The organism is Acidaminococcus hominis (genome assembly GCF_900291475.1).
Lineage (GTDB): Bacteria > Bacillota > Negativicutes > Acidaminococcales > Acidaminococcaceae > Acidaminococcus > Acidaminococcus hominis.
On sequence record NZ_OLMM01000004.1, the window covers coordinates 170,358 to 627,690 of the forward strand.

Here is a 457,333-nt window from a genome sequence, read left to right on the forward strand (position 1 = left end):
GAGAATCCGCCACTTTCTTGCGCTTTTCCTGAGGCAGGTTTGCAATAATCGGTTTAATGCCCCGAATTACTTCCAGTGCTGCGTCACGCGCCTGCTTGCTGTTTTCGTCGCAATCACTGGAGACCACACCAGGGGCGCCCTCATCTTCCGTCTTTTTCGGGGGTTCGCCAACCTGGCCAGCCGGTGCCTGCACGTTGCTTTCGTCAGAAGGGTTCGCCGGAGCACCTTTTTCCAGTTCATTTTCCAGAGCGTCCAGCACATCCGGTTCTTCCTGGGCACCGGGTTCCCCATCATCCTGGGTTTCAGTACCTGCTCGCATCATTTTGGCCAGTTCAGCCACTGCATTTTCCAGACGGTCAAGGCGCTCACCGATATCGGTGCCGCCGGCCAGCCCCTCATCTTTTGCCGGTGTTTCCTCTTTCTTTTCATTCTCAGGGTTCAATTTGGACGCCTGTTCCAGATCATCCGGCGTGGTGTCCTCGTCTCTGGCAAAGCTTTTCAGCATTCTGCCAAACAGTCCTTGTTTCTTTTCCATCTTTTTCCCTCCATTTTTGGAATCTCGGATTGATACTTTATGCCCCGCGCGCCCCTGGTTCACTACCGCCACATGGTTACCTCTGATTTCTTTTTGGGTATACCCATTTTCACCACTTGGTACCCACAGGCAATTGTAGCCGCAGGATATATCGCGCTTGCCATTTTTAATTTCCTGGATCAGCTGTTTATCGTAGACGATCAGATCAGCCACCATACATTCGCTAAGCTCTCCGTCACCTCGTCTTACATCCCGGCACACACCTTTGGTATAGCGGGAATAATTCGTCGATGTAACATCTTCATTTGGGTGTTCATCGACTACCGGTTTTCCCTCGAAGGAAGCCAATGCCGCAGCGCTGAACACTTCCTCTTCAGGCCGTTCTACCTGGTAGATCTGCTGAGGCTCTGGGGCCCCGAATTCAATGCCCCTGTATTCCTGCACGCCAGTTCTTGCAATGGGAACCGACTTACAAATCAGATACCCTTCTGGGGTCTCGATCATGTGATCGGAAATCTTGCTGCCGTAAAACGCTCTCAAATAGCACCACCTCCCGTTATTTTCTTGAAGCCGGCCAATGTCATACTGGTAATTCGGCCGCCACGGTAAACCTTGTGGGGCCACTTCACATCGTCATAGTCAAGCAGGGGTTCAGCATAACACCGGCAGTTTGGGAATTCCCCCGCGTGGTAGGATCCATAATCTTTCATCCCGATCAGCTTTTCCGGGCTGGGCGGGTCACTCCAGTTAACCAGTACCCCGTCCATATGCGCATGGGAGCTGCGGACCCTTGCGTCTTCGCTGGTCCTCCACACATACCACTCTGCGCCAATACGCTGTGCCCGTACCCGGGTTAGTGCCGTGGCTGCCTTTGAGGTTTCCGTCCTGGCAATCAGCCGGGCTTTTGCCTCGGTCAGGTCTGAGAACCGGTTCATGATGTCTGCTTTCAGGTCTTCCGGCCGCACACCGGCTTCATAGCCTTCGGCCATCGCTCTGGCAAGGGCCTGGGTCGCGTCAGCCGGTACCGACTTTATAAGTTCTGCATTCCGGTCTATGATCTCTCGGAATGCATTGGACTTATTCAATTCCTTAGTAAGTGCATAATAGATTTCGGTTCCCTTGGATCCAGCTGCAGCCGCTTCTCTCCAGGTTCTGTAGCCATTCTGCATAACCTGGGTAGCCATGGCCATAGCGGCCATTCTTGCAGCAGCATCCATAGTAGGTGACCGTGCCATCTCTCGCAGCATCGTAATAGCCTGGGTGGGGGTAGAAGCTGTTTCCAGCTTCCTCCGCATCCGCCTCACGATACCTTTGATAGCAGCCTGGTAGCGCTTTTCTACAACGCGCCTGGGCTTGAATTTCTCCTTGTTCATAATCGTATCTCCGCTTTGACTTTCAACATAAAAGCGTTATAATGTGGCTACAAGAGCTTTAAGGTGGGCAAAAGAAACGGTCTGTTTGCTCGGTAACCCCAGATTAGTGAATCGTCTTTCTGGGATCTTAAAGCTCTTTATCATTTTGACTTTTTAACGAAAAAATAGTATATTGAAAACATCAAGAATAGCTAATTGACAACAGAAAGTCGCCACTGCTGTTAAAGAATGATGAGGACCGGGTTTCGACCCCGGAGGACGTTCATCCAATTAGCCATTCTTATTTTTTTGACTTTTAGCTGGAAAATGTTATAATTTAAATAGAAAGAGCTTTGAAGTTGGTAACGCAAGTGGTCTGGTTACCAAGCAATGTCCAATTAGTTTACATGCTTTGGACGCTTCAAGGCTCTTTATTTTTGGAATAATTTTCGTCCCATCCGGTAAGCAGGAAGGTAAATTTATCATCAAAGAAAGTTGGTGAAACAACTGCAGTATAATTGTCTTTTCTTATATACCACCTACCTCGATCTGTCTTCAGCTGCCCTGTTTCTATCACATTCGGAAGATTTGAAAGGAACTTATCTACATCAACCCCTTGTTCAGACCGTTCTTTAATTATATGTTTTAGCCCCATCCAATTATCGCCCCATGGAAGGGCAATCCCTCCGATATCCTCACGGGTAAAAGCATCAGGCACATATCCGCTTTGTAGTTTTCTTAAGAGATTAATAGCTTCAAGGCCTTTATGTTCCCCAGCTATAGGTTCCCCAATCTGGTTCTTATATGCTTCTCCTTTGGAATATCTAGGGGCTTTTTCTTTATGCTTAGGTTTTTCAGCACTTCCGTTGCCAAACTGTCCATTATCGGCCCTGGGGTGCTTACTTTCATCCCAGTTCTCGTCGCTGTCCCTACCGGGCAGTTCCTGGGGCTCCTGCTGCGGCAAACCCAACAGGCTGCCGAGCTCTCCTTCATTCTCCAGGTCTTCAGGGGCCTTCATGATATCGGCTTCCGTAATGTTCGTCCAAACGCCGGTACGTTCAGACTGCTGCTTCAGCTCCTTAAGGGCGGTCCGTTTGGATACCAGGCCGGCATTAAGTGCCGTGACTACGTTCTCAGTCCCGGATTTCGCCAGCTCTGCTCGTTCCTTGTCATTGGGCTCAGAAACAGGGTCAAAGTCGTAGTCCAGATCATCCGGCACAGCGCCGAATGCACTCATGCACACCACTGGCAAAAGCTTGTCCAGAATCGGCCGGAGCTTGGACTCCTGTTCTTCGGCAATCATATCGTAGTAGTTCTGAAGGTCCGATTCACCAGTAGCGTTCATTCCGGCAGGAGACCGCCCGAACAGCTTAGTAACCGGGATACGGGCAGCACCAGCAACGTCCATCATGAACTGAGAATAAACATCGGCCAGTCCGCCAAAAGTGTACTGGTGGGTTTCCATGCTGTCGTCCTTATCCATGATCTGCAGCCCCATATTGCTCATCAGCCAGTTCTGGGCCTGTACCGTGTGGTATAGCTCAGCCTTGGACTGTTCGTCTGCTGAACCGAGCATCTCCCCTAAATCAGCCATTTTCAGGATCCTCAAGTTTGCTACAAACGTTAGCTGCGCAATATTCCAGGAAACATTATCCCGCTTCTTCAAATCGTCAAAGACCGCCTCAACAACAGAGGCTCCCCATTGATTTTCTGCCAGGCTTTCCCAGTATGGCAGATCATCCCCAATAAACCGCAGTACGCGGCTATGGTGGACATTGCAAACAGTTCCACTTGCAGGATCTGAAATCTGGTAGTACTTGGGAAGCCCGTATTCCGGGTCCCCGATATCAGTAATCAGTTCTCCAGAGGGACTTACCCCGTTCCAGCGGTCAAAGTTCAGAATGCCGCAGAAATCACCAGGAAAGATTCTCTCTAGGTCCAGGGGCTGATCCAGCATATCTCCCTGGCCCTTGATCATGAGAACACCGATGGCCCCTCCAAAGAGGCGCCCCCACTCCATCCCCTCTTTCAAAGAATTAATTACGCGGGTTTGCCGGAGAGCCCTTTCAAACCGCTTCATCGTTGCCGGAGCCACTTCTGTGCTTAGCGTAATCCAGTTTTTCAACATATCCGAGGGAATCGTGTCCACAATGCGGCGGACAATCCACTGTTCCCGGTACAGCGTATTCAGCAGCGCATAATTCCTTGTGATCCGCTGCGGGATGTACTCAGTTGCTTCCAGCAGATTAGGGGTCCCTACGCCCAGCCTGGCCAGCGCATTAGAAAAGCCATCCTGGGCTTTCCCCCGGATGGCGCTATTTTGTCTTTTTTTCTTGTATCTAGGCATTTGCCAGCCTCCTTGGCCTTACAATCGTCATAACCCCATACCGCAGGGCATCCACCGTATGGTCCCTTGCTTTTATAGGCCGTTCCCTTCCGCCATTCTGGATGGCTTTCTCATCCCAGCAGTAGGATGTCATTTCTTGAATCAGCATAGGACAGCCTTCCTTGTAGATCCGTATCTTGCGCCGGGTCAGCATCTTGTTGACTGCCCGGATTCCTTCCAGTACTTTGTTGTCTGCATTAATGGTTTCTACAGTTTCTTTGGCGCGAAAGCCTCGGTTCTTCATCTCAATCTTGAAAGACTCAGCTGACGGGTCAATGATCACCGCAGTTACCGGCTGATCAATTGCTTTAATAAAATCCATCAAATCATCGCCATACTGGCTGTTGTCTTTTTCGTGATTTCCTGCAGCCCTGCTGTCCCAGTAATATTCCCTTGTGATCCACAACACATCTCCATCATCCCATATGTCAAGGAAAGCCATAGGGTTGACCGTCCCATAGTCGATTGCGATGTATCTGCGATACATGCGCGGGTTCAAGTAGATTAGATCCAACTGGGCTTTGCCAAAATAGAGATCTTCGCTCCAGGCGTCTTTATAAACAGCCCCTTGGGCCATGACCCACAGCCCCTGGATAAAACGCTGGTAGAAAACACCGCTGTATGTGGTCTTGTACCGCTCCCGTACTGAATCGCTAAGCGATGGATTGTCATCCATTGTAAAATGCAGATGCAGCAGCTTCTTTTCGGCCTGCTTCTTTATCCAGTTATTCAGAAACCAATGCATGGGGCTTTCGGGGTTGCAGTTGAACCACATTTTCGCACCGGCTACGCTGCAGCGGCCGGTCGCCTGGTTGACGAATGATTCTGGCATCAGGGCAACTTCATCACAGTACAGCCCCGCCAGAGTCAAGCCCTGGATCAGATCCTGGGAAGATTCATCTCTTCCGCCGAAAATGTAAAAATAATTAGTGCGTATCCCATCGCTAACTATAATAGTGTTCGATGTCCGGCTTTCTTTCACTTCCCACTTTCTTGCATAAATTACCGGCCGGAGCCAGTTCCACACGTTCCGTCTAAAAGCCCCAACTGTTTTCCCGCACATAGCAAAATTCTGATGATCATATGACGCCATTGCCCACAGAATGAAAGATACAGCCATTGCCACAGTTTTCCCGGCGCGAATGGATCCATCAGCAATGATTCCATTGTAGTTGCTATACGGAGACTCAGGCATCCACCAGGTGAAAACCTGCAGTTGTTTTTTAGAAAACTCCTGGAAACGTATTACCGGTTCAATCAGGTTGATCATCCTCATCCCACGCTTTCTTGGCGGCTCCACTCAAAGCCGCAGTCAGCCCGTCATCTGCAAGCTGCATTTCAAGCTGTTCATTCTTATCGCGATCCGACTGGCCCAGATAGTTTTTACCAAGAAAAATGGCCATGGCTGCAGACTTCTGAGCTAACTGCCACTGGGCCCTTCTAAGGGATATTTTCCCTATTCCGCGTTTTACCTTAAAAACTTCGGAAAAACTCAGCTTATAAGTTCTCTTGCACCATCGGTTCAGCGTCTTGTCCGTCACTCCAAAGAAAGCACATACTTCTTGTTCTGTACACTGCAGCCCGCAGAGGCGCTCAAAATTTTTCTGATCAATCACAGCCATCGGGCGCCCTGTTTTCCGCATCTCATCACATCCTTGCATTAAAAAAGCACAGCCATTATAGACTGTGCTTACTTTATCCCCTTATCAAATTTTCTTTTGCATTTGTAGGAACAAAAAATATAATTCCGTCCCCGATAATTGGTTTTCCATGGCCATGGAGTGCCAAATGGTAGGTAAAACTTTTCCCCGCACCTTTTGCAAACCTTAAAATTCCCCAATACAGGCATGTCTTTCATAAACGCTTCCAATCTCTTCGTGTTTCAAAGCGAAGCATAATTTATAATTTCTTTATTTTAACATAAATTCTTTATTTAAAGTCGAATAATCTCGAATTTGAGAAAATATAGAAACATTTTTATTAATTGACTAACAGCTTAAGTTGAGGTATATTATAGGCGGCTTATGTTTGGTTCACAGAACAATCTAAATGACTTCGCGAATCATTTGGCCAAGGACAATTTTTACTTCAATATCCAGTTGCCCCCCCGAAAAAAGGCCCTAGATTTATCTGGGGTCTTTTTTCGTATTTACTATATATGCTATAATATATTCGCACGGGGCGCCCCGCCTCAATTCTTTACGAAAAGAGGTGGCAGCTGTGAACAAAAAACATAAGTCTAACGTCATCTTCAGGACTTGGCTCAAAGATCCTCGTACTGGAAAAATCTTATACGCCCGTAGCTACGGCTTGCGTGCTTGGCCCATCCCTGTTGATGACCTAAAAGATGACTCACAGTCTCGTGCAACTAAGTCTGAATAGGATTGCAACCTGTTCAGCAGACTCTCCTGGCTAATGTAAGGAGAGTTTTTTATTTTGGCGTGAGGAAAATACATATTCTCTCATTGGCTGCCCCCCTTTCCCACCTCCGCGATAGCCATAAAAAACAAACACATCCAACTTTTCGGGAACGAAAAAAGCACCCCATCAGGGTGCCTTTTCCGTACTGCCATATCTTAGAAAGGAGGTTCCGCAATCGGTTCGGGCTTGCCCTTTTCCCTTACCTTTTGCAGTCTACACTATATCACGTCAAGATAGGGAATTTCTAGGAACTCTTTGAACTGAATCTCAAACTGCTGCAGTGCTTTCCCATGAATCTTGATTACATTGCGGTAAGTGTAGTTCATGTCCACTGCAATCTGCTCCCACCGCTTGTTGTTTAGATATCGTTCCGTCAGTACCGCCCGGAAACGGCCATCTTCCAACTGCATGATTCGTTCCCTGGCTTCCTTTCGCAAATCCAGAAGCTGATCCCATTCCTTATTTATTACAATCTGCATATCCCGGATCCGCGCCACCTTATCGGCCATGGATACCGGTATCCCTCCGTCAATCCGTTCTCGGCTGGTGTCCACGGAATGGATAGTATAAAGATCTGACTCTAGCTGCTGTAGTTCCTGTTCCTTAACCCGGAGTCCAACTGAAATAAAACGGATCCGGTTCAAATATTCTTTTGCTGTCATTAGCTCCTCCTATTTCTGACTGCTAGCTTCAATCTTCCGCAGCATGGTCAGGCATTCGATGGCTTTGTCCAGATCTTGTAGGCCGTTTTTCTTTGGGTAACGGTAGATGTACTTAACGGTACATCCGATTAGATACGCCCGTACGCCATCCGATCCCTGGCACAGCTCCTTAGCTATATCAATACATTCCATACCACCTCGCCAAGTGTAATGGTTCGGCCGGTGGATCATATCACTCATGAGGTTCCTCCTTTGCATGATCATTGTTCTTTTTCATCCAGTTAAAAAAGGCTTCTGTAGATTTTTGATCCTGATATCGTCCGTAGATTTTTCGAATTTGTTCGTAAGCAAAAAGCGCAAGATCAATGGTAGCTAAAATAATTAAAGCGTTAAAAATAATCTGCATACCTTATTCCTCCTGTCTGTCGCGTCTGCCTGTGCTACCGAATCCGCCTGTGCCCCGTTCGGTTTCGCTGAGCTTTTCTGCCTGAACTAGTTCCACGTCCGGATCCTTCACAATGAGCATCTGGGCGATCCGATCGCCGTCTTTGATGCATGCCCTTTTCACCAGGCTTATGTTGTCCAGGATAATGCACACTTCCCCACGGTAATCAGAATCAATGATCCCGGTGCTGTTGGAAACCCGGAATTTGGTCTTAACTCCTATGGAGCTTCTGGGAAGGATTTCCGCATGATAGCCTTTGGGAAGCTCCATGGCAAATCCCAGGGGAACTTTGGCCCCCATGTCCATTGCTGAAAGGACCAGTTGATCCGTCGGGCTGTATTTTTCATGGATCCGTGCATAGCAGTCCCAGGCCGCAGCTCCAGCCGTCTTCTTTTTTGGCATACGTCCGCCGGGCATCAGTTTGATTTTTACCTGTTCCGTCATTTTCCCTTCTCCTTTCCATAGGCCATAACTTCTTCGATGGCAGCTTCTACAAATTTGCAGGCCGGTTCATCAAGATGGTTATCGCCGCTCCAGTGGTACCAGCCCCTTTTATACCTATGGACTGCTTCGTCCATAAGATTGCTGATCTCCTCAAGGTTCGCCAGCTCCGCAAGTTCTACTACACCCTCGCTTTCCAGCTCTTCCCGGATGTATCCGTTAATAATAACGTCTGGATCCACCTGGAAATTTTGCTCCCGGATCAGATCGATGAATGCCAGTTTGTCCTGGCCCCGGTAGTCCTCAGCCGTCCCTGCGGTATAATCGCGGAACGAGTTTCGGATCTGCTGCCTGAATTCGTCAGTCACCTCAGAACGCGGTGTGATCTTTACTTCGACCCCTCTGGGGAAATATAAAATCGATTCCATCATTTTCCGTCCTCCTCTATTACACTCAAATTTTCGTTTTAAAGCATTTTGTCTTTCAGGGTATGTAGTTATACCACCATCAGCACAAAACGCCAAATAGCCAGGATTCCGCCGATGTACATGGCTAATCCTGTTAAGACTCCGACTGCTATTACTACTTTCACGAAGGTTTTCATTCTTGTCGTTTCCATTTCTTGATCCTCGCTTTCAAACTTTCCAGGACATAATCTTGGGCCTTGTCCTTCCAATCCAATGCGTCCACCAGGTCATCGTCCCGAGTTCCCCGGCAAACCAACTGATGGATAATGACAGGTTCCGGCTGCCCCTGCCGATGCAGCCGCTTGTTGGCCTGTTGGTATAGCTCCAAAGACCAATTGAGGCCAAACCAAATGATGTGATGCCCGCCGTTCTGAAGATTGAGTCCATAGGCGGTGCTGGCGGGATGGGCCAGAAGAACATCAATTTTACCGCTATTCCAGTCTTTTTCCTCTTCTGCGCCCTGGAATACCCGTACCCGCAGTTTCGATGTTTTGAGGGCATCCTGTATGCGCGAAAGATCATGCTTGAAATTGTAGAACACCAAGGCATGCTGCCCGTTCAATTTCTCAAGCAGCTCTAGGAACGCTTCCAGCTTACAGTTATGGACTTCATGGACGCCATGTTCATCATCATACACCGCTCCGTTGGCCAACTGCTGCAGCTTGTTTGACAGTCCTGCCGCGCTGGCCACGTCGATATCCCCATCAGGCAGCGCCAGGACCATATCACGTTCCAGTTGATTATAGGCTTTCTTAGCTTTCGCGTCTAATTCAACCGGGATATCATCTATGATACAGTCGGGCAACTGCAGATAATCCGATGCTTTCATGCTGACGCAAATATCGGAGATCCGGCCCATGATGGACTGCTGGGCGCCGTCCTTGGGATCGTAGGAGTAAATCACTTCCCGCGTCCGCTTCCCCGGATCAAAGAATCTATCGCGGAAATGGGTGTAATACTTCCCCAGGCGCGCCCCGCCATCCAGGAGATACAGCTGGCTCCACAGGTCCATCAGGCTGTTAGGAGACGGCGTACCCGTCAGTTCCACGATCCGGTGGATATGCGGCCGGATAGAAGCCAAGGCTTTGAACCGTTTGGCCCGGTGAGACTTGAAACTGGAAGATTCATCCACGACTACCATGTCAAAGGGCCAGTCATTTTTATAGTAATCCACCAGCCAATCCACATTCTCACGGTTGATCACGTAAATATCGGCTGGCCGGTAAAGCTCCTTGATCCGATTCTTCGCGCTGCCCAGGACTGTAGCAAACCGGAGATTCCGGAGGAAGTCCCACTTGGAAGCCTCCTGCTGCCAAGTCGCTTCGGCTACTTTCTTCGGGGCAATCACCAAAACTTTGTTGACTGCAAATCTCCCGTACTTTAGCTCCATAATGGCGGACAGAGTGATCACTGTCTTACCGAGGCCCATGTCAAGGAACAATCCGATTGCCTGGTCTTTTACCACCCGATCAATACAATACCGTTGATAGGGATGCGGGGTAAATATCACGCTGCATCATCTCCTCCCGAATGATCCTCCATCAGATAGTCCACAACACTCTTCAGGCCATACAGCACCCGGGTGTAACATCCCAGCTTCAGAAGTCGGCAGATCTGCACCGACTGCAGCTTGCTCAATCGTCCGTTATCAGTCTTCAGTTCGATGAACTCGACTTTGCCGCCTGGCCACACCACGATTCTGTCCGGCACACCGACATTGCCAGGGCTCACCCACTTATAGGCTTTACCGCCCTGCGCTTTCACCCCGTTCACTAAATGACGTTCAACATCTCGTTCCAGCATATTGGTCCTACCTCCTTTGCATATTTATTTAATGCGACGGATATTTATACTTTTAAAATTTTTACCCAAGAAAAACCTTAAATCCAACTGATTCAACTGAAATTCAACTGCTTTCAACTGGTTATTTCAGTTGATTCAGTCGGTTTTAATATATTTCTTAGATAGAAGGTTCCGGGTACCCGTTAACCCATAAACCTAGAGATAATGCGGTTTAACGCCGGAACTTTAAGCGGAACTTTCTATTTTTGAGGTTCCAGCTATTTTTAGGGTGGAACTTTCGAAAGTTCCGTCTTTTATACACCGATATTCATGACCCTCTCAAATCCTTTTTGTTTTCCTGCATATCCAAATCTGCGCGAAGTAACATTTCTCCGCCACCCAGGTGTGTTCACCAGCACCTGGTTGATTTCGTTGGCATCGCTCCGCCGCATATGCTTTGGATCGCCCATGAAGAGTTCGCACCAGATTTCTGCGGCGCATACCTTCTCCCGGGGGACCAAATCTCCCGTTCCCGCCATCCCGCCATTCCAGAAGATCCGCCGCGCCGATAGACTCAGGCTGGTATAATTAGGCGGCACCGGCTTTTCGATCCAGTCCCGGATCATCCCTTCCCGGATGCTGTTCTCCCGGTGGGCTTCCTGGGCTTCCCGGGTAGCCGCATCCAGTTCCGGGGTATCCATGAAGAGTTGTTCCCCTTTCGTATACCGTACAGCCGCTTCGGCCCATAGTTGGTCTACTTCGTCAGGAAGCTGGACCCAGATATTTTTAGCCGGCTTATGCAGGCCCACATCGACGGGCCAGAAGCGGCGGTTTCCAGTCGGATCTTTCAGGAAGTCATGATTATTGCAAGTCCCGAAAAATACACCCTTCCGAGGGAACCGGACGGCGTGCTTGCCGTAGGGCTGCCGGTACACATCATCGCACCGGGACAGGAACTGCTTGACGATATCCATTTCGGACCGGTTGTACCCGGACATTTCGCCGATTTCGTTGATCCAGATGCCCTGGATCATTTCGCTGGCCTCTTTTCCGTTGAAGTTCTGCAGACTGTCGCTGTACCAGTTCTTCCCAATCGTCTTCAGGAAAGTCGTCTTACCGATCCCCTGGGGCCCGTTGAATACGGGTACATAGTCGTACTTGCAGCCAGGGCGCATCACCCGGGCTACGGCCGCGGTAAAGCTCTTGCGGGCCACCGCACGGGTATACGGTGTATCTTCGGCCGCCAGGTAATCGATGAACACTCTATCGAGCCTTTCCGTGCCATCCCAAACCAGGGCTTCCAGATAATCCTTGACCTCGTTGTATTTCTGCTGGTTGCTCACCAACATGACGGCTGCCAAGGCTTTATCCCTGCCGGTGATATCGTACCGGTACTCCAGCCACCACAGGAGACCTGCATCATCAGTATCCGTCCAAAGGCGTTTATCTGGGCAGGCATTCCAGGGCAGTTCCCCCAGGGCCATCCCTTGATTACTGAAATCGTCGATGGCGATTTTCCCTTTAAGCAGCGGGTCGAACCGGAGGATCCGCAGGATGTTGTCCATTGTCTTCTTCGGGTTACCGGTATCCGGGTTATAGTCCAACTTGGCTTCCCGCATCCAATCTACATTAAGCACGGTTTCAGTTGGTTTTTCTCCGATTTCCAGTTGATTATCTTCTGTTTTCACTTGATTATCTTCGTTTTTCAGATCAGTGAAAACTGACATCGTTTGCTGTGCTTTTTCTAAGTTAAGTTCCCGGAGGACCACTTCATCTTCCATGGCCAACTTACGCATGGCTTTGAAGGACGGCCTGGCATTACCGCCAGTATGCGGCTTTATATCAACATCCAGCTCGTTGAACAGATGGATCCGCACCAGGTCGAAGGCGTTCACCAGCTGATCGCAGCAGGGGTCCGTAGCATGGTGACTGTAAAGGAACTTACCATCCTCGTATAGCACTGCCCCGGCGGTTGTTGTGCCGCCTGTGTAGGTCATCCGATCGGCCTTGCCTTCCACATCTTCGTAAGCATTCGGGAGATACTTTAGAAGGGCGCCCCTGATGTCGTACACCCTGCAGAATGCACCAACGAGGCCTTCCTTTTTCGTAGGATCGGACTGCCGCGCCAGAAGTACCTTTGCCCTGGGGGCCGCTCCGGGCACCTGTGGCCACGCTGTCATATCCCGCCAGTCGTCATATTGGGCCAGAATCCCATCCGCACTGGCAAACGGCTTATCCTCGAATTGGAACACGTACTCGCTGTCTTTGCTGCAACCGGGCCAGTACATCAGCCGGGAGGCTTCAAAGGTTGTAGGGTCACAATATTCGATGCCGATCACAGCCGCCAATTTTCGTGCTACAGGCTCGTATTCGTCCGGCGTGACCGTTTTATCCAGCGGGATGATAATACGCAACCTGGGCCGGTATGGCGCATGGGAACGGGTACTGTAAATGCAGTAAGCGATGTCTAAAGAGGATACGCGCTTTAAGACCGCATCCGTGCCCCCCGATGGGATATTATCGAAATCCAGAGTCACAAGGTCCCGGCCGGTCACGGCTTCCGCTTTGCGCCGGAGCCCGTTAAGGGTCCCCCCAACGAATCCTCCGATATCCTTCAGGATTCCTTGCTGGGCCTTCTGCATCCGGATGTACTCGTCGAAAGTTTCCTGGCTGCGGATTGGTACTTTGACCCGGCGGATGAAGTCGGACCAGAGTATTTCAGTGAGCTGCCAGTTGAGAGAATTGCGGCTGGAGCCGACTGAGATTTTGAGTAATCTGTCGTTTAACATGGCTAATCCTTCTTATAGAATGGGTTGATAAAGCCGTCAGCATTGAGCAAGAGCCCGGGGGCCCAAGAAATCGGCTTACACATGAGCGCAATCACCCGCTGGAGTTCGTCTGGGTGCATCTGCGCCTCGGGGACTTCCAGCACTACTTCATCATGGATGTGCATCACAGGATCATATCCGGCAGCTACTAGGTTCCGGATTGCTTCACAAAGACAGTCTCTGGCGATTGCTTGGATACAATTTTCTGTGATTTTTCCGCCGTAGGTTTCTGTATACGTCCATTGGGATCCCAGTTGTGTCCGATACTGGATGCTGGAAAAGCCGAAACGGTTCTTGCACAGTCCCGGCTGTGGATAGAAAAGCTGCCGGCCGTTTGGCAGCGTCATCACCAGGTAGTCATACCCATAGAGCATGTTTGCCTTATGCTGGAAACTGACGCCTTTTGTCACGGGAACGGGTTCTGCAGTGCCCAGCGCCTTGATGGCCGCTTCCTCCATCTGCCCCCAGAGCCGGACAATGCTGGGGGACGCCGTGCGCCACTGGCTGACCACCTGCCGCAGTTCGTCATCGTTGAGGCCCATCTTATCCGCGCCCATGGCCTTAAGGGCGTTGACGCCGCCGCCATAACCACAGGCCAGCGTTGCCACCTTACCCTTCGCCCTCAGTTCACCGTTAATGCCGTGTTTCACAACCGGTACACCGAACATGGCAGAAGCTGTAGCACAGTAGATATCCTTGCCAGCTGCAAAAGCTTCCATTTCCCATTTTTCGTCCGCAAGCCAGGCAAGGACCCTGGCTTCGATGCTAGAGAAGTCGGCTACCACATACTGGCAGCCGGGCTTAGCCACTAAAGCAGTACGGATGAGCTGGCTCAGGATAGCAGATACGTTTCCGTATAGCAGCTCTAGTTTTGGCAGGTTGCCCTCCTTAACTAACTTTCTGGCCGTGTCCACGGCAGTTGGCACATCGTGGGGCAGGTTCTGGGGCTGCAGGATCCGGCCAGCAAATCTTCCGGTCCGGCTGGCTCCGTAATATTGCATCACGCCGCGGATCCGTCCGTCATCGCAGACGGCCCGTTCCATAGCGGCATATTTAGCTACTGAGCTTTTGGCCAGGTACTGCCGGATTTGCAGGACTTCTTTGGGGGTTCCTTTCGTTGTGCCCAAGGTATCTTTAACCGTGTCTTTGGTCAGCTTCTCAAGATCTGGAAGTCCGTTCTGGTTGAGCCAGTCCAGCAGCTGGCTGCGGCTGTTAGGGTTTTCGATTCCGGTGAGCGTTTGTACTTGCGCAATAAGTTTCTCTCGGTATTCGGTATCGATGGCAAGTGCTCCATGCATAAGATCCAAGTCGATGCCAACACCCCGACAGTTGAGATGATAGTTGATTTCCCGATCCCGCCATACTTCCTTCGGAACCGGGAAAGCTGCCAACCGTTTGTAGTCTTCCATTTCTGTGACAACATCCTGCCGGTTATATTCCTTGAAAAGGTCCCATTTTTCCGGATCTCCGTAGGGCTTGTTCCGTGTCCGGCCTCCGTTTTTCTGGGTCGGCTTGCAGGGTACGCAGAAGTACCGGATCAGAGCTTTGCCGATGGACATTTTCTGCTTATCCGCAGGAAGCCCTAATACTTTTCCCAGGGTGGCCAGCCCTGCCGGATAGCCCAGATACATGCTGTGGATCATCGTGCAGCGCCATTGCTCAATCGGCGTCTTATATCCGGCATGGTTCAGACAGGTCACTTCGAACTGATCATTGTAGGCGTGTTTGATTACATCTGGATCCTGGAGGTCTTGAATAATACTGTCCGGAATTGTTTCACCCTGGGCCAGATCGATGACATGGACTGCGCCAAAATCGTAAGCATAGGCGAACAGAAGGATTTCAAAAGCTGGTGTATCGCAATACCGCCATACCCCAGTTTTCCCGATATCCTGATCGCTAAATGTTTCGATATCTATACTGAGATGTCGCATGTTTCCCTCCTTTCTTCAGATAAAAAGAGCGGGGCCAATTAAGCCCCGCGATAAGCCTTACATCGGTTTGCCGGTCAGCGGGTTGATTCTTTGGGTATTGGCGGCCATGCTGGTGAATACGCTGGCCGCGGTCGGTGCGCCTCCGCCAAAAGCTTCCCCATCGGCTGTCTTCTGGACCGGGCCCAGGCCGCAGCCAATTCCCTTCTTACCGTTGTACAGGTAAGGATACATATTGACACATACGTTAGCATACATCCCGCTGTAAATCTGGGTAGGATCTAGGATCTTGTTCAGATGGCGGTCAACAATTTCAATCGGATAATCTGCTTTTGCACCGGCGGTCATAACCCAGTGCCCTTTGCATTCAGGGCCGAACTCTGTCCCATCCTGCTTTACACCATCTCCGTCATGCACCGGCGTCGGGCATACGGGAGGGATGATCCCGCCCCATTGGCTTTCTGCGCCACGTGCCTTGGCAGCTTCGATGGCCGCATCTAGTTTTGCTTTTCCCGCTACATCAGTCTTAGGCAGCAGGATCGTGCAGGAATATTTGGCCGGTTGATCCGGATGGTTTGCAAAAGGTTTTACCAGGTGGACATAACTCAGTCTGACATTCTCCAGTACGCATTGTGTGTTGTTCATAATTACGCCTCCATATCTTTAAATACATTTTCAGCCTTGGCCACGTTGCTGATGGCCGGCCGTTTATCTGAATCGGGCACCAGGGTAGGTTTTCCCGGATTCTTAACGATAAAGTCTTGCATCCATTCTTCGAATTCTTTCTTGCCTACGGCTTTCTCGGTCTGTGCCAGTGTAAGCGGCACCCGGTTGTACAGAATGGATTCAGGGATACCATGCTGCAGAAGTACTGCAAACGCTTTTTCCTGGTCAGTCCACCCCCGGCTGCCACGCCCTTCTACCGCTTTCCATCCAGGGATCTCCGCGCCGTTGAGGGCGGAGGTAAGTGCGTAATCCTGCAGATCCTCGATCCATTGTTTCAGCCCCTTGGCCAGTTCCAAATACTGGGAAAGGCTGCTTGGCTTCAGTAGTTTTGGATCTCCGGCTTCTTGAGCTTTTAGGCCAACGTTTTTGTAGTAGTCTGCCCGGGCTTTGCACTGCTGCCGGGCCCGGCAAAACCGGCACCATTCTCCGGGCTGAGCTTCTCCCTCGCCTTTCATGGCCTTATCGGCTGCAGGTTTGACCACGTTCGTTCCCCAGTCCCGCAATTCGGCGACCGAAATGGAATCGGTACTGTAGTTGTTGATCCGGGGCTGGATGATGGTCATAGTAACCTGCTTCAGAGGATACAGGATTGCGTACCGCTCCAGGGCGCCCAACGCATATAGCCGCAGCTGCGGGTTGTTTTTGGCGTCAACTTCCACGCCTTTGCCGTGTTTATAATCCACGATATTAAGGGTATCACCGCCCAAAATGAGGCAATCGGCTGTACCGAAACCATCCGGCACATACTTGGAAAAATCTACTTTCTGTTCGGCTACCACATGAGGTAAATTCGGGTAGGAAAGCATGATGCTTTTAATCCGATCCAGGTACTCTTCGCTGCATTCGTCCATTTCTTTTTGATACCCAGTCTCTTTCTGGAGTTTGTGCAACTGCCGGGTATAAGTACTGCTGGACATAGGCTCCACCGCATATTTCCGAAGCTTCAGTTCACAGAACTTATGCGCCAGGGTCCCCTCAGCCGCATATGGGCTGAGGGTATCCGGAAATTTTGCCTCCAGAGAAGGGGCGATGGGGCAGTGCAGCCAACGGTGTGCGCTGGATGCTGAAAGGAATGCATGGGCGGTCATAATTTAGCCCCCAGGGCCCGAAGGTCCGCAGCTACCGATCCGAAATCGGATTCCTTGATTGCCATGAAGCTATCCGCGCCATATTTCCGGGTAAGCGCAGTCATTTCATCGAACTTCCCGGCATCGAGTAAAGGAGCTGCCGCTGTGATCAGATCATCCAGGGTATAGGTTTTGGCAGGTGCTGTGGGAACCACGGGAGTTGCTGTTGGGATGTGCGCCGCGGGATTGTTGTTTTGGATGACCACGGTGGAACCCGGAGCCAGCTTGATGGACTCATCCTTCGCTGGGATTTTTTCGGCTACATAGTCTGGATGGGCCGGTTCGGTTCCGGGTACTTCCACCAGTACTGGTTCATCTTTGAAGCCTAGCAGTGCAGCCGCTTCCTGTCTGATTTGCTTCGGTGTGCCCTCAAAAATAACTTTCATAATAAAAACCTCGCTTTCTTTTTAATCAGTTTCGCGGTATAATCAGTGTTGTATATTTTTATGCGCTCATCAGTATGGCTGTGCTGATGAGCTTTTTTTTGCGTTCAATTGACCTCACCTCCCTTCAGCAGTAAGCGGCCATCCCGGCTAGAATAATTAGGCCAGCAAGAGTTGCCGCCATACCCGTCACAAAACCTTGGAACCGTGGCCCCAGGGCCTGGATGCCGTCGCAGATCACATCAATAAGCCACATAACCAGATCCATCGCCGTCCGGATCAGCACATATGGCAGCAGAATCATCAGCGCCGGCCAGGGTGCGTTCTTAGGTTTCTTTTGCATCGTTCTCCCTCCCTATCAATATCCCCAGGGGAATCCCCAGAGCTTTAGCAATCTTCTACCATGACTTGATCCCGAACTGGTTGTATCCAGCCAGGACTCTGTGCAGATGCCCTTTGCTGAGTCCCAGCCGGTCATTAAACTGGGGCACCGTCAGGTGTTTCTTCTTCCTCAGCTTTTCCAGATTCCGCAGTCCGAATTCTGCTTCCGCCCGGCTCACGTCCATGATTGTTTCAGGGACCGGCTTGATCAGATCTCTCAGCTTCATTCCGAGGACCCGGGAAATCTCTAAGAGAGCATCATCCGGTATACTCTTGATGGAGCCTTGCTCCACCTGGGTCAGCCATCCAGGTGACCGGCCCACCGCAAGGCTGATGGTCATCACGGAAATCCCTTTCTGAAGCCGCCAGTATCGTATGCTGGATATGATGTTGTCCATCATCTCAGCATCCATGGTGCCACCTCCCTTCACTGCATTTCTTCTACTCGCCTTTCCAGCTCTTCCACCGGAATGCCCAGCCAGGCTGCCAGCTTCCCGGGACTGATGGTGTAGTTCCACCGGCTTCCAGTCATCTTGTAGGCCACCCCGATATCCAGCAGCTTCCGCTGCAGGCCGATCCGCACATACATCGGACCCTTGCCCATCAGGGCTGCTGCCCTTGATACTGTCAGTTTCATTGTTTTCACCTCGTATTTCTATTTTAGAAATTTATCTTGTAAAAAAAATCAGTAGTATAAATCTTCAATCTTGCAGTCAAATGCCCGAGCTAAAACCGGTAGCATGTCCGCCCTGAACTTTCTCTCACCTTTTTCATAGTGAAAATACGCCGGCGCAGATTTAAATCCGAGCAGTTCAGCCATATACTGCATTGACAGGCCTTTTTCCTCTCTCTTCCTTTTGATGAATAGAAGATTGATGTTCATCTTATCTCCACCTCCCTTCATTTGCTCTTTCATTATAATATTTCTGTTTTGGAAATGCAACAACTTTATTGCTATTTTGTAAAGAAGCCTCTTTTTCCGTTTTATTAATGCTATAATGTAAACGTATTAACAATATAGAAATATGGAGGTGTGTCATGAATATTGGTGACAGGATTGCTGAACTGCGCGAACAAGCTGGAATGAAACAATATGAACTTGCTCAAAAGGCTAACCTGAACCCGGCCGTTCTAAACCGAATTGAAACCGGAAAACGTCCCGCCCGTGATGATGAAATCAAGGCTCTTGCACATATTTTCCATGTTTCTACGGACTATCTTCTTGGAAACTCAGATTCTGGGTACTATACCGATCCTGAAACCGCCCGGCTTGCCCAAGAGCTCCACGATAATCCGGAATACAAAGCCATGTTTGATGCCACCCGGGGACTCTCTCCCGAAGCGGTTAAAGAAGTCATGAACTTTATTAGATTCCAAAAAGCCAAGGAAGGCGGCAAGGACAATGGATGAACGGCCCCGTGCTGTGCTGTATGATTTGCCCCTGGGAGTGCGGGAGATGGTCTGTGAATCGGACGACGGATCTACTGTGGTGCTGTTGAACTCTCGGTACAATCGGGAAACAAACCAGGCGTCCTATCTCCATGCGCTATCTCATGTGAGGAATGGGGATCTGGACAAGGAATTGGATGTGGGACAAGTAGAAAAGGAAAGGCACTCTAAATGAACAGAAAAGTCAAATTTCTACTATTGGTCATCGTAGTACTTGTATTCCCGCCTTCCCTGATTGTTTTTCTGCTATGGAAACTTTTCCATAAAAATAGCCGTAACAATGAAATCTACGGGGGATATGCAATACCATCTGATGAAATTATGAAAAAACGGCGTCCTTATCTGAATCAAGCCAAGAGTTTTGGCTTTTTTGAATTGAGAAAAATGAGAGATCTTTCCAATGTGCCAGATGACGTTCTGCAGCGCTGGGCGTCCCGAGCTGTTGAAGATTTGGGGCGCAATGCTATAACCGCAAATGATGTGATTCCTTTTTTCTCCGGTATCACCAAAAAAGATGCAGGCTATTTAGCGGCATCCATTAAATCAACTTGTCGATCCTATTGGGATCAGGTAGAGGCTCAGCGGGTCGGCGCTCGGTTCTATCTATGGAGCTCGTTAAAGGGAGAACAGCACTTTCACCTAGACAACCTGGTTGTTCCAGTTGGGGTTCCCCTTCCTCCCAATTTGACGAAGGATACCCATATGAATGGTCCTATTTTCCCTGGGGAAGGGTTTCGATGCTTGTGCTACGCCGAACCCATAATTGATGCTGATCAATTGAAAAGAACCGTAAAAGTCTATGAAAAAGGGATGATTATTTCCATGCCGAAGCGAGAATTTTTACGAACTCATAAAATATAAAATACCCTGCCTTGTGAGCAGGGTATTTTAAAGGACTTTTAAGCAAACATTTGTACAATATGCGAAAGGAGATACGAACCATGAGATTACCAAGCGGTTATGGATCCATCCGGAAATTGTCGGGAAAGCGCCGGCGTCCCTTTGCCGTCCGGATCACTACCGGATGGACGGACGAAGGAGAGCAAATCAGGAAATATCTTGGGTATTTTGCCACCAGGCGGGAGGCTCTGGAAGCTCTGGACCTCTATAACCAAAACCCATACAATCTGGATTCCCGGTCCATCACCTTTTCCCAGCTCTATGAAAAATGGGCAGAATGGGAATACAAAGGGGAACCGATCCCCCACTGCTACACGGCTGCCTTCCACTACTTTTCCCCCGTCCAGGATACTGTGTGGGCGGACCTCAAGGTGGACCCGGTGCAGGACTGCATCGACCGCTGCCCACTGGGGTACAGCACCAAGAAGAACTTGAAGACCCTGGTGAACAAAATGACCAAGTACTCCGACCGGATGGAGCTGCCCCACCGGGAAATTGTCAGCCTGCTGAAGCTCCCGCCAAAAACCGAGAGCCGGCTGCACCGGCCCTTTACGCCGGCCCAAATCAAGGCCCTATGGGAGCACCTGGACGATGCCGGAGCCCGGATGGCACTTATCTACATATATACAGGGCTTCGGGCCACGGAGCTGCTGAAGATCAAAACGGAAAACGTCCACCTGGATCAGCTGTACATGATGGGCGGTATGAAAACCGCCGCCGGCAAGAACCGGGTCATCCCCATCGCAGAGAAAATCTTTCCCCTGGTGCAGGCTCTCTATGATCCCAATCAGGAATACCTTGTCATGGATCCGAAGGACGGGAAGCCTATGCTCGGGTATGACCGTCTGAATGATCATGTCTGGAAGCGGTCCCCGGTCCTGCGCCCCATGAAGCACCTGCCTCATGACTGCCGGCATACCTGTGCTACCCTGCTGAGCAATGCCGGGGTCGAGCTGAAGATCATCCAGCTCATCCTGGGGCATTCCTCCAAAGATATCACAAACCGTGTCTATACCCACAAGACGATAGAGCAGCTTATCGAGGCCATCAATCAGATATGATTGTGTGCCCTGTACGTACCCTTTTTGTACCCTGTAGATAAAATCAGCCTGGTTTTCTGTAGGTTTTATCCATTCTTGAAATAAAAAGAAAGCGCATCCCGTCTTGGGATACGCTTTTCTTCTTGCATAAATTTGCAACAGTTTGCAGAACGACTTACCTTTTAGAGAACTGGGAAGCCTTACGAGCTTTCTTCAAGCCGTATTTGCGGCGTTCTTTTTCCCGAGGATCTCTGGTCAGCAGACCAGCTTTTTTCAGCAGGGGACGGAAGTCAGCATCCACTTTCAGCAGGGCACGGGCAATACCATGACGGATTGCACCAGCCTGGCCAGCAATGCCGCCGCCAACTACGTTAGCGATAACATCGTATTTGCCCAGGGTTTCCGTGGTATCCAGCGGTTGACGAACCACCAGTTCCAGGGTCTTCAGGCCAAAATATTGGCTCAATTCACGGCCGTTGATTTCGATCTTGCCTTCGCCCGGAACAAGGCGAACGCGAGCAACAGAGCTCTTGCGGCTGCCAGTTGCATTATAGGTAACTTTTGCCATTTTCTAGTTCTCCTCTCCTCTTAGCGAATATCGATGGTCAAATCTTCAGGCTTTTGTGCAGCATGAGGATGTTCAGAACCAGCGTATACATGCAGTTTTTTAATGATTTGATTGCCCAGACGATTGTGGGGAACCATGCCGCGGATAGCCATTTCAACCATCTTTGCAGGATCCTTTTCCAGCAGTTCGCCGGCTTTCGTATACTTGTCACCGCCCAGATAACCGGAATGACGGAAGTAGATTTTTTGAACCAGTTTTTTACCGGTCAGTCTCACTTTAGCAGCATTGATAACGATGACGTTGTCACCAGTATCCATATGCGGGGTAAAGGTAGGTTTATGTTTACCGCGGAGCACCTTAGCAACTTCAGCAGCCAGACGGCCCAAAGTCTTATCGGTGGCATCCACTACATACCATTTGCGTTCAATGGTAGACGGGGTTGCCATGTATGTTTTCATCCTTATTCCTCCTATAAAGCTTTTACTTTAGCGTATCCGGTGATGACTCTTTGGGAGGCTGCCGGGGCTAACGGCACGGTCTCAAAGTGATACCCATATATTATAAACATTATTTAGATACTTGTCAAAGGGAAAAAGTATCTTTTTTAACATTTTTAGGAATTTTTTACGCCTTTTTGATGTAGGCAATGGCCTGCTGCAGCCGGGCCAGGGTCTTTTCCTTGCCCAGGAGCACCATGACGTCAAACATACCGGGGCTGAAGGTCCGGCCGGTCAGGGCCAAACGGGTGGGATGGATTACCTTGCCCAGGGACAGGCCCAGGTCTTCCGCCAGTTTGTTGTAGGCATCTTCCGTGGTCTTCAGGTCAAAGACTTCCAGGGCAGCCAGGGCGTCATAGCATTTTTGCAGCAGCTCTGCGGCTTCGGGCTTAAAGAACTTGGCTGCGCCCTTTTCATCGTAGCTTTCCACGTCCTTAAAGAAGTAAGCAGAAGCGTCCGCCACTTCTTCCAGGGTCTTCACCCGCACCCGAACTACATCCACCAGATGGTCGAAGTATTCCTGGTGGGCCGGCAGGTAGTTGTCGTCAATGAGGCCGGCCTTCTTGAAGAAGGGCACGGAAGCATCGGCAATCTCCCGCAGGGGCAGGGAGGACAGGTACTGGCCGTTAAGCCAGGTCAGCTTCTTCACGTCGTAGACGGCAGCCTTCTTGGACATTTTGCTGAAGTCAAAAGCCTTTACGGTATCTTCCAGGGTGAAGATTTCCTGGTCATTGCCAGGGGCCCAGCCCAGCAGGGTCAAGTAGTTGATGATGGCCTGATGGACATAGCCTTTATCCCGGAATTCCTCTACGCTGGTAGCGCCGTGGCGCTTGCTGAGCTTGCTCCGGTCGGGAGCCAGGATCATGGGCATATGTCCAAACTGGGGTACTTCGTAGCCCAGAGCTTCGTACAGCACGATCTGCTTGGGGGTGTTGGACAAATGTTCTTCCGCCCGCAGTACGTGGGTAATATGCATCATATGGTCGTCCACCACTACAGCAAAGTTGTAGGTGGGGATACCATTGGTTTTCATGATGACGAAATCATCGAATTGGTTGAAATCGAAGGTTACGTCCCCGTGAATCATGTCATGGACGGTAATGGGGCCGCTGGCCGGCAGCTTAATCCGAACAGAGTACTTTTCGCCGGCTTCCACCCGCTTTTTGGCTTCTTCCGGGGGAATATCCCGGCAGGTGCGGGCATAATGGAAGGGCTGCTTCAGGGCTCTTTGTTTTTCCCGCTGTTTTTCCAGGTCTTCTGCCGAGCAGAAGCAGTAGTAGGCTTTGCCGCTGTCCACCAGTTCCTGGCAGATTTTCCGGTAGATATCCAGCCGTTCGGACTGGTAATAGGGACCGTAGTCCCCGCCCACTTCCGGGCCTTCATCCCAGGACAGGCCCAGCCACTTCAGGCTGGTAAGAATCTGGGAAACGGAATCTTCCTTTAACCGTTCAATATCCGTATCTTCAATACGCAGGATCAATTTCCCGCCTTGGCTTTTGGCAAACAGCCAGTTGAACAGTGCCGTTCTGGCACCACCGATATGCAGATACCCCGTAGGACTGGGGGCAAATCTTACACGAATTTCACTCATTGCCGACACCTCTTCCCATCGTTTTCCCTACAATGTTTTTCATTATACCACGCAAATCCGCTGATTTCAGCAGAAAGTGTTATTTCTTTTTATTCTTCTGTTTCCGGGAGGCTTCCGCGTACTTGGTACCCCGTTTGTTGGGGCCCACGGCGTTTTTGCCCCGGCTGGGCACGTGTTTCTTCTTGGAGCGCACCGGCTTCATGGTCCGGCGCACGGTTTCCCCTGCCAGGTTCTGGCGCTCCAGGGTGATGTTCAGTTTCTGCTCCAGGTTTTGGAGCCAACGGGTTTCGTCCGCGGTGTAGAAGGTAATGGCCATGCCTTCGTTACCGGCCCGGCCTGTCCGTCCAATGCGGTGCACATACCAGTCCGCATCGTGGGGAATGTCGTAGTTCACCACCTGGGTGATGCCTTCCACGTCCAGGCCCCGGGCAGCAATATCGCTGGCCACCAGAATCTGGAGCTTGGCCTTCCGGAAGTTTTCCATCACGGTCCGGCGCTTGGCCTGGGACATATCCCCGTGGAGCACGTCCACGTTGAAGCCTTCCCCGTAGAGCCAGTCGCTAAGGGCAATGGCCCGTTCCTTGCTGGCGCAGAACACCAGCATCAGGTAGGGGTTGTACCGGTGGATCAGGGTGGCCAGGGCCTCCTGCTTGTGGTCTTCGTTGACCTTGATGCAAATCTGCTGGATGGTGTCCGCCGTAGCCTGTTTGGGGGCAATGTCAATCAGCAGGGGGTTGGTGGTAATCTTCCGGCCCAGCTTCCGCACTTCCTCGTCCAGGGTAGCGGAACACATCATGGACTGGTGCTGCTGGGGCAGCAGGGACAGGATGGTCTCAATATCGTCCCCAAAGCCCTGGCGGAGCATTTCGTCCACTTCGTCAAGCACCAGATACACCACCCCGCCCAGGCTGGTGTTGCCCTTGCGCAGATGGTCCAAAAGGCGGCCGGGCGTTCCTACCAGAACCTGGGCCTTGGTGGAAATCTTCCGTTTTTCTTCTTCAAAATCCCGTCCCCCGCTGACCAGCAGGGTATGGATTCCCGTATCGCCGGTGAGCTTGCGGATTTCCCCAGCGGTCTGCTGGGCCAGCTCCCGGGTGGGAGACAAAATCAGCGCCTGGACGTATTCCTTTTCCGGCACCACTTTATCAAACAGGGGAATCACAAAGGAAAGGGTTTTTCCCACCCCCGTCTGGGCCCGGGCAATTACGTCCCTCCCGGCCAGCAGGGCCGGTATGGCCCGCTCCTGGACAGGCGTGGGGATATCCTTCCCCGTCTTGTGGAGCTTCTCTACCATCTCCGGATTCACTTTCAATTGGGCAAAACCAGCTGCCATTGTGTCATCTCCTCTCGCTATTTACCTTTTTTGCAAAACTTTCCCCGCCCCGTGGCGGGGACAAAGCAAGGTACTACGCATACAATCGTATCTTTTATTATACCGTATGGCAGGGGCTTCGGTAAAGCAGAAAAGCATAAATTGTCCGTTTCTCGTGAAAATTTCACAGTCCTTCCCCTACGGCCTGCAAGAAAAAGAAGGGGCTGTGAAAAAATGAAACTTCTATCGTCGCCTACGGCGGCACTTCCTACACTCTTGCAGGAAGCGTTCTAGAGCTCTACTGGTCAAGTGAAAGAGAAAGATAGTACTACTATTTACATACCGTAATTTCATCTCTAACCCCGTTTTGCACATGACTCGTATAAGCCTAAGACTGGCCCCTTCAAGCGTGAAGGGGCTGTCAGCCTGTAGGGCTGACTGAGAAAGTTTAACCAAACAAAAGCGATTGGCTGAGAAAATTTTGATGTTCGGATATAGCTAAAACAAATGAATGCTAAAGAAGGGGCTGTGGAAAAATGAATACTCATTTTTTCACAGCCCCTTCCCGCATTTCACTTTTTATTCGCCAGCGCCCTGCAAAGCCTTAATGGCAAATACTGTCCATCCAGGCAAAAAGCTGGTCCAGGTCGTAATCCCCGGCGTGGCCCTTGCCCCAGACGGCAGCAAAGTTCACGTCAGCCCCGGTATTTTGCAGTTTCAGGGCCAAAATGGCGGGAATGGCAATGGCCGTATCCCGGTCCACGCTGCCGTGGCGGATCCGCCAATGGGGTGCCACGGTAACGCCCCGTTTGCCGATATAGGCCAGAGGGCTCAGGAGTTTGATATCCTCCGCCGGTGCCAGGCCGTTTTTGTCCGTCCGGTGCTTCAGGGAATACTCCGTAAAGTGCCGGGGTACATTGCTGCTGGTACCGAATTCATCGTTTTCCCCGGAAGTGCCGTCCAGCTTGTCAAAAGCCGGAGCCGCCTTCAGTCGAGTAGCGTACACGGCATATTTGCCCAGGTCCATAGCCACAGCCTTGCCGTTTTGGATGGTCAGCCAATCCAGACCGGACAGATCCTGCCCTGCAGCCAGGGCTGTCTGGGCGGAAGCCAAATACACGGACTTGATGTAATCGGCAAAGCTGCCCTGCCCCTTCTTATCCAGGGTCAGCAGCCTGCCGCTGGGGTCCTTGAGCCCCAGACTGTTCACGTAGGCCGGGAACAGTTTCTTCAGGTCGTCAGAGGTTTCCTGCTCCAATTTGCTCATGACCTGGACGCTTTGGGTTTCCTGGGGCGCATTCTCCGGCCGGCCTGCGGCTGCGCCCTTTTGGGAAGCGGCAGCAGCTTTGGGAGCACCTTGGGGCATTCCCTGGGCCCCGGGCATGCCTGGGAGCCCGCCGGGCATTTTGTTCTGGTGGTAGAAATTCACCCCGTTAAAGACCCATTCGTAGGCCATATCTGCATGGGACAGGTTGGTAATGGGGCAATAGTCACTGGAAGCGTAGATATCGTCCCGTTCTTCTGCGGCGCCGATTTTCTTCAGGGCCGCCTCATAATCCTTGCTGTTGCCGGTGGCCCCCAGCAGGGCGGACAGGGCGCCCCCGGCGCTGGTGCCGTTGGAAATGATCCGCTCCGTATTGCCGGCGGGCAGCCGCAGCTGGTTGTGGCGCAGGTAGCGGACCGCCGCCTTGTAGTCCACAATCAAGGCCGGTGCCTTGCCCACATAGGCGCCGTCCGCGCCCTGGGTGGTACGGCCCCGAATGGCCGGGGCAGCCACCACGTACCCTTTGGACAGGGCCACCAGGGCAGCGTTGGGACCCCCGCTCATCCGGTCCTTTTCCTGGGGTTCATCGGCGGTACCGGGCATATAGCCCCCCACCTTGTTGGGCAGGAAAATAGGCGCTGTCTGGGCGGTGTAGCCGTTGACGCTTTTGCCCTCCAGGTAAGCAGCGGGCACAAACAGATTCATACTTTCGTATTCCACATTTTTCGGTTTGCTGACATAGACAATATTCCGGTAGGCGTAGTAGTCCACCTGCTGGTTCTGGTAGGTTTTGCTTTCCCGGATGCCCTTTTCCGGGTGGAAGGTCAGGTCGTAGGTTTTCTGGGCCTCAGTCCCGGTTTTCACGGCTGCTGCCGAAGGCTTTTGGGTATCGGCCGCCCAAACGGCTGCCGGTGCATAACAGGAGGCACCCGCCAGGATGCCGCAGACAAGGGCTGCCGAAAGCAGCTTTTTCGATTGACGCATACAATCAGATCCTTTCTTTCCCATATACAAAAAGAAGAACAACGACGATGCAAACCCTGTGCAGCTATCGTTGTTCTTCCCCAATTTCTATTTTATTGTAATTCTTTTCCGTGCAAGAGTCAAACGCTTGCTTACCTTAGAGGGTCCGGCCCGGATATTGTTTCAGGCCTTCGGCCAGAATGTGCATGGCCTTTTCCAGGTCCTGGCAGTTCAGCACATAGGCCAGCCGGGCTTCATCCACACCCAGGTTCGGGTTGGAGGCGTAGAAGCCGCTGCCGGGGGTAATCATGACCGTTTCGTTGTCAATGGAAAAGTCTTCCAGCAGCCATTTGGCGAAGCTTTCCGTATTGTCCACCGGGAGTTTCACCATGACGTAGAAGGCGCCTTTGGGCTGGGAGGAAATCACCCCGGGCATGGCTGCCAGGGCAGCTTTGATGGTATCCCGCCGTTTGGTGTATTCCGCCTTCACGTCAGCCCAATAGGACTTGGGCGTGCTGTAGAGAGCAGCCGCACCGGCCATTTCCAGTTCTGGACAAGCCAGCCGAGCCTGGCAGCTCTTTAACAGTTCTGCCTGGAGGGCCTTGTTCCGGGTAATCACGCAGCCGCTTCTGGCGCCGCAGGCAGAGTACCGCTTGGATACAGAATCGATGAGCACCAGGTTATCGTTCAGTTCCGGCAGGGAAGCAAAACTGGTGTAGTCCCCGTCGTAGACAAATTCCCGGTACACTTCATCGGCAATCAGGGTCAGGTCGTGTTCCAGGACAATGTCCGACAGCCGTTTCATTTCTTCGGCGTTGTAAATGACGCCGGTGGGATTGCCGGGATGGGTAATCAGAATGGCCCGGGTCCGGTCGTTAATGGCCGCTTCAATCTGTTCCCGGCTGGGCATCCGGTAGCCGGTGGCAGGATCTGCGGGCACCCCGTTGATTTCCACGTTATAGGCGCCTACAAAGCTCTTGTAGTTGGCGTAGAAGGGCTCAAACATCACAATGTTGTCCCCGGGATCGCAGGTGGTCATCACCGCAAAGGCCAGGGCTTCGCTGCCCCCGTTGGTGATGTAGATATCGTCAAAGTCAAAGTGGATATTCCAGCCTTCATAGTACTTCTGGATAGCTTTGATCAGGTTCTCGTCCCCCTGGCTCTTGGCATAAGCCAATACCTTGGGATGGCAGGCGGCAACCCCTTCATAGAAGCTTTCCGGCGTAGCAATATCCGGCTGGCCAATGTTCAGATGGTAGATTTTGCGGCCGGCTTTCTCCGCCCGGTTGGCAATGGGTGCCAGTTTCCGGATGGGAGAGGTAGGGATGTTCAGTGATCTTTGAGAAATATACATAGCAAGACCTCCTATAATAGGTCACCAAAAATGGAGTGACCAATGAACTCACGGATAATTGAGTTGTTGGGAATGGCCTCGTCATCAATGGATTCAACGATACTTAACATATCCATCAAATTCTTGGCTACGGTGTACTCCGGTTTATCCGGGGTAATCTTGGCCAAGAGAGGCTGGGCATATTTTTTCAGCACGGCCAGTTCGTAAATCAGCGTGGTGTTGAACATAATGTCCGCCTCCTCACTGAAAGGAAATATGTACTTTTCTTCTCCCGCCCGAACTTTCGGCCAATTCTGCAAGGTTTGCAGGGCATTGTGGGACCGGAATTGGGAATCCCGGACCATTCGGCGCAGAAGCCGCATATCCGTTGTTGGTATACGATTATAATCGTCAAATGACAATGGTGTCAAGGCACTAATATAAATTTTTAATTTGTGTTTCGCTGAGACGTGACTAGAGAGCTTTTCGTTCAGTCCGTGTATACCCTCCACAACCAGCACCCCATCGCTGCCCAGTTGTTCTTTCTGGCCCCGGAACTCCCGTTTGCCGGATTTGAAACTGTAATGGGGAATTTCCACCGTTTTGCCCTTCAGCAGCTGTTCCAAATCGTAGTTGAACAGGTCCAGGTCCAGGGCATTGATGGATTCATAGTCGTAGCTGCCATCGGGCAGCAGCGGCGTATCTTTGCGTTCCTTAAAATAGTTGTCCAGGGAAATGGGGATGGGCCGCAGGCCGTTGACCCGCATCTGGACCGCTAGCCGCTGGGCAAAGGTGGTCTTCCCGGAGGAAGACGGCCCGGCAATGAGCACCAGTTTGATGTCCCGGTCTTCCTGGTCCGCAATCACATCCGCAATCTGGGCAATCTTCTTTTCGTGCTGGGCCTCGCACATCTGGATAATCCCCCGGCTGTCGCCCCGGGTAATGTACTGGTTCAAGGCCGCCACCGTGGGGCAGTGCATCACCTGGCCCATCTTTTCTGCCTGGGCATAGACGGAGGCCAGTTTCTGCCGCTCCTTAAAGGGCTTCAGATGATTGTATTGGCCCCGCTTACCATAGCGCAGCAGGATACCAGGCCCCATCCGCAGCAGTTCAAACTTCTTCAGGTACCCCAAATCCGGCAGCAGGGGACCTACAAAGTAGGCATTTTCCCGGCCCAGCTGGTAAATATTGATTTTGTAATCCGCCGGCAGGGCTGCCAAAAGCGGCGCCTGATCTTCGTAAAACCGGGGCTTCACATAGGGCCAGGCATCGTCCTTGGCAATCTGGGTCACTTCCACCGGTACCCGTTCCCGGATCATCTGTTCCATAAAGCCGGTCACGTCCGCCAGGTCGTACTTGCTCAGTACAATCCGGTTCTTGATATCGCAGAAAAGGGCATTGCCAAAGGTGTTTTCCACCTCCAGCCGCACTTCCGGCCGCAGCTTCTTCATGGCAGTAATCAGGGCAAACAAAAAGGTGCTGATGTAGGCCTTATACCCTTCGGCAGAATCCAAATCCAAAAAGCCCACCCGGTCCCCGTTGTGGGGACAGAGCTGGAGAGGCACAGCTTCTCCATTGACTACACCCACCGCAATGGGCGCCTGGTATTGGCTTTGAAAGTCCTTGGCCATTTCCACAAGCGGGGTTCGATCCGCGTAGGATCTTTTCTCCCCACCCGGTCCATAGATATACATACTGCAACCTCTCCTTTGCTGATGGTTTCTCGTGCTAAGTCTATATTGAATATTGTATACAAGAAAAATTGGCTGCCGAGGTCCGGCAGCCAATCCATTTCTGTTTATTCTCCTACTGCATCCATGGCAGCCTTGATTTTGGCAGCCAGACCCTTTACCTTGTTCAGGGAAATGCCGCACAGGGCTACACGCACGCCTGCAGCCAAAGGCACGCAGAATACGTTGACTTCATGCAGTTTTTCGCAGACCTTCATGGAATCCTTTGCCGGAATGGACAGGAAGAAACCGGAGATGTAGGGCACAATATTCAGGCCGCATTCCTTGGCTTCCTTGGTGAACAGGTCACCTCTGGCCTGTACCATCTTGTAATAGTAGGCTCTTTCCTGCTGTACCTTGTCCAGCAGTTCAGGGTCCTTGTAGATGATCTGCAGGGTTTCCATAGCTCCCCGGTTGATGTTGGACCAGGTGGAGCGGCCGGTATTTTTGTTTACGTCCAGGAACTGTTGGATCTGTTCCTTGTCGGAGGTTACCCCCAGCAGGGCGCCGCAGCGCTCGCCGTACATGGTAAAGCTCTTGGACATGCTGTAGGCAACCAGGCCGAAGATGTTCTTGGGCAGGTTGGACAGCTTCTTGAAGATTTTGCGGACTTCTTCCCGTTCGCCGGCATAGTCGATATAGGCTACGTCCAGGCACAGGGTAGCAGTCTTGTTGGTGCCCTTCAGTTCTTCCTTCAGCATATTGAGGACATTTTCCACGTCTTCAGGCGTCAGGCTGAAACCGGTGGGGTTGTGGGCCGGGGTGTTGATGATGACCAGTACCCGGTCCTGGCGGGCCAGCACCTTGTGGACCGTTTCGGTCAGGGCCGGCAGGTTGAAGTACTTATCGTCCGGGGTCAGCATGGGATACGTTACCAGTTCCCGATCCATGTCCCGGCAGATGGTGTTGTAGGCACCCCAGTACCATTCAGCGGTAATTACCTGGTCGCCCACTTCCGTATAGTTCCAGATGGAATGGTGGATGGCACCGGTGCCGCCGGCCGTGGCCAGGGCTGCGGTATAGCCTTCGGGGCGGGACTCGCCAAAGCAGGCGTCCTGCACCAGATCCAGGAATTCTGGAAGCCCCATAATGGGAGCATATCTGAAGTACTGGCCGTCTTCCAGGCTTCTGAACACCTTGCTGACGGTGGGCAGTACTGCGAATTTTTCATCATCGTCCATAATAGCGCCAATGGTGGCATTGGTCACTGCGTCAGCACCGATTTCTTTGATTCTCTTTTGGGCTGCTTCGCTGGCTCCGAAAATTCTGTCTACACTTGTCTTTCCGTGTGTATGCGGTGCTACACAACTAATGGTCATGATAGTTCCTCCCCTCAATGATTGAACAACTAGATAAACTCTGTTCATAACCGTTGCACTAAATATTATCTCATTAATTTTCGGGGAGGTCAACTGGAAGAACGGAAATTTTAGGATTTTTGGCCATTTTTTGTAGCAAAAATTTTTAATTTTCCATGAAAATTTAACATACTGTTACGATTTTTCCACTCTGTGCTAGATTCTGTCCATTGAAAAGTGCCAGGTTCCTGCTCCCACAGCTGGTGGAACAACAGCAATTGGGTGTAATCCCCCTCCAGAGCCAGGGACAGGGGCAGGTACGTTCCCCCCGCTTCCCGGCCGGGAGCCTGGGCTTCCAGAGAAAGCAGACGCACCCCGCTTTCCCGGCACAGGGCTTCCAGCCGGCTGACGGCTTCTTCCCGGGTCACCTGGTCCGGCACCTGCCGGCGCAGCTGCTGCCACTGCTCTTCCGTCTGGGCGGCTGTTCCAGGGTCATACCGTTTGGCAAAAAGCACCAGCTGCCGCTGCCGCTCCTCCAGGCCCAGCAGCTTATGCCGCTCCAGCCGAAGCTGGGTCAGGGCCGGGCGAAAGGCCAAAACCAGGAAGGCCAGCCATAGGCACAGGTGCAGGGCCAGTCGGATTTTGGGGTCCCGTTTCAGGTTAGCCAGCATAGCTGCCGCCTCCCTTCAGCTGAAGCCGGATCCGGAAACCCGCCGTCCGGTCCTTGGCCCCGTCTTCCTCCAGTCGTTCCAGCTGGGCGTCGCTGATGCCGGGCTGATGCTGGAGCAGGTCCACCAGCCTGAGGACGCTGTTTTTCTCCAGGGTCCGGCCTTCCAGCACCACCCCAGGCGCCTGCACCGCTTCCCCGTCCCCTTCCTGGGTCACCCGGGTTACCCAGCAGTCCGCCGGCACCAGGCTGCCCAAAAGGGCCAATAGTCCAGCCCAGGGCAGCTGTTTTTGCTGCACCTTCTGCCGGAGCTGGCTCCGGGCCTCCAGGTCCGCCTTGCGGCTCAGGCTGGTCTGCCACTGGGCTTCCCAGGGTGCCAGGGCCGCCAAATGCCTTTGGGTTTCTCCCAGCCGCCAGGCAGTGCCCAGCCGCAGCAGCTGGCAAAAAACCAAGCCGCAAAAGCCCAGACCCCAAAGCAGGGTAAACCCCCGTTTCTGGGACAGCCGCCCCAGGGACGGCTGGGCTCCCGCAGTCCGGTGGAGGGACAGCTTTCTCGTGTGGAGACAGGGTTTGGCCGCCCCCAGGGAGCAGAGGATTTCCGGCTGGGAAAGCAGTTCTTCCCCCCTGGCATAGGCTTCTGCCACCGTAACCTTGTCCAGGCCCGGCAGAGGCCGCAGCAGCCCCCGTTTCTGGAGCAGGGGCTGGAGCTCCTGGCCCAAAGGCTCCCCGCCGCCCAGGGCCGCATAAAGGGGCAGCGCCGCAAGTCCCAGCTCCTGCCGCCACAGCTCTGCATAGGCAGCAATCTGCTGGGCTGCCTGCTGGCCAGACTCCTGAAAAGTCCCCTGCGCCTCCTGCCACAGGGGGCTTTTGGTCAGCTCCTCCGCCCCCGTTTTCTCTTTTTCCGCAAGGGCCAGGGGCTCACTGTCCACAGGAATCCCCCGCTGCAGCACGGTGAGGACAAAGCGCTTCCCTTCTTTGGTAAGCAGCAGCGCCCCCGGTTCCTCCGTCAGCCATTTGCCCCAGCTGGCCGCCTGGGCTTCCAGGCTCACCAGTTCCCAGTCCAGTGCCGCTGCCAGGTCCAGCAGGGCCTGATTCAGGGCCTTGGACTGGAGCAGCACCGCCGTATTATTGCTTTTGAGCTGCACCGGAACCGCGGCGGCCGTAAAGGTGCCGGGCTTCCAGGGTACGTCCTGCAAAAGGCCCCACTGGGCCGCTTCCGCCAGGTTTTTCGCCGCTGCCTGGGGCAGGCTGGCCCGGCGCAGCAGCACCTGCCGGCTGGACAGGCTAAAGCTCACCTGCCCCGCCCCAAAGCCCCGCTTCCGGCACTGGTCCCCCAGCCATTCGGCTACGGCAGGGACCTGTTCCGGACTGGTAAGCGCCGGCAGTTCCCGGGGCCAGGGCAGCTGGGCCGTACGGGCAAGGTGCAGCTTTTCTCCCCGGCGCTCCGTTTCCGTCAGGGTCAGAGCCTGGTTTCCCCAGTGGACCACCAGGAGCCGCTTGGGCCAGGGGGAAACCAGTTTTTCCCAACGGCTGCGCAGGTTGTCCCAGGAAAGGGTTTGCTCCAGGGGCAGCAGCCCCAGCAGCAAAAGCCCCGGGTCCAGCGCCGACGGCAGCGTTCCCACCACCCCTTTACAATGCACCAGAAAGGCTCCCAGGGCCAAAAAAGGAGCCAGGGGAACACCCACCTTTTCCAGAGCCAGCTTTTTCTCCCGGGCACGGGACAGGGCCCAGCCCAGGCTCAGCAGGTTCCCCAGCACAATGCATTGGAACCCTTTCAAAGGTCCCAGCCAAGCTCCCAAAAGGGAACACAAAAGCACGTCCCCAAACCCCAGACCCTGGGGAAAAATCAAATGAAACACCAGCAGGAAACCGCCGCCGGCCAAAACCCCAAAAAGCCCTTCCAGCAGCGTTCCCCCTACCAAAAAACAGCGCAGGGCAATCCACCCGGCCAAGGCCAGCAGCACGCAGTGGTACACCGCCCGTTCTCGCAGGTCCTGCCAGACGATAAGGTACAGGGTGCCGAAGATACCCCACAGGGTAAAAAGCTGCCAGCCGGGAACCTGGCCCCAGCCCAACAGCAGAAACAGCAGGCCGCAGCCTAGTTCCTGATACAGCAGGTCCCGGGAAAGGGGCGTCCGGCAGTAGCCGCAGCGGCCTTTCCGGTACAAATAGCTTACCACCGGCACCAGGTCCTTTGGGCCCAGTCTTCTGCCGCAGGCCTCGCAATGGGACGGCGGCCAGCAGATGGACACCCCGTTTTTCATCCGGTCCGCGCACAGTCCCACAAAACTGCCGGCACAAAGGCCGGTGAGAAAATAGATGATTCCATAAAAAACATTTACTCCCATCATGTCCTCCCCTACCCTTGGATACTGGTGCGCAGCTGGATGGCTTCCCCCAAATGGGTGACGGTAATTATGGGACTTTTCGCCAAATCCGCAATGGTCCGTGCCACCTTGATAATCCGGTCGTGGCTGCGGGCGCTGAGCCCCAGAGCCACAAAGTACCGCTCCAGCAGGGCTTCCGCTTCCGGGGTCATGGGACAAAAGGCCTTCACTTCCCGGCGTCCCATACTGGCGTTGCAGTACAGGTGGGTGCCTTTAAGGCGCTGCCGCTGGATTTCCCGGGCCGCCACCACCCGCTGCCGGATTACGGCAGAGGATTCTTCCTTCTTATCGCTTTTCAGTTCCTGGTATTGCAGCCGGGGTACGTGAATCTGGATATCGATCCGGTCCAGCAGCGGCCCGGAAATCTTCTTCCGGTAGCGGGCAATATCCCCGGGCCGGCAGGAACACTGGTGCACCTTGTCCTCCTCTCCCCAAAACCCACAGGGACAGGGATTCTGGGCCGCCACCAGAATGAACCGGGCCGGATAGGTCAGGGAAGCCTGGACCCGGCTGATGGTCACCATTCCGTCCTCCAGGGGCTGGCGCAGGACCTCCAGGGCGCTTCTTGAAAATTCCGGTAATTCATCTAAAAACAATACCCCGTGGTGACTCAGGGTCACTTCCCCAGGATGGGGAATGGTGCCGCCCCCAATCAGGGCGCTTTGGGACACCGTATGGTGGGGGCTGCGAAAGGGCCGCTCGCTGATAATGCCGCTGCGCCGCTTCAGCAGTCCGGAGATGCTGTAGATTTTCGTTACCTCCAGGGCTTCCTCCTCCGTCATAGGCGGCAGAATGGTGGGCAGACGCCGGGCCAGCATGGTTTTCCCGGCTCCGGGAGCCCCCACCATCAGCACGTTGTGGCCCCCGGCCGCAGCAATTTCCATGGCCCGTTTGGCCACCACCTGCCCCTGGACGTCAGCAAAGTCCACGCTGTTGTCCTCCGGGTTTTCCAGCTGGAGAGGCTCCTTCTCCAAAGGTTCCAAAAGCTCCTTGCCCTGAAGATGGTCCACCAGTTCCAGCAGGGTTTTCGCCGTAAACACCTGGATGCCGTCCACCAGCTTCCCTTCCTGGGCATTGCCCCGGGGGATGTAGATGGTGTCCCGGCCTTCTTCCCGGGCCCGGAGAATCATGGGCAGAATGCCGCTGATGGGCCGCAGGCTGCCGTCCAGGGCCAGTTCTCCGGCAAAGACCGGAGGATTGTCCTCCGGCAGCTTGATATGCTGTTTGGCTGCCAGGATGCCCAGGGCAATGGGCAGGTCCAGGCCGGAGCCGTCCTTTTTCAGGTCCGCCGGCGCCAGATTTACCGTAATGTGGGTATCGGGAAAGTAGAACCCGGTGTTTTTCACCGCCGCCTTTACCCGTTCCTTGGACTCCTTTACCGCCGTATCCGGCAGTCCCACCATTTCAAAGGCGGGCAGGCCGTTGGCCACATCCACTTCCACGGCCACCATTTCTCCGTTAATGCCTCGGGTGGTTTCCCCCCATGTGCGTGCATACATTTGTTCATCACCTGTTTCAAATAGAATAGCGTTTGTAGTCTGGCCTAAAAGCAGGCCTGCATATGATTGATGTTCAGGGTCTCGTGCAGGGAAAGTACCTCAATAATGTCAAAGCGGATCTTGCCCCGAAAGCCTGGATGCTCCTTGAGATACACAAAAACCGCCCGGTGCAGGTGAACCTGTTTTTCGCGGGTTACAGCTGCTGCCGGACGGCCAAATTTCAGGCTGCGTCGGCTTTTCACTTCCACAAAAACCAGCGTATTCTTTGTTTGGGCAATAATATCCAGTTCTCCATAAGCACAAGCATAGTTCCGGGCTACAATCCGGTAGCCCTGTTTTTCCAGGTACTGGGCAGCTGCATCCTCTCCCCAGTTGCCAAAGCATCTGTGTTCGTGTATACCAATCCCTCCTGTTTCAGCGGCTGGCAGGCGCAGGACACGGGCACTCCGCCTATTTTAATACCAGCGTTTTTTCCTCACTGATTCCCTGATGCTGGGGAAAGTGGGTCTTAATGGGTTCGTAGCTGCCCCGGTGCCAGGGACAGGGGCCGTCCCGCAGAATGGCCTCCACATGGGTGGAAACGCCGTAGCCCTTGTGGGCTGCAAACCCGTACTGGGGATACTGGGCGTCCAGCTCCACCAGCAGCCGGTCACGGGTAACCTTGGCGATAATGGAAGCCGCCGCAATGGCCGCGCTTTTGCTGTCCCCTTTGACCAGGTCCTCCACCGGTATCCCAGAGGCCAGCGTCAGGGGCATGGCGTCTGTCAGGGCTGCCTGGGGCGGCGTGGAAAGGTGGTTCAGGCAGTTGGTCATGGACCACTTGGCCGCCTGATAGATGTTCAGGGCGTCAATCTCCCGGGGCCCCAGAATGGTCACGGTCACCGCCACCGCCTGGTCCAAAATTTCGTCATACAGTTCTTCCCGCCGGGCAGGGCGCACCTTTTTGGAATCGTTGAGCCCGGGCAGCCAAATCCCGTGGGGCAAAATAACCGCAGCGGTTACCAAAGGTCCCGCCAAAGGGCCCCTCCCCGCTTCATCGGTGCCGGCCACCTGATTCAGGCCCTGCTCCCAATACCGGCGCTCCAGGTCCTGGAAATGCAGCAGCCGGTCCCGTTCCGCCGCTTCTGCCGCCAGGCGCTTCGTATAGGCCGCCAGCAGCTTCTGGACCCCGGCCCGGGCATCCAGGCGCAGCTCCGCCAGCTGTTCTGCGGTGGGCGTTCCCGCCAGCAGTTCCTTCACTTCAGCAATCTTCATGGTGTTCCTCCGCCTTTTCGGCAGCACTTTTTCCCGGAACCTCCAGGGTGAAAGCCCCCAGTTTGCCGGTCTTAAAGTCCCGGATCACCATTTGGATGACCTTGTTGTAGTCCACCAGGCCGCCGGCTTTCAGGCAACCCCGGGAACGGCCGATTTTTTCTTCCAGTTCCTTGGCCCCGTCTTCTTCCGCCAGTGCAATGTTGTAGTAGGCGGACAGTTCCTGGGGATAGTACTTCTTCAGCCGCAGCAGCAGAATGTGCACGGCAATTTCCAAGTCGAATACCTCTTCCCGGATGGCCCCAGTCACGGCCAGGGAAAAGCCCGTTTCCGGGTCGTCAAATTTGGGCCACAGCACCCCCGGGGTGTCCAGCAGTTCCAGCCCCTTGCCCAGGATGACCCACTGGGGCCCCCGGGTTACGCCGGGCCGGTTCTGGGCCACGGTCTTGTTTTTGCCCAGCAGCCGGTTGATCAGGGTGGACTTGCCCACGTTGGGAATGCCCACAATCATCACCCGGACCGGATGGTTCTTGACGCCTTTTTTCAGCCATTTGTCCAGAGTAGGCTGGCCGGCCTTTTGGATGGCCGCCACCAGGGCCTTGACCCCTTTGTTCTTCTGGCAGTTCACTTCCAGGGCGGTAAAGTTCTGTTCCTTCAGCCGCTCCAGCCACCGGGCGGTCTGCACAGGATCCGCCATATCCGTCTTGTTCAGCACCACGATTTTCTGCTTGTTGCCAATGAGCTTTTTCAGCATGGGGTTGGCGCTGGACCGTGGAATCCGGGCGTCCAGCATTTCCACCACCACGTCCACCAGCTTCAGCTGTTCCTCCATCATCCGTTTGGCCTTGGTCATATGACCGGGGAACCACTGGATGTGAAGCTTGGGTTCTTTTTCCATTTCGTTCATAGTTTTTCCTTTCTATCCTACGCCCTGCCGCCCAGAGGCCAGCAGAGCCGCTCTTTTCTGTCCTTTAGGAGAGCCAGTTGCTCCCCCTCTGCCGCAGCCTTCAGGTCCTGCGGCTTTCAATTTGTTTTATTATAACAGTTTTCTTTCTCCCTGCAAAATGCGGGCATTTTTAGGGGTTTAACGGGAATCCCCCACTTTTTTCCCAGGCAAAAAAAGAAGCAGGGCCAGTTATTGCACCGACCCTGCATGTTCTTATTCTACTCAAGGCAAAGACCGAAATTGTCCCAAGGGCCAGAAAATCAGGCTGGCTTTGCCCTTGACCAGACTCAGGTCCACAAAGCCCACGTCCCGGTACCGGCTGTCTTCGGAATTGTTCCGGTTGTCCCCCATGACAAAAATATGGCCCTGGGGTACCGTGGTTTTGGGATAGTTGGTGTGGAAGGGTTCCCGGATATAGGACTCATCCAGCGCCTCACCATTCACATAGGTCTTCCCATCCCGGATTTCAATGGTATCCCCGCCTACGGCGATGACCCGTTTGATAAAGTCCCTGCGGGTGTCACTGGGATATTTGAAAACGATGATTTCGCCCCGTTTGGGCTCCCTGGTGTAGTACACCAGCTTGTTCACCAGCAGCCGTTCCTGGTCCTGGAGGGTATTCATCATGGAAGGTCCGGAAACCATATAGGGTTCCACCAAAAATGTACGAATCCCAAAGGCCAGCACCACGGCCACAATAATGGAAATCAGCCAGTCGCTGACAGTGTCCTGCCAGGACCCGGATTTTTCTTTTTCGTCCATACCATTCTCCTAGCACAAAATTGGAAAGCCGCAGCACCGCCGCTTCCAAAATTTTTACAGCAGATTCCCCAGCAAATGGAGAATTCCCAGCACCGCCACCAGTTTCACCAAGGTGGCCTGGGTGGCAAAGGCATCCTGGTTCCAGAAGTTCCAGACTCCGGCCACCAGCTGGTTTACCGCCTTCTTGTCCCCGTGGACGTACCGCTGCAGCAGGGCAAAGCCCTGGCGTTCCCGGATTACCGCCAGCCAGTACAAAAGGGACACCAGTCCCAGTAAGTTCAGCCCCTGTTCCGTCCAGGCCTTGTCCACAAAAAGGACCATGGGCCAGTAGGTCAGGATCACAAACAGCAGCAGACTGGACAACTTTCCGGACCAGCCCTGTGCGTTCTTAGGTGCAGCCATCTTACCAACTCCTAAAACAAAAGGGGACTGCGCAGACAGTCCCCCACCGTTTTTTGTTTCCGATTAGCGGCGTTCTCTAATACGAGCAGCCTTACCGGTCAGTTTACGCAGATAGTACAGTTTTGCTCTGCGAACGATACCTCTATGAGATACCTCAATTTTCTCCAGTCTGGGAGAATGTACAGGGAAAGTTCTTTCTACGCCAACGCCGGAAGCGATACGACGTACGGTGAACATTTCACGCACACCTGCGCCACTGCGGGAGATGCAAACGCCTTCAAACAGCTGAACACGTTCACGGGTACCTTCGACTACTTTTACATAAACTTTCAAAGTGTCGCCGGCACGGAATTCAGGAATGTCGGAACGCAGTTGTTCCTTTTCAATTGCTTCGATGATGTTCATTTATGTTCCTCCTCAGAATCCAAGACGTTCATTCTTAGCCTCGTGCTAACAGCGGACCGCCCGTTAATGCATACGCTGTATTATACCATACAGACAGGGTGGGCGCAAGAAAAAGGGCTGCAAAATCAGTCCTTTTCCGGGTCCTTTCCCTGATTTTTTTCTTCCGCCTGGACGGCCAGAAACAGCTTGCCGTCCCCGGGCTGCCAGGGCACCGTCCGGAGCAGTTCCGGCCGGTACTTCAGGGTAGTCCGCAGGGCTTCCTTCCGCCGCCAGGTTTCAATCTTCCCGTGGTCCCCACTGGTGAGGACGGAGGGTACAAGCTGTCCCTGATAGTCCACCGGGCGGGTATACTGGGGGTATTCCAACAGGCCCGCAGCAAAGGATTCCTCCTCAGCGCTGACGGCCTTGCCCAGCACCCCGGGAATAAAGCGGGCCACTGCATCCATGACGGCAAGAGCCGGAAGCTCCCCTCCCGTCAGGACGAAGTCCCCTACGGAAAGCCGCAGGTCCGCCTGGGCCAGAATCCGCTCGTCAAAGCCCTCGTAGTGCCCGCAGCAAAAGATCAGGTCCCGGCCGCTGGCGGCCAAGCTGCAAACCCGCTGCTGCTTCAGGGCTTCCCCGGCGGGGGTCATCGCCAGCACCAGAGCCTCCGGTGCCAGTTCCCTGGCCCGCTCCAGCGCAGCCAAATAGGTCCGGGGCTGGAGCACCATACCGGCGCCGCCGCCGCAGGTGGTATCATCCACACTGCGGTGCCGGTCCGTAGCAAAGTCCCGAGGATTCACGCAGGCTACAGAAAGAAGACCTTCCTGTACGGCCCTGCCCAAAATAGAGAAGGACGCCGCCTGCTGGATCATTTCCGGAAACAGGGTGAGAAAGATGAACTGTCTCACTTAGATCCACTCCGGCAGGACCATGACCACCTGCTTCTGGTCCCAATCAATTTTTTTGATATTCTCGGCAATGGAGGCCACCAGAATATCTTCCCCTTCCGGGGGAGCCACCACGAACACATCCGTGGGTCCCGGGGAAATCACGTCCTTTACCGTGCCAATGGGATCTCCCGCAGGAGAAACCACCGCAAACCCGATAATGTCCCTGACATAGAACTGCCCTTCCGGCAGGGGCGGCAGCTCCTCTGGCCTTAGGACAATGGTCCGGCCCCGCAGGGCTTCGGCCTGGTCCATATCGGTGACTTCCTGCACCTTTACCAGGTACGCATTCTTATGGAAGCGTACGGAAACTACGTGCAGCACCCGGCCGTTGTCCAAGGTCAGGGTTTCCCTGTCCTCGTACTGTTCCGGCTGGTCCGTCAGGGGCAGAACGCGAAATTCGCCCCGCACGCCATGCGGGGCGACAATTTTGCCAATCACAATCTTCTGTTCCATGGACTCACGCTCTAAAACCGATGACTTTGCCGTCTTCCACCAGGATTTCGGCGCCCATCAGGGATTCCAGATCGGAACCGATGGTGATTTCCACACTGCGTTCCAGTGTGCCGTGACCGACTTCACTGCCAATTTCCAGATTTTCAGCCCGTTCCAGTTTATCTTTCAGCTCCTGGAGCGCATGGCCGCGCTGGGCCTTTTCGTACTCGATCTGTTCCTGCAAACCGCGCAGGGCATTGGGATCGGCACCAGCTTGTTCATTCAGTGCCCGTTTGGCATTGAACTGGAATTGTTCAAAATCCAGCTCGGCGGCCTGGACCTGGCGTTTCATATCTGCAACGATTTGAGATTTCAGGTCTTCGGTCACCTTGGCTTTGATGCCAACCGGTACCCGGACGATCATTTTATCCATAGTATCCACCTTACTGAACCCCTGACGCCAGGGCGCCGGGATCCGCGTCATGTCTCCTGACTAAAGAAGAGCATCACCTGCAATACAGGGGCTGCTCTTCCATTAATCAATGTCTACGATTACTTTTACGTTTTCACGGGTGGCAGCAGCTTTCATCACCAGGCGGATAGCCTTGGCAATGCGGCCCTGCTTGCCGATCACTTTACCCATATCTTCAGGTGCCACGTGGAGTTTGAGGATTACGGAAGAACCGTTTCTCTCCTCCTCCACTTGGACCTCGGAGGGATTATTGACGATAGCCTTAGCAATGACTTCAACTATCTCTTTCATAGTCAACCTCCTTATTTACCAGCCTTTTCGCCAGCCAGTTTAGCCATCAGGCCTTGTTTGCTGAACATGGAACAAACCGTGTCGGTGGGTTGAGCACCTTTCAGCATCCAAGCCAGAGCCTTTTCTTCATCAATATTGATCACTGCGGGATCAACAGTGGAATCATAGGTACCTACGGTTTCGATGAAGCGGCCATCACGCGGAGCGCGTTCGTCGGCAACAACGATACGGTAGAAGGGGCTTTTCTTAGCACCCATACGTTTCAGACGGATTTTAACTGCCACAAGATTCACCTCCTTAAAAGAATTTGTTTATTGCAGGAAGGGGAGCTTAAAGCGTCCCTTCCGTGCATACTTGTTCATGCCCTGCATGGTTTTCATCAGCTTCTTGCTTTCCTCAAACTGCTTCAGCAGGCGGTTGACATCCTGTACCCGCTGGCCGCAGCCGGCTGCAATGCGTTTCCGGCGGGACCCGTTGATAATCCGGGGATTGCGCCGTTCTTCGGCAGTCATGGAAGTGATAATGGCCTCCAGGCGGCGTACTTCCTTGCCGTCCAGGTCCACCCCTTCCAACTGCTTGCTGATTTTCCCCATGCCGGGGATCAGGCTGAGAATGGATTCCAGGGAGCCCAGTTTCTTGACCTGTTTCATTTGGTCCAGGAACATGTCCAGGGTAAATTCATTCTTTTTCAGATGCTCAGCCAGCTTTTGGGCTTCCTTTTCATCAAAGGCGGATTGGGCTTTTTCAATCAGGGAGAGCACATCCCCCATGCCCAGAATCCGGGAAGCCATTCTATCAGGATAAAAGGGTTCCAAAGCATCCAGCTTTTCGCCCATACCCACAAATTTTACCGGGCAGTTGGTCACTGCCTTCACACTGAGAACCGCACCGCCCCGGGCGTCGCCGTCCAGTTTGGTCACAATCAGGCCCGTAATGCCCAGTGCCTGGTTAAAGGCATCAGCCACCGTAACGGCGTCCTGACCGGTCATGGCGTCCACCACCAAAAGGATTTCGTCGGGATGTACGGCTTCCTTCATGTCCTTCAGCTCGTTCATCAGGGTTTCGTCCACGTGGAGACGGCCGGCGGTATCGATGATTACCGTGTCGCACAACAGGGCATTGGCCCGCTTCAGGGCTTCCTTGGCAATTTCCACCGGGGAAACCTTGTCGCCCAGGGTAAACACCGGCATGTCCAGCTGTTTGCCAATGACCTCCAACTGGGTGATAGCAGCAGGACGGTACACGTCCCCAGCCACCATCAGGGGCTTTTTGCCATTTTTCCGCAGGTAGTTGGCCAACTTACCCACCGTAGTGGTCTTACCAGCGCCCTGCAGGCCCGCCAGCATAATAATGGTGGGCGGGTTGGGAGACACGGCCAGTTTGCTCTGGGTGCCGCCCAGCAGATTGATCAGTTCTTCATGAACAATCTTTACAATATATTGGCCAGGAGTCAGGCTGGGGTCCACTTGCTGCCCTTGGGCCCGCTCCTTGATTTTTGCTGTAAATTCCTTGACGACCTTGAAGTTTACATCGGCCTCCAACAGAGCCAGCCGGACTTCCCGGAGGGTATCCTTCAAATCCTGTTCGGATACGGTCTTTTGTCCGCGCAGCTTTTGGATGGCAGCCGTCAATTTATCGGTTAATATTTCAAAAGCCATAGTTACCTGCCTTCGTCAATCAAACTCTGCAAGATGGTCCGGACTTCTTCCAGACGTGGGTCGGTTAAGCCGTCGGACTTGCAGGCTTCCAGCAGCGACAGGGCTCCCCGGAGCTTGAACCGGGTATCCTGGGCGCCATGCAGCAGCTGCAATTTGGATTCATATTTTTCCAGGGTCTGTTCTACCCGCCGCAGCAGATCGTACACTGCCTGGCGGCTGATGCCGCAGCTTTCCGCAATCTCTCCCAGGGAGAGGTCATCGTAAAAGTACTGCTCCATCACAGCCTGCTGCTTTTCGGTCAGCAGACCGCCGTACATATCGTAGAGCCGGCCAAACCGGATCTTTTTTGTCAATTCATCATCCTGCATGGTATCACCGACGCTTATTCTACTATAATGGCACAAGCCTGTCAAGCATTTTTACTTGACAGGCTCAGTTTTTTCCAGGCTAAACAAACTTTCTTCCACAAACCCGGTTTTCTCCTGGTTTTCGTCCTTCTTCACCGGCGTCTCCCGGCGTTTGGTCTCCCCGGAGAACAGGTCCTCCCCGCCGTACATGACTTTTTTGGCCATGCGCCGGGTTCTGTCCTTATCCCAGCGGACCCCGTGCCGGGTGTACTTTTTCAGCAGTTTGGACTCCGGATTGGTTTCCTTGTTCAGGTTTTCCAGGTCATAGGCTTCGGTGATCATCTTTCCCAAAACGGCGTTGACCCCATGGGCAGAGCTGTTTTTCACCGCTTCCCGGTACTGCTCCAGGAGCTCCGGGTGTTTCTCGATGAACTGGAAAATCTCATCGGTAATCCTGTAGGTAAAAAGCTCCAGGACCTTGCGGCCCAGAGCTTCCGCTTCTTTGTTTCCTGCCATAGGCACCTTCCTTTAGCGGCGGGCGGCGTACAACGCCTTCAGCCGGGTTACGGTGGCGGTAATGTCCGCTGCCCCCAAAATACCGCTGATCATGGCACAGCCGCTGGCCCCCAGTTCCAAAACCTGGGCGTACTGGTCCTCGTGGATGCCCCCAATGCCCACCACAGGAATCTGGACTGCGGCCACAATAGCCCGGAAAGTCTGGGCCGGCAGCAGTTTGGCGTCCTTTTTGCTGCCCGTAGGGTACAGGGCTCCTGCTCCCAGGTAGTCCGCACCCCGGCGCTGGGCCTCGGTGGCTTCCGCCACATTGTGGGCGGAGATGCCCACCACCGCGTCCGGTCCCAGTTCCTGCCGGGCCTTTTCGATGGCGGCGTCCTCCTGGCCCAAATGGACCCCGGCGGCGCCGATTTCCTTGGCCGCTGCAATATTATCGTCAATCAGCAGGGGTACCCCATAGCGGTCACACAGGGCTTTCACCCGTTTTCCCTTGGCCAGCAGTTCTTCCCAGGAGGCCTCCTTTTCCCGGAGCTGGACCAGGGTTACCCCGGCCTTCAGGGCTTCTTCCACGGCGGCGTAAAAATCCCGGCCCTTCAGGCAATGGGTATCCGTCACCAAATATACGCTGTAATCAATGATTTTCTTCGTCACGTTGTTCTTCCCCCCGAAATTTCTGCTGGAGCGTCAGGCCGTTTTCCTGGTATAGGGCATCCATCAGCCGGGCCCGGAAAGTTCCCGGTCCCGGGCAGTTCACCTGGGCCGCTTCCGCCGCCACGTTCATCAGGGTTAGCCCCCACAGGGCACCTGCCAGCGGCGACTCCGCCACGGCAATGCCGGCTCCCATAACGGTGCCGGTCATGCACCCTGCCCCGGTAATCCGGGAAAGCAGCGCCGACCCGTTCCGGGCATAGAGTATCCGTTTTCCGTCGCTGAGGGCGTCCACCGGACCGGTAATTACCGCCACACAATGATAGGTCCGAGCCAGGGCTTTGGCCAATAGGCCCGGCTGGGTTTCCAGTCCTGCGTCCACCCCTTTGCCCTTTCCCTGGCGCCAGTCCAAGAGAGCCCGGCCTTCGGCGCCGTTGCCCTTGAGCACCGTCACCCCGCCCTGCAAAAGTTTGAGGGCTGCCTGTTTCCGCCAGTCCACCGTCATGACCCCTACCGGGTCCAGGAGAATGGGCACCCCGCCTTCCCGGGCCGCCCCCATGGCTCTTTCCATGGCCTCATAATGGCTAGTGCTGAAGGTACCCAGGTTGCACACCAGGGCGTCCGCCCGGCGGGCTGCGGCTTCCACTTCTTCCGGGGCGTCCGTCATCATGGGCAGGGCTCCCAGGGCAAGGCCTGCATCAGCACAGAAGCCGGCGGTGACGTAATTGGTAATGTGGTGCAGCAGCGGCCGCCGCTCCCGGACCTGGCCGCTGATTACCGAAAACTCGGCCAGCAGGTCTTCCATCATTCCAGCCCGGCCTTCTTGAACATGGTTACAAAGTGATGGATGGGGCCGTGGCCGTGGCCCACCGGCAGACCGTTTTTGATGCCCAGGGCCACGTAGTCCTTGGCTTCCCGGACGGCCTGCTCCATCGTCATCCCGCTGGCCAGGTCCGCTGCCAAAGAAGAAGACAGGCTGCACCCTGTACCATGGGTGTTGGGGTTATCGTACCGGGGGCCGTCAAACCACTTGCCCCCGTCCCGGGTCAAAAGATAATCATCGGCCGTCTGGGCCAAATGGCCGCCCTTTAAGAGAACGCCCTTGGCGCCCTTTTCCAGGATGATGGCCGCCGCCTTTTCCATATCCGCCTTGCTGCGGATGGTCAGCCCGGACAGCACTTCCCCTTCCATCATGTTGGGGGTAATCAGGTCCGCCAGGGGCAGCAGGTCTTCGATCAAATCCGTCCGGGCGTCCTTTTCCAGCAGGTAGGCACCGGAGGTGGCTACCATCACCGGATCCACCACCAGGACCTTGGGCTTGTACTGGCGCATTTTTTCCGCAATGGTGCGGATAATGGGGGACGTGGAAACCATGCCGATTTTCACCCCGTCCACCCGGATGTCCGTGAATACCGCATCAATCTGGGCGGCCACCACTTCCGGGTCAATATTCTGGATGGCCGTAACGCCGGTGGTATTCTGGGCCGTTACGGAAGTAATCACACTCATGCCAAAGCAGCCATGGGCTGCAAACGATTTCAGGTCGGCCTGGATGCCGGCCCCGCCGGAAGAATCGGATCCGGCAATGGTTAATAAGTGAAACATCAGCGCGCCTCTTTTCCAAAAAAGAAGCGCCGCAGGAAAGGAAATCCATACAGCGCTTCTTTACCAGTTTCCTTTGATGCCAAGGAAGACAAATCTTATTTAACTTTCTTTACCATTTCTACCACATGGTCCACGGTAAAGCCAAACTTTTCGTAAACGGTCTTGCCCGGAGCGGAGGCTCCAAAGCGGTCAATGCCCAGCACCCGTTTCTCACTGCCGGTGTAGCGGGCCCAGCCCAGGCTGACCCCAGCTTCCAAAGCAATGACCGGCGTATCCTTGGGCAGGACCTTCTTCCGGTAGGCTTCGTCCTGGGCGTCGAACTTATCCCAGCTGGGCATGGAAACCACCGTTACGCCGATTTTTTCCTTGTCCAGGGCAGCCTGAGCGGCCAGGGCCAGATGTACTTCGCTGCCGGTAGCCAGCAGAATGGCTTTCACCTTGTCCCGGGGGGACGGGCTCAGCACATAGGCGCCTTTGGCGGCGTTCTTGGCAATCACCTTTGCATAGTCGTGGAGCACAGGCAGGTTCTGCCGGGTGAGCATCAGGCAGGTGGGCTGCTTGCGGTTTTCGCAGGCGGCTTTCCAGGCAACGGCCGTTTCCAGGGCGTCAGCCGGACGGAAAACGGATACGTTGGGAATCAGCCGCAGGCTCATGGTTTGCTCGATGGGTTCATGGGTAGGACCATCTTCCCCTACGAAAATGCTGTCATGGGTGAACACGAACATACTGCCGATACCCATCAGGGCGGCCATTCTTACAGCCGGGCGCATAAAGTCGGAGAACACCAGGAAGGTAGCGCCAAAGGGCAGGATGGCTCCGTGGAGGCACAGGCCGTTGACAATGCAGCCCATGGCGTGTTCCCGGATGCCGAAATGGATGTTCCGGCCGGTCCGGTCTTCTGCAGAGAAGAAGCCCTTGTTCTTCATTTCGGTCTTGTTGGAAGGACCCAGGTCAGCAGAACCGCCAATAAGCGCGGGCAGCTGGTCGGACAGGGTTTGCAGCAGGGTGCCGGAAGCACTGCGGGTAGCTACAGAAGTGGCATCCGCAAAGACCTTCATCAGCTCTTTCACATCCAGGTCCATTTTTCCGTTAATCCGGTCGGTAAGTTCCTGGGCCAGTTCCGGATAGGCCTTGGCGTAGTCGATAACCAGTTGGTTCCAGTCGGCTTCGTTCTTCTGGCAGTCCGGAATTTTGGCGTCAAAATGCGCCTTGACCTCATCAGGCACGTAGAAGAATTTGCTGCTGTCCCAGCCAGCGGCTTCCTTGGTTTTGGCCACATTGTCTTCGCCCAGGGGTTCGCCGTGGGCGCTGGCCATATCCTGCCGGGGGCTGCCAAACCCGATATGGGTCTTGACGATGATCAGGGACGGATGCTTGGTATCGGCCTTGGCTTCTTCCACGGCCTTTTGCAGGGCTTCCACGTCCTCGGAATTATCCACTCTCAGCACCTGCCAGCCGTAAGCGGCAAAGCGGGCGCCCACATTTTCCCGGAAAGCAATTTCCGTATTACCTTCAATGGTAATGTGGTTGTCATCGTACAAGAAAATCAATTTGCCCAAGCCCAGGGTACCAGCCAGGGAAGCAGCTTCAGAAGCCACCCCTTCCATCTGGTCCCCGTCGGAGGTAATGCCGAAGGTATAGTGGTCCACCACCGGGAAGTTTTCCTTGTTGTAGCGGGCAGCCAGCATTTCTTCTGCCATAGCCATACCCACTGCCATGGCAAAGCCGTGGCCCAGAGGACCGGTGGAAACGTCCACGCCGGCGGTAACGCCATATTCCGGATGGCCCGGAGTCCGGGAACCCCATTGCCGGAAGGCTTTCAGGTCTTCAATAGACAGGTCATAGCCAGCCACATGGAGCATAGCATACAAAAGTGCGCTGCCGTGGCCGGGAGACAGGACAAAACGGTCCCGGTTGAACCAGCTGGGGTTCTTGGGATTATATTTCATGAAGCGGTCCCAAAGGGTGTACATCAGGGGCGCGGTGCCCAGGGGCAGGCCCGGATGGCCGGAATTGGCGGCCTGAACTTCATCAATGGACAAAAAACGCAGGGTGTTGATACATTCTTGGTCAATATTTTTCATTTAGTTTGAACTCCCCCATGATTGGACAGATTGAAATACGGTGCAATTCATTTTGATTATAGGATATTTTTACCGTTTACGCAACACGTGGCACTTTTCAGAATTTTCTCCGTTTTCCAGGATTTTTCGGTCCAAACGCCAAAAAGCCGCCCCCTGTCCCGGTACAGCAGCGCTGCCGGCACAGAAAGCGGTTTTTCGGTTGTTGTTCACTATAAGAACAGCGGTTGTCCCGAAGCTCCTCCGGCCTGCCTGTTTTGGGCACGCCGGAGGATCCCCTGGCAGTCCAGGCCCCTACACCTGCAAACTGCCGCCTTCGTGACACTATTCTTATTCGCTAATGGTTAGGCTTTTTCCTGCTTACTTTCCGCAATAATTTTTTCTGCCAGTTTGGGCGGAACATCTTCGTAATGGTCGAACTTCATCTCGAAGGAGCCCGTGCCCTGGGTCAGGGCCCGCAGGTCCACGGCGTAGTCCAACACCTCGGCATAGGGAGCCTGGGCGTTGACGCAGGCCCGGCCATCTTCCAGGGTCTGCATGCCCAGAATCCGGCCCCGTTTGCCATTCAGGTCGGAAATCACGTCCCCGGTCATCCGTTCGTCGCAGTACACGTTCAGGTTATAATAGGGCTCCATAAGCACCGGCTTGGCCTGTTCGGCGGCCTTCTGGAAGGCCTGGTGGGAAGCCACCTTAAAGGCCATTTCCGAGGAGTCCACCGTATGGTAGGAACCGTCCAGCAGGCTGATTTTCAGGTCTACCACCGGATAGCCGGCCAGGATACCGTGTTTCATGGATTCCTTCATGCCCTTTTCCACCGCAGGAATATATTGATGGGGAATGGCCCCGCCAAAAATCTTATCCTCAAAGACGAAGCCGCTTCCCGGAGGCAGGGGTTCCATCTTGATGACCACATGGCCGTATTGGCCGTGGCCGCCAGTTTGTTTCTTGTACTTGCTTTCCGCGTCGGCGCTGCCCCGGATGGTTTCCCGGTATTCCACAATGGGCGCCTTCAGGTCAGCTTCCACACCGAATTTCCGCTGCATCCGTTCCATAATGATTTCCAGATGCTGGTCCCCCATGCCGCTGATCAGGGTTTCCTTGGTCACCGGGTTCCGGCTGACAATAATGGTAGGATCTTCTTCCGTCATCTTGGTCAGGGCGGAAGCAATCTTGTCCTCGTCCCCCTTCTTCTTGGGGTAGATGGCCCGGCTGTACATGGGCAGCGGGAAATCAATGGGCGGGAACAGGACCGGCACATTGGGGTCGCTCAGGGTATCCCCGGTAGCCGTAAATTGCAGGCGGGAGAGCACCCCAATATCCCCGGCCACAATCTGGTCCATGGGAATCTGGGTCTTGCCCCGGAGGGTAAAGATACCCGTCACCTTTTCGTTTTCTTCCCGGCTGGCGTTGTACACGGTGCTGTCCTTCTTGATGGTGCTGGAGAACACCCGGACAAAGCTGAGCCGGCCCACAAAGGGATCGGAGGTGGTCTTGAACACCAGGGCTGCCATGGCTGCGTTGGAGTCCTTGATTTCTTCTTCGCCGGTCTTAACATCCTTTACAATGAAGTCGTTCAAAATGGCCGGGAAGGTGTAGTCCACCACGGCGTTCAGGCAGCGGCCCAGACCGATGTTCTTATAGGCGGAACCGCAGAGCACCGGGAAAATCATTCCTTGGCGGATGCCCTTTACCAGGCAGCGCATAATGTCCTCGTCCGAAATGTCTTCCCCGTTCAGGTACCGTTCCATTACCGCATCATCGGCTTCCACCGCAGCTTCCACCATCTTGCTGTGGGCGTCTTCCACCCAGGCCTTCATATCGTCCGGCACTTCGATTTCGTCCGCTCCGTTGCCGTTGCCCCGATAGGCCTTCATATTGAACACGTCAATGACGCCGCAGAAATTTTCTTCCTTGCCCAGGGGCAGTTCCAGGGGCAGTACTTCCTTGCCGATCTTGGCCCGCAGGTTGTTCAGGATATTGTCGTAGTCCGCGTTTTCCCGGTCCATCTTGTTGACGAAAATCAGCCGGGGCAGCCCCGCTTCTTCCGCCAGTTTCCAGCATTGCTCCGTGCCAATCTGGACACCGCTGGTGGCGCTGACCACAATCAGCACGCTGTCCACAGCCCGGAAAGCACCCTTTACCTCGGCTACAAAGTCGGCAAAGCCCGGGGTATCAATGAAATTGATCTTCACGTCCCGCCATTCCACCGGGGCCAAGGTGGCGCTGACAGAAACGCCCCGCTTGATTTCTTCCGGTTCAAAGTCCGTGGTGGTCTGGCCGTCTTCCACCTTGCACATCCGGCTGATGGACCCGCTGCGATACAGCAGTGCTTCCGTCAGGGAAGTGGTCCCGGCTCCGCCGTGTCCCACGATTGCTACGTTTCTGATTTTATCGCCTGTATACTCTTTCACAATAAGCCCCCCTTAATCGGTAATCACAAACATCTGATGACTTTTTTCGGGTGCAGTGGGCCCTTTTCCTGCAAAGACCGGGTAAAGTTCTGAATTTTCTTCAAATAACAGGAATTTTTGTAAGGAAAGATACACAAAAAAGTTTTTCGGTAAACAAAAAAGCCCTCCAGCAGCAGTTCTGCCAGAGGACGTTCTTCAGGCTTTGGGCTTTTTGTGCCGTTTGTATTGGACATAGAGCAGGGTGCCGTAGGCCAGCACCACCAGGGTGGTGAGAATGGCCAACCGGTGCATATGCTCATGAAAGTTGACGATATCGTGGCCCACCACCACTTCCAAAAAGGTGGAGGGAAATTTTCCGAGAAAAGTGGCAATCACATAATCCCGCAGGCTCATCCGGCTGATGGCCCCCAGGCAGGTAAGAATCCCCGACGGAAAATAGGGCAGAGTCCTGGCCAGGGCCATGACCACCAGGCCTTTGTCGCTGCTCATGTCATCGATTTTCTTCAGGTTGTTGCTTTTGATAATGACCTTTTCTGCTGTGGCCCGGAGAAAGTAGCGCATAATCAGAAAGGAAATGATTACGCCCACGGACTCCGCCGCCCAGGAAATGGTAATGCCAATGGGCAGGCCAAACACCACTCCGTTGGCAGTAGACATGAAAATGGAGGGCAGAAAGCCCGCCGCATTGATGAACACGTCCAGGAAAAAGCTGATGACAATGGCCCAGGGGCCATAGGAACGGAGAAAGCACACGGCTTCTTCCATGTCCCCGCCTTTCACCAGGTGGAACACGTGGCCATAAAAGGTGGGGTCAAGCACATTGATGAGATACAGCAGCAGAACCAGGGCTGCAAAGGCAATGAATTTAAAAACCCGGGCTTCACAGTGGTCCTTGCTTTTATTCTTTTGAGGTAGGGTACTGGGATCTTGGTCTGGGGTCATAAGCGCCTGCTTTCTAGGGTCAGGTTGTGCAGGGCCAAAGGCGCCTGCAAGGAAGGTGGCTGTGCATTTATAGGCGAAGGCTGCCGCCTAGGCATTGAAAATCCGGTCAAAACGTCCGTCAAACTGGGTGGTGGCCGCAGCATTTTCCACAAAAGCCGCCGTCTCGGGGTCGTGCATGGCCCAAAGGGCTGCTTTCCGGGCTTCCACCAAAGTATCTGCATCTCGTAGTATATCAGCTATATAAAGGTCCGACAACCCATGTTGACGCAGTCCGAAGAATTGGCCAGCGCCCCGGAGCTCCAGGTCCTTTTCTGCCAGGAGAAAGCCGTCGCTGCAGGTGCGCATAATCTGGAGCCGTTCCAGGGTCACCGGATTCTGGGAAGCCGTCAGCAGCACGCAGTAGGATTGGGCGCTGCCCCGGCCTACCCGGCCCCGGAGCTGGTGCATTTGGGCCAGGCCGAACCGGTCCGCACCCTCGATAATCATCAGGGTGGCGTTGGGTACGTTCACCCCTACCTCCACCACCGTGGTGGTAATCAGCACCTTGGTTTTGCCCTTGACGAAGTCCTCCATCACCTGGTCCTTTTCCTCCGCCTTCAGCCGGCCGTGGAGCAGACCGCAGGGAATCCCCTTGAGATAGGTCTGGGTCAACTCGTCGTAGAGCTCCGAGGCGGCCTTGGCGTCCACCCCTTCCGATTCCTCAATCAGAGGACACACCACGTAGCCCTGGTGGCCCTGCCGGATCTGGTGAATCAGCCCCTTGTAGACCCCGGGGCGCATATCTTCGGTATAGCACAGGGTCTGGACGGGTTTACGGCCCGGGGGCAGCCCCTTCATCAGGGAAACGTCCAAATCCCCGTACACCGTCAGGGCCAGGGTCCGGGGAATGGGGGTGGCCGTCATGATCAGCACATGGGGCGCCGCCGTGGACTTGTCCTGGAGCTTGGCCCGCTGGGCCACCCCAAACCGGTGCTGCTCGTCGGTGATGACCAGAGCCAGGGACTGGAACACCACTGCGTCCTGAATCAGGGCGTAGGTGCCCACCACCGCCTGGATGCTGCCGTCCGCCAGGCCTTCCAGCACTTCCCGGCGCTGCTTGGCGCTCAGGCTGCCGGTAAGCAGGGCCGTATGGATGCCCGCCGGTTCCAGCACCTTCTGCATTTCCTTGTAGTGCTGCTCTGCCAGGATTTCCGTAGGCGCCATCAGGCAGGTCTGGTAGCCATTTTCCACGGCCTTGGCCATGGCCAGAAGGGCCAGCGCCGTTTTGCCGGAGCCTACATCCCCCTGGACCAGCCGGTTCATGGGTTCCGTGCCCTGCATATCGTCGTCAATTTCCTGCCAGGCCTTTTTCTGGCTGGCGGTCAGCTCAAACCCCAGGTTGTGCTTCACCTGGAGCCACAGCTTTCCGTTGGGGCTCATTTTGATGCCGCTGTTTTCCTGTTTGATTTTCGTCCGGTGGTGCAGCAGCCCGCACTGGAGAAAGAACAGTTCCTCAAAAACAAAGCGCCGGGTAGCCTCGTCCAGGCGTTTGGGAGAACTGGGAAAATGGATGTTCCGCAGGGCTTCGTAGCGACCCAGAAAATGGTATTTCTCCATAATGGGCGCCGGCAGGCACTCGGGCAGTTCCTTTTTGGCCAAAGCCAGGGCCTGCTTTACGGCGCTGCGCACCTGGTTCTGGCTCAGGCCGCCGGTGAGGGCATAGGTGGGCAAAATCCCAGGCGCCGCCTGCTGCTCCTCCTTTACCGCCGACAGGGAAGCATTGGTCACGCTTTTGGCCGTGCGGCCCTGGGTCACCTTGCCGATGACCAGTACCTCCTCCCCGTTTTTCAAAAACCGCACCCCGTACACCTGGGGTCCGAACAGCATCACTTCCGCAAAGCCCGTGTCGTCCCCTACGGTAACCGTGGCGTATTTCATATTCCGGGCGCTGCGCCGCTGGTTCAGCCGGACAATCCGTCCCTTGAACAGCTGCATTTCCCCGTCCGTGGTCAATTCCTTGATGGTTTTTACATGGGAATAGTCCAGGTAGCAGCCCTGCCGGGGAAAATGGTTCAGCAGATCCCCAATGGTTTGTATGTTCAAGTTTTCGAATTCCAGGGCTTTTTTGGGCCCGATGCCTTTTAATTTGGTAATGGGTTCCTGCCACCACATCTTTTTTCTCTCCTCTTGCTGAAAATATACTTGCATAAAACTAAGCGTATATGTTAGAATAGATACACTGATTTAAAAAAATGTAAAGCATTGCCTTATAACTAGAAGGAGGTGGGACCATGGCATGCATCTGTGAAATCTGCAACAAAGGTGAGCTGTCCGGTAACAACGTCAGCCATTCCAATAGACATGTAAAACGTTCTTGGGAACCTAACGTACAAAAGGTTAAAGCGGTGGTAGACGGTGAAGTAAAAAGCATCAACGTTTGCACTCGCTGCTTACGTTCCGGCAAGGTAACCCGCGCCATCTAAGCTATAAAGCTGAGGGATCAGTTGTCATTGACAACTGGTCCTTTTTTGTTGCGCAGTTTGGGCTGCGCCTACCCTTCTGCCCTAGTCCAGCTTCTGCCCGCAGTAGGGGCAAAAGGCCATGCCCACTGCCACGGCCTGACCGCACCGGCTGCAGATCCGCTGGTGCAGATAGGCGTCCACCTTCTGCTGGAACAGCTCCATGAACTGCTTGGTTTCCCGGTTTTGGGGCGTCAGGCTGTACACCTCCAGGTGTTTTTTGTGGATGTCCACAATCACCTGGCAGCCCTCCTCCAGCGGCTGCACCGCAAACGTCACGAATTTCCGCTTGGGCCGGCCAAACAGAAAGCTTTTTTCTTCCGTCAGCAGGGACCCAGAAAACAGATGCTGCTGATCGTCCTGGCTTTCTGCCTCAATGCCCATATCGGCAATGACCATAAGCCCCAGCTGCCAGGCAGCCTCCAGGGGAATCTGAAAAGCCTGCTGCACAAAACTGCCGCCGCTGCCATTTACACGCATATTCCTACTCCTTTATACCAGCTGATAGGGAACGCCGTTCCCTGTTTTTCTTTCCCATACCCTGAAAACAGGGCTATCTTTATAATTCTACCATTTTTAGGACGCTTTGTCAGCAGTCCCCTTCCCTGCCCCTTCTTACGCAAAAAGACTTCCTGGCGCTCCTTACGGAGTTCCAGGAAGTCTTTTTTGTCTAAACTTACAGAGCAGCTTTTCTGGACAGGTTCATCCGGCCCTTGCTGTCGATTTCCACCAGTTTCACGACGATTTCGTCGCCGACGCTGACCACGTCTTCCACCTTTTCCACCCGTTCCTTGGCCAGTTGGGAAATGTGTACCAGACCTTCACGGCCGGGCATGAATTCCACAAATGCGCCGAAGTTCATGATGCGGGTTACCTTACCGGTGTAGATCTTGCCCACTTCCGGTTCAGCAGTAATGCCTTTGATGGTGGCAATGGCCTTGTCAGCAGATTCGGAGTTCACGGCTGCAATGTAAACAGTACCATCGTCTTCGATATCGATCTTGGCACCCGTTTCTTCCACAATCTTCTTGATTACCTTGCCCCCAGGTCCAATGATATCTTTGATCTTGTCCGGGTTCACCTTCAGGGTGGTAATCTTGGGAGCGTACTTCTTCAGTTCCTTGCGGGGTTCGGAGATGCATTCCAGCATCTTGCCCAGGATGAAGGCACGGCCTTTTTTGGCTTGGGCCAGGGCTTGCTGGAAGATTTCCTTGTTGATGCCGTCAATCTTGATATCCATCTGGATGGCGGTAATGCCTTTGGCAGTACCAGCAACCTTAAAGTCCATATCGCCCAGCGCATCTTCCAGCCCTTGGATATCGGTGAGGATGGTGAAGTGTTCGCCTTCCTTGACCAGACCCATGGCTACGCCGGAAACCGGAGCCTTAATGGGCACGCCGGCATCCATCAGGGACAGGGTGCTGGCGCAGACGCTGGCCATGGAGGAGGAACCGTTGGATTCCAGCACTTCAGATACCAGCCGAATGGTGTACGGGAATTCTTCTTCAGAAGGGATTACCGGCAGCAGACCCCGTTCTGCCAGGGCGCCGTGACCAATTTCCCGTCTGCCCGGGGAACGCAGGGGTTTGGTTTCGCCTACGCTGTAGGGCGGGAAGTTGTAGTGATGGATGTACCGTTTTACCAGTTCGGTACCCAGTCCGTCCAAGGTCTGGGCTTCCCGCAGGGGAGCCAGAGCCAGGCAGTTCAGTACCTGGGTCTGTCCACGGGTGAACAGGCTGCAGCCATGAGGCCGAGCCAGAAGACCTACTTCACAGCTGATGGGACGTACTTCATCCAAAGCACGGCCATCGGGACGAATCTTGTCCACGGAAATGGTATGGCGCACTACCGCTTTGATGAGCTTTTGGGTAATGTAGGCTACATCTACGGCGTTGTCCGGATACAGTTCGCTGAAATGTTCAGCGATTTCCATTTTTACTTCATCCACCATTTTTTCCCGATGGAGCTTGTCCGCATCCATCAGGGCAGCCTTCAGTTTGTCTTCGCCGTACAGGCGGATTTCTTCCACCAGTTCAGCAGGAGGCGTGTAAACGGGCACTTCCATCTTGGGTTTGCCCACTTCAGCCTGAATTTTTTCTTGGAATTCAACCAGTTTCTTGATTTCCCCATGGGCGAACCAAATGGCGTCCAGCATGGTTTCTTCAGAAACTTCCTTGGCACCAGCTTCTACCATCAAAATGGCATCCTTGGTACCAGCCACACACAGGTTCATTTCGCTGACCGCAGCCTGTTCTACCGTGGGGTTCACGATGAACTGGCCATCAATCAGGCCCACCCGAACACCTGCAATGGGGCCTTCGAAGGGAATATCGGAAATGGACAGGGCGCAGGAAGCACCAATCATAGCCGGAATGTCCGGAGCATTGTCGGGATCCACGGAAACGGCAGTGGCCACAATCTGTACGTCGTTGTGGTAGCCTTCCGGGAACATGGGACGAATGGGGCGGTCAATCAGACGGGAAGTCAGGATGGCCGTTTCTGCCGGGCGTCCTTCTCTCCGTAAAAAGCCTCCGGGAATCTTGCCCACGGCGTACATCTTTTCTTCAAAGTCCACCGTCAGCGGGAAAAAGTCAACGCCTTCCCGAGGGGTATCCGTCCCGGTGACGGCCACTACTACAGCCGTATCGCCGTAACGCACCAATACAGAACCATTGGCCTGCTTGGCAATTTTGCCGGTTTCAATCGTGAGAGTTCTTCCTCCCAGGTCCGTGCTAAATGTATGCATCCTCTGCATCCTCCTTATGTTACACTCTTGACATGTATGTAAAATATTATACTACAGAAGTTGGAAAAACTACAATAAAAATCCCAGAAAGGTTCCCCCAGCAGTTGTGAAAAAGCCTGCACCCTGGGCGCCAGCGGCAGCACCAGAATGCAGGTGTACTTATTTGGGTATTTGGTTTTTCCCAGGGTTCTGCGGCAACTAGTCCGGGCCTACTCCAGCAGGGCTTTCACCAGGGCCGGCACCTTGGCAAAATCTTCTTCCGCCGGGTTCCACTGAGATCTCACTTCCGGCTCTACCACCTTAAAGCCAGCGTCCTTCAGTTTTTCCTTGAGGATCTTGACGCTTTCCCCGCTCCAGCCATAGCAGCCAAACGCAGCGCCTTTCTTGTTCTTGAATTTCAGCTGCTTCAGGAAGGCCAGCCAGCCGGAAACGCTGGAGAGAATGTCGTTGCTCACCGTGGGAAAGCCTACGGCAATGGCCTTGGATTTGAATACTTCCGTCATCACTTCGTTCTTGTCCGACTTGGCAATGTTGAACAGCTTCACCACCGTATCCGGGCTCTGGCGGGCAATTTCCCGGGCGATTTCGTGGGCAAGCTTGGTAGTACCTTCCCACATGGTATCGTAGGCAATGGTCACCCGGTTTTCCTGGTACTGGGCAGCCCACTGGCCGTATTTCTCCACAATCTGCAGAGGGTTGTCCCGCCAAATGGCCCCATGGGCAGGGGCAATCATATCAATCTGGATGCCCAGGCCGGCAATTTCCTTCAGCTTGTTGGTCACCAGCGGAGAGAAGGGATTCAGAATGTTGGCGTAGTATTTCATGGCTTCCTTCATCAGGAGGCATTGGTTGGCTTTGTCATTGAACATTTCTTCTACGGCAAAGTGCTGGCCAAAGGCGTCCATGGAAAACAGGATGTTGTCCCCAGTGAGATAGGTGGCCATGGAATCCGGCCAGTGGAGCATTTTCATTTCCACGAAAATCAGTTTCTTGCCATTTCCCACGTCCAGGGAATCCCCGGTTTTCACCACGTGGAAATCCCAGCCCCGGTCTCCGTATTGGCCCTTGATGCTGTTTACGGCATTGGCGGTGCAGTAGATGGGCGTTCCAGGAATTTCTTCCATCAGGGCCGTCAGCGCCCCGGAATGGTCCACTTCCCCATGGTTCATGACGATAAAGTCAATCTTGTGAAGGTTCACGGCCTTTTTCAGGCTTTCCACGAATTCGAACCGATGGGGCGCCCACACCGTATCCACCAGCACGGTCTTTTCTTCTTCAATCAGATAGGCATTTTGGCTGGAACCATTCATGATGGAATAATCGTCCCCGTGGAAATGTTCCAGTTCCCAGTCGATATAGCCTACCCAGCTGACATTGTTTTTTACCTGCTTTTTCATACTGCTCTCCTCCTAAATCCTCTTACCTGCTGCCATTATAAAACGCTTATCAATACGCCCTATCATACGGGATTTCTTGTTTTTCTGCAATCAGTATAGTACACTGAAACTATTATTTATGTTGGAAAACAAACAAACATGGAGGAATTATGGAAGATTACACAAAAAAGCTCCAAAATCACGCCCTGTTTAAAGGCATCAAGCCGGAAGAAAGCAAAATTTTAATGGGCTGCCTGGGCCCCCGGCACTGCCGGAAAAAAGCCGATGAATACATTCTCCGGGCCGGGGAACCCACCCAGGAAATGGGCCTGGTGCTGTCCGGCTCCGTCATAGCCATCCAGGAAGACCTGTGGGGCCACCGCCATATTATGACCCGGATTGGCGCCGGGGATATTTTCGCCGAGCCCTTTGCCGCCGTACCGGGCAGTCTGCTGAATGCCAGCGTAGTGGCCGCAGAGGACTGCGAACTGCTGTTTCTGAACGTCAGCCGGCTGCTCACCTCCTGCCAGGCTGCCTGCGCTTTCCACAACCGGCTGATTCAAAACCTGGTAGCCATTTTGGGCCGCAAGACCATGGTTTTCAACGAAAAGCTCACCCATCTCAGCAAACGGACCACCCGGGAAAAACTCCTGTCCTACCTGTCCTCCCAGGTCCTCCAAAAGGGCAGCCTATCCTTTGCCATCCCCTACGACCGGCAGCAGCTGGCGGATTATCTCTGCGTAGAACGGGCCGCCATGTCCACCGAACTGTCCAAGCTGCAAAAAGAAGGCATCCTCCAGTACCACAAAAACCATTTCGTCCTGAAAAAGCTGGAGGAGGAATAGCCGCCAGTTGGCCCCACCGCCCACAAAAAGACCCCAGAGCCGTTTTGGTTCTGGGGTTCTTTTTTGTTATTCCTTTTAGAAGTGGTACTGGGCGCCCACACTGAACTGGGTGCCTTTCTGCTTGCCGATCCATTGGGTAACGCGTACATCGGCGCTCCAGGGATTTTCCTTGCTGGCCTTGCTGATCCAGCCCAGTTCCACCATACCGCTGCTGCCCTTCACATCGGGGCTCAGGGTATGCATATCGTGGTAGGCTGCCCGGGCACTGCTGCCGAACTCGTAGTCCCAGGCCAGGCCGCCATACAGGCTCTGGCTGCTTCCATAATTCCGGGTCCAGCGGGTGCCAATCCGGCTGCGGTAGGAGTTCACGCTGTCGAATTCGTAGGGTGCACTGCCCAGGCTGCTGTGCAGGTGGGTTTCCGCACTGTTCATATGGGTGTAGAAGAACCGGGCGTATACGTCCAGGCTATCCTTGTCCGTCAGCTGGAACTCCCGGCCGGTGCCCATATGGGCCGCCGTATACGTATGATCCAGGTCATAGCTGGCCCGGTAGCCTGCAATAACGCCGCTGTAGTCCCCCTGGGTGTGCCCCACCCGGAAGCTGCCTTCGGTGTACAGGCCGTTGGCGTTCTCCTGGCGTGCCAGGAGGCCGGCCCCGTAGTACGTATTCTGTCCATCTCCCCGGGTACCGTCGTCCAGGTGGCTGGTATAATTGCCATTGCCATATTCCACAAAGGGCATGATAAGGGCGGTATGCTGCCCGCTCTTTAGCTGCCGGGCAAAACCCAGCTCGGCGTTCATGCCATGGTTTTTCACATAGGAACCGGTTTCGTACCGCAGGCTGCTGGCGCCCATTGCCGCAAACAGCTGGTACTCCCCGCTGCCGTCCTGGTTCTGGCCGGCCAGCAGGCTTTGGTTCACCATAAAGTCCCCGGCATTGTTCAGCATACCCAGGGCTGCTTCCTGGGTTTCCACCAGGCTCTTGGTCTGGGCGTTCAAATGGGGGCCCGCCGGTTGGCTGGAATTGCCATTATCGGTGCTGCCGTTAATGCGCTGGCCGCCCAGGATGGCCGTAATGCTGTCCGCGGTATATTCCAGGGACAGATTTCTTTGGGCAAAGCCCGCATCGGTCAGGAGGCCGTACGCAGCCGTGTCCACCCCGGTAATGCCGTTGCTGTCGGTGAGCAGGGTAATCTCCGCCCCTTCAGGCAGGGTAGTGGCATCGGCAATCCCCGCCTTCACGGAGGCACCGGTAATATCTGCGGTGCCTGTAACGGTGAGCAGGGTGGCATTGGCTGCCGCATCAGCAGGAATGTAGAAATTGAGGTTTTGGAAATTGCTGAGGCCGGCGACGGTATTGCCCGTGGTATAGACGTTCAGGGTATTGTCGCTGCTGCTCAGGCTTTCGGCAGTGGCCGCTTCCGCAGCCGTTACAGCCAGAAGGGAAACACCCGTTTCTGCCGCCGCAGCGGTGACGCCGTAGCCGCCGTTCAGGCTGGCCGCCGTGAGATCGCCGCCGTAGACGTTGACCGTGTTGCCGCTGGCTGTCCCGTTATTCGTATAGCCGCCATAAACCGTACCGCTGACCGTGCCGCCCTTCAGGGTGACGACATTTTGCGTGGCGTCGCCGCTGTCCGTATAACCGCCGTAGACACTGCCGGTGACAGTCCCCTGGTTGACGGTGACCGTGTTTTCGCTGGCCAGGCCCTGGGTCGTATAGCCGCCGTAGAGACTCGTCGTGCTGGTTGTCCCAGTTTGCGCCAGAGCCAGGAGGCGCAGGCCGTGCAGGGTGGTCGTGCCAGTTGTGGTTGTGCCCAGAGTACCGCCGTTGATGACGACGTGGTTGCCAATGGCCGAGCCGTCGGTGGTGGCCCCGCCATAGACGCTGCCGCTGACCGTACCGGCCTCGACGGTAACGCTGTTGCCGCCGTCCGCCGTGCCCACGTCGCCGCTGGTGCTCTGGCCGCCGTAAACGCTGCCCGAGACCGTTGCGGTGGTGGTATTTCCTGTGGTATCGGTGGCCGCCTTGAGGGTGACGCTGTTGCCAGTGGCTGTGCCGCTGGCCGTAGCTGCGCCGTAGACACTGCCGCTGACAGTCCCTGCGGCCAGGGTGACGCTGTTGCCCCCGCTGGTGGTGCCCACGTTGCCGCTTTCGGTTTGGGCGCCGTAAACATTGCCCGTGACGGTGCTGGTGGTAATCGTGCCGTCTGAGGTGGTTCCCGTGGTCAGGGCCACCTGGTTGCCGGTAATGCTGCCGCTGGTGGTATAGCCGCCGCTGACGCCGCCTACGGTGCCGCCGCTGACGGTGACGCTGTTGTGGGATACGGCTTCTACGACGCTCAGGCCATTGGTGCTGTCGTTGTAGCCGCCGTAAACCGTCGTTTCTATGTCGCCGCCGGTGACACTAACCGTGTTGCCGCTGGTGTCGCCTAGGTAATCCGTTTGGAAGGTATCGTACTTCTGGGTTTTGGAGTCAGTTTGGGAAGTGATTTCCACATTGGCTGCTGTACCAATGGTGAGCAGAACCGACTTGCCGTCAGCGCCCCTCATGAGGGTAAAGCCGCTGGTGGCAAAACCCGCATCCACCAGGTTGCCAAAGGTGACGCTGTCGAGGCCTTTGAGCGTATCCGCTGTGAGGAGGTTGATGAGCGTCGTGCCTGTGTAGTCGTTGATATTGGCCACAGCGGCGCTGATGACGGAATCCGTCACGTCCGCCGTGCCCGTCACGGTGAGCATGGTACTGCCCGCTGCGGTGGCTGCCGGAACGTAGAAATTGATATTCTGGAAACTGCCCAGGTTTTGGACGGTATTCCCTACGGTGTAGACGTTTAAGGTATTGTTGGAAACGGAACTGCCGGAGCCGCCGTAAAGGCTGGCGCCAGACACATCCGTACTGTACAGGTTGATGACGTTGCCCTCCACGGAACCGTTTTCGGTGTAGCCGCCATAGATGACGCCGGAGACCGTACCGCCCAGGAGGTTCAGCGTATTGTTATTGATGGTGCCGTAATCGTCACTGTCACTATAACCGCCGTAAATACCCTTTGTCAGGGTGCCGCCGTTTACAGTCACCGTATTGAACGTAGCCGCACTGCCCTTAGCGCCGTAGACCGTTCCGGCAATAGTCCCGCTGTTTACCGTGACTGCGTTATTATAGGCAGTCCTACTGACGCTGGCGCCCAGGACCTCACCGGTGATTGCAGGACCGGCTGTGCCGTCCGCGCCAAGGGTAACCAGATTGCCGGAGGCTCTCCTCCCGTAAGCGCCTGTGACGGAGCCGTTCAGGGTCCCTGCTGCAATCGTAACCGTGTTATTGTTTACAGCCTCGCTGTCGCTATAGGCGCCGTACACGTCTCCCAGGCTGCCTCCCGTAACAGTGACTTGGTTTTCCCCAGTATCGTAGAGGTAGCTCTTTTTAAAATCCCCATAAGAGGCAGTAAGGCCGTGGGTGGTAATCGTCACGTCATCGCCGGGCAAAGGCCCATTGGGGTCCGTGCCGAGGGTGAGGTACACGGCTGTGCCGCCAGCGTCCTTGGAAAGGTAGAAACTGGTCGTCGCAAAGCCCGCGTCCGTCAAGGTGCCCAGGGCCGCACTCTTTAGGCCTGTAATGCCCTGTGCGTCCGTCAGAAGCGTAATGACGTCGCCGTCTGTGAGCTGCGTCAGGTCTGAAATACCGGCCTGGATGGCAGCGTCCGTTACGTCGGCCGAACCTGTGATGGTGAGCATGGTGTCGCCCTTTACGGCCGTAGCTGGCACGTAGAAATTCAGGTTCTGGAAGCCGCCCAGATTTTGGACCGTATTGCCTACGGTGTAGACGTTCAGGGTATTATTATCAACGGAACCGCCATAGCCGCCGTAGAGGCTGGCACCGGACACGTCCGTGCTGTACAGGTTGATCACGTTGCTGCCCACAGAGCCATTTTCCGAGTAGCCACCATAGATGTTCCCGCTTACGGTACCGGCGTTCAGGTTGATGACGTTTTCGTCGACAGAGCCGCCGCTGGTGCTGTAACCGCCGTAGATGCCGTTGGTAATAGAGCCGCCGTTTACAGCGATGGTGCTCTGAGTGACCGTTGCGGCCTGGCCGCCGTAGACTGCGCCGCCCACAGAGCCGCTAGAAACAGTGACCGTGTTGCCGCTGGTAATGCCCGTACCGTCATAGGCGTAGAGATCCCCTGTAATGGTCGGTCCGTCCGTACCTGCTGCACCGAGGGTGACCGTATTATTCGTACCGCTGCTGCCGCCAAAGGCGCCGTAGACGGACGCGTCCACCGTGCCCGCAGAGACAGCGACCGTATTATCTGAGGTCTCGACCCCACTGGCGTAAGCGCCGTAGAGATTCGTTGCAAAAGTACTGCCCGTAATCGTAACCGTGTTGCCCTTCGTATTGGCGAGATACTCCGTGTCGTAGTCCGGATAGGCCGAGGTCAGGCCATTGGTCACGATAGACACATAATCGGTGGGCTTTGTGCCAATGGTCAGGATGATGGAGTTCCCGTCCTTACTCTTGGTGAGATAATAGCCCGTCTGGGCAAAGCCGCTGTCCGTGAGAGTGCCTACGGCAGCAGATTTCAGGCCCGTCAGGCCATTATCGTCCGTCAGGAGCGTGATGACCGTGCCTTCTGTGTAACCTGTCAGGTCTGCAATGCCCGCTTTAATGGCCGTGTTCGTGATATCCGCTGTACCTGTGACGGTAAGCATGGTGGCATCGGCCGTGGTCTTGGCCGTATCGGGGATATAGAAATTGATATTCTGGAAATTGCCGATATTCGCCACACTGTTGCCCAGGGTATAGACGTTCAGGGTGTTATTGGTAAATTCAGAGCCCGTGCCGCCGCCCCCGTAGAGGCTGGCACCGGACACGTCCGTGCTGTACAGGTTGATCGTGTTGCCGCTGGCTGAGCCGCTTTCGGAGCTGCCGGCGTAGACGCTCCCCTTGACAGTGCTGCCCTGGAGGTTTACCGTATTGGAACCTACGGAAGCGCTTACCCCGTAGGCGCCATAGACGTCGCCGGTGACGGTGCCGCCCGAGAGGGTGACCGTGTTATTATCCACAACGCCGCCATTGCTATTACTGCTATAGGCGCCGTAGATATTGCCTACAGAGCCGCCGCTGACCGTAACCGTATTGTACGTTGCCGTATCGGTCTTGGCACCGTAGATCGTGCCGCCTACAGAGCCGCTGGCTACGCTCACTGCGTCAAAGCTGGACACCCCGGTGCCGTCATAGGCGTAAACATTTCCTGTAATGGTTGGCCCGTCCGTGCCGCTGGTGCCCAGAGTGACGATATTGCTGCCGCCGCCTGTACCGCCGGAGGCGCCGTAGACCGAGGCCTGCACCGTACCGGCCGTGATGGTAACCTTATTGTCGCCTGTGTCGCCGCTGGTGGCCTTGGCGCCATAGATGTCCCCGGCAAAGGTGCCGCCTGTAAGGGTGACGCTGTTTTGCTGCTGGCTGGAAAGATAGTCCGTCTGGTAATCCGGATACGACGCCGTATTGCCATTCGTGACGATGGTAACGTAATCCGTCGGTTTCTCGCCAATGGTGAGGACGATGGCTTTGCCATCCCGGGACTTGGTGAGATAGAAACCTGCCTGGGCAAAACCCGCATCCGTAATGGTGCCTACCATGGCACTGGTAAGGCCCGTAAGCCCATTGGCATCCGTCAGGAGCGTGATCACCGTGCCGTCCGCATAGCCTGTCAGGTCTTCTATGCCCGCCTTAATGGCTGTATTCGTGATGTCTGCGGTATCCGTGACGGTGAGCATCGTAGCGTTTTCTGTGCTTTTGGCCGTATCGGGAATATAGAAATTGATATTCTGGAAGCCGCCCAGGTTCACCACACTGTTGCCCAAGGTATAGACGTTCAGGGTATTGGTGTCCATGCCCGAGCCCGTTCCGGCCGCGCCGTAAAGGCTGGCGCCCGATACGTCGGTACCTTTCAGGTTGATGTTATTGTCGCCCAGGGAGCCGTTTTCGGAATAGCCGCCGTAAATAGCGCCGGAGACTTTGCCGCCCAGGAGGTTCAGCGTGTTGCTATTGATGGCACCGTTGGCATCACTGGTGCTGTAGGCGCCGTAGATGCCGCCTGTGATGGTACCGCCGTTTACGGTAATGGTATTGTAGGTCGCCGTATTGCTCTTGGCGCCGTAGACCGTGCCATTAATGGTGCCGCTGTTTACGGTAACTTCGTTAAAATAGGTCGTCCCCGTACCGCTGTCACCCAGAACATCGCCTGTGATGGACGGGCCGTCTGTACCGACTGCGCCGATACTGACCTTGTTGCTGGTACCACCGTCGCCGCCATAGCTGCCATAGATGGAGCTGGTATAGGTGCCGCTCTTGACGGTAACCACGTTATCGGCGGCACTAGTCAGGTAGCTGGTCTGATAATCTCCGTAGGACGCAGTGGTGCCGCCTGTGGTAATTTCTACGGCATCGCCTGCCACCGGTGTCACGTCGCCGGAATCACTGGAGCCGGAATTTCCCGAATCGGAACCACTGCCGGAGCCGGAATCACCGGAGCCAGAGCCGCTGTCGTCCGTTTTCGTGCCGATGGTCAGGGTAACCGCATGGTTGTCTGTCGTCTTAGACAGATAAAACCCGGTCTGGGCAAAGCCTGCATCTGTCAGGGTGCCAAAGGTGACGCCATCAAGCCCAATAATACCGTTACTGTCCGTCAGAAGGGTAATGACCTGATTCGTCGTAAAAGCATCGATATTTTCCACGCCAGCACTGATGGTGCTGCCGGTCACATCGGCCTTCCCCGTAACAGTCAGCATGGTAGCATTGGCCGTCGTGGCAGCCGTGGCAGGAACATAGAAATTGAGATTCTGGAAGGCGCCCAGATTCACCACACTGTTGCCCAAGGTATAGACGTTCAAGGTGTTGTTTCCTCTGCCGGTGGCGCCGACACCGCCATAGAGGCTGGCGTCAGTGAGTGTGCCGCCGTAGAGGTTGATTGTGTTGCTGTTGGTCTCGCCCTCTGTGGAGTAACCGCCGTAAATATCACCGGTGATGGTACCACCTTTGATGGTGATAGTATTATTTTCAGCGATGCCGCTGCTGTAGCCGCCGTAGATCCCCTGATCGATGGTGCCGCCATTTACGGTCAGCGTATTTTGCGTAGCCAAGCTCCCCCAGCTGCCATAGACGGTACCTTTCACCTCGCCGCTGTTAATGGTAAGGCCATTGGCATAGGCCCACCCGGACGTGCCATAGGACCCATAAAGAGAGCCGCCAATAGACGGACCGATAGTGCTGCCCTCGGTGCCCAGGGTAACCGAACTGCCGGAGCCGCCAGCTCCATAGCTGCCGTACACATTCCCTTTTACCGTACCCCGGTCAATTTCTACACTGTTGCTGCCGACATCCCCTTGTTCCGAATAGCCGCCGTAAACAGAGCCGCCAATGGAAATATCGCCGGTATTGCTTGCATCCGTGCCTACATAGACGTGGTTATTATTTGCGGTACCGCTTTGGGCATAGCCGCCATAGACGTTTCCCTGTACGGTGCCGTCATGGATGGTTACCGTGCTGTAGGTCGCTATATCCGGGTCATAGGTGCCGTACAGGTTTTCCGTGACGGTACCATTATTTAAGGTAACCGTATTGGAGTCCGAGTAGCTGCCGCCGGAGGTACCCATACCACCGTAGGCAGAGCCGGTAATAGTGGTGGCTAGAGTGACCGACCCAATGGTCAGGTTATTGCTTTCCACCCCGTCGCCAGTGGCCGCATACACAGGACCGGTCTGGTCCGCTGTGACCGTTAGGTCCGCAGCCAAGGCCCTACCAGGAATGGCCAGTCCCCCAGCCAAAATCCCCAGCAGCAATACTTTTGTCAGTTCTTGTTTTCTCCCATTCACTGCAAGCTGTTTCATAATAGATTTTTCATTTTCCCCTTTACTTCAGAGCCCTGGACTTCTGCTGCAGGCTTCCTGTACCCTGCACAAAAAGCACCACCCCATTCAGAATTCCAGCAGCTATTTCAACAAATGTGCGTCAAAGCCATAAAATGACGGCCAAAACCTTTTTAGGGGATTTTGCATCATCTTAGTTGGATTTGAAAGTATTCTGTACTGCTTGTACCCGGTCTGATAGCAGCCAGGCTGAGTTTGATTGCGACTGCGCAGCTTCGTTTGCCTTTTCTTGCAAGGACAAAACGAAGACAATACACGCCCTCCTTTTTATAAAAGTTAATATTTGTATAATAATAATTATTATTTATTTTATATCGTTTATTATATCATAGTTTGCTTACTACAAATTGCGTATAAGTATATTCTTATGAATCTTAGGCATTGGCCTATGCCCATAGTGCATAAGCACTACAGAATTTCTATACTCCTGCACGCATCCAAAGAGAAGTGTAAAAAATTGTCCACTTACCCTGGTAAACCTCCAAAGAATTTCGTTATAAACCAGCGATTCCAGGGAAAAAAGTAATTTTATGAACTATTTCTGGCATAAAAAATACACTGCAAGCACAAAATACAACTGCAGCAGTGTATAAAAAAATTGTTTTATTTTGGTTTTCCCGTTAAGCCCCAAACCCCAGAGCCGTTTCTGGTTCCGGGGTTTTGTTTATCCAATTAGAAGTGGTACTGGGCGCCCACACTGAACTGGGTACCTTTCTGCTTGCCCATCCACTGGGTCAGCCGTACATCGGCGCTCCAGGGATTGGTCTGGCTGGCCTTGCTGCTCCAGCCCAGTTCCACCATACCGCTGCCGCCTTTCACCTCGGGGCTCAAGGTAGTCAGGTCATGGTAGGAAGCCCGGGCGCCGCTGCCGAACTCATAGTCCCAGGCCAGGCCTGCGTACAGGCTCTGGTTTTCCCGGTAGTTCCGGGTCCAGCGAGTGCCAATCCGGCTGCGGTAGGAGTTTACGCTGTCAAATTCGTAGGGTGCACTGCCCAGGCTGCTGTGCAGGTGGGTTTCCGCACTGTTCATATGGGTGTAGAAGAACCGGGCGTATACGTCCAGGCTATCCTTGTCCGTCAGCTGGAACTCCCGGCCAGTGCCAATATGGGCCGCCGTATAGGTGCCGTCCAGGTCGTAGCTGGCATTATAGCCCGCAATGGCGCCGCTGTAGTCCCCCTGGGTATGGCCCACCCGCAGGCTCCCCTCGGTGTACATCCCATTGGCATTATCCTGGCGTACCAATAGGCCGGCCCCGTAATACGTATTTTTCCCGTCTCCCCGGGCGCCGTCGTCCAGGTGGCTGGTGTAATTGCCATGGCCATATTCCACAAAGGGCATAAGTAAGGCCGTATGTTTCCCGCTGGGCAGCTGCCGGGCAAAGCCCAGCTCTGCATTCATGCCGTGGTTCTTCACATAGGAACCGGTTTCATACCGGAGGTCATTGGCTCCCAGCACCGCAAACAGCTGGTACTGCTTCTGAATGTCCCGGCTCTGGTCCTGGGCAGCCAAAATCCCCTGATTCACCATAAAGTCCCCGGCATTGTTCAGCATACCCAGGGCTGCTTCCCGGGCCTCCACCAGGATTTTGGTATCCGGATTCAGGTGGAGGGCCAGGAGCTTGTCCTCACTGCTGGAGTCAGTGCTGGTGTTGGTATTGGCATTGGTGTTCGTATTCGTATTGGTATTCGTGTTCGTATTGGAGTTTGTATTGGTGTTGGTGTTGGTGTTATCCGGATTGTCATCATCCTTGGCATCGGGCAGGGTGGCATTGCTGCTGCCGATGGTGAGAAGCACGGTTTTGCTGTCCTTGGACTTGGACAGGGTAAAGCCCGTGGTGGCAAAGCCTGCATCGGTAACTGTGCCAAAGGAAGTGGTATCCAGGCCCGTAATGCCGTTTTCGTCCTGGAGCAGGTTGATGACGGTCTTTCCCGTATAGGCGCTGAGATCGGACACCCCGGCGCTGATTACCGTATCCGTTACATCAGCCTTCCCCGTTACCGCCAGCATAGTGCTGCCGGTGCGGGTGGCAGCCGGCACGTAGAAGTTGATGTTCTGGAAGTCCCCCAGATTTTCTACGGTGCTTTTCAGGCTGTAGACATTCAGGGTATTGCCCCCGGTGGTGCTGCTGCCCACGCCGCCGTAAAGGCTGGCCCCTGTCAGGCTGCCGCCGTACAGGTTAATGGTGTTGTCGCTGGCCGCCCCCTGCTCGGAATAGCCGGCGTAAATATCCCCGCTGACGGTGCCTCCCTTGAGGTTAATGGTGTTGTGGTCCACGGAGCCGTTGGTGGCGCTGTAGCCGCCGTAGATGCCGGTTTGCACCGTGCCGCCGTTCATATTGACGGTATTGTACGTGGTTCCCAGGCCCCTAGCCCCGTAGACTGCGCCGGCGATGGTGCCGCTGTTCACGTTGACCGTATTGTCATAAATGGTTCCCGTACTGTCGGCCCCGTAGACGTTGCCATTCAGGGTGGGACCCACGGTTCCGGCCGCCCCCACGGTAACGCTGTTGCCCTGGCCCTTGACCCCGTAGGCGCCAATGATATCGTCATTCACCGTACCGGAGGCCACGCTTACGGCGTTGTTTACGGCCTTGCCGCCGTTGGTATAGGCGCCGTAGACCTTGCCGCTGATGGTGCCGGAGTAGTCGTCGATACCGTTATGGTCCACATCCCCTTTTTCCGAGTAGGCACCATAGACATTGCCGCTGATGGTACTGGCGGTAGTCTTCACTAGATGACCGGAGAGGTTGGTGGAACCAGTGCTGTAGGCGCCATATACATCATTATTGAGATTCTCGCCATTGATGTCCTTGGTATCTGTGTTTTGACTGCTGCCGGCAATGGTCAAAATCACGGATCTGCCGTCGGAAGACTTGGTAATGGTCATTCCCTCTGCGGCAAAGCCGGAATCGGTAAGAATGCCCGTAGTGGCCGTAGCCAGCCCGGTAAGACCGTTCTCGTCTGTGAGGAGAGTAAGGGTCTTGCCGCTGTAGGCCGCCAGGTTGGTTACGCCGACGCTGATGGTACTGTCAGTAATATCTGCGTTCCCTGTAACAGTAAGCATGGTATCCCCGTCCACCGCCGTACTGGGCACATAGAAATTCAGATTCTGGAAGCCGGAAATATTGGCCACCGTATTGCCTACGGTGTAAACGTTCAGGCTGTTGCCGCTGACACTGCTGCCCACGCCGCCATAGAGGCTGGCCCCAGTCAGGTCGCCGCCGTACAGGTTGATCATATTGCCGGAGACGGAGCCAGCTTCGTCATAGCTGCCATAGACACTGCCGGTCACCTTGCCGCCGTAAATGGAAACGGAGTTATAGTCGTGGGAGCCGCCTTCTGTGCCGTAGCTGCCATAGATGTTGTCCACAGTGCCGCCATAGATACTGACGTAGTTGTGGGTGGCCGTAAAGCCCCGGGCGCCGTACACATTGCCAGCCACCGTACCGCCGTACAGATTGACATAGTTGGTGGTGGTGCTGCCGCTGGTATCCGCAATATCCGTACCGGACACGTCCTGGGTAACGGTGGGACCGTCTGCGGAGCCTTCGGCTCCAAGAGTAACCACGTTATCCGCACCGCCGGTGCTGTGGGCGCCAATGACGGAACCTGTGACAGTGCCGCTAAGGACCCGGACCTCATTGCTGAAGGCGTCGCCCCCGGCAATATAGGAACCGTAGATGTCCCCTGTCAGGTTCCCGCTTTTCACGGTGACAATGTTGGAATCCTTGGCTGCCAGGTAGGACGTCTTATAATCCCCGTAGGTGGTGGTGCTGCCGGCAGAGGTGATTTCCACGTTGTTGCCGGTGGTGTCGGGGGTGTCCTCGGAGCCAGAGTCAGCAGGTTTGGTGCCGATGGTGAGAAGGACCGAGTTGCCATCACTGGCTTTGGTCAGGTAAAAGCCAGTCTCAGCAAAGCCCGCATCGGTGAGGGTGCCAAATTGTACCCCGTCAAGGCCGGTAATGCCGTTAGCGTCTGTGAGAAGGGTAATCACCTGGTCCTTGGTAAAGCTGTCGATATTTTGTACCCCGGCGCTGATGGTGCTGCCCGTTACGTCGGCTGTACCGGTGACGGTGAGCATGGCGGCTGTATTCGTTGCGGCTGCTTCCGGAACGTAGAAGTTCAGGTTTTGAAAAGCAGCGAGGTTTTTCACGGTATTGCCTACCGTATAGACGTTCAGGGTGTTGTTAGTAGGAGCGCTCCCATTACCACCGTACAAACTGGCATTGGTAAGATTGGTGCTGTAGAGGTTGATGGTGTTATCGCTGGAGCTGCCGGCGCCGGCGTAGCCGCCGTAGATTGTGCCCGAGATGGTACCGCCGCTGAGGGTGATAATGTTATGGTTTACTTGGTCCCCGGCAGTACTGTAGCCACCATAGAGGCCGTTTTGGAGGCTGCCGCCGTTTACGTGTACTTCATTGTAGGTGGCTGTTTGGCCTGCCCCGCCATACACAGTGCCTGCCACGGTGCCGCTGTTAATGGTTACTACGTTTTGGAAGGTCGTACCACCCGGAGTATTGGCGCCATAGACACGGCCGCTGATGGTAGGACCTGTGGTGCTGCTGGCGGCACCCAGGGTAACCGTACTGCCGGCGCCGCCAATGCCAGAACCGCCGTAGACAGAGCCGGTTACGGTGCCCCGGTCAATTTCTACACTGTTGCTGCCGGCATTGTAGGTTTCCAAATAGCCGCCGTAGACATCGCCGCCGATGGAAATGGTGCCCGTATTCGCTGTATCAGTGCCTACATACACGTGGTTGTAATCCGCCGTACCGTTTTGGCTATAGCTGCCATAGACGTTTCCCTGCACCGTACCGGCGTTGATGGTGGTCGTACTTATCGTAGCCGCATCCGTATCGTACGTGCCGTACAGGTTTTCCGTGACGGTACCATTATTTAAGGTAACCGTATTGGTGTCCGAGTAGCTGCCGCCGGAGGTACCCATACCGCCGTAGGCCGAGCCGGTAATGGTGGGGCCTGGAGTGACCGACACTGAGCCAATTGTCAGGTTATTCAATTCTACGCCATCGCCGGTGGCCGCATACACAGGACCGGTCTGGTCCGTTGTGACCGTTAGATCCGCAGCCAAGGCCCTACCAGGAATGGCCAGTCCCCCAGCCAAAATCCCCAGTACCACCAGTTTTGCCAATTCCTGTTTCCGCCCGTTCGTAAATACCTGTTTCATAAAAATCGCCTTTTTCCCCTTTTCCATAGCCATAGGTTCTGCTGCAGGCTTTCCATACCCCCGTACAAAAAGCACCGCCCCATACAGAACCCCAGTGGCTGTTTCCACAATTGCCTTAAACGCTGGTCAAAGCCCGGACTCCTGTCAGGCCCTTTTGCAAGGACTGGTCAGCAGCCTGGCCCGCTTGAAAAGCATTTGAAGCAGTTCGTTTAAAGCACTCTGCCGAAAGCAAAGGGAGGCACCAGCGCCCCCCTGCCTCCTTATAGAAACTCATATTTGAATAAAAATCATTATTTCTTATTCTGTACCATTCATTATAACACGCTTTCCTTAACAAAACACATTCATAAGCATCTTCTTATGAATATTAGTTGTAAACCTATGCCAAAAAGGAATCAGCCCTACAAAAATTGTTGATGCAGTTAGATGATTTCTATAAAATAACAAAGGTTCTCTGCCGATTCAGGAGAATATGTAAAAGTATTTGCTTATGCCAAAAAACCTAACGGAAACTTTTGCTTTTAGAAATTCCTGACAGCATAAAAAATACACTGCAAGTCCCAGAGGAAACTTGCAGTGTACAAAAAGTAATTTATTTTCTTAGTCGTGGACCCGGTAGTTTTTCAGCAGCAGTTCTCCCATCCCCGGCGTTTCCGGGTCATGGCTGCCCTTGCCCGTATCCAGGGCACGGATCTGTTCCATTTCTTCTGCCGTCAGGGCAAAATCAAAAATAGCCAGGTTCCCGGCAATCCGCCCCGGGTTGGTGGATTTGGGCAGGACAATCAGTCCGTCCTGCACCTCAAAGCGCAGGATTACCTGTCCCACATTCTTGCCATACTTCTTGGCCAGGGCCTTGAGCAGCGGCTGCTGCAGCAGAGTTGTGTCCCCATGACCCAGGGGCTTATAAGCTTCAATTTTTACATTTTGAGGGGCCAAAAGCGCCCGCAGTTCCTTCTGCTGGAAGAAGGGATTGCACTCCACCTGGTTCACCGCCGGCAGGGAGTCAAATTGGGGCACAAAGGAATTCCAGATTTTAGGCGTCATGTTGCTGACCCCAATGGACTTTACCTTGCCGGCCTTTTGGGCCGCTTCCAGGGCTTTCCAGGCTCCAGGTACGTCCCCATAAGGCTGGTGCAGCAGGTACAGGTCCACATAGTCCGTGTCCAGGTTCTGCAAGGAAGTATCCAAACCCTTGGTAGCAGCCGCAAACCCGTAGTCCTGCAGCCACAATTTGCTGGTGATAAAAATTTCCTCCCGGGGAATGCCGCTGTCCTTCACTGCCTTCCCCACTTCAGCTTCGTTGAAGTAGGCCGCTGCCGTATCAATATGGCTATAGCCTGCCTTCAGGGCTTCCAAAACCGCCTTATAGGTGGAGCCATCATTGGGGATCAGGAACACCCCAAAACCCACTGCGGGGATTTGATTTCCATCGTTTAACTTAACATATTCCATGTTGTTTCTCCTTTCCCAGAAAAGCAGCGCCCCAAACTGCAGCCGCTGCCCAAACACTTTGTTCCCCTTTATTGTAGAAGGCTGCGGCCCCGCTGTACAATGCCAATCCCGAACCCCGGTATACGCCCAGCGCATACCTCCACCTGCCGTTGCCCCAAAGCAAAAATGACCTGCAAACCCCGTAGGTTCTGCAAGTCATTTTCGTACCACTGTAACGCTTATTTATAGCTGATGCCGTGGGCTTCAAATACCTTGGCCAGCCGCCGGGCGTGTTCGTCTTCTTCCGGGATGGTGGCGGCAATTTCGTCAGCAATTTCCGGCAGGCCCGCGTCCCGTACCTGCTGGGCCAGTTCCAGCAGCTTTGTCCGGGCCCCGGCTTCTGCCTGGTAAAAGCCTACGGCCCGTTTCCACAGGGCAGCTTCTCCTTCTGCGCCCGGGTTCAGCAACGCCCCGTATTTGCCTCCGTGGAAGGCATCTTCAGCGGCGTTGGCCAGCATAGCCTCTGCCAGGTCCTCCAGGCCATAGCTTTTAGCCTGGGCCGCCAGCACATAATAGGCGTTGGCACCGTTTACTTCTGCCCCGTGCAGGGTCTTTATCAATTCTTCTATGGCCGTTCCTTTGGCCGTCAATTTTGGATTCATGGTATAGCCTCCTTATAACGACAGTGTCCTGGAAGCCAATCTTCCAGGACGGCTGCTGCCTCATTATACCATAGTCCTGGGGTTTGTTCCGGTTTCCCCAAAAAGAAAAGGATTGGCCCGGCTAAGCCGTTCCAATCCTTCTCTTTTAGTTTTCTACCAGCTGATCCATAATCCGGTTGATCAAATCCTTCCGGGTTACATGGGAAGATGAGCTGTAGGTGATAATCTGGTCGTCCCTGAGGCCAAAGGTTTTCTGGTACAGGGCTTTCTGGCTGGCCACTGCGTTCTTGGACAGCTTGTCCGCCTTGGTCAGGATGACCATCAGGGGCAGCCCCAGATTCAGCAGCCATTGGTAGCAGTCAATATCGCTTTCCATGGGAGCATGGCGAATGTCCATGAGTACACAAACCAGTTTCAGGAACTGGGAGTTTTCCATGTACTTGCAGATGAAGGCAGACCATTCGTTTTTGTTTCCCTTAGACGTCCGGGCAAACCCGTAGCCGGGCAGGTCCACCGCGTACAGGGTGTGGCGCTGCACCTCTTCCTCCACCTGGCGCTTGGCCTGGAAGGAGTAGAAGTTGATGGTTTGGGTTTTGCCGGGAGAACTGCTGACCCGGGCCAGGCCCTTACGCCGGGCCAAGGAGTTCAGCAATGAGGATTTGCCCACATTGCTCCGCCCGATAAATGCCACCTCATCAATGGTATCCTGGGGATACTGGGTGGCTTTGACGGCGGAAGCTACATAGTCCGCTCCGATGATATCCCACTGGGTTGTTGTCATGTTATTCCTCCAAAGCCAGTTTGGTCACCTGATCCATATGCTCTACAGGAATGAATTCCATATCAGCCCGGACATTTTCCGGAATTTCTTCCAGATCCTGTACGTTCTGTTTGGGAATCAGCACCGTCTTCACCCGATACCGATGGGCAGCCAGCACTTTTTCTTTCAGTCCGCCGATGGGCAGAACATGTCCTGTAATGGTGATTTCACCTGTCATGGCCAGGTCGGCCTTTACTTTCCGTTTCGTCAGTGCCGATTCCATAGCCGTAGCCATGGTAATACCGGCGGAAGGACCATCCTTGGGAATGGCACCTTCAGGTACGTGGATGTGGATGTCCACCTTTTCATTGAAGTCCGGCTCCAGACCCAGTTCTTTGGCCCGGGAACGGATATAGGTGAAGGCTGCCTGGGCAGATTCCTTCATCACATCTCCCAATTGACCGGTGAGCACCAGTTTGCCCTTGCCCTCGCAGACCACCACTTCTATCTTCAGCAGTTCGCCGCCTACGCTGGTCCAGGCAAGGCCGGTGCAGACGCCCACTTCGGATCTGGCCCGCATATCGCTTTCCAGGAAAATAATGGGTCCCAGGAAGTCTTTCAGGTTGGACGGGGTTACGGAAACCTTCTCCACTTTCTCTTCCACAATCTTCCGGTCTGCCTTCCGGCATACCGTAGCGATTTTCCGCTCCAGATTCCGGACGCCGGCCTCCCGGGTGTAATCCCGGATAATGTGCTGGATGGTGGCAGCACTCAGGGTCAGGTTCTTGCCGGTCAGGCCGTTGGCCTTCCGTTCTTTGGGCAGCAGGTGCAGCTGGGCAATCTTCAATTTTTCATCGTCGGTATAGCTGCTGAGTTCGATGACTTCCAACCGGTCCAGCAGAGGCGCCGGAATGGTTTCCACCGTATTGGCGGTTACAATCCAGAATACGTTGGACATATCATAGGGGAACTCGATGTAGTGGTCGCTGAAATGGCTGTTCTGTTCCGGATCCAGCACTTCCAGCAGGGCGGAAGCCGGGTCACCCCGGAAGTCAGCCCCCAGTTTGTCCACTTCATCCAGCAGGAATACCGGGTTGTCGGCGCCGCAGTCAATCATGCCGTTGATGAGACGGCCGGGCATGGCGCCAATATAGGTGCGGCGATGGCCGCGGATTTCGGCTTCATCCCGAATACCGCCCAGGGAAATCCGGGTGAATTTCCGGTGTACAGCCCGGGCAATGGATTCGGCCAAGCTGGTCTTGCCTACGCCGGGAGGTCCTACCAGACAAATGATAGGTCCCTTGTTGGTTTTGGTAATGGCCCGTACTGCCAGGTAATCCAGGATACGTTCCTTTACCTTCTTCAAACCATAGTGGTCCTTATCCAGGACTTCCGCAGCCTTTTTCAGGTCATAGTTTTCCCGGGTAGTCTTGCCCCAGGGCAGGGACAGCACCGTATCCAGATAGTTGCGGATGACGGCACTTTCAGCCATCATAGGCGGCATCTTGTACAGCCGGTCCAGTTCCTTTTCCAGCTTCTGCTTCACGTCCTTGGGAAGCTTCAGCTTGCTCATTTTCGCTTTATATTCATCTACTTCGGACTCTTTATCGGAGCCTTCATCCAATTCCTTGTTGATGGCCTTGAGCTGTTCCCGAAGGTAATATTCTCTTTGGTTTTGTTCGATCTGTTTCCGGACCTGGGCAGAAATATCCTTTTCCAGGTTCACGATTTCCAGCTCTTTGCACAGATCGGTGTACAGCAGCTTCAGCCGGGTCTTTACATCCACGGCTTCCAGGATTTTTTCCTTTTCATCTATTTCAATGGTCAGGTACCCGGCAATCAGGTCGGCAATCCGGCCCGGGTCTTCCTGGTCCTTAAAGGTCAGCAGCACTTCGGAATTGACTTTCTTGGTGGCAACCACCCACTGTTCGAAGGTCTGCTCCATCATCCGGCGCAGGGCTTCCACTTCAGCGGAGTTGTCAATAATATCCGGGCGCTTTTCCACGTAGGCTTCCAGATTCATGCCTACGGCATCTACTACGGAAATCACTTCTACCCGTTCCAGGCCTTCCACCAGGATACGCATGGCTCCATTGGGCAGCTTCAGCATCTGCTTCACTTCCGCAATCACACCAAAGGTATACAGGGACTTGGCCGTCGGATCGGCATCTTCAGCAGAGCGCTGGGTAACCAGCAGGATCTGCTTGGTGGTGTTCATGGCGGTTTCTACAGATTTAATGGAGCGTTCACGCCCCACGTCCAGGTTGATGATCATTCCAGGGAATACGATAATCCCCCGCAATGGCAGTAAAGGTAATCTTAAACTTGTTGCATCCAACATGGTTTTCACCGTCCTTACGTATAGAGAAAAAGGGGAAAAGGGATATCCCTTTTCCTTTTCTCTAGGCATTCTTTCTTGTGTCGTTTTTCTTTTCCTTCAGCACCAGGGTGGGTTCCTTTTTGTCGGTGACCACTTCTTTGGTAACGATGCATTTTTCCACATCGTCCCGGCTGGGCACTTCGTACATCACATTCTTCATGATGTTTTCGATAATGGCCCGCAGCCCTCTGGCGCCTGCATTCCGTTCCAGGGCTTCATGGGCGATGGCTTTCAAGGCACTGTCCTCGAATTCCAGGTCCACATGGTCCATGGCCAGGAAGCTTTCGTACTGCTTGGTCAGCGCATTCTTCGGTTCGGTAAGAATCCGCACCAAAGCGCTTTCATCCAACTTGTCCAAGGTCACTACCACCGGCAGCCGGCCTACGAACTCGGGAATCAAGCCGTACTTCACAAAGTCCTCCGGCAGCACTTTCCGGAAAACATTTTCATCCTTCTTCTGCTGGGCAGTGGCGATATCCGCACCAAAACCCATACTCTTTTTGCCGGTACGGGCGTTGATGACGTTCTCCAGGCCCGCAAAGGCCCCGCCGCAGATAAACAGGATATTGGTGGTATCGATTTGAATCAGTTCCTGATGAGGATGCTTACGGCCGCCCTGGGGAGGCACATTGGCCACGGTCCCTTCCAGGATTTTCAGCAGGGCCTGCTGTACACCTTCACCGGATACATCCCGGGTAATGGAGGGATTTTCCGATTTCCGGGAAATTTTGTCGATTTCATCGATATAAATGATACCCCGTTCTGCAGCAGGGATATCATAATCAGCATTCTGGATCAGGCGCAGCAGAATGTTCTCCACGTCCTCCCCTACATAGCCGGCTTCCGTCAAAGACGTAGCGTCGGCAATGGCAAAGGGAACCCGCAGGATTTTGGCCAAAGTCTGAGCCAGCAGCGTCTTGCCGCTGCCCGTGGGCCCCAGCATCAAGATGTTGGACTTTTGCAGTTCCACATCCGAATGGTGGGCGCGCTCATAATTGATCCGCTTGTAGTGGTTGTACACCGCTACGGACAAGGTTCTCTTGGCATCTTCCTGTCCAATTACGTATTCGTCCAGGATTTCCTTGATTTCCTTGGGTTTGGGCAAATCCGTCAGCGTTTCTGCTACCGGTTTGCTCAGGTCCTTCTCCAGCATTTCATTGCACAAAGCAATGCATTCGTCACAAATAAACACGTTATGACCCGCAATGAGCTTTTTCACCTGGCTCTGCTTTTTGCCGCAGAACGAACAGGTATACTCCGGCCCCTGGGGATTCATCTTATCATCAAATGCCATCTGACACCCCTCCTAACAGCCAGGGCAAGATGGGTCTTACCCCTTACTGATGGAATGCGCATTTTCGACCACCTGGTCTACCAACCCGTATTCCTTGGCTTCCATACTGGTCATGAAATGATCCCGTTCCGTGTCCTCTTGGATCTGTGCAGGGGTCTTTCCCGTATGGAGTGCCAAAATGTTGTTCATCTCTTCCCGAACCCGCAGGATTTCCCGCGCATGGATGGCAATATCCGTTGCCTGTCCTTGGGCCCCGCCCAGCGGCTGATGAATCATCACCCGGGAATGGGGCAGCGCGAACCGTTTTCCTTTGGTTCCGGCAGCCAGCAAAACAGACGCCATGGATGCGGCCATACCCACACAAATGGTGGACACATCCGGGCGAATGTACTGCATGGTATCATAAATCGCCAGTCCGGCGCTTACACTGCCGCCAGGGCTGTTGATATAGAGATGGACATCCTTATCCGGATCTTCGGATTCAAGGAACAGCAGCTGGGCAATAATCAGGTTGGCCATGTGATCTTCAATTTCGCCGGTGACGAAAATAATCCGGTCCTTTAACAGACGGGAATAGATATCATAGCTCCGTTCGCCTTGACTGGTCTGTTCTACCACAATAGGTACATAAGGCATGCCGTCCACCTCCTGCGGTTTTATTTTTCTTCAGCAGCAGCCGTTTTTTCAGCAGCAGCTTCTTCTTTCTTGGGAGCGTTCTTTGCGCTGTCGATAACCAGCCGAGCAGCCTTGCGGCGTACAATGTTGGCAACCAACAGAGCCAGGGAACCATTTTCTTTCACGATTTTCTCAACTTGTTTAACCGTTGCGCCATGGGCAGCAGCCAGCTGAGCCAGTTCGTTTTGTACTTCTGCATCGGAGATCTTCAGGCCTTCAGCCAGAGCAATGGCATCCAGAACCAGGTCGGTTTTGATGTTGGCCAGAGCTACAGGTTTTTGTTCGTCCCGATAGGTCTTTACATCCTTGCCCAGATAGGACAGGTACATGGGCAGGCTCATTTTGTGGCTTTCCAGGTTCATGGCCAGTTCGTCAATCATCTGGTTAGCACGTTGTTCTACCATTACTTCAGGAACTTCGAATTTGGCGTTTTCAACAGCCTTTTCGATGAGTTTCCGTTCGTATTCGGACTGGGCACGGTCAGCTTCTGCCTTCTTCATGCGGTCCAGGGTCTTTTCACGGAATTCGGCAACGGTCTTGCTGTCGGAATTCTTGGCAATCAGTTCGTCGTTAACTTCGGGAACTTCCTTCACCTTTACGTCTTGGACGTTGACTTTGAACACAGCAGCTTTGCCAGCCAGTTCTTTGGAGAAGTAGTCTTCCGGGAAAGTAACGTTTACATCAGTGGAATCGCCTTTGCCCAGGCCTACCAGCTGATCTTCGAAACCAGGAATGAAGCTGTTGCTGCCTACTTCCAGAGGATAGCCTTTGCCTTCGCCGCCGGCAAACGGTTCGCCGTCAATGGTGCCAGCGAAGTCGATGGTAGCCAGGTCGCCTTTTTCCAGTTTCTTGCCTTCCGGAGCTTCTACCATTTTGGCAGCGCGGTTTTGCAGTTCTTCAACGGCTTTATCCACGTCAGCTTCGGTGATTTCTTTTTCTTCCTTTTGAACATCCAGGTCCTTATATTGGCCCAGTTCCGGTTCCGGACGCAGGGTGATGGCCAGGGTCAGGTCCAGAGGTTCGCCTTCTTCAAATTTGGAATCTTTGATTTCAGGGTCGGACACAGGAACCAGCTTGTTGTCTTCCAATACTTTTCTATATTGTTCATTGGCGACGATTTCGAAAGCTTCTTCCTTGATGGCATCCTTGCCTACGTGCAGTTCCAGCACACGGCGGGGAGCTTTGCCTTTACGGAAGCCAGGGATCGTTACTTGCTTGTTGATCTTGGCAACTGCTTTGTCAAAGGCTTTTGCTACATCTTCTACCGGTAAATTGATTTTTAACGTTGCTTCATTACCATTTCTTTCTACGGAAACGCTCATTAAAAAAATCCTCCTCACATTGCTGTCAGCCACAATCCATGTATCTCGCTAAACAGACTATCTGTAATTACTTAAAAAACCGCTCATATAGCATAGCACAAAAGGCATAAATAAGCAACTTTTTGTAAGGAAAGACGCCGTTTTCGCCTTTTTCGGTACGTTAAAGGGATAATTCATTATATTAGAAAAACTTTTTAGGTTCCCGGTAAAATATTTATGTAAAACAGCGTCTTTTCCTCCCCAAAATTGTATAAAGTATTCTTTACCATGTTAATTCAATAAATCTTTAACAATCTGTTAAAAAACCTTTGTATTGTTCGCCTTGATAGTATATAATTCAAGCAACAAAACATTATGATATTCTGTATTACATGTACAGGTATCAAAACAACAAGGGAGGAACAAACAATGTCTCAAATTCTCACCACGCTGGACGACGTACTGTATTACCCCATTCTGGTCATTGTTTTGCTGGTAGCCGGTATTTATTTTACTTACCGCACTCGTTTTATTCAAGGCCGCTGGCTGACCCAATGCATCCGCGTAGTCATGGAGAAACCTGAAAAAGAAGGGTCCATTTCTTCTTTCCAGGCACTGATGGTTTCCACCGCATCCCGGGTGGGCACCGGCAACATCATCGGGATTTCCACTGCCCTGTGCTTGGGCGGCTTTGGTGCCGTGTTCTGGATGTGGCTGATTGCCATCATCGGCGGTTCCACTGCCTTCATTGAAAGCACCCTGGCGCAGGTCTACAAACGCCGGGACGAACACGGCGACAGCTACGGCGGCCCTTCCTATTATATTGAAACCGCCCTGCACAGCAGAGGCCTGGGCTGCGCTTTCGCTGTAGCCCTGATTGCTACCTACGCCGGCGGCTTTAACCTGCTGGCTTCCTACAACCTGCAATCCACCTTCGCCGTCTACGGCTTCTATGACAAGGTAACCACCCCCTGGGTCATCGGCGGTATCCTGGCCGTACTGGTTGGCTACTGCATCATCGGCGGCGGCAAACGGATCGTCAGCGTCACCGAAAAACTGGTTCCCTTCATGGGCATCCTGTACGTACTGCTGGCCCTGGTGGTTATTGTAATGCACCTGGATATGATTCCCACCGTTCTCGTCGAAATTTTTTCCGATGCCTTCAACTTCCAAAAGATTCTGGCCGGCATTGGCGGTTCCTGCATGATGTACGGCATTAAACGCGGCCTGTACTCCAACGAAGCTGGTGTGGGCAGTGCGCCTAACGCCGCTGCCGCTGCTGACGTAGCTCACCCTGCCCAGCAAGGTCTGGTACAGATGCTGTCCGTATTCATCGATACCGTGCTCTGCACCGCTACCGCTTTCATGTGCATGTTCTCCGGCGTTATTCCCACCAAGGAAATGGCTGGTGCCCCCTATGTACAGGCTGCTGTACAAGTGGACTTTGGCGCTGTTGGCCCCATCCTGATCACCGTGGCCATGGTACTGTTTGCCTTCACCACCCTGATTGGCAACCTGTTCTACGTGGACAACTGCCTGAACTACCTGAACCACAGCAAGACCCCTGGCAAGAGCTTCATGACCCTGTACCGCATCCTGGCCGTTCTGGTTATCTTCGTAGGTGCCGGCATGACCATGGACAACGCCTGGGCTGCTGCTGATATCACCATGGCCTTCATGTGCCTGGTAAACATTCCTTCCATCATGGCCCTGAGCAACACCGCCCTGAAAGTAATGGACGACTACGGCCGCCAACTGAAGGAAGGCAAGAAACCCGTATTCAAAGCCAAGAACATCGGCCTGGATACCTCCAACCTGGACTATTGGAAATAACCTCCCTGTACAAAAAACCTCTGCCGCTTGGCAGAGGTTTTTTTATTTAAAATAGAAGTTGTGCAGACCACACTAGCCATTAAGAGGACTGTAAAATAATGAAACTTCTATCGTCGCCTGCGGCGACACTTCCTACACGTTTTACGGTCGCATCCAAATGTCAATGCAGTTTCTCAAGGACATTTGGAATATGCGACCTATGTGATAGCCGTCCAAGAAGCAAGTCCGTTAGGACGCCGCTGATTGGAAACGGCGAACCACTCAGGAAGCGTTCTATGCCGCTACTGGTCAAGTTCTAGAGGGGAATAGAAGTAGAAATTTATCTACATGCCATAGATTACTTTCCTATACCCGTTTTGCACATGACCAGTATGGGGTTAAGACCGGCCCCTTCAAGCGTGAAGGGGCTGGCAGTCCGTAGGACTGACTGAGGAAGTTTTGAGGCTTGGATACGGCTATAAAAAACGACTTGCGAATTCTTTTGCACTCGCAAGCCGTTTTTTCTTTCGGGAATAAGTATTTCTTCACACCACCAAATGAGGTTTTATCCACGCCCATCCAGCGGACCGTCCCACCTCGTCAGCGATAATACTTCTTATACCACTGGGCAAACTGGCTCAGCCCCTCCCGGATAGAGGTCTGGGGCTTAAACCCAAAGTCCTTTTCCAGCTCACTGACATCTGCATAGGTCTGGTACACATCCCCGGGCTGCATGGGCAGGAATTCCTTCTGGGCCTTTTTCCCCAGCACGTCCTCCAGGGTTTCAATAAAGGTCATGAGCTTTTCCGGATGGTTGTTGCCGATATTATACAGCTTGTACCGGTCCCCGGTTTCGTTGGGTACCGGCGGATTGCACAGCATCCGTTCTACTCCGGCGACGATATCGTCCACATAGGTGAAGTCCCGGTACATATCCCCCTGGTTGAAAATCTTGATGGGTTCCCCCGCCATAATCTTCCGGGTGAAGCTGAAATAGGCCATGTCCGGCCGGCCAAAGGGCCCATACACCGTAAAGAACCGCAGCCCCGTAGCCGGAATGCCGTACAGGTGGCTGTAGGTATAGGCCATCAGCTCATCGGATTTTTTGGTGGCCGCATACAGGCTGATGGGATGGTCCACCGGGTCCGTGGTGGCAAAGGGCGTCTTCTGCTGGTTGCCATACACCGAGGAACTGGAAGCATACAGCAGATGCTCCGGCTGAAAATGCCGGCAGGCCTCCAGGATATTGAAGAAGCCGATAATGTTGGAGTCAATATAGGACCGGGGATGGTCAATGCTGTAGCGGACCCCAGCCTGGGCCGCCAGATTCACCACAATATCCGGTTTAAATTCGTCAAACAGGCTATTTACGGCGCCGGCATCGGCCAGGTCCCCGCAGGTAAAGGAAAACGAGGGATACAGGTCCAATTCCCGCAGCCGGTCCAATTTCAGATGCACATCGTAATAAGGATTCAGGTTATCCAGCCCTGCCACCTGGGCGCCCAGGGACAGCAGCCGCTTGGCCAGGTGGAAACCGATAAAACCGGCAGCGCCGGTAATCAAGACTTTTTTCTCTGGATCAAAAGGCTTTTTTTCGCTCATGGTCTGCTCCCTTCTTAATCCCGGTCAAACAGGTCCCGGGTAAAGACCTTTTCTTTCACGTCCGCCAGTTCCTCCGACCAGCGGTTGGCCACAATCACGTCGCTGACCTTCTTAAATTCTGCCAAATCCCGAATCACCCGGGAATGGAAAAATTCGTCTTCCTTCAGGGTAGGTTCGTACACCACCACCGGCACGCCCTTGGCCTTGATGCGCTTCATGACGCCCTGGATGGCGGAGGCCCGGAAATTGTCCGAGTCCGTTTTCATGGTCAGCCGGTACATCCCCACCACCGCCGGTTTCCGAGAGAGAATGGTATCGGAGATAAAGTCCTTCCGGGTCCGGTTGGCTTCCACAATGGCGGAAATCAGATTTTGGGGCACGTCCTGGTAGTTGGCCAAAAGCTGCTTGGTATCCTTGGGCAGGCAGTAGCCCCCGTAGCCAAAGGAGGGATTGTTGTAGAAATCACCAATCCGGGGATCCAGGCAAACCCCGTCGATAATCTGTCGGGTGTTCAGGCCCCGGACCTGCGCATAAGAATCCAGTTCGTTGAAATAGGCCACCCGGAGCGCCAGGTACGTATTGGCAAACAGCTTGATGGCTTCCGCTTCCGTAGAGCCCGTAAACAGCACAGGCACGTCCTTTTTGGCAGCCCCTTCTTCCAGCAGCTGGGCAAACCGATGGCCTGCCGGCGTATCGCTGCCCACCACGATGCGGGAGGGGTACAGGTTGTCATGCAGGGCCTTCCCTTCCCGGAGAAATTCCGGAGAAAACAGGATATGGTCCGTCCCGTACTGGGTCCGCATAGCCTCCGTATAGCCCACCGGCACCGTGGACTTGATGACCATATAAGCTTCAGGAGCAATGGAAAGCACCTGCTCAATCACGCTTTCCACAGAGGACGTGTCAAAGAAGTTCTTCTGAGGATCATAATTGGTGGGCGTAGCAATGATGACATAGTCCGCCTCCCCGTAGGCCTCCTGGGGATCCACAGTGGCCCGAAAATCCAATGCTTTATTTTGCAAGAAACGGGAGATATCCTGGTCCTCAATAGGCGATTCTCCCCGATTCAGCATTTCCACCTTGGCGGACACAATATCCAGTGCCACAACGTGGTTATGCTGTGCCAAAAGCAGCCCGTTGGAAATTCCCACGTAGCCTGTTCCGGCAATGGCAATCTTCATGCTATTTTCCCCCTCTATTTCAGTAACACAATACATTCTATTATACCACAAAAGGACCGTGGAATGCCCACGGTCCCAAGGGTTTGGAACGGACTATACAGTCTATTTGGTTCTCGCCAATTGATACACATCCGGCCGGCGATTGGCCAGGGTAAAGGTTTCTTCCCGAACCTGTTTCACATAGTCCAGGTCAATTTCTGCCAGGATTATCCCCGGTCTATTGGACGCCCGGGCAATCACCTGGCCCCAGGGGTCAATGATCAGGGAATTGCCATAGGCCTGGAATTTGGGTTTCTTACCAATCTGGTCCGGGGCAATCACGTAGCATTCATTTTCAATGGCCCGTGCCCGGAGCAGCACTTCCCAGTGGTCCTTCCCGGTATTCACCGTAAAGTTGGCGGGAATGGTCAGCACCTTGGCCCCTTCTAACGCCATCAGCCGGAACTGTTCCCCAAAGCGGATATCGTAGCAGATGGCCAGACCCAGTTTTCCCAGCTCTCCGGCTTCCGCCGTCACCACCTGGTCCCCGGGACATACCCGGTCAGATTCCCGGCTGGTCACCCCGCTGGACAGCACCACGTCAAAGGGATGGAGTTTCCGGTACTTGGCCAGCAGCTGCCCCTCCGGGCTCAGCAGATAAGTGGTATTATAGGGCCGCTTGGGGTCCTGGTCGTTGGTTTCATAAATGCTGCCGGCTTCCAGCCACAGGCCGTAGTCCTTGGCCAGCTGGGCCATCACCTGATAGGTCCTGCCGCCCGGCAGACTTTCTGCATGGTCAGCAATACCCCGGCCCAGGTAGTTCATGCATTCCGGGAACACCACCAGCTGGGCTCCCCGCTGGGCCGCTTCTTTTACGTAATAGGCAGCCGCTTCCAGATTCTGTTCCAGGTTGTCCTGGGAATCCATCTGCACCGCTGCTGCAATCCATTTTGTCATAGGCTATAGCCTCCTTACAAAGCCTGGCAGGCCAGGCATCCAGGGTAATTTCTACAGAAAATGCAACTGTATATTTTATTATACAACGGGCAAAGAAGTTTCAGGGATTTTTTCCAGCTGACATCCCGGTTCACGGTTCATTTTGTTTCAACTCTTTCAATTTTCTTTGATATAACTTATAATAATGGCAAATATTTTTGTCACATATTATACACAATATTGGAGGTTTATCGTTGCAAATTCCGTTACTCGCCCCTTCCACCAAACACAATCTGTGCAGCAGTCTCAAGACTGCTTTGCGCATCGTCCTATTTTTCCTATTGCTCTGGTTTAGTTTCTTTCAATCTCCCTTGCTGCCCCTGCACCACATCACCCAGCTGCGGCTGCTGCGCAGCTTTGTCTTCCTCTGGGGCTGCCTGTTTCTCCAAGAGAGCCTAACCTCCAGGAAGCTCTCCCTGGAGTCCCTTCCCCTGCTGCTCCTGCTGTTATGGCTGGTTCCCTACAGCTATGTTTTTTCCTGGATTCCCGACTATTTTCAAGAAGACGTGGGCAGTTACTGGATTTTCCCCAGCCTGCTGTACACCACCGTCTGGCTGCTGCAGCAACTGCTGCCCCAAGCCGGACGGCTGCAGCTGCCGCTTGGTGTGCTTTGTGCCCTGCCCCTGTGGGGCGAAATCACCAGTGCCATGGCTTATCTGTTTTATTTCGTCCATTACGGCAAACCCATGGATGAGATCATCCTGATGTCCATCATCGCCACCACTCCGCTGGAAGCCTACAACTATTTGACGGCTACGTTTTCCCAGCCCCTGCTGCTTACCATTCTTCTGCTTCTGGCAGGGTCTTTTCTGGCGCTGGTCCATAGTTTGGCCTTCCCCGCTGCGCAGAAAAGCCTGTCGGTAAGCTCCCGCAAGAAACAGCTTGCCGTTTTGGCCTTAGTGTTATACTTTACAGGCAGTTATACCTTTTCCGTCTTTCCCTTGGACCGTTTGACGCATCTATACCAAAAAGGCGGCCCTATGCGCGCTTTTCTGGAGTTAAAGAAAAACCTGCCCCGAAATACACAAAAGCTTCAGCTGCTGTCCCAAGAACAGTTAATTAGTCAAAAAGTTCCCGGAACCATCATTTTGGTCATTGGAGAAAGTGCCACCCGGGATGCCATGTCAGCCTTTGCCCCCACCAGTTTTGATTCCACCCCCTGGGAACGGACCATGAAACAGAATCCCAATTTTTTCTTTTATCCCAATTCCTACGCCAATTTTCCCAACACCATTATGGCCGTAACCCAAGCTCTTACCAGTGCCAACCAGTACAACCGAGTGCCCCTCAAAAAGGCCGTGGATCTTATGAGCCTAGCCAAAAAAGCCGGTTATACCACCTACTGGCTTTCTACCCAGGAAGCCGGGGTTGTCTCCGATGCGGGCATTACCGTCATTTCCCAGCAGGCGGATTACCGGGAAAATTTCAAAGGAACCGATGAAGTGCTGCTTTCCGCCCTTCAAGAAGTTCCTGGCGGCCAGAACAATTTTATTGTACTGCACCTGACCGGCAGCCATTTCCGCTATGACTGAATATACCGATACGATTTTGCCATGTGCACGGACTTTTTTTACCACTCTGCCGCAGTTATTTGACCATCCTTCCGGAAGTATTTGCCACCCTGCTCAATAACTCTCATACTGAAGATAGCACACGGTTCTCGTGTGACTTTAGTATAAGGGGGTCCTCATATGACGGATTACCGAAAGATTCTTATGCTGCGAAGCAAGGGGTGCACTCAACGCGGGATAGCTTTAACCAAAGTTGCTTCTCGCCCAACCATCAGTGCAGTCTACAAGGCTGCAGACCAACAAGGCATTAGCTGGCCGCTGGATTCCAGCATCACTAATGCTGAATTGGAAACAATATTATTCCCAAGAAAGAGCATGACCAAAGTTTTTTATGTTGAACCAGACTATCCCTACATCCATCGGGAACTAGCAAAATCTGGTGTAACGATGACGCTTCTATGGGAAGAATATTGCAGACAGTGCTACGAGACTGGCAAAACGCCTTATATGAGTACACAATTTGCAGAGAAATACCGAAAATGGGCTCGGGTAACCAAAGCTACCATGCGTATTCAGCATAAACCTGGCGATGCCATGCAGGTCGACTGGGCTGGGGATACTCTTCCCGTATATGACCCGGTAACCGGCAGTACAAGCCCAGCGTATCTCTTTATTGCCACCTTGCCGTGCAGTTATTATACCTATGCAGAAGCCTGCGACGATATGAAAACTGAGAACTGGCTGAACTGCCATATCCACGCCTTCAAGTTTTATGGTGGTGTTCCTCGGCTTCTAATTCCTGACAATTGCAAAACTGCAACCACGTCTAATACTAAGTATGAAACAATCCTAAACCACAGTTACCAGGAATTGGCTGAACATTATGGTACGGCAATTGTACCAGCCCGTGTGCGCAGGCCTAAGGATAAAAGCTCCGCAGAAGCTTCTGTGCGTTTTGCTGAAACCTGGATTCTTGCTGCCTTACGTTCAAGGAAATTCTTTGGTAAATTGCAAGTTGAATTTGAACAACTATAATCAAGAAACACACTCAATAGCATAAACTTCATCGAGGAATGCATCAAATAGCTCTGACGGCGTATGGTAGCCCAAAACACGACGTGGGCGCTGGTTCAGCGTATCTGCCATGTTCAGGATATCCTCATCAGAGAACCGCTCTATATAGTGGCACGTTTGTCAAGACCAAAATCGATGAATTTCTAAATGTATCAGGCAGCAGACATTGCAGCATTGAGCAGCAGTGCCGGGAAGTAGCGCTCTGCTGGCGGGACGTTCCCGATGGCTGAGTGGCAGCGCTGGAAGTTATACACGTTGATGTAGTTGCGGATGGCCTTGCGAGCCTCCCGGATGTTGCGGTACTGCGTGAGATAGGCTTCCTCATACTTGAATGTCCGGAACCACCGCTCAATCTTGATGTTGTCGGCCCAGCGGCTCTTGCCATCCATGCTCTGGCGGATCTTGTGTTCCTTGAGGAAAGCCTTGTACTCCTTGCTGGTGAACTGGCATCCTTGGTCGGAGTTGAGAATCTGCGGCTTTGCTATACGGAGCGCCTTCCTTACGGCGGCAATGACCATCCGGGTGTCCAGGGTATCGTCCACCTCCCAGCCAACAATGCAGCNGTACTCCTTGCTGGTGAACTGGCATCCTTGGTCGGAGTTGAGAATCTGCGGCTTTGCTATACGGAGCGCCTTCCTTACGGCGGCAATGACCATCCGGGTGTCCAGGGTATCGTCCACCTCCCAGCCAACAATGCAGCGGCTGTACCAGTCGATGATGGCTGTCAGATAAACGAAACCGTGCTCCAGGGGAATGTAGGTGATGTCGATGGACCATGCCTGGTTAGGCTGCTGAATATCCACATGCTTCAGCAGGTAGGGCATCACCTGCGCTTGTTGCTGCCGCTTGGAAAGGTTCATCTTCGGATAGATGACGTCGATGCCCATCTCGCGCATATAGCGAGCTGTCTTGCGTCGTCCGGCCTGATGCCCGAGGCGCTGCAGCTGCGAGGCCAGCTGCCTTGCGCCCCAGGCAGGATTGTCCGTGTGGAAACGATCGATGATGCGCTTGCATTCCAGCTCTTCATCTGATGGAGTGTTCTCTTTGGGGTGGTAGTATTGGCTTGTGCGGTTGACGCCGAGCAGCTTTGCTGCTTTCCGAAGGGAAAGCTCCTTGCACTCACTCCTCGAAAGGTTTTGGAGAATACTGTTTCTCGTAGTCCGGTCCAAGAATTTCCTCAGATTTTTTTTCAACCAATCCACCTGCATGGTGAGTTGGCCAACTTTGCGGGCATAGGAGGCTTTCTCCTTCCGCTCGGTCTCGAGTTTTTGATTGAGGTTGTCCTCTCTGGAATCATCGAATATGATGCTTGCCTTGCTGAGAAACTCGTTCTTCCAGTTCCGCAAGAGGTTCGGCAGGATTTCGTTCTCAGCCGCCAGCGTGTTGAGGTCTTTCTCACCCTTGAGCAGCTCGATGACGAGATCGGATTTGAATTTCGACGTGAAATGACGGCGCGTGCGTGACATGATGATTATCTCCTTTTTCATTGATCGCCTCCAGTATACCACGAGATTCACATTAAGAAATAGTTTCGAAGTTGTCTTAATTCATAGTTCCATTATAGNTTTGAATTGCGACGTGAAATGACGGCGCGTGCGTGACATGATGATTATCTCCTTTTTCATTGATCGCCTCCAGTATACCACGAGATTCACATTAAGAAATAGTTTCGAAGTTGTCTTAATTCATAGTTCCATTATAGATTCTTCCAGCATATATAACAATGCTCAATTCTTTTCACTTTGCGCTTTACTGCCTAAGGCAATGCCCCAAAAAGCAAAATACAAATGTAATTCATATTTTGCATAAAAAGTGTTGTCCACCATCCCATGAATAAGAAGTAATCCGATGCAATACCACAGCATTCCATAAGGAAAGAGATTTTCTGGTTGTTTTTTCATTACATACAGTAGTAATAATATATTGCTTGCCAAAAAAGCCAAATAGCCAATTCCACCCAGCGTACCTGTGCCAGAAAAGAAATTAGCAATATTGTTGTGCGGTAAAGTCAGTGTCGGCTCATGAGCTCCGGGCAGAATATAATGGGCCCGGTATACCTCATTCCAACGGTCAAAGCCCACCCCATACACCTTGTGGTCCTGCCACATATGGTAGGCAGAATGGAGCAGCAGTACTCGTTCATGGTCATAAGAACGGACTTGATAGCGCCTAGAAATCGCAAAAAAACTTGTTGCACACACACTTAAAAGCACAACAAAGATAACGATTCGACTAGGCATTTTCCATGTAGTTTTTCTATTAAAAATAGAATACAGAAATACGACCATAAGCCCAACAAAAAAGCCGGCAATAGCACCTCTAGATTGGCTCATAAGCAGGGCTACCGTCATAAACAGTGCTGTACCGCCAAATAGCAGTGTATAAAGAATTCTTGCTGAGCCTCTTTTGGTATACCAATGATGAAGGGCTGTCAGATATAAAAAAGGCAACAGTGCTTCTAAAGTCATGCCCATATGATTGTATGCAGCAAAAGGTCCTCTTAGTCGTTCATACAGGTGACCATCTGTAATAGCTTTCATAGGGTAATACGCCAGCACCCAGCTGCCTCCCAAAAGTCCCCACTGGGTAGCGTCCCACAAAGAAGCCACCTTCTGCAAGGCGAAATAGGTCACCCAGACCGGCAGGGAATAGGCAATAAAATTCCGGGCCGTCCGGATGGAGCCAGGATCTCCGGTAAGAAACGAGGCCAAGGTCACGGTACCTAAAAAGCATAGGTATGGCATCAAAAATGCTTTAGGCGGCAGGGTAAATTTCTCTTTTTTAGCCAAGCAATACAGAATACCCGCAATTACCAGTCCCGCACTGATGCTAAACCCTGCATTCCATTTGGTACAGCACACAAATAACAAAAACAAATTTACACAGACAGTTATAAATGATTCTCTAGTAATTAATGCTTTCACGCTTTGCTCCCCATTACCACAGATTTTCCCATTACAATAGCTTGCTCCAAACTCCCGCCAGCTTCATCCGCAGCTCCTGCCGCAAGATGGACTTACCCTTCATATCCTTGCTGGGCTGGGGCATGGGGGCATCCGCAAAGGCAGTTTTGGCCAGCACGTCATAATATTTTTCGTTAAAGGCTCCGTCCCGGGCAAATTCCCAGGGTTTATACCGGCCGGCCCAGTGGAATACCGCCGGGTTTTCCGCTGCCCGGATGGCCGAGGTTTTCCATTGGCCGCTGCTGAGTACCTTCAGCGGCAGGGTAAACACCGGAGGAATCACATTCCAGCGCAGGGGCAGGGGCATCCAGTTGCCCTGAAACACCAGGTTCAAACCGTCCTGGTCGTGATGCCGGTAGGCCCCCTGCTCCACCTTTTCCAGCACCTGCTGGCCATAGTGGTGCTGGCGCCAGGCGGCCAGGTCAAGGACCATGACCCCGGAATTGAAATAGGGATCCCCAGCCTTAAGGCCCAAGGTCACTTCTTTTTGCTTCACCATCCGCTTGGAGCACAAGATGCCCAAATCGGGCACCGCCGCCAGGGGATGGCCTCCCAAAGGCGTATTCCAGAGCTTTTCAATATCGTCCAGGACCAGCAGGTCCGTATCCAGATAGATGACCTTGGTTACGGAAGCCGGCAGCAGCTGATCCAGCAGCAGCCGCAGATAGGCAGCCCGGTTCACATGGCCGCTGGTATGGGCCTCGATTTTTATATTTCCTGTAGGAATGAAGGTAATGATTCCCCCCAGGTTTGTTACCGTTGCAGCAATGCCGGACTCCTGTTCTTCCGAGATCCCGTCACTGAGAAAATAAAAATGCACAGGGAGACCTTCCCGGTGCTGAAGCAGAATGGAGGCACAAGTCACCGCCCCATGCTGGGCATACCGTTCATCGGCTGCCAATGCTACTGCAATCTCTTCCATGCTTGTTTCCCCCTCTGCCGCTAATTATTCTATTTTATCATACAATAGAACCACTGTTTTCTCAACTATTAGGCGCTTTTTCCCACAAAAAAACCACTGTCCAGGAACCCCTGGCACAGTGGCTGACTTTTACATGGAGCGGAAAACGAGATTCGAACTCGCGACCCCCACCTTGGCAAGGTGGTGCTCTACCACTGAGCTACTTCCGCAAAACATGATTAGATTTTACTGGATATGAGCAGTTTTGTCAATACCTTTTGTTGCATTTTTTACTATTTTTCACTCGGCCACCAGCGGTGCGGCCTGGGCAATAAACTGGGCCACCTGCTCCAGCGTGCTTAAAAAGGGCACGTCCTGGAACCAATCTTCCCCCAGGAAGCCTTCCTGGACCATTTGCTGCAAGGCAGCCTTCAGCGGCTGGTAAAAGCCGTTCACGTCCAAAAAGGCAAAGGGCTTGGTGATCAACCCCAGCTTTTGCTTGGCCATCACCTCGCTGATTTCTTCCAGGGTACCCACACCCCCGGGAAACGCCAGGAACACATCTCCCAGCTCCAGCATTTTGGCTTTCCGTTCCGCCATGGTTTTAGTGATCAACAGCCGGCTGAGACCGGGCTGCTGCATTTCCTTCTCTACAAAGAACCGGGTTTCTACACCTACCACCCGTCCGCCCTGGGCCAGCACTGTTTCTGCCAGTATGCCCATAAGACCGGTGCGGCTGCCCCCGTACACCAGGGTATGACCGTTCTGGGCCAAATAGGTACCCAGCTCCTTGGCAAATTGCTCATAGCAGGGATGATTTCCCTTGCTGGAGCCCAAATAAACCGTAATGTTCATACTTATACTCCCTGTAACATTTTATACACTCTGACGTCCATTATAAGCTTTCCCCGCAGCCGCTGCAATGGATTTTTCCGAAGAAAAAAGGGGGTTGAAAAAAACTTCCTCAGTCAGCCATGCTGACTGACAGCTCCTTAGTGGTTCGCAGCGCTCCAATCAGCCGCGCCCTGCGGGCTTGCTTCTTGGGCTGCTATCACATGGCTCACATTAGCCAAGAGCATTTTGATAAACTGACATGCTCTTGGATGTGAGCGCAACGCTTGAAGGGGCCGGTCTTAGGCCTATACTGGTCGTGTGCTAAACGTGTGTAGCAAAGCAGCATAGTTCGTAAATACCTGCACTAACCCTAGTCTATTACTTGACCAGTAGCGGCATAGAACGCTTCCTGCAAGCGTGTAGGAAGTGTCGCCGCAAGGCGACGATAGAAGTTTAATCAGCACAGCAGTTTTGAGGTTTGAATCCGGCTATGGCTATAATGAACAACAAAAAAGGAGCTGCCGCAGCAGCTCCTCTCACAATATTCTTTAGAACTCGCCCATGACCAGTTGGGCAATGTTTTTGGCGTGGTCGCTGACCCGTTTCATGTTCAGCAATAATTCCAACATCACAAAGCCAGTTTCCGGAGTGCAGATGCCTTTGTTCAGACGTTCTACGTGGCTCTTTCTCATGGCTTTCTGCTTGGCGGATACCTGATGGGACAGGTCCAGAGAAGCCTTGGCCAGTTCCTGGTCGTGGGTTTCCAGGGCTTTGATGGCCTTGGTGGCTGCCCCTTCTACCAGGACTTCCAGCTCCTTCATTTCCGCATTGGCTTGGGCAGAGAAGTGGGTGCCGTCTTCGTTCATGCTGCGAACCCGCTTGGCAATGGTTTCCGCATGGTCACCAATACGTTCAATATCGCTGCAGGCATGGAGCAGGCCCGTATGGACCGTGGACATTTCCTTGCTCATGTTGGTTTCGGACATTTTGGTCAGATACACCGTAATGGCTTCTTCCAGGCTGTCCACCACCGGTTCATGATCCAGGACAAATTCCACTTTCTTCTTGTCGTATTTGTCTACGGCTTCGAAGGCTTTGTGGATATTTTCCAAGGCCAGGTCGCCCATCCGGGCAACTTCCTTGGTGGAAAGTTCCAGGGCAATGGCCGGGGTATTTAATACGTTCCGGTCCAGATACTTGGGCTGGTAGTTGATTTCGGTTTCGTCCCCAGGCATCAGCTTCTTGATCAGCTGGGTGAACTTGCCGGCAAAGGGCAGGAACAAAATGGTGTTCACCACGTTGAAGCAGGTGTGGGCGTTAGCAATCTGCCGGGCAATATCCCCTGCTGGAGAAATATGCAGCACCAAATGGATGAACTGGGGCAGGAAGGTCATAGCAATAATGGACCCAATCAGGTTGAACATAACATGGGAGCAAGCCACACGCTTAGCGTTCAGGCCGGCCTGTACCGTTGCCAGTACGGCGGTAATACAGGTACCAATGTTATCGCCCAACAGGACGGGGATGGCGCCTTCCAGGGGAATCAGGCCCTGGCTGGCCATAGCCATCAAAATACCGATGGTAGCGGAGGAGGACTGGATCACCAGGGTCATGCAAAGACCAACGGCCAGGCCCAGCAGCGGATGGGTGGTAAAGCGGCCCAGGAAGTCAATCACGGCCTTATGCTGCCGCAGGGGAGTTACTGCATCCCCCATCATGGCCATACCCAGCATCAGGATACCAAAACCCAGGAGTACGGAACCCAGATGTTTCAGCTGGCGTTTTTTGCACACGGCCTGCATCAGGAAACCGATGGCCAGAATCAGGGTAATATAATCAGTTAACTTAAAGGCAATCAACTGGGCGGTCATGGTGGTACCAATGTTGGCCCCCATAACAATCCCAAAGGCTTGTTCCAAATTCATCAGGCCGGCGTTTACCAGACCAACAACCATAACCGTTGTGGCACTGGAAGACTGGAGCACGGCTGTAACGCCAGCGCCCAAGGCTACGCCGTAAATGGTTCTGCGGGTCAGTGCGCCCAGGATTTTCTGAAGCTTGGCGCCAGCTGCCTTTTGCAGCCCATCGCCCATCAGCGACATACCGTAAAGGAATAAAGAAATACCACCTAAAAATAGAAAAAAGTGAACCAAGATGATCTCCTCCGCTATAGTCTGTTTGCGGTACTAAAGTAAAAAATGAGTAACGTTTGTGTAAAGCTTTACACGCCTAAATTCTATCACATCTAGTTCGTTCAAGCTAGCAATTTCCGTGAAATTGCACCATACTTTACATATTTGTCTATTCTGACTAAAAGGAGAATTTTCCTGGTTTTAGCAATTCTTAGGGGCCAATTCGTACATCCATCTCAATATTGTAATATTTTCACAAACCTGTCACGGATTTTCTGGATATTTTTCGCTGCAAAACGCAAAATTGCTGTATGCATTTAAGTTATCAAGACAGTTTTTTATTGTAAACTTTAGAAAAAATTCCGTAAAATTTTTTTCGCAGTATTTTCCTTTTTTTTAAGTGACTTTGCAAATTTGTCCATATTCCCTCAGAGGCCTGATTCGTACCAAATAAACGCAAAAAAAGAGAAGCTGTGCCAGAGGCACAGCTTCTCAGGGAATGCGTCAGTTATTCTGCAGCATCCAGTTTTTTGTAGTTTTCCAGACGTTCTTCGGCGTCTTTCTTCGTCTTGGCAAACAGGCTTTCCGCAATATCCGGGAAGGTCTTGGCCAGGGAAGCGTACCGAACTTCGCCCTTCAGGAAGGTTTCGAAATCTTCGGTAGGAGCCTTGCTGTCCAGGAAGAAGCTCTTCTTGCCTTCTTCTTTCAGTTCAGGGTTGTAACGGAAGTTTACCCAGTATCCGCTGTCAACAGCAGCCTTGGCTTCTTGGAAGGAGTGCTGCATGCCTCTCTTGATGCCGTGGTTGATGCAAGGAGAGTAGCAGATGATCAGGGAAGGACCATGGTAAGCTTCAGCTTCCTTAATGGCCTTCAGAGCCTGGTTCTTGTCGTAACCCATGTTGATTTGGGCAACATATACATAGCCATAGCTCATGGCCATCATGCCCAGATCCTTTTTCTTGGTTCTCTTGCCGCTGGCAGCGAACTTGGCAACTGCAGCTTCAGGAGTGGACTTGGAGGATTGACCGCCGGTGTTGGAGTAAACTTCGGTATCGAATACCATGATGTTTACATCATCGCCAGATGCCAGTACGTGGTCCAAACCGCCGTAACCGATATCATAGGCCCAGCCGTCGCCGCCGAAGATCCATTGAGAACGTTTTACGAAGAACTGTTTGTTGGCGTACAGATGTTCCAGATCAGCATTGCCAGCTTTTTCAGCTTCCAGCAGTGCGGTCAGTTTTTCTGCGCGTTCACGAGAGCCTTCGCCGTTTTCTTTGTTGGCTACCCAATCTTCCAGAGCAGCTTTCAGGTCAGCGCTAACGTTGCCTGCAGCAGCAGCGGTCATGTTTTCAGCCAGACGATCGCGGACAGCTTTTACGCCCAGGTACATGCCCAAGCCGTATTCAGCGTTGTCTTCGAACAGGGAGTTAGCCCAAGCAGGACCATGACCCTTGTAGTTCTTGGTGTAAGGCATTGCAGGAGCAGATGCACCCCAAATGGAGGAGCAGCCGGTAGCGTTGGCAATCATCATGCGATCGCCGAACAGCTGGGTAACCAGTTTGGCATACGGGGTTTCGCCGCAGCCTGCGCAGGCACCGGAGAACTCCAGCAGCGGTTGTTCGAACTGGCTGCCTTTTACGGTGTACTTGTTCATGGGGTTATCCTTGTGGGATACCTTGGTGGTGAAGTAGGTCCAAGCATCTTTCAGATGTTCCTGGGTAGCGAAGGGTTTAGCAACCAGTGCTTTGCCCGGAGCGGGGCAGGCATCGATACAGTTGCTGCAGCCTTGGCAGTCCATCGGGGATACTGCGATGCGGAAGTACATACCTTTTGCACCCAGAGCCGGTTTAGCGTCTACGCCAGAAGCATTCTTTTCTTCTTCAGTCATCAGTACAGGACGGATGGCAGCGTGAGGGCACATAATGGAGCATTGGTTGCATTGGATACATTTATCGATTTGCCATTCAGGAACGTTGATGGCTACGCCGCGTTTTTCATAAGCAGCAGTGCCGGAGGGGAACGTACCATCTGCTTGATCCATCAGTTTGCTGATGGGCAGGTCATGGCCTTCTTGTTTGTTCATGGGAACCATAACTTCGTCAACGAACTTGTTGCCGGTCTTCGGATACAGTTCTTCGTCAGCGCAGTTAGCCCAGTCAGCAGGAACATCGATCTTCACAATGGCGTCAACACCTTTGTCAACGGCAGCATTGTTCATGTCAACCACCTTCTGGCCTTTCTTGCCATAGGAGTGAACGATGGATTCCTTCAGGTATTTCACAGCATCTTCAACAGGGATGATACCGGTCAGTTTGAAGAAAGCGGATTGCATGATCATGTTGATACGACCACCCAGACCGATTTCGGAAGCAATCTTCACAGCGTCAATGGTGTAGAAGTTGATGTGGTGAGCAGCCAGGTAGCGTTTCAGCTGGCCAGGCAGTTCCTTGTTCAGTTCTTCAGCGGACCAAGGGCAGTTCAGCAGGAAAGTACCGCCATCCTTCAGGCCAGCAGCTACATTGTAGCGGCGAACGTAGGAGGAGTTATGAACAGCTACGTAGTCAGCGAAGTTGATCAGGAAAGGCATATTGATGGGGGTATGACCGAAACGCAGATGGGATACGGTAATACCGCCGGATTTCTTGGAGTCGTAGGAGAAGTAGCCTTGAGCGTACATATCGGTCTTGTCGCCGATGATTTTGATAGCGCTCTTGTTGGCACCTACGGTACCATCGGAACCCAGGCCCCAGAACATGCAGGAGGTGGTGCCTTTCGGGGTGATATCCAGAACGTGTTCTTTCGGCAGGGAGGTGTTGGTTACATCGTCCACAATGCCTACGGTGAAGTGGTTCTTGGGTTCAGCCTTCTTCAGGTTATCAAATACAGCCAGGGCATCGCCAGGATAGAATTCCTTGGAACCCAGACCATAACGGCCGCCAACGATCAGAGGTTTAACGGCTTCGTTGTAGTAAATGTCACGAACATCCAGGTACAGAGGTTCGCCGTTGGAGCCAGCTTCTTTGGTGCGGTCCAAAACTGCAATGCGTTTTACAGTCTTAGGCATAGCAGCCAGGAAGTATTTAGCGGAGAACGGACGATACAGGTGAACGTTCAGAACGCCGACCTTTTCGCCTTGGGAAACCAGCAGCTTGGCTACTTCTTCAGCAGTCTGAGCGCCGGAGCCCATCATAACAACAACGTTTTCAGCATCGGGAGCACCGGTATAGTTGAACAGTTTGTAGTCACGGCCAGTCAGTTCGCTGATCTTGCCCATGTACTCTTCAACGATAGCAGGCAGTGCTTCGTAATATTGGTTTACAGCTTCACGAGTCTGGAAGTAGATATCCGGATTTTGTGCAGTGCCGCGGATAACAGGGTTGTCCGGGTTCAGAGCATGGTCACGGAATTTCTTCAGTTCATCGTAGTCAACCAGTTTCTTCAGATCTTCGTAGTCCAGCAGTTCAATCTTTTGGATTTCGTGAGAGGTACGGAAACCGTCAAAGAAGTTCAGGAAAGGTACATGGCCTTTGATGGCGGACAGGTGAGCAACAGCAGACATGTCCATAACTTCTTGTACGCTGCTTTCAGCCAGCAGGGCAAAGCCCGTTTGACGGCAAGCCATAACGTCACTGTGATCGCCGAAAATGTTCAAAGAGCTGGTGGCCAGAGCTCTGGCAGCTACCTGGAATACAGCGGGCAGCAATTCGCCGGCAATTTTGTACATGTTGGGGATCATCAACAGCAAACCTTGGGAAGCGGTATAGGTCGTGGTCAAAGCACCTGCAGCCAGAGAACCGTGCACAGCACCAGCAGCACCAGCTTCAGATTGCATTTCCATGATTTCTACCGGGCGTCCGAACATGTTCGTTTTCCCATGGGAAGCCCATTCATCACTCACTTCTGCCATCGGAGAAGAAGGAGTAATGGGGTAGATCGCTGCAACATCACTAAAAGCGTAAGAAGTATACGCGGCAGCGGTGTTACCATCCATTGTCTTCATTTTTTTCATTGTTATAAGCCCCTCTTTCTAAGAGATAATGACTACGATAATAAGACTTCCATAGTCCCCCTAGTCGTAAATAGTATAACGCAAATTCTCCAGAAGCACAAATAAATTTTTCCTATTTTGCATACAATTTACTGAATACTGTCACCTATTGAATAATTTAACACTCCAAAATTTTTGTTGCATTCTTTTCATTTTTTTGTTAAACTAGCTCCATCACTAGGGGCGCATTCGCTGAGAGACCAAAACGGTCGACCCTTTGAACCTGATGCGGTTAGTACCGCCGAAGGAAAGTGGTAGACTCCGTTTTTTCGGCCGCTTTCCGCAAAGGGAAGCGGCCCTTTTTTATCCAAGGAGGAGTCGTCATGAAGACGCAGAGACAAGCAGCATTACAGGGAATCATCACCGAACAGATGCAGGCCGTAGCCCAGCAGGAAGGGCTGGAGGCCAGCCTTATCCGGGACCGGGTAGCCAAGGGCACCATCGCCATTCCGGCCAATATCAACCACCGGGGCCTGGTGGCCCGGGGCGTGGGCGAAGGGCTGTCCACCAAGGTTAACGCAAATATCGGAACCTCTTCCGCCTACCCGGATCCGGCACCGGAACTGGACAAGCTGAAAGCCGCCATCGACGCCGGCGCCGATGCGGTCATGGATTTGTCCACTGGGGACAACATTGACGCCTCCCGCCGGGCCATTCTGGAGCATTCCACGGTAATGGTGGGCACTGTGCCCATTTACCAGGCCACGGTCCACGCCATTACCACCCACGGCCAGGTCATTAACATGACCAAGGACGATATCTTTGACGTGGTGGAAAAGCAGGCCAAGGACGGGGCGGACTTTATGACCATGCACTGCGGCATTACCCGCCAGGTGCTGGATACCCTGATTGCCGAAGGCCGGGTCATGGACATTGTCAGCCGGGGCGGCTCCTTTATTTCCGGGTGGATGCTCCACAACGGCAAGGAGAACCCCTTCTACGAATACTACGACGAAATCCTGGACATCTGCGCCCGCTACGATGTGACCATCAGCTTGGGCGACGGCCTGCGGCCGGGCTGCCTGGCGGACGCCACCGACCGGTCCCAGATTCAGGAACTGCTGAACCTGGGCGGCCTGACCCAGCGGGCCTGGGACAAGGGCGTCCAGGTCATGGTAGAAGGCCCGGGCCACGTTCCCTTTAACCAGATTGCCACCAATATGCAGCTGGAAAAGCGCCTGTGCCACGGAGCACCCTTCTACGTGCTTGGTCCACTGGTAACGGACATTGCCCCAGGCTACGACCATATTACCTCCGCCATTGGGGGCACCCTGGCCGCCGTCAGCGGTGCCGATTTCCTGTGCTACGTCACCCCGGCAGAACACCTGGGCCTGCCGGATATCAATGACGTCCGGGAAGGGGTCATTGCCGCCCGGATTGCCGGCCATGCCGCAGACGTAGCCAAGGGCCTGCCCTCTGCCGTAGCCCAGGACCTGGCCATGGCCAAGGCCCGGAAGGTGCTGGACTGGGACGAACAGATCCGTCTGGCCATTGACCCGGTGAAGGCCAAAGCCTTCCGGAAAGCCAAGAATAAGGATTCCGAAGAATACTGCTCCATGTGCGGAGAGTACTGCGCCGTAAAAATCATCGGCCAATACCTGGACGAAGTGAAAAAGAAATAAGCCCCTGCTTCGCCCAAGTTGACAAAAAGGACCCAGTGATGGACAGTCAAACTGCCCCAAACTGGGTCCTTTCATTAATTTTAATTATACATCAGAGTTTTTCGTCAAGCAGCAGGACTGCCAAGTCATTCACATTGGTGCCCGTGGCCCCCGTAATCAGAAGACCGCCCGTCTTTTCCAGGGCATGGTAGGCGTCATTCTGCTCCAGGACCCCAGGAATGGTAATCCCCTGCTCCAGAAGCTTCGTTTTGGTACTGCCGTCGGCGTAGCCCCCAGCTGCGTCCGTGGGACCGTCGGTGCCATCGCTGCCAAAGGAAAATACTGCTGCGTTTGTAAGGCCGCTGATGCCTTCTCCGGCGGACAGGGCCAATTCCTGGTTCCGGCCGCCCTTGCCCCGGCCGTGGAGATGCACCACCGTTTCCCCACCGGCCATAAAGGCCAGTTTTTTGCCCTTGCCGGCGTACTCCCGGGCAATGGCCCCCAGGAAACTGCCGGCTTCTTTGGCCTGACAGGCCAGGCTGGTGGTCAGCACCAGGGTTTCGTAGCCCAGGGCTTCTGCCGCCGCTTTGCCGGCTGCAGCCAGTTCCGTAACGCTGCCGGTAATGATGGTTTCCACGTTATCCAGCGCTTTAGGCGTTTCCTGCTGGAGGGCAGCGGCTGCTTCTGGGGACACCATAATCTTGTATTTCCGGATGACCTCCAGGGCCTGCTCACTGGTGCTGGTATCGGGATAAGCCGGACCGGACGCAATCATATCCAGAGGATCCCCGATAATGTCGGAGAGCACAATGGCGTACACCTTGGCCGGTGCGCACAGCTGGGCAAACTTCCCGCCCTTGACGGCACTGAGGCGCTTGCGGACGGTGTTCATGGACACAATGTCCGCCCCGCTGGCCAATAGGTCCGAGGTAATGGCCTGGAGTTCCTTTAAGGGAATCAAAGGCTTTTCAAACAGGGCGGAACCCCCGCCGCTGATGAGAAACAGTACCGTATCTTCCGCAGTCAGGCCGGACACCAGGTCAATGGCCCGCTCCGTCGCCTTCAGGGAATTTTCGTCCAGCACCGGGTGACCGGCTTCCCAGATTTCCAAAGGCGGCAGCTCGCCCTTGGAGTGGCCGTATTTGGTAATGACAATGCCCTGGGAAATTTTGCCTTCTAAAATATAGTTGGCCGTTTTGGCCATTTGCCAGGCAGCCTTGCCAATGGCCACCAGCACAATTTTTCCTTTGCCAAATTCCTTATGCTGCAGGGCCTTTTCCACTGCGGTATCGGGCAGGGATGCGGTAATGGCGCTCTGCATGATTTTTTCTGCGTCTGTACGTAACGACATGGGGATTCCTCCAGTTTTGTTCAACAAGTTTTCACTGCCTCCGATTATACCATACCAAGCCTGCCTCCGTCCTGTTTTCTTGCACTGGGACGGCTTCCAATGGTACAATCAGACTATACTTTGTGCTACATCCCCTGCCCCAAAGGAGGTCCCTATGATCTTATACGATGATATTATGGCCTGGGTGCCCTGCTGCATCGCCCTGGCTTTTACGGCTTTTTTCTATATTGGTTTCCGGATTGTCAGTGAAAAGCTCATCCGCTTTATCCTGGACAAACTGCCGGTGGACGCCGATGCCAGCATTGCTTCCGCCGTGTACCGGCCCGGCCGGCTGGCCATTCTGGCCTTTGGCCTTTATACCGCCCTGGCGGCTTCCCCCTGGGGTGCCTTGGCCTCCACCTCCATTGCCCGGAACCTGCTCTCCTCAGTAATGATTACCGTCTTCTACTGGGTGGTCTACAACCTGAGCCGCAGCACCAACTTTTTCTTCAACTACTTCATCAGCAAAAAAGGCCGGAAGGTGGACCCCGCCATTAGCGGCATCCTGTCCTCTTTCTTCCACCTGCTGATTATCTTCTTCCTGGTAGCCAGCGTGCTGAGCACCTGGGGCTTCAACATCAGCGGTTTCATCGCCGGCCTGTCCATCGGCGGCTTGGCCGTTTCCCTGGCCGCCAAGGATTCCCTGGCCAACTTTTTCGCCTGCCTGGTAATTCTCATGGACCAGCCCTTCCACATTGGGGACTGGATCATCTGCAATGACGTGGAAGGCATTGTGGAATCCATTTCCTTCCGCAGCACCAACGTCCGGACCTTCGGCAAAGCCCTGGTGTACATCCCCAATTCCCTGATCATCAACACCCCCATCCAGAACTTCACCAACCGGGACCGCAGAAGAATCAACATGACCCTGGGCGTTACCTACGACAGCACTGTGGAACAAATGCAGGCCCTGGTGGAAAAAATCACCAACTACCTGAAAAACGACCCGGATATTTTCCAGGACGATATGACCGTAGCCTTTTCCGAAATGGCCGCCAGCAGTTTGAACATCACCATCATCTGCTACAGCCGCCTGACCAGCTACAACGACTTCATGAAAGTCCAGGAACGACTGAACCTGGAACTCATGAAACTCATGGACGAAACCGGCACCTCCGCCGCCTTCCCCAGCACCAGCATTTACGTGGAAAAGCTGCCTAAGCAGGAAACGGCCAATAGCTGACAGCATAAAAAACAGGGGCTGTGAAAAAATAAAACTTCTATCGTCGCCTACGGCGACACTTCCTACAGTGGTTCGCGGCTAGCTGCTCAGCTGCGTCCTACGGACTTGCTTTGCAGGCCGCTATCACATGGCTCGCGTATTCCAAACATCTTTTGGATAACTTATGGCGATGTTTGGACGCGAACGCAACGCTTGCAGGAAGCGTTCTAGACCTCTACTGGTCAAGTGACAGAGAAGCGTAGTGCTAATATTTACATACCGAGATTTCATTTCAATACTCGTTCAGCACACGACCAGTATGGGCCTAAGGCCGGCCCATCCAAGCGTGGAGGGGCTGTCAGTCCGCAGGACTGACTGAGGAAGTTTATTAGATACGGCTATAACGAACAAAAAATGGCTTGCGAACTCAAACTAGTTCACAAGCCATTTTTCACCCCCCTTTTTTATGTCCGTTTTCCTGGTGTCCAGCGTGCCAGGCCATCGCCTATAGCCTGCTGACCCCACAGCCCTCCTAAAAAGTTCTTACCTTGCAAAAAAAGGTAAGAACCAGGTAAGAAAATTTGAAATCTCAGAACCCGCATAGACACTGGGTTTGCGGCTCCTGTTCTTACCTTCTTACCTTTCTTACCTACATATAGATATATAAAGAGAAAAATAAAAAAAATAAAATACCCGTCTATCGTTAATTAATATATATATATATATATATGGGGCTGTATAAAAATAGGTAAGAAGGTAAGAAAAATAGCGCAGAGCAAGGACTGATGCGGGTTTCCAGTTCTTACCTTATGATTTTGAAAGGTAAGAAGGTAAGAACTTTTAGTAAAGTTGGTATAAAAAATGGAAGCATTATGTTAAATCAGCTCTTAGGTGGTGCAGTCAAGAAACTGCAAGGCAGCCCCTCCCTGCACAAAACAAGCCCCCGGCAACATGCCAGGGGCCATTTCATTTCCTTTTGTATGCGTTTTTCACTGGCGCTTAACGGGCGGCAATATAGTCCACCAGGTAGCGCAGGGCAAGGCCGTAGCCCTGGAAGCCCAGACCGCAGATAGTGCCTACACTGCCGGCGGCGGTTACCAGATGCTGCCGGTAGGTTTCCCGTTTATACACATTGGTCAGGTGAACCTCCACCGAAGGCAGTCCCACGCCCTTTAACGCATCCAGGATAGCTACGCTGTAGCAGGCGTAGGCGCTGGGGTTGATGACCAGTCCGTCGTACACATCCAGGGCTTCCTGGATCAGGGTCACCATTTCCCCTTCGCTGTTGGTCTGCTGCACATCCACGGTAATGCCCAGTTCATGGGCCGTGCTTTGGATGTACTGACACAGGGCCACGTAATCGTCATGGCCGTACATTTCCTTTTCCCGAATGCCCAACAGGTTGATATTGGGTCCGTTTAGCACCAATATTTTCATAATCCCAGCTCCTTGATCAGCCGCACAATCTGGGCGGCCGTTTGGTCAAAATCTTCATTTACAGGAATGGCGTAGTCACTGTATTTGAGATACAGGGGCATACGTTCCCGATACAGCTGCGTCAGCCGGTCCTCTGCGGAATTGAGCAGGGGCCGGGAAGTCTTGTCCACCGAACCGGCAATGGCTTCCAGATCCCGGTTCAGGAAAAAAATCTTGCCGTTTTGCTGCAAATACGCAATGTTTTCCGGCCGCTTGACCACTCCGCCGCCGCAGGAGATGATGATGCCGTCCATTTCTGACAGGGTCTTGATGGCCGCCGTTTCCGCCGCCCGGAATACGTCCTCCCCTTCCTGGAACAGGTCTTTCACGCTGCGGCCGGTTTCCTTGATCACCTGGTCGTCGGAATCCAGGACCGGGCGGTCCAGAAGTTTGTGCAGTTTCCGTCCAATGGTGGTTTTGCCGGCGCCCGGCATGCCAATCAGGACAATATTACTCATTTAAAATTTTCCTCCAGCTGTTTTACGATTTGCGGCACCAATTCTGCCGGTAATTTTTTTTGCAGCCAAATTTCTTCCGCAGCCACGGCCTGGCCCACCAGCATGTGGAGTCCGTTGCAGGTTTTGGCCCCTGCGGCGGCTGCATCGGCCAGAAATTGGGTCACGGCCGGATTGTAGATAATATCCACGGCGGCCCCGAACTTTCCTACAAAGGACGCGGGCACCGGGCTGACCCCGGTTTTGGGGTACATGCCAATAGGGGTGGTGTTGATGATCACGTCGCCCCCGGGCAGGTCTTCCAGTTCCGTGTACAGTTTCAGCTGGGTTTCCGGCTGGGCCTTCAGGAAACGGGACAGGCTGTTTTGGGCTTTTTCCCGGCTGCGGACTAAAATGGTGATTTGGGCCGCTTTCCGGTCCGCCACCACCTGCAGCACGGCCTTGGCCGCACCGCCGTTGCCCAGTACCGTAACGTTTTTCCCGGCAAGGGGAATATCGTAGGCCTGAAGCATCTGGTCAAACCCGTGATAATCTGTATTATAGCCTTTTACTCCCCCATCTGTAAAGAAAAGGGTATTGGAGGCTCCAATCTTTTCCGCCTCCGGGCTGATTTCTGTAAGATACGGCAGCACCGTTTCCTTGTAGGGAATGGTCACATTGCAGCCGTTGTAGGCCGGAGTCTCTTGGGTAAGAAAAGGCCCCACCTGTTCCGGTTCCAGCTCCACCAGGTCATAGGTACCGGAAATTCCCAGTGCCTGGAAAATTTTTGTATGAATTTCCGGGCTGAGGCTGTGCCCCAAAACCCGTCCCAATAATCCCAATTTCATAGTCACGCTTCCTTTCCATGGTCCGCCGGGTAGTTCCCCAGAATCTTGCATTCCGTGGTATCCTCCGGCAGCTGCTGCAGGACTTCCTGGACCGCCGGATCCGTCAGATGGCCGGTAATGTCCATATGGAAATAGTATTCCCAAGGCCGGCCGGGATACGGCCGGGACTCGATGTTGGTCATGTTGATATTCTGCTGGGCAAAATGGGCCAGCAGCCGGTACAGGGAACCGGGCTGGTGCTTCAAGCTGACAATCAGCGTAATCTTGTCCGCCTCAGGCACCAGTTCCTGCTCTCTGCTGATGATAATGAAGCGGGTATAATTGCTTTTGTTGGTATTGATCCCCCGGGCCAGGATTTCCAGCCCGTACTGGTCCGCCGCCTGAACGCCGGCCACGGCTGCCATGTGAGGGTCCTTCTTTTCCGCCACCAGTTCTGCGGCCTTAGCCGTATTGAAATAGTTGAACTGACGCATGGCCGGGTGCTCCTTAAAAAACAGGCTGCACTGGGAGAAGCCCTGGGGATGGGAATAGACTTCCGTAATATTTTCCAGGCAGGTACCCGGATAGGCCAGCAGGCAGTGTTCAATCTTCAGGATTTTTTCTCCCACAATGAAAATGCTGTAGCGCCGGGCCAGGTCGTACACGTCGGTAATGCCGCCGGTGGAGGAGTTTTCAATGGGCAGCACGCCGTAGCGGACTTTGCCCTCTGCCACGGCCTGAACCACATCCTCAAACAGCATGAAATTTTCTGCCTGAACCTCCTGGCCCTGGAAATACTGGAGCAGGGCCATATGACTGTAGGCACCAGGAACCCCCTGGTAGCCTACGGGAATTGCTTTTGTTGCCATAAAATCAGCCCCTTTGGGATAGATAGTACAGGTCCAGCAGCGTCCAGGCGGTAACGGCTTCCACCACCGGCAGGGCCCGGGGAACGATGCAGGGATCGTGACGGCCGTGGACCTCCAGGGTGGTTTCTTCCTGGCGCACCACGTTCACAGTCTGCTGTGGCTTGCTGATGGAGGGGGTGGGTTTTACCACCACCTGGAAGAAAATGGGCATGCCGTTGGAAATGCCGCCCAATACGCCCCCGTTGTGGTTGGTCAGGCAGCGGACTTCCCCGCCTTCCAGCACCATGGGGTCGTTGGCCTCGCTGCCCCGCATACCTGCCAGGGCAAAGCCGTCCCCAAAGGCCACGCCTTTGATGGCGGGAATAGAGAACAGGGCATGGGACAGCCGGCTTTCCACGGAGTCAAAATAGGGTTCTCCCCAGCCCACCGGTACGCCCACAGCCATACAGGCAATGGTGCCCCCTACGGAATCCTTGTCCGCCCGGGCAGCGGCAATGGCCTGTTCCATGGGTTCCCGCTTGCTTTCGTCCAGGAGAGCCAGGTAGTTGTCGCCCAGGTGCGTCAGGGTTTCCGGGGTTTCTCCCAGCGGGGAAAAGGGCCGGTCGGTGATTCCTGCCAGGCTGGCAATGTGGGCGCCAACCGTAACGCCGATTTGGGCCAGCAGCTGCTTCGCCACAGCGCCGGCAAACACCAGGGGAGCTGTCAGACGGCCGGAGAAACTGCCACCGCCCCGGTAGTCGTTGCAGCCGTGAAATTTCACATAGCCGGGAAAGTCCCCGTGGCCCGGCCGCATGACTTCCTTCAGCAGGCTGTAATCCTTAGAATGCTGGTTGCTGTTGGGAATCCGGGCGCACAGGGCCATGCCCGTGGTCCGACCTTCAAACAGGCCGCTTTCCACGCTGACGGCATCGCTTTCCTTCCGGTGGGTAGCCAGGGGATTCTGGCCGGGAGCCCGGCGCTTCATTTCCCGTTCAATCAGCTCCCAATCCAGCTTCAGGCCGGCGGGCAGGCCGTCAATGACCACGCCGATGGACGGTCCGTGGGATTCCCCGAAAATCGTCAGTTTAATCCGCTCACCCATTACACTGCTCATACTGTCCTCCTAAGTTTTGGAAATCCCGCCAAAAGTCGGGATACGATTTCTTTACGCATTCTGCTCCCACCAGGGTAACCGTCCCCTGGCATTGAATAGAGGCAATGGCCAGGCTCATGGCAATCCGGTGGTCGTTCCAGCAGTCCACCGTGCCGCCGGTCAGGGCTTCCACCCCGTCAATGGACAGGCCGTCAGGCCGCTGGGTAATCCGGGCGCCCAGTTTGGTGAGTTCCGTGGCCATGGCCTCCAGCCGGTCACATTCCTTGATCCGCAGCCGTTCAGCATGAATGATGTCCGTGTGGCCCTGACTCAGGGCTGCGGCCACAGAAAGAATGGGCACAATGTCCGGGCAGTCCGCCGCATCAATGACGGTTCCCTGGCTGACGGAAGGCCGGCTGACCAGAACGCCGTTTTCAAAGGTTACCTGGCCCCCCATCCGCTGGAGAATGGAGATAATGGCCTTGTCCCCCTGAAGGGAGTCCGGGTCCATACCTGCAACGGAAATGGTTCTGCCCAGCATTCCAGCAGTGAGCCAGAAGGCTGCCTGGGAATAGTCCCCTTCCACCGCCCCTTCCTGAGGCTGGTAGTGCTGGCTGCCGGGAATTTCGTATTCCCGGTAGTCCTTGTGCCGGACCACAATGCCGTACTTTTGCAGGGCGGACAGGGTCAGGGCAATGTAGCTCTGGGATTCCAGCTTGCCGGTAATGGTCAGCCGGGAGGGTCCAGGCAGCAGGGGCAGGGCAAATAGGAGGCCCGAAATGAACTGGCTGCTGACAGAGCCCGGCAGGGTGTACTCTCCGGGCTTTAGCGGCCCCTGAACGGTCAAGGGAAAATTGCTCCCCTCCCCCTTCTCAAAGCGCAGCCCCTGTTTTTGGAAAATGTCCTCGTAAGGGGTTAACGGACGGTCCCCCAGTTTCCCGGAACCGATAAAAGTAAAGGGCTGGTCACACAGGGCGGCCAGGGGAATGAGAAAGCGCAGGGTGGAGCCGGATTCCCCGCAGTCCAACACCTTTCCCGCCTGCTGGGGACGGCCCCCGTCCACGGTAAAAGCCGTCCGGCCGTCCGCCTGCTGCCGCTGGCTAATGGCTGCGCCCAGCTGCCGCAGACAGTCACAGGTGGCCAGAATATCCCGGGACAGGCTGATTTCTTCCACCTGGCTGCGGCCGCCGGCCAGGGCAGCGCAAATCAGGGCCCGATGGCCCATGCTTTTGGAAGAAGGAATCCGGAGGGTACCGGTAAGACTTTGGGGGGTAATCCGTAATGTTGTCATGCTTCACCTCTAAAATAATTGGCCAGTTGGCCCAGTTCCACTTTTTTGAGCAGTGAGGTGCCGATTTTGGGCACCAGCACCAAGGTAAGGGTATTGCCCCGTTTCTTTTTGTCCATGGTCACCCCGGTCAGGATGTCCTCCAGGGAAATGGAATCCCTGGTAGCAAGGGGCACCTTTTGCAGCAGGGTTTCCAGCCGCCGGGCCGTGCCCGGTTCTGTCAGTCCCAGCCGCTCGGAGTTTTGGGTAATCCGAACCATGCCCAGGGCCACCCCTTCTCCGTGGGTATATTTCTCGTAGTGGTACTTCCGTTCCACTGCATGGCCCATGGTATGGCCAAAATTGAGCACCATCCGGGCACCTTCGTCCCGTTCGTCCTGCTCCACCACCTGGATTTTCAGGCGGATGCAGGCGGAAATGATTTCCGTTACGTGGGAAAGAATTTCTGCGTCCCCCTGCCAGGTTTCCAGCTGGGCAAACAGGTTCGCATCCCCGATAGCGGCGCATTTGATGACCTCCGCCAGGCCGTCGTGAAGGAATCGGACGGGCAGGGTGCCCAAAAGCTCCGGGTCAATGAGCACGGCCTTGGGCTGGTAGAAGGCACCGGCCAAATTCTTGCCTTCCGGCAGGTCCACCGCCACCTTGCCCCCTACGGAGCTGTCAATTTGGGACAGCAGGGTGGTGGGAATCTGGATAAAGGGAATGCCCCTAAGGAAACTGGCGGCTACAAAGCCCCCCAAATCTCCGGGCACGCCCCCGCCCAGGGTGATAACCAGGTCCTTCCGGTCCAGGCCAAAAGCGGCGCAGCCCCGGAGCAGCTGACCGTAGGTTTCCAGGTTCTTGTGGTCTTCTCCGGCGGGCATCACCAGCCGGCGGACTGCAAAGCCCTGTTCCGTCAGCTCCTGTTCCAGCTGGGCCCCATACAGGGGATCCACGTGGGAATCGGTGATGATGGCTGCCTTGTCCGCCTGGGACAGCTGCCGAATCCGCCAGCCAAAATGGGCAAAGGAACCGGGTTCTATTTCGATATCGTAGCTGTCCTTACCCAGGCTAACGCTGATTCTTTCCATAGAACATATCCCTTCTTCTTTTCTTGGCCCGGTTCATCATCAGTTCCAGTTCGTCTTTATCGCCGACCTGAAGGGCCGTCTTCCAATGTTCCAGCTGCTCCTCCAGCCGGTTGATTTCCACTACCACCTTGTCCCGGTTCAGCAGGAATAGGTCGCTCCACAGGCTGGCGTTGATATCTGCCACCCGGGTAGCATCCCGGAAGGAACCGGCCACAAACTGCTTGGTATCTTCCTGCATGGAATCGCTGTTCACCAGGGAAACCGCCATAATATGGGGCAGGTCGCTGGTGTAGGCAATGATGCTGTCGTGTTCCGGGCCGGTGAGCTCCACCACCCGGCCGCAGCCCAGCTCATAGGCCATGTCCGTCAGCCATTTGACGTACTCGGGCCGGTTGTTGTCCCGTTTGATGATGATGAAGTTGGACCCCGGGAAAATCAGGGAGGTGCTTTGGCTGTAGCCCTTCCCTTCCCGGCCTGCCATGGGGTGGGTGGGCACAAAGTCCATGTTCGGTCCCAGCAGTGCGTCTACCTGGTCGGGGAGGTCCCCCTTGATACCCATCACATCGGTGAGCAGCACGTCCGGTTTAAAGTCCTTTACATGCTCTTTGACAAAGGGAACGAAGGCCCCTGGGTACATGGCGCAGACAATCACGTCCGCTTCCTTGAGCCGTTCCGGGCATTCGTCGATATTATCCGTAATATAGCCTTCGTCCTTGGCCATCAGGGTCACAATGGGATTGGTATCCAGCCCTAAGATTTTCTGGACCTTTTGGCCCCGCAGGGCTTTGGCGTAAGAGCCGCCAATCAGCCCCAGGCCCACAATGGCAAATACGGTTTCCTGTAGATTTTTCATGAAATTCCTCTCCTATAGACCCGCCTAGGCGGGGCATCAAATTTGCGTCAGCCAGGCCCCAGGCTCCAGCCGCCAAATTTGCAGCGGGGTTGCCCTTTGGGCCTCACTCTACCATGGTAGCGGGCTGGAACCAATTGTGCAAGATGGTTTTAGAAATTTTTCTTATTTTGTACCCTTTTGCGGCTCCAGCCTGGGTTCTCAAGGAATTTTGTCTACAGTTCCCGGCCCAGCACCGGGGCCAGTACCCTTAGGTCGTCCATCAGCTGGGCAAAGATGTCCGGGGTCAGGCTTTGGGCCCCATCGCACCAGGCGTGTTTGGGATCGTTATGGACTTCAATAATCAGACCGTCGGCACCGGCAGCAATGGCCGCTTTGGCCAGCTGGGGCACCATCCAGGCTTTCCCGGCCGCATGGCTGGGGTCTACAATCACCGGCAGATGGCTGAGTTTTTTCACCGCCAGCACGGCACTGAGATCCAGGGTATTCCGGGTGTAGGTTTCAAAGGTCCGGATGCCCCGTTCACACAAAATCACGTTCTCGTTGCCTTCGGACATAATGTATTCGGCGGACATGAGCCATTCCTCAATGGTGGCGGCCAGGCCCCGCTTCAAAAGAATGGGCTTATTGAGCTTGCCCAGCTCCTTTAACAGGGTGAAATTCTGCATATTCCGGGCACCTACCTGAATCAGGTCCACCTGGTCCACGAATTCCGGAATCTTGTCGGCGGACATGATTTCCGTCACAATGGGCAGGTGCTGGCTGTCCCCAGCGGCCCGGATCAGTTCCAGGCCCTTTTCCGCCAGGCCCTGGAAGGAGTACGGAGAAGTACGGGGCTTAAAAGCACCGCCCCGAAGCATCACCGCCCCGCTTTTTTTCACGGAAGCTGCAATGGTTTCCATCTGTTCCTTGCCTTCTACAGAGCAGGGACCGGCAATCACCGCCAGCTTTTTGCCGCCCACCGGAACCCCGGACACATCAATGACAGAATCCTCCGGATGGAACAGCCGGTTGGCACGTTTGAAGGGCTCCTGCACCCGCATAGCCTTTTCCACCCAAGGGTGCACCAGGAACTGCTCTGGATCCAGCACGCTGGTATCCCCTACAATGCCCATAACCTCCTGGCTGACCCCTATACTTTCGTGGATGGTGAAGCCCTGTTGCTCCAAACTTTCCTTCAATTCTTCAATGGCTTCCCGGGGTACTCCTGCTTTCATAACAATAATCATAATGAATCCTCCTTTGCTGCTTTCCTACACGGTTTGGGGTGGGCCGCTGCCCAGCCCCCTTTGCTGCCTTGCAAGCGGGCCCCTCTGCCCTGCCTGCGCTGCTTTTTGCGTCTTCTGTACTGCTTTCCTACACTACTTTCCTACATTTCCTACGTTACTTTTCTGCACTGCCTTACTGCCGTCCCGCAAAACCTTCCTGCTGTACTTCGTATAATTCTCCTGCTTTCCTGCCCTCCTGCCCTTTTCGTTATTTTGCGCGCTTTCCATAGCAACAAAAAAAGCAGACTCGCAAGGAGTCTGCTTCTACGGTCCGTCCTGACCCGGCGGCTTATTCAGCCAACCGCTGCGCTCGCTTTACGAAGGTTCCTGCATGCAATTTTGGGCAGCCAAAGTAACCAAAGCTAAAATAATAGCTCTGGCCGTAGGTAAACCCATATGCATGTTGAGAAAGCATTCGGGAGCTGATCATGGTGACACCGCCTTTTGTTATGGAATGGTTCAATTTTACCGCCAGTTACACAATTCGTCAACAATAACGGTAAATTTTATTAAATCGTTCAGATAACTGTTAACCCTGAAACACCTTAGCGCTGGAGTGCCGCATCCATATCGGCCAGACCATGACCCGTAGCGTCCACAAAGCGGATTCGCAGATTGCCGAACTGGGGCAGCTTCTTCAGAGGAATGGCTACTACACTGTCCTGGGTAATGGCTTCCCCGGCAGTTTGGGCACCGGTAGGATCGTTCACTGCTACGGTTACATTGATAAGCCGGCCAAACCGTTCCACCTTGGAAATGGTCAGCTGGCCGTTCTGGCCCTGGGTGGCCATGGAAGCGTACAGCACCAGGGAATGTTCGTAGCCCTTGCCGCTGTATTTTTGCTGGGCAGCCTTGATCTGTTCTTCAGCGCTGGAGATTTTTTTCACCCCCGGCAGTTCGTCGGAATTGATCTGGCTGATTACGTCCGTATCAAAAGCCGTGGCTACAAAGCCGGGAATGGCTTTTTCGCTGTCATGGTCCCATTTGGAAACATCCACCGTGGTTTGGTACAGTACTTTTCCCGTGGCATTCATTTCTTCGGAAACAAACAGTTCCCCGTCCGCCAATTTATTGTGTTCTGCCGCATAGGCAGGACCAGCGCAGACTGCCAGCACCAGGGCGATGGCAGCCGCCCGTTTCCATCCATATTGCATCTAAGATCACCCTTTCATTTGCTATGCTTGTATTATACACACTTTTCTCTGGGCAAGTAAGGAAGAAAGTGTAACTTATTTGCATTCAGTCCTTTTTTTCCTTATAATGAGCTATAAACCACTAATTTTTAAATTTCAACCCTATAAGGAGGTTTTCCCATGAGTGAATGCAGCGGCTGCAGCAAATCCGGTTCCGCCTGCTCCGGTTGTGCTTCTAAACCGAAGGTCAACGAACAGGATATTGCCATTGCAGATTTTCTTGCGCAGGTAAAACATAAACTGGTTGTCATGAGCGGCAAAGGCGGCGTGGGCAAAAGCACCGTGTCCGTGGATCTGGCCCTGATTCTGGCAGAACGGGGATATAAGGTAGGACTTATGGACGTGGATCTCCACGGCCCCAGTATTGCCACCATGCTGGGCTTTGACAAGGCCCGGGTACAGGTACTGGGGGACCAGCTCCTGCCCTTCCATTACAACGATAATCTGGAATTTCTGTCCGCCCAGGGCTTTTTGGCCAATTCCGATGATGCCCTGATTTGGAGAGGACCCATGAAAATTGGCGCTATCCGCCAATTCATGTCCGATACCCGCTGGGATCCTTTGGATTACCTGATCATCGACTGCCCTCCCGGCACCGGCGATGAACCTTTAACCGTAATCCAAACCATCACCGACGCCCAGGCCGTCATCGTGACCACCCCCCAAAAGGTGGCGCTGGCCGACGTGCGCAAATCCCTGAGCTTCTGTGAACTGGCCCACATCCCGGTACGGGGCATTATTGAAAATATGAGCGGCTTTATCTGCCCCCACTGCCACCAGAAAGTGGATATTTTCAAATCTGGCGGCGGCAAGGACCTGGCTGCCGAAAAAGGCCTGCCTTTCCTGGGTCAGATTCCCATCGACCCTATGGTGGTGGCTGCCGAAGACAACGGCTCTCCCCTGGACAATATCAGCCCGGAAAGCCGGACAGCACTGGACGAAATCGTCGACAACATTCTGGCTGCCGACAAGTAATTGCCCCAAAACAAAACAGCGGAACCTGGAGAATTTTCTCTGGATTCCGCTGTTTTTTTATTCCGTAAACTCTGCTCAGCCAAAAACGGCTTCCATCCGGACCAGGAAAATGGCCAGGATCAATAGGTCTGCGCAGCCGCCGGGGCTGATATTCTTTTGGATAAAGTCTTCGTTCAGGTCCCATACCGCCTGTAGACCTTCCGGGGTAAAGGCGCCGCCCCGGTCCAAAATATGCTTAGCCTGCTGCTGGGCTTCCTTCAGGGTAGCGCTGTCCGACCGGCTGAGGATATTGGTATCCTCCACCTGGCTCAGGAGCAGCAGCAGGGTCTGGATGTAGGCCTCGTTTTGGGGCCTCCCTTCCTGGACAAACTGTCTCAGGGCCGGCAGGGCCACCTTAGCCAGGGACGGGAAGCCTTCCATGGCCTCGCCCCGGATGCCCTTAAAGCCATATTTCACGTACAGCACTTCCCCGTGGGTATGGGGATGGTAGGGGTCGATTTTGGCAAAGTCCTGCTCCAAAACGGGGGTGACATTTTCCCCAATGGCCTTGAGCACCGCCTCACTGGAAACCTTGCCGGTCTGGGCCAGCTGCCACAGGGTAAAGGAGGTCACAAGCCCCAGGGAGAAGATAATTCCCTTGTGGGTGTTCACGTTGCCCGTAGCCCGGAACATAGCCTTTTCGGCCGCTGCTCCCATGGGCCGCAGGGACAGGAACAGGTCTGCGCCGCTGCCTTCCCACAGCCAGCCCTTTTCCGCCATTTCCCGCAAAAAGGGCACAATGGCATCGGTGCTGGCAGCAAAGGTGTGCCAGTCCATATCCTTGTGGGCGCCGGGGTTGTCCCGATCCACCAGCCCCGGTTTGGGAGTGGCGTCCACTTCCCCCTGGAGCCCTGCCCGCAGGTTCTGCTCCACCGTGTCCAGGAGGAAATTCTCCAGGATTCTGTGGATATTCCGCTGGAGGGTAGAAACGCTGTGCTTCCGGCTCCGGGCACAGGCCTGGGCGGGCTGGGAGCATACCAGGCACAGCCGGCCGGGCAGGCCCAGTTCCTGGCGTTCCAGCTTCCGGCCGTCCCGGTCCAATACGTCCATATCAAACAGACGGCCCAGCCGGTCCTGGTTTTCAATCTGGCAGGCAAGGGTCTTTATGGCCGCCGGTTCTCCGTCCAGCACGTAGTACTTTTCGTAGCCGGTTTTGGCCTCAATGACCTTCTCATAGAGAACGGGAATCCCCGCCTCCTGGAAAGCCGCCTCCAGCCGCCGGATGCCTTCCCGAAAACCCAAATGAATCAGAGGGGAGGTCTTTACCGGGCCGGGAATGTTCAGGGTAAAAAACAACAGGGGCTTCTGGTATCTTGCAAGAAGTACTTGCTGGGCTCTGGCCCGGCCGTCCCGGGCTGCCAGCATATCCGGCACTTCTACCGCCGGTCCCCCGTGCAAAATGACAAATTCTTTCATATAGTGACTTATTCCTTCCTTTTTCTGCCGTTATTCCGGATCAGTTCTGCAAAAGCCCGGGCATAAGGGCTGAGATAGGCGTCCTTGCGGATACAGATATAGCAGTACCGTTTGTTGGCCACGCCTAATAAAGGATATAATACACAGTTGCCTTTTGACAAGAAGTATTCGTCCAAATAAACGTCGGGGCACAGGAAAACCACTTCCATGGCGCTGACCAGCCGCTTGCCCACCTCGATGCTGGAGGTTTCCAGTACGATGCTGGGTTTGATTTCGTAGGTGCTGAACACGTTGTCCTGGACCCGGCGCACATTGTGGCCTTCCGTAATGGAAACGAATTCCTCGTTTTTGGCTTCGGTGATGTGGATGGGCGTCCCCGGCTTGATGCGCTGGGCCAGGGTGGTCTGCTTGTTGGCCACCAGCACCACGTCTTCCGTTTCCACCAGTTCGTAGCTGAGCTCGTCGTTGGTGGGGGTGGTAGTGGTAATGGCCAGGTCCACGCCGCCGTTGAGGACGGCATTTTCCGTAATGCTGCTGCCGGCCTCCTGAATTTCCAGCTTGATATGGGGATAGCGCTGCCGGAAAATGGGCACCACCTGGGGCAGCATCATCATGGCCCGCTGTACGGGGATTCCGATGCGCAGGGTTCCATACCCTTCATACTGGATATCCGCCACCTCGTGCAGCAGGTTGGAGCTGATGGTAATCACTTTCTTTACGGCTGCAATATATTTTTTTCCTGCTTCTGTCAGCACAATGGGGTTGGTGTTGCGCAGGAATATGGGTGCACCCAGGTACTTTTCCACGGCCTTGATGGTCTGGCTCAGTGCCGGTTGGGATACATGCATGGTTTTGGAGGCATTGGTGATGCTCCCCTCCTTGATAATTTCCATGATGTACTGTGCGTGTTTTAAGTTCATAGTTCCTCCTTGGCTCCCTATTTTTTCTGTCTTTTTTCATCCCGTCGGGGACTTTTTTTATTTGCTCGTTATTTGTGACAATTTCTCGAAATCCGGGAAGCCGCATTATAAGGCCCTTTCCGGGCCCTGATAAGAAATCGCTTATGCAGATTATATCATTATTTATATTAGTTTTCCAATTTTTCATATGTTACTATCAAAGTGCAACAATATGTACATTGTCTACATTTCTAGAAGGAGTGATTTGAATGGAATTGAAGAAGGCAGCCATGGCTGGCACTGTTGAGTCTTCTGATGCCCAAGTAACGGTCGAACCCGGTTCCAATGGTATCGAACTCAATATTGAAAGCAGCGTCATCCACCAATATGGTAGACAGATTAAGGCTGTTGTTCTGGAAACCCTGACGAAACTGGACGTGAAGAACGCCAAAGTTTCCGTCGTAGATAAGGGCGCTCTGGACTGCACTTTAAAAGCCCGCGTTGAAGGAGCGGTGTACCGTTCTATTAACGAGGACCCTGATACACCGAATCCCTGGGAGGTTTTATAAGATGGAAGTAGTTAACACGAATCCCAACTTCAAGCGCCTGAGAAGAACCATGATGTTCTTGAATGCGCAAAAACCGAGCCTGATTAAAGACCCGTATGTTTACAAACCCGATTCCATCATGCTGGACCTGGAAGACGCCGTCGCTGAAAACCAAAAGGACGCAGCCCGTTACTCCCTGTTCCATGCCTTGAAAGAAATCGATTATCATGGCTGTGAAAGAGTTGTCCGGATCAACGGTCTGGAAACTCCCCACTGGAAAGAAGATGTCCGGGTTTCTGTAGCCGGCGGCTGCGATGCCATTCGTCTGGCCAAGACCGAATCCGCTAAAGACATCCACACCGTGGAAGAAGCCATTCTGGCTGCGGAAAAAGAATTCCACAGACCTATCGGCAGCACCCTGATTATGGCTGCTATCGAATCCACCAAAGGTATCCTGAACGTACTGGAAATCTGCCAGTCCTCCGATCGTCTGTTCGGCGTTGCACTTAGCGGCGGCGACTACACCAAGGACCTGCAGACCTCCATTTCCAAGACCGGCGTTGAACTGATGGGCGCTCGTCAGCAAATGGTTATTGCTGCCCGTGCTACCGGCCGTATGTGCTTTGATACGGTTTACACCGATTTGGACGACATGGAAGGCTTCAAAAAAGACGTTCAAATGATCAAAACCATGGGCTTTGATGGCAAATCCATCATCAACCCTCGTCAGATTGTACCGACCCACGAAATCTTTACTCCCAGCGAAAAAGAAATCCGCTATGCGGAACAAGTAGTTCGTGAAATCGATACCAAGAAGGCTATGGGTATCGGTGTATTCACCATCAACGGCAAAATGCTGGATATCGCCTTCTATGACGGCGCCAAGAGAACCTTAGCTTTGGCCAAGGCTGCCGGTGTATATAAGGGGGAATTATAAGATGATTAATAAAGTCGGTAGAGATATTCCTCAGGAGATCCTGGATCTGACCGGTAAGGAAGTCTTCCAGGGTGCCTATGCCAAACAAGGCGTAGAGTACAAAACCGCTACCCATACGGTAGCTCCTGTAATGGATCCCAGCTATAGCAAAGTTGTCAATTCCATTGAAGAAGTTCTGAAGAAATGCGGCATTAAAGACGGCATGACCCTGGGCTTCCACCATCATTTCCGTGAAGGGGATATGGTTGTGAACATGGTTATGAAAGCCGTTCATGATATGGGCATTAAGGACATTACCATTTGCGCCAGCTCCCTGGGCAAAGCCAATGATCCTATCGTTCCCTACATTGAAGATGGCACCATCACCAACATTCAGTCTTCCGGCGTGCGCGGCAAAATCGGCCAAGCAATCAGCAACGGCAAACTGAAGGGTCTGGCCATCATGCGCAGCCACGGCGGCCGCGTAAGAGCCATTGAATCCGGCGAAACTCATATCGATATCGCCTTCATCGGCGCTCCTACCTGCGACGAATACGGCAACTGCCGTGCCATCGGCGGCAAGAGCGACTGCGGCGTACTGAGCTATGCTGCTGTAGATGCTGACTATGCTGACAAAGTGGTAGCCGTAACGGATACCCTGGTAGCATTCCCCAACATCCCCGCTTCCATTTCCATGACCAAAGTTGACTATGTCCTGGTAGTTGATGCCATCGGCGATCCCAACAAGATTGCTACCGGTGCTGCCAAACCTACCACCGACATGAGAAAACTTCTGATGGCCAAGTACACCACCGAATTCCTGGTGCACACTCCTTACTACAAGGACGGCTTCACCTATCAGACCGGCGTTGGCGGCGCTTCCATTGCTTCCACCAAACTGCTGGCTGACCACCTGAGAAAAGACAACATCCACATCAGCGTAGGCCTGGGCGGTATTTCCAAACCCATGTGCGACCTGCTGGATGAAGGCCTGGTGGAAAAAATCGTTGACACCCAGGATTTCGATATGGATGCCATCGAAAATATCAAAACCAACCCCAACCACATTGAAATCACGGCTTCCGAATATGCCGATCCTTTCAATAAAGGTGCTTATGTAAACAAGCTGGACTTCGTTATCCTGGCTTCCCTGGAAGTAGATACCCACTTCAACTGCAACGTTGTAGTAGGTTCTGACGGTGTGATCACCGGTGCTCAGGGCGGTCACCCGGATACCGCAGCCGGCGCAAAATGCACCATCGTAATTGCTCCCCTGCTGCAAGGCCGTATTCCTGCCATCTGCACCAACGTAACCACGGTAACCACTCCGGGCGAAACCGTTGACGTAGTTGTTACGGACTATGGTATTGCCATCAACCCTCGCCGCCAGGATCTGATTGACTGCATGAAGGACGTAGATCTGCCCTTCTACACCATCGAAGAACTGCGCGACATGGCGTACAAGATGGTTGGTGAACCTGATCCGGTACAATTTGGCGACCGGGTTGTAGGTATCATCGAAGGCCGGGACGGCACCATTATGGATGTGGTTCGTCAGGTTAAGGATTTTGAGTTCTAATAGCTTTGACCCTTGACCTAACCGGGACTGGTTATCCCGGTTAGGTCATTTTCCTAGAAAAGGAGGATTACTATGTTTCTTGGTATTGTTGGTTTCCTGATGGTAATCATCATCGTGGCAGCCCTGATTCGCGGGAAATCTAACCCCGTACCTCTGTTCGTTATTGTTCCTGTTGTTGCAGCCCTGATTACCGGTTTCACCCCGGATCAAATCTTTAAATTCATCACTGCTGGTGTAGGCAAGACTTGGTCCACTGCTGTACTGTTCATTTTCTCCATCGTTTACTTCTCCATGATGGGCGATATGGGCCTGTTTGACCCGATGGTAAACTGGCTGGTTAAAAAAGCCGGCGACAACATCGTAATGGTCACCATTGCCACTGCCTGCATCGCTGTTATCTCCCACTTGGACGGCGCTCTGGCTTCCACCCTGCTGATCACCATCCCTGCCATGCTTCCTATTTATAAGAAGCTGCACATGAGACCGGTAGTGCTGGTCTGCATCATTGGTGCTGCCATGTCCATCATGAACCTGCTGCCTTGGGGCGGCCCTGTTGCCCGTACCGGCGTTGTACTGAACGTCGATGTTAACGCACTGTGGCAGGAACTGATTCCCCTGCAGGGCGTTGGTCTGGTTATCCTGATGATCTTCGCTGCCTACATGGGTGTTATGGAAAAGCGCCGCGGCGCTGGCCTGAACCCCACTGGCAAGGCTGCTATGCTGTCTGAAGACGAAGACGAAGGCTCCAAGGACGACAACCTGTCTGCTGACGATGCTGCTTTCATGAAACGCCCGAAGATGATCTGGTTCAACGGCCTGCTGACCATCGTAGTTATCGGTCTGCTGTGCTTCACCGACATTCCTCTGTACGGTGCTTTCATGTTCGGTCTGGCCATCGCTTTGATTGCCAACTTCCGTACTGCTTCTGAACAAGCAAGAGCTATCAAAATGCATGCTGCTACCGCTCTGACCATGCCTATGATCCTGCTGGCTTCCGGTGTATTCCTGGGTGTTCTGTCCAAGACCGGCATGATGAAAGCTATGGCACAAATGCTGATTGCTATTGTTCCTGCGGCTCTGGGACCCCATCTGCAAGACGTATTCGGCTTCTTCGCAGTGCCTATCGGCATGATGCTGGGTACCGACTCCTACTTCTTCGGTCTGCTGCCTCTGGCTATCGGTGTTGGTCAACAGTTCGGTGTTGATCCTCACAACATGGCTATGGCTATGCTGATTGGTAAGAACTACGGCGTTATGGTTACTCCTCACGCTGCTACCACCTTCCTGGCCTGCGGCCTGGCTGGTATCTCCATCAAAGAACTGCTGAAGTTCTGCACCCCGCGTCTGTGGGTTCTGTCCTGGTTCTCCCTGCTGGGCGGCCTGATGCTGGGTCTGTTCAAATTCTAAGCAAGGACTTACTGAAACTGCTCTCCGGTTATCCGGAGGGCAGTTTTTTTATGGGGTTTTGGAGCGGCAATAAAGGGCAAGCAAAAAACAACCTAGACCGCCAAAAGAAAGGCCCTTGCAGGGCAAATTTGGCGGTGCTGGGAGGCATTTTATCCTGGAAGCAAGTTTTGTGTACCCATTAGTTTCTGCAGCTTAACCCCAAAGCTTGCTTCTAGGACACCGTCCCCAGAAAAACCTCGTTTATACGGCATCACCTTTTGCTCCCAAATGCTAACGTTGGTCCCAGTCGCCTCACTGCTCCCCTTATTTCTTCCGTTCTCCTGACAATCCATTTTATAAAGCCATCAGATTTTCGCAAATCTGTAACAGATTGTTTTTCCGTCGACTGCAAAAAAGAGGTGTTTTTTGTTCATTTTTAGCACTTTTTCTGTTTTTCCATAGTTCCTCTGCCCGGAATTTTGAAAAAATTTCTATTTTTGTACATTTGAAACAATTTACAAAAACCTGCTAAGCCACATCCTGTGCCCGTTTCCGGGTTTCCATAAGTTATTCCTTATGGTATTTATTTTATTATTTATATTAGTTTTCCGAATATTGCTATGCTAAGATTTTAACGAAGTCAAGGGAACCCATCTTACTTCTCCGCTGACCGTGACGGCCCGTCCGGGAAGCCGCATTACACTTTTAAAGGAGGACACTACTATGTTCTTGGGCGTTGTTGGTTTTTTGATGGTTGTCATCATTGTGGCAGCCTTGATTCGCGGGAAATCTAACCCCGTACCTCTGTTCGTTATTGTTCCTGTTGTTGCAGCCCTGATCACCGGTTTCACCCCTGCTCAGATCTTCAAATTCATGTCTGCTGGCGTAGGCAAAACCTGGTCCACCGCTGTACTGTTCATTTTCTCCATCGTTTACTTCTCCATGATGGGCGATATGGGCCTGTTCGACCCGATGGTAAACTGGCTGGTTAAAAAAGCCGGCAGCAACATCGTTATGGTTACCATTGCTACCGCCTGCATCGCTGTTATCTCCCACTTGGACGGCGCTCTGGCTTCCACCCTGCTGATCACGATTCCTGCTATGCTTCCTATTTATAAAAAATTGCATATGAGACCAGTAGTGTTGGTTTGCATCATCGGTGCTGCCATGTCCATCATGAACCTGCTGCCTTGGGGCGGCCCTGTTGCCCGTACCGGCGTTGTACTGAACGTCGATGTTAACGCACTGTGGCAGGAACTGATTCCCCTGCAGGGCGTTGGTCTGGTTATCCTGATGATCTTCGCTGCCTACATGGGTGTTATGGAAAAGCGCCGCGGCGCTGGCCTGAACCCCACTGGCAAGGCTGCTATGCTGTCTGAAGACGAAGACGAAGGCTCCAAGGACGACAACCTGTCCGCTGACGATGCTGCTTTCATGAAGCGTCCGAAGATGATCTGGTTCAACGGCATCCTGACCCTGGTGGTTATCGGCCTGCTGTGCGCTACCGACATTCCTCTGTACGGCGCTTTCATGTTTGGTCTGGCCATCGCTTTGATTGCCAACTTCCACACTGCTTCTGAACAAGCAAGAGCTATCAAAATGCATGCTGCTACCGCTCTGACCATGCCTATGATCCTGTTGGCTTCCGGTATTTTCCTGGGCGTTCTGGACAAAACCGGCATGATGAAGGCTATGGCTCAAATGCTGATCGCTATTGTTCCTTCCTTCATGGGTGCTCACCTGCAAGACATATTCGGTTTCTTCGCAGTACCTATCGGCATGATGCTGGGTACCGACTCCTACTTCTTCGGTCTGCTGCCTCTGGCTATCGGTGTTGGTCAACAGTTTGGTGTTGATCCGCACAACATGGCTATGGCTATGCTGATTGGTAAGAACTACGGCGTTATGGTTACTCCTCACGCTGCTACCACCTTCCTGGCCTGCGGCCTGGCTGGTATCTCCATCAAAGAACTGCTGAAGTTCTGCACCCCGCGTCTGTGGGTTCTGTCCTGGTTCTCCCTGGCAGCCGGCGCTATGCTGGGCCTGTTCCACCTGTAAGAATCAGTTTCAGAAATAGCTTATAGAAATAAAATAGGTTCCCAAAGAGGATGTGCTCCGGCACATCCTCTTTTTCCTTATTAGGCCCCTCCAAACGTGGAGGGGCTGGCAGTCCGGAGGACTGACTGAGGAAGTTCAATGCAAAGAGGCCCCTTCAGCGGTTCGCGGCTCGCTGCGCAGCTTCACCCTACGGGTTTGCTTTGCAGGCCGCTATCGCATGGGCCTTATGGACCAAACAGCCATTTGCAGAATTTGTCGGGCTGTTTGGATGCGGCCGCAAAGCGTTGCGCTCACATCCAAGAGCATATCCGTAGTTCAAAATGCTCTTGGTTTATGTGAGCCATGTGATAGCCGTCCGTGATTCCGAACCCGAAGGGTGAAGGAGAACGGAGTACGGCGAACCACTGCGGGGCTGGCAGTCCGGAGGACTGACTGAGGTAGTTCAATGCAAAGGGGCCCCGACCGTTCCTATCCACTCGTTTTCCACTTCTTGCTGCTAGCAGGGTCTATGGCCCTCTCCTCTGCCCTTTTAGCCGCTTTCCTGCGGTGCCAGGGGAAATGCCTAAGCCGCTTTCTTCTCCTGCTGAAGGTCTTCCAAAATGCGTTTTTAAGCGTTCTTGGTTTCTCCCCTACCACCAGGTATTATTCTCTCCCAGCGGCTCTCTCAGAGCCAATTTGGCGCTGCTTCAGGCAGTAAAAAACCGGGTAAGCTGTACACTTTGGTACAACTTACCCGGTTTTCTTTATTTTCTTTCACCCTATGCTTGGTTATTCTGTTTCAAAAGCCGTTTTTCCGCATGGGCATTTTCCTTGGCGCTGATGTCGTTCATCACCAGCAGCAGGGCATTTCCCGCCCAAAACAGCATACCCAGCTGAATGTTGAACAGGGTATAATCCGTCAGGCCGCTGACAAAAATCCCCACCAGGCTGGCCAAATACCCGCAGGCCACGCCCCGGATCCAGGGGGAAGCCTTCCGATGCCGGATTTCCTTGGCCAGGAGCACCAGCCGGAAGATGACGTACAGAAACAGGAGAATCCCCGGGATGCCCAGCTCCGCCGTAATGTTCAGCAGCATATTATGCCCGTGGTACATGATTACATCTTCACTGATAAAGAAGTTGTAATTGGGAAAGGCGAACTGGTACCCGTACCAGCCCACCCCCAGGGGATGGTCCTGGATCATGTCCAGGGAGCTCTGGAGGTACATGAACCGCAGCTCTGCCGAGGTATCCGTTACGGAAAAGATGGACATAATCCGGGCCGCCAGTTGGTTCCAGCCCAGGTACAGCACCGCCAGACCGCCTCCGATAAAAGGCAGCAGGGCTTTGTGGTAAAAGGCGCCGGCAAACACAAACAGCACCCAGAAATACGCCACCCAGTTGCCCCGGGAGAAGGTGAAGATCAAGCAGGCCGTGGACAGCAGGAAAATCAGCACCAGGGACCAGCGGGTTTTGCCGCCCTTTAAGGGAGCAAAGAGCCCTTCACAGTAGGCCACGGTCATTACCAGGTAGGTCCCAAAGATATTGGGGTTTACCAGGGTGGAAATGGCCCGGCGCTGGAGCTGGTGGAAGGCCTGGTGGTCAATCCAGTCCGCTTCCTGGAGGCTGTTGCCAAAGAAGTATTGCCACAGCCCGAAAACAGTTACCACCGCAGCGGAAATCATGAATACCTTCATGAGAAACAGGGACCGCCGGCTGGTGCTGGCATAGCGCAGCAGCAGGTAGAAAATCCCCGCTTCCTGGCCCATGACCCACACCCAGTTGAACAGGCTGGCACCCGGGTTCAGAGACCACAGGGTGCTGACGCCGCTGAGGATAAACAGGGCCCACAGGGGTCGGCTCAGGTAGGAGGGCACCGTGATGGCCGGCCAGAACTGCCGGGTGCGCACCACATTCACCAGGTTCAGCAAAAAACAAACCAGAAAGGCAATTCCTGCCGCCCACTGGTTCAGGGGCAGGACAAAAATCAAGACGGCCAGTGCAGCATAGGTAACTTGGTTCAGATTCCAGGATTGGGGCAGTCCCCAGCCTCGTGGTCGTTTACGCATTCCATCACCTATCCAATCCCAGCTCTTTGAAGGTCCCTACCAGGTACAAAGAGCCGCAGACACAAACCACAGCCTCCGGACCCGCTTCGCTGACCGCCCTGTGGTAGGCAGCAGCCAGGTCCGGCATGGGAATGGCATTTTTGTGAAGCCGTTTGGCCAGCTTTTCCGGAGTTTCCGCTCTGTCCCCGGTATGGGCCAAGACGGTATAGATGGTATCCGTATCCCGGAACAGGATCTGGGAAACCAGGCTCACGTCCTTGTCCGCCATCATGCCGAAGACGAAAATCCGGTGGGCGTCAGGATAATAATCGTCCAGGGCCTTCCGCAGCACCGTCACCCCAGAGGGGTTGTGGGCGCCGTCCAGAATAATGTCCGGCTTTTGGTGGATCAGCTCCAGCCGGCCGGGCCAGCGGGCAGCGGCCAGGCCTTCCAGCACGGCCTTTTCCGTAAGGGCCGGGTCCTTTTGGGCCAGCACCCAGGCAGCCTGCATAGCAGCTGCTGCGTTCAAAATCTGGTGGGCTCCCGCCAGATGGATGGTAGCTTCCAGTTCCGTCTGGGGGTTGCGGAAAACGAATTCCTGGGCCGCCATGGTGCTGTTAAGCATCTGGGCGGAAAAATTCTTTTCGTATTCATAGCAGGGGGCGTGCTGGGCTTCCGCTTCCGCCCGGATGACCCGCAGGGCATCACCTTCTGCTTCCGTAACCACCGGCACCCCCGGCTTGATAATACCGGCTTTTTGGATGGCAATGGCCTCAATGGTCTTCCCCAGCCGGTCCGTATGTTCCAGAGTCACGTTGGTAATCACAGAAACTTCCGGGATAATCACGTTGGTGGAGTCCCACAGACCTCCCATGCCTACTTCAATCACGGCGTAATCCACCTGCTGCTGGGCAAAGTACAGAAAACCCATGGCCGTAATCACTTCAAACTGGGTGGGTTCTTCCCCGCCCCCGGCCAGCCAGGCGTCCACTGCCTGCTTTACCTGTTCCGTTACCTGGGCAAAGTCAGCATTGGAAATTTCCTCACCGTTGATGGTCATTCGCTCGTTGTACCGGACAAAATGGGGGGAAGTATAGGTCCCGGTCTTTTTCCCGGCCGCCATGAGTATCCGGCTCAGGAACGTGGCCACACTGCCCTTGCCGTTAGTTCCGGTAATATGAATGGTCCGGAGCTTGCGTTCCGGATGGTCCAGGGCCGCCAAAATGCCCTGGATTCGTTCCAAGCCCAAATGAATGCCGAACTTGCCCCGGCTTTCCACATACGCTAATGCAGACGCATAATCCATTGGTGCAGCACCTCTCTCTAGTCAAATGCACTTACAGCTTGCGCAGGGTTTCCATCCGTTCCTTCAGCCCTTGGATCTTGGCTTCGGTTTCTGCCTGTTTGGCTTTTTCTTTTTCTACCACTTCGGCAGGAGCCTTGGCCAGGAAGCCGGCGTTGCTGAGCTTGCCAGCCGTCCGTTTGGCTTCTTTTTCTGCTCCGTCCAGTTCTTTCTGGAGCCGGGCCAGTTCTTTTTCTACGTCAATCAGGCCCTTCAGGGGCAGGTAGACCTTGGCACCGGTTACTACGGCGGTCAGGGCGTTTTCCGGAGCTGCGTCTTCGGCGCCGCCTACCGTCAGCACGTCCACGGTACCCAGCCGGCATACGTAGTCGCTGTTGTTCTTGAATACGTCCACCAGTTCAGGATCTGCCAGTACCAGGGCCGGAGCCTTATGGCCGGGGGCAGCGCCCACTTCCGCTCTCATGTTCCGGATGGCCTTGATCACATCCATCAGGGCGGTCATTTGCTTTTCAGCGGCATCATCCAGCAGGTCGCCGGCCATATGGGGCCAGGGAGCAATCATGATGCTTTCCCCTTCGTGGGGCAGATGCTGCCAGATTTCTTCCGTAATAAACGGCATGAACGGGTGCAGCAGCTTCATGGCATCGCCCAGCACCTGGCACAGGACGGCTTGGGCAGTAGCCCGTTCCGCTGCATCGTCCTTATTGTACAGGCGGGGTTTGATCAGTTCGATATACCAGTCGCAGACTTCACCCCAGATGAAATCGTAGATCAGGCGGCCAGCTTCACCCAGTTCAAATTTATCCAGATAGGAGGATACTTCGCCGATGGTGTGCTGCAGCCGGGACAGAATCCATTTGTCTGCCAGGGTGTAGGGGTTCCGGGGTGCCTTGGGATCGTAGCCGTCCAGGTTCATCAGGGCGAACCGGGAAGCATTCCAGATCTTGTTGGCAAAGTTACGGGTGGATTCAATCCGGTTCCAGTAGAACCGCATATCGTTGCCCGGGGTGTTCCCGGTAATCAGCATAAAGCGCAGGGTGTCGGCGCCGTATTTGTCCACCACTTCCAGGGGATCGATGCCGTTGCCCAGGGATTTGGACATTTTACGGCCCTGTTCGTCCCGGACCAGGCCGTGGATGAACACGTGCTTAAAGGGAATTTCCTTCATGAATTCCATGCCCATGACCAGCATCCGGGCCACCCAGAAGAAAATAATGTCGTAGCCGGTGACCAGTACGCTGGTGGGATAGAACTGTTCCAGTTCTTCCGTCTTGTCCGGCCAGCCAAAGGTAGAGAACGGCCACAGGGCGGAGCTGAACCAGGTATCCAGGGCATCTTCATCCTGGTGTACATGGCCGCCGCATTTGGGGCAGCGGTCCAGATCCGTCCGGGAGGCGGTTACTTCCCCGCAGTCATCGCAGTACCACACAGGAATCCGGTGGCCCCACCAGATCTGCCGGGAAATGCACCAATCGTGGAGGTTGTCCATCCAGTTGGTGTAGGTCTTGGTAAAGCGGCTGGGTACAAACTGGGTCCGGCCGTCTTCTACGCAGTCCACGGCGGCTTTCACCAGGGGCTGCATCTTTACGAACCATTGGGTGGAAACCAGGGGTTCCACAATATGGCCGCAGCGCTGGCAGTGGCCTACGGAGTGGGGGCATTCCTCCACTTTCACCAAAAGCCCCGCAGCTTCCAGGTCAGCCACAATGTTCTTGCGGCATTCGTAGCGGTCCTGACCGGCGTATTTGCCGGCTTCCTTGGTCATCTTGCCGTCCTGGCCGATAACGGTAATCATGTCCAGGTGCTGGCGCTGACCCATTTCATAGTCGTTGGGGTCATGGGCCGGGGTAATCTTTACGGCACCGGTACCAAACTCCAGGTCTACATAATCGTCGGCAATAACGGGAATCAGCCGGTCCGTGGTGGGCAGCTTCACCTTTTTGCCCACAAACTTGCCGTACCGTTCATCCTTGGGGTTCACGGCAACGGCGGTATCGCCGGGCATGGTTTCCGGACGGGTGGTGGCGATGGTCAGGTAGACCCCTTCTTCGCCGTCCACCGGGTATTTTACATACCACAGATGGCCTGCATCATCCTTATGTTCCACTTCTACGTCACTTAAAGCCGTACGGCAGTTGACGCACCAGTTGATCATCCGAGTGCCCTTGTAAATCAGGCCCTTTTCGTACAGGCTCACAAAGGCTTCCCGCACGGCACGGCTCAGGCCTTCGTCCATGGTAAAGCGCTGGCGGTCCCAGTCGCAGGAAATGCCCAGGGATTTCAGCTGGGTAACGATTCTGTCCCCGTATTCTTCCTTCCACTGCCAAACCCGTTTGACGAATTCTTCCCGGCCCAGGTCATAGCGGGTCAGGCCTTCTTTTTTCTTCAGTTCTTCTTCTACCTTGATTTGGGTAGCCAGGCCGGCATGGTCATAGCCGGGCAGCCAGCAGGTATTGTCCCCCATCATCCGGTGCCAGCGCACCAGGATATCCTGGAGGGTATTGTCCAGGGCATGGCCCATGTGCAGCTTGCCGGTAATGTTCGGCGGGGGAATAACCACGCTGAACGGAGGGCGGCTCTTGTCCACTTCCTGATGGAAGTAGCCCTGTTTCATCCAATATGCATACCATTTCTTTTCCACCGCGGCAGGATCATATACCTTGGGGATGTTGTTTTCTTCTGCCATTTTCTTCCTCCTTAAAAAAAATAACCCGTCCCTGTTATAGGACGAGTTGACTTCGCGGTACCACCTACATTCTCAATTGCTTGAGCACCTTGGAGGCTTAACGCGCCTTGACGGGCAGGGCTGCTGCACCCTGCCGGCTCCCGGACGACTTCCAGCGGCTGACGTGGATGCTTGCACCGACCGCACCCTCTCTGCAACGCAGCTTGGCTGTACTCCTTCCGTTCATAGCCATTGGTCATATGATATTACAGTTAATTCTAGCAAGCCTCACCAGAAAAGTCAATGGAGAACGCCCTACAGGGACTCGATCTGCCGGCAGAGGATTTTTCCCATGCTTTCGGCCATTTTGTCCAGCTCATGAATCCGGATGCAGTCCTTGCCGAAGATTTTCCGGGCGTCTTCCATGCCGCCCTTGACCTCGTCGTTGATGAGGCCAATAATCCGAATGCCTTCCCGGCGCAGGGCCGCCGCCTCGTCCGCCGTATCCGCCACGGCCCGGCCTTCCCGGTACTCGGGCTGGTACAGGCTCCCTTCCTTCCGGAAGGGCCGGTCATCGTTGGGCTGGGCATCGGTGAGCATAATAAGGATTTTTTTCGTCTGGGAAAAGTCCCCCATCAGCTGCCGGGCGCCCCGCAGGGCCAGGCCATCCCGGTTCCAGCCGGTGGCCACGTAGTTAAAGACGTTGGTGCACTTCTTTTTTTCCTCATAGCTTTTAAACAGGGTCAGCACCGTGTAGCTGCGCAGGGTGCTGAAGGAATACACCTGGTAGGGAATGCCGCACTGGCGCAGGGCCTCGGCAATCACAAAGGCCTGGGAGGCGATGACGGGTTGGGCTTCCCCCCGGGAGGCTGAGGCATCCAGCATAATATCCACGGTAAAATCCGGGGTAGCCACCACTTCCTGGTTGTAGAACACCCGGGGGTCCTGGAGCTTGGCGGCCCGCCAGACCAGACTGGGCACCAGTTCCCCGGCCTTGACCGGCACCGGCAGCTTGGTCCGTACCAGGCGCATGGCGCTGCGGATCTGCTGGGTCAGGCGGATAATGCTCTGCCGGGCCTTTTCCCCGTGTTCCTTATAGTAGGCCAGGTTCCGCACCCGCTGACGGCGGGCTCCCTGAAGCCACAGGGAGGCTTCCCCGGTGCTGCCCTTGCTCCCCAGGTGCCCCCGGGTAAAGTGCAGGTGGCAGCCCTTATGGACGCCTACGCAGCAGGCCTGATCGATTTCCAGCTGCTTTTGGGGCGGATAAATGGACGTCCCGAAGCAGTGGATGATGTAGTCATAATTTTGGGCAGCGGTCTGGCCGGTAATAATGGCCATGAGCCCGTTATGGGCGTGCTTCCCCGACAGCAGGTCTTCCGCCTGCTGCTTGGAATATAAAAAATTAAAGATGGATTCCTGTTTTTTGGCAAACTGAGGCACAATCCAGCTGAGGAAATCCCCCAGTCCCTTGCCGATGATGACCTTTTCCAGGCTTTCCCGCACCAGAAAGTGGGACACAAAGTACTTTTTGGTCAGCTTCCGGAAATGGTCACACAACGTGGCCGTATCCCAGCTGGGGTCAAAGGCCAGGCTTTGGTACAGGGCCTTGGCCCAGGGGTCGATGAGACCGTTCTTTTCCCCCAGCACCTCGTGCCAACGGGCCGCCTGCATTTCGTGGGCCACCCCGTGTTTGTCCGCCAGGGTGCCGTTAAAATAGGCCCGGGCGTGCTCCTGCCGCAGCTGGGGCAGCACGGGCCGTACCGGGGCCTCCTTGGCGTAGGTGGCGTATTCCAGCCCCAGCCACAACAGGTCCGTAAAGGTATCCACCAGGGCGGAATTTTCCATTTCCTGGAACATCGCATGGAGCTGGTCCGTATCGTAGTATTTCCGGGTGAACCCCACCACGGCATTGAGGTACAGATCCGGTGCCCCATCATCCCCGTAGGCCAGAAAATCCGGCTGGAAGCGGTAGTCGGCCGAGGTATCCCAGACCATATTCAGCGCCCGCCGGCGCTTGGCATCGTATTTTAGCTTGGCCATACGCCCTCACTCCTCAAAGATATCCTGCTTCCGGTAGGTGGAGGGAATGCGCAGCTTGATCACATCCCGGATAATGCCGGGCTCGTATTCGTCAAAGGATTTGTTCACCAGACCCATTTCCAGGGCATCGTGGGCTTCCAGGCCCTGCTGGATCAACTGGAGGGCGTCCAAAAGGCCCCGCAGGTCCAGCGCCCGCTCGGAGATTTCCGCTTCCTGGCACTTCTTTTCCAGGTCCAGGAACAATTGGCCAAAGCCCTCCCGGGCCTGTTTTTTCAGCGTAGGAAATTCCGTGGAGAGCAGCCGGTCCAGGGTGGCCCCGTCAATGGGCGGCAACTGGATTACCGCAAACCGGGAGGTCAGGGCTTCGTTCAGTTCCCGGGTGCCGGAGTAGCCGTAGTTCATGGTGGCAATAAAGCGGCAGGCTTCGTTGGCCTGGAGCAGGTCGTAGCCGGGAATGTCCACCCGATGCCGGTAGTCCAGCAAGGAATGGAGCACGGCCATGGCTTCGTTCCGGGCCATGTTGATTTCGTCAAAAACCCCAAAGCCGCCCCACTGGGCGCACTGGTACACCGGCCCCGGCCGGAACACCACTTCCCCGTTCCGGAAGGTATCCGTGCCCAGCATGGAGGTGGCATCCACGTTGATGTGGAAGGAAATATTCCACATAGGCCGCTGGAAGGCCGCTGCCAGGTTTTCTGCCAATACGTTCTTGCCCGTGGCCTTAGGCCCTGCTAGTAGCAGGTTCTGGCCGCACAGCAGGGCCGCAATGGCCTCCTCCCAGACCTTTTTGCCATAGTACGGGAAACGGGGCACCGGCACCCGGTTCTTCCACTGTTCTTCCACCGGATGGGCCTTCCTATAGGCCTCCACCCCGGCAATCAGTTCTTCTGAAACCTGTTCTTTCCGTAAAAAATCCAGCATACTCTGCCCGCTCCCTCCGTCGCAATCTGTGATAATTATAGCATTTTCCCAGTAGGATGGTGCAGAATCCCGGGAAAGAAATGTCCCTTTTGCAGAAGCTGTCTGAGCGGGGCGTGAGCCGCCTGATTCCCCTTGGGTTGAAGAAAAAGGGAGAAGATCATATAATAAAGGTAATAGAAGCTATGGGAAGTGGAAATATGAAGTTCAAGCAGGTTGTACGATGGCTAAGGGAACACGAAGTAGGCGATTACGAATTCGCTACCATAAACACCGCATTCGTAATCGCCACGTTTATTGTATTTCCCCTTCCAATAGTTATCGGCCTTTTTTTGCATTATTTTTTTGATGCTTTGGGTATTTCTGTAAGTGGAGTTTTATGTTAGAGATTAGGAGGAAAAAAATGATGAAAAACGTAGGGAAGAAGTTCGCAGCATTGTCCATGGCCACCCTGCTGGCCTTTGGAGTCCTAGGGTGTGGATCCGATAAAAAGGATGACGCAAAAGTTCCGGCAGCTGTCCAAACTCAAAAAATCGACACGCCAGAGGGAAAAATCCAAAAAGGCATCATCGATGCAGTCAATAACTCACAAAATACCCAAAAGGATATTGGCCCTATCAAGAGCATCGACATTAATCCCCTGGGAGATAAATATAACGTAGTTATTAATGCCTCTTTTGGCTCCATGCTGACTCCTGACCATGCGCAGGCTCTGCTAGGCATGGAATCCCTAGCAGCTTTTAACGGAGCCTTTAATAGCGGAGTGCCTGTAGCCCATGCGGCCTTTATTGTCACTGACAAAGCTATGAATAAGGCCACTGGCCAGGAGTCCATGATTAAACTCTATCAGGCAGAAATGAGAGATGACCAAGCCAAAAATATCAATTGGAAAAACGTAAATGCTTTGAATCCGAAAGACGTTCTCATTAAGCCGTTCGTACATATTTCCATCCGCAAATAAAAAAAGGCCAGACGGAACGCAATCCGCCTGGCCCTTTCTGTATACTTCCTATAACGCAAAAAAGCGAATGTCCCGATGACTCGGCAACATTCGCTTTTATCTTAAAGTGGTGACCCCGGAGTGATTCGAACACTCGACACACGGCTTAGAAGGCCGTTGCTCTATCCAGCTGAGCTACGGGGCCAAAAGAAATGGAGCGGGTGATGGGAATCGAACCCACGTAGCTAGCTTGGAAGGCTAGTGCTCTACCATTGAGCTACACCCGCACATAATGTGGTCGGAGCGACAGGATTTGAACCTACGACCCCCTGCTCCCAAGGCAGGTGCTCTACCAAACTGAGCTACGCCCCGTCGTCAATCACTTTGCAGTTTTTACAAAAAAAAATGGTGGGCGATGACAGGATCGAACTGCCGACATTCTGCTTGTAAGGCAGACGCTCTCCCAGCTGAGCTAATCGCCCGGGAAAATGGTGACCGGAGGGGGAATCGAACCCCCGATACCGCCGTGAAAGGGCGGTGTCTTAACCGCTTGACCATCCGGCCATTGGCTCCCCGAGTAAGACTCGAACTTACAACAACTCGATTAACAGTCGAGTGCTCTACCATTGAGCTATCGGGGAATTTGCATCGCTAGTGCGTTGCAAAAAGTATTATATAAGAGATGGGGGTTTCTGTCAACAACTTTTTAAAACTTTTTTTAAGATTTTTCAGGGGGCGGAAAATCAGCCCTGGGCGGCCACTTTTTTCTGGTGAATTTGGCTGGAACCACCCAGGAGATGCTCCACACTCTCCAGCAGGGTCTGGGTCATATTCACCTGCCAGAACTGCCCTGCTTCCGTCAGTTGGTACAGATAGCCGTTATCCTGCCACAGGCCATATTCCTCCCACAGGGAGCCCAAAAATTCCAACCCTTTCAGCCGGGGTTCCATACGGATCAGCTTTTGCAGGTCCAGCCGGCTCTGGTTCATCTGCCCCATAATCACTTCTGCCAAAGGGGCATAGGGGGACTGGCGCATCAGGAACATCAGAGGTTTTCTCCCTTGGTCAATGGCGGCCTGGTAGGCCGGCAGCCGGCGCTCCAGCATGGTGGAAAGGCCGTCCACATGGCCCCCTGCCCCGCAGCCAAAGGGGAACAGGTGGGTTCCGCAGCGGGCCTGGGTATTGTACAGGCTCCGTTCCCGGTTGTTTCTTGCCCAGTGGCAGTAGCTCAGCCGCTTGTAGCCCTGGGCTTCCAGATAGTTCTTGCCAAAGGAGAACATGGCAGACTGCTCCTGGGTGGTAGCCGCCGGAGGCAGCTTGCCCTTTTGGATGTACACATGGAGGTCGCTTTGTTCAAATACGTCCAGCTGGTACAGGTCCGCCCCGTCAATGCCGGAGTCCACCAGGGTCTTCACGTCGTCCTGCCAGACCTCCTGGGTTTGCAGGGGCAGGCCGTACATCAGGTCGATGACCACCGAGCACTGGTTATAGGAGGACAGGGTTTGCAGCCGGCGCAGCACTTCCTCCCGGTCGTCCAGCCGGCCCACGGCCCGGCGCACCTCCGTATTGAAGGACTGGACCCCCAGGGACATCCGGTTCACCCCGTTTTTAAACCACACGTCCATTTTTTCCGGCACCAGGTCGTGGATCCGCCCTTCCAGGGTCAGCTCATAATCGTTGGCCAGGGGCAGGCAGTTCTGGATGGTGGACAGCAGCCGGCCAGCATTTTCCGGAGACAGGGAGGTGGGCGTACCGCCCCCAATGAACACGGCCTGAATGGGCGCCCCGCTGAGTCTGGGCAGGGCAGCATCCATTTCGATTTCCCGAATCAGACGTTTGATATAGGCATCTTCTGCCGCCTGGTCCGTTCCGTTCTGAAAAAAGCCGCAGTACAGGCATTTGGTTTTGCAGAAAGGAATATGGAAATAGGCCATTTGGGTGGGATGTCCCTGGACTTTCTGGTGCATCAGGTCCTGCCAGGTCTTTTGGGCCAGGGGCGGCGGCACCATTTCCCCGTTCATGCCGGCATGCACCACCCGTTTCACGTCAAAGGCGTGCCGCAGAGGGTCTGCGGCCTTACGGCCAAATTGCAGTTCCCGCTCCTTGGTTGTCAACTGATTAAAATAACTTTTCAGGTCCATAATTCCTCCTTAGTTCCCCGCCTGGATGGACAGCAGCACCTCCCGGGCAAAAGCCGCTGCATCTCTCAGATCCGTGGCGTCCGGATGGGTGGAGGCAGCCTTATGCCGGGCCTCGCTGGCAGGATTTCTGCCGTGGAGGCTTTCCGGCGGAAAGCGCTGGTACATGGCTTCAATGAGCTTGGGATCCACTTTTCCCTGGCAGATGAAGCAGGCTTCCGGTTTTTGGCCTGGAGGCAGCAGGGCGGCGCCGTTTTCCAGGCATTTCATTGCGTGCTCCCCTTTGGGATTGGCGCCCAGGGTGGCAAACAGGGCCACATGGGGGTTGTGCAGCTGGGCCAGGACCTTTTGGGAGGCAGCGTCCGCCGTTCCCTTATCCACCCAGTAGCCCATGAACACGCAGTCGTAGGCGTCCAAGGGCTCCTGCAATTTCTGGATATCCAGGCAGGGTGTGCCCTTGGGCAGGGCAGAGGCAATGGCCTCTGCCACCATTTTGGTATTTCCGGTCCGAGAAGAATATAAAACGATGCTTTTCATCAATAGCCTCCTTAGAATTTGAATTCCACGCCTGCTCTCCAGGTGCGCCCGTAAATGGAGAACGCATCCTCGTAGGAGAAGGTCTTGTTGAACAGGTTGTCCACCCCGGCATAAATATGGGTGTTCTTGTTCAGGTCCTTGGTCACCACAAAGTTAGTGGTACTGTAGGTATAGTTCTTGCCTTCCCCATCCAGGTAGTCCTTATACCACATATTGTACAGGGAAGCAGTCCAGGGATTGGGTTTGGCGTCGGTCCAGTTTAACTCCACCAGTCCGTTCATCCGGGCGTGGCCGGTAAGCCGGGCGTTGGTGTTGCCGTCTTTGGCGTCCAGGTAGGTAAAGTTCAGCTTGGCGTCCCAATGCTTGTCGAAACGATAGCCGTATTCCCCTTCTACGCCGTCCATCACCGCCTTGTTGATGTTCACGTAACGGTACCGGACTGCCCGGCCAAAGCGGCCCAGGAACTCGCTGTCGATCATATTGCTGATCTTGTTGTGGAAATAAGTGAGTTTGCCCGTGCTCTTGCCCTTCTCGGCTTCCAGGTCAATATCGAAGGTCCGGGATTTCTCGGCTTCCAGTTCGCTGTTGCCCCAAACCTGTACCTGCATCCGGCCCATATTCCGGTCCATATGGGAGTACAGTTCGAAAATGCTGGGAGCCCGGTAGCCAAAGCCGTAGTTGGTCTTGATGCGGGCATTTTGGCTCAGATTGTAGGTCAGGCCGGCCCGGGGCGACCATTCCCCGCCAAAGCTTTCGTGATGGTCAAAGCGGATACTGGGCACAAAGAACAGCTTATCCGACAGCTGCCATTCATCCTGCAAATAGGCGGCGTAGGATTCCACGCTGGCAGAAGAATAGGTCTTGCTCATGCCCAGGTACGTTTCCGTATAGGGATTGCTGGCCCCTGCCCCCAGGCGGGTGCCCCCAGCCTTTTGTTTCCGGTACTCCGCCCCGTAGGTCAGGGTATGCTGGGTGTTGGGCCGGTAGGTATTTTTCCCTTCTACCACAAAGGTTTCATACTTGGCGTGGTCAAAGTCCTGCCAGGAGCTGCTGGTCCGTTTCCGGGATTCCTTCCCCAGCCGGTTGTAGTAGGTTTGGATTTCGTAATCGTTCTTCTTGTCGAAGCCGTAATACTTCACATGGTAATCCGCCCGGTTGTTGTCGTACCATTCCGTCATATCGCTGGCGGAGGTGGTGCCCAGGGTCAGGGAGCGGTATTGTTCTTTCAGGAAGGAAGCCCCAAAGTCCAGGCCGCTGTGGTCGTTGAACCGGTAATTGCCCTGGAAATTGAAGTACCGTTTGGGCCCGTACATATTGGTATCACCGTTTTCGTCCTGCTTACGGATTTCCGTCAGGTTGTAGTTGAAATTCAGGTTCAGCTTGCCCACATCCCCGGTGGAATAGCCTCCGTAGACGGAACTTTCCCGGGAGCCCAGCTGGGTGCCGGCGTAACCGCCTTCCTTCTGGTTCTTCTTGGTGATGATATTGATAACCCCGCCCATAGCATCACTGCCGTACAGGCCGGAGCCGGAGCCCCGGATCACTTCGATACGCTCCACGTCCTGGAGGTTGACCCGGTTCAGTTCGTACACGTTCATGGTGCTGCCGGAGTCCTCCCCGGACATCCGCCGGCCATCCACCAGAATCAGGGTGGAAGAAGTTCCCATCCCCCGGATGGACACCATGTTGCCGGTCATGCCGGCTTCCATTACATTGAGGCCGGCCAGGGTTTTCAGCACGTCCCGGACATTATAGGCACCTGTTTCCTTGATTTCTTTTTGCGTAATGACCTGCGTAGACATAGGCACTTTTTTCTCAGCCAGTTTTGTCTTGGTAGCGGTTACCACTGTTTCGCCCAAATCATAGGCTTCCAAGTCCTCCGTTTCTGCAGCAGCGGCCTGGGCAATCCCCAGCTGCGCGCCTCCTGCTGCCACCCCCAGGCACAGGGCCAAGACAATTTGCCGGGTCATCCGTTGTTTATCCATCATCATTCTCCTTTATCAGTGCATTATAAGTCAGGCTCCCGCATTGTACTATATAGACTGCCTTTGGCGGCAGGCCCACTCCCCAGACCTGCCAGGCGAAATCCCATAATCCAAATAAAGCAATTAATGCAAATAAAACCGGAAAGTCCGGGTGGCGTAGCACCGCACCGGAATGCCTTCCTTGTAGGCCGGGCTGAAGGTATACCCATAGGCAGCATCAAGGGCTGCCTGGTCCATGAGCCCGTAGCCGGAGCTGGCAATCACGGAGGCCGTTTCCACCGAACCGTCCTTGCCCACCACCAGCTGCACCCGGACGCTGCCCTGGATGCCGTGGCTCCGCAGCTGCTCCGGATAGGCAGCCGGAACGGAGCTCAAAAGCTCCGGAGAAACGTCGGGTTGGATGGCGTCCACATCAAAGCTGGGGCCGCCGCCTCCCGTACCTTCTCCTGTGCCGCTGCCGTCCCCACTGCCGGCTTCGGTACCAGAACCTATCCCTGCTCCTGTTCCTGTACCTGTGGCGGCACTGGAACCTACAGCTGCGCCCGCAGGTTCCGGAGCCTCCAGGGGGGCAGAAGCATTTGCCGCAGGGACGGGTGTGGCTCCCGGCAGAGGAATCTCACTGCTGGGGCGTACCTGGGTTCTGCTCACAGCCTGACTGGGCTGGGCCGGTAAGGCTGCCGCCGTGCCACCGCCGCTTTTTGCTCCCGGCACTCCGCCGGAAACAATCTGTACGGTATAAATGCGGTTATCCTGCTGCCGGCTCTCCCAGCTCTGCCAGCCTGCCAGGCCCAGCAGCACAAAGACCAGCAGATGGGCTCCCAGGGAAACGGTAATACCCTTTTGGCAATTATTGAGCTGCATGGGGCGCCGCCTGTTCTGCCACCAGTCCCACCCGGGTAATGCCCGCCTGCTTGCAGGAATCCAGCAGGTGGATGATGGCCTCGTAGGGGACCTTGCCGTCCCCATAAATCACCAGGGAAAAGTTGGGGTTTTGGGCGGCCTGGGCTTTGGCCTGGGCCAAAAGAGTGTCCTGGGTAATGGGGGTGGTACCCAAATAGAGGCTGCCATCCGCCTTTACCGTCACGGCAAACTGGCTGCTTTGCTGGAGCTGCACCTGGGAGGCTGCCGGCAGCTGGACGGGAACGGTTTTCACTTCGCTCATGCTCATGGTGCTGACCACGAAGAAAACCAGCAGCAGAAAGCTCATATCAATCATGGGACTGATCATAATCCCGATTTCCTGTTTCTTGCGATTTTTCAGCTTGATCATGCCCGTCTTCTGCCCCCTTGCATCAGTTCCGGGGTTTCCCTTTCCGTCTTTTTCCGGACGGCTTCCAGGAGGGTATTGCCCATTTCTTCCAGGTTCAGGGTCAGCAGCTTCATCCGCCGCTCAAAATACCCGTGGAAGCAAACGGCCACAATGGAGATGCACAGGCCAAACACGGTGGTAATCAGCGCTTCGGCCAGCCCTGCCGTAACGGACATGGGGTTGGCCATGCGCTGGGTCAGGTTGTTGAAGGCGTCCATCATGCCGGTTACCGTACCTAAGAGCCCCAGCACCGGGGACAGGGTCACGATGATGCTCAGGTAGGGCAGATTCTTTTCGAACTTGTCCAGGGCCCGTTCTGCCCGGTAGCTGATAAAGTTTTCCAGGTACTCGTAGTTGTCGTGCCGGTCCATGACAATGGTGGCCAACTTGGCAATTTCTCCCTGGGTATGGTCGGCCAAAGCCTTGGCATGGTTCCAGTCATTATTTTCAATATAGCGGCAAAAGCCCTTGGTAAACGCCCGGCCGCTGTCCGCCTTCCGAAAGAACAGGAAGCGTTCCACGCCAATGGCCACGGCAGCCAAGGAACACAGCAGCAAGGGGTACATGACCCAGCCGCCTTTGATAAAATAATCCAAACCTACCGCAAAGATGTTCATTTTTGTCTCCTTCTTTCCTTTTCTTCCAGTTTTCCGGTTTCCTTTTGCCAAAGCCGGTAATAGGCGCCTTTGCGGGCCAGCAGCTCCGCTGGGCTGCCCTTTTCCACAATTCGGCCCCGGTCCAGCACCACAATGGTGTCAGCCTGGGCCACGGTGCTCAGTCGGTGGGCAATCATCAGGGTGGTCTTGCCCCGGCTCAGCCGCTGCAATTCTCCCTGAATCTGGGCTTCCGTAATGTTGTCCAAGGCCGAGGTGGCCTCGTCCAGCACCACGATGGCGCCATTCTTCAAAAAGGCTCGGGCCAGGGCCAGCCGCTGGCGCTGACCCCCGGAAAGCTTGATGCCCCGTTCGCCAATTTCTGTAGCAAATTGTTCCGGCAGCTGCCGGATGAAGTCCAGGGCTCTGGCCGCCTCTGCAGCCCGGCAGACTTCTTCTTCACTGCATTCAAAAGTACCGTACACCAGGTTGTGCCACACCGAGTCGGAAAAAAGAAATACGTCCTGCTGCACCAGGGCAATTTGCCGGCGCAGACTGCGGCGGGAATATTGGGAAATATCCCGGCCGTCTACCAGGATGCTGCCCGACTGGGGCTCATAAAAGCGCAGCAGCAGACTGATCAGGGTACTTTTGCCGGTACCGGTGGGACCGACAAATGCCACCTTTTCCCCGGGCTGAATCACCAGGGAAATGTGCTGGAGCACGGGGTTTCCCGGGTGGTACCCAAAGGATACATCTTGAAATTCTATTTTGCCCTGCACCGGCGGCAGTTCCGGCAGCGGCTCCTGGTCCTCAGCCGCCTCGCCCATCAGGGCCCGAAAGCGCCGGAACCCGGCCATACTTTGCTGGTACGTTTCCACAAAAAGCACCAGCTTCATCACAGGTTTGATAAAGACGCCCACATAGAGGAAGAACGCCACCAGGTCACTGAGCAGCAGGGCGCCTCGCTGGATTTGCCAGCTGCCTGCCAGCAGAATGGCCAAATAGATGGAATTGGTGAAAAAGTTCACGCTGGCCCCAAAATAGGACCGGATGCCAAAAGACCGGCGGCGGGCTGCCAGATAGGCCCTGGAAGCCCGGGCAAAGGCCCGGACGCTCCAGCTCTCTGCGGTGGAGGCGCGGACCATGCGGACCCCGCTGAGGTTTTCTTCCCCAATGGCGGACAAGTGGCCGTATTCCTGCCGGACCTGACCGAAAGTAGCCTTGAGCTTCAGATTAATCCAAATGGTATGGAGAGCTTTAAGGCCCATAAGCAGGGTCACAAGGCCGCCCAGCAAAGGGTCCAGATACAGCAGGATACAGGCGGTGCCCAAAAGGCTCACCACGCTGACCAGCAGGTCCCCGGGCAGCCGGGCTGCCAGTTCTCCGGTTTCCGCCACATCCCCGGTGAGGGTAGCCAGCAGCTGGCCGGTTTTGGCATTATCAAAGAAAGCAAAGGGCAGGGTTTGCAGATGCCGGAACAGCTCCTGCCGCAGGTCATTTTCCAGCTGGGCGCTGAGGAGCCCTCCCCCATAGGAAACCCCAAACAGTACCAGAAAGTTCAGCAGATAAACCAGTCCCAACCCTATACACCAGCGCAGCACCGGCGGCCAGGCCGCCTTAGGCAGCTCCGTATGGAGGATCTGCCGGACCCCCAGGGGAAACACCAGTTCCAGGGCAGCCCCTGCGGCAGCGCCCAGCATCAGAAAAAAGGCCAGTTTCCGGTACCGGGCAAAATAGTGGAGGAAAGCGCGAAAGTCCGAGCGCTGCCAGGCTGCACTGCCCCTTGGCATCACGAAATCTCCCGGTAGGCCAGTATGGGTTTGCGCCGGCCGGGCAGCCGCACCACTTCACATTCCACGTGGTAGACCTCCCAAAGCATTTTCGAGGTAATCACCTGTTCCGGGGTTCCTTCCGCATATTTTTTCCCATTTTTGATAACGATGACCCGGTCACTGATTTCCAGGGCCTGGCCCAGATCATGGAGAACCATGACCACGCCCATGCCCTGCTCCCGGTTGAGCTTTTTCACCAGCTGCAGCACCTCGTATTGGTAGGCAACGTCCAAAAAGGTAGTGGGTTCATCCAGAAAGAGGATTTCCGGTTCCTGGGCCAGCACCGTGGCAATCCACACCCGCTGGGCCTCTCCCCCAGAGCAGGCGTAGACGGTTTTATCCCTGAGGCCCCAAACCCCAGTGGCCTGCATGGCCCGTTCCACCGCCGCCTCATCTTCCGAGGAGTTGCCCTGATGCCAGTTCTGGTAGGGCACCCGGCCATAGCTGACCAGGTCCTTGACCTTAAACCCCGGAGGCACCAGATGCTGCTGGGGCAAGACCCCCACCTGCCGGGCAAACTCCTTGGACGGAATCCGCCGCAGGTCCACCCCGTTGCAGAACACCGTACCGCTGCGGCAAGCCAAAAGCCGGGTCAAGGTTTTTAACACCGTGGACTTGCCGCTGCCGTTGGGTCCAATCAGGGTGGTAATTTCTCCCTTTTGGACCGAGATATCAAAATCCTGAAGCACCAGCCTGTTTTCGTAGCCGATGCCCAGCTTCGCACCATAAAGCCGCATCTTCATCATCCTTTCTTCCGCAGCATATATAAGAAAAAGGGACCGCCGGTCATGGCCATTACCAGGCCCACCGGGATTTCCATACTGGGAATCAGTACCCGGCCCAGGGTATCCGCGGCCAGCAGGGTACAGCTGCCCAAAAGGGCAGAAACTGGTACCAGGGCGCGGTAATCCGCTCCCACCAGCAGCCGGGCAATATGGGGCACTACCAGACCCACAAAGCCAATCATCCCGGCTACGGCCACTGTAGCCGCTGCCAAAAACGCAGCCACTGCCGAAATCCCAATCCGCCAGGCGTTTACGTTGACTCCCAGGCTGGAAGCCATCTCGTCTCCCAATTGGAGAATATTGGCGCCCTTAATGCAGCACAGGGTCAGCAGGATTCCTACGCCAGCGTAGACAGCCACCAGGAAGACCTGGTCCCAGCCCCGGCCGGAAAGGCTCCCGTTCAAAAAGCCCAGCACCCCGGACAGGTTGTCCGCATTGAGCAGCTGGAGAAAGGAAGTGTAGGACCCTAGCACAGCGTTTACCGCCACCCCGGAGAGAATGATCCGCACCGGATCCACGCCCCGTTTCCAGGCCAGCAGGTAGATGATGACGCAGGCCAGCAGGGCACCGCCAAAGGCGAACAGGGGCACCAAAAGCAGCAGCTTAGGAGCCAGCAGCAGTACGGTAGTAGCTGCCGTTACCGCCCCTGCGGAAACCCCAATAATGCCGGGATCAGCCAGGGGATTGCGCATCACCGCCTGGAGCAGGGCCCCAGAAAGGGACAGGGCGCAGCCGGTTAGAACAGCAATCAGAATCCGGGGCAGCCGCAGGTTGAGCACCACCAAGCGAATGGTGCCGTCCCCCTGCCACAGACCTTCCACAATCTCCCGGGGCGAAAACCAGGCACTGCCAAGACCCAGAGCCAAAAGGGAAAGGCCGGCCAAAACCAGGAGCAGCAGCAGGCAAAGCCCTGTAGTTTCTTTTTCCCCACCCTTCATGGGCGGGCTCCTTCCGTTTCCGCCAGTTTTTGCATCAGGGCATCCAACTGCTGGAGTTCATCCAAACCGCCCGAGATAGCAAACCACTTAGGAAGATATACCACCTTGCCCTGGCGCACCGCTGCAAAATGGTTCCAATAGGCGGCATGTTCCTGGAATTCTTTTTCCATGGCCTCCCGCTGCTGGTCTTCCCCATTCATGGCGCTGACGCAGACAAGCAGGTCCGGCTCATAGGAAAGGGCAGTTTCCTGGTTCATGGGCACCATGGCGCCGCCTGCTGCCGGAGCCACGTTGGTGTAGCCCAGCAGCTCCAGCATGGAGCCTACGGTGCCGTTCTTGTTCTGAAGGAAAAACCGAGGCGGAGCAGCCTGGAGTACCAGTACCTTTTTCCCTTGGTTTTCCTTGCGCTGCTGGTTCAGCCGTTGTTCCATAGCAGCAAAATCGTCCTTGATTTTCTGAGCAGCCGGCTTATTTTTCCCTAAGGCATCGGCCAGAATCAGGGTCAGCGCTTTCACGTCCTCATAGGGAACAGCAGGCCCCGCTGCCACATAGTAGACAGGAATCTTTTCCCGCTCCAGGAGTTTTCCGTAGGTATCCTTGGCATGGGCGCCCACCAGCACCAGGTCCGGCTTTAGGGTCAGCACCGTTTCCAGATCAATATTGGAACGCATACCCGTCTGGAGTAGTTTCGCCCGCTGTTTCAGGCTGTCCGGCCACTGGAGAATCTTGGTATCCGGAATCCCCACCTGGGGAACTCCCAGAGTTTCCAGGGCCAGGACAGGGGTATTGGCCAGAGAGATGACCCGCTCCGGCTGTTTGGGCAGTACCACGCTTTCCGTAAACCCCAGCTTCTGCATATTCTCCGGATAAGGCAGTACCACCTGATTTTCTGTTTTTACCGCTGTTTCCTGCTTTTGTTCCCCGCAGCCTGCCGCCAGCAGAAGGCAGCAAGCCAGGCCCAGCACCATCCATTTTTTCACGATAAGTTAGTCCTTTCTAATTATTTAATATAAGTATTCCTAGCTTTAGGCTGTTCATTATGTTAAATAGTTAGTATTTACTAACTAGCAGGGATAGTATACCACTGAAAAAAGTACGAGTCAATGTATGTATCACGCATTCACTCGTACTTTTTGGCAATGGGTTGCAATTTATGAAAGCCTGTTTGCAAGAAACTTCCAATTTTATTTTTCTAAAACAGGTCCTAAAAGAGAGCTCCCTGCCCCTTAGAAACGGAATTCCACCCCGGTCCGCCAGGTGCGGCCGTAAATAGAGAAATCGTCCTCATAGGAGAAGGTTTTGTTGAACAGATTGTCCACCCCGGCGTACAAATGGGTGGTCTTGTTCAGGTCCTTGGTGACCACCAGGTTGGTAGTGCTGTAGGTATAGTTTTTCCCGCTGGCGTCCAGGAAATCCTTGAACCACAGGGTATACAGGGAAGCGGTCCAGGGATTGGGCTTGGCATCGGTCCAGTTTAGCTGCACCAGGCCATTCAGCCGGGCCCGTCCGGTAAGCCGGGCATCGGTGCTGCCGTCCCGGGCGTCCAAGTAGGTAAAGTTCAGCTTGGCGTCCCAGTGCTTGTCGAAGCGGTAGGCGTACTCCCCTTCCACCCCGTCCATCACTGCCTGCTTGATATTGGCATACTGGAAATAGAGGGTACGGCCCTGCCGGCGCAGCAGCTGGGCATCAATCAGGTTGTCCACCTTGTTGTGGAAATAGGTCAGCCGGCCGGTGCTCCGGCCTTTTTCCGCTTCCAGGCCAAAGTCAAAAGTCCGGGACTTTTCCGCTTCCAACTGGCTGTTCCCATAAACCTGGACCTGGGTCTGCCCTTCGTTCCGGTTCATATGGGAATACAGCTCAAAAATGCTGGGAGCCCGGTAGCCCAAGCCATAGTTGGTTTTCAGCCGGACAGCTTTGCTCAGGCTGTAGGTCAGACCGGCCCGAGGGGACCACTCCCCACCAAAGCTGTCGTAATGGTCGTAGCGCAGACTGGGCACGAAAAACAGCTTGTTCGACAGCCGCCATTCGTCCTGGACGTAGGCTGCGTAGGAATCCAGGCTGGCGGAGGAATAGGCCTTGGAAATGCCCAAATACGTTTCCTCCTGGTTTCCGCCGGCGCCGCTGCCCAGCCGGGTGCCCCCGGCCTTCTGCCAGCGGTATTCGGCCCCGTAGGTCAGGGTATGCTGCTTGTTGGCACGATAGGTATTCTTGCCCTCCATTACGGTGGTTTCGTACTTGGCATGGTCAAAGTCCTGCCAGGCGCTGGTGCTGCGCTGCCGGGATTCTTTTCCCAGCCGGTTGTAATAGGTCTGGAACTCGTAGTCGTTTTTCCGGTCAAAGCCGTAGTATTTCACATGAGCGTCAGTCCGGTTGTTGTCGTACCACTCGCGCATATTTCCCGCCGCCGTATTGCCGTAGGTCAGGGACTGGTACTGCTCCTTCAGGAAGGAAGCCCCAAAGTCCAAGCCGCTGTGGTCATTGAACTGGTAATTGCCCTGGAAGCCAAAATCCCGTTTGGGACCGTACAGGTTGGTTCCCACCTTTTGGTCCTGCTTCCGAACTTCCGTCAGGTTGTAGTTAAAGTTCAGATTCAGCTTGCCCACGTCCCCGGTGGAATAGCCCCCGTACACGGAGTTTTCCCGGGAGCCCAGCTGGGTACCGGCGTAGCCGCCTTCTGCCTGCTCCTTTTTGGTGATGACGTTGATGACCCCGCCCATGGCATCACTGCCGTACAGCCCGGACCCGGCTCCCCGGATGATTTCAATCCGTTCCACCTGGTGCAGGTTCAGCCGGTTCAGTTCGTAGACGTTCCGGGTGCTGCCAGAATCTTCCCCGGCCAGCCGGCGGCCGTCCACCAGAATCAGGGTGGCGGAGGTACCCATGCCCCGGAGGGAGGCCTGCGCCCCCAGGGGCACGCCCCCACGTTCCGTGCTGATTTCCATTACATTGAGGCCGGCCACCGTTTTTAACACATCGGTGACGTTATAGGCGCCCATCTGCTGGATATCCTTTTCCGTAATGGTCTGTACGGACATAGGTGCACTTTTTTTATCCAGTTTTGTTTTGGTGGCCGTAACCACCAGTTCTCCCAAATCGTAAACCGGCAGCTCCGCCGCTGCCGCTGCCTGCACCGTGCCGGCTGGCAAAGTGCCAGCCGCCCCCAGGCACAGGGCCAAAAGGATTTTCCGTGTGATGCCTTGCTTCTCCATCTGCTGCTCCTTCACTTCTTCTTGATGCGTATGGCCGCTCCAGGCTTTTTTTGTGTGCGCGCCTGCTGCGGCCAGGTTCTTCCCTATTATGCCACAGGTTGCCCCAAAAGGAAAACAGCTGGGGAAAATTCTGCCGTTCTTCCCCCTGCGGCTGCCCAGGTCAGCAAAAAACCGGGCCAATGCAGCTGCATTGACTCGGTTCCTCAGCATTTTCAGGGGCTTAGGCTCTCACCTTCACCACCACTTTTTTAACCTGCTCCGGACTGCCGGCAAACTGGCAGTTGGGGCGATGGACTTCCCAGGGATAAAAGATGGCGAACTGGCCTTCTTCCAGCTCCAGCTTCTTTTCCTGGGTCACAGAGGCGTAGAAGGACACATCGTTGGTTTCCCGCTTGTCTTCGGTCATGGGGCCGGCATTTTCCACGTCCCCGTAGCCGATAATTTCCCGGCCGGCAGCTACAATCTGGATATCGATGTACTGCTCATGCTTTTCCGGACGGCGGTCCGCCCAGGGTTCCGTAGCGTACTCGTTGACGCTGGCGTAGATGTTGTCCCCGTCCAGGGGGGTCTTGCCCACCGGCAGGGCTTTTACGTCCAGCTGGGACAGGATTTCCAGGGCCTGGGCCACCCGGCCCTGAAGCGCTTTGGCCATTCTTGCCATATCTTGGGGATTGCCTGTAATCATATTATTCCTCCTTGGGAAGCAATGGATTGATTTTGCTGAATACCCGGCGGGCATTGTCATAGAAGAATTCCTGGTAATGGGCTTCTGGAATCACTAGCTTCATCACGTCAATGTAACTGCGGATGTTGATCAGGGGCCAGTCGGTGCCATAAATCACCTTATCATAGCGGTTCACATAGTCCAGCCACATTCTCATGTACCTGAAGTAATCCCGGTGCTTTTCGTAGAATACGGCGCCGTCAAAGCGGCCTTCCAAAAGGCCCGACAGGTCCACGTACACATTGGGGTCCTTGGCCACCACTTCCATGGCATCCAGGATCCAGGGGTTGCCGCAGTGGGCAATGACGAATTTTACCCGGGGGAACTGCATGGCCACTTCATCGATGGTCAGGGGATGGGCGTACTTCAGCAGGCCATGGCCCCCAGCCGTATCTCCCGTATGGAAGACCACCGGCACATTGTACTTTTCCGCCAGTTCGTACAGGGGGAAATGGCGCTTGTCGTAGGCATAGACCAGGCTGTAACCCAGGTAAATCTTGATGCCCACGCACTGGGGCGTCTGAAGCACCCGCTCAAATTCCTTGGCGGTAGCCCGGCAGTTTTCTTCGGTCAGGGCGTTGCTGTCCACCCCGGCACAGTAGACGATTTCCTTGGGCTGGTTGTAATGCTCCAGGTCAAAGGGCCCCGCCAGGTCCGGCACCCGGGGCACCGTGCCCCCGTACAGGGAAGGTCCCAGGGGTGCATTGCCCATAACCACGGACATGACCACGTTATTTTCCTTGCAGGCCTTCAGATAATGCTCCGCCGTATTTTCATGACCGGCCTCTTTGGCCAACTGGTCAAAGCCCGGGGTACGGTAAAAGTGCATATGCCCATCGATGATTTTCATGATAATTCCCCTCTTCTCCTACTCTATTTCGTTAACAGTCTGCTGGGAATTCACCGGCAGAAGCTGACGTAAAGCAATTTTCTGGTTCTCCAGCAGCCGCAGGGTGCTTTGCAGAATGCCCTGCTCAAAGCGGACCCGGGTACTGCCGGTAGTCAGGGACAGCACGCCCCCGTTCTTCAGGTCAACGACTTCCTGGCCCAGGCTGATGGCCCATTTGTCCGTCTGGCCCAGGCGCTGGCGTTCTCCGTGAACCACAATTAGGTACTGGGCTCCTGCGGCCAGAGCTTTGCCCCGAAGGTCCTGAGCCGGTATTTCTTCCCCGGCCTCCCGGGTATGCTCGCTGGCAATGACCACGTACCGGGGCAGCAGGCTCCGGTATTCGTCCAGCAGGAACTGGCTAAGATCGGGAGAAAAACGGGTATCCGCCCCATTGTCCCTACAGAAAACGGCAAGTGCCACAATGGGTCCATTCCCCTTTAGGGAACGTTTGGGCAAAGGCTGGATAAGCCCTTCATCCAGGGCTTCTTTCCGCACCTGATGGTAATCCCGCACGGCCAGGTCCAGGTAATAGGAAATGGGGTGCTGGTAATCGGTGTAGTTCCCGGACAGCCGGTACTCCTTTTCCCGGCCAAACTGCTGGTAGCCTCCGCAGAAGGTCTGCACCAGGCCGGGCACCGGGTCTAGGCTGGTATAGATCCGCAAAAGGTCCAGCCTGCTTCCATAGGTTTTGGCAAAGGCCGGGTTTCCCACTGCCGGAGCCCCAAAGGTAATAATGGGCAGCTGGCTGGGGGAAGCCCCCTGCTGCACCAGTTCTGCCCCGTACAGCACAGCACCGGCGCCGCCCAGGCTGTGGCCGGTCAGCAGCAGCTGCTGGTCCGGGTGGGTCTTTAAATACGCCGGAATATTGTCCGGGGTGCCGTCCCCGTCCAGGTCCACTGGACAGTCCAGGGCGGCCCTGGCGTATTGGAGGAAACCCTGATGGACGGCAGGAGCGTTTTTAGCTTCCGGTTCTTTCGGTTTTCCCCCAGGAAAGAGCACCTGATCCGTTTTCAGGTTCAGCTGCCAGTCTCCCTGGGTTTGGCTGCCCCGGAAGGCCAGTACGGCCAGGGGCTTGCCCTGCACCAGGCCCCGATGCCGGGCCAGGGTGAAATGCACCTGGGCCTTGCCGTCCTGAAAGGCGTAATATTGGGTATCCCAGCCGTAGTCAGCCAGGTAGCGGTTTCCCGTACTTTTTTCAGAGCCGTTGTCGTAGGTACCGGCGCAGATGGAGGCGGCCAGCACCGTAAGGGAGGCTTCCTGGAGCTTGTCCAGGGTTTGCTGGGTCTCTAGGTTTGCCGCCCCCATAGACAAATGAGGCACGGCCAGACAGAGGAACGCCGTCCCCCAGCTGAGCCTGTGCCTCCAGCGGCTTTTTGATTGTTTCAGCAGCATATTGTCCTTTTCTGATTATTTTCTAGGATTCTTGGCATTCAGGGCAGAAATGTCCTGAGGGCTCAGCCGCAGGTACACATTGCCCTCCAGCAGACTTCCCATTTCATTGGTCTGGTACAGCAGGCAGATGCTGCCGTCCGGGTTCAGGAAAAAGTCCGTGGGAATCCGGGTTGCCGGATGGTCCGGGTACACATGCACATCCCCATCCCGGTAGAAGCCGGTTTTCAGCCGGTCGTTGATATCAGCCAGGGTAATCCGGACAAAGGAGGCCAGGGGCAGCCGGTCGCCGGTGGACATATCGTAGACAGCGCCTACGGTTCTTTGGGTGGAGACAGAGCCTTCCGTGCGCACATCGCTCAGCAGCAGGGAAAGCAGCTGGGGATCTTCGAATTTGGTTTCATACCAGGTTTTGCCAGCGGTAAATTTCCGGTCCACAAAGCCATTGCGGAAGTCGTCCATGAAAGCTTTGATGTTCTGGTTCACCATTTTGTCCGCAGCCTTGTTGTCGGTTTTTACCTGGGGCCAGGTCATATCCAAAAGACCTACCGAGGCTTGTACACTTTCTACTTCAGCAAAAGCGGGCAGGGCCATCCCCAGACACAGGGTCATAGCAGCCGCCAGGACAGCTTTTTTCAGCATTTGCATACGCTCCTTCCAAATTTGGTTTCATTATGTAATCATACTACAAAAATCAGGATTGGTGCAAGAGAATTTATCGATACTGTAAAATGAAAAGGACCCCCGGCACTTTCCGAAGGTCCTTCTGCTTATTCTTCCAATTTTTCAACCCAGAGGGTATTTCCGTCCACTCGGAACTTCACATTCCACCGGTCAGACCGTAGACCCGCTCCGGGTCCTTTTGGTAATGGGGCCGGGGATCCTGGGCCAGGACGCCCCGGAGGGCTTCCTGCTGGGTCTGGGGCAGGGCTTCCAGAAGGCCCTGGGGATCTTCCACGGTAAGCTGGGCATCCGCTGCCGGAGCAAAGCCGCTGCGAGCTTCCGGCCGGGCGTCAGCGTAGGGCACGTAGGGCTTGAGATCGTAGATGGGGGTGCCATCCAGCAAATCTGCCCCCGCCACCCAGATTTCCGGACCCTGGGGACCCTCCAGCCGGATTTCCCTAATTTCCACAAGAGAAAGCCCTAACGGGTTGGGCCGAAAAGGCGACCGGGTGGCAAAGACCCCCAGCCGGGTATTGCCGCCCAGCCGGGGCGGCCGCACCGTAGGGGACCAGGTATGGTTCTTGGAAAAGCCCCAAAGCAGCCATAGGTGGGAAAAGCCTTCCAGCCCCCGGAGGGCCTCCGGCCTGCGGAACCCCTCAGCCATAATAATCTTGCCGGCAAGCTGGGGTACCAGCCCGCTTTGCCGGGGCAGGCCAAATTTTTCCTTCAGGTCCCCCTGGTACCAGGCCACCGGGTGCAGGGTCAATTCCCCTGTTTCGCTCATAGGGCGCCTCCTTAAAGATTATTGGGCTCGGTGAGCTTTTTATCCACGGTGAACCGGGTGCCGTTGATGCCCAGTTCGGCTGCCAGGCCTTTGGTGCTGACCCGGTACATCCACATGCCGGGGGCTACCTGGAAAGCGCCTTCCAGGGAATCCCCGTGCACACCGTCCCGAGCTGCGGCCGCAGCCTGTCCGCCGAAGGTCCAGCCCTTCTTCACAAAGGAATCAAAGGCTTCCGGGGTATCAAAGACAAAGATGATGTTGGACTGGAGTACACCCACCCCCAAGCCCACCTTCATCTGGCTCATTTTCATAAAGACTTCCCGTTTGCTGTGCTGGTTGATGGCCCGGCCCCGGCCGTGACCACCGCCCAACAGGCCCAGATTGTAGCTGGTATCCACAAACACGGCGTATCCATAGGAATGCTGGATGGCTTCCCGGGATTTGGGCTGCTTTTCGTAGAGCTGGAGCAGAGCCTTATACGTTTTGGTTCTCAGCTCCGCCCGTTCACTGGCCAGGTCACTGGCACTGGGCGCCGCCAAAGCGGAGGCTGCCGGCAGGCAGACCAAAAGCGCCATGATGACACAAAGGAAAATCCTGCTGAGTTTTTTCATGATGTCCTCTTTTCTTCCGGACCCGGTCCGGAGGCCTGAATCTCAGGCTTATTTCACCGGCTTCAGATAGCCGCCGTTTTGCAGTTCGTAGGTCTTGCCGCCCAGGGCTGCATTGGCTGCATCGGCTGCGTCGTAATAAACGGTGAAGCCGTTGCCCTTAATGTTGGCCAGGGTGGTGTCCGCATCCTTGAGAGAAGTAATGTAGCTGGTACCGGCCACCTGCCAGGAAGAAGAAGCGTCCAATTGGACGTCCACCCGTTTGGCCGTCTGGCTCCGGTTGATGGCGCCGGAATAGTGGCTGCCGTTTTGCAGATCCAATACCAGGGTGCTGGCATTATCCACAGAGATGTTGCCAAACAGAGCCTGCTGGTTGGCCATAAAGGTCAGGTCTGCTCCGTTGGACCCTTCCGTCCCCCACTGGCCGGCGGAAACCTTGATCAGTTCCCCGCCCAGGTATTGGAGGGTGTTCAGTTCGGAATAGATCCGGGCCTGGGTATTGGTCACGTAGAACAGGGGGCCAGTTTTCAGGCTGCGCAGGGCAGAATTTTTCACGGACAGCCGGGTGGGATTGGCCCCATCAGCCCGGACCCCGTTCTGGTACAGCAGAATGCCGTGGGTGCCGGAACCGGACACGTCCACGTATTCCAGCCGGGCAATATTGCCGCCTTCCACTACCGCAATCTGGCTGGCTGCGGCAGCGCCCTTGGCCTCAGCCAGGGTAATGTCCCCTTTGGAGTACACCAGGGGCGAGGCCTGGCCGCTGGTATTTACGGTGCTCTTGCTGACGTTCAGCACGGCCCCTGCCGGCTCGGTGGCAAGAGCAGCGGACCGGAGGCCCGTGGTGCCAATATTGATGTTGTCTGCAGTAATGCTGGCGCCTTTTACGGCATCCAGGCCCCGAGAATTTATCCCCGTGGTACGGATATTGGAATCATGAATCTTGATGACGCCTTTGGGCCCAGCCGCAAATACGGCGTTGGCGCCGTCCGCTTCCGTCCGGATGGTGCAGCCGTCCAGGGCCAGGGTGGCATCTGCAGCCAGGACCCCGGCGTTTTGGCCGTTAAACTTGCTGCCCCGGACACTGGTGGTATTCCCGGTTTTGTTTAGGGCGCCGTGGGACAGGGTAACGTCTGCGCCGTTTTTCACCAGCACAATATTTTCATCGTTTTTCAAGGCAGCGTAACTGTCCGCCAGGGTGACTTTCTCCCCGGAAACCATTTTGGCTGCCGTAAATTCTACCAGGTCCAAAGGGGCGTCGGGCATGGGAACGGAAGCATTGCCGTAAACGGTGGTTTCGTCCTCAGCGGCCTCTGTGCTGCCAGTAGTCATTGTATCGGTCTGGGCAGCGGCCGTTTCTGCGGCTGCGGGAGTGGGTTCTGCGGCCCAGGCACAGGGGCTGGAAAGCAGGGCTGCCAGGATGGCCAAGCTCAATATTTTCGTCTTTTGCATGAGTATCCCTTCTTTATCTTAGAATTGTACTATTTTAGTATATACCAAAACGGTCCGGGACGCAAAAAACGGTTCCGCCCTTTGAGAAAGCAAAACCGTTTTCGTAACGTCTTTTCAGTTATTTTGCATTTTTTAAAGGCTCTTACGGCTATTTTGAACCAAAGCCTGAAGCTTTTGGCTGAGCTTCCTGCTGTCCACCTTGCCGGCTCCCGTTAGGGGCAGGGCGTCCAGTTCCAGCCAATAGCCGGGGATTTCGCCAGGCAGCAGCAGGTCTTTCAGCTTTTTTCGCAGCTGCCCCAGGGTAATTCCCTGAAGAATAACGCAGGCTCCCAGGTCCTCTCCCCGGGCTGCCTCCTCTACGGGCAGCACCACTGCGTCGGCTACCCCGGCAACCGAAAGAATCGCCTGCTCCACATGGGTGCAGGATAGGGTCAGGCCGCCCTTGTTGATTACCCGGCCGTCCCGGCCCAAAAAAGTCAGGTAGCCGTCCGCATCAAAATAGCCCCGGTCCTCCAAAGTAAAGGGGCAGGTCACCCCTTCCACATGGTAAGGGGTATCCACGTAGATTTTCCCGTCCAAAACGGAAACCTTCACCCCCGGACAGGGGCGCCCTACGCTCAGGGGGTGCTGCTGGAGTTCTTCGTAGGTGAGCCAGGTAATATAGTTCAGCTCGCTGGCTCCGTAGTACAGGTAAATCTGGCTGTGGGGAAAATGGGTCTTCAGCTGATCCGCTGTTTCCGGCGCCAAAAGCTGGGACCCGGCCATAATGGCCGTTACCGAGGGGTATTGCCCCTGGGCCGCCCGCAGCAGCAGCTTCAGCTTCACCGGCACCAGGTACAAGAGGGTCACCTGGAACTGGCCAATTTCCCGGAGCCAGGTGCGGCTGTAAAGGGTATCCGACAGCACCAGGGACGCTCCTGCATACAGCAGGGAAGCCCAGACGCTGAGGTTTCCCGTAAAGCTCATGCTGCCTTCCGTAAAGCCTACAGTATTCCCAGTTACCTGGAACTTTTTGTTCTGCTCAGTAAAAAAGCCGGCCCAGCTTGCGTAGCGCCGGAACATCAGCTTGGGCAGGCCGGTGGAGCCGGAACTCAGGACGCCCATGCACACCGGCTCAGGCTGGGGGTCCCCCTGGGGGGCAAATTGGACCTTTTCTCCCAAAAGATCCCCGTAGGGAATGTTTCTCCTGACCATAAATTCCCGGGCAGCAGCAGGCTTTAAATCTGGATGGGCCAAAACGGGTACGCAGCCCGCCTTTTCCGCTCCCAGAAAGCAAATCAGCTGCTCCAGGGCCGTTTTCCGCAGGATCAGCAGGGGCCGGTGTTCCGGTTGGAAAGCCGCCAGGGTTCTGGCATAGTCTTTCGCCCGCTCCAAAATCTCCTGATACGTATAACTGGCCTTTGCCGTAATCAGAAAGGGGCGCTCCGGCTGGACCGCCGCCCATTGTTCCAAAAGACCCAGATAATCCATAGTTTCCTCCTTAGACCCTGCGCAGCAGCAGGCCGGATCCGGTGCCCCCGGCGCCGGCAATGGCGCACAGGCCCCAAATGCCCCCCGTTTCTTTCAGCCGGGCCAGGGCGTGGAGTACCAAAACAGCCCCGCTGGCCCCGTAGGGATGCCCATAGGCCAAGGCCCCGCCCAGGGGCAGGTATCGGTCCAGGCAGCCGGGATATTTCCGGGCAAACAGGGCGCTGATTACCCCAAAGGCTTCATTATATTCAAAGGTATCAATGGCTTCAGGCCCAAGGCCGCTGCGCTGCAGCAGCTTGTCCCCCACAGCGAGGGCTCCCAAAGGGCTGAACCGGGGGTTCACGCCGGCTTCTGCGGCGTCCGCCACTTCCGCTAGCATTTCCGGGGCTTTGCCCTCCTGCTGCCACTGGCGGACTTTCCTTTCCGAGGCCAGCAGCACAAAGGCCGCCCCATCCTGGTGCAGGCAAGCGTTGGCTGCGGTCAGGGTGGGAGCAACGGTCCCGCACTGGGCCCGTTCTTCCGGGGTCAGCAGGGCTTCCGTTTCTTCCTGGGTAAACAGGGTGGGCATCCGGGCCGCCAGTTTGGCGGACATACGAGGACGGATGCTTTCGTCCCGGGTACTGCCAAAAAGGCTGGCAATATAGGGAGCCACCACCGACCCCGCGGCTGCCGCCTTTTGGTGGCTGCGCACCGGCCAACGGTCCAGCTCCTCCCTGGTAACCCCGTACACCTGGGCCGTCCGTTCTGCGCCCTCCAGCATCACCCGGGGACTATTGGAGTCCGGGGAAAATTGGGCCGTCTGGAAGCCGTCCGGGGTATATCGGGGATCTGACGGGGCGTAATGGCGCAGAGGCTGCAGGGAGGCCGATTCAAAGCCCCCGCAGAGCACTACGTCTGCCAGGCCGCTGCGCACCTTGGCAAAGCCCAAAGACAGGGCAGCCGCTCCGGAGGCGCACTGCATATCCAGGGTCAGGCAGGGAACTTCCGGCTTTACGCCGGCCAGAAGTGCCGTCAGCCGGGTCAGGTTGCCCCCGGTACCCACCGCATTGCCTCCCAGGATTTCTTCTGCTTCCCGGCTCAGGGGATAACGCCGAAAAAGGGCCTGCAGCAAGGCAGCCCCTAATTTTTCCGGTGAAACCGTTTTAAATATGCCATTTTCTGCACCCAGGTGGCTGCGCAGGCCACCCAGGATATATACCCGCTCCATGTTAAAACACGTACCGCTGGAGCCGGGAAGCCAGGAAGGCTGCCAGCACCACTTTCAGCACGTCTCCGATCAGGAAGGGGAAAACGGCCATAACCAGGGTCTTCCACAGACCCACCTTGGCTACCAGGTACATACTGATGCAGCCGCCGGCGTAGATGATGGGCATACCCACCAAAACCCCCAAAGCCACCAATTTGCCAAAGGACCATTTCCGGCCGCCCCGAATGGCGCTCATGGCCACTACGGCTGCCAAAAAGCCCAGGTTAAAGCCTCCGGTAGGTCCAAAAATCTTGGCCATGCCGCTGGTACCGCCTACAAAGACGGGGACCCCCACCATGCCCAGCAGCAAGTAGATGCCAAGAATTACTGCGGCCTGTTTAGGGGTTTTCAGGAACCCCACCAGATTCACCATAATGGTCAGGGCCGTCACCATGGCCGGGGTAAAAGGCAAGGGAAAAGAAATGTAGGCCGATACGGCCAGCAGTGCCACGCAGACGGCGCTGGTGGTCAGGGCCCGGGTGGAACTGAGATGGCTGCCCTGGGTTCCCCGGGCAGAATGTAAAGTTTGATTGATTTCGCTGCTCATGTTGCTCCTCCTCCAAATAAATCCCCTCCCCGGCATGCACCGGTTCCTGGAAAATAACTTCCATACGGCTGGGTTCTCCCAGCTTGCTAAATAGTTCCTGCCATAAGAGCAGGCCCTGGACCACAGGACGCTCCGTCAGGTGGATGGCGTTGTCGTCCCCGGTTGCCTGGGAAAAGGCGTACACCTCCTGGGGCGTAAACGCTTTCCAATATACACCTGGAGGCAAAGCCTCTCTTGAAGCTTCTTTAGGTAAACTATATTCATTATCATTGTTTACCTTCGTTGCCTGCCAAAACAGCAGTAACTCCAGCTGGCCCACCTGCTGGTGCTGCTCCCAGCCGGTAATCCGCAGCAGTTGGAACCGTTTCCGGTCCTTTACCACTTCTGCCGTAAACCGGGCAGTGGGTCCCGCCTTAGCCTGACGGCTATAGGCAATTTTTCCGATCAGGCTTCCCTGATACCGCTCTCCCTGAAAAGCCTGGAGCGCCTTGATGTATCCTGTCATATTTTCATTCATAGTGCAATTAGTGTACCGCTTTTTTCTTTCTTGTTCAATTCTTTTCTTAGAATGGTTAACGTATTTTGTTAAATTTAGGCTAGGATTTGCCACAAAAGGAATTTTTCTCTTACAATTTTACAGATTTCCTACAAATTTGGTTGCACTTCTGTTTCTATAAGCCTATAATTCAGGTTATACTTATTTTTATTTATTTTTCTTTGGGAGGGATTTTCCATGAGCGCTGCCAAAAGCACTACCCGGTCTGCTCTAGCCAACTACCGGGACCCCATTATCCTGATCACCTTCTGTATTATTGGTGCCATCCTGGGACTCTATTTGGGGGACAAGGCTTCTATCCTGAAGCCCATTGGCCAGATTTTCTTGAACTTATTGTTTTGTTTGATTGTACCCCTGATTTTCTTCTCCATTGCCGGCTCTATTGCCAACACCAAGGATACGGGCAAGGTAGGGAAAATGATTGGCTACACCCTGTTGATTTTCATTACCACCGCCATCATTTCCGGTGCACTGATCCTGATTGTCACCCACTTTACCGGGGTGCCCACCACCTTTAACGCCCCCAAAGCCACCCAGACGGCCATGAAGACGGTGTCCATCAGTGACCAGATTGTCAATACCCTGACGGTGGGCGACCTGCCGCTGTTGATTTCTCGGTTCCACGTACTGCCCCTGATCATCCTGACCATTTTCTTCGGCATCTGCGTCTCCATGATTGGCGAACCGGCCAAACCCGTAGTGGAATGGATGAACGCCATGTCCCTGGTATGCTACAAGATGGTGGCCATTCTCATGAAAGCCGCTCCCATTGGTCTGGGCGCCTACTTTGCAGACCTGACCGGGACCTACGGCATCGACCTGTTAAAGGCCTACGGCAATGCCATGCTGGTGTTCTACTCCGTGGTCATTCTGTACTTCTTCCTGTTCCTGGGGCTGTACGCCTACATTGGCGCCGGCAGCTGGGGGGTCAAGAACTTCTTCAAGGTCATCCTGGCTCCTGCCCTGACCGCCCTGGGCACCCGTTCCTCCGCCGCCACCATCCCTCTGCAGATGGAAGCCTGCGACAAACTGGGGGTTCCCCGGGAAATTTCTTCCGTGGTGGTAGCCATGGGTGCTACCTGCCATATGGACGGTGCCTGCATTGCCATCGTGTATTCCGAAGTGCTGGCCACCACTCTGTTTGGCACCCCGTTGGCCGGCTTTGACTTTGCTTTGGCCCTGTTCGTGGGCGTAGCCTCCTCCGTAGCCACGTCTTCCGTACCGGGCGGCGGCGCAGCCGGTGAAACCATGATTGTATCCGTGTTCAACCTGCCGGAAGCAGCCTTCCCCATCCTGTTGATGGTTATCGAACTGTTTGACCCGGGCTGCACGCTGCTGAACTCCTGCGGCGACACCGTGGTTTCCATGGTCATCAGCCGGATTTTCTACGGGAAAGACTGGTACAAAAAGAACTTGAATGGAAAGGATGTCCTGGCCTATGAAGATTGATGCCTCCTATGTACTGCGGGAACCGGAACAGGGCAGCGCGGCCCTGCCGGACTCCCTGGACCTGATGCTCAATATTGGCGGCTCTCGGGTCCTGGGGGAAATCTATCTGCCCAGCGGGGTCTACGAGGCTCCCCATCCTGCGGTGGTCCTGTGCCACGGAATTCCTGGCACCAACTGCAACGACGACCTGGCCCAAAGCCTCCGGCGCATGGGCTGTGTGGTGCTGCGGCTGTACCACCGGGGGGCCTGGGGCAGTGACGGGCTGTATTCCTTCTCCCACTGCCTGGAAGATGCCCTGTATACGGCCAACTGGGCCCGGGAAGAGGCTCCCAAGGAATACGGCATCGACCCGGACAATATTTTCCTGGCAGGCCACTCCAACGGCGGCAACACGGTACTGAACGCCGCCCGGCAGCTGCCCTGGATCAAGGGCATTATGGCCTTCTGCCCCTTTGACCATGCAGCCCTCCGGGACCTGCTGCAGGAAGAAGAAATCAAGGCCCTGTTTACGGAGATTTCCGCCGTACTCCATATTGAGAGCCCGGAAGTCCTGTGGCAGGACAGTTTCTCCCACTATAAGGAGTGGGGCTTTGCCCAGCTGGCTCCGGAATTCCAGCACCGGAACCTGCTGCTCATTGGCGGCAAGCGGGATACGGTGGCACCTCCGGACAAGATGGTGCTGCCCCTGTGGAATGCCCTGGAGCAGCTGCCCACCCAAGCTAACCACAAACTGGTACTCCTGGACTCCAACCACTCCCTGGATACCGCCCGGCTGGCCCTGGCCGAAACCCTGGGCACCTGGCTGGAACAGGTGGTAAAAGGCTAAACCCTGATGAACCTAAAAGCCCTGACTGCAAGCTGTGCAGCCAGGGCTTTTTCATTTGCAAAGCAAGACAAAATAACCGTTCCCAAAAGCAAGCTTTTGAGAACGGTTATTTTTATAATTGGGTTTCCAGCCAGTGCTTCAGCACCACCGCATTGTTGTGTTCCTGGTCCTTGGCCCCGTACAGCAGGGTTACATTCCCCTGCTGGAGCAGGTTCCGTACCTTTTCCAGGAATGCCGCTGCGGCAGGATTTGCTGCCAGCTCTTTCTGGTAGGATTCCGTAAAGGAGGGAAACAGGTCCGGTTCATGGCCAAAGGACTTGCGCAGCTCTGGACTAGGAGCAATTTCCTTCTCCCATTCCTCCAGCTGGGCCTTGGCTTTGGCAATGCCCCGGGGCCACAGACGGTCCACCAAAATCCGGCAGCCGTCCGTTTCCTCACAAGTTTCGTAAATCCGTTTGATCTGGAGATTTCCCATAGGAAAGCCTTCTATCTGTTTATTTCTTGGCCTGTTTTTCTGCCTTCCGGGCCAACTGCTCGCAGGCCGTCAGAGGATACTTCTTGGAGCTGTGATGGAAAGCGATGCAGGGTTCGCACTGGGCAAACCGGGGACAGGAAGTCCGGGGGCAGGGACAGATACTGGGGTCATATAGGGCCATCTTAGGCGCCGAAGAACAGGTTCATATCGTCTTCCACAGAGCCGATGCCAGCGATGCCGAAGTTCTTCACCAGAACGTTGGCTACGTTGGGGGACAGGAAGGCAGGCAGGGTGGGTCCCAGATGGATGTTCTTCACACCCAGGTACAGCAGGGCCAGGAGAACGATAACAGCCTTTTGTTCATACCAGGCAATGTTGTACACGATGGGCAGCTTGTTCACATCGTCCAGGCCGAAGACTTCCTTCAGTTTCAGGGCAATCAGAGCCAGGGAGTAGGAGTCGTTGCATTGGCCGGCATCCAGTACACGGGGAATACCGCCGATGTCACCCAGGTTCAGTTTGTTATATCTGTATTTGGCGCAGCCAGCGGTCAGGATGATGGTATCCTTGGGCAGGGCTTCTGCAAACTTGGTGTAGTAGTCACGGCTCTTCATGCGGCCATCGCAGCCAGCCATTACCACGAATTTCTTCACAGCGCCGGATTTTACAGCTTCTACTACTTTGTCAGCCAGGGCAAATACCTGTTCATGAGCAAAGCCGCCAACGATGGTACCATGTTCAATTTCTACAGGAGGTTTGCATTCCTTGGCTTGGGCAATCAGGGCGCTGAAGTCCTTGTGGCCATTTTCGTCAGCTACAATGTGTTTGCAGCCAGGATAGCCGGCAGCACCGGTGGTCCACAGACGGTCTTTGTAGCTGTCTTTGGGCGGAACGATGCAGTTGGAGGTCATCAGGATGGGTCCGTTGAAGGTTTCGAATTCTTCTTTTTGTTTCCACCAGGCGTTGCCATAGTTGCCGGCAAAGTTGGTGTATTTCTTGAAGAACGGATAGTAGTGGGCCGGCAGCATTTCAGAGTGGGTGTATACATCCACGCCGGTGCCTTGGGTCTGATCCAGCAGCATTTCCAGGTCCTTCAGGTCATGGCCGGAAATCAGGATACCAGGGTTATTGCGTACGCCGATATCCACGGTGGTGATTTCAGGATTGCCGTAAGCACCGGTGTTGGCACCATCCAGCAGGGCCATGCCTTGTACGCCGTATTTACCGGTTTCCAGGGTCAGGGCAACCAGATCATCCACGGTCAGGCTGTCATCCAGGGTAGCGGCCAGGGCGCGCTGCAGGAAAGCATCTACTTCGGGGTTATCCTGTACCAGGTTGTTGGCATGTTTGCTGTAGGCAGACAGACCTTTCAGACCATAGGTAATCATTTCCCGCAGGGAACGGATGTCTTCGTTTTCGGTGGCCAGTACGCCAACGTTCTTAGCTTTGGCATCAAATTCGCTTTCTTCCCCGTTCCACAGGGCAGCTTCCGGCAGGCCGGCCTTATCGGTCAATTGACCCAGCAGCTCAGCTTTTACCTGCAAAGTCTTTTTGATTTCAGCAATGATGGCTTCCCGATCGAAGTTGGCATTGGTGATGGTAATGAACAGGTTAACAGTACACAGGTGGTTTACTTCCCGGCTGACTTCCTTGCCTTCAGCACGCAGTTTGGTGGTGATGGCGGACAGGCCTTTGGTCACGTAGATCAGCAGGTCCTGCATAGCAGCTACTTCCGGTTTCTTGCCGCATACGCCTACAACCGTGCAGCCTTTGCAGCCGGCAGTTTCCTGACATTGAAAACAGAACATTTTATTTTCCATACTTTTACTCCCCTTTTCTAACAGGTAAAAATGAGATTCTTTGAGGTGTTGTTCGCTCGATGGTTTTATTATAAAGAAACCCACCTCCTTTGTCCGTTGTTAAAACAACGAAAATAAAATTATCCCAAGGAAACGTCCAAAATCATCATCACCGTGAAACCCAGGGCAAAGGTCAGCACCCCAATATTGGAATGCTCCCCTTCGGACATTTCCGGAATCAGTTCTTCCACCACCACGTACAGCATGGCCCCTGCCGCAAAGCTGAGGAAATACGGCAGCAGCCGGACAATGTACTGGGAGGCCCAGATGGTAAACACCGCCGCAATCGGTTCTACCACCCCGGACAGGACCCCGCCGACAAAAGCCTTGTGGTGTCCCAACCCTGCTGCCCGCAGCGGCAGGGAAATAATGGCTCCTTCGGGGAAATTCTGAATGGCAATCCCCAGGGACAGGGCAATGGCACTGCCCAGGGTAATGGTCCCCGGGTCATTCAAAAAGCCGGCATAAATCATGCCCACGGCCATACCTTCCGGAATATTATGGAGGGTCACGGCCAAAATCATCATGGTGGTCCGGGCCAAATGGCTTTTGGGCCCTTCCGCCTTTTGGGCGTTGAGATGCAGGTGGGGAATCAGGGTATCCAGCAGCAGCAGGAACAACGTCCCCACCCAGAACCCTACAGCCGCTGGAATAAAGGCCAGACGCCCCAGGGCAGCGGATTCCTCCAGGGCAGGAATCAAAAGGCTCCAAATGGACGCCGCCACCATAACCCCGGCGGCAAAGCCCGTCAGCCCCCGCTGGAGCTGCCGGTTCAGCTGGTCCTTCATAAAGTACACACAGGCAGCCCCCAGGGATGTGCCTAAAAAGGGAATTAGGATTCCCTTCCAAATTTCAGAATTCATGGATTGGCTCCTCTCTGAGATGTTTCCCGTTTAGATTTCCGGCTTGTTTTCCATTTTCATGGCCAAATTGCTAAGGGCATACTGGATTTCCCGTTCCGGCGGCACCGCCAGGGAAACCTCCGTGGTTTCCACCTTCCGCAGGTTCTTATGCAGGAATTTCTGGTTCTCCTGCTTGTACAGGTACAGATCGGCAGCGGTCAGCACCCGGAGCCAGGTATCCGGCCCGTCGTCCCACCAGCCCATAAGCATAGGTTCCACATAGTATTCTTCCATGGCTTTTACAATCACCACGGCCACCACGTCCGCCTGGGCCTTTTGGCCAATGGCAGCAAATTCCGCCGCAGTGTAATGGTCGTCATCGGAATTGGACTGGCTGAGCACCGCACTGGCCGCCTGGACAGCCTGGGGATCGTCAATGAAGGTATACTCGGCCCTAGGGTAGGCCTGACGCACCTGCCGCTTCCACAGGGCTTTCATGGCCGGGGTCACTTCCCCCGTTTGGTCGTAGACCACAAAGGCCATGCCCTTTCGGTTCAGGGGATCCCCCGCCACCGTTGGAACGGCCGCCGGGCTTTCCGCCGGGGCCTGGGCGGCCCAGGCAGGGCTCCCGGGCAAAAGCATAACCAAGCTCAAGAGCGAAGCCAAAAGTACCAGTACTTGTTTCAGGGCTTTCATTTTACCACCTTCTGTGCAGTCCCCCGTTTCAGGGTAAGGCCCAAATGCTGGGCCAGAATCTGCCCCATATCGGAGTAAGTTTCCATGGGTTTCAGGGCGCCGGGAAGCACCTCCGGCCCAAAGAACAGGGCGGGCACGTGCTCCCGGGTATGGTCGGAGCCGGTCCAGGTAGGATCACAGCCGTGGTCCGCCGTCACCAGCACCAGGTCCCCGGGCTGGAGCTTGGCCCACAGTTCCGGCAGCCGCCGGTCAATGAGCATCAGCCCTTCCCCGTAGCCTTCCACGTTCCGGCGATGGCCGTAGGTAGAGTCAAAATCCACAAAATTGGTGAATACCAGACTCCTGTCCCCGGCATCGTCCATAGCCTGTAGGGTAGCGTCAAACAGGGCATCCAGGCCCGTTGCCTTATAGGCCTTGGTAATGCCCCTGTGGGCAAAAATATCCGCAATCTTGCCAATGGCGTACACGCCCCCGGCCTGTTCGTAAACCGCATCTACCAGGGTGGGTTCCGGGGCGGGCACTGCATAGTCGTGGCGATTGCCGGTGCGCACGAAGGTATCCGCCGTTTCCCCTACAAAGGGCCGGGCGATAACCCGGGCAATATGGTAGGGCTGCACCAGCTGGTAGGCCGCCTGGCAAAGAGCGTACAGCCGGTCCAGGCCAAAATGCTCCTCATGGGCGGCAATCTGCAGCACCGAATCCGCAGAGGTATAGACAATGGGCTTGCCGGTGCGGATGCTTTCCTCCCCCAGTTCCTTGAGAATGACCGTACCGGAGGCGTGCTTTTCTCCCAGCACCCCGGGCAGGTTTCCTGCCTGAATCAGGCCGTCAATAATGTCCTTGGGGAAGCAGTGGGGTACGTTGGGAAAATACCCCCAGTCAAACTTGACGGGGACCCCGGCCATTTCCCAATGGCCGCTGAGCGTATCCTTACCGCTGCTGATTTCCCGGGCGTAGGTATAGGCCCCTTTCAGGGGCTCAGCGGCGTTTAGGCTGGCCGCAAGTTTTTTGCCTGTACTGGCTTCATGGGCCAGTTCCAAGCCCACCTGGGCCAAATATGGCAGTTTTAAGAGGGGTTTTGCGGCATCCTCTGCGTGGCCTTTGGCAAACCACTGGGCAATATGCCCCAGGGTATCCGCTCCTGCGTCCCCAAATTTGGCGGCATCCGGTGCGCCTCCAATGCCAAAAGAATCCAACATTAAGATGATACAGCGTTTCACTGGAATCACTCCCTTACCAACAACTCGTTCAAAGCCCGGTGGAGAATGGCCTGAAAGCGGCTTTCCGCCTGTTTATACACCTCCGGCGAAGCTATGCTCTCGCTTTGGGTCCGTTTGGCCACCACCCCGCACAGGCTGGCTGCCTTCATTCCCAGGGCCTGGGCCGTCACAAACACGGCGGCGGTTTCCATTTCATAATTGGTGACCCCCAGCTGCTGCCATTCCTTCATGCTGCCCTGGAAACGGCGGGGCACGTACCCGGTAAAGCTGTCATACCGTTCCTGGCCGGGCCAAAAGGTATCCGAAGATACGCAGATGCCCACCTGGTGCGGGATATTGAGCAGCCGGGCAGCATACACCAAGAGCTGGGTCAGTTCCAGGTCCGCTACCGCGGGAAATTCCAAGGGGGCGTAGTGGGTACTGGTACCCTCCAGCCGCACCGCTCCCTTGATGATGACCACCTCTCCCAGGTTCAGGTTCTCCTGGATGGAGCCGGTGGTGCCCACCCGGATCACCCGGCGAATGCCCAAACGGGCCAGTTCCTCCAGACAAATGGCGGTGGACGGCCCTCCCATGCCTGTAGAGCAGACCAGCACCGGCTTGTCCTGCACCTGCGCCAGGGCGCTGGTGTATTCCCGGTGGCTGGTCAGATCAATGGTCGGCCCCATAGCCTCTGCCAGGGACCGGACACGCCCCGGGTCTCCGGGCAGTAACGCGATATCCGCTCCCAGAAGCATGTTCTGGGACAATTGGGTGTGGTACAATACTTCTTCTGGTTTTGCGTAATGTCCCATACAAACTCCTTTCCGGCCACAACGGCCAACTCAGTATACTTATATAATAACACGCAGGCGGAAAAAATGCGGGGCAAAAATTGCTTTTGCTCCGCATTCTCTTCCTTATTCTTCCATTTCTTTTTGTACCGTTTCTTCACAGGAACGCATGGCCAAAATGCTCTGCTCAAACAGTTTGTTGAGATCCCAGCCCAGCATATCGGCTCCCTGCTGGATTACGTCCCGGCTGCAGCCGGCGGCGAAATGCTTATCCTTGAATTTCTTCTTCAGGGACTTCACTTCCATATCCTGGACGCTTTTGGAGGGCCGCATCAGGGCTGCGGCCCCAATGAGCCCGGACAGTTCGTCCACGGCATACAGCACCTTTTCCATTTCCAGCTGGGGTTCCACGTCACTGCAGCGGGGCCAGCCGTGGCTGGCTACCGCATGAATCAGCTTTTCGTCCCAGCCTTTTTCCCGGAGGATTTCCGCTTCCTTCCGGCAGTGCTGGTCCGGATATTTTTCATAATCCAAATCGTGGAGCAGACCTACCAGGCCCCAGAAATCTTCTTCGTCCCCGTAGCCCAATTCCCGGGCAAAATAGCGCATACAGCCTTCTACCGTCAGCCCGTGCTGCCGGTGGAAAGGCTCCTGATTGTATTCCTTTAACAGTTCCCAAGCTTCTTCACGCGTTCCTGCCATAGCTTTCTCTCCCCTCGGATATTTGAGTATTGTGGAAAATTCCCCTATAGTATAGCACAAACCTGGGGTATCCGCCTAAAAAAATGCCGTGCCCAAAGGCACGGCCAATTTTATTTTGCATAATCCACGGCACGGGTTTCCCGCACAATGACCACTTTGATCTGCCCAGGATATTCCATATCCTCTTCGATCTTTTTGGCCACGTCGTGAGCCAGAATGACGGAATCATCGTCGTCAATCTTATCCGGCTTCACCATAATACGGATTTCCCGGCCTGCCTGGACAGCATAGCATTTTTCTACGCCATCGAAGGATTCGGCAATTTCTTCCAATCGCGTCAACCGTTTCAGGTAGGTTTCCAGGGTTTCCCGGCGAGCTCCCGGACGGGCTGCCGAAATGGCATCCGCGGCAGAAACCAGGACCGCCTGGACGGAGGTTGCTTCGCAGTCTCCGTGGTGGGACATGATGGTATTGATGACGATATCGGATTCGTGATACCGTTTGGCCACTTCTGCCCCCAGATCCACATGGGATCCTTCCACCTCGTGGTCCACAGCCTTGCCAATATCATGCAGCAGGCCGGCCCGTTTGGCGGAGTTTACATCCACGCCCAGTTCGGCAGCCATAAGGCCAGCCAAATGGGCAACTTCGGTGGAATGCTTCAGCACGTTCTGACCATAGCTGGTGCGGTATTTAAGCCGGCCCAGCAGTTTGATCAGTTCAGGATGCAGTCCATGAACGCCTGTTTCAAAGGTAGCCTGTTCACCGGCTTCCTTAATTTTCTGATCCAGTTCTTTTTGGGCCTTTTCCACCATTTCCTCAATACGGGCAGGATGGATACGGCCATCATTGATGAGCTTCTCCAGGGCAATCCGGGCAACTTCCCGGCGCACAGGGTCAAAGCCGGAAATAATGACAGCTTCCGGCGTATCATCAATGATCAAATCGATACCAGTTAAGGTTTCCAGGGTACGGATATTCCGGCCTTCCCGGCCAATAATCCGTCCCTTCATTTCGTCGTTGGGCAGGGGAACAACGGTAACCGTAGTTTCCGTAACCTGATCAGCCGCACAGCGCTGAATGGCAAGGGAAATGATTTCCCGGGCCTTCTGGTCTGCCACGTCCTTGGCTTCCTGTTCCATATCCTTGATCAAACGGGCTTTGTCGTGTTTGACTTCTTCCCGTACATTGTCCAACAATTCCTGCTTGGCTTCATCGCTGGTCAAACCGGAAATCCGTTCCAGTTCTGTGACCTGCTGGCCATAAAGAGCATCGACTTTAGCTTGGGCAGCCTGCAGACGGTTGCTTTGCTCAATGAGTTTTTCTTCCTTCTTCTCATAAGCATCCATTTTCTTGTCGACGTTTTCTTCCTTTTGCACCAAGCGTCGTTCATTTTTACTGAGTTCAGCTCTTCTTTCCTTGTTCTCCCGTTCCATTTCAGAACGCAGACGGTGGATTTCCTCCTTGGCTTCCAATAAAGCTTCCTTTTTCTTGGCTTCGGCGTCACGCATAGCCTCTTCCAGGATTTCTTTGGCTCTATCTTCTGCAGCCCCGATTTTGCCTTCGGCAACATTTTTCCGGGCCATATAGCCACCGCCCACACCTAACAAACAAAGGACAAGAGCGATAAATACACTAATGGGATCTATGATGTACACCTCCTCTTCTCTAGAATTTTTGCAAAACTTGTTCATACAATAAATAAGGCAACCAGAGGTCGCCTTAAAACCCAATAAACACGATTGGACAAAGTTATTTTATAGTATTTTCATAAGAGTGTCAATAAAGCTGCACAGCAAAAAGGGGACTATGCCTCGCATAGCCCCGCTTCTATACTTTTTCTGCTAAAACAGGTCTTCTTCCCCGCCAGCTTCCTGCCACAATTGCAGGGCAGAAGCAATGGCTCCAAAGCCAAAGCCCCGGGAAGCCAGGCCTCTGGACAAGGCGGCTTTCCCCTTCCGGGGGTCTGCCTTGTACTTGCGCTGGAATTTTCCCAGTTGGGTCCTGGCCCAGTCACAGGCCCGCTCTGTTTCTTCTTCTTCCGTTACCTGGGCCAGTTCTTCCTGAATCAGTTCCTGGGGCACCTGCTTTTTGCTGAGCATCAGCCGCAGGTACTGGCGGCCGTAAAACCGCTTGCCCCGCCAGGCTGCCGTAATCCGGGCGGCGCAGCGGGCGTCGTCCAGGAAATGGCGTTCCGTCAGCTTGGCCAAAACCTGGTCTGCAAGGTCCTCCGGGCATTCCCGCTCCAACAGCTTGTCCCGCAGCTCAAACCGGGTGAAATCCCGCAGGGACAGCTTGTCCAAGGCAAAGTTATAGGCTTCGGCGTAGGTACCCAGGGCTTTTCCCGACTTATTCCACATTGTCCGGATTATCCTCCGGCGTCATGAGAAGGCCATCGTCTTCTTCCGGCTGGGCAGGAGCTGCCTGGGCCGTACTGGCCAGACCGGCTGCTGCCCGGATTTTCTGCTCAATTTCCGCAGCCATATCCTTGTGTTCTTTCAGGAAAGTCTTGGTATTTTCCCGGCCCTGGCCAATGCGTTCATCCCCGTAGGAATACCAGGCGCCGCTCTTATTGATAATTTCGTACTGGACCCCCAGGTCCACCAGGCAGCCCTCGTGGGAAATGCCCTGGCCATACATAATATCGAATTCGGCCTGCTTAAAGGGAGGTGCAACCTTGTTTTTCACCACTTTCACCCGGGTCCGATTGCCGATGATTTCGTTGCCGTTCTTCAGGCTTTCAATCCGGCGTACATCCATCCGGATGGTGGAATAGAATTTCAGGGCCCGGCCGCCGGTGGTGGTTTCCGGGTTGCCGAACATCACGCCTACTTTTTCCCGGATCTGGTTGATGAACACCGTAGCCGTCCGGGACTTGGAAATGATACCCGTGAGTTTCCGCAGGGCCTGGCTCATCAGCCGGGCCTGGAGGCCCACATGGGATTCACCCATTTCCCCTTCGATTTCTGCCTTGGGCACCAGGGCTGCTACGGAGTCGATGACGATAATGTCAATAGCACCGCTGCGCACCAGGGCGTCGCAGATTTCCAGGGCCTGTTCGCCGGTATCCGGCTGGGAAATCAAGAGGTTGTCCACATCCACCCCCAGGTTCCGGGCGTATTCCGGATCCAGGGCGTGTTCGGCGTCGATGAAAGCTGCATAGCCGCCGCGCTTTTGGGCTTCGGCAATCATGTGCAGGGCAACCGTAGTTTTACCGGAAGATTCCGGTCCATAGATTTCAATCACCCGGCCCCGGGGAATACCCCCTACTCCCAATGCCAAATCCAGGGATAGTGCACCTGTAGGAATGGTTTCTATATTCATCTTGGCGCTGGCTGCCCCCAATTTCATAATGGAGCCTTTGCCAAAATCCTTTTCAATCTGTTTTAAAGCCGCATCCAGGGCTTTCGTCTTATCTGCATCCATACTCATGAATTCATCTCCTTGTCCATTGCTGTACATTATCTATTTTACAAACATTTGTTCGTTTCGTCAAGATTTTCTAGGAAGCTCTCTCAGCTCGTCGGGAGTAAAGTGGTACGATTTGTTGCAGTATTGGCAATGAACCTCGGTTTGAGGGTCTTGAAGAATTTCCTGGAAGTCCTTTTCCGGCAGGCCGCAGAGCATCTGGGCCACCTTTTCCCGGCTGCAGCTGCAATGGAAGGAAACCGGGTGGGATTCCAGAATTTCTACCGGCAGGCCTTTGGCTACCCGGCGAATCATCTCCTCCGGGGTACAGCCGCTGCTCAGCAGTTCGGTTACGTAGGGCAGGGTCAGGATATTGTCTTCCAAGGTCTTGGCCGTTTCTTCGGACGCTTCCGGCAGCAGCTGGACAAAGTAACCGCCGGCAGTGGCCACAGAGCCGTCCTTTTCAATCAGGACGCCCAGGGCAACGCTGGAAGGGGTCTGCTCGGACACGTACAGGTACCGGGTCAGGTCCGCAGCGATTTCCCCACTTTTCAGGGTGGAAACCCCGGTAAAGGGTTCGCCCTTTTCCGGGCACCGGGTGACGGTGACAATGCCGTAATGGCCGACCCCGCCGCCTACATCCAGTTTGCCGTTTTTGGACGGCAGCATCACTTCCGGGTGCATCACAAAGCCCCGGACCGTGTAATCCCGGGCATCGGCCATCACCTGGCCCAAAGGCCCGTCGCCCTTAAAGCGCACCGTTACCGCTTCCCCGGACTTCATGGTAGCCGCCAGGAGCAGAGCCCCGGCAGCGGTACGGCCCAGGGCCGCCGCAGCCAGAGGAGAGCAGTGATGGATTTCGTTCATATATTGGGTCAGGTGGGTGGTGCTTACCGCATAAATCCGGGCATCCCCCGCCGTAGCCTTGACTAAAATATCTTCGGACATCTTACAGGCTCCGGGTCAGGTTGACCATTTCAATCATGGACAGGGCCGTATCGGAACCCTTGTTGCCGGCCTTGGTACCAGCCCGTTCCACAGCCTGTTCAATATTTTCGGTAGTGAGTACGCCAAAGCCGGTGGGAACGCCAGTTTCCATGTTCACCAGGGCAATGCCCTTGGACACTTCGCTGCATACGTAGTCATAGTGGCTGGTAGCGCCGCGAATCACTGCGCCCAGGCAGATGATGCCGTCGTATTTGCCGCTTTGGGCCATTTTCTTGGCTACCAGGGGGATTTCAAAAGCCCCGGGAACCCAGGCCACCGTAATGTCGTCTTCTGCTACGCCGTGACGCACCAGGGTGTCTTCCGCGCCGCTGAGCAGCTTGCTGGTAATTAACTCATTGAAACGGGCAACTACGATGCCAAATTTTAAACCCTCTGCCAGTAAATTTCCTTCTACTACTTTCATTTTTTAGCCTCCACTTCTTTTTCGTGTAATTCATGTCCCATGCGGACTTGTTTGGTTACCATATAGTGATGGTTGTAGCAATTGTCTTTCATGATGATGGGCACGGTTTCCGTAATGGTAATGCCGTAGCCGGACAGGCCCGCCCGTTTGGCCGGGTTATTGGTCATCAGCCGGATGGTGGTAAGACCCAGGTCCGCCAGGATTTGGGCACCAATGCCATAATCCCGCATATCCGGGGCAAAGCCCAGTTTCACGTTGGCGTCCACCGTATCCAGGCCCTGGTCCTGGAGTTCATAGGCCCGCAGTTTGTTGGCCAGGCCAATGCCCCGGCCTTCCTGGCGCATATACAGCACCACGCCGCAGCCTTCCTTCTCGATCATGCGCAGGGCCGTAGCCAATTGGTCCCCGCAGTCACAGCGCAGGGAGCCGAAGGCGTCCCCGGTGAGGCATTCGGAGTGGACCCGGACCAGCACGTTCTTTTTGCCGGTAATGTCCCCTTTGATAATGGCCACATGGCATTTGTCGTCCAGATCATTTTCGTAGCCGATGGCCCGGAAGGTGCCGTACTTGCTGGGCAGGGCCACGTTGGCAATCCGGTGGACCATTTTTTCGGTCTTTTTCCGGTAAGCTACCAGGTCTGCCACGGTAATGAAGGTCAATTGGTGCTCTTTGGCAAATTCCATCAGCTCGGGGGTCCGGGCCATGGTGCCGTCAGCGCTCATGATTTCGCAGCAGATGCCCACCGGCTTCAGGCCTGCCAGCCGGCACAGGTCCGTAGTGGCTTCCGTATGACCGGTACGGCGCAGCACGCCGCCTTCCTTGCTGCGCAGGGGGAATACGTGGCCGGGCCGGCGGAAGTCGGAGGCCTTGGCGTCGTCCTCAGCGCATTTTTTCATGGTGTAGGCCCGTTCCACAGCGGAAATGCCGGTGGTGGTATCCTTATGGTCGATGGAAACGGTGAAGGCCGTTTCGTGGTTATCGGTGTTGTTGGCTACCATGGGGTCTAATTGCAGCCGGTCCAGAATTTTGCCGTCGCAGGGCATACAGATCAGGCCTTTGGCGTAGGTGGCCATGAAGTTGATGGCTTCCGTGGTCACGTGCTCTGCGCTCATGATCAGGTCCCCTTCGTTTTCCCGGTCGGCATCATCGGTAACCAGCACCATCTTGCCGGCTTTCAGGTCGGCAATGGCCTGTTCAATGGTGTCAAATTTATACTCTTGTTCCATAGGTAATTTCCTCCTTAAAAGAAGCCATTTTCCAACAAGGTTTCCTTGGTCAGGCCCCCTGTTTTGCGTTTTTCCAGCATGCGCTGGACGTACTTGCCCAAAATATCGGTTTCCAGGTTCACCTTGTCGCCGGGCTTTTTGAAACCCAGGGTGGTGAACTGGACCGTCAAGGGAATCAGGGATACGGAAAAAGTGGTATCCGTGACTTCCGTAATGGTAAGACTTATGCCGTCAATGGCAATGGAGCCCTTGCTGACCATGCCCTGGAGCAGTTCCGGCCCGCAGCTGATGGTGGTGACCTTGGCAATGCCTTCCGGCACCATCTTCACAATGGTGCCCACCCCATCTACGTGGCCGCTGACAATGTGGCCGTCCAGGCCGTCCCCTACATGGAGGGTCCGTTCCAGGTTTACCTTGTCCCCCCGCTTCAGGCTGCCAATGGTGGTGTGCCGGGCAGATTCCGGCATGACGTCCACGGTGAAGTGGCCCTGGTCAAAATGGGTCACGGTGAGGCAGGCCCCGTTGCAGCAGACGCTTTCCCCAATGGAGAGCAGCGGCGGAATCTTTTTGGCGGCAATGGTCAGCCGGTAGGAATTCTGTTCCCGGCGCAGGGTGTCCACCGTCCCCAGTTCCGCAACCAGTCCTGTAAACATACGCTCAGCCCCTTTCCAAAAGGCCCGTAAGCATTAAATCCTCACCAAACACCTTATGCTGTGGTTCGCTGAGGGTAACCCGCTGGGCCATGGTTCTGGCCCCCCGGCCTCCAATGGCCGTCAGGTTCTTTTTCCCGCCCAAAAGGCAGGGAGCGATAAAGGCGTATACCCGCTGGGCCAGTTTCAGGTCCAGGAAGGAGCCATGGATTTGGCTGCCCCCCTCCACCAGCAGGCTGGTGATGTTGTTTTCGCCCAGTCGGTCCAGCAGTGCCCCCAGGTCCAGGGTACCGCCGTTTTCCGGCAGCTGCCAGATGGTCACCTGGTCCAGCCCCTTGAAGGCTGCCAGCCGTTCCGGATCTGCCTTGCAGGAGGTAACCAAAAGGGTTTTGGCCTCCCCGTCCTGGAAGACCTTCCGGTCCACCGGCAGCTGGCATTTGCTGTCCAGCACTATCCGCAGGGGATTTTTGCCTTCCACCAGCCGCACCGTCAGGGACGGGTCATCATTTAGCACCGTATTTTTCCCTACCAGAATGGCGTCGTACTGGCTCCGGAGAGTATGGGCGTATTTCCGGGATTCTTCCCCGCTGATCCATTTGGAATCCCCGGAAGCCGTGGCAATTTTCCCGTCCAGGGTCATGGCGTATTTCAGTGCCGTAAAGGGCCGCTTGTGGGTTACCCAATGGAGAAACACCTCGTTCTGGCGCCGGGCTTCCTCAGCCAGCACCCCGGTAACCACTTCCACGCCGGCTTCCCGGAGCCGGGCAAAGCCCTTGCCCCCTACCAGGGGATTGGGGTCCTCAATAGCGGCCACTACCTTGCGGATGCCCGCCTTGATCAGCGCCTCGCAGCAGGGACCCGTGCGCCCGTAATGGGAACAGGGCTCCAGGGTAACATAGGCCGTAGCACCCTTAGTTTTCTCCCCGGCGTCCGCCATGGCATTTACTTCTGCGTGGGGCTGCCCCGCCTTGTGGTGATAGCCCCGTCCTACAATTTCGCCCTCAGGGCTGACGATAACGCAGCCCACCAGCGGATTAGGGCTGGTATTTCCCCGCGCCTGCTCCGCCAGGTCCAGAGCGATTCTCATATATTCCTGATCTGTCAAAAGTCCACCTGCTTTCTGCAAAATAAAAGCCGCACTGCCTGGGGCAGCACGGCAAAAATACACTTTTCGCTGTCTTTTCTCATCCAGACTGTACTGTCGGTATCGGGATTCCACCGATTCGTGCTTGCGCTCGCGGACTGTAACCGCCGGTAGGGAGTTCCACCCCGCCCCAAAGACAATTTCACTATAAAATTACTCATTCATTATATCATATGCACGGGACTTTGCAACCGCCTAGCCAAAGAAGCGGATCCGGGTCCGGCGGCCGTCCGGGGACACGTAATACAGATTGCCCAAATGCAGGGAGCCGTCCACCAGCTCAAACTGGGGCGCCACAATATCCCCGCCATCGGACTTGATTTCCACATCGCTGAACTTTAACTCCTTGTACTGGTTGGAAAAGGTGCCGTGAATGGAATTGAACTGGACAATGGCGTACATCCCCTTGCCGGAATAGAAGGAGCCATAGGTCAGGGTGGACCGGTTGTCCCCATCGCAGAGCATCTTCAGGTCCAGCTGCACCAGGCAGCGGAAGAAGGGCACTCCGGTGGCGTCCTCGCTGTGGAGGTCGTGACCCATCACGTTGACCGTATAGGCCTTGGTATCGATGTTGAAGCCCCCGTGGGCATCGCAGGTACCGCCAAACACATCTGCCGTCACGTTCTGGGCATCAATATAGCCGTCGGCGTATTTAAAATTGCCCTTGACCTTGGTAAATTTCAGACCGGGCAGGTTCAGGTTGGGCATATACAGCTGGCCTACAATCACCGGATCCGGCAGGTCCCCGGTAACATTGGCGGCGGCGGTCACCCGTTCGTGGATATTCAGCCCCGTTCCCAGGGAAGACGGATTCAGTTCCTTGATGCCCAGCTTCAGGTCGTAGGTGGACACCCGGGGTTTCAGGTCAACCGCTCCCTGGATATCCACTCCTTTGCCTTCCAGGGTACCCCCCAGTTCACCGGTAGAAAAGTCGATGGTCAGTTTGTCCTTGCTGTTGTAGTGCAGATTGGCATTTACATCCTCAAAGGTATGGGTCCGCTGCTTGTAGTAGGCCGTCAGGTGGCAGTGGTTCAGGAGTACCTCCACATTGACATTTTTCAGCTTGATGTCAAAGTTTTTCCGGTCTCCCTTTTTCCGCTGCTCCGGCGGCGGCAGCTGGGCAGCCCGGATGCCCCGGACGTGCATATTTTCGCTGAAGGTCAGGACAATATCTGCGTCGTCCAGCTGGAGCCGTTCAATGGTCCGGCTGTTGGTCCGCCGCAGGATAATGTCCAGGGGATTCACGTGGAAATACCCGTTGGGAATGGTTATCCGGTTGCCGTCGTGGGCCCCCTTCCACTCCAGGTTTTCAAAATGCACGTGGCCAAAGGGGGTAGCGGTAATCCGCTCCACCGTAATGGTGCCGTCCAGGTAGTGCTGCCGGGCCATTTCCCGGTTGAAAATGGCAGCTGCATGGATGCTGGCCAGATAGGCCAGCCAGCTGACCACCAAAAGGGCGGCCAGCAGACCTACCACTACCAGTTTGATTTTGACCTTATGGGTCCGCCAAAATGCCTTCATCGACAGTTACCGCAGGGCGGCAATGGCTTCCTGCCGGTCCGGCGCACCAAAGATGTAGAAACCGGCCACCAGCACATTGGCGCCGGCTTCCCGTACCTGTTTGGCCGTTTCGGCGTTGACGCCGCCGTCCACTTCGATGAGGGTCTTCAGTTCCCGGGCTTCCAGCATAGCCTTCAGACGGCGGATTTTGTCCACGCTGGCCGGGATGAACTTCTGGCCCCCAAACCCCGGGTTGACGCTCATCAGGAGAATCATATCCGCGTCGGCCAGGACTTCTTCCACCAGGCACAGGGGAGAAGCCGGGTTCAGGGCCACCCCAGCCTGGATGCCCTTGCTGTGGATGGTCTGCAGCACCCGGTGGAGATGATGGGTGGCCTCGGCGTGGACCACAATCATGTCCGCCCCGGCAGCGGCAAAGCTGTCGATATAGTTTTCCGGATGTTCCACCATCAAGTGGCAGTCGAAGAACATATCCGTCCATTTCCGGAGGCATTTCACCACCGGCGCCCCAAAGGTCAGGTTGGGCACGAATTGGCCGTCCATTACGTCAATATGCACCCAATCGGCACCGGCTTCTTTCAGGCTGGCAGTTTCTTCGGCCAGCCGGGCAAAATCGGAGGAAAGAATGGAAGGAGCAATGATTGTCATGATTTTTGACCTCTTTTCTTTTGTGCCGCCAATTCCTGGCGGATCATGCAGTAGGATTCATACCGGCTGGCGGCAATTTCTCCAGCAGCCACCGCTGCCTTTACGGCACAGTCCGGTTCATGGGTATGGGTACAGCCGCTAAACCGGCACTGCCCGGCCCGGGCTTTCAGTTCCCGGAACCCCTGGGCCGCATCGTCCATAACCAGTTCGGCCAAGTCGATATTGCCGAACCCTGGGGTATCCACAATGTAGCCCCCCTGGAAGGGCAGCAGTTCCGCAAAGCGGGTGGTATGCCGGCCCCGGCCGATTTTGGCGCTTACCTGGCCTGTTTTTAAAGAAAGTTCCGGATTCAGGTGATTCAATAAAGTGGATTTTCCCACCCCGGAAGGACCGCCAAACACCACCGTGCTGTCCGAGATTTTTTCCAGCAGGGCGTCCAGGCCCTTGCCGTTTTTGGCTTCCACCTGAAGCACCGGGTAGCCCAGGGGGGCGTACACGGCTTCCAGCCGGGCAAAGAACCCTTCAGGCGCCAGGTCAGCCTTGTTGAGCACCAGGACGGCGGGAATGTTTGCGGCTTCTGCCAGGGCCAGCAATTTATCGATTAAAAGAAAGCTGGGGTCCGGGTCGGCACAGGCAAACACCGCCGCCAGCCAGTCCACATTGGCCACCAGGGGACGCTGGAGCAGGTTCCGGCGGGGCAGGATTTCCGTAATCATGCCCTCGTCCCCGGCTGCGTCCAGTTCCACCCGGTCGCCGGCGGCAATGATAAAGCGTTTCTGCTTCAGCCGGCCCCGAACCTTGCAGGTGTACCAGGTTCCGTTGTCCCCCAGCACATAATAGTAGCCGTTATAGGTTTTGATGATTCTTCCTGTTTGCTGACTCACAGGGATTTATCCTCCGCCAAAGCGCCGTTCACATAAATCTGTACGCTGGCATCCGGGCCCAAAGTGACCTGACGGGTAATCTGGGTTCCCGGCGCAACGGAGCCCGAGAATACCGTCCGGCTGCTGGTGGCATCGGATGCAATGATTTTCACGGTTTTGGCGCTGCCGCTGCCGGGTACCGTGTAGGTAATGGTCCGGGTGGAAGTAGTGCTGCCGGAAGAAGAGGAACTATCCTTGGTTTCCTTCTTTTCTTCCTTCTTGCCGGCGGATACCACCAGGTTCACCGTGCTGCCCCGTTCCACTACTTGGCCGGCCCCGGGGCTCACAGAGAGCACCGTGCCCTTGGCCTTGTCGCTATTGGTTTCTTCCAGCTTGCCCACGGTCAGGCCCATATCGCTGAGCTTGCTTCTGGCATCGTCCAGGGACAATCCTTCCAGGGAAGGCACAGCAGTCTGATTGCCGCTGATATTCATGACCAGGTCCACGCTGGTTCCTGGGGTTACCTTGCTGCCTGCGGATACGCTTTGGGAAATCACCGTACCCTGGGGCACGCTGGAATCATATTTCACCGTCAGGGAGCCCACCTTCAGCTTGGCTTTCTCCAAAAGCTGGGTGGCCTCGGACAGGCTCTTTTTCTTCAGGTCGGGCACCACCCCGGGTTCCGCCCCCTGGCTGACCACCAGTTTGATTTTCCGGCCGGCCTTCACCTTGCTGCCCGCACCCGGGCTCTGCTTGATGACCACGCCTTCGGCCACGGTGGGACTGTATTCCTTGGTGACCTCAAAGCCCAAATTGGCCTTGGTCAGCAGCAGTTCTGCTTCTGCCTGGGGCTTGCCCTTCACATCGGGTACGGGAATATCCCCGCTGGTATAGCTTAAAATGGCGTAGATTACGCCGCTTAGGACCACAATGGCCGCCAGGAAAAAGGCCAGGAATTTTTTCTTTTTGGCCCGGGCTGCCGCCTCCTCTTCCGGGGTCGGCACATCGTCCTTTTTGGGTTCTGCCGGCTGGGGTTTCAAAATCCCGTCCAGCATCTGGGTCTTGCTGATAACCATGGTCTCGTCGCTGACCGGCTTCCGGCTGGACGTATCGTACCAGGCCGGATCCAGGGGTTCTTCCTTGCCCAAAAGCCGGGTCTGGGCGTCCTTCAGGTCCGCCAGGAAATCATCGGCGGAAGCGTACCGCAGCTGGGGATTCTTGGCCAGGGCCTTGGTGACAATGTTGTCCAGATAGTAGGGAATGTCCGGGTCATAGCGCCGGGCCGAAGGGGTGGATGACTCCAGATGGTGCCGGGCCACCTCCAGGGGTGTTGCTCCATCGTAGGGCAGCTTGCCGGTAAGCATTTCAAAGAAGACCACCCCCAGGGAATACAGGTCCGATTGGGGGGTTACCGGCTGGCCGGCAGCCTGCTCCGGAGACAGGTAGTACACGGACCCGATAACGTTCTTGTCCGGCCCATTGCTGGGCTGGCCAAAGGCCCGGGCAATGCCAAAGTCGGTGATTTTGGCCACGCCCTTGGTGTCGATGAGGATGTTCTGGCTCTTTACGTCACAGTGGACAATGGAATGGTCATGGGCCTGTTTCAGGGCCGAGCAGATGCCGATGGCGTAGCGGACTGCGGTCTTGTAGTCCAGGGCCCCGTTTTCTTCAATGACTTCCTTCAGTGAGCGGCCCACCACGTATTCCATGACAATGTAATAGATTTCGTGTTCGTTGCCGCAGTCATAGATATTGACGATATTGGGATGGGACAGGCCGGCCGCATTGCAGGCTTCCTGCCGGAAGCGAGCCACAAACTGCTTGTCCTGGATAAACTGGTCCCGGAGGATTTTGATGCCTACGTCCCGGTGCAGTACCGTATCGTAGCCATGGAACACTTCGGCCATACCGCCGCCGCCAATTTTATCAATAATCTCATACCGGCCGTTCAAGGTTATTCTTCCGTTCATTTGACAGCCTCCAAATCGATGACAATAAAGGAAATGTTATCTTCGCCGCCTGCGGTAATGGCTCCGTCCAGCAGGCCGTCCGCCAGCCGGTCCAGGTTTTTGTATCCCAGGAGCCGTTCGATTTCCGCTTCGCTGATCATATTGGTGAGCCCGTCGGAGCAGATGAGGAGCTTTTGGGCACCCTCCAGCAGTACTTCAAAGGTGTCCACCTCCACCGCTTCCTCCACCCCAATGGCCCGGGTGATCATATGCTTCTGGTCGGACTGGTCCGCTTCTGCCTGGGTCATCTGCTTTTGCCGCACCAGCTCGGCCACATAGCTGTGGTCACTGGTCACCTGGCGCAGTTGGCCTTCCTGGAAGACGTAGATCCGGCTGTCCCCTACGTGGCCCACAAAAGCGCTGCGGGCGTCCGGCAGGTACACAGCGGTCAGGGTGGTTCCCATGCCGTTAAAATTGGGTTTATCCTGGGAAAGTTCCCAGATTTTCCGGTTGATGTTCTGGATGCCGTGCTCCAGGGCAGCAAGAATTTCCTTCCGGGGCACCCCGGACAGGTCCAGCCGTGCCAATTGCTGCACGGCCTCGTAGCTGGCTACTTCACCGGCATCGGCGCCGCCCATGCCATCGGCAATGGCATACAGGTCCGGTTCCCGGACCAAGATGCTGTCTTCATTCTTCGGACGCACCAAACCCCGGCTGGTCCTTGTGACTGCTATCATTTCTTTTGTGCCTCCTTTAAAGCACTGGCCCGCAATTGTCCGCAGGCCGCATTAATGTCTTTGCCCATTTCCCGGCGCACGGTCACGTTGATATGGCGCTTTTTCAGGATTTGGAAGAACCGGTCCACGGCCCGATCATCGGGACGGCGAAAGCCTTTTTCCGGAACCGGGTTGGCAGGGATCAGATTGATGACACATTCCTTATGCTCCAGGGCATCTGCCAGGGCCTGGGCATCTTCCGGCCGGTCATTGAGCCCTGCCAGAAGGATATATTCGTACATGACCTGACGGCCATTGCTTTTTTCGTAGGCTTCCGCTGCCCGGATTACCTCCGGATAGGGGTACCGGTGGTTCACCGGCATCAGCTGGTCCCGCAGTGCCTTGCTGGCGGCGTGCAGGGAGATGGCCAGGTTGATGTTCCGGCCCTGCCGGGTCATTTCCTCAATCCCGGGCACAATGCCGCAGGTGGAAATGGTCATGTTCCGGTAGCCGATGCACTGGCCCCGGTCGCTATGGAGCAGGTCCAGGGCCCGGAGCACATTATCCAGGTTCAGCATGGGTTCCCCGCTGCCCATAATCACCACCCGGCTGACCCGTTCCCCGCTCTCCTGCAGCTGGCTTTGGAAGTAGTACAGCTGGGCCAGGATTTCGGCGGCGGTCAGATTCCGCACAAAGCCGTGGAGGCCGCTGGCGCAGAAGGCGCAATTCATGGCGCAGCCCACCTGGGAAGACAGGCAGGCACTGTAGCCGTAGTCGTGGTGCATCAGCACCGTTTCCACCGTGGCGCCGTCTTCCAGTTCCAGCAGCACCTTGTGGGTCAAGCCGTCCTGGGAGCGGTATTCCTTAATAGGTTTCACCTGTCTGGTCATAATTTTATAATGCTCTGCAAGCAGCTGCCGGTTGTCCTTGGACAGATTGGACATCTGCTCAAAGTCCACGGCGGATTTTTCGTACAGCCAGCGGAACACCTGTTCCGCCCGGAATTTTTTAAGGCCCAGAGCCACCAGTTCTTCCTGAAGCTCGGGCAGGGTGAGTCCCAGGATTTCCCGTTTTGCCATGTTATTCACCCTTCCTTTCGAACAAACATAAATAAAAACCGTCAATGCCGTCCCGCCAGGGCAGGATCTGCAATTCCTCCACCAATTCCCCGGTCAGGGGGTGGGCAAAGGGCACCGGCGCAAAGTTAGGCTGGTCCTTGAGAAAGGCTTCCCGCACCCGGCTGTTTTCGTCCCGTTCCAGGGTGCAGGTACTGTAGAGGAGCCGTCCCCCCACCTTCACGTACCGGGCGGCATTGGCCAGAATTTTTTTTTGCAGGGGCGGGAACTGACTAAGGGTCCGCTCCTCTTTCCGCCAGCGGGCTTCCACCCGGCGGTTCAATACCCCCAGGCCGCTGCAGGGGGCGTCCACCAGAACCCTGTCCGCCGTCTTTTCCCATTCCGGCACAACCACCGTACCGTCGGCCTTCTGGGTTTTGATGCAGGTAATCCCCAGGCGCTGGGCATTTTCCCTGACCAGTTCCAGCTTGTGGTCGTAGATGTCAAGGGCCAGGATTTCTCCCTGATTGGCCATCTTCTGGGCCAGGTGGGTGGTCTTCCCGCCAGGGGCGCTGCACATATCGATTACCCGCTGTCCGGGCTGGGGATTCAGCACCGCCGCGTCCAGCATGGAACTTTCGTCCTGGATATACAGTTCCGGGCCAAAGTCCTGGAGCAGGCTGTCCAGGGAGGGCAGGCTGTCGCACAACAGCCCGTCCGGGGACCACTGGGACAGCCGGGTCACAATGCCCCGCTCTGCCAGCCGCTGCTGGAGGCTTTCCCGGGTGGTCTTCAGGGTATTCACCCGTAAGGCCAGGGGCGGCACCTGGTTGTCAAACTGGCACAGCTTCACGGCCTCGTCCAGGCCAAAGCGGAACTTCCAGCGGCGAATCAGCCACTCGGGGTGGTAATAGCGCAGGGCCAGCCGGGTCAGTTCATACTTTTCCCCAGCCGGCAGCTTCCACTGGTTCTTGGTCCGGGCCAGTTGGCGCAGGGCCCCGTTGGCCAGCTTTACGCTGCCCTCGTTCACCCATTTCCGGGCCAGTTTGGCGCCTTCATTGCAGGCCGCCGAGTCCGGAATCCGGTCCAGGAACAGCAGCTGGTAGGCGCTGAGCCGGAGAATCACCAAAAGGGTTTCGTCCAGCTTCCACAGAGGACGATTCACCACCTTTTCCAGGTACCAGTCCAGGGTCCCCAGGGTTTTCACCGTGCCGTACACCAGCTCCGTGGTCAGTTTACGGTCTAACGCAGACAAAGGAGCCCCACGCAGCCCCTGGCTTAAAGCCAGGTTTGCGTAAGCCCCCTTGAGCAAAGTTTGTTTTAAAATCAGCAAAGCCGCTTCCCGCGGATCTTTAGTGGTTACGTTCATGTAAATCCTCTTTTATAATGAAAGACTTGATGGCCTCTTCTACCTTGTGCATATCCGTGTGGGTATTGAAGCAGGGCCCGTTGGGCCGCTCGTTCAGCACCCCGATTACCGGCAGGGGAAAGACATCCTGGATGCCGCTGGTCAGGTCCCGTTCACAGGCTACAGCCAAGATGGCTTTGGGCCGGGCCTTCTTCACGGCCTGCCGGGCCAAGGTCCCCCCGGTGGCAATGGCCACATGGACCCCGTATTTGTTGGACAGGGCCAAAAGGTCCCCTACCCCGCAGCGGCCGCACTGGTGACAGTTGTGGATGTCCCGGGTCACCTTATAGGGACAGGTATCCAGCTGGATGCAGTGGGGGGTCAGGATCAGCAGACGATTGGCGGGAACCCGCACATGCTGCCGCCGGACCAGATGGTTGCTGACCTCAATAAAGGATTGTTCAATCCTCCGCTTGGAAATTCCCATCATTTTCCCCAAAAACAGTACCAGGGGATACAGAAAATTGATGATATGCCAGGCCCACATATAGAAAAATTTCATGGTGGGAAAACCCACAATGGCCATGACAATCCCCAGCACCCCGGAAACCAGGGCTACCGTTACAAGCAGCGCGGCAATCCCCACCACATGGGGCAGCAGCGGATGAAGCTGCTGCAGGCCCGGCACCATCAGCCGCCACAGGCCAAATACTACAAAGCCCGCCAGCACCGTGGCCAGGGAAACCAGCGCGATAAACAGCCGTTTTTTCGGCCGCAGTACCATATCTATCATTGTTATGCCAATATTTCTCCTGGTTCCAGACTTTTGCCGTTGACAAATTGGTCAGCCAGCATCCGTTTCTTGCCTTCCGGCTGGCATTGGGTAATTTCCAGACTTCCCTCTCCGCAGGCAACCAGGATGCCTTCCGGATTGGTTTCCAGCACCGTTCCCGGTGCCCCCAATTGACCCTGTTCGCTGCGAATCCGGCTGGCCCAAACCTTCAGGCGCTTGCCGCTGGGCAGCAGGGTAAAGGAACCCGGCCAGGGATCAAAGGCCCGGATCTGGTTGTGCAGCTCCCGGCTGGATTTGCTCCAATCCAGCTTTTCCATATCCCGGGTAATCAGGGACGCATAGGTAGCGTCCTGTTCCGGCTGGGGCACAGCCTTAGCCGTTCCCGCTGCCAATTGGTCAATGGTATCCAGCAGCAACTGGGCGCCCCGTTCCTTGAGAATATCGTGGAGCTGCCCCTGGGTCATTTCGTCCGTTACCGGTACTGCGGTTTTGGCCAGCATAGCACCCGTATCCATGCCCACGTCCATCTGCATAATGGTGACACCCGCTTCCTTTTCGCCTTTCAAGATGGCGTAATGGATGGGGGCCGCACCCCGATACCGGGGCAGCAGGGACGCATGAACATTGATGCAGCCGTACCTAGGCAGTTCCAGCAGGCTTTTAGGCAGAAACTGGCCAAAAGCAGCTACCACAATAAGCTCCGGGGCCAGTTCTTCCAGCGCTTCCAAAAATTCCGGGGTCTTCACCCGTTCCGGCTGAAGTACCGGCAGGTTCTGGGACAGGGCATATTCCTTGACGGCGGACATCATCACCTTGTGTCCCCGGCCTTTGGGACGGTCTGGTTGGGTGACCACCGCCGCAATTTCATGCTGGCCGCTTTCCACCAGGGCTTTCAGGCTGGCCACCGCAAATTCCGGGGTTCCCATAAAAACAATTTTCATATGCGTTCCTCTTCCTTGGGTTTGGCCGTCAGGCTGATGGCCTTATCAATAAACAAAATGCCTTCCAGATGGTCACATTCGTGCTGGAGAGCACGGGCCAAAAGGCCCTGGGCCGTAAGGCGGTAGTGGGTGCCCTTGGCGTCCTGATAGGTGACCGTAATCTGGGCCGCCCGCTCTACTTCCCCTTCGTAGGTGGGTACACTCAGGCAGCCTTCCTCGTCCACTTCTTCCCCCACGGGGTCAGACAGTACCGGGTTCACAAACTCCCGAATGCCATAGCCATCTCCAGCATCAATGACCACAATGCGCTTGCCCAGACCAATCTGGGGAGCTGCCAGACCGCAGCCGTTGGCCCGGTACATGGTTTCCGCCATGTCCTTCATGAGCTTGGCCAATTTTTTATCAAAACGGGTAACCGGAGCTGCCTTTTCCCGCAGGATGGGCGCCCCAACTTTTACAATATTATAGATTGCCATATGCATCGCTCCTATATCTTTTATTACCATTTTACCGTTAACCTATATTATACCATTGAATGGCAAAAAATCACCAGCCCACAGCCCGGTTTCTCCAGGAATCTGGGAAATTTCCGAAAAATTGCCCTATACGTAAAGTTTTAGAGATGATTTTTCCAAAAATCCCTTAAAAAGAAGGGTTTTCAAGGGTGCGCATAGAATATATAAAATAACAAGGAAAATATTCAGCACCCGTACTGTGAAAAGCAGCTGCAAGCTAGGCTGCTGCGTCACAGCTCTCCCCGCCCGAGGTTCTGCAGCTGCAGGCTCGGGCTAAGGCCGCCTGCCCAAGGATGAGGCAGGGCCCCATCAAGGTCTGACTGGCCGCCCGCCGTCAGACAGAAAAGGAGGGCACCATGGAAATGCAAAACGGACTGCCCTGGCTCCAGGGCCCCAGCCTATTCAATTTCATAAAAGAACATTTGACTCCCCAGGGCTTCTTTACCCTGAAAAACCTACCGGATACGGCGCCGGATTCCCTGTCCGCCGGGATGTTTCCCCTGCCGGGCATGAAAGACCTGTACCTGCTGGACGACGAGGCGGAAGCCGGGGAGTCCGGGGAAGCACTGTACCTGGACATCTACCAGGCTCTCCAGCGCTACAAGAAGAAACCCAGCCCGGAAGCAGCCCTCAGCCTGTACCAGCGGGTTACCCACGCCCCCTGCATCTTGTATTTCGATAAGCTCAGCCGGCGGGTCACCCACCTGCGCTACTCCCCCAGCCTGTGGAAGCTGACCAAAACCTGGCTGTACCAAGCCACGGACCGGGAAGCGGTAAAATTCGCGGTGATTGCTGCCGGAGCCTTTTTAAAGAACAAACGGGGCAAACCGGAAGCAGAAGCCCTGAAACAGGATCTGCTGCTTTTGGCCCGCTGCGAGGAGTTCACCAAATTTGTCCTCCAGGCCCTGGAGGACAGTGACAGCCTGGACCAGGACGACCTGCGGGTCCTGCTGCTTCACACCACGGGCTGGGGCCGGGTCTGTGCCATCAAGCATTTCCACTTCACCACCCGGGCCTCCCAGGAATGGCTGCTGATGAAGGGGCTGAAGCTCACCGTCCACGACCCCAGTCTGCCCTTATGGGTGCTGGAACATCTGGACCTGGAAAAGTTCCTGGACCAAAAGAGCCTGTCCCACCCCCTGTTTTTGGGGATTACCCGGCTCCTGGCAGATTACTTCCAGTACCTGCTGGAATGCATCCAGGAAGACCTGCTGCCCCAGGAAAACAAGGTGGACCTGTTTACCCTGCTGCCCAAGTATTTTTCCCAGGCGGCGGACCATTACCTGGATATTGCCGTAGCCTCCTCCCTGGTAGCTATGGCGGCAGCCATCCAGTACATGCTCCAGAAAAAGTTCTACTTTGCCCTGTCGGCCATCCAGTGCCAAATCCTTTTGGATTCCCTTAACGCCCTGTTAAGCTCCGTGGACTGGCGGCCCAAGATTTTGGCAGCCCTTCTCACCCCGGAAGGCGAAGCCAACCTGCCGGTCATCGAAATGGCCGCCATCCTGGACATTGATATCCAGCCGGAACTTTGGCGGCTGCTCAAAGAGCAGCCCAGCCTGACCACCCTGTACCGGCCCCTGCTGTGGCAGGCCAATGACCAGGATGTGAAAGACGTGCTGGCCTTTGCCCGGCTCCATCTGGACGACTACCTAAAAGGAAAGGGCCAGCTGGCAGATATGCTCCATCCCCTGGAATACTTCCCAGGACAGGGGGAAGACCTGCTGGAACGGAGCCTGACCAGCGGCAGCAGTGCCAACCGGTCCGATGCCCTGGACGTATTGGAATCCTGGTCGGACGGCCAAAAACCCCTGTCGGAGAAAATGCGCCAGGCCCTGTCCAAGGTCCAGAATCTCAGCAACACGCCACTGACCCGGCTGCGGATTGATAGCCTGCTCCAGGGAAAGGAACTGAACCTGGATGGAATCCGGAAAGCCCTGGAAAGCGGCTGTACTACCTAGAAAACTCCGTATAGAAAAAGGGAACTGCCCAGGCAGTTCCCTTTTTTTGTGCAATTACAATCCTTTCAGCGTCCGGTTAAAGAATTCCAGCACCACTTCCATTACTTCCGGCTGGTACCAGTACACGCCCCCGTGGGCGGCGCCGGTAACCACGTACCGGGTGGAATCGATGCCCTTCTCTACCAGGGCCTTATGGAGGATTTCCGTCTGGCTGGGCGATACCACCACATCCTTATCCCCGTGCATCAACAGGAACGGCGGGGTCTTGGAGGAAATGTAGGTAATGGGGTTGGCGGCTTCTGCCTTTTTCAGGTCGGAAGACACATTCCCTGCATGGCCGGTAAAAACGGAAGAACCGTTAAGCCACAGGTTTTCCGTAGCCCCGTCCGAAGCGTGGAGCTTCTGTACGGCTTCCGAATAGTCTGCCCCAATCTTGGTCAGGTCGGACAGGCCATATTCGTCAAAAACGGCCTGGACATCACTGGACTGGTTCAGGTATTCCCCCTTGTCGAATTGCTTGGTGCCGTTGGTGGTACCGGCAATGGCCACCAAATAGCCGCCGGCACTGCCGCCCCACAGACCGATATGTTTGCTGTCCACATTATACTGGGCAGCGTGGGCTCGAAGGAAGCGGACCGCCGCCTTCACATCTTCCAGGGGTTGGGGCATTTGGGCCGTAGGAGCCACCCGGTAGTTGATGCTGGCCACCACGTAGCCGTTTTCGGCCAGTTCCACCCGGCGGCTGAGCATATTATCCTTGTTGGCGTTGATAAAACCGCCCCCGGTGACAAAAATAACTGCCGGCAGAGGCGTTTTGGGGTTCTTGGGACGAATGATGTCCATAGTAAGGGGTACGTTCTCGTAGCCCCGGCTGGGCACCTGGGCGTAAACTACCCCGGAAGTATAGGTCATTTCCGGTTTGCTCAGCTGCAAATCAATCCGGCCGCTGCCGCTTTTGTCGGCAGCCGGGGTGATTTTCCCCTGGGCAATATATTCTTTGACAGTTGTCATGGTTCCCTCCTGACTTTGGACAGCGGTTTTACCGGGGGCCGCAGTCACCGGGGAAGCCGGTGCCGCATAGGCAGCGGCAGACAGCGCCGTCAGGCAGGCGCCCAGGGCTAAAGCCGTACGAATTTTTTTCATGGGAGATGCTCCTTCCATAAAATAGAATGAAGTAATACTTTTACTATATCACGCTGATGGGATCCACGTCAAAAGACAGGCTGGGCTGGGCCCAAAATTCCGATTGGCGCAGCCATTCCTTTACGGGATCCATTTTATGACTTTTTAGCAGGATGTTGATTCGATAAATTCCTTTTACCATAGGCACAATGGCAGGGAAGGGGCCCAGGATTTCTACTTCCGCCTGGGTTTCCAACTGCCAGGCCTCCAGATTGTTCACCACCCGCTGGGCAGTGGAAAAGGCCGTTTCCATTTCCTTGTGCTGGACGGTAATCTTCAGCATCTTGGTAAAGGGCGGATAATTCAGCTCCTGCCGCTGGTCCAGTTCATGCTTGGCAAAGCCTTCATAGTCCTGCTTGGCTGCCAGCTGGAGAATGGGATTTTCCGCATCGTAGGCCTGAAACACCACCTGGCCAGGTTTGTCCCCCCGGCCGGCCCGGCCCGCAGCCTGGGTCAGCAGGGCAAAACAACGCTCCCCGCTGCGAAAGTCCGGCAGGTTCAGGGCTGCATCAGCGCTAAGGATGCCCACCAGGGTCACATTGGGAATGTCGTGGCCCTTGGCCACCATCTGGGTGCCCAAAAGCACGTTGTACTCCTGCTTGCCAAAGGCCCTGAGAATCCGCTCGTGGGCAAATTTGGCTGAGGTGGAATCCTGGTCCATGCGAATGGGATGCACCCCCGGACACAGCTCCTGGATTTCCATTTCGGCCTTTTCCGTGCCGGTGCCAAAGAACTTGATCCGCTTGCTGCCGCAGTTGGGGCAGGTGTGGGGCACGGGCATGGTATAGCCGCAGTAATGGCATTTCAGCAGCTGGTCCTTGGCGTGGTACACCAGGGAAACGGCGCAGTGGGGACAGGTAATGGCCTCCCCGCAATCCCGGCACAGCACAAAGGTGGAGAAGCCCCGGCGGTTTAGCAGCACAATGGCCTGCTCCCCATGCTGGACGGTCTGCTCCAGTTTTTCCCGGAGTTCTCCCGAAAGTACGGACCGGTTCCCCTGCTGCAGCTCCGCCCGCATGTCCACAATGGATACCTGGGGCAGGCGGCTGCCGCTTTTGGCCCGCTGGGTCAACCGCAGCCGGGTATATTTCCCCTTCCGGGCGTAATAATAGGATTCCAGGTCCGGGGTGGCCGAGCCCAAAAGCACCGGCACCTTCCGGTAATGTGCCCGGTACTGGGCCACCAGCCGAGCATGATAGCTGGGCCGGGTTTCCTGTTTGTAGGTACCTTCGTGTTCCTCGTCGATGATAATCAGGCCCAAATTTTCAAAGGGGCAGAACACCGCTGAGCGGACCCCAATCAGCACCCGTGCCTGGCCGGAGCGCATTCTCTCCCACACGTCCGCCCGCTCATTGGCGGACAGCTTGCTGTGGGCCACGGCCACATGGTCCGAGAACCAGGCCTTAAAACGCCGCACGATCTGCCCGGTCAGGGCAATTTCCGGCACCAGTACCATCACCTGCTGCCCGGCCCGGACGGCCCGGTCGGTCAGCCGCAGGTAGACTTCCGTCTTGCCGCTGCCGGTGATGCCTTCCAGAAGAAAGGTCTGGGGCTCCTTTTCCGTTCTGGCCCGGTCCACCGCTTCCACCGCAGCCTGCTGCTCCGGAGTCAGCTGCAAATTTTCCCGGGGTGCCTCCAGATGCTCGTAGCTGTCCCGCAGCACCCGGCGCTGCCCTTCCTCCAGATAGCCCAAAAGCACCAGAGCGTGGATTACATCGTTGGAGATGCCCTTGGCTTGCAGTTCGTGGCTGGTCAGCACGGTCTTTTCCGGTAATAGGGAAAGGGCGGCCTGCCGGCTTTTACCCCGGATCAGGCCGTCCTTTAGGGCCTGGCGCCCTGCGGCAGTGCTTTGCAGGGTACGTTCGGTCTTTTCCCGCAGCTTGTATTTGGTTGCGAAGGACAGGCTCACTGCCCCTTTGGTGATCAGTCCCTTCAGGGCATTTTCCCCTCCGTCCAGGCGGCAGATTTCCTTCCGGGACCGGCCGCCCCGAAGCAGCAGATAATCGTAGAACTCCTGCTCCGGTTTGGTCAATTCTCCGGCAAAATCCGGTTCCGGCTGGTAACGGCCGGTGACGGCCACACTGCTCTTGCCTGGAATAAACAGGCGCAGGGCTTCCGCCAAGGTACAGAGATAGTACTGGGACAGCCAATGGGCCGTGGCCAGCATCTCCTGATCAAACCAGGGCGCCGTGCCCAACACATCGGCAATGGCCTTCAGGTCCAGGGAAAGGTCCGGCTCCCGGTCCTCCTCCACAATAAAGCCTTCCAGCATTTGTGAGCCAAAAGGCACCACTACCCGCCAGCCTTCGTCCAGAAAGTCCATGCTTTCCGGCACCCGGTAGGTGAACTGCCGGAACATATTCTTTACCGGCAAATTAATGGCAACCTTTGCATACTTCATTTTAATGCAGAGCCTTTTTCAAAACATCTACCTTGTCCAGATGTTCCCAAGGCAGGTCCACATCCGTCCGGCCAAAGTGGCCATAGGCTGCGGTCTGGCGGTAGATGGGTCTTCTCAAATCCAGGCTCTTGATGATGCCGGCCGGGGTCAGGGAGAAGTTCTTTCTGATCAGTTCCACGATTTCTTCTTCCGGAATGGCATTGGTGCCAAAGGTGTTGACCGCGATGGAAACCGGGCGGGCTACGCCGATGGCATAGGCCAGCTGGATTTCACATTTCTTGGCCAAACCGGCAGCCACCACGTTCTTGGCCACGTAGCGGGCTGCGTAGGCAGCACTCCGGTCCACCTTTGTGGGATCCTTGCCGGAGAAGGCGCCGCCCCCATGACGAGCCATGCCGCCGTAGGTATCCACGATGATTTTCCGTCCCGTCAGGCCGGAGTCCCCCTGGGGACCGCCGATCACAAAACGGCCGGTGGGGTTGATGTGGTAAATGGTCTTTTCGTCCAGCAATTCTGCCGGAACCACCGGTTTGATAACGTATTCCAAAATGTCCTTGCGCAGCTGTTCCATGGAAACCTTTTCGCTGTGCTGGGCAGAAACTACGATGGTATCCACCCGGACCGGCTTGTCGTCATCATATTCCACGGTAACCTGGGTCTTGCCATCCGGCCGCAGATAATCCAGGATTCCCTGTTTCCGGACCTGGGCCAGCCGGTAAGCCAGCTTATGGGCCAGGGAAATGGGCAGGGGCATATATTCCGGAGTTTCGTCCGTGGCATAGCCGAACATCATGCCCTGATCGCCGGCGCCGATTTTTTCATCGTCGTCCTGGTTGCCGCCCTTGGCTTCGTCGGATTCATCCACGCCCATGGCAATATCCGGGGACTGTTCGTCGATGGACAGCAGCACCCCGCAGGTAGCTCCGTCAAAGCCGTATTTGGCACGGTCATAGCCGATGTCCATTACGGTCTGCCGGGCAATTTTGGCAATATCCACATAGCAGCTGGTGGAAATTTCCCCTACCACATGGATTTGGCCAGTGGCTACCAGGGTTTCACAAGCAACCCGGGCATTGGGGTCCTGGGCGATGATGGCATCCAGGACTGCGTCGGAAATCTGGTCGGCAATCTTATCAGGATGGCCTTCCGTTACAGATTCAGATGTAAAAAACTTTTTCATAGTTCCTCCTTGAGTAAAAAAAATACTCCCCATTGAGAGAGAGTATATAGGCTCTCATCTCACAATCGAAAAACCGCATTGTAGGATTTAGCACCGTTGGCTTACGCCATGGTTGCTGTGGGTTCATTGGGCCATTCCCTCCGCCACTCTTGATGAGCAATATGTAGTTTGCAATAAAACATTATATACAACTGTATCAAAAAAAGCAATAGTCAACCCAGCCTTCCCGGAGAAAGGCCGGGGCTGCCTTTTAGTAATGGACCACATTCTTGCCGGCCCGGATTTTGTCCACCACCGGCTGGCCTTCCTCACTGCGCAGGTAGTTCCAGGTAGTCTCCGGCACCAGGGCCTTCACTTCGTCCCAGTTGCCCTGCTGGATATCCCGGCGCACGGTAGAAGCACTGACCACAATGCCGTTTTGGGTTTTCCGGGGCACAATGACGCAGCCAATCCCCGCTTCCGGCAGCCGTTTGGCCATGACCTGGTTGTAGAGCCCGGTCACCAGGCTGGTGGGTTCCTCCCCTACGTAGCGGGCGGTAATGCCCATGCGGGCAGCAATTTTCGTGAAAATGGCCAGGTCCAGGTTGGCGTGGCTCAGGATTACCGCTTCCTCATCCTTTTGGAAGTAGCTGGGGAAGGTGTTCTGGCTGATGATGTAGGGACCGCTGTCGTGGTAGCGGATATTCTTCAAATGGGCCGTGCCTTCCATAATCAGGCGCTTGCGCACCGTATAGGGAAAGAAGCTGGCGTCCTCGCTGACCATGAACAAGTGCACCAGGTCATTTTCCTGGGCGGCCTTTTCCACCAGGTACTGGTGTCCCAGGGTAAAGGGGTTGGCGTTCATCACCACGGCTGCCACCCGGGGTGCTTCCACCTTGCTTTGGGCCAGCTGGTCCAGGTAGTGGGCAAAGCCATCGTGCTTATTTTCCATAAATACCACCTGGTCTTCTACCCGGGCAATTTCGTAAAAGCCCAGGTCCCCGAAGAACTTGGCGGACGAACATTTGGTGTACAGGAACAGGTGGGTATGGCCCTGTTCAAACTGGCGCTGGACCAGATGGGAAACGATTTCGTTCATCAGGCCTTCCCCCTGATGGTGGTGATCCACCGCCATGCAGCGCAGGGTATTTCCAAAGCAGCTGCCGGTGGCTACGGCGTGGTAATCCTGGTCAAACATGACACAGGTATAATCCAAATTGGCATCCCGGCGGATTCCTTCCTGCTCCAGCAGTGCATTCACTTGGGCATTGGTGCGGGTGTCAGAAGGGTACACCGGAGAAATTACATAATCAGACATAAGCTCCTCCGTACGTTCTAGAATGGTTCCATTATAACACAAAGGAGAGGGCCCCCTAAAGGGCACCCTCTCCAATCTGACACTCAACTTTTCTTATGTACCGTAAAAGGAAACAGTTACATCCGGACCAGTTCGTATTCCCGGGTGCCCAGGCCTATCTTCACGCCATGTTCCAGCGTGGTTTCCCAGTCCACCAGGGGGTTGCTGTCCAGGAAATGGTCGTGGTGCTCCTCCCAGCCCTTTTCGGCCAGGTGGTCGGACAGCTGGCTGTTGGGCAGGGGCGGCATCTTCTGGCAGGCATCGGCGCAGGCCTGATCCACGGCAATGGGATCGGTGGAAGCAAAAATGCCGATGTTGGGCAGAATGGGTGCGTCATTTTCCCCGTGGCAGTCGCAGTTGGGGGAAATGTCCATAACAAAGTTGATGAAGAAGCTGGGCCGGCCGTGGAGCACAGCCAGGGTGTACTCAGCCATTTTCCGATCCAGCAGCTCGTTGGCATCCCACTGTACCGTTTGGATGGCGTCAAAGCTGCAAGCCCCAATGCAGCGGCCGCAGCCTACGCACAGGTCTTCGTGAATAAACGCTTTGTTGTCAATGTACTCAATGGCGTCAGAACCGCATTCGCTGGCACAGTGCCGGCAGCCCCGGCACAGCTCCGGGTCCACCTTGGGAGTACCGGAGGAATGCTGTTCCATTTTCCCGGCCCGGCTGCCGCAGCCCATGCCGATATTCTTGATGGCGCCGCCAAAGCCGGTAGATTCATGACCCTTGAAGTGGGCCAGGCTGACCACAATGTCCGCATCCATAATGGCCCGGCCAATTTTGGCCTTTTTGATGTATTCCCCATTGGGTACGGGAACTTCCACTTCATCGGTGCCCCGCAGGCCGTCCCCGATGATGACCTGGCAGCCCGTGGTGGTAGGATTGTAGCCGTTTAAGGCGGCACATTCCAGATGGTCCAGGGCGTTTTTCCGGCTGCCCGGATACAGGGTGTTGCAGTCTGTCAGGAAGGGTTTGCCGCCCCATTCCTTGATTAGGTCCGTAACCGCCTTGACATACTGGGGCCGGATGGTGGCCAGGTTGCCCAATTCGCCAAAATGCATCTTCACAGCCGTATATTTGCCTTCGAAGTCAATGCTGTTCATTTTGGCCACTTTGCACAGCCGCTGGAGTTTGGTCAGCATGCTGGTACCCACTGGGCAGCGAAAATCCGTAAAATACACTTTTGCTTTTTCCATGAATGAATAACTCCCCTCGGTGCTTTGTCCTCAAACGGGACAGGTGCCCTGTACCTGATAAAATAGAGTAAAACCGCTTAATGGTGGTACTTTTCGTTGCGCAGAATCTTGAAGGCCCGGTAGATCTGCTCCAGCAGAAGAACCCGGATCATCTGGTGGGTGAAGGTCAGGGGTGAAAAGCTCCAGCGGAAATCCGCCCGCCGGCGCAGGTCATCCGTATAGCCAAAGGGGCCTCCAATGACAAAGGTCAGATGGCTGACCCCCTCCACCATCCAGCGGTCCAGCTTCTCCGCCAGCTGGGGAGAGGAAATTTCCTTTCCCTTCAGATCCAACAGCACCACATAGCTGTGGTCGTCAATCAGCTTCAGGACGCGCTCCGTCTCTTTTTGCAGTACCTGCTGCTCGGCAGCCGGAGAGGCGTTTTCTGGCATTTTTTCTTCCGGAATGCATTTGATTTCCAGCTGGCAATAGGCCCCCAGCCGTTTCACAAATTCCGCCTCTGCGCTGCGCAGATAGTCTTCTTTTAATTTGCCCACACAGGCAATGGTAATCTTCAGCATCAGTTATTGCTGTCCTGCTGGGGCATTTCTGTTAAGGTTACGTTCTTATCCACTTCCGTATCGCCCCGCAAGATGGTGACAGGAACCGTCTGCCCTACCTGGCACTTGTTCAAAGCGTCCCGAAGAGCAGCCACCGAATCAACCTTAGTCCCATTGAATTTGGTAATGATATCATTCGGGCGAATGCCTCCCTGATAGGCTGGACCATTTTGAAACAATTTGGCTACAAACAGCCCTCCTCTCAGGTCGATATTGAACCCAAACCGTTCTGCCAAGGTCTTGTCAATGAGGCTGACCCCCAAATACGGGCGCACCACCCGGCCCTGTTCGGCCAACTGCTTGATAATGGGTTTGGCTTCGTTGATAGGAATGGCAAAGCCAATGCCTTCTACGCCGCTGACCACAATCTTGGCGCTGTTGATGCCGATGACCTGACCGTCTGCGTTGGCCAGGGCCCCGCCGGAATTGCCGGGGTTAATGGCTGCGTCGGTCTGGATCAGGCGGAAGCGCTGCTCACCCAAATCAATGGTCCGGTTCAGGGCGCTGATGACGCCGGCGGTTACCGTACCCCGGAATTCCATGCCCAGGGGGTTACCGATGGCAATGGCCGGTTCGCCCACCATCAGGGTATCGGAATCACCAAATTCCGCTACCGGCAGATCCTCGTCGGCCTGGATTTTCACCACTGCCAGGTCCGTGGTGGGATCGGTGCCCAGCACCTTGCCGGTGTAGGTTTTGCCGTTGGACAGGCTGACCACAATTTCCTGGGCCCCTGCCACTACGTGGTTATTGGTCACAATCAGGCCATCCTTGCTGTAGATGACCCCGGAACCGCTGCCCTTTTCCACCAGCTGGGTCCGGTTGAAATAATCCCGCACCAGGGCCTTGTTGGTAATACCCACAACCGTAGGACCCACTTTCTTGGCAGCCTGGACGATGGGAGTATTCCGATTGGCACTGAGCTTGGAATCGGCTTCCTTCATTTTCTCTTCCTGGGTGGTAGCCGGCTTGGCAGCCGTCTTATCATTGGTGGCCTTGCTGGCCAGCCCGCAGCCGGCAGTAAAGAAGCTCATGCTGAGAGAAAGAGCCAGTAAGGTGCTCAAGGTTTTTTGGGAAAGTTTGCGTTTCATACGATCACTCCTTTAGGACCGGACATTGCTTACCAGCTCCTGCTGGGAAGCCACGAACAGTTGAATCTGGTGGGGCTGGGGCATTTGCTTCAGCTGGTTTTCCACCGTTTCATAGGCGATATGGGGGGTATTGTTTTTTTCACTGAGATGGGCCAGGAATACTTCCTTGGGCAGCACCGGCAGTTCCGTAAGAAATTGGCCCGCGGTCACATTGGACAAATGGCCGTATTGGCCGGCAATGCGCCGTTGGAGCTGGGGCGGATAGGGTCCGTTGCGCAGCATGGTTTCATCATGGTTGGCTTCCAGGATGAGGACTTCTGCGCCTTCCACAGCATTTCTCACCGTTGGGGTAATGGTGCCGCAGTCCGTCAGGTAGGTACACTTTTCGTCCCCGTAGAACAGCTGGTACCCCACCGGATCCGCCGCATCATGGGAAATCTTAAAGGGTTCGATCCGGAGCCGGCCCAGGGTGCAGGACCGGGGTACCGCCCGCACCTGTTCCCGGGTAAGCAGCCGGCGCACCGGCAGCTGGGACCAGGTCTTTTCATTGGCGAAAATGGGTACGGTTCCGTAATGCCGGCCAAACACATCCAGTCCGGCCACGTGGTCCTTGTGCTCATGGGTCAGGAAAATCCCGCTCAGGTCTTCCGGCTCCAGGCCGCATTTCTTCAGGCCCTGGACAATCCGCCGGCAGGAAATCCCTGCATCAATAAGCACCGCCGTGTCCCCCACCCGGATCAGGGTGGAATTGCCCCGGCTGCCGCTGGCCAAAATATCAACTTCAAAGTCTGTCTGCATCGTTTCTAACACCTTTACCAATACAAAATTACCGTTTTTTCTAGGAAACAGCCCTCATAACGTTACTGTATATTATAACAAATCCAAAGGGCAAAATGTAAAAAAACACCGAACTCTTACAGCTCGGTGTTTTTACAGCTAGGATTATGCTTTCCGCTGGCATTTAGGGCAAACGCCATAGAAATAAAATTGGTGTCCGTTTACGTCAAAACCGGTTTGCTTGGAAACCATGTCTTCAATCTGTTTGGCCTCGATATGGGGCACATCAAAGACTTTTCCGCATTTGGTGCATCTGATATGCGGATGTTCCATTACATTGGCATCATACCGGTAACTTTCTTCCCCCGTATTCAGTACCTGGACTATACCCAGTTTGCTGAAAATCTCCACAGACTTATACACGGTTGCAAAACTCATCGTAGTGTATTTGTCTTTCACCTTGTCATAAATCATTTCTGCGGTGGGGTGTTCTTTTGTATGAGCCAGCATCTCATAAACGGCCAAACGCTGAGGCGTTACCTTGCAGCCATTGTCCCGGAGCACTTTTGCCAACTCATTGGAGCTTAACATTCTCGCCACCTCCCTTCCTACCCACAAGTGAATGCGGCTGATATCTTATTTAATAACTGTAATTAATATATATTATTTTTTGTTCTTTGTCAATTTACTTTCCTAACTTGTTATTTAAAAAAAATGATAAAGTTTAGATTGTTAAATTTGTAGCTTTTTGGATTGTTTAATGTTATTTTTTAGTTAACACTTAGTTTCACCCTGAAAAAAATAAAGCCTTCTGACAGGCAGTGCAAATGCATCCATTTCTCAGGAAAGCATCCTGCTGCGGCAGAGAGCCAAGGGCTGCAAAAATACATAAATATTTTACCATTATTATTTGGATTTTTCCATAAAAACTAACAATTTTTTTTAGGAATTTTTACACTTTTGGTTTTCTCCTTCCCGCGCAGTAGTCGTGCTATAATACATAGAGACCTTTTGGCCTGTTTGCAAGGAGGAAATGCCATGAAAAAATCTATGCTGCTCTTCACCCTGGTACTTCTGGGCCTTTGGAGCCTGGGCGGTGCCGTGCTGGCCTCCAGCCCCGTGCCGGAATACGGTCCCGGCTACGGGTGGTATTGCCAGGGCGGCGGTCCTGGTTACGGCTATGGCTGCGGCCAGGGGCGCGGCAAGGGCTATGGCAGCGCCAGGGAAAGGCTGCCCCAGAGTGCTCCCCCAAATGGGAACTGCCAGGGCGGTACCTGCTGGGTCGGCCAATAACAAAAAATTCGGGTGTGCTCAGCACATCCGAATTTTTTATTTCCTGTATTCAATCTTGAATGGTTACCGGCATACCCACATAGGCTACCTGGCGCAGCTCTTCCAGCTGGTCGTTCTGCAGCCGGACGCAGCCCTCCGAGGCATTGGTGCCGATGGAAGCTGGATCATGGGTGCCGTGGATGCCGATGCCGTCCCAATTGCCCCCGCTGAGGTTTCTGGTATCCAGGCTGATAAACCAGGGCCCGTAAGCTCCGGCAATGGAACCGTTGCCATCTCCAAAGTCATGGGTCCAGCTGGAAGCATCATCAATTTCGTCCACCAGAAAAGTGCCCGTTGGGGTCATGTTGTCCCCGCTGACCTGTTTCTGGCCCAGGCCGCCCTTGCCTACGGCGCAGCCCCAGGCCCGGACCACCATTTGGCCGTCCATAAGATAGAATTTATGGTCACTTTTATCAATCAGCACCCGATATTTAGTTCCTTTTTGCAAGGGAGCCGTCAGCAGATTGGTTCCTTGGGAACCTTCTCCCAGGCCCGGGCCTCCCTGCTGGGTGCCGATTTCCCCGGTTCCGGAGCTGCTGGCTGCGGGCTGGGCAGGCGTCTTTTCCTGGGCAGCCGTTTGGGCTGAAGCAGCCGTTTGGGCCGGTGCCTTTATGGAAGGACTGGGTCCCAGTCCTCCCTTGTAGCCAAAAGCAAAGCAGCCGGCCAGTACCAGCACCAGGCAAAGGACTGCCAGTACCCCTGCCGCCAAGCCTTTATGGGAATGCCCCCCTGGGCGAGAATTCGTAGTCATATGGTCCATCCTTCTTTCCTAATGTCTTTTATCATACCATTCTGCTATTTTTCTAGCAAGCGATGGTCCAGGGCCCAGGGTAGATTTTGCGTTTTTTTCACTTTTTGGACTGCGGTAGGGCGAGCAGTCCTCCCCTTCAGGGATTTTGCTTCAGGTATTCGCTCCAGCTTAGATTGGTTTTCCCCGCCTTTTTCTCCACGGTATATTGGTAGAACTGGCGTACCCGGTAGATTTTCCGGGCATTAGCGCTTTCCATCCAGCCAGTGGCCTTTAGGTTGAGCAGATCCAAGCCCCCCAGCTTGGCCTGCCGGTCCGTAATGGTTTCCAGGCTGTCCTGGGGTGCATTCCGCCAAATGTCCCAGATGGCCAGAAAGGCCGTAGTCCGGCCCACCCCGGCCTGACAGTGGAAATGGAGCCAGGCCTCGGGAGGCAGGGTATCCGCCCACTGCAGGAAGGCATCCACCTGCTGGGCCTCGGGCCAGAGATGGTCCGTGCAGGGGAACCGCTTATAGCCCACCCCAAAGACGGCGGCCAGCTGCTCCTCAGTAGGTGCCAGCAGCACCTGTACGGAAACCGGATCCTTGGGGAGCTTTTTCTTGCTCAGGGAATAATAGGTTTCTTCCCTGCCGCTTAGCTGGGAAAGCTGTCGGTTCTCCGCTGCCGTAACCGCTGCGGGGGCAAGACCCACGTTGCCCCAGTTGTTCTTCCCGTACCAGCTGACCGCAGCCCCATTAAAATAGCCGTGGGATTCCTGGCGCAGGTCCACATCCACCACCTGTCCGGGCTCCACTCCCCGGGCTTTCAGGTCGTTTACCACGGCCGCCAGGTTCAGGGCCGAGGGCTGGCCGCTGCCGCTGGCCCGCAGGGGCTGGTCCACCCGGTAGTTCCGGGGCAGTTTCAGGGTATTGGGGGCATCCAGCCGCCACACAAAGCCCGGCTCCCGTTCCACCTTGACCTGCAAAGCCGGGGCCGCCGCCCAGGCACCTCCCATAAACAATTGGCTGACCACCAGCCACAGGGCAGCACGTTTCTTCCACTGCATCCCATCATCTTCTTTCCTAATATAGTCCTTTAGCGGAGCTCTGCAGCTTGCCGTACAAATGGCACACAGACTCCGGCACTGCTATTTTTCCGGCAGCCAGCCAAATTTCCGGCAGGCATTGAGGATTCCGCCCTTATCATTGTCCTGGGTCACATAATCCGCCCGTTCTTTCAGGACCGGCCGGGCGTTGCCCATGGCAATGGCGAAAAAGGGTTTCCGGAACATGGTCAGGTCATTGAGCCCGTCCCCAAACACCACGGCGTCAGAAGGATCGGCGTGAAGCAGGTGCATGAGCTTTTCAATGCCCCTACCCTTGTCCACCGGCTCCACCAGATACGTATGGTCAATATAGGGCAGGTGGGGCAGGCCCTGCTGAAAGGCAGGTTCTGTACCTTCCGCTTCCCGGGCATAGGTAATCTTGAAAATCGGGTCCAGGGCTTCAATGTCCACCGGACCTACGTGGGTGGTCATGTAGTTTCTAGGGTCTTCCCGGGGGTAATCCTGGTAGGGCGTATACCGGTCCAGGGTGTTATCCACCACCACCGCCCAGGGCTGCTGCCGTCTGGTCAGGTCCCGGAGCAGGGCCCGGGCAGGTTCCAAGGGGAGCCCTTCCATGGACAGGATTTTTCCGTCCACCGTAAGGCTGCTGCCCCCGTCCGCCACCATAGAAGAAATTCCGTGTTTCTGGGCAAAGGCTGCCGCATCACACTGGATTCGGCCTGTGGCCAGGGCTACAAAGTGCCCGGCGGCCTGGAGGGCATCCAGGCAATACTGGGTATCCGGAGGTACCTGCTGGGAAATCCCCAGGCCCAGGGTCTGGTCAATATCAAAGAAAAAATATTTTTTATGCATAAGTCATCCTTTTCCTTAGCCGGCGAGCCGGCTGATTTTTCCTTATTATACCACGGGGATTTGTGCTTTTTGGAGAACAAGTGTAAAATAGAGCCATTGACCCCACAGGTTCGGGCTGACGCTCTGCGCCGGCCTAACAATAGAGAAGGAGTGATTCATATGCTGAAATTTCTGCGCAGCTGGCATACCCGCCTTACCGCAAAGGACCCTGATGCCAAGGGCCGTTCCGTCCACGGCCTGCTGGCCTTTGTCCTCTTGGCTGTGCTGTGCTTATGCCTCTTTTTTGCCCATTCCATCTACCAAAAGAGAGAAGCCGAAAAAGCCGAACTGGAACGTTCCCTGCGCCTGCAGCAGGCAGAACAGCAGCAGCGCCTGGAAGAAGCCAAACGGGCAGCCCAGCAGCCCCGGACCCCGTCCCTGCCAGTTCCTTCCCAACCCGGTAACGCAGGAACCCAGCCCCAGCCAAATGTCCGCCCGCAGAATCCGCCTCAAGGCCAAACTGGCGGCTTGCCCCTGGAGCCCAAGGTAAAGGCCCAGACTCCTACCATGATTCAGCCAGGAAAAGGCGTCCGTTAAGGACAATTCATATTTATCTTGATAAAAACAAGAAAAAACAACCCCTTTTTGCTTGAAACTTGTTTCATCCTAGTATAGAATGGTACACAAGTGTTTCATATTGCAGAAAGGGGTTGTACTACTTTGTCCGAACAAAATCCTTTAGATTCTTTCGGTTCCCGCCTTGGCTTTATCCTGGTTTCTGCCGGCTGCGCCATTGGCATTGGGAACGTCTGGAAGTTTCCTTACCTTTGCGGCCAATTCGGGGGCGCCGCCTTTATCCTGATCTATTTAATCTTTCTTCTGATTATGGGCATCCCCGTCATGGTCTGCGAATTCGCCATTGGCCGGGGCAGCCGCCGCAGCGCTGCCAAAAGCTTTGAGGTGCTGGAACCGCCGGGCACCCGCTGGCACCGGCTGAAAGGCATCAGCATTGCCGGCTGCTACCTGCTGATGATGTACTACACCACCGTTACCGGCTGGATGCTGTACTACTGCTGGCTCCACATCAAGGGCACCTTTGTAGGCGCTTCACCGGAGTTTATCAAGGCTTCCTTTGGCACCATGCTGTCCAGCCCCAGCATCCTGGTAGGCTGGATGGTGATTACCTGTCTGCTGGGCTTTGCGGTCTGCTATTTGGGCATCCAAAACGGGGTGGAACGGATCAGCAAGTGGATGATGTCCGCCCTGCTGCTGCTGATGATTGTCCTGGCCGCCCACTCCCTGTTCCTGGACGGGGCAGAAAAGGGCATCGCCTTCTACCTGATTCCCAATTGGGACTCGGTAAGCCAGCTGGGCTGGGGCAACATGATTTTTGCCGCCATGAGCCAGGCGTTCTTCACCCTGTCCATTGGTATCGGCGCCATGCTGATTTTTGGGGCCTACCTGCCCCACGGCCGCAGCCTGTTTGGGGAAGCCACCACCATTACAGCCCTGGACACCTTTGTGGCCCTGATGGCCGGCTTCATCATCATCCCGGCCTGCTTTGCCTACGGCATTGAGCCGGACGCCGGTCCGTCCCTGATTTTCCTGACCATTCCCAACCTGTTTGTACAAATGCCCGGCGGCCGCTTCTGGGGCATGATGTTCTTCATCTTCCTGTCCTTTGCCGCCCTGTCCACGGTCATTGCCGTATTTGAAAACATCATCGCCTTTGGCATGAACCTGTACGGCTGGGACCGGAAAAAGAGCGTGCTGATTAACGCCGTCTGCGTGATTCTCCTCAGTGTTCCCTGCGCCCTGGGCTACAACCTGTGGGCCGGCTTCCAGCCTCTGGGCCCGGGCACCGCCGTGCTGGATCTGGAAGACTTTATCGTTTCCAACAACCTGCTGCCCCTGGGCAGCCTGGCCTTTGTGCTGTTCTGCACCCGGGAAAACGGCTGGGGCTGGAAGCACTTCCTGGCGGAGGCCAACGACGGGGAAGGCCGGAACATTCCCACCTCCCTGCACAGCTACCTGCAATACGTACTGCCGCTGATCATCATCTCCATCTACCTGAAGGGCTATTACGATATGTTCGCCAGCCAGGGTACGGAAGTGCTGGTCAAATGGTTCTGCGTGGCCTTCCTGTTCCTGGGCTTCATCTTCTATTGCAGCGCCGGCAAACCTGCGGCTTCCAAAAAAGCTGCCAACGAATAACCTAAAAAAGAAATGCCTATGGATGCTTTCGTCCATAGGCATTTCTTTTTTTGCGTTTAGGCGTCTTCCAGTTTTTTCCGGATGGGAATGGGCCGGCCTGCCTCGTTGATGGAGACATAGGTAAAGACCCCGTCCGCCGCCTTAATGGGCGCCGCGTCTTCCGTTTCCGGCTCCAGATAGGCCACCACCTCCACGTCCAGGGAGCTGCGGCCCACCCGGATGACCCGGCCTTCCAGCTGCAGCACCGTGCCGTAGTGGATGGGCACGTAGAAATTGATGCTTTTCACTGCTGCCGTGGTCACCCGGGTCCAGGTAAAGCGATGGGCCGTAATCCCCGTCACTTCGTCCATCCAGCCCATCAGGGTGCCCCCAAACAGATTTCCCGCGGAGTTGGCCATATTCAGCATCACCGAACGGGTCATGGTGCAGGTGGCAGTCATGCCAGGGCCCTGCTTTCCTCCATGAGTTTCACAAAAGCAGCGGCCACAGCCTTGTAGCCTTCTGCGTTGGGATGGAGCCCGTCCAGCAGCAGTTCCTTGCCGCTTTCTGCAGCGGCCTTGGTCAGCACTTCCTGAAAGTCCAGCACCGGAAGGTTCCGGCGGGCAGCTTCTTCGTCCAGCCAGGCCCGGTAGGTTTTCAGGGCCTCATTGTGCTTGTCCACTTCACTGGGCACCTGCCAGCCGGCTTCGGCACTTTTCAGGGTAGTCAGCGGCGGCTTGCCCAGCACAATCACCTTCAGCCCGGCTTCCTGGGCCTTATCCAGGGTCACCTGGATATTTTCTTCGATGGAGCTCATGGGTTCATCCAGCATGATATCCCGCATGCCGCACAGGATAAAGACCCCGTCGGCATTTTCGTTCAGCACATCATAGGGGAACATCCCCCGCATCACCAGGGTCAGTTTGCCGCCGGCAGCGTTGTTCACCACTTCCAGGCCCAGCTTTTTGCCGGCAATGTCCGGCCAGGTTTCTGTTAACGTTACGTTGGGGCAGCTTACCAAGCTGTCACCGATAAAAGCCATTTTCATAGTCATTCTCCTTATTTTAGGTGCGGGCGCTGAAATCCTTGCCCGCCTTCAGCTGCTGCAGTGCGTTGATGGCCAGCTGGCTCATCAGCCGGGAACCGACCACCAGGGCCTGTTCATCCGGGCAGAATTTGGCGTTGTGCAGACCGTGGACGGGCTGGTCTTTGATGCCGCAGCCCAGCCACAGGAAGGCGCCGGGCACCTTCTGCAGGTAGAAGCCAAAGTCTTCGGCGGTAAGGTCCGGGGAAATACCGGGCACCAGGGCCTCGTCCCCCAGCACCTGGCGCACCGTTTCTGCTGCCAGCTGGGCCGGTACCGGCCAATTGTCCAGTACCGGGTAGCCATAGAAATATTGGAAATCGTAGTCGATGCCGGCACTGAGCTTCAGCCCTTCCAGAATGCCCTTGATGAATTCCGGAATCTTTTTCCGGTTGTCTTCATCCAGGGTCCGGATGGTGCCTTCCAGGGTCACTTCCCCGGGTACCACATTGTACCGGGAACCGCCCTGGATGGTGCCGAAATTGATGGTGGCCGTAGCCAGGGGGCTGATCCGCCGGCTGACAATATGGCTCACCTGCTGCAGGAAGTCGGCAGCCGCCATAATGGCATCCACCCCTTCCTGGGGATGTCCGGCATGGGACGTTTTCCCTTTGATAATCACCTTGATCCGGTCGGAGCCGGCCATTAAGGCGCCGGCCTTAACCCCTACCTGGCCGCATAGGAAAGTGGGCCACATATGGAGGCCAAAAACCCCCTGGACCCCGTCCAAAAAGCCGTCCTGCATCATGTACCGGGCACCGCCGGTAGGAGACATTTCTTCCGAGGGCTGGAACAGCACCCGGACGCTGCCTGCCAGTTCGTCCTTCCGGCGCAGCAGGCGCAGGATGGTCTCCAGCAAAGTGGTGATATGCATATCATGGCCGCAGGCGTGCATGACCCCAGGGTTTTGGGAAGCATAGGGCAGACCCGTAGCTTCCGTTACGGACAGGGCATCCATATCCGCCCGCAGGGCAACCATAGGGCCGGGCTGCGCCCCTTGAATAGTAGCAGCCACCCCGTAGTGGCCCTTGCCCCGGACCGGGTTAAGGCCCAGCTCCGTCAATATATCAAAAACCTTTTGGGACGTTTGTATTTCTTTGGTGCTGACTTCCGGGTGTTCATGGAACCAGCGGCGCCAGGCCACACATTGGGCCTGCAATTCTTCTTCAGTCATTTTCTGTACATCCATAGATTTCCCCTCCAACCTTGATGTTCCAGGCAGCTTCCCCACTCCAGAGGAAATTTCCTGGTAAGGCTATTCTAACACGGAAACAGGGTTTGGGAAATGGTTTCCCCGGGTCCCCTTCCCGGCAGAGAAAAAGCCCCCGTCCCAAGGGACGGAGGCTCAGTACTACAGGATTCAGGCGTAATCGGCACCTTCCCAGAGGACAATCTTTCCAGTTTTCAGGGATGCGGGAACGTTGATGATCCGCTGGTTCCGGCTGCCCTTAAAGCGCAGGTTCAAATCCTTCTCGGCGTCCACAAACTCGCCATCTACCAGGATATCCAGGTATCCCAGCATTTCCCGGGTAATTTCCGGGTCCCCCACCTTGCCGGCCAGCAGCTCCGTATCGTACAGATAGCCGCTGTAGCACCAGATGGTCTTTTCCGGAAACCGTTCCCGGATGTGACGCAGGAGGCCTACCAAAACTGCCTGGTTGGCGGGTTCAAAGGGTTCCCCGCCCAACAGGGAAAAGCCCCTGATGTAACTAGGTTCCAGGTCTTCCATAATTTCTTGCACGGCTTCGGACCCAAAGGGTTTGCCGTATTGGAAGTCCCACGCCTCCTGGTTAAAGCAGTTCTTGCAGTGATGGGTGCAGCCGCTGACGTACAGGGATACCCGGACGCCGGGGCCGTTGGCCACGTCACATTTTTTTATGACAGCGTAATTCACGAACAAAAGCCTCCTTACAGGTGTAATACTCTGGATTTGATTTCTTTGGTCTTGCCTACATTCCAGAAGTTTTCACCCAGGTAGCCGCAGGTCCGGCGGGTTACGTTCATCTTGGACTGGTCTTTGTTATGGCATTGCGGGCATTCCCATTCCAGGTTGTCGTTGATCATAATCTCTCCATCAAAGCCGCAGACCTGGCAGTAGTCGGATTTGGTGTTGAATTCCGCATACTGGATATTATCGTAAATGAACCGGACCACATCTTCAATGGCCGTGGGGTTCTTCTTCATGTTGGGCACTTCTACGTAGGAAATGCAGCCGCCGGAAGAAATGGGCTGGAACTGGCTTTCAAATTTAAATTTGGAGAAAGCGTCGATGGGTTCCCGTACATCCACATGGTAGGAGTTGGTGTAGTAGCCCTTATCGGTAATATCGGGGATGGTACCAAAGCGTTCCTTGTCGATCCGGGCAAAACGGTAGCACAGGGATTCTGCCGGGGTGCCGTACAGGGCAAAGCCCAGGCCGGTCTGTTCCTTCCATTCGTCGCAGGCCTTGCGCAGACGCTTCATCACCCGCATAGCGAATTCTTCCCCTTCCGGGGTGGTTTGGCTGACGCCCTTCATAGCCTTGGTGCATTCGTACAGGCCGATGTAGCCCAGGCTCAGGGTGGAGTAGCCGCCTTCCAGCAGCTTGTCGATGGTTTCGCCCTTCTTCAGCCGGGCAATGGCGCCGTTCTGCCAATGGATGGGGCTGACATCGCTGCGAATGCCTTTCAGGGCGTTGTGGCGCACCATCAGGGCTTCGTAGCACAGCTGCAGCCGTTCGTCCAGCAGCTTCCAGAATTTGTCTTCATCGCCTTTGGCAATGATGCCAATCTGGGGCAGGTTCAGGGAAACTACGCCCTGATTGAAACGGCCTTCGAATTTATAGTTGCCCTTTTCATCCTTCCAGGGAGACAGGAAGGAACGGCAGCCCATGGGAGAGAACACATTCCCCTGGTAGATTTCCTTCATCTTCTTGGCAGAAATGTAGTCCGGGTACATCCGTTTGATGGAGCAGCGTACGGCCAGCTCGGTCAGATAGTCGTACTTGCCGCCCTTCAGGCAGTTATTTTCGTCCAGCACATACACCAGTTTGGGGAAGGCCGGGGTCACATACACGCCCACTTCGTTCTTGATGCCCTGGAGCCGCTGCTTCAGGATTTCTTCGATGATTTGGGCATTTTCCTCAATGTATTCGTCCTGGGGATCCAGGTGCATGAACAGCGTTACAAAGGGGGATTGGCCGTTGGTGGTCATCAAGGTGTTGATCTGGTATTGGATGGTCTGGACGCCGCTGGCCAGTTCATCCTTCATCCGGCTGTCCAGCACAGCTTCCATGTCCTCTTTGGACATTTGGCCATGGGTGGTTTCCAGCAGGCGTTTCTTGAATTTTTCCCGGCTCCGGCGCAGGTACTTGCCCAAATGGGATACATCTACGGACTGGCCGCCGTATTGGGCAGAAGCCACGGAAGCAATAATCTGGGTCATTACGGTGCAGGCTACCTGGAAGCTCTTGGGGCTTTCAATCAGCTTGCCGTGCATAACCGTGCCGTTGTCCAGCATGTCGCCCAGGTTTACCAGGCAGCAGTTGAACATGGGCTGGATGAAATAATCGGCATCATGGAAGTGGATGACACCGTCATCGTGGGCCCGGGAAATTTTTTCCGGCAGCACCACCCGGCGGGTCAGGTCCCGGGAAACTTCCCCGGCAATCAAGTCACGCTGGGTGGAAACCATTACCGCGTTCTTGTTGGAGTTTTCTTCCATAACGTCCTTATTCTTGTTGCTGATCAAAGACAGGATGGAGTCGTCAGTGGTATTGGCCTTGCGGACCAGTGCCCGGTTGTACCGGTAAATGATGTAGGCCTTGGCCAGGGCATAACGGCCCCGGGTCATGATCTGTTTTTCCACCATATCCTGGATATCTTCCACCAGCAGTCTGGTTTTTTGCTTGTGCTCCACGAAAGAAGCGATCTCTTCAATATCTTCCAGCGGAAGCTGCTCTTTTTCCTCTACGGCCTTGTTGGCCTTTTGAATGGCTGTTACGATTTTGCTGCGGTCAAAAGTTACCGTAGAACCGTCGCGCTTGATTACTTTTTTAGCCATACCCGATCCCTCTCTCCTGAATTTTTTCTACGCAATATATTGTCATTCTTTTATATACAGTTATTTTTGACTGCCCTAATATCATACAATATCTCGAACCATTTCGCAACTACATATTGTGTAAACATCAACGTAAATACACCCAAAACACAACAGGCTGTGTGTTCTCGCAAAGCGGACAAAGATTACGCTTTTGCCTTTTTCCGTTTCAATCTGTCTTTTTATCTATTTTTTCAGAGGCCAAAAAAGGCGGAGGAATGAGCCCTCCGCCTAGTTGATAATATTTATTGTTTACACTTCATTATTGTTTTCCGCAGACAATCTGGCCCGAAATTCTTCCTGAATTTTTTGTAACTCTTCTGGCTGCTGAACCAATTCCAAAATGGTATCCGCCAGAATTTTGGCTCCAAACACAATGGCCTTATGGGCCGCCTCCGACTTGCCGGCCTGGATAAAGGCTTCCGAATGGGATACCGTTCCCGGGGGAACAAAGGCTACCCGGATGCAGGAGCCGGGAACCCGGTGCATTACATTGGCAAAGTCCGTGGACCCGGTCCGCTCCCGGGGCGGCTGGCAGTTGGGAGCCTTCAGCTGCCGGGCGTGGCGCATCAGGATATCGTTTAAGGTCAGGTTGGGAATCTTGTTGTCCAGCAGTTTGCCCAGCTGGTATTCCACCTGGGTTTCCGTCATCAGGGCGGCCCCCTGGTAGATTTTCTCCAGCCGCTGCATCAGCCCCTTCACTTCCCCCACTGTATTGCCCCGGACCATTACCTGGGCCTGGGTAAAGCTGGGGACCACATTGGCAGCGGTGCCGCCGGCGTTCAAAATGTTGTAATGGATCCGCACATCGTCGGGCACATGCTCCCGCAGGCACTCAATGCCGTGGAAAGCCAGCACCATGGCGTCCAGGGAGCTTCGGCCGTCTTCCGGCTTTAGGGCTGCATGGGCCGCCTTCCCATGGTAGGTCAGGGTGTATTCCCCGTTGGCCAGGCATTTGATATCCGTCTGGGTGGCGGGGCCCCCGTGCATCATAAGGGCCACATCCAGTTCCTCAAAGGTCACCCCATTTTCAATCATAATGTATTTGCCGCTGATATTTTCTTCCCCGGGGGTGCCGTATACCGTCAGGGTAAAGGGTCTGTCCCCAGCTACCTTTTTGATGGCCGCAGCAGCGCCCAAAATGGCCGGTCCCTGCATTTGATGGCCGCAGCCATGTCCCATACCGGCTAGGGCATCATATTCGCACAGAAGGCCAAAATTGGGGCCCCCTTCCCCGTTTTTCCAAACGGCCTTAAAGGCTGTGGGCAGGGTAGCCAGTCCCCGGGTTACGGTAAAGCCCTGCTGCTCCAGATAATCCGTCAGCAGCCCGCTGGCATACACCTCGTTGGGCCCCACCTCCGGGTGATCATAAATGGCATCGGACAGCTGCCACAATTGGGGCGCCAATTCATCAATCCAGGCATTGGCCTGGGCAATTTTCTGTTCCAGCATGTTGTCTCCTTCTTTCTTGGCAAAGTTTTACATCGGTCCCAGCTGGATAAATTGGGCAATGGCCGCCAGGATGCAGCCCACCACCAGCCAGATGAGAAACATTTTCCACATAAACCGCATCCACCGGTCGTAGGGGATGTTGGTCACGGACAGGGAACCCATAAGCGCTGTGGAGGTAGGCAGGATGTAGTTGCAGAACCCATCCCCAAAGTTGAAGGCCAGCACCATGGTCTGCCGGGTAACCCCCAGTACATCGGAAAGGGGCGTCAGGATGGGCATAACCGCCATCGCTTGGCCGCTGCCGCTAGTCAGGAAAACGTTGATGATGGTATTGGCCACCACCATGCCGGGAGCAATTACCACCGCCGGCAGCCCTTCCAGCATTTGGGACAGGGAATGGACAATGGTGTAGGTGATTTTTCCGTCGTTCATAATGGAACTGATGGCAGCTGCCATACCGATGATGTAGGCAGCCCCCAGCATCTTTTTGCTGCCCTCAATAATGTCCTTGCACACTTCGTTGGCGCTGGCGCCGCACAATAAATCTGCAGCTACCGCATAAACCAGGAACATGGCAGACATGTGATTCATTCTCCACTGCCAAACAATTGTGCCATAGATGATAAAAGCAAAAACTACAATCAGCAGAATAAGGGGAATAATTTTTTTGGTAGTCAGTTTTCCGGTTGCTTCCAAATCCAGCGTGCCTTCCCGCTGGAGAGTTTCCTGGTCCAGGTCGTACATGGGACTCAGCTCCGGTTTGGCTTTCACCTTATTGGCATACCGGATCAGAAAGATATTGGTCACAATGTAATACACCACAAAGCAGAAGGACCGGTAGCCCAAGCCGGAATAGGGCGGTAGCTCCGCAATGTTCTGGGCCACCAGGGTGGTCGATACATTCAGGGTCCCCGTAGAAAAACCAATAGCTCCACCCAGCAGCATAATGGAAGCCCCAGAAATGGAATCCAGGCCCATGGCCATGCTCAGCATCACCATCACTGGCGCAAAGGGAATAAAGGTATTCACGGCCTGGGTGGTGCAGATTAACCCAAATAGCAGGGTCAGGGCCGGGATAAAGATGTACAGCCGGTCCGAGAATTTCCGGGCGCCAATGGCCAAAAGGGCCTGGAGCGAGCCGGTTTTCGTCACCACATGGAAGGCGGCCCCGGAGAAGAAGATGATCATCATCAGTTCCGCCCTCTGCACACAGGCATTAATAATGTACAGAGGAATCAGCAAGGGGTTCACCCCGCTGCTCTGCACATAGTGGAAAGTTGCCGGATCCACCATTTTCCGGCCGCTGGCATTTTTCACGAAATCATACATCCCTGCGGGAATGATCCACGTAAGAAGCACCGCCAGCAATATCATCACGAAGATGATCACAAAAGTATGGGGTACTTCCATTTTTTTGACAGGTTTTCCTGCCGCCGCATTTGCTGTCATTTTCCTACTCCCTTTCCGCAGCAGCCGTTGCGGGCTGCTGCCCTTGATAGGTTCATTGTAAGAAAATTCAGCTTGTACGTCCAATTGTTCTATTTAATCTACTGATAGATTTTTTCTATCATTTGTACAAAATACTGGCTTACCGCAGCAGCTTCCATGCTATAATGGATGAAAATCGGTAAATTTGTCCCTAAGGAGGCAGCAGCATGACCTTTCCCCTGCGCCAGCTCCAATATCTCTGCGTGCTGGCAGAAACCGGCAGCTACCATACCGCTGCCCGCAAACTCTATATTACCCAGCCCACCCTCAGCATTGCCATCAAAAAGCTGGAGGAGTCCTTGGGGGTTCCCCTGTTCCTGCGGGACGGCCGGTCGGTAACCCCCACCCCAGAAGGGGAGCTGGTCCTCGCCTACGCCCGGAAAATCTTGGACCTGGACCAGGAGCTGGCCAGTGCGCTGCTGCCCTTGCAGCAAAGGCGCCAAAACAGTCTGCGCATTGGCACCTACCTGATCTATTCTTCCCTTCTGATGCCCACCCTGATTGCCGCCTTCCACCGCACCCATCCGGACGCCGAAATCAAGCTGACCCATGAGCACCACCAGGAACTGCTGCAAGGGCTGAAGAATAACCAATTTGATGTGATTCTCTCTATCCAGGATCAACCGGACCCGGAATTTGCCCAGCGGCTGTTGAAGCGGGAACCCCTGCTGCTGGCCCTTTCTCCGGACCACCCGGCCTGTGCCCAGGCCATTCCCGTAGCCGGCTCTCCCTATTCTTTTCTGGATTTGGAAGCTCTGCCAAAGGAACTACTGCTTTTGCAGCGACCCTACCAGCAGGTGCGGCTCCAGGAAGATAAGCTGCTGAAAACCGCTGGATTAAACCAGGCAAGGTTCAAAGAAGTGGGCAGCATCGAAACGGCCGTGCGCCTGGCAGCGGAAGGAATGGGGGCTGCTTTCTGCATGAGTTCCTACGTCCATGCCCTGCACATTCCCAAGCCCATCCGCTATTTTCTTACAGGGGACCTGCAGACGGCTCCCTGGCTGACCCTGTCCTATGCCAAAGGCCAGGAACACAACCCTACCCTCCGGGCCTTTCTCCGGCTCACCCAGGAAACCGTGGCCCAAATACTGTAAAAGGCGTTTCTCCCCAGTTAGGAGAAACGCCTTTTGGTTTAGCTTGCTAATACAATAGCCCGTACTTTTTGGCATCCTGCCGCAGCTGCTCCCGAAACTCCGGGTGGGCAATGGCAATCAGGGCTTCCACCCGCCGGGGAATGGAAAGGCCCCTGAGGCAGGCAGTACCGTACTCGGTTACCACGTAGTCCACCAGGGTCCGGGAACTGGTCACCACTGTCCCCGGCCGGAAGCTGGTGACAATCTTGGATTGCAGCACCCGTTTGCCGTCGGCAGTCTTGGCTTCGTAGGCGGAGGGCAGGGCCAGAATGGATTTACCGCCGGGAGAAAATTGGGCTCCTTGGATGGTTTCCGGCTGGGCCCCGCTGGCCGAGAACTGGCGAAAGCCCATGGATTCCCCTGCGCTTTGGCCAGTGAGATCAATTTCCAGGGTGGAATTCAGGGATACCATATTTCGGTTTTTGGCAATAATCCGGGGGTTGTTGGTAAAGGTCCCTGCCCGGAACAGGACGCTGTGGTTGTCGTCCACAAAGTCGAACAGGTCCTGTCCCCCGCTGACGCTGGAGCAGATGGAAAAGCCGTCCATAAAACCCTTTTGGGAATTGTCCACGGCGCCGGAACGGATCAGCTCCAGCATGGCATAGCCAAACACCCCGGAGTGGATGCCCAGGTGCTTCCTATTGCGCAGCTCCACAGCTACCGCATTGGGCAGATGGCCCACCCCCAGCTGCAAGGTGGAGCCGTCCGGAATCAGTTCTGCCACCCGGGCGGCAATCTTCTGGTCCACAGGCTTTGCTTTTCCGGGGTTCCCTGCCGGTACCGGCCGGTCCGTTTCCGTAAAGGCGGTTACCCGAGACAGTGGAATCAGGGTATCCCCGCAGATTCTGGGATACTTGGAGCTGACTTCCAAAAGGACCAGGGCTCCCGCATTAATAAGGTCCCGTTCAAACAGGGTACTCACCGAAAGAATGAAGTTTCCTTGGGCATCCAGGGGGGCCGCCGTTGCCAGCAGCACCGGCCGGCGACCTTCCCACCGGGCCCGGTCCATAGTCTTGCGCACCAGGCTGGTGGTATCCCCGGGCAGAAAACTGCACAGCCCTTCCTGGCAAGCCTTGCGTACAGGCGGACTGAAGAACCAGCTCACATGTTCCACCGTATCCCGCATAGCCGGGTCATGGAACCAGGCATGGTCATAATTGGGCCCACAGGAATTGAACACCAGATTTTTCCGGCCCCACTGCCGCAGCAGGGGCATCTCCTCAATCAGGGTCACCGGTGCTGAACTGCTTTGGGCGCTGAAAATATAATCGCCGTCCTGGATAGAGGCAAGCACCTCTGCCGGCGTTTTCCGTTTGGCCAGGTATTGGCTGTTTAAATCCATGATAACCTCCCTTAGGACTGGTGTGCTCCCCGTCAAGTAGACAGTTCCTAATAATATAAACCTCTACGCCGCCATTTGGTAGCTATTATGTTTTTGCATAGGGGTCAAACGGCCCAAATTCCGCTGCAAACGGCCACTGTTGTAATACTCCATGTAGTTATTAATCATCGTTACCAAAGCTTTACGGCTGTCGAAGTCACGAGTATAGTACCGTTCTCTTTTCAGCATGCCCCAGAAGCCTTCCATCGGGCCATTATCAATGCATTTTCCTATCCGTGACATACTCTGCGTCATACCAGCATCTAGAATCATCTTGCGGAAATCCCTGCAGGTGTATTGGAATCCCCGGTCAGAGTGAAACAGGGGATGCGCGCCAGGGTTTTTCAACAATGCCTTATTGAAGGTATTGAATACCAAATTTTTATCGTTCCGGTTGCTTATCACATAGGAAACAATTCGTCTGTCATACAGGTCAATAATCGCGCTCAGATATACCTTATGCACAACTACCCCCTCATAGTAGTGAAATTCTGAGACGTCAGTACACCATTTCTGGTTAGGGGCATCGGCTTTAAATTCCCTATTCAAGATATTTTCTGCAATGTATGCAGGATCTATTGCACGCTGGGTGCAGCCCTTAGGGGCATATTTAATCGTAGACTTTATATTTATCACTCGACAAAGATGAAGAACGCGACCGTCACCAATTGCTATTGGTTTCGTGTCAGGATAGATCTTCTTATTTGGGGCTCGTAAGTCATCAGCTATTCGTCTGTACCCTTTAGCTGGGTCAGCCTTGTATATCTCTTCTATTCTTTTAGCAATTTCCTTGTCGTCAATTTCGCGTGCTGAAGGCTCTCTATGAAGCCATTTGTAGTAGCCGGCCCGGGACACTTTTCCCAATTTGCACAGGCCAAGAATAGGGTAATTCTTTTCAGCGTGCAGTTCTTTAATGGCTTCATAAATGGCTCCATATCTTATTTGTGTGAATCCCGCCTCCTTTCCACAATATCGAGTTTTTTTAGGAAATCAATCTCCATATCCTTGGCTTTGAGTTTTGCATTAGCCAGTTTGAGTTCAGCTTTCATACACTCATATTCTGTAGGGGCTTCTTCAGGGACTTCTACTGGCTTCCTGTGTCCGCGCCCATCTATGAGTCCTTCGGTATTGTACTTATTATATTTTAAGACGTAATTTCTGACTTGCTGGTAGGAAACCTTAAACTTTTCAGCGGTTTCATGGTAAGCATTCCCGTTTTCAATGCAGTATTTTACGATTTCAACGCGCTCGTCAAAGGTCGTTTGTCTAGCTTTAGTCATGATCTTGGCACCTCCAGTACCCGAACTTTTTAGTTCCTCATGACTATTATACTTCTTTAACCAGTCTCTGATTTGACGAGAACTTTTTAATCCGTATTTTTGTACCAGCTGGGACATAGTCGTTTCGCCCTTAAGATATTCCTCTACGCATTGGATCTTAAGATCAGCAGAATAACTTTTAACCTGTCTTTTGTTAAATACCTCAGGACCATTTCCTATATATTCATCTACCCAATACTGTACTGCTTTCCAGTGAACCCCTAACCTTTTTGCAGAAACCATTGGTGATTCTTCATGAGCAAGAACAGCTTTGACAGCCTTTAATTTATCCTCTGCACTGACTTTCGATATAGACATTTTACATACTCTCCTTTCAACGAATCCAGGAGGTTTAACTATATGCCAGTCTACTTTATTCATAGCATACCAGNCATGAGCAAGAACAGCTTTGACAGCCTTTAATTTATCCTCTGCACTGACTTTCGATATAGACATTTTACATACTCTCCTTTCAACGAATCCAGGAGGTTTAACTATATGCCAGTCTACTTTATTCATAGCATACCAGACTGCTGCGCAGCCCGCTTTTAAGCTATTATAACAAAAAAATGAAGGATGATTCACCACGAATCATCCTTCATTTTTTGTACCTCAGCCTGCAAGCAGGCTGGAGGAAGAATTATAAGCTTTCAGCAAAGGCTTCCAGAGCAGTTTGTGCTTGGCCAAAGTCGCGGGTCTGTTGATCCACACCAACTTTGATCTGAGGAATATGGTGTTTGTTCAGAGCCTTCTTCAGGTCCGGATATTCCATTTCTTCAGGATCGCAGAACTGCATCATGAAGACTACAACGCCTTCGGCGCCGCTTTCTTCAGCCAGTTTGCAGACATGTTCGGAACGGGCATCTTTGGCGTAGTCCGGATCGTACAGGATAACATCGTTGTCCTGTCTGCCGAATTGTACAGCCAGAGCCTGCAGGCCGTTGTCCAGATCTTCCGGAGCATCTTTTGCGAAGCTGCGGCTTTCGTAAGCCACATCATCAGCAGCGATGGCCAGTTTGTTGTCGTCCAAAGCTTTCAGGATGCCAGGCATGTTGTAGGTGATACCGGAAACCAGAATCTTGTGACCATCGAATTTGCCCACAGGAGTGGCAGCCAATTCTTTGTTCAGTTGTTCCAGTTTGGCAGTGTATTCATCCTTCAGCATGAAGTAGGCAGCTTGCAGCACATAGGAACGAGCGCTGGCGGTGATTACATCGCAATGTTCGTTGGCCAGTTTGCAGAATTCACGACGAGCCTTGCGGCTGGCGTTGTAAACTTTGATTGCATTCAGGATGGCATCGTTGGCGATTTCATGGCCGCAGATTGCTTCCAGATGGGTCTTTACATTGTTGTATTGGTCATAGGTGTACTGCTTACCAGCAACATCTTGACGAACCTGAGGATGGGCCAGGAAAATAACCGGCATTTTGCCTTCCATGGCTACCTTGAAGTTCTGGCTCATAGGACGCAGGGTATCGCACAGAACGGGGGTAATGATACCGTCCAGGCAATCCAGGGTGCCGTCCAGCAGCATTTCCAGGGACAGCTGGGCCAGCGTGCAATAGAACGTAGCGCAGTATTCCTTGGAACGAACTTCGGTTTTGCCATTGGCGCCCCAAACACCCATGGGAACCATGTCAGCAGCATAAACCAGTTCTTCCGGGCAATAGTAAGGCAGGCAGCCGATCAGCTTTTTGCCTTCTGCCTTATATTTGGCAGCTTGTGCCTTCGGATTCAAAGCGATCTGTTTAAACTCTTCAATAAGTGTATTGATTGCCATTTTTATTTCCCCTTCTTCTCAGCGTTAGCTTCCATGGCCTCGACCAAACCTTGGACACGAGTCTCATACTGTGCAGCGTTGAAGTTTCTGGGATCGGCCTGGTCACCGTCGAAACCGGCAGTGGGGATACCCAGATCCTTGGTGAAGCGGCGCTGCATTTCAGGCATGTAGCCGGACCAAGGTTTGCAGGAACGGTTGTAGTGAACCAGAACGCCGTCAACCTTGTTTTCACGGCACAGGCCTTCACGCCAAGCAACGCCCTGTTCCAGACATACGGAGTTAGGAGCCTTGCAGTAGGCGCGTACCAGTTCATCGTAGTTGTTGTAAACGAAACCAAATGCAGGAGCGTATACAACACCGGTGATGTTCAGACCGTTGGCTTTCAGCGGCTTGAACAGGTCAGGCAGCTTCGGCCAGCAGGGGATACCTTCGAACATGATACGATATTTTTCTTTGAAAGGAGCGGTAGTGGTTCCTTCTTTTACGTGTTGTTCCAATTCGCTGGCCAGCAGTTCGAAAGCTTCAGCAGCTTCTACTCTGCCACGGGCGGTAACAACGTCAGCCATATGGTTGAACAGGTCAAAGCCGTTGAACGGAGCCGGTTTGTATTGCAGATAGTCACAAACCTTTAACCAAGCCTTAGCGGTACGGTTAGCGTATTGGCAGCATTTTTCGAACTTATCTTCGTCAAATTTCTTGCCGGAGATTTCTTCCATTTGACGGATGGCTTTGTCAAATTGGGAACGAATGTATTTTACGTTGCTTTCGCTGACTTGGTCAGTTTCGTTGTAAGGAACGTCAACCATAATCAGGGGAATGTTGTGTCTGCGGGCAATATCTTCATACCATTTGGTCATGCAGTTGCAAATGTTGTTGCAGCACAGAACAAAGTCCGGCATGGGCATGATCATCTGACGATATTTATGCAGGGCGTTGGTACGGCGGGTCTTTTCTTCGCCGTCCGGCAGAGCTGCGATTTCATAGATATCATCGATAACGGTATAAGGTTTACGGGTCTTAGGATCGATAACCGGTTTGCCGGTTTCAGGATCGATGACCTTTTTGCCGTTTTCATCTTTCAGCGGTTTGCCGCTGTTGGGGTTGATGATATAGTTACCATCTTTGTCCATCTTGTTAGCAGCTCTCTTACCAGCGGCATAGGCCAGGCTGATACGGGAGTAACCGCAGATATCGTTGTCGTAACCCAGATCTTCAGCAGCTTGGCACATTACTTCGCCGTCACGGTTGGCAGCGATACCAGCGGCCTGGTTTTCCGGATATACAACGTGCAGGCCGAAAGATTCAGCCAATTCGCAGGGGAACTTGGAAGAAGACCAACCTACAGGTTCGCCTGCAGCTTTTGCTTCACGGGCTTCCCGGTAAACTTTTTCAACTACATCTCTCAATGCCTGAACGCCAGGGCTTACTGTCTTTGGCATAATTATCCTTCCTTCTTCACATGAGTGAACTGTTGTAAAACTTTATTTGGTTGCTTTCTTGTAGGCATACAGGGCGGCACCCAGGGCACCGTTGTACTGTGCAAGAGGAGAAGTTTGGATTTCTACTCCCAAACCTTCCCGCAAAGCATCCACCACACCATAGTTCTGGGCTACGCCGCCGGTCATCACCACGTCGGGAACAATCCCCACCCGGTTTGCCAGACCGATTACCCGGCTTGCAACAGAACGATGGATACCAGCAATGATGTCGATCTTGTCCGTACCCTTGGACAGCTGGCTGATAACCTCGCTTTCCGCAAATACGGTACAGGTAGAGCTGATGGCCACCCGTTTTTTGGACTGTGCGCCCAAGGGAGCCAGGTCAGACACTTTTACTTCCAGGACATTGGCCATTACATCCAGGAAACGGCCAGTACCTGCAGCACATTTATCATTCATTTGGAAATTGGTCATGGCACCATTTTCCACATGGATGACCTTTACGTCCTGCCCACCGATATCAATAACGGTGTGCACGTTAGGCCAAATGAAGTAGGCGCCCATAGCATGGCAGCTCAGTTCGCTCATCTGCTTGTCGGCAATGCCTTCCAAGGAGTTGCGGCCGTAGCCGGTAGCCAGGGTATAAGCCATATCTTCTTTTTTCATGTGGGCATTCTCCAGTACTTCGGAGATGGAGCGTGCAGGACCGGAAGTACCGGTCCCCACGTCTACCAGGGATTTTGCCACAATTTCTTTACCGTCTTTCAGAATTACGCACTTGGAAGCGGTAGATCCAACATCAATACCTAAGGTATAAATACTCATTTAGCTTTCTTCCTCCGTAAGGATTATTTCTTTACGAAAGTGTCAAATTCTCTAATGGCTCTAGGAAGAAGCATTTGATGGAACGGGCAAATCGATTCAGGGTTCTGATATGCAGCTTCCGTAAATGCTTCTACATAGCCGCGCAGAGCCGTCATGTCAACGATTTCGTCAACCAGACCCAATTCAGCGCACACTTTCGGACGAGATTTCGTATGGAAAGCCTGGATCAGATCGTTCATCTTGTCGATGGTCGGCTGCAAATCCTTACCAGCTTTTCTGTCCTTCGCCAGTCTCCGGGAGTACATAGCGGTAGCAGCGGTTTCACCGTTCATTACGTAGATTTCCGTTGCAGCAGTACCAATGGAGAATGCGTTGGTGTCGTTGCCCTGAGGTCCACCCAATACGTAATGGGCTGCAGCAGAACCTTTTCTCAGGGTAATTTCAAATTGAGGAACATGGGAGGTCTGGATGGAATAAATCAGGGATTGGCCCAAGCCCAGCAATTCAGCTTTTTCAGCGTCGTTGCCTACATCAATACCGGTGGTATCCTGAACCCAAACGATGGGCAAACGGTCTCTGGCGCACAGCGTCACAAACTCGTTCATTTTTACCAGGCCCTGACGGTACAGCTTGCCGCCCATACCAACGGAGCCGGCAGCCTTGTATTCAGGGTAATTCATCAGCAGGCCTTGTACGTTGGCAACAACGCCAACCAGCAGGCCGTTGACTTTGGCCATACCAGTAATCATTTCGGGGCCATAGCCCTTCTTGTATTCCTTCAGTTCGCTGTTATCGAACAGACGACCCAGAACATTGTAGATATCGTAGGCTCTCTTGTCATTCAGAGGAACCATGCTGTACAGGTCTTCGCTGGGCAGAGCCGGAGCTTTGGGATCGTCAACGCGGAAGAATTCCGGGTTGTAGCTGGGCAGCATACCGATATACTTTTTGATACCTTCCAGAACGCCTTCTTCGGAAGCATAAACTTCGCGCATGAAGCCGGTTTCCGTAAAGTGGATATCAACAGCTCCAGGGGGTTCTTGCTTGCCGCTGCGGTCTACCATGTCAGCAATCTGGTTAGCGCCTTCCATGTCAATGTAGCCTTTGGGGTTCATGCCGCCCAAAATGCCGGCGCCGCCTACTGCCATGTTGGCCTTTTCATGGGCAATCAGGACAGTGGGGCTGATGCTGTGGTAACCGCCGCCAGCAGGGTTGGTACCATAGATGCCGACGATTACGGGAACACCCAGTTGGTTCAGTTCAGCGTTTCTGAAGAACGGGGTGCCGCCGCCGCGGCGGTTCGGATAAACTTTTTCCTGCTCGTCGAATTTAACGCCGGAGCAGTTCAGCACATACACCAGGGGAATGTGCAGGGTTTTTGCGGTGTCGGAAGCACGCAGCAGGCATTCAGCCTGGCCAGGTACCCAAGCGCCGGCCAGCTTCTTGTTATCGGAAGCGACCACAACAGCCCATTTGCCGTTGATTTTGCCCAGGCCCTTAACGATGCTTACGGAACCGTTTTTGTTGCCTTCCGGGTTGAACAAGGAGTTCAGCGGTCTCCAGGTGCCCGGTTCTACCAGTTTTTCCACTCTCTGCAGGGCGGTCAATTGACCGGATGCATTCAGGGATTCGGTGGAACGGCCTGCATCTTCAGCAGCTTTCACCAATTGGTGAATTTCTTCTTCGATGGCTTTCAGTTTGGCAGTATTGTCTTCGTCTACTTTTTTCAGCACCTTGCCGACTTGGGGCAGTTGTTGAAAATATCTAGGCATTGAATAGAAACCCATTTAAATGATTCCTCCCTAATTCTCTCTTATTTCTTGTCTTCTACGGGAACTTGAATGAAGGCTTGGCCCGGGTCGATTTCTTCTCTGATCAATTTGATAACAGAGGGTTCCGGAGCTTCCAGCAGAACGGCTCTGGATACATCCAGATCGAAACCGGTGTTTTCCAATACGTCTTCAGGGGAAGAAGTCGGATAGTAGCCAGCCAGGTACATCCGTTTGGTCTTTTCATCAAACTTCAGTACGCCGCGGTCGGTAACAACCATTTGCGGACCTACATCGCCGGGCAGACCCAGTCTTTCACGTCCGCCAGGGCCGTCGATCCAGCCAGGGCTGGTTACATAGTCAATTTTCTGCATGAATCTGCGTTTTTCATGCTGCATCATAATGATGGTGTTGGAGTAGGTAGCAATACCATTGGCACCGCCGGAACCGGTGAAACGGGTTTTCGGATGATGGTAATCACCAATGGAGGTGGAGTTTACGTTGCCGTACGGGTCGATTTGAGCGCCGCCGATGAAAGCAATCAGACGGTTGGCTTTATGCAGGTATTCGTTGATTTCGAAGCCAACGAAACGAACGTTGGGCCAAATGGTGCCGCAATGGGCCATGAATCTCAGATCGCCTACGCTGCGGGGAACTTCCACAGGAGAGCAGTCCATCAGGCCGCTTTCCACGATGATGTGGCAGTCAGGAGCGTATACTCTCTTGGCAACGCTGGCGCCGATCAGAGGAAGACCGGTACCTACGGTTACAACCTGACCATTTTTGATTTGCTTGGCAATGGTCACAGCCTGCATTTCTTTATTGGTATAATTCGTGTAATCAGCCATTGTTATTTGTCCTCCTTCGTCATGTCGATATGGTAGCCCAGGCCAGGAACTACTTTCAGGTTGATCAAACGGGTAGCACCCAGTTTGTTCAGGTATTCGTCATGATCTTTCAGGTCAAACACCCATTCTTTGCAGAAAGCATCGAAGTCTTCCTGGGTCTTGCTGACTTTGTCATAAACCTTCAGGAACGGATTATCATAGTCATACATACCATAGCATTGAGAAGGATGTGCACCATAAGGAGCCAGAACAACAGCATCTACGCACATGCCGGGAATGTCATTCTGAGTAGGATCTCTTCTGATTTCTTCATTGCTGATGATTTCTTCAGCAGTAACGATCGTGTATTTGGCAGCCATGGCAATATCCACATCCTGGAATTTGCCGCCCCAAATGCGTACAGTGCCGTCCGGAGAAGCCTGTTGTGCATGGATAATAGCTACATCAATTTGCGGAACAGGAACAGCAACAACTTTTTCGCCTTTTTTGAAGGGGTTATCAATATAAACGAATTTGTCATCAGGAACCTTGTCCAAAGTCTTGCGGACTTCCTTGCTGATGCCCCATTCATCGGTCAGGCCGGAGCCTTGCATCAGGGTTACAGGCAGGAAGGGCAGACCCAGTGCAGCAGCATGCCACATCATGTAGATTACATCCTGGGAATAGTCTTCCATGATCAGTTTGCCAGCTTCAAACCATTTTCTGAACCGTCTGGAAACGTTGGTAACACCGGAGTTGGCAGTATAGCAGTTGATATATGCCTTTACCCGGCCGCAGCCGATCAGCATATCCCAGTCGCCGCCGGCAGCGCCGCCCAGACCAGTCAAATCGGTGATACCTTGTCTTAAGATTTCATAAACGGCAGCATACGGTTTCCGGTCAGTTGTGAAACCGCCCAGGGCGATATGATCACCACTATGCACATACTTGGCAACTGCGTCTTTTAACGTCATTACTTTACTCAAAGCAAAAACCTCCTTAAGATCCATACTAGTTTTGAAACGTCCGGAACCCTCCTCTAATGAAATAATCCATCCCCCTTTGTAATTGAGTATTTTTTCAATTCGAATTCCGGTAGACCTGCTTTTTCATAGTACACGTTGATTATAGCACAAATAATTTTTTTTTAAATCTCAAGTGATTAATTTGCGCTTTTTTTGCCAATTCTATGTTAATTCTAATAATTTTTATCAATTTTACTTATTTTTGACATTCATTCCCCATAAAATTGGCAACACGTACACCTATATATTCTCACAATTTTTCTGTATTGTCTATACCCAAAAGTATTTGTCTCATAAAAAAAAACTGAGGGATACGAAAAAACATATCTCTCAGTGTATGATTTTACCTATTTTTTGTTTTTTTGACGTATAACCCAATTCTTTGCAGCCTGTTCCAAGGCTTCCGGTTCGTTTTCCAGTTTCAGGTCCTGGACCCGCTGGAGCAGAACGGGCATCAGTTCCCGGAGCTGTTTGGGCTGGGCCCCTGCCTTTAAGGCATCCCAACCGGTGAAATTCAGGTCTGACGTGTGCACGGGCATCAAATAGGCCATGGAAACCAAGCGCTTGCCGTACATCTGGGCATGGATAATATCCGTCTGACCGGCATTGGCCGCTGCCACATCGGCGGTGCACAGGGCGGTCAGCTGCTTAAAGGCTTCGGCCATTTCCTTGTTCAGCCGAAAATGGCCGCTGCGGGCCTCCTTGCGCAGCCAGCGCCAGGTCTGGGCGTCGGTTTGGGCCATGGCAAAGCCAAAGTGCATATGGTTCTTTACCAGCCAGGCCACCCGGTCCGCCAGTTTTCCCGGCAGCTGCAGCCGAGCCAAAATGGCATGGGCCATTTTGGCTCCCACCACCTCGTGGCCATAGTCGCAGGGCTGGCCCTCCTTGTTGATGCCCCGGACCCCTTCCCGGCCCTTGGCAATATCGTGGAGCAAAATAGCCCAGCCCACCGGCAGAGTCCGGTCTCCCTGATCCAGGGCAGCCGCCGTATGGTTCCACACATCGTACCGATGGTAAAGGGGATTTTGCTCCACCCCTACCAAATCCAGCAGCTCCGGCAAAATGGGCACCTGACTCCAGGTTCCCCCGTGCCGGACCCGGCAGCTTTCAGCCGCCAGCCCGCTGCGCACCATTAGGTCCATGCCCCGTCCGGCGTAGGTGCCGCACAGGGTCTTGTTCAGCTCCGTCCGCACCCGCTCCAGGGACAAGCCTTCCGTCCGGGCCAGGTTGGCCTGAATGGCCGGCAGAATCTTTTCATCCGGGGTAAAGCCCAGCTGGGCCACAAAACGGCAGACCCGGAACATCCGCAGGGCATCCTCCTGAAACCGCTTGTTGGCATTGCCCACCGTGCGCAGCACCCGGCCCCGCAGGTCGCTGAGCCCGTCGTAATAATCGATAATATTCCCCTGTTGATCCAGGGCCAGGGCGTTGATGGTAAAATCCCTGCGTCCCAGGTCCTCTTCCAGGGTTTCACAGTACCAGACCTCTGCCGGCCGGTGGGCATCGGCACTGCCGTAGGTTTCGTTCCGGTAGGAGGCCACTTCCACCGCCATACGGTCGGAAACCAGGATTACCACCCCGAAGTTCTGGCCCAGGTCTCTGACCACAGGAATCTGGGCCTTTTCTGCCAAAAGCTGGATTTCGTCCGGCCGGGCGTTGGTCACCACGTCGTAGTCGTCCGGAGTGCGCCCCAGCAGCAAATCCCGGACTGCTCCGCCCACCACGTAGGCTTCAAAGCCGTGGGAACGCAGGAGCTCCATTACTTTTTGCACATATGCCGGTATTTCCAGATTCATGCCTGCCACCTCCTGGCTCAGTGATCCGCTGCCAGGATGGTAAAGACTCCTATATCCAGCGCCGCGTCACTGGCGGTTTTGATTTTGCAGCTGAATTCCCGTTCCATATCCTTGACGCCCTGTTCCATGATCCAGCTGTAGACCATGGGATGAACGGTAATCAGCAGCGAATGACTCATATTGCCCTCTGCAAAAATGCTCCGGAGCCGGCGGCGGATTTCCACGTACACCGTTTCCGGGGAAAGAACCCGGCCGCTGCCCCGGCACGTGGGACAGGTGCTGTACAGGACGCTGGCCAGGTTTTTCCGGGCCTTCATCCGGGTCATTTCCACCAGGTTCAGAGAGGTAATATCAATCACCTTGGGTTTCATTTTGTCGGAAGCAAATTCCTTCCGCAGGATTTGCAGGATTTCCTCCTGCTCCTCCTGGGTGTCCATATCAATAAAGTCGGCCACAATAATGCCGCCGATATCCCGAAGCCGCAGCTGCCGGGCAATTTCCACAGCCGCTTCCCGGTTGGTGGCCATACCGGTTTCATCCCGGTCCCCACCTCCCGAGTAGCGGCCGCTGTTGACGTCCACTACGGTCATGGCTTCCGTATAGTCAAATACCAGGTAGCCGCCTCCCGGCAGCCACACCACCCGGTCCGACATACTTTCGATTTCCTCATCCAGCTGGTAACTGGAAAACAGGTCATCGGTACCACTGTAGAGCTTCACCTCAATTTGGGGCAGCCCCATTTCCTTTAGCATATTGGTCAGGGTATGGTAGATGGTTACATCGTCCACCACAATCTTCTGCACATCTTCCGTCACGTAGTCCCGAATCATCCGGATGGACAGGTCCAGTTCCCGGTACAATAGATGGGGTCCCCGCCCCAATTTGCTCCGGCGCAGGAGGATTTTCCAGCTGTGGAGCTGGTTTTCCACGTCTGCCTGGATTTCCTTCTTGTCCGCACTGGCTGCGGCGGTCCGGAGCACCAGGCCCATCTTGGGCGGCAGCACCTGGGAAGCCCATTCCCGCAGCTGGCTGCGCTTGGTCTTGGACTCGATTTTCCGGGACAGGGAAATCCGGGAGCCAAAGGGCTCCAGCACCACATACCGGCCCGGCAGGGTAATATTCCGGGTAATGGCCGGGCCCTTGCTGCCCCGGGCATCCTTCACTACCTGTACCAATATCATTTGACCCTGAGAGAGTTTTTCCTCTTTTTTTAAGGTCAAAAAACCGTTTTTGCCTACATCCAAATCTACAAAGGCGGCCTGTATCCCAGGAACCACATTGCACACCTGGCCCCGATACACATTTCCCACCAAGTTGTCCGTGTTCCTACGCTCCACCGCATAGTCCCGGAGACGTCCTTCCTCCACCAGGCCCATGCGGGTTTCTTCGGGCCGGACACTGACATAAATGATCTTGGTCATGGCTGCGCCGTGCCGATTAGCGAGGTTTTATGCCCCGCCGCATCCCGTCCGAACAGGTCCGTACGGCGGATATCGGCTTCATTGAAGGACAGTCCCACCCCAAAATCCTTTTCCAGAATTTCCAGGAGCTGGGACGCTTTCATGCTGCCCGTAGGTGTGATACGGCAGTCAAAAGCCAGCTTCAGGACCCCATCCTGCCAGGCTGCGTCCACCTGGGGAATAAAGTCCTTGACGTTGATGGTTTTGGGTTTTCCCTTGGCCTTGTTGTGGGTTTTGGTGTAGGGCACCTCTGAGGCCTGGTTAAAGGCCGCAATACCCGCTGCCGGGTCTTCCGGGCAGGGTACCTCCACCTGGTAGCTGGCCCCTTGGGCGGAGGCCATGAGCATGGGGGCCTTGTCGTCCGCCAGGTCCGCCTTGACAATCCGGATGCCCATGGGCAGGGCTGCCTTGAGGGCAGTTACCAGCTCCTCCAGGGGCCGCTCTTCCACCAGCCGTACCTCGGCAAACTCGCAGGTGCTGGTAACGCCCACGCTAAGGGCCGATGCCAGGGAAAACTTCATATGGGGATTGAAGCCTTCCGAATAGGCCACCGGTAGGTCCGCCCGCCGGATGGCTTTTTCCAGGCTCCGCTGGTATTCCAGATGGGAAATGAAGCGGATGCCCGGCTCTTTGGTTATCTGCAGCCGTAATTTCATGCTTCCGTCTCCTTCCAATCGATGATTTTTACGTTCAGTTTCTGGCAGACCCCGCAGCCCGTGCAGGTATCCCGCCGGCAGTCATGGGTCAGGTCCGCCCGTTTGGCCTTTTCCAGTTCGCTCCACAGGAACTGCCGGGTCACTCCGCAGCTGGTATGCTCCCAGGAGAACACTTCCTTTTCGCCCCGGGGCCGGCTGTTGTAGAAGTCCATGGTAAGGCCCACGTCTTCAATGGCCTGTTTCCACCGGTCATAGTCAAAGAACTCACCCCAGCTGTCAAACTTGGCGCCCCGCTGCCAGGCCAGATAGATGGCTTTTCCCAGCCGCCGGTCACCCCGGGCCAGGACCCCTTCCATCAGGCTGGTACGGGAATCGTGGTATTGGTAATTGATGTTCTTCAATTTGGCGAAGGCATTCTTGAGCAGCATGTGCTTCCGGTCAAATTCAGCCTTGGTATTCTGGCCGGCCCACTGGAAGGGCGTATAGGGCTTGGGCACAAAGTTGGCCACGCTGACCGTAACCTTGGCGCCGCCCTTGCCGGTAACCTGCTTGTACTTCCACTGGACCATTTGGGCCAGCTTGGCAATGGCCAAGACGTCCTCGTCGGTTTCCGTGGGCAGGCCAATCATAAAGTACAGCTTCACCTGGGACCAGCCGTTGGCAAAGGCTGCCCCCACGGCGTTCATCAGGTCTTCTTCCGTTACACCCTTGTTGATGACGTCCCGCATCCGCTGGCTGCCCGCTTCCGGAGCAAAGGTCAGCCCGCTTTTCCGCACCGCCTGGACCTCCTGGGCCAATTTTACGGAGAAGCTGTCAATACGCAGGGAGGGCAGGGACACGCTGACCCGGTCCTTTTTGAACTCGGAAATCAGCTTTTGGGTTAACGGTTCCAGGTAAGAATAATCCGCGGTGCTCAGGGAGAACAGGGAAATTTCGTTGTAGCCCGTTGCCGGCACCAGTTTCTCCGCCAGCTTCAGCACCGTTTCCGGCCGCCGTTCCCGGATGGGCCGGTAGATCATGCCGGCATTGCAGAACCGGCAGCCCCGGGTGCAACCCCGGAACAATTCCAGCATAATCCGGTCGTGGACCGTATCACTGTAGGGCACAATGGGATTGGTAGGAAAGGCCAGGCCGTCCACATCCTGCTCCACCCGTTTGTACACCACTTCCGGTGCCGTAGGTTCATTGGGGGTATAGGCCTTCAGGGTACCATCCTCGTTATAGGTGACATCATAAAAGCTGGGTACGTAAACCCCCTGAATCTGGGAAACCCGGCGCAGAAATTCCTTCCGGCCTCCAGGCTTGCCTTCCCGCTTCCAATCCCGGTACAGCAGGGAGACTTCCACAATAATCTTTTCCCCATCCCCCAGCATGCAGAAATCCAGGAAATCTGCCAAGGGTTCGCTGTTAAACACACAGCAGCCCCCGGCACAGACAAAGGGATCGTCCAGGGTCCGGTCCTTGGCCCAAATGGGCACCCCGCCCATATCCAGCATATTCACAATGTTGGAATAGGACATTTCGTACAGCAGGGTAAAGCCCACCAGGTCAAAATCCTTCAGGGCCCGGGAATTTTCCAAAGAGGCCAAGGGCAGCTTCCGCTCCCGCATTTTTTCCTCCATATCCACCCAAGGGGCAAAAGCCCGCTCGGCGGCAATCCCTTCCACAGCATTCAGGCAGGCGTACAGGATTTTAAAACCCAGGTAGCTCATGCCGATTTCGTAGGTGTCCGGGAAAGCCAGGCAGAAGGAAACCTCCGTTTCGGCTTCGGATTTGACAATGCTGCCGAATTCCATTCCCGTATAACGGGCCGGTTTTTCTACAGCGCTGAGTATATCGATAGGAAAATCTTTTTTCATGGTCTCTCCTTAATGAAAACGTAATGTCTGATGATGGGCGTTGATGTTCAGCAGCAGGGTGACCATCAGCATATTGGTGGTCAGGGAGCTGACGCCGTAGCTCATAAAGGGCAGGGGCACGCCGGTAACGGGCATAATGCCGCTGGTCATGCCCACATTCACCAGAATATGGAACAAAAACATGGATACGATGCCCACGGACAATAGGGTGCCAAAGTCATCGGAGGCATGCAGGGCAATCTTGATGCCCCGGTACACCACCACCCCGTAAAGCAGCAGGATAATCGTTACCCCGATAAAGCCAAATTCTTCCCCGGCCACCGCAAAAATAAAGTCCGTGTGGTTTTCCGGCAGGAAGTTTAACTGGCTCTGGGTTCCCTGGAACAGTCCCTTGCCAAAAAACAGGCCGGAGCCAATGGCAATCATGGACTGGATTACGTGGTAGCCGCTGCCGTAGGGCTCCAGGCCAGGGTTCAAAAATACCCGGATCCGGTTCCGCTGGTACTCGTGAAGCACCCGCCAGACCAGGGGCGCTGAAGCAAGACCCAGACCGCCCATGGCCAAAAAATAGCGGAGCTTAAAGCCGCAGACAATCATGGTGCCCAACAAAATGGCCAGGAAAACCAAAGAGGTTCCCAGGTCGGGCTGCTTCATAACAAATAGGAAGGGCACCAGCACGTAGCCAAATACCGGCAGCCAGCTACGAAAATCCGTTAAAAGCGGCAGCCGGTCGTCCACGTAGGAGGACAGGGCGATAATCATAATGGCCTTGGCAAACTCACTGGGCTGGATGCTGATGGGTCCCAGCTGCAGCCAGCGCTGGGCGCCCAGGGCACTTTTGCCAAAGAGCATGACGCACAGCAGCATGACGATGTTGAAAATGTAGAGGGGCCGGGCCAACTGTTTCAGCACCCGGTAATCAAACCGCAGGAGGAAAGCCCCCAGCACCAGGTTGATGCCCGCAAAGCTCAGCTGCCGCAGCACAAAGCTGTAGCGCTTGGGGCCGGGCACATTGGCGTGGGTGGCGCTGCCAATCAGGATAATGCCAATGGTAATCAGCAGCAGGACACTGACCAGCAGCGGCATATCGATATTGCGAAAATATTTTTTGATCTGTATCCGCATAGCTGCTCCTTATTTCTTGTTGCCTTCCCGGCGTACCCGGGGATCCGTAAAGGCATATTCCAAAATACTTTTGACAATAGGCACTGCGGACACGGCACCGTAACTGCCCTGTTCCACAATGCACACCACTACCAGCTGAGGTTTCTTGGCTGGGGCATAGGCGGCAAACCAGCCATGGTCCAAGCCATGGGGGTTTTCTGCCGTACCGGTCTTGCCCGCTACGGCCACCGGCAGGTTCTTCAGGGAAGAAGCGGTACCGCCTTCTTCCGTAACGGCTTCCAGGCCTTCCTGCACCAGTTTCAGGGTAGCCTCCGAAACCGGCAGTTTCCCCTCCTCCACCGGTTCAAAGGTCTGGTCCACACTGCCGTCATCGTTGATGATCTTGCTGACCAGATGGGGCTTAAAGCGACGGCCGTCGGTAGCCACCGCACTCATCATTTCCGCCACCTGAATGGGGGTTGCCAGGGTAAAGCCCTGGCCAATGGCGGTATTGAAGGTATCCCCCAAATACCAGTCTTCGTCAAACACTTTCTTCTTGTATTCCGGCGTAGCAATAAGCCCCTCGGCTTCCCCGTGAAGGTCAATGCCCGTCCGCTGTCCAAAGCCAAAGTCCTTGGCGTATTTGTCAATCAGATTGATGCCCAGTCGGTTGCCCATTTCGTAGAAGTACACGTTATCGGAAGCCGCCAGGGCCCGTTTGAAGTTGATATACCCCAGGGCTTCCCCGCCGGCGTTGCGCATATCAATCAGCCAGTGCCGGCCGGAGTCGTAGATCAGTTCGTCCGGAGTTACCTTCTTTTCTTCCAATGCCGCCGAACCGGTGACAATCTTAAACGTAGAACCGGGAGGATATTCCCCGGCAATGGCCTTGTCGGTCATGGGATGGAAAGGGTCCGTATTCAGGTAGTTCCAGTTCTTTTCGCTGATGCCGTTCACAAACCAGTTGGGGTCAAAGCCCGGCCGGGAGACCAGGGCCTTCACTTCCCCGTTGTTGGGGTCCAGCACCACCACGGCGCAGCCCCGGGCCCCAATGGCCTTCAGCTGGCGGTCCACCGCTTCTTCCGTGATTTTCTGGAGCTTGGCATCGATGGTGAGCACCAGGCCCTCCCCGGGCTTGGGCTCCACCTTATCCATGACCTGGACCACACGGCCCACCACGTCCACTTCTTCCCGGTAGCTGCCGTCTTCCCCTCTCAGGTTGGCGTCATAGTAGCTTTCCAGGCCTGCCTTGCCGATAATGTCCCCGGCTTTCAGGTCGCTGTACACCCCTTGTTCAATTTCGTAATCGCTGACTTCCCCCACATACCCCAGTACGTGGACGGCCAGCTCCTTGTTGGGATAGTACCGCACCGGCTGCACTTCCACCATTACCCCGGGCAGGTAGCGCAGATTTTCTTCAATCTTGGCCACCACTTCCGGAGAAGCATTCCGTACCAGCCGGATGGGTTCCGCCCCTACGGAATGGAGCTTGATGGTATCCTGGATTTTCTCCATGGGCAGGTTCAAAATAACGGACAACCGCTCCAGAGTTTCCTTGTTGTAGCCGTCGGAACGGCGCACTAAGGAAATCATAAAGCCCGGCTTGTTGTTGGCCAGTTCTTCCCCGTTGCAGTCGTAGATAATGCCCCGGGGGGCCACAATCCGGGTGTAGCGGGTCCGGTTCCCTTCTGCCTGACGGCTGTAGTAGCTGCCCCGCAGGATTTGCAGGTAGAACATCCGCCCAATCAGGATGCAGATAATGATAACGCCGGAAAACAGCAGGAATTCCAGACGGTAAGCAAACTTTTTATTCAGCACAGCGTTTCTCCTACAGATGATAATAATAATCCATCCGACTGTGGAGCCGTTGTTTCAGCTTGTGGTACAAAAACCACATGACCGGGGCACAGATCAGATTCCAGCCTATACTTTTCACCGTCAGCACCAAAAACGGCCAAAAAGGGAGCCACCTGCCCTGCATGATGCACAAAAACAGGGAGGTTGCCACCCGCAAAAGCAAGGTTACCATAAAGGTCAAAATCAAATAGGTGGGCAGCCGGTCTGCAAACATATTCAGCCGGTTCTTTCCCACCACGTAGCCGATAAAAACCCGGGTCACCATATGCCAGCCAAAATAGCTGAACGTGACCACATCCAATAATGCACCAATACCCAGTCCGTAGAACGTGCCGCCCCGCTCTCCCTGGTCCAGCGCGTAGAGCAGGAGGAAGAGCAGCAGCAAGTCAGGAGACTGGGTGGTGGTGAAAAACATAAACCAATGATTTTCCAAACTAAACAAAAACAGGGTAAAAAACAGCCAAGCCAAGGCGCGCAGGATCATGATCTGCCTCCTTTGGAAGCGGGCACATCAGGGTCCTTCCCTTCCTCCCGGAGGAAATCTGCAAACCCATGGAAGTTGGTAATGACCAGGGCTTCCTCCAAATGGGCATAATCCACCGCTGGAGCAATGGAAGCACTCTTAGTCAGGCCCCCAGGGTCCATGCGGACTTCCTCAATGGTGCCAATGATGATGCCTCCAGGATTGTAGCCGCTGTAACCGCTGGTCACAATGGTATCCCCCGGCAGCACATCTGCGTTCCGAGTCAAGTTCCGCATTTCCAGCTGCTGGTCCGGCCCGGCCACGCCGTTGACGATTCCCGCCGCCCGAGAATCTCCCCGGAGGTTCAGGCCGCCAATCCGGCTTCTGGGGCTGGAAATCAGCAGTACTTTGGCCATATGGGGATACACCCCATCGATAATGCCTATCAGGCCGGAGCTGTTCACCACCGGCATATTCATCTGGAGGCCGTCGTCGCTGCCCTTATCAATCAGGATCACGTCCTTGAAATCCCCCAGGTCCCGGCTGATGACCTTGGCCGGGGTGGTCTGCCAGGCAGGATGAAGTTCCGTAAACTTCAGCAGTTTGGCCAAGCGGACATTTTCCGCCTTCATGGCCAAAAGCTCTGCGTTGCTTTGGCGCAACTCCTCATTTTCCCGTTTCAGGTCCTTGTTTTCCTTGGCCACCCCATTGCGGTTCGTCAAGAAGTCGGAGGCCCCCTGTACCCCTTTGCCCAGGCCGCCCACAATAAAGTTCACGGGCCGGGAAAGGGTGGAAAGCACGGTGTTGCCCGCTGCAAAATGATGCAGCAGGTCCCAGCCTACGCCGCCCAGTACCAGGACAATGGCAGCCACCACTGCCAGCCGTATTTTTCTCTCCTTCTTCATTACCACTCGTCGCTTTCTCATTTGCTCCCCGCCGGTCGATGTCCCTTATGGAACAGATTCATATTTTCCGCAGCTCGTCCTGTGCCCAGGGCCACACAGCCCAGGGCGTTTTCGGCCACCACTACCGTCAGACCCGTTTCCCGGGTCAGTACCCAGTCCAGGTCCCGCAGCAGGGCGGCCCCGCCGGTGAGCACAATGCCCCGATCCAGCACATCTGCCGCCATTTCGGACGGCATCTGTTCCAGGGTTCCCCGAATGGTCTCCACAATGCTGCGCACCGGTTCCAATAGGGCTTCCCGGACCTGGTTCTGATCCAAAAGGCGGCTTTGGGGGAGCCCTGTCAGCAGGTCCCGGCCCCGGATTTCCATCACAGCGCTGGGGGTTGTTTTTCGCAGGGTTCCAATTTCAAGCTTGATGGTTTCCGCCATCTGTTCACCGATAAGAAGATTATACTTTTTCTTGATAGCCCGTACAAGAGCATCATCCATTTCTGCGCCGCCCAGCCGGAGGGTTCGGGAGAAGACAATCTGGCCCAGGGAGATGACCGCCACTTCCGTGGTGCCGCCTCCCAGATTCACCACCATAAGCCCGGTGGCTTCCTTAATGGGCAGGCCTGCCCCCAGAGCCGCAGCCAAAGGTTCTTCCAGCAGGTAGGCTTCCTTGACCCCGGCTTCCAGGGCCGCATCGATGACCGCCCGTCGTTCCACATTGGTCACTCCGCAGGGAACGCTGATCACCGCCCGGCTGCGGACAAAGGAACGCTTTTGGAGAGCCTGCCGGAGCAGGTGCCGCAGCATCACCGCCGCCAGTTCAAAATCGGCAATTACCCCGTGGCGCAGGGGCCGTACCGTACTGATGCCCTGGGGCGTCCGGCCCACCATCTGTTTGGCAGCCTTGCCCACCGCCAGTACCTTGCCGGTACGGTCATCCACCGCCACCACGGACGGTTCCTGGAGGGCGATTCCCTGGTGCTTCAGGCAAATCAGGGTATTGGCCGTACCCAAATCAATGCCCACATCCGTATGCAGCGAATCAAAAAATTCCAGCATGGGTTTCCCCTCCCTTTCTTTTCTATATTTCCGGCAGCTGCCGGCCTAAATCAAATCATGTTCCTTAAAACTATAGTAGACCCCATCCCCGATGACCAAATGGTCCACCACGGGAATGCCCAAAATTTCTCCGGCCTTGACCAGGGTCCGGGTCAGGTCCCGGTCTTCCTGGCTGGGCGTGGGATCCCCGGAAGGATGGTTGTGCACGGCCAAAAGGGCCGCTGCATGATGCACCACCGCCGGAGCAAACACTTCCCGGGGATGGACCACCGACGCGTTCAGGGAGCCTTGGGAGATTTCCTTGATGGCCGTTACCCGCCCTTTGCTGTTGAGCAGGATTACCTGAAAATGTTCCTGGTTTTCGTGGCGCAGCCGGCTCATCACCAGCATGGCCCCGTCTTCCGGGCAGCGGATCAGGCCCATTTTGGGCTTGCTGTTGGCGGCCACCCGGCGGCCCAGCTCCAGGGCAGCCATAATCACCGCCGCCTTGCTGGGACCCAGCCCATGAACCACCGTCAGTTCCTGCAGGTCCTGGGTCCGGGCCAGGGCTTCATCCTTCAGCAGGTCCCCTACCAGTTCTCCGGCAATATCCAGGGCCGACCGGCCCTTGGTGCCGCTGCCAATGAGAATGGCCAAAAGTTCCCGAGGGGTCAGGGCCTGGGGTCCCAGCGCCAGCATTTTTTCACGAGGCCGTTCCTCCGGCAGCATTTCCTTGATCAAATAGTGTGTCATCTTGCATCACGTCCATTTCTGCGAATAGTGTAAGTAAAGTTGCTAAGGGAAGTCCTACCACATTACTGTAGGACCCGTGTATAGTGGGTATAAAAAGTGCTGCTTTTCCCTGAATGCCGTAGGCTCCGGCTTTATCCAGGGGTTCCCCAGTACCAATGTACCAGGCGATCTGCTGGTCCGTCAAGGGTGCAAAAGTCACCTCTGTCACGTCCACCCGGGCTTTCTCCTGCCCCCGGTAAAACAGGGCTACCCCGGTAAGTACCTGATGGGTCCGGCCGCTGAGCAGCCGCAGCATCCGGGCAGCGTCCTTGGTATCCTGGGGTTTGCCCAGGATTTTCCCGTCCACCGCTACCACCGTATCGGCGGCAATCACCAGAGCTGAAGGGTTTTCCTGGGAGGCCACAGCCCGCCCCTTGGCCAGAGCATTGTGCAGCACCAGATCCTCCGGAGAAGCGCTTTCCTTCAGTTCTTCGCAGTGGCTTACCACCACCCGGGGATTCAGGCCCGCCTGACGCAGCAGTTCCAGCCGGCGGGGAGAAGCAGAAGCCAAAAGTATCTCCATAGGTCCTCCTTATAACTTGTTATAAATAATGGCTCCCAGCACCATGCCAACAATCGCCACCAGGTTGGGAGAAAAGGTAAAGCCGATGGTCAGCTTGGCAATGTACAAATCCACATCCACCGGCGGCACGGAAATAATCTGGTACTGCCGCACCAGGGTATCCGTAATGGGGCCCAGTACTTGGGACGCCTGGAGGCTTTCTGCCACAAGCCCTCCCATCACAGCCCCTGCCGCCAGGGCTCCTACCAGCCACAATCCATTTTTTGCGCCCAGCATGCTTATTCCTCCTCAGAAGAAACCGGGTCGTCCACACCAGGAATCATCCCATCGCTGTAGTACCCGGTAACGGTCCACTGGGCACCCCGGGGATTGACCACCTTGCGAAAATTCCGGGCGTAGTTCCAGCCCAAAAGCAGCCAGATAACAGTGCTGCCCAGCACCACCTGCCACTGGGGCAGGGGGAAAAAGTGGGCCATAGCCCGTCCAAAAGCCGCCCCGGCCACTGCGGTCAGCACAGGAATGCCCCGGGCAATGAGTTTGGCCTTGCCAGCTTCTACTTCCTGGCGTTCCACCAGGACCCGCATTCCCCGCTTGGCTTCGCAGGCGTTCCAGCAATCCAGCTGCTTGGGGCGCTGCTCCCCTGGCTTTTGTTCAATTTTTACTCGTGCCTGCTGGCCATGAATGGCCACCACGGTTCCAATATACGTATTCACAACCATTCTCCTTTATTCCGGGAATTGCAGGTACTGCTTGGGGTACCGCTCTGCCAGCAGCTGCATCAGCTTACCGCTGGATTTGAACAGCAGGGCGCACAATTTGCCGTTCTCCCTATACACCAGGATCCGCTGGGGATTGGGATCGATGGAAGAATAGCGGTGCACATACTTTTTGATGGCAGTTTTGCGGAAAAAGCTCCGCTTATACTGATTGGAAAAACTTTCCATATCTTTTAAATGGACGGTCATCCGGCGCTCAATGCCCAGGCCATACATAATCACCCGCAGGTCCTTGCCGGTAAGCACCACCGTATAATCAAACATACAGCGCCAGCACCACAGGAGCAAAAACAGCACATTGTAGCCCCAGCCCATCAGGCTGAACTGGTACAGGGCAAAGGTATGGTACCCTTCGTAGGCCCAAGAAATGCCAATTACGGCCAGGGCCGCCCACTGCAAATACCGTCGTTCCTTACTGACTGTTGAATATTCCTTGTATTCTTCCACGTGTTTCTCCTTCATTTCTTCATTCCTCACCTAAAAATCCTTAACTTCCTTATTATATCAAAATTTACCCGTAAAGTAAGGCATTTCTTGGGATTCTGGGGAATTTCGGGAAAGAGCCGGGAAATTTCTGTTCCGTCCCTTGGTAAAGTATCGGTATGGGCCTGAAGCAGAAGGGCTGCCTGACAAAACAAGGCCCCTTCTCTTTAAAAGGAGCCTTGTTTTTGCGTTAACTCATTAAAAAAAGTGGTTATGACATTTCTGTCATAACCACTTTTCAGGTTAAAGCTTATTGTGCAGGTCCAATCATTGCCAGCATGGTACCAGCAGCAACTGCCGTACCAATTACACCAGCCACGTTGGGGCCCATAGCATGCATCAGCAGGAAGTTGCCAGGGTTGGCCTGTTGTCCCACAATCTGGGAAACACGGGCAGCCATAGGCACTGCGGATACACCGGCACTGCCGATCAGCGGGTTGGTCTTGCCACCGTCAACGATGCACATCAGTTTACCGAAGATAACGCCAACAGCAGTACCACCGGCGAAAGCAACCAGGCCCAAGAAGATAATCAGCAGGGTTTGGGTGGTCAGGAAGCTTTCAGACTTCATGGTCAAACCAGTACCAGTAGCCAGCATAATGGTAACCGTGTTCATCAAAGCATTTTGTGCGGTATCGGACAGACGGTCCATACAGCCGGATTCAGTGAACAGGTTGCCCAGCATCAGCATACCGATCAGAGAGCAAACGGAGGGCAGCAGCAGGGAGATGAAAATGGTGCACATAATCGGGAAAACCACTTTTTCGAAGTGGGTTACCGTACGCAGCTGAGCCATTTTGATCTGACGGTCTTTCTTGGTGGTGAACAGCTTCATGATAGGAGGCTGAATCAGGGGAACCAAGGACATGTAGGAGTAAGCAGCTACAGCGATTGCGCCCAGCAGATGGGGAGCCATCTTGGTTGCCAGGTAAATGGAAGTCGGGCCGTCAGCACCACCGATGATGCCGATAGCAGCAGCTTCACGCACGTTGAAGCCCAGCAGCATTGCACCCAGCAGGGCAACGAATACGCCGGCCTGGGCAGCTGCGCCCAGGAGCAGGGTTTTGGGGTTGGCAATCAGGGGACCGAAGTCGGTCATGGCGCCTACGCCCATGAAAATCAGCGGCGGGAATACTTCGTATTTGATACCGCCCAGGATCAATTGCATTACACCAGGATCGGTTTCGAAACCGGTGCGGGGTACGTTAGCCAGCAGGCAGCCGAACGCAATCGGGGTCAGCAGCAACGGCTCGAAACCCTTTACGATTGCCAGATACAGCAGGACACAGCCTACCAGCATCATGATGGCATTGCCTGTGGTAAAAGCCACGAAGCCGCTGTCGTTGATGACAGAAGCAAGGGCTACCAGAAAAGCATCCATATTTTAATATCCTCCTTTAGATTGGTGGCGCAAGGAATTAGAGAATTACCATTACGTCGCCAGTAGCAACGGTGTCACCAGCGTTTACGCGAACGTCGGTAACGGTGCCATCTTCAGGAGCCATAATTTCATTCTGCATTTTCATGGCTTCCAGAATCAGCAGGACATCGCCAGCTTCAACTTTGTCGCCAGGTTTAACGTTTACGGACAGAACCTTACCAGGCATAGGAGCTTCGATGGTGTTGGCACCAGCAGGAGCAGCCGGGGCAGCAGCAGGAGAGGGAGCAGCGGCAGGAGCCGGAGCAGGAGCAGCAGCAGGAGCAGCAGGAGCGGCTACAGGAGCAGCAGCTACAGGAGCAGCAGCGGCAGGAGCAGCAGGAGCAGCAGGAGCTGCGCTTACAGTACCGCCAACTTCTTCAACTTCCACTTGGTATACAGTGCCATTTACGTTAACATTGAACTTTTTCATTAGAAAACCCTCCTCGAATTTTGGAAAAATAGAATGTGGTCCATCACGAATCGCCCCTCAACGATTCCTTAAAAGAAATGATGAGGCAGAGCCATAGGTTCCATCATTTTCTTATGCTGTGCGATAGCGGCCATCAGGGCGGCTGCAACAGCATCATCTTCGTCCTGTACCATTGCCAGGACAGCGGCGATAGCCGCTACTTTTTCTTCTTCCTGCCGTTTGTTGGCAGCAACGGAAGGAGCCGGCTTAGCAGCTACAGGCTTTTTTTTTGCGGCAGCTTTCTTTTTTGTCGGGTCAATCATATGGATGATGGTCATCATGATGCCCAGTATAATCAGCACGCCGAACACGATTGTCATGTTGATCACGGCAATCAGCCACGGGTTGTCGGTCATGTACGTCACCTCGCTTTCCTCTAAATGGAAAAAATGGTTTATATCAAAATCCCAGCGGAACGGATGCTTTTGCTTGGCAAATTGCTTCCCGCTTCGATTTCAACATACAAACAAGCAGCACGCTGCGAAAACCAAGGTAGAGAGAGATGAGTAGCGCCGCGGGCGATTGGCCCGTATGCGGCTCATGAGCCTCTAGAAACTGCAGCTGAAGGGCAGTCTAGACACTGCATTTGAATTGTGTAGACAGGTTATTTTTTCTTCGTTGGATCGATTGCATGGACAAGGGTCATCATAATGCCCAACACAATCAGCACGCCAAAAACAATCGTCAGATTGATGGCTGCAATAAGCAACGGATTCTCTGTCATTACCTCACCTCTCTTTCCTCTTGGTCGTTTTGTGGGTCAAGGGGTGCGCAGCACCAAATTACAGCGGGATATTGCCGTGCTTTTTCTTAGGACGGTCTTCCTGCTTGCTCTTGAGCATGCGCAATGCTTTAATCAGGGTAGGACGGGTGGTCTTCGGTTCGATGACCATTTCCACCATACCATGCTTAGCAGCATAATAAGGGGTAGCGAAGTTGTTGATGTATTCTTCCGTCTTCTGTTCCACATCGGGATCATGACGGAAAATAATCTTGGCAGCGCCTTGGGGTCCCATTACGGCAATTTCTGCCGTGGGCCAGGCGATAACGTGATCGGCACCCAGGTCTTGGGCACACATGGCCAGATATGCGCCGCCGTAAGCTTTCCGGGTTACCAGGGTAATCTTGGGAACGGTTGCTTCACAGTAGGCGTACAGCATTTTGGCACCGTGGCGGATAATGCCGCCGTATTCTTGGTCCGTACCGGGCAGGAACCCAGGCACGTCCACGATGTTGATCAGGGGAATCCGGAACGCATCGCAGAAACGGATGAAGCGGGCAGCCTTATCCGAAGCGTTGATGTCCAGGCAGCCGGCCATAATCCGGGGCTGGTTGGCAATGATGCCCACCGTAGAGCCGTCCAGACGGGCCAGGCAGGTGATGATGTTCCGGGCATACATCCGGTGGGGTTCCACATACTCCCCATTATCCACAATGCTACGGATAACCTTGTACATATCGTAGGGCAGGTGGGAACCATCGGGGATGATGGTGTTCAGGGACTCATCCATCCGGAAAGCGCTGTCGCCGGTGTCGTACACAGGCGGGTTTTCCCGGTTGTTGGAAGGCAGGAAACTCAGCAGGTACCGGATCTGTTCCAGGCAGTCTGCATCGTTTTCGGCCGCAAAATCAGCTACGCCAGAGCGGGTGCTGTGGGTAAAGGTACCACCCAGGTCTTCCTGGCCCACATCCTCGCCGGTAACGGATTTCACCACTTCCGGTCCGGTAATGAACATCTTGGAGCTTTTCTTCACCATGTAGATGAAGTCCGTCAGGGCCGGGCTGTACACGGCGCCGCCGGCACAGGGTCCCATGATGGCGGAAATCTGGGGGATTACCCCGGAGGACATGGTATTCTGCTTGAACATCTTACCAAAGCCTGCCAGGGCATCCGTGGCTTCCTGAATGCGGGCACCGCCGGAATCGGCCATGCCCACAATGGGAGCTCCAGTTTTTAAAGCCATTTCTTGAACTTTTGCAATTTTATTGGCGTGCATTTCGCCCAAAGAGCCACCTTCTACGGTGAAATCCTGTGCGAAAACAAATACTGTGCGACCGTTAACCGTGCCATAACCAGTTACTACACCGTCTCCAGCCAGATATTTCTTTTCCTGTCCGAAATTGGTGCACCGGTGTTCTACGAATTTATCCAGTTCCACGAAACTGCCTTCATCCAAAAATGCGGCAATCCGTTCCCGGGCAGTCATTTTGCCAGAGTCATGCTGCTTGCCGACTCTCTTGGCACCGCCGCCGGCTTCGATTTTTTCGTAGCGGGCAAACATATCATCGATTTTTTCTTGTGTTGTCAAATACACGCACCTCCTCAAACATGATTATTTATGCGAAAAACCAAAACACGGTAATTGTAACATAAATATCATTGTGTTGCCACATGTTTTCGGAAAATTGGGTTTTACTTCACTTCCATGGTGCCAGTTTTCAGTAGACGTTCATGGAAGGAGAACGCTTCTTCCAGGATGTGCGGGGTCTGGCTGTTATGGCAGGCTACGCAGGCCCGTTCAAAGTAATCCTTCAGCAGGGGCTGGTATTTGGGGTTGGCAATCTTGTCGATGATGATGGGTGCTCTTTCTTTCGGGGACAGGCCGCGCAGGTCGGCAACGCCCCGTTCGGAAACGATAATGTCCACATCGTGTTCGGTGCTGTCGATATGGGAGCAGAAGGGAACCACGGAGCTGATCTTGCCGCCCTTGGCCATGCTGTTGGTAAAGAATACCGTCAGGTAGCCGTTTCTGGCAAAGTCACCGCTGCCGCCGATACCGTTCATGATGTTGGTGCCGCAGATGTGGGAGGAGTTGATGTTGCCGTAGATATCGCATTCAATGGCGGTGTTCATAGCAATAACGCCCAAACGGCGCAACACTTCCGGGTTGTTGGAAATTTCCTGCGGACGCAGGATCAGGTGTTTCTTATATTTGTCAAAGTTCTTGTACAGTTTTTCCATATACGGAGCGGACGGGGTCAGGGAAGCGCCAGAAGCCACTCTCAGCTTGCCGGCATCAATCAGGTCGAACATCCCGTCTTGGATAACTTCCGTAAATACGGTCAGGTCCTCAAAATCGGAGTTTACCAGGCCGTTGATAACAGCATTGGCTACAGAGCCTACGCCGGATTGCAGCGGCAGCAGGTTCTTGGGCAGACGGCCGGCCTTGACTTCTGCCTTGAAGAAGTCTACCAGGTTCTGGCCCATAGCCCGGGCATCGTCGTCTACGGCAGACAATTTGCTGGGTTTATCCGGAATGTCGCAGGGAACAATGGCCGCTACCTTGTCCAGGTCGCAGGGAATGTACGGAGTACCAATCAAATCTTCCGGCTTTTCAATGGGGATGATTTTCCGGTACGGAGGATCCAGGGGAACGTAGCAGTCATGCATACCTTCCAATTCCACCGGCTGGGTCACATTGACTTCGATGATGACCTTCTTGGCGCTCTGCACATAGCCGCAGCTGCCGCCCAGGCTGGTGGTGGGGATGATGCCGATTTTGCCCTTGCCCAGGTCTTTGATGGCGCAGGCTTCAATAATGGCCACATCGACATCCCGGCGTTCCGGCAGGAAGCCAAAGCGAGCCAATTGGTTGAAATGGCTGATGTGGGCATCCACGTATTTAATTTGGCCATTATTGATGGCATTCCGGCAGGTCTTGTCGGTTTGGTACGGCATACGGTTGCCTACAATACCGGCGTTGACCATTTCCGTATCGATTTCCGGACCAGCTAATACCGTCCATACGTTAACCTTGAAGGGTTCCTTCTTGCCTCTTTCCGCCAGAGCCAAGGGCAGTGCCTTGGGATAGCCGGAGGGCGTGAAACCGCTCATGCCCAGGTTCATGCCATCTTGGATAATTTCGGCGGCTTTTTCAGCCGTGGTGATTTTGCTCAGTGCTGCTGCACAATGGACTCGATCGTTAATATTGATCATTTGCAATTCCTCCCGTTTTGCCTGTTGCCAGGCGCAGTGAAATTTGGTATTTCTGAAAATTGCTATATTTAAGACAGACATCCATGCCATAAATAATAACAATATTTTCTGTAACTTGCAAGAACAAAGCTAGCTATAATGGGAAAAACTTTCGATAGAAAAGCTGACCTATTGATTTTTCCTATCTTTCCCCCACTCTTTCCGGTACACAAAGATGCAGTCGTCCTTCTGGGCATAGCCCCTAACCACATCTTCTGCCAGGGTATTGCAGGTAGGTGCCCCGCAGGCTCCGCAGTCGATTTGGGGAAGTTCTGCCTGAAGCTGCCGCAGCTGGGACAGCTTGTCCAGCGCCTCCCGAAAATCTTCTGCCAGGGGCGGATCCGGCCGGGGCTGGAGAGCCTTGATGTAGCCTTCCGACAGGGGGAAATCCTCGCACACCTGGTGGCGATGCAGGGTTTCCAACCGGTCCTGGGGTTCCCGTTCCCGGCGCCGCTGGACCCGGCGATGCAGCTGGGCATTGCCCACAAATTTATTGACGGCCACGCAGGGACCGCCTACGCAGCCCCCGGCGCAGCTATAGCAGCAGGCATAGCGTACTTCTGACAGCTTGTTCAGGCTGATCTGCTGGAGCAGCTCGTCCACTTCCTGGGGGCCCTGGGCTGCCACATAGCTGGTGGTGCCAGTGGAAAGGACTTCCCCCTCCCAGGTGCCCCAGCTGAGGCCGTAGGACGACCCCAGGGTGGCTTCCGGCCACTCGTGGCGCTTTTCCCGCAGTTCCTTTACGGCCTTGCTTAACGGTCCGTAAATGGAGGCAATGGTAAAGGAGCCCGTAACGGCTGTGTGAAGTACGTCCACGGACTGATGGATGTTGGTACCCTTGGCCGGACAGGGAGAAATAAACCAGATGCCCACCTGCTCCGGGTCAGGGCCCAGCCGCTTGGTGGTCTCCCGGCGGGTATAGATGGCTGCCGCTTCTGCCGGAGCCAATACCGGCAGCACCTGCTTAACCAGTTCCGGGTACCGGGTCTGAATCAGCCGGAGCACCGCCGGGCAAGCCGAAGAAATTACCGGCCAGGGGCCCTGATATTGGGCCAGATACCGTTCCATTTCCCCACTGACATAATCCCCTGCCAGGGCCACGTCAAAGACCCCGTCAAAGCCAATTTCACGCAAGCCTTCCCATAAAATGGACGCCGGCAGATCCCCGGGGAACTGGGCATACAGGGAAGGGGTGGCCAGAGCCAGGTTTACCCGGTAGTCCTTTAGCCGGTCCAGCGGGTCCGCCAGGCCCTCAATGGCCCGGGGCGGGCAGCAGCGGATGCACTCCCCACAATCAATGCATTTGTCGGAAATAATCTGGGCTTTGCCCTGCCGGACCCGGATGGCCTGCACCAGGCAATTTTTGACGCAGAGCAGACAGCCCGTGCATTTTTCCCGGTCCACCTGGACCGAACACAAATAGCTCTCCATCAGGCCTCACCTGTCTTTCCCGCCGTTTTCCCTGGCAGGGAAAACGTCATGGTTACCTTGGTCCCCTTTCCCACTGTGGACTGGATATCCAGCTGGTCCGCCACTTTTTTCATATTGGGCAAACCCATGCCGGCCCCAAAGCCCATGGAGCGGATTTTGGCAGAAGCGGTGGACCAGCCTTCCTGCATGGCCTGGGGAATATCCGGGATGCCGGGGCCGTCATCGCTGACCTGGACCCGGATGGCGTCCGGCTCCACCTGGAGCTTCACCTGGCCGCCGCCTCCGTGGATCAGGCAGTTCATTTCCCCTTCGTAGGCTCCAATGGCCACCCGCCGGATAAATTCCGGAGGCAGGCCCAGCTGTTTCAGCAGGTCCTTGATGGCCATGGAAGCCGCTCCGGCCCGTTCGAAATCCTCCGGCACCACCGGATAGAGCTCTTCCATGTTACAGTTCCTCCGTACTGTCCTTGGGAGAGCAGCCTCTAAGGCCCAGGGTGTACAGCCGGCCGCAGGCTTCAAACATGGTGCAGCGGGTGTAGAGCACAGGGATATTCTTGGCCTTGGCTGCCAGCAGCACCTCCTGTTCCGGATGCTTATCCCGGACGAAGACAATGGCGGAAATATCGCTGATGTCCGCCGTACGCACCACCTGGATGTTCAAAAGTCCGGTAAGCAGTACCGCCCGGTCCTTGGCGTAAGCCAGTACATCGCTCATCATATCGCTGCCGCAGGCAGAATTCACTTCCCGGTTCAGCTCCTTGGCGCCTACCACAACCTGTGCATCCAGTACTTCCATTACTTTTTTCAAAGAAACCATATTCATTCCTCCCCGCACAAACTTGCTTCCCTGCGGGTGACCGCCTTTGGCAGAGGCCCCTGCAGGAGGCCGGACCCGGCTTTTCGACCAGGGCCAGCTGCTGGCCATTCATCACATTTATTTATGCTTGCTCAGTCAAAGTGACTGGAAAAACCGCCATTTTCCGCAAAGAAACTACAATCATTCTTATGTTGCAAAGGTCAATTTTCGAACTAATATAATTATACCTTATTATAATATAATTTCGCCTCCGGAAAAAGGGGCAAAAAAAGACTGCCGGGGAAATCGGCAGTCCTAAAAAGGGGTATTTTATTAGCCCAAAAGCATGGCGCCAATCAGGCCGCCGATAAACAGGGTAATATCGTAGAAAATAAAGGTGGGTACGCAGGTATCCCAGATATGGTTGTGCTGCCCATCGGCGTTCAAACCGGAGGTAGGGCCCAAGGTGGAGTCAGAAGCAGGAGACCCAGCATCCCCCAAGGCCGCAGCAATCCCAATCAGCAGGATGATGGCCGGTGTACCAAAGCCCAGTTGATAGCCCAAAGGAATGTAGATGGAAGCAACTACGGGAATGGTCCCAAAAGAAGTGCCGATACCCATGGTAATCAGAAGTCCCACCGCCAGCATCAGGAAGGCACCGCTGAATTTGGTATTGATGACGGTGGTGGTGGCAGCCACCAGGGCTTCTACAGAGTGGGTTTCCCGCAGCACATTGGCGTAGCCGGCGGCAATCAGCATAACGAAGGCAATGAAACCCATCATGGCAACACCGCCGTTAATGATTTCATCCATGTCCTTCCATTTGATGGAACCGGTAACAATCATCACCAAAAGGCCGCACATGGCGCCAATGGGCAGGGATTCGAAATACAGCTGCGCCAGGAATGCCGTTACGGCGCCGGCCAGGGCTTTCCAGCATTCGGCGTTCATGGTTACTTCCTCAGCGTGTTCATCCATGCCGGTAATGGGCAGATCCTCGTATTCCCGGTCACCGCTGTAGAAGAAGACAGCCAGTACCAGACCCACCACCATGGAAACCCCGCCAATCCACATAACAGAAGAAATGTCACTGATGGAAACGGTCACATTGTTGGCCACCATCTGGTCCTTGATGATGGTCATAAAGAGCAGGCCAAAACCTACCGGCAGGGATACGTAGGGGGCTTTCAGGCCAAAGGTCAGGGCGCAGGCTACAGCCCGTCTGTCCAATTTCATATGGTTCATGACCACCAACAGGGGCGGAATCAGGATGGGTATGAAGGCAATATGCACAGGAATCAGGTTCTGGGAGAAGCAGGAAACAAAGGCAATCAAGAAAACAAAAGCGGTCTTTTTCGTTCCCACCACTTTGGTAATTTTCCGGGCAGCGATATCCGCCAGGCCGCTGCGGCCAATGGCCACTGCCAAAGAGCCCAGCAGAATGTAGCTCAGAGCCGTTTCCGAGTTGCCCCCCATGCCGGCAATCAGGGTACTGATGGTAGTCACCACATTCATGCCGCCGGTAAGCCCGGCAATGATGGCGGCCACCAGAATGGCCAGCATTACGTTAATCTTCAAGAGGCACAGGGCAGACATGACGATGACAGATACAACAATAGGATTTCCGATAATTTCCATACCAATCGACTTCCTTTCGTTTCCGGCATGCCTAGGCAAGGCTGCTGCCCACCCCTGGAAACAGCCTGCTGCACGCAGCGGGATTTGCTTTACTGTATTAGAGTAGCAAGGAATTATAAATATTTCAAGCTGAAAATATTTTTGCACCAGGCCAGCTTGCCGTATTTTTGGCGCAAAAAAATCTGCCGGCAAACTGCGCCGGCAGAAGCTATCAAAACAATTTTTCCATTTGGGCCCGTTCCCAGGTATCCCGATAGGGATCCAGTTCCTGCAAAGCCCGGGTGCCGTAGGACAGCACCGTCCCTTCGTAGTGCTGGGCAATCCGGCTATCCGGGTACTGTTTTTTCAGCAGGGCAATGACCATATACACATAGCCTGCCTCCCGGGGATTATTCATATTCCCCAGTTTCTGGAGGGCGTCATCCAAGAAGCGGATAGCTTCCTCCTCCTTGTTTTCCCGCATGGCCAAAAGGCTGAGACCGGACTCCACAATGGGATGCCGCCAGTAGAATACGTACCGGGGGAACAATTGGTAGGCCTGGAGAAAATATTTTTTGGCCTGGTCATAATCCCCCATATTCCAGCAGGCAACCCCTGCATTGCAGGAAAATACCACCCAGGAACTGTAGGCTTCCTGGTCCTTGCTGTAGTCCAGGGCCTGTTTGTAATAATCCAGGGCTTCCTGGAACTTGCCCTGGCCCCGGCGGATTTCCCCCAGGTAGTTATAGGCCCCGGCAATATTCAGGGCATACCGCCGCTTCACATTTTGGGTCACCATGAAGGTGGAAATGGATTCCTTCAGCAGCCGCTCTGCCTCCTCAAAGTTCCCCTGCATAATCATATTCAGGCCCTTCAGCCGGAGCAGGATACCCATTTCCTTGTGGTAGTTGCATTCATCCGCCAGGTTCAGGGCGATTTCCAGATAGTTTTTCATTTCTTCCGTATTGCCAATCTGGATATCGTAGTAGATCATCTGCTTGTAACCCATGAGCATGTAGTCCCGGTTGTGGACCTCAGAGGCCTGCTCAATCAGGCTCAAAATGTTCCGCACGCCCTTCTCGTATTCCCCTACCCGGATATAGTGCCGGCCCATAAGGTGGAGATAGGTCATTTCCAAATCCCGGACCTCGGGAGTTTCCCCGTAGTTCCGCTTGATGGTATGCATCATCTCATCCACTTCTGACAGGAATTGGGACAAATTGGTCTCAATGTAGCAGCTCTTTTCGTCATCGGGGGTAATCTCCGTGCTGCTGAGCACCGGGAACAGTTCGTTGCTGAAGTTCAGGTAGTACATCAAAATCTTCAGCTTGTAGCGGCCCATGTTCACCAGTTCCCCGGCCTCCTGATAATGGTACTCCAAATGGTGATACAGCCGAATATCCTGGGGCGAATGGGTCAGCCGCTTTTCCCACAGGCTAGCCACATAGCCGTGAAGGATCCGCCATTTTTCTGGGGATACCTGCTGATGGATGTATTCCTTGAGCTTTTGCTGGATGATTTCGTACAGCACTTCCGGCTGCTGGGTCACCGGCCGGATCAGGTTTCGGCTCCGGAGTTCTTCCAGAATTTCCAGGGCCTGGAGGCTGTTCAGGTGCATGTATTCGGAAATCATGGCCAGCGGCGCTCCATCGTAGAACAGAGCGATAAATTCCAACACCTTCTGCTGGGTGTCCGTCAGGGAGCAGCAGCCGGTCTTAAAAATGTTGATCATATTTTCCGTCAGATTATCCAAGCTGCCGGTATTTTTAAAGGCCGTCAGGCATTCCTTCAAAAGGAAAATATTTCCCTCCGACTCCTGCATCAAGCGATGGACCAGTTCGTCGGTTACCGGCACCTTGAGCTCCGCCTGCTGAGCAAAAAGCCGCACCACGTCTTCTCCCACCGGTTTCAGGTCCAGAGTTCGCAGTTTCTGGTACATACTCACCGCCGCCTCAAACTGCTGGAAAGCTTTTTCCTTGGATTCCTGGGCAGTCAGGAGAAACAGTAGCCGGGGGGATTTCTTGTGAAGAATCAGGGAGCTTAACAGGGACAGACTCAGAGGGTCCATCCACTGGAGGTCCTCAAAGATAATTACCACAGTCTTATGGCTGGCCGCTGCCTCCAGGGTAGTGTACAAAGTATGGAATACCGCATCCACCTTGAGCATATCCTTGACTTCCGCCAGCCCCGCTTCCCGGTCCCCGCCCATGTCCATCTGGGGAAATAATTCGTTCAGCCGCAGGTTTTCCAGCCGGGGCACCTGCAGCCGCTCCCGCTCCACCAGATTACCGAGCCCCTCCACAATCCCCGTCCAGGGCCGCAGCAAAATGTTCTGTTCGGGCTGGTAGCAATTGGACTGGAGCACCACCACGTTGCTGGGCAGCCCTTTCACCAAGGCATCCTTCAGCAGGGTTTTGCCGCTGCCGGCGTCCCCTCGAATCAGCAGGGTTTCACTGCTGCCTCCCTGGAGAAATTCTTCCACAATCCGCCGGACCTGCTGCAATTCCTTTTCCCGGCCAGTAATCTGGGTCTGCTTGGGCAGTTCCACCTTGTAGGGCTGATTCCCCTGCTGCCGCCCCTGGCGGAGCAATTCGTCAATTTCCACCGGCACGCTGCTGCGCAGCTCCTCGTGGAACACCTTTTTCATTTCCTCGTACAATTCCTGGGCCTGGTGCACATTGCCTTCCTGGCAGTACACCTTCAAAAGGTGCAGGTAGACCCCTTCATCGTAGGGATCATGGGCAATCAGCAGCCGGCCGTACCGGGTGACCTGGGGAATATTCTTCACCGCCGTGGCATCCTTCAGTTTCTGGAGCAGGGCTTCCATATACAGATTTTCCAGCCGGTCCCGCTGGGTCAGATACCAGTTTTCGTACTCCTCCGCTTCCTTGACGAAAAACCCCTGAAGGAATTCTCCCTGGTACAGTTCCAGCTGACCCCGGGGGTCCTTCTCAAACTGGTTGGCATCCACGGTCACCGCAATGGCCGGATTCACCTTAATTACCGCTTTCCGGGGCGAGATGAACACATCCTGTCCCAGAACCTTCTTGGTTTCGTAAATGGCGTTGCGGAGATTCTTCCGGGCCACTGTATCGGGCTTATCCGCCCACAGGATCCCGCTAAGCTCGTCCCGCAGCACAGTTCCTTTCACCAGCATATAATACACCAAGGCGTTCACCTTGTTGTAGGGAAAGAACATTTCCTTCCCGTCCTTATAGATTACAGGAACGCCCAAAAAACGCGCTTCAATCCGTTCTGTCATTGTTCTGCACCTCAACAAACCCTGATATTTTGACTCCGTTTGTCCTAATTTGGGGAACACTTCAAAACCATAACCAGTTCTTATTATAATATAAATTCTGCTTGTACACAAAAAAGAAGAAGGAATTATGTCATTTTTTACATAATTCCTTCTTCTGGAGTCAAAAAGTGGAGCTGCAATTTCTCTTAGGCGTTTTGGTGAACCACTTTACCGTTCTTTACCACCGTTTCTACAATGTTCACGCCGGTATGGTAGGGCAGGAATTTGTAGGAAGGATATTGGAGAATCACCAGGTCGGCCTGTTTACCGGCTTCCAGGGAACCAATCCGGTCCGCCCGGTCTACGGCAGCCGCCCCGTTCAGGGTCAGGGCCGTAATGGCTTCTTCGGCGCTCATACCCATGTAGATTACTGCCAGCCCAATCATCAAAGGCACGGAGAAGGTAAAGCCGCTGCCCGGATTAAAGTCCGTGGCCAAGGCTACCGCACAGCCGGCATCAATCATTTCCCGGGCCCGGGCAAAGGGTTCCTTCAGGCAGAAAGCCGTAGTGGGCAGCAAGGTGGATACTACCCCATTCTCGGCCATGGCCTTGATGCCAGCGTCGGAAGCGTGGAGCAGATGGTCCGCACTGGTGGCGTGGAGTTCTCCCGCCAGTTCAGCACCTCCCAGGCTGACAATTTCGTCGGCGTGGATTTTCAGCTTGAAGCCCATTTTCCGGGCTTCCGTCAAAAGGTGCCGGCTCTGTTCGATGGAGAAAACGCCCTTCTCGCAGAACACATCGCAGAATTCCGCCAGGTGATCCTGGGCCACTTCCGGCATGACGTCGTGAATGAGAAACTCCAGGAAGTCGTCCCCCCGACCGGCAAATTCCGGCGGTACCGCGTGGGCTCCCAGGAAGGTGGAGACCAGTTCAATGGGCTGCCGTTTGTTCAGTTCCCGGACGGCCTTCATTTGACGGATTTCCGTATCGTGGTCCTGGCCGTAGCCGCTTTTGGCTTCTACGGTGGTCACGCCCATGGCCAGCATTTTTTTCAGATGGTCCAGGGCATGGTCCACCAGTTCTTCTTCAGAAGCAGCCCGGGTAGCCTTCATGGTGTTCAGAATGCCCCCGCCCCGTTCCATGATTTCCATATAGCTCATGCCGCTCATCCGCCATAGGAATTCATCCGGCCGGTAGCCTCCAAATACCAGATGGGTATGGGAATCCACAAAGCCCGGCAGTACCGCCTTGCCTTGGGCATTGAGCTGTTTCTCCGCCGGCACCTGTTTTTCCCAGTTAGGGTCCTGGCCGATGGCCTTGATTTTGCCGTCCTCAATCAGGATGGATTGGTTTTCGTAAATTTTTACGTCCTTCATGGCCGCACCCTTCCGGGCCGTTTTTCCCAAGGGGGTCACAATCTGGGACGCATTTTTGATCAGCAGTTGTTCTGTCATGCTTTACCTCCTTCTGCTTTCCAGCTTTTCAGCCAGAATAGAAACAAAGGGGTGTGAAAAAATCACACCCCTGTTTACTTGCAGCTTAGTCTTTTACTACGTGGGCATGCGGATAAACTTCTGCTACCGCAGCCTTAACCTTGTTTTCATCCGCCAGATACGGCAGGGTGATTTGGCCGATGCCGAAGCGGGTCTTATTGAATTCCATAGCGGTTTCCATGGCGTGTTCATTCCGGGCCCAGGAACGACGGGCTACACCGCCCATAACATCCCAGGACAGGGCACTGCGGATGATTTCATCCACTCTGTGGCTGCCATCCAGTACCAGACCAAAGCCGCCGTTGATGGCTTTGCCGATACCGGTGCCGCCGCCGTTGTGCAGGGCTACCAGGCTCATGCCTCTGGCAGCGTTGCCGGCGTAGCATTGTACAGCCATATCAGCCATTACGTTGGAACCATCTTTGATGTTAGAGGTTTCACGGAACGGAGAGTCCGTACCGGATACATCGTGGTGGTCACGGCCCATCATGACAGGACCGATTTCCTCGTTGCGTACCAGTTCGTTGAAGCGCAGGGCAATCTTAATCCGGCCTACTTCATCCTGGTACAGGATACGAGCCTGGGTACCTACCACCAGTTTGTTCTTCTCAGCATCCCGAATCCAGTTGTAGTTGTCCCGATCCTGATACCGGCGGTTCACGTCGATGCATTCCATAGCGGCCATATCGGTCTTATGCAGGTCTTCGGGCTTGCCGCTGAGGCATACCCAACGGAACGGGCCATAGCCATAGTCGAACAGCTGGGGTCCCATAATATCTTCTACATAGCTGGGCCAAATGAACCCATCTTTGTCGTCTACGCCGTTCTTGGAGATTTCCTTGACGCCGGAATCGAATACGGCTTTCAGGAAGGAGTTGCCATAATCGAAGAAGTATACGCCTTTGGAGGTGATTTTCTTCAGGGCTGCGAAATGAGCATGGAGGGTCTTGTCCACCAGTTTACGGAATTTCACAGGATCTTCTGCCAGCATCTTGGTGCGTTCTTCGAAGGTCAGGCCCTGCGGGCAGTAGCCTCCGTTGTAGGCATTGTGGCAGGAGGTCTGGTCGGAAACCAGGTCTACGTGAATGTCGTGGTCGGCAATGTATTCCAGCAGATCTACAATGTTGCCATGGTAAGCATAGGCTTTGCCCACTTTTTCTGCCATGGCCTTATGAGCCATTTCAATAACTTCAGGAATGGAGTCGGATACACCGGAAATCCAGCCCTGATCCAGACGGGTCTTAATCCGGGAAGCATCCACTTCTGCGATGATGGCAGCGCAGTTGGCAATTTCAGCAGCCTTGCCCTGAGCACCGCTCATGCCGCCCAAACCGGAGGTAACAAACAGCCGGCCAGCCAGGTCGCCGTCTTCAGGAATCCCCAGTTTCATACGGCCAGCGTTCAAAATGGTGTTGAAGGTACCATGGACAATCCCTTGGGGTCCAATGTACATCCAGCCGCCAGCGGTCATTTGCCCATAGTTGGCAACGCCCATTTCTTCTGCGATTTCCCAATCCTTCAGGTTATCGTATTCACCAATCATCAGGCCGTTGGTGATGACAACCCGGGGAGCTTCCGGTTTGGAATGGAACAGGCCCACAGGGTGGCCGGATTCCATAACCAGGGTTTGGTCTTCGGTCATTTCTTCCAGGTACCGTTTGATCAGGTTGTACTGCATCCAGTCATGGCAGACGCTGCCGGTTTCCCCGTAGGTAACCAGTTCGTAAGGATACAGGGCTACTTCAAAGTCCAGGTTGTTGTCGATCATGACCTGGAAGGCTTTGCCAGCGGTGCATTTGCCTTTGTATTCGTTGATGGGTTTGCCGTAAATCCGGCCTTCCGGACGGAAACGATAGCCGTAAATCCGGCCCCGGGTAGTCAGTTCTTCCAGAAATTCAGGAATCAGTTCATCATGATATTTTTCAGGAATGTAGCGCAGGGCATTCTTCAAAGCGATTTCCGTTTGGGCAGGAGTCAGCCGGAAGCCCCGGTCAGGAGCTCTGCGGATGCCTTCCTGGAACGGTTTCTTCGGAGGCAGCCCGTTAGGGAATTCCAATTTAATCGTCATTGCCTTGGCAATATCTTCATTCTTCATTGATCAACACTCCTTTGCAGATAATGGGGGATCCTTCCGATCCCATCCTTGCACAATACTATTGTAGAAACTAAACATCTAAAAAACGTCTATGCAGCCGTCCAAAATCCGTTTTTTTCGGCTTTTTTCGTCTGCCGCTTTGGACGTTTCCCGCCCCCAGCGTCCATAAAGAATCAAAAAGCCCGGATTTCTGGCAGAGAAAAAGCCCGTTGGGGGCAACAGGCTTTTTCCCGTCAGAGGACCACTTTTTATTAGAAGTAAGCCAGTTTGACTTTGTCTTCTACAGCATCCAGGATGTCGCCATCCTCTACCAGTTTGGTAATCTTTTCCAGTTCCTTGAACATTTCAATGTCTTTATCGTAGGCAATGAACTTGTTGGTTTCACGCACCCGGTCGTAGGCAGCCTGGGTACCAGCACCCAGTTTGAAGCCTTCGCCTTCCCGCAGGTCGATGGCCTGGCAGGCAGCCAGGATTTCCGTAGCAACCACCCGGCGGGTATTGAAGGCAATTTCGCCGGCTTTCCGGGCTGCATGGGCACCCATGCTGACCAAGTCTTCCTGGTTTTCGCAGGTAGGAATGGAATCCACGGAAGCAGGATGTGCCAGCACCTTGTTTTCGCTGACCAGTGCAGCAGCAGCGTATTGGGTAATCATGAAACCGGAGTTCAGGCCGGAATGTTTAACCAGGAAGGAGGGGAAGCCGCTCAGGGAGTTGTTGATCAGTCTTTCCAGACGGCGTTCGGATACGTTGGCAATTTCGGAAATGCCGATGCCCAGGAAGTCGAAGGGCAGAGCCATGGGTTCGCCATGGAAGTTGCCGCCGCTGATAACATCGCCATCCGGCAGAACAATGGGGTTATCCGTAGCGGAGTTGATTTCGATATCCACTTTGTCTTTTACAAAGCCCAGGCAGTCCTTGCTGGCCCCATGAATCTGGGGTACGCAGCGCAGGGAGTAGGAATCCTGTACCTTGAGCTGAGCCTGGTGGGTTACGTAGGTGCTGCCGGCCAGCAAAGCTCTCATATTGGCAGCGGTGTCCAGCTGTCCTTTATGCGGACGGATGATGTGCAGCCGTTCGTCGTAGGCATCGATAATGCCTCTTTGGGCTTCTACGGACAGGGCAGCCGCAATATCGCTTTGTTTCAGCAGGTTCATGCCTTCCCACAGGGCAAAGACGCCCATAGCAGTCAGGATCGGAGTGCCGTTGATCAGGGCCAGGCCTTCTTTGGCTTCCAGATGGATGGTAGGAATGCCAGCCTTTTCCATGGCTTCCTTACCGGGCATTACCGTGCCTTGGTATTCCGCATCGCCCAGACCCAGCATGGGGAGAACCATATGGGCCAGGGGTGCCAAGTCACCGGAAGCGCCCAAGGAGCCTTTTTCCGGAATGTAGGGATGTACACCCTTATTGATCATGGCCACCAAAGTTTCCAGGGTGGACAGCCGAATGCCGGAGTAGCCTTTTACCAGAGCGTTGGCACGAATGGTCATGGCAGCCCGGACCACTTCCCTGCTCAGGGGTTTGCCGTAACCACAGGAGTGGGTACGGATCAGGTTTTCCTGCAGCTGGGAGCATTCATCTTGAGAAATATGCACCCGGCACAAAGAGCCGAAGCCCGTGGTAACCCCGTAAACAACGCGATCGCTGTTGACGATATCATCAATCAAGGCACGGGAAGCCTTGATTTTTGCAACAGCGTCCGGATCAAAGGAAAGCTGTGCCCCATAGCGGCTGACTGCAATCAGTTGTTCCAGGGTCAAATCATCACCGGTCAATACGACTTCTTTAATGGCTTTAACGTCTTTTAACATTTGTGCATCCTCCTATAAAATGAAAGTCCCAAAGTGTTGGGTTTGTCAGGCGAAAAGGAAAATCAGCTAAACAGGTTACAACGCGGCATTACCCCAAAATCATAGCACCAATCATGCCGCCGATAAACAGGGTGACATCGAAGAAAATGAAGGTGGGTACGCAGGTATCCCAAATGTGGTTGTGCTGTCCGTCGGCGTTCAGACCGGAAGTAGGTCCCAAAGTAGAGTCGGAAGCAGGAGAACCAGCATCACCCAAGGCAGCAGCAATACCGATCAGCAGAATGATGGACGGAGTGCTGAAGCCCAGTTGGTAGCCCATGGGAATGTAAATGGAAGCCACAACAGGAATGGTCCCGAAGGAAGTACCAATACCCATGGTGATCAACAGGCCTACAGCCAGCATCAGGAAAGCCCCGCTGAATTTGGTGTTGATAACGGTGGTAGTGGCAGCTACCAGGGATTCTACCGAGTGGGTTTCCCGCAGTACATTGGCGTAGCCGGCTGCAATCAGCATAACGAAGGCAATGAAGCCCATCATGGCAACGCCGCCGTTGATGATTTCATCCATGTCCTTCCATTTGATGGAGCCGGTGACAATCATCACCAACAGGCCGCACATAGCGCCAATGGGCAGGGATTCAAAGTACAGCTGAGCTAGGAAAGCCGTTACGGCACCGGCCAGAGCTTTCCAGCATTCGGCGTTCATGGATACCTCTTCTGCGTGTTCGTCCATGCCGGTAATGGGCAGGTCCTCGTATTCCCGGTCACCGCTGTAGAAGAAGACGGCCAGTACCAGGCCTACCAGCATGGCAGCGCCGCCGATCCACATAACGGAAGAAATGTCACTGATGGTAACGGAAACGTTGTTGGCAACCATCTGGTCCTTGATGATGGTCATGAACAAAAGACCAAAGCCTACGGGCAAGGATACGTACGGGGCTTTCAGACCAAAGGTCAGAGCACAGGCTACGGCACGTCTGTCCAGTTTCATGTGGTTCATAACCGTCAGCAGAGGCGGAATCAAAATAGGAATGAAGGCGATGTGTACAGGAATCAGGTTCTGGGAGAAGCAGGAAACAAAGGCAATCAGGAAAACAAAGGCCATTTTCTTCGTTCCTACTACCTTGGTAATTTTCCGGGCTGCAATGTCAGCCAAGCCGGAGCGGCCAATGGCCACAGCCAGGGAGCCCAACAGGATGTAACTGAGTGCGGTTTCCGAGTTGCCGCCCATACCAGAGATCAGGGTGCTGATGGTGGTGGTAAGGTTCATGCCGCCGGTCAGGCCAGCAATAACGGCTGCGACCAGGATTGCCAGCATCACGTTCATCTTCAGCAGGCACAGCACTGACATGATAATAACGGATACGACAATCGGGTTGGTTAAGATATCCATAACAATGATCAACTCCTTTTCAATATGTGATTTTCTTTGCGCCTGTACAAATCCTTTTCGCTATCCATTGTATGGGCTGTCAGTCAGAGAATGGTCAAAATCAGAGAAACGGCAAAATTCTTTTTATTGAAACTAGTACCAATAAAAAAACATCGGTCAGTTGTAAAATGAACTTGAACAGTTAATCAAAAAATAAAAATCCATAGTGAAGCCTCATGCTAAAATGGTTTTGCGAGAAATCATCAACAAAGGAGCAATCACGATGGATCACATCCATTCTAACACAATGGAGGACGTACGTATCCCCGGCCGCCATCTTTCTTTGGAAGAACGTGGTATGATTCAAGCTCTGCATCGTCAAGGGCTTTCCCTTCGCAACATTGCTGCTGCAGTAGGATGTGCTCATACGACTGTTTTCTATGAGCTTCGGCGTGGAACGCCGGAACGAAAAAGCAAGCACGGTCGTGCCCCACAGTATATGGCAAAGCGCGGTCAGAAGGCATACGCAAAGAATCGCAAGAACTCCAGGAAGACTTGCAAAATCGATCATGACGACTGCGAATCGTTCATCCAATGGATGGTAGAACAAGTCCGCCAGGAACGTTGGTCACTGGATGCCTGCGTTGGCTATGCTAGGCGGAACAAGCTATTTACGCCGGAACAGATTCCCTGTACCAAGACGCTTTACAACATGCTTTGGGCTAATAAGCTTCCGCTGTCGCTCTTCGAAGTCCCGCGAGCCTTAAAGCATAAACACCGTCGGAAATGGGTACGTAAGAACAAGCGTATGAAGGGTCGCTCCATTGAGGAACGTCCTGCCGTCGTCAATGAAGGTACCGAAATTGGCCACTGGGAAGTGGACACGGTCGTTGGTCAGCGTGCAGGCCGTGAGGCAGTAGTCTTCACTGCTGTTGAAAAGGTTACGCGCAACTACATCGCCATCCGCATTCCTGGACGTACCTGTGCCGGCGTTGAATCCGCTCTTGCACAGTTGCAGGAGCTATATGGCGCAGAGCGCTTCAGCCAGATTTTTAAGACGATGACGGCCGATAACGGTCCTGAGTTTGAGAACTTGTCACAGTTCGAGAGTCTCGGCACCAAGATGTACTTTACACATTCGTACAGCTCGTGGGAACGGGCTCAAAACGAACGCCACAATGGCTTGCTGAGGGATTTCATCCCAAAGGGCATGTCCGTAGAGCGGTTCTCTGATGAGGATATCCTGAACATGGCAGATACGCTGAACCAGCGCCCACGTCGTGTTTTGGGCTACCATACGCCGTCAGAGCTATTTGATGCATTCCTCGATGAAGTTTATGCTATTGAGTGTGTTTCTTGATTATAGTTGTTCAAATTCAACTTGCAATTTACCNATACGCTGAACCAGCGCCCACGTCGTGTTTTGGGCTACCATACGCCGTCAGAGCTATTTGATGCATTCCTCGATGAAGTTTATGCTATTGAGTGTGTTTCTTGATTATAGTTGTTCAAATTCAACTTGCAATTTACCATAAAAAAACATCGACTCTATAAAGGAATCGATGTTTTTCTTTCATTTTGTAATAATATTTACAGTTTTTGTATTTTATTTTTGTACTACAGATAAGAACATGTAGGCTTGCTGGAGCAGTTCCTCCAAACCCACAGCCGGCGGTCTTAAACAAACTTTTCAGATATTTCTCTTTGTCTCTTTTTCACTTTATCCCGTTAGAGTGATAAATAAGAGGGGTCGCACCAAACTATGCTTTTCTTATTTATTTTTTCTTGCGCTATTAGTATATCCGTCAACCGTCCAGAAAGAGTCCATAAAATGAAATTCACCCTTATTTTTCCATATTTTGCCATTCCTGATGGATATACCAGATGGCATAGCCGCTTACTCGGATATCCTGCCATTTAAAGCCATTTTTGTATCCTTAATACAGAATACAGGAATCCAGACCTTCCTGCTGGAGAGTCTGGATTCCTGAAAATAATTTTATGCGGTTAGGGAGAAAAACCATTTACAGCAGCTTTTTGCCCATCCCCTGCTCTGCCCAGGCAATGATTTTCCCTTCATGAATGGCCTGTCTCAGATATTCGATGCAGGGATACAGGTACATATCCTCTTCCATGGGCGGCACCTGCTTGGCCACCTGGGCCAGCACTGCTGCGCTGGCGCTGCTGCGGGCTTTGCCAGGCGCCGCAAAAGGCTGGGCCTGGTAGACGGACAGTAGTTCGATGGCCAGGATGTATTCCAGTTTTTCCGCCACGGACAGGGATTTCTTCCCGGCGTTATACCCCATGGCCACGTAATCTTCCTGGTTGCCGCAGGTAGGGGTATTATCAATGACCGCTGGGGTGCACAGAATCCGCATCTCGTTGAGCAGCCCGGCCTGGGTATACTGGGGAATCATCAGCCCGGAATTAAGCCCCGGCTTCTTGATCATGAACCAGGAATAGCCGGACAGGCTGCCGTCAATCAGCCGGTTGTTCCTGCGCTCGGACATTTTGGCCAGCATGGTAGCGGCAATGCAGGAGGAATCCATGGCAATCCCCACGTAAGCAGAGTCGGCATTGCAGGCGGAAATCACTTCTTCCTCCCCGGCTTCCGGCCAGATAATGGGATTGTCGCAGCGGGAATTCATTTCGATTTCCAGAGTCTTTTTGGCATCCAGCAGGGTCTTTTTGGCGGCCCCGTGGAGCTGGGGAATGCAGCGCAGGGACAGGGCATCCTGAACACGGGTTCCCTTGGCCGCTGCAATCACCTGGGAATCTGCCAATAGGTTCCGGACGTTTTCTGCGGTCTTCCCCTGGTCTTCATGGGGCCGCACCGCCATAACCCGAGGATCAAAAGCGTTCATGACTCCCTGAAGGGCTTCCAAACTCAGAGCTCCCACCACATCGGCCGTTTTGGCGGCCTGGAGCATATCATAGAGACCGATAGCCCCCATGGCTGTTACCGCCGTGGTGCCGGACACCAGCGCCAGGCCTTCCTTGGACGCCAGCTGGATAGGGCTAAGGCCGGCTTTTTCCAGGGCTTCCGCCCCAGGGAGCAGCTCTCCCTGGTAATAGGCCTTGCCCCGGCCGGTAATCACCAGAGCCATATGGGCTTCCGGGCTCAGATACCCCACACTGCCGTCCCCCGGTGCCCAAGGCACCAGGTTCCGGTTCAGAAACTGCCGGTACTGTTCCAGCACTTCCAACCGCACGCCGCTGTAGCCCTGGCCCAGGTTCTGGAGCACCATCAAAAGGGTTCCCCGGACCGTTTCTTCGCTCAGGGGCTTGCCCACAGAGGTGGAATGGGACAAAATGATGTTCTTTTGGAGCTGGGCCGTTTCGTCCTTGTCAATGGCCTTGGTGCACAGGGCCCCGAAGCCCGTGGTCACCCCGTACATAACCTTTTCCTCTTCCACCCACTGCTCCACCAGGGCCCGGGACTTGTTGACCCGAGCCTTATAGGCTTCACTGAAAGTTACCTGCGCCTTGTCCCGGACCACTGCCAGGAAGTCCTCCAAATCAATTTTACCGCCCAATTCAATTGTCCGTGCCATACGCTCACTTTCCTTCCTCAGCATTTTCCACCACGGTATTTTCTACCTGGCTTTCACTGTCCACAATGTCCTTTTTGGTTTCCTTGTCCATAAAGAAGACCTTCCCGGCGGCCAGCACCTGCAAAATAAAGATGGCCAGCACCACAAAACCACCGCAGGCGGACAGGTACTTAACGCCGTCCACCCCCTGCTCACCGCCGCCAAAAGCTACCATGATGGCAGAAATAGCGCCGATGGATACACCCCAGACCACCTTCTGCCACAGGGCCGGTTCTTCATCGTGCCGGGCACCCTTGGTGCACAGGGCCGCAATGGTGGTGGACATGGTGTCCGCCGTAGTGGAGAACGCCGCAATCAGCGTAATAATGATAATGGGGATCAGGATACTGCCCAGGGGCACCGCTTGAAGGAACGCCCAGATGCCGGATACGGCACCACCGGCCTTAATGGCAGCTACAATATCCACTCGGCCGTTGATCTGCCACTGGAGGGCCGTACCGCCCCAAACCGCAAACCAGATCATGCCAAAGACCGCCGGCAAAATCCAGTTGATGATCAGGAATTCCTTAATGGTCCGGCCATAGGCAATCATGGCGAAGAAAATTCCCATCAGCGGAGCATAGGCAATCCAAATGGCCCAGTCGTACATGGTCCACCAGGTAACCAGTTCCTTGCCGCCCACCGGATAGGGATCCAGACCCCAGGTCCAGAAATGATCCAGCCAGTAGCCCATGCCGATGTTGCCCATATTCATAATGTACACCGTAGGGCCAATGATGATTAACAGGAACAGCAGGGCGTAGAAAATCTTGGTGGTCAGATTGGCCAGCCATTTGATGCCCCGGTCAATGCCCAGCACGGAAGCAATGGTAAAGGTGGCCGTGATAATGGCCGTCAGCACAAACCAGACCAGAGGTCCCTGTTTGATGCCGTAGGCTGCCGTAAGGCCGGTTCCGATCAGGGCAAGTCCCGCCCCCAGGGAAGCTGCCAGTCCCAGGGCAATGGCCAGTACGGATAGTACGTCCACCAGGGAACGCCAAAACCCTTTGTTGACCTTTTCCCCAAACAACGGGGTCAGGGAAGCTGCTACGGACAATTCCTTATTCCGGTTATAGTATAAATAGGCCATGATTACGCCGGTCAAGGCATAGATGGCATAGGGAATAAAAGTCCAGTTATAAAATACCCGGCCCATGGAGAAAAAGGCCGCTTCCGGTGTAAAGGGTTTGATGCCCGAAGCATTCAGCTCCCCGTAAATATTGCCGTAATAAATGATGGGTTCATTGACCCCGTAGGTAATCAGGCCCGTAGCAATGCCCCCGGTCAGGGTCATGGCAAACCAGGCGCCAAAGGAGAATTTGGCTTTGGCATTGGGTCCCCCAAAGCGAATCTTCCCCAAAGGAGAAAAGGTTAACAGGGCAATCATAATCAGGGTGCCAATGGCCACCCATTGATACAGCCAGCCAAAGGTTTCCAGGGACCAGCCGAAAATGGCCTGGGTAACCTTGGTCAGCCATTCATTGTGGAGGACCCCCAACAGGGCAGAACCCCCAATGACTACAAAACAGGGGATGAACACATCCCAGCGTACGCCTTTCTTGACTTCTTTTTCTTCCACGATACTCCCTCCTTAATGGATGTAATTGGATTAGCTTGGCCTAGCACACTACTCTAATATTTTATACATCACACTCCTTATTGTTCGTATTTCTTTATTCCAGTAGATGGTTAAAGAAAAACAGGCAAAAATTTTGTTTTGCTTCTATTTATTTGTATTTATGGGCATATGTATAGCTGATTTTCGTCCATAAAAGGTCAATTTTCCTTGTATACATGATTTTTAACGAATTTTTCTGTTTTCTAACGTTTGTACCATATAATAACTATAACATTCTTTACAATTTAATTGTTCGGTCATTTTGCACTGCCAGCCTCAGGTTAACCACGTCCAAAGGGCGTCAAAAAAAGGATGCCTGCCCAACTCTGGGCAGACATCCTTGAGAAGCAATCTGCAATTACAGCTGTACTTTGTTCAGCAGGGCTTGTTCCCGTGCATCCACATCTTTTTCAATGGCAGCCATCTTTTGGCGCAGGTCTTCCGCAAAGGCCTGGTCCTTGATGCTTCCCAAATTGATTTTTACATTCAGGAAGGCGCCCCGGACAGCAGCCCGGGCGTTCATGGCAGCTACCGCGCCGTCGGTGATGGCGTTGGCGTTGCCTTTTTCAATCACAATAGCAGCCAGGTCAAGCAGGCCATAGGCCGTTTCCCCCACCGTAAAGGGTACCAGGGCAGCGCCCTTGGTAGCTTCCTGGATGGCGGCAGAACGGGCTTTTTTGGCTTCGTCCGTATCCTTGGGTAGCTTGAAAGCGGCCATGATTTTGTTGAAGGCATTGCTGTCTTCGTCAATCAGTTCCAAGAAACGGGCTTTCAGGGCATGGGCCTTTTCAGCCACGTCCTTCATATCCTCCTGTACTGCTGCGTATTTTTCCTTGCCGATAGTCAGCTGAGCCACCATTTCGATCAGGGCTGCAGAGGAAGAGGCGTTCAGGGCAGCAATGGAGCCGCCGCCGGGCGCCGGAGAAGAAGATCCGGTTTCATCGATAAATGCTTCTACAGACAGTTTCCGCAATTCCATGGGACGTATTGCCTCCTATCAGAACAGACCGTAAATCTTGCCGTCGTTGTCGATATCCATCTTCAGGGCAGCCGGTTGTTTGGGCAGACCGGGCATAACCATGATGTTGCTGGTCTGGCAGACAATGAAGCCTGCGCCGTTGGATACCCGTACATCCTGTACGGTAATCTTGAAGTTCTTGGGTGCACCCAGGAGAGCCGGGTTGTCGCTCAGGGAGTACTGGGTCTTGGCTACGCACACCGGCAGTTTATCCAGGCCCCAATCCTGCAATTGTTTGATCTGTTTCTTGGCATTGGGCGTAAATTCCACCCCATCGCCGCCGTAGATTTTCGTTACGATGGCATTCAGTTTGTTGGGGATGGTATCGTTGACATCGTACAGTTCCACTTTCTTGGGAGCTTGGCCTTCCAGGATTTCCACCAGCTTGTTGGCCATATCGATGCCGCCTTCGCCGCCCTTTTCCCAGCATTCGTTCAGGCTGACTTCTACACCGTAGCTGTTGCATTTCTGCAGCAGCATATCGATTTCTGCCGGGGTATCGCTGGAGAACTTGTTGATGGCTACCAGTACGGGCAGGCCAAAGGTTCTCATATTTTCCACCTGTTTTGCCAGGTTGGTGAAGCCGTCGCTGACAGCCTGGACATTTTCCTTGCTCAGGTCTGCTTTGGCTACGCCGCCATGCATCTTCAGGGCACGGATGGTGGCAACCACTACCACGGCATCCGGATACAGATTGCCATAGTGGCATTTGATATCCATGAATTTTTCAGCACCCAGGTCAGCACCGAAGCCTGCTTCCGTAATGGCGATATCGCCCAGCTTCAGGGCCATCTTGGTGGCCAAGAGGGAGTTGCAGCCATGGGCAATGTTGGCAAAAGGTCCGCCATGGATAATGGCAGGGGTGTGTTCCAGGGTTTGCACCAGGTTGGGTTTAATGGCATCCTTCATCAGCATGGCCATAGCCCCTTCGCAGCCCAGCTGATGTACATGCACCGGGTTGCCGTCCAGGTCGCAGCCGATAACAATGCGGCCGAACCGGGCTTTCAGGTCTTCCAGGTCCTTGGCCAGGCACAGGATGGCCATGATTTCAGAAGCCACGGTAATGGTGAAAGCGTCCTGACGGGGGAAGCCGCAGACTTTGCCGCCCAGGCCCACTACCACGTTGCGCAGGGCACGATCGTTCATGTCCATAACCCGGCGCCAGGTGATTTGGCGGGCATCCAAACGCAGGGCGTTGCCGTGATGGATATGGTTATCGATCATGGCAGACAGCAGGTTGTTGGCTGCGGTAATGGCATGCATATCACCGGTAAAATGCAGGTTGATGTCATCCATAGGTACAACCTGGGCATAACCGCCGCCGGCTGCACCGCCCTTAATACCGAAGACAGGTCCCAGGGACGGTTCCCGCAGAGCTACTACGGCCTTCTTGCCCACTTTGTTCAGAGCCTGGGCCAGGCCAATGCTGGTAGTGGATTTGCCTTCGCCAGCTGGGGTGGGAGTAATGGCCGTAACCAGGACCAATTTCCCATTGGGTTTGTCTTGCAGGCGTTTCAGCACATCCAGGGAGATTTTGGCTTTGTAGTGGCCATATTGTTCCAGCTCTTCCGGCAGGATTCCCAAGCCGTCAGCAATCTTGCTGATGGGTTCCATCACATTTTTTTGGGCTATTTCGATATCGCTTAACATATGCGCACCTCCATGCGGAATTTGTTTTACTTACTCTTCCAATTCAAGCAGACGTTTTTCCAAGATTTCATCCATATCGAAGTTTTCGATCTGGAGATAGTATTCAGCAGCCATCAGCAGGGCTTTCATGGGCACCGTACCGATTACTTCGCTGCCGGCAATGGAAACGCCGTAGCGGCGGGCTTCCATTTTGATCATTTCAAAAGCTTGGTAAACAGCGGTCTTTTCGTAGTTTACCAGGTTCATGGAAACCTGTACCTGGTTCCGTTCTTCCAGCTTTACGCCCATGGCCTTTACAAAGCGCAGGCCGCCGCCGATGTGACGGACTTTCCGGGCAATGGCGTTGGCCACTTCAATGTCGCTGCAGTGCAGGTTTACGTTGAAGGCAACCAGGGGAACCCGGGCGCCAATGGCAGAGCAGCCAGATTTTTCGTTCATGACAGCCGGACCGTAATCCGGTTTCCAGGCAGGATCCTTAATCTTTTCGAAGAAGCCTTCGTACTGGCCTTTCCGTACAGCAGCCAGGTTCCGGCGTTCTTCCTTGGTGCAGGCATCTTCGTACAGGTAAACAGGAATGCCCATTTCCCCGTAGGCTTTGCCTACCGTATTGGCAATGGCAACGCATTCGTCCATGGTTACGCCCATAACCGGGGTAAAGGGAACTACGTCCACTGCGCCAAAACGGGGATGTGCCCCATGATGGGTTCTCATATCAATCAGTTCAATGGCGGTTTTGGCCATGTTGATGGCGGCTTCCGTCACTGCTTCGGGAGTGCCGATAATGGTGACCACGGAACGGTTGTGGTCTTCATCGCTGGAGTAATCCAAAATTTTCAAGCCTTTGATCTTGCGGGCTTCGTCAACAATCTTTTCTACCTTTTCCTTATCGCGACCTTCACTGAAATTTGGTACAAACTCAACTAACTTTTTAGCCATGACGGCACCTCCGTAATAGATAGTCAATCCGAACGGCAGGACTATGTCCCGTTCTGTTATTATATTATTTTTTTCACGACTAAAAAACGTCTGAATGGAAAAAAATCGGATTTTTTTATTTTTTGACCATCTACGGACGCCGTTTCGGTACTATGAAAGGCAAAATGTTCGCAAAATTTTGATTGTGAGGTGAGCTTATGCAGATTATTCCCCGCTCCCAAGCTACAACCACGGCCTGGTCCGGCGGCACCACCACCGAGTTTTATCTGGACCCTGCCGATGGCTCCTACGCCAAACGGCAGTTTACCTTGCGGATCAGCTCCGCCACCGTGGACCTGCCCGAATCAGATTTCACCCTACTGCCGGATTATCTCCGGATCATTACCCCCCTCTCCGGCGGCTTTACCCTGACCTATCAGGAAAACCCTGCAGGTACCGTAACCCTAAAGCCCCTGGAAGAAGCATATTTTGACGGCGCCTGGCACACCCATTCGGTGGGAAAAGCCCTGGACTTTAATGTTATGTACAAAAAAGGCCTCACCGCTCAGTACACACTTTTGGCCGGGTCGCACACCCTTACGCCGGCACCCCGGCGCTATGTGTACTTGCCGCCCCAGGCTGACCCAGAAAAAGCGCTGGGAGTCCTTTGCGGTAAGGTGCTAACCGCAGATACCCTGTACGTACTGGAGGCAGAAGACGGGGCGGCTGCCCTAACCCTCGCATCCGGCGTCCAGGCCATTTACATTACCGTCCAGTAACCCATGCCCTTCTAGCCCGGATGGCCTTTGGCCGTCCGGCTTTTTTTGCAGAAAGGAGCTGCTCCAAAAAGGGAACAGCTCCTGGCAAATCAGAACTTCAGATGGCAGTACATTTTATCAAATTCCTCCCGGATGCAGGGAGCTACCCATTCACTGGAGAACATAGGATGGGAAATGGCCAGTGCATGCACTCTTTCCTTGATTTCTTCCAGCACGGCAGGGTTGTCCTTGTTTTTCAGGGCCCGGCCCAGCAGATGGCCGATTTCCTTCATTTCCGCTTCCTTGGCGCCCCGGGTGGTCATGGTCGGAGAACCAATCCGCAGGCCGCTGCCCAGGCTGGGCGGCAGGGTATCGTAGGGGATCATGTTCTTGTTGGTAACCATGCCCAGGCTGCACAGCAGGGTTTCGGCTTCCTGGCCGTTGGCAATCACCGGCGTTACGTCCAGCATCACCATATGGGTATCGGTACCGCCGGTAATCAGGCGCATACCTTCTTCTTCACAGCCCTGGGCCAAAGCCTTGGCGTTCAGGCAGACCTGTTTGGCGTAGGTCTTGAATTCCGGCTGGAGCAATTCCAAGAACAGTACGCCTCTGGCCGCCAGCATATCCCCTTTGGGACCGCCCTGGAGCCGAGGGAAGACGCCCCGGTCAATTTTGGAAGCGATGGCTTGTTTGCACAGGATGACCCCGCAGCCCCGAGGACCCCGCAGAGTCTTTTGGGTGGACATGGTCACCACATCGGCATAGGGAACCGGGCTGGGAATGGCGCCGCCGGCAATCAGGCCGCAGTCATGGGCGCAGTCCACCCAGAAGTAGGCTCCCACTTCATCGCAGATTTCCCGGAAAGCTTTGTAGTCAATGGTCCGGGGATAGGAAGAAGCCCCAGTAACAATCAGTTTGGGCTGGTACTTATGGGCCATTTCCCGTACCTGATCCATATCAATCCGTTCCGTTTCCTTGTTGACCCCATAGTGGATAGCGTTGAATTCTCGGCCGCTGAAATGGAATTTGGCACCGTGGCTCAAATGGCCCCCGTTGTCCAGTTCCAACCCCAGGAAGGTGTCGCCTCTTTGCAGCAAGCCGTAAAGCACGGCCATATTGGCAATGGTGGCGTTGCCGGACTGGATATTGGCGTGTTCTGCTCCAAAAACCTTCTTTACCCGCTCTACGGCCAGCTGTTCAGCCTTGTCCGCCAGTTCACAGCCCCCTACAAAGCGTTTGCCGGGGTACCCTTCCGTGTTCTTGTTGGTGAAGACGGAGCCCTCCAGCGCCGTACACAGGGGAGAAGCCACGTTTTCCGAGGCAATCAGACCGATGGTCTCAAACTGTCTTTTTTCTTCCTTGTGAAGCAGACCGGCCATTTCCGGGTCAAACACGTCCAGCAATTTGATGGCATCTTGTTTCGTAGGCATTTCCATTTTGTTTTCTCCTTTCAAGAGCAGCACAGGAACCGCAGATAGACAAAAAGAAGGACGCACCAGCTGCAAACCGGTTTGTCCTTCTCTAAATTGGTTGTCAGGGGCTGCCGGACAACCTTTAAAAAAGACCTATGGAGTTATTTCACGTACTTGGCATTGGGATACACCATCAGGTAGTGGTTCTGGGCATCCTTCAGGGCCGCAATCACAGCCTTTTGGGACAGGGCCAGGAACCGCTTCCGCAGGATTTCTGTCAGCGCATCAATGTCCGTCAGCAGGTTATGCCCCACCAGGATTTCCCGCAGGAACACATTGGTGGCTTCCATGATCATGTTGGCACTGGCATCGATGATGGTGTTGGTATGGACGTCCAGCACCAAACTCAGGGAAAAGATCCCGTACATGGCGTTGATGGCGTCTTCCTTGGAAACCTTGGCTACACCCGTTACAAACACCGCATCCTCCGGATACTTTTTGGCAGTCATTGCTCTGCAATTCCCCTTTCTATTGGGTGGAATAAAGCAAAAAGCCGACCAAAAGAAGAGTCCTTCATTCTATGGTCAGCCTAAAATACGTTGATTTCAGGAGGTCATCCTGAAACCCATATGTTCGACTGGAATCAGCATACCATACCTGAAGAAAGATGTCAACGGATTTTACAGTATACTGTATGCATTCAGATAATAGCACGTTTTCAGAAATCTTTATTGCTTTTTATTCCCTTTTGTGCTACGATGTTCCCAATTAAGGGGCAGGCAAGATTCCTGCCCAAACAGAACATATTCCTTATGTTCGCGGAAACAGCTGCCCTGTTTCCATCCGGCGATAAGGTCTGAATGCAGTACACAGTGGTGTGCTGGTTCAGGCCTTTTTTTATTCCAAGAAAGAAGGGGAACGTATGAAACTGGCATTCAACCTGTACCAATCCATGTGCCTGGCAGTCGTGGTCTTTTACCTGGGCGCCTTTCTGAAAAAGCGCGTGAAGCTTTTCCAAACCTACTGCATTCCCAGCCCGGTGATCGGCGGCATTATTTTCGCTGTGGTCAACCTGCTGCTGTACGAAGGACACATCCTGGATCTGACCCTGGACACCACCCTGCAAAGCGTCTTTATGAACATCTTCTTTACCAGCGTGGGCTTTACCGCCGGGTTTGGCATGCTGAAAAAAGGCGGCAAGACCCTGATCATCTTTATGGTCTGTGTGGCTCTCCTGATTACCATCCAAAATGCTACAGGCGCCCTGCTCTGCTCCCTGTTCGGTCTGAACCCGCTCCTGGGACTTTCCCTGGGTTCCCTGCCCCTCACCGGCGGCCACGGCACCTCTGCCGCCTTTGGTCCCCTGCTGGAACAAATGGGGGTGGATAATGCCCTGACTGTCGCCATTGCTGCAGCCACCTACGGTCTGGTAGCCGGCAACGTCATCGGCAACCCCCTGGCCCGGAAACGGATTTTGCAGCTGCACCTGAAGAGCACCGACGCCCAGAATGTAGATACGGACGCTGTCGCTGAGCTGCGCCGGAACACGGAAATTACCCAAAAACTGGATCCGGAACGGGGCACCTGGGGCCTGTCCTTGATTTTTGTAGCCATGGGCTTGGGCACCTTGGTCAGTATGGCCCTGGATGCCGTCCACATTACCATGGCAACCTACGTAGGCGCCATGATCATCGGCATCATTATCCGCAATGGCTGTGATGCCAAGGGCCTTGAAGTACCCATCCAGGAAATCAGCACCATTGGCATCATCGGTCTGAACTTCTTCCTGGCGCTGGCCATGATGGGCATGAAGCTGTACCAGCTGGCGGGCCTGGCTACGCCCATGATTGTCATTCTTCTGGTGCAGACCCTGTTTACTGGTCTGTTCGTCTATTTCATTACCTTCAATCTCTGCGGCCGGGATTACGATGCGGCCGTGCTGGCGGCGGGCCACTGCGGTTTCGGCATGGGTGCCACCCCCAACGCCATGGCCAACATGGACTCCCTGACCCAGGTGTATGGGCCTTCGGAAAAAGCCTACCTGATTATCCCCGTCTGCGGCGGGTTCTTTACGGATATTGTCAACTCGCTTCTGATTACAGCCTTCATGAACCTGCTGTAACCACCCATTTTACCTTGCATCCCATCAGAAAAGGAGTAATACTATGGCACAAATCTTGTCTGGAAAAGAAGTGGCTGCCCAGCTGACAGCCCATTTAACGGAAGAAGTGGAGAAACTGAAACAGCAGGGTATCGTGCCCAAACTGGCCCTGGTCCGGATTGGGGAACACCTGAGCGACGTGCGCTACGAAAAAAGCGCCAAGAACCGCTGCGCCAAGATTGGTATTGCCACGGAAAGCTACGTGCTCCCGCCGGAGGCTTCCCAGGACCAGCTGGTGGCCGTCATCCGCCAGATCAACAACGACGCCTCTATCCACGGCTGCCTGATTTTCCGGCCTTTCCCGCCCAGCTTTGACGATGCCTATGTACGGTCCTGCCTGGATCCCAGAAAAGACGTGGACGGCATTACGGATACGTCCCTGTCCGGTTTGTTCACCGGCTCCTTTACAGGCTTCACCCCCTGCACGGCAGCTGCCTGCATGCATATCCTGGATACCTACCGCATCCCCGTTACCGGCAAGGATGTGGTGGTCATCGGTGCCAGCCTGGTGATTGGCCGGCCCGTAGCCATGGAATTTCTCAAACGGGAAGCCACCGTGTCCATTTGCCACATCAAGACCAAGGACGTGAAACACTACTGCCAGCAGGCCGATATTATCGTGGCAGCTGCCGGCCATGCCGGTCTGGTAACCCGGGATATGGTCAAACCCGGCCAGGTCATCATCGACGTGGGCATTAACGCCACGCCCCAGGGCACCCTGTGCGGAGATGTGGACTTTGCCGCCGTCAGCCCTGTGGTGGCAGCCATTACCCCGGTACCAGGAGGCGTAGGCTCGGTAACCACCTCCGTACTGGCCAGCCACGTAATCCGGGCAGCCCAGCTCCAAACCCAAAAATAATCTTGTTTTTCCTTATTTTAGGAGACGCCCTGCGCCTCCTATTTTTTTGCTGCCCCAGTGAACCTCCCAAAAATATAGTCTTTCTATTCTGAACATGTTATAATAGTTTTCTGTGAATCGGAGCCCCAGAGCTCCAGAACTAGGAGGCCACTATGAATCCAATGACCAATTCCAACAGCATTTCTTTTCCTGCGTATCCCTTCAGCCACAGCGGAGACAGTACTCCAGCCTGGACCCAAGGCACGGGAATTTTCGACTATGTAAAAGAAAATATTGACGCAGAAGGCTTTTTCACCAAGGAGATTCTGCCGGACAAACCCGCTGCAACCGGCGAGTTGGACTTCCAGCCGATGCTGGGTTCCTTCGATCCCTATCTGATGTCCGACCTTTCTGCAGACTCAACCCAGCAGCGGGAAATCCGTGCAGAAAACTTTTCCCGCCAGATACACACGGTACTCCAGGCATTTCTGGAAGACCCTACCCCAGTGCACGCAGCCGACTTTTACATGAAAGCGGCCACCCTGCCCTGCATTCTCTATTACGATACCGTTATAGAAACCCTGAGCCAGGAGCCCATTCCCGCCTGTCTGAAGGATTTGACCCAGGAATGGCTGTACAAGGCCGTCAACCGGGAAGCCGTCAAACTGGCCATTGTCATTACCGGGCTCTGCCTGCTAAATGAGGATAACCTGACCCTCTGCTGGCAGCTAAAAAAGGATCTTTTGCTCTTGGCCCGCTGTGAAGAATTTACCTGTTTCGTGGTCTACGCCCTAAAGCTCAGCCACCAACTGGAAAATTCCGACCTGTGGGACCTGATGACCCATACCAGAGGCTGGGGCCGGCTGGGAGCCATTGAGGCCTGCGAGTTCAACCTAATCAAGGAACGGAAATGGCTGCTCCACAATGCCTTTTTGCAAACCATCGATTATCCGGCCATGGCCCTGATGGTCTTCAACAAGCTGAATATCATGGACCTATTGGATCATGAGCATTTGCAAGAGGACACCTTCCAAGACCTGACCACCCTGATTCTCCACTACTTAATCTATTTGACCGAGGAACCTGAGGGACCCAAAGCCAACATCGACCTGTGGGAGCTGCTGGAAGCATACCTCCATCATGCAGAAGAACACCACACGGACCTTGTCACCGCCTCCGGCCTGACCAACCTGCGGGAATATCTGAAGCAATGGACGGAAAACCAGTACTGGGATTATCTCACCAGCAACCAGCTCCACCTGCTGATTGGCAAAATCGAGACCCTGCTCCTGTCCACCGATTGGCTGCCCCAAATCAAAGCCCACCTGCTGGACAAAGACGGCAATGCCAATTTGGACACCATCCATATGGGCTTTGCCCTGGGGCTGGACCTGCACAAGGAGCTCTGGGCCATCCTGAAAAAAGATCCTCTGCAAACGGAATTGTATGGCTTTCTCCTGGACCCCAAACACAAAAGAATGGCCGGCATGGCAGCCAAATTTGCTTCTGCCCATGCTGACCTATATTTGGAACAGGAAGAGCCCTGCCTGCCCCTGCTGGATACCCTGCAATATTTCCCAGGGACCTGCGGCGACCTGGTGGAAAAAGCGTTGGTTTCCATCTACGATTCCTGCCGTTCCCTGGCCCTGCAGGTCCTGGAGGCCTGGCCGGAAAGTACCTGGCCAAAGGATGCCCAATTGGCACTGCAAAAGGCCCGGACCATGACCACCAGCCCCCTGCAAAAGCTGCAGATTGATGTGCTGCTGAAAAAACGGACTATGGAATATCAAGATTTTCTGGATGTCATCAGGGAATCCAAAAATAAGTAGCTATAAAAAAAGCCTGGGAGAGCTAAGCTCCCAGGCTTTTTTGTGCGTTTTGCAGCCCCTCTTAGAAATCTACTTCCAGGTCGTAGTAGCAGGCCTTCAGCAGTTTTTCCATATCTTCCTGGCTGGGCTGACGGGGGTTGGATCCGGTGCAGGCATCCCCAATGGCTTCTGCCGCAATCTTGGGCAGTCTTTCCAGGAACACATTTTCCGGTACAAACCCTTCTTCCGCAGGCAGGGAATCCTTGCCATAGAATTTGATGGCATGGGGGATGTTCAGTTTGGTCTGCATATCCCGAATCCAGGCAATGAGTTTGGCCACCTTTTCTTCATCGGTATTGCCGCCCAGTTTCATATAGTCCACAATGACCCCGTAGCGCTTCAGGGCTTCCGGATTCTTGGCGTTGTAGGCAATGACCTTGGGCAGGTACATGGCGTTGGCAGCCCCATGAATCAGGTGGGCACCGTAGTCGGCAAAGGCAGCCCCGGTCTTATGGGCCATGGAATGGACAATCCCCAGCAGGGCATTGGAGAAGGCCATGCCGGCCAGGCACTGGGCAACGTGCATGTTGTCCCGGGCTTCCATATCCCCGTTGTAGGAGTTGGCCAAATCCCGTTCAATCATTTCAATGGCGTGGATGGCCAAAGGATCGGTGAAATCACAGTGGGCAGTGGATACGTAGGCTTCCACGGAGTGGGTGAAAGCGTCCATGCCCGTATGGGCTACCAGCTTCTTGGGCATGCCATGGGTCAGTTCCGGATCCACAATGGCAATATCCGGGGTAATTTCAAAGTCCGCAATGGGGTATTTGATGCCCTTTTTATAGTCGGTAATGATGGAGAAGGAAGTTACTTCCGTAGCCGTCCCAGAGGTAGAGGAAATGGCTACAAAGTGGGCTTTTCTGCGCAGTTTGGGCAGGCCGAACACCTTTCTCATTTCTTCAAAGGTGATTTCCGGATATTCGTACTTGATCCACATGGCCTTGGCTGCATCAATGGGAGAACCGCCGCCGATGGCCACAATCCAGTCCGGCTGGAATTCTTCCATAACCTTGGCACCTTTCAGTACCGTTTCCACGGAAGGATCGGATTCTATCCCCTCATAGATCTTCACTTCCATGCCGGCTTCCTTCAGGTAAGCTTCGGCTTTCCCCAAGGAACCATTCCGTCTGGCAGAACCGCCGCCAGTGCAGATGATGGCGCGTTTGCCCTCCAGGGTTTTCAGAACGTCCATGGCATCGTAGCCATGGTAAATATCTCTCGGCAAAGTAAATCTACTCATACGTTTGTCCTCCTTCATGATACAGAAAGTTGATGATACAGACTATATTCGCCACCGCTTTATCAAATCCTTCCTGCGAGGTATACAGGTTTTCTATAATATGTATATTTTCAGTCTAATATTTCCGGCCATACCATTTCAGGTACAGCCCCAGCGCTGCCAAAATGTCCAAAGCCAGGAATACATACACCCCGCGAAAACTGGTTAAGGGAATCAAAGGACCTAGGATAAAGGGGCCAAATCCCGTTCCCAATTCGGACACGGCAATGTAGGTGGAAGAGGCGATTCCCAGCTTATGGGGCGGCAGCCCCCGAACGGCAATAGCCCGGCCCAGGGTGGAAAAATTTCCGAAGCCAAAGCCAATAAAGACGGCGGACAGCAGCAGCATCCATTCCCAGCGGGCCTGGCTTAAAAGCAGCATCCCCAGGGAGAAAACCAAAAACGTGGGGATAATCACATAGGCGCCCTTCCTGTCGTACAGCCGGCCCATGGGCGGCCGGGAAACAATAATCAAGATGGAATACACCAGGAAAAACAGGCTTCCAGCGTGAACCAGATGAATCACCTTCACATAGGATGCCAGGAAACTGCTGAGTCCGGAATAGGCAAAGTACATTAAAATGCTGATATAAGAAATGGGCAGGGCGCTTTTCTCAAAGAGTCCGGAAATCCCCTTGCCAAAATCCTTCAGTTTGGAAGGATCCACCGTCAAATCCGGAATCTTGGCGGTCAGCAGAACCACAGCACTCAAGACTCCCAGTATCATACAAGCGTGGAGAATCATCTGGAAACTGTAGTTGGCGTACAGATACATCCCCAACATGGGTCCTACCGCCATAGCCAGGGTGGTGCTCAGGGAAAAGAAACTGAGCCCTTCCCCCTGCCGTTCCGGAGGCAAAAGATTTACCACGATGGTTGCAATGGCCGAGGTGGATACCCCCAGCCCCAGGCCGTGCAGCAGCCGCAGGGTAATAAAAAACGGAGCGTTGGTCACAAAATAGTACAGGGGTACCACCAGGATGTAGAACAGACTCCCCCAGACCATCATCCGCTTCTTCCCCAGTTGTTCTATGTAGCGGCCGGTAAACAGCCGGGCCACCATGGCTGACAGCAGGAAGCAGCCTGCGGCAATCCCCGCCAGCCAGGGTGCTCCTCCCAAAATATCCATGGTGTAGGCTGCCGCCACCATCATTTGCAGATAAAAAATCCCGTACAGCAAAAAATTCAGTGCAGACAAAGCCATAAAGGGCCTTGTCATATAACTGGGTCTCCCCTTTTCATGTTCCATACCATTTCCTCCTTCAGCTAAACACCCTCTTACAATTATTATAAAGAAATGCCCTGAAAGAAACAATCTGAATTTTCTTAGCGAAAAAAAACACCCTGAACAGGAAATCCTGTCCAGGGTACGGTTCTTGCTTAGCTTTCTGTTGTGGCGGTGGTATCCACCGTTTCTGCTTCTGCCGGAGCATCCGGGTTGTTGCCGTTTAAGATGGCCATGAACTCGTCCCCGGTAATGGTTTCTTTCTTCAGCAGGTACTGGGCCAGCTCGTCCATTTTGGCCCGCCGGCTTTCCAGGATTTCCCGGGCTTCCTTATGGGCCTTCTTCACCAGCTGGAACACGGCTTCGTCAATCTTGGCTGCGGTTTCCGGTGCGCAGGCCAGGGAGGTATCCCCGCTAAGATAGGCACTATTCACGGATTCCAGGGCAACCATATCGAACTCATCCGTCATGCCAAACCGGGTAATCATGGCCCGGGCCAGCTTGGTGGCCTGCTCAATATCGTTGGAGGCGCCGCTGGTTACCAGGTTGAACACCACTTCTTCGGCGGACCGGCCGCCGGTCAGGGTAACAATCTTTTCGTACAATTCCTTCCGGCTCATGAGCACCTTTTCCTGGGTATCCACCTGCATGGTATAGCCCAGGGCTCCGGAAGTACGGGGGATAATGGTAATCTTGTGAACGGGGGCAGAATTTTTCTGGGAAGCTGCCACCAGGGCGTGGCCGATTTCGTGGTAGGCAATCACGTTCTTTTCGTCCTGGGAAATCACCGCACCCTTTCTCTGGGCCCCGGCAATAACCACTTCCACGGATTCTTCCAGGTCCTCCTGGGTCACTTCCGTCCGGCCCATCCGCACCGCCCTAAGGGCGGCTTCGTTGACAATGTTAGCCAGTTCAGCACCGGAGGCCCCGCTGGTAGCCAGAGCCACCGTGTGGAAGTCCACCTGGGGATCCATGCGTACATCGTGGGAATGGACCTTCAAAATAGCTTCCCGGCCCTGGAGGTCCGGCAATTCTACCGGTACCCGCCGGTCAAAACGCCCCGGCCGCAATAGCGCCTTATCCAGCACTTCCGGCCGGTTGGTGGCGGCCAAAATGATGACGCCCTTGCTGCCGTCAAACCCATCCATTTCGGAAAGCAGCTGGTTCAGGGTCTGTTCCCGTTCATCATTGCTGCCAAATTGGCCGCTGTCACGCTTTTTGCCGATGGCATCAATTTCATCAATGAACACAATACAGGGAGCCTTTTCCTGGGCCTGCTTAAACAGGTCCCGAACCCGGGCGGCGCCCATGCCCACAAACATTTCAATGAACTCGGAGCCGGAAATGGAGAAGAACGGTACCTTGGCTTCCCCAGCTACGGCCTTGGCCAAAAGGGTCTTACCAGTCCCAGGAGGTCCTACCAGCAATACGCCCTTGGGCATCACCGCACCAATGGCCGTGTACCGGGAGGGATTATGCAGGTAGTTGACGATTTCCTGGAGGGCTTCCTTGGCCTCGTCCTGGCCAGCCACATCCTTGAAGGTGGTGCCGGTCTGGGCTTCGATATACACCTTGGCGTTGCTTTTGCCAAAGCTCATCATATTGCCCCCGCCCATTTTGGGGCCCAAATACCGCATAATCAGCTGGCCGATTACCATGAAAATCAGGAAGGGCAAAATCCAGTTGTTGAAGAACCGGGTAATGGGAGATTCTTCCTTAGGAATCACCTGGGAGAACTCCACCTTGGCCTTCACCAGCCGGCTCACCAGTTCCGGGTCGTCCACCCGGCCGGTAACGTAAATCTGTTCTTTTCCGTCCTGATTGCACAGCAGGGCAATCCTGTCCTTGGTGATTTCCACCTTGGAGGCCTTTCCCTCGTCCACCATGCTCAGAAAATTGGTATAGCTGACCTCATGCACCTGGGGTTTAAAAAACAGCGGGGTGATGATGGTATTGATGATCAGGATGATCAAGATGGCAGCAATATAATAATATTGCTTGCTTTTATTGGGGTTGCGGTCGGATTCATTCATCGCAATCAATTCCTTTCTGCCTGGTAATAGGAAACTTTGATAAGTTTTATTATAGCACAGAACGGCCCCTTTGACAGAACTGTACAGTCAGTTTGTACGAGAAGTGCAAAAAGAAGGAGCGGAGGAAAAGTTTTCTTCTCCTCCGCTCCTTGAAACTACCCAATCAGGCTTGTTTTTTCCGGTGAATGCCCAGCTGGATGGCATAGGAAATGGCGTTTTCCAGGCTCAGCTCGTTGGCATTGCCGCTGCCTGCATGGCCAAAGCCGGTGCCGTGGTCCACACTGGCCCGGATAATGGGCAGGCCCAGGGTAATGTTGACCCCGGCCACTGCATCCCAGCGGCCCAGTTCATGGTTGTACACGAAGCCCTTGACCTTCAGGGGAATATGGCCCTGGTCATGGTACATGCAGACCACAATGTCGTACCAGCCGCCCAGTGCCTTGGAGAACACTGTATCTGCCGGAGTGGGCTTGCCGTCCGGTATGCAGATGCCTTCTGCCATAGCTTCATCAATGGCGGGCTGGATTTCCTCGATTTCTTCCCGGCCAAACAGGCCCCCTTCCCCGCAGTGGGGGTTCAGACCAGCTACGGCGATTTTAGGTTTCTCAATACCCAAAGCCTTGCAGCCAGCATCGGCAATCCGGATGACTTCCAGCACCCGGGGTTTCTTTACCCGTTCAATGGCTTCCCGCAGGGAGACGTGGGTGGAAACGTGGACCACCCGCAGGTTATCGTGGGCCAGCATCATGGTGTAATGCTGGGTATGGGTATATTCGGCGTAGATTTCCGTGTGGCCGGAGTAATGGTACCCTGCCATATTGATGGCTTCCTTGCTGAGGGCGTTGGTAACTGTAGCATCCACCTGATTCTTCATAGCCAGGTCGATGACCTTGATTACGTATTGGAAGGCAGCTTCCCCGCCCAGGGCGCAGGCCCCCACCCCAAAGGGAGCGGGTTTCCCGTCCTTTTCGTGCTGGGGAATTTGTTCCGGTTTCACCAGATCCAGACTGATCAGGTCAATGGTGCCATATTGGAACAGGGCATCCTTTACGTCTTTGATGGTATGGAGTTTCAGGGTAAAACCGCTGACCTTTTCCGCCACCTTTAAAGCGTATTCCATGCAGGACGCATCGCCTACCACCAGGGGACGGCATTGTTCATAGATTTTCAGGTCGTGCAGAGCTTTTACGGTAATTTCCGGGCCGTTGCCAAAAGGATCTCCCATGGTAATGGCCACAATGGGTTTTTCTTGCATTTATTTTTCCTCCTTCGTCGTGGTTTGCAGGGTATCCAACAGCCGCAGAATCACATCCGGGTCTCCAAAACCCCCGGACTTGGAAATCAGCAGCTGGGTCTTGCCATCAAGCTGCACTGTGGACAGCACAGTGCCGGTAAACAATTCCCGAATAGGGGTAATCTCGTAGGTTCCCAGAGCCTGTACAAAGCCCATGAGAATGTCCCCTCCGGTTACCATCAGGGTAGTCCGGACCTGCCGGTCCAGCAAGCCCTTGATCAGGGCCCCCATATCCTCCGGAATCCGGCTGCGCACATCGGACAGGTTCAGGCCCCGATCGGCGGCGTAGGCTTCCACCGGTTCTTCTCCGGGAATATCATTGGTATCCACCAGGCACTGCCGGCCCTGTTTCAGCTGCTCCGCCAGGTCGTCCAAAAGCACGGCGCCGTCCGTGGTGGCAAAATACCCTGGGGTCAGGCTTTGGGCGAGTTTTAAGGGATAATACACCATCCTTCCACTGTCCACTGCCTGCTTTACCTGGGTGCGGGTAATGGGATTCACGCTGCCGCAGACCAGAAGAAACGCTTTTTCGGCCTTGGGCAGCGGCGGGCGCTTCCCGGTAATTTCCATCAGCCGGGCCAGCACCGAAGCAAAACCGGCACAGCCAGCCAGGACTTTTAAGCGTCCCAACTTTTTCAGTTCCAGCCCCCGGTTCAGGATATCCTCCTGGGTCACGGCATCGTACACCTGGATGCCGGGCTGCTCCCCGGCCATTTCCCGAAGACCAACGCTATGCACCGTAAAATCCGTCTGGGTATGGAGCACATCGGCTACTCGGGAATACTTCACCGGATCAAAGGGATCCTGGCCAAACACCGAGTCCGCCACGGGAACTCCCTTAATATAATGGATTCCGTCTACTGTAGTCCGCTCCGTTTTGGGATAAGCGGGAATAAAATGCAGCTGGGTACTGCCGCTAGCGTCCAGCAGAGCGCCCAATTCCGCGCCTACATTTCCCCGGAGGCCGGAGTCCGTCTTCTTATAGATGCAGGCCACCCCCAGGGCCACCGCCTGTTCCGTAATGGAACGGACCAGGTCCGCAGCCTGGGCGGGAGGAATATGCCGGGATTCCGTATCAATCACCAGGACCTGTACCTGGGGATCCAGGGCTTCCAAAGGATATTGGGGATCCAGCACCACCCGGGTATTGGCCCCTTCATCTACAAATTGGATGCCGGTATCCAGGGCCCCCGTCAGATCATCGGCCAAAATCAATAGTTCCATAGTTTCAGCTCCTCTTTTGTGCGCTTCCTTTGTTTGGAGTACTTGCTCTTCCTATTGTAGGGGTTTTCTCCCCTTCGTGCAATCCTTTGCTCCCTTTTTGCCGGGTTACAAAGAAAAGGGGCTGTATCAACGAAACCTCTTGATACAGCCCCAAGGCTTAGCCAGCCCTAGGCTTATTTGTAATCTTCCGGATGGGTTGCCATCTCATGCTTATGCAGCATAGTGACCAGCAGCGGGCACAGGAGAGCCGTGGTAATAATGGCGGCAGAAACCTGTACCGTAGCCGCATCGCTGAGAGCGGTGGAAATAACCCCAGCAGCAGCCACAGCCGCCGGCGTGCTGGCAGCGTTGCCTGCGGTGGTACCGATGGCGGCACCGACTTCGGCATGTTTGTAATGCATCAGTTTGTAGCCTGCGTACCCGGCAAGACCAGTGAGCACCGTGGAGGCAACCCCCAAAAGGATACCGGCAGGGCCGGCCTTCACAATGGAAGTCAGGGTCAGGCCAGCGCCCAGCGGGAAGGCAAAGAAAGGAATCAGCAGGCTGGCCCCCGGTTCACAGAACTTCTTGATATCCGGGTCCAGGTTGCCCAAAATGCAGCCTACCACAATGGGGATTACGCAGCCAATCAGTACTTCAACAGGAACTGCATAGCCTGCAGCCCCCAGAGCCAGCAAAGTGAAGAAAGGACCATCGTTGATGGACAGGATGGAAACAGCGCCTACGTCGGTGGCATCGCCGTATTCCCCAGCCAGAGCCGCATACAGGCCCCCGTTGGAGTTGGCAATGGCGGCAATAATGGCAATGGGTGCCAGGCCAAAGATACCGGCTTCCCCAAAGGTATAGCTGACCGCTACCCCGATACCCATGCCCACCAACACCTTAATGGCCGTCAGCAAAACGCCTTTGGTCAGGGTGGTTCCGGCTTGCTTCACATCAATGGTTGTCCCCGTTACAGAACAGGAAAGCTGCCAAAAGCGGCATGGCGCCAGTTTTCCATAAGTAGGTAGTAAAGGTCCCTTTGAAGATTACCCAAAATTCAGGAACGCAGGTATTCACCAGGGCACCCAAGAGCAGCGGAACAATCATCAAACCGCCCGGACATTTCTTTACAGTCTGTAATATTTTCATAATAGCCCCCGTCCTTGCTTAGAATGTGCCAGATACTTTGTAGATACCAAACTCCCGGTGCCCCAGGGCTTCTGCCTTGGTCAGCTTGCCGTTGCAAACGTCCAGCAGCAGCTGGAAGGTTTCTTCACCGATATCTTTGATGGTTGCGCCTTCGGTAATGATCTTGCCAGCGTTCACATCAATGTTGTCCGGCATATTGTTGTAGGTATCCGTGTTGCCCGTAATCTTGATGACCGGAGCAATGGGGCTGCCCGTAGGCGTGCCGCGGCCGGTGGAGAATACAACTACCGTAGCGCCGCCGGCTACCATGCCGGTAATGGATTCAATATCCTGGCCCGGGGTATCCATGAAATACAGGCCTTTCTTTTCCAGAGGCAGCATTTCGGAATAATCCAGGGCGCCCATGAAGGGAGCTTCCGTCCCTGCTTTGTACATGCAGCCCAGGGATTTTTCTTCGATGGTGGACAGGCCGCCGGCTTTGTTGCCCGGAGTAGGTTGGCCGGTACGCAGATCTTCGCCCAGTTTCAGGGCCCGTTCTTCCACGTTATGCACCATGGTCAGGAATTTTTCCCGCTGATCCGCATCCACAAACCGTTTGGCCAGGATGTGTTCAGCCCCGATAACTTCAGTGGTTTCGCTGAGGATGCTGCTGCCGCCCAGGCTGCACAGCTTATCGGACACATAGCCGATGGAGGGGTTGGAAGCCAGACCGCTGGTGGGGTCAGAACCGCCGCATTCCATGCCCAGAATGATTTCGCTGATGTCCCCTTCGGTCCGTACTTGGGTAGACAGTTTGGCAGCCATGGCGCAGGCAATTTCCCCGCCCCGGGAAATTGCTTTCAGGGTGCCGCCGCAGCCTTGAATGGTAATGGCGTCCACAGGTTTACCCGTAACGGCAATCCGTTTGGCCAGGTCATCAGCCTGAATACCGTCGCAGCCCAGACCTACCACCAGTACAGCGCCTACGTTGGCGTTCATGCCAAAGCCGGCCAAAGTGCGTTCGGTCTGTTCCTGGTCGGAACCGATCTGGCAGCAGCCATGTTCATTGCTTACATACACAGCGCCGGGTACCTGAGCTGCAATTTTGGCAGCCGTATCCGTAGCGCACACGGAGGTGGGCAGAATCAGCAGATGATTCCGTACGCCGAAAGTTCCATTTTCACGTCTATAGCCTAAAATTTTCATGATAGCTCCCCCTGTTCCTTATGCCTTCAAGTCGCCGCGGCCGCGGGTGCTGGCCAGATTGTGTACGTGTACATAATCGCCAGGATGCAGATCCGTCAGGGCTTCCCCAATGATCTGGCCGTATTTGTAGCAGTACTCGTCTTTTTTGATTTCTGCTACTGCCATTTTGTGAAACTTGGGAATGTCGCTGGTGGCCGTGTACTCCTTGCCTTCAAACGTAATGGTTTCGCCCTTGGCAATGGGACGCAGGCAGGTGACCAAATTGTCCTTGCTGTTTACATGAATAACCGCATTCATTCTGATACCCCCTCTGAATTCGGACCTTCGTCCGTTTTGACGTCTTTATTGTAACAAGTGCAGGAAAATGGTTCAAGAATACAAAATCCAAAAATCGTTTAAATCTGAAACATATTTTTAAATTGTTCAGAACATTGTAATTTGCTTGTATATATGTTACATTATGAAACAGGAGGAATCCCTATGAACCATAAAATCCAATTGCTGGCCATTGCGCCCTATGAAGCCCTGAAACATGTAATCCTGGAAACGGCCAAAGAATTTCCCCAGCTCCAGGTTACGGTGGAAGTCGGCACCATTTATGAAGGCGTAGAAAAACTGAAACAGCACCACCTGGAAAACTACGATGCCGTCCTGTCCCGGGGCGGTACCAAAATGGAAGTGGAAAAGAACACCACCCTGCCGGTTTTCGGCATCCCCATTTCCTACTACGACCTGCTCCACATCATCAAGCTGGTGGAACACTACCAGGGGAAGGCCGCCATCCTGTCCTACGAAAATATTGCCAACTCGGCCCGGGTGCTCTGTGACGTATTGCAGCTGCATTTTGACATTTATAATATCGACCAATGGCATAATGCTGCCGAAAAAGTAACCCAGTTAAAGGAAATGGGCTACACTCTGATTATCGGGGACGCCGTATCCGTGGAATATGCGGAGAAACTGGGCATGCAGAATGTCCTGCTGACCTCCGGCCGGGAAAGCGTCCGGGAGGCCCTGACCCAGGTCACCCAGGTTACCACCTATCTGCGCCGGGCCACCGCCGAAAACACCCTGTTCCATGCCGGACTCAGCCGGCAGGGCGTACACCTGCTCTGTTATGACGAAACGGGAGAGCTGCTCTACGACGACCTGCCCAAGAACCTGCACAAACTGCAAACCTTCTGCCGGCGGCTGCTGCCTGCAATCCGCACCGAAGGGGACAAAACCGTGTACCGCAAACTGCCGGAGGGCTTTTTTGAAATCAGGGCCCAGCGCCACCACTATCGGAACGCCCCCTACAGCCTGTTTTTCATCCAGCCCCAGCGCTTCTTTACCCAGTCCGGGACCCCGCCCTATCTAACCTTTTACGAAGCCTCCTCCGGCCACAGTGAGCAGCGGGGCCTGCCCAATTTTTTGCAGATTGTTTCCCCGACCGCCTGGACACAGGCCCTGGAAATGGCCAAAAGCGTCCAGCCCCTGTGCATTACCGGGGCCCCCGGCACAGAAGGGGACATTTTCTGCCAGCAGCTCTACGAAAAAAGCGGCCGCACCCAAACGCCCCTGCTGCAGCTGGACTGCCGGCTGCTGCACCAGGAGGACATTCTCCATTTCTGCACGGACCCCCATTCTCCCTTGTTTTTGGAGCAGGGTTCCCTCTGCTTTAGGAATCTGGAAGGCTTGGCACCGGAGCTATTTACCCTGCTGGTAGATGAACTGGCCGCTGCCCGCTACAGCGCCACCGGCCGGCTGTACTTTCAGCTGACCGGCAGCCCGGAAGATCCTCTGCTCCAGGAAAGGCTTACCGTCCTGAGGGAAACCTTCCGGGTCTTCCACATCCCCCTGCCGTCCCTGGCCCACAAGGAGGACAAAATCCTGAACTACGCCCTGCTCTACCTCCAGCACCACAACCACCTATACGATACCAAACTGGTGGGCATGGATCCTGAGGCTGTAACCCTCCTGTGCCAATACAGCTGGCCCCAAAACACCAGCCAGCTGCGCCAGGTGCTGCGCCGGGCCATTGTACTTTCTACGGAGACGCCCTGGATCCGGGCCCACACCATCCGGCAGCTGCTCCGGCACGAGGAAGAAATCTTCCGGCCATCCCTAAGGCAGCCCCTGCCCCTCCACCAAACCCTGGACCAGCTTATCCAGGCCGTGGTCCAGAAAACCCTGGAAGAAGAAAATATGAACCAAAGTGCCGCAGCAAGGCGGCTGGGCATCAGCCGTACCACCCTGTGGCGGCTGCTCAAAAAGAAAAAGGAATAAAAAAACAGGAGAAACCGGACTTGCGGTTTCTCCTGTTTTATTTTCGGCTTTTAAAATTCCAGTACCGGAGCCAATTCCCCCTGGCAGATTTTCTCCGCCAGCTTGGCGTGAGGCCCGGCCAGCGGCAGGCGCTGCCATTCTTCAGGGCTGAGCCAAAGATATTCCCCCTCCGGCACCTGGCTGCCGTTCAATAGATACCCGGTCATCAGCCAAATCTGGTGGGTAAATACGTGCTTGTGGCTCCACACGGCTGCTTCCGTCCGGCCTCCCAGCAGCTGTTCCAGCCCTGCCTTGGCAGCCGATTCCGCGGCCTCCAGCACCATGGGAAATTCCCACATGGACGCCAGCATGCCCTTTTCCGGCCGCTTGTGCAGCAGGTACCGTCCCTCCTGTTCCCACAGGGCACAGGCTGCATAAAACACCTTCTGGGGGGCTTTTTTGCTTTTGACGGGCAGTTCTTCCTCCCGGCCTTCCGCTCTAGCCTGGCAGACCCCTGTCAGGGGGCAAAGAGAGCAGCGGGGATGCCGGGGAATGCAGACTTCCGCGCCCAGATCCATCATGGCCTCGTTAAAGTCCCCTGGCCGCTCCCCGGGAATGGCCTTTTCAGCCAGCCGGGTCAGGGTATTTTTCCCCGCAGTGCCGGCAATATCCTCGTCCACCCCGTACAGCCGGGCCAGCACCCGCAGCAGATTTCCGTCCACGGCGGGGATTTTCTGCCCGTAGGCCATGGACAGAATGGCCCCTGCAGTATAGGCTCCAATCCCCGGCAGGCTGCGCAGGGCTTTCTCCTCCTGGGGCACCTGTCCCCCGTACTGGACCAGCACCTGCTGGGCCGCCTTGTGCAGGTTCCTGGCCCTGCTGTAGTAGCCCAGCCCCTGCCAGGCCCGAAGCACCTGTTCTTCGCTGGCCTGGGCCAAGGCCTGAAGCGTTGGGAACTGTTGCCGCCAGCGGGCAAAATATTCCTTGACCGCTTCCGTCCGGGTCTGCTGGAGCATGATTTCCGATACCCACACCTGGTAGGGATCCCGGGGGCTCTTTTCCCGCCAGGGCAAGTCCCGCCGGTTCTGGTCAAACCAGGTCAGCAGCAGCTGGGGCCAGTTACTTGCCGGGGTCAAGATGAACCTCCGCATACACGTCATGGATTACGTGGTTGCAGTCCTCGTCAAACTGCACCGTGCCCCGGAGCTGTTTTCCCTGAAGCAGCAGAGGCAGCCAGCGTTTATCCGCTTCCCACATCTCCTCATAGGGCAGATCCTTCACCGCAAACCACCGGGGCTCCATTTCTTCCGTTGCCCGGACCTGCCCCTGCCAACGGCGGACAAAGTACACCATGCCCACATGGGACCAGTTTCCATCAGAAGGCTGGTCAAAATAAATATCCCCCACCAGCTCCAGATCCTCCGGGCGGACCGTAAGTCCGCTTTCTTCCCACAGTTCCCGGACGGCACACTGCCGCAGGGTTTCCCCCGGTTCAAGCTTGCCCCCGAAACCGTTCCATTTGTTCACGCCCATGCCCCGCTTCTTCCGGCCCAGCAGTACCCGGCCCTGGGCATCAATGGGGTAAACCAAAGAAGTATCCCGCATACCCGCCTCCTACTCCGTCAGCAGCGTTTTCACCAACGCTGCAAGAAAGGCAAACCGGGGTTCCAGGCTGGAAATCAGCCCGTATTCCGTAACGGCGTGGCCATCTCCCCCAATAGGACCCATCCCGTCAATGGTGGGAATGCCCAGGGCAGAGGTAAAGTTGCCGTCACTGCCGCCCCCGGCTGCCTGCCAGTGGAAACGCAGCCCCAGATGCCCAGCCACCTGCTCCGCCTGCCGGCAGAAAGCCAGGGATTTTTCCGTAGGCAGCATGGGAGGCCGGGCTACCCCGCCGTCCACGTCCACCTTCACCCGACTGTCAAAGGGAGCAGCCTGCAGCTGCCGCAGGGCCTTGTCAATTCTCTCCCCCTCTGCCAGGGTCTTGATCCGCACATCCAGGACACAGGTGCATTCTGCCGCCAGCACATTGGCTGCAGTGCCGCCGTTCACCAGGCCAATATTCACCGTGGTGCCTGCTTCTGGGCTGGCCAAAGCTATAATTTTTTCTCCCCAGCGGATAAATTCGTTAATGGCACTGGCGCCTTTGTCCGGGTTTACCCCCGCATGGGAAGCAATTCCGTGGAAGGTCAGCCGGTACTTGGCAATGCCCTTCCGTTCGTTGACCAGATCCCCATTGGGCCGGGCCGATTCCATAATCAGTGCATGGTCCGCCTTTTGGGCTTCCCGCTCTATAATAGGCCGGGAAAACCGGGAGCTGATCTCTTCGTCCGGGTTAAACAGCAGGCAGACACTGCCCTTGGCCTTTTCCGCGCTGAGCAGCTCCGCCAGATATACCATGAACAGGTCCCCGCATTTCATATCCGAAGCCCCAGGACCCTTAAACTTGTCCCCTTCCGTAGAAAACGGCCGCTGGGCCGCCGTGCCCGGGGGGAATACCGTATCCATATGGCCCAAAAGAATTACATCATAGTGGTCCTCCCGACCCCATACCGCCTTCAGACAGGGTCCCACTTCCTCCCCAACGGGAATCAGGGTCGTTTGCCAGCCCGCCTTGTCCAAGCGGTTTTGCAGCCAGGCCGCCACCTTGGCCGTTCCTTCCGGATACCGGCTAAAAGACTCCAGACCCACCAGCTCCGCCAAATCCGCCAAATATTGCGTTACATCCAGTGCCATCGCTTTGCTCCTTTACAAAAAAGTACCCTGCAGGAAACTCCTGCAGGGCAAGGTTTTACTACTGCAGTTCTCACTGCATTATACCATATGAACAAAAATCTTACCGAGCGGTCATCAAGGCCGCTTCTTTTAGAAATTCCCGCTGCTTGGCCAACGCTCCTTCCGCTTCTGTCAGTGTCACCAATTTAAAGCGGAGCTTTTCTCCCGGGCGCAGCTGGGCCAGCCGGGGCAGATCTGCTTGAACTACCTGGCCAATTTTCGGATAGCCCCCGGTGGTTTGCCGGTCCGCCATCAGGATGATGGGATTCCCGTCCGCCGGTACCTGGATGGACCCGAAGGTTACCGGTTCAGAAATCAGGGACTTGCCCTTTTCCTTGTAGGTAAGAGGTTCTTCCCCGGACAGCCGGTACCCCATCCGGTCCGATTGGGGCGTAATGGTGTAAGGCCGGCCAAAGAAGATGTTGTAACTCTCTTCCGTAAACCAGTCGTACTGTAGCCCTTCCGCTACCCGAATGGGGCCAGGCTCCAGTACGCCTCCATTAGGGAGGGACCAGCCCATACTGGAGAAGGCCTTGCCTCCCTGTTTGGAAAGCTCTGCGGCAAAGGCTTTTTGGCTTTCCATCAGCGCTCCCACCGCCAGCTCTTCTCCGTCCTTTAAGGGTGCGCCTCCGACTCCGCCCAGCTTAGCCCGCAGGTAGGTGCTTTTGCTGCCCATAACCAGGGGCACGTCAAAGCCCCCAGCTACAGTAAGATAACCACGGGTTCCCGTTTTTGCCATGCCAAAAAGCAGGGTGCTGTCTTCTTTTACATAAATGGCCCGGTTCATAGGCACGGGCACACCGCCCAGTTTGGCCTGGAGGTCAGCACCCGTCAGGGCAAAGACCAGCCCTGCCGGCAGCTTTAGTACGGGCCCGCCCATGGTCATTTCCAGAGCCCCTTCCCCCGGCTTGTTCTGCACCAGTAGATTGCCCAATTCCAGGGACAAGGAGTCCATGGCTCCGCTGACCAGTACTCCATATTTTTGGTAGCCATACCGCCCCAGATCCTGCAGGGTCGTCAAAGGGCCGCCTTTCTTCACAAGGATGTTCATTGTACGGCATCTCCCTTCTCTTTGGCTGCAATCTCGGCATACTCTTCCGGCGTAATGCTGTAAAATTCAATTCTATCCCCTGCCTGGAGCACACTGGGATGCTCCGGATCCTGAGGCCGAAACAGTTCTAGGGGCGTCCGGCCAATCAACTGCCACCCACCAGGGGTTTCCAACGGGTAAGCCCCGGTCTGGGTACCGGCAATACCTACTGTCCCTTTGGGAATTACCAGTCTGGGCGTATCTCGGCGAGGGGTGGCAATGGCTTCCGGCAATCCCCCAATGTAGGGGAAACCGGGAGCAAAACCAATCATGTACACCAGATAATCACCGCTAGTGTGAATTTTCACCACTTCTTCCGGCGTCATATGGTGGTACTCTGCCACATACTCCAGGTCCGGTCCAAATTCCCCGCCGTAGCAGACAGGAATCCGCACCTTTTCTGTTTCAGCAGCTTCGCTGATTTCCAGTTTTTTTAATCTCTTTTTTAATTCCATAGCTGCTTCCCGGTAGCCCTTGGACAGCACCGGATCCTCGGGCAACTGGGATTTCTGGGCCAGAACCAGGGGATCATAAAAAATGGTCACCCCCGTATAGGAAGCTTCAAATTCCTGGATACCCGGGAAGGGGTCCTCTTCCAGTGCCTTTACCAAAGCCCGGGCACAGCGCAGCAATTCCGGGTTGATGACATTTCCAAAAGACACCATAATGGCCGCCTCTCCCACAGGATGAATTTGGGCAGCCTGTAAATAGTCTTCTGCTTTATTCATGGCCTTCACTCCTTATCCCAAAAGCTGGGGCAGCATATGCAGCACGGTCTGCACGCCCATATACAGCATTACTACAAAGACAATCCAACCTGTGATAATCAACAGCTGAGAATGGTGATATTCTCCCACAATTTTCTTATTCCGGGCAGCCAGCAGCAGGGAGCCCAGGATAATGGGCAAAATCAATCCGTTCAGGGCACCTACTACTACCAGCACGGTAACCGGCCGTCCAATAAAGGAAAACACAAAGGACGATACCAGGATAAACGCAATAATCAAGTAGCGATGGTATTTTTCCAAAGTAGGGCTGAAGGTCCGGATAAAGGAAACGGAGGTGTAGGCACAGCCCACTACAGAAGTAATGGCAGCTGACCACATGACAATCCCGAAGATTTTATACCCTACATCCCCTACCGCCAACTGGAAAACAGAAGCCGGCGGGTTGGCAGGATCCAGGGTAAAGCCCTGGGCAATAACCCCCAAAGTAGCTAGGAACAGCAAAATCCGCATCAAGCTGGTAATACCAATGCCCATGAGAGAGCTGCGGTTTACCTGGTCCATATTTTCCACCCCGGAAATCCCCGCATCCAGCAGCCGATGGCCGCCGGCAAAGGTAATATAGCCGCCCACGCTGCCCCCAACCAAGGTCACAATGGACATCACGTCTATGGTATCCGGCATTACGGTCTTGGAAATGGCCAGTCCCAGAGGCGGATGGGATGTAAAGGCTACGTAGATGGTCAGCAATACCATCAGTCCCCCTACACACTGGGCAAATTTGTCCATGAGACTGCCAGCTTCCTTATTCAGGAAAATAAACACGGCAATTACTGTACTGATTAAAGCTCCTGCCACCGGAGAAATGCCAAACAGCACGTTAAGCCCCAGGCCAGCCCCACCAATATTGCCAATATTAAAGGCCAAGCCCCCGGCTACCACCAGTGCGGACACAAAATACCCCAATCCCGGCAGCACCAGGTTGGCAATATCCTGCCCTGGCTTTTTGGCTGCGGCAATAATGCGCCAAACGTTCAGTTGGGTAATGGCATGAATAATGATGGTAGCCAAAATCACGAAGCCGAAGCTGGCTCCCAATCTTCCCGTAAATACAGTGGTTTGGGTTAAAAAACCGGGCCCGATGGCAGAAGTAGCCATCAAAAAAGCAGCTCCAAGCAGAACACTCAAATTCGACTCTTTCATAACTAGGTTTCCTCCATTTCACGATTGGGTCAAAATTTAGAATGCAAACGGGTATTCCTTGGCTGCAAACCACCTTTAGCGCAGGAACGTACCAGCAGCGGCAATTTCTACGCCATTCTCAGCCAATGCCTTACGGATTTTCTGGGTGAACTGCAGCGCTTTTGGTCCATCCCCATGGACACAAATGGTATCAGCCTTTACAGGAATCACCTTGCCGCTAAGGGTGGTTACCTTCTTATCCAGTACCATGGACAGCACCTGGGCAATGGATTTGTCTTCATCGGTAATCATGGCACCGGGCTGGGTCCGGGGCGTCAGGGAGCCGTCTTCCTGGTAGCTTCTGTCCGCAAATACTTCGGAAGCCACTACCAGACCTACCTTTTCCCCTGCCTTGACACTTTCGCTGCCAGCCAGGGCATAGAGAATAATTTCCGGGTCTACATCATAGATGGCTTGGGCAATGGCTTCTGCCAGTTTGGGATCCTTGGCAGCCATATTGTACATGGCCCCATGGGGCTTTACATGCTGCAGTTTGGTGCCATGGGTCTTGGCAAAAGCGGACAAAGCCCCTACCTGATACACCACCATGGCGTACACATCAGCCGGAGATACAGCCATTTTCCGGCGGCCAAAGCCTACCAGGTCCGGATACCCAGGATGGGCTCCCAGGGCCACGCCTCTTTTCACAGCTAGGTCCACGGTCTTTTTCATCACGGACGGATCACTGGCATGGAAGCCGCAGGCAATATTGGCGGACGTAACCAGAGGCAGCACCTCTTCATCCAAGCCAATCTTGTAGGCACCAAAGCTTTCACCCAAGTCGGAATTCAAATCGATTTTCATACCAATCCCTCCTAATTTGTATTTTGTATATAATATCCAGTATCAGTATATCGTATAAATCGACATTGATTCATTCAAATATTTCATGTATTCTGTTTGCTTTCTGATTTAATGAAATAACAAGTTAGTTCCAAATCCATTGTTTTACTTTTTTACATTTTTACAAACAAAAAGCAGGCCAAGCTGCGCTGCTTGGCCTGCTGCCTTTTTAGCTTATTTAACCATACGTACCAGTTCCATCAGACCCTTCACCACAATAGCAAAGAGTATCAATGCCCGGGTGCGGTCCTTTACGTCAAATTTCGTCTTGGGCCGGTGGCAAAACTCCACAAAACCCCGCCATTTCTGTCCCAAAGTGGGTTTTTGCTGCGCTGTCATGGCATCACTCGTAGCGCAGGGCATCAATGGGATCCAGAAGGGCTGCCTTCTTGGCTGGGTACAGTCCAAAGAACAGGCCAATACCCACGGAGAAGAGAACGGAGATTACAATGGCAAGCCCCGAAATCACCACTTTCCACCCAATCACATGGGCTACAATGGAGGATACAATAACCCCCAGGATCATGCCCGTGGTTCCGCCAGTGACCCCGATAACCATGGATTCCACCAGGAACTGGAGGAGGATATCCTTGTAGGTGGCCCCCAGGGCTTTCCGTATGCCGATTTCCCTGGTCCGTTCGGTAACCGAAACCAGCATGATATTCATAATCCCGATGCCGCCTACCAAAAGGCTGATAGCAGCCACAATGGCCAGCAGCAGGGTAATGGACCCTGTGGTTTCCTGGGCAGTCTTGATGATTTCCGCCAGGTTTCGGACGGTAAAGTCATCGTCCTCCCCATTCCTGATCTTGTGCCGGGTCCGCAGCAGGGTAATTACATCGGATTGGACCTGATTGATGGTATTTTCATTTTCGCACTGGATGGTAATATTCCGGACGCTGGTAAGACCCATCAGTCTCTGCATAGCCGTGGTCAGGGGGATGAATACCACATCATCCTGATCCTGGCCCATGGAAGACTGGCCCTTGGCTCCCATTACCCCAATCACCTGGAAAGGAGCTTTGTTGATCCGCACCAGCTGGCCTACGGCATTGCCGTCAGGATACAGGTTGTCCGCCACGGTTTTCCCAATAACGCACACCCGGTCCCGGCTGCTCATTTCCCGTTCCGTAAACATCCGGCCATCTGCAATGGTATAGTTGCGGATTTCGATGATGTTGGGGGTATACCCCTGTACCGAGGTATTCCAGTTCTGGTTGCCGGCAACCAGCTGGTAGCTGCTCTGCACGCCAGGAGCCACATACTTGATACCGTCCACGTTTTTCTCAATGGCCTTGGCATCTTCATAGGTCAGCTTGGCGCCGCTGCCGCTGGCAATCCGCTGGCCATTGGCCGTCCGGCCGCCGCTCATGACAATCAGCAGGTTGCTGCCCATACTGCTGATGTTCTCCTTGACCTGTTCCTGCATGCCCAGGCCCAGGGACACCATGGCAATCACCGAGCCAACCCCGATGATAATACCCAGCATGGTAAGAAAGGTTCTCAGCTTATTGGACACCATACCTTCCAGTGCCATTTTCACACATTCTCGAAACACCTTTCTACCCCTTCCGTTCGTCTTGGATCAAACAGCCATCCCGCATGGTCAGGATCCGCTGGGTCATTGCCGCCAGTTCCGGTTCATGGGTAACCATGATAACCGTTTTGCCGTCATGGTTCAGCTGTTCAAAAATATCAATGATTTCCAAGGTTGATTTTGTGTCCAGGTTGCCGGTGGGTTCGTCGGCCATAATAATGGCCGGGTTGTTGATCAGGGCCCGGGCAATGGCCACCCGCTGCCGCTGGCCGCCGCTCATCTCGTTGGGCTTGTGGTACAGCCGCTTGCCCAGCCCCACCGCTTCCAGGGCTTTTTCCGCCCGCTCCGTCCGCTCCGCCAGCTTGACCCCGGCGTAGATCAGGGGCAGGGCTACATTTTCCACGGCCGTCAGCCGGGACAGCAGGTTGAAACTCTGAAACACAAAGCCAATCCGCTGGTTCCGGGTTCGGGCCAATTCATCGTCCGAGTATTTGGCAATGTCCTTGCCTTCCAGCAGATAATGGCCGGAAGTGGGACGGTCCAGGCAGCCCAGGATATTCATCATGGTGGATTTGCCGCTGCCCGAAGGGCCTACAATGGAAGTGAATTTGCTCTGCTCAAACTTCACAGAAACGTGATTCAGGGCCATAACCACTGTGTCGCCCATGGCGTAGCTTTTTACAATGTCCTGCAATTCGATTACATCCATTCCCGTCTGCCTCCTTTCCCTTACATGGGAGGACCCATCCGCTTGTTGCTGGTGGAGGTTGCCGACGTGGTTCTCACCAGCAGCTCATCCCCCGGCTGAAGATCGCCTTCTACGGCAATCCGGTCTTCCCCGGTAAGCAGTACCTTTACCGGCACATCCTTGCTGGTGTTGGTCTTCTTGTCGTAGACCTGAACGTAATTTTTCCCGTCCTTGGTCCGCAGGCATTTGCTGGAAATGGTCAGGGCATCCTGCACCTGGTCAACAATGACGTTGGCCCGGGCAGTCATGGTGGGCATCAGCTTGCCTTCCGTATTTTCTACATCCACGTAGCAGGTGTAGTAGTTTACGTTGTTGGTAGTGGTAGCACTGCGGCTGACCAAAGAAATAATCCCTTCAAAGGTGGTATCCGGGTAGGCATCTACCGTAAATTCCACCTTTTGGCCCACCTTGATCTGGCCAATATCGGATTCGTCCACCATCAGATAGATCTGCATCTTGTCCAGGGTGGCTACGGTCATCAGTACCTGAGGCGTAGAAATACCGGAGGATACCGTCTGGCCTACAGGCGTCGGTTTGCCAATGACAGAACCATCAATAGGCGTAGAGATTACTGTATCGTTTACATTGGAGGTTGCCTGTTCATATTCGGCCTTGGCCACCAGATAATCGGCTTCCGCGGTATCAAATACGCTTTGGGCAATGGCCCCCTGTTCCAGCAGCTGCTGGTCACGGCGGTAGGTCACTTCCTTATCCGCCAGGGTGGCCCGCTTCATTTCCTGGGTGGCCTTTAAAGAAGTATCATCCAGTTTTACCAAGGGCTGGCCTGCCGTTACGTGCTGGTTTTCCTTTACGTACACCTGCACAATACGGCCGGTAATTTTGGAGTTGATTTCTACGCTGTCCACAGCGTTCAGGGCACCGGTGGCAGAAATGGTTTTCCGCACGTCGCCCCGGGTTACGGCATCCGTCCGGGTAGCCGCCACCGTTTCCTCCAATTTTTTATTCTGGTAGTACTTATAGCCGCCCAGGCCGGCGATGATCAGCACCACCAGCACAATCAGCAGCGTTTTGTACTTTCGTAGTTTGTCCACACTCTCCCCTGCTTTCTTCGCTAAAGTTCTTCCACGACTTCCGTTTCCATAATACACCCTCTTTGTGAAGGTTTCATGAAAACTCAGCCCCGTACCTGCCCATTCCCATTAATCAGGTACTTGGTGGTAGTCAGTTCCGGCAGGCCCATAGGTCCCCGGGCGTGGAGTTTCTGGGTGCTGATGCCGATTTCCGCCCCGAAACCGAATTCAAAGCCATCGGTAAACCGGGTGGAAGCATTCACATACACCGCCGCTGCGTCCACCAGCAATTGGAATTTCCGGGCGTTTTCGTAGTTTTCCGTGACAATGGCTTCAGAATGGCCAGTGCCGTAGCGGCGAATATGGGCCACCGCTTCTTCCAGGCTGTCCACCACTTTGACGCTGAGCCGCAGGTCCCCATACTCCGTAGCCCAATCTTCTTCCGAAGCAGGCTGCACCTCTGCGCTGTAGCTTTGGGTCTTGGCGTCGCCCAAAATGGTCACCCGGGCCTTTTTGTAGGCCTCCAGCATGGCCGGCATAAAGGTATCGGCAATGTTTTTGTGCACCAGCAGGGTTTCCATGGCGTTGCAGGTGGAAGGCCGGTTCACCTTGGCATTCAGGGCAATATTTACGGCCATGGGAATCTGGGCGTATTCGTCCACATAGGTATGGCAGACCCCGGCACCGGTTTCAATCACCGGTACGGAGGCGTTGCGCACCACGCTTTGAATTAGCCCGGCGCCGCCCCGGGGAATCACCACATCCACCAGACCGTTCAGATGAATCAGTTCCGTTACGGCATCCCGTTCCGGCACGTTCACAAATTGGATGGCACCCTTGGGCAGGCCCACCTTTTCCCCGGCAGCAATCAGCACATCGCTGACCGCCTTGTTGGAATGGAGGGCTTCCCGGCCGCCCTTCAGGATTACGGCGTTGCCGCTTTTCACGCACAGGGCAATGGCGTCCGCCGTTACATTGGGCCGGGCTTCGTAAATGATGCCAATAACCCCCAAAGGCACGGTGATTTTGGTCAGGGTAAGGCCGTTGGGCAGCATGGAACCGCTGAGGATTTTCCCCACCGGATCCGGCAGCGCCGTTACCTGGCGGATGCCCTTGGCCATTTGTACCAAACGGTCGTGGGTCAACAGCAGCCGGTCCAGCAGGGAGTCCTTCAAGCCCCCGGCTTTTCCCTTCTCCATATCCAGCTGGTTGGCTTTCAAAATAACTTCTTCCTGCTCCAGCAGGCTGTCAGCCATGGCCAGCAAAATATCATTTTTCACCTTCGTATTGAGAATTCCCAGGGTCACTTCTGCGTCTTTGGCAGCAGCAGCCTGTTCCCGTACCAACCCTTCCTTATACATGGCGCACCTCCTTACAAGATCACCAGGTTATCCCGGTGAATCGCTTCATCATAGTGTTTGGCTCCCAGAATATTGGCAATTTCCTCGGACTTGGCACCCTTGATCTGTTCCAGTTCCTCGGAGCTGTAGAAAGTCAGCCCCCGGGCCAGCTCGTGATGCTCCTTGTCCTTGACGCTGACCGTCACGCCGCTTTCAAAATTGCCTTCCACGGCGGTAATGCCCACCGGCAGAATGCTGCAGCTGCCCTTTTCCCGGATGACCTTGGCCAGGCCGTCATCCACAATCAGGGAACCGCAGATCTTGGCCCCAAAGGCCAGCCACTGGTTCCGGAACCGCAGATGGTTTTCCCGGGGAACAAACAGGGTCCCCACTTCGTCGCCCCGGACAATTTTCCGGAGGATTTCCGGGTCTTCCCCGGAAGCGATAATCAAATAGATGCCGGAGCTCATAGCCGTTTTGGCAGCCTGGAGCTTGGTCAGCATACCGCCGGTAGCGTTTTTGGAACCTACGCCTCCAGCTGTAGCTTCGATTTCCGGCGTCACCTTTTCCACTTCGTGGACCATCTGGGCGTCCGGATGGGTTTTGGGGTTTGCCGTGTACAGGCCGTCAATATCCGACAGCAGAATGTCCAAATCCGCATCGGCCATACTGGCCACCAGGGCGGACATATTGTCGTTGTCCCCGATTTTCATTTCATCCACCGCCACCACGTCATTTTCATTGACAATGGGAATCACGCCCCATTTGATCAGTTCCTGGAACGTATTCCGGGAATTGGAGTAGCGATGCCGGTCGATGGTGTCAATCCGGGTCAAAAGGACCTGGGCCACCACTTGACTGTATTCCGCGAAAAGACGCTCGTAAATGTTCATCAGGATGCCTTGGCCTACGGCAGCGCAGGCCTGCTTGCCCGGCAGGTCCGAGGGCTTTTCTTTAAGGCCCAGCCGGCCTACCCCGGCTGCTCCGGCGCCGGAAGATACCAGAATCATTTCCTTGCCCTGATTCTGCAAATCTGTCATCACCCGTGCCAGTTTCTCAATCTTCTCGTAGTTGATTTTCCCGTTGGGATACGTAATGGTGCTGCTCCCTACTTTCACAACAATCCGTTTGACGTCCTTTAGTTTATCCCGGTTCATACAATCACCCACCCATCTAGATAGTTATATAAAATTATTGCACTAGCAAACTCACTGGGGTTGATAATCAAAGACCATATCGCCGATGCGTACGGTCTGACCTTCCTGAATGCCCTTGTCCTTCAGGGCCTGCTCGATGCCCAGGCGCCGCCAAATCAGCTGGAAGCGGTACACCGCTTCGTCGTTGTCGAAATTGGTCATGGCCACCAGGCGCTCGATGTTCTTGCCTTTTACCTCAAAATCAGCATCTTCCACATTATTGGTAATGATTTCAAAGGAATCCGGATCTGCTTCCTTCAGCGGTCCGATTTCCAGGATTTCTTCTTCCTGAGGGGCATGCTTCAGCATATCGTAGGCTTTCCACATCAGTTCCTTCAGGCCTTGGCCCGTAGCGGCAGACACCTTCATAATGGGATAACCGGCCTTCGTTACATATTCTTCCAGCCGCTTATAGTTTTCTTCCGCATCCGGCAGGTCCATTTTATTGGCTACCACCAGTTGGGGCCGCTTGGCCAGCTTTTCGCTGTACAGGGCCAGTTCTTCGTTGATTTTCTTGAAGTCTTCCACCGGGTCCCGGCCTTCGCAGCCGCTGGTGTCCACAATGTGGAGGATAACCCGGGTCCGTTCAATATGCCGGAGGAAATCGTGGCCCAGGCCCACGCCCTGGGAGGCCCCTTCAATCAGGCCCGGCAGGTCGGCCAGCACAAAGCTGTTTTCTGCATCCAGCCGGACCACGCCCAGTACCGGGGTCAGGGTGGTAAAATGGTACGCAGCAATTTCCGGCCGTGCGGCGGAAACCCGTGCCACAATACTGGACTTGCCCACGCTGGGGTAGCCTACCATGCCCACATCGGCCAGCATTTTCAGTTCCAGCCGCAGCCAGGTTTTGGTTCCCGGCTCGCCCTTTTCCGCAAAGGTTACCCCCTGCTTGGTGCTGGTCACATAGCAAGCATTGCCCTTGCCGCCCCGGCCGCCCCGGGCTGCTACAAATTCATCCCCGGGATGCGCCAAATCCGCCAGGGCTGCGCCTGTAGCGTCATCAATTACCACCGTGCCCAGGGGCACCTTGATTTTGATATTTTCAGCCTTATGCCCGGTGCAGTTTTTGGCAGCACCATTGCCGCCCCGCTCCGCCACAAATTTCCGTTTGTACCGGAAATCCACCAGCGTATTCAGGTCCTTGTCGGCCACCAGAATCACCGAACCGCCCCGGCCGCCATTGCCCCCATCGGGACCGCCGCAGGCCACATATTTTTCTCTGCGGAAGCTGGAGGCACCATCGCCGCCAGAACCCGCTTCCACGTAAATTCTTGCCTTATCCGTAAACAGCATTTTACACCTTTGCCTTTCCTCAAAACACAAAACATACAATATAGATTAATATCTCATTTTACCATATCCAAGACGTTTCTACACGCCAATAATAACAATTCGCTTCTATATCATAGACTTTTTACAAATACTTGTGAGTTTTGCCCCTGCTCCCCCCTCCCAAAAAATTCTTTGAGAAAGTTTTAAAAAAATGTTGACAAGAAACCCAAAAACCGCTATACTAATCCTTGTTCGGTTATGACTCCGTAGCTCAGCTGGATAGAGCGTTTGGCTACGAACCAAAAGGTCGAGTGTTCGAATCACTCCGGGGCCACCATTTGAATATTGAATCCGCAGGAGCTTCCTGCGGATTTTTTATTTGTGTAAAACATTCTCTATTTTAGTAAAATTTCCTGATTTTGTATTGTATTTTACACTTTAAAACGGTACAATGAGGCCATTACGCTCCCTGCATACAAGGAATCCTCCGAGTATTAAGGCGGTGAATCGACCCGTTCTTTTCGCATGCCTATTTGGCATGCTTTTTTTATGGAAGAACCCGGTGAGCAGAACAGGAAAGAAGGAAATTATCATGACAAACATCCCCTACAATCCCCATTCTACCCAGGCAGAAGAATTCATCAACCACCAGGAAATCCTGGACTCCCTGACCTATGCCGACAGCCACAAGGAGGACAAGGCCTACTGCCTGTCCCTGGTGGAAAAAGCGGCCCAAATGCAGGGGCTGACCCACCGGGAAGCAGCCACCCTGCTGAGCTGTGAGGCTCCTGAAGTGACCGAAGCCATTTACGACCTAGCCCGGAAAATCAAGGACAAAATCTACGGTCAGCGCATTGTCCTGTTTGCTCCCCTATACCTGTCCAACTACTGCGTCAACGGCTGTGTGTACTGCCCCTATCATGCCAAGAACAAGCACATCGCCCGGAAAAAACTGAGCCAGCAAGAAATCATCAGGGAAGTCACGGCCCTCCAGGATATGGGACACAAACGTCTGGCCCTGGAAGCCGGGGAAGATCCGGTAAACAACCCCATTGAATACATTCTGGAGTGCATCCGCACCATCTACAGCATCAAGCACAAAAATGGCGCCATCCGCCGGGTAAATGTGAATATCGCAGCCACCACCGTGGAAAACTACCGGAAGCTCAAGGAAGCCGGTATCGGCACCTACATCCTGTTCCAGGAAACGTACCACAAGGAAAACTACGAAAAACTCCATCCCCAGGGCCCCAAGCATGATTATGCCTACCATACGGAAGCCATGGACCGGGCCATGACCGGAGGCATTGACGATGTGGGCGTAGGCGTTTTGTTCGGTCTCAATATGTACCGCTACGACTTTGTAGGCCTCCTGATGCATAAGGAACACCTGGAAGCCAACTTTGGTGTAGGCCCCCACACCATCAGTGTGCCCCGGATCCGTCCGGCAGACGACATCTCTGTCCAGTCCTTCCCCGATGCCATTGACGACCAGCTATTCAAGAAAATCGTGGCCATCCTGCGGATTACCGTGCCCTACACCGGCATCATCGTTTCCACCCGAGAATCGGCAGCCACCCGGAAAGCTGTGCTGGACGTAGGCGTTTCCCAGATCAGCGGCGGTTCCCGCACCAGTGTAGGCGGCTACGCTGAAGAAGGGGAAGAAGAGGATTCCTCCCAATTTGAAGTCAATGACAACCGGACCCTGGACCAGGTCATCAACTGGCTCCTGTCCGATGGGTATATTCCCAGCTTCTGCACCGCCTGCTACCGGGCCGGTCGTACCGGGGACCGGTTCATGGCCCTGGCCAAAACCGGAGAAATCTCCAACTGCTGCCAGCCCAATGCCCTTCTGACCCTCCGGGAATACCTGGACGATTACGCGTCCCCGGACACCCGGGCAAAAGCCCTGGACGCCATCCAAAAGGAGCTGGAACACATTCCCAGCGCCGTGGTCCGTGCCACCTGTGAAGGGTACCTGGAAAAGATTGACCAGGGGGAAAGAGATTTCCGTTTTTGATATAATTGTTACAAATTTATAATCTTTTTCCATATTTTTCCCTGTAAAAACGCTTTTTTCTTGTATTCTCTCCCGTAACACATTAATATTAAGGTATAAAAGTATTGAATGGGGGTATGATTATGGATATGAAGAAAAAAGCAGCTATGGCTGCCGCCGCAGGGATGATTGCTCTGTCTACCTTGGGTACTGCAGTACCGGCTTTTGCCGCTCCGGCAGATTTTACTGATTTGGTCACCGAAAAACAGGCCGCCGTCAATTCCGCCGCTGCCGTAGTGCCTTCCGCTGCCGTTCTTACCAGCGCCAAGACCGGCGAAAATGCCTTTGAAATGGAATTCCTGGATCCCAACACGCTGCAGCGCTTCCATGTAACTGTGGACCGTGCCACCGATAAGGTTGCCAAGGTGGTTATCGATTCCTCCAATTACCCTGGTTCCGTAACAGTCAGCAAGACGGAAGCCGATGCCAAGGCTACCATCCTGCAAACCTATCCGGATGCTACCGACATTGTGGTTACGTCCGTGAAAGACAGCTCCAGCGGTACGCCTTTTGTGGTGTACAAGGCTACCTTCAAGACCAAGGAATTTACCGGTACGGCCCTGCTGAACCCGGCTACCTGCCTGATTGGCCATCAGGAATTGGTATACTAAGCACAAACCCGAAAACAGGTACTGCCCTTTGCGCAGTACCTGTTTTTTCTCACCCTTCTTCACAGTTTCTTGACAGTTTCAAATCTTTTCACATTCTTTTAGGCTCCAACTGTTTCCCTTCTATTGACAAGGGTCCCGCCTATCCGATACGATACTATTGTAAATAAGTCTTTTGGCACCCTAAAAAACCTAGAAATGAGGAATATCCATGAAAAAAGTATTGATTGGCATCTTGGTTGTACTCTTGCTCTGTGCAGGCTGGATCTTCGGCTCCTACAACGGCCTGGTTTCCGCCAACGAAAACGTCAACGGCAAATGGAGCCAGGTAGAAACACAGCTGCAGCGCCGTTCTGACCTGATTCCCAACCTGGTAAATACCGTCAAGGGCTATTCCGCCCACGAAAGCCAGATCTTTACGGATGTGGCCAACGCCCGGGCCAAACTGGCCGGTGCCCAGAATGTTGCCGATACGGCCCAAGCCAGCGGTGAACTGTCTAGTGCCCTGACCCGGCTGCTAGCCCTCCAGGAAAACTATCCCAACCTGAAAGCCAACACCAACTTCCTCCAGCTCCAGGATGAGCTGGCCGGCACGGAAAACCGCCTGGCAGTAGCCCGGAAGGACTACAACGATGCAGCCCAGGCCTACAATGCCAAAATCAAAAGCTTCCCTACGGTCATCATCGCCAATATGATGGGCTTTACGTCCCGGTCCTATTTCCAGGCCGACCAAAACGCCCAGGCGGCTCCCCAGGTGAAGTTCTAAGCCCGCTGACCCTGCCCGAGAGGAGAATGCCATGAAAAAAATATTGCTCTGGCTGCTGCTCCTCTGCCAGCTGGTCTTCTCTCCCCTGACCGCTCTGGCAGAACCCCAGATTCCGCCCCGTCCCACCACCAGTATCTACGTGCAGGACCGGGCCGGGGTACTCTCCGCCAGCACCAGAAACACCATCAACGCCTATGGCTCCGCCCTCCAGCAGAAAACCAAGGCCCAAATCGTAGTGCTGACCGTTCCTACCCTGGGGGATGCCACCCCGGAAGAATACGGACTGGCCGTACTCCGGGGCTGGGGCATTGGGGACAAGAACCTGAACAACGGCGTACTGCTGCTGGTAGCCGTCAACGACCGGAAAAGCCGGATTGAGGTAGGCTACGGCCTGGAAGGGGCCCTGCCCGATGGGCTCACCGGCCGCATCCAGGACCAGTATATGCTGCCCTATTTCAAGAACGGCAACTACGATAAGGGTATCCTGAACGCCTACGGGGCCCTGCTCCAAACGGTGTTAAAGGAATACAACCTGTCCGTAGAAGACCTGGGCGTCCAGCGCAGTGCCCAGGCCGCTGCGGCCCAGAATCCCGGCAGCAGCGATACAGCCTGGAATCCCTTGAATATCCTGCTGCTGGCCGGCGTCTTGCTGCTGATTATTGTAGACCAGCTGCTTTTCGGCGGCGCCATTCTCCGTTTCCTGCTGTACCTGTTCTTTTTCCGGGGCGGCGGCAGAGGCGGCGGCTTTGGCGGCGGTGGTTTTGGAGGCGGCTCCTACGGCGGAGGTTCCGGCGGCGGAGGCGGTTCCAGCCGCAGCTGGTAAGACAAAATCCTAAAAAAACACGGTGTACCTAAAGGCACACCGTGTTTTTTTGCGCGTTATTTATTTTTCTTCCAGAACCGTTCCATATAGGCGGCCAGCGCTTCGCAGCCGTCCAGGGGCATGGCATTGTAAATGGACGCCCGGATGCCGCCAATGGATTTGTGACCCTTCAGGCTCACCAGTCCATGTTCGGCCCCTTCGGCCACAAACTTCTTTTCCAGTTCCGGCGTAGGCAGGTTGAAGGTAACATTCATCAGAGAACGGCTTTCCGGCTGGGCGTGGCCCTTGTAGAATTCCGGATGGCTGTCCAGAACGCCGTACACCAACTTGGCCTTTTCCTTGTTGCGCTTTTCCATGGCAGCAAGACCGCCCTGGGCCAGCAGCCATTTGGCCATAAGACCTACCATGTACACCCCAAATACCGGCGGGGTATTGTAGACGGAATCGTGGCCGCTGAAGGTTTCATAATTCATCATGATGGGCAGATTGGGATCCATGCCGGTGACAAAATCCTTTTTGGCCATGACCACGGTAACCCCAGCCGGCCCGATGTTCTTCTGGGCCCCGTTGTAGATCAGGGAGAACTTGTCTACGGGAACGGGCCGGGACAGAATATCCGAAGACATATCCGCAATCAGGGGTACCTCCCCGGTATCCGGATATTTGTGGTATTCCGTGCCTTCCGCCGTGTTGTTGGCAGTAATATGCAGGTAGGCGCAATCCTTGGGCAGTACCAGCTCCTCCGGCTGGGGAACCCGGTCGAGGCCGGTGGGTTTGCTGGTAAAGACTTCTACTGCGTCCCCGACCTTTTTGGCTTCGGCAATGGCCTTTTCCGAGAACGTACTGGTAATGGCGTAGGCCCCTACTTTCCCCGGTTTCAGGAAGTTCATGGGAATCATGGAGAACTGGAGGGTTGCCCCGCCGCCCATGAACATCACCACCCAGCTGTCATCCATCCCTAGCAGCTTTTTGATATCGGCCTGGGCTTCGTCGTTGATTTTTTCATACAAGGCACTCCGGTGGCTGATTTCCAGCACGGACATGCCGCTGCCTTCATAGTCCAGCAGTTCCTTCTGTACTTCTTTCAAGACCGCCAAGGGGAACATCGAAGGCCCCGCACCAAAATTATAAACTCTTTCCATTTTTTCCATCTCCGATCAGGTGTATAGTCAGTGCGTCACGCAGTTTGGGTTCGAACCAGGTAGATTTGGGCGGCATCACAAGCCCCTCGTCCGCCGCAGCCATCAGCTGGTACATGGAAGTGGGATACAGGGAGAAAGCCAGGGTGTAATCCCCGCCGTCCACAGCTTCTTCCAGGGCCGAAAGGCCCCGAATGCCTCCCACAAAATCAATGCGTTCATCAGTCCGGGGATTCTCAATGCCCAGAATGGGGGAAAGCACATTGCTTTGCAGAATGCTTACATCCAGGGAAGCGATGGGATCCGTCAGCGGGAAGGTATCGTCCAGAGCCTTTAAGCTATACCACTGGCCGGCCAGATACAACCCAAAGGTATGGAGGGTTTTGGGCTCCACGGCCCGTTCCGCCTTTTCCACCTGGAATTTTTCCCGGAGCAGCTCCAAAAATTTTTCCTGGGACAGTCCGTTCAAATCCTTGACCACCCGGTTATAGGGCAGAATGTGCAGCATATTTTCCGGGAAAATCACGGAAAGCACATAATTGTACGGTTCCTCCCCGGTTTGGCCCGGCCGGGCACCCAGTTCCTTGGCCACCCGCAGGGCTGCCGCGCAGCGGTGATGCCCATCAGCGATGTAGAGGGCCGGCACCTGTTCAAACAGGTGGGTGATTTCCCGCACCTTGAGGGGCTCCTGGATCACGTACAGGGTATGCCGCACCCCGTCTTCCCCGGCAAAATTGTACACCGGCGTATGATTGCCCATGTACTGGAGCAGTACGGCCGTCAGCACCCCTTTGCTCCGGTAGGCCAAAAACACCGGTCCCGTTTGGGCCCCGGTCGCCAGGATGTGGTTGACCCGGTCCGTTTCCTTGACTTCCCGGGTCAGTTCGTGCCGCTTGATAATGCCTTCTTCATAGTCCTTCAGGGAAGCCACGGCCACCAGGCCAATCTGGATATAAGCCCCCATCTGCTGCCGGTAAATATAGTAGCAGGGCTGGGGATCCTGTTTCAGCTGGCCTTTGGCAATGTAGTCTTCCAGGTTTTCCCGGGCCTTGGCGTAGACCTGGGGATCCGTTTCGGCAATGCCTTCCGGCAGATCGGCTTCTGCCCGGCTGACCCGGACAAAGCTCAGGGGATTCTTTTTCAGGATTTCCCGGGCCTCGGCAGTGCTCATTACATCATAGGGTAATTCTGCGATTTGGCTGACCAGCTCCGGTGTAGGCCGCAAGGCAGCAAAGGGTTTGATATGAGCCATAGTATCACTCCAAACTTGTTCTTTTTCCCATCAAAGGTAATACAAATTCTTTACAAAACCATGAATTACATTCCCTTATTATATCATATTTATGTAAAAGTAGTAGGGGCATGGACAGTGTTCCTTAAAATTTTCTTGATAGCCAAACGCAAAAAAGGATTGGGCGTCAGACAAACCGACGCACCAATCCTTTTTCCATTGCAGGCAGGGCAAGGCGCAGTACCAGCACCTTCACCACCAGCCCGCCAAAACATTGAAACAAGCGCAGCCACAATAAGGTTCTCCAGGGCACCTGATACAGCAGGCTCAGCCAAAAGGTATTTAAGACCAGGCTCAGCCCCAGCTGCACCGTAACCACTGCCCCGAGAATTTCCTTGAGGCCGGTTCTCTTTCGGAAAAACAGTCCGTACACAGCCCCATCCAAAAAGGCCGTCAGGGTAAACCCGGGAAAATACGTGCCCACCGGAAACAGCAGTGCCCCAATCAGGTCCCCCAAAAGGCCGGTCAGGCCCCCGGCCAGGGGACCTCCCCAGTAGGCCGCAGCCACCACCGGCAGGAAGCTGAAGCCGATTTTCAGATTCCAGGTATGCAGGGACAAGAACCGGGCCAGAATCACTTCCATGGCCACACAGAGGCCAAGGGTAGTCAGCCATGCCCCTGGATGCCGGGACTGCCGCATTTCCATGTTATCCCTTCTTTTCCCGTGCTTTGGTAATAAAGCCCAGTTCATCAGAAATCAGCCGGGCTGCCAGGTAACCGGTGGTACCGCCCACGTCATCAAAGGGGGGAGCCACTTCCGTCATCACCATGGCAATGGGATCCGTATAGTCCGTCAGAGCTTCCAGAATGTCCACTGCCTCATCGTAGGTAAAACCGCCGAACATGGGAGAGCCCGTAGCCGGTGCGTACACCGCATCCATGGCATCAATATCAAAGCAGATGATGCTGTGGGCCTGGGGTTTGAACTCCTCCAGAATAGCCTGGATGCCCTTTTTCCGAATATCCCGTACGGAATAGATACCGTCCCCGTGGGAGCGGGCTTCCGCAAAATCTTCCGGACCGCTGCTGCCGATGCCCCGGATTCCCAAATGGAGAATCCGCCCTACATAGGGCAGCCCTGCGGCGTTGCGCATGGGAGAGCCGTTGAAGTATTTCTGTCCGTCCAAGGGTTTGGTCCAATCCAAATGGGCATCGATATGGATGATGTCAAAAGGACCGGCTGCTTCCATACCCTGGAGTACCGGATAATCCACGGCGCAGTCCCCGCCCAGTACCACCGGCATAATGCCCTGGTCCTGGAGGATCCGGACGGCTTCCCGCAGGTTGTCCATAGTGCCCTTCAAATCTCCGGGAATATAGTCCACGTCCCCGCAGTCCACCACTTTCCAGCGGTTGGCGTCCATATAGAATTCCTGGCGTTCGGAATCGTAGGTCCCGCCCTTTTTGTAGCTGAACCGGGTAGAACCCAGGCGGATGCCCCGGGGTCCCAGGCGGCAACCCGTCCGGCCTTGGATGGCCAGGTCAAAGGGAGCGCCCAAAACGGCGATATCCCCTTTCACATGGTACATATCCGTTGCCAGTTCGGTTTTGGCAAAAGTAGCAATGCCCGTAGGGGCCATATTTAAAGGTTTGCGTAAGCTGAAGTTGTCCATACTGTATCTCCTTTGTTTCCCTTTTCTGTTGCCCATTATAGGAGGGGGCACCGGGTAAGTCAATGAATTTGGACACTATTTAGCAATTTGTGCACTATAATGAAACTAACCCCCTTGACGCTCTCCCCTGTCCTTTTTATAATAGGGGCATCTTCAGCGTCTAAACAGAAAGGAAGCGCCTCTATGGAAACCACTCCCCTTGTCCATTCCGTGCTCCACGCCACCCGGCTGTTGGAGCTGTATGCGGCCCAGCGCAAGGAATCCCTGAGCCTGACGGAGATCAGCCAGGCCCTGGGCCTCCACAAAACCACCGTATACCGGCTGCTGCGCACCCTCCAGTACGCCGGTTGGATTGAGCAGTCCGCCAAAAGCAGCCGCTACCGGCTGGGCACCGGGATACTCCTGGTGGCCTCCGCCGTATCCGTCCACAATACCACCCGGGAAATCCTCAGCGAGGAGATGCACCGGCTGGCCAACCAGTTCAACGAAACCGTGGTCCTGTCCGTACTGCTGGGCCATACGGGCATCTGCGCCGACATGGCCAAATCCCGGCACACCCTGGGCCTGGCCCGGGAACGGGGCTACATCGTTCCCTTGGACCAGGGTGCTTCCGGCAAGACCCTTTTGGCCGCCCAGCCCCCAGAACTCCGGGACAGTATTATCCAGGAAATCGGTGGGGACCGGACCCAGCAGCGGCTGCTCAAGAACCAGCTGCTCCACATTCTCCAGACCGGTTATTGCATTTCCGAAGGAGAAGTGGACCCGGGAATTGCCGCAGTAGCCGTGCCCCTTGTGATGAAGGACCGGATCTATGCCCTGAGCATTTCCGGTCCCCTGGAGCGCCTGAAGGCCCTGGGCTACACCCAGCTGGCAGACGGGCTCCTCCTGGCCGCCCAGCGGCTGGAGCAGAAAAGCGCCCTGCTGTCGGATTAGGCCGGATAAAGAAAAAACGGGATGCATCCCCACGTTTGTGGGGCACATCCCGTTTTTTGTTGCCTGATAGCTCAGTCTTTTACGGCAAACGCTTCAATTTCCACCAAAGCGCCTTTGGGCAGGGCTACTACCTGGAAGCAGGCTCTGGCCGGGCAAACGCCGGTAAAGAAGGTTCCATACACTTCGTTCATGGCACCAAAATCGGCAATGTCTGCCAGCAGCACCGTGGTTTTTACCACGTCATCCAGGGTATACCCGGCAGCTGCCAGGATATTTTTGACGTTGGTCAAGGATTGCTTGGTTTGGCTCACAATATCCTTGCCAGCAAATTCACCGGTAGCCGGATCAATGGGAATCTGGCCGGAAACATAAACGGTTTTGCCTGCGGCTTCAATGCCTTGGGAATACGGTCCAATGGCGCCGGGAGCGTTTTTCGTGCTGATTTCTTTTTTCATGGAAAGCCTCCTAAAGGGTATTTCTGGCTATTCTGCCAGAAATTATTTTTTTTGATAATACGTGAACAGAGCCTGGGTGCCCAGGTTTCCTTCTCCTGCCTTTTCCAGTTCCAGGTACTCGGAAAGTACTTGGGCCAGCACCGGCAGCTGCAGGTCTTTCTTGTCCGCTTCTTCCTTAGCCAGGCGCATATCCTTGATGAAATGCTTCAGGAAAAACCCCGGAGCATAATCCCCATGGACCATCTTGGCCCCAAAGGCGTTCAGCTGGGCACTGCCGGCAGCCCCAGTAGAAACAGCTTTTAACAGGGTGTCCAGATCCAGGCCGTTCACCTTGGCGTAGTTCAGGGCTTCGCAGATACCGCTCATGGCACCGGCAATCATGATCTGGTTGGCCATCTTGGCGTGTTGGCCATTGCCGGCAGCCCCCATATAGTTGATGTTGGTGCCCATGCCCTGGAAAATCGGCAGCAGGGTTTCATAAGCTTCTTTGTCACCGCCCACCAGGATGGACAGGGTACCGTTTTTGGCGCCGGTGTCACCGCCGGTAACGGGAGCATCCAAAACCGGCAAGCCCTTCTTTTTGCCTTCCGCATACAATTTCTGGGCCAGGGTGGGGCTAGTGGTGGTCATATCCACCAGGTAGGTACCGGGGGCTGCACTGTCAAAAATGGCCCCTGGAGCAAAATATACTTCTTCCACATCCTTGGGGAACCCTACGATGGTAATCATCACCTGGCAGGCCTTGACGCAGTCAGCAATGGTGGAATGAACCGTTACCCCTTCGGCAGCCAAATCTGCCACCTTTTCCGGATGACGGGCATAGCAATGCATGGTATAGCCAGCTTTTTTCAGATTCCGCAGCATGGACTTGCCCATGATACCTGTGCCGATAAAACCAATATTCTGTAGTTTTGTCATAATCGCTTCTCCCTTCTACCCTCATACAACCTGATTATACAATGAATAAGGCAATTAGACAAATATCCCCCCAAGAAAAAACTCCTGGCAGAATTCCTGTCAGGAGTAGGTCCAGCAGGCTTATTTTGCCTCGCTGGCGGTGATTTTCAGGGTATTGACCAACTTTTTGTACAGGGGACGGCTTTCGTCCTCCCAGTAGGCCTTATCCTGCTTGCGGCTGGTTACCGTCAGGGTATGGACCCGGTCCCGGTTAAAGAAGGTCCACCGCTCTACGTGGAAGGTCACCTGGAGCTTGTTCTGATATACAACGTCTTCCTCATAGGAGGTATATAAGCTCTCCACCCCGTTAATGATGACACTCTTCATGGGCTGCCAATCGTGGAAATTTAGGCTGTAGCCTTCCGGCAGGTCCTTTTGGGCCATGCCCGTCAGGGCCTTTTGGGTAATATCCCCAAAGTCCTTGATTTCCGCAGCCTTCAGGCCCAAATTTTGCCCATATTTCGGCAATTTTTCCGGAGTGGGCATGGTCTTGAATTCCACCCGGGCATAATGGTTGTCCCCTTCCCAGGGCAGGGCCGTTACATCCGTTGTCTGGGCAATAACGCACCCGGCACTTTTGCCGGTAATCTGGTCTTCCGTCAGCCATTTCCGAAGCAGGGGATTCAAATCCTCTTTCTGCAGCTGGGCCGTCACGTATTCCTGGGATTCTTCCGCCAGTTCTGGAGGCACCGAGAAGGAAGCCTGCTGGCCGGCATTTACCTGAATCCAGCCAGGATAAGAAGCCACCTGGGTATTATCTACTTTCTGGGTACTGCCGCAGCCTGCCAGAAGAAACAGGGACAGACAGCAGCAGAACAATGCAAGCTTTTTAAACATCACTTCACCACTTTCTGCGTTTAGCTCCCCTATTATACCATGGAGCCGGCCTAAAGGCGAAGAAGAAAAGCGTTGAGCCGCAGGGCATACCCAAAAAACAGGGCAAGCCCCAGCACCAAAAGGAAGATTCCCGCCGCCTTTTGTAAAAGTGGCAGGTACCGGTACAGGGGCCGGATTCTGGGCGCCACTTGGTTCCAGACCAGGGCCAGCAGGAAAAAAGGCAGGGCAAAACCCAGGGTATACATGCCCAGCAGCAGCAGCCCCGCTCCCACCGTAGCCTCGTGTCCCGCCAGCAGCAAAATCGCCGCTAAGATTGGTCCCGTGCAGGGCGTCCAGCCCAAGGTAAAGGAAAGTCCAAGCAGAAAGCAGCCCAGGGGCCCTTTCGCCTGAGTCTGAAGAAAGGGCCTTCTGTCCCTGACCAAAAACAGGGGCTGCCACAGTCCGGAAAGGAAAAGCCCCAGGAGCACCAAAAGGATACCCCCCAGCTTTTCCCAAAAGGCCAGATGCCCCAAAAGCAGACGCCCCACCAGGGTGGAAGCTGCGCCCAAAGCCATAAATACCACGGCAAATCCCAACAGGAAAGCCGTAAGATTCACCCCTAGCCGGCTTTTTCGCCCGGTACCGCTGCCGGCCAACAGCAGCAGCAAAGTGGGCAGCAGGGGCAGTACGCAGGGGGACAGAAAAGAAGCCAGCCCGCCCACAAAGGCCGCGCCAAAAGTTAAGGACGCATGCATCCTACTGCTCCAGCCCTTTGAGGACCTTTTCCAGTTCCTGGGAAGTAGTTCCCCCCACCTTCCGGAACACTTCCTGGCCGTTCCGGTTCAAGATCACCGTGGTGGGAATCCCCCGGACCCCGTACTGCTGGGCCACCTTGCCGCCCACGTCCAGCAGCACCGGGAACTGGAGCTGCTGCTTCTCCAGGAAACCCTTCACGTCCCCCTCCGGTTCATCCAGATCGATGCCGTAGAACCGCACGTCCTTTGCATGGGCGCTGGCAAAAGCGGCGATTTCCGGCAGTTCAGCCCGGCAGGGCGGACACCAGGTGGCCCAGAAATTCAGCACGTAGAGGGCTCCGTCCTGGGCCGGGCTTACAGCAACAGTTCCCGCCCCCAATTGTTTTAGGCGAAAGCCAGGAGCGGCAGCAGTCCGGGTCTGGGCCGCGGGCTTAACCGACTCCGGGGTTTGGGCCGTGCCGGCACTGCAGCCGGCGGACAGAGCGGCCAGCACAGCCGCCAGACAAAACAGGGTCTTTTTCATAAAAGGTTCCTTTCCAAAGCAGAATGATTTTCCTTTAGTATACCATAAGCCCCTGCCCTGCTCTGTGAAGAAAGTGCAAAAGCGGCAAAAAAAAACTGTAGCATCTCTGCTACAGTCTTTCTTTATGTCGTTAGATCAGCTCTAAAATTGCCATTTCAGCAGCGTCACCGCGGCGAGGAGCTGTTTTGTAAATACGGGTGTAACCACCGTTGCGGTCCTTGTATTTGGGAGCAATGGTGTCAAACAACTTCGTGGTAGCTTCTTCATCAGCGAGGAATGCCAAAACCTGACGACGGGCATGCAGGTCACCTTGTTTAGCCAGGGTGATCAATTTAGCAGCCAGACCGCTAATTTCTTTAGCTTTCGTTTCGGTGGTTTCGATTTTCTCGTTTTTGAAGAAGGCGGTCAAGATGCTGCGGAACATAGCTTTCCGGTTGCTGGAGTTCCGGCCCAATTTTCTGTATGCCATCTTTCGTCTTCCTCCTATTCTTCATCGGAATTGCGCAGGTGCAGGCCCAATTCCTCAATCTTGTTCTTGACTTCTTCCAGGGATTTGCTGCCCAGGTTGCGGACGCAGATGAGTTCATCTTCCGTCTTGTTGATAATATCTTCTACCGTATTGATGCCGGCCCGTCTCAAGCAGTTGTTGGAACGAACGGTCAGGTCCAGATCGTCAATGGACATCTGGTATACGGAGGATTTACTACCCTCTTCGCTGGTCTTGGCGCTATCCTCATTCCCTTGGATCTTGGGAATGTTGGTGGTCTTGAACAAGGCCAAATATTTAATCAAAATTTCAGCTGCAGAAGTTACAGCTTCATCAGGTCCCAGGCTGCCGTCGGTCCATACTTCCAAGGTCAGACGGTCATAGTTGGTTACATTGCCTACCCGGGTATCGGTAACACCGAATTTCACACGGGTAATGGGAGAGTAGATGGAGTCAACAGGAATAAAGCCAATGGGCTGATCCTTGCTCTTGTTCTTCTCTGCCGGCACGTAACCGCGGCCCACGTCAACGTAGATTTCCATGTTCAGGACGGCGTTCTTGTCCAGGGTTGCAATATGCAGCTCGGGGTTCAGAACTTCCGTGTCCTGATCGCAGATTACGTCAGCGCCGGTCACTTCACCTTCGCCGGACTTCTTGATATAGAACGTCTTGGGCTCAAAGGTGGTGCTGTCATCCATACCCACCTTGAAGCACAAGGACTTGATGTTTAATACGATATCTGCAACGTCTTCTCTGACTCCCTCAATGGTAGCGAACTCATGGAGCACACCATCAATCTTGATGCCGGTAACAGCCATACCGGACAGGGAAGAAAGCAATACACGGCGCAGACTATTACCTAAAGTAATACCGTATCCACGTTCCAAAGGTTCCCAGACGAACTTGCCATAACGCCCATCGGGGGAAATTTCGTCGATAACCAGGCTAGGTTTTTCGATTTCCTTCATGCGGAAGCCTCCTTTCGCGCATTACCACAATACGCGGTATAAATAGTGGAGAACAGTATCAATTACTTGGAGTACAGTTCGATGATCAGCTGTTCTTCAACAGGAACATCAATATCATCGCGTACAGGCAGACGGTCAACCTTTCCGCTGAGGTTCTGTGCGTCTACAGAGATCCAGGCAGGAACAGAAGCCTTGCCCAGAACATCAGCCATACCCTTGAAGTAGTTGGAGCTGCGGCTGCTTTCCATAACGGAAACAACATCGCCGGCTTTTACCAGGGCAGAGGGAATATCCAGGCGCTTGCCGTTAACGGCAATGTGGCCATGGGTAACCAGCTGACGAGCTTGACGACGGGTGTTAGCCAGGCCCAGACGGTATACAACGTTGTCCAGTCTGCGTTCCAACAGGATTAACAGGTTGGCACCAGCGATACCTTCCATTTTCTTGGCTTTTTCGTAGTAGCCACGGAATTGTTTTTCCAGAACACCGTAGATGAATTTAGCCTTTTGTTTTTCAGCCAACTGCATACCGTATTCGGATTTCTTTTTGAACTGGCGTTTCGGCTGACGATGGGATTCTTTCATAACACCCACGAATGCCGGAGACATGCCCAGAGATCTGCATCTTTTCAGAACAGGAGTCTTATCAATTGCCATTCTATTATTTCACCTCCAATTATACTCTTCTGCGTTTCGGCGGACGGCAGCCGTTATGAGGAATCGGAGTCACGTCTTTAATGGATTCCACTTCCAGGCCTGCAGCCTGCAGAGCACGGATGGCAGCTTCACGGCCGGCACCGGGGCCCTTTACGAAAACTTCAATTCTCTTCAGACCATGTTCCATAGCAGCCTTGGAAGCTTGTTCAGCTGCCATTTGGGCTGCAAACGGGGTGCTCTTACGAGAACCACGGAAGCCCATGCCGCCGGCAGATGCCCAGCTCAGGACACTGCCGTTCAGGTCGGAGATCGTAACGATCGTGTTATTAAAGGTGGAGCGAATATGTGCCACACCAGCTTCTACATTCTTGCTTACTTTCCGTTTGTTACGGACAACTTTTTTCCCAGCCACTCGTCTAATCCCTCCTTAAATTACTTCTTTGCGCCGGCCGCTTTTTTCGGGCCTTTACGGGTACGAGCATTATTTTTGGTGTTTTGACCGCGAACAGGCAGGCCTGCACGATGTCTGCGGCCGCGATAGCAGCCGATTTCCACCAAACGTTTGATGTTCAAGGATTCCTCACGGCGGAGGTCACCTTCTACTTTGTATTCATGATCCAGAATTTCACGGAGCTTTGCGATTTCAGCTTCCGTCAAATCCCGAACACGGGTATCCGGGTTAATACCGGTCTTACCCAGGATTTCCCGGGAAAGAGTCAAACCAATACCGTAGATGTACGGCAGGGCGTATTCGATACGTTTATCTCTCGGCAAATCTACACCGGCGATACGAGCCATTCAAAGCACCTCCTTTTTAACCTTGTCTTTGTTTATGTTTCGGGTTTTCGCAAATGACCATAACACGGCCTTTGCGTTTAATGATCTTGCATTTTTCACAAATGCGTTTTACAGACGGTCTTACTTTCATGTTGCTGAACCTCCTCTTGCCAATCCTCTTTATTTAAACCGATAAGTAATCCGGCCGCGGTTCAGGTCGTAGGGCGTCAGCTCTACGGTTACCTTATCCCCAGGCAGGATTTTAATAAAGTTCATACGTATTTTTCCGGAAATGTGGGCCAGGATCTCATGATCGTTTTCCAATTTCACACGGAACATAGCATTGGGCAAAGATTCCAAGACAGTACCTTCTACTTCGATTGCATCTTGTTTCGACACTTGTAATGCCTCCTTACCCTTTTACAGCTGCTACCACATCAGCATACACCTTATCGATGGGCTGAGTGCCGTCAATTTCCTTATACACGCCTTCCGTTTTGTAATACGCAATAAGAGGAGCAGTTTGGCTATGGTACGCTTCCAAACGTTTTTTCACAGTGGTTTCTTTGTCATCATCACGCTGGTACAATTCCCCACCGCATTTGTCGCATACATTTTCCACTTTGGGAGGGTTGTATACCACATGATACGTAGCACCGCAGCTCTTGCAGATGCGCCGGCCGGTTACACGGCTGATCAGGTCCTCATCGGGAACACTGATGTTTACCGCAGCGGTCAGCTGGATGCCCAGATTCTTCAGAATCCCATCCAGGGCAACTGCCTGCTCTTTGGTACGGGGAAACCCGTCCAGAATGAATCCTTTGAGACAATCCGGTTGGCTCAGGCGCTCTCTGACGATACCAATGGTAACTTCATCAGGCACCAAACCGCCGGCGTCCATATATTTTTTGGCTTCCTTGCCCAATTCCGTACCATTTTTCACAGCCGCACGGAACATATCTCCCGTAGAAATATGGGGAATTGGGAAATCGGCAACTAATTTTTCCGCTTGGGTCCCCTTGCCTGCGCCAGGAGGTCCCATTAAAAGAATATGCATGTTCTCTCTCCTATTTCATGAAACCTTGATAGTGTCGCATGAGTACCAAGGACTCTACTTGTTTCATCGTATCAAGCGCTACGCCAACAACGATCAATAGGGCCGTACCGCCGAAGTAAACTCCGGAAATTCCTGTGAGCCATACGATGATGTTAGGCATAATAGCAATGAATGCCAGAAAAACAGCACCCGCTAAAGTGATCCGGTTCATCACCCGATCCAGATAGTCCGTGGTAGGTTTGCCGGGCCGAAGGCCAGGAATAAACCCGCCGTACTTCTTGATATTGTCGGACATCTCGGGAATGTTCAGGCTTACCGCCGTATAGAAGTAAGTGAAGAACAGGATGAGCACAATATAAAGTCCTGTCTGCAGCGGAGTGCCCCATGCCAAATAGCTGGCTGCCGTCTGGATCCAGGGGATCTTGATGAACTGCGCAATGGTCACAGGAAACATCAATACGGAAGAAGCGAAAATGATGGGCATAACACCGGCCTGATTCACCTTTAAGGGAATATAGGTGGTGTGGCCGCCGTACATTTTACGGCCCACAATCCGTTTCGCATACTGTACCGGTACCTTCCGGTATGCCACCGTAATTGCTACGACGAACATTACCATCAGCACGGCCAGAACCGCGAAGATCAGTACATTGAAGACATTGACGGTGCCTGCCTGCAAATACCGGCCGATAACAGCCAGCCCGTTGGGCAGACGGGAAATGATGCCTGCAAAGATGATTAAGGAAATACCATTCCCAATCCCTTTTGCAGTAATCTGTTCCCCAATCCACATCAGCAGCAGGGAGCCTGCCGTCAAGGTAATGACGATCATGGCAAACGAGAAGAAGTCAGGATTATTGACTGCTGCCCGTAAGCCGTACGCCATACCAATTGCCTGAATGGCACCCAGACCAACCGCCGCATAGCGGTTGACTTTATTGATTTTCTTTGCTCCTTCCGCTCCCTCTTTGGACCATTCTTCCAAAGTCGGGATCACCACTGTAAGCAGCTGCGTGATAATAGACGCATTGATGTAAGGAGTAATGCTCATAGCAAATATAGAGAATTTACTAAGTGCACCGCCGGAGAACAGATCCAGTAGACCGAACAGGTTCCCATTGTTGAATAACCGTTCGATCATGGCTGCGTTAACCCCCGGAACGGGAATTTGCGTTCCAGCCCTGAATACTATGAACATCGCAAGGGTAAATAATACTTTCTTTCGGAGTTCCGTAGCCTTCATCAGGTTATCAAGGGCTGAAGCCAATTAGATCACCTCTACTTTACCGCCGGCAGCTTCGATCTTTGCCTGTGCAGTTTTGCTGAAGCCCATAGCTCTTACGGTAACCTTTTTGGTTACTTCGCCATTGCCCAGCACGCGGATGCCGTCACGGATATTTTTAACCAGACCGCATTCAATCAGGGAAACAGGATCGATTACAGCACCGTCGTCAAAGCAGTTCAGTACATCCACATTGATTTCAGTGTAATGCTTACCGAATTTATTGTAGAAACCGCGTTTCGGCAGACGCAGGTATAACGGCTTTTGACCACCTTCGAAACCAGGACGCTTTACCCCGCCGCTACGGGATTTCTGTCCTTTTTGGCCTTTGCCGGATGTTTTGCCCAGACCGGAACCAAGACCGCGGCCTACACGGACGCGAGCTTTTTTGGAACCAGGAGCGGGAGCCAATTCATGCAAATACATTTGCAGCCCTCCTTGTTAAGCCTTGACTTCTTCTACTTTAACCAGGTGGCTCACTTTATGGAGCATACCTTGCAAAGTGGAATTGTCTTCTTTTACTACGCTGGTGTTGATCTTACCCAAGCCCAAAGCTCTCACGGTTGCGCGTTGGTCTTTCGGATAACCGATTAAGCTACGGGTCAGCGTGATTTTTACTTGTGCCATCATGCTACCTCCTTAGCCTAATAACTCTTCAACAGTTTTGCCGCGCAGGGCAGCAACTTCTTTAGCGTTCTTCAGGTTTTCCAGACCTTTCAACGTAGCGCGAACCACGTTGTTGGGGTTGGAAGTACCCTGGGATTTCGTCAGGATATCACGCACGCCGGCCAGTTCCAATACGGCACGAACAGGGCCGCCGGCAATAACACCAGTACCTTCGGAAGCCGGTTTCAGCAGAACTTGGCCTGCGCCAAAGATGCCGATAACTTCGTGGGGAATGGTGGTTCCTCTCAGAGGAACAGTGATCAGGTTCTTTTTGGCATCATCCACACCCTTGCGGATTGCTTCAGGAACTTCGGCAGCTTTGCCCAGGCCCATGCCAACATGACCATTTTCATCACCAACAACAACCAAAGCAGAGAAGGAGAAACGACGTCCGCCTTTTACGACCTTAGCTACGCGGTTGATGAAGACTACTCTTTCTTTGAAGCCATCATCTTGTTTTTCGTAATTAGCCACTCTAATGTCCTCCCTCTGTTAAAATTCCAGACCGGCTTCGCGGGCTGCTTCAGCTAAGGCTGCCACGCGGCCATGGTACAGATAACCACCACGGTCGAATACAACAGTTTTAATGCCTTTTTCCAGGGCTTTTTGAGCGATTTCAGTACCAATCGCTTTGGCAGCTTCAATGTTGCCGCCGTAGTTTTCCTTGTTGCCTTTTTCTACGGTGCTGGCGGAAACCAGAGTTTCACCAGTAACATCATTGATGATTTGAGCATAGATGTTGCTCAGGCTGCGATATACATTGAAACGGGGTTTTTCAGCCGTTCCTACAATATTTCTCCGCATACGCAGATGCCGTTTTTGGCGAGCTGCGTTTTTATCTTTCTTGTTCAGCAAGAGATTCACTCCTTCCTTCTAGAAATTATTTCTTGCCTTTGGCGCCCGCTTTACCAACCTTACGGATGATATGTTCGCCAGCGTATCTGATACCTTTGCCCTTGTAGGGTTCGGGAGCACGCAGGCTGCGGATTTCAGCAGCAACAGCACCGACTTTTTCCTTGTCGATACCGGAAACTACGATTTGGCTCGGTACGGGAACTTCGAAGGTAATGCCTTCGGGAGGATCCATTACGCAGGGGTGGGAGAAGCCCAGGTTAAAGCTGATTGCTTTGCCTTGCTTCGTTGCACGATAGCCAACGCCTTGAATTTCCAGGGATTTGGAATAGCCTTCCGTAACACCAATGATCATGTTGTTGATCAGGGTCCGGGATAAGCCGTGGAGGCTGCGATGTACTTTATCATCGCTGGGACGAGTCACAGTGATGACGCCGTCTTTCAGTTCCACGGTCAATTCTTTACTGATCTGACGGCTCAGTTCGCCTTTAGGTCCCTTAACGGAGACCAGGTTATCTTCTACCGTTACCGTTACCTTATCAGGCACAGTAATGGGAGTTTTTCCGATTCTTGACACTTATAAGCACCTCCGGTCCTTTAGGATTGATCTTACCAAACGTATGCGACAACTTCGCCGCCCAGTCCAGCCTTCCGGGCTGCTTTATCAGTCATCATGCCCTTGGAAGTGGAAATTACTGCAATACCCAGGCCGCCCAAAACGCGGGGCAGTTGGTCTTTTTGCGTGTAAACTCTCAAACCGGGTTTGGAGATACGTTTGATGCCGGAAATAACTTTTTCCTTGTTAGGACCGTATTTCAGCTGTACACGGATCACATTCTGATGTTGTCCGGGAACGACTTCGAAATCTTTAATGAATCCTTCGCTCTTCAAAATTTCTGCAATGGCAGTTTTAATTTTGGAGCAGGGGATTTCAACTTTATCGTGATGCACCGAGTTGGCGTTACGAATTCTCGTAAGCATATCGGCAATCGGATCAGTCATAGTCATTTACAAATACCCTCCTTCCTTGTAATCCGCTCTTACCAGCTTGCCTTCGTTACACCGGGAATAGCGCCTTCGTAGGCGTATTTCCGGAAGCAAATACGGCAAATGCCGAATTTACGCATGTAAGCGTGCGGTCTGCCACAAATTTTGCAGCGGTTATATTTACGAACCTTGAATTTCGGTTCAGCTTTCCATTTTTCGATCAATGCGGTCTTTGCCACGGTTTTCCCTCCTTATGCCCCAAACGGCATACCAAGAAGCTTCAGCAGTTCTCTGGCTTCTTCGTCGGTCTTAGCAGTAGTAACAATGATTACATCCATGCCGCGAACCTTGTCGACCTTATCATAGTCGATTTCAGGGAAAATCAGCTGTTCTTTCAAGCCGATGGAATAGTTGCCGCGGCCGTCGAAGGACTTGGGGTTAACACCTCTAAAGTCACGTACACGGGGAAGGGCAATATTCATGAATTTATCCAGGAACTCGTACATCCGGCTGCCCCGCAGCGTAACTTTTACGCCGATAGGCATGCCTTCACGCAGTTTGAACGCAGCGATGGATTTTTTAGCTTTGGTGATAATGGGCTTTTGACCAGCAATCATGGTCATGTCTGCTACAGCAGAATCAATAGCCTTGCTGTTGGTCACAGCTTCGCCACAGCCGATGTTCAGTACAACTTTTTCCAGTTTAGGAATTTCGTTGACGTTTTTATAGTTGAATTTTTCCATTAAGCCTTTAACAGCTTCGGAAGTATATTTGTCTTGCAGTCTCGTTGCCATCTGATATCCTCCTTTCCCACAAATTATTTGTCGATTACTTCGCCGCATTTTTTGCAGGCTCTGACGTATCCTTCGCCTACAGCTACTTTCTTAATGCGGGTGGGTTTCTTGCAGGACGGGCATACCAGCATTACGTTGGAAACACTGATCGGTGCTTCTTTGGTAACAATGCCGCCCTGGGGGTTGCTTTGGGAAGGTTTCGTATGGCGCTTAACTTCGTTGACGCCTTCTACAGTAACCTTGGATTTCTTCGGGAAAGCAGCGATTACTTTGCCTTCCTTGCCTTTATCTTTACCAGCCAATACCACAACGGTATCGCCTTTTTTAACGTGCAATTTTACGGCCTCAGCCATGTCTGCAACACCTCCTTATTGTGCTTGTTCTTAGAGCACTTCCGGTGCCAGGGAAATGATCTTCATGTAGTCTTTTTCACGCAGTTCGCGGGCAACAGGTCCAAAAATACGGGTGCCCCGCGGGGTCTTATCATCTTTAATCAAAACGGCTGCGTTTTCATCGAAACGGATGTAAGAACCATCCGGACGACGGGTTCCCTTTACGGAACGAACCACAACGGCCTTTACAACTTCACCTTTTTGGACAACGCCACCGGGTGTAGCATCCTTAACAGAAGCCACAATTACGTCACCAATGTTAGCATATTTACGATAGGAACCGCCTAACACACGGATACACATAATCTTTTTGGCACCGGTATTGTCCCCAACATTCAGCACAGTCTGCTGTTGAATCATGGTTTACCTCCCTTGCCAAGCAATGCTCAGCAGTATCACTTATTTCGCCCGTTCTACGATTTCTACAACGCGCCAGCATTTATCCTTAGACAAAGGACGGGTTTGGGTAATCTTCACAGTATCGCCAATATGGGCATCATTGTTTTCGTCATGAGCTTTTAATTTAATGGTATGCATTACGCCTTTTTTGTACAGAGGATGCTGTACCAAACGTTCGATAGCCACAACAACGGTTTTCTGCATCTTGTCGCTAACGACCTTACCAGTACGCGTAACACGCATATTTCTCTCTTCAGCCACGGAATTTTCCTCCTTCGCTTAGGATTAACTCGGATTAGGAGTTAATTTCGCGTTCCCGTTGGATAGTTTTGATCTGGGCAATGGACTTCTTGACTTCTCTGATTTTCATCGGATTTTCCAATTGTCCGGTTGCCATCTGAAAACGCAAGTTAAACAATTCATCTTTTAAGCCTGCCAGCTTCGTATCCAACTCTGCAACAGACATTTCTCTAATTTCTGTAGTTTTCATTAAGCTTCACCACCTACTCCATTTTCACGCGCGGTGACTTCGGCATCCAACTGAGCTTTGGTTACGAAACGGCTCTTGATCGGCAGTTTGTTGCCAGCAAGACGCATAGCTTCTTTAGCAATGTCTTCCGTTACACCGGCCATTTCGAACATAACCCGGCCCGGTTTCACCACTGCTACCCAGTATTCAGGAGAACCTTTACCACTACCCATACGGCTGCCAGCGGCTTTGGCCGTTACAGGTTTGTCAGGGAAAATCTGGATCCATACTTGACCGCCACGTTTGATGTAACGGGTCATTGCAATACGGGCTGCTTCAATCTGACGGTTGGTAATCCAAGCGGGTTCCAGTGCAACCAGACCAAATTCACCATGAGCAACTCTGTTGCCACGCATTGCACGGCCTTTCATGCGGCCTCTATGTTGTTTACGATGCTGTACTCTCTTCGGTAATAACATTATTTCGCCCCTCCTTCTTGCGCTTCAGGAGCTTCTTTTTTCACAGTTCTGGTAGGCAGAACTTCACCTTTGTAGATCCATACCTTTACGCCGATACGGCCATAAGTGGTATGAGCTTCTGCAGTCCCGTAGTCGATATCGGCACGCAGGGTGTGCAGAGGAATGCTGCCATCACGGTAGCTTTCGGTACGAGCAATTTCAGCTCCGCCCAGACGGCCTGCGCATTGGATTTTGATACCCTTTGCACCCAGACGCATGGTACGGCCAACGCACTGCTTCATGGCACGGCGGAAAGCGATCCGGCGTTCCAGCTGGGAAGCAACGTTTTCAGCAACCAGAGTAGCATCCATATCCGGGGATTTAACCTCGATGATGTTGATGTCCAGCTTGCTGTCAGTCAGCTTAGCCAGGTCTTTCTTCAGCAGTTCGATGTTGCTGCCTTGGCGACCGATTACGATGCCCGGTTTAGCAGTATAGATGCTGATGCGCATCTTTTGTTCCGTTCTTTCGATGGTAACCCGAGAGATACCAGCTTGGAATTGTTTATCTTTAATGAAGTCACGAATCTTGATGTCTTCCAAAAGATTTTTTTGATAGTCTTTGTCGGCGTACCACTTAGAATCCCAATCAGCAATAACGCCCACTCTGAAACCATGTGGATTAACTTTTTGCCCCACTATTCATTCCCTCCTTCTGTCAGGATGTTATTTTTCTGCAACAGCCACGGTCACATGGCTGGAACGTTTCAGGATCTTGAAAGCCTGTCCACGAGAACGCGGATGAATTCTCTTCATGGTAGGGCCCTGATCAACGAAACAGCTGGAAACAACCAGGTTGTCAACGTTCATGTCGAAATTATGTTCAGCATTGGCAACAGCGGAACGCAGAACCTTTTCAATAACCTCAGAACCAACCTTCGGGGTGAATTTGAGGATTGCAAAGGCTTCGTTTACGGACTTGCCGCGGATCAAATTGATTACGATACGCAGTTTGCGCGGTGCAATGCGGATGTATTTAGCAACTGCTTTAGCTTCTTCCATCTATATTATCCTCCTTCCCCTTCTTATTTAACGGCTCCGGCTTTATCGCCATGGCCCTTGAACAAACGGGTGGGAGCGAATTCGCCTAATTTATGGCCGACCATATCTTCGGTAATATATACAGGCACATGTTTCCGACCGTCGTGAACGGCGATGGTGTGGCCCAAAAATTCAGGGAGAATGGTAGAGCTGCGAGACCAGGTTTTAATAACTTTCTTTTCCGAAGCAGCGTTCAGCGCTTCAACCTTCTTCAGCAGACTAGCTTGGACATAAGGTCCTTTTTTAACGGATCTGGACACTCTTTATGCCTCCTTTCAAAAAGCTCTATTATTTCGTTCTACGTTTCAGGATCAGTTTAGAAGACGCCTTCTTAACCTTACGGGTACGAGTACCAAAGGCGCTCTTGCCCCAAGGAGTAACAGGACGCTTACGACCAACAGGAGAGTGGCCTTCACCACCACCATGCGGATGGTCGTTCGGGTTCATAGCAACACCGCGGTTGGCAGGACGAACGCCCATCCAACGAGAACGGCCAGCTTTACCCAAAGTCAGGTTTTCGTGGTCCAGGTTGCCGATCTGACCGATGGTAGCACGGCAGTTAATGTGTACCTGACGCAGTTCACCAGAAGGCAGACGCAGCAGAGCGTAGGAACCTTCCTTAGCCATCAATTGGATAGCAGCACCGGCGGAACGGCCCAGCTGGCCACCCTTGCCGATTTTCATTTCCACGTTGTGAACCATGGTACCCAGAGGGATGTTCAAGAGAGGCAGGGAGTTGCCAACTTTGATATCAGCCTGAGGACCGCTGACAATCACATCGCCCACTTTCAGGCCTTGAGGAGCCAGAATGTAGCGTTTTTCACCATCAGCATAGTTCAGCAGAGCAATGTTGGCGCTGCGGTTGGGATCATACTCGATGGTAGCAACTTTAGCAGGCACATTGTCTTTATTCCGTTTGAAATCGATGATACGATATTGTCTTTTATGACCGCCGCCCTGATGACGAACCGTCATTTTACCGGTGTTGTTGCGGCCGGCATGTTGGTTCAGTTTTACAACTAAAGGGCGATGGGGCTTGTCCGTAGTAATCTCTTCAAAGGTGGACACAGTCATGCTGCGTCTGGAAGGAGAATACGGATTAAAGCTTTTAATAGCCATTGTTTGACCTCCTTAGACGAATTACATTCCTTCGAAGAGCGGAATCGTGTTGCCTTCTGCCAGCTTAACGATTGCTTTCTTATAATCGGAACGCTTACCTTCATATTTACCCATCCGCTTGGTTTTGCCCATAACGCGGATCGTGTTTACATTCACAACCTTCACATTGAAGATAGCTTCAATGGCTTGGCGGATTTCAGTTTTGTTGGCACCAATTGCTACTTGGAAAGTATACTTGTTGTCCTTCATCATGTCGGAAGTCTTTTCAGTAACAATGGGTCTTACGATAATGTCGCGAGGATTAGCAGCCATTATGCGAGCACCTCCTCAATTCTAGCTACGGCATCTTTAGCCAGCAGTACTTTTTCAGCATTCAGGATATCGAATACGTTCAGGCAGTCATTGGACAGAGCCTTTACTTTTTCAATATTCCGGGAAGACTTTTCTACGTTTTCATCCTCACCATCGGTGATCAGCAGAGCTTTTTTGCCTTCTGCTTCGAAGCCTTGCAGCATAGCTACAGCGCTCTTGGTTTTCGGTGCGTCGAAGGTCAGACCATCAACGATTACCAGTTCACCAGCAGCAACTTTAGCGCTCAGTGCGCAGCGGATAGCCAGACGACGAGCTTTGCGGGTCATGGATTTGGCATGGCTCCGGGGAGCGGGACCAAATACGGTACCACCGCCAACCCACAGGGGAGAACGGACGGAACCGGCACGGGCACGGCCAGTACCTTTTTGTTTCCAGGGTTTTCTGCCACCGCCGCGAACCATACCGCGGGTCTTGGTTGCATGAGTGCCCTGACGTTCATTGGCTTGCTGCATAACAACAGCCTGATGAACAACAGCTTCATTGAATTCTACGCCAAAGACGTAGTCCATCAATTCTATTTCTTCACCGGTCTGTTTACCGGTAATATCATAAATTGCTAATTTCGGCATTGAAACGCCCTCCTTTCAATCTTATTTCTTATTTGCTTTGACAACATCGGGGCGAACCGTGTCTCTCAGCAACAGGAAGGTACCAGCGGCACCAGGCACAGAACCTTTAACCATAATCAGGTTACGGTCTGCATCCACTTTAGCGATAGTCAAACGTTGAACCGTTGCACTGGTTCCACCCATACGGCCAGGTAATTTCTTACCTTTGATAACACGGCCGCCAGGACCGGAATGCATAGGACCATTAGAACCGGGTTCACGATGGGACTTGGAACCGTGTTTCATAGGACCACGTGCAAAGTTGTGGCGCTTGATCGTACCAGCGAAGCCTTTACCGCGGGAAACGCCGACAGCATCCACCAGATCACCGGCTGCGAAAATATCAGCCGCAATCTTGTCGCCAACTTTATAATCAGAGGGTTCGGTGAGACGCAGCTCACGCACGTATTTCACAGGAGATACGCCGGCTTTGTCGAAGAAGCCCTTCATGGGTTTGTTTACTTGTTTTTCTTTGATTTCACCAAAACCGAGCTGCAGGGCATTGTAGCCGTCGCTTTCTTCGGTCTTGTTTTGCAGCACGACGCAGGGGCCCGCTTCTACAACAGTAACGGGAACCAAAGTACCGTCAGCTTCAAAAATTTGGGTCATGCCTAATTTCTTGCCTAAGATTCCTTTAGCCATATTCGCACACCTCCTTACGCTTTGATCTCAATATCTACACCAGCAGGAAGATCCAAGCGAGTCAGTGCATCGATCGTCTTAGCTGTAGGTTCCAGAATGTCTACCAGTCTCTTGTGGGTTCTCATTTCGAACTGTTCACGGGAGTCTTTGTTGACATGAGGAGAACGCAGAATCGTATAGATGTTCTTTTCGGTAGGCAGCGGAATCGGGCCGGATACTTGAGCACCGGTACGTTTTGCCGTCTCTACGATTTTGGAAGCACTTTGATCCAGTGCTTTGTAGTCATACGCTTTCAGGCGTATACGGATTTTTTGAGTCTTTGCCATTGATAATTTCCTCCATTCGCCACGTTTCTAAGAACGGACATACTCAGCAAAAGTTCCCTTCTTGACCAGGCAGGCCAGAAGCCATCTTCTGCCTCATCGCGGGCCCATTAAACATAAGAATATGAGGGGCTTTGGCCACGCCCCTCATATGGGCTTACATCATTCATCGGATAAACCTTGCGGATTAACCTTCGATTTCGGTAACAACGCCAGCGCCTACCGTATGGCCGCCTTCGCGGATAGCGAAACGCAGACCTTGTTCGATAGCGATCGGGGTGATCAGTTCAACGTCCATTACAACGTTGTCGCCAGGCATAACCATTTCGGTACCTTCAGGCAGGTGAGCCACACCAGTAACGTCGGTAGTTCTGAAGTAGAACTGAGGACGATAGCCGTTGAAGAACGGAGTATGACGGCCGCCTTCTTCTTTGGTCAGTACGTATACTTGGCCTTTGAATTTGGTATGAGGATGAATGGAACCGGGTTTAGCCAGAACCTGACCTCTTTCGATTTCGCTTCTGTCAATACCGCGCAGCAGGCAGCCGATGTTGTCGCCGGCTTCAGCCTGATCCATGGTCTTACGGAACATTTCCAGACCGGTAGCAACGGATTGTTTCTTTTCTTCGCTCAGACCAACGATTTCAACCGTGTCGCCAACTTTGATTACGCCACGTTCTACACGGCCAGTAGCTACGGTGCCGCGGCCGGTGATGGTGAATACGTCTTCAACAGGCATCAGGAACGGTTTAGCCAGGTCATGGACAGGGGTCGGAATGTATTCGTCAACAGCATCCATCAATTTCATGATGGTTGCTTCTTGTTCTTTGTCGCCTTCCAGAGCTTTCAGTGCGGAACCAACAACGATGGGCACTTCATCTCCAGGATAGCCGTATTGGCTCAGCAGTTCGCGAACTTCCATTTCAACCAGTTCGATCAGTTCAGGATCGTCAACTTGGTCGGATTTGTTCAGGAACACAACGATAGCAGGAACGCCAACCTGGCGGGCAAGCAGGATGTGTTCACGAGTCTGAGGCATAGGACCATCAGCAGCGGATACAACCAGGATTGCGCCGNGTTCAGGATCGTCAACTTGGTCGGATTTGTTCAGGAACACAACGATAGCAGGAACGCCAACCTGGCGGGCAAGCAGGATGTGTTCACGAGTCTGAGGCATAGGACCATCAGCAGCGGATACAACCAGGATTGCGCCGTCCATCTGAGCAGCACCAGTGATCATGTTCTTTACATAGTCAGCATGCCCCGGGCAGTCAACGTGTGCATAGTGTCTTTTTTCGGTTTCGTATTCAACGTGGGCAGTGTTGATAGTGATACCACGTTCTCTTTCTTCAGGAGCCTTATCGATCATGTTGTAGTCCATGAACTGAGCGCCGCCGCGTTCAGCCAGAACTTTGGTGATAGCAGCAGTCAGAGTGGTCTTGCCGTGATCGACGTGACCGATGGTACCAATGTTAACATGGGGTTTGGTTCTATTGAATTTCTCTTTAGCCATTGTTATTTCCTCCTAATTGATCACAGGTCTTAGTCCTGTGCGTTTCCTTTGTTTTTAGCAGTAATTGCTTCAGCAATATTCTTAGGAACTTCTTCGTAGTGATCTACTTCCATGGAATAGTTGCCGCGGCCCTGAGTCTTGGAACGCAGGTCCGTTGCGTAACCGAACATTTCGGACAGAGGAACGAAAGCAGTGATAACTTGGGCACCGCTTCTGGCTTCCATGCCTTCGATACGGCCACGACGGGAGTTCAAGTCGCCGATTACATCACCCATGTATTCTTCAGGGATGACAACTTCGACTTTCATGTACGGTTCCAGCAGAACAGGGTTTGCTTTCTGTGCACCGGACTTGAAGCCCATAGAACCGGCAATCTTAAATGCCATTTCAGAGGAGTCGACTTCGTGGTAGGAACCGTCGTATACGGTAACGCCGATATCAACCATCGGGTAACCAGCAACAACGCCGTTTTCCATAGCTTCCTTAACACCTGCTTCAACAGGAGCAATGTATTCTTTAGGAATAGCGCCGCCCACGATCTTGTTTTCGAACTTGAAGCCTTCGCCCGGTTGCAGCGGAGTCAGTTCCAGCCAGCAATGACCATACTGACCTTTACCACCGGACTGACGAACGAACTTACCTTCGGATTTGACGCTCTTGCGAATGGTTTCTCTGTAAGCTACCTGCGGGTTGCCCACGGTGCAGTCTACGTTGAATTCTCTTCTCAGACGGTCAACAATGATATCCAAGTGCAATTCGCCCATACCGGAAATGATGGTCTGGGAGGATTCGGCATCCGTGCGAATCCGGAAGGTCGGATCTTCTTCAGCCAGTTTGCCCAGGGCAACGCCCATCTTTTCTTGGTCGGCTTTGGTTTTCGGTTCAATAGCAACAGAGATTACAGGATCAGGGAATACCATGGATTCCAGGATAATCGGTGCTTTTTCATCGCACAGGGTATCGCCGGTGCTGGTATCCTTCAGGCCTACAGCTGCTGCAATATCACCAGCGAAAACTTCTTCAATTTCCGTACGGTGATTGGAGTGCATACGCAGGATACGGCCGATTCTTTCTCTCTTGTCTTTATTGGCGTTATATACATAGGAGCCGGCGGTCAGGGTACCGGAGTACACTCTGAAGAATGCCAGACGGCCTACATACGGGTCAGTTGCAATCTTGAAGGCCAGAGCAGCGAACGGTTCAGAGTCGCTGGAAGGTCTTTCTTCTTCTTCGCCCGTTTCAGGGTTGGTGCCTTTGATGGCAGGAACATCCAGAGGAGAAGGCATGTAATCAACGATGGCATCCAGCAGGGGCTGTACGCCTTTGTTCTTGTAGGAAGAACCGCAGGTTACAGGATACAGTTTGCATTGGCAGGTCATCTTACGGATGGCGCCTTTGATTTCTTCTTCCGTCAGGTCTTCACCTTCCAGATATTTTTCCATCAGGTCATCGTCGCTTTCAGCAACAGCTTCCAGCAGGACCTGACGGTACTTCTGGGCGGTTTCAACATAGGCTTCCGGAATGGGTTCGAATTCTTCTTCCTTGCCCAGCTTGTCTCCGTAAACAATTGCCTGCATCTTTACCAGGTCGATCAGACCTTCGAAAGTATCTTCAGCACCGATAGGTACTTGAATTGCAACTGCATTTGCACCCAGGCGATCTTTCATCATTTGAATAACATTGAAGAAATCAGCGCCGGTGGTATCCATCTTATTTACATAAGCGATACGGGGTACATTGTATTCTTCCGCTTGACGCCAAACCGTTTCGGATTGGGGTTCAACGCCGCCTTTGGCGCTGAATACGGCCACGGAACCATCCAGTACACGCAGGGAACGTTCAACTTCTACGGTGAAGTCAACGTGCCCCGGGGTGTCGATGATGTTAATGGAATGGCCTTTCCAATGACAGGTCGTAGCTGCGGAAGTAATCGTAATACCACGTTCTTGTTCCTGAACCATCCAGTCCATGGTGGCAGCGCCATCGTGAACTTCACCGATCTTGTGAGTCTTGCCGGTGTAGAACAGGATACGTTCCGTGGTAGTAGTTTTACCAGCATCGATGTGAGCCATGATGCCGATGTTTCTGATTTTATCTAAGGGAAACTCTCTACCCACGAATTACTCCTCCTTAATGAATCTTACCAACGATAATGGGCAAACGCTCTGTTTGCTTCAGCCATCTTATGAGTGTCTTCACGTTTCTTAACGGAAGCGCCCGTGTTGTTTGCAGCGTCCATCAGTTCGCCGGCAACACGTTCATACATGGTTTTTTCTCCGCGCAGACGGGAATAGTTGACCAGCCAACGGATTCCCAGAGTCGTTTTGCGGTCGGCTCTTACTTCAACAGGAACCTGGTAGTTGGCACCGCCCACCCGGCGTGCTTTAACTTCCAGAACAGGCATTACGTTCTTCATGGCAGTATCGAAAACTTCCATGGGGTCCTTACCCGTCTTGGAGTGGATCAAATCAAAAGCGTCATATACGATACGCTCGGCAACACCTTTTTTACCGTCGAGCATAATTTTGTTGATGAATCTGGTCAAAAGTTTGGAACCATATACTGGATCCGGTAATACGTCTCTTTTAGTTACAGGACCTTTTCTCGGCATCTGTATTTCCTCCTTCGTTATTTATCATTCTGCGTGCCAGCCAAAATTATTTCTTAGCTGCTTTCGGGCGCTTAGCGCCATATTTGGAACGGCCCTGGTTGCGATCAGCAACACCGGCGGTATCCAATGCGCCGCGAATGATGTGATAACGAACACCGGGAAGATCCTTTACTCTGCCGCCTCTGATCAGAACAACGCTGTGTTCCTGCAGGTTATGGCCAATACCAGGAATATAGGCAGTGACTTCAATACCATTGGTCAGACGGACACGAGCAACCTTCCGCAGTGCGGAGTTAGGTTTCTTCGGAGTGGTGGTGTACACTCTCGTGCAGACACCACGTTTTTGTGGTGAATTTTTTAATGCTGGCGCCGTTGATTTTTGAGTAATTACTTGTCTACCTTTACGAACCAATTGGTTGATTGTAGGCATTCCGGCACCTCCTTTCTCGAGTATAAGATTTAATGATTATAAAAACCTTCTGCAGGGCAGAAGATTCTACCGGGTTTTGAGTACAGCGGCTACGGATGCTCCCACGTGGATGCCGCAGGCCTTGCCAAGCTCCTGCATGGTAGAGACTGTTTCCAGTCTTACGCCAGCAGCTTCGCACAGCGCCTTGATGGGCCCCGTTACATGTTCATCCGCATCCAGGGCAATCAGCGCTCCCACAGCCTGACCTCTGGCTATGGCTTTCTGGGACTGCTTCACACCAACAACAACGGGCGAGCCGTTTTTCACGTCTGCGAGAAACAATTTCACACCTCCGAAAGACATAGTAACCCCTGTGACACTCGAGTATTGTAACATTCTTGACACCCCATGTCAAGAATTTTTTTCGTTTTTTATGGCCTTTTGGCACGATTTTAAGCCGCTCTTTCTTTACACAGTGCCTAGTGTATCATAAACCCTAGAAACCCGCATTTTTCCCGGGTTTTTCCTGGGACTTTTTCCCTGAAATTGGATGGAAATCGCAACAAATTTAGAACGGAAAACCTTTTTTCTTCCCCGCGGCCCCAATATTTCACAAAAAGTTTTCAAATTTATTTTTTCTGGATAACGAAAAGAGCTGCGAAAAACGCCAAGGTATTTTTCACAGCTCTCTTTGCTTGAGACAAAAGTTTTATTTCTTTAACGTATTGGCAATCAGGGCAATAAACACCAGATCGTCCTTGCCGGTGTTATACAAGGCATGGGTGCCTCCGTCCGGGCAGAAGGTTACGTCCCCGGCCTTTACGGCCACCTTCTTGTCCTCATCGGTGTATTCCCCTTCCCCTTTCAGCAGGTAGTAGGTTTCGTTGTTGCCCTCGTGCTTATGCAGGGGCACAGCGCAGCCCGGGTGCAGGGTGATTTGGGCAAACATCTCGTTGGCTCCCCCAAAAGCTGCGGGATCCATGATCACTTCCCGGATAATGGTGCCGGTACCCGGATTTTCCTTCACGACTTTTTCCAGTTTCGTATAAACTGCCATAAGAACGCCTCCCTATTTTTCCGTGGTGACTGCATACTCACTGCCGTTGGAGATAATGGTAATGTCACCGTTGTCATACGTATTATAAATCTTTGCGCCGGCGGTCTTCAACCGTTTCAGCACAGTTTTGTTGGGATATTTCCGGGTGCCCGGTTCGTTGCCGCAGCTGATTACCGCCACCATGGGCTTCACCGTTCTCAGCCAATTCATGGAGCTTGACGTATTGCTGCTGTGATGCCCCACCTTCAGCACGTCGCTTTTCAGTTCCTTGGCATCGTACAGGCTCATAATCTTGGCTTCCGTCTGGGTGTAGGCATCTCCGGTGAACATCATGGTGAAATCCTGATAGGTAAAGCGCATGACCATACTGTTGGGATTCACGTTGGTATCCCCGGGCACCGTTAGATGGTCCTTCTCCGGCCAAAAGACCTTAAAGGAAGCCCCGTTCTTCAGGGGAATATCCATGGGCGCCGTCACCAGCACTGCGTCAATGTGCTTATCCTCAATGAGCTTCTTGACCTTTTTCATCAGCCCCGACTGGGGATTGACCACATTGGTGTAGTACACATGCTCCACGTGGAGGCTGTTCAGAATGGCCACCGCCCCGCCAATATGGTCCTTGTGGGGGTGGGTCAGGAACAGGCCATCAAGAGAATTCACACCCAGTTTCCGCAGCCGGGCCACCAGGGTATTGCCGTCCTCAAACAGCCCCGTATCCACCAGGTAATTCTTCTTGTCCACCTGAATCAAGATGCTGTCCGCCTTCCCCACGCTGAGCATGGTGATTTTTAACGGTCCATCTACCTTTTGAACCAGGGTGGCCTCGTGAGCCGGAGGCTTAATGGGCGTTACCGCCTGGGTTCCCGCCTTAGGGCTGGGACTGGGTTTACTGCCCGTCCCCTGGCTCAGACCGCAGCCCGCCAGCAAAAATTGCAGGGCCAGCAGCAGGCTGGCCACCTTACCCCAAATTCCGTGCCATTTTTTCATCAATTTCGCTCCTTTCTGCCAAAAACGCCGCAGCAATCAAAGACGACTGCTCCGGCGTTTTTGTTTTACCAATTTTTTGCTGGTTTTCCATACCTTGGCCAGACCGGACACCAAAAGGATGCCAATGGCAATGGCCGTAGCATCCAGGGCCGCTCCGATAAAGGTATGCATCCCCATGCTGTAGGAATCCAGCATGGTATAGTTCATGGCCCGGTACAAAGGAAGTCCGGGCACCAGGGGAATCACCCCGGGAATGGAAAAGATAGGCACCGGCTGCCGGTACCAGCGGGCAAACACCTCGCTGCACAGGGACAGTGCCACAGTGCCGGCAAAGTTGCTGAGCATGGAGCTAAGCCCCAGCCCGCTAAGCAGCACAATATAAACCCCAAAGCCCACCATCCCTACAAAGCCGGCTTTGTACAGGCAGTTTTTGGGGCAGTCAAACAGCTTCCCGAAAGCTACGGTAGCAAAAAACGAGAAGATGGTCTTGATTACAATGGTTACAGCTAGCGGCATAGGTCCTCCTACATATACAGAACGCCCAGAACGGTAGCTATGCCAATAGCCACCCCGCCCACCAGGAAAATCGCTTCCCCGGCCCGGCAGGTGCCGCTGAGCAGATCCCCGGCCATAAAGTCCCGAATCCCGTTAGTAAAAGCCATCCCCGGCAAATAGGGCATCACGCCCCCGGCAATGGCCAATTCCATTACCGTATCCGGCAGAGCCTTGCGGAACAGTACCGCCACCAGACAGATAATAGCCCCTGCCATCGTGGTTTCCCAGAAGTTGCTGGGTTCAAAGGGAGAGACTGCCTTGACAAACGCCATGGACAAAAGAGAGCCTAAAAGGGCTGCGGTAAACTCCAAATAGCCGCCGCCCAGCACCACCGCAAAAAAGGCCCCAGCCAGCCCGGACCAAAAGATTTCCTCCCAGGCCGGCCGAGGGGGCCGGTGGAGCATTTCCTCCAGCTGGTCCATGGTTTCTTCAAAGCTCTTGTCCCAATGGGGCATGGCATAGGACATTTCATTGACTTCACTGATCAGCGTCAGATTGGTGCCCCGTTTGGTAATCCGGTACATCAGGCTGTCCCCTTCCAGGGTTTCCCGGCCCAGCATCACCAGGGACGGAGTGCAGAAGGCCGCCACATTGTTCATGCCGCCTTCGTGGCAGATGCGCAGCATGGTATCTTCCACCCGATAGGTTTCTGCCCCGCTGCACAAAAGGATTTTCCCTGCCGTCAGGGCAATCTTCAGCACCTGCTCCTTGCTCATCGCCGCCAAAGTACTTGCCATAATTGTCTCCTTTACCGCTGAAACAGTTCCGCCACTGCCGCCCGGAACCGGTTGGCCCCGCCCATGGAGGGATGGGGCACCGCCGCACAGGGCACCCCGTATTTTTCCAGGGTCCCGGCGCTTTTCCGGCCGATGGCAATCACCTGCATCCCCGGCACCAGGTCCAGCAGCATCCGGGCAAATACAATGCCCTGGTCCAATTCCGGCCCTGTGGGGGTCCGGTTGGTCAAAATGCCGCTGGGCTTATAGGGATGAAAAGGATAAATATTCCAAAGAATGGTCTGGAAGGAGGCCAGCTGCTGATGGGCCAGCTCCCCCCACATAATGGTGGCAGTGGGTTCGTTGAACCCCTGCTCCTTCTGTTTTTTGTTTAAAAGCGGACTTTCCGGATTGCTGGTCCGCCGGTAGTCCCAATCTCCCAGCACCACCTCCGGCCGTACGTCCGGATGGTGGCCCAAAAGGATCCGCTCGCTGGTCATGGCCATGCCGGAAAAATGGCCTCCCTGGTAACCCAGGCCTTCGGCAATAAACAGATAGCGGGCCTCCTGCCGCAGTTCCAGGTACCGTTTCAGGTTGGCCGCCCGGATAAGCGGCGCCTGGGGCCCAATATCACAGGAAGGATCATAGTCCGCCCAGGGATTGAAGCTGGTTTCTGAGTGCACCTGCTGCAGGGCTGCAATAAATTCTTTAATGGTCATTCTAACGACTCCATGAGGGCTTCCCATTTGGTCATCAGCCCGTCCAAAATCTCACTAAGTTCTTCGTATTCCTTGGCCAGTTTGGTACTGGTTTCCAAGTCCTGCTGGTTGGCCGGGTCGGCAATCTGGCCGCTGAGGACCTTCTGCAGGGCCTCATATTCCCGGATTTTCAGTTCCACCTGGGGCAGCAGCTTTTCCGCTTCTGCCGGGCTGTAGGCCGGTTTCTTCGGTTCCTCCGCCTTCGGGGCAGCAGGGACCGCCTCCCTTTGGGCAGGAGCCGGAGCCTCTTTTTTCGTTTCCTTCGGGGCAGCCGGCGCAGCCGCTGTTCCCATTCCCTGGCGTTTGGCCTTTTCTTCCTGGTAGAAATCGTAGTTGCCCTTGTAGTCCGTTACGCGGCCATTTTCCACGGCCCAAATCCGGCCGGCAATCTCATTGACCAGATAACGGTCGTGGCTGACCAGCAGCACCGTGCCGTCAAAGGTCTCCAGGGCTGCTTCCACCGCTTCCTTGGCAGCAATATCCAAATGGTTGGTGGGTTCGTCCAGGAGCAGGCAGTTGGCCCCGTCCAGTACCAGCTTGAGCAGCACCAGCCGGGCCTTTTGGCCCCCGGACAGGGTACCGATGACCTTAAACACATCGTCCCCGTGGAACAGCATGCTGCCCAAAAGCCGCCGGGTCTGTTCGTCGGTGTAGCCATATTCCGTCAGGAAGTTTTCCATAATGGTCTGCTTTTCATCCAGCCGCTCGTAGCTCTGGGAGAAGTAGCCAATCTTCACCCGGTTGCCAATCCTGGCCTCCCCTTTAAGGGGCGGCAGATCCTGAAGGATGGTCTTCAAAAGGGTGGATTTCCCGCAGCCGTTGGGGCCGATAATGGCCACCTTTTCGCCTCGGCGCAGGGTCAGGTCCACATCCTTCAGCAGCAGGGTGCCGGGATAGCCCACGTCCAGATGCTCCAGCATAATGACTTTTTCCGCGGACTCTGCCGCATGGGGCAGCCGCAGCTCAAATTCTTCTTCCTTTACCGGAGCCTCAATCCGTTCCAGCCGGTTTAGCTGGGACTGGCGGCCCCGGGCCATCTTGCTTTTGATGCCCGCCTTATAGCGGCGGATGTATTCTTCCGTTTTGGCGATATATTCCTGCTGGGCTTCGTAGGCCCGGGTCTGGGACAGCACCTGAATGGATTTCTGCTCCAGATAGGCCGAATAGTTGCCCTTGTAGCGGTGCAGGGTGCCCCCCTCCATTTCCAGGATTTCCTCGGCTACATGGTCCAGGAAGGCCCGGTCATGGGAGATCACCAGGACCCCGCCCCGAAACTCCTGCAAATATTTTTCCAGCCATTCACTCATAACAATGTCCAAGTGGTTGGTAGGTTCATCCAAGACCAATAGGTCGGGGGAGTTTACCAGGGCCGCCGCCAGCATCAGCCGGGTCTTTTGACCGCCGGACAGCTTGTCCGCCCGGTCATTCCAGGTTTCTTCCGGATACCCCAGACCTGTCAGGACCTTTTTGATATTGCTTTCGTAATGGTAACCGTCCAAATGGGCATAGCGGTTTTCCGTCCGGGCGTACTGGTCCAGGACCTGCTGCAGTTCGTCCCCCTGGGCCGTGCCCCCAGCTTCTTCCAATTCCCGCATTTTCTGCCGCAGGGCCAGGATATCCGGGCAGGCTCCCTGCATAAACTCCCAGATGGTTTCCTCCCGGAAGTCGTTGAAACCCTGCTGGACGTAGCCCAGTCGCAGTTCCCCGGCAAATTTCACCGTGCCCCCGTCGGCAAAGTCCGGTTGGAGCAGGCATCGCAGCAGGGTAGTTTTCCCGCTGCCGTTGACGCCTACTAATCCCACCTTTTCCCCTTGGCGGATGGTAAAGCTTACATTTTTAAAAATATCGTGGACGCCGAAGCTTTTCTTCAAGCCGTCCACGGTGACTAAAATATCCATACCTCTATTCTTCGTATCCGTTGGGATGCCCTTCGTGCCAGCGCCAGGCAGTGGTGACGATTTCCTGGATGGTGCTGTGGCAGGGCTGCCAATGGAGCTCCTCTTTGATTTTGGCGGAGGAAGCAATCAATTTGGCCGGATCCCCAGCCCGTCTTGCTTCTTCCTTCACGGTGAAGTCCCGGCCGGTAACCTTCTTCACGGCGTCAATGATTTCCCGGACGGAGAACCCGTTTTCCGTGCCCAGGTTGTACACCCGGCTGCTGCCGCCCTCTGCCAGATGGTTCAGGGCCAACACATGGGCAGAAGCCAGATCCTTGACGTGAATATAATCCCTCAGGCAGGTGCCGTCGGGGGTGGGATAGTCCGTACCAAAAATGGACACGCTGTCCCGCTTGCCCTGGGCTGCCTGGAGAATCAGGGGAATCAGGTGGGTTTCCGGCCGGTGGTCTTCCCCGATATTGCCGGCAAGGGCTGCGCCGGCTGCATTAAAGTAGCGCAGGGCCACGTAGTTCAGACCATAGGCACTGCTGTAGTCCGCCAGCATCTTTTCAATCATCAGTTTGGTGCGGCCATACACATTGGTGGGCTTTAAGGGCATATCCTCCGTAATAGGCACCGCTTCCGGTTCCCCATACACGGCCGCCGTAGAGGAAAATACCAGCTTGTCCACGCCTGCTTCCCGCATGGCATCCAAAAGGCCCAGGGTGCCCGCTACATTATTGTAGTAGTATTTCCCCGGGTTCACCATGGATTCCCCCACCTGGCTGCTGGCAGCAAAGTGGAGCACCCCGTCGATTTCATACTGGCCCATAATATGCTTCAGGAAAGAGAAATCGTGGATATCCCCTTCAATCAGCTGGACCGTTTCCGGCACCGCATTCACATGACCGGTGCTGAAGTTATCATAAACAAAAGGAGTATAGCCCTTCTGGACCAGCTCCTCTACCACATGGGAGCCGATGTAACCGGCTCCCCCTGTTACTAGTACGTTCAATGTATTTCCTCCTATACCCGTTTGCCGCCAATCAGGTCCAGCATTTCCCGGGTCTTTTGTTTCAGCAGCTGTCCATCGCCCCGGGTTTCCACGTTCAGGCGGACCACCGGTTCGGTGTTGGATTTGCGCAGGTTGAAGCGCCATTCATTGTAGACCACGCTCAGGCCGTCCATCCGGTCTTGGATGCCGGACTTGAACCGGGCGGATAGGCTTTCCAGCACCTGGTCGGCGTCTTCCACCTCCAGGTTGATTTCCCCGCTGCAGGGATATTCCTGGATCCGCTGGTCCACCAGCTGGGACAGAGGCTGACCGGAACTGGAAATCAGGGCAATCACCAAAAGCCAGGGAATCATCCCGCTGTCGCAGTAGGAGAAATCCCGGAAATAGTGGTGGGCGCTCATTTCTCCGCCGTACAAGACCCCTTCCCGGCGCATGCATTCCTTGATGAAGGCGTGTCCGCTCTTGCAGCGCACCGGCTTGCCGTCAAACCGGGCAATGATGTCTTCCGTATTCCAGGTAAGCCGGGGATCGTACAAGATTTTGCTGCCCGGATGCTTTTGCAGGAAGTACTGGGCCAGAAGCCCTACCAGATAGTAGCCTTCAATGAAACGGCCGTTTTCGTCAAAGAAGAAGCAGCGGTCAAAATCCCCGTCCCAGGCAATGCCCAGGTCGGCTTTCTCTGCCTTTACCGCAGCCGCCGTAGCCTGCCGGTTTTCCGGCAGCAGGGGGTTGGGCACCCCGTTGGGGAAGTTCCCATCAGGGGTATCGTTGATCATTACAAAGCGGCAGGGCAGGTGCTTGGCCAGTTCCTTAACTACAGGCCCGGCACCGCCGTTGCCCGGGTTGGCCACAATTTTCAGCGGCAGCAGCCGGGAGCTGTCGATATAGGTCAGCAGGTGGTCCACATAGCTGGGCATAATGTTGACTTCTTCGTAATCGCCCCGTTTTTCCGCCTTGGGCACCCGGGTCTCAAAATCTTCAGCGGACACCAGGTCTGCCAAATCCTTCAGCCCCGTATCCGCAGAAATGGGCCGGGAACCGGAGCGGACCAGCTTCATCCCGTTATAGTCCTTGGGATTGTGGCTGGCCGTAACCATCATGCCTCCGTCCGCTTTCAGGTGGGCGGTGGCAAAATACATCATTTCCGTGCCGCACTGGCCCAAATCCCAGACGCTGGCGCCGCCGTCCCGCATACCTTCTGCGGCAGCCTTGCTGAGGGCCGGTCCGCTGAGCCGGATATCATGGCCGATCACCAGGTGCTTGGCCTTCAGGTAAAAGGCCAGGCTCCGCCCCAGGCGGTAGGCCAGTTCTTCATTGACTTCAGTGGGCACAATGCCCCGAATATCGTACGCTTTAAATGCTTTGGTACTGATCACGTAGGTTCCTCCAATAATTCTATTTCCCGCCTTAATAATTTAAGGGAGTTGTATCCAGGGGCAATAGGTCCTGGGCCTTGCCCAAAGGCGTCCTAAGCCCCGTCCGGTTGATGATGGTCACATTGCCGTTTTTGATGACAATGTCCGTCCGCGCCAGTTCCCTAAGCACAAAGCCCAGGGCCATGACAAAGTTCAGCCGGTCTTTCTCTTCCAGGGTAAAGCCTTCGTAGTCCGGTTTGCGGGCAGCCAGGTCCTGCAAATAGCCAATTTGGTCATCGTGTTCCTGTTTCAGGGTTTCCATGGTTTTGAGCACATGGGTTACCACTTCCACCAGCCGGGCGGTCCGGGCTTCCACGTCCGCCAGCAGCAGGGACTGGGTATCGGTTTCCGTCTTGAACTTCAGGGCTTCTTCCCGGGTCATCTTGCTGCCGTCCTTGCCGGCAAAATAGCCGGGGCGCAGCACCTTGGGAAAGCCCATAATCCGTTCGATGACGCTCATTTCGTCCAGTGCCGTCACCTCGGAGGTGTACAGCGGCTGGTCCATGATTTTTTCCATCACCAGCCGGGATTCGTCCCGTTCCAGCTCATTTTGGCTGTAGGAGCTGGCAGCTCCCCCGTGCAAAGCCAAAATGGTCAGCATGCCCGTGCCTTCCGTATCCAGCTTCTGGTCCCGGATCCGGTCCACCACCCGGGCAATGCGGCGCAGTTTCCGCACGTCCTGGGGCAGCAGGTGCATATTCTTATGACTTTTGTACGTATAGTGGCCAGGAAGGTTTTCAATCTTGTCCAGAATGGCAAAAACCTCTTCATAATGATGCCAGGTATCCAGTTTCAAATGGGCCAAAGCTTCCACTTGGGGCAGCAGCTCCTCCATTTTCTTATAGAACTTGAACCGTTCCTCATTGTAGCGTTCAATGGCATTTTTCACCATGTTTTCAGAGCTGGTGGCGCTCTTGTACAGTTTTAATCCTGCCGCGCCAATTCCGGCTGCGGCCCACACAAAAATTGGTATTGCCATGCAAATCCCTCTTTTCCCGCACCTTACCCCCTGTTTGGTACAATTGTAACTGTACAAATTATAGCCCGATTTTCCTTCTGAGTCAAAACGAAAAGACATTGAAACACGTTCCCATCCGTTGTAAAATGGTATTTGTAAAAAACTACGAGGAGGATCACCCATGAAAAAATTTCTGGCCTTGGCTGCTCTTTTGGTAACGCTGCTGTCCGTGCCCCTTACCGCGGGTGCTGAAAAAAGCGGCTGGAAGAGCGACAGCTTTTCCTTTAACAAAGTAAAGGTGGTATACCTGAAGGATCTTAGCCGGCGGGATGCGGCTTTCCGGCAGGATCATCCTTCCTTCGTCCGGGATGAGGACGCAGTACGGCAAACCTATCTGAAGCTGCAGAAGGATTTGGATAAGGAAGGCGTTACCCTGTACACCAACCCGGTGATGCTGCCTGACAAAAAACTGCGCCAGACCATCAGCTTGCAGGTTATGGTCAACTACGTAGGCACGGAACCTTCCCAGTCCGCCCTCCAGGAAGCAGCTGCCCAAGCAGCCGCTGAGGAAACCGCTGCAGCGGAGGACAAGAAGGATACCAAGAAAGACAAAGAAGACAAGAAAAAGGGACCGGACGGCACAGCTTACGCCAGCGTAACCTTCCTGGCCACCAAAAACGGCGAGGCCATCTGCCAATACACCGACGCCCGTACCAGCACCAAGGAAACCTCCCAGGAGCTGCTGGAACAGATTGTCCGGGAAGCGGCCGATACCCTGACTGAAAACGGCAAATAACGGCATAAAAAATAATGGTGCGCATTCCTGCGCACCATTATTTTTTTGTTTATTTCACCACTACATCGATCTGGCCATTCTTCAGCACCACTTCGATGGCATCGCCGCTCTTGATGTCCCCAGCCACAATCTTGTTGCTGACCACCGTTTCCACGGTGTGTACAATCAATCTCTTGAGCGGACGGGCACCAAAGGCAGGATCGAACCCGGTCTTGGCCAGGTAATCCACCGCCTCGTCCGAAGCCGTCAGCGTCAGTTCCATCTGGCTATGGAGCCGGTCACCCAGTTGCTTCAGAATCAGCTGCACAATGCTCTTAATCTGTTCGGGTTCCAGAGGCTTAAAGACCACAATGTCGTCCACCCGGTTCAGGAATTCAGGACGGAAGAACTTCATCAGCATATTCCGTACTTCTTCCCGGCCGATCTGGCCCTTGTTTTCCATAATCTCATGGGAACCCAGGTTGCTGGTCATGATAATCAAGGTATTCTTGAAGTCCACATTCCGGCCCTGGCCATCGGTAAGCCGGCCGTCATCCAGGACCTGCAGCAGTACGTTGAACACATCTGCGTGGGCCTTTTCGATTTCATCAAACAGCACCACGGAGTACGGATGCCGCCGCACCGCTTCCGTCAATTGGCCGCCCTCCTCGTAGCCAACATAGCCAGGAGGCGCCCCGATCAGACGGGATACCGTATGCTTCTCCATATATTCGCTCATATCAATCCGGATAATGCTCTTTTCATCATTAAAGAGCACTTCTGCCAGGGCTTTGGCCAGTTCGGTCTTGCCCACCCCGGTAGGTCCCAGGAAGATAAAGGAACCAATGGGTTTGTTGGGATCCTTGATGCCGGCCCGGGCCCGGATTACAGCTTCCGTAACAGCCTGGACAGCTTCGTCCTGGCCAATCACCCGTTTGTGCAGGATTTCTGCCAAATGGGCCAGTTTCTTCTTTTCCCCTTCCACCAGCCGGCTGACAGGGATACCGGTCCAGGTGCTGACCACCTTGGCAATATCGTCTTCGTCCACTTCTTCCTTGAGCAGGCGTTTGTCGGACTGTTCTTCCTTTTCCAGGACAGCCAGCTGTTTCTGCAATTCCGGCAGACGGCCGTATTTCAGTTCAGCCAGTTTGTTCAGGTCATAGGAACGTTCCGCTTCTTCCATTTCCTTCTTCACGTTGTCCATTTCCTTCTTGACCTGACGCACCTTGGCAATGCCGCTCTTTTCCTCTTTCCACTGGGCCATGAGCTTGTCATTGTCGGCCTTCAGCTGTTTCAGTTCCTCCTGGATTTTCTCCATTCTGTCCTTGGACTGGGGATCGTCTTCCTTGCTGAGAGCCTGTTCCTCAATCTGTAATTGCAGAATCCGGCGCCGGCTTTCGTCCAGTTCCGTAGGCATGGAGTCGATTTCCGTCCGCAGACGGGCAGCGGCTTCATCTACCAGGTCGATGGCCTTATCCGGCAGGAACCGTTCATTGATATACCGGTTGCTCAGAGTAGCAGCTGCCACCAGGGCGGAGTCCTTGATCCGCACCCCATGATGCACCTCGTACCGTTCCTTCAGCCCTCTCAGGATGGAAATGGTATCTTCCACGCTGGGTTCCTTGACCATGACAGGCTGGAACCGACGTTCCAGAGCGGAATCCTTTTCAATATATTTCCGGTATTCATTCAGGGTGGTGGCGCCAATGCAGCGCAGTTCCCCTCTGGCCAGCATGGGCTTCAGGATGTTGCCTGCGTCCATGGAGCCTTCGGAAGCCCCGGCTCCTACCACCGTGTGCAGTTCATCAATGAACATGATAATCTGACCGGCAGAATCGGAAACAATCTTCAAAATCTTTTTCAGCCGTTCCTCAAACTCGCCCCGGTACTTGGCACCGGCCACCAAAGAGGCCAGGTCCAGTGCGTACAGGGTCTTGTTCTTCAGGGATTCCGGCACATCGCCGGCTACAATCCGGCGGGCCAGGCCTTCCACAATGGCGGTCTTGCCAACGCCCGGTTCACCAATCAGTACCGGATTGTTCTTTTTCCGGCGGGACAGGATTTCAATGGTTCTCCGGATTTCATCATCCCGGCCGATGACCGGGTCCAGATTGCCTTTTTTGGCCTTGGCAGTCAGATCCTGGCCGTATTTTTCCAGGGTTTTCTTGGTTTCTTCTGCATCCTGGCCTCCCTGGTACTTGCCCACCAGGTCCCGGATGGCACTCCGGGTAATGCCGTATTTGTGGCACAGGGAAACTACTTCACTGTCCCCATCGTCACACAAAGCAGCCAGCAGGTGGGAAGGGGTCACCTCTCCCTGCCCGGCAGCCTTCTGGGCCAGAGCAAACACCCGGGCCAGGCCCGTGCTCATGCTCAGCTGATCCGTACCCTTCACGGAAGGGATCTCCTTCAGCAGGTGATCCACATCCCGGTTAAAGGCATTCTCATCCACGTGCAGGCTTTTCAGGACAAATTTGAAAAACCCGTCCGGCTGGCTGCACATGGCGGACAGCAGATGCACCGTGCTCAGCTCCTGATGGTAGTTCATCACGGCCTGCTGCTGGGCTGCCTCCAGTAAACTTTTAACTTCATCATTCAAGCGTTCTGCCTGCATATCCAACACCTCCGCAAAACTTCTTCATAGCATATTGTTATAGCACTTTTTCTGTAAACAAGCAGGAATTTTCACTTCTGCAACGAATAGAAATGTAATGGAATTATACTTTTTTTACCCGTCCACAAGGAGGACATCATGAATTCGTCCATTTATTTATACCATTTGTTTGACGTAGCCGACGAAATCAATCTGAATCTGGTAGAAGCCCTTTGGACCAGCCGGAACAAGATTGCCTCCCGTCTGCGCCTGGAGAAGGTTTCTCCCCAATCCATTACCTTTAAAGATCCGCCTGTACTGGTGGAACTGGGCAGTCACGAATTGACCCTGGCCGGCCAGGAGTACCTGACCGAAGTCAAAGCCCGGATTTTCGATATCGGGGTAGTCAGCCTGATTTTCCATCTGGATGTACCGGAAGACATCACCTATACCCAATACCGGGACCTGGCCATTGCCTTAGGAGCCCTGCCCAAGGAAGATGTCCGGGAATTTATCGATGGAGTCACCGATACCATCAAGCCCGCCTGCACCAAAATGCGTATTTCCGAGTTTGACGAGGACTTTGTGGTGTACTACTTCCGGGATCCCCTGCCCGATTGGGACTGGGCTCCCCTCATTATGAAGGAAAAAGCCAGCCTCAGCCAGGAAACCCGGGATCACGCCCTGGCCAACCGGTTCTCCTACGGTCCGGACGATGTGGTGTATCTCACCTGGGATACCGCCCTCTTGTACGATAAGACCGGCAGCATGGACCTGCCCGACCTGCTGGAATTTGCCAATGCCCAGTTCCTGGAGCTGCGCTATTACGACGCCGCCCTCAACCGGGCCATTGACCAGACCTACGCGGAAATCGACGGGGCCAGCCGTCCCGAAGGACCGGGCCGCCTGCGCACCTTCCGGCAATTGCGCCGTCACCTTTTGGAAGTTATGGCGGACATGAGCGTGCTGACGGGGAACGTGGACAACGCCCTTAGGGTTACCGAGGACATTTTCAACGCCCGGGTCTATTCCCGGTACATGTACCTGCTCCATACTTCCGTTTGGCGGGAGAACATCAACAACAAAATCAATGTGCTCCAGCGCTGCTACTCCCTCCTGAACTCCGAAATCCTCATGCACCGCTTTACCCAGCTGGGCATGGTGGGCATCGGACTTCTGGCGGTCATTGTCATTCTGCTTCTGCTTATATTCTTGTTCTAAAAAAATCACCCAGGAAGCTCTTCTCACTTCCTGGGTCTTATTGTAAACTTTAAAAGTCAAAAAGTCAAATACTTTTTTGATTTTTTGACTTTTATTTTTTTCTCCTAGCCCAAACTAATTTCAGCGTGGCGCTGGATTTCCTTACGCAGGGCCTTTCCGGCCTTCTCCGCCTTTTTCAGCTGTTTTTCCACCCCGGCGCTTTCCCAGCCTGCCGCATAGCACAGGGCAAAGCCCAGCCGGCGCACCCGCTCTTTCTGGGCGCCAGCCTGATAGGCTTCGATTTGGGCGCAGGTCCGGCAGACCTTGTACCAGGCAGCCTGGTAGGCTTTCCCGGCCTTCACCAGCTTCTTTTTGCCCAACGAGCCGGACAAAGCTTCTTCCAGCACCAAGAGGCCGCTGAGCAACGCCATATTCTCCCTGGCAGCCAAAGGGCTGGGATTGCCGCTTTCACTAAGCAGCCGGGCCTCCTGCTGCCACTTGTTCCAGTAGCGGGTCCGCAGGTCCCCCAGGTGCTGCACCTCCTGGTTTTCCACCGCCAGGGTGGACAGGTACAGCAGCTGCCACAGGCCTGCGGCGGCGGCCTGGGCATAGTACCGGCTGCCCTGTTGTTCCAGCTCCGCGCCCTGGCGTTTCAGCCATTGGGCTGCTTCCTGCAGAGGCTGGCCTTCCTGGCGAGCCAAAAGGTCTTCCAGCCGTTTTTCTTCAGGAAGGGCCTGCTGATCAAAGGGCAGCTTCAGAAGCCCTTGCAGAATCGTGTCCCCCTTTTGCCAGGAGGTACCGGAAAGAAAGTCCTCCCCCAACTGCCACAGACCCCGGCAGGCTGCCAGCTGCTCCTGATATTCTTCCAAGGAAAAACCTTCCGGGTCCCGGCGCCGCTGTTCCAGCTGATCCAGGGCTCCGCCGAGGCTGGCAGCCACAAGACCCCGCCAAGCCCCTTCCGGCGGCATTCCCGCCTCACAGCTGTACCGGGCCTGTTTTTGCCACAGCCCCCGGTCCGGGGTTAGCAGTGCCAGTCCCCGCTGGAATTTGCTGCGTTCTTCCGGCAGCAGGGGAATTTCCCGGGACAGGGCCGCCGTAAAGCGCAGCAGGTCCTTTTCCCGGCCCTTTTTGATTTCCAGCTCGATTTCCTCAATGGGTTCCGTACTGTCCCCAGCCTGGATGCTGCCCGTATCCACCGCCACTTCTACCACCGTACTCTTGGTCAGCTGAAGCAGCGCCACTTTTCGGGTAAACTCCACGGTAAATAACGGCAGCAGCTCGTCTTCCGTCAAAAGGGTCTGGAGCTTTTCATCCATTTGGGGGGCAAAGCCCACCAGCACCGGCTGCTCCTTTTCCAGCTGCACCGTATACTCCTGCCGTGCGGAGAACCCGTTCACCGTTTCTCCCCGGGTTTTCACGGTGGCTTCAAACGCCTTGCCGTTGGTCCGGCGGATCCGGTAGGCCATTCCCGTCCGGGTCAGCTTCTGGTCCCTTGTATCGTAGTATCGGTTCACCAGGGCCAGCTCATGCCGGCTGCCTGCAATCAGCTTTTCCTTTACCAGGGGAAGCTGCAGCAGTTTTTTGCGTCCCGCCGGGGTTGATACCAATTTGATTTCCTTTTCTTGTCCGTTTGCCATAAAAGCCACTCTCCTCGTCTTCTTGTACTATTGTATCATACGTAACCTGGTTGCAGAAGACATACAGCTTGACTTGATTTGTTATAATGAAACTGATTGTGCAGTATATAGAGGAGGAATTTGCATGAAGAAACCCATTGATGTTTTTGCTGCGGCAGAAACCATTTTAAAAGCCCTGCCCAAGGGCATCCTGCTTACCACCCAGGAAGGCACCAAAACCAACACCATGATTATTGGCTGGGGCAGCCTGGGCGTCAACTGGGGCAAACCCGTTTTCACTGCCTACGTCCGGGAAAGCCGGTACACCTGGCCCCTGCTGGAGCGTACCCGGGAATTTACCATTAACGTACCCACCGGCGCCCTGGACCCCAAGGTGCTGCAAATTGCCGGTTCCAAATCCGGCCGGGACCTGGACAAAATCAAGGAATTGGGCTTAACCACCGTTCCCGGAGAAAAAGTCAGCGTTCCTGCCATCAAAGAACTGCCCCTGACCCTGGAATGCAAGGTCATCTATATCCAAAAGCAGGATCTGGACCAACTCACTGATGAAGCCAGCAAAGCCAGATTCTACCCCACGGTCACCCCGGCGCTGCCCAGCGGTGACACCCAGGACACCCACTTCACCATTATGGGCGAAATCGTGGCTGCCTATCTGGAAGAATAGTTTTGCAAAGAAAAGGATGTGCCTTCGGGTGCATCCTTTTTTAGGTTAACTATTCCCGGGGCCGTTTTCAGCTTTCCTTTTTTACCATGCAGAAATGTTAAGAATTTTACACATATATGATAAAAATTGTAAACTCGTCAAAAAATTTTTTTCTGTGTTTTTTCCCTTAAAAATATTTTTATTCTTGTGTCCAATCGGTAAAAATTATGCCATATATGGAAAATATTAATAAAAATATGCACGCTTTGCATCTATATTGAGGAAAAACTGTGCTTTTCTTCGGGACTTTTGTTGATTGATAACATTTTTCGAGTATCGGCTATAAGAAATCTCTACGCTGTTTTTATTGACAATCTTCTTCTTAAAAGCTATTATTAAAATGGTTCTTGTATATATTTCAGAAACTTACGTATAATTCTTGGAAACGGAACTTCCTTAGCCGGCTTCGTTTCCCGCCGATGAGTCCAAAGGAGGGGCTACTACCATGTTAACACGAGAAGAGCTGGCCCAGCGTCTGAAAGAAATGCGGTTAAAGATCACCCCGCAGCGGCTGGAGGTATACGCAGCACTATCCGATCCTGATCGTCACCCCACTGCCATGGAAATTTATGAGGATGTAAAGCTGCAAATGCCTACGCTGAGCTTTGCAACCATTTACCAGGCGCTGAACTTTTTCTGCCGTATAGGCCTAGTCCGCATGATTGATGTGGGTGACGGCATTATGCGCTACGATGTGGATACCCGTCCGCATGCCCATATTCGCTGCGAAACCTGCGGCCGGATTTTCAATCTGGACTGGGACTACAAGAAGGCCTTTGATGATGAAGTGGCAGATAAAAGCGGCTTCCTGATCTATCGCCATCAAACGTATTTCCTGGGCCTGTGCCCGGACTGTCAAAAAGCATCCCCCAGGCAATAAGGCCTAGCGCCTTTTGCGGGGTCCGGGCTGCCAGAGCCGGCAGCCCGCCAACTTCATATTTTTTATCCATAGTATCTAAGGTTGTACAGCCTGGAACTATGGATTTTTTTCTGCGGCCCGTCTGCGGCCGCAGAAAAAAGGGGGTGTGAAATAATACTTACCCCAAAAGAAAAAACGGCTTACGAGCTCAAAAGAGTTCGCAAGTCGTTTTTTGTTCTTTATAACCGTATCTAACAAACTTCCTCAGTCAGTCCTGCGGACTGACGGCCCCTACACGCTTTGCGGCCGCATCCAAATAGCCCGACAAATTCTACAAGTGGCTGTTTGGTCAATAAGGCCCATGCGATAGCTGCCCAAGAATTGAGCCTGTAAGGCGAAAATGATTGGCTGGCAGCGAACCGCTCAGGGGCCAGTCTTAGGCCTATACGAGTCATGTGCAAAACGGGCACCGCAAAGCAGCATAGTTTGTAAATACTTGCACTACCCTAAGTCTATTACTTGACCAGTAGCGGCATAGAACGCTTCCTGCAAGCGTTGCGGCCGCATCCAAACATCCCCAAATCCTTCCAAAGGATGTTTGGTTAATAAGGCCCATGCGATAGCTGCCCAGGAATTGAGCCTGCAAGGCGAAAATGACTGGCTAGCAGCGAACCGCTGTAGGAAGTGTCGCCGCCCTTTCCGCCGCACGTTGTGCGGCACCTTCCCCATAAATGGTATGCTATGAATAAAGTAGACTGGCATATAGTTAAACCTCCTGGATTCGTTGAAAGGAGAGTATGTAAAATGTCTATATCGAAAGTCAGTGCAGAGGATAAATTAAAGGCTGTCAAAGCTGTTCTTGCTCATGAAGAATCACCAATGGTTTCTGCAAAAAGGTTAGGGGTTCACTGGAAAGCAGTACAGTATTGGGTAGATGAATATATAGGAAATGGTCCTGAGGTATTTAACAAAAGACAGGTTAAAAGTTATTCTGCTGATCTTAAGATCCAATGCGTAGAGGAATATCTTAAGGGCGAAACGACTATGTCCCAGCTGGTACAAAAATACGGATTAAAAAGTTCTCGTCAAATCAGAGACTGGTTAAAGAAGTATAATAGTCATGAGGAACTAAAAAGTTCGGGTACTGGAGGTGCCAAGATCATGACTAAAGCTAGACAAACGACCTTTGACGAGCGCGTTGAAATCGTAAAATACTGCATTGAAAACGGGAATGCTTACCATGAAACCGCTGAAAAGTTTAAGGTTTCCTACCAGCAAGTCAGAAATTACGTCTTAAAATATAATAAGTACAATACCGAAGGACTCATAGATGGGCGCGGACACAGGAAGCCAGTAGAAGTCCCTGAAGAAGCCCCTACAGAATATGAGTGTATGAAAGCTGAACTCAAACTGGCTAATGCAAAACTCAAAGCCAAGGATATGGAGATTGATTTCCTAAAAAAACTCGATATTGTGGAAAGGAGGCGGGATTCACACAAATAAGATATGGAGCCATTTATGAAGCCATTAAAGAACTGCACGCTGAAAAGAATTACCCTATTCTTGGCCTGTGCAAATTGGGAAAAGTGTCCCGGGCCGGCTACTACAAATGGCTTCATAGAGAGCCTTCAGCACGCGAAATTGACGACAAGGAAATTGCTAAAAGAATAGAAGAGATATACAAGGCTGACCCAGCTAAAGGGTACAGACGAATAGCTGATGACTTACGAGCCCCAAATAAGAAGATCTATCCTGACACGAAACCAATAGCAATTGGTGACGGTCGCGTTCTTCATCTTTGTCGAGTGATAAATATAAAGTCTACGATTAAATATGCCCCTAAGGGCTGCACCCAGCGTGCAATAGATCCTGCATACATTGCAGAAAATATCTTGAATAGGGAATTTAAAGCCGATGCCCCTAACCAGAAATGGTGTACTGACGTCTCAGAATTTCACTACTATGAGGGGGTAGTTGTGCATAAGGTATATCTGAGCGCGATTATTGACCTGTATGACAGACGAATTGTTTCCTATGTGATAAGCAACCGGAACGATAAAAATTTGGTATTCAATACCTTCAATAAGGCATTGTTGAAAAACCCTGGCGCGCATCCCCTGTTTCACTCTGACCGGGGATTCCAATACACCTGCAGGGATTTCCGCAAGATGATTCTAGATGCTGGTATGACGCAGAGTATGTCACGGATAGGAAAATGCATTGATAATGGCCCGATGGAAGGCTTCTGGGGCATGCTGAAAAGAGAACGGTACTATACTCGTGACTTCGACAGCCGTAAAGCTTTGGTAACGATGATTAATAACTACATGGAGTATTACAACAGTGGCCGTTTGCAGCGGAATTTGGGCCGTTTGACCCCTATGCAAAAACATAATAGCTACCAAATGGCGGCGTAGAGGTTTATATTATTAGGAACTGTCTACTTGACGGGGAGCACACCATNCATGGAGTATTACAACAGTGGCCGTTTGCAGCGGAATTTGGGCCGTTTGACCCCTATGCAAAAACATAATAGCTACCAAATGGCGGCGTAGAGGTTTATATTATTAGGAACTGTCTACTTGACGGGGAGCACACCATAAATGTTGAAGGTAATAAGGAACGAACGACGATAGAAGTTTCATTATTTCACACCCTCTTTTGCTGTCTATAGAGTTTTAGGCCTCAGAAGGGTCCCAATTTTACGGCGGTGCAGTAGCTCATGACCCCAAAGGCCACAATCCACCACAGTCCCACCATGGGCACCGCAAACTTCCACCATTTCTTCAGGGGCACCCCAGCTATGGTCAGGATGGTCATAGTGGTCCCGCTGGCAGGGGTAATGCAGTTGGTAAACGCATCCCCCATTTGGAAGGCCATAACCGCCGATTGCCGGGTCATGCCCACCAGATCCGCCAAAGGCGCCATAATGGGCATGGTGATGGCAGCCTGACCGGAACCGGAAGGCACCACAATATTGAACAGGTCCTGGACGATGAACATGCCAAAGCCCATCAGGTAATGGGGCAGCAGGTTCAGGGCGCCAGCCAGATAGAAGATAATGGTGTCCAAAATCTTGCTATCCGTCATGATAATGGTCACGCCCCGGCACATGCTGACCATCAGGCAGGGCAGGGCCATATTCTTGACCCCGGCTACAAAGGCATCGGAGTAGCCCTTGGGGCTGAGTCCCCCTACCACGCCGGCGTACACCGACAGCATCAGGAACAGGGCAGCCAGTTCTTCAATGTAGAAGCCAAACTTGATAACCCCTACCAGCACCGCACAGATGGTGGCCACAAAGCCCACCAATACCAAGGTATGCCGTTTGGTCAGGGCCACATGGGCATTTTCGTCTTCCTCGATATTAAGCTTTTCCTTGTAGATCTTGTCCAGTTCATACATGGGGCTGCTTTCCGGGTTTTTCTTGACCTTTCTGGCGTAATGCATCACGTAGGTAATACTCACCAGAATCAGGATGACCAGCATCACCATACGCACCTGGATGGCAGAGAACATGGGCAGGCCGGCAATACTCTGGGCCACCCCTACGGTAAAGGCGTTGGTCACCCCAGCGCCGTAGCCGGTGCCTACAGAAGCCAGCACCAGGGCCACTGCCGTAATGGAGTCAAACCCCAGGGCATAGCTGACGGACAGAATCAGGGGCAGGAACGCAATGTATTCTTCGCTGCACCCGGCAAAGGAACTGAGCATACTGAACACGGTAATGATCACGGGTACCATCAGGATTTCCCGGCCCGCCATTTTCCGCACCACATGGCCCATGGCCGCGTGAATGGTACCGGTAGCGGCCATTACGTTCAGGGCGCCGCCGATGATCATCAGGAAGCCCACAATTTCGCTGGCTCCCTTGATGCCCTTGGGAATGGACATAAAGGCTTCAAAGATGCCCACCGGATGCTGCTTAATAAAATGGAAGGTGTTGGGATCCACCACCATCCGGCCGCTGGCCGCATCTTTTACCCGGTCAAAAATCCCGGCAGGAATGATGTAGCTGGCCACCACACTTAAAAACAGGATAAAGGCAATAATCAGAATCGGACTGGGTACCGATAAGGTTTTGTTGACGGGCTTTTCCGGCACCGTCTTCGTTTCTTCACTCACAGTGGACTCCCCCTCAAAATGGTTATAACTTGCAAATGGCTGCTGCCAGCAGCTTGGTCCGGGTAAACATCGTTTCTACATTGGCAAATTCATGCTTGGTATGGGCTCCGTCCCCCTGCACCCCGCAGGAACACAGGATGGGAATCCCTGCCTTGGCCATAAAGGACGCATCGGAGCAGCCGCCGGGGTGGGCCGGGCCAAAGGCTGGCTGGCCAAATTCCTGGGCAGCCTGGTTCACCAGGTCCAGGAGGTGCTCATTGCCCGCCGTCTTTTCAAACACCGGCATGCTGGACACAAACTGCACTTCCGTAGTCGTACCGGGCACATAGGTCCGGGCACAGATTTCCTTGATTTTTTCTTCCAGCATGGGCTTATCCGCATTGAAGTCGTAGCGGCAGTCCACCTCAATCCGGCAGTGGTCCGCCACCGCATTGGACACCGTACCGCCGGAAATAATATCCGTGCTGACAATCAGCCCTAAATCCAGGTTGGTCAGCTTCCGCAGCTCCACAATCTTGTAGGCCATTTCCTCAATGGCGTTGCTGGAAGACGCATAGGCGTTGCCCACATGGCCGGCCTTGCCGGTTACCGTAATCCACACGTCCATGCAGCCTTTCCGGCCCACGGTAAGCCCGTTGTCCATCCGGCCCGTTTCAAAATTAAACGCCGCCAGGCAGCCTTCCGCCTCCTGGGCCAGCAGCACATCGGCCTGGGAACCTATATGGGTGGTTTCCTCGTCCCCGACAAAAACCAGCTTGAAGGGATGCTTAGCATACCCCAGCTTGTCCAGCACCTTGGCCAGGTAAATGGCCATGACGATGCCGCCCTTCATATCATTGACCCCGGGGCCATAGGCCTTTCCGTCCCGGATGGTAAAGGGATTTTCCGGATAGCTGCCGTTGGGAAATACTGTGTCCAAGTGGCCGCTAAGCAAAATAGGTTTGCCCGGCCGCTCCTTGCCCAGGTACGCCCGCAAAAGCGGAATGGGGCTGCCCGTGGGCAGCAGTTCACTGGCAAAGCCTTCCCGGTTTAATTTGGCATTGACCTGGCTCAGCAGAGCAAACATGCGCTCTCCTTCTTTGCTGCCGGCCTGAAAATTCACCAGCTCTTTCCAGTAGTCCAGCATTTCCTGGCGGTAGGACTCCACCGCCTGTTCGATGGCTTCCCTTGTGATTTCCATAGGTACGCCTCCTTGTAATGGATAATGATAATTATAATGAGTATTTTTTATTCTATACTGTATCCCTGGAAATAGCAACAAAATTGGATAAATATGCAAAAAAGATAATTTCATTACAATTTCTTGTAACAAAATTATCTTTTTTATCCTACGCTTATTGCTGGCTTCAGCCAAAAAACAGCATCAGCCCCGTGGTCAAAATGCCGCAGACACACAGGGAAATAGAACTCATGGCCCCCTGGACCTTGCCGATTTCCAGGGCCTTGCTGGTGCCGATGGCATGGCTGCAGGCCCCGATGGCCACCCCTTCCGCTACCGGATGGGTTATGCGGAACAGCTTGGCCAGCCAGGGAACGATCACCGCCCCTTCAATGCCGGTAAACACCACCGCTGCCGCGGTGATTCCCGGAATGCCCCCGCCGCTTTCCGATATGCCCAGGGCAATGGCCGTGGTCACGCTTTTGGGCAGCATGGAAATGGAAAACACCTGGTTGGTGCCAAAAAGCCGGCACAGCAGGATGGCCGCGCCAATGCTGACCAGGCAGCCCACCGTGCAGCCAATCACCACCGAAAGAAAATTCTTATGGAGAATTTCCCGCTGCTGGTAGATATTGAGCGCCAGCACCGCCGTGGCAGGTCCCAGCATCAGGGACACCAGGGAGCCCCCTACATTGTATTGTTTAAAGGAGATACCAAAAACCGTAAGCACCACCACAATCAGCACCGCTGCCACCAGTACCGGGTTCAGCAGCAAAAGGCCGGTCTTTTTCTGGATTTTCAGCCCCAGGGCCCAGCAGGCAAAGGTCAGTGCCAGGCCAAAGAACGGATTGCTGGCAAAGGAACTAAGCATGGGGCACCTCCTGTCTGTCCCGGAACTTCAGCACCAGCTGGATGGTCCAGGCCGTAACAAAATACACCAGGGGCGTGGTCACCAGGGTTACCACCGCAAAGGGCAGCAAATAGGCCTTCAGGGTTTCCAGATACTCCACGGTTCCCACCAGGGCAGGCACAAAAAAGATGCCCATGCTGCCCATCAGAAAGGTGGCAACGCCCCGGATCTGTTCCGGTTTGATGACCTTCCGGTACAGCAGCAGGGTCAGCAGCAGAAGGCTTACCACGCTGGCCGGCATGGCCACCGGCAGCAGGTGGGTAATGCCTGCGCTGATAAGACACAGGCTGAACAACAGGGCCAGTTCAGTTACGATTTTCATGAGTTCTCCTTTTTCTGATTTGTGTATTTTTTTGCATGATTGTTTTTAGTATACTTGATTCCTGTGCAGTTGAAAAGGCATTGGCCTAAAAAAGTAGAACTTTTTTCTCAGAATTGGTATAATAGATGCGTTATGCGGTTGTAGCTCAGATGGATAGAGCATCTGCCTCCTAAGCAGAGGGTCGCGCGTTCGACTCGCGCCAATCGCACCAAAGCTGTTTCTGGGTCCTGCCTGCGGGCGGGGCCTTTTTCTTTTGGACGCAAAAAAGCGCCCTTTCCTGCCCCTTTGCAGGAGCCGGAAAAGACGCTTGCGCCGCAGCTTTTAGAATTTGTAGGATACGCCTACGTTGACACCGTGGGTCTTGGCATCAATATCGCCGGAGAAATCCTTGTACTTGCTGTCGTTGTAGGAAATATTGCCTTCCCAGTTATCGGTAAAGGCATAGCCCACGCCCACTTCGTATTGGGTGATGGTGTTGCCGATGCCAAACTTGGCCCAGCCCGTGGTCTTGTCCGTAATGGGCAGCCGGCCAATGGCGCCTACCTGATAACCGCTGGTGTTGTCATGGTAGCCATGGAGTTTGGCCCGGTTCCGTACATAGCCGCCGAAGCCGTACAGATAGGGGTTAAATTGATAAACCAGGTTTACCTGGTGGGATTGCACCGATGCATTTTCGTTGCCTTCGTGCGCTGCATACGTGTAGTCCAGACCCAAATTGTCCGCAATGCCTACCGTAGCACCTGCCCGGTACCGGGTATCACCGTCGAAGTCCACGGAATGGCCGTCTTTCTGGCCTTCCAAATGGGTGCCCACCGTAACATTGGCATCGATCTGGGCTGCTCCCGGGGCGATTTTGGCAAGCGGAGATGCGCTGGCCAGGGTCAGGGGCAGCAGGCTCATTACTGCAGCCGCAATGATAATTTTTTGCATGGGAAATCCCTCCTCGTATGAAATATCATCCCTGGATGATTGTTATTTACCTTACTATTATACACTTTTCCCCAAAAGAACGCAAAATCACGCCCGGTCGCCCACCAGCTTCACGCTGATAATGGCCAGCAGCAGGGCCACAAAGGTGGGCACTACCCAGCCCATACCCAGGCTAAACAGGGGCAGAATCTTGTAATAGCCGAGAATCTGCAGCACCAGGGGAGAATTGGCCAGGCCCTGGGGCAGTGCGCTCAGGGCGTCCCCAAAGGCAGCGATTCCGGCCAGCACCATGGGCCAGCGGTACAGCCGCTTGCTTTGGCCAAACAAAGCCCGGGCAAAAGAAGACAGAATCAGGGTAATGGCCAGGGGATACAGGAACATCAAAATAGGAATGGCCAGCACAATAATCTGGGTCAGCCCCACATTGCCTACCAGGAAGGCAATCACGGCAAAAGCCACGCACCAGCCCTTATAGCCCAGGCTCATGGGGAAGAATTCCGCAAAGGTATCGGAGCAGGCGGAAATCAGGCCGATGGCCGTCTTCAGGCAGGCCAGGGTCACGATGACAGCCTGGAGCAGGCCGCCCAAGGGGCCAAAGTAGTACTGGGCAATCTGGGCCAGGGCAATGCCCCCGTTGGCAGAAAGGGCCAGCTTGCCCATGCTGGAAGTACCCAGCCAGGTAATCATGGTGTAGATCAGGCTCATGAGGATTACTACAATCACGCCCACCTTGATAATGTCCCGGGAAACCGTTTTCCGGTCCGTGACCCCCAGGTTATGCATGGTATCCACCACGATAACGGAAAAGGCCAACATGGCCAGAACGTCCATGGTGTTGTACCCTTCCTTAAAACCGGTCAGGAAGGCATGGCCGCTGTAATCCCCCTGGGGTGCAATCATGGCCACGGACCCCATGGGGTGCAGCAGGGCGGCCAACACCAAAAGGCACAGGAAGGTCAAAAAGGCCGGGTTCAGCCATTTGCCGATGTACACAATCAGCTTGGAAGGCTTCAGGGCAAAGGCCAGGGCCACCGCCATAAACACAAAGGTAAATACGGCCAGGGCCACTGTGGGATTGGTACTCCCCAAAAAGGGCACCACCCCAATCTGGAAGGATACGGTGGCTGTACGGGGCAGGGCAAAAGCCGGCCCGATGGTCAAATACAGCAAAATGGTAAAAATCCGGGCGAAGATGGGATGCACATTGCCCGCCAGTTCTTCCACCCCGGAACTTCCGGTAAGCCCAATGGCCAAAAGGGCAAAGAAGGGCATAAATACCCCGGTAAAAATGAAGCCCCAGTTGGCGGACCAGAAATTGGATCCCGCCAGCTGCCCCATATGCACCGGGAAAATCAGATTGCCGGCCCCAAACAGCATGCCAAACAGCATGGAACCGATAAACAACGCATTGGCTCTCGTTAATTTTTTCTCCATGTGGCGCCTCCTATTTTGCCGTCAGTCCGCCGTCCACGCTGACTACAGCGCCGGTCATAAAGCTGTTCATAGGCGACAGGATGGCACAGATCATATGGGCCACTTCTTCCGGCTGGCCAATCCGTTCCATAGGATAGATGGAAGCCATGGCACTCATGGTGTAGCCGCCTTCTTCCATTTGCTTGCGCACCAGGGGCGTTTCCACATCCCCGGGGCACAGGCAGTTCACCCGCACCCAAGGCGCCAAATCCAGGGCCAGGGACTTGGTAAAGGCCACCACAGCCCCTTTGGAGGCTGCGTAGACGCTGCACCCATAGTTGCCCTCCAAAGCCGCGTCAGAGGCAATATTCAGCACCGAGGGGCCCTCCTCCTGCATAAGCGGCAGCAGGGCCTTGGTCAGGAACACCGTTCCTTTCACATTCAGGTTCATTACCTGGTCATAATCTTCTTCCGTCAGCCGGTCCAGCATCCGTTCCTGGTACATCCCGGCACAGTTCACCAGAAAATCCAGTTTCTGGTCTTCCAGGGCTGCCGCCACACTTTGGCAGCCGGCCACTGTGCTGAGATCTGCCTGGACAAACCGGGCCCTGCCGGCGCCGCTTAGGCTTTCCACCGCCTGGGCACCCTTTTGGGCATCCCGGCCAATGAGAATCACTTCCGCACCATCCTTCACCAACAGCTGGGCTGCCGCCAGGCCGATACCCGAGGTACCGCCGCTGATGACGCCCCGCTTTCCTTCCATTCCGTACGCAGCCATTGTCCAATTCCCCTTTCTGTGTGCGCAGGTCTGCTGCCCTTCCAGGCAGTTTCCCCGGCGCTGTTTCTGATTGTTATAGAATGACAGTATGCGCCGCCCAGGGCTCACCCACCCCAGACATAGAAAAAAAGGAGTATCGCATTTCTGCGACACCCCTTTCATTGCTTGGTTGTTTATTCTTCAGATGCTATATCTTACAGCTTAACAACGTTCGCAGCTTGTTCACCGCGGTTGCCTTCGACTACATCGAATTCAACAGCTTGGCCTTCTTCCAAGGTTTTGAAACCGTCGCCTTGGATTGCGGAGAAATGTACGAATACGTCGCCGCCATCTTCGCGTTCAATGAAACCATAACCCTTTTCAGCATTAAACCATTTTACTTTGCCAGTCATATTACTTGGCCTCCTAAAAAATATTGCGAAAAACGATCCACCTATCTGTGATACTTTGCGTTCAACATTCAGTAAGTCCGCTTTCTCTGAGAATCATTCTAGCATAACAGGACTGCTTTTACAAGCAAAAGTACAAGAAAAAGAGGCTGTATTCATGTAATTTTCTGAAGCTTTCCCGTAAAGCATCGAACCAGCTCCTCTTTCCTCGCTTTCTTTAAATGTTTTAGAACATACTCCCGTTTCAAGGCATCTTCCCGGCTGGAAACTTCCTCAAAATAGACCATTTCCACCGCCTTGAAGCCCCGGGTAAACTTAGCGCCTGTCCCCGCTTGATGCTGGGCCAGGCGCCGCTTTAGGTCAGTGGTCCACCCGGTGTACAGCGATCCATTGGCACAGCGGATCATATACACGTAGGCTGCCATTATTTTACGATTTCAACCTTTTCCATCACAACGTCTTCCAGGGGACGGTCACTGAAGTCCGTAGCCGTGGAGCCGATTTTGTGGACCACATCCATACCTTCGGTGATTTTGCCGAAAATGGCGTGATGGCCGTTCAGCCAGGGCGTAGGAACCAGGGTAATGAAGAACTGGCTGCTGGCGGTGTTGGGGCCGGCATTGGCCATGGACAGGATGCCCTCGCTGTCGTGGGCCAGGCCAGGACCGAATTCATCCCGAATCACGTCCTTGGAGCCGCCCCGGCCGGTACCAGTAGGGTCCCCGCCCTGGATCATGAAGTCATCGATAACCCGGTGGAAAATAATGCCGTCATAGAATTTTTCTTCCACCAATTTCAGAAAGTTGGCAGCCGTAATAGGCGCCTTATCCTCAAAAATTTCCGCAGTGAAATCCCCTAACGTTGTGTGAAAATGTACTTTTCTGTTCATATTGCATCTCCTTTTTATTTATAGACGGCAAGCCGTCAAGATACCACAGGCTGTTTCCGTACTTTTGACTGATACACGTAAATTCCGCCCACCATCAGCACCAGCCCGGTCAGGGCCAGAATCTGGCCAATGGTCATAAAGGCTCCCAGAAAACCCCCGGCCAAGGGGCCGATGGCGCCGCCCAGCTGGTCCGCTGCCGTGGCCAGGCCAAAGGCCTTGCCACGCTGGGAAACCGGAGTTTCCTGGGTCATGCTGGTGTACAGATTGGGAGCTGCTCCTGCCAGGAACAGGCCGTAGACAAAGTACAGAATGGCAAAAATCCAAATATTGTGGCCGAAATACTGGGCCACGTCCATAACGCCGGCGCTGAAAAGCACCAGGGACAGGACCCGGTTGCAGCCATAGGTATGCCCCTGGGTGCCCCAGAAAGGCGCGGCCACAATACCGGCAATCCCTGCCAGGGACAGGATTACCCCGGAAATGGTCACCACATCCGGAGCCCCCTGGAGCAGGTCGTTGACATAAATGGTCAGCAGCGGCTGCACCACCATAATGCAGGCCTTTACCAGGGCAAAAAGCAGCAGGATGCCAAACAAGGTTTTCTGGGTGAGCATGCCCCCCAGCTGCTGAAACATCCCCTGCTTGGCTTCGGCAGCCGAAGGCCCTTTGGGATGGTCCCGGGGTACCAGGAACACCAGCGCCAGAGCCGCCAGGCCCAAAGACCCCGCCGCCACCATAAAGGACATCCGCATACCAAACAGGCTGCTGAGAAAGCCCCCCAAAAGCGGCCCCATAATGCTGCCGCTGGAGTTGGCGGTCTGCATCAGTCCCATGCCCCACCCCATCCGGCTTTCCGGCAAGATGTAGGAAGCCATGGCCATACAGGCCGGCACAAACCCGCTGATGATGCCCATCAGCACCCGCACCCCCAAAAGCTGCCAGGGGTCCGTTACCAGGGCCGTAGCGGCATAACAGAAGGTCAGCCCCACCCCGGCCCGGATGGCATTGATTTTCTGCCCGGACACATCGCCCCGGGCACCCCAGTAGGGAGCCATCACCCCTGCCAGGACAAAGGTCACGGCGATAATCACCCCGGACCACATTTTGGCATTGGCCGCCGGCAGGTGCAGCTCCTGCACCAGAAATAACGGCAGGAAAGGCACTACCATGGTATAGCTGGCGCATACCAGAAAAACACAGATCCAAAGGACCCCGAAAGTCCGCTTCCAATTGGCGGACATGGCCTGATCCATGGTTACCCTCTCCTTAGGCTTGATTTTGTTTTAATAGTCCCGCACCACCAGATCCGACAGGTCTAAGGGAACCCGTCCCGGCTCCGGCTGCTGGACACTGGCCAGGGCAATGAGTTTTCCCTGGTCATCCACGTAAAAATTGTCCGGGTCCAGCCGGGCATCGCTGCCCAGCTCTGCCAGCCGCTCTTTTACCGCAGCTTCCCGGTTCTTTCCCAGAAAATACTCGTAGGTCAGCCGGCTCCCCGTATTCAGGTCAAAAACCATGCCGTACTGGAGATCCGTCCGCTCGGCCGTTAGGGAATTGGGGTCCGAACCCCCAATCAATGGGGAAACGTACACGTATTTTTTGAGCTGGGACCAGCTGGCCAGGTTGTTCACCTCGGACACCGGATAGGTCCGGTACCGGATGGGCTTGCCGGTAAATACCAGGCTCAGCAGCCCCCGCCGGTTATACGTCACCTTGCACTGGAGCTCGCCCCCCACCGGCCCGATAACGTGCCGGTATACCGAGTAGTAATTGCCCAGCTCCTGGTTGATCCGGTCCTGGACCCGGGGCGGTACTTCCCCGGTTACCTGGGGATAGGTGCTGCGGTAAACATTTTCCGCAATCTGCAGCGGCGGCCGCTTGTCTTCCTTTAGTGCCCCTTCCCGGGCCGGCGCCGCGTACCAGGCGGTGACCCCATCCCGGGTAGCCACCTTGGCCCATTCCAGGCCGTTGATTTCCCGTTTCCCAAAAATCATTCCCAGACTGCCCGCCGGGGCCGCCCGCATAATGGTATCCGGCTTTTCTTCCGGCAGGGTCCGGAGATAGCCCCCGGAAAAGGTGATCCGTTCCATCTTGTGTTCCCGGGTCACAAATTCCACCCGGGCGCCCCGTTCCCCTTCCCCAGGAGCCAAGGTCTTGGTTTCCTGGCTGGGGGCCGGGCTGGTCAGAAGTTTTTCCTGGGTGCTGGCCGCTTCCGTCCCCTTACTGGAGGCAGTGCTCTGGCTCCCGGTACTGCTGCCGCAGCCCGTCAGCAGGCTGGCAGCAAGAAGTGCCGCTAGTAATCCTGCCTGGAGCCGCCTTTCCCCGGTCATTGCCGGTGCTCCTGGAGCCACGAAGCCACAGAGAGCAGGGCCACCTGCCCTTCCCCGGCGGCCTTGTTGATCTGCCAGGGCAGGCCGGTGCAGTCCCCGGCGGCAAATACCCCGTCCACGCTGGTAGCCATCTGCCGGTTCACCGCAATAAAGCGGCCGTCCAGTTTCAGGCCCGGTAGCAGCTTTTCCAAAGGATCCGTTTCCCGGAGGATAAAAATACCGTCCACCGGTTCCGTGCCTTCCGTGGTTTTAAGGGCGGTAACCTTCTCCCCGCCTTCCACGGCGGTGGGTTTCCCCGTCCGAATGCGAATATTCTTTTCCGTAAAGGCCGGCACGGGATATGTGGCCCAAACGTCCACTTCTGCCGCCAAAGAAGCCAAAAACAGCACTTCTTCCCAGCCAGATTCCAGGGTGGTGATGACCCCAATATGTTTTCCTTTATAGAAATTCCCGTCGCAGGTAGCGCAGTAGCTGATGCCCCGTCCCAAATAATCCGCTTCTCCCGTAAGGCCCTTGCCGTGGGCCACCCCGGGAGCCAGGATGACCGTTTTGGCTTCGTAAATATCCCCCGGAGTCGCCAAGTAGAAATGGTCCTTCAGGCTCATGACGCTGAGCACCTTGTGGGGCACTACCACAGCGCCCCCTTCCTTGGCGTGAGCCAGGAAGGCGTCCATCAGCGCCTTGCCGGATTGGTCCGGCATACCCAGGTAGTTCTTGATACTGTGGGATTTGCGCAGTGCCGGGGCAAAATCCCCGGCGTCAAATAACACTGCGGACTGGTTCCGGGCGGCTGCCGTAACGGCAGCACTCAGGCCCGCAGGACCTCCGCCGATAATGGCTGTATCATAGATCATTTTGTACTCCTTGCCGGCCCTGGGTTCTGTTTTCCCCAGGGCCTACCGTTTCAGCAGAACCGGGCCACGTCCTTGAGCTTCAGCTTGGGCACGTAGTAATCCCGTTTCTCGTCCACATAGTAATCCAGGCTGCCGCCCTCCTGGGCCTCCACCAAGGTGCTTTGGTGGCTGGGATACCCCAGGGCCAGCACAATATTCACTTCCCAGCCTTCCGGCACAGAAAGGAGCTCCCCAATGGCTTTCCGGTCCACAGCTGCCATAATGCAGCTGCCTACGCCCTGTTCCCAGGCGCAGATGGCCATAGTGTCCAGGGCAATGCCCAAGTCCACATTGGTTAGCGGCCCCGCATTGTTTTCCCGGAGCACCACCACAAAAGCCGTGGGCTGTTCTCCCTGGACAGGGGTGCCGATGGCCTTGGGCAGTGCCGCCGCCCAGCGCACCAGCGGCTGCATCGCAGCCACCTTTTCCGGGCTTTTCACCACGATAAACCGCAAAGGCTGGCCGTTGCGGCCGCAGCTTCGGGTATGGGCCGTGTCCACCAGCGTATGCAGCAGCTCCTCCGGCACCGGTTTTTGGGTAAAGCGCCGGTAGGTCCGGCAGCCCTTATATAATTCAGACAAACTCATGCTGGTTCCTCCTTATTTATTCCACATCCACCAGGTAGCCCATCGCCCCATCTGCCGATAAGGTCAGCACGTGAGGCGCGTCTTCCAGAAACAGCACAGCCTGATTCTGGCGGATCTGCAGCGGCGAATTGAATACATCTACCGGCTCAAAGCCCACTACGGGCAGGGGCCGCACCACACCCAGGGCGTCCTCGCCAATCACGGACACTTCATTCAGGTGGGTCCGCCCCACCCCGTGCTTGCCGTAGCTCAGGATCAGCAAATCTTCCTTGCCGGGACGAAAGTTCAATTTATACAGGGCATAGTCCACACCCTTTTGGTAGGCCACCAGGCCGATATTCTGGTCGTTCTGCCAGGCCAGCGCCATGACCCGCTCACTGCCGGGCGTCCCCGTCAAAATAGCCGAAATCTGCCGGGGCACCCCTTTGGTAAATTCTACCGTCAGGGCCGGCTGCAGCTGGCCATTTTGGGAAAAGCCATATTTCGGGGCAAAATACTGGGCGGCTTGAACGGTCGGTATGGGCAGCGTCAAAGCCAGGGCCAAGGCAGCTGCCTCCCATTTTTTATGCATCGCCGCACCTCCTTGCTTACAGGTAACTTCTTCTTGCTTACAATTTACTTCTTATATACTATATTTTGTTCCATTATACCCTAGAACAGTAGGGAAACACAATGTACCCGGCCGCTATTTTTCCGGTACCAGGGCCCGGTACAAAGCCTTTACCCCGTCCCGGATCTTATCTTCCCCAATCCCCGCAAAGGACAGGAGAAACTCCGGGGGCTGCCCCTCCGGCGTTCCCTGGACAGGAATAATCCGCACCCCCTGCTTCAGGGCCTGCTGGGCCAATTCTGCCGCCGTGCCCGGCAGCCTTAGGGCAATGTGCAGGTGAAGCCCGGACCCGTAGCTCATGGGCAGGACCAGCTCCCCAAACACTTCCTGGAGGGCCTGGCGCAGCTGCCGACTCTTTTCCCGGTACCGGGTCCGCAGCTTTTTCACGTGCCGGGTGAGATGCCCGTCCTCAATATACTGGGCCAGGGCCAGCTGTTCCATGGTGGATGCCGTCTGGTTGTAGCGGGCTGCCACCGCCCGGTAGGCCGGCAGCAGTTTTTCCGGCAGCACCAGGTAGCTGATCCGCAGGGAAGGCAGCAGGGTCCGGGAAAAAGACCCTACGTAGATGATCTGCTCCCGGTTGCCAAAGCTGTGCAGGGCCGGGGTGGGCTGATGCAGGTAGCGGAATTCCCCATTGTAGTCATCCTCCAGCAGATACACCCGCTCCAGCTGGGTGGCCACAATCAGGTTATTCCGTTCCCGTTCTGTCAGGGCCCGCCCCTTGTAGGGGTTGGCGGGAGAGATCATCAGCAGCCCCGGCCAGTCCGCCTTGGGGTCCCCAGGGTCAAAGGTCTGGGTTTCCCAGCCCAGCAGGTGGAATACCTGCTCCGCCTGGGGAAAGCCCGGTGCCTCCAGTCCCACCCGTTTGGGCTCCACCGGCAAAATGGACAGCAGAATCACCAAAAGGGCCTGAAGGCCGGCCCCTACCAGGATCTGTTCCGGAGTGCACACTACGCCCCGGGCACTGTAGCTGTACCGGGCCAGGACCTCCCGCAGTACCGGTTCCCCCTGGGGGTCCCCGTAGCCGGCCAGCGCCCCAGGACTATGCAGCACCTTGTTCAGGCAGCGCCGCCACAGCACCGTATCGAAGGTGGACGTATCAATGTAATTATTGGAAAAATTATAGAGCACAGGAGGCGCTTTTTTCTCTTTTTCCGCCCTAGCCCACTGGGGCCGTACCTTTTTAGGGGCAGGAATCCTCCCGGTATCCACCACCTGGTAGCCCCGGCTGGGCAGGTTCTGGACGTAGCCCTCGTCAATGAGGATTTCGTAGGCCGCCTCCGCCGTAGTCCGGCTCAGCTTCAGGTCCCGGTTCAGCTTCCGGATGCTGGGCAGGAACTCCAGGGGCAGCAGCCGCCCTTCCCGGATTTCCTGCCGGAAATAGCTGGCCAGCTGCCGGTACAAGGGCCCCTGGCCCCGCTCCGGACGAAAATTAAACGTGGTTGCCAACGCTTGCTGCCTCCTTTACTTTGTCAAACTGTGTTTCCTTATTCTACCACAATTTACCCCTTTTAGAGCACAGTCCCCTTTACTGCACGTTCTGCGTTCTAACTTCTTAGCGCCCTGTGCCCTTCGCCCAGCTTCCTATACACCAAGCTCGTCCAAATCTGTTAATCTGCCTCCGCCGTTCGCTTTAAATATTGGGCAGGCACACCTTTGGTCAGCCACACCCCGTTTACAGACTGATAAAACCGGAAGCCGGCCTTCTCCATTTCTCCCGCGGCAACCCGGTAAACCACAGGCTTGCCGTGGCGGGCCCCCACCTTCACGGCGGTTGCGTAGTCCCCGGACAGATGCACATACAGCCTGGATTTGGGTATCAGGCCCTGGGCCTCAATGGACGCGGTATACTTTTCACCGGTGCCGTGCCACAGCACTTCCGGCGGCGTCTTTTCTGCCAGTTCTACGTCCACGGGAAGGGAGTGTCCCTGGTTGGCCCGAATCAGCGTATGGTCCTCGTTAAAGGAATAGCGCTGCTTGCTGTCCGTGCGCACGATTTCTTCTAGCATCGCCCGATCAAAGGGCTGCTGCCTGGCAATCCCCGCAACCACTTCCTCCACCTTGGCCCAGCCGTGCCGGTCCAGGGTAATGCCGATTACCTCCGGCTTATGCCGCAGGATTAACGCCAGAAATTTGCTTGTTTCGTTGAGTGACATGCTGCACCTCCTAGGGCAAAATCCAAAAGAGGCTGGGAAAAAATGAAACCTCATTTTTTCCCAGCCTCTTATTTTCCGGCACCCTACGCCTGCTTGGCCATAATTTCCTTGGCCTTCATCAGGCGCACCGTGCTGGCTCTTTCGTTCTCGCTGAGCTTCATGGTGATATACTTGATGCTCTCCTGCATTTCCGGAATCATCACGTATTCCAGGGCGTTAACCCGCCGGCGGGTCTTTTCGATTTCATCTGCCAGCATATTGCAGGTCTTTTCCACCTCTGCCAGTTCCAACAGTTCCGGCAAAAGGGTGGTCAGTTCTGTTACAGCCGTATCCAGTTCTTCCGCCGTAAAAGCAAAGGAATAGGGAATGGACGCAGCATCGTCCGCCGTGTTGCCGGTGTACTTCAGTGACGGCACCTCCACGCTCATCACGTTCTTCCGGCCCACTTCAAACTCGGCACTCCGTGCCGGGTACAGCAGGGCTTCGTTGACGCTCAGGGCCCCCATATGGGCCTTGGCCATCCCGAAATGCCGGGAAACGTTCTGGAGGGCTTTTTCCATTTTCTGCCGGAGTTCATGGTTGCGGCGGATGTAGATCATGAACTGCCGCACCATTTCGTCCCGCTTGTCCTTCAGCAATTTATGTCCCCGAACGGCAGTGGCCAGCCGGTTCTTCAGCCGGGTCAGCTCCATCCGGGTAGGGTTTACGTTTGTAGCCATGGGTTATTCCCCCTCGCTGCCATCCGCCGGTTTGTAGTACTTGTCCAGATATTCATCACGGATACGTTTCAGTTCGGATCTGGGCAGGATACCCAAAAGCTTCCAACCCAAGTCCAAAGTCTCCTCAATGGAGCGGTTGGTCTGGTAGCCCTGGGACACGTATTCCCGTTCAAAAGCATCGGCGAATTTGGCATACAGCTTATCCACCTTGCTCAGGGCCGAATCCCCCAGGATGGTGGCCAGTTCCTTGGCCTGCTTGCCCCGGGAGTATGCAGCAAACAGCTGGTTCATGGTATCGGCATGGTCTTCCCGGGTCTTGCCCTTGCCCACGCCCTTATCTTTCAGCCGGGACAGGGACGGCAGCACGTCAATCGGCGGCGTCAGCCCTTTCCGGTACAGTTCCCGGGACAGGATAATCTGCCCTTCGGTAATGTACCCGGTCAAGTCGGGAATGGGGTGGGTCTTATCGTCTTCCGGCATGGAAAGGATAGGAATCATGGTAATGGACCCCTTCTTGCCCTTGATCCGGCCGGCCCGTTCGTACATGGTAGCCAGGTCCGTGTACAGGTAGCCAGGATAGCCCCGGCGGCCGGGCACTTCCTTACGGGCAGCGGATACTTCCCGCAGGGCATCGGCGTAGTTGGTAATATCCGTAATGATAACCAGTACGTGCATATCCAGCTCAAAGGCCAGATATTCAGCAGCGGTAATGGCCATACGCGGCGTTGCAATCCGTTCTACAGCCGGGTCGTTGGCCAGGTTGATGTACATCACCGCACGGCTCAAGGCGCCGGTCCGGTTAAAGTCCTGCATGAAGAAGTTGGCTTCTTCAAAGGTAATCCCTACGGCGGCAAACACTACGGCGAATTTTTCGCCGGTGCCCAGTACCTTGGCCTGCCGGGCAATCTGGGCAGCCAATTGGGCATGGGGCAGACCGGAACCGGAGAATACCGGCAGTTTCTGGCCCCGGACCAGGGTGTTCAGCCCGTCAATGGCGCTGACCCCGGTTTGGATAAATTCCGAAGGATAGTCCCGGGCAGCCGGGTTCATGGGTTCCCCGTTGATATCCAGGAACTTTTCCGGAATAATGGGCTTGCCTCCGTCAATGGGGCGGCCCATGCCGTCGAATACCCGGCCCAGCATATCGGGAGATACCCCCAGCTGAATGCCGTGGCCCAGGAAACGGGCCTTGGCCGTAGCCGGACGCAGCCCCTGGGAGCTTTCAAACAGCTGTACCAGGGCCTTGTCCCCGTCGATGACCAGCACACGGCCGCTGCGGACTTCCCCGTTTTCCTGGTGGATTTCCACCAGTTCATCGTAGGTGGCACCCTGTACCTGGTCCACCAGCATCAGAGGGCCGACTACCTCGCGAATGGTCTTATAATCTTTACGCATTGTCGTCACCCTCTTCCGTCAGTTCTGCAAAGGCCTGTTCCAATTCCTTGTTCAGTTCGGCGAACTTTTCCTTCCGTTCGCTTTCCGGAATGTACTTGGCACGGCCAATCTTTTCCCGGATAGGCATTTCAATGATCTTATCCAGGTTCACATGCTTGGTCATGGCTTCCAAAGCCTGTTCGTACCAGGTAATGATCAGCTTCAGCATGTCGTATTGTTTTTCCAGGGAAGTGTACGTATCCACTTCGTGGAAGGAGTTCTGGTGCAAAAAGTCTTCCCGAATGGACCGGGCGCATTCCATGGTGATCCGGTCCTTGAAGCCCAGGGCATCGATACCTACCAGGCGGACGATTTCGTTCAGGCTGGATTCTTCCTGCAAGATTTCCATGGTGGTGCCCACCAGTTTGGACCAGTCCGGCGCCACGTGCTTGTCGTAGTAGGCCCGCAGCCGATCGGAATACAGGGAGTAGCTCTGCAGCCAGTCGATGGCCGGGAAATGCCGGGCATAGGCCAGGGCAGAGGACAGGCACCAGAATACCTTGACAATCCGCAGGGTAGCCTGGGAAACCGGTTCAGAAATATCGCCGCCAGGAGGGGATACGGCCCCAATGGCAGAAACGGCGCCTACCCGGTCATCCTTGCCCAGGCATTCCACCTCGCCGGCCCGTTCGTAGTACTCTGCCAGACGGGAAGACAGGTACGCCGGGTACCCTTCTTCACCGGGCATTTCTTCCAACCGGGAGGACATTTCACGCAGGGCTTCTGCCCAACGGGAAGTGGAGTCGGCCATAATGGCCACCTTGTAGCCCATATCCCGGTAATACTCGGCAATGGTAATGCCCGTATAAATGGAAGCTTCACGGGCGGCCACCGGCATATCCGAGGTATTGGCAATCAGCACCGTCCGCTTCATCAGCGGCAGCCCGGTGCGGGGGTCGTTCAGGGCCGGGAATTCGTTCAATACGTCGGTCATTTCGTTGCCCCGTTCGCCGCAGCCTACGTAGACGATAATATCTGCATCGGCCCACTTGGCCAGCTGGTGCTGGATAACCGTCTTGCCGCTGCCGAAAGGCCCGGGCACTGCTGCCACGCCGCCCTTGGCAATGGGGAACAGGGTATCGATAACCCGCTGCCCGGTTACCATGGGTTCATCCGGAGGCAGCTTTTCCTTATAAGGACGGGCCACCCGTACCGGCCATACCTGGAGCATGGGGTATTCCGTGACCTTGCCCTGTTTGTCTTTCAGTTTGTACACCGGGTCCAGGATGGTGGCTTCCCCCTGGTAAACCCATTCCACCGTGCCGCCCTTGCCAGGAGGCACCATGACTTTATGGAGTACGGCCGGGGTTTCCTGGACGGTACCAATCACGTCCCCGCCGGACACTTCGTCTCCGACTTTGGCCACGGGCACGAACTCCCATTTTTTCTGCCGGTCCAGCTTGGGCACATCAATACCCCGGCGGATTCTATCCCCGGCCAGTTTATAGATTTCCTCCAGCGGCCGCTGGATCCCATCGAAAATACTTTCGATCAGGCCAGGTGCCAGTTCTACGGACATGGGCACCCCGGTGGATTCCACCGGTTCCCCCGGTCCCAGGCCGGCCGTTTCTTCGTATACCTGAATGGAGGCTTTATCATCCCGTAATTCGATAACCTCACCGATCAAATGCTTATCGCTGACGCGGACCATATCATGGAGTTCCACGTCCTTCATGCCTTCAGCAACAATCAGCGGGCCGGATACTTTTACGATTTTTCCACTCACAATCTATCCCTACCCTTCCTTGAACAGAATATCGGCGCCCACTGCTTTTTCCACGTTTTCCCGAACACGCTGCATACCCAAGCCCAGGGACTTATTGCCGCTGGGAATGAGAATGATGGCAGGAAAGGTAGCGGCAGCGTATTCGTCAATCACTGCTTTGGCTTTCTGGGCAGCGGTTTCCGTAATGTAGATGACCACATACCCGGCATCCGCCAGCTTGTGGATCCTGCGCTCTATTTTTTCCTGTTCTTCTTCGTAGAACACGTCAAAACCAACGGCCTTGAAGATCATAACGGAGCTGGGATCACCGATCACTGCTATTTTCTTTTTTTCCATTTTCATCCTCCCAAGCTTCCGGGCCCTTACGCATAGACCTCCGGCAGCGTTACTTCAAAGCCGCCCTGCAGTCCGCCGAATATCAGCCGCAGAGCTTCCGCCTCGGTTTCCCGGGCCATCAGGTAGCCCACAATGGGGCCCAGGGTGTGGGTATCCCATTTGGCCCGCCGGATGATCAGGCTGAGGCCTTCCTTCATCCGTTTGGGGATTACACCCAGCTCGTTGGTCTGGGCATATTCGTTGATGGCCTGGATCAGTTCCCCCTTGTGGGAACCCTGTCCCAGGCTGGCGCCCAGCTGTTCCGCCGGTACGTCCAAACTCTCCTCAAACACCTTCAGGGGGATTTCCCCGCAAGTAATCAGCACCTGGCGCAGTTTGGCCACGTCCCAGTGCAGGTTCTGAGCCCGGATCAGACTCAGGGTATTGGTAAAGTCCGCCCACAGGGAAAAGTACTCCCGGATAAAGCCGTGTTCCTTTTTCCGGTCCAGTACTTCCTGGGCCTGGGCAAACATGGCCTGGTCCAATTGGGCGCTGAGCAGGAAGGGATCCGGTTCCCGGTTCAGTTCTCCCTCAATAGCTTCCAGCGTATGCTGGTAGATGGGGGGCAGATCTTCGTAATACTTGGTCTGGACCATATCCTTCAGGTCCTGGAGGGAAAAGTTTCCGCCCTCCCGCAGAATGTCGTCGGCAGAAGTCCCCAAAAGCCGGGCCTTCAAAAGGGCCTTCAGGTTGTGGGTATCCACCGGCAGCAAAAACAAGCCTGTCAGTTCCGGATCCGGAGTAATTTCCTGAATCCGTTTCCGGGTCAGCTGGAGCTGTTCCCGGATAATCAAATCAATTTCACCCAGGGCGATTTCCTGTTCTGTGGTCTGGTTTTCACCATACCCGGTTTCCATCAGCAGCTTGATGGCTTCCTGGGAACTGCCTGCTTCGGCAATCCGGCGCAGCTGCGCTGCTGTAAGGAGATGGGTGGACAGAACACTGATGCGGCCCAGGGCATATTCATAACTGGGCTGGGGCATCTTACTTCACCTCCGCGCCAAACAGAAGCTCTGCTACGCGATATTCCTCCTGATCACGCACATCCTGCAGCAAGGTGGCAAAAGAGCCATCGTAATCACAGCTCTTGCCCCGGATCAGCACGCCGCCGTCAAAAGCAGCCGCGTCCTGGGCCAGCTTCAGGTCGCCCTCTTTCCCCTGCTGCCGCAGTTCCTTGTTCAGCTTCTTCAAAAACCCGCCTTCATAAATGGCACGGTCCTTGGCGGGAACCACCAGTTCCTCGTGCCCTTCCAGGTCGCAGGACAGCACAATCCGGGTAATCAGGGCTTCCCAATCTGCCTGAGGCAGCGCTGCCAGCCGGGCAGCGGCCTCCGTAAAGGCTTCCTGGATCACAGCCCGCTTGCTGGCCAAGGTGTCCTTCCGGGACTGCAGCTCACCAATGAGCTGCTGCCGGACGGCGGCTTCCTTGGCTTCAGTTTGGGCCTTGGCGGTTACGTCCGCTGCTTCTTCCTTGGCCTTGGCCAGAATCCGGTCTGCCTCCTTGGTAGCCTTTTCCTGGGCTGCGGCCGCGATGGCTGCCGCGTCCTGCTTCGCTTCTTCTTCTATCTTCTGAATAATCTTATCGCCTGCCACGACGCGTCCACCTCACTTATAGTTTAATGCCGTTCACCATGATGAAGGAAATCAACAGGGACAGTACGGCGTAGGTTTCTACCATAGCCGTCAGGATGATGCCTTTACCAGTTTCTTCCGGGCGTTTTGCCGTCAGATAAATACCGGAAGCAGCCACCTTGCCCTGGTAGATAGCGGAAAGCAGACCGCCAATGCCCATGGGCAGGGAAGCAAAGAAGAAGGCCAGTCCCTGATACGTGGTCAATTCCTTGATATCGCCGCTGATAACCCCCAGATTCAAGATGATGATGAAGGCAATCAACAGGCCGTAAATGCCCTGGGTACCAGGCAGAGCCTGCAATACCAGAACGTTACCAAACTTATCCGGGTCTTCACTGACCACGCCGGAAGCTGCCTGACCAGCAATCCCTACACCAATGGCGCTTCCTACGCCTGCCAGAGCTGCTGCCGTGGCAGCGCCGCCAAATGCCAGAGCCGTTCCTAAAGTAATCATAATTACATCCTCCTTAAGGTTTTATTTCGTGATATCTGTATATTTGGTCCGCAGGGCCAAGGGCAGGAACGCCCGGCCGCCGGCCTCATAAAACTTGCCGAAAAACTCGATATACTGCAGCCGGCTGCTGTGCACGAAGGCACCCAGCACGTTGATGATGATGTTGAAATAGTGACCGGCAAAAAGCACCAGGATAGCAGCCACAATGCCAATTGGGCCAGCACCCCACAGCATCTGGGCCACGGTATTGATAACCATGGCGATAACGCCGGTAGCAAGCCCCAGGGCGAAAATCCGGGAGTAGCTCAAAAGGTCACTCAGATACCCGCTGATATTGTACAGGCTCAGAAGCCCGCCCAGCAGGCGGCTGACAATGCCCTTCTTTTCCCGTCCGCCGAACAAGATGATGATGGCGGCACCCAAAATGGCCAGGTACTTGCCCAAGGGGCCCGGTACCAGTGCCATGGCAAAGAATCCGGCAAACATGATCAGCCAGCTCACTTCATCACAAATGGCCCCCAGCATATCCCCATCCCGGATCAGCAGATACGTTTTGATCAGCATCCCGGTAACCAGATGGAGGACCCCCAGGCCAAAGCACAGGGCCAGCATCTTGATGGGCTCTTTCATGGGCACAAACAGCAAGGGTTTCCATTCCAAACCAAACCAGCCGCCAAACATGGCGCCCCAGATAATGGTAGAAATGCTGCCGAAGAAAATGACCATAGCCAGTTTCCCGGCAAACCCTTCCGGTTTGAATTTCTTCATGGCGATGTACAGCATAATGGTCAGTACCAGCCCGTACCCGGCATCGGAAAGCATCATCCCAAAGAAGATGAAATGGAACGGGGCCATAATGGCATCCGGGTCAAAGGAGCCAGCCATGGGTAGGGAGTACAGCTCCACCACCGACTCGTAGGGCCGGACCAAGGAATTGTTTTCCAGCACCGTAGGTGGGATTTCCCCGTCCGGTTCTGCAAAGGAAATTTCAAAAGCATCGGTGACGCTGCGGATAACTTCTTCCACGTGCTTTGTCCGGTCTTTCCGGACCCAGCCCTGGACCCTAAAAGCCTTGGCGGTTTCTACCCCGCCGTTGGCCAGCCGGGCGTTGGCCGCGGACAGCTGGTCATAGTACAGCTCCAGCTGCTGCTTTTGGCCGCCGAGCTCCTGGGTTTCCTTTCTGAGCTCTGCCACCTTCTCTTCCCGCTGGCGGATTTCCTCCAACAGTTCAGCTTTTACCTGCTGGGCCGTACCGCTGCGTTTGGGCAGCACCGCTTCGCTGAAGTCATTTTCCTTTAACAGGTGCTTGACCTCCTCGTCGGCGCTGAGATAGGCGATGATTACCACCGCCTGCCCGTCTTCACTGAGGCCATAGACGCTCAGCTCCACCGGCAGGTCCTTGAGCCCTTCCCGAACGGTTTCCAGCTGGGTATCGGGCAAAAAGCCCGCATAGCACCGGGTGGTCTCCGTAAAAGCCAGCTGCTCCAAAGGAACGTCCAGCTGCAGCCAGGGTTCCAGACTGTCCGCCTGGGTCCTTAAAGCCGCCGCTTCACTTTCCAGGGAAGCAATCTTGCCGGCAATGGTGTCCAGCTGCTCGGTGAGCTGCCGCCCCTGATCGTTCTTCTTCAGGAAGTCCCCATAGGATACCCGCTCCTTTTGGGGGAACAGGGCACTTTTGGCCCCGTTCTGCACCATAAAGCGCAGAGCCTGCCCGGCCTTATCCAGCTGGGCACTGACTTCTTCGGAACCCTCCAGGGCTTTGCTGTCCTCTTCCGGTTCCAGCATGACACTGCCATCTTTTTGCAGGGCCAGGTACAGGGCATCGCGATCCGCCTTCAACGCGTACAGCGTCAGCTTTTGCATGGGAACTAACATGCGATCACGACCTTTTCCATAATATAGTCCACTGCCTGGGGCAGATTCTTCCGGGCCTTGGCAGCCACAGCGTCAGCTTCGCCCTTTTTCTGGGTAATGGCAGCCTCGGCTTCCGTCTTGGCCGCAGCTTCTGCAGCCGCTACCGTTTCAGCCGCCCGTTTCCGGGCTTCCTGCAATACTTCTGCAGCCTGGGCGTGGGCCTTTTCCTGGGCCTGGCGCAGGGTGCTGCGAGCATCTGCAGCCGCCTGTTTTTTCAGTTCGTCTGCCTGCTGCTCGGCATTTTTTATTTCTTCTAACATGGACATGGTTTCACCACCTTTGTACCGTAGAGAGATTCATTACAGTTATGGTATATACATTCTACAGAGCTAGAAAAATCCCTTCTGGTACTTAGAATATATATAATTATACTATATATTTAATGATAATAGGGGATTTTGTAACATATTTTTAAGAAAAGTTATCAATTAATTAGATATGTTTTTCGTAAAACGCCTTTTTTTCTCACATTTTGGCCCACCCTACATGGATTTTCCAGTCTCAAAACACTTTCTGCGGCTGTTAAAAAGAACCCTGCCAGACTTCCCCGGCAGGGCCCTTTTTAGACTTCCCGGCTGCCAAATTCCCGCTTCAGCAGGTCAATGAAATACCGTTCCGCTTTATTCAGATAGCTGTTCTTCTTATAAATGGCATTGATGTTCCACTGAAAAGGATGGGGAGAATAATCGTAGCAATACCGGGCATAATCCGGCCCCAGGATTTTCTTGGCCCGGCCGGGCACAATGGTAAAGCCCAGGCCGCAGGCTGCCAGCTGGACCGCCGTCATGCTGCTTTCCACTTCCATCAGTTCCTTGGGGGAAATATCATACTGGCGGAAAATCCGCTCCACCTGGGCATGGATGGAATGACGCTTCTTGATGCCGATAAAGGGCATATGCTCCAGTTTCTTCAGATCCACCAGCCGGCTGGCCTTGTCCAGGAACATATCGTCCGTAAAGGCATCTTCCGCCGCAATCAGCTGCACCTTTTCCCGGTAGATCAGTTCCGTCACCATGGGCACCGGCAGATACTCCTGGTCCCGGGGGCAGACCAGGAAGGTCACCTTATTATTCTTCAGCAGCTCAATCAGCTCGTCCGTACCCGCTTCCTGAATGAAAAACTCCGAATCCGGAAAGCGCTGCCGGAAGGTATTGATAATGGGCGGCAGCATATACCCTGCCCGCTCCGCCGGAATCCCCAGACTGATCCGGGCCCCCTGGCCGTCCTTCAGGTCCGCCAGGCGGTTTTTCATCTCAATCCGTTCCTGAAGAATATCCCGGGCCGTCTTCACGTAGATAATCCCCGCATCCGTCAGCGCCAAAGGCTGCTGGGACCGGTCAAAAAGCTTGACGCCGATTTCCTTTTCGATCCGGGCCAGGGCATAGCTGAGGGAAGGCTGGGAAATATACAGTTGTTTGGCCGCCTGGGTAATGTTCCGGCAGTCAGCTACAGTTACTACATATTGCAGTTCACGAAAATCCATAATGTACCCCTCACCTTGCAAGAATCAAACTATTATTACTTATATTCTACCATTTTTCAAGCCCTCTGACTGCCAAATTCCTGCGCCTTTGCCAATTTTTCTTCAGGACAGCAAAAACCCCTGGAACGGGGTCCAGGGGCTCTTGCTGGTTTTGTTGGTTTTCAGCAAAAAGGAGGATATCGCATTGCTGCGAATTACTTATTTTTAGCCTTGTTCCGGTTGAAGTTGATCAGGCAGCCAGCTTTGATGATAGCCCGTTCTTCAGCGGTCAGGTCTTTGATGTACAGGTTGATGGGGGTGGTTTCGCCGTTCTTCACCACGTAAGCGGTGATGTCCTGCAGGTCCCCATCCAGAGCTTTCCGGGCGCCGGGTACGTAGATGTAGTCGCCTACTTCAAAGGCCACCGGTTCGCCTTTCAGATGGAAAGGCAGCATGCCCCAGTTGATTACGTTGGAACGATACCGTTTGGTAGCGTAGTCTTGGGTGATGTTGGCCAGGCCGCCGATAACTCTCTGGCAGCTGGCAGCCTGTTCACGGGCAGAACCGTCGCCAGGTTTATTGGCATAAACCATGGAGCCGATTTCCGTGTTGGCAGGAGTTGCTTCCCCAGGCAGGCTCTTCAAGGTTTCGAACACAGCCTTTACTTCTTCCGGCAGGTCCTTGCCAGCTTCCCGGGCCACTTCTACTTCCTTCACAGCCTTGGTGCGGCCTACGTATTCCGGATCCCGGCGGGACAGGGTGAATTCAGCCAGGCCCAGGGGGTTGGAACGGTAGGAGGAGGTTTCACCAGAAGGAATCAGTTCGTCGGTGGTGGTAACCGGATCCAAAATCTTGGAGCAGACCTTCAGCAGTACGTTGTCACCCAGAGGCGGCATTTCCGGCCAGTCTTTGATGTTGGGGCCGTAGAACAGTTCCTGGTCCTTGTTGGCCTTGCCAAAGCCGTAGAATACACGGGCTTTGTAGGAGCTGTCGTCGAAGTGGTATTCAGGCACATTGCCGAAAGCATCGCCGTATTCTTCAGCAGAGGTCAGGATGCCGTTGTTGGCAGCGGTAGCAGCGATGGAACGAGCATCCATCAGGGCTACTGCAGCCATCTGGCCTTGGCCCGGTTTGCTGCCTTCCCGGTTGGGGAAGTTACGGGTATTGTGACGAATGGACAGGCCGTTGTTGTTGGGGGTGTCCCCTGCGCCGAAGCAAGGTCCGCAGAAAGCGGTCTTAACCACAGCACCGGCAGCCATCAGGTCCGTCAGTTCGCCCTTCTTCATCAGGTCCATATAAACGGGCATGGAAGAAGGATAAATGTTCAGGGTAAATTCGCCGGTGCCAATGGATCTGCCGCGCAGCATGTTGGCAGCTTCCACTACGTTCACGTAGTTACCGCCGGCACAGCCGCCGATAACCCCTTGCTGTACCTGGAGCTTGCCATTCACGATTTTGTCGGTCAGGGTGAATTCTGCTCTGCCCTGGCTAACCTTTTCCGCAGCCTTTTCGGTTTCCCGCAGGATGTCGCCCAGGTTGGCGTTCAGTTCGTCGATTTCGTAAGCGTTGGAAGGATGGAACGGCAGGGCAATCATGGGTTTAATGGTGGACAGGTCCACAACCACAACGCCATCGTAGTACGCTACGTCAGCCGGATTCAGTTCCTTATAGTCAGCTTCCCGATGGTGTTCCTTCAGGAAAGCATGGGTGTCTTCGTCAGTTCTCCAGATGGAGGACAGGCAGGTGGTTTCCGTGGTCATTACGTCCACAGCGTTCCGGTAGTCGGTGGTCATGGAGGAAACGCCAGGTCCCACAAATTCCATTACCTTGTTCTTTACGTAGCCGTTCTTGTAAACAGCGCCGCAGATAGCCAGGGCGATATCATGGGGTCCTACCCAGGGTTTGGGAGCACCGGTCAGGTATACAGCCACTACGCCAGGATACGGGTTGTCCCAGGTGTCCAGCAGAATCTGTTTGTCCAGTTCGCCGCCGCCTTCACCTACAGCCATAGTACCCAGAGCGCCATAACGGGTATGGCTGTCGGAGCCCAGAATCATCTTGCCGCAGCCGGCATACATTTCACGCATATATTGGTGGATAACAGCCATATGAGGGGGAACGTAGATGCCGCCGTATTTCTGGGCAGCAGTCAGGCCGAACAGATGGTCATCTTCGTTGATGGTGCCGCCTACAGCGCACAGGGAGTTGTGGCAGCAGGTCAGTACATAGGGCATGGGGAATTTTTCCATACCGGACGCACGGGCCGTTTGAATAATGCCAACGTAGGTAATATCATGGGAGGTCAGGGCGTCAAAACGGATTTTCAGGTTATCCATAGAGTCGCCGGTGTTGTGGCTTTTCAAGATGCTGTAAGCGATGGTACCTTTTTTGGCTTCATTCTTATCCAGCTTCTTGCCCAGCTGCTGCTCCGCTTTGGCAACATCTTCTTCGGCAATCAGTTCGGTACCGTGAAGCAGGTACGCACCATTTTTGTACAATTGAATCATGAGTTTCCTCTCCTTTTTTCAGGCCCTGTCCGGATGATCGCAGTCCACCCGGCCGGGGCATAGTGGCTTGTAGTCAGGCTGTTTGTATCTGGCTTATTTTGCCAGGGTATCCAGCAGATAGTCCGTGAATTCTGCAGCCGTAGCTCCGTCCTTGTCGGTGGTGATAACCACTTTCTTTTCGGTGCGGGTGCAGATATCCAGGGCATCCACCAGTTGTTGTTTCTTTTCAGGGTAGCCAATGTGGGCAATCATTTCGCCCATGGCCCGAATGAGGCTGCACGGATCGGCATACTGGGCACGGTTGTGCTGTACCAGGAAGTTGCCCACCCCATGGATGGCTTCAAACAGGGCGTATTGGTCGCCGATATTGGAGGAGCTAGCCGTTCCCAGGCCGCCCTGGTATTCGGCAGCCACGTCGGTAACAATGTCCCCGTACAGGTTGGGCAGCACAAAGACCTGCATGCCTTTGGTGAATTCCTGGTCCGTCAGTTTGGCGGCCATGGAGTCAACCAGTTCTTCCCGTACCGTAATGCCCGGGTATTCCTTTTCCAGGGCATGGGCCATTTTAATGAAGTTCCCATCCACCAGTTTCACAATATTGGCCTTGGTTACCACCGTTACATTGGTCTTGCCATTGGCTTTGGCGAATTCAAAGGCAGCCCGGCAGATCCGTTCTGCACCGGGGCGGCTCAGGACCTTGAAGTCCACTGCCAGGTCATCGTTTACCTGAATGCCCTTGTTGCCCCAGATGTATTCGCCTTCGATGTTTTCTCTAAAGAAGGTCCAGTCAATGCCCTTTTCCGGAATCCGCACCGGCCGTACTGCTGCATACAATTGCAGGGCCCGGCGCATCAGGCTGTTGGCACTGACCAGGTTGGGCCAGGGATCGCCGGCCCGGGGAGTCACAAACGGACCCTTCACCAGTACGTCGCAGGCTTTGCAGGCTTCCAGTACTTCGTCCGGCAGGCTCTGGTTCTTGGCAGCCCGTTCTTCAATGGTCATGCCTTCGATGGTGGTAAATTCCACCTTCCCAGCGGCGATTTCGTCCTTGAGCAGGAACTTTGCCACCCGCAGGGCCTGTTCCATAATGTAGGGGCCAATGCCGTCCCCAGGCAGAATGCCTACGGTAACGTGGTCCAGCTTGGTGAAATCCTTCCGGCCCGGTGCATTTTTGATGGCCTCAATACGTTTGAAATCTTCCCGGATGAGTGCTGCAAACTTCTCTGCCGCTTCACGAATAACTTGTTCTTGATCCATGTTCTTATCCCCTTTGCTAGGCTTATCTGAAAACTTACTTCTAGTCCAATCTCGATACCCTTATTGTAGGAGATTATTCAGTTAATTCCCAATACTTGTACTCCCATAGGGGGTATCAGATTTTCTCTATAGCATTGTTTACAGCTAATAGCAAAGTTCCCATAACTTATTTCCGGATGTAAACAAAGCCATCCATGGTCCGGCGGGCCGTACGCTGTACTGCCACCCCGTGTACCAGGATTTCCCCGTTTTGTTCTTCCAGGTCCGGATACACCGTCATCACGCCGCTGGGGTGACCCAACCGCACGGACTTGGTCCCTTCCGGCAGTGCCCCCAGGGTCTTTTCAATAATGGAACCCGGGAGGAACGCCGCTACCGCAATGGAGCTGGCGGCCGTCAGCGGGCAGGCCTTGTGGCATTTGAATACGGAGATCACCCGTACGCACAGATCCATAGCGGACGCTTCCACCGGCTGGCCGGCAATGTCCGTATAGCCTACAGGAGCCGTAAATACGCCCACCTTGGGAACTGCCGGAGAATTGGCCGTAGCATCTGCCAAATCCTTGGCAAAGCCCATTTTCACTGCTGCTGCGCCCCGGATTTTTTCCAGGAGGGCAGAGGCTTCCTTGTTGGCGTCCACCACCGCAGGCATTTCCGTGCCCGTAAGGCCTACGTCTTCTGCCTTCACCAGCACCAGAGGGTTGGAGACGTCCAAAATGGTGGCTTCAAACTTCCGGCCCTCAATATCCAGCACGTCCAGGGTGCTTCCCGTAGGCAGCAGTTTCCCTGTTTTGGCACCGGCCGGGTTCAGGAAGTTTACCTTCAGTTCTGCCGCCGTGCCGTCAATACCGGCAATGTGGCAGTCCCCGTCCTGGGCAAAGGTATGGGTTTCCGGGTCAATGGGCACCGTTACGTTGATGTACTTGTCCGTGTTCTTGTTCAGCATCCGTACCGTAGTAATGGGTTCCACCACGGGCACCAAACCTTCCTCCACGGCAAAGGGAGCCACCGCAGCTGTCATGTTGCCGCAGTTGGACTTGTAGTCCACCTGTTTCTTGCCCACAATCACCTGGCCTACCAGGTATTCCACATCCACATCTTTTTCTGCGCTCTTCCACACAATCACAATCTTATTATTGGAAGAAACCGTACCGCCCATGCCGTCCATCTGCTTGGGATCCGGATTGCCCATAACCTGAAGGAAAATCTCATCCCATTCCTTCCGGTCCGCTGGCAGATCCTCCCGCAGGAACATACAGCCCTTGCTGGTACCGCCGCGCATATACACCGTTTTAAATTTTCTCATTTTGCATCCTCTTTTCGTCAAGTTATCCGGCTTGTGCCGGTTCAGAAAATCGATGCGAGGCTAACTGCCTACGCTTTCGATTATAGGCCGGTTTTCAGAATTTTACCAATGATTCTCTAGTTATGCCTTCCATAACCTACATTTCTCACAGGAACTGGAAAAAGCTCCCTGGTACTGCGTCTTTTCTTCCCCCCCTGTAGTATCCGAAGATTTTTCTATTTCCATTCTAGGTGAATAGTTCCAGCTTTGCTAATACTTATCCCCCCATATGAGTTATTTGAGTTTATCTATGAAAGATTCAATAATCATTGGTTAATCATGATAGTCAAAAAGACGTTCCTTTCCTGTTCGGCCAAAACTAGCCCGTTTAAATTACCGGCTTCATTTCTGCTGCCCAAGCATTTCTGGGGCCCTTACCGAACAGCTAGAACAATTATTATGAAATCAGCTTTTAGGTATAGCTTTCCTCCCATAGCCCTATCATAGAGAAGGTATTGGTATTTTCTAACAATTTCTTCTAGAATAAAACACGGGAAAATCCCGCCCTATTCCCCCGCTAATCTACAATAGGACGGATCGCAGGCGGAAAGGCACCTAGGACTGCAGGGCCTTTCCGCTTTTCCCTTATAAGCTCCACCCTTTATGCGGCCGCATCCAAACAGCCCCACAGTTTTCCAAAGGCGGTTTGGTCAATAAGGCCCATGCGATAGCGGCCCGCGAAGTAAGCCCAAAGGGCGCAACTAAGCGGTTTGCCGCGAACCGCTGGGGAGAGATGTCAGCCCCAGGCTGAATGAGGGAGTCGTATCCACCTTTCAAGGCGTCAGCCGCAGAAAGGTGGAATATACGACCCCTGTGATAGCGGCCTGTGAATCAAGTCCGAAGGACGATGACGAACAGCGAGCCGCGAACCACTGAGGGAATACCCGGCACCACATCACTTCAGATTCACTGACCGCACCACCAAAGTTGACACCCAGGGGCGGGGCAAAGGAAATTTCCTTTGCCCCGCCCCCAGTTTTCTTTTCCGCCAAATTCAGCTATACTGTAACTGTACGTTGTCTTGTCACACCATCCTGAAGGAGGTTTTTCACATGAAGGATTTTATTTACGATATTCCCACCAAGATTTATTTCGGCAAGGACCAGTTCTGTTATTTGGGCGAGGTTCTGGCCCAATACGGCAAAAAGGTGCTGCTGGTCTACGGCGGCGGTTCCATCAAAAAGATTGGCCTGTACGATACCATCCAGCAGGAAATCCAAAAAGCCGGCCTTACCTGCTTTGAAGTTTCCGGCGTGCTCCCCAACCCCCGCATCGACAAGGTACGGGAAGGCGTGCAGGTCTGCAAGGAGCAAGGCATCGATATGGTACTGGCGGCCGGCGGCGGCTCCGCCCTGGATACGGGCAAGATGATTGCCATCGGGGCCTGCGTGGACTGCGACCCCTGGGACTTCTTCATCAAACGGGTACCGGCGGAAAAAGCCCTGCCCATTATCACCATCCCCACCCTGGCCGCTACGGGCTCCGAAATGGACAATGTGGCCGTGCTCAGCAACCCCGACACCGATGACAAACGGGGCGCCAAAACCATGCTGATCCAGCCCAAGGTTTCCTTCCTGGACCCGGAAACCACCTATACGGTAAATGCCTACCATACCGCCTGCGGCGCCGCAGACATTTTGTCCCATACCATCGAAACGTATTTTAACCCCACCGAAGGCATGTACCTTTTGGACACCTTCATGGAAGGGCTGATGAAAACCGTGATCCGCTATGCCCCCATCGCCCTGAAGGAACCAAACAACTACGAAGCCCGGGCCAACCTGATGTGGGCCGCTTCCTGGGCCATCAACGGCCTGTTCAAAACCTGCCAGAACCAGATCTGGAGCTGCCACGCCATGGAGCACCAGCTGTCCGCCTACTATGACATTACCCACGGCCTGGGTCTGGCCATTCTCACCCCCCGGTGGCTGGAATACTGCCTCACCGAGCAGAATGTGGACCGGTACGTCCGCTTCGGCGTCAACGTCTTTGGTCTGGATCCCCAGCAGGAACCCCTGACCATTGCCCACGAAGCCATCAACCACCTGGAACACTTCCTGTTCACCACCCTGGGACTCAAGAGCACCCTCCACGAAGTGGGTATTGGGGAAGAACACATCCCCGTCATGGCCCAAAAAGCCTGCTCCTCCAAGGGCAACGTGATCAAAGGCTTCCGTCCCCTGCTGCCGGAAGATGTGGTCCAAATCTACAAACGCTGCCTGTAAAAAGCAGTTGTATGATAAGAAACAGCCTTGCATAAATAAAAACCGCTGAAAAGCAATTTCTTGCTTTCCAGCGGTTTTTTCTATGCAGGGTTCTTTCGTTTAGGAGCTTATTTCACGCCAAATTCCTTGGCAATTTCCACCGTAGCCTTCAGGAAGGTATCGATGTCGCCGAAGTCATGGCAGTGCAGCGGGGATACCCGTAGCAGGCCCGTATGACCCAGGGATTCTACAATCCGTTTGGAGTACAGGCTGGTGTTGATCCGTTCAAAGACGATGATGTGGCGTTTTTCATAAGCCAGGCGCAGGTCGGTGTAGTCCACACCCTTCATGCCCATAGCCACTACCAGGTCACGGGTTTCGTCAATAGGACCATCATCGAAGTACACTTCTACCCCGGGGATATGGCGCAGGCCAGGAACGGTTTCGCTGCCTTCCAGCATATGTTCCAGCAGGGCTTCTTCCTGTTCGTGGGCTTTCTTCATGCCTACCACGTATTGTTCCCGGCGGCTTTCAGAATTGGTGTAGTGACGGCCCAGCCAGCATACATAGTCCACCATGGCGCTCATGGCAGCGAAGTTGGCATGGGGATAGGTGCCCAGTTCCCATTCCTTGGCATCCTTGCCGTTTAATTTATCATGGGGCAGCACAGCAGCCCGGTCAGAAACGTAGCCGTAGCCGCAGCCCCGGATACCCATCGCTTTATAAGGAGCAATAATCATGCCGTCCAGCTTCAGGTCGTGGGCATACAAAGCGGCGTGGGGCATATGCTGTACTGCATCGGAAATGATGTACAGGTCCGGTTTGATGGCCCGGGCTTTTTCGATGATTTCCTTCATGGGGAATACTTTGCCGGAAATGTTGGAAGCGCTCATGACGCTGAGCAGGCAGGTATCCTTGTCCACCAGGTTCACAATGGCGTCCACGTCCACCCCGCCAGTTTTGGGGTTGGCTTGGGCCACCCGCAGTTCCATGCCCATTTTGGCAGCATAGATGGCGGCAGCATCATAAGCGGACGGATGTTCGATGGAGGTGGTGACCACGTTCTTGCCAGGAACATTTTCAATAATGGCACGGGTAATGCTGAAGGTGGTCTTGGACGGGGTCAGTTCCGTTACCAGAGCCCCTTCGCCCGGTTCTGCACCAAAAATAACTTCCAGCAGGTCAGAAATGCCCTTGGCTTTCACTTCATGCAGTTGCTCGGATACGTCATGATAACGCAGGGGGCAGTCAGGAATCATTTCGTATTTGGCCTTGGCATCTACGCAGGCCTTCAGGCGCAGGGAGCCGCCGGAGTTTTCAAAGAACAGCCGTTTATGGCCGAACATATCCTCATCCATATAACAGAACTTGCTTTTGATTTCCTTTTGCAGCGCTTCATCAAATACCGGTTTATTTGCCATGTTATTTCCTCTTTTCTGTATAGTACCCGGACCGGGCAGCCCTGCGGCCCCCAGCCCGGATCAAAAGTCAGCGTTTCCGTATGCTTATTTGCTTCTATACCGTTCCATCAGCTGCAGCACCCGGTCCAGGGCGGCAATGGCATTGTCCTTGTCCTGGGAGAAGTTCATCCGGAAGCTGTGGGTGAATTGCGGGCCAAATTCCGTGCCCGGCGTCAGGGTCACATTGGCCATTTTCCGTGCAATTTTGGCAAAATCACTGATGCTTACATCCAAAGGCGGCAGGGTGGGGAATATGTAGCTGCCCCCTTCGGTCTTTCTTACCGAGCAGCCTTCGTGGGATTCTACCAGTTTAATCAGGGCATCGCGGATTTCCTGATGCTGCCGGATCCGGTCAGCCAGCCAGCCTTCCGGTTCGTTGAACCAGACCTTGAATACATGCTGGCAGTAGCCGGGAGCCCGCAGGGTAACAATGGCCTGGAGTTTTTCCATCCGGTCAATGATCCAGCTGGAACCAAAAGCCGTACCCAGACGGAAACCGCTGAGGGATTCCGTTTTGGACGGTCCCATAATGGTCAGCATATTATCCGGTTTCTCTTCCAAGGCCCGGAGATGGGTGTAAGGATGGCCGTCAAAAATCTGACGGGAGTACAGTTCATCCACCAGCAGGGTTACATTGTATTTCTTGGCCAGTTTGGCAATGGTGGTAATTTCCTTTTCAGAATAAATCACACCAGTGGGGTTGTTGGGGTTGGAGAACAGGAACAGTTTTACGCCCTGTTTGAAGGATTCTTCCAAATCATCCAGGTTCACCCCAGCACAGGTATTTTGGCTCAGATAATCCAATTTAACCGGTACCAGTTCCCCTTCGAAGAATTCCACCAGTTTCCGGTTATCAAAGTAGTCCGGTTCCACAATGGCGACCTTGTCGCCCCGGCCTACCAGGCAGCCCAGTGCCAGGAACAGCGCGCCCTGGGTACCAGGAGTCAGGATCAGTTCCTTGTCCGGATCCACAGGAGCTCCGGTAAAGGCGGCCAATTTGGCGGCTACGTCCTGCCGAGGGTCTTCCCCGCCCCGGTATTCCGTGTACGCTACGCAGCTGCCCATGTTGAAGCCTTCAATGAATGCATCCAGAGAACCCGGTGTGGGTTTGTGGGCATCTACATCCCCGTGGGAAAAGTCCACTTTGGGGCCCGGCAGGGGTTCGCCCCGCAGGTCCAGCTGAGCTGCAGCCTGCAATTTTTCCTGTCCCGGTGCATTGTCAATTCCCAAGCGTTTAAATTTCTCCGTCAGTAAATCCATAATATTCCCTCCTGAATCAAAATTGATTGTGGTTGTTTCCATGCGTCACTTGCCAGGTGTTTTGCCAAACATCTCTTGTCTCTATTATAGAAAAGCCCGGCCCCAATTACCAATTGGTATTTAAGACACCTGTTATATCAATTTACTTATAGGCTAAGGATTCATTTCGGCTTTCAGGCCCGCATCTATACTGGATTCCTTTATTTTTTCACAAATATTTCTGTGTTTTTTCCCTGCGAAGGGAGATTATAATCCACCAAGAACTTTCCCGTACTTGGCCCCTTCCTCCTGGCAAAATTCCATAAAGGCCTTGGCCAAAGGAGACAAAGGCACATGCTTCTTATAGTACAGATTTACGCCCCGTACTGCCAGCGGGTCCGCCACCTTGTAGTACACCAGTTTGGGCGTAGCCTCCAGGGAACTGATTACCTCCGCCCGGATCATGGTCACCCCTTTGCCGTCCCGGGCAATAAAGTAGCTGGTAAGCATCTGGTCCATTTCCAGCAGTACCTGGGGGCGAATGCCCGCATTCCGGAACATCTTCTTGATGCGCTTATGGCTGTCGTTGCCCTTGGTCAGGAGAATAAAGGGATACTTCTGAAACTCTGCCAGGGATACCTGGGGACAGTCCGGCTCCCAGTACCGGCCCTGTTTCACCTCTTCCCAGGAAAGCGCCGCCTCCCGGAGCCGTTGGTTCACCGGGTACTCTGCCGGCACCACCAGCAGCATCATTTCCGAATATAGGTAGCAGCCCTGGCATTTGCTGCCGTAGCTGGTATCCACACTGAGCACCATGTCCACCGTATCCTTTTGCAGGTACTGGACCAGGTCCGCCGTATTCCCTTCCAGTAAATTGATGTTGGCTGGCTTTTTGCTGGCCTTCCGAAAGGCATCCGCCAGTTTGGGCAGCTCATTGGCGCAGAAAAACGCCGAACTCCCAATGCGCAGGGTCCCCTGTTCCAGGCTTTGCAGGGCCTGGAGCTCCTTCCCCAATTTCTGCTCGATTTCCCGAATTTTCAGGGCGCTGTTGATGTACTTGATGCCTGCTTCCGTCAGCGTCAGGGGCGTTACCCGCCGGTTAAAAAATTGCAGCCCGTACCGCTGCTCCTCCTTTTTTACAATGGCGCTGAGTGCGGGCTGGGTTACAAAGAGCTTGGCCGCGGCTTTGGAAAAGCCATGTTCCTCGTACACCGCCAGCACATATTCCATTCCTTTTTCCATAGCGCTCCCCTTTCTTGTATTCTGCACATTGTATACTTTTTACCGAAATAAATCTTGTTGTCTTTGATTATACTCCTAAAAAGCAAGTATTTATGCCCTTTTCCCGTTTTTTCCCATACGTATTTTTGTATAAGGTGATATCTATTTACATATTGGCAAAAGGCCCTTGTTTTTTTCTATAATATTTTTAGCTAAGAATCACACGCATGGAAGCCGGGCCGTCCGCCAAACATCCCCGGACTACAAGGGAGGTTTTTTTCATGAAGAAACTCATTCATATGGCATTATGGAAACAGATTCTCATCGGTATCGTTGCCGGCATCCTGGTGGGCGTCTACGCACCCGGTGTGGTACCCCACATCAAGTTCCTGGGCGACATCTTCCTGCGGCTGTTAAAAATGCTGATTGCACCTTTGGTGCTCTTTACCCTGATCAGCGGCGTGTGTAAGATGGGCGACATCAAGCGCCTGTACACCGTAGGTATCCGCATTGTCTGCTATTACCTAATTACTTCCGCGGTCAGCGCCGCTCTGGGCCTGTTGTTCGCCCTGTTCACCCAACCCGGCAAAGGCGTAACGGACCTCTTGACTTCCGAATCCGGGAAAACCGTTTCCTACGATTTTCTGTCCAACATGATCCAGTGGATTCCCACCAACATTTTTGAATCCCTGGCCAAAGGCGACACCCTGCAAATCATCATCTTTGCCCTGCTCACCGGTATTGTCCTGCTGCTGTTGGGCGACGAATGTGCCGGCGTTGTCAAACTCATTGACCAAGCCGCCAACGTGATGTTAAAGATGACCGACCTGGTCATGAAATACTCCCCCATCGGGATTTTCGCCCTGATTGCGGACATGATGACCACCATCAGCGGCCGTATGCTGTACCAGGTTGTAAACTTTATCGCCACCGACTGGGCCGTATGCCTGGTAGTCATCTTCATCATCCAGCCCCTGCTGGTACAATTCCTGGGCCGGCTCAGCGCCATCCAGTATCTGAAGAACGTAGCCCCCATTATGGTTGTGGCTGCTTCCACCACCTCTTCCGCTGCTACCCTGCCTTTGGAATTAAAGATTGCCAATGAAAAAATGGGCATTCCTGAAAACATCTACGGCTTCTGCCTGCCCCTGGGCAATACCTGCAATATGAACGGCATGGCCTGCGGCATCGGCGTAATTTCCGTCTTTGCATCCAACCTGTTTGGCGTACCCATTACCATCGGGGCCTGTGTCCAGTTCATCTTCCTGGGCCTGGTACTTTCCGTAGGGGCCGCTGGTGTAAAAGGCGCCGGGATTGTCATGTCCTCCGTGCTGCTGCAAACCGTAGGCATGCCCCTGACCCTGGTACCCTTGCTGGCTGCCGTATGGCCCATCCTGGACATTGTCCATACCACCGCCAACGTTTCCGGCGATATGGCTGGCACCATCATCGTAGCCAGATCCCTGGATTCCCTGGATGTGGAAAAATTCAACAGCTAATACTCCAAAAATGCTATACCGTTGCTGCCCCGGACTGGCCCCTCCAGTCCGGGGCTTTTTCCTATTTGTCTCCTCCAAACGTGGAGGAGATGCCGACGCAGTCGGCAGAGATAGTTCAAACCCAATAGGCTCCTTCAGTGGTGGCGGCGAAAGGCGTCGAAGAGAGTTTAGCAAATGAAGAACATCGAGTAAATTTTATTTTAACGAGGGTATTTTTTGCGGCCGCAGGCCGACTTGCCTTCCGCTTACCTGTTCGCGCAGCGAACAGGAGAAGGGGAAGGGTGGCTGCGCCCCAAGAGAGTAAGCGCAGCCGGGATGGGGTTTCGTCCAGGAGTCCGAAGGGCCGCCCAAACCTCCGCTGACCGCACAAAAAGGAGGTATGAAAAAATAAAACTTCTATCGTCGCCTGAATCCTGGAAAACTTCTTCCGTCAGCCTCTCGGCTGCCACCCCCTTCACGCTTGAAGGGGGCTATAAAGGAAAATGCGATACTTCCTACAGTGGTTCGCTGCTAGCCAGGCGGCGTCGCCCTTCGGGCTTGCCTTCTGGGCAGCTATCGCATGGCTCGCGTATTCCAAACAGCTTTTGGAATACCTGTAGCGCTGTTTGGACGCGAACGCAACGCTTTACGGTCGCATCCAAATGTCAATGCATTTTCCCGAGGACATTTGGTATATGCGACCTATGTGATAGCCGTCCGTGAGCCGAACCCGCAGGGTGAAGGGGATGCGCTCATATCCAATAATCCACCAAAAATTCTAAGGGATTATTGGCTAATATGAGCCATGTGATAGCAGCCTGTGAATCAAGCTCTTTGAGTGCAGATGAACAGCTAGCTGCGAACCACTACGGAGCACGGCGAACCACTCAGGAAGCGTTCCTATCCACTACTGGACATGTGATAAAACGGGATATTACAATCATCTACGTAACTATGATTTCTTTTCCTATACCCATTTTGCACATGACTCGTATAGGCCCAAGACCGGCCCCTGCAAGCGTGTAGGGGCTGGCAGTCCGTAGGACTGACTGAGGAAGTTTAGTTCAGCAATTTTATTATTTCACACCCCCGAATGAAGTCCAATTCAATTGGCCCGGAGGGCCCCGGCCCAGCGGGCGCCCATAGCACCAACCACTGGGAGAACTGTCACCGCAGGATGACTAAGGGAGTCGTATCCATTTCTCAAGGCCTTGGCCGTAGAGAAATGGAATATACGACCCCTGTGACAGCCGTCCAGGAGTCGAGCCTGCAAGGCGATGACGACTGGAATACGGCGAACCGCTGAGGGGATTCCCCAGGCCAGCACACTTCAGGTTCGCAGACCGCACAAAAAGGCGGAACCCGAAGGTTCCGCCCCAACAGCACAAACTAATAGTTCTTTCCCTTACCCTACCACAGCCGTCAGAGAAATCTCCACCGGCGCGTTTTTCGGCAGGCTGGCCATACCCAGGGCGCAGCGGGCACAAACCCCAGCGTCTCCCAATTGTTCCGTCAGATATTCAGAAGCAAAGTCCGCCAGTTTGGTGTGGTCCACAAAGCCTTCTGCGGCGTTGACATACACAATCATCTGGAGTACCCGGCCAATTTTTTCCCCTTCCTGGAGCTGGTTTTTGGCAGCCGTCAGAGCATTGGCAGCCGCTTGAATGACGGCTTCCTTGTATTCTTCCAGGGGCTTGTCCGCCTGCACCTTTCCGGTGTAGATCAGCACCCCATCTTTCCGGGACGTCATGCCGGCGGTCATAATCAGTTGTCCAGCCCGGACGGCGGGCACGTATTTTCCTTGCGGTACGGGATTTTTCATTACTCATCTCTCCTTTGTGAATTGCTTTTATGTGAGAAGCTTTGCTTCTTGCTGCCTTGTAGTTTTATTATAGCGATTTTCTTTCTCTTTTGCCTGCGCCTTTCCCAGACCAAGCCCAACAAAACGGTGCACTTTCCTGCTTGTATTTTTCAGGTTTCCGGCTTACCATGGAAGCAGAAATTATTCCTGTAAGGAGGTATCACCACCATGTTATCCCTTGAAACTGTGTTCCAGGCCCAAAACCGCCTGGCTCCCTACGTCTACCATACACCCCTGATTCATCTAGAGGCTCTGGACGCCCTTCTGGGCTGCCAGGTATACGTCAAGGCAGAATGTATGCAGCTGACCCATTCCTTCAAGATTCGGGGCGCCCTAAACCGGATTCTGGAGCTGTCCCCGGAGGAACGGTCCCGGGGCATTGTCACCGCTTCCAGCGGCAACCACGGCCGGGGCGTTGCCTACGCCTGCAAAATGCTGGGCATCAAGGCCACGGTGGTGATTCCCTCCCATGCGCCGGCCATCAAAATCCAGGCCGTCCGGGATTTGGGTGCCGAAGTGGTCCTTTGCGAAAAGCCCCAACGCTTTGCCATTGCCGAAAAATTGCAGCAGGAGCGGGGCTATTGCTACGTGCCGCCCTTTGACGACTACGGCGTCATGGCCGGCCAGGGCACCATTGCCCTGGAAATCTTCCAGGATATGCCCAATCCCGATGCAGTGGTCATTCCCATTGGCGGCGGCGGGCTCACCAGCGGCATTGCCACCACCGTAAAAGCCATCCGGCCCCAGACCAAAGTCTACGCCTGCGAACCGGCCCTGATTCCCCGCTTTACTGCCAGCCTGAAAGCCGGCCATCCCGTAACCGTACCCCAGGTGGACACCATCGCCGACGGCGTGGCCACCCTGCGGCCCGGGGATAAAACCTTCCCCATTGTTCGGGATAAAGTAGATGAAGTATTGGACATTCCCGAAGAAGCCCTGCTGCCCGCCATGAAACTGCTGCTGACAGAAGGCAAGGTACTGGCAGAACCTTCTTCCTCCATCGGTCTCGCCGCCATTCAATGCGGCAAACTCCACGTTACCCCGGAAGAAAAAGTCGTATTCGTTCTTTCCGGCGGCAATTTGGACCTTTCTTTAATCCAGTCATTATAAGAATTGGGTCAGTTGTAAAATGAACTTGAACAGTTAATCAAAAAATAAAAATCCATAGTGAAGCCTCATGCTAAAATGGTTTTGCGAGAAATCATCAACAAAGGAGCAATCACGATGGATCACATCCATTCTAACACAATGGAGGACGTACGTATCCCCGGCCGCCATCTTTCTTTGGAAGAACGTGGTATGATTCAAGCTCTGCATCGTCAAGGGCTTTCCCTTCGCAACATTGCTGCTGCAGTAGGATGTGCTCATACGACTGTTTTCTATGAGCTTCGGCGTGGAACGCCGGAACGAAAAAGCAAGCACGGTCGTGCCCCACAGTATATGGCAAAGCGCGGTCAGAAGGCATACGCAAAGAATCGCAAGAACTCCAGGAAGACTTGCAAAATCGATCATGACGACTGCGAATCGTTCATCCAATGGATGGTAGAACAAGTCCGCCAGGAACGTTGGTCACTGGATGCCTGCGTTGGCTATGCTAGGCGGAACAAGCTATTTACGCCGGAACAGATTCCCTGTACCAAGACGCTTTACAACATGCTTTGGGCTAATAAGCTTCCGCTGTCGCTCTTCGAAGTCCCGCGAGCCTTAAAGCATAAACACCGTCGGAAATGGGTACGTAAGAACAAGCGTATGAAGGGTCGCTCCATTGAGGAACGTCCTGCCGTCGTCAATGAAGGTACCGAAATTGGCCACTGGGAAGTGGACACGGTCGTTGGTCAGCGTGCAGGCCGTGAGGCAGTAGTCTTCACTGCTGTTGAAAAGGTTACGCGCAACTACATCGCCATCCGCATTCCTGGACGTACCTGTGCCGGCGTTGAATCCGCTCTTGCACAGTTGCAGGAGCTATATGGCGCAGAGCGCTTCAGCCAGATTTTTAAGACGATGACGGCCGATAACGGTCCTGAGTTTGAGAACTTGTCACAGTTCGAGAGTCTCGGCACCAAGATGTACTTTACACATTCGTACAGCTCGTGGGAACGGGCTCAAAACGAACGCCACAATGGCTTGCTGAGGGATTTCATCCCAAAGGGCATGTCCGTAGAGCGGTTCTCTGATGAGGATATCCTGAACATGGCAGATACGCTGAACCAGCGCCCACGTCGTGTTTTGGGCTACCATACGCCGTCAGAGCTATTTGATGCATTCCTCGATGAAGTTTATGCTATTGAGTGTGTTTCTTGATTATAGTTGTTCAAATTCAACTTGCAATTTACCNATACGCTGAACCAGCGCCCACGTCGTGTTTTGGGCTACCATACGCCGTCAGAGCTATTTGATGCATTCCTCGATGAAGTTTATGCTATTGAGTGTGTTTCTTGATTATAGTTGTTCAAATTCAACTTGCAATTTACCATTATAAGAATTGGGTCCCTCTTTTGATTATAGCAAGCCCACTCCCGTCCGTAAAAGTCGTAATCTTATATACTCGTATAACCCACAGCTTATAGCTCCAGGAAAATTTTCAAGTTTTCCTGGAGCTATAAATAAATTCATATAAGTACATACCAAAATATCATTTCGCCAAAATTTCAGATTTTTGCTATGATAAGAGCAAGACAAAACGCTGGCTCCAGTACCGTTCAAAACCTTCACCCTCTGACGGTCTCCAGACTGGAGCAGCGTTTTTTCCAACATTTCAGGACCGTGCCCAGCAAAGGGCAGAAAGGAAGGCTTAGCATGGAAAAAGATCTGGTTGAAACCTTTTTGGCTGTGGCTGAGGTCAAAAACATCAGCAAAGCCTCCCGCCTGCTCTACGTATCCCAGGCCACCGTCAGCTACCGGCTAAAGCAGCTGGAACGCCAGGTGGGCGCAGACCTGATTGCCCGCCGCCAGGGCGCCCGGGAAACCAGCCTGACCGACAGCGGCCGCCGCCTGCTTCCCCTGGCCCAAAGCTGGCTCACCGCCAATCTGGCCCTGGAAAACTTCCAGCCCTGAAGGCCCGCCGTCCAGGAACAATTGTCCGCTAAAAACAAAAGCAGCCTTGTGAACGCCGCTTCCGTTCACAAGACTGCTTTTTTCTTGTTGCTTTAGGCCTGCCACCACACGCACACCGGCGAACCCGCAGGAATTTCCTCCGTTTTCTTTACCAGCGTTCCAGCTTTTTGGACAGCAAACCGGCTAAGGGTATGGGTCAGCTCGTTGGCCGCCACCAGCTCCGTACCCTCCGGATTCAGCCCGATGAAACGGGGCTGACGGCCCCCGGTCAGCACGTTCTGGACATAGGTCATCCGGCCAGTTTCCGGCTCCAGGGCATACACCGTCACCGAGTCGTGGGTCCGGTTGGACACGTACAGTGCCTGGCCCCCTTTCCCCATAACGATTCCGCTGGCCCAGCCGGGACCAAAGTAATCCTCCGGCAGGCTGGTAAGCAGCTGCTGGGGTTCCAGACTCCCCGTTTCCGGGTCAAAGTGGAAGAACAGCACCGTGCTGTCCTTTTCGTTCACCAGGTACACAAACTTCCCATTGGGATGGAAGGCCATATGCCGGGGTTCTGCACCAGGCCGTGCCTGCCAGAAGAAACGGGCTTCCAATTCTTCCGTTTCCGGATGAATGGCGTACACCGTTACCCCGCCCACCCCGTGGTCCCGGCCCTGGGCCGGTACCAGCAGCCAGCGGCCACTGGGATCCAGACATACTTGGTGGGGATGGGAAACGTACCCATGGCCGGGCTGCCCGGGCACAAAGGTCAGCTGCCGAACAGCGCCCAGACTCCCGTCCGCTTCCACCGCCACCTGGGCCACACTGCCGGTTTCCAGGCTGGCCACGTACAGGGACGTTTCCTTGGGGCTCAGCACCAAATGCACAGGGTTAGTGCCGTACACCGGCACCGTGTTCAGTTCGGTCAGCGTGCCGTCCTTGGCTCTTGCCAGAGCAGTGGCCGTGCACCCATCCCCATGGATGGCGTACAGCCGGCTGCCCGCCCGGTTGCCGCAGAAATAGGACGGATTTTCCAGACAGGGCAGCGTTTGGAACTTCTGCCAGCTCCCGCCTTTTTCTTCGTATACTGTAATCCCTTCTCCCTCCGCCTTTCTGGCTTTGGTAGTCCGGGAACCTACATAAATGGTCATAGCGTTTCCTCCTAGGACAAGAATTTCAGACCGCCAGCCAGGGTGAAGGCAAAAACAATCACCACGCACAGGGCGGACAGGCCAAACAATTTAGCAAACAAACCAGCTTCTTCCGCTTTTCCCCGTTCTTCCTGGGCCACCCCGGCCATAATCAGGGAACCGCCGGTGGACATGGGACTGATGCCCGCCACAGTAGCCGAGCACACAATGGCTGCCACCATCTGGATAAGAGATGCCCCGCCTACATTGGCTGCCACCTTGGACACCGTAGGAATCAGCGTGGGGAACACCACTCCGTTGGCGCTGGAGAACCAGGACATAATACCCCCGGTCATCCCCATAAAGGCTGCCGCCGTATATTGGTTCATAAAGTAGGCCAGACCCTTGGCCATCAAATCGATACCCCCCAGCAGCTTCACCAGGTTCATCAGCACGCTGATGCCGCAGATGAGGATCAACGTATTCCAGGGCAGCCGCTTCACCGCCGCCTTCTCGTCCACCTTGCCCGTCATCAGCAGCACAAAAGCCAGGGTAAAGCAGACAAAGCCCACATCCTGGGAGAAGCCTACCACAGCCACAAACAAAATGGCAATCAGCAGCAGGCTGAATTTCTGAATGCCGTCAAAAGCAATGGCTTCCTGGCTTTGGGTACTTTCCCCCCGGAGCTTCCAGCCCTTAAACAGCAGATACACCACCAGGGCGCACATCACGTTGGCCGCGGTTACCCCCAGGAAAATGGCATTGCCCGGCATGGCCACGTTCATTTCGCTGAGCAAATCCCCCACAATGATTCCCGTCAGGGCAATGGGAGACGCCGTACCGCCCACAGCACCCAGAATGGCCATGACTCCCATAAGAATGGGGCTTACCCCCAGCTGGAAGGCCAGCGGCACTGCAAACAGCACCATCACCGTCTGGACACTGATGGCTCCAGGTCCAATGGCCGAGAGAATATAGCTTACCAGATAAATCACAATGGGCACCAGGAACACCTTGGTACCGCACAGCCGGGTCAGTTTCTTGGAAGCCTTTTCCAAGGTACCGTTTTCCTGAAGCAGGCTAAAGAAAAACATAGTTCCCAGCAGGGTCAGGAACAACTTTCCCGGAAACCCACCGTACATTTTGCCCAAGGGAATATTCCCCAGCCGGCCCAAAATCACCGTAAGTCCCAAACAGATCAATCCCACATTGGACTTTTTCACAAAGCCCAGCACAATGGCTCCCAGAAGAAACAGGAGCGCCACCAGCGCCATTGACATGATACTTCCTCCTTCATTTGTTCAGAGTTTTCCGAATCTATTTATGTATTTATTATAAGATTCGAAGGGTATGCTGAAAAATGAAGAAAAATAACCTTTTCCCATTCCCATTAGGAATAGTATGCAACAAAAAAAATGGATTCCCCGCCGTTCAGAGGAGAATCCAGTTTTTACAAAAGCTCTTAATACGCCTTGGTCATGGCGCCATCCAGCAGAATGGTCTGTCCGGATACGTAGCTGTTGGCCTCGCTGCACAGAAAGGCAGCCAACCGGCCGTATTCTTCCGTGGTGCCGTAGCGGCCCAGGGGGAAGTTCACCATATCGTCTTCTTCCACCTTTTCCAGGGACAGTCCCTGCTTTTCAGCACGAATTCTATTCAGCTGGTCAATACGCTTGGTAGCTACCCGCCCCGGTCCAATCACGTTCACCAGGATGTTGTCAGGCCCCACTTCCCGGGCCAGGGTCTTGCTCATCCCCACCACACCCATGCGCATGGTATTGGACAGCAGCAGATTATCCAGGCAGTCCTTTACCGAGGAGGACGTGCTGTTGAGAATCCGGCCGCCGCCCAGGCGCTTCATGGAAGGCAGTACCGCCCGAATGGTGCGCACATAGGACAGCAGGCACAGGTGGAAGGCCTCCTCCCAGTCCTCATCGCCAAACTTGTCAAAGGTGCCGGGCTTGGGCCCAGGGCATACATTCACCAGCGCCCAGATATCCCCCACCTGGCTGACCACCTGATCCACCAAACGGGTAATTTCTTCCGGGTGCAGCAGGTCGCACACAAACCCTTCCGGCCGGTTGCCGGTCTTTTGGGCAATTTCTTCCTGCACGTCCCGCATCCGCTGTTCGTAGGGCCCGGAAGTAGCCAGCACCACTTTGGCCCCTTCCCTGGCCATTTCCGTGGCAATTCCCTTGCCCAAGCCAGAAGCCGAATGCATCACCAAAACCACTTTATCTTTTAAACCTAAATCCATAGTATCCCTCCTTAGAAAAACACCTGCAAACGATGGGTTACGCGGACTGGACCCTGGCGGCCCACTGCCGCCGTCCTGCCCTTACCTTGATTATACGGCGAAGGCCCCCCTTTGTAAAAGGCAGGAATTCGTACACCAAGATAAACTGGGGCTTATACCTATCCTCAATTTTTTCTCGCTGGCCAAAAACCATACTCCCCTGTAGGTCACTCCTTGTGCCTGCAAAAACTGACGGTTTTTTCGCCATTTTTGCGTCCAATTGCATGCAAAAACCGTATTTTTTTCTGACCTACAAGTCCAGTCTCCATGCGGGTTTTCGGTTTTTATAACTTTCTTATGCATTTAACGTTTTGCTAAATTAGCAATTTTAATACATTTTGTGGTATAATTAGTTATTATGTATGATAATTTGTATCAAAACACGCATATTTTTGAAAGCGAAAACGCATGTTTTTTGTCATTCTAAACAAACGCATTTCCAAAAGGGGGAATCCTATTGAGCACATGGGAAAAATTGAAAAAGTATACTTCGTTTGATCCGGGAATTACCCTTCCCAGCATCATCATTATTTTCACCGTAGTATTTGGCTGTGCAGCCTTTCCAGAAATCACCGAAACCTATCTGACCCAGGCCCGGCATTGGATTACCAGCTCTACCGGCTGGCTGTTCATCCTGGGAGCCTCTTTCTTCGTGATTTTTCTGCTGATTCTCTGCGTCAGCAACCTGGGGAATATTCGTCTGGGCAACGATGATGACGAACCGGAGCACTCCTTCTTCTCCTGGCTGGCCATGCTGTTTGCGGCCGGCATGGGCATTGGGCTGATGTTCTTTGGGGTAGCGGAACCCATTTCCCATTTTGCCCAGCCCCTTCACGCCGGTCTGTCTGTCAATGACCAGGCCAAAACCGCCATGCTGAATACCTTCTTCCATTGGGGCATCCACGCCTGGGCCATTTATGGCGTCCTGGGCTTGGCCCTGGCCTACTTCGGGTTCCGTTACCACGTGCCCCTGACCGTACGCCGGGCCTTCTTCCCCATCCTGAAAGATAAGGTCAACGGCCCCATCGGCCGCTTCATCGACGTGGTGGCCCTGTCCTGTACCATTTTCGGTATCACTACCACCCTGGGCTACGGTGCCCTGCAGCTGGCGGCGGGCTTTAAGGAAATCCACCTGATCGATTCCGTCCAGCCCTCCACCCTGGTACTCATCATTCTGGTCTGCACCAGTTGCTCCATTCTGTCTGCAATTTCTGGCGTCAGCAAAGGCGTCCGGTATCTGAGTGAAATCAATTTGCTGCTGGCCTTTGGCCTGATGCTGTTTGTTCTGCTGGCCGGTCCCACGGTTTTCACCTTGAATGCATTTACGGAAAACCTGGGCGCCTACATTGCCAACCTGGTTCCCCTGAGCTTCCGGACCTTTGCCTACGACCCCCAAAACGAGGGTTGGTTCACTTCCTGGACCGTTATGTACTGGGCTTGGTGGATTACCTGGTCCCCCTTTGTGGGCATGTTCATCGCCAAGATTTCCAAGGGCCGCACCATCCGGGAATTTATCCTGGGCGTACTCCTGGTGCCCACGGTATTTAACCTGCTGTGGATGACGGTTTTCGGCAACACCGCCATTTGGGTGGACCTGACCCACAAGGGCATCCTGTCCGGCCTTACCGGGCAGACCGAAAGTATGCTGTTTGCCTTCCTGCACCAGCTGCCCTTCAGCCAGATTACCTCCTTTCTGTCCATTGTGGTCATTACCCTGTTCTTTGTAACCTCCGCCGACTCAGGGATTTTCGTGGTAAACGGCATTGCCTCCTCCGGCGGTACCCAATTCCCCCGTTGGCAGAGCATTCTCTGGGGCGCCGTACTGGCAGCCCTGGCCATCCTGCTGCTGTACACCGGCGGTCTGGACGCCCTCCAGGCCATGAATATGGTTATGGCCCTGCCCTTCCTGCTGATTCTCCTGCTGCTGTGCTTCTGCCTGTTCAAAGGCCTCCTGGTAGACGAAGACTACTTTGGCCGCGGCCTGTCCGCCTGCACCTCCTATTGGACCGGCTCCGCCTGGCAGGACCGGCTGCATTCCATGGCCATTTCCCCGGACCTGAATCACGCCCGGGACTTTATCCGGAACACCGCTGTTCCTGCCTTTAAGGAACTGGCCCAAGAAATGGAAAACTATGGAGTCAAAGCCACGGTAAAGATGAACGGCCCCTACAATATGCCCAGGGCCGAATTTACCATTGTCCAAAGCACCATGCGGAACTTTACCTACGGTGTCATGTGCCAGGAAACCGACGTATCGGAATTTGCTACCGAAAACCCGGCCATGCCCCAAATCAACCGGGAAGTCATGTACGTGCCCGTCAGCTACTTTGCCGATGGCCGCATTGGCTACCCCGTCCGCTATATGAAAAAAGAAGAACTGATTGTAGACGTACTGCGGCAATATGACCGGTTTACCAAACTGGCCACCGACAAACGCCACCGCCTGTTCCTGTTTGATCCGGAAGACTAACCTAAAATAGACAAAGCCCTGAAGCATCTGCTGATGCTCCAGGGCTTTTTGCTGCCGTTTTTTATCTTTTCTCCACGTGTTCCGCTTCCGTCATAGGCGGCTGGCCAATCCAGGACAGCGCTTCGTCCTCGCTTAACGTCAGCGTTCCATCTTCCTTCTGGAAGGCCGGAATCCCGATGCCGCTTTCCGGCTCCCGGGTCCGTACCCCTGCAAAGACCGGCTGATGATCCCGCAGGGTCAAAAACCGCTTCATATTGGTGGTATTTTCCGTAATATCTACCAGTTGGAACTCCTTTTCCAGCTTCCGGCTGGCCATGAGCGCCAGGAAATTCCGGCAATCGATGCAAATGCGGCTTCCATACATTGTAATCATAGGATATTCCTCCTTTGGGTTTCTACAGGTATTATAGCACGCAGGCACAAACCCGACAGTTCCCCCATGAATCTTTAGTTTTTGTTCTCCAGCGGCTTAATCTTATCCAGCATAATGTTCAGAATCTCCACATCCGTGGATTTCATTCCCACCCGGCCCATATCACCAATGGCCACAATGATTTTTTCTACTACAGGCTCCTCCAGTGGTTCGCGGCTCGCTGCGCAGCTTCACCCTACGGGTTCGCTTTGCAGGCCGCTATCACATGGCTCATATTAACCAATTCTCTGCGGCTTACAGCCTTGATAATTGGATATGAGCGCAAAGCGTTGGAGGAGGTGGCAGCCACTACCTTCCACGTTTGGGAGTCGCATCCGGTCGTCCACATCAAGGCAGCAATGGAGGACCGGCTAATGCGACCTCTGTGATAGCATTCCAAGAAGCAAGCTCGAAGAGCGCGGCTGATTGGTACAATGCGAACCACTCGGGGAAGGGGAACCGCCCAAAGGGTGGTGGAAAGGGGGCTGACGGAGAAAGTTTTCCTCTGCTAGTCCTTTATCTCTTGTTCTCTAGTGGCTTGATTTTATCCAGCATAATGTTCAGAATCTCCACGTCCGTGGATTTCATCCCCACCCGGCCCATATCACCGATGGCCGCAATGGTCTCCTCTACATTATCTTTCACCAAGCCTTCGCCGCTCTTGAAAGCCCGTTTCTTCCGGGCCATATGGATGGCCACCGTAGCACATTCCACTGCGGCCGCAATCTTAGCCGCACAGGAAGACTTGGCACCATCGCAGGCCATGCCACCGATGGTGGCAATGCTGTTGGTGATGACTTCACTGATTTCCTCGTAGTTCATGCCCATCATGTACGCAATGCCGGCCCCGCTGCCGCAGGCCGCACTGGTAGCCCCGCAGTAGGCGGACAGGCTGCCGATATACCGTTTCTGGTGAATAGAAATCAGGTTGCTGACAATCAGCGCCCGGTACAGTTTCTCTTGGGGAATATGGTAGTATTTGGCATACACCACCACCGGCATGGTCACCGTAATCCCCTGGTTGCCGCTGCCGGAGTTGATTACCACCGGCATGGGGCAGCCGCTCATCCGGGCATCGGAGCCCGCCGCAGCCAGCGCTTTGGCCTGGACTTCCACCTTGCTGGTATCAAAGTCTTCCATCAAAGTCCGTCCGATTTCAGCCCCGTAGGGATGCTTCAGTCCTTCTTCAGAGATGGCCGTATTGTATTCAATCTGCCGTTCCAGTACGTCCTGAACCTCTTTCAGATCCACCGTATCAGCAAATTCCAAGATATCCTTTACGTTCAGCAGGCTCTTGTCCGGTCCCACCGGTGCAGCTTCCTTGCCGGCGGCATTGTCCCGGTTCAGCAGCACCTGGTCGTCCTTGACGATTTTCGTAATGTTGGAATGGTAATCCTGGATTTCCACTTCTGCAGAATGTTCCCCTGCGGTAGCTTTGATATCAATATAAAGATTAGCCACATTTTCTACCAGGTTACAGTCTACAAAATCTGTTTTTAAAAGCGCTTTGCATTTTTCAATATCCGCCGGTTTTACCGCTTCCAACACCGCCAGTTCCTGGGAAGCATCTCCTCCGATAACACCCATGGCAGCTGCAGCCTGAATCCCCCGCTGGCCGCCGGAATTGGGCACCGTTACCGCCTTCACGTTCTTGACGATGTTGCCGCTGCAGCCCACTTCCAAATGCTCGGGCATCTGACCCAGCACTTCCCGGACCTTGGCCCCTGCGTAGGCAATGGCAATGGGTTCCGTGCAGCCCAGGGCAACCTTCAATTCATTTCTTAGAATCTGTACATACGTATCATAGACTTTCTTTTCCATGTGAACGCTCCCACTCTCTTTGCGATTGAATACCAAGCCTTCCCGGTTACCAGCGCGGTGAACTCCCTTGCTGCCCTGCTGCCAGTCCCGCCATCGACCAGAAATACCTGTTATTCGATTGTATTTAAGCTATGCTGCATATTTTCTCTCTAACTCTTATTATACCAAAAAGGAATCATAGGAAAAGCAGGTTTTCTCGCTTTTTGTGCACAAAAAAATCCGGAGTTTGCACTCCGGATTTTCTATATGCTTATAGTCCCGTCCAACCAGCAACCTGTAAGACTCCCAGCGCAATGGAGGCCAGGATGCTCTGCAGCAGCAGGAAAGGAGCAAACCATTTGGCATACCGATTGTAGGCAATGCCTGCAATCCCCAGGGAGCCCATGATGGTCCCTGCCGTAGGAACGATACAGTTGGACAAGCCATCACCAAACTGGAAGGCCTGCACAGCTACCTGCCGGGTAATTCCCGTCAGGTCGGCCAGCGGCACCATCAGCGGCATTACCGCAGCAGCCTGGCCGGAACCGGAAGGAATGAACAGGTTGATGAACAGGTTGGCCCAGAACATCAGAATGGCGCCCACCACCGGGCCGAACATCCCAATGGGAATGGACAAATAGTACACAATGGTATTCAGGATGTGCCCGTCTTTCAGGATAACGGAGATGCCATTGGCAAAGCCGATGATGAAAGCCGCATTCAACATGGGTTTGCACCCTTCGATAAATTCCTTGGTGGTACCGTTGACCCCCAGCTTTTGGGCAGCCCCCTGAAGGATTACCGCCAGGAACATAATGGCCGCAATCTGCTGGTTCCCCCACTTGGCGACTACTGCACCGGTCATGATAGCCACAATGGCCAGAATCATAGTACCCATGCAGAATTTCTGTACTCCAGTCATTTTACCGGAGCTTTCCACGGTTTCGCCCAGCTTATCCCCCATAACGTCAGCTTCTGCCATGCCGTCATAGTAGCAAAGACTGGTGGTGTAGTTCTTTTGAATCCCCTTGATATACCGCATAACAAACAGATAGTTCAAGACGAAGTTCACCGCATGGAACACAAACCTCACGGACATCCCGGAGAACACCGGCAATTCCGCAATAGGATGCGCAACCCCTAGGGTGGACGGATTGGCCCAGCCTACGTTGAAGCCGGAATAGGCACCCAGGTAAATCATCATAAAGCCGGCCGCTGCATCCAATCCCATGGTCTTGGCTACCACCATGCCGATAGGGATCAACGCTACCGTAGGATTGGCAAATACGCCGGTGGCGCCGCCTACGGACATGAAGGCCATGATTACGAAAATAATGGCACCCAGGTTGGCTGTTTTGCCGCCCGTGGTCAAAGATTTAAAAGCTACTTCTACAGCCCCGCTTTTTTGCATCATGTGCACCGCGGAGCCCGTAAACAGCACCATGGCAAACAGCACAGCCGCTCTTTGGAAACCGATAACTACCGCATTCAGTACCGCAAAGGGTCCCTGAGGCGTCTGCTTAACAGCATGATACGTACCTGCTACTACCCGGGTTACATTCCCCACCTTCTGGGTATCAAACTCCCCTGCCGGCAGGATCCAGGTCAATACGGCCGCAAAACAAATCAAGAAAAACAAAAGTGCAACTGTTTGTGGAAATTCCTTCGCTTTCATTGGCTTCCTCCCCCTGTTTTCAGTGACTTAGCCCAGATAGTCCCGGGTAAACTGCACCAGGACTTTCACCCCTGTGGCCAAAGCCTTTTCATCGAATACGTTTTTCGGATTATGCAGTCCCCAACGGGTATTGCTGTCCTCATTGTTGCCCGTGCCTAAACGGAATTGGGCTCCCGGACACAGCTTGGGGAACATCCAGGAAAAGTCGTCGGACCCGGTGGAAGGATAGGGAATGGGTTTTACGTTCTCCGCTCCAATGGTCTCCCCGGCAGCCTTCACCACAGCATCAATGACCTTATCATCGTTAATCAGCGGCGGCATACCATCGTCCCATTTTACCGTTCCTTTGCCCCGAAAGGCCGCAGCCCCATGTTCCACAATCCGGTTGATTTCTTCATGCATCAGTTTCCGGCTATTGGGTTCCAGGGAACGCAGAGTTCCCACCATTTCCACCTTTTCCGGCACCACATTGCCAGCCTTGCCCCCATGAATGGAGCCAAAGGTCAGCACTGCCGGAAATACCGGCCGGTTCACCCGGGATACCACCGTTTGGAGTTCCGCCAGCAGATACCCGCTGATCATAATGGGATCCACAAAGTTTTCCGGGTGGGCCCCGTGCCCAGCCTTACCGGTTACCGTCACCGTAAGAAAATCTGAAGACGCATTGGCCGGTCCTTTGATGACCCCAATGGTTCCTGCATCCCATTCTGGAGAGCAGTGCAGCCCCAGCAGCACGTCCGGATGAACCTTTTCGTAGAACTTCGTTGCCAAGGTTTCCAAAGCACCATACAGCGCTTCTTCAGCCGGCTGGAAGATAAACAGCACATCACCAGCCAATTCGTCCTTGATTTCGGACAAGGCCTTGGCCGTGTACATCAGCACCGTCTGATGGATGTCGTGACCGCAGGCATGCATTACCCCTTCCTCACAGGAGGCAAAAGGCAGCCCTGTCTGTTCCACAATGGGCAGGGCATCAATATCTTCCCGCAGGCCCACTACCTTGCCGGGTTTGCCGCCCTTTAAGAGCCCGATGCAGCCCGTCTTCATGCCCACCTCCAGCACCTCAATGCCACAGTCTCTGAGGAACTTCTCAATCCGTTTGGTGGTCTCAAACTCCTTGTTGCTTAGTTCCGGATGCTGATGAATCGTGCGCCGCACCCCAATCATCTCTTGCTCATACTTCTCTACCAATGTGTTGGTATCCATATTCCAGCCTCCCATCCATTATTGCTTGACGGACCTTATTCCCGGTTCTTGTAGCTGGTCCGGTACTTCCAGTCCGCTGTCAGTACATAAAATCGTACGTATTCAACCAATCTGCCATCTTGCCCATACGTTTTCCGGCTTACCTGCATCACCGGAGTTCCCTCCGGCACCTGCAGCTGCTTTGCCGCTTCTCCCTGGGCCCCTACGGCTTCCAAGACTTCCGCCGTCTGCCCAATGGCCCGATGGTACTTATCATACAAGGCCAGCATGGAAGCAAAATTTCCTTCCTGCTGAATCAGCTCCCGTTCCAACCCGGCCACATAATGGTGCAAATAGTACAGGGGCTTGCTTTTATAATACCGAACCCGGGTTACCCCTGTAATGGTCAAGCAGTTTTCCAAACCCGGTTCTCCTTGTAAAAAGGCAGGCAGGGGTTCTTCCTCTACCTTTAAGGTTCTGCAATAGATCAGCGCCGACTTCTCGGAAAACTCCTGTCCAAAGCCCCCCAGATTTAAATGGGGCCAGGCCTGATGAACGGCTACATAAGTGCCTTTGCCCGGCCGGCGGACGATAAAACCTTCCAGTCCCAATTTTTCCAACGCCTGGCGTACCGGCGCCTTGCTGCTTTGAAAGAAATCGCTCAGCTCACTTTCCGTGGGCAGCTTTTCTCCTTCCTCGTATTCATGCTTTTGTATTTTTTGATACAGATATTGATAGATTTTTTCATGCAATGGTTCTGCCATATGTTCCACTCGCCTTCTTGGGTTATCCCCTTTGGAAAAAGGGTGCGCCGGAAAACCTTACATTTTCCTGCGCACCTCATTATATCATTTTTCCAGATAGGCAAGGGCAACAGAAGTCATTGCCGTAATACCCGTAGGCAGAGCTTTTTCGTCAAAAATAATGGCCGGATTGTGCATCCCCAGTTTGGACTGGGGATTGTCATTGGCCGTGCCCAAACGGTACAGCACCCCAGGAATCCGTTCCTGGTAGGCAGAGAAATCCTCACTTCCCAGGGAGGGTTCTGCCAGCTCGCTGACCTGTTCTTCGCCTAAGGCAGCCTTTACCGCGTTCCGAGCCAAATCCGTCAGTGCCGCATCATTCATAACCGGAGCCGGCCCCTTGGTGTAGGTAATCTTGGCTTCGCAGCGATACCCTGCAGCAATGGAAGTAATAATTCGGCGCAGCCGTACTTCCATGCTGTTGCGCACCTCCGTATCCGTGGTACGCACCGTTCCCTGCAAAGTAACGGAAGGCGCAATCACGTTCCGAGCCGTACCGCCCTGGATTACGCAGAAGGAAACCACCGCGCCCTTGGTAGGCGGCAATTCCCGGGAGACAATGCTCTGCACCCCTTGGATAACCGCAGCTGCAGCCACAATAGGATCCACACAGTTGTCTGGATGGGCCGCATGACCGGATTTTCCTTCGATAACCACATCTAAAGAATCCGCCGAAGCCATAAAGGAACCAGCTTTAAAGCCAATGGTACCTGCCGGCAGGAAAGGCCAAGTATGAAGCCCAAAAATAGCGTCTGGCTTAGGGTCGTCCAGGACACCCCGTTCAATCATGCTTTCGGAACCACCCAAAGCTTCTTCCGCACATTGGAAAATAAACTTCACTGTACCTGGCAGATTTTCCCGGACCTGGCTCATTGCCCGGGCCGTACCCAACAGTACAGAAGTATGCAGGTCATGGCCACAGCTATGGGCCACCCCGGACTCCAAGGAGTGGAAAGGCAGTCCGGATTTTTCGGTCATGGGCAGAGCATCGATGTCCGCCCGCAGAGCCAACACCTTACCGGGTTTACCACCTTTCAGAACACCCATTACTCCGGTTTTTCCTTCCCAGGTAGTTACTTCCACACCTGGCAGTTTTTCCAATTCTGCAGCAATCCGCTGGGTTGTTGCAAATTCCTTATAACTCAGCTCCGGATGCTGATGCATATTCCGGCGGAAAGACCGGATATACTCCTGATCTTGTTCTATAAAGGCTTTCGCCTCTACTTCTAATAACGCTTCCATCCCGCTCACGCTTTCTCAAAATATTTGTAGTTTCCGTTGATATGGGGCAGGCTTTCTCCAGCGTCAATGCGCTTTTTGGTAGCCGGTTCGCCATTTTGTTTGGCAATGGCCCGTTCGCCGTATTCCTTGGCAAACTTGGGATCCACTACGAAAATGCCATCATCATCAGCCACCACCAGGTCACCAGGTTTTACCACTACATTCTGGATAGCAATGGGTACATTGATCATGCCTTCAATACCCAGGCTGCGGGTAGTCAGGGCGCTGACGCCATAGGAATAAATCAAGAGTCCCATTTCCTTCAAGGCTTTCACGTCTGTAATGCAGCCATCAATAATAACCCCAGCCACGCCTTTGGTCTTATAGGCATAGCCCACCAGTTCGCCCAAAGGAGCCCGGTCGTATTCACTGCAAGTATTGACGCACAGCACATCTCCCGGTTTTACCACATCCACGGCCTTATGGATGGCAATGGAATCCATATGGGGCAGCTGCACCGTTACCGCATTGCCCACAAAATGGAAGTTGCTCTGGAAGGGCTTTAGCCCGGTAATGAAACCAAAGTCAGTCATATGACCAATGGTAGAAGGACAAACCTTTTCATACAAATCCAATAGTTCCGGAGTCACACCTTGTACACGTTCATTCAGCAAAAACATTTTTCAAGACCTCCTCAAATTTTCTTCTTTATTTCATAAATTCGTAAAAATACCAGATAATGGTGGAAGCTACCAGCCAAGCCAGGGTTACCAGCGGCAGGCCCACCTTGAAATAATCCTTGATTTCATAGCCGCCGGGTTTCCACACCAGCAGGTTGGGCCCAGTGCCAAAAGGTGTGCAGAACGCCAAGGAAGATGCCACGGCAATGGCCATAACCACACCCCGAGGATCCAAGTTCAGGGATTGGGCGTACACAATGCCCAAGGGCAGCATAATAGCGGACAAGGACGTGCCCATCATAAACTGGGTCAGGAAAGCCGTCAGGCCGGAAATCAAAAGGATTCCCACATAGGGGCTTACGGAAGAGGTATATTGACCCAGGAAACCAATCAGCATTTGGGTTACACCCGTCTTTGCCATAGCGCCGCTCAAGGGGAACACACCGGCTACCAGGAACAGGGTAGGCATACTAAAAGAAGAAATGGCATCATCTACGGTAATGCATTTGGTAACTACCACAATGATACTGCCCAATACAGCAGCCAAATGGAAAGGCATAATCTTGGTAGCCATAGCTACCACCAAAATAATGAAGACCAGAGACGTAATCACCATGCCCCGTTTATCCTTCTTGGCTACCGGCGGTACATCGTCATAACTGGTTTCTACTTCAGGGAGCATTTTGCTGCCAATAAAGTACATATACAGCCCGCCGATAATGGTAATGGGGAGACCTACTTTGGTAAATTCAAAGAAGCCATAGCCTTGATACCCGGCTTTTTCCAAGAGGCCGCTGGCAATGATATGGGGTGTGGTACCCACAAGAGTGATAGTACCGCCCATGGAAGCAAAGAAAGCCAAGGTCATGTAAATCCGGGACAGCTTCACATGGGCCTTTTGGGCCATAGCCCCTACAATGGGCATCAGGCACCCGGTGGTCCCTGTATCGTTCAAAAAGGCGCTCATGCTGGCAGAAACTACCGCCACACTCAGGGTCAGCCGTCTTTCCGTCCTGCCAATCAGGTTAATGATGGTACTGCCGATGGTGTCTGCCAGGCCGGTTTTCATAATGGCCCGTCCAATGACAAACATACTCATAAAGAACATACAGGTTGAATTGGAAAAATCCGAAAAAGCCGTTGCCGGATTCAAAATCCCGGTCAGCGCAAGTATTGTAGGAATCGAAATCCCCACGATAATCGGATCAGCAATCTTCCAATTCAGGGCAATAAACACCCAGAAAAACAATCCAATTACCAACCACATTTGCCAAGTCACTGCAATCTCCTCCCTATTTTCAGCGTTGCTGAAACATTATAATATTATAATATTATATGCTATAAACCTGTTTCAACTTTTTCCTTCTATAGGGAAATGTTCGTATTTTCCTTGTTATTTTTCGTTTTATTTTATACACTCATGTACCTGTTATTTTGTGTATTCTTTTGTTACAGTGCTTTTACACGCGTACTTTTGTCTTTTTAAATTTTACTTTTCTCATTTTCGACACATATAAGTTCGTTTATATGGACAAATATTTATTTCTTTCCTCCCTTTATTTTATTCTTTGCACTTCTCCTATTCTACACTATAATAAAATTGTCTATTTTTTTATTCCCTGTTACGGAGGCCCCCTATGATTGATTTGCGCAGCGACACCTTAACCCAGCCTGACCTGCCCATGCTGGAAACCATCCTCACCGCCCCGGTAGGCGATGACGGACGCATTGACGAAAATGGCCGGGGCGAGGACCCCACGGTAAACAAACTGGAAGACCTGGCAGCTTCCCTTACCGGCAAGGAAGCGGGGCTGCTCTGCTGTTCCGGCAGTATGACCAATCTGACGGCCCTGCTTACCTGGTGCCGGCCAGGAGACCGTGTACTGGTCAACAATCTCCAGCACCTGGACAAAAGCGAGAAAACCGCTTTTTCTCCCCGCTTTGGCCAGCTCCAGCGGGCTACGTACCCTCTGGATGAAGATTTCCAGCCGGACCTGAATGTCATTGAAGACCAATTGAAAAAAGGCGGTATTTCCCTGCTCTGCCTGGAAAATACGCATAATTTCTCTGGCGGCACCTGCATTACGGAAGAAAGCCTGAAACAGATCTACACATTGGCCCAACAGTACCACGTGCCCGTCCACACCGATGGCGTGCGGATTTTTAATGCCGCCCTGCACCTTAAAACCACCGTGGCCCGGCTGTGCCAGTACACGGATTCCGTAGATTTCAGCCTGTCCAAGAGCCTGGCGGCCCCCATTGGCTCCCTGCTCTGCGGCACCAATGCCTTCATCCGGGAGGCCCGGGATACCCGGAAAATGATTGGCGGCGGTATGCGCCAGGCCGGCATCATTGCAGCCCCCGGCATTTATGCCCTGGAGCACAACCGGGACCGGCTCCAGGAGGACCACGACCACTGTGCCCTGTGCGCTTCCCTGCTCCAGGATTTGAACGCCATCGTATCCCCGAACCCCAAAGCCGTCCAGACCAATATCCTGCTGCTGGATGTCACCCCCACCGGCCTGTCCAACCACGAATTCTGCCGCAAGGCCAAGGAACAAGGCCTCCTGATTAACCCCATTTTGGACAAATTCGTCCGGATGATTTTCTACAAGGGCATTACCACCGAGGATGTCCGGGCTGCCGCCCAAATCCTCCATACCATGGATAAAAAGTACCGCTAAGACAAAAAAACTGCGTGACACGAAGCCTGTTCGTGCCACGCAGTTTTTTAATACCAATCGTGTTTCTCGTTCCGATTCAGTGCCGCAATTTGCGCCATTTCCTCGTCCGTCAGGCTAAAGCCCAACAAATCCAGATTTTCCCTGATATGCTTGGGATTGCTGGAACCGGGAATCACCACCACGCCCCGCTGGAGATTCCACCGGAGAATCACCTGGACAGGCGTAACCCCGTGGGCTTTGGCAATGGCCGCCAGGGTCTTATCCCCCAGCAGTTCCTGGTTATGCCCCCGGCCGCCCAACGGATACCAGCCCTGGACCGTAATACCCAGTTTCTGGATATAGGGCACCACGTCCGGCTCCTGGTAATAGGGATGGATTTCGTTTTGCACCAGGGCCGGCGTAATCTGCACCTGGGGCAGGAATTTCTCCAGCTCCGCCTGGTACCAGTTGGACAAGCCAATGGAGTGGATTTTCCCCGCTGCCACCGCCTTTTCCATGGCCTGGTAGGCTTTCACATCCCCTTCCCCGGGATGGTGCAGCAGCAGCATGTCGATATAACCGATATTCAGGGTATTGAGCGCCTGGGTAATGGCCGCCTCAGGGTCCCCATACTGGCTGGGATACAGCTTGGTAATCACAAAGATTTCCTCCCGGGGCACCCCGCTGTCCCGGATGGCCCGACCCACTGCGGCCTCGTTGTTGTAGGCGTAGGCCGTGTCGATCAGCCGCCCTCCCGCTTTGAGGAAAGTAGTAATGGAATCGTAGCACACCTGGTCGCTGAGGGAATAGGTCCCCATACCCATAATGGGCATTTTATAGCCGCTGTTGAGCGTCACCGTGCCAGCTTTCAAATCAAAATGGCCGGGATTGGTTTCCCCAGCCGCCGTCTTTTCTCCGACCGCAGGCGCAGCCGCCTTGCTGCCAGCCGAATTACCCTGGGTCGTTTGGCCGCAGGCCGTCAGCCCCAGCACCAGCAGCAGCGTCAGGGTCATCGTTAAGAGTTTTTTCATGCTATGCCTCCCATAAATGACTTGTCAGCCCAAGACGACCGAGATTCTGCCCGGCCCGTCAAGGTCCTTAATACCACCCAAACAAGGAACGGCCTTCGTTCAACGTGCTAAGCTGGGCCATATCCTCCGGCGTCAGTTGGAAATCCAAACAATGCAGGTTCTCCTCCATACGCTCCCGGTGCACCGATTTGGGAATTACAGCAATCCCGTTCTGAAGCAGATAGCGCAGCGCCGTTTGGCCGGCCGTCTTGCCGTATTTTTCCCCAATCTGGTTCAGCAGCGGCTGGGCAAAGATATTATGCCGCCCCTCGGTAAAAGGCCCCCAGGACTGCATCTGCGTGCCCTGGCGGTCCAGCTGCGCCTTGAGTTCCAGCTGCGGATAATACACATGGGCTTCCACCTGATTGACCGCAGGCACCAGCCCACACTGTTTCAGGAACCAGTCGTAAGCTTTAGGTTCAAAATTGGATATGCCAATGGCCCGAACTTTGCCTGCTGCATAGGCTTCCTTTAGGGCTTCGTACATTTCCAGCGCCTGCTCGTAGGGTTCATGAATCAGCAGCAGATCAAGATAGTCCGTTTGCAGCGCTTCCAGGGATTTGGCAATGCCCTCCTTGGCCTTTTGGTAGCTGCAGCTGGGACGATAGAGCTTGGTAGTAATAAAGACGTCTTTCCTGGCAAGGCCGCTTTCCCGTACCGCCTGCCCCACAATTTCCTCGTTCCCGTACATTTGGGCCGTATCGATTAGACGATAGCCCACCTCCAGCGCCGTTAGAATCACCTGTTTGCCGGCCTCACCCCGTACATCCCAGGTTCCAAATCCCACCGCTGGCAGCTTCACCCCATTATTCAGCGTAAAATATTCCATTCCTGCCCCTTTCCCGGCAACCCTGAAAGCGTTGCCGCCGTTTTGCACGCAGCTGCCGGGAGAGCCAAACCCGCTCCCAGGCGCCAGCGCACAATTCTAATTCCATTATAAAACCCACTCTGCAAAATGCAAAATAGCAATCCGTCATTTTTCATTATGCTTTTTTCGAATGATAATACCAAAAGCCCCAACTGCGTCCCGCTCCCAGCAGCCGACAAAAGAGACTGCCTGGCACGAAAAACTTTCTGCCAAGCAGTCTCTTTTTATAAAGGAGGAGTGTTTTTTATTTCAAGCTTACTTTGCCGGATTCACCACGTACTTCGGTGCTTCTCCATTCGCCAGCCGCTTCAGATTTTCTACAATCATGGGCATAATAGAATCGGAGATATCATTGGTGGTGCCGCCAATATGGGGCGTTACCACAATGTTGGGGTCGTGGAGCAGCGGGTTCTCCTTGGAAATGGGGGATTCCTCGGTGCAGTCCAGACCAGCGCCATTCAGTTTACCGCTCTTTACAGCTTCCACAAGCACGCTGTCGTCCACAATGCCGCTCCGGGCAGTATTGATGACAATGGCGCCGTCCTTCACCTGCTTGATATTGTCGGCGTTCAGCATATGCTTGGTGCCGTCAGTCAGGGGCACATGGTAGGTAATCACATCGGAAGTGGCCAGCAGGGTATCATAATCCACATAGGTCATATGAAAGGCCTTTTCCATTTCTGCCGGCAGCCGGAACGGATCATAGTACTGGGTGGTGGCACCAAAGGCCTGTACCTTCTGAGCCACCTGACGGCCGATGTTGCCGCCGCCTACAATCCCCACCACCTTGTGGTTCAGGGAGCTGCTTTGGGCCGTGTACAGTTCCCGGCTCCAGACCCCTTCCTGGAGCTTCCGTTCATGGCAGATCAATTTCCGGCCCACCGCCAGCATCAGTATCACTGCCAGTTCGCTGACCGCATAGGCATTGGCCCCCGGCGTATTGCAGACGTCCACGTTCTTTTCCCGGGCTGCTGCCACGTCTACGGCATCATAGCCCACGCCCCAGCGCATAATCATTTTCAGCCGGGAAGAGAAACGCTCGATCACCGGCCGCGGCATCTTCAAAATCCGCAGCACAATGGCGTCCACGTCATTTTCCTTGGCAAATTCTTCTTCGGTCACCACGGCCCGGATGTTGATGTCCGTACCCTTTACCATAGCCTGCATTCTTTCCAAAGTCCCTGCAGGGAACGTCCCTGCCAGCAATACTTCAAACATTCCATTTACCTCCTTAGCCCTTGGCTTATGCCTTGATTTCCCCAGCCACCTTGCGAATCAGGTCTTCAGACGGATTCTTCCGGTCAATAACCGCCGTATGCACCATCAGCTGGTACAGGTTAACGCCCGTTTCTGCTGCCACCTTCTTGAACAAAGCGCTCTTGGAGGAGTGCAGGCCGGTAATGCCCAGTACCAGGTCAAAGGGCGTAATGGGGTTATGGTAATCATGGTCCTTCTTCATGATGGGTTCCAAGTCATCGTTGATGAATTGCAGCAGGCTGTACAGGTTGATGTGTTTCAGTTCCCCGTATTTTTGCAGCACCGCAATGCCCGCTTCCGTAGGCAGGTTCCCAGCGCTTCTGGCCATCCCCATGAGACCCCCGTCCAGTACGGAAGCGCCGCCCCGGTAGGCAGCCAAGGCATTGGCCGCAGACAGGGCCAGGTTGTTATGACAATGGAAGGCGATGGGAATGCTTACGCTCTTGGTCAGCAGTTCCACGGTCTTTTCCACTTCGTCCGGCAGCATGCAGCCTGCAGAGTCCATAATGGTAAATTCATCCAGGCCGGCCGCTTCCAGTTTCTTGGCGGATTCTGCCAGTTCTTCCGGAGAAACGATGTACGCCTTCATAGCAGAATAAAACGCCTTCATGCCGTTCTTTTTGATGACCTTAATGGGTTCAATAGCCAGATCCGGTTCATCGGCATCCACGCCCACCCGCAGGAAAGCCAGGTGATTGGCAGCAGCCAGTTCCACGTATTTTTGGCGATACCGTTTGGCGTTCAGGAACATCCCCACCTTGCCCGTAGCCGCATACGGCTGCATCAGCTCCAGGTACTTTTCATCCGTTTCCGCCTTGGTGAAACCAGCCACTTCGTAGGCCCCAATGCCGCCGGAGTTGCCCATTTCAATATAGTCCACATTGCAGTCAATCAGTGCTTTCAGCATCATAGAAGTCAGATTGGCATCAAAGCCCTTGCCCACCACATTGCCGCCGTCACGTAACGTACAATCCAAAATTTTCAACATAGGAAATAGCCTCCCAGTACTTTTCTTTTATCTGTATTTACGGTATCATATTTTTAAACAATGATAAAACAGTATTTAATTGCAAAATCGACAGCTATCTGATTGTGGAGGAAAGTATGAGCTTACTAGGTTTTGAGTATTTCGTAGAAGTTGCCAAAGAAGGCAATATTTCCAAGGCAGCAGAAAAGCTGTACATCAGCCAGCAATCCCTGAGTGCCCACATCAAACGCCTAGAAAATAAGTACGGAGTAACCCTATTTGAGCGGAAGCCCGCCTTCCGCCTGACCCCTGCCGGGGAAGCCATGCTGTTCTACGTCCAGCAGATGCTGCGGGAAGAAAAGGACATGACGGACCGCTTTGCAGACCTGGTCCAGGGCCACTACGGCACCCTGCGCATTGGCGCCTCCCGCCAGCGCAGCGAAGCCTTTTTCGGGGACATCTGGGAACGGTACCAGGAAAAATATCCCCATATTGAAGTCCAGATTAAGGAATACAACAGCGACCAGCTCCTGGACATGCTGCGCACCCACCAGATTGACCTGTGCGTGGGCCTGAACGTGCCGGAGGCTCGGGATATCCAGGTGGAACCCCTGGTGGAAGAACACCTGTGCTGCGCCCTGAGCAAGTCCCTGCTGCTGCAGTACCGGCCGGAAACCGGAGAACAGGATTTCCAGCACTACCTGAAGGAAGGCGTGGACCTTCTGGAGCTCCAGGATCTCCCCTTCTTCCACCGGCCGGAAACCAACCAAATTCGCGTAGCCATTGACCAAATGTACGCCGCCCACTCCGTCTATCCCCACCACGTACTGGAAACCAACAACCAGCGCCTGATGCTGCGGCTGGCCTCCTATGGGGTCTGCCTTATTACCCCAATTTACCTATACTTATGCTGGCAAAGCCAAAGTGTCGCTCTGGGCATGCCCCAGATTGTAAAACTCAAGGGAGACCTGCCTTCCACCATCGTTAGTATTGTCACCCTGAAGGATCAACAGCTTCCCCAGTATGCACAATTTATGCTGCAGCTGATCCGGGAAGAATTTAATCGATACAAACGAATCATTAACGACCTAGGAGATTTCCCCCTAATTTCCTAATTACCCCAGCCGCTTATGCTAAAATCACTATAAAAAATACAGCAGTAACGCCATTTTACGTAACTGCTGTATTTTTATGTTTATTTATCACTAAACTTCCTTATTTTTTTGCATATTTTTGATAGCACTCTTTCACAGTATTCCAGGTCTTTGTCAAAATCTGAAGAGTATCTCCATAAACCTGCTGCTGTACCCTTTCCGGTTCCCCGGGAATCTGAATCTTCATTCCTGTACGAGGCCGGCTGTCCCGGATTTTATCAAACCAATTCTGTGCCCTTTGTTCAAACTCTGCCACCGGCAGAAAATGAGCAATATCCACAGCGTAAAGGAAGTGTCCGATATCCGCTTTTCGGTTGGCATCCACCACCGAGACAGATTCGCAGCTTAAATTGGCTCCTGTCAGCAATCCGCACATAGCATCCACAGCCATAGCCAGTCCATACCCTTTATGTTCCCGCATGGGCAGCAGGATTCCCTTTAAGGCAGCGTGGGGATTATCTGTATCCTGCCCTTGGGCATCCAGCGCCCAGCCAAAGGGAATCTTCTTTTCTTCCTTGGCGTAAATCCGGATTTTCCCCTTGGCCACAGCACTGGTAGCCATATCAGCACAGAAGATTTCGTTCTTTGCAGGGAAACCTATGGATACGGGATTGGTGCCAAACAATCGGTCTAAGCCGCCATAGGGGGCTACAGTAGGGCCAGCATTAGTAGAACAAAAACCCAGGCAGCCCTGTTTCGCCATATACCGGGTATAATATCCTGCGGCGCCAAAATGGTTAGAATGATGAACAGCTGCAGCACCAATACCATATAACTTGGCCAATTTCACTGCCTCGTCAGCCGCTTTCATAGTAACTACCTGGCCCAGCCCATAACCACCATCAATTTGGGCAATAGCTCCCTGCTCATTGATTTTGATTTGAGGCACCGGTTCAATCTGCCCGCTTACCAGTCGGTCCACGTAATCCTTTAACCGGATTAATCCATGGCTTTCTACCCCGCCAGCTTCTGTATCAATCAAGATTTCTGCGGTTATTTCCGCGTCCTTGGCAGGAACTCCCAGCCCTTCCAAAATGGAGACAGCCGTTTCTTTGGCTTCTTCCAGTGACACCGCTACCCGTTCTTCCATGCCTACCACACGCCTTTCCCCCAGTTTTTTTTAGTCCATGCGGAGTCCAAGAGATGATTCTCTGCTTCTTAAATCCTAGCATCTTCTATTTAAACCCACAAACAGTTTTTCCGAGGGAATTGCACAACCTAAAAATTGACGCTGCAGCAAAGAAAGCGGAACAGCAGCGTTCTTCGTATAATACCTGCCATAGCCAGCTTGGTTTACCATGTTATTTTTATAGATAACGAATTGGCATAGTTTCCAGCCTTCCTCAGAATCCTAAGTTGAAATACAAAAAAACGCAATTTTTATCATTTCAACCGGGAAAGCGGCAGGTGAGAACCAAAAAAACGCAATTTTTTGATTCTCACCTGCCGCCCAGCAATAGAAAAAAGCATCGCTGGAAAGGACTAGACCCTTCCGGCGATGCTTTTTTATTTATGCAGTTATCCAGCGTTTTCCGCTTATTTTACCAGATATACGTCCGGTCTCCGGTTCTTGAAGGAGGGGAGCTTTTTCCGTACGCTCTTGATCCGGTCGGTATCAATCCGAACAGGAATCAATTCTTCTTCTTCACTGCCGCCGCCCACGGATACGCCCATAGGATCTACGGCAATGCTTTCGCCCAGATAGGACGGGCCGCATTGGTCGCAGGCCAGCACGTACACCGTATTTTCTACGGCTCTGGAAGTAATCAGGGTCTTGAAATGCAGGCTCTTCAAATCCCCTTTAGCCCAGGCTGCCGGCATAATGATAATGTCAGCCCCTTTGGCCGTCTGGTCCCGGGCCACTTCCGGGAAACGGATTTCATAGCACAGGAACATCCCAATCTTGCCAAAAGGCGTCATTACCGGGTTGAACAGTTCATTCCCCGGTTTCGTGTCAGCAGATTCCTGGTGGCCAAAAGCATCATACAAATGGGTCTTTCTGTAGGTACCTTTGATTTCCCCGTTGTTGTCCACCATAACGCTGGTATTGTAGTTCCGGTCATCATTGTCATCATGCACCGTTTCGTTCATGCCAAAGACCATCCAGACCCCGTATTCCTTGGCCAGCTTTCTCATAGCCGTAACAAAGGGACCATTGATAGGCTGGGATGCAGAAAGAATGGTCTTCCGATCCGTTCCTTCCGGATATTGGAACATAAACCGTTCCGGGAATACCATAAAGTCCGGGTTATATTGGGCTTTTGCATCTTTAATTGCCTGTTCTGCCTTCTCCAAATTATCTTTAGGATCTGGAAGCGCTTGTAATTGAGCCATCACAAATGTACTTTTCATATCGTTAGCTTTCCTCCCTCAACGCGATTGATTTACGCCATCTTTCTTAATTTTTCCACACTTTTCCGGTTTCGTCAACCAATAAATTATTTATATTTTGACTATTTGGAATAGACGTTTCCTATAAGAGAAGCTTTTCCTTCTTACCTGTACTCCTTAGCCCTTACGCCATACGTCCAGCTTGCAATACCAGCGTTTAAAACTCGTATGAAATGTAATAACTGTGACTTTTTTCACAGTAATAAAAGCTCCCCATGAGCCAGTGTTTCAAACGCTAGCCTATGAAGAGCTAAAATAATTCAATTTTCAACAAGATGGTTTAACTGCGCTTACGCAAGGCCCAGCAGTTTCTTTTGGTTAGTCTTGGTCATTACTTCCATATCGGCTTGAGAAATGCCATGCTCCAGCAAATATTTCATGAAAGTGAAGTAAGCATCGCTCCAGTCCAAGTTGTTGACCTGCCCCACATCTGTAGCCAGTATGGTACTGGCTGCACCCACTTTTTGGATGTTTTCCAGGGCAATAGGCATATGCTGATGCATCGGATCCAGCATACCGAAGGTCCGTTCAAAGTATACGTCATACTGGGTAAGGTTCAGCTGCTGTTCTACCGTCAATTTTGTTCGGAACAATTCCGGATGGTTGACAATAATTTTCTTGACGCCCACTTCTTTTGCCTTGTCCACTACGGCAACCATTTCCGTATAGTCGATATGCCCTGTAGCAAGAATTATATCGGCATCCGCAATAAGCTTTAAAATTTCGACCAACTCCGCCCGTACATGCCCCCAAGTATCCAGGCAGTACAGACCTCCCCTCTTTCCCTTGCTTTCGCGATCATTTAAGGAAGACAGTGTGGGCAGCCAGACAATCTTACCACCCAAATGAATGGCTGCATCCACTGCATAGGGATTAAAGCCGCCAACCCACTGGTTCAGCGTGATACCGCCAAACACATCCAGGTCATCATACTCCTTATTCACTAACTGGGCTCTTGCAGCCGTTTCCATCGCATGAGATTTAATCACAATGCAGCGAGCTTTATACTCATGGGTCTGCTTGGCAATCTCAAAATCATCAAAACGCCGTTTCGTATAAGGATCCGGTGCCGTATGAATATGCGTATCAATAATACCGTTCAAAATCGACTTGTCCATTTTTTCTCCTTTGCCTGTCTTACGCTTAGAACCACTTCAGCGGAACAATAATCATCACCAAAATAAAGTTGATGATTGCAATAGGAAGGCCCACCTTAAAGAAGTCCGTAAACTTGTAATGGCCAGGTTCTGCAATAACTGTCAGAGACTGGGTACCTACAGGAGTCAGGTACGCCGCGTTAACGCCTACAGCCACCACGATAGCCATAGCCAGCGGGTCAACATTTACGCTATTAGCAATAGAAATAGCTATGGGAGCCATCAGTGCCATAGTAGAAATATTGGACAGGAACTGGGTCAAAGCCATGACCACTAGGAAGAAGACTGCCGTAATCACATAGGGATTGGCATTGCCGCCAATTACACTTACTACCCAGTCAGCAATCAATTTGGCACCGCCGGTCTTGCTGACAGCACCGCTGACTGCCATCATGGCACCGCAGATTACCACCGTGGTCCAACTGATGCTGCTATAGGCCTGTTTAGTGGAAATACACCCCGTGAGAATCAGGATCAACGCTCCAATACTGGAAATCATGTATAGTGGGAAACTCTTGGGTGCAAAAGCCATGCCAATAACTACGGCAATCAGGATAATACCAGAAATCCACATCTTTTTGGTATCTGCCATGGTATCATCCACGATTTCGATTTTGCTCATATCAATATCATAGTTGGGAATTAGCTTCTTGCCCAGGGTGACCATGTAAACCACCGTTGCCAGAGTCAGCGGTACACCAAGCCAAGCCAGTTCCACAAAGCCAATGCTCTTGCCAGTCATTTCATTCAGTACTGCGCTAGCTATAACAGAAGTTACCGTACCTACCAGCGTCAGCATAGCACCTACTGCAGCCCCATAGGACATGGGCATCAACAGCCGGGATGGAGAAATATGGCTGGTCTTGCACATACTTAAAACAATGGGCATCAAGGTCATAACCACGCCGATATTGTTGCAGATGGAAGACAAGAGAGCCCCCAGCAGGGTAACCGTGATGATCAGGCCATTTTCCGAATCACCGGTAACCTTCAGAAACGCCATACTGATTTTTTTCGCCAAGCCAGTATAGAATAGAGATGAACCTACAACCATCATGCTTACCAACAGAATGGTGGAAGTTCCGCCAAAACCAATAAAAATATCCGGGTACTTGATCAAACCCAGCAAGCCGCATGCAATTGCACCTGCCAGAGCAACCATATCGATGGGGAAACGGTCCCAAACCAATACAATCGCTAGAACTAAAATTACCAATAGTGACATCGCCGCCGCACTCATCATAAACGCCTCCTCAAATAATTTTCTTCTATTTGCATTATAACGATATACCCATGGAAGAATCCAACAGTCTTTAGCGGCCAGATTAACAACGTTTTTGTTGTGTATATTCCAAATTATTACAGCAATTGTACGATTTGCGTATGCAATAGCTTTAGAGAGCGAAAAAAACAGCAGGGAAATCGCAAAGATTTTCCTGCTGCTTCCTATCTTTTCTTTTATTTCTATTCTGCCAAAGAAATAATATTGACCAACGTTCTCTTAAACGTATGCTTCATGTGATTCTTCATCGCGCGCTTGGCTTCTGTGGGATTCCGAGCTTCCATGGCATTCAAAATTTTAAGATGTTCTCCAAATACTTGTTTAGCCGCCGTGCGGGTAGCAAAAGCTCGTTGGGTTTCAATCCGCAGGAAATTTTCCCGCAATTTTACGTTCAATTCTTCCAGCCAGCTGTTTCCCGTTGCGGCAAAGATTAAGGCGTGAAATTTATAATCCAGCCGATACAGCACACTGGATTCACTATCTGCGCCAGCGTCCAACATCTCTTGATAAAGTTTCTTTAATTCGTCAAACTGCGCATCCGTGATTCGTTCTGCTGCCAAAGAAGCGCCAAAAATTTCTATTTCCTGCCGGAGTTCAATAATTCCCAAGGCCTCCTGGCGTGTAATCTCGACAACTTTAAACCCTCTGCCACGAACAAATTCAATAAAGCCCTCACTTTGCAGCTCTATAAGTGCTTCTCGTACTGGAGTGCGGCTAATACCCAATTGACTGCAAATATCATCTTGAGAATAGACTACATCCAACTTCAACCGCCGATATAAGATAGCATCCTTAATTTGGCGATAGGCTTGGTTTTTTAAGCTATTGGTTTTTAGCGGGCCTTGATTTGTAAATAGAGACTGATCCGGTTTTTCCGTCATACTGATAACTCCCTGTAAATATTCCAATTAGTGTTACTATTATACAACAGAATCAGAAAAAATTCCGGGCGATAATTTTTTTACTCAACATATTGGTATTTTGTTTCTATGCCTCCCTATCGTAAAAATTCCTTATTTCTTGCTCTCCACTTTCTCTCCCGACCTTCATACACATAAATAGGGTGCATCCAAAACGGACACACCCTATTTATATGACAAATTGTACGAAACGCTAGGTTTTGGCAGGAATTACTTGAAGATACTGGGCAGGAACAGTGTCAAACCCGGAATGTAGGTTACCAAAAGCAGTACCACCAACAGAACACCCAGCATGGGCAGCAGATCATGCATCTGGTCCTTCAGCGAAATCTTGGCAATAGAACCCGATACGAACAGGCATACCCCCAAAGGAGGAGTACACATACCGATGGTCAGGTTCACCGCAATGATTAAGCCAAAATGTACCAAATCAATGCCCATAGCTTTTACCAGAGGGATAAACAGTGGAGCAAAGATTACGATGGCACTAGTAGTATCAATAAAGGTCCCCGCAATCAGCAGGATAATGTTAATAACCAGCAGCAATACATATTTGTTATGAATCGTTGCCTGTAGGAAGGCCGTTACCACTTGAGGCACCTGGTTTACAGTGATTACCCAAGTAAACAAGGAAGCACAGGCTACTACAATCAGCACCTGACCGCTGCTCTTAGCACTGTTGACCAGGGCTTCCCAGAAGGTCTTCCAATTCATTTGGTGGTAAATCAATACGCTGACCACCAGAGCATAGAATACAGCAACTGCACCAGATTCAGTAGGGGTAAAAATACCGGTCATGATGCCGCCAATAATGATGATGGGCATCAAAAGTGCGAGTACCGTATCTTTGCCTGTTGCCAAAATTTCTTTAAGCGTAGCAGCCTTTTCACGGCCTACATAGTGTCTTTTCTTGCCAATAAAGTAGCAGAAAATCATCAGACCGATACCCATTAGGATACCAGGAACGACACCGCCGATAAACAGGGCACCTACGCTGACATTCGCCAATGTGCCATATACCAGCAAAGGAATAGAAGGAGGAATAATCGGTCCAATAGATCCGCCACAAGCCAGCAGTGGTGAGCTAAAGGTATAATCATATCCTTTTTCCTTCATGAGCGGAATCATAATCCCGCCAATGGCAGCCGTTGCTGCGATAGCAGAACCGGTAATTGCTGCAAAGAACATGCAGGCCAGGATACTTACCATGGCCAGGCCGCTGGGCAAATGCCCCAAAAGGGTATCTGCAAAATCCACCAGGCGCTTAGACATCCCACCTCTGAACATCAATTCCCCGGAAAGCATAAACAAAGGAATTGCAATCAGGGCGATACTGTCCACCCCGCCAAACATCCGCTGAATTACAATCAACAGGTTAAAGTCTTGACCAGCCAGAACCCCTACGGACACCAAGCCAAGGGCAAAAGAAATGGGAATACCAACCAAGAACAGGGCAAATAAAGCGAGGATAATACTCATGCTTCTTCTCCTCCTTCCTTTAGCTCTTTAATCTGTGCCACAATATTTTGGATTACATAGAAAATCATGCAGATTGCAGAAAGAGGAATCCCTGCATAATAGTAAGTCATAGGCAGCAGCAAATATGAGGTAGTTTGGATATACCCCATCTGTGCAAAGGAAAAACCAAAGTTCACCAAGAAAATGAAGAATCCCATCAACACAAAATTGATAATGATTTCAACGATTTTCCGGTTTCTCTTGCTAAGCAAGGTCAGCAGCACATCCACGTTCAAATGAGAATTATCTCGAACACAATAGGCAGCACCAAAATAAATCATATACGTGAAAGCCAACCGGATAACGTCCTGTGACCATGGCAATGGAGAATGCAGCACATATCTAAAGATAACAGCCAGAAACGTTACAACAAAGATGACGCAGGAGGACAGCCCCAGCACAAAGCGAATCAACGCTGTGAGAATCCGATCAATTCCGGAAAGAATGTTCATTTGTGCCCCTCCTTTTTAAGACTTCGGCATGGTTTTAATGGCTTCTTTCACCATTTCCACCAATTCCGGTTTCACCAATTTAGCAACAGCCGGTTCTTTGTACAGATTTTCTGTAGCCTTCTTAAAGGATTCAATATCGACTTCATCGACCTGCAAGCCAGCAGCTTTCATTTCTGCCAACATTGCCTGTTCTTTCCCGTTAATGTCAGCTCTTTGAGCATCCCTTGCATAAATAGCTGCTTCATCCACAGCCTTTTGGTATTCCGAAGGCAGGCTGTCATAAAACTTTTTATTGATCAAGGCACTGCCTGCAGCATAGGTGTGGCCATCTAAGCTCATATATTTCTGCACTTCATAGAATTTAGAACTGGCAATAGAAGCTATAGGGTTTTCTTCCCCATCAACCATGCCCTGCTGTAAAGCTGTATACAGTTCTGCAAACGGTACTGGCGTTGCCGTAGCATTTAAGTCGTGCATCAAGGCAAACCAAACCGGAGCTTCCTGTACACGGATTTTTAAGCCAGCCATATCAGCGGCTGTTTTTACAGGTCTTACGTTATTGGTGAAATGTCTGAAGCCCAGTTCAGCAAAAGCCAAATGCTTGGCACCTTTAGCTTCGAATTTGGGTTCCAAATAATTTTGTAAGGTATTATCCAATACGTAATAGGCTTCTTTTTTATTCGCAAACAAGTAAGGAATGGAGAGGATCTGCGTTTCAGGCACCCAGGAAGGCAGCGTGCCGTCAGAAGTAACACAGCACATTTCGATAGTTCCCATCAAAACAGATTCGGCCATTTCCCGTTCATTACCCAAGGCATTGTTGGGATAAATTTCCACTTTTACTTTACCATTGGTTAATTCTTCAACTCTCTGTTTGAAGTATTTTCCATAAACGGTGTACTGATGCTGGTCATTCCCGGTAGAACCGAACTTAATTGTATAAACACCGTCTTTATCCGGACCTTTTGGGCCACTATTGCACCCGGCAGTGAGCATCACCGTAAGAGAAAGTAGAGCCATGCCTAATAATTTCAGTGTTTTACCCATCTTTACCGTTCCTCCTCACTAATTTCATGGACAGAGTATTGGCAGGTTAATTTTCTGTTCAAGATAGGATCAATCATCTCCCCTCTGAAATGTGTGCCGAATACGAAACCAGATTTCACAGGCACCGTACCGGAGAAAATAATGCTGCGGGGAATAGCTTCTACCCGTTTATGCATCTCTTCCAAAATCCGTTCCACCGGCAGGATGTCCTTTACGCCGCCCTCTTGATACAGGGTTTCCTTACCATCCACAACCTGGTAGGAGTTTAATTTAATGTCGTCCCAATGATCTTTTACATCATCATAGTCCCAAACCACACCGCCAATAGGCTTCGGGCATACCTGCTTGGCTTTGGGCACGCTTTCCCCTTCCAGCTTTCTATCCGTATGGTCACTGCCAATACCGATATAAACCTTTTCACCTTGGGTAATAATGACATATTCCACTTCCCCACAGGTATCATGGCTGACAAAATGAATATCCAAATCGTGAGTCAGCAACATATTGGACATTTGGAAAATCGTAGGAATCAGTTTGGGAGCAGGAACACCAAAACGTTCTTTCAGTTCCTGGATATGTTCTAACGTTTTTGCCATATTCCGGCCCGCATACCCAATTGCATACAAATCATCATAAACTATATCTAAATCACTTACTTTACCGCCTTTTTCCAATTGAAACCGTACCATTGACATAGTTCCTGCCTCCTTAGAATTTTGCATATAAATCAGGGCGGCGATCCACGTATACGTTAATACTGGAACGAATCCCTTTTAAAATCTCAAAATCAAAATCACCAGAAATAATTTCTTCACTAGGCCCAGCTTCTTGAATAACCTCGCCCCAAGGATTCAGCAGGCAGGAAGTTCCTCCATATACAGTTTCACCTGCTTTTCCGCAAGAGTTGCAAGCTGCCAGGAAAACTTGATTCTCAATAGCACGTGCTTTAGTGAGAATTTGCCAATGGGTACGACGAACAGCTGGCCACTGAGCAGAAATAAAGAGGATATCAATACCTTTCACAGCCAAAGCCCGAGTCAATTCCGGGAAACGGATATCATAGCAAATAATCATCCCGCAACGATGCCCATCCAGTTCAAATAAAGCCAGATGATCCCCCTTTTGATAGGCAACATCTTCCTTCATCGGAGTAAAGGCATGAATTTTATCATATTCCGCGATGCAATTTCCCGAACGATTGAAAATAAAAGCTGTATTGTATACTTTTCCGTTTTTTACATTTGAGACAGAACCAGCCACAATATTTACATTCAATTCTTTGGCTAATCCACCGCATAATTCTTTCGTTTTTTCACCATTTTGATCACTTAATGATGCCAAATTCTTATCCGGGAAGAAACCCGTATTCCAGGTTTCCGGCAATACAATCACATCTGGTTTTTCTAGTGCAGCTTTTCTAATTAGTTCTTCTGCGTGTTTAAAGTTAAATTCAGGATCTGCAAATTTCATGTCCATCTGTGCAATGCTGACTTTCATAACTAACTTCCCTCCTAAATTAAAATGTAGTATGTAATATATTTCTAAATTCAACTTCATTGTATGTTCCTGTAAATATTTTGTCAATTACTTTTCTCATTTTACGAACAATTATATTATTATATCTATTAATGTTATGATATATACATAACATTCCTTGAATTGACTTCTGACGTTATATTTCTTGTTTTTACAGGCAGATTCTTCATATTTTTCAGTTATTATCTTTGTCATATGAGGAATTCTGCCGGTTATTCTGCAAACTTTTTTAATCCAGTAATCCTCTCTTCGTTCGGAAAATAATTGCTTCTCATTAAAGCTATCTTGATTAACTAAGCATGCAATTAATACTAAATGGCAATAAGGAGGCCTTTTTTTATAAAATTTAAGGCAAAAAAGGCCGCTGGCAAAAGCACAATTCTTTTGCTAGCGGCCAAAATTTCTCTATTCTCTTTTTGTATGCGTTTAGATAATCCCTACAAAGTACAGTACCAACGTAAAGGCCATGCAGAATACACCAGATACTGCAGAAACCAATCCTACACTGCGCATGCCTTGTTTGAAATTCAAATTTGCCAAAGAGCAAATCAGCCAAAAGCCAGAACTGTTGGCATGAGCAATTGCAATGGATCCGGAGCAAATGGCCAAATAAGCAGCCAAGTTGGAAATGCCCAAAATATCCAGCATCGGTCCACAAAGCGCAGCTGCTGTAGCAATTGCCAAGGTATTGGAACCTGCTGCCGTCCGAATCAGAAAACCGATGGCCATCGGCACAAAAATACCAGGAATATGTGCATCCACAATAGCGTGAGCCAAGATTCCGGCAACACCCGAACCTTTAATAAAGGAAGCCAGAGCACCGCCCAAGGCTGTGATGAATACAGGGCCTACGCAGTCAAGCAGAGCAGAATTTACCCATTTACCCCGAATATCCATATTGTGTACCCAATCCTTGACTTGGGTGAGCAGCGCATATAAGCAGCCGATAAACAACGCTGACATGGGGTCCCCAATAAACAGCATCAATCTTGCAAAGAAGCTGCCCTTCATAAAGGCTGCGCTCACAGTTTGCAGCACAATCAAGATGACCGGAAGAATAATAGGAGCAATGGCTTTTTTAAAGTTCATATTCGGAACATTTTCCTGCTGATCTCCACCATCGCTCAAATAAACTTCATTAAGGGGAATTTGATCATTTTTTAAATAATAGGCATACAGCACTGTTGCAATGGTTCCTGGAACAGAAACTAGAATGCCCCAGGGAATCGCGATTCCTAACGGCAGGTTAAGGGCAGCGGCTGCCGCCACAGGCCCCGGTGTAGGCGGAACAAGGGAACTGGTAATCAACGCTGTCTGAATAGCCGCAATAAAGGCCATCATGGAAATTCCCGTTTTCTTCGCTAAATTGGTGCACAGAGGAATCACCAAAAGGAAGACTGTATCTGGGAAAACAGGAACGCCCAAAATAAAGCAGCTGATACCCAAAGCCCAAAGGACCCGTTTCGAACCGAAAAACGACACCAAGGAATCCGTTAATTTAACAATGGCACCGGTCTTATTTAAAATAATACCCAACAAAGATCCCAGAAAAATGACCATAGCAATGCCTTTGCAGGTATTTCCAAAGCCATCATTAATCATCTTAGGGATTTTTTCCATTGGCGTACCGACCAAAATGGCAAGCAGCATGGAGGTTATATACAAGGAAATAGCGGCGTGCAGCTTAAATTTGCTGACCAAAACAATCAAAATGCTCACCGTAAGGACGATGATCAAGGCAATGTAACCAACTGACATACTAGCGCCCCCTTTGCAGCAGATCTTATCGGATTTTAGCTAAAAATGCTTCCAACTGTGCATTGAAGCTTTCGCTTTCGCTCCAAAACAGCATATGGCCGCCGTTTTCATAAATGTGATGCTCATGATAAGTGAGAATCAACGTTTCATAATATTTTCCCATGGAAGGTTTATGCCCCAGAGAACTGCCGCTGAAAATAATCACCGGCACTGTAAGTTCTTTTAAATAAGGGGTACAGTCCTGATGACACCAATCACTGTGGAGAGCAAAACCAATCCAAGGTGGGGTTTTTCTAATTTCTTCCCGCACCATGGCAGCAGCTTCCTCTGATAATGTCCCTTTTACCCGATTGCAGAAGTTATCGATATACTGTTCCGGATCTGCATACCACAACCGATATTTCTGATTCCAGCCGTCCATGTTATAGTTTTTTAAATTGTAGGAGTTCCAATCATCTGGGGAAAACGGGAATAAACAACAATCTAAAAGCCCCAACCCTTGTAGATTTTCGTCATGATAGCGATGTGCGTACGTAACCACCACACTGCCGGACAGGGACCAGCCAAGAAGCAGCACCTTCTTCAGTTGAAGATACTCGATGATTTCGTGAATATCCTCACTATGCCGAGCAATAGAGTTGCCCTGCAATGGTTTCGACGAATTCCCAAAACCCCGGCTGTCAATGCAGACTACCCGATGTTTTTTCTGCAATTCCACAACATTTCTTTGATAGAACTTGGTGGTACACATATGTCCTGGAATGAGCAAAATGGTATCATCACCCTGTTCCGTATCCTCGTAATAAATAAAGGCATGATCGCTAGTTTCCATATAGCCTTTTTTCATTACTGCCTCACCTCTTTGTCTTATTTTTCTGTTTATCTGCTTATATTATGGCACGAGTTTATGTATATTAAAAATATATAAATATTATATATTTTATTCCTTTAGACTATATATTATAATAAAGATATCCCTAGAATGGAGATGAGGACAAATGGACTTCCGTGATTTCACCTACGTTAAAGCCATTGCTGAATATCGCACCCTATCCAAAGCAGCAGAAATGCTATATGTGGCCCAGCCTTCCCTGACCAAATTTTTGCAAAAACTGGAACAAGAGATAGGTACGCCTCTTTTTGAGCGGATTAACAAGCAAATGCAGCCTACCTATGCAGGAAAAGAATTCCTTCGGACCGGAGAACAAATCTTATTGCTGCAGGACAAACTCCGTTTCACCCTAAAACAAGCAGTCAATCATACGGAAGGAATTTTAAGTTTAGCCATCACCCCTGTAAGAGGAGCCTACGTTCTGCCAGTAATACTGCCGCTGTTCAAAGAACGGTACCCTAATTACCATATTGAAATTTTCGAAAGACCTATCAGTGAAGCGGAAACTGCGCTGGAGAACGGTGCAGTAGATTTAGCCATTTATTCCCAGCCTACCCGCAATCGCAACCTTGATTATATCCATATCAATCAAGAGGAAGTCCTGCTGTGTATCCCCCAGGATTTTCCTTATCAAAAATATATACAACAGCGTGATGGTTTCTCCCACCCTTGGATTGATCTTTCCCTTTTTAAGGATATGGTATTTTACAGCAATGACCCTCAGCAGGCCCAAGTTGCCCGTTTTGGGCAGCAGCTTCTTTCCACCTATCATCTGCATCCGCCTATGACCATCCTGCGCAGTTTAGATACCTGTCTGGCCTTAGCCAGCCGGGGCATGGGCGTAGCCTTCTGTTATGATATCTGCATTCGCTATTTCAAAAATTACGAGAAGTCTCCCGTCTACCTGTCCATCGGAAAGCAACCCAGCTACTCTGAATTTTTGATTGGCACCCGGTCAGGTTATGTATGTAACGAAGCCCAAAACTATTTTATTTCCCTTGTCAAAGAGTACTTTGGTGACAAGAAACCAGTATAAATCATCCTGTCACCATAGAGAAAAGCGCTGCAGCCTAATTTAACTGCAGCGCTTTTCCTTTATTTTTCTTATTTCTTCTTTTTTCTAAAACAGAAAGTGCAATGCCCATCTTTGTACATGATGTGGTCATGGATGCATTCCATATCCTCATTGTAGCCTTTGACAATGGCCGGATCGATATTCTCGCAGTAAATGCGGCCATATTTCTCCTCTCCGGCGTCTATCCAGGTTTGGGCAAATACGCAGCGGTCAAAATCCTGATGGATTTCATCCGGCGTATATTTGGTTTCAGCACCGAACAGCTCACTGCGTTCCATATCGTAACTGGGCAGATAAGCTTCCAGATCATTGGTTTTACCGCTTTGGGCTGCACGATGGGCAATATCCTTGCCTCTGGCAACGCCCCATTCAATGACGGTTTCTTTCAGTAAGTCCAGACCTTCTGCACCGTATTTCTTCTCCAGGTTTTTAGCCAGGATAGAGAAGAACCGGGCAAATAGGACAAACATATTCACGGGTTTGTCCACTTTTTCCATTGCCATTTATACTCCCCCTATTACAGTACTTCTTATTTCTTATGGTTCAAACGGTATTCCGCCAGCCCATTCATAAAGTACAGAGCAGCCCAGCAGCCCACATGAGAAGCGGTTTGCAGCGTACCATTTTCCGGATAAATTTCCACAAAGTCCAGGGAAGAAGCACCTGCCAAGCCAGCTTCATGCACCATCATCAAAAGTTCAAAGCTGGTCAGGCCTGCCATATCTTGCGGGCCTTGGGGCATAAAGGCAGCATCCAGGCTGTCAGCGCAAATAGTAACATACAGCACATCCGTATCTTTAGAAGCAATTTCAATGGCTTTCTTGATAGAGGCTTCCCAACCATTTTTCTTTACTTCAAAGCAGGGAATTACGGTAGCACCAAACTTCTTGGCATTTTCCCGTTCTTGTTGGTGATTTCTGGGTCCCCGGATACCAATATGCACAATCTTGGTGGCATCCATGTTAGGATCATTGTACAGACGGTAGAAAGGAGAACACCGGGACAGGTCATCGTCACCAAAAGCATTGTAGTTATCCAAATGGGCATCGAAATGCAGAACTCCTACACGTTTGGGATGGCGTTTGGCCAATTCACTGATGGCCGGATAAGCAATACCATGGTCGCCGCCAAACAAGATGGGAACAGCCCCTGCATCCACAATTTCACCGTACCGTTCCCGAATCTGTTGGAAGGTGAAGTCATAGTTACCGTTTTGTACAGCACAATCGCCATAATCTCCAGCCTTCAATACGGATAAGGAATCCAAATCGAAGTCAGGCAGATAACCAGTGTAGCGGATAGAAGCTGTACGGATGGACTTGGGACCTTCTGTGCAGGAGGAATAGCCGCCAATGGTGCAGCCGCCTTCCCAAGGCACACCCAGGACTGCCACATCCACCTTCTTCAAGTCTTCTTTCTTTTCCAGAACGGACAGATTCAAAAAGGACGGAACCCCGCTATAGATATTGGTGGGCAAAAATGCAGGATCGTAGATACAAGGTTTGCTTTCTTTCATCTAAGAACATCTCCTTTTATTAATAGAACACCATTCACAATATATGCAATGTGTTTTTACTTACATCAGGCTGACCACACTGCTCAGACCTAGCACCAGGGAAATTCCAAAGATGCCAACACCCAAGACCGTTTCCAGCTTGCTGTTAACAAATTGGCCCATAATCCCATGACGGCAGGTCAGATAGATGGTAACGCCTACCACAACTGGCAGGACTATGCCATTGACCATTTGTGCTGCCATAATTAATGCAATCGGATTAAAACCCATACCAGCAACAACGATACCGGTAATCAGCACCAGGAAATTGGTGATGGTGTAACGTTTGTCAGAACGATCGGTTTTCCATTTGAATAGACCAGCCAATACGTAGGATACACCCATAGGAGTGCAGACTGCAGAAGAAACGCCGGCGGCCACCAGGCCAATAGCCATAAACGGTTCAGCCCAAACTCCCAAGGTAGGGCGCAGCTGAACAGCCATATCCATAGCATTCCGAACTGGCATGCCGTACATCACCGTAGCAGAAGTTACCATAATGGCACCGGTAACAATGCCGCCGATGATCATGGGAATGTTGGTACCAAAACGGCACAGTGGAAGTTCATCTGTAGAATGCCAAGTCCGTTTGGCAGAAGCTGCATGAAGGAACATGTTGTAGGGTACTACTGTAGTGCCAATCAGGGATAGGCAAGTCATCAGGCCACCCTGGGGAATATTAGGCACGCAGCCAGCCAGCAAATCTCCGACGTCTGGTCTCACCACAATCATGGTTACCAGGAACACCACAGCCATAATTACTACGCAGATGCCCAGAAGCTTTTCCAGATACTTAACGGCATCACCGGCAAAGCTCAGAATCAACAAAATGCATAGGCCCCAAATAGGAGCAATAATGCGGGTAGAAACGCCGGTTAAGGCGCTGATGCCGATAGCGGTACCAGTCAAGTCGCCGCTCATATAGGCAAACCCACCAATGGTAATGGCTACGGCCACCAGGCCGCAAAGCAGATTCCGCAAAAGAGGGCGGTCTTCAAAATCTTTCACCAGGTTTTCTGCCAAGCCCATTTGGGTTACAATGCCCAGTCGGGCAGCCATTCCCTGCATGACCATAACTGCAATTACCGAGAAAATTACGCACCAGAACAAGCTTAAGCCGTAGTCCGCACCGGCTTTAGTAGAACTGGTAACCGTGCCCGGTCCAATGAAGGATCCTACAATAAGGAACCCAGGTCCCAGTGATTTCATTTTGTCACTGAGCGTGTACTTCTTTGCTTCTGTTTGCATGTTCGTCATGCCTCCTACTCCCCTCGATTAACTACCTGCAACTCATAGTCATTCTCTCTGTTTTGACTACATTGTCGTTTTTTATGTTGCATTGTAGTTTATGGGTAGAGTTATACCACGAATGAAAATGATTTGTCAACAAATTTCATTCGTGGTACTCTAATAGCATCAAAACAGAAAGCAAAAGGAGCCATTATGGAAAAGAAGTTACAAAAACCCATCCAATCCGTAGAACGTGCCATCAAAATCTTAGATTGTTTTTCCCTTATTACCCCTAGTCTTTCCTTAGCTTCCATCAGTGAAATGACGGGACTCAACATCAATACCACCCGAGGCCTGGTGAATACTTTGGTAGAAAATCAGCTGCTCCTGCGTGATGCTGATACAGGCAATTACAAGTTGGGATTTTATTTTGTTTCTAAAGCATCCATGATTCACGAGGACATTAACCGCTATATTAGATTATTCAAGCCACTTTTGGATGAAATTGCCACGAAATATCATTTTTCCACCAGCTTGCAGATGGTTTATCACAATCAAATATTTAGTATCTACTGTGCCTATCCTACCAAGGCCGCTTACTACATTGTCATGTCTGAATATACGGATTTGCCGCTTAGTGCTACCAGCTCCGGAAAATTATTGCTGGCCAATCAGATTTCTCAAGGCCGAAAAGATATATTAGACAATTTTGACTATCATGCTTACACCATTAACACCATCAAAACGAAGGAGCAACTGTTATGGCAGTTGGAGGACATTGCCCGCAAGGGCTACGCCACGGAGATTGAGGAATTTGTTTATGATGTGGGCAGCCTTGCAATTCCGTTATATGACGAACTAGGTCGGCTCAGCTTCACTGTGTCATCAACTTTTTTTGTTAAATATTTGCTGAATGTCAAAGATGATTTACTAAAGGATTTCCAGCGGGCTGTAGAAATCTGGAACACGACCCTGCATAAGGAGGTTTAAGAATGCTTTCTTTAGAAAAAATCTGGGAGGACCTGTTCTTCCCCCTTTCTCACTTTGGCTACACAGAAGGAAAAGGCACTACCCGTCTATCCTGGTCTCCAGCCTTTCAGGAGGCGCAAGGGTATCTAATGGATTATGCCCAAAAGATTGGTCTTACTGCCGTTCAGGATGCCTGCGGAAACCTATTTCTGACTGTCCCTGGCACCCAGGACCTGCCCCCCGTCTACACAGGTTCACACCTAGACACCGTACCCCAAGGCGGCAAATATGATGGTGCCTTGGGCATTACCGTTCCCCTGGCTATCGCTAACTATTGGCATCAGCTTGGCTATTGCCCAGTTCGGCCGCTTTGCATCATCGCCTTTGCCGAAGAAGAGGGAACCCGTTTTGGTAAGGTATGCTTTGGCAGTCAAGCTCTTACTGGCAAGCTGAAAGGCCTGGACCCAACAGCCTTGATGACTCGAGAAGGCAAAAACCTACCTGAACTTCTTCAAGCTTCCGGGCTTACTGGCAATCCCTTCACACCCCATTTCCCGCCTGGGAAATGCTTTCTGGAGCTTCATATTGAGCAAGGCAACGCTTTGGAAACTGCGGGTTTTCCCTTGGGTATTGTCTCTGCCATTGTAGGCATCCGGCATTTCACCCTTACTTTTACAGGTAAAGCCAACCATGCCGGAACCACCTCTATGGATTTACGGCACGACGCTTTGGCCGCGGCGTCCTCCTTTATCACCCATGTGTATAACAGTGCGCTAGCCTCTCAACGGCAGTATGTAGCCACAGTAGGCCATATCAAAGTAGAACCTGATGCCAACAACGTAGTTCCTGGCAAAGCTGAGATTTCTCTGGAAATCCGCAGCGAAACAGATACTCTGATGGATTCCGTTTTGGCTGGGTTTCAGAAATTTTTGGACCATACAGCTCAAAAATACGGTGTTACCTATGAAATTGCCAAGTTGGATCAAATTCCGCCTCTGCCAATGGATGCAGGCCTCAAAAATCTCATTGCTGAAGAAGCTCAAGCCCAGAATATTCCCTACCAAGTGCAGCCCAGTTGGGCCGGCCATGATGCGATGATTCTAGGCCACGAGCTGCCCACTGCCATGTTCTTTGTTCCTAGTAGAGGTGGCATCAGCCACTCCCCGGAAGAATTTACTCCGTCCCACGACATTGGCCAAGCCGCTCAGGTTCTGGAAAAAGTACTGCGTCGCGTCAGTGCAGAATAAGAAAAATCCCATTGTTATGAGATTGAATTATATCTCATAACAATGGGATTTCTATTTAGTTTTCATACACCCAACATTTCTCTTATTTCGCCTGCACAAAGAACTTAATAAAGGCGATGGTCTGGGGCTGGTAGATGATATCTACCAGAAAGGCGCCAACAATGGGCACAATCATAAAAGCTTTCCGGCTCATGCCGTATTTTTCCTTTACGGCGGTCATGTTCACAATGGCAGAGGGGGTGGCGCCCAAGCCGTGCCCCATTAGTCCTGCACACATAACGGCTGCATCGTAGTTGCTGCCCAGCACCCGGAAGATGATGAAGTAGCAGGCTGCGGCCAGGAAGATGACCTGTGCAGTCACAATCAGCAGTACGCCGCCCAGAAGGCCTGCCAGTTCCCACAGTTTCAGGGTCATCAGGGCAATGGCCAGGTAGTAGTTCAGCATGACGTCCCCAATAGAGTCCACCAGGGAGAAGCTGAAATTGTAGAAATGGAAGCTTTCGTTCAGGTTACGCAGGATTACTGCGGTGAACATGGCACCCACATAGGTGGGGAAGCTCATATTGATCAGCTTGCCGATCCAGCCGGAAATCATTGTGCCAATGGCCATACACACCACAATGGCGGTAACATTTTTGATGATATCCAAAGAGGACAGTTTTTCCTTTTGGTCGGCATTGACGTTCAGAACGTCCGTATCAAAGTTCTCGGATTCGTCGGGTTTTAATTGGTACTTTTCAATCAGGGCCCTAGCCAAAGGACCGCCTACCAGCACGGCAGAAATCAGCCCAAAGGTCGCTGCTGCCATCCCCACTTCCATAGCTACAGGATAACCCATTTCTACGAAGGTCTTGCCATACGCGCCAGCAGCCCCGTGACCGCCAATCATGGAAATGGCACTGGCCAGAAGTGCATAGGGAGCTTCAATCCCCACCAGCTTGCTAAAGCCAATTCCGATGATATTCTGGAAAATGGAAACAATTCCCGCTACCAGCCAATAGACGATCAGCAAGAAGCCGCCTTTCTTCAAAAGGGTCAGGCTGGCACCCAAGCCTACGGTGGTGAAGAAGGCCAACATGAAGGGACTCATGTAGTAAGTGTCAAACTTGAAGGCAAAAGCCCCTGTCTGATGCCCAAAAAACGTGACGAACATAAACAGGAAGCCGCCCACTACAGGTGCGGGAATACAATACTTGCGCAGCGCAGCAATGTTGTTTTTGACCCAATACCCGATTAGAAGCATAATTGCCGCCAGCGCGGTGGTGAAAATTGCATCGGTCTTGATGGTAAGCACATTTTTGATCATTTCAATTGACATAGCCATCCCCCTTTTCCTGGTCCTTTTTTCAATTTTGTCACATTTATACAGGGATGTCAATTTACTGCTGTCAAAGCAGTGTTTTTTTTCAATGCACAGTTGTATTTGCTAAAAAAGCAACAATCTAGAGTTATACTTGTTCCAAAATAGCAAACCTGACCTAACTCATCGTTAACCAAACTTTCAGTCCCCATTGCTGCCAACACTGCTTTTCTGCACAAAGAAGGACTTGTGAATCCCCTCTCAGCATGGGACACAAGTCCTTTTCCGCTATGGATTTTTTCTTATTGCAGTGCCAAAAGTCTTACCCAAACGCCTGTGCCACCCTTCACATTGGCAAAGGTGCCTACGGTATAGCAGCGAGTTCCCTTAATGGACTCCAGATTGCAGACATTTTCCAATACTGGAATTTCGTGGCTCAGCAGAACTTTATGGGAATTGGGGGCCGGACCATCGGGAGAAATGCTTTCCGTTCCTACAAAGCGAACCTTTTTGCTCACCAGGTATTCAGCGGCTTCCGGAGATACGGTGGTATAGCCGTTTTTGATATAGGCATCATAGCCTTTGCTCCAATTGGCATCATGGCCGGTATGGAACAGAACGGCATCACCTGGTTTAATTTTTCCATTTTTCTTTTCCCAGGTAATGATATCTTCCTTGGAAATCACATAGGCACCGGGATGGCCGGTTTTGATGATAACAGCTGGTCCCATGAGAACATCGGCCTTCCAGCCTTCGATGGCATGTTTGGTATTGTCGATGTGAAACGGGGCATCCATATGGGTTCCTGTGTGGGGGCAATAGCTGATGGTTTCCAGATTATAATCGCTTTTTTGTCCCACTCGGGAAAAGAACTTCATGGAAGGCTGGGTCAGGGATGGATCAGCCGGCATTTGATTTTCCACGATTTCATGGGACAGGTCCACCACCTTGTCGTACTGGAGCTTGGCCATTTCTGCATTGGACGGGCATAGCAGAGTCCCCAAGGATAGCCCTGCTGCGCATAACAACCATGATGCTTTCATACAATCATCTCCTATGCATATTTTTCTGATTTATGTGATTATTATCCCATGGTGAGACTTCTCCTGTCCAATGTATATTCTTGCAAGAATTGATGAATTATATTTATTAATGTATTTTTTTGTGGTACATATGCTAGATAAGAAGTGGGTGTGAAACAATACCTACTCCGAAAGAATAAACTGCTTGCGAGCTCAAAAGAGTTTGCAAACGTTTTTTGCGGCATACCATCCATCTAGTGCTGTACTGGGTGCAGAAAATCATAGAACGTTGGCACCGAGTTTCTACAATTTTTAAAGGATAGTCAGGTTAGACATAACAACCTTTAGCAGTATTACCGGTTAGGAAACAGCAGTGCTTCCGAATCAGTATTCGTAACGCTTTCGTCCAGTGGCTAATTAATCCCTAATTTTTCAGCAGACTGTTGGACAGCCCTGGTGGTTTCCCGGGACGCAATCTTGCTACGAGCAATATCGCGTTGACTTTCCCATGTTTAGCAGCATAAGAATTTTTCGGTAATCCGTCATTATGAAGACCCCCTATAGTAAAAGTCACACAAATTCAGTGTGCTAATTACAGTATGGGTACTCATGAATGATGTGGTAAGTATTTCCGGCAAGGTGGCTTAAATTCTGCGGTAAGGTGAAAAAAGCACCGTGCAGGTGGCCCTTAATCAGGCCGGAATATGCAACTTTGTAGGAACCGTATAATCCAAGCTGAAGATACATTGGGATTATTAAAGAAGACCGCTCCTATAAGAAACTGGTGCGAAGATGACTGAAATTCGTCCAAATGGAGATATATCTGGTTTCTATTGGTTTCAACCTAAGTAAATACTACAGGAAAGCACAGCGAAACAAGCTGGCAGCTGCTTAACTAAAGCTTACGCTTTCTTGAGAAAAGGAGAAGTCTGCCCTTTTTACAAGAATTTTTCTCCTTTTCAAAAGTTTACTGTGATTTTGGGGCACAAAAAAGGGGCTGTGAAAAATGATAACGCATTTTTCACAGCCCCCACAAAAAATGTGAAGCACCCATAAAATTTATTCAGCTACTTCTTTTTCCCATTCCAGTACATACTGAACAAAATACCGGACGCCCAACCCCAAGGCTTTTTCGTCAATATCGAAATAGGGGCTATGCTGGGGATACCGTTTGGCTTCATCATCAAAGCCGCCGCCCAAGAGCAACAAACATTTGGGATTGTAATACTTGGCAAAGTCTTCTCCACCCATCTGCAGCTCCCAGTCGATGATCTTGTCTTTGTCGAAAACCTTTGCACAGGCTCGGCGTCCCGTATCCACACAAGCGTCATCGTTGATCATAGGAGGTGGTCCGAAGTGATATTCGGTACGAATGGCAGCCCGAGTTGCGGTCCCGACGCCTTGGGCCACCCGTTCCAAAATATGGGGATAGTCTTCCCGCAGTTCCTTGTTAAAGGTACGAGCGGTGCCGGACAGATGTGCTTCGCCTGGAATCACGTTGGAAGTAGTACCGCTCTGGAAGGTGGTAACGCTGAGCACCGCCGGTTCCAAGGGATTGACTTCCCGGCTGACTACAGTCTGGAGGGTGGTGACAAATTCAGAACCGGCCACAATGGGATCTATAGTCTGATGAGGCAGGGCTCCATGGCCCCCCTTTCCTTCCACATAGATATCGAAGGTATCGGCAGCACTCATCACAGGGCCATAACGCAGGGAAACACAGCCTACTGGAATCTTACTCCAGATATGCAGCGCAATGAGCCGGTCACATTCCTTCACCAGGGGTTCTTCCTTCATATAGTAAGCCCCACTGTCCTCGATGAATTCTTCCGCAGGCTGGAACAGCAGCCGGACGGTAACTTTCAGTTGGTCTTTCATCCCCGCTAAAATTTTAGCCGTTCCTAGCAGGATGGTGATGTGGGTATCATGGCCGCAGGCATGCATGGTCCCTTCATTCTGGGATTTATAGGCTTCTGTTCCCAGTTCCGTGATGGGCAGGGCATCAATATCCGCACGAATACCGATAATCTTGTCCGAAGAATGGGGCCCCTTGATGGTGGCAATCACACCAGATTTGCAGGCCTTCACGTATGGGATACCCAATTTTTCCAGATATTCCATGATATATTTTTGGGTTTCAAATTCTTTCCAAGATCTTTCAGGATGCTCATGAAAATGTCTCCTCAGGGCAACCAGTTCTTCTTGGATTCCATTGACTCTTTCTTTTACATCCATTGTTCAACGCCTCCAGATTAAAATGGACCATAATTGATTTTTGTAGCAACCAGCAATGCAATCACGCAAACAACGCTCAAGATCAGCAGCAGCGGAGTCACGAATTTCCACCATTTCTTCAGCGGAATTCCGGCAATAGTTAGGAAAATCAGTAGAGTACCGCTGGTGAACCATGCCGAGTTGGTCAACCCATCCCCAAACTGGAAGGCCAGGATCATGGTCTGACGGGTCATCCCTACCAAGTCTGCCAGAGGGATTAAGATAGGCATAAGTGCCATCGCTTTGGCGGATCCAGAAGTAATTAACCCGTTGAACAAGGCAATAACAATCATGACGGCGATAGGAGTAAGGTATTTGGGCATAGCCATTAGAGGCTTAGAGATACCGTTAATGATTGGGTCGATGATTGCAGAAGCTGTCAGTATCCATTGAATCCCTCTTGCCAAGCCGATGACAAGTGCCGGTGTCAGACCATCCTTGACCCCAGCGATAATCACATTAACAAGTTTCCCAGCCGGGATTCTGTTGATCACTCCAGCTGCAATAGCCGTGAACAGGAAGCAGGCAGACAGGTCATTCATGGACCATCCCTTGGTGGAAACCCCCACGATGGAAGCCACAAACGTTACCAGGAACACCACAAGAGAAATGCTCTGCCGCTTATTCAGAGGCTCTTTCAATGTTTCGCTATAGTCGATGCGGAATTTGCTGTCATCCAAATCCGCTGTCAGGGACGCCCGTTTTCCGGATTTCACACCCCGGGCATAGCGCAGTACATAGATGGCCATGATAATGTTGGCGATGATCAGCAGCACCAGACGGAAAAGGAATCCGGAGAACATGGGCAGCTGAGCGATTTCATCGGAAATGCCCACAGTGTACACACTGGTGGGAGAGAAGGAGAAACTGATCATATCCACCATGGCGGAACAGGTGACGCCGGTCATCAAATCATAGCCCAACGCCAAGCAAAGGGATATGATGATGGGGATAAAGGGGACAATTTGTTCATTCCACCCCAGGAAACCGCCCAGGCAGCCAAAGACGAACATAATGGCGCAAAGGATTTTTTCAGATCCCATGGTATCTGATTTGGCCAGAACGCCTGCCATCGCCTTATCCAAAGTACCTGTCTGTTTGTAAACTTCAATGCACCCGGCCACCAGCATAACCAGGAACATCATGCTGGCACTGGATACCAACCCGTTGGGGATGGCCTGGAATATAGCCTGAGGTCCCAGATAGACTTTTGGAACACTGTGGAAGGAATTGGGAACCACCACAGTCACTCCGTTCAAGACTGTCCGTTCAAAGGCGCCGGGAGAAATTAGAAATGATAGCAGCCAGCAACCTACGATGACGGCAAATACAATGACAAAGGCATTGATTGTGCCCACTTTCTTTTTTTCCATTTTTCTCATCTCCTGTTGCATCTGTACTCAGTCACTGCAATGCAGCATTTACATCGACTTTCCCAATCATGGTCTTTAAGATTTCGATATCCGTCTGCTTCATTCCTACCTTTCCCAAATAACCGATATTTTTAATGGTCTCTTCGATATTTTTGCCAACAAGACCTTCGCCTTCCTTGAAGACCTGGCCGTGCATGCTCATATAATGGCCCATCAGGGCTGCATGGACGGCAGCGGAGATTTTGGCGGCACAGCTAGGTTTAGCACCATCGCAGACCATTCCGCCCACATTACACAAGGTATTGGTAATAGTATCTGCCACATGCTGGTAATCCCTAGTAGCCATCCAGGTAATGGCTGCTCCCGCTCCGCAGGCGGCATTGACTGCACCACAGAAAGCGGAAAGGGGGCCAATATAATGCTTGATGTAGACAGAAATCAAATCCCCTACAATCAGTGCCCGTAGTGTCTCATCGTGAGAGAGCCCCCATTCCTTGGCATAGACCAAGATGGGCATGGTAACGGTGATTCCCTGGTTGCCACTCCCAGCATTGATAACCACTGGTTTAGGGCATCCGCTCATCCGGGCATCACTCCCTGCTGCAGCAGCAGCCTCAGCCCTGGCCATGACGCTGTCCCCGATGGTCTCCCGGATAGTCCTTCCTACCTGGCTTCCCCAGGGATGATCAAGGCCTTCCTGGCTGATGGCTGTGTTGTCTTTGATTTCTGTGTCCAACACATCCCGCACTGTGTCTAGATTCACAGCAGTGGCGTATTCCAAGATTCCTTCTAGGGACATAAGGCTGCGATCAGCACCTTGGTGCTTTCCTTCCTTGGCTTCCAAGCTCTGGTCATAAAGGACTTGTCCATCCTGGACGACTTTATAGACATTGGTGTGGTTCCCAGAAAGAATCACTTCCGAACTATGTTTCTCGCCCCAGAGCTTCACATCGATGTACAATCCTGGTACCCCTTCCACCAGTTCCACATCGCACACATTCCGAGCCACCAGTTTCCGGCAGGCTTCCCTCTGTGCGTCGTTGACGCCAGCAATGACTTCCAGAACCTTAGATGGGTCTCCGCCACAGATACCCAGTGCCGCAGCCGCTGGAATTCCCTTCTGACCGTTGGAATTGGGAACGGTGACACCTTTCACGTTCTTAATCATGTTTCCGGAACAATCCACCTCGTAACGGACCACTTCTTCCGGCAGGTAGCTTTTTGCCTTAGCTGCGGCATAAGCAATGGCAATAGGTTCTGTACAGCCCATTGCGGGAATCAGTTCCTCATGTAAAATCCGCGAGTAATTATCCATGATTGCATCAGACAGTGCCATTTTGCTTACCCCTTTTCTTTAAACAATTTTAGATTATTATCCTTATTTTTAATATATCACTAATATGATTAGATTGCAAGAATTTTCTGAATACATAGTGTGCTACTATTAATTAACTAACAAGAGCAAAGAATTCTGCGGAGAATCTACTTTAGCGCTGTACTGCTTGCTAACTCCTAACGGCCATTGACCATTGAACGCTGACAAAAGAGGCTGCTGCACATGCTAAGGCCATACATGTGCAGCAGCCTCCCTTTCATTTTAACAAGGTAAAATCTTTCAGATCCTGTTTCAGCATTTTCACTGCTTTGGCACTATTTTTTTCCCGCAGAGCATCAAGGATGTCTTTGTGATGCCGGCAGTCGCAGGACATGTGAAGGTCCTGTTTGTCCACACCCCACCGGAACTGGGCGTAAGCCCGGGTCAGCCGTCTCATGCAGCCCTTCACCTGCTGATCGATATAATCATTTCCACAATCATGAATCAGTGTCACATGGAAAGCCAAGTTGGCCATCCAGTGCTCCCGAGGTGTCACATCATCCCGCAGGCATTCCTGGTTCAGTTGCTCCAGTTCGTCAATCTGACGCTGGTTAAGGTGTTCGGCCCGGCTTTGGAGGATTCCACCTTCCAGATAATAGCGGAATTCCAACATTTCCCGGATATCATCTATGGTCAGCCGGGTTACTTCGTAGCCATACCGGGGTATGTTCCGGAGCACTTGGTTCTCACATAGGGCAATCAGGGCTTCCCGTACTGGGGATTTACTGCACTGATATTTTTCTACTAGAGTTCCCTCATTCAGGATGTCTCCCGGCTCATAGACACCGGCATAAATGTCTTCCATGATAGCATCATATACTATATCCTTAAGGTATTTTTTCTTCATCCTGTCGCCCTCTTTCCCCCACAAAATCTCTTTTTATTATACTCTCTTTTTGGAAGGAATAAAAAAGAGATAGCGTAAAATATTTGTCTCTTAACGCAGCAGCATACAAAAAAGGCGATTCTCGCGAATCGCCCTTTCTATCTACGCATTTTCGATTTTTCCTTATAGGAACTCTCACAGTTCAGCCTGAAGGAAGCGTCTCTTTTTAGATGTGTACAATACCCAGTACCACTGCACAGGCCAGGGTAATCCAGCTCATGATCCACAGATACGGGGTGCAGAACTTCAAATGTTCTTTGATGGATACGCCGGTCAAGCCAATCAGTAGGAAGGTGGTAGCGTTGTGGGGGGTAACCAGGATGGTGAAGTCCTTACCAATCAGCATGGCCATGGCAATGTCATGGGCACTGGCCGCGAAGCGTTCGCCCATGCCGAGAACCAGCGGCATGAAGCCGAAGAAGAAGGAGTCGGTGCCCAGCAGCATGCCGATAGGACCGGACAGCGCGCCGATAACGATGGGCAGGTGAGCGCCTACTGCCTGGGGCATCAGATCTACCAGGATGTTGGCAATGGAAGTCAGCATTTTGGTGCCGTTCAGGATACCCAGGAAAACACCGGTGGTCAGCAGGATCATCGGGGTGGTCAGAGCTGCAGAGGCATGGGAGGAAACGGCTTTCAGCTGTGCCTGGCCGCCTTTAAAGTTCACAGCCAGTACCAAAGCCAAGCCGATCATGAAAGCGCCGTACAGAGGAATCTTGGTCAGGCACATCAGCAGGATAACACCAAGGGTAACCAAGGCGTTGAACCAAAGCAGATTTGGGCGCTTCAGCGCAGCTTTATCCGCAGCATTGCCGCTTTCTTCCATTTCCTCGGACAGTTCAGCAGCTTTGCCGGTAGGATTCAGGCCTGCACCGCGTTTCTTTTCCATAATACCCAGGTAGGCGGCAAAAGCCAGAACCAGCACAATACCTACGCCCTGCAGGGGCAGCAGTTCCTGCCACAGTGCGTTCACGTCCGTGTTAGTAACGATAGCCGTACGGGCCGTAGGACCGCCCCAGGGAACCAGGTTCATGATACTAATGGCTGCAGAGATGATGCAGCCCAGCACTACCGGGCGGATATGCAGCTTCTTATACAGCGGCAGCATAGCAGGAATGGTGATCAGCATGGTGCCGGCAGTAGTGCCGTCCAAGTGGGCTACGGTAGCGATAACGCCGGTGGCAACGGTGATCAGCACAATGTTGCTGCCAGCCCGTTTTACCAGGAATTTGATCAGAGGATCAAACAAGCCCACGTCGTTCATAATACCGAAGTATACAATGGAGAACAGGAACAGCACAGCCGTGGACATGGTGGTGCCAACGCCCTTTTTCAGGAACTCGAAGATGACCGCAGGAGCAAAGCCGCAAAGCAGGGCTGCTATAATAGGGACAATAACGAAGATAACCATGGCGTTGGACTTGCCGGAAATCAGCAAGTACACAATCAAGAAAATCATTAACAAACCTACAATACCGAGAAACATAATCTTACCACCTTTCGAATAGAGTACGAACCGTTTACTATGAGAGCTCGAATCTTTGTTGTCTTAATTTTAGAACCTTCTGTCAAAGAGTACAAAGACGGATAAGTTATCTCTGAAATAAAAAAGAGTTATCGGAGAAATTTGCGTATTTTTGTACCTAGCAAAACAGGAAAAGCAGTTCCCGGAATTATACTATGTTATTTTTTGCGGACTTTTCCGGTACTTTGTCCACAAAGTCCCGGAGCCAGCGCCCTCCGGCCCTTCCAGCCCAAAAATCCTGCTGAAAATTTGCCGCAAAAAATAAAAAGAATGGTTTTTGGGTTTATGGATAAAGCCCAAAAGCCATTCTTTTTTAGAATTTTACTTTTACCCCAGCCGTTCCTTTACTTGCTCCAGACTCAGGTTCTGCTCCCGGGCAATCCGGGCCAGGTCTTCGTACTCCACCTTTTCCCGGGTAACGCCGTAGCCTGCCGCGGTTTTCACGTGCACCGGGCCAAACTCTGTAGGCTCCGTGCGGATGCTCCGTTCCAGGGTATACCGGCGGCTGATGGTTTCCCGAATGCCCAGGGTGGTGGTGTGCCGGAACAGCAGCTGCACCAGCTTTTCCTTGTCTTTTTCCTGGCACATCACGGACAGCAGCACCCCCGGCCGGGATTTTTTCATTTGGATGGGGGTGGTGTAGACCTCCACCGCCCCAGCCGCAAAGAACTGTTCCTGGGCAAAACCCAGGGCTTCGGCGGTCATATCGTCCAGGTTGCATTGGAGTTCCACAATCTGGTCCCCGGCGTTTTCCGTTTCTCCCAGCAGCACCCGGACGCAGTTGGCGGCAGGGAAGTCCTTCTTCCCCAGGCCGTAGCCAATGGCAGTGGTTTTCATCACAGGCATAGAGCCAAAACGGGTGGCAAAATGCTTCAGGAGGGCGGCCCCCGTAGGGGTGCACAGTTCTCCCTGGATACTGCCGCCGTACATGGGCACGTCTCGGAGAATCCAGGCCGTAGCCGGAGCCGGCACCGGCAGAATCCCATGGGCACAGCGGACCTGGCCGCTGCCCACGTGAATGGGGGAAACGATGACCTGTTCCGGAGCCAGCTTGGCCATCAGCAGGCACACAGCAGTAATGTCCGCCACAGCGTCCAGGGTTCCCACTTCGTGGAAGTGGATCTGGGTCACGGGAATGCCATGGCTGTGGCTTTCCGCTTCCGCAATCAGCTGGTACACCGCCAGGACGTCCTGTTTCACCCCTTCCGGCAGCTGAAGAGCCCCTACGATTTGGGCAATATCCGCCAGGCTGCTGTGGTGATGGGTGTGAGCATGGTCGTGATGGTGCTCGTGGTCATGGTCATGGTGGTGCTCGTGTTCAGGCTCCTGGTCATGGTGATGCATCTCACCGGGCCAGTCTTCCGATTCTTCCTCCACCCCGTCCACCTTGACGGTGACGCGGGTGCCGCAGATGCCGCACTTGGCCGCGGCTTCCTTCTGTACCGTAACCTTGGGAATCCCCAGGCTATTCATTTCCTCAATAAAGCTGTCCGGATCCGGCAGCAGTTCCAAAAGGGCCGCCGTCAGCATATCCCCGGCGGCGCCCATGCCGCAGTCGATATAGATTGTCTTCATCGTTTCGCCTCCATATGGTTGATGCGGCTGGCCAGAAACCCAGCCCCAAAGCCGTTGTCGATATTCACCACGGATACCCCGCTGGCGCAGGAATTCAGCATGGACAAAAGTGCCGACAGCCCGTGGAAGGACGCGCCGTAGCCCACACTGGTGGGCACTGCAATCACCGGACAGTCTGCCAGACCGCCAATGACACTGGCCAGGGCCCCTTCCATGCCTGCCAAGGCAATGATCACGCTGGCATCCATAATTTCGTCCAAATGGGCCAGCAGCCGGTGGAGACCGGCCACCCCCACGTCGTACAGCCGGGTGACCTGGTTGCCCAGCACCTCCGCCGTGAGAGCCGCTTCTTCCGCCACCGGAATGTCGCTGGTGCCGCCCGTAGCCACCACAATGGTGCCCAGGCCGCTGGGCTGGGGCAGCTCCCCGATAATGCCCACCCGGGCGTCCGCATGGTAGTCCAGCTGCACCTGCCGGCCCACAGCTTCCGCCGCCTCCGGGGAAAGCCGGGTAATCAGGATGGGGTCCCCGCTCCGCTGCTGCAGCACCTGGACAATGGCCACCATCTGCTCCGCCGTTTTTCCGGCGCCGTAAATCACTTCTGCCGCCCCCTGGCGCAGTTTCCGGTGAAGATCCACCTTGGCAAAGCCAATATCTGCAAAGGGTGCTTCCTTTAGTTTTAGTTCCGCCTCTGCCACAGAAACCCGGCCGTCCCGGACCTCCCGAAGCAGTTTCCGTACGTCACTCATGCCGGGCCTCCAGGTCCAGCAGCACGTCCGTGTACAGGGTCTTCAGCTGCTTCACAATGGCCAGCCGGTGCGCCAACAATTTTTCCAGCTGGTCCGCCGGCAGCTGGAGCTTGGCCGTATTCCCCAGACTCCGCACCCGAAAGTCCGTAAACCCCAGGGAGAACAGGTAGTTTTCCGCCTGTTCTGTCCGGGCCAGCTTTTCCGCCGTAATGGTCTCCCCAGTAGGAATCCGGGTGGCCAGGCAGGCGTAGGAAGGTTTGTCCCAGGTAAAGAGCCCGGCAGCCTTGGACCGCTTCCGGATTTCCGTCTTGGTGAGCCCGCACAGCCGCAGAGGGGACAGCACGGACAGCTCCTGCAAAGCCTTCATCCCCGACCGGTCCGCCGCATCGTCGGAGGCATTGGTGCCGTCCAACAGCGTGGTGTACCCGTCCTGGGCCGCCTGTTTGCCAATGCCCGTAAAGATGACCTGCTTGCAATAGTAGCAGCGGTTTTTCGGATTGGCCACGACCGTTTCATTTGCCAGCACATTCGCCTGCATAATGGTCAGCTTGGCTCCCACCTGTTTCGCTAGTTTTTGCGCATCTTCTAGCTCAAACTGGGGCTGGAAAGCGGATTTTACGTAATAGGCATGGACATCTGCCCCATTTTGCAGGGCCGCGTACAGCAGATAGGAAGAATCCACCCCGCCGGAAAACGCCAGGGCCACCTTGGGATGGTCCTTAAAAAATTCAGCCAGTTCCATGTTTCACCTCATAAGATAGATAGCAAAGCGGGCAGCCATGCCTTTGGCACAGCCGCCCCACAAGATTTATTTTTTCAAAAGTGACGCCCGAACTACGCCCTTGGGGTCTTTCACCAAGAGCCGCACCAGCCAGATGACCAGGCCCAGGGCCACCACCGACAGCCCCAAAAAGCTGTCGTTAAGCATGGCCTCCGGTGCCGGGGTAAAATACCCTGCACCTTCCTCCAGATACCCAAAAATAGCGTCCCCCAGCCACATGATGGAAGCGCCCCAGTACAGCCAGCACAGGGTGCTCACCTGCATGTCATCCTGAGGTGCCTGCCGGTACCAGACCACCGTGCTGATAATAGCCGCAAACACCGTAAGCAGCAGCGTCATAGCTTACTCCTTGACCGTTACCAGCTCCGCCTTGGGAGCCCGGCGTTCCAGCACGTGGCTGACCAGCAGCATACCGCACCAGACCAAAGTAATGAGAGCCGCCATGGTAACCCCTACCGTCGCCATTTCCTTCAGCATTTCCGCTGTGCTGGCCGGATCACTGGCCGCCGTCAGGAACGGGAACCAGGGCACCACTTCCCCGTGCCAGACATGTTCAAAAGCCAGCAGGGCAGAGCCGCCCCAGAGCATTTTATTCAGCCAGCCCAGTTTCTTGGAAAAGGGCACCATTTCCGCAGCCGCAAAATGCTGCCCGTCAGTAACCACCTTTACTGCCTCCTGGGTTTCTTCTTTTCTTTTTGCCAAATGCGTCAGCGCCGTGGTTACCACAGCTTCCGTCATCGGAACAATAAAACATGCCATATTAAAGCCTCCCCTAACTAAAAATCTGCTTGGCCGCCTGGGAGCACCGCCCCCAAAGACAGAAAAAGGCATACAGCTTCTCGTCTGAAAAGCCGCATGCCTTCTTAGCATACAAATCATGGAAATTCCAACTGCTGCACAGCAGGACGCTTCTGCGTCCCAACCCCAGCTTCCTGCTGGAGAATACATAAAAATTATACCGCAAGCCTTGGTATTCGTCAACTTTTGGTTATACTACTGCAAGGCTTTAATCTGCTCTACGGCACTTTGAATCAGATGGGCAGGAGAAAAGTCCGTCACCCCTACAATCACATTGTCGCAGTGGTTGAAAGGAATCAGCACCCGCACCGCCTGACTTTGTCCTACCGCCCGAGCCATAACAGGCGTAATCTCCCCGTAGAGCGAATCCGCGATCACAATCCCCAAGGGACCCGCAATCACGTCCGCCTTCCGGCAGCCCACCACCACCGCATTCTCCCCGGTGGCCGCAATATCCGCTCCCGCCTTCAACATAGCCCCAGTGGCCGCACTGTTGGTGCCCACCGCCGTTACCTCTACTTCTGGCAGCTCCCGCTTGAGCGCATTCACCAGCTGCCGGCCAATCCCGCCCCCTTGGGCATCAATCACCAGTATCTTCACGCCAATCCCTCCTGGCTGCTAAAATCGTATAAAAACTTGCTAGTCCTATTATACCTGTACAAGAGAGCGGAGACAACGAGGAGCGGCAAATCCCCAAACTCCGAATCAGGTAATAGGCGCCGGGTTAAAGATACACAGGTCGTTGTGAAAGCCATAAATATCGCTATAGGGCTGTTTAACGCCGCTGGCCACGTCCAAAATGAAGTTAAAGATTTCGGTTCCCACTTCCGGAATGGTCTTTTCACCAGTAGCCACACCGCCTGCAGAAATATCAATCAAATCAAACCATTTATCCTTCATTTCATTCCGGCTGCACACTTTAATGACAGGAGCCACCGAAAGGCCATAAGGTGTTCCCCGTCCCGTCGTAAAAACCTGCAAACCAATACCGGAAGCTAGTTGACAGGGACCACAGACAAAATCAGACGCAGGTGTTGCCGCATAGATCAACCCATGTTTTGTAGGTTTTTCCGCCGGTGAAAGCACTTCCACAATGGGGCTGCTGCCGCTTTTGGCAATAGACCCCATGGCCTTTTCGACGATATTGGCCAAACCGCCTTTTTTGTTGCCTGGGGTAGGATTGGCGTCCCGGTCCACGCCTCCCTGGGCCAGATAATTATCATACCATTTCATTTCTGCGGCCAGTTTGTCCCGCACCTGTGCATTCACGCAGCGGGCTGCCAGCATATGCACTCCATCCCGCACTTCCGTTACTTCGCTGAACATGGCCGTTCCGCCGCCTTTGACCAGCAAATCTGCCGCATAGCCAACGCTGGGATTAGCAGTTAAGCCAGAAAACGCATCGCTGCCCCCGCATTGCAGGCCAATAACCAATTCACTTAGGGGCAGTACTTCCCGCTTTCTTTGGTTCAGTCGTTCCAGTTTTTTCTGGGCCATGGCCAAAATAGCATTCATCATAGCCTCGTGCCCAGGATAATCCTGAAGGGTCAAACAATTGTCCCCATTGATTTCTTCCGGTTCCAGCAGCCGGTCATAGGTCAGCTTTTCACAGCCCAGCCCTACTAGCATGATTTCCCCGCCAAAATTCGGATGGCGAATCAGATTACGGACAGCACGAATGGGCAACACCGCCAAAGGCGCATTAATAGCTACCCCACAGCCGTAAGGATGATTTACCGCCACCACATCTTCCACATTGGGATACAAAGGCAGCAGTTCCTGTTTAATTCTCTGCACAGCCGCATTTACCACACCCGCTGCGCATTGCACTGTGGTGACAATCCCCAGCAGATTACGGGTACCCGCAGGACCAACTGCATTGCGGTACCCCAGCCAAGTAGTACGGGGCGGATCCGGCAACTGCTCCTTAGCCACAATATGAGTGGCATAGGGCATATGTTCCAGGCCTGGGCTTTCCGGGAGTTCCAGCATATGTTCATTAATCCAACTGCCCACTGGAATATCTTTGTTGGCATAGCCCAGCACCACACCATAGCGGATAACAGGCTCCCCCTTGGGAATATCCACCAAAGCAATCTTATGAGACTGAGGAATGGGTTCCCGGGAAATCACTCCGGGAACGACTTCTGTACCCGCGGATAAATCATGCACAGCAATGCCTACATTATCCTTATCCGTTACTTTAATAATTAAAGGAGCACTCATGCTATTTTCTTCCTTTCATTTCATACGCTTTAGCGAAACGTCTTGTCCGCATAAGCCTGGAGCTCTGCCCGGCAATCGGGATGGGCTACGGCAATCATGGCCTGGGCGCGTTCTTTCAGGGACAGACCGGTCAAATGGGCCACGCCATACTCGGTAGCCACGTTCTGAACCAGGGCTCTGGGAGCGGAAATGGTGCTGCCTGCGGGGATGGTAGGCAAGATGTTGGAATGGCGGACGCCCTGTTTATCCACCCGGGAGGACTCGATGCAGATGTAGCCTGCGCCGCCCCGGGACAGGAAGGCGCCTTCCAAAAAGTCCAGCTGGCCGCCGGTGCCGGAAAGCTGCCGGGTGCCCACGGATTCAGCATTTTCCTGACCCATCAGGTCCAGCTGCACGCCGCCGTTGATGCTGATATAATTGGAAATGTTTTCCATCACCCGGGGATTATGGACGTAGTCCACTTCTGCCGGGTAGAACAGTTCGGGTTTTTCCTGAAGCCAATTATACAGCTCCTGGCTGCCGCTGGCCAGGTTCCAGGTGGACAGGCCGGTACGAACTTCCTTTTTGGCGTTGGTGAGCTTGCCGGCCTTATAGAGAGCCAGGAAAGCGTCACTGATGGTGCCAGTATGGCAGCCCAGGTTTTCCCGGTCGCTTTTGGCCAAGAGCTGAGCAATGGTAAAGGGAATGGTCCCTACCCCCAAACTCAGGGTAGCACCATTCGGAATCTCAGCCACTACATTTTGGGCAATCTGGATATCGGCTGCAGAAGGCTGCCGGTAGCCGGAGGTGATTAACGGGCCGTGTTCCCCTTCCACCAGGTAATCAGCATCCTCAATAGATACCCGGTGGGAACCGTCCACGCCCTGGAGGGTGGGCAGCTTTTCGTTGATTTCAAAGATAACGGTCCGAGCTTTTTGGATAATGGTTTTCCAGCAGTAGCTGGCAAGCCCCAGGCCGCAGTACCCATTGGCGTCGGGCCTAGAAACCGGCACAATGGCCACGTCCACTTGCAGGTAGTCCCGGTACATTTCCGGCAGCAGCCGCAGAATCATGGGCACAAAGTGCAGCCGCCCCTGGGTGAACAGCTTCCGTTCGTAGGCTCCCAAATGCCAGCTGTAGTACTGGAAATGCTTCATTTCCGGGTCACAGTCCACGGTATGGATAATGGGCTGGTACACCAGTCCGCCCCGGATTTTTACGTCCGTCAGCTCATCCCGGCGATTCGCCAGGGCCTGGTCCATGAGCTCGGCAAAGCCGCTGCCGAAGCCAAAATCCACCCAATCCCCACTTTGGATTACTTTTGCCGCTTCTTCCGGTGTTTTCAGCTTATTTTGATAGGTTGTAAGCATATACGGCCTCTTTTCCTTGTTGTTCTTTCCCTTCTCTAAAAGAAAACATACTGAATCCCTCTCATCAAAAGATTCAGCATGTTTAAGAGGGGTCATTCTATCTTAAGGAGTATTTATGTAATGAACGATTTTGTTATTCGGTCAAGTGGAAAGAGAAGCCTCCCCACTCACCTTGCAAATAAATAAACTTGATTTTTCCATTCTCATTGCGACGGATGGTGTCTTCCTGAAAGGTAATACCTTTCTTGGCCAAGTCTGCCATAGCAGCTTCCACATTTTCCGTTTGCAGGGCGATATGACCATGGGTGCCCCGCCGGGGATTTTTCATCACTTCAAAAGCTGAGCCTACAAAAATATGGGAATCATTTTCAGCCCCCGGCTCCATATTAAACAAACTGCATAATAGGGAAACCAGACTTTTGGCCTCAGCTTCATCGGCGCAATTGATTCCCACATGTTTTAACCGATAACTTACTTTTCCCTCCATGTGAACCTCCTTAGTCCTTCACTTCCAGGATTGCACCTTTATCGGCAGAAGATACCAAGGCAGAATATTTCTTCAAGAGAGGAGAGGTAGCTTTCACCACTGGTTTAAAGTGCTTGCGACGCTTCTCCATTTCTTCTTCAGAAACATCTACCGTAAGGGAACGGTTGGGAATATCAATATGAATTACATCTCCATCTTCCAATAGGCCAATGGGACCGCCTGCAGCGGCTTCCGGAGAAATATGGCCGATACAGGGCCCACGGGTGGAGCCAGAAAAGCGCCCGTCCGTAATGAGGGCTGTACTCTCGTCCATACCCCGGCCTACCAGAAGTGCCGTTACCAGGAACATTTCCCGCATGCCGGGACCGCCTTTAGGCCCTTCATACCGCAGCACAATAACTTCACCAGGATGGATATCTCCAGCTTCCAACGCTGTAATGGAATCTTCCATACTGTCAAAGACCCGTGCCTTCCCAGTAAACTGGTGCATGGAGGGTTTTACCCCGCTGGCTTTCACCACAGCTCCATCAGGGGCTAGATTACCATGGAGAATGGCAATACCGCCCTGCTTGTTTTTGGGTTTGCTTCTGGGGAAAATTACATCATTTTCCACCAACGGCTGGGCTTCCAAAATTTCTTTAATGGTATGCCCGGTTACCGTCAGTTGGGAATCATCAATCTTATCTTGGATGGCCTTCAGTACTGCAGGAATACCGCCAGCATCATGGAGTACATCCACCGCATATGCGCCAGAAGGACGCAGATTGCACAGATAAGGCACATCCCGGCTGATCTGGTCAAAATCCTTCAGATCCAAATCCACCTTGGCTTCATGGGCGATGGCCATCAAATGCAGTACCGAGTTGGTAGAAGCCCCCAGGGCCATAACGGCTTTAACCCCATTCAGCAGCGCCTGTTTGGTCAGTATCTTTCGGGAGTTCAGATTTTCCCGGACTTCTTCCACAATGCGTCTGCCACTGGCCCGTGCCAGCCGTTTCTTTTCGGAAGATACGGCTGGAGCTGTTCCCATTCTAGGCAAGGTCAAACCCAATACTTCTGCCAACGCAGACATAGTATTGGCCGTACCAAACATGGAGCAGGAACCCACCGTTGGCAGGGAAGCCATTTCCATTTTCTGCAACTCTTCAAAAGACATTTTTCCCACCTGATACTGGCCTACGAATTCCCGCAGATTGCTCAGGCAGATATTGTCCTTGCCGCAGCCCTTGCCTGCCAGCATAGGGCCGCCAGTTACCACAATGGCCGGAATATCCAGCCGCGCAGCAGCCATCAGCATGCCGGGGACAATTTTATCACAGGAAGCAATCAGCACAACCCCGTCCAGCTGGTTGCCTTCCACCACTGCTTCCACCGAATCAGCAATCACTTCCCGGCTGGGCAGAGAATACCGCATCCCACAGTGACCTTGGCACAGGCCATCGCACAAGGCAATGGTGTCAAATTCCCGGGGCAGGCCGCCTGCCGCCAAGATACCATCGCTGACTTCCCGGGCGATTTCCCGCAGATGAATATGACCGGGGACCAGTTCGCTAAAGGAGTTGGCAATACCAATCATAGGCTTGTGGAAGTCTTCTTCTTCCAGGCCCATGCTATATAGTAGGGCCCGGTTGCCGCTGCGGTCCACTCCGTTGACCAGAATGCCGCTGCGGTTGTGTTTATAAATCATATCATTTTTATCACTCATGGAGACACCTTCTTCCATTCATATCATTTAAATTTATCGATGCTCCTAAAGTTCCAGGCCTTTTTCGAAAGCCTTTTGGTTGCTGTCAATAACCTTCTGTTTCCCGCCAAAACGGGCAATGATGCCCTGCTTGACGCTTTCCGGCTTCAGCAGCCCGGTCTTCTTCATCATGGCACCCAAGGCAATAAAGTTGGCACTTTGGATGCTCCCCAGTTCTACAGCCAGCTGGCGGAAAGGATAACCCAGCGCTGTGCCTTTGGCACCTGCCTTGGGTTTTACTTCGTCAGAATCGTAGAACACCAGGGTATCATCTGTAAAGCTGTCCACATACCGGTCATAGGCCACTTGGGCCAGGCACAGGATAATGTCGGGCACCGCAATGTTGGGATAGCCAATCAGTTCATCGCTTAAGATAACATCCGTCTTGGTAAAGGTCCCGCGGGCTTCTGAGCCGTAGGAAGCACTCATGGTTGCGTTCAGGCCTTCTTCATGCAGGGAGGCTTGGCCCATGACTTCACCCACGGACACAACCCCCTGGCCGCCTACACCGGACAATACGATTTCTTTTTTCATCTTTATCCCTCAACTTCCTGCGCATCGATAATCTTCTTGTAGCTGGTATAGTAGTCTTCCCGGGGCGCATTCTTCAGGCAGCCTACCACCAGTTTCCCAGCCAGTTCTTCTTCCGTCATTTTGGCGGCCTGGGCCACCGTGACGCTCTGGTCGTTCATCAGTTTCATCATCTTGGAAGCTTCGCCCAGCTTGTTGAACTTGCCATAGTGGGTGGGGCAGTCGGACATGACCTCAATCAGGGAGAACCCTTGTACCTGCATCCCTTCCTTGATCAATTTACGGATCAGTACGGGATTGTAGACAGTAGCACGGCCTACATAGGATGCACCTGCCGCAATGGCCAGCTTGCAGATATCGAAATTCTGTTCTACATGGCCGTAGGGAGAGGTTTGGGTAATGCTGTGGGTAGGGGTGGTAGCGGAATACTGGCCGCCGGTCTGCCCATAGTTGTAGTTGTTGGAGATAATGGCCGTTACGTTGATGTTACGCCGGGCTGCATGGATCAGATGGTTGCCGCCGATGGTGGTGCCGTCCCCGTCGCCCATGGTGCACAGCACGTGCAGGTCCGGGTTGCCCAGGGCTACGCCCGTAGCGGCTGCCAGGGCACGGCCATGGGTTACGTGCATGCAGTTGATGTCCAGATAGTCGTCCACACGGCCAAAGCAGCCGATGCCGCTGACCAGGGCAATATCATGCTTGTCCAGGTCCAGATCCGCCATGACCTGGGCAATGGATTGCAGGACAATACCGTGCCCGCACCCGGCACACCAGGTATGGGGCAATTTATTGAACAGCATATAATCCTTATACGATTTCATTATTTCGTACCTCCCTTGTAAGCATCCACAATCTGCTGAGGAGTAATCAGCACGCCATCCGTCCGGTTGGCTTGGATTACCTGGCAGCCATAGTCGTTGAACTTCCGGACTTCACCGGCCAATTGGCCCATGTTCAGTTCGGCAACCACCACGGTCTTGGCTTGTTTCAGGGCTTCCCGGATTTCCTTTTCCGGCATGGGCCATACGGTTACCAGCTGCAGCAGCCCGGCCTTGATGCCCTGCTTGCGCAGCAGCTGTACGGCGTTCAGGGAGCTCCGCACAGAGCAGCCAAAGGAAATCAGGATTACGTCAGCATCTTCCAACTGGTATTTCCGGGTGATGGTAATGTCATCCACGTGTTTTTCAATCTTGTCCAGCAGGTAATGGGTTACCCGGTTGATGTTTTCCGGGGAGGGGTTGAATTCACCCTTTTCGTTATGGGTAGAACCGGTGGTGCGCATCAGGAGGTTTCTGTCCCCTACAGCCACCATGGGCGCCACTTCCGCGTTTTCATAGTTGTACGGCCGGAAGTCCTTTTGGGCAGTGCCAGGAGCCGGGGCCTTGCGGTTTACGATTTCTTCCGGTTTTACCGGGTGGATGGTCAGGGTTTCCCGCAGGTGCCCCACCACTTCATCGGCCAGGAAAATTACCGGGGTACGGTATTTTTCGGCCAGGTTGAAGGCCGTAATGGACAGGTCGTAGCAATCCTGTACGGAGGAAGGAGCCAGGGCAATGATGCTGTGGTCCCCATGGGCTCCGTACCGGGCCTGCATCAGGTCGCCCTGGGCCGGTTTCGTAGCAGCACCGGTGGACGGGCCGCTACGCTGCACATCGTATACCACGCAGGGCAGTTCGGACATGATGCCCAGGCCCAGGTTTTCCTGCATCAGGGAGAAGCCAGGACCGCTGGTAGCGGTGAAGGCCTTCTTCCCAGCCAGGGAAGCACCCAAAAGTGCTGCCATGGAGCTCAGTTCATCTTCCATCTGGATGTAGATGCCGCCGTGGCGAGGCAGTTCCTTGGCTGCGCTTTTGGCAACTTCTGAACTGGGAGAAATAGGATAGCCTGCGAAAAAGCGGGCTCCGGCAGCAATGGCACCGGCGGTCATTGCTTCGTTACCTTCCATGAATTTCTTTTCTTCTTTAGCCATTCTATTTGACCTCCACTTCTATAGCAAAATCAGGACAGCGCATCTGACACAGTTTGCAGCCAATGCAGTCCTCCGGACGGGCAACTACCGGATAGTCCCCGTACTTTTGATCAAACACCTGTTTGGGGCACAGTGCCGAGCAGATTCCGCACTGTTTGCAAAGCTTATCAGTGATGATAACGTCAAATTTCCCTTCCATGGTATCCCTCCAAATATGACCTGATTTCAGCAGGTTAAGTAATGTCGTTATCCCTTATGGGGATGGTTGATAATATATAAAGGTTCTTTGCCTTGCAGCAGATCATCTATAGCCTGAGCGCAATTCATAGCTACAGCCGTTACTGCTTCTTCACTGAGCGCAGCCGTATGCGGCGTCCCGATAAAGTTGGGCAAGGTAAACAGCGGATTATCCGAAGTTGGCGGTTCTTTTTCATATACATCCGTTCCAGCAGCGGCAATCTTATGGTTTTTCAAAGCTTCATAAACAGCTTCTTCATCCCAAATAGCACCCCTGGAAACATTTAATAAAATGCCTGTTGGCTTCATATGGGAAATGGATTCCGCATTCAGAATATGAAACGTGCCCTGATTTAACGGCAGATGGGGTGAAACGATATCAGCCTGTTCCATCAGTTCGTCCAAAGTATCTACAAATTCGATCCAATCCGGGAATTTGCTGCGGTCTACAAACTTGTCATAGACCAGAATCTTCATTTGGAACCCGAAGTGGGCAATTTTCACAGCTTCCATACCTATGGGTCCAATGCCAATGCTGCCGAAGGTTTTGTACCGGGCTTCATGGGTTTCTACCGTATCCCGGCTTTTCCAGTTTCCTTGCTGTACTTGATTGTTCAGCTGGGGAATCTGACGCAGGCAGGCAAGTGCCAGCGTAATGGCATGTTCTGCCACTGAATAGGTATTGCAGCCCCGGGCCAGAGTGACTGTAACGCCCTTGGCATCACAGGCCGGCAGGTTGATATTGTCATACCCGATGCCATAACGGGCAATGATTTTCAAATTTTGGGCAGCCCCAATCACAGCTGGCGTATATTTTTCCGTGCGGGCAATAACTGCATCCACAGTGGCTATGGCTTTTTTCAGGGTTTCCTCATCGCTGCCGGGTAATTCCACCAGTTCATAGCCTTTCTCCAATAGGAAATCTCGAGCTTTTGGTTTTAAGGCTTTCGGAACCAAAATTTTGTACATACACAGGCACCTCCTAAACAGCTGCAGAAACAAGTAAGAAAAATGTTTTTATTCACTGCTAATAAACATATTCTTATATTTATTAGTTTAAATACATGGCTTTTAAATTCTTTTACTAGAAAATTCCTAACTTTCTTTTATCTCTCGACTTTATTGTAAAAGGAAAGCAACTATAATTCAAATTGTTAATATTTAGTATTAGACTTAATTTTTTTAACTAGAAATCTATTTGAAATTATAAAAGGAGGAACTTAACCATAAATTCCTCCTTTTGAAATATTAGATGAAATACTGGGCAACCAGCAATTCAAATAGACCAAAGAAAGCCATGATCAAAGAAACTGCTGTCTTACAAGATAATTGTTCCTTTAGGTCAGAAACCCCAAACAGTCCGTTCCAAACCCAGAAACCGGAGTCGGTGAAATAACCAAAGGAAATGGCACCAACGCAGCAGGACAGGGACATCAGCAGCGGGCTGATGGTCAGCTGCCCCATCAACGGCATGGTCAGGGAAGCCGCCGTAACAATAGCCACCGTTGCGGAGCCCAGCACAATACGCATCAAAGCTGCAATGCAGAAGGGAATCAATACCGCAGGAATGGGCATAGCCACAACCATGGAGCCCAGGATGTTGCCAATACCGGACATCCGAACCACATAGCCCAGGGAACCGCCTACACCTGTAATCAGCATAATGATGCCGGTATCTTTAATTCCGTCGTTCATGATGTTCAATACTTCCTTGGTATCTCTATCAGGGACTAAGCCATAGATGGCAATCAGCGTACCAATCATCAGTGCCACAATGGGGCTGCCCAGCAGGGCAATCAGTGGATAATAGGACGCGTCCTTAGGAATCCCCACTAAATCCAATACCGTTTTCATTAAAATCAGCAGAATAGGAATCACAATAGGCGCTGCGGAAATAGCCAGGCCCGGCAGGTCCGTACGATTCAGGAACTTGTCCAACAATTCAGTAGAAGCCTGTCTAAATTGGGTAGGATCGGAAGGACGAACGTATTCATCATCTTCGTTTACAACTTGATAAATCTTTTTGCCGATCCATTTGCAGTAAGGGATGATAATCAGCAACATAGGAATAGAAAGTAAGGCACCACCAGCAATCATCTGTCCCACATCCACGTTCAGCATACCGGCTGCGGCCAAAGGTCCAGGAGTCGGAGGCACTAGAGAGTGGGTCAGCTGCAGGCCGCAGGCCAGGGACAAGCCCAAACCTATAACAGATTTACCTGTTACCTTGGAAATAGCCTTGCACAGAGGGCAGAGCATAACCACCGCAGAGTCAGCAAATACGGGAATGGAAACTACCCAACCGGTAACCCCCAGGGCCCATTCTTCATTGCCCTTCCCTACCAATTTGATAAAGCTGACGGCCAACCGTTCAGCAGCGCCGGACTTTTCCAGTACAGCACCCATCATTACACCTAGCCCAATGATAATACCTGTGCTAGCTAAGGTATTGCCAAAGCCACTGCTGATGGCGTTGATTACGCCCACAATCGTATGACCATCAGCAGCCTTTACCGAAACAATGGGCATGCCGCCAATAATACCTGTAATTAATGCTGCCAAAAGCATGGCGATAAAACTATGAACTTTTGTTTTAGCCACCAGGATAATCATCGTAATAATCCCGATGCCCAGGCCCAAAAGCATTCTTGTCGATTCAGCCATTTATAATACCCCTTTTCTCATAATCGGTTTGCCGTGAATAGTTTCTTCTGCCAATGCTTGCTGTTTTTGCACAAAGTATCGCTCCAGGCAAAAACAACCGTGTTCTCTTTACCGTACCAGGCAGGGAGACTTGGCATCGAATTTCCAACCCGGAATCAAGTACTGCATGGTAATAGAATCATCACGACCGCCCAGGCAGTGCTGCTTATAAAGCTCATGAGCTTTCAGGACCTGTTCCCGGTCAACTTCTACGCCCAGGCCCGGCTTAGCCGGCACCCGAATACCGCCATCCTTGATTTGCAGGGGTTCCTTAGTCAGACGTTCAGTGCCTTCCTGCCAAATCCAGTGCGTATCCAATGCATTGTACTCACCGGGTACAGCAGCACCTACCTGCACACACATGGCCAAAGAAATATCAAAATGGTTATTGGAATGGCTGCCCCAGGTATAGTGGCACGTTTGTCAAGACCAAAATCGATGAATTTCTAAATGTATCAGGCAGCAGACATTGCAGCATTGAGCAGCAGTGCCGGGAAGTAGCGCTCTGCTGGCGGGACGTTCCCGATGGCTGA

417 protein-coding genes, 9 tRNA genes, 4 pseudogenes, 3 riboswitches and 1 other annotated feature (1 of these 434 running past the window's edge) are annotated in these 457,333 nt (G+C 53.5%); of the genes and pseudogenes, 55 read left to right on the forward strand and 375 right to left on the reverse strand.

Annotation, left to right across the window (positions count from 1 at the left end; translation table 11 throughout):
* The 21 genes from C7E10_RS04275 to C7E10_RS04370 form a co-directional block, all read right to left on the reverse strand.
* Positions 1–1,075, reverse strand: partial view of a DUF2213 domain-containing protein gene (locus C7E10_RS04275; RefSeq protein WP_105326118.1) — the 5' portion only. Its footprint begins 161 nt before the window's first position; 1,075 of the gene's 1,236 nt are visible here — the first part of the coding sequence; the start codon lies at positions 1,073–1,075; the stop codon falls past the left edge of the window.
* The gene (locus C7E10_RS04280) at positions 1,072–1,908 is read right to left on the reverse strand and encodes a phage head morphogenesis protein (protein ID WP_105326119.1); all 837 of its coding nucleotides are present in this window, start codon (positions 1,906–1,908) and stop codon (positions 1,072–1,074) included. Before C7E10_RS04280 ends, C7E10_RS04275 begins: the two co-directional genes overlap by 4 nt.
* A 400-nt stretch (positions 1,909–2,308) precedes the next feature.
* Positions 2,309–4,234, reverse strand: a complete 1,926-nt coding sequence (locus tag C7E10_RS04285) for an anti-CBASS protein Acb1 family protein (RefSeq protein ID WP_105326120.1) — start codon at positions 4,232–4,234, stop codon at positions 2,309–2,311.
* Positions 4,227–5,543: a PBSX family phage terminase large subunit gene (locus C7E10_RS04290; protein ID WP_105326517.1), complete on the reverse strand. Its 1,317-nt coding sequence runs from the start codon at positions 5,541–5,543 to the stop codon at positions 4,227–4,229. The genes C7E10_RS04285 and C7E10_RS04290 overlap by 8 nt, the downstream gene beginning before the upstream one ends.
* Positions 5,527–5,916, reverse strand: a complete 390-nt coding sequence (locus C7E10_RS04295; protein WP_105326121.1) for a hypothetical protein — start codon at positions 5,914–5,916, stop codon at positions 5,527–5,529. The genes C7E10_RS04290 and C7E10_RS04295 overlap by 17 nt, the downstream gene beginning before the upstream one ends.
* A 996-nt stretch (positions 5,917–6,912) precedes the next feature.
* Complete coding sequence (locus tag C7E10_RS04300; RefSeq protein WP_105326122.1) at positions 6,913–7,356, reverse strand: hypothetical protein; 444 nt, start codon at positions 7,354–7,356, stop codon at positions 6,913–6,915.
* Between the two features lie 9 nt (positions 7,357–7,365).
* The gene (locus C7E10_RS04305) at positions 7,366–7,596 is read right to left on the reverse strand and encodes a DUF3310 domain-containing protein (protein WP_160101817.1); all 231 of its coding nucleotides are present in this window, start codon (positions 7,594–7,596) and stop codon (positions 7,366–7,368) included.
* Complete coding sequence (locus tag C7E10_RS12030) at positions 7,589–7,762, reverse strand: hypothetical protein (RefSeq protein WP_160101820.1); 174 nt, start codon at positions 7,760–7,762, stop codon at positions 7,589–7,591. Before C7E10_RS12030 ends, C7E10_RS04305 begins: the two co-directional genes overlap by 8 nt.
* 3 nt (positions 7,763–7,765) lie before the next feature.
* Entirely contained in the window at positions 7,766–8,245 is a 480-nt protein-coding gene (gene dut / locus C7E10_RS04310; protein ID WP_105326124.1) for a dUTP diphosphatase, read from the reverse strand.
* A complete protein-coding gene (locus C7E10_RS04315; RefSeq protein WP_105326125.1) occupies positions 8,242–8,673 on the reverse strand; it encodes a hypothetical protein in 432 nt (143 codons plus the stop codon). Before C7E10_RS04315 ends, dut begins: the two co-directional genes overlap by 4 nt.
* 169 nt (positions 8,674–8,842) lie before the next feature.
* On the reverse strand, positions 8,843–10,219 hold the full coding sequence (locus C7E10_RS04320) for an SNF2-related protein (protein ID WP_105326126.1): 1,377 nt from the start codon (positions 10,217–10,219) through the stop codon (positions 8,843–8,845).
* Entirely contained in the window at positions 10,216–10,512 is a 297-nt protein-coding gene (locus tag C7E10_RS04325) for a VRR-NUC domain-containing protein (protein WP_105326127.1), read from the reverse strand. The genes C7E10_RS04320 and C7E10_RS04325 overlap by 4 nt, the downstream gene beginning before the upstream one ends.
* Positions 10,513–10,805: 293 nt before the next feature.
* Positions 10,806–13,280 carry a virulence-associated E family protein gene (locus C7E10_RS04330; protein WP_105326128.1) on the reverse strand — a complete coding sequence of 825 codons (2,475 nt, stop codon included), beginning with the start codon at positions 13,278–13,280 and terminating at the stop codon, positions 10,806–10,808.
* 2 nt (positions 13,281–13,282) lie between these two features.
* Entirely contained in the window at positions 13,283–15,253 is a 1,971-nt protein-coding gene (locus C7E10_RS04335; RefSeq protein WP_105326129.1) for a DNA polymerase, read from the reverse strand.
* A gap of 57 nt (positions 15,254–15,310) precedes the next feature.
* Positions 15,311–15,895: a DUF2815 family protein gene (locus C7E10_RS04340; RefSeq protein WP_105326130.1), complete on the reverse strand. Its 585-nt coding sequence runs from the start codon at positions 15,893–15,895 to the stop codon at positions 15,311–15,313.
* A 2-nt stretch (positions 15,896–15,897) separates the two neighbouring features.
* A complete protein-coding gene (locus C7E10_RS04345) occupies positions 15,898–17,064 on the reverse strand; it encodes a DUF2800 domain-containing protein (RefSeq protein ID WP_105326131.1) in 1,167 nt (388 codons plus the stop codon).
* Positions 17,061–17,489 carry a hypothetical protein gene (locus C7E10_RS04350; protein ID WP_105326132.1) on the reverse strand — a complete coding sequence of 143 codons (429 nt, stop codon included), beginning with the start codon at positions 17,487–17,489 and terminating at the stop codon, positions 17,061–17,063. The genes C7E10_RS04345 and C7E10_RS04350 overlap by 4 nt, the downstream gene beginning before the upstream one ends.
* Positions 17,490–17,613: 124 nt before the next feature.
* Complete coding sequence (locus C7E10_RS04355) at positions 17,614–17,829, reverse strand: hypothetical protein (RefSeq protein ID WP_105326133.1); 216 nt, start codon at positions 17,827–17,829, stop codon at positions 17,614–17,616.
* Positions 17,830–17,884: 55 nt separating this feature from the next.
* Positions 17,885–18,280 (reverse strand): helix-turn-helix domain-containing protein, encoded by a 396-nt coding sequence (locus C7E10_RS04360; protein ID WP_105326134.1) that lies wholly within the window; start codon positions 18,278–18,280, stop codon positions 17,885–17,887.
* 14 nt (positions 18,281–18,294) lie between these two features.
* The gene (locus tag C7E10_RS04365) at positions 18,295–18,504 is read right to left on the reverse strand and encodes a hypothetical protein (protein ID WP_105326135.1); all 210 of its coding nucleotides are present in this window, start codon (positions 18,502–18,504) and stop codon (positions 18,295–18,297) included.
* Between the two features lie 48 nt (positions 18,505–18,552).
* A complete protein-coding gene (locus C7E10_RS04370; RefSeq protein WP_234997680.1) occupies positions 18,553–18,750 on the reverse strand; it encodes a helix-turn-helix domain-containing protein in 198 nt (65 codons plus the stop codon).
* A gap of 155 nt (positions 18,751–18,905) precedes the next feature.
* On the opposite strand from C7E10_RS04370, the gene C7E10_RS04375 reads away from it, so the two are divergent.
* The 3 genes from C7E10_RS04375 to C7E10_RS04390 all read left to right on the forward strand — a co-directional run bounded on the left by C7E10_RS04375 (position 18,906) and on the right by C7E10_RS04390 (position 21,277).
* On the forward strand, positions 18,906–19,277 hold the full coding sequence (locus tag C7E10_RS04375; protein WP_105326137.1) for a helix-turn-helix domain-containing protein: 372 nt from the start codon (positions 18,906–18,908) through the stop codon (positions 19,275–19,277).
* Between the two features lie 210 nt (positions 19,278–19,487).
* Positions 19,488–20,177 (forward strand): hypothetical protein, encoded by a 690-nt coding sequence (locus tag C7E10_RS04385; RefSeq protein ID WP_105326139.1) that lies wholly within the window; start codon positions 19,488–19,490, stop codon positions 20,175–20,177.
* Between the two features lie 80 nt (positions 20,178–20,257).
* Positions 20,258–21,277, forward strand: coding sequence for a tyrosine-type recombinase/integrase (locus C7E10_RS04390; RefSeq protein WP_160101823.1), 1,020 nt, complete (start codon positions 20,258–20,260; stop codon positions 21,275–21,277).
* Positions 21,278–21,431: 154 nt separating this feature from the next.
* On the opposite strand, the gene rpsI is transcribed toward C7E10_RS04390, so the two are convergent.
* The 32 genes from rpsI to recG all read right to left on the reverse strand — a co-directional run bounded on the left by rpsI (position 21,432) and on the right by recG (position 54,650).
* The gene (rpsI, locus tag C7E10_RS04395; protein WP_105326141.1) at positions 21,432–21,824 is read right to left on the reverse strand and encodes a 30S ribosomal protein S9; all 393 of its coding nucleotides are present in this window, start codon (positions 21,822–21,824) and stop codon (positions 21,432–21,434) included.
* 20 nt (positions 21,825–21,844) lie between these two features.
* The gene (gene rplM, locus C7E10_RS04400; protein WP_105326142.1) at positions 21,845–22,282 is read right to left on the reverse strand and encodes a 50S ribosomal protein L13; all 438 of its coding nucleotides are present in this window, start codon (positions 22,280–22,282) and stop codon (positions 21,845–21,847) included.
* Positions 22,283–22,448: 166 nt separating this feature from the next.
* Positions 22,449–23,912, reverse strand: coding sequence for a glutamate--tRNA ligase (gltX, locus tag C7E10_RS04405; RefSeq protein WP_105326143.1), 1,464 nt, complete (start codon positions 23,910–23,912; stop codon positions 22,449–22,451).
* A gap of 79 nt (positions 23,913–23,991) precedes the next feature.
* Positions 23,992–25,245: a DEAD/DEAH box helicase gene (locus C7E10_RS04410; RefSeq protein WP_105326144.1), complete on the reverse strand. Its 1,254-nt coding sequence runs from the start codon at positions 25,243–25,245 to the stop codon at positions 23,992–23,994.
* Positions 25,246–25,828: 583 nt separating this feature from the next.
* Positions 25,829–27,472, reverse strand: a complete 1,644-nt coding sequence (locus C7E10_RS04415; protein ID WP_105326145.1) for a subtype B tannase — start codon at positions 27,470–27,472, stop codon at positions 25,829–25,831.
* 136 nt (positions 27,473–27,608) lie between these two features.
* Positions 27,609–28,805 carry a pyridoxal phosphate-dependent aminotransferase gene (locus C7E10_RS04420; protein ID WP_105326146.1) on the reverse strand — a complete coding sequence of 399 codons (1,197 nt, stop codon included), beginning with the start codon at positions 28,803–28,805 and terminating at the stop codon, positions 27,609–27,611.
* Positions 28,806–28,816: 11 nt separating this feature from the next.
* Positions 28,817–30,478, reverse strand: coding sequence for a nucleoside kinase (locus C7E10_RS04425; protein WP_105326147.1), 1,662 nt, complete (start codon positions 30,476–30,478; stop codon positions 28,817–28,819).
* A 104-nt stretch (positions 30,479–30,582) separates the two neighbouring features.
* Positions 30,583–31,833: an aminotransferase class I/II-fold pyridoxal phosphate-dependent enzyme gene (locus C7E10_RS04430; protein ID WP_105326148.1), complete on the reverse strand. Its 1,251-nt coding sequence runs from the start codon at positions 31,831–31,833 to the stop codon at positions 30,583–30,585.
* Positions 31,834–31,943: 110 nt separating this feature from the next.
* Positions 31,944–32,483 carry a hypothetical protein gene (locus C7E10_RS04435; RefSeq protein WP_105326149.1) on the reverse strand — a complete coding sequence of 180 codons (540 nt, stop codon included), beginning with the start codon at positions 32,481–32,483 and terminating at the stop codon, positions 31,944–31,946.
* A complete protein-coding gene (locus C7E10_RS04440) occupies positions 32,473–34,827 on the reverse strand; it encodes a prepilin peptidase (RefSeq protein WP_160101826.1) in 2,355 nt (784 codons plus the stop codon). The genes C7E10_RS04435 and C7E10_RS04440 overlap by 11 nt, the downstream gene beginning before the upstream one ends.
* An 11-nt stretch (positions 34,828–34,838) precedes the next feature.
* On the reverse strand, positions 34,839–36,365 hold the full coding sequence (locus tag C7E10_RS04445; protein WP_105326151.1) for a YifB family Mg chelatase-like AAA ATPase: 1,527 nt from the start codon (positions 36,363–36,365) through the stop codon (positions 34,839–34,841).
* Positions 36,366–36,409: 44 nt separating this feature from the next.
* Positions 36,410–36,799, reverse strand: a complete 390-nt coding sequence (locus C7E10_RS12510; protein ID WP_200820208.1) for a YraN family protein — start codon at positions 36,797–36,799, stop codon at positions 36,410–36,412.
* A 16-nt stretch (positions 36,800–36,815) separates the two neighbouring features.
* The gene (locus C7E10_RS04455; protein ID WP_105326153.1) at positions 36,816–37,619 is read right to left on the reverse strand and encodes a ribonuclease HII; all 804 of its coding nucleotides are present in this window, start codon (positions 37,617–37,619) and stop codon (positions 36,816–36,818) included.
* Positions 37,606–38,523, reverse strand: coding sequence for a ribosome biogenesis GTPase YlqF (gene ylqF, locus C7E10_RS04460; RefSeq protein WP_105326154.1), 918 nt, complete (start codon positions 38,521–38,523; stop codon positions 37,606–37,608). The genes C7E10_RS04455 and ylqF overlap by 14 nt, the downstream gene beginning before the upstream one ends.
* A 261-nt stretch (positions 38,524–38,784) precedes the next feature.
* Positions 38,785–39,324, reverse strand: a complete 540-nt coding sequence (lepB, locus tag C7E10_RS04465; protein ID WP_105326155.1) for a signal peptidase I — start codon at positions 39,322–39,324, stop codon at positions 38,785–38,787.
* 54 nt (positions 39,325–39,378) lie between these two features.
* A complete protein-coding gene (locus C7E10_RS04470; protein WP_105326156.1) occupies positions 39,379–39,726 on the reverse strand; it encodes a hypothetical protein in 348 nt (115 codons plus the stop codon).
* A 63-nt stretch (positions 39,727–39,789) separates the two neighbouring features.
* Complete coding sequence (gene rplS / locus C7E10_RS04475; protein ID WP_105326157.1) at positions 39,790–40,131, reverse strand: 50S ribosomal protein L19; 342 nt, start codon at positions 40,129–40,131, stop codon at positions 39,790–39,792.
* Positions 40,132–40,256: 125 nt separating this feature from the next.
* Positions 40,257–41,021, reverse strand: coding sequence for a tRNA (guanosine(37)-N1)-methyltransferase TrmD (gene trmD / locus C7E10_RS04480; RefSeq protein WP_231085952.1), 765 nt, complete (start codon positions 41,019–41,021; stop codon positions 40,257–40,259).
* Entirely contained in the window at positions 41,022–41,516 is a 495-nt protein-coding gene (gene rimM, locus C7E10_RS04485) for a ribosome maturation factor RimM (protein WP_105326158.1), read from the reverse strand. It lies immediately after the preceding gene.
* A gap of 4 nt (positions 41,517–41,520) precedes the next feature.
* Positions 41,521–41,928, reverse strand: coding sequence for a YlqD family protein (locus C7E10_RS04490; RefSeq protein WP_105326159.1), 408 nt, complete (start codon positions 41,926–41,928; stop codon positions 41,521–41,523).
* A gap of 102 nt (positions 41,929–42,030) precedes the next feature.
* Positions 42,031–42,258 (reverse strand): KH domain-containing protein, encoded by a 228-nt coding sequence (locus tag C7E10_RS04495; protein ID WP_105326160.1) that lies wholly within the window; start codon positions 42,256–42,258, stop codon positions 42,031–42,033.
* A gap of 11 nt (positions 42,259–42,269) precedes the next feature.
* Entirely contained in the window at positions 42,270–42,542 is a 273-nt protein-coding gene (gene rpsP / locus C7E10_RS04500; RefSeq protein WP_105326161.1) for a 30S ribosomal protein S16, read from the reverse strand.
* Positions 42,543–42,569: 27 nt separating this feature from the next.
* Entirely contained in the window at positions 42,570–43,916 is a 1,347-nt protein-coding gene (ffh, locus tag C7E10_RS04505) for a signal recognition particle protein (RefSeq protein WP_105326162.1), read from the reverse strand.
* A gap of 2 nt (positions 43,917–43,918) precedes the next feature.
* Positions 43,919–44,269 carry a YlxM family DNA-binding protein gene (ylxM, locus tag C7E10_RS04510; RefSeq protein WP_231085954.1) on the reverse strand — a complete coding sequence of 117 codons (351 nt, stop codon included), beginning with the start codon at positions 44,267–44,269 and terminating at the stop codon, positions 43,919–43,921.
* Positions 44,270–44,335: 66 nt separating this feature from the next.
* Positions 44,336–44,779, reverse strand: a complete 444-nt coding sequence (locus C7E10_RS04515; RefSeq protein WP_105326164.1) for a hypothetical protein — start codon at positions 44,777–44,779, stop codon at positions 44,336–44,338.
* Positions 44,780–44,791: 12 nt separating this feature from the next.
* Positions 44,792–45,427, reverse strand: a complete 636-nt coding sequence (gene thiE, locus C7E10_RS04520) for a thiamine phosphate synthase (RefSeq protein WP_105326165.1) — start codon at positions 45,425–45,427, stop codon at positions 44,792–44,794.
* Positions 45,408–46,232, reverse strand: a complete 825-nt coding sequence (thiM, locus tag C7E10_RS04525) for a hydroxyethylthiazole kinase (RefSeq protein WP_231085955.1) — start codon at positions 46,230–46,232, stop codon at positions 45,408–45,410. The genes thiE and thiM overlap by 20 nt, the downstream gene beginning before the upstream one ends.
* On the reverse strand, positions 46,229–47,029 hold the full coding sequence (gene thiD, locus C7E10_RS04530; protein WP_105326166.1) for a bifunctional hydroxymethylpyrimidine kinase/phosphomethylpyrimidine kinase: 801 nt from the start codon (positions 47,027–47,029) through the stop codon (positions 46,229–46,231). Before thiD ends, thiM begins: the two co-directional genes overlap by 4 nt.
* A gap of 95 nt (positions 47,030–47,124) precedes the next feature.
* A complete protein-coding gene (gene tkt, locus C7E10_RS04535) occupies positions 47,125–49,113 on the reverse strand; it encodes a transketolase (RefSeq protein WP_105326167.1) in 1,989 nt (662 codons plus the stop codon).
* A gap of 341 nt (positions 49,114–49,454) precedes the next feature.
* Entirely contained in the window at positions 49,455–51,521 is a 2,067-nt protein-coding gene (gene fusA / locus C7E10_RS04540) for an elongation factor G (protein WP_105326168.1), read from the reverse strand.
* A gap of 195 nt (positions 51,522–51,716) precedes the next feature.
* Positions 51,717–52,463 carry a TVP38/TMEM64 family protein gene (locus C7E10_RS04545; protein ID WP_105326169.1) on the reverse strand — a complete coding sequence of 249 codons (747 nt, stop codon included), beginning with the start codon at positions 52,461–52,463 and terminating at the stop codon, positions 51,717–51,719.
* An 87-nt stretch (positions 52,464–52,550) separates the two neighbouring features.
* Positions 52,551–54,650: an ATP-dependent DNA helicase RecG gene (gene recG, locus C7E10_RS04550; RefSeq protein ID WP_255668045.1), complete on the reverse strand. Its 2,100-nt coding sequence runs from the start codon at positions 54,648–54,650 to the stop codon at positions 52,551–52,553.
* 83 nt (positions 54,651–54,733) lie between these two features.
* Here recG and rpmB point away from each other — a divergent pair, with 83 nt between their 5' ends.
* Positions 54,734–54,925 (forward strand): 50S ribosomal protein L28, encoded by a 192-nt coding sequence (gene rpmB / locus C7E10_RS04555; protein ID WP_105326171.1) that lies wholly within the window; start codon positions 54,734–54,736, stop codon positions 54,923–54,925.
* An 81-nt stretch (positions 54,926–55,006) separates the two neighbouring features.
* Here rpmB and C7E10_RS04560 read toward each other — a convergent pair whose 3' ends face one another.
* From C7E10_RS04560 to C7E10_RS04570, 3 genes are all read right to left on the reverse strand, one after another.
* Entirely contained in the window at positions 55,007–55,441 is a 435-nt protein-coding gene (locus C7E10_RS04560; RefSeq protein WP_105326172.1) for a zinc ribbon domain-containing protein, read from the reverse strand.
* A gap of 196 nt (positions 55,442–55,637) precedes the next feature.
* The gene (locus tag C7E10_RS04565) at positions 55,638–57,707 is read right to left on the reverse strand and encodes a polyribonucleotide nucleotidyltransferase (RefSeq protein WP_105326173.1); all 2,070 of its coding nucleotides are present in this window, start codon (positions 57,705–57,707) and stop codon (positions 55,638–55,640) included.
* Positions 57,708–57,916: 209 nt separating this feature from the next.
* Entirely contained in the window at positions 57,917–59,104 is a 1,188-nt protein-coding gene (locus tag C7E10_RS04570; RefSeq protein WP_105326174.1) for an oxygen-binding di-iron domain-containing protein, read from the reverse strand.
* 149 nt (positions 59,105–59,253) lie between these two features.
* Here C7E10_RS04570 and C7E10_RS04575 point away from each other — a divergent pair, with 149 nt between their 5' ends.
* Positions 59,254–59,928, forward strand: coding sequence for a Crp/Fnr family transcriptional regulator (locus tag C7E10_RS04575; RefSeq protein WP_105326175.1), 675 nt, complete (start codon positions 59,254–59,256; stop codon positions 59,926–59,928).
* 75 nt (positions 59,929–60,003) lie between these two features.
* Here the strand turns inward: C7E10_RS04575 and C7E10_RS04580 are convergent, their stop codons facing one another.
* From C7E10_RS04580 to tig, 9 genes are all read right to left on the reverse strand, one after another.
* A complete protein-coding gene (locus C7E10_RS04580; protein WP_105326176.1) occupies positions 60,004–67,809 on the reverse strand; it encodes a hypothetical protein in 7,806 nt (2,601 codons plus the stop codon).
* 711 nt (positions 67,810–68,520) lie between these two features.
* Positions 68,521–73,032, reverse strand: coding sequence for an autotransporter outer membrane beta-barrel domain-containing protein (locus C7E10_RS12035; protein ID WP_160101829.1), 4,512 nt, complete (start codon positions 73,030–73,032; stop codon positions 68,521–68,523).
* A 600-nt stretch (positions 73,033–73,632) separates the two neighbouring features.
* Complete coding sequence (locus tag C7E10_RS04590; protein ID WP_105326177.1) at positions 73,633–74,484, reverse strand: aldo/keto reductase; 852 nt, start codon at positions 74,482–74,484, stop codon at positions 73,633–73,635.
* Positions 74,485–74,702: 218 nt separating this feature from the next.
* Complete coding sequence (locus tag C7E10_RS04595; protein ID WP_105326178.1) at positions 74,703–75,125, reverse strand: ferritin family protein; 423 nt, start codon at positions 75,123–75,125, stop codon at positions 74,703–74,705.
* A gap of 145 nt (positions 75,126–75,270) precedes the next feature.
* Complete coding sequence (yihA, locus tag C7E10_RS04600; RefSeq protein ID WP_105326179.1) at positions 75,271–75,906, reverse strand: ribosome biogenesis GTP-binding protein YihA/YsxC; 636 nt, start codon at positions 75,904–75,906, stop codon at positions 75,271–75,273.
* A 1-nt stretch (position 75,907) separates the two neighbouring features.
* Positions 75,908–78,226 (reverse strand): endopeptidase La, encoded by a 2,319-nt coding sequence (gene lon / locus C7E10_RS04605; RefSeq protein ID WP_105326520.1) that lies wholly within the window; start codon positions 78,224–78,226, stop codon positions 75,908–75,910.
* 61 nt (positions 78,227–78,287) lie between these two features.
* Positions 78,288–79,559, reverse strand: coding sequence for an ATP-dependent Clp protease ATP-binding subunit ClpX (gene clpX / locus C7E10_RS04610; protein WP_105326180.1), 1,272 nt, complete (start codon positions 79,557–79,559; stop codon positions 78,288–78,290).
* Between the two features lie 36 nt (positions 79,560–79,595).
* On the reverse strand, positions 79,596–80,195 hold the full coding sequence (clpP, locus tag C7E10_RS04615; RefSeq protein WP_105326181.1) for an ATP-dependent Clp endopeptidase proteolytic subunit ClpP: 600 nt from the start codon (positions 80,193–80,195) through the stop codon (positions 79,596–79,598).
* Between the two features lie 20 nt (positions 80,196–80,215).
* Positions 80,216–81,556, reverse strand: coding sequence for a trigger factor (gene tig / locus C7E10_RS04620; RefSeq protein WP_105326182.1), 1,341 nt, complete (start codon positions 81,554–81,556; stop codon positions 80,216–80,218).
* 408 nt (positions 81,557–81,964) lie between these two features.
* Here tig and C7E10_RS04625 point away from each other — a divergent pair, with 408 nt between their 5' ends.
* Entirely contained in the window at positions 81,965–83,368 is a 1,404-nt protein-coding gene (locus C7E10_RS04625; RefSeq protein WP_105326183.1) for an alanine/glycine:cation symporter family protein, read from the forward strand.
* Between the two features lie 579 nt (positions 83,369–83,947).
* On the opposite strand, the gene C7E10_RS04630 is transcribed toward C7E10_RS04625, so the two are convergent.
* From C7E10_RS04630 to C7E10_RS04640, 3 genes are all read right to left on the reverse strand, one after another.
* Positions 83,948–84,949, reverse strand: coding sequence for an NAD-dependent epimerase (locus C7E10_RS04630; RefSeq protein ID WP_105326184.1), 1,002 nt, complete (start codon positions 84,947–84,949; stop codon positions 83,948–83,950).
* Between the two features lie 14 nt (positions 84,950–84,963).
* Positions 84,964–86,130 (reverse strand): nucleotide sugar dehydrogenase, encoded by a 1,167-nt coding sequence (locus tag C7E10_RS04635; RefSeq protein ID WP_105326185.1) that lies wholly within the window; start codon positions 86,128–86,130, stop codon positions 84,964–84,966.
* Positions 86,131–86,232: 102 nt separating this feature from the next.
* A complete protein-coding gene (locus tag C7E10_RS04640) occupies positions 86,233–87,066 on the reverse strand; it encodes a carbon-nitrogen hydrolase family protein (RefSeq protein WP_105326186.1) in 834 nt (277 codons plus the stop codon).
* Between the two features lie 233 nt (positions 87,067–87,299).
* On the opposite strand from C7E10_RS04640, the gene C7E10_RS04645 reads away from it, so the two are divergent.
* Both C7E10_RS04645 and istA read left to right on the forward strand, forming a co-directional pair.
* Positions 87,300–88,637 (forward strand): sulfatase-like hydrolase/transferase, encoded by a 1,338-nt coding sequence (locus C7E10_RS04645; protein ID WP_105326187.1) that lies wholly within the window; start codon positions 87,300–87,302, stop codon positions 88,635–88,637.
* A 159-nt stretch (positions 88,638–88,796) separates the two neighbouring features.
* Entirely contained in the window at positions 88,797–89,651 is an 855-nt protein-coding gene (gene istA, locus C7E10_RS04650) for an IS21 family transposase (RefSeq protein ID WP_105326188.1), read from the forward strand.
* Here istA and C7E10_RS12515 read toward each other — a convergent pair.
* From C7E10_RS12515 to nifJ, 8 genes and pseudogenes are all read right to left on the reverse strand, one after another.
* Positions 89,652–89,795 (reverse strand): annotated as a pseudogene (locus C7E10_RS12515) (IS30 family transposase); the annotation flags it as partial.
* A 47-nt stretch (positions 89,796–89,842) separates the two neighbouring features.
* Complete coding sequence (locus C7E10_RS04665) at positions 89,843–91,177, reverse strand: IS3 family transposase (RefSeq protein ID WP_200820203.1); 1,335 nt, start codon at positions 91,175–91,177, stop codon at positions 89,843–89,845.
* Between the two features lie 240 nt (positions 91,178–91,417).
* A complete protein-coding gene (locus C7E10_RS04670; protein ID WP_105326189.1) occupies positions 91,418–92,614 on the reverse strand; it encodes an O-antigen ligase family protein in 1,197 nt (398 codons plus the stop codon).
* A 31-nt stretch (positions 92,615–92,645) separates the two neighbouring features.
* Complete coding sequence (locus tag C7E10_RS04675; RefSeq protein ID WP_105326190.1) at positions 92,646–93,575, reverse strand: glycosyltransferase family 8 protein; 930 nt, start codon at positions 93,573–93,575, stop codon at positions 92,646–92,648.
* A 134-nt stretch (positions 93,576–93,709) separates the two neighbouring features.
* Positions 93,710–93,784 (reverse strand) — tRNA-Gly (locus C7E10_RS04680).
* Positions 93,785–93,854: 70 nt separating this feature from the next.
* Positions 93,855–94,409: an LOG family protein gene (locus tag C7E10_RS04685; RefSeq protein WP_105326191.1), complete on the reverse strand. Its 555-nt coding sequence runs from the start codon at positions 94,407–94,409 to the stop codon at positions 93,855–93,857.
* Between the two features lie 527 nt (positions 94,410–94,936).
* Entirely contained in the window at positions 94,937–96,541 is a 1,605-nt protein-coding gene (locus C7E10_RS04690) for a Na/Pi cotransporter family protein (protein WP_231086038.1), read from the reverse strand.
* Positions 96,542–97,028: 487 nt separating this feature from the next.
* Entirely contained in the window at positions 97,029–100,532 is a 3,504-nt protein-coding gene (gene nifJ, locus C7E10_RS04695; RefSeq protein ID WP_105326193.1) for a pyruvate:ferredoxin (flavodoxin) oxidoreductase, read from the reverse strand.
* Positions 100,533–100,740: 208 nt separating this feature from the next.
* Positions 100,741–100,838, forward strand: a riboswitch (TPP riboswitch).
* A gap of 56 nt (positions 100,839–100,894) precedes the next feature.
* Between nifJ and thiC the strand changes: the two genes are divergently transcribed.
* Positions 100,895–102,193, forward strand: a complete 1,299-nt coding sequence (gene thiC, locus C7E10_RS04700; protein ID WP_105326194.1) for a phosphomethylpyrimidine synthase ThiC — start codon at positions 100,895–100,897, stop codon at positions 102,191–102,193.
* Between the two features lie 91 nt (positions 102,194–102,284).
* Here thiC and C7E10_RS04705 read toward each other — a convergent pair whose 3' ends face one another.
* Positions 102,285–103,523 carry a glycerate kinase type-2 family protein gene (locus C7E10_RS04705; RefSeq protein WP_105326195.1) on the reverse strand — a complete coding sequence of 413 codons (1,239 nt, stop codon included), beginning with the start codon at positions 103,521–103,523 and terminating at the stop codon, positions 102,285–102,287.
* A 154-nt stretch (positions 103,524–103,677) separates the two neighbouring features.
* Between C7E10_RS04705 and C7E10_RS04710 the strand changes: the two genes are divergently transcribed.
* Entirely contained in the window at positions 103,678–104,745 is a 1,068-nt protein-coding gene (locus C7E10_RS04710) for a mechanosensitive ion channel family protein (RefSeq protein ID WP_105326196.1), read from the forward strand.
* A gap of 978 nt (positions 104,746–105,723) precedes the next feature.
* Here C7E10_RS04710 and C7E10_RS04715 read toward each other — a convergent pair.
* The 10 genes from C7E10_RS04715 to C7E10_RS04760 form a co-directional block, all read right to left on the reverse strand.
* Positions 105,724–106,161, reverse strand: a complete 438-nt coding sequence (locus tag C7E10_RS04715; protein ID WP_105326197.1) for a type II 3-dehydroquinate dehydratase — start codon at positions 106,159–106,161, stop codon at positions 105,724–105,726.
* On the reverse strand, positions 106,158–106,658 hold the full coding sequence (locus C7E10_RS04720) for a shikimate kinase (RefSeq protein ID WP_105326198.1): 501 nt from the start codon (positions 106,656–106,658) through the stop codon (positions 106,158–106,160). The genes C7E10_RS04715 and C7E10_RS04720 overlap by 4 nt, the downstream gene beginning before the upstream one ends.
* On the reverse strand, positions 106,655–107,482 hold the full coding sequence (locus C7E10_RS04725; RefSeq protein ID WP_160101832.1) for a shikimate dehydrogenase family protein: 828 nt from the start codon (positions 107,480–107,482) through the stop codon (positions 106,655–106,657). The genes C7E10_RS04720 and C7E10_RS04725 overlap by 4 nt, the downstream gene beginning before the upstream one ends.
* A 2-nt stretch (positions 107,483–107,484) precedes the next feature.
* Positions 107,485–108,330, reverse strand: coding sequence for a prephenate dehydratase (gene pheA, locus C7E10_RS04730; protein WP_105326200.1), 846 nt, complete (start codon positions 108,328–108,330; stop codon positions 107,485–107,487).
* Between the two features lie 4 nt (positions 108,331–108,334).
* A complete protein-coding gene (gene aroC / locus C7E10_RS04735) occupies positions 108,335–109,423 on the reverse strand; it encodes a chorismate synthase (protein WP_105326201.1) in 1,089 nt (362 codons plus the stop codon).
* Positions 109,404–110,693, reverse strand: a complete 1,290-nt coding sequence (gene aroA, locus C7E10_RS04740; protein ID WP_105326202.1) for a 3-phosphoshikimate 1-carboxyvinyltransferase — start codon at positions 110,691–110,693, stop codon at positions 109,404–109,406. Before aroA ends, aroC begins: the two co-directional genes overlap by 20 nt.
* Complete coding sequence (aroB, locus tag C7E10_RS04745; RefSeq protein ID WP_105326203.1) at positions 110,690–111,760, reverse strand: 3-dehydroquinate synthase; 1,071 nt, start codon at positions 111,758–111,760, stop codon at positions 110,690–110,692. Before aroB ends, aroA begins: the two co-directional genes overlap by 4 nt.
* Entirely contained in the window at positions 111,741–112,613 is an 873-nt protein-coding gene (locus C7E10_RS04750; RefSeq protein ID WP_105326204.1) for a prephenate dehydrogenase, read from the reverse strand. Before C7E10_RS04750 ends, aroB begins: the two co-directional genes overlap by 20 nt.
* Positions 112,614–112,825: 212 nt before the next feature.
* Positions 112,826–113,839, reverse strand: coding sequence for a 3-deoxy-7-phosphoheptulonate synthase (gene aroF, locus C7E10_RS04755; RefSeq protein ID WP_105326205.1), 1,014 nt, complete (start codon positions 113,837–113,839; stop codon positions 112,826–112,828).
* A gap of 584 nt (positions 113,840–114,423) precedes the next feature.
* A complete protein-coding gene (locus C7E10_RS04760) occupies positions 114,424–115,032 on the reverse strand; it encodes a hypothetical protein (RefSeq protein ID WP_105326206.1) in 609 nt (202 codons plus the stop codon).
* Between the two features lie 159 nt (positions 115,033–115,191).
* Between C7E10_RS04760 and C7E10_RS04765 the strand changes: the two genes are divergently transcribed.
* Positions 115,192–116,046, forward strand: coding sequence for an Mrp/NBP35 family ATP-binding protein (locus tag C7E10_RS04765; protein ID WP_105326207.1), 855 nt, complete (start codon positions 115,192–115,194; stop codon positions 116,044–116,046).
* 75 nt (positions 116,047–116,121) lie between these two features.
* Here C7E10_RS04765 and citG read toward each other — a convergent pair whose 3' ends face one another.
* Positions 116,122–117,501 carry a triphosphoribosyl-dephospho-CoA synthase CitG gene (citG, locus tag C7E10_RS04770; protein WP_105326208.1) on the reverse strand — a complete coding sequence of 460 codons (1,380 nt, stop codon included), beginning with the start codon at positions 117,499–117,501 and terminating at the stop codon, positions 116,122–116,124.
* A gap of 8 nt (positions 117,502–117,509) precedes the next feature.
* Positions 117,510–118,421, reverse strand: a complete 912-nt coding sequence (locus C7E10_RS04775) for a LysR family transcriptional regulator (RefSeq protein ID WP_105326209.1) — start codon at positions 118,419–118,421, stop codon at positions 117,510–117,512.
* Between the two features lie 248 nt (positions 118,422–118,669).
* Between C7E10_RS04775 and citD the strand changes: the two genes are divergently transcribed.
* The 5 genes from citD (at position 118,670) to C7E10_RS04800 (ending at position 124,887) form a co-directional block, all read left to right on the forward strand.
* Positions 118,670–118,969: a citrate lyase acyl carrier protein gene (gene citD, locus C7E10_RS04780; RefSeq protein WP_105326210.1), complete on the forward strand. Its 300-nt coding sequence runs from the start codon at positions 118,670–118,672 to the stop codon at positions 118,967–118,969.
* A gap of 1 nt (position 118,970) precedes the next feature.
* On the forward strand, positions 118,971–119,885 hold the full coding sequence (locus C7E10_RS04785; protein WP_105326211.1) for an aldolase/citrate lyase family protein: 915 nt from the start codon (positions 118,971–118,973) through the stop codon (positions 119,883–119,885).
* Position 119,886: 1 nt separating this feature from the next.
* Positions 119,887–121,443, forward strand: a complete 1,557-nt coding sequence (citF, locus tag C7E10_RS04790; RefSeq protein ID WP_105326212.1) for a citrate lyase subunit alpha — start codon at positions 119,887–119,889, stop codon at positions 121,441–121,443.
* Positions 121,444–121,515: 72 nt separating this feature from the next.
* Complete coding sequence (locus tag C7E10_RS04795; protein WP_105326213.1) at positions 121,516–122,850, forward strand: CitMHS family transporter; 1,335 nt, start codon at positions 121,516–121,518, stop codon at positions 122,848–122,850.
* Between the two features lie 702 nt (positions 122,851–123,552).
* The gene (locus tag C7E10_RS04800) at positions 123,553–124,887 is read left to right on the forward strand and encodes a CitMHS family transporter (protein WP_105326214.1); all 1,335 of its coding nucleotides are present in this window, start codon (positions 123,553–123,555) and stop codon (positions 124,885–124,887) included.
* A 758-nt stretch (positions 124,888–125,645) separates the two neighbouring features.
* Here C7E10_RS04800 and C7E10_RS04805 read toward each other — a convergent pair.
* The 5 genes from C7E10_RS04805 to C7E10_RS04825 all read right to left on the reverse strand — a co-directional run bounded on the left by C7E10_RS04805 (position 125,646) and on the right by C7E10_RS04825 (position 133,843).
* On the reverse strand, positions 125,646–126,935 hold the full coding sequence (locus C7E10_RS04805) for an O-antigen ligase family protein (protein WP_105326215.1): 1,290 nt from the start codon (positions 126,933–126,935) through the stop codon (positions 125,646–125,648).
* A gap of 4 nt (positions 126,936–126,939) precedes the next feature.
* Positions 126,940–128,220, reverse strand: a complete 1,281-nt coding sequence (locus C7E10_RS04810) for a bifunctional folylpolyglutamate synthase/dihydrofolate synthase (protein WP_105326216.1) — start codon at positions 128,218–128,220, stop codon at positions 126,940–126,942.
* A 31-nt stretch (positions 128,221–128,251) separates the two neighbouring features.
* On the reverse strand, positions 128,252–130,903 hold the full coding sequence (locus tag C7E10_RS04815; protein WP_105326217.1) for a valine--tRNA ligase: 2,652 nt from the start codon (positions 130,901–130,903) through the stop codon (positions 128,252–128,254).
* A gap of 34 nt (positions 130,904–130,937) precedes the next feature.
* Positions 130,938–131,138, reverse strand: a binding site (T-box leader).
* A gap of 59 nt (positions 131,139–131,197) precedes the next feature.
* Positions 131,198–132,922, reverse strand: coding sequence for a vWA domain-containing protein (locus C7E10_RS04820; RefSeq protein WP_105326218.1), 1,725 nt, complete (start codon positions 132,920–132,922; stop codon positions 131,198–131,200).
* Between the two features lie 6 nt (positions 132,923–132,928).
* A complete protein-coding gene (locus C7E10_RS04825) occupies positions 132,929–133,843 on the reverse strand; it encodes an AAA family ATPase (protein WP_105326219.1) in 915 nt (304 codons plus the stop codon).
* Positions 133,844–134,243: 400 nt separating this feature from the next.
* Here C7E10_RS04825 and C7E10_RS04835 point away from each other — a divergent pair, with 400 nt between their 5' ends.
* Positions 134,244–134,801, forward strand: a complete 558-nt coding sequence (locus C7E10_RS04835) for a hypothetical protein (RefSeq protein ID WP_105326221.1) — start codon at positions 134,244–134,246, stop codon at positions 134,799–134,801.
* Positions 134,802–134,908: 107 nt separating this feature from the next.
* On the opposite strand, the gene C7E10_RS04840 is transcribed toward C7E10_RS04835, so the two are convergent.
* From C7E10_RS04840 to C7E10_RS04980, 27 genes are all read right to left on the reverse strand, one after another.
* Positions 134,909–134,985 (reverse strand) — tRNA-Arg (locus C7E10_RS04840).
* A gap of 8 nt (positions 134,986–134,993) precedes the next feature.
* Positions 134,994–135,067 (reverse strand) — tRNA-Gly (locus C7E10_RS04845).
* An 8-nt stretch (positions 135,068–135,075) separates the two neighbouring features.
* A tRNA-Pro gene (locus C7E10_RS04850) sits at positions 135,076–135,152 on the reverse strand.
* A 34-nt stretch (positions 135,153–135,186) separates the two neighbouring features.
* A tRNA-Val gene (locus C7E10_RS04855) sits at positions 135,187–135,262 on the reverse strand.
* A gap of 7 nt (positions 135,263–135,269) precedes the next feature.
* Positions 135,270–135,344: transfer RNA gene (locus C7E10_RS04860), tRNA-Glu, on the reverse strand.
* 2 nt (positions 135,345–135,346) lie between these two features.
* A tRNA-Asn gene (locus tag C7E10_RS04865) sits at positions 135,347–135,421 on the reverse strand.
* 102 nt (positions 135,422–135,523) lie between these two features.
* Positions 135,524–136,921: a heme anaerobic degradation radical SAM methyltransferase ChuW/HutW gene (gene hutW, locus C7E10_RS04870; protein ID WP_105326222.1), complete on the reverse strand. Its 1,398-nt coding sequence runs from the start codon at positions 136,919–136,921 to the stop codon at positions 135,524–135,526.
* 9 nt (positions 136,922–136,930) lie between these two features.
* Positions 136,931–137,455, reverse strand: a complete 525-nt coding sequence (locus tag C7E10_RS04875) for a flavodoxin family protein (protein ID WP_105326223.1) — start codon at positions 137,453–137,455, stop codon at positions 136,931–136,933.
* Between the two features lie 11 nt (positions 137,456–137,466).
* On the reverse strand, positions 137,467–139,440 hold the full coding sequence (locus C7E10_RS04885) for a TonB-dependent receptor plug domain-containing protein (RefSeq protein ID WP_234997682.1): 1,974 nt from the start codon (positions 139,438–139,440) through the stop codon (positions 137,467–137,469).
* Positions 139,441–139,563: 123 nt separating this feature from the next.
* Positions 139,564–140,301: an energy transducer TonB gene (locus C7E10_RS04890; RefSeq protein WP_105326225.1), complete on the reverse strand. Its 738-nt coding sequence runs from the start codon at positions 140,299–140,301 to the stop codon at positions 139,564–139,566.
* Positions 140,288–140,710, reverse strand: a complete 423-nt coding sequence (locus tag C7E10_RS04895) for an ExbD/TolR family protein (protein WP_105326226.1) — start codon at positions 140,708–140,710, stop codon at positions 140,288–140,290. The genes C7E10_RS04890 and C7E10_RS04895 overlap by 14 nt, the downstream gene beginning before the upstream one ends.
* Positions 140,707–141,366, reverse strand: a complete 660-nt coding sequence (locus C7E10_RS04900; RefSeq protein WP_105326227.1) for a MotA/TolQ/ExbB proton channel family protein — start codon at positions 141,364–141,366, stop codon at positions 140,707–140,709. Before C7E10_RS04900 ends, C7E10_RS04895 begins: the two co-directional genes overlap by 4 nt.
* A complete protein-coding gene (locus tag C7E10_RS04905; RefSeq protein WP_105326228.1) occupies positions 141,363–143,135 on the reverse strand; it encodes an ABC transporter ATP-binding protein in 1,773 nt (590 codons plus the stop codon). Before C7E10_RS04905 ends, C7E10_RS04900 begins: the two co-directional genes overlap by 4 nt.
* A complete protein-coding gene (locus C7E10_RS04910) occupies positions 143,135–143,920 on the reverse strand; it encodes an ABC transporter ATP-binding protein (protein ID WP_234997683.1) in 786 nt (261 codons plus the stop codon). The genes C7E10_RS04905 and C7E10_RS04910 overlap by 1 nt, the downstream gene beginning before the upstream one ends.
* Positions 143,920–144,900, reverse strand: a complete 981-nt coding sequence (locus C7E10_RS04915) for a FecCD family ABC transporter permease (RefSeq protein ID WP_105326229.1) — start codon at positions 144,898–144,900, stop codon at positions 143,920–143,922. The genes C7E10_RS04910 and C7E10_RS04915 overlap by 1 nt, the downstream gene beginning before the upstream one ends.
* On the reverse strand, positions 144,897–145,880 hold the full coding sequence (locus C7E10_RS04920) for an ABC transporter substrate-binding protein (RefSeq protein WP_105326230.1): 984 nt from the start codon (positions 145,878–145,880) through the stop codon (positions 144,897–144,899). Before C7E10_RS04920 ends, C7E10_RS04915 begins: the two co-directional genes overlap by 4 nt.
* A gap of 246 nt (positions 145,881–146,126) precedes the next feature.
* Complete coding sequence (locus C7E10_RS04930; RefSeq protein WP_200820204.1) at positions 146,127–148,109, reverse strand: TonB-dependent receptor plug domain-containing protein; 1,983 nt, start codon at positions 148,107–148,109, stop codon at positions 146,127–146,129.
* Between the two features lie 220 nt (positions 148,110–148,329).
* The gene (locus C7E10_RS04935) at positions 148,330–148,794 is read right to left on the reverse strand and encodes a NanQ anomerase/TabA/YiaL family protein (protein WP_105326232.1); all 465 of its coding nucleotides are present in this window, start codon (positions 148,792–148,794) and stop codon (positions 148,330–148,332) included.
* 1 nt (position 148,795) lies between these two features.
* Positions 148,796–149,683, reverse strand: coding sequence for an amidohydrolase family protein (locus C7E10_RS04940; protein WP_105326233.1), 888 nt, complete (start codon positions 149,681–149,683; stop codon positions 148,796–148,798).
* 18 nt (positions 149,684–149,701) lie between these two features.
* Positions 149,702–151,114, reverse strand: a complete 1,413-nt coding sequence (locus C7E10_RS04945) for a lipase family protein (RefSeq protein ID WP_105326234.1) — start codon at positions 151,112–151,114, stop codon at positions 149,702–149,704.
* 15 nt (positions 151,115–151,129) lie between these two features.
* A complete protein-coding gene (locus C7E10_RS04950) occupies positions 151,130–151,753 on the reverse strand; it encodes a polysaccharide deacetylase family protein (RefSeq protein ID WP_105326235.1) in 624 nt (207 codons plus the stop codon).
* A 178-nt stretch (positions 151,754–151,931) separates the two neighbouring features.
* Positions 151,932–152,558: a tRNA (N6-threonylcarbamoyladenosine(37)-N6)-methyltransferase TrmO gene (tsaA, locus tag C7E10_RS04955; protein WP_105326236.1), complete on the reverse strand. Its 627-nt coding sequence runs from the start codon at positions 152,556–152,558 to the stop codon at positions 151,932–151,934.
* An 11-nt stretch (positions 152,559–152,569) separates the two neighbouring features.
* The gene (locus tag C7E10_RS04960; protein WP_105326237.1) at positions 152,570–153,169 is read right to left on the reverse strand and encodes a lipid-binding SYLF domain-containing protein; all 600 of its coding nucleotides are present in this window, start codon (positions 153,167–153,169) and stop codon (positions 152,570–152,572) included.
* A 48-nt stretch (positions 153,170–153,217) separates the two neighbouring features.
* Positions 153,218–154,618, reverse strand: a complete 1,401-nt coding sequence (locus C7E10_RS04965; protein ID WP_105326238.1) for a hypothetical protein — start codon at positions 154,616–154,618, stop codon at positions 153,218–153,220.
* A gap of 132 nt (positions 154,619–154,750) precedes the next feature.
* A complete protein-coding gene (locus C7E10_RS04970; RefSeq protein WP_105326239.1) occupies positions 154,751–156,088 on the reverse strand; it encodes an AMP-binding protein in 1,338 nt (445 codons plus the stop codon).
* Between the two features lie 10 nt (positions 156,089–156,098).
* Positions 156,099–157,295, reverse strand: coding sequence for a thiolase family protein (locus tag C7E10_RS04975; RefSeq protein WP_105326240.1), 1,197 nt, complete (start codon positions 157,293–157,295; stop codon positions 156,099–156,101).
* Between the two features lies 1 nt (position 157,296).
* Complete coding sequence (locus C7E10_RS04980) at positions 157,297–157,881, reverse strand: biotin transporter BioY (RefSeq protein WP_105326241.1); 585 nt, start codon at positions 157,879–157,881, stop codon at positions 157,297–157,299.
* A 733-nt stretch (positions 157,882–158,614) separates the two neighbouring features.
* Here C7E10_RS04980 and C7E10_RS04985 point away from each other — a divergent pair.
* The gene (locus C7E10_RS04985; RefSeq protein WP_105326242.1) at positions 158,615–159,886 is read left to right on the forward strand and encodes a dicarboxylate/amino acid:cation symporter; all 1,272 of its coding nucleotides are present in this window, start codon (positions 158,615–158,617) and stop codon (positions 159,884–159,886) included.
* Positions 159,876–160,712: an alpha/beta hydrolase family protein gene (locus tag C7E10_RS04990; RefSeq protein WP_105326243.1), complete on the forward strand. Its 837-nt coding sequence runs from the start codon at positions 159,876–159,878 to the stop codon at positions 160,710–160,712. Before C7E10_RS04985 ends, C7E10_RS04990 begins: the two co-directional genes overlap by 11 nt.
* 112 nt (positions 160,713–160,824) lie before the next feature.
* Here C7E10_RS04990 and C7E10_RS04995 read toward each other — a convergent pair whose 3' ends face one another.
* The 26 genes from C7E10_RS04995 to def all read right to left on the reverse strand — a co-directional run bounded on the left by C7E10_RS04995 (position 160,825) and on the right by def (position 185,428).
* Positions 160,825–161,187 carry a DUF488 domain-containing protein gene (locus C7E10_RS04995; RefSeq protein WP_105326244.1) on the reverse strand — a complete coding sequence of 121 codons (363 nt, stop codon included), beginning with the start codon at positions 161,185–161,187 and terminating at the stop codon, positions 160,825–160,827.
* Positions 161,188–161,206: 19 nt separating this feature from the next.
* Positions 161,207–161,368 carry a hypothetical protein gene (locus tag C7E10_RS12045; protein ID WP_158572310.1) on the reverse strand — a complete coding sequence of 54 codons (162 nt, stop codon included), beginning with the start codon at positions 161,366–161,368 and terminating at the stop codon, positions 161,207–161,209.
* Position 161,369: 1 nt separating this feature from the next.
* Positions 161,370–163,007 carry a hydroxylamine reductase gene (gene hcp, locus C7E10_RS05000; protein WP_105326245.1) on the reverse strand — a complete coding sequence of 546 codons (1,638 nt, stop codon included), beginning with the start codon at positions 163,005–163,007 and terminating at the stop codon, positions 161,370–161,372.
* Positions 163,008–163,126: 119 nt separating this feature from the next.
* Positions 163,127–163,909: a ZIP family metal transporter gene (locus C7E10_RS05005; protein WP_105326246.1), complete on the reverse strand. Its 783-nt coding sequence runs from the start codon at positions 163,907–163,909 to the stop codon at positions 163,127–163,129.
* Positions 163,910–163,939: 30 nt separating this feature from the next.
* Entirely contained in the window at positions 163,940–164,584 is a 645-nt protein-coding gene (locus C7E10_RS05010; RefSeq protein WP_105326247.1) for a hypothetical protein, read from the reverse strand.
* Positions 164,581–165,804, reverse strand: a complete 1,224-nt coding sequence (locus tag C7E10_RS05015; protein ID WP_105326248.1) for a phosphopentomutase — start codon at positions 165,802–165,804, stop codon at positions 164,581–164,583. The genes C7E10_RS05010 and C7E10_RS05015 overlap by 4 nt, the downstream gene beginning before the upstream one ends.
* Positions 165,805–165,809: 5 nt before the next feature.
* Positions 165,810–166,598, reverse strand: coding sequence for a uridine phosphorylase (gene udp / locus C7E10_RS05020; protein ID WP_105326249.1), 789 nt, complete (start codon positions 166,596–166,598; stop codon positions 165,810–165,812).
* Positions 166,599–166,703: 105 nt separating this feature from the next.
* On the reverse strand, positions 166,704–167,279 hold the full coding sequence (locus tag C7E10_RS05025) for a hydrolase (protein WP_105326250.1): 576 nt from the start codon (positions 167,277–167,279) through the stop codon (positions 166,704–166,706).
* A 110-nt stretch (positions 167,280–167,389) separates the two neighbouring features.
* Positions 167,390–168,973 carry a ribonuclease Y gene (gene rny, locus C7E10_RS05030; protein WP_105326251.1) on the reverse strand — a complete coding sequence of 528 codons (1,584 nt, stop codon included), beginning with the start codon at positions 168,971–168,973 and terminating at the stop codon, positions 167,390–167,392.
* 150 nt (positions 168,974–169,123) lie between these two features.
* On the reverse strand, positions 169,124–169,639 hold the full coding sequence (locus C7E10_RS05035; protein WP_105326252.1) for a regulatory protein RecX: 516 nt from the start codon (positions 169,637–169,639) through the stop codon (positions 169,124–169,126).
* Positions 169,629–170,711: a recombinase RecA gene (gene recA / locus C7E10_RS05040; RefSeq protein ID WP_105326253.1), complete on the reverse strand. Its 1,083-nt coding sequence runs from the start codon at positions 170,709–170,711 to the stop codon at positions 169,629–169,631. Before recA ends, C7E10_RS05035 begins: the two co-directional genes overlap by 11 nt.
* Before the next feature lie 60 nt (positions 170,712–170,771).
* Entirely contained in the window at positions 170,772–171,635 is an 864-nt protein-coding gene (hslO, locus tag C7E10_RS05045; protein ID WP_105326254.1) for an Hsp33 family molecular chaperone HslO, read from the reverse strand.
* A 1-nt stretch (position 171,636) separates the two neighbouring features.
* Positions 171,637–172,098, reverse strand: a complete 462-nt coding sequence (ribH, locus tag C7E10_RS05050) for a 6,7-dimethyl-8-ribityllumazine synthase (RefSeq protein ID WP_105326255.1) — start codon at positions 172,096–172,098, stop codon at positions 171,637–171,639.
* Positions 172,095–173,324 carry a bifunctional 3,4-dihydroxy-2-butanone-4-phosphate synthase/GTP cyclohydrolase II gene (locus C7E10_RS05055; protein ID WP_105326256.1) on the reverse strand — a complete coding sequence of 410 codons (1,230 nt, stop codon included), beginning with the start codon at positions 173,322–173,324 and terminating at the stop codon, positions 172,095–172,097. The genes ribH and C7E10_RS05055 overlap by 4 nt, the downstream gene beginning before the upstream one ends.
* A gap of 14 nt (positions 173,325–173,338) precedes the next feature.
* A complete protein-coding gene (locus tag C7E10_RS05060; RefSeq protein WP_105326257.1) occupies positions 173,339–173,977 on the reverse strand; it encodes a riboflavin synthase in 639 nt (212 codons plus the stop codon).
* A gap of 4 nt (positions 173,978–173,981) precedes the next feature.
* Positions 173,982–175,079: a bifunctional diaminohydroxyphosphoribosylaminopyrimidine deaminase/5-amino-6-(5-phosphoribosylamino)uracil reductase RibD gene (gene ribD / locus C7E10_RS05065; RefSeq protein ID WP_105326258.1), complete on the reverse strand. Its 1,098-nt coding sequence runs from the start codon at positions 175,077–175,079 to the stop codon at positions 173,982–173,984.
* A gap of 67 nt (positions 175,080–175,146) precedes the next feature.
* Positions 175,147–175,260: riboswitch (FMN riboswitch) on the reverse strand.
* 53 nt (positions 175,261–175,313) lie between these two features.
* A complete protein-coding gene (locus C7E10_RS05070; protein ID WP_199614489.1) occupies positions 175,314–176,639 on the reverse strand; it encodes an AsmA family protein in 1,326 nt (441 codons plus the stop codon).
* A gap of 6 nt (positions 176,640–176,645) precedes the next feature.
* Complete coding sequence (rpe, locus tag C7E10_RS05075; protein ID WP_105326260.1) at positions 176,646–177,287, reverse strand: ribulose-phosphate 3-epimerase; 642 nt, start codon at positions 177,285–177,287, stop codon at positions 176,646–176,648.
* Complete coding sequence (gene rsgA, locus C7E10_RS05080; RefSeq protein WP_105326261.1) at positions 177,284–178,171, reverse strand: ribosome small subunit-dependent GTPase A; 888 nt, start codon at positions 178,169–178,171, stop codon at positions 177,284–177,286. Before rsgA ends, rpe begins: the two co-directional genes overlap by 4 nt.
* Positions 178,168–180,120: a Stk1 family PASTA domain-containing Ser/Thr kinase gene (gene pknB / locus C7E10_RS05085; protein WP_105326262.1), complete on the reverse strand. Its 1,953-nt coding sequence runs from the start codon at positions 180,118–180,120 to the stop codon at positions 178,168–178,170. The genes rsgA and pknB overlap by 4 nt, the downstream gene beginning before the upstream one ends.
* Positions 180,117–180,836, reverse strand: coding sequence for a Stp1/IreP family PP2C-type Ser/Thr phosphatase (locus C7E10_RS05090; protein WP_105326263.1), 720 nt, complete (start codon positions 180,834–180,836; stop codon positions 180,117–180,119). Before C7E10_RS05090 ends, pknB begins: the two co-directional genes overlap by 4 nt.
* Complete coding sequence (gene rlmN, locus C7E10_RS05095) at positions 180,833–181,894, reverse strand: dual-specificity RNA methyltransferase RlmN (protein ID WP_105326264.1); 1,062 nt, start codon at positions 181,892–181,894, stop codon at positions 180,833–180,835. The genes C7E10_RS05090 and rlmN overlap by 4 nt, the downstream gene beginning before the upstream one ends.
* A gap of 1 nt (position 181,895) precedes the next feature.
* Positions 181,896–183,239, reverse strand: a complete 1,344-nt coding sequence (rsmB, locus tag C7E10_RS05100) for a 16S rRNA (cytosine(967)-C(5))-methyltransferase RsmB (protein ID WP_105326265.1) — start codon at positions 183,237–183,239, stop codon at positions 181,896–181,898.
* A complete protein-coding gene (locus C7E10_RS05105) occupies positions 183,223–184,011 on the reverse strand; it encodes a DUF116 domain-containing protein (protein WP_105326266.1) in 789 nt (262 codons plus the stop codon). The genes rsmB and C7E10_RS05105 overlap by 17 nt, the downstream gene beginning before the upstream one ends.
* Positions 184,012–184,013: 2 nt before the next feature.
* Positions 184,014–184,952, reverse strand: coding sequence for a methionyl-tRNA formyltransferase (fmt, locus tag C7E10_RS05110; RefSeq protein WP_105326267.1), 939 nt, complete (start codon positions 184,950–184,952; stop codon positions 184,014–184,016).
* On the reverse strand, positions 184,949–185,428 hold the full coding sequence (gene def / locus C7E10_RS05115; RefSeq protein ID WP_105326268.1) for a peptide deformylase: 480 nt from the start codon (positions 185,426–185,428) through the stop codon (positions 184,949–184,951). Before def ends, fmt begins: the two co-directional genes overlap by 4 nt.
* Before the next feature lie 395 nt (positions 185,429–185,823).
* Here def and C7E10_RS05120 point away from each other — a divergent pair, with 395 nt between their 5' ends.
* Complete coding sequence (locus C7E10_RS05120) at positions 185,824–187,428, forward strand: hypothetical protein (protein ID WP_105326269.1); 1,605 nt, start codon at positions 185,824–185,826, stop codon at positions 187,426–187,428.
* A 54-nt stretch (positions 187,429–187,482) separates the two neighbouring features.
* Here the strand turns inward: C7E10_RS05120 and C7E10_RS05125 are convergent, their stop codons facing one another.
* From C7E10_RS05125 to perR, 9 genes are all read right to left on the reverse strand, one after another.
* A complete protein-coding gene (locus C7E10_RS05125) occupies positions 187,483–188,439 on the reverse strand; it encodes an alpha/beta hydrolase (protein ID WP_105326522.1) in 957 nt (318 codons plus the stop codon).
* A gap of 175 nt (positions 188,440–188,614) precedes the next feature.
* Positions 188,615–191,011, reverse strand: a complete 2,397-nt coding sequence (priA, locus tag C7E10_RS05130) for a primosomal protein N' (RefSeq protein ID WP_105326270.1) — start codon at positions 191,009–191,011, stop codon at positions 188,615–188,617.
* A 1-nt stretch (position 191,012) separates the two neighbouring features.
* The gene (gene metK, locus C7E10_RS05135; RefSeq protein WP_105326271.1) at positions 191,013–192,191 is read right to left on the reverse strand and encodes a methionine adenosyltransferase; all 1,179 of its coding nucleotides are present in this window, start codon (positions 192,189–192,191) and stop codon (positions 191,013–191,015) included.
* A 51-nt stretch (positions 192,192–192,242) separates the two neighbouring features.
* Positions 192,243–192,350: riboswitch (SAM riboswitch) on the reverse strand.
* A gap of 91 nt (positions 192,351–192,441) precedes the next feature.
* Complete coding sequence (gene citC, locus C7E10_RS05140; protein ID WP_105326272.1) at positions 192,442–193,488, reverse strand: [citrate (pro-3S)-lyase] ligase; 1,047 nt, start codon at positions 193,486–193,488, stop codon at positions 192,442–192,444.
* A 116-nt stretch (positions 193,489–193,604) separates the two neighbouring features.
* Positions 193,605–194,726 (reverse strand): DUF362 domain-containing protein, encoded by a 1,122-nt coding sequence (locus C7E10_RS05145; protein ID WP_105326273.1) that lies wholly within the window; start codon positions 194,724–194,726, stop codon positions 193,605–193,607.
* 77 nt (positions 194,727–194,803) lie between these two features.
* Positions 194,804–195,286, reverse strand: coding sequence for a 23S rRNA (pseudouridine(1915)-N(3))-methyltransferase RlmH (gene rlmH, locus C7E10_RS05150; protein WP_105326274.1), 483 nt, complete (start codon positions 195,284–195,286; stop codon positions 194,804–194,806).
* On the reverse strand, positions 195,286–196,416 hold the full coding sequence (locus C7E10_RS05155) for a S1C family serine protease (RefSeq protein WP_105326275.1): 1,131 nt from the start codon (positions 196,414–196,416) through the stop codon (positions 195,286–195,288). Before C7E10_RS05155 ends, rlmH begins: the two co-directional genes overlap by 1 nt.
* A gap of 12 nt (positions 196,417–196,428) precedes the next feature.
* Positions 196,429–197,214 carry an MBL fold metallo-hydrolase gene (locus tag C7E10_RS05160; protein ID WP_105326276.1) on the reverse strand — a complete coding sequence of 262 codons (786 nt, stop codon included), beginning with the start codon at positions 197,212–197,214 and terminating at the stop codon, positions 196,429–196,431.
* Positions 197,215–197,358: 144 nt separating this feature from the next.
* A complete protein-coding gene (perR, locus tag C7E10_RS05165) occupies positions 197,359–197,784 on the reverse strand; it encodes a transcriptional regulator PerR (RefSeq protein WP_105326277.1) in 426 nt (141 codons plus the stop codon).
* Positions 197,785–198,231: 447 nt separating this feature from the next.
* Here perR and C7E10_RS05170 point away from each other — a divergent pair, with 447 nt between their 5' ends.
* Positions 198,232–198,486 carry a hypothetical protein gene (locus C7E10_RS05170; RefSeq protein ID WP_105326278.1) on the forward strand — a complete coding sequence of 85 codons (255 nt, stop codon included), beginning with the start codon at positions 198,232–198,234 and terminating at the stop codon, positions 198,484–198,486.
* Between the two features lie 49 nt (positions 198,487–198,535).
* Here C7E10_RS05170 and C7E10_RS05175 read toward each other — a convergent pair whose 3' ends face one another.
* The 3 genes from C7E10_RS05175 to C7E10_RS05185 all read right to left on the reverse strand — a co-directional run bounded on the left by C7E10_RS05175 (position 198,536) and on the right by C7E10_RS05185 (position 201,170).
* A complete protein-coding gene (locus C7E10_RS05175) occupies positions 198,536–199,276 on the reverse strand; it encodes a L,D-transpeptidase (protein WP_105326523.1) in 741 nt (246 codons plus the stop codon).
* 136 nt (positions 199,277–199,412) lie between these two features.
* On the reverse strand, positions 199,413–200,318 hold the full coding sequence (locus C7E10_RS05180; RefSeq protein ID WP_105326279.1) for a phosphatase domain-containing putative toxin: 906 nt from the start codon (positions 200,316–200,318) through the stop codon (positions 199,413–199,415).
* A gap of 81 nt (positions 200,319–200,399) precedes the next feature.
* Positions 200,400–201,170, reverse strand: coding sequence for an HAD family hydrolase (locus C7E10_RS05185; RefSeq protein WP_105326280.1), 771 nt, complete (start codon positions 201,168–201,170; stop codon positions 200,400–200,402).
* A gap of 159 nt (positions 201,171–201,329) precedes the next feature.
* On the opposite strand from C7E10_RS05185, the gene C7E10_RS05190 reads away from it, so the two are divergent.
* Together C7E10_RS05190 and C7E10_RS05195 are read left to right on the forward strand one after the other, a co-directional pair.
* Positions 201,330–201,746 carry a hypothetical protein gene (locus C7E10_RS05190; protein ID WP_105326281.1) on the forward strand — a complete coding sequence of 139 codons (417 nt, stop codon included), beginning with the start codon at positions 201,330–201,332 and terminating at the stop codon, positions 201,744–201,746.
* Between the two features lie 123 nt (positions 201,747–201,869).
* The gene (locus C7E10_RS05195) at positions 201,870–203,363 is read left to right on the forward strand and encodes a sodium-dependent transporter (RefSeq protein ID WP_105326282.1); all 1,494 of its coding nucleotides are present in this window, start codon (positions 201,870–201,872) and stop codon (positions 203,361–203,363) included.
* A gap of 56 nt (positions 203,364–203,419) precedes the next feature.
* On the opposite strand, the gene C7E10_RS05200 is transcribed toward C7E10_RS05195, so the two are convergent.
* The 7 genes from C7E10_RS05200 to C7E10_RS05230 all read right to left on the reverse strand — a co-directional run bounded on the left by C7E10_RS05200 (position 203,420) and on the right by C7E10_RS05230 (position 211,407).
* Positions 203,420–203,803 carry an acyl-CoA thioesterase gene (locus C7E10_RS05200; RefSeq protein WP_105326283.1) on the reverse strand — a complete coding sequence of 128 codons (384 nt, stop codon included), beginning with the start codon at positions 203,801–203,803 and terminating at the stop codon, positions 203,420–203,422.
* Positions 203,800–204,390, reverse strand: coding sequence for a GDSL-type esterase/lipase family protein (locus C7E10_RS05205; RefSeq protein ID WP_105326284.1), 591 nt, complete (start codon positions 204,388–204,390; stop codon positions 203,800–203,802). The genes C7E10_RS05200 and C7E10_RS05205 overlap by 4 nt, the downstream gene beginning before the upstream one ends.
* A 16-nt stretch (positions 204,391–204,406) precedes the next feature.
* Positions 204,407–205,615, reverse strand: coding sequence for a M20 metallopeptidase family protein (locus tag C7E10_RS05210; RefSeq protein WP_105326285.1), 1,209 nt, complete (start codon positions 205,613–205,615; stop codon positions 204,407–204,409).
* 171 nt (positions 205,616–205,786) lie between these two features.
* On the reverse strand, positions 205,787–206,320 hold the full coding sequence (gene nrdG, locus C7E10_RS05215; protein WP_105326286.1) for an anaerobic ribonucleoside-triphosphate reductase activating protein: 534 nt from the start codon (positions 206,318–206,320) through the stop codon (positions 205,787–205,789).
* Between the two features lie 14 nt (positions 206,321–206,334).
* Positions 206,335–208,467 (reverse strand): anaerobic ribonucleoside-triphosphate reductase, encoded by a 2,133-nt coding sequence (nrdD, locus tag C7E10_RS05220; RefSeq protein WP_105326287.1) that lies wholly within the window; start codon positions 208,465–208,467, stop codon positions 206,335–206,337.
* A gap of 291 nt (positions 208,468–208,758) precedes the next feature.
* Positions 208,759–209,958 carry a M20 family metallopeptidase gene (locus C7E10_RS05225; RefSeq protein WP_105326288.1) on the reverse strand — a complete coding sequence of 400 codons (1,200 nt, stop codon included), beginning with the start codon at positions 209,956–209,958 and terminating at the stop codon, positions 208,759–208,761.
* Positions 209,959–209,985: 27 nt separating this feature from the next.
* Positions 209,986–211,407: a YfcC family protein gene (locus tag C7E10_RS05230; RefSeq protein WP_105326289.1), complete on the reverse strand. Its 1,422-nt coding sequence runs from the start codon at positions 211,405–211,407 to the stop codon at positions 209,986–209,988.
* Positions 211,408–211,613: 206 nt separating this feature from the next.
* Between C7E10_RS05230 and C7E10_RS05235 the strand changes: the two genes are divergently transcribed.
* Positions 211,614–212,540 carry a LysR family transcriptional regulator gene (locus C7E10_RS05235; protein ID WP_105326290.1) on the forward strand — a complete coding sequence of 309 codons (927 nt, stop codon included), beginning with the start codon at positions 211,614–211,616 and terminating at the stop codon, positions 212,538–212,540.
* Positions 212,541–212,586: 46 nt separating this feature from the next.
* Here the strand turns inward: C7E10_RS05235 and C7E10_RS05240 are convergent, their stop codons facing one another.
* The 37 genes from C7E10_RS05240 to C7E10_RS05425 all read right to left on the reverse strand — a co-directional run bounded on the left by C7E10_RS05240 (position 212,587) and on the right by C7E10_RS05425 (position 256,387).
* Positions 212,587–213,921: an acetyl-CoA hydrolase/transferase family protein gene (locus C7E10_RS05240; RefSeq protein ID WP_105326291.1), complete on the reverse strand. Its 1,335-nt coding sequence runs from the start codon at positions 213,919–213,921 to the stop codon at positions 212,587–212,589.
* 63 nt (positions 213,922–213,984) lie between these two features.
* Positions 213,985–214,902 carry an IS3 family transposase gene (locus C7E10_RS05245; RefSeq protein ID WP_105325363.1) on the reverse strand — a complete coding sequence of 306 codons (918 nt, stop codon included), beginning with the start codon at positions 214,900–214,902 and terminating at the stop codon, positions 213,985–213,987.
* Positions 214,899–215,798, reverse strand: a complete 900-nt coding sequence (locus tag C7E10_RS05250; protein ID WP_105325364.1) for a helix-turn-helix domain-containing protein — start codon at positions 215,796–215,798, stop codon at positions 214,899–214,901. Before C7E10_RS05250 ends, C7E10_RS05245 begins: the two co-directional genes overlap by 4 nt.
* A 121-nt stretch (positions 215,799–215,919) precedes the next feature.
* Complete coding sequence (gene hgdB / locus C7E10_RS05255) at positions 215,920–217,059, reverse strand: (R)-2-hydroxyglutaryl-CoA dehydratase subunit beta (RefSeq protein ID WP_105326292.1); 1,140 nt, start codon at positions 217,057–217,059, stop codon at positions 215,920–215,922.
* A gap of 2 nt (positions 217,060–217,061) precedes the next feature.
* A complete protein-coding gene (gene hgdA / locus C7E10_RS05260; RefSeq protein ID WP_105326293.1) occupies positions 217,062–218,498 on the reverse strand; it encodes a (R)-2-hydroxyglutaryl-CoA dehydratase subunit alpha in 1,437 nt (478 codons plus the stop codon).
* A 42-nt stretch (positions 218,499–218,540) separates the two neighbouring features.
* Entirely contained in the window at positions 218,541–219,323 is a 783-nt protein-coding gene (hgdC, locus tag C7E10_RS05265; protein ID WP_105326294.1) for a (R)-2-hydroxyglutaryl-CoA dehydratase activase HgdC, read from the reverse strand.
* A gap of 23 nt (positions 219,324–219,346) precedes the next feature.
* Positions 219,347–221,110, reverse strand: a complete 1,764-nt coding sequence (gcdA, locus tag C7E10_RS05270) for a sodium ion-translocating glutaconyl-CoA decarboxylase subunit alpha (protein ID WP_105326295.1) — start codon at positions 221,108–221,110, stop codon at positions 219,347–219,349.
* Positions 221,111–221,136: 26 nt separating this feature from the next.
* Positions 221,137–221,940 carry a glutaconate CoA-transferase subunit B gene (gctB, locus tag C7E10_RS05275; RefSeq protein ID WP_105326296.1) on the reverse strand — a complete coding sequence of 268 codons (804 nt, stop codon included), beginning with the start codon at positions 221,938–221,940 and terminating at the stop codon, positions 221,137–221,139.
* Between the two features lie 2 nt (positions 221,941–221,942).
* Positions 221,943–222,905 carry a glutaconate CoA-transferase subunit A gene (gene gctA, locus C7E10_RS05280; RefSeq protein WP_105326524.1) on the reverse strand — a complete coding sequence of 321 codons (963 nt, stop codon included), beginning with the start codon at positions 222,903–222,905 and terminating at the stop codon, positions 221,943–221,945.
* A 386-nt stretch (positions 222,906–223,291) separates the two neighbouring features.
* A complete protein-coding gene (locus C7E10_RS05285) occupies positions 223,292–224,740 on the reverse strand; it encodes a CCA tRNA nucleotidyltransferase (RefSeq protein ID WP_105326297.1) in 1,449 nt (482 codons plus the stop codon).
* Positions 224,741–224,757: 17 nt separating this feature from the next.
* Entirely contained in the window at positions 224,758–226,161 is a 1,404-nt protein-coding gene (locus C7E10_RS05290; RefSeq protein WP_105326298.1) for an Rne/Rng family ribonuclease, read from the reverse strand.
* Complete coding sequence (locus tag C7E10_RS05295; protein ID WP_105326299.1) at positions 226,158–226,856, reverse strand: TIGR03936 family radical SAM-associated protein; 699 nt, start codon at positions 226,854–226,856, stop codon at positions 226,158–226,160. Before C7E10_RS05295 ends, C7E10_RS05290 begins: the two co-directional genes overlap by 4 nt.
* A complete protein-coding gene (locus C7E10_RS05300) occupies positions 226,853–228,715 on the reverse strand; it encodes a TIGR03960 family B12-binding radical SAM protein (protein WP_105326300.1) in 1,863 nt (620 codons plus the stop codon). The genes C7E10_RS05295 and C7E10_RS05300 overlap by 4 nt, the downstream gene beginning before the upstream one ends.
* A 9-nt stretch (positions 228,716–228,724) precedes the next feature.
* Positions 228,725–229,840, reverse strand: coding sequence for a rod shape-determining protein RodA (rodA, locus tag C7E10_RS05305; protein ID WP_105326301.1), 1,116 nt, complete (start codon positions 229,838–229,840; stop codon positions 228,725–228,727).
* 9 nt (positions 229,841–229,849) lie between these two features.
* On the reverse strand, positions 229,850–231,637 hold the full coding sequence (gene mrdA, locus C7E10_RS05310) for a penicillin-binding protein 2 (protein WP_105326302.1): 1,788 nt from the start codon (positions 231,635–231,637) through the stop codon (positions 229,850–229,852).
* A gap of 10 nt (positions 231,638–231,647) precedes the next feature.
* Positions 231,648–232,160: a rod shape-determining protein MreD gene (mreD, locus tag C7E10_RS05315; protein WP_105326303.1), complete on the reverse strand. Its 513-nt coding sequence runs from the start codon at positions 232,158–232,160 to the stop codon at positions 231,648–231,650.
* Positions 232,157–233,065: a rod shape-determining protein MreC gene (mreC, locus tag C7E10_RS05320; protein WP_231086358.1), complete on the reverse strand. Its 909-nt coding sequence runs from the start codon at positions 233,063–233,065 to the stop codon at positions 232,157–232,159. Before mreC ends, mreD begins: the two co-directional genes overlap by 4 nt.
* Complete coding sequence (gene mreB, locus C7E10_RS05325) at positions 233,062–234,093, reverse strand: rod shape-determining protein (RefSeq protein ID WP_105326305.1); 1,032 nt, start codon at positions 234,091–234,093, stop codon at positions 233,062–233,064. The genes mreC and mreB overlap by 4 nt, the downstream gene beginning before the upstream one ends.
* A 45-nt stretch (positions 234,094–234,138) precedes the next feature.
* Positions 234,139–234,825: a RadC family protein gene (radC, locus tag C7E10_RS05330; RefSeq protein ID WP_231086360.1), complete on the reverse strand. Its 687-nt coding sequence runs from the start codon at positions 234,823–234,825 to the stop codon at positions 234,139–234,141.
* Positions 234,776–235,387 (reverse strand): Maf family protein, encoded by a 612-nt coding sequence (locus C7E10_RS05335; protein WP_105326306.1) that lies wholly within the window; start codon positions 235,385–235,387, stop codon positions 234,776–234,778. Before C7E10_RS05335 ends, radC begins: the two co-directional genes overlap by 50 nt.
* A gap of 9 nt (positions 235,388–235,396) precedes the next feature.
* Entirely contained in the window at positions 235,397–235,663 is a 267-nt protein-coding gene (locus tag C7E10_RS05340) for a DUF4321 domain-containing protein (protein ID WP_105326307.1), read from the reverse strand.
* Between the two features lie 2 nt (positions 235,664–235,665).
* Positions 235,666–236,100 (reverse strand): SoxR reducing system RseC family protein, encoded by a 435-nt coding sequence (locus C7E10_RS05345; protein WP_105326308.1) that lies wholly within the window; start codon positions 236,098–236,100, stop codon positions 235,666–235,668.
* 12 nt (positions 236,101–236,112) lie between these two features.
* Entirely contained in the window at positions 236,113–236,625 is a 513-nt protein-coding gene (locus C7E10_RS05350) for a hypothetical protein (protein WP_105326309.1), read from the reverse strand.
* Between the two features lie 271 nt (positions 236,626–236,896).
* Positions 236,897–238,027 carry a sodium ion-translocating glutaconyl-CoA decarboxylase subunit beta gene (gene gcdB / locus C7E10_RS05355; protein ID WP_105326310.1) on the reverse strand — a complete coding sequence of 377 codons (1,131 nt, stop codon included), beginning with the start codon at positions 238,025–238,027 and terminating at the stop codon, positions 236,897–236,899.
* A gap of 37 nt (positions 238,028–238,064) precedes the next feature.
* On the reverse strand, positions 238,065–238,496 hold the full coding sequence (gene gcdC / locus C7E10_RS12440; protein WP_105326311.1) for a sodium ion-translocating glutaconyl-CoA decarboxylase subunit gamma: 432 nt from the start codon (positions 238,494–238,496) through the stop codon (positions 238,065–238,067).
* Positions 238,497–238,564: 68 nt separating this feature from the next.
* Positions 238,565–238,891 (reverse strand): sodium ion-translocating glutaconyl-CoA decarboxylase subunit delta, encoded by a 327-nt coding sequence (gene gcdD / locus C7E10_RS05365; protein WP_105326312.1) that lies wholly within the window; start codon positions 238,889–238,891, stop codon positions 238,565–238,567.
* Positions 238,892–239,317: 426 nt separating this feature from the next.
* The gene (gene mmdA, locus C7E10_RS05375; protein ID WP_199614499.1) at positions 239,318–240,817 is read right to left on the reverse strand and encodes a methylmalonyl-CoA decarboxylase subunit alpha; all 1,500 of its coding nucleotides are present in this window, start codon (positions 240,815–240,817) and stop codon (positions 239,318–239,320) included.
* Between the two features lie 131 nt (positions 240,818–240,948).
* Positions 240,949–242,472: a succinyl-CoA:acetate CoA-transferase ScpC gene (locus C7E10_RS05380; protein WP_105326314.1), complete on the reverse strand. Its 1,524-nt coding sequence runs from the start codon at positions 242,470–242,472 to the stop codon at positions 240,949–240,951.
* A 168-nt stretch (positions 242,473–242,640) separates the two neighbouring features.
* Positions 242,641–243,942 (reverse strand): [Fe-Fe] hydrogenase large subunit C-terminal domain-containing protein, encoded by a 1,302-nt coding sequence (locus C7E10_RS05385; RefSeq protein WP_231086364.1) that lies wholly within the window; start codon positions 243,940–243,942, stop codon positions 242,641–242,643.
* Positions 243,942–244,385: an ATP-binding protein gene (locus C7E10_RS05390; protein WP_105326316.1), complete on the reverse strand. Its 444-nt coding sequence runs from the start codon at positions 244,383–244,385 to the stop codon at positions 243,942–243,944. Before C7E10_RS05390 ends, C7E10_RS05385 begins: the two co-directional genes overlap by 1 nt.
* A gap of 1 nt (position 244,386) precedes the next feature.
* The gene (locus tag C7E10_RS05395; protein ID WP_105326317.1) at positions 244,387–244,758 is read right to left on the reverse strand and encodes a DRTGG domain-containing protein; all 372 of its coding nucleotides are present in this window, start codon (positions 244,756–244,758) and stop codon (positions 244,387–244,389) included.
* A gap of 312 nt (positions 244,759–245,070) precedes the next feature.
* The gene (locus C7E10_RS05400) at positions 245,071–246,375 is read right to left on the reverse strand and encodes a Na+/H+ antiporter family protein (RefSeq protein WP_105326318.1); all 1,305 of its coding nucleotides are present in this window, start codon (positions 246,373–246,375) and stop codon (positions 245,071–245,073) included.
* A 211-nt stretch (positions 246,376–246,586) separates the two neighbouring features.
* Positions 246,587–249,616, reverse strand: coding sequence for an AAA family ATPase (locus C7E10_RS05405; RefSeq protein WP_105326319.1), 3,030 nt, complete (start codon positions 249,614–249,616; stop codon positions 246,587–246,589).
* 185 nt (positions 249,617–249,801) lie between these two features.
* Entirely contained in the window at positions 249,802–251,049 is a 1,248-nt protein-coding gene (hutI, locus tag C7E10_RS05410; RefSeq protein WP_105326320.1) for an imidazolonepropionase, read from the reverse strand.
* Between the two features lie 85 nt (positions 251,050–251,134).
* Complete coding sequence (locus tag C7E10_RS05415) at positions 251,135–253,183, reverse strand: urocanate hydratase (protein ID WP_105326321.1); 2,049 nt, start codon at positions 253,181–253,183, stop codon at positions 251,135–251,137.
* Between the two features lie 251 nt (positions 253,184–253,434).
* Positions 253,435–254,994 (reverse strand): histidine ammonia-lyase, encoded by a 1,560-nt coding sequence (hutH, locus tag C7E10_RS05420; protein ID WP_105326322.1) that lies wholly within the window; start codon positions 254,992–254,994, stop codon positions 253,435–253,437.
* Between the two features lie 88 nt (positions 254,995–255,082).
* Entirely contained in the window at positions 255,083–256,387 is a 1,305-nt protein-coding gene (locus C7E10_RS05425; protein ID WP_105326323.1) for a Na+/H+ antiporter family protein, read from the reverse strand.
* Between the two features lie 262 nt (positions 256,388–256,649).
* Between C7E10_RS05425 and C7E10_RS05430 the strand changes: the two genes are divergently transcribed.
* On the forward strand, positions 256,650–257,726 hold the full coding sequence (locus C7E10_RS05430; RefSeq protein WP_105325528.1) for an IS30 family transposase: 1,077 nt from the start codon (positions 256,650–256,652) through the stop codon (positions 257,724–257,726).
* Between the two features lie 664 nt (positions 257,727–258,390).
* On the opposite strand, the gene C7E10_RS05435 is transcribed toward C7E10_RS05430, so the two are convergent.
* Positions 258,391–259,920 carry an HAL/PAL/TAL family ammonia-lyase gene (locus C7E10_RS05435; protein ID WP_105326324.1) on the reverse strand — a complete coding sequence of 510 codons (1,530 nt, stop codon included), beginning with the start codon at positions 259,918–259,920 and terminating at the stop codon, positions 258,391–258,393.
* A gap of 4 nt (positions 259,921–259,924) precedes the next feature.
* Entirely contained in the window at positions 259,925–261,538 is a 1,614-nt protein-coding gene (locus C7E10_RS05440; protein WP_105326325.1) for a BCCT family transporter, read from the reverse strand.
* Positions 261,539–261,889: 351 nt separating this feature from the next.
* Between C7E10_RS05440 and C7E10_RS12520 the strand changes: the two are divergent.
* Positions 261,890–261,964, forward strand: a pseudogene (locus C7E10_RS12520) (hypothetical protein); the annotation flags it as partial.
* On the opposite strand, the gene C7E10_RS05445 reads toward C7E10_RS12520, so the two are convergent.
* Genes C7E10_RS05445 through ftcD form a run of 3 tightly spaced genes read right to left on the reverse strand, consistent with a single transcriptional unit; the run spans position 261,936 to position 265,181 of the window.
* A complete protein-coding gene (locus C7E10_RS05445; RefSeq protein WP_105326326.1) occupies positions 261,936–262,556 on the reverse strand; it encodes a cyclodeaminase/cyclohydrolase family protein in 621 nt (206 codons plus the stop codon). The pseudogene C7E10_RS12520 and the gene C7E10_RS05445 sit on opposite strands and share 29 nt — an antisense overlap.
* Positions 262,557–262,574: 18 nt before the next feature.
* Positions 262,575–264,245 (reverse strand): formate--tetrahydrofolate ligase, encoded by a 1,671-nt coding sequence (locus C7E10_RS05450; protein WP_105326327.1) that lies wholly within the window; start codon positions 264,243–264,245, stop codon positions 262,575–262,577.
* A gap of 30 nt (positions 264,246–264,275) precedes the next feature.
* On the reverse strand, positions 264,276–265,181 hold the full coding sequence (gene ftcD / locus C7E10_RS05455) for a glutamate formimidoyltransferase (RefSeq protein WP_105326328.1): 906 nt from the start codon (positions 265,179–265,181) through the stop codon (positions 264,276–264,278).
* A gap of 197 nt (positions 265,182–265,378) precedes the next feature.
* Here ftcD and C7E10_RS05460 point away from each other — a divergent pair, with 197 nt between their 5' ends.
* Positions 265,379–265,939, forward strand: a complete 561-nt coding sequence (locus tag C7E10_RS05460; protein WP_105326329.1) for a HutD family protein — start codon at positions 265,379–265,381, stop codon at positions 265,937–265,939.
* Positions 265,940–266,028: 89 nt separating this feature from the next.
* Here C7E10_RS05460 and C7E10_RS05465 read toward each other — a convergent pair whose 3' ends face one another.
* Positions 266,029–267,357 (reverse strand): serine hydroxymethyltransferase, encoded by a 1,329-nt coding sequence (locus tag C7E10_RS05465; protein WP_105326330.1) that lies wholly within the window; start codon positions 267,355–267,357, stop codon positions 266,029–266,031.
* A 137-nt stretch (positions 267,358–267,494) separates the two neighbouring features.
* Positions 267,495–267,842, reverse strand: coding sequence for a DUF3870 domain-containing protein (locus tag C7E10_RS05470; RefSeq protein WP_105326331.1), 348 nt, complete (start codon positions 267,840–267,842; stop codon positions 267,495–267,497).
* A 413-nt stretch (positions 267,843–268,255) separates the two neighbouring features.
* On the opposite strand from C7E10_RS05470, the gene gltS (C7E10_RS05480) reads away from it, so the two are divergent.
* From gltS (C7E10_RS05480) to C7E10_RS05490, 3 genes are all read left to right on the forward strand, one after another.
* On the forward strand, positions 268,256–269,455 hold the full coding sequence (gene gltS, locus C7E10_RS05480; RefSeq protein WP_105326333.1) for a sodium/glutamate symporter: 1,200 nt from the start codon (positions 268,256–268,258) through the stop codon (positions 269,453–269,455).
* Positions 269,456–269,498: 43 nt separating this feature from the next.
* Positions 269,499–270,353 carry a bifunctional 5,10-methylenetetrahydrofolate dehydrogenase/5,10-methenyltetrahydrofolate cyclohydrolase gene (locus tag C7E10_RS05485; protein ID WP_105326334.1) on the forward strand — a complete coding sequence of 285 codons (855 nt, stop codon included), beginning with the start codon at positions 269,499–269,501 and terminating at the stop codon, positions 270,351–270,353.
* Positions 270,354–270,505: 152 nt separating this feature from the next.
* Positions 270,506–272,161, forward strand: a complete 1,656-nt coding sequence (locus C7E10_RS05490) for a hypothetical protein (RefSeq protein ID WP_146109045.1) — start codon at positions 270,506–270,508, stop codon at positions 272,159–272,161.
* A 61-nt stretch (positions 272,162–272,222) separates the two neighbouring features.
* Here the strand turns inward: C7E10_RS05490 and C7E10_RS05495 are convergent, their stop codons facing one another.
* From C7E10_RS05495 to C7E10_RS05530, 8 genes and pseudogenes are all read right to left on the reverse strand, one after another.
* Positions 272,223–273,440 carry an iron-containing alcohol dehydrogenase gene (locus tag C7E10_RS05495; RefSeq protein ID WP_105326336.1) on the reverse strand — a complete coding sequence of 406 codons (1,218 nt, stop codon included), beginning with the start codon at positions 273,438–273,440 and terminating at the stop codon, positions 272,223–272,225.
* A gap of 115 nt (positions 273,441–273,555) precedes the next feature.
* On the reverse strand, positions 273,556–274,728 hold the full coding sequence (locus tag C7E10_RS05500; protein ID WP_105326337.1) for an MFS transporter: 1,173 nt from the start codon (positions 274,726–274,728) through the stop codon (positions 273,556–273,558).
* Between the two features lie 131 nt (positions 274,729–274,859).
* Entirely contained in the window at positions 274,860–276,737 is a 1,878-nt protein-coding gene (gene ftsH / locus C7E10_RS05505) for an ATP-dependent zinc metalloprotease FtsH (RefSeq protein ID WP_105326338.1), read from the reverse strand.
* Positions 276,738–276,900: 163 nt separating this feature from the next.
* Positions 276,901–277,992, reverse strand: coding sequence for a 4-hydroxythreonine-4-phosphate dehydrogenase PdxA (gene pdxA, locus C7E10_RS05510; RefSeq protein WP_105326339.1), 1,092 nt, complete (start codon positions 277,990–277,992; stop codon positions 276,901–276,903).
* Entirely contained in the window at positions 277,993–279,255 is a 1,263-nt protein-coding gene (locus C7E10_RS05515) for a four-carbon acid sugar kinase family protein (protein WP_105326340.1), read from the reverse strand.
* 173 nt (positions 279,256–279,428) lie between these two features.
* Positions 279,429–280,386 (reverse strand): annotated as a pseudogene (locus C7E10_RS05520) (2-keto-3-deoxygluconate permease).
* An 18-nt stretch (positions 280,387–280,404) separates the two neighbouring features.
* The gene (locus tag C7E10_RS05525; RefSeq protein WP_105326341.1) at positions 280,405–281,571 is read right to left on the reverse strand and encodes a UxaA family hydrolase; all 1,167 of its coding nucleotides are present in this window, start codon (positions 281,569–281,571) and stop codon (positions 280,405–280,407) included.
* A gap of 18 nt (positions 281,572–281,589) precedes the next feature.
* Positions 281,590–281,868, reverse strand: a complete 279-nt coding sequence (locus C7E10_RS05530) for a UxaA family hydrolase (protein WP_105326342.1) — start codon at positions 281,866–281,868, stop codon at positions 281,590–281,592.
* 183 nt (positions 281,869–282,051) lie between these two features.
* On the opposite strand from C7E10_RS05530, the gene C7E10_RS05535 reads away from it, so the two are divergent.
* Complete coding sequence (locus tag C7E10_RS05535) at positions 282,052–283,839, forward strand: sigma-54-dependent Fis family transcriptional regulator (protein WP_158572307.1); 1,788 nt, start codon at positions 282,052–282,054, stop codon at positions 283,837–283,839.
* A 50-nt stretch (positions 283,840–283,889) separates the two neighbouring features.
* Here the strand turns inward: C7E10_RS05535 and mutY are convergent, their stop codons facing one another.
* From mutY to obgE, 14 genes are all read right to left on the reverse strand, one after another.
* Complete coding sequence (mutY, locus tag C7E10_RS05540) at positions 283,890–284,954, reverse strand: A/G-specific adenine glycosylase (protein ID WP_231086955.1); 1,065 nt, start codon at positions 284,952–284,954, stop codon at positions 283,890–283,892.
* A complete protein-coding gene (locus C7E10_RS05545) occupies positions 284,938–285,423 on the reverse strand; it encodes an 8-oxo-dGTP diphosphatase (protein ID WP_105326345.1) in 486 nt (161 codons plus the stop codon). The genes mutY and C7E10_RS05545 overlap by 17 nt, the downstream gene beginning before the upstream one ends.
* Before the next feature lie 9 nt (positions 285,424–285,432).
* A complete protein-coding gene (locus C7E10_RS05550; protein WP_231086953.1) occupies positions 285,433–286,554 on the reverse strand; it encodes a M20 family metallopeptidase in 1,122 nt (373 codons plus the stop codon).
* 100 nt (positions 286,555–286,654) lie between these two features.
* Entirely contained in the window at positions 286,655–287,644 is a 990-nt protein-coding gene (locus C7E10_RS05555; protein ID WP_105326346.1) for a 5-oxoprolinase subunit C family protein, read from the reverse strand.
* Complete coding sequence (gene pxpB / locus C7E10_RS05560; RefSeq protein WP_105326347.1) at positions 287,641–288,411, reverse strand: 5-oxoprolinase subunit PxpB; 771 nt, start codon at positions 288,409–288,411, stop codon at positions 287,641–287,643. The genes C7E10_RS05555 and pxpB overlap by 4 nt, the downstream gene beginning before the upstream one ends.
* Before the next feature lie 12 nt (positions 288,412–288,423).
* Positions 288,424–289,611, reverse strand: a complete 1,188-nt coding sequence (locus C7E10_RS05565; RefSeq protein WP_105326348.1) for an NRAMP family divalent metal transporter — start codon at positions 289,609–289,611, stop codon at positions 288,424–288,426.
* Positions 289,612–289,686: 75 nt separating this feature from the next.
* Positions 289,687–290,454, reverse strand: a complete 768-nt coding sequence (locus C7E10_RS05570) for a LamB/YcsF family protein (RefSeq protein WP_105326349.1) — start codon at positions 290,452–290,454, stop codon at positions 289,687–289,689.
* 213 nt (positions 290,455–290,667) lie between these two features.
* Entirely contained in the window at positions 290,668–290,832 is a 165-nt protein-coding gene (locus C7E10_RS12050) for a hypothetical protein (RefSeq protein WP_160101835.1), read from the reverse strand.
* Positions 290,833–290,836: 4 nt separating this feature from the next.
* On the reverse strand, positions 290,837–292,051 hold the full coding sequence (locus C7E10_RS05580) for an ABC transporter permease (protein WP_105326351.1): 1,215 nt from the start codon (positions 292,049–292,051) through the stop codon (positions 290,837–290,839).
* A 4-nt stretch (positions 292,052–292,055) separates the two neighbouring features.
* Positions 292,056–292,739, reverse strand: coding sequence for an ABC transporter ATP-binding protein (locus tag C7E10_RS05585; protein WP_105326352.1), 684 nt, complete (start codon positions 292,737–292,739; stop codon positions 292,056–292,058).
* Positions 292,740–292,759: 20 nt separating this feature from the next.
* Positions 292,760–293,830: an efflux RND transporter periplasmic adaptor subunit gene (locus C7E10_RS05590; protein ID WP_105326353.1), complete on the reverse strand. Its 1,071-nt coding sequence runs from the start codon at positions 293,828–293,830 to the stop codon at positions 292,760–292,762.
* Positions 293,831–293,913: 83 nt separating this feature from the next.
* A complete protein-coding gene (locus tag C7E10_RS05595; protein ID WP_105326354.1) occupies positions 293,914–295,170 on the reverse strand; it encodes a glutamate-5-semialdehyde dehydrogenase in 1,257 nt (418 codons plus the stop codon).
* 11 nt (positions 295,171–295,181) lie between these two features.
* On the reverse strand, positions 295,182–296,306 hold the full coding sequence (gene proB, locus C7E10_RS05600) for a glutamate 5-kinase (protein ID WP_105326355.1): 1,125 nt from the start codon (positions 296,304–296,306) through the stop codon (positions 295,182–295,184).
* Positions 296,307–296,357: 51 nt separating this feature from the next.
* A complete protein-coding gene (obgE, locus tag C7E10_RS05605) occupies positions 296,358–297,638 on the reverse strand; it encodes a GTPase ObgE (protein ID WP_105326356.1) in 1,281 nt (426 codons plus the stop codon).
* Between the two features lie 239 nt (positions 297,639–297,877).
* On the opposite strand from obgE, the gene C7E10_RS05610 reads away from it, so the two are divergent.
* The 5 genes from C7E10_RS05610 to C7E10_RS12405 all read left to right on the forward strand — a co-directional run bounded on the left by C7E10_RS05610 (position 297,878) and on the right by C7E10_RS12405 (position 301,873).
* Positions 297,878–297,954, forward strand: a tRNA-Arg gene (locus C7E10_RS05610).
* Between the two features lie 255 nt (positions 297,955–298,209).
* Positions 298,210–299,637, forward strand: a complete 1,428-nt coding sequence (hydG, locus tag C7E10_RS05615; RefSeq protein WP_105326357.1) for a [FeFe] hydrogenase H-cluster radical SAM maturase HydG — start codon at positions 298,210–298,212, stop codon at positions 299,635–299,637.
* A gap of 122 nt (positions 299,638–299,759) precedes the next feature.
* On the forward strand, positions 299,760–300,287 hold the full coding sequence (locus tag C7E10_RS05620) for a hypothetical protein (RefSeq protein ID WP_105326358.1): 528 nt from the start codon (positions 299,760–299,762) through the stop codon (positions 300,285–300,287).
* Between the two features lie 208 nt (positions 300,288–300,495).
* Positions 300,496–301,050, forward strand: a complete 555-nt coding sequence (locus tag C7E10_RS05625) for a LemA family protein (protein ID WP_105326359.1) — start codon at positions 300,496–300,498, stop codon at positions 301,048–301,050.
* Positions 301,051–301,081: 31 nt separating this feature from the next.
* Complete coding sequence (locus tag C7E10_RS12405) at positions 301,082–301,873, forward strand: TPM domain-containing protein (RefSeq protein WP_105326360.1); 792 nt, start codon at positions 301,082–301,084, stop codon at positions 301,871–301,873.
* Positions 301,874–301,929: 56 nt separating this feature from the next.
* Here C7E10_RS12405 and serC read toward each other — a convergent pair whose 3' ends face one another.
* From serC to C7E10_RS05650, 4 genes are all read right to left on the reverse strand, one after another.
* Positions 301,930–303,015: a 3-phosphoserine/phosphohydroxythreonine transaminase gene (gene serC / locus C7E10_RS05635; RefSeq protein ID WP_105326361.1), complete on the reverse strand. Its 1,086-nt coding sequence runs from the start codon at positions 303,013–303,015 to the stop codon at positions 301,930–301,932.
* Positions 302,999–304,264: a DUF1015 domain-containing protein gene (locus C7E10_RS05640; protein WP_105326362.1), complete on the reverse strand. Its 1,266-nt coding sequence runs from the start codon at positions 304,262–304,264 to the stop codon at positions 302,999–303,001. The genes serC and C7E10_RS05640 overlap by 17 nt, the downstream gene beginning before the upstream one ends.
* A 166-nt stretch (positions 304,265–304,430) precedes the next feature.
* Entirely contained in the window at positions 304,431–304,949 is a 519-nt protein-coding gene (locus C7E10_RS05645; protein ID WP_105326363.1) for a folate family ECF transporter S component, read from the reverse strand.
* A gap of 1 nt (position 304,950) precedes the next feature.
* Positions 304,951–305,916, reverse strand: a complete 966-nt coding sequence (locus C7E10_RS05650; RefSeq protein WP_105326364.1) for an agmatinase — start codon at positions 305,914–305,916, stop codon at positions 304,951–304,953.
* Between the two features lie 183 nt (positions 305,917–306,099).
* Here C7E10_RS05650 and C7E10_RS05655 point away from each other — a divergent pair, with 183 nt between their 5' ends.
* Positions 306,100–306,849 (forward strand): IclR family transcriptional regulator, encoded by a 750-nt coding sequence (locus C7E10_RS05655; RefSeq protein WP_105326365.1) that lies wholly within the window; start codon positions 306,100–306,102, stop codon positions 306,847–306,849.
* Positions 306,850–306,920: 71 nt separating this feature from the next.
* Here the strand turns inward: C7E10_RS05655 and C7E10_RS05660 are convergent, their stop codons facing one another.
* From C7E10_RS05660 to C7E10_RS05905, 49 genes are all read right to left on the reverse strand, one after another.
* On the reverse strand, positions 306,921–307,304 hold the full coding sequence (locus C7E10_RS05660) for a RidA family protein (protein ID WP_105326366.1): 384 nt from the start codon (positions 307,302–307,304) through the stop codon (positions 306,921–306,923).
* 42 nt (positions 307,305–307,346) lie between these two features.
* Positions 307,347–308,222 carry an NAD(P)-dependent oxidoreductase gene (locus C7E10_RS05665; RefSeq protein WP_105326367.1) on the reverse strand — a complete coding sequence of 292 codons (876 nt, stop codon included), beginning with the start codon at positions 308,220–308,222 and terminating at the stop codon, positions 307,347–307,349.
* A gap of 120 nt (positions 308,223–308,342) precedes the next feature.
* Complete coding sequence (locus C7E10_RS05670; protein ID WP_105326368.1) at positions 308,343–309,098, reverse strand: YajG family lipoprotein; 756 nt, start codon at positions 309,096–309,098, stop codon at positions 308,343–308,345.
* A 50-nt stretch (positions 309,099–309,148) separates the two neighbouring features.
* Entirely contained in the window at positions 309,149–309,832 is a 684-nt protein-coding gene (locus C7E10_RS05675) for a cytochrome c biogenesis CcdA family protein (RefSeq protein WP_105326369.1), read from the reverse strand.
* A 1-nt stretch (position 309,833) separates the two neighbouring features.
* Positions 309,834–310,355 carry a TlpA family protein disulfide reductase gene (locus tag C7E10_RS05680; RefSeq protein ID WP_105326370.1) on the reverse strand — a complete coding sequence of 174 codons (522 nt, stop codon included), beginning with the start codon at positions 310,353–310,355 and terminating at the stop codon, positions 309,834–309,836.
* 130 nt (positions 310,356–310,485) lie between these two features.
* The gene (gene rplQ, locus C7E10_RS05685; protein ID WP_105326371.1) at positions 310,486–310,824 is read right to left on the reverse strand and encodes a 50S ribosomal protein L17; all 339 of its coding nucleotides are present in this window, start codon (positions 310,822–310,824) and stop codon (positions 310,486–310,488) included.
* Between the two features lie 14 nt (positions 310,825–310,838).
* Entirely contained in the window at positions 310,839–311,810 is a 972-nt protein-coding gene (locus tag C7E10_RS05690; RefSeq protein WP_105326372.1) for a DNA-directed RNA polymerase subunit alpha, read from the reverse strand.
* 62 nt (positions 311,811–311,872) lie between these two features.
* Positions 311,873–312,466, reverse strand: a complete 594-nt coding sequence (rpsD, locus tag C7E10_RS05695; RefSeq protein ID WP_105326373.1) for a 30S ribosomal protein S4 — start codon at positions 312,464–312,466, stop codon at positions 311,873–311,875.
* 19 nt (positions 312,467–312,485) lie between these two features.
* Positions 312,486–312,878, reverse strand: a complete 393-nt coding sequence (gene rpsK / locus C7E10_RS05700) for a 30S ribosomal protein S11 (protein WP_105326374.1) — start codon at positions 312,876–312,878, stop codon at positions 312,486–312,488.
* A 20-nt stretch (positions 312,879–312,898) separates the two neighbouring features.
* A complete protein-coding gene (rpsM, locus tag C7E10_RS05705; protein ID WP_105326375.1) occupies positions 312,899–313,264 on the reverse strand; it encodes a 30S ribosomal protein S13 in 366 nt (121 codons plus the stop codon).
* A 16-nt stretch (positions 313,265–313,280) separates the two neighbouring features.
* Entirely contained in the window at positions 313,281–313,394 is a 114-nt protein-coding gene (gene rpmJ, locus C7E10_RS05710) for a 50S ribosomal protein L36 (protein ID WP_009015366.1), read from the reverse strand.
* Between the two features lie 29 nt (positions 313,395–313,423).
* Positions 313,424–313,642, reverse strand: coding sequence for a translation initiation factor IF-1 (infA, locus tag C7E10_RS05715; RefSeq protein WP_009015367.1), 219 nt, complete (start codon positions 313,640–313,642; stop codon positions 313,424–313,426).
* A gap of 13 nt (positions 313,643–313,655) precedes the next feature.
* A complete protein-coding gene (locus C7E10_RS05720) occupies positions 313,656–314,300 on the reverse strand; it encodes an adenylate kinase (RefSeq protein ID WP_105326376.1) in 645 nt (214 codons plus the stop codon).
* A 10-nt stretch (positions 314,301–314,310) separates the two neighbouring features.
* Positions 314,311–315,567, reverse strand: a complete 1,257-nt coding sequence (gene secY / locus C7E10_RS05725) for a preprotein translocase subunit SecY (RefSeq protein ID WP_105326377.1) — start codon at positions 315,565–315,567, stop codon at positions 314,311–314,313.
* Positions 315,568–316,008, reverse strand: coding sequence for a 50S ribosomal protein L15 (gene rplO / locus C7E10_RS05730; RefSeq protein ID WP_105326378.1), 441 nt, complete (start codon positions 316,006–316,008; stop codon positions 315,568–315,570).
* A gap of 15 nt (positions 316,009–316,023) precedes the next feature.
* Positions 316,024–316,209 (reverse strand): 50S ribosomal protein L30, encoded by a 186-nt coding sequence (rpmD, locus tag C7E10_RS05735; protein ID WP_105326379.1) that lies wholly within the window; start codon positions 316,207–316,209, stop codon positions 316,024–316,026.
* 12 nt (positions 316,210–316,221) lie between these two features.
* Positions 316,222–316,722, reverse strand: coding sequence for a 30S ribosomal protein S5 (rpsE, locus tag C7E10_RS05740; protein ID WP_105326380.1), 501 nt, complete (start codon positions 316,720–316,722; stop codon positions 316,222–316,224).
* A gap of 18 nt (positions 316,723–316,740) precedes the next feature.
* On the reverse strand, positions 316,741–317,103 hold the full coding sequence (gene rplR, locus C7E10_RS05745) for a 50S ribosomal protein L18 (RefSeq protein WP_105326381.1): 363 nt from the start codon (positions 317,101–317,103) through the stop codon (positions 316,741–316,743).
* A gap of 25 nt (positions 317,104–317,128) precedes the next feature.
* Positions 317,129–317,677, reverse strand: a complete 549-nt coding sequence (rplF, locus tag C7E10_RS05750; RefSeq protein ID WP_105326382.1) for a 50S ribosomal protein L6 — start codon at positions 317,675–317,677, stop codon at positions 317,129–317,131.
* A gap of 32 nt (positions 317,678–317,709) precedes the next feature.
* Entirely contained in the window at positions 317,710–318,108 is a 399-nt protein-coding gene (rpsH, locus tag C7E10_RS05755; protein WP_105326383.1) for a 30S ribosomal protein S8, read from the reverse strand.
* A 32-nt stretch (positions 318,109–318,140) separates the two neighbouring features.
* Positions 318,141–318,326 (reverse strand): type Z 30S ribosomal protein S14, encoded by a 186-nt coding sequence (locus C7E10_RS05760; protein ID WP_012939249.1) that lies wholly within the window; start codon positions 318,324–318,326, stop codon positions 318,141–318,143.
* Positions 318,327–318,338: 12 nt separating this feature from the next.
* Positions 318,339–318,881 carry a 50S ribosomal protein L5 gene (gene rplE, locus C7E10_RS05765; protein WP_105326384.1) on the reverse strand — a complete coding sequence of 181 codons (543 nt, stop codon included), beginning with the start codon at positions 318,879–318,881 and terminating at the stop codon, positions 318,339–318,341.
* A gap of 23 nt (positions 318,882–318,904) precedes the next feature.
* Complete coding sequence (rplX, locus tag C7E10_RS05770) at positions 318,905–319,234, reverse strand: 50S ribosomal protein L24 (RefSeq protein ID WP_105326385.1); 330 nt, start codon at positions 319,232–319,234, stop codon at positions 318,905–318,907.
* Positions 319,235–319,264: 30 nt separating this feature from the next.
* Complete coding sequence (gene rplN / locus C7E10_RS05775; protein WP_105326386.1) at positions 319,265–319,633, reverse strand: 50S ribosomal protein L14; 369 nt, start codon at positions 319,631–319,633, stop codon at positions 319,265–319,267.
* A 39-nt stretch (positions 319,634–319,672) separates the two neighbouring features.
* Positions 319,673–319,933, reverse strand: a complete 261-nt coding sequence (gene rpsQ / locus C7E10_RS05780; protein ID WP_105326387.1) for a 30S ribosomal protein S17 — start codon at positions 319,931–319,933, stop codon at positions 319,673–319,675.
* Positions 319,934–319,967: 34 nt separating this feature from the next.
* Complete coding sequence (gene rpmC, locus C7E10_RS05785; protein WP_105326388.1) at positions 319,968–320,162, reverse strand: 50S ribosomal protein L29; 195 nt, start codon at positions 320,160–320,162, stop codon at positions 319,968–319,970.
* Positions 320,162–320,620 carry a 50S ribosomal protein L16 gene (gene rplP / locus C7E10_RS05790; protein ID WP_105326389.1) on the reverse strand — a complete coding sequence of 153 codons (459 nt, stop codon included), beginning with the start codon at positions 320,618–320,620 and terminating at the stop codon, positions 320,162–320,164. The genes rpmC and rplP overlap by 1 nt, the downstream gene beginning before the upstream one ends.
* Positions 320,620–321,297 (reverse strand): 30S ribosomal protein S3, encoded by a 678-nt coding sequence (rpsC, locus tag C7E10_RS05795; RefSeq protein ID WP_105326390.1) that lies wholly within the window; start codon positions 321,295–321,297, stop codon positions 320,620–320,622. The genes rplP and rpsC overlap by 1 nt, the downstream gene beginning before the upstream one ends.
* A 27-nt stretch (positions 321,298–321,324) precedes the next feature.
* Positions 321,325–321,660, reverse strand: coding sequence for a 50S ribosomal protein L22 (gene rplV, locus C7E10_RS05800; RefSeq protein WP_105326391.1), 336 nt, complete (start codon positions 321,658–321,660; stop codon positions 321,325–321,327).
* A gap of 23 nt (positions 321,661–321,683) precedes the next feature.
* Positions 321,684–321,959 carry a 30S ribosomal protein S19 gene (gene rpsS / locus C7E10_RS05805; protein ID WP_105326392.1) on the reverse strand — a complete coding sequence of 92 codons (276 nt, stop codon included), beginning with the start codon at positions 321,957–321,959 and terminating at the stop codon, positions 321,684–321,686.
* 28 nt (positions 321,960–321,987) lie between these two features.
* The gene (gene rplB, locus C7E10_RS05810; protein ID WP_105326393.1) at positions 321,988–322,818 is read right to left on the reverse strand and encodes a 50S ribosomal protein L2; all 831 of its coding nucleotides are present in this window, start codon (positions 322,816–322,818) and stop codon (positions 321,988–321,990) included.
* 21 nt (positions 322,819–322,839) lie between these two features.
* On the reverse strand, positions 322,840–323,130 hold the full coding sequence (gene rplW / locus C7E10_RS05815) for a 50S ribosomal protein L23 (protein WP_105326394.1): 291 nt from the start codon (positions 323,128–323,130) through the stop codon (positions 322,840–322,842).
* The gene (gene rplD / locus C7E10_RS05820; protein WP_105326395.1) at positions 323,130–323,759 is read right to left on the reverse strand and encodes a 50S ribosomal protein L4; all 630 of its coding nucleotides are present in this window, start codon (positions 323,757–323,759) and stop codon (positions 323,130–323,132) included. The genes rplW and rplD overlap by 1 nt, the downstream gene beginning before the upstream one ends.
* 21 nt (positions 323,760–323,780) lie before the next feature.
* Positions 323,781–324,440: a 50S ribosomal protein L3 gene (gene rplC, locus C7E10_RS05825; protein ID WP_105326396.1), complete on the reverse strand. Its 660-nt coding sequence runs from the start codon at positions 324,438–324,440 to the stop codon at positions 323,781–323,783.
* A gap of 14 nt (positions 324,441–324,454) precedes the next feature.
* A complete protein-coding gene (gene rpsJ / locus C7E10_RS05830) occupies positions 324,455–324,766 on the reverse strand; it encodes a 30S ribosomal protein S10 (protein ID WP_012939263.1) in 312 nt (103 codons plus the stop codon).
* Positions 324,767–324,950: 184 nt separating this feature from the next.
* Entirely contained in the window at positions 324,951–326,276 is a 1,326-nt protein-coding gene (locus C7E10_RS05835) for an elongation factor Tu (protein ID WP_234997687.1), read from the reverse strand.
* A 29-nt stretch (positions 326,277–326,305) separates the two neighbouring features.
* On the reverse strand, positions 326,306–328,393 hold the full coding sequence (fusA, locus tag C7E10_RS05845) for an elongation factor G (RefSeq protein WP_105326397.1): 2,088 nt from the start codon (positions 328,391–328,393) through the stop codon (positions 326,306–326,308).
* 23 nt (positions 328,394–328,416) lie between these two features.
* Complete coding sequence (gene rpsG, locus C7E10_RS05850) at positions 328,417–328,887, reverse strand: 30S ribosomal protein S7 (protein WP_105326398.1); 471 nt, start codon at positions 328,885–328,887, stop codon at positions 328,417–328,419.
* A gap of 46 nt (positions 328,888–328,933) precedes the next feature.
* A complete protein-coding gene (gene rpsL, locus C7E10_RS05855; protein WP_012939266.1) occupies positions 328,934–329,317 on the reverse strand; it encodes a 30S ribosomal protein S12 in 384 nt (127 codons plus the stop codon).
* 66 nt (positions 329,318–329,383) lie between these two features.
* Positions 329,384–329,644 carry a L7Ae/L30e/S12e/Gadd45 family ribosomal protein gene (locus C7E10_RS05860; RefSeq protein WP_234997688.1) on the reverse strand — a complete coding sequence of 87 codons (261 nt, stop codon included), beginning with the start codon at positions 329,642–329,644 and terminating at the stop codon, positions 329,384–329,386.
* A 361-nt stretch (positions 329,645–330,005) separates the two neighbouring features.
* Positions 330,006–330,353, reverse strand: coding sequence for a cupin domain-containing protein (locus C7E10_RS05865; protein ID WP_105326400.1), 348 nt, complete (start codon positions 330,351–330,353; stop codon positions 330,006–330,008).
* Between the two features lie 12 nt (positions 330,354–330,365).
* Entirely contained in the window at positions 330,366–331,340 is a 975-nt protein-coding gene (locus tag C7E10_RS05870; protein WP_105326401.1) for a ComEC/Rec2 family competence protein, read from the reverse strand.
* 36 nt (positions 331,341–331,376) lie between these two features.
* Entirely contained in the window at positions 331,377–331,856 is a 480-nt protein-coding gene (locus C7E10_RS05875) for a threonine/serine exporter family protein (RefSeq protein ID WP_105326402.1), read from the reverse strand.
* Between the two features lie 8 nt (positions 331,857–331,864).
* Positions 331,865–332,632 carry a threonine/serine exporter family protein gene (locus C7E10_RS05880; RefSeq protein ID WP_105326403.1) on the reverse strand — a complete coding sequence of 256 codons (768 nt, stop codon included), beginning with the start codon at positions 332,630–332,632 and terminating at the stop codon, positions 331,865–331,867.
* An 11-nt stretch (positions 332,633–332,643) separates the two neighbouring features.
* Complete coding sequence (locus C7E10_RS05885) at positions 332,644–333,330, reverse strand: uracil-DNA glycosylase (protein WP_199614832.1); 687 nt, start codon at positions 333,328–333,330, stop codon at positions 332,644–332,646.
* Positions 333,327–335,267, reverse strand: a complete 1,941-nt coding sequence (locus C7E10_RS05890; RefSeq protein WP_105326405.1) for an ATP-binding cassette domain-containing protein — start codon at positions 335,265–335,267, stop codon at positions 333,327–333,329. Before C7E10_RS05890 ends, C7E10_RS05885 begins: the two co-directional genes overlap by 4 nt.
* Before the next feature lie 4 nt (positions 335,268–335,271).
* Positions 335,272–336,261, reverse strand: coding sequence for a UDP-glucose 4-epimerase GalE (galE, locus tag C7E10_RS05895; RefSeq protein WP_105326406.1), 990 nt, complete (start codon positions 336,259–336,261; stop codon positions 335,272–335,274).
* A gap of 11 nt (positions 336,262–336,272) precedes the next feature.
* Positions 336,273–337,637 carry a phosphohexomutase domain-containing protein gene (locus C7E10_RS05900; RefSeq protein WP_105326407.1) on the reverse strand — a complete coding sequence of 455 codons (1,365 nt, stop codon included), beginning with the start codon at positions 337,635–337,637 and terminating at the stop codon, positions 336,273–336,275.
* A 31-nt stretch (positions 337,638–337,668) separates the two neighbouring features.
* Positions 337,669–338,655: a hypothetical protein gene (locus C7E10_RS05905; RefSeq protein ID WP_105326408.1), complete on the reverse strand. Its 987-nt coding sequence runs from the start codon at positions 338,653–338,655 to the stop codon at positions 337,669–337,671.
* 160 nt (positions 338,656–338,815) lie between these two features.
* Here C7E10_RS05905 and C7E10_RS05910 point away from each other — a divergent pair, with 160 nt between their 5' ends.
* Positions 338,816–339,430 (forward strand): hypothetical protein, encoded by a 615-nt coding sequence (locus C7E10_RS05910; protein WP_105326409.1) that lies wholly within the window; start codon positions 338,816–338,818, stop codon positions 339,428–339,430.
* A gap of 49 nt (positions 339,431–339,479) precedes the next feature.
* Here C7E10_RS05910 and clpB read toward each other — a convergent pair whose 3' ends face one another.
* Complete coding sequence (clpB, locus tag C7E10_RS05915) at positions 339,480–342,023, reverse strand: ATP-dependent chaperone ClpB (protein WP_105326410.1); 2,544 nt, start codon at positions 342,021–342,023, stop codon at positions 339,480–339,482.
* 138 nt (positions 342,024–342,161) lie between these two features.
* On the opposite strand from clpB, the gene C7E10_RS05920 reads away from it, so the two are divergent.
* Positions 342,162–343,223 (forward strand): hypothetical protein, encoded by a 1,062-nt coding sequence (locus tag C7E10_RS05920; protein WP_105326411.1) that lies wholly within the window; start codon positions 342,162–342,164, stop codon positions 343,221–343,223.
* A gap of 104 nt (positions 343,224–343,327) precedes the next feature.
* Here C7E10_RS05920 and C7E10_RS05925 read toward each other — a convergent pair whose 3' ends face one another.
* On the reverse strand, positions 343,328–344,839 hold the full coding sequence (locus C7E10_RS05925; RefSeq protein ID WP_105326412.1) for a CYTH domain-containing protein: 1,512 nt from the start codon (positions 344,837–344,839) through the stop codon (positions 343,328–343,330).
* 124 nt (positions 344,840–344,963) lie between these two features.
* Between C7E10_RS05925 and C7E10_RS05930 the strand changes: the two genes are divergently transcribed.
* The 4 genes from C7E10_RS05930 (at position 344,964) to C7E10_RS05950 (ending at position 348,818) form a co-directional block, all read left to right on the forward strand.
* Positions 344,964–345,503 (forward strand): flavin reductase family protein, encoded by a 540-nt coding sequence (locus tag C7E10_RS05930; RefSeq protein ID WP_105326413.1) that lies wholly within the window; start codon positions 344,964–344,966, stop codon positions 345,501–345,503.
* A 484-nt stretch (positions 345,504–345,987) separates the two neighbouring features.
* Positions 345,988–346,422 (forward strand): Fur family transcriptional regulator, encoded by a 435-nt coding sequence (locus C7E10_RS05935; RefSeq protein WP_105326414.1) that lies wholly within the window; start codon positions 345,988–345,990, stop codon positions 346,420–346,422.
* A 720-nt stretch (positions 346,423–347,142) separates the two neighbouring features.
* Positions 347,143–347,904 (forward strand): helix-turn-helix domain-containing protein, encoded by a 762-nt coding sequence (locus C7E10_RS05945; RefSeq protein WP_105325742.1) that lies wholly within the window; start codon positions 347,143–347,145, stop codon positions 347,902–347,904.
* A gap of 23 nt (positions 347,905–347,927) precedes the next feature.
* On the forward strand, positions 347,928–348,818 hold the full coding sequence (locus C7E10_RS05950; protein ID WP_255419934.1) for an IS3 family transposase: 891 nt from the start codon (positions 347,928–347,930) through the stop codon (positions 348,816–348,818).
* Positions 348,819–349,086: 268 nt separating this feature from the next.
* On the opposite strand, the gene C7E10_RS05955 is transcribed toward C7E10_RS05950, so the two are convergent.
* The 4 genes from C7E10_RS05955 to C7E10_RS05970 all read right to left on the reverse strand — a co-directional run bounded on the left by C7E10_RS05955 (position 349,087) and on the right by C7E10_RS05970 (position 352,917).
* Complete coding sequence (locus C7E10_RS05955) at positions 349,087–350,526, reverse strand: YfcC family protein (RefSeq protein WP_105326416.1); 1,440 nt, start codon at positions 350,524–350,526, stop codon at positions 349,087–349,089.
* Positions 350,527–350,548: 22 nt separating this feature from the next.
* Positions 350,549–351,706, reverse strand: coding sequence for a M20 family metallopeptidase (locus C7E10_RS05960; protein WP_105326417.1), 1,158 nt, complete (start codon positions 351,704–351,706; stop codon positions 350,549–350,551).
* A 166-nt stretch (positions 351,707–351,872) separates the two neighbouring features.
* A complete protein-coding gene (locus C7E10_RS05965; protein ID WP_105326418.1) occupies positions 351,873–352,556 on the reverse strand; it encodes an LrgB family protein in 684 nt (227 codons plus the stop codon).
* Positions 352,549–352,917, reverse strand: coding sequence for a CidA/LrgA family protein (locus C7E10_RS05970; RefSeq protein ID WP_105326419.1), 369 nt, complete (start codon positions 352,915–352,917; stop codon positions 352,549–352,551). The genes C7E10_RS05965 and C7E10_RS05970 overlap by 8 nt, the downstream gene beginning before the upstream one ends.
* 134 nt (positions 352,918–353,051) lie before the next feature.
* Here C7E10_RS05970 and C7E10_RS05975 point away from each other — a divergent pair.
* A tRNA-Arg gene (locus C7E10_RS05975) sits at positions 353,052–353,128 on the forward strand.
* Positions 353,129–353,238: 110 nt separating this feature from the next.
* Here the strand turns inward: C7E10_RS05975 and C7E10_RS05980 are convergent.
* The 26 genes from C7E10_RS05980 to C7E10_RS06105 all read right to left on the reverse strand — a co-directional run bounded on the left by C7E10_RS05980 (position 353,239) and on the right by C7E10_RS06105 (position 378,678).
* On the reverse strand, positions 353,239–353,847 hold the full coding sequence (locus C7E10_RS05980) for a porin family protein (protein WP_105326420.1): 609 nt from the start codon (positions 353,845–353,847) through the stop codon (positions 353,239–353,241).
* An 87-nt stretch (positions 353,848–353,934) separates the two neighbouring features.
* Complete coding sequence (gene brnQ, locus C7E10_RS05985) at positions 353,935–355,281, reverse strand: branched-chain amino acid transport system II carrier protein (RefSeq protein ID WP_105326421.1); 1,347 nt, start codon at positions 355,279–355,281, stop codon at positions 353,935–353,937.
* A 10-nt stretch (positions 355,282–355,291) separates the two neighbouring features.
* The gene (locus C7E10_RS05990; protein WP_105326422.1) at positions 355,292–356,038 is read right to left on the reverse strand and encodes an SDR family NAD(P)-dependent oxidoreductase; all 747 of its coding nucleotides are present in this window, start codon (positions 356,036–356,038) and stop codon (positions 355,292–355,294) included.
* Between the two features lie 194 nt (positions 356,039–356,232).
* On the reverse strand, positions 356,233–356,430 hold the full coding sequence (locus C7E10_RS05995; protein WP_105326423.1) for a cold shock domain-containing protein: 198 nt from the start codon (positions 356,428–356,430) through the stop codon (positions 356,233–356,235).
* Between the two features lie 152 nt (positions 356,431–356,582).
* Positions 356,583–356,852, reverse strand: a complete 270-nt coding sequence (locus C7E10_RS06000) for a GIY-YIG nuclease family protein (protein ID WP_105326424.1) — start codon at positions 356,850–356,852, stop codon at positions 356,583–356,585.
* Positions 356,852–357,316, reverse strand: a complete 465-nt coding sequence (locus C7E10_RS06005) for a peptidylprolyl isomerase (protein WP_105326425.1) — start codon at positions 357,314–357,316, stop codon at positions 356,852–356,854. The genes C7E10_RS06000 and C7E10_RS06005 overlap by 1 nt, the downstream gene beginning before the upstream one ends.
* 35 nt (positions 357,317–357,351) lie before the next feature.
* Complete coding sequence (locus C7E10_RS06010) at positions 357,352–358,569, reverse strand: MFS transporter (RefSeq protein ID WP_105326426.1); 1,218 nt, start codon at positions 358,567–358,569, stop codon at positions 357,352–357,354.
* 30 nt (positions 358,570–358,599) lie between these two features.
* Complete coding sequence (locus C7E10_RS06015; protein ID WP_105326427.1) at positions 358,600–359,646, reverse strand: hypothetical protein; 1,047 nt, start codon at positions 359,644–359,646, stop codon at positions 358,600–358,602.
* On the reverse strand, positions 359,643–360,500 hold the full coding sequence (locus C7E10_RS06020) for an NAD(P)/FAD-dependent oxidoreductase (protein WP_105326428.1): 858 nt from the start codon (positions 360,498–360,500) through the stop codon (positions 359,643–359,645). Before C7E10_RS06020 ends, C7E10_RS06015 begins: the two co-directional genes overlap by 4 nt.
* Positions 360,501–360,550: 50 nt before the next feature.
* Entirely contained in the window at positions 360,551–361,126 is a 576-nt protein-coding gene (locus tag C7E10_RS06025) for a nitroreductase family protein (protein WP_105326429.1), read from the reverse strand.
* Positions 361,127–361,142: 16 nt separating this feature from the next.
* Positions 361,143–361,697, reverse strand: coding sequence for a hypothetical protein (locus C7E10_RS06030; RefSeq protein ID WP_105326430.1), 555 nt, complete (start codon positions 361,695–361,697; stop codon positions 361,143–361,145).
* A 114-nt stretch (positions 361,698–361,811) separates the two neighbouring features.
* Positions 361,812–363,185, reverse strand: coding sequence for a MocR-like pyridoxine biosynthesis transcription factor PdxR (pdxR, locus tag C7E10_RS06035; RefSeq protein ID WP_105326431.1), 1,374 nt, complete (start codon positions 363,183–363,185; stop codon positions 361,812–361,814).
* Between the two features lie 161 nt (positions 363,186–363,346).
* Positions 363,347–363,892, reverse strand: a complete 546-nt coding sequence (locus C7E10_RS06040) for an RNA 2'-phosphotransferase (protein WP_105326432.1) — start codon at positions 363,890–363,892, stop codon at positions 363,347–363,349.
* An 83-nt stretch (positions 363,893–363,975) separates the two neighbouring features.
* Entirely contained in the window at positions 363,976–364,611 is a 636-nt protein-coding gene (locus C7E10_RS06045; protein ID WP_105326433.1) for a V-type ATP synthase subunit D, read from the reverse strand.
* 3 nt (positions 364,612–364,614) lie between these two features.
* Positions 364,615–366,006, reverse strand: a complete 1,392-nt coding sequence (locus C7E10_RS06050; protein ID WP_105326434.1) for a V-type ATP synthase subunit B — start codon at positions 366,004–366,006, stop codon at positions 364,615–364,617.
* On the reverse strand, positions 365,999–367,774 hold the full coding sequence (locus C7E10_RS06055) for a V-type ATP synthase subunit A (RefSeq protein WP_199614565.1): 1,776 nt from the start codon (positions 367,772–367,774) through the stop codon (positions 365,999–366,001). The genes C7E10_RS06050 and C7E10_RS06055 overlap by 8 nt, the downstream gene beginning before the upstream one ends.
* A 6-nt stretch (positions 367,775–367,780) precedes the next feature.
* The gene (locus tag C7E10_RS06060; RefSeq protein ID WP_105326436.1) at positions 367,781–368,107 is read right to left on the reverse strand and encodes a V-type ATP synthase subunit F; all 327 of its coding nucleotides are present in this window, start codon (positions 368,105–368,107) and stop codon (positions 367,781–367,783) included.
* 26 nt (positions 368,108–368,133) lie between these two features.
* On the reverse strand, positions 368,134–369,129 hold the full coding sequence (locus C7E10_RS06065; protein ID WP_105326437.1) for a V-type ATPase subunit: 996 nt from the start codon (positions 369,127–369,129) through the stop codon (positions 368,134–368,136).
* A gap of 1 nt (position 369,130) precedes the next feature.
* Entirely contained in the window at positions 369,131–369,739 is a 609-nt protein-coding gene (locus tag C7E10_RS06070) for a V-type ATP synthase subunit E (protein WP_105326438.1), read from the reverse strand.
* Between the two features lie 16 nt (positions 369,740–369,755).
* Positions 369,756–370,232 carry a V-type ATP synthase subunit K gene (locus C7E10_RS06075; protein WP_105326439.1) on the reverse strand — a complete coding sequence of 159 codons (477 nt, stop codon included), beginning with the start codon at positions 370,230–370,232 and terminating at the stop codon, positions 369,756–369,758.
* A 21-nt stretch (positions 370,233–370,253) separates the two neighbouring features.
* Positions 370,254–372,107: a V-type ATP synthase subunit I gene (locus tag C7E10_RS06080; RefSeq protein WP_105326440.1), complete on the reverse strand. Its 1,854-nt coding sequence runs from the start codon at positions 372,105–372,107 to the stop codon at positions 370,254–370,256.
* On the reverse strand, positions 372,101–372,406 hold the full coding sequence (locus tag C7E10_RS06085) for a hypothetical protein (RefSeq protein ID WP_233547543.1): 306 nt from the start codon (positions 372,404–372,406) through the stop codon (positions 372,101–372,103). Before C7E10_RS06085 ends, C7E10_RS06080 begins: the two co-directional genes overlap by 7 nt.
* A 302-nt stretch (positions 372,407–372,708) precedes the next feature.
* Complete coding sequence (locus tag C7E10_RS06090) at positions 372,709–373,629, reverse strand: LysR family transcriptional regulator (protein ID WP_105326442.1); 921 nt, start codon at positions 373,627–373,629, stop codon at positions 372,709–372,711.
* A gap of 194 nt (positions 373,630–373,823) precedes the next feature.
* Positions 373,824–376,115 carry a hydratase gene (locus C7E10_RS06095; protein ID WP_105326443.1) on the reverse strand — a complete coding sequence of 764 codons (2,292 nt, stop codon included), beginning with the start codon at positions 376,113–376,115 and terminating at the stop codon, positions 373,824–373,826.
* Positions 376,116–376,208: 93 nt separating this feature from the next.
* Entirely contained in the window at positions 376,209–377,372 is a 1,164-nt protein-coding gene (locus C7E10_RS06100; RefSeq protein WP_105326444.1) for an isocitrate/isopropylmalate family dehydrogenase, read from the reverse strand.
* Positions 377,373–377,538: 166 nt separating this feature from the next.
* On the reverse strand, positions 377,539–378,678 hold the full coding sequence (locus C7E10_RS06105) for a 2-methylaconitate cis-trans isomerase PrpF family protein (protein WP_105326445.1): 1,140 nt from the start codon (positions 378,676–378,678) through the stop codon (positions 377,539–377,541).
* A 1,091-nt stretch (positions 378,679–379,769) separates the two neighbouring features.
* Here C7E10_RS06105 and C7E10_RS06110 point away from each other — a divergent pair.
* Positions 379,770–380,942 (forward strand): iron-containing alcohol dehydrogenase, encoded by a 1,173-nt coding sequence (locus C7E10_RS06110; RefSeq protein WP_105326446.1) that lies wholly within the window; start codon positions 379,770–379,772, stop codon positions 380,940–380,942.
* 107 nt (positions 380,943–381,049) lie between these two features.
* Here C7E10_RS06110 and C7E10_RS06115 read toward each other — a convergent pair whose 3' ends face one another.
* The 3 genes from C7E10_RS06115 to C7E10_RS06125 all read right to left on the reverse strand — a co-directional run bounded on the left by C7E10_RS06115 (position 381,050) and on the right by C7E10_RS06125 (position 384,862).
* Positions 381,050–382,342, reverse strand: a complete 1,293-nt coding sequence (locus tag C7E10_RS06115; protein WP_105326447.1) for an aminotransferase class V-fold PLP-dependent enzyme — start codon at positions 382,340–382,342, stop codon at positions 381,050–381,052.
* Positions 382,343–382,426: 84 nt separating this feature from the next.
* Positions 382,427–383,641 (reverse strand): pyridoxal phosphate-dependent aminotransferase, encoded by a 1,215-nt coding sequence (locus C7E10_RS06120; RefSeq protein WP_105326448.1) that lies wholly within the window; start codon positions 383,639–383,641, stop codon positions 382,427–382,429.
* Between the two features lie 246 nt (positions 383,642–383,887).
* A complete protein-coding gene (locus C7E10_RS06125; RefSeq protein ID WP_105326449.1) occupies positions 383,888–384,862 on the reverse strand; it encodes a LysR family transcriptional regulator in 975 nt (324 codons plus the stop codon).
* 260 nt (positions 384,863–385,122) lie between these two features.
* On the opposite strand from C7E10_RS06125, the gene C7E10_RS06130 reads away from it, so the two are divergent.
* A complete protein-coding gene (locus C7E10_RS06130; RefSeq protein WP_105326450.1) occupies positions 385,123–386,340 on the forward strand; it encodes a dicarboxylate/amino acid:cation symporter in 1,218 nt (405 codons plus the stop codon).
* Positions 386,341–387,724: 1,384 nt separating this feature from the next.
* Here the strand turns inward: C7E10_RS06130 and C7E10_RS06135 are convergent.
* Positions 387,725–388,141 (reverse strand): RidA family protein, encoded by a 417-nt coding sequence (locus C7E10_RS06135; protein ID WP_105326451.1) that lies wholly within the window; start codon positions 388,139–388,141, stop codon positions 387,725–387,727.
* A 207-nt stretch (positions 388,142–388,348) separates the two neighbouring features.
* Here C7E10_RS06135 and C7E10_RS06140 point away from each other — a divergent pair, with 207 nt between their 5' ends.
* From C7E10_RS06140 to C7E10_RS06150, 3 genes are all read left to right on the forward strand, one after another.
* Positions 388,349–389,290 carry a threonine ammonia-lyase gene (locus C7E10_RS06140; protein WP_105326452.1) on the forward strand — a complete coding sequence of 314 codons (942 nt, stop codon included), beginning with the start codon at positions 388,349–388,351 and terminating at the stop codon, positions 389,288–389,290.
* A 114-nt stretch (positions 389,291–389,404) separates the two neighbouring features.
* Positions 389,405–390,481, forward strand: a complete 1,077-nt coding sequence (locus tag C7E10_RS06145; protein ID WP_105325528.1) for an IS30 family transposase — start codon at positions 389,405–389,407, stop codon at positions 390,479–390,481.
* Positions 390,482–390,976: 495 nt separating this feature from the next.
* The gene (locus tag C7E10_RS06150) at positions 390,977–391,234 is read left to right on the forward strand and encodes a LysR family transcriptional regulator (protein WP_158572315.1); all 258 of its coding nucleotides are present in this window, start codon (positions 390,977–390,979) and stop codon (positions 391,232–391,234) included.
* 92 nt (positions 391,235–391,326) lie between these two features.
* Here the strand turns inward: C7E10_RS06150 and C7E10_RS06155 are convergent, their stop codons facing one another.
* The 3 genes from C7E10_RS06155 to C7E10_RS06165 form a co-directional block, all read right to left on the reverse strand.
* Positions 391,327–392,367 (reverse strand): lactonase family protein, encoded by a 1,041-nt coding sequence (locus C7E10_RS06155; protein WP_105326454.1) that lies wholly within the window; start codon positions 392,365–392,367, stop codon positions 391,327–391,329.
* Positions 392,368–392,378: 11 nt separating this feature from the next.
* Positions 392,379–393,626 (reverse strand): SLC13 family permease, encoded by a 1,248-nt coding sequence (locus C7E10_RS06160; protein ID WP_231086343.1) that lies wholly within the window; start codon positions 393,624–393,626, stop codon positions 392,379–392,381.
* Between the two features lie 182 nt (positions 393,627–393,808).
* Positions 393,809–394,603 carry an SDR family oxidoreductase gene (locus C7E10_RS06165; protein WP_105326456.1) on the reverse strand — a complete coding sequence of 265 codons (795 nt, stop codon included), beginning with the start codon at positions 394,601–394,603 and terminating at the stop codon, positions 393,809–393,811.
* Positions 394,604–395,099: 496 nt separating this feature from the next.
* On the opposite strand from C7E10_RS06165, the gene C7E10_RS06175 reads away from it, so the two are divergent.
* Positions 395,100–397,112: a BCCT family transporter gene (locus C7E10_RS06175; protein ID WP_105326458.1), complete on the forward strand. Its 2,013-nt coding sequence runs from the start codon at positions 395,100–395,102 to the stop codon at positions 397,110–397,112.
* Between the two features lie 61 nt (positions 397,113–397,173).
* Here the strand turns inward: C7E10_RS06175 and C7E10_RS06180 are convergent, their stop codons facing one another.
* The 8 genes from C7E10_RS06180 to C7E10_RS06215 all read right to left on the reverse strand — a co-directional run bounded on the left by C7E10_RS06180 (position 397,174) and on the right by C7E10_RS06215 (position 406,167).
* Complete coding sequence (locus C7E10_RS06180; RefSeq protein ID WP_105326459.1) at positions 397,174–397,485, reverse strand: hypothetical protein; 312 nt, start codon at positions 397,483–397,485, stop codon at positions 397,174–397,176.
* A 555-nt stretch (positions 397,486–398,040) separates the two neighbouring features.
* Positions 398,041–399,345, reverse strand: a complete 1,305-nt coding sequence (locus C7E10_RS06185) for an L-cysteine desulfidase family protein (RefSeq protein ID WP_105326460.1) — start codon at positions 399,343–399,345, stop codon at positions 398,041–398,043.
* Positions 399,346–399,595: 250 nt separating this feature from the next.
* Positions 399,596–400,999, reverse strand: a complete 1,404-nt coding sequence (locus C7E10_RS06190) for a YfcC family protein (RefSeq protein WP_105326461.1) — start codon at positions 400,997–400,999, stop codon at positions 399,596–399,598.
* A 27-nt stretch (positions 401,000–401,026) separates the two neighbouring features.
* Positions 401,027–402,205, reverse strand: coding sequence for a M20 metallopeptidase family protein (locus tag C7E10_RS06195; protein WP_105326462.1), 1,179 nt, complete (start codon positions 402,203–402,205; stop codon positions 401,027–401,029).
* A 35-nt stretch (positions 402,206–402,240) separates the two neighbouring features.
* Complete coding sequence (locus tag C7E10_RS06200; RefSeq protein ID WP_105326463.1) at positions 402,241–402,948, reverse strand: GntR family transcriptional regulator; 708 nt, start codon at positions 402,946–402,948, stop codon at positions 402,241–402,243.
* A gap of 84 nt (positions 402,949–403,032) precedes the next feature.
* On the reverse strand, positions 403,033–404,229 hold the full coding sequence (locus tag C7E10_RS06205; RefSeq protein ID WP_105326464.1) for a M20 metallopeptidase family protein: 1,197 nt from the start codon (positions 404,227–404,229) through the stop codon (positions 403,033–403,035).
* A 5-nt stretch (positions 404,230–404,234) separates the two neighbouring features.
* Positions 404,235–404,888, reverse strand: coding sequence for an RraA family protein (locus tag C7E10_RS06210; RefSeq protein ID WP_105326465.1), 654 nt, complete (start codon positions 404,886–404,888; stop codon positions 404,235–404,237).
* Positions 404,889–404,916: 28 nt separating this feature from the next.
* Entirely contained in the window at positions 404,917–406,167 is a 1,251-nt protein-coding gene (locus C7E10_RS06215; RefSeq protein WP_146109047.1) for an SLC13 family permease, read from the reverse strand.
* A 358-nt stretch (positions 406,168–406,525) separates the two neighbouring features.
* Here C7E10_RS06215 and C7E10_RS06220 point away from each other — a divergent pair, with 358 nt between their 5' ends.
* On the forward strand, positions 406,526–407,572 hold the full coding sequence (locus C7E10_RS06220; RefSeq protein ID WP_105326467.1) for a GntG family PLP-dependent aldolase: 1,047 nt from the start codon (positions 406,526–406,528) through the stop codon (positions 407,570–407,572).
* Positions 407,573–407,619: 47 nt separating this feature from the next.
* Here C7E10_RS06220 and C7E10_RS06225 read toward each other — a convergent pair whose 3' ends face one another.
* The 4 genes from C7E10_RS06225 to C7E10_RS06240 form a co-directional block, all read right to left on the reverse strand.
* Positions 407,620–408,582, reverse strand: a complete 963-nt coding sequence (locus C7E10_RS06225; RefSeq protein ID WP_105326468.1) for an aldo/keto reductase — start codon at positions 408,580–408,582, stop codon at positions 407,620–407,622.
* Between the two features lie 67 nt (positions 408,583–408,649).
* Complete coding sequence (locus C7E10_RS06230; RefSeq protein WP_105326527.1) at positions 408,650–409,450, reverse strand: aldo/keto reductase; 801 nt, start codon at positions 409,448–409,450, stop codon at positions 408,650–408,652.
* Positions 409,451–409,744: 294 nt separating this feature from the next.
* Complete coding sequence (locus C7E10_RS06235) at positions 409,745–410,707, reverse strand: NAD(P)-dependent oxidoreductase (protein WP_105326469.1); 963 nt, start codon at positions 410,705–410,707, stop codon at positions 409,745–409,747.
* A 25-nt stretch (positions 410,708–410,732) separates the two neighbouring features.
* Complete coding sequence (locus tag C7E10_RS06240) at positions 410,733–411,734, reverse strand: hydroxymethylglutaryl-CoA lyase-like TIM-barrel protein (protein WP_105326470.1); 1,002 nt, start codon at positions 411,732–411,734, stop codon at positions 410,733–410,735.
* 116 nt (positions 411,735–411,850) lie between these two features.
* Between C7E10_RS06240 and C7E10_RS06245 the strand changes: the two genes are divergently transcribed.
* Positions 411,851–412,828, forward strand: coding sequence for a LysR family transcriptional regulator (locus C7E10_RS06245; RefSeq protein ID WP_105326471.1), 978 nt, complete (start codon positions 411,851–411,853; stop codon positions 412,826–412,828).
* A 100-nt stretch (positions 412,829–412,928) separates the two neighbouring features.
* On the opposite strand, the gene C7E10_RS06250 is transcribed toward C7E10_RS06245, so the two are convergent.
* The 12 genes from C7E10_RS06250 to C7E10_RS06305 all read right to left on the reverse strand — a co-directional run bounded on the left by C7E10_RS06250 (position 412,929) and on the right by C7E10_RS06305 (position 425,775).
* Positions 412,929–413,957 carry an Ldh family oxidoreductase gene (locus C7E10_RS06250; RefSeq protein ID WP_158572318.1) on the reverse strand — a complete coding sequence of 343 codons (1,029 nt, stop codon included), beginning with the start codon at positions 413,955–413,957 and terminating at the stop codon, positions 412,929–412,931.
* Positions 413,958–414,403: 446 nt separating this feature from the next.
* Positions 414,404–415,219, reverse strand: coding sequence for a carbon-nitrogen hydrolase family protein (locus C7E10_RS06255; protein ID WP_105326473.1), 816 nt, complete (start codon positions 415,217–415,219; stop codon positions 414,404–414,406).
* 329 nt (positions 415,220–415,548) lie between these two features.
* On the reverse strand, positions 415,549–416,376 hold the full coding sequence (locus C7E10_RS06260; protein WP_105326474.1) for a DUF6282 family protein: 828 nt from the start codon (positions 416,374–416,376) through the stop codon (positions 415,549–415,551).
* Between the two features lie 25 nt (positions 416,377–416,401).
* Positions 416,402–417,655, reverse strand: coding sequence for an SLC13 family permease (locus C7E10_RS06265; RefSeq protein ID WP_160101838.1), 1,254 nt, complete (start codon positions 417,653–417,655; stop codon positions 416,402–416,404).
* Between the two features lie 224 nt (positions 417,656–417,879).
* Positions 417,880–418,578, reverse strand: coding sequence for a GntR family transcriptional regulator (locus C7E10_RS06270; protein WP_105326476.1), 699 nt, complete (start codon positions 418,576–418,578; stop codon positions 417,880–417,882).
* A 249-nt stretch (positions 418,579–418,827) separates the two neighbouring features.
* On the reverse strand, positions 418,828–420,096 hold the full coding sequence (locus C7E10_RS06275) for a TRAP transporter large permease (protein ID WP_105326477.1): 1,269 nt from the start codon (positions 420,094–420,096) through the stop codon (positions 418,828–418,830).
* A complete protein-coding gene (locus C7E10_RS06280) occupies positions 420,093–420,587 on the reverse strand; it encodes a TRAP transporter small permease (RefSeq protein ID WP_105326478.1) in 495 nt (164 codons plus the stop codon). Before C7E10_RS06280 ends, C7E10_RS06275 begins: the two co-directional genes overlap by 4 nt.
* Positions 420,588–420,602: 15 nt before the next feature.
* Complete coding sequence (locus tag C7E10_RS06285) at positions 420,603–421,634, reverse strand: TRAP transporter substrate-binding protein (protein ID WP_105326479.1); 1,032 nt, start codon at positions 421,632–421,634, stop codon at positions 420,603–420,605.
* Positions 421,635–421,636: 2 nt separating this feature from the next.
* Positions 421,637–422,329, reverse strand: a complete 693-nt coding sequence (locus tag C7E10_RS06290) for a DUF2848 family protein (RefSeq protein WP_105326480.1) — start codon at positions 422,327–422,329, stop codon at positions 421,637–421,639.
* A gap of 13 nt (positions 422,330–422,342) precedes the next feature.
* Positions 422,343–423,131, reverse strand: a complete 789-nt coding sequence (locus C7E10_RS06295) for a carbon-nitrogen family hydrolase (protein ID WP_105326481.1) — start codon at positions 423,129–423,131, stop codon at positions 422,343–422,345.
* 465 nt (positions 423,132–423,596) lie between these two features.
* The gene (locus C7E10_RS06300; RefSeq protein WP_105326482.1) at positions 423,597–424,928 is read right to left on the reverse strand and encodes a GntP family permease; all 1,332 of its coding nucleotides are present in this window, start codon (positions 424,926–424,928) and stop codon (positions 423,597–423,599) included.
* Positions 424,929–424,953: 25 nt separating this feature from the next.
* Positions 424,954–425,775 carry an alpha/beta fold hydrolase gene (locus C7E10_RS06305; RefSeq protein ID WP_105326483.1) on the reverse strand — a complete coding sequence of 274 codons (822 nt, stop codon included), beginning with the start codon at positions 425,773–425,775 and terminating at the stop codon, positions 424,954–424,956.
* 151 nt (positions 425,776–425,926) lie between these two features.
* Between C7E10_RS06305 and C7E10_RS06310 the strand changes: the two genes are divergently transcribed.
* Positions 425,927–426,856: a LysR family transcriptional regulator gene (locus C7E10_RS06310; protein WP_105326484.1), complete on the forward strand. Its 930-nt coding sequence runs from the start codon at positions 425,927–425,929 to the stop codon at positions 426,854–426,856.
* A 68-nt stretch (positions 426,857–426,924) separates the two neighbouring features.
* Here C7E10_RS06310 and C7E10_RS06315 read toward each other — a convergent pair whose 3' ends face one another.
* From C7E10_RS06315 to C7E10_RS06325, 3 genes are read right to left on the reverse strand one after another with little or no spacing between them, the layout of a single operon-like run.
* Complete coding sequence (locus tag C7E10_RS06315) at positions 426,925–427,398, reverse strand: L-2-amino-thiazoline-4-carboxylic acid hydrolase (protein WP_105326485.1); 474 nt, start codon at positions 427,396–427,398, stop codon at positions 426,925–426,927.
* Positions 427,399–427,424: 26 nt separating this feature from the next.
* Positions 427,425–428,411: an agmatinase family protein gene (locus C7E10_RS06320; RefSeq protein WP_105326486.1), complete on the reverse strand. Its 987-nt coding sequence runs from the start codon at positions 428,409–428,411 to the stop codon at positions 427,425–427,427.
* A 60-nt stretch (positions 428,412–428,471) separates the two neighbouring features.
* Positions 428,472–429,707, reverse strand: a complete 1,236-nt coding sequence (locus C7E10_RS06325) for an Nramp family divalent metal transporter (RefSeq protein WP_234997689.1) — start codon at positions 429,705–429,707, stop codon at positions 428,472–428,474.
* A gap of 186 nt (positions 429,708–429,893) precedes the next feature.
* On the opposite strand from C7E10_RS06325, the gene C7E10_RS06330 reads away from it, so the two are divergent.
* Both C7E10_RS06330 and C7E10_RS06335 read left to right on the forward strand, forming a co-directional pair.
* Complete coding sequence (locus C7E10_RS06330; RefSeq protein ID WP_105326488.1) at positions 429,894–430,670, forward strand: IclR family transcriptional regulator; 777 nt, start codon at positions 429,894–429,896, stop codon at positions 430,668–430,670.
* 2 nt (positions 430,671–430,672) lie between these two features.
* Positions 430,673–431,896, forward strand: coding sequence for a Zn-dependent hydrolase (locus C7E10_RS06335; RefSeq protein WP_105326489.1), 1,224 nt, complete (start codon positions 430,673–430,675; stop codon positions 431,894–431,896).
* Between the two features lie 82 nt (positions 431,897–431,978).
* On the opposite strand, the gene gltS (C7E10_RS06340) is transcribed toward C7E10_RS06335, so the two are convergent.
* The 24 genes and pseudogenes from gltS (C7E10_RS06340) to C7E10_RS06455 form a co-directional block, all read right to left on the reverse strand.
* Positions 431,979–433,214 (reverse strand): sodium/glutamate symporter, encoded by a 1,236-nt coding sequence (gene gltS / locus C7E10_RS06340; protein ID WP_105326490.1) that lies wholly within the window; start codon positions 433,212–433,214, stop codon positions 431,979–431,981.
* 284 nt (positions 433,215–433,498) lie between these two features.
* Entirely contained in the window at positions 433,499–434,200 is a 702-nt protein-coding gene (locus C7E10_RS06345) for a cyclase family protein (RefSeq protein ID WP_199614537.1), read from the reverse strand.
* A 1,077-nt stretch (positions 434,201–435,277) separates the two neighbouring features.
* Positions 435,278–436,453 (reverse strand): M20 metallopeptidase family protein, encoded by a 1,176-nt coding sequence (locus C7E10_RS06350; RefSeq protein ID WP_105326491.1) that lies wholly within the window; start codon positions 436,451–436,453, stop codon positions 435,278–435,280.
* A gap of 17 nt (positions 436,454–436,470) precedes the next feature.
* Positions 436,471–437,865 (reverse strand): YfcC family protein, encoded by a 1,395-nt coding sequence (locus C7E10_RS06355; protein WP_200820205.1) that lies wholly within the window; start codon positions 437,863–437,865, stop codon positions 436,471–436,473.
* A gap of 31 nt (positions 437,866–437,896) precedes the next feature.
* On the reverse strand, positions 437,897–439,201 hold the full coding sequence (locus C7E10_RS06360) for an L-cysteine desulfidase family protein (RefSeq protein WP_231086349.1): 1,305 nt from the start codon (positions 439,199–439,201) through the stop codon (positions 437,897–437,899).
* Between the two features lie 256 nt (positions 439,202–439,457).
* On the reverse strand, positions 439,458–440,087 hold the full coding sequence (locus C7E10_RS06365; RefSeq protein ID WP_231086350.1) for a GntR family transcriptional regulator: 630 nt from the start codon (positions 440,085–440,087) through the stop codon (positions 439,458–439,460).
* 205 nt (positions 440,088–440,292) lie between these two features.
* Positions 440,293–441,612 (reverse strand): CitMHS family transporter, encoded by a 1,320-nt coding sequence (locus C7E10_RS06370; RefSeq protein WP_105326494.1) that lies wholly within the window; start codon positions 441,610–441,612, stop codon positions 440,293–440,295.
* A 366-nt stretch (positions 441,613–441,978) separates the two neighbouring features.
* Positions 441,979–443,226, reverse strand: a complete 1,248-nt coding sequence (gene larC / locus C7E10_RS06375) for a nickel pincer cofactor biosynthesis protein LarC (RefSeq protein WP_105326495.1) — start codon at positions 443,224–443,226, stop codon at positions 441,979–441,981.
* A complete protein-coding gene (gene larB / locus C7E10_RS06380) occupies positions 443,223–443,975 on the reverse strand; it encodes a nickel pincer cofactor biosynthesis protein LarB (protein WP_105326496.1) in 753 nt (250 codons plus the stop codon). The genes larC and larB overlap by 4 nt, the downstream gene beginning before the upstream one ends.
* Positions 443,968–444,717, reverse strand: a complete 750-nt coding sequence (larE, locus tag C7E10_RS06385) for an ATP-dependent sacrificial sulfur transferase LarE (RefSeq protein ID WP_105326497.1) — start codon at positions 444,715–444,717, stop codon at positions 443,968–443,970. Before larE ends, larB begins: the two co-directional genes overlap by 8 nt.
* A gap of 66 nt (positions 444,718–444,783) precedes the next feature.
* Positions 444,784–445,095 carry a hypothetical protein gene (locus C7E10_RS06390; protein ID WP_105326498.1) on the reverse strand — a complete coding sequence of 104 codons (312 nt, stop codon included), beginning with the start codon at positions 445,093–445,095 and terminating at the stop codon, positions 444,784–444,786.
* A 3-nt stretch (positions 445,096–445,098) separates the two neighbouring features.
* Positions 445,099–445,515 carry a hypothetical protein gene (locus C7E10_RS06395; RefSeq protein WP_105326499.1) on the reverse strand — a complete coding sequence of 139 codons (417 nt, stop codon included), beginning with the start codon at positions 445,513–445,515 and terminating at the stop codon, positions 445,099–445,101.
* 234 nt (positions 445,516–445,749) lie between these two features.
* A complete protein-coding gene (locus C7E10_RS06400; RefSeq protein WP_105326500.1) occupies positions 445,750–446,154 on the reverse strand; it encodes a DUF3842 family protein in 405 nt (134 codons plus the stop codon).
* 105 nt (positions 446,155–446,259) lie between these two features.
* Complete coding sequence (gene garD / locus C7E10_RS06405) at positions 446,260–447,780, reverse strand: galactarate dehydratase (RefSeq protein WP_105326501.1); 1,521 nt, start codon at positions 447,778–447,780, stop codon at positions 446,260–446,262.
* A 29-nt stretch (positions 447,781–447,809) separates the two neighbouring features.
* Positions 447,810–449,129 carry an acetyl-CoA hydrolase/transferase family protein gene (locus C7E10_RS06410; protein ID WP_105326502.1) on the reverse strand — a complete coding sequence of 440 codons (1,320 nt, stop codon included), beginning with the start codon at positions 449,127–449,129 and terminating at the stop codon, positions 447,810–447,812.
* A 133-nt stretch (positions 449,130–449,262) separates the two neighbouring features.
* Complete coding sequence (locus C7E10_RS06415; RefSeq protein ID WP_105326503.1) at positions 449,263–449,616, reverse strand: VOC family protein; 354 nt, start codon at positions 449,614–449,616, stop codon at positions 449,263–449,265.
* A gap of 10 nt (positions 449,617–449,626) precedes the next feature.
* Positions 449,627–451,321 carry a dihydroxy-acid dehydratase gene (gene ilvD / locus C7E10_RS06420; protein ID WP_105326504.1) on the reverse strand — a complete coding sequence of 565 codons (1,695 nt, stop codon included), beginning with the start codon at positions 451,319–451,321 and terminating at the stop codon, positions 449,627–449,629.
* 45 nt (positions 451,322–451,366) lie between these two features.
* Positions 451,367–451,894 carry a 2-oxoacid:ferredoxin oxidoreductase subunit gamma family protein gene (locus tag C7E10_RS06425; protein ID WP_199614548.1) on the reverse strand — a complete coding sequence of 176 codons (528 nt, stop codon included), beginning with the start codon at positions 451,892–451,894 and terminating at the stop codon, positions 451,367–451,369.
* A 2-nt stretch (positions 451,895–451,896) separates the two neighbouring features.
* Positions 451,897–452,712 (reverse strand): thiamine pyrophosphate-dependent enzyme, encoded by an 816-nt coding sequence (locus C7E10_RS06430; RefSeq protein WP_105326506.1) that lies wholly within the window; start codon positions 452,710–452,712, stop codon positions 451,897–451,899.
* Positions 452,712–453,860, reverse strand: coding sequence for a 2-oxoacid:acceptor oxidoreductase subunit alpha (locus C7E10_RS06435; protein WP_105326507.1), 1,149 nt, complete (start codon positions 453,858–453,860; stop codon positions 452,712–452,714). The genes C7E10_RS06430 and C7E10_RS06435 overlap by 1 nt, the downstream gene beginning before the upstream one ends.
* Before the next feature lies 1 nt (position 453,861).
* On the reverse strand, positions 453,862–454,059 hold the full coding sequence (locus C7E10_RS06440) for a 4Fe-4S dicluster domain-containing protein (protein ID WP_105326508.1): 198 nt from the start codon (positions 454,057–454,059) through the stop codon (positions 453,862–453,864).
* Positions 454,060–454,106: 47 nt separating this feature from the next.
* A complete protein-coding gene (locus C7E10_RS06445) occupies positions 454,107–455,066 on the reverse strand; it encodes a hydroxyacid dehydrogenase (RefSeq protein ID WP_105326509.1) in 960 nt (319 codons plus the stop codon).
* Positions 455,067–455,345: 279 nt separating this feature from the next.
* Positions 455,346–456,761, reverse strand: coding sequence for a GntP family permease (locus C7E10_RS06450; protein WP_105326510.1), 1,416 nt, complete (start codon positions 456,759–456,761; stop codon positions 455,346–455,348).
* A 108-nt stretch (positions 456,762–456,869) separates the two neighbouring features.
* Positions 456,870–457,223 (reverse strand): annotated as a pseudogene (locus C7E10_RS06455) (enolase C-terminal domain-like protein); the annotation flags it as partial.
* Positions 457,224–457,333 lie beyond the last annotated feature (110 nt).

What these genes read in the sequence shown, in the direction of transcription:
- nifJ (WP_105326193.1), bottom strand. Translation starts at nt 100,532, where the DNA reads ATGAAAAAAATGAAGACAATGGATGGTAACACCGCTGCCGCGTATACT.
- C7E10_RS06250 (WP_158572318.1), bottom strand. Translation starts at nt 413,957, where the DNA reads ATGGAAGAACGGGTAGCGGTGTCACTGGAAGAAGCCAAAGAAACGGCT.
- rplS (WP_105326157.1), bottom strand. Translation starts at nt 40,131, where the DNA reads ATGAACATCATCGAAGCAATTGAAAAGGAACAACTGCGTTCCGACATT.
- C7E10_RS06095 (WP_105326443.1), bottom strand. Translation starts at nt 376,115, where the DNA reads ATGATTCAATTGTACAAAAATGGTGCGTACCTGCTTCACGGTACCGAA.
- C7E10_RS05935 (WP_105326414.1), top strand. Translation starts at nt 345,988, where the DNA reads ATGTTAACACGAGAAGAGCTGGCCCAGCGTCTGAAAGAAATGCGGTTA.
- C7E10_RS05390 (WP_105326316.1), bottom strand. Translation starts at nt 244,385, where the DNA reads ATGGAAGAGCTCTATCCGGTGGTGCCGGAGGATTTCGAACGGGCCGGA.
- def (WP_105326268.1), bottom strand. Translation starts at nt 185,428, where the DNA reads ATGGCAATCTATAATATTGTAAAAGTTGGGGCGCCCATCCTGCGGGAA.
- C7E10_RS04295 (WP_105326121.1), bottom strand. Translation starts at nt 5,916, where the DNA reads ATGCGGAAAACAGGGCGCCCGATGGCTGTGATTGATCAGAAAAATTTT.
- C7E10_RS05175 (WP_105326523.1), bottom strand. Translation starts at nt 199,276, where the DNA reads ATGACTACGAATTCTCGCCCAGGGGGGCATTCCCATAAAGGCTTGGCG.
- C7E10_RS06130 (WP_105326450.1), top strand. Translation starts at nt 385,123, where the DNA reads ATGAAGAAACTCATTCATATGGCATTATGGAAACAGATTCTCATCGGT.
- C7E10_RS06015 (WP_105326427.1), bottom strand. Translation starts at nt 359,646, where the DNA reads ATGACCGGGGAAAGGCGGCTCCAGGCAGGATTACTAGCGGCACTTCTT.
- C7E10_RS04825 (WP_105326219.1), bottom strand. Translation starts at nt 133,843, where the DNA reads ATGCTGGATTTTTTACGGAAAGAACAGGTTTCAGAAGAACTGATTGCC.
- C7E10_RS04640 (WP_105326186.1), bottom strand. Translation starts at nt 87,066, where the DNA reads ATGACAAAATGGATTGCAGCAGCGGTGCAGATGGATTCCCAGGACAAC.
- C7E10_RS05010 (WP_105326247.1), bottom strand. Translation starts at nt 164,584, where the DNA reads ATGAAAGCCCTGAAACAAGTACTGGTACTTTTGGCTTCGCTCTTGAGC.
- serC (WP_105326361.1), bottom strand. Translation starts at nt 303,015, where the DNA reads ATGGAAAGAGTTTATAATTTTGGTGCGGGGCCTTCGATGTTCCCCTTG.
- C7E10_RS04575 (WP_105326175.1), top strand. Translation starts at nt 59,254, where the DNA reads ATGGAAGATTACACAAAAAAGCTCCAAAATCACGCCCTGTTTAAAGGC.
- C7E10_RS06195 (WP_105326462.1), bottom strand. Translation starts at nt 402,205, where the DNA reads ATGGATACCAACACATTGGTAGAGAAGTATGAGCAAGAGATGATTGGG.
- C7E10_RS05570 (WP_105326349.1), bottom strand. Translation starts at nt 290,454, where the DNA reads ATGAAAATCGATTTGAATTCCGACTTGGGTGAAAGCTTTGGTGCCTAC.
- C7E10_RS05910 (WP_105326409.1), top strand. Translation starts at nt 338,816, where the DNA reads ATGAAAAAATTTCTGGCCTTGGCTGCTCTTTTGGTAACGCTGCTGTCC.
- ftcD (WP_105326328.1), bottom strand. Translation starts at nt 265,181, where the DNA reads ATGGCTAAAAAGTTAGTTGAGTTTGTACCAAATTTCAGTGAAGGTCGC.
- rplQ (WP_105326371.1), bottom strand. Translation starts at nt 310,824, where the DNA reads ATGGCATACAGAAAATTGGGCCGGAACTCCAGCAACCGGAAAGCTATG.
- pdxA (WP_105326339.1), bottom strand. Translation starts at nt 277,992, where the DNA reads ATGCAAGAAAAACCCATTGTGGCCATTACCATGGGAGATCCTTTTGGC.
- citF (WP_105326212.1), top strand. Translation starts at nt 119,887, where the DNA reads ATGATTAATAAAGTCGGTAGAGATATTCCTCAGGAGATCCTGGATCTG.
- C7E10_RS05470 (WP_105326331.1), bottom strand. Translation starts at nt 267,842, where the DNA reads ATGACTGCCAAAAAGTATCCGGAGGATGCGGTGTTTGTAACGGGTGTA.
- C7E10_RS05925 (WP_105326412.1), bottom strand. Translation starts at nt 344,839, where the DNA reads ATGGCAAACGGACAAGAAAAGGAAATCAAATTGGTATCAACCCCGGCG.
- C7E10_RS06360 (WP_231086349.1), bottom strand. Translation starts at nt 439,201, where the DNA reads ATGGCACTGTCTGATGCAATCATGGATAATTACTCGCGGATTTTACAT.
- C7E10_RS06020 (WP_105326428.1), bottom strand. Translation starts at nt 360,500, where the DNA reads ATGATCTATGATACAGCCATTATCGGCGGAGGTCCTGCGGGCCTGAGT.
- C7E10_RS05430 (WP_105325528.1), top strand. Translation starts at nt 256,650, where the DNA reads ATGGATCACATCCATTCTAACACAATGGAGGACGTACGTATCCCCGGC.
- C7E10_RS06435 (WP_105326507.1), bottom strand. Translation starts at nt 453,860, where the DNA reads ATGGCTAAAGAAGAAAAGAAATTCATGGAAGGTAACGAAGCAATGACC.
- C7E10_RS05145 (WP_105326273.1), bottom strand. Translation starts at nt 194,726, where the DNA reads ATGGAAAAAGCAAAAGTGTATTTTACGGATTTTCGCTGCCCAGTGGGT.
- C7E10_RS06300 (WP_105326482.1), bottom strand. Translation starts at nt 424,928, where the DNA reads ATGTCAGTTGGTTACATTGCCTTGATCATCGTCCTTACGGTGAGCATT.
- C7E10_RS06220 (WP_105326467.1), top strand. Translation starts at nt 406,526, where the DNA reads ATGATTGATTTGCGCAGCGACACCTTAACCCAGCCTGACCTGCCCATG.
- lon (WP_105326520.1), bottom strand. Translation starts at nt 78,226, where the DNA reads ATGTTGGATGCAACAAGTTTAAGATTACCTTTACTGCCATTGCGGGGG.
- C7E10_RS05720 (WP_105326376.1), bottom strand. Translation starts at nt 314,300, where the DNA reads ATGCATATTCTTTTAATGGGACCTCCTGGCGCAGGCAAGGGGACCCAA.
- C7E10_RS04950 (WP_105326235.1), bottom strand. Translation starts at nt 151,753, where the DNA reads ATGCTGAAAAAAGCTGTCCTGGCGGCTGCTATGACCCTGTGTCTGGGG.
- C7E10_RS06025 (WP_105326429.1), bottom strand. Translation starts at nt 361,126, where the DNA reads ATGAGTTTGTCTGAATTATATAAGGGCTGCCGGACCTACCGGCGCTTT.
- C7E10_RS06160 (WP_231086343.1), bottom strand. Translation starts at nt 393,626, where the DNA reads ATGTCAATGGCGCTGGTGGCGCTCCTGTTTCTTCTGGGAGCCATTGTG.
- C7E10_RS06425 (WP_199614548.1), bottom strand. Translation starts at nt 451,894, where the DNA reads ATGAAAAAAGAAATCGTATTGTCCGGTGTAGGCGGCCAGGGGGTTGTG.
- C7E10_RS05400 (WP_105326318.1), bottom strand. Translation starts at nt 246,375, where the DNA reads ATGGAAATTATCGGAAATCCTATTGTTGTATCTGTCATCGTCATGTCT.
- C7E10_RS04705 (WP_105326195.1), bottom strand. Translation starts at nt 103,523, where the DNA reads ATGTCGTTACGTACAGACGCAGAAAAAATCATGCAGAGCGCCATTACC.
- C7E10_RS06010 (WP_105326426.1), bottom strand. Translation starts at nt 358,569, where the DNA reads ATGGATCAGGCCATGTCCGCCAATTGGAAGCGGACTTTCGGGGTCCTT.
- C7E10_RS06260 (WP_105326474.1), bottom strand. Translation starts at nt 416,376, where the DNA reads ATGGACAAGTCGATTTTGAACGGTATTATTGATACGCATATTCATACG.
- C7E10_RS05225 (WP_105326288.1), bottom strand. Translation starts at nt 209,958, where the DNA reads ATGCTGGAACAGAAAATTGCCCAGGCCAATGCCTGGATTGATGAATTG.
- gctB (WP_105326296.1), bottom strand. Translation starts at nt 221,940, where the DNA reads ATGGCTGATTACACGAATTATACCAATAAAGAAATGCAGGCTGTGACC.
- C7E10_RS04280 (WP_105326119.1), bottom strand. Translation starts at nt 1,908, where the DNA reads ATGAACAAGGAGAAATTCAAGCCCAGGCGCGTTGTAGAAAAGCGCTAC.
- fmt (WP_105326267.1), bottom strand. Translation starts at nt 184,952, where the DNA reads ATGAAAATTGTTTTTATGGGAACCCCGGAATTTGCGGTGGCCAGCCTG.
- C7E10_RS06075 (WP_105326439.1), bottom strand. Translation starts at nt 370,232, where the DNA reads ATGATTACTTTAGGAACGGCTCTGGCATTTGGCGGCGCTGCCACGGCA.
- hgdB (WP_105326292.1), bottom strand. Translation starts at nt 217,059, where the DNA reads ATGGCAATCAATACACTTATTGAAGAGTTTAAACAGATCGCTTTGAAT.
- C7E10_RS05200 (WP_105326283.1), bottom strand. Translation starts at nt 203,803, where the DNA reads ATGACTGCCACCTGCACCATGACCCGTTCGGTGATGCTGAATATGGCC.
- C7E10_RS05655 (WP_105326365.1), top strand. Translation starts at nt 306,100, where the DNA reads ATGGAAACCACTCCCCTTGTCCATTCCGTGCTCCACGCCACCCGGCTG.
- lepB (WP_105326155.1), bottom strand. Translation starts at nt 39,324, where the DNA reads ATGGACGAAAAAGAAAAATCCGGGTCCTGGCAGGACACTGTCAGCGAC.
- C7E10_RS04325 (WP_105326127.1), bottom strand. Translation starts at nt 10,512, where the DNA reads ATGCTGGAACGAGATGTTGAACGTCATTTAGTGAACGGGGTGAAAGCG.
- C7E10_RS06205 (WP_105326464.1), bottom strand. Translation starts at nt 404,229, where the DNA reads ATGGAAGCGTTATTAGAAGTAGAGGCGAAAGCCTTTATAGAACAAGAT.
- rplM (WP_105326142.1), bottom strand. Translation starts at nt 22,282, where the DNA reads ATGAAAACATACATGGCAACCCCGTCTACCATTGAACGCAAATGGTAT.
- thiM (WP_231085955.1), bottom strand. Translation starts at nt 46,232, where the DNA reads ATGATGGAAGACCTGCTGGCCGAGTTTTCGGTAATCAGCGGCCAGGTC.
- C7E10_RS04370 (WP_234997680.1), bottom strand. Translation starts at nt 18,750, where the DNA reads ATGAACATCAATCTTCTATTCATCAAAAGGAAGAGAGAGGAAAAAGGC.
- C7E10_RS05970 (WP_105326419.1), bottom strand. Translation starts at nt 352,917, where the DNA reads ATGAAAATCGTAACTGAACTGGCCCTGTTGTTCAGCCTGTGTCTTATC.
- rpmJ (WP_009015366.1), bottom strand. Translation starts at nt 313,394, where the DNA reads ATGAAAGTAAGACCGTCTGTAAAACGCATTTGTGAAAAATGCAAGATC.
- C7E10_RS04580 (WP_105326176.1), bottom strand. Translation starts at nt 67,809, where the DNA reads ATGAAACAGCTTGCAGTGAATGGGAGAAAACAAGAACTGACAAAAGTA.
- C7E10_RS04385 (WP_105326139.1), top strand. Translation starts at nt 19,488, where the DNA reads ATGAACAGAAAAGTCAAATTTCTACTATTGGTCATCGTAGTACTTGTA.
- C7E10_RS04885 (WP_234997682.1), bottom strand. Translation starts at nt 139,440, where the DNA reads ATGGATAAACAACGGATGACCCGGCAAATTGTCTTGGCCCTGTGCCTG.
- recA (WP_105326253.1), bottom strand. Translation starts at nt 170,711, where the DNA reads ATGAGTATGGATGCAGATAAGACGAAAGCCCTGGATGCGGCTTTAAAA.
- larC (WP_105326495.1), bottom strand. Translation starts at nt 443,226, where the DNA reads ATGAAGACAATCTATATCGACTGCGGCATGGGCGCCGCCGGGGATATG.
- clpX (WP_105326180.1), bottom strand. Translation starts at nt 79,559, where the DNA reads ATGGCATTTGATGATAAGATGAATCCCCAGGGGCCGGAGTATACCTGT.
- C7E10_RS05155 (WP_105326275.1), bottom strand. Translation starts at nt 196,416, where the DNA reads ATGAAACGCAAACTTTCCCAAAAAACCTTGAGCACCTTACTGGCTCTT.
- C7E10_RS06060 (WP_105326436.1), bottom strand. Translation starts at nt 368,107, where the DNA reads ATGGAAAAAAAGAAAATAGCAGTGATCGGTGATCCCAGCTCCGTTATG.
- C7E10_RS04630 (WP_105326184.1), bottom strand. Translation starts at nt 84,949, where the DNA reads ATGAGCGAAAAAAAGCCTTTTGATCCAGAGAAAAAAGTCTTGATTACC.
- C7E10_RS04415 (WP_105326145.1), bottom strand. Translation starts at nt 27,472, where the DNA reads ATGCGTCAATCGAAAAAGCTGCTTTCGGCAGCCCTTGTCTGCGGCATC.
- C7E10_RS05170 (WP_105326278.1), top strand. Translation starts at nt 198,232, where the DNA reads ATGAAAAAATCTATGCTGCTCTTCACCCTGGTACTTCTGGGCCTTTGG.
- nrdD (WP_105326287.1), bottom strand. Translation starts at nt 208,467, where the DNA reads ATGGCTAAAAAAGTAATCAAGCGCGACGGTTCTACGGTAACTTTTGAC.
- C7E10_RS04710 (WP_105326196.1), top strand. Translation starts at nt 103,678, where the DNA reads ATGATCTTATACGATGATATTATGGCCTGGGTGCCCTGCTGCATCGCC.
- C7E10_RS06045 (WP_105326433.1), bottom strand. Translation starts at nt 364,611, where the DNA reads ATGGCTACAAACGTAAACCCTACCCGGATGGAGCTGACCCGGCTGAAG.
- rplV (WP_105326391.1), bottom strand. Translation starts at nt 321,660, where the DNA reads ATGGAAGAAGCTAAAGCAGTTGCTAAATACATCCGCATTGCACCGCGC.
- C7E10_RS05595 (WP_105326354.1), bottom strand. Translation starts at nt 295,170, where the DNA reads ATGTATAAGGAAGGGTTGGTACGGGAACAGGCTGCTGCTGCCAAAGAC.
- C7E10_RS06120 (WP_105326448.1), bottom strand. Translation starts at nt 383,641, where the DNA reads ATGGATTTACTGACGGAGAAATTTAAACGCTTGGGAATTGACAATGCA.
- C7E10_RS05965 (WP_105326418.1), bottom strand. Translation starts at nt 352,556, where the DNA reads ATGCTTAGTTCCTTTGCCAGCAATCCGTTCTTTGGCCTGGCACTGACC.
- mreD (WP_105326303.1), bottom strand. Translation starts at nt 232,160, where the DNA reads ATGATCCTGCGCGCCTTGGCTTGGCTGTTTTTTACCCTGTTTTTGTTT.
- C7E10_RS06255 (WP_105326473.1), bottom strand. Translation starts at nt 415,219, where the DNA reads ATGAAAAGTACATTTGTGATGGCTCAATTACAAGCGCTTCCAGATCCT.
- C7E10_RS04910 (WP_234997683.1), bottom strand. Translation starts at nt 143,920, where the DNA reads ATGAAGATGCGGCTTTATGGTGCGAAGCTGGGCATCGGCTACGAAAAC.
- C7E10_RS04795 (WP_105326213.1), top strand. Translation starts at nt 121,516, where the DNA reads ATGTTTCTTGGTATTGTTGGTTTCCTGATGGTAATCATCATCGTGGCA.
- C7E10_RS06430 (WP_105326506.1), bottom strand. Translation starts at nt 452,712, where the DNA reads ATGAAATCGTATAAGGATTATATGCTGTTCAATAAATTGCCCCATACC.
- C7E10_RS06305 (WP_105326483.1), bottom strand. Translation starts at nt 425,775, where the DNA reads ATGAAAAAAGGCTATATGGAAACTAGCGATCATGCCTTTATTTATTAC.
- C7E10_RS06155 (WP_105326454.1), bottom strand. Translation starts at nt 392,367, where the DNA reads ATGACCATTTATGTAGGTTCCCGGACTACCAAAGCCAGAAAGGCGGAG.
- C7E10_RS06210 (WP_105326465.1), bottom strand. Translation starts at nt 404,888, where the DNA reads ATGTTTTTGCTGAATGAACGTGTACAAGGTGTGACTCCGGAACTATTG.
- C7E10_RS05035 (WP_105326252.1), bottom strand. Translation starts at nt 169,639, where the DNA reads ATGTGGAATAAGTCGGGAAAAGCCCTGGGTACCTACGCCGAAGCCTAT.
- rpsH (WP_105326383.1), bottom strand. Translation starts at nt 318,108, where the DNA reads ATGACTATGACTGATCCGATTGCCGATATGCTTACGAGAATTCGTAAC.
- C7E10_RS05205 (WP_105326284.1), bottom strand. Translation starts at nt 204,390, where the DNA reads ATGAAAATGGCTTTTATCGGTGACAGCTTGGTAAGCTGCCCCAACGTA.
- rpmD (WP_105326379.1), bottom strand. Translation starts at nt 316,209, where the DNA reads ATGGCACAAGTAAAAATCACGCTGACCCGTAGCTTAATCGGTTATCCG.
- C7E10_RS04965 (WP_105326238.1), bottom strand. Translation starts at nt 154,618, where the DNA reads ATGCAAAAGACGAAAATATTGAGCTTGGCCATCCTGGCAGCCCTGCTT.
- C7E10_RS04675 (WP_105326190.1), bottom strand. Translation starts at nt 93,575, where the DNA reads ATGGAAGAGATTGCAGTAGCATTGGCAGCCGATGAACGGTATGCCCAG.
- C7E10_RS04960 (WP_105326237.1), bottom strand. Translation starts at nt 153,169, where the DNA reads ATGAAAAAACTCAGCAGGATTTTCCTTTGTGTCATCATGGCGCTTTTG.
- C7E10_RS06115 (WP_105326447.1), bottom strand. Translation starts at nt 382,342, where the DNA reads ATGGCAAATAAACCGGTATTTGATGAAGCGCTGCAAAAGGAAATCAAA.
- C7E10_RS05405 (WP_105326319.1), bottom strand. Translation starts at nt 249,616, where the DNA reads ATGACAGAACGGATTGAAGCGCGTTTTTTGGGCGTTCCTGTAATCTAT.
- citC (WP_105326272.1), bottom strand. Translation starts at nt 193,488, where the DNA reads ATGTCTGATTATGTAATTTCTCCGGTGTACCCTTCTGACACCCGCACC.
- C7E10_RS04545 (WP_105326169.1), bottom strand. Translation starts at nt 52,463, where the DNA reads ATGACCCCAGACCAAGATCCCAGTACCCTACCTCAAAAGAATAAAAGC.
- C7E10_RS05525 (WP_105326341.1), bottom strand. Translation starts at nt 281,571, where the DNA reads ATGAAAATTTTAGGCTATAGACGTGAAAATGGAACTTTCGGCGTACGG.
- C7E10_RS04895 (WP_105326226.1), bottom strand. Translation starts at nt 140,710, where the DNA reads ATGATCAAGCTGAAAAATCGCAAGAAACAGGAAATCGGGATTATGATC.
- citG (WP_105326208.1), bottom strand. Translation starts at nt 117,501, where the DNA reads ATGAAAGAATTTGTCATTTTGCACGGGGGACCGGCGGTAGAAGTGCCG.
- C7E10_RS06285 (WP_105326479.1), bottom strand. Translation starts at nt 421,634, where the DNA reads ATGGGTAAAACACTGAAATTATTAGGCATGGCTCTACTTTCTCTTACG.
- C7E10_RS05230 (WP_105326289.1), bottom strand. Translation starts at nt 211,407, where the DNA reads ATGACAGCAAATGCGGCGGCAGGAAAACCTGTCAAAAAAATGGAAGTA.
- citD (WP_105326210.1), top strand. Translation starts at nt 118,670, where the DNA reads ATGGAATTGAAGAAGGCAGCCATGGCTGGCACTGTTGAGTCTTCTGAT.
- C7E10_RS04330 (WP_105326128.1), bottom strand. Translation starts at nt 13,280, where the DNA reads ATGTTAAACGACAGATTACTCAAAATCTCAGTCGGCTCCAGCCGCAAT.
- C7E10_RS05625 (WP_105326359.1), top strand. Translation starts at nt 300,496, where the DNA reads ATGAAAAAAGTATTGATTGGCATCTTGGTTGTACTCTTGCTCTGTGCA.
- C7E10_RS04285 (WP_105326120.1), bottom strand. Translation starts at nt 4,234, where the DNA reads ATGCCTAGATACAAGAAAAAAAGACAAAATAGCGCCATCCGGGGGAAA.
- C7E10_RS05960 (WP_105326417.1), bottom strand. Translation starts at nt 351,706, where the DNA reads ATGGAAATCACAAGGGAAGCCATCGAACAGGCGGTGGAGTCCTACCGC.
- C7E10_RS06350 (WP_105326491.1), bottom strand. Translation starts at nt 436,453, where the DNA reads ATGGATGTAAAAGAAAGAGTCAATGGAATCCAAGAAGAACTGGTTGCC.
- C7E10_RS06150 (WP_158572315.1), top strand. Translation starts at nt 390,977, where the DNA reads ATGGAAAAAGATCTGGTTGAAACCTTTTTGGCTGTGGCTGAGGTCAAA.
- C7E10_RS04365 (WP_105326135.1), bottom strand. Translation starts at nt 18,504, where the DNA reads ATGAAACTGACAGTATCAAGGGCAGCAGCCCTGATGGGCAAGGGTCCG.
- C7E10_RS06330 (WP_105326488.1), top strand. Translation starts at nt 429,894, where the DNA reads ATGGAAAAGAAGTTACAAAAACCCATCCAATCCGTAGAACGTGCCATC.
- C7E10_RS06135 (WP_105326451.1), bottom strand. Translation starts at nt 388,141, where the DNA reads ATGAAAAATCCCGTACCGCAAGGAAAATACGTGCCCGCCGTCCGGGCT.
- C7E10_RS06030 (WP_105326430.1), bottom strand. Translation starts at nt 361,697, where the DNA reads ATGCATAAAAAATGGGAGGCAGCTGCCTTGGCCCTGGCTTTGACGCTG.
- C7E10_RS05125 (WP_105326522.1), bottom strand. Translation starts at nt 188,439, where the DNA reads ATGACAACTGTCAAAGAATATATTGCCCAGGGGAAAATCACCCCGGCT.
- perR (WP_105326277.1), bottom strand. Translation starts at nt 197,784, where the DNA reads ATGTTAAGCTCCAATGAGTTGGCAAAAGTGCTCCGGGACAATGGCTGC.
- C7E10_RS05460 (WP_105326329.1), top strand. Translation starts at nt 265,379, where the DNA reads ATGCAGATTATTCCCCGCTCCCAAGCTACAACCACGGCCTGGTCCGGC.
- C7E10_RS06320 (WP_105326486.1), bottom strand. Translation starts at nt 428,411, where the DNA reads ATGAAAGAAAGCAAACCTTGTATCTACGATCCTGCATTTTTGCCCACC.
- C7E10_RS05665 (WP_105326367.1), bottom strand. Translation starts at nt 308,222, where the DNA reads ATGACAAAACTACAGAATATTGGTTTTATCGGCACAGGTATCATGGGC.
- C7E10_RS05295 (WP_105326299.1), bottom strand. Translation starts at nt 226,856, where the DNA reads ATGAAATTACGGCTGCAGATAACCAAAGAGCCGGGCATCCGCTTCATT.
- C7E10_RS04915 (WP_105326229.1), bottom strand. Translation starts at nt 144,900, where the DNA reads ATGAAGGGTGGGGAAAAAGAAACTACAGGGCTTTGCCTGCTGCTGCTC.
- pheA (WP_105326200.1), bottom strand. Translation starts at nt 108,330, where the DNA reads ATGGCAACAAAAGCAATTCCCGTAGGCTACCAGGGGGTTCCTGGTGCC.
- C7E10_RS05990 (WP_105326422.1), bottom strand. Translation starts at nt 356,038, where the DNA reads ATGGCTGCGTACGGAATGGAAGGAAAGCGGGGCGTCATCAGCGGCGGT.
- C7E10_RS05490 (WP_146109045.1), top strand. Translation starts at nt 270,506, where the DNA reads ATGAATCCAATGACCAATTCCAACAGCATTTCTTTTCCTGCGTATCCC.
- C7E10_RS06275 (WP_105326477.1), bottom strand. Translation starts at nt 420,096, where the DNA reads ATGAGTATTATCCTCGCTTTATTTGCCCTGTTCTTGGTTGGTATTCCC.
- clpB (WP_105326410.1), bottom strand. Translation starts at nt 342,023, where the DNA reads ATGCAGGCAGAACGCTTGAATGATGAAGTTAAAAGTTTACTGGAGGCA.
- C7E10_RS05185 (WP_105326280.1), bottom strand. Translation starts at nt 201,170, where the DNA reads ATGCATAAAAAATATTTTTTCTTTGATATTGACCAGACCCTGGGCCTG.
- C7E10_RS06065 (WP_105326437.1), bottom strand. Translation starts at nt 369,129, where the DNA reads ATGCCCCAGCCCAGTTATGAATATGCCCTGGGCCGCATCAGTGTTCTG.
- C7E10_RS06445 (WP_105326509.1), bottom strand. Translation starts at nt 455,066, where the DNA reads ATGTACAAAATTTTGGTTCCGAAAGCCTTAAAACCAAAAGCTCGAGAT.
- rpsI (WP_105326141.1), bottom strand. Translation starts at nt 21,824, where the DNA reads ATGGCAAAAGTTACCTATAATGCAACTGGCAGCCGCAAGAGCTCTGTT.
- C7E10_RS06280 (WP_105326478.1), bottom strand. Translation starts at nt 420,587, where the DNA reads ATGAACATTCTTTCCGGAATTGATCGGATTCTCACAGCGTTGATTCGC.
- C7E10_RS04905 (WP_105326228.1), bottom strand. Translation starts at nt 143,135, where the DNA reads ATGCCAAGGGGCAGTGCAGCCTGGCAGCGCTCGGACTTTCGCGCTTTC.
- tig (WP_105326182.1), bottom strand. Translation starts at nt 81,556, where the DNA reads ATGAGCGTTTCCGTAGAAAGAAATGGTAATGAAGCAACGTTAAAAATC.
- C7E10_RS06085 (WP_233547543.1), bottom strand. Translation starts at nt 372,406, where the DNA reads ATGTTAGAAGAAATAAAAAATGCCGAGCAGCAGGCAGACGAACTGAAA.
- larB (WP_105326496.1), bottom strand. Translation starts at nt 443,975, where the DNA reads ATGAGTGACGTACGGAAACTGCTTCGGGAGGTCCGGGACGGCCGGGTT.
- rplC (WP_105326396.1), bottom strand. Translation starts at nt 324,440, where the DNA reads ATGGCTAAAGGAATCTTAGGCAAGAAATTAGGCATGACCCAAATTTTT.
- priA (WP_105326270.1), bottom strand. Translation starts at nt 191,011, where the DNA reads ATGAAGTATGCAAAGGTTGCCATTAATTTGCCGGTAAAGAATATGTTC.
- hgdA (WP_105326293.1), bottom strand. Translation starts at nt 218,498, where the DNA reads ATGCCAAAGACAGTAAGCCCTGGCGTTCAGGCATTGAGAGATGTAGTT.
- C7E10_RS12050 (WP_160101835.1), bottom strand. Translation starts at nt 290,832, where the DNA reads ATGACAGCGCAGCAAAAACCCACTTTGGGACAGAAATGGCGGGGTTTT.
- C7E10_RS04305 (WP_160101817.1), bottom strand. Translation starts at nt 7,596, where the DNA reads ATGAGTGATATGATCCACCGGCCGAACCATTACACTTGGCGAGGTGGT.
- C7E10_RS06235 (WP_105326469.1), bottom strand. Translation starts at nt 410,707, where the DNA reads ATGTTTGAAGTATTGCTGGCAGGGACGTTCCCTGCAGGGACTTTGGAA.
- rlmH (WP_105326274.1), bottom strand. Translation starts at nt 195,286, where the DNA reads ATGCTGAAGATTACCATTGCCTGTGTGGGCAAATTAAAAGAAGACTAT.
- rpsD (WP_105326373.1), bottom strand. Translation starts at nt 312,466, where the DNA reads ATGGCAATTGATAAGACTCCTGTTCTGAAAAGATGCAGATCTCTGGGC.
- C7E10_RS05555 (WP_105326346.1), bottom strand. Translation starts at nt 287,644, where the DNA reads ATGAACATCCTTGTGAAGAAAGGCGGCCCTTTGACGACCCTGCAGGAT.
- rpsL (WP_012939266.1), bottom strand. Translation starts at nt 329,317, where the DNA reads ATGCCTACAATCAACCAATTGGTTCGTAAAGGTAGACAAGTAATTACT.
- C7E10_RS05880 (WP_105326403.1), bottom strand. Translation starts at nt 332,632, where the DNA reads ATGGCAAGTACTTTGGCGGCGATGAGCAAGGAGCAGGTGCTGAAGATT.
- hutI (WP_105326320.1), bottom strand. Translation starts at nt 251,049, where the DNA reads ATGACAGAACAACTGCTGATCAAAAATGCGTCCCAGATTGTGACCCCC.
- C7E10_RS04800 (WP_105326214.1), top strand. Translation starts at nt 123,553, where the DNA reads ATGTTCTTGGGCGTTGTTGGTTTTTTGATGGTTGTCATCATTGTGGCA.
- C7E10_RS05550 (WP_231086953.1), bottom strand. Translation starts at nt 286,554, where the DNA reads ATGGCACTGGATGTAACGCAATATTTGGCGGATTTGGCGGAGCTGGTG.
- C7E10_RS05875 (WP_105326402.1), bottom strand. Translation starts at nt 331,856, where the DNA reads ATGCCGCTAGCTGTAACCATTGTAATCAAGACCATCTTCTCGTTTTTT.
- C7E10_RS04820 (WP_105326218.1), bottom strand. Translation starts at nt 132,922, where the DNA reads ATGGCCAAGCTAAAATACGATGCCAAGCGCCGGCGGGCGCTGAATATG.
- C7E10_RS05210 (WP_105326285.1), bottom strand. Translation starts at nt 205,615, where the DNA reads ATGGATGTACAGAAAATGACTGAAGAAGAATTGCAGGCCCAATGTGTG.
- rimM (WP_105326158.1), bottom strand. Translation starts at nt 41,516, where the DNA reads ATGGAACAGAAGATTGTGATTGGCAAAATTGTCGCCCCGCATGGCGTG.
- C7E10_RS06440 (WP_105326508.1), bottom strand. Translation starts at nt 454,059, where the DNA reads ATGGAAGGGAAATTTGACGTTATCATCACTGATAAGCTTTGCAAACAG.
- proB (WP_105326355.1), bottom strand. Translation starts at nt 296,306, where the DNA reads ATGAACCGGGATAAACTAAAGGACGTCAAACGGATTGTTGTGAAAGTA.
- C7E10_RS04930 (WP_200820204.1), bottom strand. Translation starts at nt 148,109, where the DNA reads ATGGAGAAGCAAGGCATCACACGGAAAATCCTTTTGGCCCTGTGCCTG.
- gcdA (WP_105326295.1), bottom strand. Translation starts at nt 221,110, where the DNA reads ATGGGTTTCTATTCAATGCCTAGATATTTTCAACAACTGCCCCAAGTC.
- rplB (WP_105326393.1), bottom strand. Translation starts at nt 322,818, where the DNA reads ATGGCTATTAAAAGCTTTAATCCGTATTCTCCTTCCAGACGCAGCATG.
- rplO (WP_105326378.1), bottom strand. Translation starts at nt 316,008, where the DNA reads ATGTATTTGCATGAATTGGCTCCCGCTCCTGGTTCCAAAAAAGCTCGC.
- C7E10_RS04390 (WP_160101823.1), top strand. Translation starts at nt 20,258, where the DNA reads ATGAGATTACCAAGCGGTTATGGATCCATCCGGAAATTGTCGGGAAAG.
- C7E10_RS04430 (WP_105326148.1), bottom strand. Translation starts at nt 31,833, where the DNA reads ATGACCATTAGTTGTGTAGCACCGCATACACACGGAAAGACAAGTGTA.
- dut (WP_105326124.1), bottom strand. Translation starts at nt 8,245, where the DNA reads ATGACGGAACAGGTAAAAATCAAACTGATGCCCGGCGGACGTATGCCA.
- C7E10_RS04435 (WP_105326149.1), bottom strand. Translation starts at nt 32,483, where the DNA reads ATGCTGGCTAACCTGAAACGGGACCCCAAAATCCGACTGGCCCTGCAC.
- thiD (WP_105326166.1), bottom strand. Translation starts at nt 47,029, where the DNA reads ATGTTTCACTTATTAACCATTGCCGGATCCGATTCTTCCGGCGGGGCC.
- C7E10_RS05290 (WP_105326298.1), bottom strand. Translation starts at nt 226,161, where the DNA reads ATGACCAAGATCATTTATGTCAGTGTCCGGCCCGAAGAAACCCGCATG.
- C7E10_RS06355 (WP_200820205.1), bottom strand. Translation starts at nt 437,865, where the DNA reads ATGGAAAAAAAGAAAGTGGGCACAATCAATGCCTTTGTCATTGTATTT.
- C7E10_RS04750 (WP_105326204.1), bottom strand. Translation starts at nt 112,613, where the DNA reads ATGAAAAATCTACAGGAAACCGTATTTGCCATTGTGGGCCTGGGGCTG.
- C7E10_RS06415 (WP_105326503.1), bottom strand. Translation starts at nt 449,616, where the DNA reads ATGGAGGGAAAAGTAAGTTATCGGTTAAAACATGTGGGAATCAATTGC.
- ffh (WP_105326162.1), bottom strand. Translation starts at nt 43,916, where the DNA reads ATGGCTTTTGAAATATTAACCGATAAATTGACGGCTGCCATCCAAAAG.
- C7E10_RS04490 (WP_105326159.1), bottom strand. Translation starts at nt 41,928, where the DNA reads ATGGATAAAATGATCGTCCGGGTACCGGTTGGCATCAAAGCCAAGGTG.
- C7E10_RS04445 (WP_105326151.1), bottom strand. Translation starts at nt 36,365, where the DNA reads ATGTATGCACGCACATGGGGGGAAACCACCCGAGGCATTAACGGAGAA.
- hutW (WP_105326222.1), bottom strand. Translation starts at nt 136,921, where the DNA reads ATGGACCTGAAAAGTTATTTTAATCAGTTGACAACCAAGGAGCGGGAA.
- C7E10_RS04715 (WP_105326197.1), bottom strand. Translation starts at nt 106,161, where the DNA reads ATGAAAATATTGGTGCTAAACGGACCCAATATCAACCTGTTGGGCATT.
- ribH (WP_105326255.1), bottom strand. Translation starts at nt 172,098, where the DNA reads ATGAAAGTAGTAGAAGGAAATTTACTGGCAGAGGGTTTAAAATTTGGC.
- tkt (WP_105326167.1), bottom strand. Translation starts at nt 49,113, where the DNA reads ATGAAAAATATTGACCAAGAATGTATCAACACCCTGCGTTTTTTGTCC.
- C7E10_RS05620 (WP_105326358.1), top strand. Translation starts at nt 299,760, where the DNA reads ATGGATATGAAGAAAAAAGCAGCTATGGCTGCCGCCGCAGGGATGATT.
- C7E10_RS04350 (WP_105326132.1), bottom strand. Translation starts at nt 17,489, where the DNA reads ATGAAAGTTATTTTTGAGGGCACACCGAAGCAAATCAGACAGGAAGCG.
- gltS (WP_105326333.1), top strand. Translation starts at nt 268,256, where the DNA reads ATGAAACTGGCATTCAACCTGTACCAATCCATGTGCCTGGCAGTCGTG.
- C7E10_RS04515 (WP_105326164.1), bottom strand. Translation starts at nt 44,779, where the DNA reads ATGGCAGGAAACAAAGAAGCGGAAGCTCTGGGCCGCAAGGTCCTGGAG.
- C7E10_RS06230 (WP_105326527.1), bottom strand. Translation starts at nt 409,450, where the DNA reads ATGGAATATTTTACGCTGAATAATGGGGTGAAGCTGCCAGCGGTGGGA.
- C7E10_RS05945 (WP_105325742.1), top strand. Translation starts at nt 347,143, where the DNA reads ATGAATAAAGTAGACTGGCATATAGTTAAACCTCCTGGATTCGTTGAA.
- C7E10_RS04560 (WP_105326172.1), bottom strand. Translation starts at nt 55,441, where the DNA reads ATGCGTGTAAATGGCAGCGGCGGCAGTTTTGTGCAGCAGGCTTTTCAG.
- C7E10_RS04980 (WP_105326241.1), bottom strand. Translation starts at nt 157,881, where the DNA reads ATGAGCAGCGAAATCAATCAAACTTTACATTCTGCCCGGGGAACCCAG.
- C7E10_RS05340 (WP_105326307.1), bottom strand. Translation starts at nt 235,663, where the DNA reads ATGCTGGGCGCAAAAAATGGATTGTGGCTGGTAGGAGCCCTGGCGGCA.
- C7E10_RS05380 (WP_105326314.1), bottom strand. Translation starts at nt 242,472, where the DNA reads ATGATCAATATTAACGATCGAGTCCATTGTGCAGCAGCACTGAGCAAA.
- C7E10_RS04900 (WP_105326227.1), bottom strand. Translation starts at nt 141,366, where the DNA reads ATGAACATCTTTGCGGTAGGTTTGGATTATTTTATCAAAGGCGGCTGG.
- gcdB (WP_105326310.1), bottom strand. Translation starts at nt 238,027, where the DNA reads ATGGATGCTTTTCTGGTAGCCCTTGCTTCTGTCATCAACGACAGCGGC.
- C7E10_RS04810 (WP_105326216.1), bottom strand. Translation starts at nt 128,220, where the DNA reads ATGGATTATGCGTCTGCATTAGCGTATGTGGAAAGCCGGGGCAAGTTC.
- C7E10_RS06450 (WP_105326510.1), bottom strand. Translation starts at nt 456,761, where the DNA reads ATGGCTGAATCGACAAGAATGCTTTTGGGCCTGGGCATCGGGATTATT.
- C7E10_RS06295 (WP_105326481.1), bottom strand. Translation starts at nt 423,131, where the DNA reads ATGAAAGTCAGCATTGCACAGATGGACATGAAATTTGCAGATCCTGAA.
- C7E10_RS06100 (WP_105326444.1), bottom strand. Translation starts at nt 377,372, where the DNA reads ATGGATCAAGAACAAGTTATTCGTGAAGCGGCAGAGAAGTTTGCAGCA.
- rny (WP_105326251.1), bottom strand. Translation starts at nt 168,973, where the DNA reads ATGAACAAGTTTTGCAAAAATTCTAGAGAAGAGGAGGTGTACATCATA.
- C7E10_RS06200 (WP_105326463.1), bottom strand. Translation starts at nt 402,948, where the DNA reads ATGGCAGAACCATTGCATGAAAAAATCTATCAATATCTGTATCAAAAA.
- C7E10_RS12405 (WP_105326360.1), top strand. Translation starts at nt 301,082, where the DNA reads ATGAAAAAAATATTGCTCTGGCTGCTGCTCCTCTGCCAGCTGGTCTTC.
- thiC (WP_105326194.1), top strand. Translation starts at nt 100,895, where the DNA reads ATGAAGACGCAGAGACAAGCAGCATTACAGGGAATCATCACCGAACAG.
- C7E10_RS04890 (WP_105326225.1), bottom strand. Translation starts at nt 140,301, where the DNA reads ATGCAGCTCAATAATTGCCAAAAGGGTATTACCGTTTCCCTGGGAGCC.
- C7E10_RS04990 (WP_105326243.1), top strand. Translation starts at nt 159,876, where the DNA reads ATGAAGATTGATGCCTCCTATGTACTGCGGGAACCGGAACAGGGCAGC.
- C7E10_RS04985 (WP_105326242.1), top strand. Translation starts at nt 158,615, where the DNA reads ATGAGCGCTGCCAAAAGCACTACCCGGTCTGCTCTAGCCAACTACCGG.
- rlmN (WP_105326264.1), bottom strand. Translation starts at nt 181,894, where the DNA reads ATGGCAAAACGGGAAATCCTGGGACTCACCCTGCCCGAGCTTCAGGAA.
- C7E10_RS06310 (WP_105326484.1), top strand. Translation starts at nt 425,927, where the DNA reads ATGGACTTCCGTGATTTCACCTACGTTAAAGCCATTGCTGAATATCGC.
- C7E10_RS06080 (WP_105326440.1), bottom strand. Translation starts at nt 372,107, where the DNA reads ATGTTAGTTCCCATGCAAAAGCTGACGCTGTACGCGTTGAAGGCGGAT.
- C7E10_RS06315 (WP_105326485.1), bottom strand. Translation starts at nt 427,398, where the DNA reads ATGGCAATGGAAAAAGTGGACAAACCCGTGAATATGTTTGTCCTATTT.
- C7E10_RS06395 (WP_105326499.1), bottom strand. Translation starts at nt 445,515, where the DNA reads ATGGCATGTTTTATTGTTCCGATGACGGAAGCTGTGGTAACCACGGCG.
- C7E10_RS05995 (WP_105326423.1), bottom strand. Translation starts at nt 356,430, where the DNA reads ATGACTGGCAAAGTAAAATGGTTTAATGCTGAAAAGGGTTATGGTTTC.
- rodA (WP_105326301.1), bottom strand. Translation starts at nt 229,840, where the DNA reads ATGCGGATACAGATCAAAAAATATTTTCGCAATATCGATATGCCGCTG.
- mmdA (WP_199614499.1), bottom strand. Translation starts at nt 240,817, where the DNA reads ATGTTTGCCCGCTACGAAAAAATCGAAGCCGGCGGCGGTGCCAAGAGA.
- C7E10_RS05070 (WP_199614489.1), bottom strand. Translation starts at nt 176,639, where the DNA reads ATGAAGGCATTTTGGCGGACCCATAAGGTCAAAATCAAACTGGTAGTG.
- C7E10_RS04425 (WP_105326147.1), bottom strand. Translation starts at nt 30,478, where the DNA reads ATGTATATCTATGGACCGGGTGGGGAGAAAAGATCCTACGCGGATCGA.
- C7E10_RS04565 (WP_105326173.1), bottom strand. Translation starts at nt 57,707, where the DNA reads ATGCATACATTTAGCACGGACCTGGGAGGAAGAACTCTCACGATTGAA.
- C7E10_RS04290 (WP_105326517.1), bottom strand. Translation starts at nt 5,543, where the DNA reads ATGATCAACCTGATTGAACCGGTAATACGTTTCCAGGAGTTTTCTAAA.
- rplD (WP_105326395.1), bottom strand. Translation starts at nt 323,759, where the DNA reads ATGCCGAAATTAGCAATTTATGATATTACCGGTAAACAGACCGGTGAA.
- C7E10_RS04685 (WP_105326191.1), bottom strand. Translation starts at nt 94,409, where the DNA reads ATGAACATTACGGTTTATTTGGGCTCCAGCAAGGGAAATCATCCCTGC.
- C7E10_RS06040 (WP_105326432.1), bottom strand. Translation starts at nt 363,892, where the DNA reads ATGTCACTCAACGAAACAAGCAAATTTCTGGCGTTAATCCTGCGGCAT.
- C7E10_RS06185 (WP_105326460.1), bottom strand. Translation starts at nt 399,345, where the DNA reads ATGGAAAAGAAAGTCTATGATACGTATGTACAGATTCTAAGAAATGAA.
- rplX (WP_105326385.1), bottom strand. Translation starts at nt 319,234, where the DNA reads ATGGCTGAGGCCGTAAAATTGCACGTTAAAAAAGGCGATACCGTTGTG.
- C7E10_RS05465 (WP_105326330.1), bottom strand. Translation starts at nt 267,357, where the DNA reads ATGGAAATGCCTACGAAACAAGATGCCATCAAATTGCTGGACGTGTTT.
- C7E10_RS06290 (WP_105326480.1), bottom strand. Translation starts at nt 422,329, where the DNA reads ATGTCAATGGTACGGTTTCAATTGGAAAAAGGCGGTAAAGTAAGTGAT.
- C7E10_RS06335 (WP_105326489.1), top strand. Translation starts at nt 430,673, where the DNA reads ATGCTTTCTTTAGAAAAAATCTGGGAGGACCTGTTCTTCCCCCTTTCT.
- hslO (WP_105326254.1), bottom strand. Translation starts at nt 171,635, where the DNA reads ATGTCCGAAGATATTTTAGTCAAGGCTACGGCGGGGGATGCCCGGATT.
- C7E10_RS05055 (WP_105326256.1), bottom strand. Translation starts at nt 173,324, where the DNA reads ATGGAACAAGAGTATAAATTTGACACCATTGAACAGGCCATTGCCGAC.
- C7E10_RS05090 (WP_105326263.1), bottom strand. Translation starts at nt 180,836, where the DNA reads ATGATAGCAGTCACAAGGACCAGCCGGGGTTTGGTGCGTCCGAAGAAT.
- ilvD (WP_105326504.1), bottom strand. Translation starts at nt 451,321, where the DNA reads ATGAGTGATAAAAATGATATGATTTATAAACACAACCGCAGCGGCATT.
- C7E10_RS06105 (WP_105326445.1), bottom strand. Translation starts at nt 378,678, where the DNA reads ATGAGAAAATTTAAAACGGTGTATATGCGCGGCGGTACCAGCAAGGGC.
- brnQ (WP_105326421.1), bottom strand. Translation starts at nt 355,281, where the DNA reads ATGGAGAAAAAATTAACGAGAGCCAATGCGTTGTTTATCGGTTCCATG.
- C7E10_RS04470 (WP_105326156.1), bottom strand. Translation starts at nt 39,726, where the DNA reads ATGGCTGCACCTAAGAACGCACAGGGCTGGTCCGGAAAGTTGTCCAGT.
- obgE (WP_105326356.1), bottom strand. Translation starts at nt 297,638, where the DNA reads ATGCTGTTTACGGATAAGGCAAGAATTTACGTGGAAGCGGGTTCTGGC.
- C7E10_RS06245 (WP_105326471.1), top strand. Translation starts at nt 411,851, where the DNA reads ATGAGCTTACTAGGTTTTGAGTATTTCGTAGAAGTTGCCAAAGAAGGC.
- C7E10_RS04975 (WP_105326240.1), bottom strand. Translation starts at nt 157,295, where the DNA reads ATGGAGCGGGTATATATCCTGGGTGGCCTGCGCAGCCACCTGGGTGCA.
- pxpB (WP_105326347.1), bottom strand. Translation starts at nt 288,411, where the DNA reads ATGAATAAAGCAGAAGACTATTTACAGGCTGCCCAAATTCATCCTGTG.
- C7E10_RS05545 (WP_105326345.1), bottom strand. Translation starts at nt 285,423, where the DNA reads ATGCGGGATACTTCTTTGGTTTACCCCATTGATGCCCAGGGCCGGGTA.
- C7E10_RS05585 (WP_105326352.1), bottom strand. Translation starts at nt 292,739, where the DNA reads ATGGATGTAATCGAATTGCAGGACATTGTAAAAAGCTACGCCATGGGC.
- C7E10_RS04440 (WP_160101826.1), bottom strand. Translation starts at nt 34,827, where the DNA reads ATGGGAGTAAATGTTTTTTATGGAATCATCTATTTTCTCACCGGCCTT.
- C7E10_RS05425 (WP_105326323.1), bottom strand. Translation starts at nt 256,387, where the DNA reads ATGGATATCTTAACCAACCCGATTGTCGTATCCGTTATTATCATGTCA.
- C7E10_RS04300 (WP_105326122.1), bottom strand. Translation starts at nt 7,356, where the DNA reads ATGACAGCAAAAGAATATTTGAACCGGATCCGTTTTATTTCAGTTGGA.
- gcdD (WP_105326312.1), bottom strand. Translation starts at nt 238,891, where the DNA reads ATGACCGACAACCCGTGGCTGATTGCCGTGATCAACATGACAATCGTG.
- C7E10_RS05890 (WP_105326405.1), bottom strand. Translation starts at nt 335,267, where the DNA reads ATGGATATTTTAGTCACCGTGGACGGCTTGAAGAAAAGCTTCGGCGTC.
- C7E10_RS04595 (WP_105326178.1), bottom strand. Translation starts at nt 75,125, where the DNA reads ATGAATCCAAAATTGACGGCCAAAGGAACGGCCATAGAAGAATTGATA.
- radC (WP_231086360.1), bottom strand. Translation starts at nt 234,825, where the DNA reads ATGACACACTATTTGATCAAGGAAATGCTGCCGGAGGAACGGCCTCGT.
- C7E10_RS12045 (WP_158572310.1), bottom strand. Translation starts at nt 161,368, where the DNA reads ATGGCCCTATATGACCCCAGTATCTGTCCCTGCCCCCGGACTTCCTGT.
- C7E10_RS04635 (WP_105326185.1), bottom strand. Translation starts at nt 86,130, where the DNA reads ATGAAGATTGCCATTGCCGGAACAGGCTACGTGGGAATTTCCAACGGG.
- C7E10_RS05445 (WP_105326326.1), bottom strand. Translation starts at nt 262,556, where the DNA reads ATGGAATTGCGGAAACTGTCTGTAGAAGCATTTATCGATGAAACCGGA.
- C7E10_RS05120 (WP_105326269.1), top strand. Translation starts at nt 185,824, where the DNA reads ATGGAAATGCAAAACGGACTGCCCTGGCTCCAGGGCCCCAGCCTATTC.
- ftsH (WP_105326338.1), bottom strand. Translation starts at nt 276,737, where the DNA reads ATGAATGAATCCGACCGCAACCCCAATAAAAGCAAGCAATATTATTAT.
- C7E10_RS06190 (WP_105326461.1), bottom strand. Translation starts at nt 400,999, where the DNA reads ATGAAAGCGAAGGAATTTCCACAAACAGTTGCACTTTTGTTTTTCTTG.
- C7E10_RS06270 (WP_105326476.1), bottom strand. Translation starts at nt 418,578, where the DNA reads ATGACGGAAAAACCGGATCAGTCTCTATTTACAAATCAAGGCCCGCTA.
- C7E10_RS04935 (WP_105326232.1), bottom strand. Translation starts at nt 148,794, where the DNA reads ATGATTACAGGCAATCCCCAAGATATGGCAAGAATGGCCAAAGCGCTT.
- C7E10_RS04760 (WP_105326206.1), bottom strand. Translation starts at nt 115,032, where the DNA reads ATGCAATATGGATGGAAACGGGCGGCTGCCATCGCCCTGGTGCTGGCA.
- C7E10_RS06225 (WP_105326468.1), bottom strand. Translation starts at nt 408,582, where the DNA reads ATGAAAAAACTCTTAACGATGACCCTGACGCTGCTGCTGGTGCTGGGG.
- C7E10_RS05920 (WP_105326411.1), top strand. Translation starts at nt 342,162, where the DNA reads ATGAATTCGTCCATTTATTTATACCATTTGTTTGACGTAGCCGACGAA.
- C7E10_RS05640 (WP_105326362.1), bottom strand. Translation starts at nt 304,264, where the DNA reads ATGGCTCATATCAAACCCTTTGCTGCCTTGCGGCCTACACCGGAGCTG.
- rplP (WP_105326389.1), bottom strand. Translation starts at nt 320,620, where the DNA reads ATGTTATTACCGAAGAGAGTACAGCATCGTAAACAACATAGAGGCCGC.
- C7E10_RS05060 (WP_105326257.1), bottom strand. Translation starts at nt 173,977, where the DNA reads ATGTTTACAGGACTGGTTGCGGAACTGGGGACGGTGGACACCCTGCGC.
- rsmB (WP_105326265.1), bottom strand. Translation starts at nt 183,239, where the DNA reads ATGAACGTAACCACTAAAGATCCGCGGGAAGCGGCTTTGCTGATTTTA.
- C7E10_RS04315 (WP_105326125.1), bottom strand. Translation starts at nt 8,673, where the DNA reads ATGATGGAATCGATTTTATATTTCCCCAGAGGGGTCGAAGTAAAGATC.
- garD (WP_105326501.1), bottom strand. Translation starts at nt 447,780, where the DNA reads ATGAGTGCTCCTTTAATTATTAAAGTAACGGATAAGGATAATGTAGGC.
- recG (WP_255668045.1), bottom strand. Translation starts at nt 54,650, where the DNA reads ATGCAAGTATATTTTCAGCAAGAGGAGAGAAAAAAGATGTGGTGGCAG.
- rplW (WP_105326394.1), bottom strand. Translation starts at nt 323,130, where the DNA reads ATGGCTGCTAATCCTCGCGACATTATCGTAAGACCCATTGTTACTGAA.
- C7E10_RS04970 (WP_105326239.1), bottom strand. Translation starts at nt 156,088, where the DNA reads ATGGATTATCTGGGTCTTTTGGAACAATGGGCGGCGGTCCAGCCGGAG.
- C7E10_RS04775 (WP_105326209.1), bottom strand. Translation starts at nt 118,421, where the DNA reads ATGAACTTAAAACACGCACAGTACATCATGGAAATTATCAAGGAGGGG.
- aroB (WP_105326203.1), bottom strand. Translation starts at nt 111,760, where the DNA reads ATGGAAAGAATCAGCGTTAGCCTGGGTAAGGACAGCTACGATATCGAA.
- C7E10_RS05675 (WP_105326369.1), bottom strand. Translation starts at nt 309,832, where the DNA reads ATGCATGCGTCCTTAACTTTTGGCGCGGCCTTTGTGGGCGGGCTGGCT.
- C7E10_RS05650 (WP_105326364.1), bottom strand. Translation starts at nt 305,916, where the DNA reads ATGGACAACTTCAGCTTACGCAAACCTTTAAATATGGCCCCTACGGGC.
- C7E10_RS04875 (WP_105326223.1), bottom strand. Translation starts at nt 137,455, where the DNA reads ATGAAAAGCATCGTTTTATATTCTTCTCGGACCGGAAATACCAAAATG.
- C7E10_RS04765 (WP_105326207.1), top strand. Translation starts at nt 115,192, where the DNA reads ATGAGTGAATGCAGCGGCTGCAGCAAATCCGGTTCCGCCTGCTCCGGT.
- C7E10_RS06165 (WP_105326456.1), bottom strand. Translation starts at nt 394,603, where the DNA reads ATGGATTTAGGTTTAAAAGATAAAGTGGTTTTGGTGATGCATTCGGCT.
- C7E10_RS04335 (WP_105326129.1), bottom strand. Translation starts at nt 15,253, where the DNA reads ATGCGACATCTCAGTATAGATATCGAAACATTTAGCGATCAGGATATC.
- C7E10_RS04785 (WP_105326211.1), top strand. Translation starts at nt 118,971, where the DNA reads ATGGAAGTAGTTAACACGAATCCCAACTTCAAGCGCCTGAGAAGAACC.
- C7E10_RS05235 (WP_105326290.1), top strand. Translation starts at nt 211,614, where the DNA reads ATGACCTTTCCCCTGCGCCAGCTCCAATATCTCTGCGTGCTGGCAGAA.
- rpmB (WP_105326171.1), top strand. Translation starts at nt 54,734, where the DNA reads ATGGCATGCATCTGTGAAATCTGCAACAAAGGTGAGCTGTCCGGTAAC.
- aroA (WP_105326202.1), bottom strand. Translation starts at nt 110,693, where the DNA reads ATGACAACATTACGGATTACCCCCCAAAGTCTTACCGGTACCCTCCGG.
- C7E10_RS04360 (WP_105326134.1), bottom strand. Translation starts at nt 18,280, where the DNA reads ATGGATGCTGAGATGATGGACAACATCATATCCAGCATACGATACTGG.
- C7E10_RS04345 (WP_105326131.1), bottom strand. Translation starts at nt 17,064, where the DNA reads ATGACCGCCCATGCATTCCTTTCAGCATCCAGCGCACACCGTTGGCTG.
- C7E10_RS04375 (WP_105326137.1), top strand. Translation starts at nt 18,906, where the DNA reads ATGAATATTGGTGACAGGATTGCTGAACTGCGCGAACAAGCTGGAATG.
- C7E10_RS05385 (WP_231086364.1), bottom strand. Translation starts at nt 243,942, where the DNA reads ATGGAGAGCTATTTGTGTTCGGTCCAGGTGGACCGGGAAAAATGCACG.
- C7E10_RS06005 (WP_105326425.1), bottom strand. Translation starts at nt 357,316, where the DNA reads ATGAACAGAAAAGTACATTTTCACACAACGTTAGGGGATTTCACTGCG.
- C7E10_RS06090 (WP_105326442.1), bottom strand. Translation starts at nt 373,629, where the DNA reads ATGGATTTTCGTGAACTGCAATATGTAGTAACTGTAGCTGACTGCCGG.
- C7E10_RS04495 (WP_105326160.1), bottom strand. Translation starts at nt 42,258, where the DNA reads ATGAAAGAGATAGTTGAAGTCATTGCTAAGGCTATCGTCAATAATCCC.
- aroF (WP_105326205.1), bottom strand. Translation starts at nt 113,839, where the DNA reads ATGATTATTGTTATGAAAGCAGGAGTACCCCGGGAAGCCATTGAAGAA.
- gltX (WP_105326143.1), bottom strand. Translation starts at nt 23,912, where the DNA reads ATGAGTGAAATTCGTGTAAGATTTGCCCCCAGTCCTACGGGGTATCTG.
- C7E10_RS05415 (WP_105326321.1), bottom strand. Translation starts at nt 253,183, where the DNA reads ATGAAGAATGAAGATATTGCCAAGGCAATGACGATTAAATTGGAATTC.
- C7E10_RS04355 (WP_105326133.1), bottom strand. Translation starts at nt 17,829, where the DNA reads ATGCAAAAGAAACCTAAGAACGCACCCTGGCCGGCGCTGATGATTCTG.
- tsaA (WP_105326236.1), bottom strand. Translation starts at nt 152,558, where the DNA reads ATGAGCGAAACAGGGGAATTGACCCTGCACCCGGTGGCCTGGTACCAG.
- gltS (WP_105326490.1), bottom strand. Translation starts at nt 433,214, where the DNA reads ATGTCAATTGAAATGATCAAAAATGTGCTTACCATCAAGACCGATGCA.
- rpmC (WP_105326388.1), bottom strand. Translation starts at nt 320,162, where the DNA reads ATGAAAACTACAGAAATTAGAGAAATGTCTGTTGCAGAGTTGGATACG.
- rpsG (WP_105326398.1), bottom strand. Translation starts at nt 328,887, where the DNA reads ATGCCGAGAAAAGGTCCTGTAACTAAAAGAGACGTATTACCGGATCCA.
- C7E10_RS06180 (WP_105326459.1), bottom strand. Translation starts at nt 397,485, where the DNA reads ATGATTACAATGTATGGAAGCCGCATTTGCATCGATTGCCGGAATTTC.
- C7E10_RS05680 (WP_105326370.1), bottom strand. Translation starts at nt 310,355, where the DNA reads ATGAAAAAGACCCTGTTTTGTCTGGCGGCTGTGCTGGCCGCTCTGTCC.
- C7E10_RS04420 (WP_105326146.1), bottom strand. Translation starts at nt 28,805, where the DNA reads ATGTATATTTCTCAAAGATCACTGAACATCCCTACCTCTCCCATCCGG.
- clpP (WP_105326181.1), bottom strand. Translation starts at nt 80,195, where the DNA reads ATGCCTTATGTACCTATTGTGGTAGAACAGACCAGTCAAGGCGAACGG.
- hgdC (WP_105326294.1), bottom strand. Translation starts at nt 219,323, where the DNA reads ATGAGTATTTATACCTTAGGTATTGATGTTGGATCTACCGCTTCCAAG.
- C7E10_RS05335 (WP_105326306.1), bottom strand. Translation starts at nt 235,387, where the DNA reads ATGGAGATACTTTTGGCTTCTGCTTCTCCCCGCCGGCTGGAACTGCTG.
- C7E10_RS05930 (WP_105326413.1), top strand. Translation starts at nt 344,964, where the DNA reads ATGAAGAAACCCATTGATGTTTTTGCTGCGGCAGAAACCATTTTAAAA.
- C7E10_RS05980 (WP_105326420.1), bottom strand. Translation starts at nt 353,847, where the DNA reads ATGCAAAAAATTATCATTGCGGCTGCAGTAATGAGCCTGCTGCCCCTG.
- C7E10_RS05350 (WP_105326309.1), bottom strand. Translation starts at nt 236,625, where the DNA reads ATGAAGGAGAAACACGTGGAAGAATACAAGGAATATTCAACAGTCAGT.
- C7E10_RS04625 (WP_105326183.1), top strand. Translation starts at nt 81,965, where the DNA reads ATGTCTCAAATTCTCACCACGCTGGACGACGTACTGTATTACCCCATT.
- C7E10_RS05500 (WP_105326337.1), bottom strand. Translation starts at nt 274,728, where the DNA reads ATGGAACATGAAAAGGGGAGACCCAGTTATATGACAAGGCCCTTTATG.
- C7E10_RS05530 (WP_105326342.1), bottom strand. Translation starts at nt 281,868, where the DNA reads ATGAATGCGGTTATTCATGTAAACAGCAAGGACAATTTGGTCACCTGC.
- hutH (WP_105326322.1), bottom strand. Translation starts at nt 254,994, where the DNA reads ATGTTAAAAGACGTTAAAGCCATTAAAGAAGTCGTATTGACCGGTGAT.
- C7E10_RS05450 (WP_105326327.1), bottom strand. Translation starts at nt 264,245, where the DNA reads ATGTTAAGCGATATCGAAATAGCCCAAAAAAATGTGATGGAACCCATC.
- C7E10_RS04815 (WP_105326217.1), bottom strand. Translation starts at nt 130,903, where the DNA reads ATGGCAGAAGAAAACAACATCCCCAAGGTATATGATCCTGCCGCGGTG.
- rpsM (WP_105326375.1), bottom strand. Translation starts at nt 313,264, where the DNA reads ATGGCTCGTATCGCCGGTGTAGATTTGCCGAGAGATAAACGTATCGAA.
- C7E10_RS05515 (WP_105326340.1), bottom strand. Translation starts at nt 279,255, where the DNA reads ATGGAACTATTGATTTTGGCCGATGATCTGACGGGGGCCCTGGATACC.
- C7E10_RS12030 (WP_160101820.1), bottom strand. Translation starts at nt 7,762, where the DNA reads ATGCAGATTATTTTTAACGCTTTAATTATTTTAGCTACCATTGATCTT.
- C7E10_RS05180 (WP_105326279.1), bottom strand. Translation starts at nt 200,318, where the DNA reads ATGCAGTGGAAGAAACGTGCTGCCCTGTGGCTGGTGGTCAGCCAATTG.
- C7E10_RS05285 (WP_105326297.1), bottom strand. Translation starts at nt 224,740, where the DNA reads ATGAATCTGGAAATACCGGCATATGTGCAAAAAGTAATGGAGCTCCTG.
- C7E10_RS04945 (WP_105326234.1), bottom strand. Translation starts at nt 151,114, where the DNA reads ATGCTGCTGAAACAATCAAAAAGCCGCTGGAGGCACAGGCTCAGCTGG.
- udp (WP_105326249.1), bottom strand. Translation starts at nt 166,598, where the DNA reads ATGGGACATTACGCAAAACCAGAAGAAGTATTGTACCACACCCAATTG.
- C7E10_RS06265 (WP_160101838.1), bottom strand. Translation starts at nt 417,655, where the DNA reads ATGAGTGCGGCGGCGATGTCACTATTGGTAATTTTAGTTCTAGCGATT.
- rplE (WP_105326384.1), bottom strand. Translation starts at nt 318,881, where the DNA reads ATGGCAACGAGACTGCAAGACAAATATACTTCCGAAGCTGTTAAAGGC.
- mreB (WP_105326305.1), bottom strand. Translation starts at nt 234,093, where the DNA reads ATGCTGGAATTTTTTGATTCGCTGCATACGGATGTGGGCATTGATTTG.
- C7E10_RS04410 (WP_105326144.1), bottom strand. Translation starts at nt 25,245, where the DNA reads ATGGCAGCTGGTTTTGCCCAATTGAAAGTGAATCCGGAGATGGTAGAG.
- C7E10_RS06000 (WP_105326424.1), bottom strand. Translation starts at nt 356,852, where the DNA reads ATGGCAGCCTACGTGTATATGATCCGCTGTGCCAATGGATCGCTGTAC.
- C7E10_RS05300 (WP_105326300.1), bottom strand. Translation starts at nt 228,715, where the DNA reads ATGAAAAAAGATTTTCCTATCGATATACTCAGCGCTGTAGAAAAACCG.
- C7E10_RS04720 (WP_105326198.1), bottom strand. Translation starts at nt 106,658, where the DNA reads ATGAGTAATATTGTCCTGATTGGCATGCCGGGCGCCGGCAAAACCACC.
- C7E10_RS05435 (WP_105326324.1), bottom strand. Translation starts at nt 259,920, where the DNA reads ATGGCACGGACAATTGAATTGGGCGGTAAAATTGATTTGGAGGACTTC.
- C7E10_RS05645 (WP_105326363.1), bottom strand. Translation starts at nt 304,949, where the DNA reads ATGGAAATGCGGCAGTCCCGGCATCCAGGGGCATGGCTGACTACCCTT.
- C7E10_RS04590 (WP_105326177.1), bottom strand. Translation starts at nt 74,484, where the DNA reads ATGGAATATGTTAAGTTAAACGATGGAAATCAAATCCCCGCAGTGGGT.
- rpe (WP_105326260.1), bottom strand. Translation starts at nt 177,287, where the DNA reads ATGACAATCATTGCTCCTTCCATTCTTTCCTCCGATTTTGCCCGGCTG.
- aroC (WP_105326201.1), bottom strand. Translation starts at nt 109,423, where the DNA reads ATGAGCAGTGTAATGGGTGAGCGGATTAAACTGACGATTTTCGGGGAA.
- istA (WP_105326188.1), top strand. Translation starts at nt 88,797, where the DNA reads ATGACGGATTACCGAAAGATTCTTATGCTGCGAAGCAAGGGGTGCACT.
- hydG (WP_105326357.1), top strand. Translation starts at nt 298,210, where the DNA reads ATGACAAACATCCCCTACAATCCCCATTCTACCCAGGCAGAAGAATTC.
- C7E10_RS04570 (WP_105326174.1), bottom strand. Translation starts at nt 59,104, where the DNA reads ATGAAAAAGCAGGTAAAAAACAATGTCAGCTGGGTAGGCTATATCGAC.
- C7E10_RS06125 (WP_105326449.1), bottom strand. Translation starts at nt 384,862, where the DNA reads ATGGAAAAAGGAATGGAATATGTGCTGGCGGTGTACGAGGAACATGGC.
- C7E10_RS12035 (WP_160101829.1), bottom strand. Translation starts at nt 73,032, where the DNA reads ATGAAACAGGTATTTACGAACGGGCGGAAACAGGAATTGGCAAAACTG.
- C7E10_RS05495 (WP_105326336.1), bottom strand. Translation starts at nt 273,440, where the DNA reads ATGAGTAGATTTACTTTGCCGAGAGATATTTACCATGGCTACGATGCC.
- metK (WP_105326271.1), bottom strand. Translation starts at nt 192,191, where the DNA reads ATGAAAAAGTTTTTTACATCTGAATCTGTAACGGAAGGCCATCCTGAT.
- C7E10_RS05690 (WP_105326372.1), bottom strand. Translation starts at nt 311,810, where the DNA reads ATGAAGGAAATCGAAAAACCTAGCCTGGTTATCGACGAAATTTCCCCC.
- ylqF (WP_105326154.1), bottom strand. Translation starts at nt 38,523, where the DNA reads ATGAACGAAATGGAAAAAGAACCCAAGCTTCACATCCAGTGGTTCCCC.
- C7E10_RS05105 (WP_105326266.1), bottom strand. Translation starts at nt 184,011, where the DNA reads ATGATAGATATGGTACTGCGGCCGAAAAAACGGCTGTTTATCGCGCTG.
- C7E10_RS05395 (WP_105326317.1), bottom strand. Translation starts at nt 244,758, where the DNA reads ATGGTTTCTTTGAAAAAAGTAATGGAAGTACTGGATGCACAGGTTGTG.
- C7E10_RS04725 (WP_160101832.1), bottom strand. Translation starts at nt 107,482, where the DNA reads ATGAAATTGGGATTATTGGGACGGGTTTTGGGGCACAGCCTCAGCCCG.
- C7E10_RS05485 (WP_105326334.1), top strand. Translation starts at nt 269,499, where the DNA reads ATGGCACAAATCTTGTCTGGAAAAGAAGTGGCTGCCCAGCTGACAGCC.
- C7E10_RS05865 (WP_105326400.1), bottom strand. Translation starts at nt 330,353, where the DNA reads ATGGCAGTTTATACGAAACTGGAAAAAGTCGTGAAGGAAAATCCGGGT.
- C7E10_RS06390 (WP_105326498.1), bottom strand. Translation starts at nt 445,095, where the DNA reads ATGACGCTGCTGCTTACGGTGTTTGCGGCTATTATCAGCACGGTGGTC.
- gcdC (WP_105326311.1), bottom strand. Translation starts at nt 238,496, where the DNA reads ATGAAAAAGTTCAATGTTAACGTAAATGGCACTGTATACCAAGTGGAA.
- C7E10_RS04805 (WP_105326215.1), bottom strand. Translation starts at nt 126,935, where the DNA reads ATGCGTAAACGACCACGAGGCTGGGGACTGCCCCAATCCTGGAATCTG.
- rpsJ (WP_012939263.1), bottom strand. Translation starts at nt 324,766, where the DNA reads ATGGCAAAGACTCAAAAAATCCGTATACGCCTGAAAGCGTATGACTAC.
- C7E10_RS05535 (WP_158572307.1), top strand. Translation starts at nt 282,052, where the DNA reads ATGAACCATAAAATCCAATTGCTGGCCATTGCGCCCTATGAAGCCCTG.
- C7E10_RS05240 (WP_105326291.1), bottom strand. Translation starts at nt 213,921, where the DNA reads ATGGATTTAAACAGCCAATACCTGGCCAAACGGAAAACGCCGGCAGAG.
- C7E10_RS06050 (WP_105326434.1), bottom strand. Translation starts at nt 366,006, where the DNA reads ATGCGTAAAGATTATAAGACCATTCGCGAGGTAGTCGGCCCTCTGATG.
- C7E10_RS06365 (WP_231086350.1), bottom strand. Translation starts at nt 440,087, where the DNA reads ATGAAGAAAAAATACCTTAAGGATATAGTATATGATGCTATCATGGAA.
- yihA (WP_105326179.1), bottom strand. Translation starts at nt 75,906, where the DNA reads ATGACAACAACCCAGTGGGATATCATCGGAGCGGACTATGTAGCTTCC.
- C7E10_RS06325 (WP_234997689.1), bottom strand. Translation starts at nt 429,707, where the DNA reads ATGACGAACATGCAAACAGAAGCAAAGAAGTACACGCTCAGTGACAAA.
- C7E10_RS06110 (WP_105326446.1), top strand. Translation starts at nt 379,770, where the DNA reads ATGAAGGATTTTATTTACGATATTCCCACCAAGATTTATTTCGGCAAG.
- C7E10_RS05885 (WP_199614832.1), bottom strand. Translation starts at nt 333,330, where the DNA reads ATGACCATTAAAGAATTTATTGCAGCCCTGCAGCAGGTGCACTCAGAA.
- mreC (WP_231086358.1), bottom strand. Translation starts at nt 233,065, where the DNA reads ATGAGAAAGCGACGAGTGGTAATGAAGAAGGAGAGAAAAATACGGCTG.
- C7E10_RS05160 (WP_105326276.1), bottom strand. Translation starts at nt 197,214, where the DNA reads ATGCAGACAGACTTTGAAGTTGATATTTTGGCCAGCGGCAGCCGGGGC.
- C7E10_RS04455 (WP_105326153.1), bottom strand. Translation starts at nt 37,619, where the DNA reads ATGAAGATTGCTGAAGTGAAGGAACTGCTGGCGGGAACGCCCACCGCA.
- hcp (WP_105326245.1), bottom strand. Translation starts at nt 163,007, where the DNA reads ATGGAAAATAAAATGTTCTGTTTTCAATGTCAGGAAACTGCCGGCTGC.
- C7E10_RS05905 (WP_105326408.1), bottom strand. Translation starts at nt 338,655, where the DNA reads ATGGCAATACCAATTTTTGTGTGGGCCGCAGCCGGAATTGGCGCGGCA.
- C7E10_RS04340 (WP_105326130.1), bottom strand. Translation starts at nt 15,895, where the DNA reads ATGAACAACACACAATGCGTACTGGAGAATGTCAGACTGAGTTATGTC.
- larE (WP_105326497.1), bottom strand. Translation starts at nt 444,717, where the DNA reads ATGGAACTGGCTGAATTTTTTAAGGACCATCCCAAGGTGGCCCTGGCG.
- C7E10_RS06240 (WP_105326470.1), bottom strand. Translation starts at nt 411,734, where the DNA reads ATGTTGAAAATTTTGGATTGTACGTTACGTGACGGCGGCAATGTGGTG.
- C7E10_RS05005 (WP_105326246.1), bottom strand. Translation starts at nt 163,909, where the DNA reads ATGAATTCTGAAATTTGGAAGGGAATCCTAATTCCCTTTTTAGGCACA.
- C7E10_RS06370 (WP_105326494.1), bottom strand. Translation starts at nt 441,612, where the DNA reads ATGTTTCTCGGTATTGTAGGTTTGTTAATGATTTTCTTGATTGTGTAC.
- C7E10_RS04995 (WP_105326244.1), bottom strand. Translation starts at nt 161,187, where the DNA reads ATGGGAAATCTCCAGATCAAACGGATTTACGAAACTTGTGAGGAAACG.
- C7E10_RS06145 (WP_105325528.1), top strand. Translation starts at nt 389,405, where the DNA reads ATGGATCACATCCATTCTAACACAATGGAGGACGTACGTATCCCCGGC.
- pknB (WP_105326262.1), bottom strand. Translation starts at nt 180,120, where the DNA reads ATGAACGGAAGAATAACCTTGAACGGCCGGTATGAGATTATTGATAAA.
- C7E10_RS06140 (WP_105326452.1), top strand. Translation starts at nt 388,349, where the DNA reads ATGTTATCCCTTGAAACTGTGTTCCAGGCCCAAAACCGCCTGGCTCCC.
- C7E10_RS05870 (WP_105326401.1), bottom strand. Translation starts at nt 331,340, where the DNA reads ATGAAAAAATGGCACGGAATTTGGGGTAAGGTGGCCAGCCTGCTGCTG.
- C7E10_RS05025 (WP_105326250.1), bottom strand. Translation starts at nt 167,279, where the DNA reads ATGGCAGGAACGCGTGAAGAAGCTTGGGAACTGTTAAAGGAATACAAT.
- C7E10_RS04835 (WP_105326221.1), top strand. Translation starts at nt 134,244, where the DNA reads ATGATGAAAAACGTAGGGAAGAAGTTCGCAGCATTGTCCATGGCCACC.
- C7E10_RS05660 (WP_105326366.1), bottom strand. Translation starts at nt 307,304, where the DNA reads ATGAAAAAAGAAATCAGCACGAAAAACGCTCCCGGCGCCATTGGACCG.
- C7E10_RS05565 (WP_105326348.1), bottom strand. Translation starts at nt 289,611, where the DNA reads ATGAAAGAGTCGAATTTGAGTGTTCTGCTTGGAGCTGCTTTTTTGATG.
- C7E10_RS04940 (WP_105326233.1), bottom strand. Translation starts at nt 149,683, where the DNA reads ATGAAAATCATCGATGGGCATATGCACTTTTACCGTACCCCGGGCTTT.
- rplN (WP_105326386.1), bottom strand. Translation starts at nt 319,633, where the DNA reads ATGATTCAACAGCAGACTGTGCTGAATGTTGGGGACAATACCGGTGCC.
- C7E10_RS06410 (WP_105326502.1), bottom strand. Translation starts at nt 449,129, where the DNA reads ATGCTTACAACCTATCAAAATAAGCTGAAAACACCGGAAGAAGCGGCA.
- C7E10_RS05670 (WP_105326368.1), bottom strand. Translation starts at nt 309,098, where the DNA reads ATGTTTAAAAAGCTTGCATTGTTCTGCTGCTGTCTGTCCCTGTTTCTT.
- C7E10_RS05190 (WP_105326281.1), top strand. Translation starts at nt 201,330, where the DNA reads ATGCTGAAATTTCTGCGCAGCTGGCATACCCGCCTTACCGCAAAGGAC.